The organism is Achromobacter pulmonis (assembly GCF_021733725.1).
GTDB classification, from domain to species: domain Bacteria; phylum Pseudomonadota; class Gammaproteobacteria; order Burkholderiales; family Burkholderiaceae_B; genus Achromobacter; species Achromobacter pulmonis.
Window position 1 is genome coordinate 5,485,990 of record NZ_JAIFOT010000001.1, and the last position, 421,173, is coordinate 5,907,162.

Below are 421,173 nucleotides of genomic sequence, written 5' to 3' on the forward strand. Positions count from 1 at the left end.
CTCGGCGCAGGTGCAGCAGACGCTGCGCGCGCGGCTCTACGACCGCATCGTGGCGTTGGGCCCGGCCTGGTTCGCCAACCAGCGCACCGGCGGCGTGATGCTGACGGTCGTCGATGGCGTCGAGCAACTGCAGACCTTCTTCGGCCAGTACCTGCCGCAGGTCGCCATTGCCGCGGCCGCGCCGTTCGCCATTTTCGCCGTCATCGCCTTCTGGGACGTGCCGACCGCGCTGGTGTTCCTGGTGGCGGCGCTGTTCGCGCTGCTCGGCCCGATGGCAGTGCACATGCTGGACCGCCGCGCCAGCCTGGCGCGCACCCGTTCGCTGAATGCGTTCGGCGAGGAATTCCTGGACGCGGTGCAGGGCTTGCCGACGCTCAAGTCGTATGGCCAGGGCAAGACCTTCGGCCGGCGCCTGGCCGCGCGCGCCCGGGCCCTGTCCGACAACACCTTCTGGGTGCTGTCGGTGAGCCTGCTGACGCGCGGCATCAGCGACCTGGGCGTGGCGCTGGGCGCCGCGCTGGCGCTGACGGTGGGCGCCTGGCGCGTGACCGCCGGCGACATGAGCGTCGAAGCGCTGCTGATCGTGCTGATGGCCGGCACCGAGATCTTCCGGCCGCTGCGCGACCTGCGCGCGGTGCTGCACCGGGGCATGCTGGGCCAATCGGCCGCCGCCAGCATCCACGCGCTGATGGACGCGCAACCGCTGACCGCCGCCCCGGCCGTACAGGCGGGCGCTGCGCCCGCGCGGCTCGATCCGACCATTGAATTCGACGCGGTCGCGTTCTCGTACTCGCCGCAACGGCACGCGCACCAGGGCCTGTCGTTCCGCATTGCCGCCGGCGAACGCGTCGGCATCGTCGGCCCCAGCGGCGCCGGCAAGTCCACCATCGTGCGCCTGCTGCTGCGCGAATGCGTGCCGCAGGCCGGCGCCATCCGCGTCGGCGGCCATGACGTCAACCAGCTCGACACGCAAACGCTGCTGGGCCAGATGGCGCTGGTCAGCCAGGACATCACGCTGTTCCACGGCACCATCGACGACAACCTGCGGCTGGGCCGGCCCGACGCCAGCCACGAACAAGTGCGCGCCGCCGCCCGCGCCGCCAACATCGACGACTTCATCATGGCGCTGCCGCAGGGCTACGCCACCCGCATCGGCGAGCGCGGCCTGCAACTGTCGGGCGGCCAGCGCCAGCGCGTGGCAATCGCCCGCGCGCTGCTGCGCGACGCGCCCATCCTGATCCTGGACGAGGCGCTGTCGTCGGTCGACACCGAGAACGAGGCGCTGATCCAGCAGGCGCTGGACCGGCTGATGGCCGGCCGCACCACGCTGATCCTGGCGCACCGCCTGGCCAGCGTGATCGGCGCCGACCGCTGCCTGGTGCTGGACCAGGGCCGCGTGGTCGAGCAAGGCCCGCACGACGCGCTGATGCGCCAGCGCGGCCTGTACTACCGCCTGATGCACGAGCAGGCCGTGGCGCTGGCCGCGCCGACCGCCCCACCCGTGGCCGCCACCGCCCAGGCCGCCGCGGCGCGCGACGCCGACGGCGATGCGGACGGCACCGGACAGGGCCCGGCGCTGCGCCCGCTGGACGCCGACGCCGAACAGGTCGGCTGGCGCGCCACGCTGGCCACCCTGCTGTCGGTGGTGCAGCCTTGGCGCGGTACCCTGATCGCCACCATCCTGCTGGGCGTGGCGCGCGTGGCCGCCTTCATCGGCGTCGGTGTGCTCAGCGCGCTGGTGGTGGCCGCCATCCGCGACGGTCGCGATACCTCGGCGCTGATCATCGGCCTCTTGGCCGCCGCGCCGCTGGCCGCGCTGTTCCACTGGCTCGAATCGTGGCTGGCGCACGCCATGGCCTACCAGTTGCTGGCCGACATGCGCGTCAAGCTCTATGACAAGCTCGAACGGCTGGCGCCCGCCTACCTGCTGCAACGCCGCTCGGGCGACCTGGTGGCGCTGGCGACGCAGGACGTGGAGATGGTCGAGTACTTCTACGCCCATACCATCGCCCCGGCCATCGTCTCGGTGCTGGTGCCGCTGTCGGTGCTGGGCTTCCTGGCCTTCTACAGCTGGCCGGTGGCGCTGGCGCTGCTGCCGTTCCTGGCCTATGCGCTGGTGTCGCCGGTGCGCGGCCGTCGCAAGGTCGACGCGCTGGGCGACCGCGCCCGCGACGCCCTGGGCGAGATGAGCGCGCACACCACCGACACTATCCAGGGCCTGGCCGACCTGACCGCGTTCCAGGCCACCGGCCGCCGGCGCGAGGAATTCCTCAAGGTGGCCGACCAGTACCGCGCGCGCCGCCTGGATATCCTGCGCGACCTGTCGCGCCAGACCGCCTGGTTCGAGACCGCCATGGGCCTGGGCGGGTTGGCCGTGGCCGTGGTCGGCGCGCTGCAGGTGTCGGCCGGCGCCCTCTCGGCCAGCATGCTGCCGCTCTTGGTGCTGATCGCGTTGGCGACCTTCCTGCCGGTGTCGGAGATCTCGCAGGTCAGCCGCCAGCTGGCCGACACCATTGCCGCCACGCGCCGCCTGCACGTGGTCAACAACGAGCCCGAACCGGTCAGCGACGGCCCGCTGCCGCCGCCGGTGGCGCCGCACGGCCTGTCGCTGGCCTTCGATCATGTGTATTTCGCCTATCCCGGCAAGCGCCAGGACACGCTGCGCGACCTGAGCTTCACCGTGCCGGCCGGCGCCACCGTGGCGGTGGTGGGCGCCTCGGGCGCGGGCAAGAGCACCGTAGCCAGCCTGCTGCTGCGTTTCTGGGACCCGCGCCAGGGCACGGTCAGGCTAGACGGCGTGGATGTGCGCCAGATGCAGTTGGACGGCCTGCGCGAACGCGTGGCGCTGGTGACGCAGGACACCTACCTGTTCAACGACACGCTGGAAGGCAACATCCGCCTGGCGCGCCCCGACGCCAGCCGCGAGGAACTGGCGCGGGCGCTCGAACAGGCGGCCCTGGGCGACTTCGTGCGCAGCCTGCCCGACGGCCTGGCCACGCGCGTCGGCGAACGCGGCATGCAACTGTCCGGCGGCCAGCGCCAGCGCATCTCGATCGCGCGCGCCTTCCTGAAGAACGCGCCGGTGCTGATCCTGGACGAGGCCACCTCGCACCTGGACACCCTGTCGGAACTGCAGGTGCGCGGCGCGCTGGAGGTGCTGATGCGGCACCGGACCACGCTGGTGATCGCGCACCGCCTGGCCACCATCCGCGACGCCGACCTGATCCTGGTGCTGGACAACGGCACGCTGGCCGAGGCCGGCACGCACGACCAGTTGCTGCGCAAGCAAGGCGTGTACGCCAGGCTTGCCAGCCACCAGGGCGCGCGCGACCTTACCGCGGGTAGCGCAACGTCTCTTCCGACGTAGCGTTGCGCCGCACCTCATCGGCCGTGAACCACACCCGTTTGCTGCCGAAGGTGTTGTACAGGTCGAACTGGTCGCGGGTGTGCGGCGACGGCGTGCCGTCCGGGGCGACGAAGCCGCTCTGCCCCGGCGCCACCACATCCACCGCGCGCACCGATTTGCCGTCGAACACCGTCATGTTGTTCTCGGTGCCGCGGTTCTGCGTGGCCCGATAGCGCAGCACCGCCTTGGCGTCGGCCTGCGGCACGCCCAGGAAGTTCTTGGGCGCGAACACCATCGGCGGCGCCGGGATCTTCCATGCCGCCGGGTCCTGGCCATAGGCCTGGCGCAGCGCCGCCAGCGCATCGTCCAGCGCCGCGAGGATGACGTCGTCGGCACGCGCGCCGTTGAAGAAGTCATAGCGCTGCGGCACGCCAGCCTCGGGCCCGGCCAGGGCGTTGAACAGCACCTTGACGCCGGTGGTCAGGTTGAGCGAACCGGTGGCCGGCGCCTGCGGTGTCGGGTAGCCGGTGGCGCTGTACCACTTGAAGAAGTCGGCCGGCATCTCGTCGGCCAGCGTGCGCCGCAGCATGGCGCGCAGCCACGCGTCCATGACCGCCGGGCCGGCGTTGTCGAAGTAACCCGGTTGGCGCTCGCTGGTCATCATGCCGTCCCAGGCCGCCAGGCCGGCCACCAGGCGAACGCGCGGATCATCCGCCGGCAGCCCTTGCACCGCGCGTTGCAGGAACGGCAGGAAATGACGGCGGTTGACGTCGGCGTAGCTGGTGGTGCGGATCAGGTCCCACATCTGCTGCGCGCTGACCTTGCCTCCGTTCGCGGTCATGGCCTTCAGGCGCGTCTCGATCTCGGCGTAGCGGTCGGCCTGGCCCCAGACGATGGCGAACAGGTCGGTGGACGGGTAGCCGCGCATCGGCTGGTTGTTCCAGTTGGCGATGAAGCCCTGGCGCGGGTTGTAGACCTGCGGATTGGTAGAGAACGGCAGCAGGCCCAGCCAGTCCATCTCGCCGGTGCCGGGCACCGGCAGGCGCGGATCGTGGCCCGGACGGCGCCTGGGATAGAAGCCCGTGTGCGCGTAGCCAATGTTGCCGCGGTCGTCGGCGTAGTACCAGTTGATGGTCAGCGCATGGCGCGCCGCCTGCGCCTTCCACTGTTCCCAGTTGGCCGATTGCGTCTTGCGGGTCCAGGCCATCAGCGATTGCAGTTCATAGCCTTCCCAGGCGCGCGCCTTGGCGTAGGCCACGTGCTGCGCGTCGTCGAACTTGACGATCAGGCCATGCACGCTGCGGTACACGTCCAGCGTCACTGGCGCCGCGTCCTTCACCAGGATCAGGTCGGTGCGCTTTTCCAGCGTCTTCCATTGGCCGTCGTGGAAATAGCGCGTGCGGTCGGCGGGATCGAGCTTTTCGGCAAAGATGTCGACGTCATCGCCGAAGCCCGCGGTCGAGCCCCACGTCACGTGTGCATTGTGGCCGAACAGAATGCTGGGATAGGCGAACGGCGTGTTGCCGACCACGTCGAAGCCGGCGCCGTGCAAGCCGATGCCGTAGGTATAGGCCGGATTCCACCAGCCGAACTGCGGGCCGTTCAGCAGGATCGAGCGCGCGTCCTTGGCGTGGTCGCGGCCCACGATCCACATATTGCTGGTGGTCGGAAAGCCGGCGATGCCGGGCTGGCCCGATTGCGCGTATTGGGCGGCCAGTTGCGCCCGCAGCGTCGCCGGCGCGCCGTCGACCACGCCCCGCGTGGCCGGGTCGCGCACCACCCGCTCGAGCATCGGCGGCGTGCCGTCGTAGCGCGGCAGCGCGTAGGCCAGCGGGTCCGCGCCGTCCGGCTGGAACACCGGCGGCTGGTAGCTGCCCGCTTCGGCCGGCACCGTGGTCGGCGCGCGGCTGTCGGTCAGCCAGCGCAACTGGTTGAAGATGCGCATGGCATCGGCGGCGCCATGCCGGTCCTTCAACGCCGTCAGCAGCGCCAGGTTGTCGATCTCGCTGTTGGCGTCCGAAAAGCGGTTGGCCATGGTGCCGACGAAGATCATCGCCACGTCGTAGGCGGTCCAGTCGGCCGGCGCGAAACCCAGGTCATTGAATTCCTTGGGCATCAGTTGGCCCGGCTGGGCCCGCACCCGCGCCAGCCAGGCGTTCATGCCAGCCGCGTAGCCGTCCAGCACCTGGCGGTCGGCGGCCGGCAGCGCCGCCAACTGGCGCTGGATGCGCTCGGGCGAGAAATTGGCGCGGATCGACTTGTCGAAGCCCACCATCGAGGCGCCCAGCACCTCGGCCACCCGGCCCTGGGTGCTGCGCCGCGCCATCTCCATCTGGAACAGCCGGTCCTGCGCCACCGCGTAGCCGTAGCCGTAGAAGATGCCGTACACCGTGTCGGCATAGACATGCGGCATGCCGTAGGCATCGCGCCGGATCGTGACCTTGCCATCGGCGGTTTGGGGCCGTGCCGCAACCGCCTCGGACGTCTGGCCGGCGGCTGGCGCCACCGGCTGCGCCGCCATCGCGGGCAGGCACGAACTGGCCGCCAACAGGGCGGCCGACAACCATTGCTGCTTCATTGAATCTGTCTCCGTATCGAATGGGTCCGCGCCGCGAGCCTGCCGCGGGCGATCGGCGGCGCCTCTGCCGGGCGCCGTCCGCGAACCATGATACGGAGCCGCCAACTATAATTCCAATGCATTCGATTCATATGATTCATGCGGTTGCAACATGGACTTTCAGAAACTCAAGCACCTGCTCGCGGTGGTCGAACACGGCACCTTTTCGCGCGCCGCCGACAAGGTCAACCTGTCCCAGCCCGCGCTCAGCCGCAGCATCCAGGCACTGGAAGCCGAACTGGGCCTGCCGCTGCTGGACCGCGGCACCCGCCAGGTGCGGCTGACCCCCTACGGCGCCTGCGTGGCCGAACGCGCCCGCCGCATGCGCTACGAGGAAACCGAGCTGCGCCGCGAACTCAAGACCCTGGCCGGCGGCGAATCCGGCACCCTGTCGATCGGCCTGAGCCCCGCCCCCGCCTCGCTGCTGCTGACGCCCTTCCTGGCGCACATGGCGACCCATCACCCCCATGTGCGCGTCACCACCGAACTCGGCGCCACCGGCGCCCTGCTGGAGCTGCTGCGCGCCGAACGCATCGACGCGATGGTCTGCGACGCCCGCATGCTCTACAGCGCGGCCGACCTCGAGACCCGCCCGCTCGCTCCGCTGCGGGCCGGCGTGGTGTGCCGCGCCGGCCATCCCATTCTGGCCCACCGCCGCCCCACCATCGACCACATCCGTCAATATCCCGTCGCCTCCAGCACCCTGAGCCCCGAAGTGTCCCTGCGCCTGGCCGAAACGCTCGGCCCCGCCGGCGCGCCCGAGCAGATGGTCACCGTGCGCTGCGAGAACCTCGACGCCCTGGCGCGCCTGGCCCTCACCACCGACACGCTATTGCTCGGCGTCCTCTGCATCACCCGCCCGCAACAGGAAGCCGGCCTGCTGGTCGAAGTGCCGCTCGCGCCCGACCCCCAACGCCAGGGCCACTACGCTCTGGCCCGCCTGGCCGGCCGCAGCCCGCTGAAGGCGCAGGATGCGCTGTACACCTTCACCCGGCAATGCTGGAGCGAGTTCGCCGCATTCCGGCCCAAGCAGCCCGCGCCGTGGAAAAAAACCCACGTGGCGCAATCCCCCACCGCCGGCGCGGTTGATGCGCCTACACCACTTCTATAGAATCTTCAATTCGGGCCTGTGCCCATTCTTTTTTTCCCTCACCTACACCTGGGAGGCGCAAGATGATGAATCCGCATACCGCCATCCCGCGCGTATCTCCGCGACGCCATTAAGTCGTCGCCCGCGCGGCCCCATCGCCAGACGACCTGGCGACTGGTCCGCCGTGCCCGCCCTACCCCCCTGAACGCAATGCCCGCGCCGCGAGGCGCAGGTCGTATCACCTTCTTCCCACAAGGAATCCGGCGCCTTCGCGTTGCCGGGCGATCGCAATGAATCGAACAAAAATCGATCTGCGAGGACAAGCCTTCAAGGACGTCCTCGGCTTTACCTTCCGCTATTGGCGCGCCCAGCCGTGGCGCACCGCTTTCATCGTCGCGCTGGCGCTGCTGTCGGCCGTGGCCGACGTGCTGACTCCGCTGTACGCGGGCCGGCTGGTCGACGCGGTGGCTTCCGGCGCCGCGGCCGACGCGCAGGTCTGGGGCGCGGCCATCACCGCGTTCTGGCTGCTGATCGCGCTGGGCATCGGCGCCACGCTGCTGCGCCAGGCCGTGTTCCAGAACATCATCGTCTTCACCCTGAAGATGATGAACGGCATGGTCTCCAATGCTTTCTACCGGGTGCAGCGCTTTTCCACCGACTGGCACGCCAACAGCTTCGCCGGCTCGACCGTGCGCAAGATCACCCGCGGCATGTGGGCGGTGGACCTGCTGAACGACACGCTGCTGGTGGCGCTGCTGCCGTCGATCATCATGCTGCTTGGCGCCACCGTGCTGCTGGGCATCCACTGGCCGGTGATGGGCCTGGTGGTGGGCATCGGGTCGGTGCTGTACATCGCGGTCACGGCGACACTGTCGCTGGGCTACGTGGCGCCGGCGGCGCGGCTGGGCAATGCCTGGGACACGCGCATGGGCGGCGCGCTGGCCGACGCGGTCAGCTGCAACCCCGTGGTCAAGGCCTTCGGCGCCGAGACCCGCGAGGAAGCGCGCCTGGACCGGGTGGTCGACAAGTGGCGCCGCCGCACGCGCCGCACCTGGATTCGCGCCACGTTCAACGGCGGCGTGCAGGGCGCGATGCTGGTGGCAATGCAGGCCGGCATCCTGGGCGCATCGCTCTGGCTGTGGTCGCGCAACCAGGCCAGCGTCGGCGACATCACCTTCGCCCTGACCATGTTCTTCATGCTGCAGGGCCACCTGCGCGACGTGGGCATGCACATCCGCAACCTGCAGCGCTCGGTCAACGACATGGAAGAGCTGGTCGCGCTGGAAAAGCAGCCGCTGGGCGTGGACGACCGGCCCGGCGCCGGTGCACTGCGCGTCACGGCCGGCGAGATCCGCTTCGAGGACGTCACCTTCCGCTATGGCCGCCACGAAGCGCCGCTATACGAGGGCTTCTCGGCGCGCATCGCGCCGGGGGAGCGGGTCGGCCTGGTCGGGCATTCGGGCTCGGGCAAGACCACCTTCATCAAGCTGATTCAGCGCCTGTACGACGTCAACGGCGGCCGCATCACCATCGACGGGCAGGACATCGCCCAGGTCAGGCAGGCCTCGCTGCGCAGCCAGATCGCGATCGTGCAGCAGGAGCCGGTGCTGTTTCACCGCACCCTGGCCGAGAACATCGCCTACGCCCGCCCCGGCGCCTCGCAGGCCGAGATCGAGCAGGCGGCGCGGCAGGCCAGCGCGCATGACTTCATCATGGCCTTGCCCAAGGGCTACGCAACGCTGGTGGGCGAGCGCGGCGTCAAGCTGTCGGGCGGTGAGCGCCAGCGCGTGGCGATCGCCCGGGCCTTCCTGGCGGACGCGCCGATCCTGATCCTGGACGAGGCCACGTCGAGCCTGGACAGCGAGAGCGAGGTGCTGATCCAGCAGGCCATGGAGCGCTTGATGGTCGGCCGCAGCACGCTGGTGGTGGCGCACCGGCTGTCCACGGTGCGCGCGCTCGACCGCCTGCTGGTGATGGACCGCGGCCGCATCATCGAGGAAGGCAGCCATGACCAGTTGATCCGCTTGCAGGGCGGCCTGTACCGGCGCCTGTTCGAGCGCCAGGCCCTGGAACTGACCAAGGGCCTGACGCAGGCGGAACTGCTGGCCGATGGCGCCCGCCCCCTGCCGGCGCCGGCCGCCGGCGAGGAGCAGGATCAGGACGAAGCGTCCTTCGCGTTCGGCAAGTAGGCGCAGGGCCTGACTCGCGTCAGGCCCATTTCATGGCCGCCCACGGCCTGGGCAGCGCGCGGATCGCCGTGGACCGGCGGCCTCAGCGATTCAACGTCAGCCGCAGGCCGAAGGCGATCAGCGCGCCGCCGAATACGGCGCCTTGCCACTTCTGCACGCGCGGGTGCGCCGCCATCCAGCGGCCCAGCGCGCCGCCCGCCAGGGCGCACAGCACATCGAAGGTCAACCCCAGGCTCACCAGGATCACGCCCAGCAGGGCGAACTGCTGGCCGATCGCGCCCTGCGCCGGCGACACGAACTGCGGCAGCAGCACCGAGCAGAACAGCAGCGCCTTGGGGTTGAGAACATTGGTCAACACCCCGCTCAACAACGCCGCGCCGCCCCCCCTGCCGCGCGCGGCCGCCTGCGCCTCGTGCGCCACGCCATACGACAGCGGCCCCGCGCGCAGCAGCCGCGCGCCCAGCCAGATCAGATAGCCGCCGCCGACGGTGCGCGCCGCATCGAAGGCCCAGGGGTGCGCCTTGAACAGCGCCGCCAGCCCCAACGCCGCCAGCGTCACGTGGGCGGCGCGCGCCAGGGCCAGGCCCACCGCCACCGCCAGCGCCGGGCCTCGGCCGCGCAGGGCGCCGGTTTCGAGCAGCAGGATCATGTCCGGCCCCGGCACCACATACACAATCAACAATGCCCCGAGAAACAACGCCATGTCGGCCATACGCCACGCTCCGTGCTGCTGGAAATGGCGATCATTCTAGGGAAAAGGCATCGGCATGTGCTTGCTATTCCTGCCAACTTGAATAACATGATTGGCATATCCAACCAATCAAAATCCTATTATTTTTATTTCATGCCAAAACGCCAATTGGACGCCTACGACCGGCGCATACTCGAGGCCCTGCAACAGAATGGCCGCCTGACCAATGTCGAGCTGGCCGAGCAGATCGGCCTGTCGCCCTCGCCCTGCCTGCGGCGGGTGCGGCTGATGGAGGAAGCCGGCGTGATCCAGGGCTATGAGGCCCGGCTGGCGCCGGACGAGGTCGGGCTGGGCCTGACGGTATTCGTCGGGGTCAAGGTCGAGCGCCACCACGAGCGTGATGCCGAGCAGTTCCGCAAGGAAGTCTGCGCCCTGCCCGAAGTGGTGGCGGCGCACCTGGTGTCGGGCGAATCGGACTTCCTGCTGCAGGTGGTGCTGCCGGACCTGCGCGGCTATGAACGCTTCCTGCTGGGCACGCTGCTGAAGCTGCCCGGCGTGAAGGACATCCGCAGCAATTTCGCGATCCAGACGGTCAAGCCGCAGAGTCCCCTGCCGCTGGACCACCTGGGGCATTGAGCGCCGCCTGCCGCACCTTGGCGCTGCGCTGCTCGAAGCGCGCCTGCGACTGCGCCAGGTAGCGCTGCACGATGGCCGGTTCCGAGGTCCTGGGCGTGCCGCCCGGGAATGGCGGCTCGGGGTCATACTCGATCTGCAGCTGGATCAGCTTGGCGGCCTCGTCACCGCACAACGTGGCCACCACCTTCAGGGCCATGTCGATGCCCGAGGTAACGCCGCCGGCGGTGAAGACATTGCCGTCCACGCACAGCCGCGCCTCGGTCGGCACGGCGCCGAAATGCGCCAGCAACTCGCGGGCGCGCCAATGGCTGGCGGCGCGCCTGCCGCGCAGCAGGCCGGCCGCGCCCAGCAGCAGCGATCCGGTGCAGATACCGAAGACGTATCGCGCGCCCAACGCCTGCCGGCGCGTGAACGCCACCCAATCCGGGTCGAGGATGGCATCATCCGTGCCCGGTCCGCCCGGCACCACCAGCAGATCGCAGGGCAGCGCCGACGCCAGCGTGCGGGTCGGCACGAAGCACAGGCCGCGATCGCTACGCACCGGATCCGGCGATTTTGCGACAAAATCAATGCTGAAACCGGGCGCGGCGGCGAGCACCTCGTAGGGCCCGGTCATATCCAGCTGGGTCAGCCCTTCGAACAAGAGAATATTCACATGCACGACGATGCTCCTTGGCAGAACGGAACCTCCAGCGTAGACCGGGACCGCGGCGCGCGCGCGCCAAACAGCGGCACAATCGCGCCAAAACGCATTGTCTTCCTGGTGTACGACGGTTTCCAGCCGCTTGACCTGGCCGGTCCGTGGCAGGCATTCAGCAGCGCCAACGAGGAAGGCGGCGCCGGCTATCATCTGAGCACCGTGGCCGCCCGCCCGGTGGTCAGCACCTGGGACCAGGGCCTGCGCATGCAGGTCAGCGCCACTTTCGCCAGCGACGATGACGCGCCGATCGACATGCTGTTCGTGCCGGGCGGGCCAGGCATCGACTCGGCCAGCACCCATGGCGAAACCCTGGCCTGGCTGCGGCGCCGCAGCCCGCAGGCGCGCCGCACCTGCAGCGTCTGCACCGGCGCTTTTCTGCTGGCCGCGGCCGGACTGCTCGACGGCCGCCGCGTCACCACGCACTGGCGCTCGGCCGACCGGCTGCGTCAACTGCACCCCGGACTGCGGGTGGAAGACGACCGCATCTACATCGAGAGCGGCAACGTCTGGACCTCGGCCGGCGTGACCGCGGGCATCGACCTGGCGCTTGCGCTGATCGAGCGCGACGTGGGCGCGCGGGTGTCGCAGGACGTGGCGCGCCGCCTGGTGGTCTTCATGCGCCGCAACGGCGACCAGCGCCAGTACAGCCAGTCGCTGCGCCTGCAGGATCGCCTGGCGGCGCCGTTCCGCGACCTGGTGGAGAAAATCGAGGCCAGCCTCTCGGCGCGCTGGTCGGTCGACGACATGGCCGATGCCTGCCACATGTCGCGCCGCACTTTCCAACGCAAGTTCGTGGCGCATTTCGGCGTGACGCCGAGCGAGGTGCTGCGTCAACTGCGGCAGGAGCGCGCCAGCGCGCTGGGCGCCGCCGGCAAGCTGTCGGCAAAGGCCGCCCGGCGCGCGCTGGCGGACTACGGCCAGCCGGCCCAGGCGTGATGCGCCAATAGCGCGTCCCGCTAGCGCCTGGTCCAGTTGCGGCCATCGGTGGAGTAATAGCGTCCGCCGCTGCTGCAGCAGCCGCCTGCCCCCAGGGCCTGGCGGCCGACAAATGCCTCCACGCCCGGGGCCTTGGCCTGCAGGCTCTGGCGCGCGCAGGACATGAGCGACGGATAGAACTCGGGTTCCAGCACCTTGACCCAGCGGCGTGCGCCGGACGCGGGATCGGCCTCGTCCAGGTAGACCACGCAATCACTCACCACCAGATGCACCGCCTGGCCGTTCAGACGGCCCCTGAACTCGTGTTCGGGCGCCAAGTCGCGCAGCGATTGCGGGTCGAGACCGGACGGCGCGGGCCGTTCGTCGCAGCCGGCCAGCAATGCCAGCGCCATCAGCCCGGCCCAGGCCCAACGCGCGCGCGCGGCCATGCCTATGCCGCCAAGCCGACCGACATGCCGCCGCACACATACAGCAGCTGGCCGGTCATGAAGCCGGCGCGCCGGTCCAGGAACAGCGCAACCGCGTGCGCCACGTCCTCGGGCCGGCCGACGCGGCCCACCGGGATGGACGCCTCCAGCGCCACCGTCCGCGGGTCGCCCGGCGGGTTCGACTGCTCGAACAGTTCGGTGGCGATCGGCCCGGGCGCGACGGTATTGACGGTGATGCCGTCCTTGCCCAATTCCAGCGCCCAGGTGCGCGTCATGCCAGCCAGGCCGGACTTGGTGGCGCCATAGGCCGAACGGCCCGGCTTGCCCAGGCCGGCGCGGCTGCCGATGTTGACCACGCGCCCGTAGCCCGCCTCGCGCATGCCCGGCAACAACGCCTGCAGCAGCAGTAGCGGCGCGGCCAGGTTCAACGCCACCGTACGCGCCAGATCCTCCTGGGTCACGGCGTCGATGTCCGCCACCTGGATCATGCCGGCGTTGTTGACCAGGTGCAGCACCGGCCGCGCCGCCGCCAAGGCCGACGCGGCCGCCACCGTGGCAGCCGCATCGCCCAGGTCCACGGACTGGAAGGTTTCGCCGGGCAATGTCGCCTGCGGCGGGCGGCGGCTGAAGTTGACGACCTCGAAGCCGTCCTGCAACAGCCGCGCGACGATGGCGCGGCCGATGCCCCGGCTGCCGCCGGTGACCAATACGATGGGAGCGGTCATTGCGCGGTGATTCCCTTGTCCTTGATGAGACGGCCCCATTTGCCGCGTTCCTGGCGCTCGAACGCCGCAAGCTCGGGACCGAACAGCGTACCCGGTTTGGCGCCCATGGTGGCGAAGTTGGTGGCGATGGCCGGCGTGGCCAGCCCGCTGCGCGCCGCCTCGATCAGTTGCCGCACCACCGGCTCCGGCGTGCCGCGCGGCGCGTACAGCGCGAACCACGCCGTCACGTCAAAGCCCGGCAGGCCGGACTCGGCCACCGTGGGCAGGTTTGGCACCGAGGGATCGCGCGCGGCCGAGGTCACCGCCACCCCGCGCACCAGGTTGCCGTCTTTGATCTGCGCCAGCGCGCCAGGCAGGTTGTCGAACAACAGGTCGACCTGGCCGCCGGCCACCGCCGGCAGCGATGCCGAGGAGCCCTTGAACGGCACGTGCAGCAGGGTCACGCCGGCCATGGCCTCGAAATAGGCGCCCGTCAGGTGCACCGACGAACCCACTCCGGGCGATGCGTAGGTCAGCTTCCTGTCCTTGGACTGCCTGGCGGCCTGGATCACGTCGGCCACGGTCTTGTAGGGCGACTTGGCGCTGACGGCGATGACGTTGGGCGTGGTGGACACCAGCGCGATCGGCACCAGGTCGCGCTCCGGATCGAACGCCATATTGCTGTACAGGAACTGGTTGATGGTCTGGGTGCCGATGGTGCCCAGGCCCAGCGTGTAGCCATCGGCCTTGGCGCGCGCCACGTAGGCCATGCCGATGTTGCCGCCCGCGCCCGGCTTGTTCTCGACCAGCACGGTCTGCTTCAAGCCCGGCTGCAGCGCGTTGGCGATGGCGCGGCCGAAGATGTCGGCGCCGCCGCCCGGCGGATATGGCACCACCACAGTGATGGGATGCTCGGGATAGCCGGCGGCATGCGCCGCGGACATGGCCAGCGCGGCCAGGGCGGCCACGGCCAGCGCGCGCCGCCCGGCGCGCCTGTACAGGGAATGCGTCATGAATATGTCTCCTCGCGAATCCGCTGGTGCGGATTTCTTCTGGCTCCGCCTCGGGGCGGATGCTGTTGGTGGATGCCCGCGCAAGGCGGGCACTTCCTATAGTACGTAAATACGTACTATATTCACAAGAACACGAAATGGATACCGGAGACAAACCATGAAACGCTGGACGCGCCGTCCCGAGGGATCGACCTGGGGCGACTTCGGGCCGGACGACGAGATCGGCCGCCTGAACCTGCTGACCGAGGAAAAAGTGCTGCAGGGGGTGCGTGAAGTGCGCGCCGGCAAGGTCTTCTGCCTGTCGTTGCCGCTGGACCTGCCCGGCGGCAACGTACTCAACCCGCGCCGCCATCCGCCGCAGCTCAAGCCCACCTTCCGCGACGGCACGCCCTACCTGAACTTCGCCATGGCGCGGCTGCAAGCCGAGGCTGTCGACGTGCTGTCGGACGACCAGGTCACGCTCAGCCTGCAATACTCGACCCAGTGGGACGGCCTGTGCCACGTCGGCGCGCAGTTCGACATCCAGGGCGACGGCCAGGCCCGCCGTGTCTACTACAACGGCTATGCCGCCGGGGTGGACGTGTTCGGCGGCGACGATGCCGCGCCCGACGCCTGCTGCCCGCCGGGCGGTTCGTACGCGCGCAAGCTCGGCATCAACCGCTATGCCGAAAAAGGCATGCAGGGCCGCGGCGTGCTGATCGATCTGGCGCGCGCCTTCGGCCCCGGCCGCACGCGGGTGGGCCTTACCCAGTTGCAGGCGGCGATGCGCGAACAACAGGTCGTGGTCGAGCCGGGCGACATGCTGGTGCTGCGCACCGGCTTCGCCGAAGCGCTGCTGGAAATGGACGGCCGGCCGGATCCGCACCGCCTGGAGCAGACCGGCGCGGTGCTGGACGGCGCCGACGCGGCGTTGCTGGGCTGGATCAGCGATAGCGGCGTGGCGGCAATCTGCGCCGACAACTACGCGGTCGAAGCCTACCCGGCCCGCACCGCCGGCCCCGGTCATTCGATCCTGCCGTTGCACCATCACTGCCTGTTCAAGCTGGGCGTGCCGCTGGCCGAGCTGTGGTACCTGAAGGCGCTGGCCGACTGGCTGCACGCGCAGGGACGCAACCGATTCCTGCTGACCGCGCCGCCGCTGCGCCTGCCGGGCGCGGTGGGTTCGCCGGTGACGCCGATCGCCACGGTGTAAGGCCATGACGTCGCTCCCCACCCTCTTTTCGCATCATCTCGACACGCTGGCCTCGAATCACCCCGACCGTCCCGCCTTGATCGACCGCGACCGCGCCGTCAGCCACGCCGACCTGCGCGCGCGCAGCCGCGCCCTGGCCGCCGGCCTGGCGCGCATCGGCGTGCGGCCCGGCCAGCGCGTGGCGGTATGGCTGCCCAACTGCGCCGCCTGGGTCGAGACCTTCCTGGCTTGCGCCCACCTGGGCGCGCTGGTGCTGGCGGTCAACACCCGCTTTCGCGCGCTGGAGCTGGCCGACATCCTTGGCCGCGGCCGCGCCGATTGGCTGGTGTTCTGGCCCGGCTTCAAAGGCATCGACTTCCAGGGCATCCTGGACGGCGTCGCGCCCGAATGCCTGGAACGGCTGCAAGGCATCGTTGCCTTGTCCGAGACCGACGACGCGCTTGCGCCGGCGCTGCGCGGCAAGCCGCTATACCGTTATGCCGATCTGCGCGCCACGCCCGGGGAGCCTCCGCCGCCCCAGCCGGACGCCGGCGTGCTGTGCTTCACCACGTCCGGCACCACCTCGCAACCCAAATTCGTGCTGCATGATCAGCGCACCCTGCTGCGCCACGGCGCCACGGTGGCGCAGGCGTTCGGCTATGACGACGACAGCCGCGTGCTGGCCAGCGCGCCATTCTGCGGCGCCTTCGGCTTCGCCACGCTGGCAGGCGGGCTGGCGCGGGGCGTGCCGGTGGTGTGCGCGCCGGTATTCGACGCGGCCGAATCGGCCGCCGCGATCCAGCGCCACCGCGTCACCCACACCTACGCCAACAACGAGGCGCTGGTCGCCATGATGCGTGCGGCCGCGCCCGGCGCGTTCGCCTCGGCACGGCTGTTCGGCTTCGCCAGTTTCACGCCGGCGCTCGAGCACATGCTGGACCTGGCGCGCGCGGCCGGCGTGCCACTGACCGGACTGTACGGCTCCAGCGAGCTGATCGCGCTGGTGGCCGGCCAGCCGCGCGATCCCGCCGAAGGCGACGTGGCCGCGCGCCACCAGCCCGGCGGTACCCTGATCTACCCCGAGGCAAGGGTGCGGGCGCGCGATCCGGCCAGCGGCGCGGTCCTGCCGCACGGCGAATCGGGCGAATTGGAAATCCTCTCGCCGAGCCTGATGCGCGGCTACCTCGACAACCCCGAGGCCAGCCGCCACGCCTGCAGCGATGACGGCTACTTCAAGACCGGCGACCTGGGCTACACCCTGAACCCGCGCCAGTTCGTGTTCCAGACCCGCATGGGCGACTCGCTGCGCTTGTCCGGCTTCCTGGTGAATCCGGTGGAAATCGAACAAGTGGTGGAGACCCTGCCCGGCGTGCGCGCCTGCCAGGTGGTCGGCGCCACCCGCGACGGCAAGACCGTGCCCTACGCTTTCGTGCTGCTGCAGGGCGGCGCCAACGCCGACGCCGCCGGCTGGACCGCGGCCTGCAAGCAGGCCATGGCCGGCTTCAAGGTGCCGGCCGGCTTCACGGTGCTGGACGCATTCCCTTCGGTGGAAAGCGCCAATTCGGTCAAGATCCAGAAGCACCGGCTGCGCGAGATGGCCGACCGCCTGCTCGCGGCCCCCGCCCCTACCTGACCGAGACGCCCATGCCCGCGCGCCCGCTTTTCTCGCACAGTCCCCAGCCGCTCTACCTGCAGGCGGCGGCGCTGTTCCGCAGCCACATCCAGAACCGCACCTGGCGGCCCGGCCAGCAAATCCCCCCGCTGGAAGCGCTGATGGAGACCTACGGCATTTCGCGCGCCACCATCCGTCAGGCCCTGGGCCAGTTGGAGCAGGACGGCCTGATCCGGCGCTCGCGCGGTTCGGGCACCTTCGTCAACGCCGACCTGCCCGAGACGCCAACCCTGCTGATTCCCAAGACCTGGGCCGAGACGGTGGAACTGAGCAACCAGCTCGGTACCGTGTCGCTGGTGGAGTCGAGCGCCGACTCGCCCTTGCCGGACACGCTTGGCATGCGCTGCGAGGCCGACCGCGCCGGCCGCTTTCAGTATCTGCGGCGCGTGCACACCACCGACGCCGGCCCGTTCTGCTATAGCGAGGTGTTCCTGGAGAGCAGCCTGTTCCGCAAGCACCGCGCCCGCATCCAGAAGAACACCGTGGCGCCCGTGCTGGACCAGTTCTACGGCGCGCGCATCAGCGAGGCGCGCCAGGTGCTGAACGTGATCGAGGCCGGCCAGGAGTCGGCCGAATCGCTGCGGATCCCGGTGTCCTCGCCCGTGGCCGAGCTGCGCCGCTACGCCTGCATCGATGGCCGCGTGGTGTATTTCGCGCGGCTGGAATTCCCGTTCCGCAAGGTGCGCATGGAATTCGACCTGTTGAGCCAACGATAGGGGGACCCGGCTTTTCCAGCAACGCCCGTGAAGACGCCCCTCGCCGCGAGCCTGCCCGCGGCCGGCGCCGGCGGCTTCCCCGCCCGTCCGATTCCATTACAAAAGCGCGGCCTTGAGGCCAAGCGCGCAGTTCCCGCAAACATCCGGCATAACCATAAATGGAGACAACCATGACCCCCATGCCCCGGATTTCGCAGCAACGCAGCATCTGCTCGCGCCGCTTCGCGCGCATATCCACCACGGCCGCCGCCTGCGGCGCCAGCCTGTTCCTGAGCGCCGCCGCCCTGGCGCAAAGCGCTCCCGCCGCCATCTCCGACGACGTGGTCCGCCTCGGCCTGATCCTGGACATGAGCGGCATCTATGCCGATGTGACCGGCAAAGGCAGCGCCACCGCCGCGCAGATGGCCATCGACGACTTCGGCGGCAAGGTGCTGGGCAAGAAAATCGACCTGCTGGTGGTCGACCACCAGAACAAGGCCGACATCGCCGCGGCCCGCGCCCGCGAGTGGTACGACACGCAGCAGGTCGATGCCATCATGGACGTGGCCGGCTCGGCCCCGGCGCTGGCGGTGCTGGAAGTAGCGCGCCAAAAGAAGAAAATCGTGGTCTTCAGCGGCCCTGGCACCGAACGCATCACCAACGACCTGTGCTCGCCCTACTCGGTGCACTACACCTACGACACCTGGTCGCTGGCCAACACCACCGCCCGCGCCACGGTCGACCGGGGCGGCAAGCGCTGGTACTTCCTGACCGCCGACTATGCCTTCGGTCATACCTTGCAGGCCTCGGCCACCGAGGTCGTCAAGGCGCGCGGCGGCACGGTGCTGGGCGCCGCGCGCCACCCCATCGGGACCAGCGACTTCGCCTCGTACCTGCTGCAGGCGCAGGCCAGCGGCGCCCAGATCGTCGGCCTGGCCAATGCCGGCGGCGACACCGTCAACGCCATCAAGGCGGCGCGCGAATTCGGCCTGCCCCAGAGCGGCCAGAAGATGGCCGGCCTGCTGCTGTACATAAACGACATCCACGCCATCGGCCTGGAATCGGCCGCCGGCCTGATGCTGACAGAAGCCTTCTACTGGGACATGAACGACCAGACGCGGGCCTGGTCGCAGCGCTACTACGACAAGCTCAACAAGATGCCCAACATGAGCCAGGCGGGCACCTACTCGTCGGTGATGCACTATCTGAAGGCGGTACAGGCGGCCGGCACCGACGCGACCGAGGCGGTGATGAAGCAGATGAAGGCCATGCCGATCAACGACTTCTTCGCCACCAATGGCCGCATCCGCGAGGATGGCCGCATGGTGCACGACATGCACCTGTTCGAGGTCAAGACGCCGGCCGAGTCCAAGCGGCCGTGGGACTACTACAAGCTGGTGGCCACGCTGCCGGGCGACGAGGCCTTCATGCCGCTGTCCAAGTCGACCTGCCCGCTGGTGAAGACGGCGGCGAAGTAAGCAGGAGGCCGCCCGCCGCCGCCCCCCGCGGCGGCGGGCGCGGCGCATATCGGGCCCGGCCACCGCCGGCCCCACGCTTCCGTTATTCTCGGGGCTGGCCCAGCGCCCGCAATGCTGCCCGCCCGTCCAAGGAAGCCCGATGTCCAGCCCCGCCTCACGCCCCATTCCCGCCACCATCGCCGCCGTGGTGCGCAATGGCCACGTGCTGCTGGTGCGCCGCGCCAACCCGCCCGACCAGGGCCGCTGGGCCTTTCCGGGCGGCAAGATCGAGGCCGGCGAACCTCTCGAAGACGCGACCGCGCGCGAACTGTTCGAGGAATGCGGCGTGCGCGCGCAGCCGTTGCAGGTGTTCGATGCCGTCGACGTGTTCGACCGCGACGACAGCGGCGCGCTGCGCCGCCATTACATCCTGATCGCCGTGCTGTGCCGCTGGCAGGCGGGCGAGCCGGTGGCCGGCGACGATGCGCTGGACGCGCGCTGGGTGCCGCTGGCCGAGCTGGAGGGCCAGGCGCTGGCGACCAGCTTCGGGGTGGCGGCCATCGCGCGCAAGGCGGCGGCCCTGGCGGTTGCGGCTGGCATTCTCTGAAGGATCCGGCCGCCCATTCGCACCTGGCGGGAGTCGTCCAGTCCGACATCGGACCGGCCCCTGGCCGCGAGTCAAACAGCCGCCGGGATCGATCGGTTAAGGTGTAGCCCCACACCCCTTAACCCTTCATTCCTGGAGTAATGAATGACCGGATTGATTATCGTGGTGGCGGCGCTGGCGTTCCTGATGCTGGCGGCCTATCGAGGCTACAGCGTCATCCTGTGCGCGCCCCTCGCGGCCATGGGCGCGGTGCTGCTGACCGACCCGTCGGCGCTGGCGCCGGTGTTCTCGGGCATCTTCATGGAGCGCATGGCGGGCTTCGCCAAGCTCTATTTCCCCGTATTCCTGCTGGGCGCGGTGTTCGGCAAGCTGATCGAACTGTCGGGTTTCTCGCGCGCCATCGTGCAGGCGGTGCTGCGGCTGATCGGGGCGGAACGCGCCATCGTCGCCATCGTGCTGGTCTGCGCGGTGCTGACCTACGGCGGCGTGTCGCTGTTCGTGGTGGTGTTCGCGGTCTACCCCTTCGCGGCCGAGATGTTCCGCCAGGGCGGCATTCCCAAGCGGCTGATGCCCGGCGCCATCGCGCTGGGCGCGTTCACCTTCACCATGACGGCGCTGCCGGGCACGCCGCAGATCCAGAACATCATTCCCACCACCTTTTTCGAAACCACCACCTGGGCCGCGCCCTGGCTCGGACTGATCGGCGCGGCCTTCACGCTGGCGGTCGGCGTGGCCTACCTGGAATGGCGCCGCAAGCGCGCCGCGCGGGCCGGCGAAGGCTATGGCACCGAACTGCGCAACGAACCCGAGACCCCGCCCGGCGGTCGCGAGCATCATCCGCTGGTGGCGCTGCTGCCCCTGGTGGTGGTAGGCGTGGCCAACTACCTGCTCACGCGCTGGATTCCCGGCTGGTATCCGGCCGGCTCGCAGGTCGACCTGCCTGGCCTGCCGCGGCCCATGCCGGTCAACGCCCAGGACCAGGTGGCGCTGTGGGCGGTGATGGGCGCGCTGATCGCCGGCATCGCCACCATCCTGGTGTTCTCGTTCTCGCACATCAAGGCCCACTTCGCCGAAGGCAGCAAGAGCGCGGTGTCGGGCGCGCTGCTGGCGTCCATGAACACCGCGGCCGAATACGGCTTCGGCGGCGTGATCGCGGCCCTGCCCGGCTTCCTGATGGTGGCCAGCGCGCTCAAGGCGATTCCGGACCCGTTGGTGGGCGAGGCGGTGGCGGTAACCTCCCTGGCCGGCATCACCGGCTCGGCCTCCGGCGGCATGAGCATCGCGCTGGCGGCCATGGCGCAGACCTTCATCGACAGCGCCCAGGCGGCCGGCATTCCCATGGAAGTGCTGCACCGCATCGCCGCCATGGCATCGGGCGGCATGGATACGCTGCCGCACAACGGCGCCGTCATCACCCTGCTGGCCGTCACCGGACTGACCCATCGCCAATCGTACGGCGACATCTTCGCCATCACGCTGATCTCGACGCTGTCCGTGTTCCTGGTGATCGCGGTGTACTACCTGACCGGCATCGTCTGATCGTCCTGGCCAAAAGCGCGGCCGAAGATTTCGGCCAGCCACTGGCTGAACACGCGCACCCGCGCCGATACCTGGCGGTTCTGCGGGTACAGCACCGACACCGGCATCGGCGCCGGCGGCGCGTCGGGCAGCACCACCCGCAGCCGTCCGGCGGCCAGGTCGTCGGCCACGCGGTAGCGCGGCACCTGGACCAGGCCCAGGCCCGCCAGCGCCGCGCTGGTGTACAGCTCGGCGCCATTGACGCTGACGACCGAGGCAGGCCGCGCCAGCACATTGCGCCCGTTCACCATGAAATCCAGCGGCAGGCTGCGGCCGGAGGATGACGACACGTAGTCCACCGCCCGGTGTCCCTCCAGGTCGTCCAGGGTGGCGGGCTCGCCGTAACGCGCCAGGTAGGCCGGGCTGGCGACGGTGACCTGCGGCATCAACGCAATCTGGCGGCCCACCAGCGACGAATCCTGCAGGGTGCCGGCGCGCAGCACGCAGTCCACGCCCTCGCGCACCAGATCCACCAGCCGGTCGTCCTCGCCCAGATGCAGCACCAGTTCGGGGTAGCGCGCCAGGAAACCGGGCAGCGCCGGCATCACGAACACGCGCGCCAGCGTGCCTTGCAGGTTGCCCCGCAGCAGCCCCTTGGGCGCTGTGTTCAGGAACGCGCCGTCGGCCTCTTCCAGGTCCGCCAGCAGGCGCACGCAACGCCGGTAATAGGCTTCGCCGTCGTGGGTCAGCCGCACCTGGCGCGTGGTGCGCTCCAGCAGGCGCGCGCTCAGGCGCTTTTCCAGGCGCTTGATCAGGTGGGTGACGGTGGCGCGCGGAATCCGCAAGTCCTCGGCCGCTTTGGAGAAACTGCGCCGTTCGGCGATGCGGACGAACACCTGCATTTCCTGGAAGCGATCCATGGGCGGACTCGATTATTTATGCAAATGAAATTATGTTAGCAAAATAAGGGTAATTATTTTTTCTTTGGAATAGTTCATGATTCGTTTCACCGCATGATCCGTCCCACTACCCTTCAGGAGTCACCATGAATTCCCCAGCCCCCCAACGCACCGCCCTGGTCACGGGCGCCTCGCGCGGCATCGGCGCCGCGATCGCCCGCCGCCTGGCCGCCGACGGCTGCGCCGTCGCCATCAACTATGCCGCCAGCGCCGCCGAGGCCGAGACCTTGGCCGAGGAGATCCGCCAGGCGGGCGGCCGCGCCCTGGCGGTGCGCGCCGACGTTTCCAAGGCCGCCGAGGTACGCGCCCTGTTCGACCAGGTCGAAGCCGGCCTCGGGCGCATCGACGTGCTGGTCAACAGCGCCGGCGTGCTCAAGCTGCAGGCGCTGGCCGAGGCCAGCGACGCGCTCTACGACCAGACCTTCGACATCAACACCCGCGGCACCTTCAACACCCTGCGCGAGGCCGGCACGCGGCTGGCCGACGGCGGCCGCATCGTCAACATCTCCAGCACCACGCTGGCGCTGAACCTGCCCACCTATGGGCTCTACATCGCCAGCAAGGCGGCGGTCGAGGGTTTCACCCGCGTGTTCGCCAAGGAACTGCGCGGCCGCCACATCACGGTCAACGCCGTGGCGCCGGGCCCCGTCGCCACCGATCTGTTCAAGCAGGGCAAGAGCGTGGAACTGATCGAGCACTACGCCAAGATGCCGCCGCTGGAACGTCTGGGCGAGCCCGAGGACATCGCCGGCATCGTGTCGTTCCTGGCCGGCGCCGACGGCGGCTGGATCAACGGCCAGGTGCTGCGCGCCAACGGCGGCATCGCCTGAAGCGCGATGGCGGCGCGGATGCTACTGTTGCGCGCATGCAAGCAGACAACGCCATGAACCTGGCCGCCACGCGCCGGACCCGCCCGATCCCCCCGCCGGATCGGTCCGCACGCCACGGGCCGCGCCGCGCCTGGGCGCCCGCCCTGGCGCTCGCCACGCTATGCCTGGCCGCGCGGGCCGCCGGGGCCGAGCCGCAGGTGCAGACCGGCGACCTGGTGTTCCAGCAATCCCGATCGGCCCAGAGCCTGGCCATCCAGCAGGCCACGCATTCGCCCTACAGCCACATGGGCATGATCGTGCTGCGCCAGGGCGCTCCCTATGTGCTGGAGGCCGCCGCCACGGTCAGCTATACGCCATTGGCCAGTTGGGCGGCGCGGGGCGAAGACGGCAAATACGTCGTCAAGCGCCTGCGCGACTCGGCGCGGCTGACGCCCGAGGCGCGCGACCGGCTGGCGCGCACCGGGGCGCAGTACGTCGGCAGGCCCTATGACCTGGTGTTCGGCTGGTCGGATGACCGGATCTACTGTTCCGAACTGGTGTGGAAGACCTACCAGCGCGCGCTGGGCGTGCAGATCGGCGCGCTGCAACCGTTGAAGGGCTTCGACCTGAGCGCGCCCGCCGTGCGCGCCAAGATGCAGGAGCGCTATGGCAAGGACATTCCCTGGGAAGAGCCCATCATCTCGCCCGCCGCGATGTTCGATTCTCCCCTGCTGACGACAGTCGTGGAACGCTAGCGGGCCGGGCCTGGCCAGCCCACGGCGCTACAGGCCCGGCACCGTCTTGAAACCCGTGAAGAACGCGCATTGGCCGGGAAATCCCGGGCGCGCGTCGCAGGCTTTCAGGCAACCCGGTTGGTCGCCCGCAAAGCGCGCCGACACCGACATCGCGAACCCGTAGGTGGGCGTGGTGACATCGAAATGGCTCTCGCAGACCGCCTTGACGCTGTAGGCGAAGGTCATGGCCTCGGCGCGGCCATTGATGGCAAAGGCGACCTGGAAGCTGTCCAGGCTGCGCCATCCGGCGCGGGGCAGCACCAGGAACCGATAGCGCCTGTCATCCAGGCGCTCGCCGAAGACTTTCAGTCTGGCCATGGACGAATCCATCTTCGGCGACGGATAAGGCAGCGCCAGCAAGGCGCGCGGGTCGCCCAGCACGCCCAGATCGAAACCCAGGCCCTTCTGATAGAACGGAATGTCGATGTTCGGGTAGCCCGAAAGCGCCAGGTGCCTGTTGGGCGCCAGGCCCTGCCTGGACCGTGGCGCGTAGTCCGGCGCTCGCGCAAACGTCACGTCCAGCGTCAGCACCGCGTCGGCGGGGTTGGCCGCTTCGCTGCGAATGTCGTCCGGGCGGTTGGGCGCATGGCTGGCGCACCCCGCCAGCAGCAGCGCCGACAGCGCCAGCGGCGGCAGGCCTGCCCGACGCGCACGAAGACGCGGAAAGGATATCGACGTCATGTCACCGCGCCGGCCGCACCGGGATGGCGGTCAGCCCCTGGCCGCGGAACTGCCATCCGTCTTTGGAGGGCTGCCAGCGGAAGTTCCGATTGATCCATTCGGCTCTCATGTTGTCATACAGGCGGCGCTGGTCGATCGGCTTGCCGGCGTCCCGTTGGCGCCTGGCGATCGCATAGGTTTCGTCCCAGATCGGCCGGAATGCCTTGCTTTGCATCGCGCTGGTGAACGGCAGGCGGGCATATACGCCGTCATCGGCCGCGCTGAGCCGGATTTCGTCGTCCAGCAGCAAGGCGGCGCTGCGGTTGTCCGGGGCCACCGACACCAGGCGCGAGACCGGCGTCCCGCCCTGTCCGGGGATGCGGTCTTCGAACCACAACACCTGTGCGGTGGATGTGACCAGGGCGCGCGCCCCCGCGATGAACAGCAACAGATCCTGGCGGCCCGGCTGCGCCAGGCCCAGGTCCGGGTCGCGCACATCGACGACCGGGCTGAGCACGCGCGCCAGCGGCGTGTCGTTCTGCACCGCGATCAGAATCGTGCCCACGCCCATGAAGTCGTTCGACACCGCCAGCAAGACGGGCTGGCCGCCGGCCATCGGGCCCAGCGCCCTGACATGGATGAATTCAAAGGCATTCAGGGGCCGATAGGGCTGGCCGCGATAGTTGATCGTGCGCAGGCGCGACCCTTCGCGCCCGTCCAGCCGGAACGCGCCGATCTGCTCGCTGACACGGCTGTCGGCCGGCGGCGCTGCCGAGGGAGCGGCTTGCGCGCCGGCGGCCATGGGCGTCAGCGCCGCCGCCCACGCCAGGCCCAGCCCCGCCAGGATGGCGCGCAAAGAAAGGAAATCGGTTCGAGACAACTGCGCCACGACTTGCCCGGCAATCCCTGCCAATTTGAGATCCGCGCATTCTACCGTCTGGCGCGGCGCGAGCCGGCGCCGCCCTATCGCGGCGATTCATTCCAACTTGGACTCATTCCATGAAAATTACTTGTTTGTCGTGATCAACGGCCGGGCCTAGCATGACCGGCATCGCCCACGAATCCAATGGAGACAGCAAGCCCATGAGCGCCCCGATTCCCGCCTTCCCCCACAGCCACATCGAGCGCGACGCGCGCGGCGTCTACACGCTGCGGATCGACGACGCCAAGAGCATGAACATCCTGGCATCGCCGGTCACGCTGGGCCTGACCGACGCCGTGCGCTGGATCGCCGCGCAGGCCGACGCCCGCGCGCTGGTGCTGCGCGGCAGCGGCGACAAGGCCTTCGTCGGCGGCGCCAACATCTACGAAATGGCCGAACTCGATCCGGACGGCGGCCGCGCCTTCATCAGCCGCCTGCGCGATCTGTGCGAAGCGGTGCGCGCGGTGCCGGTGCCCACCATCGCCCGCCTGCCCGGCTTCTGCCTGGGCGCCGGCATGGAACTGGCGGCGGCCTGCGACATCCGCCTGGGCTCGCGCGACGGCGTCTTCGGCATGCCCGAAGTGCAGGTCGGCATCCCGTCGGTGATCCACGCCGTGCTGCTGCCGGCGCTGATCGGCCCGGGCGCCACCAATTGGCTGCTGCTGACCGGCGCCACGGTCGACGCCGAGCAGGCGCTGCGCTGGGGCTTCCTGCAATTCCTGTGCGAAGCCGGCGAGCTGGACGCGCTGGTCGAGCGCACCGTCGCCCCCATCGCCCACAGCGGGCCACGGGCCGTGCGCGCGCAGAAGGCGCTGCTGCGCTACTGGGAGACGTCGACGGTCGAAGCCGGCCTGGACCGCAGCGTCGACGCTTTCGGCGCGGCCTTCACCACGGACGAACCGCGCCAATACATGGCGCCGTTCCTGGCCCGCAAACGCGCGCGGGGGGCGCAATGACGGCCGCGGCCCCGGCCACCGGCCCGCTGGCCGGCGTGCGGGTGGTCGACATGACCTCGGTCGGCATGGGCCCTTACGCCACCCAGATCCTGGGCGACATGGGCGCCGAGATCATCAAGGTCGAAGCGCCCGAAGGCGACGTGTTCCGCGCCTCGGCGCCGGCGGCCTCGCCCGGCATGGGCGCGGTCTACCTGAATCTGAACCGCAACAAGCGCAGCATCACCCTGAACGCCAAAGACCCGGGCGAGCGGCAACACCTGCTGCGGCTGGTCGACGGCGCCGACGTCTTCATCTCCAACGTGCGGCCGCGCGCGCTGGCGCGGATCGGCCTGGACGCCGCCAGCCTGCGGGCGCGCAACCCACGCCTGATCTATTGCTCGGCGGTGGGCTTCGGCCAGGACGGTCCCTACGCCGCGCAGCCGGCCTTCGACGACATCATCCAGGCCATGAGCGGCCTGGCCGACCTGCAGGGCCGCAACAGCGGCGCGCCGGCCTACATCAACACCATCATGGCCGACAAGGTGGCCGGACTGACGCTGGCCTATGCCATCCCGATGGCGCTGTACGAACGCGAGAAATCCGGCCAAGGCCAGGCGATCGAGGTGCCCATGTTCGAGACGCTGGTGTCCTTCACCCTGGTCGAGCACCTGGGCGGGCGCACCTTCGAGCCGCCGCGCGGCGCCATGGGCTACCGCCGCGTGCTGTCGCCCGAGCGCCGGCCCTACCGCACCCGCGACGGCTTCCTGGCGCTGCTGCCGTATACCGACGCCCAATGGCAACGCTTCTTCACCTTGGCCGCGCGCGCCGACCTGGCCGCCGACCCGCGCTACGCCAGCGCCGAGACCCGCGCCCGCAATTTCGACGCACTCTACAGCGACCTGGCGGCCATTGTCGCGCTGCGCGCCACCGCAGACTGGCTGACTCTGCTGGCCGACGCCGACATCCCGCACTCGCGCGTCAACGCGCCCGAGGCGCTGTTCGACGATCCGCACCTGGCCGCCACCGGCTTTTTCCAGCGGGTCGAACACCCCACTGAAGGCACCCTGACGGCCACCGCCATCCCGGTGCGCTTCTCGCGCACGCCGGGTTCGATCCGCCGCCTCGCGCCGCGCCAGGACGCGGATCGCGATATGCTCGAAGCCGATTGACGCGCCGGGACGCGGTGGACGCATGCGCCGCGCCCCGGCGCATCCCGTGCCCCCACTTCGCCCCGACCATGAACATCACCCTGAAGCAGTTGCGCGTGTTCTGCGCGCTCTACGAGCTGCGCAGCTTCACCGCCGCCGCCCGCGCCGCCTTCGTCACGCAGTCGGCCGTCAGCAAGCTGTGCGCCGAACTCGAGGCCGAGGTCGGCCAGCCGCTGTTCGAACGCTCGACCCGCAGCGTCACGCCATGCGAGGGTGCGGCCGACTTCTATGCCTATGCGCAGGAAATCCTGGGCACGGTGCGCGCGGCCGAGCGCAGCATGTCCGGCCTGCGCTCGCTGGAGCGCGGCGTGGTCGGCGTGGCCTGCTCGCCGATGATGATGGTCGGCCTGCTGGGCGGCGTCATCGCGCGCTACCACCGCCGCCATCCGGGCGTGAAGCTGGACCTGTTCGAACTGAACACCGACGAAACCATCGAGCACGTGCGCCATGGCCGCGCCGATTTCGGCGTCGTCTCCACCGAGACAGAAGGCGGCGAACTGGCCGCGCGGGTGATCTACCGCGACACCATGCATGCCGTCTATGCCCCCGGCCACCCACTGGCGCGCCGCAAGCAGGTGCGCTGGGCCGACCTGGCCGCGCACGCGCACATCACGCTGCGCAACGTCTACAGCGTGCGCCGCGCGGTCGACCGCATCGGCGGCGAACTCGACCTGCAATTCCGGTCCGGCATCGAGGCCGGGATGCTGACCTCGGTGCTGAACCTGGTGCGCGCCGGCCTGGGCATCACCGTGGTGCCCGGCTACGTCTGCGCCTTCGCGCGCCAGCTGGGCCTGGTCACCGCGCCCATCGGCGGCGCCGGCCAGCGCGGCCATGCGCTATGGCTGATCCAGCGCCACAGCACCCACCTGTCATTGGCGGCGGACGCGTTCCTGACCGGCCTGGAGCAGACCTTGCGGGCGCGCGAAGCGGCGCCTGACCCGACCCGCTACGATGAAGACGGCGCCGGCGCCTGACGGCGGGCCCGGCTGCGCCCCGCCAGACTTATCCGGATACGGAATAGGTCTATGAAAATTAGTCCCTTGTTGGGATAAGCCGTGCGGCCGCATCATGGCAGCGGCCCTGACGCCCGCATGTCGCCGCGGGGCCGCAGAACAACACAGGAGACTTTCATGACCCAATCCCCGGAACGCAGCCGCGCGCGCCAGTTCGCCGCCGCCTGCGCCCTGGCCCTGGCCGCCGCCACTGGCGCCGCGCAGGCCGCCGACGTCTATCCCAGCAAGCCTATCACCATCGTGGTGCCGTTCTCGCCCGGCAGCGCCACCGACACCAGCGCCCGCATCCTGATGGAAAAGCTCGGCCCGCGCCTGGGCGTGCCGATCGTGATCGAGAACAAGCCCGGCGCGTCCGGCACCATCGGTTCGTCCACCGCCGCGCGCGCCGCGCCCGACGGCTACACCCTGATCCTGACCAGCAGCTCGACGCACTCGGCCACGCCCGCCCTGTTCCGCAAGTTGCCCTACGACCCGACCGGCGATTTCATCCACGTCATCCGTATCGCCACCATTCCGATGATGCTGGTGGTGCGCGCCGACTCACCCTACGACTCGGTGCCGGCGCTGGTACAGGCCACCCGCGCCAAGCCGCTGAACTATGCCTACGGCTCGCCCACCAGCCAGATCGCCGGCGCCACCTTCAACAGCGTCGCTGGCGCCGCCGCCAACGCCGTGCCCTACAAGAGCCAGCCGCCCGCCGTCACCGACCTGCTCGGCGGTCACGTCGATTACCTGTTCGCCGACCTGTCGGTGGTGACCTCGTTCATGCGCGGCGGCAAACTCAAGGGCATCGCCTTCACCGGGCAGGCGCGCTCGAAGGACTTCCCCGACGTGCCGACGCTGGCCGAGCTGGGCTACAAGCATTTCGACCTGGTGGTCTGGGTGGGCGTGGCCGCGCCCAAAGACACGCCGGCGCCGGTGGTCGAGCGCCTGAACCGCGAGATCACCCGCATCCTGCAAGAACCCGACAGCGTCGCCAAATTCGAAACGCTGGGCATGCAGGTCGCCCCCAACACGCTGGCCGAGCACCGGGCCTTCACCCAGTCGCAGCGCCAGATCTGGACCCAGCGCGCGATCGACGCGAAGATCGAGCCGCAATAAACGCGTCGGGCGTGGCCTCAACCCATCCGGACCGGGGCCGCCGCATCGGCCAGCGGCATCACGGCCAGCCGCAAGCCCATCGCCCTGAGAATGGCCAGCAGGCTGGCCAGTGATGGGTTGCCCTTGGGCGACAGCGTGCGGTAGAGCTGCGTTGGATTCAGCCGCGCCTGCTCCGCCACGGCCTGCAAGCCGCCGAACGCCTGGGTCATCTGGCGCAGCACCACCAGCAATTCCCCCTGGTCGCCATCGGCGAGAATGCTGTTGACCGTCTCCAGCGCGAGGGCGGGGTCGCTGCGATAGACCTCGACCATTGCTTCATCATGGGGCTTGCTTCTCATCATCCGTTCTCCGTTGCCAGTCATGCCAATACTCCACCGCGCGATGGATGTCGGCATCCTGCGTGCGCTTGCTGGCTCCGGCCAGCAACAACACCAGCCGTTCACCGGACAGCGCGTAGTAGACGCGCAGGCCCGGCCCTGAATCGATACGCAATTCCCACACGCCCTCGCGGCAGAAGCGGTGATCGCCGAAATTGCCGGACGCAAGACGCGCCACACGGCGAATGACCGCCACCTTGTCACGCATGCCGCGCTGGCCGCGTAGCCAGGTGGCATAGGAATCCTTGAGTTTTCCGGGGGTGAGGTAGTGTTCGATTCGGTACACACCACCTTCGTCAATAGACGAATTTCAGTCAAGTCAAAACAGGCAGTCCGCCAACAAGATAGGACACTCCCTTGGTTCCTGTCGGGCGGTGCGCGATCTTTTCCTCCCCACTCGCACGTCTTCCTGCAAAGAGAAAACGGGCGCCGAAGCGCCCGTCCGTCCTGTCTGGATCGTGTCTACCCGTCAGAACCGGTACTGCGCGGTCGCCACCACCGTGCGCGGCTCGCCCACGCGGATCTGGCCGGCGCTGGTGGCCGAGGCGTAGTAGGTCTTGTCGGTGATGTTGCGCACCGCCAGGCGCCAGTCCCACTGGCCGCTGCGGTAGCCGACCAGCGCGTCCCAGGTGGCGTAGCCGGGCAGCACCGCCGTGTTGGCATTGTCGGCATAGCGCTGGCCGACGAAGGTCAGGCCGGTTTCGCCATACAGGCCCTCGGCCGGCTTGTAGGTCAGGAACACGCTGCCGTTGCGCCGCGCCACGTTGCTGACGCGCTTGCCGGCCAGGCCGTTGTTGTCTTCGACGATGGAGGCGTTCTGCAGGCCGATGCCGCCGCGCAGGTACCAGTTGCCGGCCAGGCGCCCGGCCGCGGTCAGCTCGATGCCGCGCGAACGCTGCTTGCCGGTCAGCAACACAAGGGTCGGATCGACCGGATCGCGGGTGCGGCGGTTGTAGAGCTCCAACTGGTACAGCGCCAGGGTAGTGCTCAGTCGCCCGTCGAGCCAGTCGCTCTTGACGCCGACTTCGTATTGGCGGGTCTTTTCCGGATCGAGGTCGTTGGTGTTGTCGCGCGGGTTCGGGGTAATGCCGATCAAGCTGCCGCCGACCGGCGAGAAGGTCTTGCTGTATGACGCATAGAAGGAGTGGTCGCGCAGCGGCGTCCAGACCACGCCGGCACGCGGGCTCAGCCCACGGTTGTCGCGGCGGGCCGAGAGATCCAGCATGCGGTTGGTGGAATCGACGCGGAAGCGGTCCATGCGCAGCCCCAGCAGCACCTGCCAGGCGTCATCCAGCTTGATCTGGTCCTGCACGTAGTAGCCCTGGCTGCGCGTCTTGTGGCGGGCCGAACTGCTGAGCGTCATGGCGCCGTCGTGCTGCTGGGACAGGTCCGGATCGTACAGGTCCAGCGCCGGCATGGGCTGCGCGCCCAGGCCACGCGCCAGCATGTTGTAGAGATCGGGCGAACGCTCCTGGTTGGCCAGCTCGACGCCGAACAACATACGGTGCTCGATGCCGCCGGTATGGAACAGGCCCTCGGCCTCCAGGTTGTGGTTGATGCTGCGGGTGCTCAGGTCCTGCTGCCAGCGGGTGCGGCTGACCTTGCCGCTGGCGGCGCTGTAGCCGGTCAGGTAGGTGTTGTCGAATTTGCTGTCCAGCGCGAACACGCCGAGCGTGTAGCGCAGTTGCCAGCCCGGCGCCACGGCATAGGCCAGACGCGAGCGGAACGATTGCGCGCGGTCGTCGATATAGTCACGGTCGGGGTCGCCATAGACGGTCGAGCGGCCGACGTTGGCCGGACGGCCGTTGACGCTGGGGATGCCACGGTCCGGGGTGCGGTCGTAGCGGCTGTATTCGTACTGCACCAGCCAGTCCAGGTCGGGCGTGATGCGCCAGTTCAGCGACGGCGCCACCAACTGGCGGGTGCCGCCGATCTTGTGGCGGAAGCTGTTGCTGTCTTCCTGGCCGATGTTCAGGCGCACGCTGACGTGTTCGCCGGGGTCGGCGCTCAGATCCCCGTAGAAACTGCGCAGGTCCCAACTGCCGGCCTGCGCTTCCAGGGTGGATTCGCGGCCCGGCTGTGGCGCCTTGCTGACGCGATTGACGATGCCGCCCTGGCTGCCGCGGCCATACAGCACGGCGGCCGGGCCCTTGAGCACCTCGATGCGTTCGATGTTGTGCAGGTCGCGCACGTACTGGCTGTCGTCGCGGATGCCGTCCAGGTAGAAATCGTTGCTGGCGTCAAAGCCTCGGATGCGCAGCGAATCGAAGCGGGTGTCCGAGGCGTTGCTGACGTTGGGGATGCCGGACAGGGCTTCGCCCAGCGTGTTGATGCCGTAGTTCTGCAGGCTTTCGACCTTGACGCTGTCGATGGCCTGCGGCACGTAGCGCGCGGGGGTCTGGGTACGGGTGGCGGTGGTGACCTCGGGCACGCGCGGATCGTCGGCATTGGCGCCTTCGACACTGATGGCGGGAAGTTGCGCCGGCTCGGCGCCCACGGAAACGGCGGGGGCCAAGGCGGCCAGCGTGGCGCCCAGGACGACGGTGCGCGGGACAGAAAAAACGGGCATCGCAAGCATTCTGTAAGTTTTATCGAGCCGCGATAATATCGAAAATGAATCTCATTTGTATATGAGATTCATCTCATTTGGACCGCAAGCCGCGCTCGTGTTGCAGGCTCACAACGGCCACGCGCGTCACCCGCGCGCCTGCCCGCCATTCGCCTGCCCGCCATTCGCATGAGGCCGCCATGCCGCCCATGCCGGCCCGGACCTTCGCGAATCTGCGACGGTCATCGTCCACATCGACGAGACGCGCGTCATCCATGCGCACGACGCCATCGCCCCGAACGCCGGGTTCTTCCAACAATCACTCCGATGTTTGCACTACGGACAACTCTGGCCGGACGGACGAGCTTTGCATGAGCCGGACGCGGCGGCCGCTGTATTAGGCTGGCCCGGCAGTACTCCGACTCACCTTGATCGATTGGACGAAAGCAAATGAATCAACTCATTCATCCGGACTGCCATCCCTTTACCGCCGCAGGCAACCTGAAGCAAGTCTCCGCGTTCTATGAAGAAGGACGACGTGTCATGTGGATGATGCTGCGCGCCCAGCCGCGCCCCTGCTTTAACCACGAACTGATCGACGAAATCATGACCCTGGCGCGGGCCGCCAAGGACTCCGGCCTGCCCATCGACTTCTGGGTCACGGGCTCGCTGGTGCCGCAGATCTACAACGTCGGCGGCGACCTGAACTTCTTCGCCGAAGCCATCCGCACCGGGCGGCGCGAGGCGCTGCGCGCCTACGCCCGCGCCTGCGTCGACTGCGTCCATGCCGCCACCCGGGGCTTTGACACCGGCGCGGTGTCGCTGGCCATGATCGAAGGCACTGCGCTGGGCGGCGGCTTCGAGGCGGCGCTGGCGCACCACTTCGTGCTGGCGCAGAACAACGCCCGCATGGGCTTCCCCGAAATGGCCTTCAACCTGTTTCCGGGCATGGGCGGCTATTCGCTGGTGGCGCGGCGCGCGGGCATGAAGCTGGCCGAGGAATTGATCGGCACGGGCGAATCGCACACCGCCGAATGGTTCCAGGCGCGCGGCCTGGTAGACGTGCTGTTCGAGCCCGGCGACGCCTACAAGGCCACCCGCACTTTCATCGACGTGATGCGGCCCAAGCTCAATGGCATGCGCGCCATGCTGCGGGCGCGCCAGCGCGTGCTGCAACTGACCCGCTCCGAGCTGATGGACATCACCGAGGACTGGGTCGAGGCCGCCTTCATGATCGATCCGAAGGACCGTGCCTATATGGAGCGGCTGGTGCTGGCGCAGAATCGGCGCGCGCCCGCCGGTTCCGAGGGGCTGGCGGACGCCACCATGCACTGAGCGCCGGCGCGCGCCGGCCGCATCAGGCGATCAGATGCAGCCGGCGCCGCTGCGCCAGCCAGGCGGTCAGTTCCGCGGCGGGCATGGGCTTGGCATACAAATAGCCTTGCTTGGCGTCCACCCCCAGCGTGTCGAGGAAGGCGGCTTCCTCCTGGGTTTCGACGCCCTCGGCGATCACCTTGAGTTCGAGCGTGCTGGCCACCGCCACGATGGCCCGCGCCAGCGCCTGCGACACCGGGTTCTCGTTGACGCCGCGCACGAAGCTGGCGTCCAGCTTGATCGCGTCCAGCGGAATGCGCGCCAGTTGCGACAGCGACGAATAGCCGGTGCCAAAGTCATCCAGGTGGACCCGCGCGCCCAGTTGGCGGAACTGCTTCATCAGCTCGATCGCGGCGACCTCGTCCTCGATCAGGCAGCTTTCGGTCAGTTCGATATCGAGCAGGCAGGGGGCCAGGCCGGCGTCATTGACGGCGCGCATGAACTCGCTGACCACGCCCTTGTCATCCAGCTGGCGCGCCGACACGTTCACCGCCACCCGCAGGTTCAGCCCGTCGCGCTTCCAGGCCGCGGCCTGGCGCGCGGCCTCGCGCATCACCCACACGCCCAACTGCGAGATCAGGCCCGACTCTTCCGCGTAGGGAATGAACACGCTCGGGCAGATCATGCCGCGCTCGGGCGAGCGCCAGCGCAGCAGCGCCTCGACCCCGTCGACCTCGCCGCCGCGGCCGGCCAGCTTGGGCTGGTAGTACAGCATCAGATGGCCCTCGGCCAGCGCCTTGCGCAGATTGGTGTCGAGCCAGACATAGTCGGCGTTGCGGCGGTCCATCTCGGGCTGGAACACACGGTAGGTATGGCGGCCGGCTTCCTTGGCCACGTACATCGCGATGTCGGCGCTGCGCACCACGCTGTCCAGGTCCGCGCCATGCTCGGGGTACATGGCAATGCCGATGGAACAGCTGGTGTAGACCTCGATCAGCTCCTGGCGGAACGGATCGCGCAGGCGCTCGATGATGCGGCCGGCCGTGGCCTCCAATTGCCAGGCCTCGGCGTTTTCCTGCAGCACCAGGAATTCATCGCCGCCCAGCCGCGCCAGCGTCTGGCCGGGCGCCAGGCAACTGGAAATGGCCACTGCCACCGACTTGAGCAGGCGGTCGCCGAAACCATGGCCGTAGTGGTCGTTGATGCGCTTGAAGTTATCCAGGTCCAGGAACAGCACGCCGCCGCTGGCGCCCTCGCCTTCGGCCAGCGCCGCCTTCAGGCGCGTGGTGATGGCGTGGCGGTTGGGCAGATTGGTCAGCATGTCGGTGTTGGCCAGCACCCGCAGGCGCTCCTGCGCCTGGCGTTCCTCGGTGATGTCGGTCCCCGAGCAGATCAGGTAGACGCGCTTCTCGCCGCTGCCGCTGGTGACGAACTTATTGCGGAACAGGAACAGCCGCGGCCCCTTGACCGTGTTGATCAGGCGCTCGACCTCATAGGATTGGCCGCGCTTGTAGAACTCGGCGATGTTGCGGCGTGAAGCGACCGCCTCTTCGCGGGTCATGAACATGTCGAACACGCTGCGCCCGACGATGTCCTGCTCGCGTTTGCCGGTGTATTCCTCGCTGACCTTGTTGAAGCGCTGCACTCGGCCATGCTGGTCGACGATGACGATGACCGAATTGGCTTCAGACACCACGGTCTCGGCGAACGACAGGCCCTCGACCAGATCGCGCGCCACCGAATCGGTGTCGGTATGCGCCGAGGCCGTGCCGGCCCATTCATTGGGATTGATCTTGCGGCCCACCAGCCGCAACTGTATCGGGTCGCCATACAGCACGATGTCGATGCGCAGGCTGGCGGTGATGCCGGTCAGGGCGCGGATCGCCTGCGCCTGCTCGGGCTTGAGCGCCATGGCGATGTTGGTGGCGCCCTTGACGGCGGATAGTTCGATCGCGTCGCTGTCGGCCGCCAGCCTCCAATAGGGGCTAGGCGTACCGAAATGCAGGTACAGGATCGATTTTTCGTCCTGATTCTCAGTCATTGGTGTCCCCCGCCGTCCCAGGAAGGCCTGCGAGCAACATTACGGCCTAGTCAGTTCGGGGTCAACCACCCGAGCGAGGCGCATTTTGCCATTATTGCGGATTATTTCACCCCGCGCGGCAATCGCCGGCCACCCCCTCACCCGCGCGCTACGGACAATTCGCTCGGCGCACACCGGCTTCACGCCTGTTGCGCGGCGCACCGCCAGGCACACAAACAATAATCGTCGAAATTTTGTGACCATTTCTGGTGTGTGGCGCAAATGAAGCAACGGGCGAGGCGCGCCTCGCCCGATTGGCTTATTCGGGCTTGACCCCGGCCTCGTTGATGACCTTGGTCCAACGCGCCACCTCGGCCGACACGCGGGCGCCGGCATCGGCCGGCGTGGTCCATTCGGCAATGGCGCCCTGATTCAACAGCGAGGCCTTCACCCCCGGCTTGGCCAGAATCTTCTTGAGCTCGCCGTTCAGGCGATCGATCACCGGCGCCGGCGTACCGGCCGGCGCGACGATGCCGAACATGGAGCTGACTTCGAACCCCGGCAGACCGGCCTCTGCCGCCGTCGGCACGTCCGGCAGCGCCGCGACGCGCTGCGCCGAGGTCACCGCCAGCGCGCGCAGCTTGCCAGCCTTGATGCTGGACTGCGACGCCGGCACCGTCTCGATCATGCTGAGCACCTGGCCTCCCATCAGATCGGTCATGGCCGGACCGCTGCCCTTGTACGGCACGTGCAGGATCTCCACGCCCGCGGCGCGCTTGAACATTTCGCCCGCCAGGTGCTGCGGCGAGCCGTTGCCGGCCGAGGCCATGGTGATGTAGCCCGGGCGCGACTTGGCCAGCGCGATCAACTGCTTCAGGTCATTGGCCTGCACCGAGGGATTGACCACGAACACCAGGGGCACGGTGCCGACGATCGACACCGGCGCGAAGCTCTTTTCCACGTCGTAGGTGACGCGGCCGCGGTACAGGGTGGCATTGATCGAATGGCTGGTGAGCGCGCCCATCAACAGCGTATAGCCGTCGGGCTGGGCCTTGGCGACCTGGTCGGCGCCGATGTTGCCGGCGGCGCCGGCGCGGTTCTCGACAATCACTGACTGGCCCAGCGCGCCGGTCAGCTCCTGCGCCAGCACGCGGCCGATCACGTCGGTGGCGCCCCCGGGCGGGTACGGCACGATAAGGCGGATCGGTTTGTCGGGATAGGCGTCGGCGGCCAGGGCTGGCGCGGACACGCCGGTACACAAGGCCAACAGGGAAAGCAGCAAGGCGCGGCGGGGCCGCAGACGCAGGTCTGACATGTAGGTCTCCTGCCGGGATGAGTATAGGAATGGAACGGACGCCCGGCTCGTCAACGGAGCCAGTGTAGGAGCCGATTCTTGATTGATGAATCAGAATTTTTCTATCGACTGATCTTTTTTTTAGATCAATAAAATTTCCCGTGAAAAGGTCTTGCAGGCCTCTCCAAAGGCTAGATATGATCCCCCGGATTGAATTATCAATAATATTATCGGGAAGAAAAATGACGGACGAGACCAAGGGCGGCCAGCCCGCCAAGGGCCCCTTCGACAGCGATGGCGCGCGCAGCACCGGCGTGGCGCGCGGGCTCACCAACTACGGCGACACCGGCTTTTCGCTGTTCCTGCGCAAGGCCTTCATCAAGGGCGCCGGCCTGTCCGACGACGCGCTGGCGCGCCCCATCATCGGCATCGTCAACACCGGCAGCAGCTACAACCCATGCCACGGCAACGCCCCGCAATTGATCGAGGCGGTCAAGCGCGGCGTCATGCTGGCCGGCGGCCTGCCGATGGACTTCCCCACCATCTCGGTGCACGAGAGCTTCTCGCAGCCCACCAGCATGTACCTGCGCAACCTCATGTCAATGGACACCGAGGAAATGATCCGCGCCCAGCCGATGGACGCGGTAGTGCTGATCGGCGGCTGCGACAAGACCGTGCCGGCGCAACTGATGGGCGCCTCGTCGGCCGGCGTGCCGGCGATCCAACTGGTGACTGGCTCGATGCTGACCGGCTCGCATCGCGGCGAACGGGTCGGCGCCTGCACCGACTGCCGCCGCTACTGGGGCCGTTACCGCGCCGAGGAAATCGACGCGGCCGAAATCGCCGACGTCAACAACCAGCTGGTGGCCAGCGTCGGCACCTGTTCGGTGATGGGCACCGCCAGCACCATGGCCTGCCTGACCGAAGCGATGGGCATGATGGTGTCGGGCGGCGCGTCCGCCCCAGCCGTCACCGCCGACCGCGTGCGCGTGGCCGAGCGCACCGGCGCCACCGCCGTCGCCATGGCCGCCTCGCGCCTGACGCCCGACCGCATCATCACCGGCAAGTCCATCGAGAACGCCCTGCGCGTGCTGCTGGCGATCGGCGGCTCGACCAACGGCATCGTGCACCTGACCGCCATCGCCGGCCGCCTGGGCATCAACATCGACCTGGCCGGCCTGGACCGCATGAGCCGCGAGACCCCGGTGCTGGTCGACCTGAAGCCCTCGGGCCAGCACTACATGGAAGACTTCCACCACGCCGGCGGCATGCTGGCCCTGCTGCGCGAGCTGCGTCCGCTGCTACACCTGGACGCGCTGACAGTGTCCGGCCGCACCCTGGGCGAGGAACTGGACGACGCCCCCGCGCCCTTCAAACAGGACGTGATCCGCGGCGTCGCCGCGCCCATCTACCCGGTGGGCGGCCTGGCCGTGCTGCGCGGCAACCTGGCGCCCGGCGGCGCCATCATCAAGCAGTCCGCCGCCAACCCCAAGCTGATGGAACACGAAGGCCGCGCGGTCGTGTTCGAGGACGCCGAGGACATGGCCCGCCGCATCGACGACGAGGCCCTGGACGTGACCGCCGACGACGTGCTGGTACTCAAGCGCATCGGTCCCACTGGCGCGCCCGGCATGCCCGAGGCCGGCTACATGCCGATCCCCAAGAAACTGGCGCGCGCCGGCGTCAAGGACATGGTGCGCATTTCCGATGGCCGCATGAGCGGCACGGCGGCCGGCACCATCGTGCTGCACGTCACGCCCGAGGCCGCGATTGGCGGGCCGCTCGCCTACGTGCAAAATGGCGACCGCATCCGCCTGTCGGTGGCGCGGCGCGAAATCGCGCTGCTGGTCGACGCTGCCGAGCTGGCGCGCCGCATGGCGGCTGCCCCGGTCGAGCGCCCGGCCGCCGAGCGCGGTTACCGCAAGCTGTTCCTGCAGACCGTGACCCAGGCCGACCAGGGCGTGGACTTCGACTTCCTGCGCGCCAGCGCCACGCGCGACACCGTGCCCAAGCAATGACCTTTACCGCCCGCCGCCCATGAACGCCATCACCCCCGCCGATCTCGAACCACAAGCGCCCGACGCCCAGGCGGCGGCGGTGGCCACGCTGGAGGAAGACATCGTCTTCGGCCGGCTGCATCCGCGCGAGCGGCTGACCGAGGACGAGCTGATGGCGCGCTTCGGCCTCAAGCGCCACGCGGTGCGCCAGGTCCTGGCGGAGCTGGAACTGCTGGGGGTGGTCGAGCGCAAGCGCAACATCGGCGCGGTGGTGCGGGCCTACTCGGCGCGCGAGGTCATGGAGTTATACGCGCTGCGCGACGTGCTGGAGGTGCATGCCGCCAGCCTGATGCCGCTGCCGGTGGCCCCGGCGCGGCTGGCGGCGCTGGTCGCGGTGCAACGCGAGCATGACGCCGCGGTGGCCGACGGCGACGCGCGCCGCGTGTTCCGCAGCAACCAGCGCTTTCACCGCGAACTGTTCGGCCTGCTTGACAACGCGGTGCTGGGCCAGGCCATCGAGGAATACGCGCGCCGCACCCATCCGATCCGCTTCGGCTCGCTGGCGGCCGCGCATTATCGCGAACGCGCCCGCCAGGAGCACTGGGCCATGATCCACGCGCTGCGCGACGGCAACCGCGCGGCGCTGATGACACTCTGCCGCGAGCACCTGCTGCCCTCGCGCGACGCCTACCTGGCGTCGGAGCAGGCACGCCGCGGCGCCTGAGCGCCGCCCGCGCGCAACCACCCAGGCCGGGCGGCGCGCCGTCCTTGCCAGGCCCCCTCGCCCGCCGGGACACTCACTGCGCCTGTCCGGCCAGGTATTGCCGCAGCGTCGCCACCAGCGCGGCGGCGGCCGGCGGCAGGCTGCGGTTGCGCGCCGTCACCAGCCCGATCGAGCGTTCGGCCACCGGGCCGGTCAGTGGCCGCTGCACGATGCCATGCTGCGCCACCGCCCCCGCCGCGATCTCGGGCAGCGCCGCCACCCCGAAGCCGCACTCCACCATCGCCACGATGGTGGTCAGGTGCTCGGCCTCGAAAGCCGGGGTGAAGCGGATGCGGTTCTGCAGGAAGGCCCACTCGGTGTACTGGCGCACGCTGCTCGGATGCACCATTGACACATGCGCGGCGCCGGCCGTGTCGGCCCAGCGCAACGGCCCCTTGGCACGCGCCAGCGCGTGGCCTTCGGGGATCAACAGCAAGAAGCTATCCGACATCAGCGGCTGGTAATGCAGATCGGCATGCTGCGGGTCGGCGGCGGTCAGGGCGAAATCCACGTCGCCCGCGCGCACCAGATCAAAGGCCGGCCCCGACAGCGTGTCGCGCACCTTCAGCGCCACCTGCGGATGCGCCTGGCGATAGGCCATCAGCACCCGCGGCAGCAGCCGCGCGGCCAGCGACGGCAGCGCCGCCACCGACACCTGCCCATGCTCGGCGCTGGCGATGCCGCTGACGGCGGCGATGGCGTCGCGGAACGCCACCTGCAGGGCCGCCGCCTGCTGCATGAAGACCTCGCCCGCCGCTGTCAGCCGCACCGTGCGGGTGGTGCGGTCGAACAGGCGCACGCCGAGCGCGTCCTCGATGCGCTGGATCTGTGTCGACAGGGCCGACTGCGACAGGTGCAGTTGCGCCGCCGCCTGGCGGAAATTGAGGGTGCGGCCCAGCACCAGGGTCGTGTCGATATCGCGCATCGAGAGATTGATCTGCATCGCGGCGAACGCCTCCTTGATTGATCTTGTTTGTCGATCATTCTATCCAAAAAATCTGATTCATCAATCAAACAAGCTTCTCTACACTCGGCGCCCAATACAGACACGGACGCAGATGCAACTGCGGTTTCAGGACAAGGAGCAAACCATGCAGACGGACGCGAAGGCCCTGCCCAATCCGGGCGCGGCGCATGCGGTGGTGGTGGGCGGCGGCACCATGGGCGCCGACGTGGCGGTGGTGCTGACGCGCGCCGCCTGCCGCACGACGGTGATTGAACCCGACGCGGCGCGCGCGGCCGCGCTGCCGGCGCGCGTGGCCGACAACCTCAAGACCATCGGCCGCGAGGCGCTGGTATCGCAACTGGCGACGGCGGCCAGCCTGGACCAGGTGGACTGGGCCAGCGTCGATCTGGTGATCGAGTGCGTGCCGGAGCGGCTGGACATCAAGCAGGCGCTATTCGCCGAGCTGGTGCGGCGCGCGCGCCCCGACGCCATCCTGGCGAGCAACAGCTCCAGCTTCCCGATCAGCGCCATCGGCCAGGGGCTGGCCACGCGCGAACGCATGCTGGGCCTGCACTTCTTCATGCCGGCGCACCTGGTGCCGCTGGTCGAGGTGGTGATGGCCGAGACCAGCGACGAGGCCCGCGCCGACGCGCTGATCGCCTTCATGCGCCGCTGCGGCAGCGTGCCGGTGAAGGTGCGCCAGGACCTGCCGGGCTTTCTCGCCAACCGCCTGCAGCACGCGCTGTCGCGCGAGGCGTTCAACCTGATCGACCGCGGCATCGCCTCGCCCGAGGACGTGGACGCGGCGGTGCGCTTCGGTTTCGGTTTCCGCTTCCTGGCGGCCGGCCCGGTGATGCAGCGTGACCACGCCGGCATCGACGTGCACGCGGCGGCGGGCGCGACCATGTACCCGACGTTCTGCAATGACGACCACCCGGCGCGCTGCCTGACCGAGCGCGCCGCCGACGGCCGCCACGGCATGAAGGCCGGCGAAGGTTTCTACGCCTGGACGCCGGAAACCATCGCCGCCGAGCGCGCCCGCTATGACCGGCTGCTGCGCGCGGGCCTGGACCTGATCGCGCCGGAACTGCCGGAGATCCAGCCATGAGCGCCGTCGACCAGCCCCGCCCCACCCTGGCCGAGTCGCCCGTCATCGTGACGGTGGCGCCCAACGGCGCCTACAAGAAGGCCGCCGATCACCCTGCCGTGCCGCTGACGCCCGAGGCCTTGGCGCGGGAAGCCCGCGCCTGCCTGGACGCGGGCGCGGCGATGATGCACATGCACGTGCGCAAGCCGGACGGCAGCCACCTGCTGGACGCGCAGGCCTACCGCGACGCGCTGGCGGCGGTGCACCGCGCGGTGGGCGACGAGCTGCTGGTGCAGGTGACCAGCGAGGCGGCGGGCGTCTACAAGGCGGCCGAACAGATGGCGCTGGTGCGCGAATTGCAGCCCGAGGCGGTGTCGATCGGGCTGCGCGAGATCGCGGTGCCGGAGATCCCGGAAAGCGAGCTGGCGGCGTTCCTGGCGTGGGTGGCGGAACGCCGCATCATGACGCAGATCATCCTGTATGACGAGGGCGATGTGCAGCGCTGGTTGTCGCTGCGCGCGCGCGGGCTGGTGCCGCCGGGCGCGTGGTCGGTGCTGTTCGTGCTTGGACGCTACAGCGCCGGCCAGACCTCATCGGCCTACGATCTGCTGCCGTTCCTGGCGGCCTACGATCACGCGCTGCCCTGGGCGGTGTGCGCGTTCGGCGCACAGGAGAATGCCTGCGTGACGACCGCCGCGGCGTTCGGCGGGCATATGCGGGTGGGGTTCGAGAACAACCTGAAGCTGCGCGACGGCGCGCTGGCCAGCGGCAACGCCGAACTGGTGCGGCAGGCGGTCGAAGGCGCGCGCGCGCTGGGACGGCCGCTGGCGGATGCCGCGCAGGCCCGCCGGATCTACGGGGCCATCGCCTGAAGCGCGGCGAGGCCGGCGCCGCCACGCGCCCGCCTCGCGCCATGTGCCGGCGCGGCCTCAGGCCCGCTCGATGCGCGCCGGCAAGCCCTGCCGCACCGCCGCGCCCGAAACCCAGTCGATCCAGACGTTGGCGTGCGCGCCGCGCGTCGCGTCGCCGAACCCCAGGTCGTTCAGGTTCACGCCCGCCGCCAGCGCCGGATCGTGCGGCATCGGCTTGCCATCCACCAAATGGGCGCGCGCGCCCAGCTCGGTGTGGCCATAGCCGTGCTCGATGCCGACCGCGCCCGGCTGGATGCCGTCGCGCAGCAGCGCCAGGCCGGTCACCGCCCCGCCCGGCGTGACGATGCGCACCGGGTCGCCATTGCGCAGCCCCAGCCGCTCGCCGTCCTGCCGGTTGATCGACACCGGATTGTGCGGATGCACCTGGCGCAGCCGGTCCACGCCGATCGACATCGAACTCATCAGATTGGACTTGAACGAACTCAGCAGGAACGGCCAGTCCGCGCGCGGATACTGTTCGCGCACGTCGCGGCCGTCGGCCAGCCGCGCCGGATACCAGGTGGGACAGCCGCTGTAGCGCTCGCCCGTCATGGCATGGCGGAATCCGGCCAGCTCCTCGCTCCACACCTGCAGCGGCTTGGCCCAGGCCTTGCGGGTCTGGCCGGCCTCGCTCCAGGCCTCGCGCACGCGGTCGAAGCGCCCGCCGCGGCTCATCACCATCGCCACGCGGCGCCATTCCTCGGGTTTGAGTTTGGCCTGCAGCAGATCGCGATAGCGCGCCACGCCGGTCAGCTCCAGGTCGTCATCGCTGGCCTCGGGCACCGGCCGCCCGGCGCCGAAAGCGATGTTGGCGATGCCGCGCAGGAAGAAATCCTCGGCCGTGTCCAGCGGATAGCGGTTGCCATCCTGGTCGGCGATGGCATCGGCGCCGAAGCCGGGCATGCCCAGCCGCTTGGCGCAGGCAATCAGGAACGACTCCAGGTTCACCGGCGCGCCGTCGGTGCTGCGCGCCACCCGCGGCGCGACCGCCGGCCAGCGCACTGTCGAGGCCTTGGCCACCACGTCGGCCCACGGCGCCGACACGCCCCAGCTTTCGTAGGTGACGGTGTCCGGCACGATGTAGTCGGCCAGCGCGTTGGTTTCGTTGATGAACGGGTTGATCGACACCGCCAGCGGCAGCAGCGTCGGATCCTTCAGCTTGTCCAGCAGCACGTTCTTCAGGCCGGCGATGCCATAGACCGGGTTGCTCATATGGTTGAACCAGACCTTGGCGCGGTACGGATAACCCGCCAGCGCCGAGGCCAGCATTTCGGAGCTCAGGCCGCCAGTGGCCGGATACCAGGGCGCGGCGGCCGGATAGACCGGCTGACCGGCGGCCTGCTTGCGCTTGAACTCGCTCGACTTCTCGTACGGGAAACGGTTGCGCGACAGGCCCACGCCCTTGGGCGTGGCGCGGTTGGCAAAGCCCGCGATGTTGTAGCGCGGCCCCGCGCCGTAGGGCGGGAACGGCCCGGCGTCCAGCACCAGGCCGCCCTCGACGTTCAGGTTGCCCACCAGGGTGTTGAGCATGGCGATGGCGTAGGCGGTGTAGAAGCCCGCCCCGCTCATGGTGCCGCCGTGCGCATCGGCCACGGCGCGCTTGCCGTGGCTGGTGAAGCGTTCGGCCAGGCCGGCGATCTTGGCGGCCGGCACGCCGCACAGCGCGGCGTATTCGTCCAGCGACTTGCGGTGCGCCTCGTCGCGCAGCAGCGTCAGCGCGCTGCGCACCCGCAGCGCGGCCGGCGCGTCCGCCAGGCCCGGCGCGGCCACCGTCTCGTCCACGAACAACGCGGCCGGCGCCGCGACCGTATGCGGCGCCAGCGAGCCGTCCGCCAACCGCACCACGTACACGTCTTCCCATTTCTCGCCAGCATCGGCGGGCCTGGCCCAGCCCAGATCGGCGCCGCGCAGGAAACTGCCCTGGCGCGGGTGACCGGGCTCGGCGATCACCAGGTGCGTGGCGTTGGTCCATGCCGCCTCGCCCGCCGCCTTCATGGCGGCCGGGCCGGGCTGCGCCAGCGCGCGCGCATCGAAGCGTTCGTTGTCGAGAATCCAGCGGATCAGGCCCATCGCCAGCGCCAGGTCGCTGGCCGGGTTGACCGGCACCCATTCGTTGCCCGAGCCGGCCGACAGGCTGGATGAGGCCGGCAGCACCGGCGACACCACCACATAGGTGAAGCCCTCCTCCCCCTCGGGCCGGGCGCGGGCCTCGGCCAGTTGGCGCGCCTGGCGCTGGAACGGATTGCCGGCCTGTGCTGGCGCCGCGCCGATGAACAGGCCGAAACGGGCATTGTCCCAATCCGGCTTGCCGTGCGGCATGCTCTTCAGATCGCCCAGCGCGGCGCCGGTCCCGACGCGGAAACTCTGCCCGCAATACGAGCCGTGGTTGCTGAAGTTGACGGTGCCGAACGACTGGCCGGCAAAGCGCTGGATCAGCGGCGTGCGGCCTTCGTTGGAGGCATCGGTGAACAGGAACTGGTTGACTTTGGCGCCGTACTCCGGGTTGGCCGGATCCAGCGGCGTGTCACGGTCGAAAATCGCCCGCAGTCCATCCACGTGGCCCTCGCCGAACAGGTCGCCGCCCTCGCACACCTCCTGCACCAGCTGTTCGAAGGAAATCGTCTGCCACTTGCCTTCCCCGCGGCCGCCGACGCGCTTGAGCGGCTGCAGCACGCGGTACGGGCTGTGCATCTGCTCCAGCATGGCCGAGCCGCGCGCACAGGAGGTGGCGCGCCCTTCCAGGCCGTTGTCGCCGCCCAGTTGCGCGTAGGTCTCGCGCACCGGCGCGTCCATCGCGGCCGGCCGGGTGGTGGCCAGCGGATGGTACGGGTTGCCGGCCACCCGCAGGATGCGGTTGGCCTCGGTATCGACGCGCAGGCGCACGCCGCATTGCGTCCAGCACCCCAGGCAGCTGGAGGGGCTGACGGTCTGGCCCGGCTGGGTCGACAGCAGGCCGCTGACCGGATCGATGCGGAATTCCGGCGTCAGCGAATTGCCGCGCACGGCGTGCGCGGTGGGCACGCCGGCGGTGCCTTGCGCCAGGCCCTTGACGGCCTTGGCGACGGTCTCGCCGTAGCCGGCCGCGAACGCGGCCAGGCCGCCGGCGACCACCCCGCCCCGCGCGATCAGTTTGCGGCGGGCGGCATTGTCAGGTTGGTCGGGTCCGTCCGCGTGGAGGTCGGGCGTGTCGTCTTTGTGTTGCTTGTCCATGGTCATCTCGATGCGAATGCGTGTCGGGCCGGCGGCATCAGGCCGCCAGGCCGCGGGTGCGGGCCGGGAACAGTTCCAGCGCGTAGGTCACGGCGGCGACCAGCGCGACGCACAGGCCCAAGACGCCGGTCATGCCGAGCAGGCCGTCGCTGCCCCAGGGCATGTCGTACAGGTACAGGCCGGCGCCGTACTTGGGCACGCCTTGCACGCTCATGAACACGACCCAGCGAAAGATCCAGGCAGCGGCCAGCATGGTCAGCGCCAACGTGGCCGACGGCAGCGGCGCCGCCAGGGTGCGCGGCGCGCGCTGCAGCAGCGCGATCATGCAGAACGCAGTGATCACGGCGCCGGCCAGGCTGGCGCGCCACACCGGGAACTCGCCGAACAGGCGCACCGCCGCGTCGAACGACGCATCCACGCCCAACAATCCCAACAGGATCCAGGCGCCCGCGCCGATGGCCAGCATCACCACCGCCGTCACGCTCAGGCGGCGCAACAGCGCGACCGGCAGCGCCTTCAGGCCGCCCGGCAGCCAGCGCGCCACCAGGAACATCGCCCCCAGCGCCCCCAGCCACGCGGTCAGCGCGAAATTCAGCGGCAGGAATGGCGTGTGCCACAGCGGCCGCGCCCGCAGCACCATCACTTCGGCGCCGGTATAGACCAGGATCGACACCGCCGACAGCGCCAACGCCAGCGCCAGCAGGCGCACCCACAACATGCGCCCCCACCACCAGGCGGCGCAGAACAGCACCGCCAGCCCGGTGAAGACCGGCAGCAGCAACGCCCCCAGCCACATCCACGACCAGGGCGTCAGGCGGGTGTAGAAGTGCCAGAAGCGGCCCGGCTGATGCAGGTCCGCCAACAGCGAGACCGGCGCGGCGATGGCGCACACCAGCAGCACGGTCACGGCCGCCGGCAACAGCTGGCGCGCCGGCGAACCGGCCTTGCCGAAGGCGGCGCCGGCCGCCGTCAACGCGGCGGTGGCGGCGATGCCGATAAGGAAGAAGTACTGCACCGCCCAGGGCAGCCAGGCGGCGTCGTAGACCGGGGTCAGCAATTCGGTGATCTGCATGAGGGTCCCCTGCTCAATGGCCACCGGCCAGGCGCACGCCGGCCTGGCCGTCGATCTGGTGCACGAAGGCGTCGGGCAGACCGATGTAATAGACGTGCGGGTCGGTCTTCATCTCGGGCTTGAGCACCTTGATGTCGGCGCGATGCTCGGCCATCAACCGCGAAATGGCGCTATCTGGGTCGTTCAGGTCGCCGATGACGCGGGCGCCGCCCACGCAGCTTTCGACACAGGCCGGCAGCAGGCCGGCTTCGAGCCGGTGTTCGCAGAAGGTGCACTTGTCGGCGGTCTGGGTGTCGTGGTTGATGAAGCGGGCGTCATAAGGGCAGGCCTGCACGCAATAGCCGCAGCCGACGCAGCGCTGGTTGTCGACCAGCACGATGCCGTCCTCGCGCTGGAAGGTGGCCTGCACCGGACAGACCGGCACGCAGGGCGGCTTGTCGCAGTGGTTGCACAGGCGCGGCAGCATCACCATGGCACAGGGGCCGCCGCTGTCGGGCTGAACCTCGTATTGCAGCACGGTGGTGCGGAACTGGCCGACCGGCGGCAGGTTTTCGAGCGAACAGCTGACCGTACAGGACTGGCAGCCGATGCATTTGCGCAGGTCGACCAGCATGCCGTAGCGCTTGCCGGGGATGCCGGGACGACGGGGGGGTTGCTGGTTGATGCCGGTGCCGGCTTCGGCACGGATGGGGATGATGGTGGCCGCGGCGCTCAGGCCGAGCAGGTTCTTCAGGAAACCGCGTTTGCCCGGGAGAGGGACTTCGGGTGGGGGATGAGGCACGGACTTCTCCACGAAATATGTCGCTACGCCATTAACTTATCGCTTTTGGTTATATAGAGAGTTGATACGTATCAATAGGGGACGGGTTTATTTCAGATTCTCTTAATCCCCCACCCCGAAAGAGCGCAGGTAGTCCCGATCCAGGTGAAGAAACGCGACCAGCAGCGCCGCGACCGCCGGATAGAAGCGGAACGTCAAGGTGTCCACGGCGTCCACCAGGCCGTGCCAATGCGCGACCCAGGGCATCAGCGTGGCGTCCAGATAGGCCGCCTGGTCCGCCGCGCAGGCGGCGACGTCATCGGTGCGGCCACACTCGCGGCTCCACCGCGCCAGCACCTCCAGGATGACGGCAAGGTGGTCTTCCGGCTCCTTGAACTGCGCGTCCAGCTGCAACTGGCTGGACACCAGGAACGCGCGCATCGCGCGCGCCGGCTCCCCGTACAGTTGCCCGCCCCCCTCCAGGTAGTGCGAGGCATACGGAATCGGCGCCACCCGCCCTTCCAGCAGGAACAGCGTGGCGAAGTCGGCCGCGTTTTCCAGCGGCGCGTCGGCATGCTCGCCCCATGCCTTGAACACCGCGGCCATCGCGTCGGCCTGCCGCCCCAGCCCGAGCGCCGTGAACACGGCCAGCACATGATCGGCGCCGCCGTCCCGGCACAATGCCAGGGCGGCGGGCTCCATTTCCCTGGCAAAGACGGTGGCGAACCATCCATACAGCTGCGACCGCATCTGGCAGGCCGCGCCCCAGTCCGGGTCGAATGATGCGCGCTTCAATGCATGCTCCTTGAAATCAAAAGGCCGGCGCCGGCCGCGGCCTCAAAGCCGGGCCAGCGTCTTGCCATCGATATTCACCTCGGTCGGGCCGCCGAACGCGGTCACGGGCGGCGCCACGCCCTTGTACGGTTCGATTTCCACCAGGCAGGTATTGGGGCTTGGCCCCTGCGCCAGCTCGGAGGTGCCGATATCCAGCGTCAGCGTGTTGGGATCGCCATAGGTGTCCAGCGCGCCGATCTCCGGCCCGGTGGGCCCGTACCAGGCCCCTTCCTGGATGCGCGCCACCCCCGGCGGGAAATTGGCCGAGAGGAACGCGCCGGCCAGCAACTGGCCGCGGTCGTTGAACACCCGCACCAGGTCGCCATGCCTGATACCGCGCCGGCGGGCGTCATCCGGGTTGAGGAAGACCGGCTCGCGCCCCTGGATGGTGTAGGTGGCGCGCCGCGTGGGCGATTCGCAGGTCTGCGAATGCAGCCGGGTATCCGGGTGTGCCGACTGCAGCCAGAGCGGGTATTTGTCCGAGTGCGGCCCGCTGTGCGAGCGCTCGGCCTTTTCCATCCAGACCGGATGCCCCTTGCAGTCGCGGTAGCCGAAGCCGGCGATCTTGCGGCTGTAGATCTCGATGAACCCGGACGGCGTGCCCAACGCATTGACCTCGGGGTCCGCGCGGAAATCGGCATGCCGCACCCAGGGCTTGCCCTCTGGGAACAGCACATAGCCCTGTTCCCAGAATTGCGCGAACGGCGGCATGTCGAAGCCCTTGCCGGCATTTTCCTTGCGGCACTCCTCATACAGCGATTCGACCCACTGCATCTCGCTCATGTTGCGCGTGTATTCCACGTCGCGGCCCATGCGCTTGCAGAAGTCCGTCCAGATATCGAAGTCCGAACGCGAGTGGTACAGCGGATCGACCAGCTTGTGCATGGCGATCACCCCGCGGTTCGAGTAGGAACCGTAGGCATCGATGTCGTTGCGCTCGTAGGGCGTGCAGGCCGGCAGCACGATATCGGCGAAGCGGCAGGTGGCGGTCCAGTTGTAGTCGATGGCCACCACCGTTTCCAGTTCCTGGTAGGCGCGCTTCATGCGGTTGCGGTCCTGCTGCCGGTGCCACTGGTTGCAGCCCGAGAAAATCGCCACTTTGTAGGGCGGCAGCTTGACCTTGTGGCCATTGAAGTTGATCTCCTTGCCCGGTTCCAGCAATGCGTCGATCACCCGCGACACCGGCACCACGGCGCTGTACCCCTGGTAATCGTCGTTCTCGTGTTGCGGCTTGCGGCCGGTATCCAGGTTCAGCGGAAACGCGCCCGGCATCGAAGCGCCCGAGGCCGACACGCCCACCGAGCTGTAGTGGTGCGAATAGCTGATGCCGCCGCCGGGCAGTCCGATCTGGCCCAGCATCGCGGCCAGGATCGCCCCCATCCAGTAGGGCTGCTCGCCATGCTGCTGGCGCTGGATGGCCCAACCGAACATCAGCTGCGTGCGATTGGCCGCCATCAGGCGGGCCAGCTCGCGGATGCGCTGCGCCGGCACGCCGCAGATCGACTCGGCCCATTCCGGGGTGCGCTCGATCCGGTCCTCGGTCTTGCCTTCGACGTAGGCGATGAATTCATCGAAGCCGACCGCGTAGGTCTCGAGGAAGCGGGCGTCGTACAGGTTCTCTTTCCACAAAGTGTGGGCCAGTCCCAGCATGAAGGCCACGTCGGTCAGCGGATTGACGTACTGGTGCTCGCAGTCCAGATAATTGCGCGTCTTGCTTTTCACCGGATCGACGCAGATCACCGTGATTTCGCGGTTCGCGACCTTCTGCCTGAGCTGCTCGAAGTAGGCATAGGCCTCGTGCGTTTCGGTGTTCCAGCCGACCTGCAGGTTCTTGATCGGATCGCTGGCCCAGAACACCAGCACCCGCGTCTCCTTGAGGATGATGTCCCAGGACGTGCCCTGCGAATACACCTCGGTGGAGCCCAGCACGTAGGGCAGGATGGTTTGGCCGGCCCCGGTGGAATAGTCGCCCGCCGTGCCGACGCTGTTGCCGTGCATGCCCATGGCGCGCAGCATGTGGTTGCCGCAGCTGTGCATCAGCCCCACCGACCGCCAGCCAACGTTGCCCACGTGCAGCGCCCAGGGGCCGTGGTCCCGCTGCACCCGCTCGAGTTCGTGGTAGACCAGGTCAAGCGCCTCGTCCCAGCCGACCCGGATGAAGCGGTTGTCGCCGCGCAGCGCCTTGCCGGCCGCGCCCCGCTTGCGGTACCAGTCGAGCCGCACCATCGGGTAGCGCACCCGCGAGGCGCTGTACAGCACATCCAGCGTGCCATCCAGGATCGGCGTCGGATGCCGGTCGAACTCGAAGGGTTTGATTTCCACCACGTGGCCGGCCACGACCCGGGCGCGGAATGCGCCCCAGTGCGCGCCGGAGAACCGCCAGCGGCCCGCGCCGGCGTCCTCCGGACCAAGCGTGGCGGCGCGCAGCACCCGGCCATTGCGCAGCAGCGGCGGCACCACCATGGAACCCAGCGAGGCGGCGACACCGCCCAGGAAACGACGACGAGAGTGCTTCATGTCTATATCAGTGGGCCGCGGCCACACTGTCCTTTGCAGCAAAATCGGAGGAATGCAGTTGCAGGTATTTCAGGACCAGCTTGGCGGTCGGGTCATCCATGTTGGTGAAGCCGACCATGCCGCCGAACAGCCCGGGCCATTGGTTGGCGTCGTGCGAGGCCTCGTTCGGCTGGCGGTGGCAGACGCTGCAGCTTTGCGAATAGCTCTTCCTGGCCACCGCCCAGATCGGCTCGACGTCATCGACCAGGCCGCCGCCGCGCAGCCACACCGTCGCGGCGATCTTCTGCCATTGCAGGCCGGTCACGTCGTCGACCCGGCTTTCGATCACATGGACCACGCCCTCGTCGCGCGACACCTCCTGGCTCAGCACCGCGCTGGTGATGTTCAGGCCGAACCGGCCGTACAGCACCCGGGCGTAACCCTTGTTCTTGCGCCAGAGCTGCAGTTCAACCTGCACCGCGTCCTTTTTCTTTTGCAGCACCTTCACGCCGGTGGCGATCTCGATGGCGCCGATCTCCCGGGCCAGGCCCTCGTCCGCGTAGATCGGCTGCGGCATGACGCTGTAGTAATCGCGGCCGGCATCGATGGCCGCGCCGCGGGCGTTGGCCGTGAGCGCCGCCAGCGCCGGGTTGCCCTGCGACTTGACCTCGGGCAGGCGGTGCGCGATGCCCTTGTGGCAATCGACGCAACTGGCATTGCGCTCGGCCGCCCCGTGCATGGTGGTCTGCGAGGTCACCCGCATCTTGTCGAAATCCATGCTGGCGTAATCATGGCAGTTGCGGCATTCCTTGGAGTTGTTGGCCTTGAAGCGGGCCCACTCGCGCGTGGCCAGCACGATGCGGTGTTCCTGGAACTTCTCGGGCGTGCCGATGGTGCCCATCAGGTGCCCCAGCACTTCGCGCGAGGCCTGCATCTTGCGCGCGACCTTGGAGGTGAAGTCATGCGGTACGTGACAGTCCGGACAATGGGCGCGCACGCCCGAGCGGTTTTTCCAGTGCACGCTCTGCTGCAATTCCGGCAGCACGGTGTCGCGCATCGAGTGGCACGAAATACAGAACGCCTCGGTATTGGTGGCGTTCATGCCGGTGTTGAACAGCGCCAGGAAGGTCACGCCGCCCAGGAACCCGCCGATGACCAGCACGCCCAGGCCGATGCGGGTGGCCGGACGCAGCAACAGCGCGCCCGTCCATTGGATGACGGACTTGACGATCTTGAAGGGATTTTTCATGTCGGTGGCTCAGGCTGCGCGTTTCTCGGAAGGAGACTTCATGCCGGCGGCCCCCAGAACAGGATCTGGCCGAACCAGACGATGAATCCATAAACGCAGATCATCACGAACGCCACGACGGGACACGCCACAAAGGCCAGCGACAGGAACTTCGCCCACTCGGCCCCACCACTACTACTGCTGTGCTTGGGTTTGCTTTTCACGGAAATACAACGAATTGGAGATGAATGACGCTTCGAACCGCGCCGCGGCGAGCCGCGAAGCCGCAGTCCCCGCGAGGGCCGCAGGCGGTTCGATGCCTGTTCATGATCGGCGCGCGGACCCGGTTCGCAGATTGATATCTATCAAACGCCGCCCCCCGCGCGCGCCTTGGCGTCGATTACTCAGACCGATCTGAAAACGTGGGCGCGCCGCGTTGTCCAAACCGCAGCAGGGATGCGGCCGGCGGCGCAGCAAGGACGCGGCGACGCGCGCGGAAAGGTTAATCAGTCCGACATAAATCAAAATGCGCCGCCGCCGCGCAACAGTCCGGTCCGGATTCATTACTATCGCCTCCGCTAGCGGCTTCGCGCCGCCCTTTATGCCGCGGGGATTGTTCTCATGAATATCTGGATGGGCACCGGCCATGCTTGAGGCGGAAGGGCTCACCTGTTCGAAAGGAACCCGTCTGCTGTTCGAAGACGTGTCGTTCCAACTGCGCGCCGGACAACTGCTGCGCGTGACCGCGCCCAACGGCCAGGGCAAGACCAGCCTGCTGCGTATCCTGTGCGGCCTGATGCGCCCCGACGCCGGCACGGTACGCTGGCGCGGGACCGACATCCACCGCCTGGGGCCGGCCTTTCGCCAGCACCTGCTCTACCTGGGCCATGCCGATGCCCTCGCCGATTCCCTGACTCCGCTCGAAAACCTGCGCTTCCTGTGCCAGGCCCAGGCCGATGCCGTCAGCACGGCGGCCTGTCGCGACGCGCTCTGCCAGATGAACCTGGCGGCGATGCTCGACCTGCCCGCGCGCGTGCTGTCGCGCGGACAGCGGCGCCGCGTGATGCTGGCGCGGCTGTCGCTGCGGCCGGCGCGGCCGTTGTGGATCCTGGACGAACCCTTCAACCTGCTCGACGCGGCCACCGTGGCAACGCTGACGCGGACGTTGGCAAGCCAGTGCGACAGCGGCGGCCGGGTCCTGCTGACCACGCACCAGGAAATTGCCTTCGACCGTCCGGTGCACACCCTCGATCTCGGTCCGGACACGCCATGACGTGGCGGACCAGCCCCTTCTTCGCCGTCCTGCGGCGCGATCTGCTGCTGCTCGGCCGCGGCCTGGCCGACGTCATCGTCTCGCTGCTTTTCTTCGTGCTGGTCGCCTGCCTGTTCCCGCTGGGCGTGGGCGCCGATGCGTCCTTGCTGCGCGCGCTCGGGCCGGGGGTGCTGTGGGTCGCCGCGCTGCTCGCCACCCTGCTGTCGCAGCACCGGCTGTTCGCGCAGGACCATGCCGACGGCACGCTCGAACAACTGCTGCTTTCGCCGGACGCCCCCACGCTCTGGGTGCTGGCCAAGATCACGGCGCATTGGATCGGAACGGGTCTGCCTTTGGTGGCCGTGGCGCCCATCATGGGCCTGCTGTTTGACCTGGGTCAGTGTTCGCGCCTGACCCTGTCGCTATCTTTCGCGCTGGGAACGCCGGTGCTGGCCCTGGTCGGCGCGATCGGCGCCGCGCTGGCTCTCGGGTTGCGCGGCGGCGGCGTGCTGCAAGCCTTGTTGCTGCTGCCCTGGTTCGTGCCGGTGCTGATCTTCGGCGCGGGCTCGGTGGCCTCCTGCGCCACGGGGCAGGCACCCACGACGCCGTTCCTGTTGCTGGGCGGCGCGCTGCTGGCGGCGCTGGCGCTGGCCCCGGCCGCCTGTGTCCTGGCGCTGCGCTTCGCCGTCGAAGAATGAAGATGACTCCCATGCCGCCCTCTGCCCCCGCCCGCCTGCTGCGGTTCGCCGCGCCGCAGGTCTTCTATCCGCTGGCGGGCCGGCTGGTGCCCTGGTGCGCCGGGCTCGCCATCGTGCTCGGCGCCTGCGCCTTGGCGATCGGCTTTTTCGTCGCGCCCACCGACGCCACCCAGGGCGAGGTCTACCGCATCATCTTCATCCACGTCGCCGCCGCCTGGATGTCGTTGTTCATCTATCTGCTGATGGCGTTCTGGTCCGCGCTCGGCCTGATCCTGCGCACCCGCCTGTCGTTCATCATGGCGCGTGCGCTGGCGCCCACCGGCGCGCTGTTCTGCTTTGTCGCGCTCTGGAGCGGCGCGCTGTGGGGCCGGCCGACCTGGGGCGCCTATTGGGTCTGGGACGCGCGGCTCACCTCGCAACTGATCCTGGGCTTCCTGTACCTGGGCTACCTGGCGCTGACCGCCCTGACCGTCGATCCCCATCGCGGCGACCGGGCCGGGGCGCTGGTGGCGTTGGTGGGCGCCATCAACGTGCCCGTCATCTACTTCTCGGTGACCTGGTGGAGCACGCTGCACCAGGGCGCCTCGGTCAGCCTGACCCGCGCCCCGTCCATGGCCACAACCATGCTGGCCGCCATGCTGCTGATGGCGCTGGCCGCCTGGGCCTATACCGCCGCGGTCGCGCTGGCACGCGCGCGCGTGCTGGTGCTGGAGCGGGAATGGCCGGCCGGGTGGGTGCGCGAGCTGGCGCACCGCGAGGCGGCGGCGCGCAAGGAGCCGGCATGATGCACTGGGAATCCTGGGCCGCGTTCTGGCAGATGGGCGGGCGCGCCGGCTTCGTCTGGGGCAGCTATGGCGCGCTGGCCCTGCTGGTGCTGGCCGAATGCGCGGCGCTGGCGCGGCGGCGGCGGCGCGCGCTGCGGCGGCTGGCCGCGCTCGATCGCGCCGGCCGCCCGGCGGACAAGCCGCGGCGGCAACGCGAAGGGCCGGCATCATGACACCCCGCCGCCGGCGCCTGCTGCTGCTGTTCAGCGCCTTCGCCCTGCTGTGCGCGGCGGCCGCCCTGATCCTGACGGCCATGCGCCAGAACCTGGTGTTCTTCCATACCCCCAGCGAAATCGCCCGCGGCGAGGCGCCGCGACAACGGTTGTTCCGCGTCGGCGGCATGGTGCTGGCCGGATCGCTGCAGCGCCAGGCCGACGGCCTGGGCGCGCGTTTCATCGTTACCGACACCGCCCACGAGGTGCCGGTGAGGTATCGCGGCGCCCTGCCCGACCTGTTCCGCGAAGGCGCGGGCGTGGTGGCCCAGGGCACGCTGGGCGCCGACGGCGTGTTCACTGCCACCAGCGTGCTCGCCCGCCACGACGAGAACTACACGCCGATCGAGGTCCGCGACGCCATCGAGCGCGCCCACGACGCCAGCAGGACGGTGCGGCCATGATCGCCGAAGTGGGCCACTTTTCCCTGATGCTCGGTTTCGCGCTGGCGCTGGTGCAGGCCATCGTGCCGCTGTATGGCGCCTGGCGCGGCCGCGCGGCGCTGATGGCGGTCGGGCGCGGCGCCGCGCGCGGCCAACTGCTGTTCGTGCTGCTGTCATACGCCTGCCTGCACCTGCTGTTCATCGTCAATGATTTCTCCGTGCGGCTGGTGGCGGACAACAGCCACAGCCGCACGCCGCTGATCTACCGGCTCACGGCGGTGTGGGGCAACCACGAGGGCTCCATGCTGCTGTGGATCGTCTCGCTGGCGCTGTGGACGGCGGCGGTGACGCGCTGGAGCCGCGGGCTGCCCGAGGCCTTCACGGCGCGGGTGCTGGGCGTGCTGGGCGCGGTCAGCGCGGGGTTCACCGCCTTCACGCTGCTGACCTCCAACCCCTTCGCGCGCCTGTTGCCCGCGGCGCGGGAAGGCCGCGACCTCAACCCGCTGTTGCAGGACCCCGGCATGATCATCCACCCGCCCCTGCTGTACCTGGGCTATGTGGGTTTCAGCATCGCCTTCGCCTTTGCCATCGCGGCCCTGATGACCGGACGCCTGGACGCCGCCTGGGCGCGCTGGTCCCGGCCCTGGACCGTGGCCGCCTGGATCCTGCTCACCGCCGGCATCGCGGTGGGGTCGAGCTGGGCCTATTACGAGCTGGGCTGGGGTGGCTGGTGGTTCTGGGACCCGGTCGAAAATGCCTCGTTCATGCCCTGGCTGCTGGGCACCGCGCTGATCCATTCGCTGGCCGTGACGGAAAAGCGCGGCGCCTTCCGTGGCTGGACCGTGCTGCTGGCGATCGGCACCTTCTCGCTGTCGCTGCTGGGCACGTTCCTGGTGCGGTCCGGGGTCGTCACCTCGGTGCATGCCTTTGCCACCGACCCGGCGCGCGGCCTGTTCATCCTGTGCCTGCTGGTGGCGGTGGCCGGCGCATCGCTGCTGCTGTATGCCTGGCGCGCCCCGCGACTGCAAGGCGGCGGCCGCTTCGAGCTGGTGTCGCGCGACGCCGCCCTGCTGGCCAACAACGCGCTGCTGTCGGTGGCCTGCGCGGCGGTGCTGCTCGGCACCCTGTACCCGTTGTTGATCGACGCGCTGGGCCTCGGCAAGCTATCGGTGGGTCCGCCCTACTTCGACACCACCTTCGTGCCGTTGATGACGCCGGTTCTCCTGCTTCTGGTGCCCGGCGCCCTGGCGCGCTGGAAGGCCGACACCTGGCAACGGCTGGCGCGTCGCTTGCGGCCGGCCGCGCTCGGCAGCGTGCTGCTGGGCCCGGGGCTGGGCTACGGGCTCGGGCACTTCACCTGGCGCACCTGCCTGGGCCTGACGCTGGCGGCCTGGATCGTGATGGGCGGCGCGCAACTGCTGGCCGAGCGCGTGCGCGGCGGCGGCCGTGCTGGCGTCGCCGCCCGGCTGCGCGGCATCCCCGCCGGCTGGTGGGGCATGTGGCTGGCCCACCTCGGACTGGGCGTGTTCATTGTCGGCGTCACCATGGTCAACAGCTTCCAGTCCAATCTGGACGCGCGCATGCTGCCCGGCCAGACGGCCCATCTGGCCGGCTACACCTTCACCTTTGACGGGGTCCGGCAGGTCGCCGGCCCCAACTGGATCGCCGCGCGCGCCACGCTCGATGTCGCCCGCGGCGGCGCGCATGTCGCCACGCTGCATCCCGAGACCCGCCGCTACGTGGCGCAAGCGATGCCCATGACGCAGTCGGCCATCGATGTGGGCCCCTTTCGCGACCTCTACACCGCGCTGGGCGAGGCCCTGCCCGACGGCAGCTGGATCGTGAACCTGTTCTACAAGCCGTTCATCAGCTGGATCTGGGCTGGCTGCGCGCTGATGATCCTGGGCGGCCTGGCCGCCGCCGGCGACCGCCGCTACCGCAAGCAGGCGTCAAGGCGCGGCGCCACGCCCCGGGACCCGGCGCGGCGGCCGGGAGGCGGGCCGCCATGAAGCTCCGCTTCCTCATCCCCTTGCTGCTGTTCCTCGGGCTGACGGCGATGCTCGCCGTCGGCCTGGGGCTGGACCCGCGCGAGCTGCCGTCGCCCCTGCTGCGCCAGCCCGCGCCGCCCTTCACGCTGGCGCGGCTGGACGCGCCCACGCGCCAGTTCGGGCTGGACGACATGCGCGGCCAGGTCTGGCTGCTCAATGTCTGGGCCAGCTGGTGCGTCGCCTGCCGCGCCGAACATCCCGTGCTGCTGCGCGCCGCCCGCGAGGGCCGGATCGCCATCGTCGGGCTGGACTACAAGGACGAAGACAACGCCGCCCGGGCGTGGCTGGCGGCCCTGGGCGATCCCTACACGGCCACGGTCGTCGACCCCGGCGGCAGGCTCGGCATCGACTATGGCGTCTACGGCGTACCCGAGACCTTTCTCATCGACGCCCGGGGCGTCATCCGCTACAAGCACGTCGGGCCGGTCACGCAGGACGTGCTCGACAACATCCTGATGCCCCGGGCGCGGGAGGCGCTGAATGAACCTTGATGTCCGCCCCGGGCTCCGCCCCATGACGCGACGCGCCGCCTTTGCCGCTGGCGGTCACGCGGCCTGCCGCGGCATTGCGCTGGCGCTGGCCGTGACGGTCCGGGCGGTGGCCGGCGAGGCCCCCCCCGCCGCGCCCGACCCCGCCCTGGAAGCGCACGTCCAGGCCTTCACCCGCGAACTGCGCTGCCTCGTGTGCCAGAACGAATCCCTGGCGGACTCGCGCGCGCCATTGGCGCGCGACCTGCGCGACGAAGTACGCCGCCTGTTCCGGTCGGGCCGGAACGACGCCCAGGTGCGCGAGTTCCTGGTGTCGCGCTATGGCGACTATGTGCTCTACCGGCCCCCGCTGAAGGCCCGCACCGCGCTGCTCTGGATCGGGCCCGGCGTGCTGCTCGCCGGCGCCATGGGCGGCCTGCTGTGGCGCCTGCGACGCCATGCCCGCACGCCGGAGCCGCCCCTGCCGGCCCGGGAAGCGGCCAAGGCCCGGGGCCTGCTGGCCGAACCCGCGCAAGATGCCGAGCCGGTCCTGCCCCCAACGGAGCGCGCGCCGTGACCCTGTTCTGGCTCCTCGCGGCCGGCATGGTTGCCGTCGCCCTGCTGTTCGTGCTGCCGCCGCTGCTGGCGCCGCAAGCGGCCGACCACCACGACCGCCCGCCTCAAGCGCAGGCGGCGCTGGCGGTATTGCGCGAACAACTGGCGCAATTGCAGGCCGACCATGCCAGCGCGCGCATCGCCCCCGGCCACTTTGCCCAGGCGCGCGACGAGATCGAGCGGCGCGCGCTGCGCGAAGGACACGCCACGCCGGACAGTCCCGATACCCGGCCCGCGCCGCGCTGGGCCCTGGCCGTGGCGTTGGGGCTGGGCGCGATCAGTATCGGCCTGTACGCCGCGCTCGGCACGCCGGCGGCCCTGGTTCCGGCGCATGCCGGCCCGGACGCGGCGATGCCCGCCCGCGCCGGCGGCGATCCCATGGCCGAACGGCTGGCCGGTTTGATCCAACACCTGCAGGCCCACCCCGACGACGCCGCGGGCTGGGTGACGTTGGCCCATACCTACGCAACGCTGGGCGAGTTCGCCGGCGGCGCGGCAACCTGGGCTCGCATCGGCGACCGCGCGCCGCAAGACCCCGATGTGCTGGCCGAATGGGCCGACCTCCTGGCCACGGCGGCGGACGGGGATTTCTCCGGCGAGCCCGACCGCCTGATCGGCCAGCTGCTGGCGCTCGCCCCCGACGACGTCAAAGGCCTGGCCCTGGCCGGCACCAGCGCGTTTTTCCGGGGCGACTTCCGCCGGGCCATTGACTGCTGGGAGCGCTTGCTGCCCCTGGTCGACCCGCAGGGCCCCGTCCACGACCAGGTCCAGGCCAGCCTGGCGCAGGCGCGCCAGGCGGCCGATCGTCCCGCGCCCGACGGCGAAGGCGCCGTGTTCCCGCCAAATCCTCCAACCGATGGCGCAGCGAGTCGCGGCCGGCAGGACTGACCGGCCGCCCCGCGTGGCGCCGGATCAGGCAGGCACCGTCAACGCCGCGCGCCAGGCGGCCAGCTTCTGCTCGAATGACACTGCCGCGTGGGCCGGGCTGGTGGACGGCAGATCGACATATTGCAACGGCCGCTCCGGCAGGCGCGGCAACACGTGGCGGCGGTAGAGGCTGGCCGCCTTGGCGCCGTTGAAGCAGACCCGCAGCAGGCGCGGATGCGCCGCCAGGAACGCCGCGAAGTCATTGGGCACCAGGGTATCGACGCGGATGTCCGCATCCAGGCTGCCCGGCCGTTCGCAAGCCTGCAACACGTCCCAGAGCGCGATGCCGGCGGATCGCAGCGCTTGCAGGCGCCGCGCGTATTCGGCGGCGGGGTCGAACCCGAGCACCCGGGCCGCGATGGGCCAGAAGGCGTTGCGCGGGTGCGCGTAATAGCGCGCCTGCCGCAACGAGGCGACGCCGGGCATGGAGCCCAGCACCAGGATACGGGCGTTGGCGGCGGCGATCGGGGCGAAACCCTGGACGTGGGGAGATCGGTCGGCCACGGCGGTGTCGGCTGGTCGTTGCATGGCGCAAGAATACCCGGGTTCGCCGGCCCGGCGCCGTCAGTGTTCTATCCCTGGAACGGTACTTATCACTGGCAGGGGCTACCGCAACCGCCGTTCCGCCCTTATCTTGACAGGTATGACGAACGGCCCCGCAGGGGCCGCGCAACAGGAATGACGATCATGAAGAAGATCCTGGGTGTGCACGCCAGTCCTCGTCCCCACTGGGTGGGCGACGGCTTTCCGGTGCGCTCGATGTTCTCGTACAACGACAAGGGCAGGAGCGTCAGCCCGTTCCTGCTGCTGGACTACGCCGGCCCGGCGCAATTCGCGCCGGCCACGCAGCCGCGCGGCGTCGGCCAGCATCCGCACCGCGGCTTCGAGACCGTGACCATCGTCTACAGCGGCGAGGTCGAGCACCGCGACTCCACCGGCAACGGCGGCGTCATCGGGCCCGGCGACGTCCAGTGGATGACGGCCGCTTCGGGCATCCTGCATGAGGAATTCCACTCCCCCGCGTTCACCCGCCAGGGCGGCGAGCTGGAGATGGTGCAGCTGTGGGTCAACCTGCCGGCCAAGGACAAGAAGGCGCCGGCCGGCTACCAGAGCCTGCTGAATGCGGACATCCCGGTGGTGTCGCTGCCGGACGGCGCCGGCTCGCTGCGCGTCATCGCCGGCCGCTACGGCGGCCAGGCCGGCCCGGCGCGCACCTTCACGCCGATCGACGTATGGGACGTGCGGCTGTCAGCCGGCAAGCGCGCGACCTTCGCGATTCCCGCGGGCCGCAATAGCATGCTGGTGATGCTGCGCGGCACGGTGCTGGTCAACGGCGATGCGGTGGCGCGCGACGCGCAGTTGGCGCTGTTCTCGCAGGACGGCGAGGAAATCACGGTCGAAGCGAACAACGACGCCGTGTTCCTGGTGCTGAGCGGCGAGCCGATCGACGAGCCGGTGGTGGGGTATGGGCCATTTGTGATGAACTCGCAGGCGGAGATCGTCGAGGCGATCCAGGACTTCAATGCCGGCAAGTATGGGCAGATGCACTGAAAGGCAGGACCGGCGTTAACGCGCCGGTCCTGCGCCGGTCCTGGAACGAAGCCGCGTTTCCTGTTGGGGCAACGCGGCTTTTTTGCATTGATCGGCGACGAGGCGCGCGGGTGGCCTTACGACCCAAAGCGATGCAGTCTCCCCGATAGCAACGCGGTCTCCGCTACGTTGCGTTCAGCTCCTTTTCCTTCTTCTCTTTCTTCTCCTTTTTCTCTCCATCGTAATGGGACTTGATGGCGAGAAACATGCCCGTGCCCGCGAAGGAACGGCTGGCGACCGCGCGTGGCGCCGTCCGTCGTGCGCCCGGCAACGCGGCCGCCGTCGTGCGGGTCCAGCCCCCGCCCCGCTCGTCTCAGCGCGCCCCCTTGTGGTCTTTCTGGCCGGCGTTCTTGTGCCGCCCCATCACCTCGGCCTGCTCGGCCTTGCCTTTCTTTTGCGTTTCCTCGACCTTCTGATCGGGGACGGCCTTGTCCCGCCGGGGCGCCGGGCCCTTGGATGAATGTTCCATCTGAATCTCCGGAAAGAATGTGCGCGGACGCGGCGGCACGATATCCGCGCCGGCAACCGACGCCGCGCCCTTTCATCGTGCATCGCCACGGCCATTGCGGCTTGACCAAGGTCAAGTTGCGCGCCCGATCGCCTGCCCGGGCCAGCGCCGTTCGCCTGCTCCGCCCCCATGCGAACTGGCGGTCGCCCGCCGGCGCGCAAGGCATTTCTTGACATGGATCAAACGGCTATCCGCCAGCCGCGTTAAACAGGACATTGGACTAGCCAGAGAGACCACTATGACCACCACGATGAAGGCGACCGTGTTTGTCGCGCCGGGCAAGCTCGAAATACGTGAAAAGCCCATTCCCGAAGTCGGCCCGAACGACGCCTTGATGCGGATCACCACCACCACCATCTGCGGCACCGACATCCACATCCTCAAGGGCGAGTACCCGGTGGAATCCGGCCTGACCATCGGCCACGAACCGGTAGGCGTGATCGAAAAACTCGGCAGCGCCGTACGCGGCTATGCCGAAGGGCAACGCGTCATCGCCGGAGCCATTTGCCCCAATTTCAATTCCTATGCCGCCCAGGATGGCGCGCCATCGCAGGACGGCAGCTATCTGGGCAGCACCGGTCTTTGCGGCTGCGACGACCACAAGGCGACCGCGGGCTGGCGGTTTGGCAACAAGATCGATGGCGCGCAGGCGGAATATCTGCTGGTGCCCGATGCGCAAGCCAACCTGGCGCCGATTCCGGACGGGCTGTCCGACGAGCAGGTGCTGATGTGTCCGGACATCATGTCCACGGGCTTCAAGGGCGCCGAAAACGCCAACATCCGCATCGGCGATACGGTGGTCGTTTTCGCCCAGGGTCCGATCGGCCTGTGCGCCACGGCCGGCGCGCGCCTGCTGGGCGCCACCACCATCATCGGCGTGGATGCCAATGCCCACCGCCTGGAAATGGCCAGCCATTGGGGCGCGGATATCCTGCTCAACCCCAACGACTGCGACGTGGTGGCGGAGATCATGCGCCTGACGCGCGGCCGCGGCGTCGATGCCGCCATTGAGGCGCTGGGCCGGCAGAGCACCTTCGAATCGGCGTTGCGCGTGCTCAAGCCGGGCGGCACGCTGTCGAGCCTGGGGGTGTATTCGACCGACCTGACGATCCCGCTGGCGGCGTTCGCGGCCGGGCTGGGGGATCACCGCATCAACACGGCGCTTTGCCCCGGCGGCAAGGAACGCATGCGCCGGCTGATGAATGTGCTCGAATCGGGGCGCCTGGACCTGACGCCGATGGTTACCCATCGCTTCAGCCTGGACCAGATCGTCCAGGCCTACGAGCTGTTCGCCAACCAGCGTGACAACGTGCTCAAAGTGGCGATCCGGCCATCCTGAGCATCGCCCCTGAAAAATGGAAACAGGCAAGATCAAGTGGTACAGCCCCACCAAAGGGGTGGGCGCCATCGCGCCCGATGTCGGCGGACAAGACGTCTTTCTTCACAGCAGTCACACCGCCGACATCCCGCCCTGGGCGCTCAAGCGCCTTGAGCGCGTCGCCTACGAACGCCGCGACGCGCGGACGGGGCCGTTCGCCGTCAAGGTCCGCGTCCTCGACCCGCTTTCCCGCCCTCCCCGACAGCGCGCGACACACGCCCCCCCGGAGCCAGATTCATGCAACCACACCAGCCGCGCCCCATCGCCGTGATCGCCGTCGCCCCGGATGGGCGGACCTACCGGATCGAACAGCGCAAGCAGGTCCGTCCCGACGACGACGCTCCCGGCACTTTCTTCTATTGCTGCCTGCCGGACGGGCAAGTGGTGGACCATATCGCGTATGGCACGTATCAACTGCCGGACGGCACCATTCTCAGGACTCGCCGCTCCCGCATGCCATGACGGGGTTCGCTGCGGAGACATGACGGGCGCCAGCCCCTGGCGGTTTCCCGCAATGCGCGGATAGCCTGCGCAAAAAATGGCTAGTCCGAGACCCGCTGGGACGGGTTTTCCAGCAGTCCCGCCGCGGGCCGGCCGTTTTACTATGAAGGCCATCATAAAGGCGAGTCACAGACGTGGCCGCCAGGGGAACCGGTGGCCGCTGCCCGCCGGACATCAGGACCTGAGCAAGGAATCCCGGCCATGCTGAACACGATGCAGTCCGATGCCGAGACGTCATGGCCATCCGCCGGCCCCCGCCCGGCCGCAGCGGCAATGGCCGGCGCCGCGCAATGGCGCGCCGACGCGATCCTGGCGATGCCCGCGCAGCAACTGTTCGCCTCGGGCGACCTGGACGAAGCGCGCGCGATGGTGGGCCGGGTGATGCGGCCGCACCACCTGGGCGTGGTCGGATCGGCGCAGCGCCTGGACGCGCGCATGCACCACCAGCCGCTGGGCGAGGTCTCGCTGAACCGGCTGCGCTACGGGGCGCATGTCGAGATCCGCCCGGGGCCGCTGGAAGATTTCTTTCTGGTGCAGATGCCGCTATCGGGCACCGCCCTGATCGAGAGCGGGCCGCAGCGGATCGATTCGACGCCGGACGTGGCGTCGGTGGTCAGTCCGGAAGACGACCTGGCGATGCATTGGGCCGACGACAACGACCAGTTCATGCTGCGCGTGGGCCGTTCGCTGCTGGAGCGCACGCTGATGGGTCACCTGGGCTGTACGCTGGATCGCCCGTTGCGCTTCCAACTGGGCTTCCGCTGGCGCGAGTGCCCGGCCTGGCGCTGCCTGATGGCGTATCTGCTGGACTGTTCGTCACAACACACCGACCTGGCCGGGCACAGGCTGATCGTGCACCAGATGGAACAACTGGTGGCGGCGACGCTGCTGTCCGCCCTGCCCCACAACTACAGCGCCACCCCGGCGGGCCGCCGCGGCGCGGTGCTGCCGCGCCACGTGCGCTGTGTGCAGGATTACCTGCAGACGCATGCGCACGAGCCGGTCAGCGCCGAGCAGCTGGCGCGCATCGCCGGCGTCAGCGTGCGCAGCCTGTATGCCGGCTTCAAGGAATTCCTGGGGATCAGTCCCATGCACTATCTGCGCGACCTGCGCATGGAGCGGGCGCGCGCCGAGCTGATGTCGGGTGAATGCCAGAACGTCGCCGGCGTGGCGTTGCGCTGGGGTTTCGCGCACCTGGGGCGTTTCAGCGCCAGCTACAAGGCGCGCTACGGCGAAAGCCCCAGCCAGAGCGTGCGGCGGCTGGGCTGACGGCCCGGCGGAATGCGCCGCGCTTTGCCTATACTGGGGCGATGGCTGGCGATTCATGCCATGGCGCGGCACTTTCCAGAACGGAGCACGGCACATGTTCGATCACATAGGCGTGGGCGTCGGCGATCTCGCCGCCAGCCGGGAATTCTATCTGCGGGCACTGCGTCCGCTGGGCGTGCAACTGGCCATGACCGGGCCCGACAGCGTCGGGCTGGGCAAGGCCGGCAAGCCCTCCCTCTGGCTATATCCCACCGCCGCGGTGTCGCCGCCGCTGCACCTGGCCTTCACCGCGGACGACCGGGCAACCGTGGACGCCTTCCACCATGCCGCGATCGCCGCCGGCGCCCGGGACAACGGGCCGCCCGGCCTGCGCCCGCACTATCATCCGAACTATTACGCGGCCTTTGTGATCGGGCCGGACGGCCACAACCTGGAAGCGGTCTGCCACCGGCCCGCAGACTGACCGGCCGGCGGGCCGCCGTCGTCCGCCCCGCTGAGCCAGGACGGCCCGGGTCGCGCGGCAACCCCGGCCGCGCGCCCTAGAACGGAATCGACGCCTTCACGTACAACTGCGCGCCTTGCGGCCGGTTCTTGACCTTGAATTCCTGCTGCCACTTGGCGGTGAACAGCCAGCCTCGGTCGTTCATGTAGCGCACCGATGGCCCCACGCCGAACGCGCGGGCGCGGCCGGCGGCGCTGTTGGGACCGCTATCGTCGGTGACCTGCTGGAAGGCGTGGCCGCCCACCCCCAGCACCCAGCCCTTGCCCACGCCCCAGCCAAGGGCATAGTCGGCATGGATCGCCTGCCCCGAACGGGTGTCGGTGGCGCTGTTGCGGAAGTTGAAGTCGTACATCAGCTTCAAGTCGGCGTTGAAGCCGTCCGGGCTGACGCGGCTGAGCGCGAACACGGGCTGCGCGGTCCAGTAGTTCTTGCCCAGGCTGGACGGGTCCTTGCGGTCGTATTCGCCGGTGGGCGCGTACATGTCCAGGCCGACCACGTAGTGCAGCGATTCGGACAGGTGGTAGCCCAGCGCCACGCCCAGCGTCATGTCGCCCAGGCCGGTGCTGCGATAGCGCTGGCCGCCGGCCTTGAAGGTGACGTCCAACAGCGGCGCGATGGCGTGGAAGGCCAGTTGGCCGCCGAACACCTGCTGCGGCGTGACCCAGATCAGGCGCGGGGCCAGCACGTTGACGTCGACCTTGAAGTCCGGCACCGACAGGCGTTCGCCGTCGTTGCCGCGCAGCTTGTCGTAGCGGGCGCCGCCGCCATAGACCAGCATGTGCAGCCCGGGCGGCGGCAACGCGCCCGACATGAAGTTCTCCAGGCCATCCGGGTAAATGCCCAGGCCGCCGCCTTCGGTGGCTTGCGCCACGCCGCCGGCCAGCGCCAATGCCGCGGCGCAAGCCAGCCGGCGTGTCAGGTGTCTGCTCATGTTCCGCTCCTGCCCCCGCGGGGCGCGAGATGTTGTGCGACGAGATAGCCGGAACCGCCGCCCAGTCCGGGACCCGGGTGGGTGGCGGCGCCGATGTGGAAAAGGTTGCGCAGCGGCGTGCGGTGGCCGCGCGCGCCGTGGCTGCCGGCGAAGGGCCGCAGCCAGAAAAATTGGTCGGGCGAACAGACTCCCGAATAGGGATCGCCGCCCACCAGGTTGCAGTTCAGCGCTTCCAGGTCCGCCGGCGAGTAGCTGCGGCGGCCGATGACGCGTTGCGCGAGACCCGGCATGACCCGCTCCAGGCGCGCCTGCACGCGGTCGGCCACGGCTTCGCGCACGGCCTCGGTCCAGCGGCCGTCGGCGGGCGGTTCGATCAGGCCGGCGGCATCGCCCTTGATGCGCACCGGCAGTTCCTGCATCTGCACCCACAGGATCCAGCCGCCGGCCGGCGCGCGCGATGGGTCGACCGCGACCGGCTGGCCGATGGCCAGTGTCGGCCGTGCCGGCAACAGGCCATTGTTGGCTTCGGTGACCGAGGCGCAAACCTGCTCCATGCTCTCGGTCAGGTGCACCAGCGGCACGTGGCGCAGTTCCGGCGTGCGCCAATCCGGCGGCGCGTTGAGCGCGAAATGGATCTGCATGCCGCCGCGGCCATGGCGGTAGCCGGCGGCGCGGCGCCGCACCGGCGCGGGCGCGTCCGGCAGCAGCGCGCCGTACAACTGGCCTGGCGTGACGTTGCACACCACGGCTTCGCTGGCGCGGTGCTCGCGGCCAGCGGCCAGCACGCCGACGGCGCGGCGGCGGCGGCCCTCGCCGCGCGTCAGGATGCGTTCGACGGCGGCGCCGGTCTGCAGCCGGCCGCCGTGCTGTTCGATGACCCTGGCCAGAGCGTCCACCACGCCCTGGCTGCCGCCCTTGACCACCGGCATGCCGCCGGCCACCACGGCGGCGAACGTCAGCTTGCCGATCAGCGCCGAACAGGCGTCGTCCGGTCCCAGCCCGGTGTGCAGCACCCAGGGCGCGATCAGCGCGCGCGCCGCGTCCGATTGCAGTTCGCGGTCGGACCAGCGGCGAAAGCTCTCCAGGGAATCGGCGGCGAACGCCATCAGGCCATCCAGGCCGCGCCGGCGCCACTGGCCGAACAGCAGCTTGAGCATGCCGGCGCCGTAGGGGTTCTGCCCCAGCACGCCGAAGGTCAGTGCGGCATCTTCGCCGAACAGGCGTTGCGCCATGGCGCCGAAGGCGGCGCCGTCGCCGGGCGCCCAGGCATCCAGGCGCCGCGCGCTGTCGGCGATGTCCTGCTTGAGGGCGATGCCGCTGCCGTCGGGCAGCGCCAGGCCGGTGCTGTAGTCGCCCTGGGCGAATTCCAGGCCGGCCGCCTGCAGCGCCGGCTTGAGGGCCGCGTAGGCGGGACTGCCGACGAACAGCGGGTACCAGCTGGACAACACGTCGTGGCGGTAGCCGGGAAACAATTCCTCGGTGCGGATGCAGCCGCCCAGGCGGTCGTTGCGTTCCAGCACCAGCACCGATTTGCCGCGCTGCGCCAGCAGCGCCGCGCACACCAGCGAATTCATGCCGCTGCCCACCACGATGATCTGGGCATCGGGCGCCGACGATAAGGACATCACAGGCTCCGGCCGGCCACGCGGGCCGGGAAAGTTAATGAAGCACACGCACGCAAGGTGCCGGGCCGCGCGCGCACGATCACGCCCCGGCGCTCGGCGTCAAGGCCGTGAAGCGCCCCGCGTGGAACACCAGCGGCGTGGCCGCCGCGCTGGCCACGCGCAGCACCCGGCCAAACAGCAGCAGGTGGTCGCCGGCCGGGCTTTGCTGGTCGTTGGCGCAGACCAGCGTGGCCACGGCGCCGGCGATGGCGGGCACACCCTCGGGCACCTCGTGCAGTTCCGCACCCTCGAACTTGTCCGGCACCGTCGGATCGGCAAAACGCCGCGCCAGCGCCTCCTGGCCGCAGGCCAGCACGCTGATGGTGAAGTGGTCGCAGTCGCGGAACGCCGCCAGGTTGGGCGAGCGGTTCACCAGGCTCCACAGCACCAGCGGCGGATCGAGCGATAGCGAGGCGAAGGAGTTGATGGTCAGCCCGACCTTGCGGCCGTCCGGACCGCGCGTGGCGACGATAGCCACGCCGGTCGGGTAGCTGCCCAGCACGCCGCGCAGGACCTTGGGGTGCAGGTCCGTGCTGCCCCAGTCCAGGGCCGCCATCACGCCGCCGCCCGGGTGGATTTTTCGGCGATGAAGGCCTGGCACGCCGCCGCGTCGGTCCACCACGGGAAGAAGCCGGGTGGATGGTTGAAGCCGTTGGCGATGGCGCTGGCCAGCGCGGGCGCGTCGCCGGCGGCCTGCAGCAACTGCAGCAGGTGCGGCGGCGGCGGCAACAGCATCGAGTTGGTCCAGTCGACCACGGCGCTGGCGTAGTCCCAGAAGCGCTCGAAGGTCTGCTGCATCCAGTCGGCCGTGAAGGGCTGGTCGCCGCGCGCCAGGATCGCTTCCAGGTAGACGGCGCAGGCCTTGGTGGCGTTGTTGGAACCCTGGCCGGTGATGGGATCGTTGGTGACCACCGCATCGCCCAGGCCCAGCACCAGGCGACCCGACGGCAGCGTCATGACCGGCTTGCGCACCGTGGGCGCGAAGCTGCCGGCCAGGATGCCGTTGGCGTCGGTCAGTTCCACGGCGGCGCAGCGCTCGGCCTCCCAGGGCAGGAAAGTGCGCAGGATGTCCAGGCTCTGCGCCAGGTGGGCCTGCGGCGTCCTGATGTCGCGCCAGCAGTCCATCGGCCCGCCCGGCACGCCTTCGAACACCATGATTTCGCAGGGGCCGCTGTGGGTCAGCGCGGGGAATACGAAGTACTCGCCGACGCCAGGAATCAGGTTGAAGGCGACCCGCGAGAACTGCGGCGCCGGGCGCATGCCGTGGACATAGGTCAGCGCCAGCGCGCGTTGCGGTTTGTCGAAGCGCGAACGCGCGGCATCGCGCTCGAACAGCTTGACCACCTCGCCCTTGCCGGCGGCCAGCAGCACCAGGTCGTGCGAGGCGGCCAGCAGCTCCAGTTCGGCCACGCCGCCGTCCTGGATCAGCAGCCGGCCGCCACGGGCCGCGAACAATTCCATCCAGGCCGGCATCTTGATGCGCTGGTCCACCGCCTGCGCCGGGCGGTCCAGGCGCGCGGCCCAGTCGATCAGCTTGTGGCCGGCGAGCTCGGGATGCGGCACGGCCAGGCCGATGCCTTCGACCGGCGGACAGCCAGCCTCCCACTGATTCAGGCCCAGGTCGCGCTCGATCTGCAGCGAGGCGTCGAACATGCACTGACTCGACATGACCTTGCCGCGCCGGATGTCGTCCGGCTCGCGGTTGGTGACCACGGTTACCTCGTAGCCCTTGTCCAGCAGGCCCAGGGCCAACGGCAGGCCGGCCTGCCCGCCTCCGACGATTGCGATTCGACGCATGATGGATCTCCTGATTGGTATGCGGGCCCGCCGGGTTCGCGGCGGGCCGGGGTGCGGGAAGGCCGGCCTTATTCGGCCAGGCGCGGGATGGCGGGGCGAGCCTGTTCGGGGCCCATGGCGGAGTAGCCGCCGTCCACGGCGTAGTCGGCGCCGGTGACAAAGCTGGCGTGGTCCGACAGCAGGAAAGCGACCACTTCGGCCACTTCGGCCGGATCGCCGGCGCGGCCCAGCAGGTGGAAGTCGGCGGCGACGCGGTCGGTCTTGGCGCGGTCGCCGTGGGTCAGCTCGTCCATGACGCGCGACCAGGTCCAGCCCGGCGAGACGGAATTGACGCGGATGCGGTCGCCGGCGTAGTCCATCGCCAGGCTGCGGGTGACCTGCAGCAAGGCGGCCTTGGACACCGGGTAGAGCCAGCGGCCGGTCTGCGCCACGCGCGACGAGATGCTGGTGAAGTTGACGATGGCGCCGCCGCCGGCGGCCACCAGGTGCGGGTGCACGGCGCGGGCAGCCATGACGGCGCTGACGACGTTGATGTCCAGCGCGCGCAGCCAGTCGGCGCGGCCGGAGGCGGCGCCGTCGTCGAGATATGTAGCGGCCAGATTGACCAGGTAGTCGATGCGGCCGAAATGGCGGGCGGCCTCGGCGACGCCGCGCGCCAGTTGGGCGTCGTCGGTGATGTCGAGCGGCCAGGCGCGGATGCCGTCGGGGTCGGTGGCGGCGACGCGTTCAGCGCCGTCGGCGTCGATGTCGAAGATGGCGACGCGCACGCCCTTGGCCCGCAGCGCGGCGACGACGCCGGCGCCGATCAGCGTGGCGCCGCCGGTAACGATGGCGGTTTTATCGGCCAGTCCCTTCATTTGTATGCCTCTTGGGTTGCTGAGATCGTGAGGCGGATGTTGGGACCGGGCGGGCGGGAGGCGGTAGCCGGATTTGGCGGTGGCTATCCGGGAAGTGCGGGTATTGCGGGGAGGGTTGATGCAGGTCCAGGGGAAATGGCCAGGGAGTGCTTTGGGTATCCGTTCCTGGCGCTTTGGCGGCGGCGGGCGTTCCGCTAGTCCTTCCGTCTCCATACGCTGGCCAGCCACGGTTGTTGTTCGCGCGGCAGGCCGTCGGGGCGGTAGTAGTGTTCCAGCGCTTCGAAGCCGGCGGCCTGCAGCAGGGTGCGCCAGCCATCCAGGTCGTGATAGGCGCCGTAGCGGCCGCGGTTCCAGCCCTCCTGGTTGCCGCCGCGGGGGTTGGAGCTGAACAGGACGCCGCGCGGCTTGAGGGTGGCGCGCAGCTCGCGCAGCACGCGGGGCAGTTCCTGGGTCGGGACGTGGAACAGGACCGCATTGGCGAAGATGCCGTCGAAGCGAGCGGCGGGCAGTTGCAAACGCAGGAAGTCCTGGTGCCAGACTTCGCAGCCGCTGGCGGCGCGGGCCATGGCGACGAAGCTGGGGGTGCCGTCCAGGCCGACGGGGCGATGGCCGAGGGCGGCGAAGGTCTTGAGGTCGCGGCCGGGGCCGCAGCCCAGGTCGAGGATGTCACAGGGCGGTTCGCCCTCGATGTGGCGCAGCAGCGCGGCGATGTTCTGGCTGACGTCGTGGTCGCGCGTGCCGGCCTCGAAGGCCTGGGCGCTTTCTTCGTAGTGGGCCAGCGTCAGTTCGGTGATCTTGGCGAGGTCTTCGGCGTCGAGTTTCATGGCCCGATTGTGCCGCAAAAAAAACCGCGCACGTCACCATGCGCGGGTTTGTGGCCGGGCGCGGCCGGCCTAGGCGCGGCCGGCGCAGGCGCGCCAGCCTCAGGCGGCCAGGCGGCCTTCGATCCGGGTCTTGGTGGCGGGCAGGTCTTCCGGCAGGCCCTGGGCCAACTGGCCGAACAGCGCGTCGTGCAGCGCCAGTTCGTCGCGCCAGGCGCCATCGTCCACCGACATGACCTGTTCGAACTTGTCAGGGCTGAATTCCAGGCCGGTCCAGTCAATGTCCTGGTAGCTGGGCGAGATGCCGAACACCTGGTCGACGCCGCCGGCCTGGCCGTCGATGCGGCCCAGCATCCAGCGCAGCACGCGCATGTTCTCGCCGAAGCCGGGCCAGACGAACTTGCCGTCCGGGCCCTTGCGGAACCAGTTGACGCAGTAGATGCGCGGCAGCGCGGCGCCGGCGGCCTCGAGCTGCTTGCCCAGCTTGAGCCAGTGCGTGAAGTAGTCGCTCATGTTGTAGCCGCAGAACGGCAGCATGGCGAACGGGTCGCGCCGCACCACGCCCTGCTGGCCAACGGCCGCGGCGGTGGTTTCCGAGCCCATGGTGGCGGCCATGTAGACGCCTTCGACCCAGTTGCGCGCCTCGGTCACCAGCGGCACGGTGGTGGAGCGGCGGCCGCCGAAGATGAAGGCGTCGATCACCACGCCCTGCGGGTTTTCCCATTCGGGGTCGATCGACGGGCACTGCGCCGCCGGGGCGGTGAAGCGCGCATTGGGATGGGCGGCCTTGCGGCCGGTTTCGCGGGCGATGGCGGGGGTCCAGTCCTGGCCCTGCCAGTCGATCAGGTGGGCCGGCGGCGTGTCGGTCATGCCTTCCCACCAGACGTCGCCGTCGTCGGTCAGGGCGACGTTGGTGAAGATGACGTTGGCCTTGAGCGTGGCCATGGCGTTGAAGTTGGTCTGCTCGCTGGTGCCCGGGGCCACGCCGAAATAGCCGGCCTCGGGGTTGATGGCGTGCAGGCGGCCGTCGGCGCCCGGCTTGATCCAGGCGATGTCGTCGCCGATGGTGGTGACCTTCCAGCCGTCCATGCCCTGCGGCGGGATCAGCATGGCGAAGTTGGTCTTGCCGCAGGCCGACGGGAAGGCGGCGGCAACGTGGTACTTGCGGCCCTTGGGCGAGGTCACGCCCAGGATCAGCATGTGTTCGGCCAGCCAGCCCTGGTCGCGGCCCATGGTGGAGGCGATACGCAGCGCGAAGCACTTCTTGCCCAGCAGCGCGTTGCCGCCGTAGCCCGAGCCGAAGCTCCAGATCTCGCGGCTCTTGGGAAAGTGGACGATGTACTTGGTGGCGTTGCAAGGCCAGGCCACGTCGGCCTCGCCGGCGGCCAGCGGCTTGCCGACCGAATGCACGCAGGGCACGAAGTCGCCTTCGGCGCCGAGCACGTCGTACACCTGCTTGCCCATGCGCGTCATGATGCGCATGTTGACCACGACATAGGGGCTGTCGGACAGTTCGACGCCGATGTGGGCGATGTCCGAGCCCAGCGGGCCCATCGAGAACGGCACCACGTACAGCGTGCGGCCACGCATGGCGCCGTCGAACAGGCCGTTGAGCGTGGCGCGCATCTCGGCCGGTTCGGCCCAGTTGTTGGTGGGGCCGGCGTCCTCGGGACGGTCGGCGCAGATGAAGGTGCGGTCTTCGACCCGCGCCACGTCCGACGGATCGGAACAGGCCAGGAACGAATTGGGCCGCTTGGCCGGATTGAGCCGGCGCATGGTGCCGGCCTGGACCATCTGCTCGCACAGGCGGTCGTACTCTTCCTGCGAGCCATCGCACCACTCGACGCGGTCCGGCTTGGCCAGCGCCACCACACTGGCGACCCAGTCGATCAGGCCGCGGTGCTTGACGTACGCGGGTACGTTCAAGGCCGCCAGGGCCCCGTCCAAGGGCTTATTCATCAGGGTTATCTCCATACTTAGGCTGATGGCGATACGGCCCCGTTTGACTGGGGCCGTATACATGTTTGCGCCATCATACTTGCAGCGGCGGGCAGGCCGTCAACCCGACCAAACGGACGAGTTTGTCACCGGGTTTGTCACCCGGATTTTCCCGCCCCGCCACGGCTCAGGCGTAGCTGCCATCGCGCAGGGAACGGCGAATGATCTTGCCGGTGGCGGTGGTCGGCAAACTGGTTACAAAGCGGATGCGGCGCGGATATTCGTGCGCCGCCAGGCGGGTGCGCACGTGCGCCTGCAAGGCCTTGATCAGCGCGTCGTCGCCGACCACGCCGTCGTGCAGCACCACATACGCCATCACCACCTCGGTGCGCTCGGCATCGGGCACGCCCACCACGGCGGCCATGCGCACCGCGGGATGGCCCAGCAGGCAGTCCTCGATCGGCCCGGGGCCGATGCGGTAGCCCGCGCTGGTGATGACGTCGTCGTTGCGGCCGACGAAGCGGATGAAGCCATCGGCATCGCGCACCCCCATGTCGCCGGTCAGCAGGTAATCGCCGGCGAACTTCTCGGCGGTGGCCGGGGGATTGTTCCAGTAGCCCAGGAACATTACCGGATCGGGCCGCAATACGCCGATATTGCCCTCCTGACCATCGGCCATTTCGACGCCCCGCTCATCCACGATGGCGACCCGGTGGCCGGGCGCGGCGCGGCCGATGCTGCCGATGCGCGGTTCGAACAGCGACGAGCACGACGACACCAGCATGTTGCATTCGGTCTGGCCGTAGAACTCGTTGATGGTCACGCCCAGCACGCGGCGGCCCCAATCGATCAACTCGGCGCCCAGCGATTCGCCGCCGCTGGCCACCGAGCGCAGCGCCAGCGCGCCGGGCGCGGGCGGATTAGAGACGCCGCGCATCATCTTGAGCGCGGTGGGCGGCAGGAAGGTGTGGGTGACGCCATGGCGCGCCATCAGGTCGAAGGCCGCGGCGCCGTCGAATTTCTCGAAGCGCCGCGCCAGCACCGGCACGCCGTGGTGCCAGGCCGGCAGCAGCACGTCCAGCAGGCCGCCGATCCAGGCCCAGTCGGCCGGTGTCCACATCAGCCTGGCCTGCTCGGGGAAGAATTCGTGCGACATCTCCACGCCCGGCAGGTGGCCCAGCAGCACGCGGTGCGCGTGCAACGCGCCCTTGGGCTTGCCGGTGGTGCCCGAGGTGTAGATGATGACGGCCGGATCGTCGGCGGCGGTGGGCTCGGGCGCGAACTGTTCGGACTCCGCGTCCAGCGCCGCGTGGAACGACAGCGCGCCGCCCTCGCCCGGACCGTCGATGCAATAGAGCGTCTTCAGGGCCGGCAGCGAGGCGCGGATCTCCCGCAGGCGGCGGCAGCCCTCGGCGTCGGTGACCAGCGCGGCCGCGCCGCTGTCGGCCAGCCGGTATTGGATGGCGTCGACGCCGAACAAGGTGAACAGCGGCACCGCCACCGCGCCCAGCTTGTAGACAGCGATGTGGGTCACGGCGGTCTCGGGCGCCTGCGGCAGGTACACCGCCACGCGGTCGCCGCGCCGCACGCCCTGGCGCCGCAGCGCGTTGGCCAACTGGTTGGCGCGCGCCTTGATCTGGTCGAAGCTGTAGCGCGTCTGGCTGCCGTCGCTTTTCTCGTGGATCAGCGCCAGCCGGCCGCTGCCATCGGCCCACTTGTCGCAGGCGTCCACGCCGATGTTGTAGGCCGCCGGCACGCGCCATTGGAAGGACGCCGCCAACTGCGCGTAGGTTTCGGTTCTGGACAGCATGATGCATCGGTCTCCGTGTCGTTGTTTTTATGGTCGTTATTTTTGGTCGTTATGATAGTAAGCCTTGGCTATCGCCCCTTCCCCGCCGCCCCCATGGAAAAAACCGCCGCCGTCCCGATGCGCCGCCCGCCGGCCAGCGCCAAGTCCGAGCAACGGATACGGGACATCCTGCGGGTCGCGCGGCAGGTGTTTTCCGAGGCCGGCTTCCAGGCCGCCACCACCACCGAGATCGCGCAGCGGCTGGGCGTGTCCGAAGCCACGGTGTTCACCTATTTCGGCGGCAAGCGCGAGCTGTGCGTGCGCGTCATCAGCGACTGGTACGACGAGATCATCGCCAAGGTCGAGGACTACCTGCCGCACGTGCAGGGCGCGCGGGCCCAACTGCACTACCTGGTGCATGCGCACCTGCGCCACCTGCTGGCCGAGGGCACCGGGCTGTGCGCCTTCATCCTGTCCGAAGGCCGCGCCCGCAACGACGATTTCGGCGAGATCTACGCCGGCCTGCAGCGGCGCTACACCGCGCCGCTGATGCGCATCCTGGCGCAAGGCCAGGCCGACGGCCACGTGCGCCGCGACATGCCGCTGCGCCTGCTGCGCTCGGCGATCTACGGCCCGATGGAACATGTGCTGTGGGACGCCATCCTGCGCGGCACGCGCGTGGACGTGGCGGCCACCGCCGACCTGTTGGTCGACTTCCTGTGGCAGGCCTTGCAGCCGCCGCGCCGCGATGCGCTGGCGCTGGCGCAATTCCGTGGCGAGGTGCAAGACGCCCTGCATCGGCTTCAGTCCGCCGAGAACAAGGACGGCGGCGCGTACTGAGGAAAGCCGTCGAAGGTTTCGCCGCGCTCGGCCGGCGGCAGGGTCCAGGAATGGCGCGCGTTGGGCACGCCGCCATCGACGCGGATGACGCTGCCGTTGATGAAGGCCGCCGCCGGCGACAGCAGGAACACCACCGCCGCCGCCAGCTCGGCCTCGGTGCCGAAGCGCTGCAGCGGCACCTTGGCGGCCAGGCCGCGCAGCACCGCGCGGTAATCCTCGCCGTAGCTGTCCATGCCGCTGGAGGCGATCCAGCCGGGCGCCACCGCGTTCACGCGCACGCCGGCATGGGCCCATTCGCAGGCCGCCGTCTCGGTCAGGTTCCAGACGCCGGCGCGGGCCGCGCCGGAATGCCCCATGCCGGGCATGCCGCCCCAGATGTCGGCCAGCATGTTGACGATGGCGCCGCCATGTTGGCGCATGTGCTGGGTATAGACCTCGCGCGCCACCAGGAAGGTGCCGTGCAGGTTGTTCTGCACCACCGCGTTCCAGCCATTGAAGCTGATCTGGTCCAGCGGCGCCGGGAACTGGCCGCCGGCGCAGTTGAACAGCCCGTCGATGGCGCCGTGCGCGGCCAGCGCGTCGGCCACCGCGCCGCGCACGCCGGCTTCGACGCGGATGTCGCAGGCGTGCAGCGTAATGCGGCCGGCGGTCTCGGGATAGATGCGGGCAAGCGCGTCGTGCGCGGCCTGCAGCTTTTCCAGCTTGCGGCCCACTAGCGCCAGGCGCGCGCCCAGCGAGGCCAGCTCATGTGCGGTGCAGCGGCCCAGGCCGCTGCCGCCGCCAGTGACCATGACGGTCTTGCCCTCGAACAAGCCCGGCCGGAAGACCGACGCGTAGCGCGTCGTGGCGGCGGCACCGTCGTGAGAAGGGTTCATGTCTCGCTCCGTTATTATTTGTTGAGGATAACTCAATAGCTGACCCAAAAACGTATCCCGTAGGCGTATTACCCTATGGAAACAATAGGTGATATCAGGTTATTAATTGAGCCTGAATCAACAATAGGAAGAGCCGCATGACCACGCCGCCCCCCCCGCTGCTGGTGGAGCGCGACGGCCCCGTCGCCCGCCTGACGCTGAACCGCCCGGACAGGCGCAACGCCTTCGACGAGACGCTGATCGCGGCCCTGACCACGGCCGTGCGCGAAGCGGCGGACGACCCGGCGGTGCGGGTGCTGCTGCTGACCGGCGCGGGCAAGGCCTTCTGCGCCGGCGGCGACCTGAACTGGATGCGCAAGATGGCCACGCTGACCGACGCCGACAATCGCGCCGACGCCGGCCGCCTGGCGCAGATGTTGCGCGTCATCTGGTCCTGCCCCAAGCCCGTGGTGGCCGCGGTCAACGGCGATGCCTACGCCGGCGGCATGGGCCTGGTGGCGGCCTGCGACGTCGCCATCGCCGCCGACCCGGCGCAGTTCTGCCTGTCGGAAACCCGCCTGGGCCTGCTGCCGGCCACCATCAGCCCCTACGTGATCCGCGCCATGGGCGAACGCGCCGCCAACCGCTACTTCCTGACCGCCGAGCGCTTCGACGCCGCCGCCGCATACCGCATGGGGCTGCTGCATGGCGTGGTGCCGCTGGCGCAATTGCGGGACGAAGCCGAGGCCGTCTGCCGCGCATTGTGCGACAACGGCCCCCAGGCGGTGCAGGCCAGCAAGCGGTTGGTGCGCGACTTCGCCGGCCGGCCGCTGGACGACGCGCTGGTGGCCGATTCGGTCGAACGCATCGCCGCGGTGCGCGCCTCGGATGAAGCGCGCGAAGGCGTGAGCGCCTTCCTGGAAAAACGCGCGCCCGCCTGGCGCGCGTCCTGACGCGCGACACGGCCGCCTGGTCGGCGATGCCCCGCGCGGGCCAGGGGGAATATCCGGGTTAACCCGTAACGGCGTTTAAGATGCGGGCTTCGTCCACAAGAGAAGCCGCATGCCCGCCCTACGCCGCGCCGCCTGGAAACGTGAAATCGTCGCCACCCTGCTGCTGAGCCTGCCGCTGGTGCTGACCAACCTGGCGCAGATCGCGATGACGGTGACCGACGTGATGTTCATCGGCCACCTGGGCTCGCAACCGCTGGCGGCCAGCGCGCTGGGCGCCAACCTGTATGCGGCGATTGCCTTCTTTGCCCTGGGCCTGGTCAGCGCCACCGCGCCGATGGCCGCGCATGCCGAAGGCGCGCGCCGCAATTCGGTACGCGAGGTGCGCCGCACGGTGCGCCAGGGTTTCTGGAGCGCGGCGCTGATTTCGGTGCCAGGCTGCCTGGCGCTGTGGTTCGGCGAACACATCCTGCTGCTGTTGCGCCAGCCGCCCGAGCTGGCCGCGCCGGCCGGGCAGTATCTGCGCGCGCTGCTGTGGGCCATGCCGCCGTTCCTGGGCTTTCTGGTGCTGCGCTCGTTCGTGGCCGCGCTGCAGCAGCCGCGCTCGGCCTTCATCGTGGCGGTGGGCGCGATCCTGTTCAACGTGTTCGGCAACTGGGTGCTGGTGTTCGGCAACCTGGGGGTGCCGGCCATGGGCCTGATCGGCGCTGGCATCGCCAGCGCCCTGGCCAGCCTGTCGCTGTTCCTGGGCATGGTCATCGTGGTGCTGCGCGGCCGCCGCTTCCGGCGCTACCGGCTGTTCGGCGACCTGTTCAAGCCCGACTGGCCGCGCCTGCGGGCGTTCTGGAAACTGGGCCTGCCGATCGCCGTGGCGACCGCGTTCGAAGTCACCATCTTCAACGCCGCCGCCTTCCTCATCGGCTGGCTGGGCGAGGCCGAGCTGGCGGCGCACGCCATCGCCATCCAGATCGCCAGCGTGACCTTCATGATTCCCTACGGCGTGGCGCAGGCCGCCACGGTGCGGGTCGGCTACGCCCAGGGCGCGGGAGACGGCGCGGGCGTGACGCGCGCCGGCTGGACCGCGTTCGGCCTGGGCATCGGATCGATGGCGATCGCCGCGGCCTTGATGGTGACCGTGCCGTACGCGCTGGTATCGGTATTCATGGACGTGCATGACCCGGCCAACGCCAGGGTGCTGGCCTTCGCGGTCAGCTATCTGGCGGTGGCGGCGGTATTCCAGATCGTCGACGGCGCGCAGGTGCTGGGCGCGGGCATGCTGCGCGGCCTGCACGATACGCGCGTGCCGATGATCTACGCGGCAATCGGCTATTGGGGCGTGGGCCTGCCGTGCGGCGCCTGGCTGGCGTTCCAGGCCGGCTGGCGCGGTGTCGGCGTCTGGAGCGGACTGGCCATCGGGCTGGCGGTGGTGGCGGTGCTGATGATGCAGCGCTGGGCACGCCGCGCGAACCTGGGGCTGGTGCGGCGCCGCGTGTCCCACATGCCATAATCGCCGATGCATTTCCTGGAACCTCCATGCCCACCGCCTCGCCCGCTTTGCCATCCTTGCCTCCCTTGAACGCCGAACGCCTCTGGGCCCGTATCGAAGCCCTGTCGCGTTACACCCTGCCCGACCAGCCCTGGACCCGCCGCGCGTTTTCACCGCTGTTCCTGCAAGCGCGTGAATGGCTGCGCGGCCAGTTCGAGGCCGCCGGCCTGGCGACCCGCCTGGACGCCGGCGGCAACCTCATCGGCACCCGCGCCGGCCGCAACCCGCAACGCAAGCCCATCGCCACCGGCTCGCACTGCGACACCGTCATGAGCGGCGGCCGCTTCGACGGCATCATCGGCGTGCTGGCCGGCATCGAGGTCGCCCACACCATGCAGGAACACGGCATCGAACTGGAGCACCCCTTCGAGGTCATCGACTTCCTGTCGGAAGAACCCAGCGACTACGGCATCTCCTGCGTCGGCAGCCGCGCCCTGAGCGGCCAGTTGAGCGCCGACATGCTGGCCGCGCGCAACGCCGACGGCGAGACGCTGGCGCAGGGCATCGCCCGCATCGGCGGCGATCCCGCCGCGCTGGCCGCGCCCCTGCGCGGCGCGGGCGGCACCGCCGCCTTCGTCGAACTGCACATCGAGCAAGGCCCGGTGCTGGAAAGCCGCCAACTGCCGATCGGCGTGGTCACCAATATTGTCGGCATCCGCCGCGTGCTGATCACGGTCGAGGGCCAGCCCGATCACGCCGGCACCACGCCCATGGACATCCGCCGCGATGCCCTGGTCGGCGCGGCCCGCATCGTCGACGCCGCCAGCCGCCAGGCCAGCGCCGCCAGCGGCAATCCGCATTACGTCGTGGCCACGGTCGGCAAGCTGGCCATGACGCCCAACGCCGCCAATGCCGTGCCCGGCCGCGTCGAGCTGACGCTGGAAATGCGCAGCGACAGCGACGCGGTGCTCGATGCCTTCCCCGAGACCCTGATGGCCGGCGTGGCCGCCGACCTGAAGGCGCTGCGCCTGACCGCCGGTGTCGTGCCGCTGAGCCGGGCCCGGCCCACCGACTGCGCGCCGCAAGTGATGGACGCGGTGCAGGCCGCCGCCGACCAGCTCGGCTACGCCAGCATGCGCCTGCCCAGCGGCGCCGGCCACGACGCCGTCTACATGGCGCCCACCGGTCCCATCGGCATGATCTTCATCCCTTGCCTGAACGGGCGCAGCCACTGCCCCGAGGAATGGATCGAGCCGGCGCAGTTGCTGGATGGCACGCGCGTGCTGTACCAGACCGTGCGGGAGCTGGATCGCGTGCTGTCCCGATAACCCTCACCCAGACACCACCATGGAACAGATAGAACTGAACGACAGCACCGCCGACCGCTACCTGCTGGACGCCCCGGGGCTGACGCTGCTGGTGTTCCACAGCCGTACCTGCGGCACCTGCCGCATCGCGCGCGAACAACTGCCCAAGCTGGCGCTGCCGGTGCAGCGGGTGTGCTGGGTCGACGCCGGCGAAAACGGCGGCCTGGTCGAACGCTACGAGGTCTTCCACCTGCCGGCCATGTTCGTGACCCGCGACGGCGCCTTCTTCGGCCCGGTACAGGCCAGCCTGGCCGAATGGGACCTGCGCCAGCAGATCGGACTGGCGCTGGATAGCTACCCGGCCGAACTGCCTTGAACGCGGCCGCGGCCCTGGCCCCCAGCCGCCGCCCGCTGGACGCGCTGGCCACCGGCGTGATGCTGCTGCTGTGCGTGTGCTGGGGCTTCCAGCAGATCGCCATCAAGCTGGTGGCCGCCGACATCTCGCCCATCATGCAGGTCGGCCTCCGCTCGGCCTTTGCCGCGCTGGTGCTGGGCGCGGTGGTGTGGCGCGCCGAAGGTTCGCGCGCGCTGCGCGATGGCACGCTGGGCGCCGGCGTGCTGGCGGGCCTGCTGTTCGGCTTCGAATTCCTGGCGATCGCGCAGGGACTGGTCTACACCACCGCCTCGCACATGTCGGTGTTCCTTTACACCGCGCCGATCTTCACCGCGCTGGGCCTGCACTGGCGCGTGCCCGAGGAGCGCATGGCGCCGCTGCAATGGGTGGGCGTGGCGCTGGCGTTCGGCGGCATCGCCGTGGCCTTCCTGGGCAATGGCCAGCCGTCGGCCGGCGCCGCCAGCAACATGCTGCTGGGCGACGCGCTCGGCCTGCTGGGCGGGCTGCTGTGGGGCGCCACCACCGTGGCCATCCGCCGCACGTCGCTGTCGGAAGCGGCGCCGTCCAAGACCCTGTTCTATCAAATGGCGGTCGCCGCGCTGGTGCTGCTGGTCTATGCGGCGGCCACCGGCAACGCCGGCATCCGCTACACCCCGTCGGCCATGCTGAGCGTCGGGTTTCAGGCAGTGGTGGTGGCGCTGTCGAGCTATCTGGCCTGGTTCTGGCTGCTGCGGCGCTACCTGGCTTCGCGCCTGTCGATCCTGTCGTTCATGACGCCGCTGTTCGGCGTGTCGTTCGGCGTGCTGATCCTGGACGAGCCGCTGGATGGCGCTTTCGTGGCGGGCGCGCTGATGGTGCTGGCCGGCATCTCGCTGGTGAGCGGCGCCGGCCTGCTGCGCGAGGCGCTGCGGCGCGGCCGGCGGGCCTGAGCCGGCGCGATGCCGCCCCCGGGCTGGCGCGCCGGCTTTCAAGCCCGGCGCGCGCCGCCCAGGTTCAGGACGATCAGCGCCGCGCCCGCCAGCACCAGCGCGAAGCCCCACCAGTCGGCCGCGCCGGGGCGATCGCCCACTAGCGCCATCGCCCCCAGCACGCCGACCACCGGCACCATCAGCGTGGTCAAGGCCGCCACCGTGGCGCTGACCCGTTCGCTCAGCACGAACCACAACCAGTACGCCACCGCCGTGCCCAGCACGATGTGGAATGTCAGCGCCGTGGCCACCCGCGGGCTCCAGCCCCGCGTCGGCAACGACTCGCCCGCCAGCAACACGCCGGCCAGCGCGCAGGCCGCGCCCACCGCCAGCTGCCACGCCGTCACCACAATGCGGTGCCCCATCACCGGCCAGCGCTTCAGGTAGACCGTGCCGGCGGCCCACCCGAAGGCGGCGGTGAGCGGAAACACCAGGCCGCGCGCGGCGGCCGGATCGTGATCGGCGAAGATGGCGCGCAGCACCGGCCAGGCCAGCACCGCCACGCCCGCCGCGCCCAACAGCAGCGCCAGGCCGCGGCGGCGGTCGGGCCGCTCGCCCAGCACGGCCCAGGCCAGCAACGCGGACATCATCGGCATGGTGAAGGTCAGCACCGCGGCGCGCGAGGTGCTGGTGCTGAGCTGGGCCCAGGCCACCGCCAGGTTGAACACCGCCACGGCCAGGACGCCGCCGATGACGATGCCCGGCCACGACGCGCGCGGCGGCAGCAACGGCACCCCCTTGGCGCGCGCCAAGGCCAGCAGCAGCAAGGCGCCGCTGCCCAGCCCCAGCAGCCGCAGGGTGAATGGCGGGCAGATCGACAACACGATCTTGACCGCCGGCCAGTTCAGGCCCCAGAACAGCGCCAGCGCAACGGGAATCAGGCGCACGCGGCCTTTTCCCGGGCGATCAGGTCCGCCAGGCCCTGGCGCTGGTTGCCTTCGGCGTCGAAGTTGGCGGGATCGAGCCAGCTTTCGTAGGCGGCGCGCAGCGCCGGCCATTCACTGTCGATGATCGAGAACCAGGCGGTGTCGCGGCTGCGGCCCTTGTAGACCGTGGCCTGGCGGAAGATGCCTTCGAACTGGAAACCGAGACGCGCGGCGGCGGCGCGCGACGGCGCATTCAGGCTGTCGCACTTCCATTCGTAGCGGCGGTAGCCCAGTTCGTCGAAGGCGCGCCGCATCAGCAGGAACTGCGCCTCGGTGGCGATGCGGGTGCGCTTGAGCCGCGGCGAAAACGCCACGAAGCCAACCTCGATCACGCCGCTGGCCGGGTCGATGCGCATCAGCGACAGCGAGCCGATCGCGCGGCCGCTGGCCAGGTCGATGACGGCGTGATGCATGGGGTCGCTGGCGGCATGGGCCTGCGCCTGCTCGGCGAACTGGCGGTAGGCGGGCGCGTCGGCGAACGGGCCGACGCTCATGTAGGTCCAGTCGCGTCCATCGGGGGCCTGGCTGAAGGCGGCATACAGGTCCGCCGCATGGCGCTCGGCCGACAGCGGCTCCAGGCGGCAGTAGCGGCCCTGCGCGGGCGCCACCGGCGGGCGCGGGCGCGGCGTCCAGCCGGGCAGGTCGGGGCCGATGGGTTGTTCGAATGCGTTGACGCGGGGTTGCATGCTGCGAGGCCTCATCCAGGGGGTTGTGAAACGCCGCCGCCACGGGCGGACGCGCGCCAGGGCTTTTTGACTGGCATGCTGTCACGATAGCCAAACCGTGGCATGATAAAAAGCACCACGATAGCTAAATTTAATAGAGCCATGACCGATCGCATCGCCCTGCTCTCCAGCCCCCTGGCGCGCGGGCCGGGCGCCCTGCCGCGCCAGCGCCAGCTGATCCAGCGGCTCAAGCAGGCCATATTGGCCGGCCAGTTGCCCGCGGGCGGCAAGCTGCCGGCCTCGCGCGTGCTGGCCGACGAACTGGACATCTCGCGCAACACGGTGCTGATCGCCTACGAGCAGCTGACCGCCGAAGGCTATGTCGTCGCCGACCGCCAGGGCACCCGCGTGGCGCCGCTCTCGGCCGCCGCCGCCAGCGCCGCGAAACAGGCCGGCCAGCAAGCCGCCGAACAGGCCGCCGGGCTGGCCAGCTCCCCCCGCGCGCCGGCCCTGCGCACCGCCACGCGGCTGTCGCGCATCGTGTCGACGCGCGCGCCCAACGACGGCGCGCTGCCTCTCACGCCCGGCACGCCGGCGTTGACGCAGTTCCCCCTCAACGCGTGGCGCCGGGCCCAGGACCGGGCGCTGCAGGCCGCTCCGGCCGCCACCCTGGGCTATGGCCCGCCCGTGGGCGAACCGGCGCTGCGCGAAGCCATCGCCCAGTACCTGCGGGTGTCGCGCGGGGTCAACTGCGATGCCTCGCGCATCGTCATCACCGAAGGCGCGCAGGGCGCGCTGGCGCTGTGCGTGCAACTGCTGACCAACCCGGGCGACACCGCCTGGCTGGAGGAACCCGGCTACCGGGGCGCCAAGTCGGCCTTCCACGCGGGCGACCTGAACGTCGTGGCGATGCGGGTCGACGCCGACGGCCTGACCATCGGCGAAGACGACTGGCGCACCCGGCCGCCGCGCCTGATCCAGACCACGCCGACGCATCAGTACCCGACCGGCGCGGTGCTGTCTTTGGCGCGCCGGCTCGACCTGCTGGAACGGGCGCGCCGCGCCGGCGCCTGGATCATCGAGGACGACTACGACAGCGAATTCCGCCACCAGGGCGAGCCCATCGCCGCGATGCAGGGCCTGCTGCCGGACGCGCCGGTGCTGTACGTGGGCACGTTCAGCAAGACCATGTTCCCCGCGCTGCGGCTGGGCTTTCTGGTGCTGCCACAGGCCATCGCCGGGCCGGCCATGCCGTCGATCACGGAAATGCTGCGCGGCGGACACCGGCTGGAGCAACTGACCATGGCCGCCTTCATCGACAATGGCCAGTTCTCGCGCCACCTGGGCCGCATGCGGCGGCTGTACCGCGACCGCCAGGCGGCCCTGCGCGACGCACTGGCGCGGCACCTGGGCGTCGACCACGAAGTGCTGGGCGGCCACAGCGGCCTGCACCTGACCGTGCGGCTGCCGCCGGACGTGCCGGACCGCGTCGTGGTCGAGCACGCACGGCGGCTGGGCATGAACCCCAACGCGCTGTCCAGCTTCGCCATCACCCCGCGGCCGCAGGACAATGGCCTGGTGATCGGCTATGGCAACACCAGCGCCGACCGTTTCCCGGCGCTGATCCGGCAATTGGGCAAGCTGGCCGCGGCCCTGCGGACCTGAGCCGCGGCCGGAGGCGTCACCGGCACGATCCGCGGCCGACGGCGCGCGCCAGGGCGCGGCGGCGCAACGCCCCGCTTCAACGGCGCGAGTCCAGCGCCATGCGCACGGCCAGCGCGGCCAGCACCGTGCCCATCAGCCAGCGCTGAATCGCGATCCACAGCGGCCGGCGGCCCAGGAAGCCGGCGATGGACCCGGCCATGATGGCGATGACGGCATTGACCGACAGGCTGATGGCGACCTGTGTCAGTCCCAGCGCAAGCGACTGCGTGAACACGCTGCCGTGCTCGGGCTGGATGAACTGCGGCAGCAGCGACACGTACAGCACGGCGATCTTGGGATTGAGCAAATTGGTCAGCAGCCCCATCATGAACAGCGTGCGCGGACGGCTGGCCGGCAGTTCGCGCACCTGGAACGGCGAGCGGCCGCCCGGGCGCACCGCCTGCCAGGCCAGGTACATCAGGTATAGCGCGCCGCCAAAGCGCAGCGCGTCGTAGGCGTAGGGCACCGACATCAGCAGCACCGTCAGGCCGAAGGCCGCGCACAGCACGTAGAAGATGAATCCGACCGCCACGCCGGACAGCGAGATCAGGCCGGCCTTGGGCCCTTGCGAGATCGAGCGCGACACCAGGTAGATCATGTTGGGCCCCGGCGTGAGCACCATGCCCAGCGCGACCAGGGCGAACGTCAGGAGATGGGTGATATCAGGCATGATGCGCCGGCGCCCGCCGGCCGGTAGTGGGAGATGACTTGGCACATTATCCGAAATCTGTATCGGTACAGCGGGATTTCTTCGGGGCGGCACAGCGGGTCGGGCGCGGCGGATGCGGGCCGGCCGGGCGAGGCCCCGATACAACAATCGCCCCGCATTTAAATGTGGCCGGATGGGAGCGGCGCGCCGGCCGGGATACAGTGGTCGGGTCGCGCCGCCAGCCCCGGGAGGACCCACCCCCATGCCGCCCCGATCGTCATCCCCGCCCGCCGCCCCTCGCGCCGGCGCCATCCGTATCGGCATCGGCGGCTGGACCTACGCGCCCTGGCGCGGTCCCTTCTATCCCGACGGCCTGCCGCAAGCGCGTGAACTCGAATACGCCAGCCGCCAGCTCGGCGCCATCGAGGTCAACGGCACCTACTACAGCAGCCAGAAACCGGCCACCTTCGCCAAATGGCGCGACGAGACGCCTGACGATTTCGTGTTCTCGCTCAAGGCCTTGCGCTACGCCACCAACCGGCGCGAGCTGGCCGGCGCCGGCGAATCCGTGCGCCGCTTCGTGCATGGCGGCATCGCCGAACTGGGTTCCAAGCTAGGACCGATCGTGTGGCAGTTCGCGCCCACCAAGGTGTTCGACGCCGACGACTTCGGCGCCTTCCTGGCGCTGCTGCCGGACCAGGTCGACGGCCTGCCGCTGCGCCACGTGATGGACGTGCGCCACGCCAGCTTCGCCTGCGAGCCCTACCTGGCGCTGGCGCGGCGCCATGGCGTGGCCACGGTCTACACCGACAGCGAGGACTTCCCGTCGCTGGCCGACCGCACGGCCGATTTCGTCTATGCCCGGCTGATGCGGGCCAGCACCGCCTTCAAGGCCGGTTATGCGCCCAAGGTGCTGGACGCGTGGGCCGGGCGCCTGCGCGCCTGGGCGCAGGGCGGCGATCCGGCCGACCTGCCACGGGTCGACCCGCGCAAGCCGGCCGGCGCGCCCCATCCGCGCGATGTGTTTGCGTTCTTCATCAATGGCGCCAAGGAACGCGCGCCGGCGGCGGCGCGCGCCATGATCGAGCGGCTGTAGCCGGCCCGGCGTGCCAGCGCCAAGGGCCGGCACGCAAAGCCGGCGCCGGCCTCAGTCCGCGACCGGCGTGCGCAGCGTCACGAACTCTTCGGCCGCGGTCGGGTGGATGCCGATGGTGTCGTCGAACACGCGCTTGGTGGCGCCGGCCTTGAGCGCGATGGCGATGCCCTGCACGATCTCGCCAGCATCCGGGCCGACCATGTGCACGCCCAGCACCTTGTCGGTGTCGGCATCGACGATCAGCTTCATCAGGGTCTTTTCCTGCGACTCGGTCAGCGTCAGCTTCATGGGGCGGAAGCGGCTTTCGAACAGCTTGACCGTGTGGCCGGCGGCGCGCGCCTCTTCGGTGGTCATGCCGACGGTGCCGATGTTGGGCAGGCTGAACACGGCGGTGGGGATCAGCTTGTAGTCGACCTTGCGGTATTCCTCGGGACGGAACAGGCGGCGCGCCACCGCCATGCCCTCGGCCAGCGCCACCGGCGTCAGCGGCACGCGGCCGATGACGTCGCCGATCGCCAGGATCGACGGTTCGCTGGTGCGGTATTCGTCGTCCACCGCGATGAAGCCCTTGTCGTCGAGCGTGACGCCGGTGTTCTCCAGGCCCAGGTTGTCCAGCATCGGCCGGCGGCCGGTGGCGTAGAACACGCAATCGGTCTCGATCACGCTGCCATCCTTGAGCGTGGCGGCCAGGGTGCCATCGGCGCGCTTGTCGATGCGCGCCACGTCGGCGTCGAACTTCAGGTCGATGCCCTTCTTGACCAGTTCGTCGCGCAGGTGCTCGCGCACCGCCTGGTCGAAGCCGCGCAGGAACAGCGGGCCGCGATAGACCTGGGTGGTCTGCGCGCCCATGCCGTTGAAGATGGACGCGAACTCGACCGCGATGTAGCCGCCGCCCACCACCAGCACGCGGCGCGGCAGCGTCTTCAGGAAAAAGGCCTCGTTCGAGGTGATGGCGTGTTCCTTACCCGGGATGTCCGGCACCTGCGGCCAGCCGCCGGTGGCCACCAGGATGTGGCCGGCGGTGTAGGTCTTGCCGTCGACCTCGACAGTGTGCGGGTCCTTGATGCGGGCGTGGGCTTCCAGCAGCGTCACGCCGCTATTGACCAGCAGATTGCGGTAAATGCCGTTAAGACGCTCGATCTCGCGGTTTTTGTTGGCGATCAGCGTGGGCCAGTCGAAGCTGGGTTGGCCAGCGCTCCAGCCGAAGCCGTGGGCCTGCTCGAAGTCTTCGCTGTAGTGGGCGCCGTAGACCAGCAGCTTCTTGGGCACGCAGCCCACGTTGACGCAAGTGCCGCCCAGGTAGCGGCTTTCGGCCACCGCCACGCGGGCGCCGAAACCGGCCGCGAAACGGGCCGCGCGCACGCCGCCGGAGCCCGCGCCGATCACAAACAGGTCGAAATCGAATGCCATGGTGTTTCCTTCGCCGTCCCGCTGCCGGGACGCGTTCACTGTCGGGAGAAGCGCTATTTTGCACCAGCGCGCCCGCGCGCGCCGGCTCGAGCCTGACGCGCCAGGCCGGGCCGCCCGGCCCGACCGCCGGCAAGTGGCAGGAACGGGCGCCCTTGGGCTACAGTGACAGCCAGGGGCGCACTGGCCGCCCGCCTTTCACGGAGTCCGATCCATGTCGCTCGAAACCTGGCTGGCTTTCGTCGGCGCATCCGCCCTGCTGCTGATGCTGCCCGGCCCCACCATCCTGACCGTCATCAGCTACTCCCTCACCCATGGCAGGCGCGCGCGCCTGCCGCTGGTGCTGGCGGTGGCGCTGGGCGATTCCACCGCCCTGGCGCTGTCGCTGCTGGGCCTGGGCGCGCTGCTGGCGGCCTCGGCATTCTGGTTCACGGTGGTCAAGACCATCGGCGGCCTGTACCTGCTGTACCTGGGTTTCAAGCTGCTGCGCGCTGGCGTATCGCCCGCCGCCCTGCCCCAGGCCGGCGCGGCCGGTTCGCGCTGGAAGCTGTTCGCCAACACCTATCTGGTGACGGCGCTCAACCCCAAGGGCATCATTTTCTTCGTCGCCTTCCTGCCGCAGTTCCTCGATCCGGCCGGCGACGTGACGCGCCAGTTGTGGACGCTGTCGGCCACCTTCGTGACCTGCGCGGGCATCAACGCCGCCGCCTACGCGCTGTTCGCCGGCTCGGCGAGGCGCCTGCTGGCATCGCCGCGCGCACAGCGCGGCTTCAACCTGGGCGGCGGCACACTGCTGTCGGCCGCAGGCGTCTGGGCGCTGCTGGCGCGCCGCGCCTGACCCCTGGCGCGCCGCGCCCCCGCGGCTTGCCGGCGCCGGCGCGGGGGGCCCCTTCCTGGCGCCCGGCCCCTCAAGGCAAGGCCGCCGACAAGGCCTCCGGGTCCAGCCCGTAGCGCCGGATCGCCTCGGCCGCCCGCGCCGCCGGCAACACCCCGTCGTCCGCCAGCGCCTTGAGCGTGGCCAGCACAATGTGATGCCGGTCCACCTCGAAAAACGCCCGCAGCGCCTGACGCGTGTCTGAGCGGCCGAAGCCGTCAGTGCCCAGCGTCACGTAGCGGCGCCCCACGAATGGGCGGATCTGCTCGGCCACCGTCTTCATGTAGTCGGTGGCCGCCACCACCGGGCCCCGGGTATCGGCCAGGGCGGTCTCGACGAACCCCAGGCGCGCCGCATCCCGCGGATGCAGGCGATTCCAGCGCTCGATCTCCTGGCCGTCGCGGCGCAATTCCGAGTAGCTGGTGACGCTCCAGACGTCGGCCGCCACGCCGAAGTCCTGTTGCAGCAGATCAGCGGCGGCCAGCGTCTCGCCCAGGATGGCGCCGCTGCCCAGCAGTTGCGCGCGCACTTCGCCCGCTCCCCCCTCGCGCAGGCGGTACATGCCCTTCAGGATGCCGGCCTCCGCGCCTTGCGGCATCGGCGGATGGGCGGTCTTCTCGTTGATCAGCGTCAGGTAGTAGAAGATGTCTTCCTCCTGCTGGTACATGCGGCGCAGGCCGTCCTGCACGATCACCGCGATCTCGTAGGCGTAGGCCGGATCGTAGGCGATGCAGCACGGGATCACCGAGGCCAGCACGTGGCTGTGGCCGTCGTCGTGCTGCAGGCCCTCGCCCTCCAGCGTGGTGCGGCCCGAGGTCGCGCCCAGCAGGAAGCCGCGCGCGCGGATGTCGCCCGCCGCCCAGGCCAGGTCGCCGACGCGCTGGAAGCCGAACATCGAATAAAAGATGTAGAACGGGATCGTGGCCACCCCATGCGTGCTGTAGGCGGTGGCGGCGGCGATCCAGGATGCCATCGCGCCCGACTCGTTGATGCCTTCCTGCAGGATCTGCCCGCGCCGGTCCTCGCGGTAGACGCTGAGCTGGTCGGCGTCCTGCGGCGTATAGAGCTGGCCCACGTGCGAATAGATGCCGACCTGGCGGAACATGCCATCCATGCCGAAGGTGCGCGATTCATCGGGCACGATGGGCACCACGCGCGCGCCGATCTGCGGGTCCTTGAGCAGTTGCGCCAGGATGCGCACGAACGCCATGGTGGTGGAGAATTCGCGGCCGTCGCTGCCCTTCAGATGCGCGGCGAAGGCGGCCAGGTCCGGCGTGGCCTGCGGGCCGGGGCCGGCCGGACGCCGCGGCAGGTGACCGCCGGCGCGCCGGGTGGCCGCCTCCAGGTAAACCTGTTCGGGCGTGCCGGGTTCCGGTTTGATGTACGGGATCTCCGCCAGGCGCTCGTCCGGCACCGGGATGCCGAAGCGGTCGCGGAACGCCCGCACTGCCGGATCGGCCATTTTCTTCTGCTGGTGGTTGGTGTTGGCGGCCTCGCCGGCCGCGCCCATGCCGTAGCCCTTGACCGTCTTGGCCAGGATCACGGTGGGCTGGCCGCGATGCGCCAGCGCCGCGGCGTAGGCCGCGTGCATCTTGACCGGATCATGGCCGCCACGGTTGAGCGCGCCGATCTCGTCATCGCTCAGATGCGCCACGCGTTGCAGCAATACCGGGTCGGCGCCGAAGAAATGCTCGCGCACATAAGCGCCGCCGCGCGCCTTGAACACCTGGTATTCACCGTCCACGCATTGCATCATGCGCCGCCGCAGGCGGCCGTCGTGATCCTGCGCCAGCAGCGCGTCCCAGCCGCCGCCCCAGATCACCTTGATGACGTTCCAGCCGGCGCCGCGGTAGACGCTTTCGAGTTCCTGGATGATCTTGGCATTGCCGCGCACCGGGCCATCCAGGCGCTGCAGGTTGCAATTGACCACGAAGATCAGGTTGTCGAGCTTTTCGCGGCCGGCCATGGCGACCGCCGCCAGCGTCTCGGGCTGGTCCTGCTCGCCGTCGCCCAGGAAGCCCCAGACGCGCCGGTCCTGCGCCGCGATCAGGCCGCGGTCTTCCAGGTAGCGCATGTAGCGCGCCTGGTAGGCCGCCATCAGCGGGCCCAGGCCCATCGATACGGTCGGGAACTGCCAGAACCCGGGCATGGTGCGCGGATGCGGATATGACGCCAGCCCGCCCCCGCCGATCTCGCGGCGAAAGCGGTCGAGTTCGTCCTCGGACAGGCGTCCTTCCAGGTAGGCGCGGGCGTAGATGCCGGGCGCCGAGTGGCCCTGGATGTAGAGCATGTCGCCCAGGAAATCCGGGGTGGCGGCGCGGAAGAAATGGCGGTAGCCGGTTTCGTACAGGGTGGTGGCCGAGGCGTAGGTGGCGATGTGTCCGCCCACGCCCGAATGCTTGCCGGCGCGCAGCACCATGGCCATGGCGTTCCAGCGCAGGTAGGCGTCCAGCCGCGCTTCGATCGCGGGGTCGCCGGGAAACGGCGCCTGCGCCGGCAGGCCGATGGTGTTGACGTAGGGCGTGACGCTGGCCGCGGCGTAGCCGCCGCTGCGGGCGCGGTCCTGCTCGAGCAGGCGGTCCAGCAGATAGTGCGTGCGCGGCAGGCCTTCGTGCGCCAGCACTGCCTGCATCGCGTCCAGCCATTCGCTGGTTTCTTCGGGGTCGATGTCGACGCCGTCGATCTCGGGTTCCATGGGCATCCTCCTTGTGGTGCGCAAGCGGCGCCCGGACACGAACGGCCGGCGCCGTCTTTTCACATCGTGAATTGCATTTGCATAATGTGCAATTGCAATCGTATTGAGGTTTTTGAACAATTGCAAGTGCAACTATTCCAAGGCGCTCGCCACGGCGGCCACGGGCCCGCGTCCCGCTAGCGGCCGGCCTGCTGCCCGCACGCCGGCCCCGGGCCTCTACAATCCGGAACAACGAAATCTCTGGAAAAGGAAGCGACCGCATGGCCACGGGAAAGCCCGACGCGTGGAGCCTCTTGCTGACCGCGCATGCGCTGGTGGTGGAAGAAATCGAAAAACGACTGGCTGCCGCCAGCCTGCCGCCGCTGGCGTGGTACGACGCGCTGTGGGCGCTGGAACGCGCGCCGCAAGGCACCGCGCGCATGTTCGAGATCGCCGAGCGCATGGTCATCGCGCGCTACAACCTGACGCGCCTGATGGACCGCATCGAGGCCGCCGGGCTGGTCGAGCGCTTCCGTTCGGACGAGGACCGCCGCGCCACCTACGCCCGCATCACGCCGGACGGCCTGGCGCTGCGCCGCAAGATGTGGAAGGTGTATGGCCCGGCCATCGACGAACTGTTCCTGTCGCAGCTGCCGCCGGCGCAGCAGGACGCCATGGCCGAGCAGTTCCGCCAGATCGCCCGCCACGTGCGGGCCTTGTCCAGACCCGCCGCCTGACCCGGCCGCCATGGAGCCCCGCATGCCCGCTCGTTCCCCCCTGCATATCGGCATCGTCGCCTGCTCGGCCGAAGGCGCCGCGCTCTGCTACCGCACGATCTGCGCCGAAGGCGCGCAGCGCCTGGGGCCGCACGCGCACCCCGAAGTGTCGCTGCACGGCCTGTCGCTGGCGGACTACGTGACGTGCCTGGAACGCAATGATCCGGCTGGCGTGGGCGCGCTGATGCTGGCATCCGCCGGCAAGCTGGCGCGCGCCGGCGCGGACTTCCTGATCTGCCCCGACAACACCATCCACCAGGCGCTGGGCCACGTGCTGCCCCATTCGCCGCTGCCCTGGCTGCACATCGCCGAACAGGTCGCCGCCGAAGCCGCCGCGCGCGGCCTGCGCCGCATCGGCATCCTGGGCACGCGCTGGCTGGTCGACAGTCCGGTCTACCCCGACAAGCTGCAAGCGCGCGGCCTGGACTACGTGCGCCCCGCGCCGGCCGATCGCGACCTGCTGGCGCGCATCATCATGGACGAACTGGTCTACGGCGTCTTCAAGCCCGAATCGGTGGCCTTGCTGCAAGGCGTGGTGACGCGGCTGCGCGAGGCCGGCTGCGATGCCGTGGTGCTGGGCTGCACCGAACTGCCGCTGGTGCTGAACGACGCCAATTGCGCCCTGCCGACGCTGGACTCGACCCGTATCCTGGCGCGCGCCGCCCTGGACCGCGCCCTGGCCTGACGCCGCGCCTTCAGAGCTGGTCCAGCCCGTACCGGCGCAGGCGTTCCAGGTCCAGCACCTTGATCTGGTTGTACGACAGCGCCAGCACGCCCTGGTCGGCCAGCGTCTGCAGCGCCTGGTTGACGCGCTGGCGCGACAGGCCGGTCAGGTAGCCGAGTTCCTCCTGGGAAATCGCCAGCGTCAGGTCGGTGGACGGATACAGCTGCGGGTTGAACAACTGCGCCAGCGACTGCGCCACGCGCGCATCGGCATCCAGCAGGCGATGGTTCTGGATCGAAGCGATGAACTCGCCCATGCGGTCATTCAATTGCCCGATGACAAAGTGCGAGAACGGCAGGCTGGCCGCCAGCAGCGCATGAAAGGTGGCGGCCGGCACCCGCAGCACCAGCGACGGCTGGATCGCCACCACGTCGTACTTGCGCAATTCGCGCTTGATGACGCTGCCCTCGCCGAACCAGCCGCCCGGCGGCACCCCGGAAAAGGTGCAACTGCGTCCCGATTCGTTGTAGATCGCCAGCTTCAGCAGGCCGCTGTGCACGCCCAGCCAGTAGTCAGACGGCGCGTTGCGGCGCGCGATCCAGGCGCCGCTGGCGACGTGCTCGCCCCGCGCCGTGGCCAGTACCAGCTCCTGGTGCGGCGCCTCCAGCGCGTTGAACCAGGCGCAGCCGCGCAACAGCGCGGACAGCTCGGTCCGGGAAACGTCGTTTGAAACATCGGACATGGAAAGAACCGTGTAAAACTGTGGATTGGGCGCGCGGAATAAGGTCTGTCATGCAGGCGACAGACACCATTTTCCGGCGGCCGATAAGCTCTAGCAAGCAGCGGGATTCCGGCTACAGATCATCCCCGGCGATCCAGATCAAGTTTCCCGCAAAAAAGCATATCCGGGCGCCCCCGCGCCCCACAGGAGACAAGCATGAGCAGCATGTTCGACCACGGCCTGGCGCGCCGTGACGCCAACTACGAGCCCCTGACCCCGGTCGACTTCATCGCCCGCGCCGCGCAGGTCTACGGCAACCGCCTGGCCGTGGTGCACGGCGCCGTGCGCCGCACCTGGGCCCAGACCTACGAACGCGCGCAACGCCTGGCCGGCGCCCTGGCCGCCGCCGGCATCCAACGCGGCGACACGGTGGCGGTGATGCTGCCGAACATCCCCGCCATGGTCGAGGCGCATTTCGGCGTGCCGATGCTGGGCGCCGTGCTCAACACCCTCAACACCCGCCTGGACACGCCCAGCGTGCTGTTCATGCTGGGCCACGGCGAGGCCCGCGCGCTCATCGTCGACACCGAATACGCCGAACTCGCGCAGCGCGCCCGCGCCGAATTCCCGCACCTGGTGGTGATCTCGGTGCACGACCTGGACGGCACGCCCGCCACCCTGCCCGGCGCCACCGACTACGAAGCCTTCCTGGCCGCCGCGCCCGCGAGGTTCGACTGGCGCCCGCCGGCCGACGAATGGGACGCGATCGCGCTGAACTACACCTCGGGCACTACCGGCGATCCCAAGGGCGTGGTCTACCATTACCGTGGCGCCTATCTCAACGCCGTCAGCAACATCCTTGAATGGGACATGCCCAAGCACCCGGTCTATCTGTGGACCCTGCCGCTGTTCCACTGCAACGGCTGGTGTTTCGCCTGGACCGTGGCCGCGCGCGCCGGCGTCAACGTCTGCCTGCGCAAGTTCGATCCCAAGACCGTGTTCGACCTGATCCGCGCCGAGGGCGTCACCCACTACTGCGGCGCGCCCATCGTGCAGAGCGCGCTGGCCAACGCCCCGGCCGACATGCGCGCCGGCATCCGCCACACCGTGCGCACCATGGTGGCCGGCGCCGCGCCGGCGCCGGCGGTGATCGCCAAGATGAAGGAAATCGGCTTCGAACTGACCCACGTCTACGGCCTGACCGAGGTCTACGGCCCGGCCGCCGTGTGCGCCCCGCAGGAAGCCTGGAATGACCTGGAAGACGAACAGCGCGCCCTGCTGACCGCGCGCCAGGGCGTGCGCTACCACCTGCAGGCCGGCGTCTCGGTGCGCAACCCCGACACCATGCAGGAAGTGCCGGCCGACGAGCAGACCGTGGGCGAGATCATGTTCCGCGGCAACATCTGCATGAAGGGCTACCTGAAGAACGAACGCGCCACCGACGAGGCCTTCGGCGGCGGCTGGTTCCACACCGGCGACCTGGGCGTGATGACGCCCGACGGCTACATCCGCATCAAGGACCGCAGCAAGGACATCATCATCTCGGGCGGCGAGAACATCTCCAGCATCGAGGTCGAGGACGCCCTGTACCGCCATCCGGCCGTGGCCGCCGTGGCGGTGGTGGCCATGCCCGACCCGAAATGGGGCGAGACGCCGTGCGCCTTCGTCGAGCTCAAGCCCGGCTGCAGCGCCACCGCCGAAGAAATCATCGCCCACTGCAAGCTGCTGCTGCCCGGCTTCAAGGTGCCGCGCGCGGTGCGCTTCGGCGAACTGCCCAAGACCTCGACCGGCAAGATCCAGAAATTCGAGCTGCGCGCGGCGGTGGGTTCCACCCGCGCCATCGACGCCACCTGATTCCCTCCCTATCCAGACTCCCCGGAGCTCCGACGCCATGACGTACCAAGCCCCCGTGAAAGACATGCTGTTCGTGCTGAACCATCTTGCCGGCCTGCCGCGGGTGGCGGCGCTGCCGCAGTATGCCGAAGCCACGCCCGACACCGCCCAGGCGGTGCTGGAGGAAGCCGCCACCTTCGCCGCCGACGTGCTGGCGCCGCTGAACCATCCCGCCGACCGCGAGCCCAGCGCCTGGCATGACGGCGCGGTGACCACCTCGCCCGGCTTCAGGCAGGCCTTCCGCCAATACGCCGAGGCCGGCTGGCAGGGCATGACGCATCCGACCGAATACGGCGGCCAGGGCCTGCCCGGCCTCTTGGGCGCGCCCTGCTCCGAAATGCTCAACGCCGCCAACCTGTCGTTCGCGCTGTGTCCGCTGCTGACCAACGGCGCCGTCGAGGCGCTGCTGACCGCCGGCTCGCCCGAATTGCGCGACCGCTACATCGGCCCGATGCTGTCGGGCCAGTGGACCGGCACCATGAACCTGACCGAGCCGCAGGCCGGTTCCGACCTGGCCCTGCTGCGCACCCGCGCGCAGCCGGTCGGCGACGGCACCTACCGCATCTCGGGCACCAAGATCTTCATCACCTACGGCGAACACGACCTGGCCGAGAACATCATCCACCTGGTGCTGGCGCGGCTGCCCGATGCGCCCGAAGGCGTCAAAGGCATCTCGCTGTTCCTGGTGCCCAAGTTCCTGGTCAACGACGACGGCTCGCTGGGCGCGCGCAACGACGTCACCTGCGTGTCGATCGAGCACAAGCTGGGCATCAAGGCCAGCCCCACCGCGACGCTGCAGTTCGGCGACGCGGGCGGCGCCATCGGCTACCTGGTGGGCCAGGAAAACCGTGGCCTGGACGCCATGTTCATCATGATGAACGCGGCCCGCTTCGCCGTCGGCGTGCAGGGCATCGCGGTGGCGGACCGCGCCTACCAGCACGCGCTGGCCTACGCCGCCGAGCGCGTGCAGAGCCGCCCGGTGGACGGCTCCTCGCGCAACGCCGTGGCCATCATCCAGCACCCGGACGTGCGCCGCATGCTGGGCACCATGCGCGCCCTGACCGAAGCCGGCCGCGCGCTGGCCTACTACACCGCCGGCCACGCCGACCTGGCCCACGCCAGCGCCGACCCGGCCGAACGCGCCCGCCACCTGGCGGTGCAGGAATTCCTGGTGCCGATCGTCAAGGGCTGGTGCACCGAGGCCGCCATCGACGTCGCCAGCCTGGGCGTGCAGGTGCACGGCGGCATGGGCTTCATCGAGGAAACCGGCGCCGCCCAGTACTACCGCGACGCCCGCATCCTCACCATCTACGAGGGCACCACCGCGATCCAGGCCAACGACCTGGTCGGCCGCAAGACGCTGCGCGACGGCGGCGCGGTGGCGCAGGCGCTGATCGAAGAAATCCGCCAGACCGAAGAAGCGCTGCAGGCGCGCAGCGAGGCGGCTGCCCGCCTGGTGCTGACACCGCTGCGCGAGGGCCGCCTGGCGCTGGCCAATACGGTCGACTTCGTGGTGGCCAACGCCGCCGCCCATCCCAACGCGGTGTTCGGCTCGGCCGTGCCCTACCTGCTGCTGGCGGGCACGGTGCTGGCCGGCTGGCAGATGGCGCGCGCGCTGCTGGTGTCGCTGGACCGCCAGGACGAGGACCCGGCCTTCCACCAGGCCAAGATCGCCACGGCCCAGACCTACGCCCTGCACAAGCTGACCCAGGCGCCCGGCCTGGCGGCGGTGGTGGCCGGCTCGATCGAGTACGCCGTGCAGCCCTGACGCCGCGCGGCGCTGCCACCGAACCCGGAAAGACCGCTGCGGCGGTCTTTTTCCTTGGTGCGCGGCGCCATTAAGCATATAACCAGAATGAATAATGAAAAGGATAAAACATATCTAAAATTACTAAGCGGATGTGGGAAACCCGGGTCCGCGGGCAAGCCGCCAGCCGCATCAAAGGCGCCCTCGTTCAGGACCTTTCCTCCATGCTCCGCAAGCTGTTCACCACCGCGCTCCTCGCCGCCACCACGTCCCTCGCTCACGCCGCGCCGCCCGCGCTCGAAATTGGCTACCTGCCGATCCTGCCGGACGCGCAATTGTTCGTGGCGCTGGAAGAAGGCACGTTGCAGGCCAAGGGCGCGCCCGCGCCCAAGCTGGTGCAATTCCAGAGCGGCCCGGCCTTGACCCAGGCGCTGCTGGCCGGGCAGCTCGACGTCGCCTATGTCGGCATCGGCCCGGCGCTGGTGGCCAGCGCCAAGGGCGCCGGCATCAAGGTGGTGGCCTCCAACATCGTCGAACAGGTCAACGTGGTCGCGCTGGGCGCGCTGGCGCCGTATTTCGCCTCGGGCGATCCGGCCACCGCGTTCGCCCGCTTCGCCAAGGACAAGGGCAGAAAGCCGGTCATCGCCAGCTACCCCAAGGGCGCGGTGCCCGAGGCCGCCCTGCAATACTGGCTGCGCCAACGCCTGAAGGCCGATCCGGCCAGCCTCGAACTGATCTACCAGGGCGAAGCGCAGATCCAGCAGTCGCTGCTGACCGGGGCCATCGACGGCGCCGCCATTCTCGAACCCACCGTCACCACCGTGCTGACCCGGCTGCCGGAATCGCGCGTGGTGGCGCGCGGCTCGCAGCTGTTTCCGAACCAACCCGGCGCGGTGCTGCTGGTGCGCGACAAGCTGATCGCCGAACACCCCGAAGCGGTGCAGCAACTGGTCAACGCCCAAGTGGCCGCGACCGCCCTGCTGCGCGACGACCCGGCGCGCACCGCTGCGCATGTGCAGAAATATGTCGGCGGCGGCCGCCTCGACCGCGCGCTGGTGGAAAAGGCCATCCGCAACTCGCATGACCAATTCGTGGCCGACCCGCATGCCATCGTCGACGCCACCGCCGAACTGCAGGCCTTCCAGGCCAGCCTGGGCACGGTCGGCGCGGCCAGCGCCGACGTCAAGCAGTTGTTCGACACCCGCTTCTACGACAAGGCCGCCCAGCCATGAGCCAGACCGCCCCGGCCCTTGCCGCCCCCGCGGCCCCGGTCCGCAACGGGGCGCCGCCCTGGTTCGCCGCGGCGCGCCGGGCGGCCTACGGCATCTCCGGCCTGGTTATCTTCATCGCCATCTGGAAAGCCGCCCTGCTGTGGCAATGGGCGCCCCCCGGCACCCTGCCCGACCCCTTCGCACTGCCCGCCACGCTGGTCCAGGAATGGCAGTCGGGCCGCCTGCTGCCGGCCATCGGCTCCAGCCTGGTGCATTACTTCTGGGGCCTGGCCGCCGGCACCGCGCTGGGCTTTGCCGTCGGCCTGGCGGCCGCCACGCTGCCGCGCTTCGACCTGGCGCAAGCCTACCTGGCGCGCATCCTGCGGCCGATCCCGCCGCTGGCCTGGGTGGTATTCGCCATCGCCTGGTTCAAGGTCAGCCATGCCGGCGCCGCTTTCGTCATCGCCATCGGCGTGTTCTGGGTCAACTACTTCGCCACCTACAGCGCGGTGCGCAATGTCGACCCGCGCTACTACGAGCTGGCGCGCGCCTTCGGCCACGGCGGCTACCTGGCGCGCGCGCTCGGCGTAACGCTGCCGGCCATCGCGCCCGGCGCGCTGTCGGGCGTGCGCACCGGCATCGGCCAGGCCTGGATGACGCTGATCGCCGCCGAACTACTGGGCGTGCCCGGCATGGGCCAGGAAATGAATGCCGCCGCCGGCGTCGGCGCCTACGACGCGGTGGTGGTCTACATGCTGATCATCTCGCTGGTCTACACACTCTGCGACCTGGCGTTCTCGGCGGTCGAAGGCAAGGTGCTGCAATGGCGTCCGTGATCGAATTCTCCAAACTCTCGTACCGCCATCCGGGCGCCGACGCCCCCGTGATCCAGGGCCTGTCGCTGGCGATCGAGGCGGGCAGTTTCGTGGCCGTGGTGGGCGGCTCGGGCGTGGGCAAGTCCACCCTGCTGCGCGCGGCGGCCGGCCTGGCCGACCCCGCCAGCGGCGAAGTCCGGTTCCAGGCGCCCGCGCGCGCGGGCCGCCGCAGCCGCGCGGTGGTGTTCCAGGACAGCCGCCTGATGCCATGGCGCACGGTCGGCGGCAACGTCGGCTACGGCCTCGAAGGCCTGGGCCTGGATCGCCATGAACGCCAGCAGCGCATCGACGCCGCGCTGCGGCTGACCGGCATGGGCGACTATGGCCGCCGCTGGCCGCACCAGTTGTCCGGCGGCCAGGCGCAGCGCGTCGGCATCGCCCGCGCCCTGGCGGTCAAGCCCGACCTGCTGCTGATGGACGAACCCTTCAGCGCGGTCGACGCCATCACCCGCCGCAACCTGCAGCAGGAATTGATCCGCGTCTGGCAGGGCGCCGGCGCGGCGGTGCTGTTCGTCACCCACGACATCGAGGAGGCCGTGTTCCTGGCCGACAAGGTGGTGGTGCTGGGCGGCCGCCCGGCCAATATCGCCGGCAGCTACGACATCGACCTGCCGCGCCCGCGCGACCGCGCCGATCCGGCATTCGCGCGGCAAGTGGCGGCCATCGCCCACACGCTCGAACATCACTGACCGGACCGCGCCCGCGCCTCTCACGCGCGGCGCGCGCTGGCGCAGTGCGCCGCCGGCGCCGCCTTGCGCGGCAACGTCAATGCCCAGAACAGCGCCGCCGCCAGGCTCAGTCCCAGGCCCAGCGCACATACCCCGAGCCAGCCGGCCCGCGCATAGACGAAGGTCGATGCGATCGACCCGAGCCCGCTGCCCACCGCGTAGAACATCATGTAGCCGCCGACCAGGCGGCTATGGGCCTGCGCGCTGATGGAAAAGATCATGGCCTGATTGGTCACGTGCAGCGCCTGCGCAGCGATGTCCAGCACCAACACGCCCAGCGCCAACGCCCACAGGCTCCGGTCCAGCAGCGCGATCGGTCCCCAGGCCAGGCACAGCAGCGCCAAGCCGGCGCCGGTGGTGAGTTGGGCATGGCCCCTGTCCGCCAGCCGGCCGGCCCGCGCCGCCACCAGCACGCCCGCCACGCCCACCAGCCCGAACGCGCCCACCGCGCTAGGCGTCAACGAATACGGCGGCGCGCTCAGGGGCAGCACCAGCGCCGTCCAGAACGCGCTGAAGACGGCGAACATCAGCAGCGCGATCATGCCGCGCACCCGCAGCACCCGCTCACTCGCCAGCAGCGTGAGCATCGAGCGCAGCAGCGCGCCATAGCCCAGTCCCGCGGCCGGCAGGGCGCGGCGCGGCAGCCAGCGGGCCAAGGCCAGTGCCAGCAAGGCGGCCAGGCCAGCGGACACCAGGTAGACCGCGCGCCATCCCCACAGGTCCGCCACCGCGCCGGCCAGGGTGCGCGCCAGCAACAGCCCGATCACCACGCCGCCCTGCACCGCGCCGACCACCCGCCCCCGCTCGCCCGGCGCCGCCAGCGCGGCCGACAAGGCCAGCAGACCCTGGGTCATGGCGGTGCCGAGCAGGCCCAGCGCCAGCATCCCGGCCAGCAGCCACGGCGCGGCGGACGCCAGCGCCACCGCGGCCAGCGCCAGCACCAGCAGCCCCAGCTGCGCCAGCATGAGGCGGCGCCGGTCGAACAGGTCGCCCAGCGGCACCACCAGCGCCAGCGCCAGCGCGCAGCCCAACTGCGTCGCGGTGACGACGATGCCCACCGCGCCCTCGTCCAGGCGGAACTCGCGGCCCATGGCGTCCAGCAAGGGTTGCGCGTAATACACGTTGGCCACGCTCAATGCGCAGGCCACCGCCAGCAGCAGCACCAGCGCGGTGGGCATGCCGCCGGCGGATGGCGGCGCCAGGGGGGAAGGATCGGTTCGGTCAGACATGGCGGCCTTTTTGGTTTTATTAAGAAACCAGAATGCTAGGCCTTAAGGTTTTATAATGCAACCTGATAATCGACATTCATCCGCCGCGACGGCGGCAAAGGTCAGGACGATATGGTCAAACGCACCAGTCTCGAAGGCGCCGCCTGCCCGGTGGCGCGCGCGCTCGACGCCATCGGCGACTGGTGGTCGCTATTGATCGTGCGCGACGCCTTCGACGGCGTGCGGCGCTTCGGCGAATTCCAGAAAAGCCTGGGCGTGGCCAAGAACATCCTCAGCGACCGCCTGCGCACGCTGCTGGCGCATGACATCCTGGCGGCGGCGCCGGCCTCGGACGGCAGCGCTTACCAGGAATACGTGCTGACGGAAAAGGGCCGGGCGCTGTTTCCCGTGATCGTCGGCCTGCGCCAGTGGGGCGAAGACCACTACTATGGCCCGGCCGAACCGCACTCCACGCTCATCGACCGCAAGCGCGGCCAACCGGTGCGGCGCCTGCAGGTCCGCGCCCAGGACGGCCGCGAATTGGCGCCGGACGACACCGTGGTGCGCAAGGTCGACGGCGACCGCGCCTGACCCTGGCGAGTCCTGCCGCGTCAGACATCGGCGGCCTGCGGCCACTGCCCCGTGGCCAGCGCGGTCGGCGAATAGCCGCCAAAGCGCCAACGCAGCGCCAGCGCGCCCGGCCTGGCCCGCACTCGCCGCACGCGCACCCGCCACAGCCGTTCGGCCCCCGCGAAGGCGGCGATCTCCGGACTGTCCAGGATGACCTCGGCGCGGCCCGACACCTGCAATACGTCGCCGCGTTCGAAGTCGATGAACAGCAGCGCGGCGCGCGGATTGAGCAGCATGTTGCCCAGCGTATTGAAAAAGCGGTTGCCGGAGAAATCCGGGATCGTCAGCGTGTCGCCGTCGATCCGCACGAAGCCGGGCTTGCCGCCGCGGTGCGAAACGTCGACCCGGCGCCCGGCGTCATCGGTGTCGGCGTAGGTCGCCACGAAGAGCGTATCGGCGCGCGCGATCAGCGCCTGGTCGGCCTCGGCCAGCGTCGTCCGCTCGCGCGCCGGTGCCGGAAAGCGCAGGGCCGGCGAGCGCGAGAAATGGAAATCGCGCGCCTGGATGTACTGCGGGCAGTTGCCGAACGACTCGGCCACCGTGACCGCGAACCGCTTGCCGTCCCACGCGCTGATACGGCCATTCATGCGGTTGCGGCGGCGCGTGTGCAATTCGATGCCCAACAGCCCCACCGCCTGATCCGGGCCCAGGCCGGCGCGCAGCGGATCATCGGCGTCCGGCAGCGCGGCCACCTGCAAGGTCACGGGGTCTGGCGATACGGCGAAGCCCGGCTCGCCCTCGATCACCCCGGCCCAGGGGTCGCCCTGGCCATCGACCGCGCCCATCACCAGGAACGGCAGTTGCGCGAAGAAGGCGCGGTGCTGGTCCGGCATGTACGGGCGGATCACCTTCGCGCCCACCTGCGCCATGCGCTCGGCCATGCCGACGTGCGCCTGTAATTGACGTTCGCCGGCGTGCCAGGGCATGGCGCCGGCCGCAGGCGGGACCGCCGCAGCGCCCCCTGCCGGCCTGGCGCTGGCCGAATCGCCGGCCGGCGCGGCATCCGCGGCGCCCATGGGACGTATCGTATTCGCATTCATCTCAGGCTCCTGGTGCGCGGGCTTGCCGCCCGCGCCTGGCATCACGCCGCCCGCAACCCGACCGGCGACACCGCCATCGGCACGAAGCGCGGCAATGCCTCGATCCGCGCCAGCCAGTCGCGCACGCGCGGATACGCCGCCAGCGACACATTGCCTTCCGGCGCGTGCGCCACGTAGGTGTAGCAGGCCACATCGGCGATGGTCGGCGCGGCGCCCGCCAGATAACCGGTGGCCGCCAGCTCCTGCTCCATCACCGCCAGCAGAGCATGCGCGCGCGCCAGCGTGGCCGGCACGTCATGCGAGGCGCCGAACAGCGTCACCAGCCGCGCCGCGGCGGGGCCACTGGCCAGCGGACCGGACGCCGCCGACAGCCAGCGCTGCACCGCCGCCGCGCCCACGGCATCCTCGGGCAGCCAGGCCTGGCCGCCGTAGCGCTTGCACAGGTACACCAGGATCGCGGTGGAGTCGGCCACCACCACGCCGTTATCGTCGATCACCGGCACCTGGCCGAACGCATTCAGCGCCAGGAAGTCGGGGCGCTTGTGCGCGCCGCCGCGCAGGTCGACTTCGACACTACGGTGGGGCACGTCCAGCAGCGACAGCATCAGGGCCACGCGGTGCGAATGGCCGGACAGGGGAAAGCCGTAGAACGTCAGGGGAGCGTTGGACATGGCGCTATCTCGTGAAAGGAAACAGGCGTCCATCTTGAACCCGCTCCGCGCGCGGGGGAACCGCCTGGCCACGCAAGACAGCATTGCCGCCAGTGAAAGAATGGCCGCCGGCCGTCACACCGGGGCCGTCACACCGGCAGTGCCGCCAGGTCGCGGCGCAAGGCCTCGACGCAGAACTCGACGAAGCTGCGCACCTTGGCCGAACTCCTGCGCCCTTCCGGATAGACCACATGCACCGGCATCGGCGGCAGTTCATAGTCGCGCAGCACGACCTGCAAGGCGCCGCTGGCCAGGTCGCGCGCCACCTGGTAAGACACCACCTGGGTCAGGCCCCAGCCCTCGCGCGCGGCCGCCACCGCGGCCTGGAAAGAGGTCACGGTCAGCTGCGAGTCCAACGGCAGGCGGCGCGGCTGCCCATCCTGCAGCAGGCGCCACTGCGAGCCGCGCCCTTCCATGGCTGCCGTGATGGTGCAAAAGCGCGCCAACGCATCGGGGCTGTCCGGCGTGCCGTTGCGCCGCAGGAAATCGGGGGAAGCGCACACCACGCGCCGCACCTGTCCCACCGGCACCGCCGTCAGCGTGGAATCGGGCAGCGCGCCGATGCGCACCGCCACATCCACGCCTTCGTCCAGCAGGTTCACCACGCGATCCACGAGCAGCGCGCGCACCGAAACCTCGCGATGCTGCCGCAGATAGCCCATCACCGCCGGCATGACATGCAATTCACCGAAGCGCGCGGGCGCGGTGATGTGCAGGGAACCGCGCGGCGCGGCCATGGCGCCGGCGGCGGCGTCGTCGGCCTGCTCCACCGCTTCGAGAATGCGGCGGCAGTCGGCGGCGTAGCGCGCGCCGGCCTCGGTCAGGCGCAGGCTGCGGGTGGTGCGCACCAGCAGCAGCGTCCCCAGCCGCCGTTCCAGCGCCGCGACGCTGCGTGTCACGGTGGGGGCCGACATCGCCAAACGACGCGCGGCGGCGGCGAAGCCCTGCGCCTCGGCCACCGCCAGGAAGACACTCATTTCATGGAATCGGTTCAAGGCGCTCGGCCTCCTCGGGATGGATGCGCGCCGGCAGGCCCGGCACGGCCGGCAGCGCTGCGACGCTGTCGCGCACGCAACGCCGCACGATATCCGCCAGGGCCGCGGCCACCGGCGCCGGCCGGCCTTGCGCGTAATACAGCGACAAGGGCAACGGCGGCAACGGCGGCAGGCCCTGCTCGCCCGGCGCCATCACGCGCAACCCGGCCGGCAGCCCCAGCGGGGTGCGCACCATCAGCCCCAGGCCCGCGCCGACCGCCGCCCACAGGCCCGCCAGGCTGGGGCTGATGAAGGCCGCGGTCCAGGCGATACCGGCGCGATCCAACGCATCGGTGGCGCGGCTGCGGAACAGGCAGGGCGCCTCGAATGCCACCAGCGGCAAGGCGCCATCGGCATCGCGCACCGGATCCATTGCGGCCGGACCGATCCAGCACAGTGGCAGCTCGGCCAGCCTCAAGCCATGCGGCCGCGCCGCGTCATGGTCCCAGGCCAGCGCCAGATCCAGTTCGCCGGTCGCCACGCGTTCGAGCAGGTCGGCATTGCGCGCCACCCGCGCTTCGATCCGCACCCGCGGATGGGCGCGGGCAAACTGGCCCAGCACCCGGGGCAGCAGGATCTCGCCGAAATCCTCCTGCAATCCCAGGCGCACCCGGCCCTGCAACCGCGTGCCGCGAACCGCCACCGAAGCCTGGTCGTTCAGTTCCAGCAGCCGGCGCGCGTACGCCAGCATGGTCTCGCCCGCGTCGGTCAGCGCCAGGCCGCGGCCGGCCTTGCGCAATAGCGGCACGCCGGCCTGATCCTCGAGCTTTTTCAGCTGCGCGCTGACCGCCGAGGTGGAACGCCCGAGACGGTCGGCGGCGCGGCCGAAGCTGCCTAGCTCCACCCCGGCGACGAAGCTGCGCAACACGTCCAGGTCGAAAGTGACAGGCCGCATTATTGTCCCGTTTTTCAATACCTTTAATTGAAAATTTCCTGATTTTCAGAATGATGTTACGGGCGCAGACTGGCCGCGTCAATGTCAATCCCGCTTGGAAAACCATCATGTCCCTGCCCGCCTCCGCCCTCTGCGCCCCCGCGCCCGCCGCGCGTCCCGCCCACCGATGGAAGGTGCTGGCAGTGGGCGTGGCCGCCAATGTCGCGTTCTCCGCGGCGGCGGCCGGCCTGCCCGCCACCGCCGTCTTGCTGCGCGCCGATTACCAGCTGGACAACGACGCCCTGGGCCTGGCGCTCGGCGTGCTCGGCCTGGGCGTGGCGCTGTTCGAACTGCCCTGGGGCCTGCTGGCCGACCGCTGGGGCGACCGGCCGGTGTTGCTGGCCGGCCTCGGCGCGACCGCGGCGGCGCTGGCCTGGATGAGCCTGTGCGCGGCCCCGGCCCACGGCGTCGCGCCCGCCTTGTGGCTGCTGGCGTTGGGCCTGCTGCTGGTGGGCGTGATGGGCGGCAGTGTCAACGGCGCCAGCGGCCGCGCGGTGATGGCATGGTTCGACGAGGGCGAACGCGGCCTGGCGATGAGCATCCGCCAGACCGCCGTGCCCCTGGGCGGCGGCCTGGGTGCGCTGGTGCTGCCATGGCTGGCGTCGCGGGCCGGCTTCGGCGCCGTCTTTGGCCTGCTGGCCAGCCTGTGCGCAGGCGCCGCGCTGCTGACGCTGGGCTGGTTGCGCGAGCCGGACCGCGCGCGCATGGCCGCTCCGCCCAGCGCTGGCGCGGCGCCCCGCTCCATGGCCCGCGCCAGCAGCCCGCTACGCGATGCGCGGGTGTGGCGCGCGGCGGTGGCGATCGGCCTGCTGTGCTGCCCGCAATTCGCGGTGCTGACGTTCGCCACGGTGTTCCTGCACGACTTCAGCGGCGCCGGCATCGCCACGCTGACCGCGGTGATGGTGGCGGTTCAACTGGGCGCCATGGTCGCGCGCATCGCCAGCGGCCGCTGGACCGACCGCCACGGCAACCGCCGCGCCTACCTGCGTGGCTGTGTCTGGCTCGGCTGCCTGCTGTTCGCGGCGCTGGCGGCCGCCGCCTGGGCCCTGGGCGCGGCCCCCGGCCACAGCGTGGCGTTGTTGGCCGTGCCGGTGCTGCTGGCCGCCGCCGGCATCTGCGCCTCGGCCTGGCACGGCGTGGCCTACACCGAACTGGCCACGCTGGCCGGCGCCGCCCGCGCCGGCACCGCGCTGGGGCTGGCCAACACCTGCGTCTACCTGGGGCTGTTCCTGACGCCACTGGCGCTGCCGCGGCTGGTGGCGGCCACGTCCTGGCCGCTGGCCTGGCTGGCCGCCGGCGGCGCCATGCTGGCGGTCTTGCCGCTGCTGCCGCGCCCGGGGCGGCCGTGAACGCGCGGCGCGCACAGCGCCGCACAGGCGGCAGCCGAGGCCCTGGGCGCCGGGATTTTCACGCGGGGATACTCGGACTTCCGGCTAGCGCCGCCGCGCAGTCGCAACGGATGGGCGTCACCCCAGCCGGCCGCCGCTCCCCACGGCTGAGCCAACCCAGCGCGATCGGCCACAGCGTGTCGCGAAAGCGCTCATGGAAAAATGCAAAGTGGCCGATGGCCTCCAGCCCCAGCGAGGCCGGCGCCAGGCGCAGGTGCGTGCGGGCGCTGCCGGTGAAGTACGCCAGCAGCCGGCCGATGGCGGCCTCGGTGCCGAATTCGTCGTCGGTGACGCTGAGCGCCAGGATCGGCGCGGTCACCGCCGCCATCGCGGCCACGCGATGGTCCGGCCCGCCGCGCCCTTCGAAGCGCGGCCCCATGAAGCTCCAGTCGCGCACCACGCCACGCGGCGTATCCTCCAGCCAGCCCAGGCGGCGCCCGGGAAAATACCCCAGGCAGGCCGCCAGCAGCGGCATCGCCACATGCCACTTGGCCAGCATGCGCAGGCGCTGCCCGGCGGCATAGTCGCGCCAGTAGGCGTATTGCGCGCCCATCGTGAAAATGCGCCGCAAGCGCCGCGCCGACGGCGCCAGGCCGGTGACGAAACCGCCAATGCTGTGCGCCACCACATCCACCGGCTGGCCGGGAAAATGCGTGTCGACATACCCCAGCACCGCCTCGAAATCCTTCTCGCCCCAATCCATCCAGGAGGCCTGGAACCCGCGCAGCGAGGCCGGACGCGATTCTCCGATCCCGCGGTAGTCATAGATCAGCACGTCGAAGCCGTGCCGGTGCAGATAGGCGGCGAAGCGCGCGTAATAGCGGCAGCGCACCGAGGTGGCGGCGTTGATGACGACCACCGGACGCGGGCCGGCCGGGCCGGGTCCGGGATGGCGCCACACGTAGCCTCCCAGCGCCACGCCATCGGCGGCGCGCAGTGTGATGCGGTGCGTATCCATATTCACATTCCCTCAGATCAATCAAACAAGGTCTGGAACGGCCTTTATGAATCGATTAAACCTTTGGGAAATCATGGATTCAAACGATTATTCGTCGCCCATTACATGCTTTATAGGAATGTGTCAGGCCACCGCGCCGCGGCTCGCCGAGCGGCGCAGCACCCCCGGCGGGCTGCCGTAGACCTGTTTGAATACCCGCGTCAGGTGCGCCTGGTCGGCAAAGCCCACGGCCAACGCCGCCTCGGCCAGCGGCAAGCCGCCGCGCAGCAGCGCACGGGCGCGCGCCACCCGCCAATTGCGCAGCCAGGCCAGCGGCGGCAGACCATAACGGCGCGCGAACCGCTTGACCAGCGTGCTGCGATGCCGGCCCTCGGCCCGCGCCAGTGCCTCCAGGTCGGGCGCGCAGGCCGGATCGGCGCGCATGCGCTGCAACAGCAATGCGCAGACGTCCGTCGCCTCGGCCGGCGCCGCGCCGGACGCGGCTGGGGTCTGCCCATGAGCAGCCAGCAAGCCGAACAGAGCCGCCGACAGACGGCCGCTGCGCGCGCCGTCGTCGATGGCCTCGGGCGCCAGCGCCGCCAGCCACGCGGCGCACAGGCCGGGGTCGCGGATGACCGGCCCTGGCAGCGCCAGGCCGCCCTCGCGCAGCGCGGCGGCGTGGTCGTCGAACCAGCCCGGCTCGATATACGCCATGCGGTAGGCCAACAGCCCGGCCGATGTGCCGCCGGTGTGCACCTGCCCCGGCGCGATCACCACCAGGTCGCCCTCGCCCGCCTCGAACGGCCGGCCATGCACGGTGAAGGCGCAGCGCCCCCGGGCGATGGCGCCGATCGACCAGGCGTCATGGAAGTGCGCCTCGTAGCGATAGGCGCGCAGGTCGGCAATCAGCACGTCGCCGGGCAGGTTCGCGCCGCAATGCCAGATATGTTGGGAAACCGCCATCGAAAAAATGCCTGGGCAGGACTGTCGGGGGGCGGCCGCCAGCGCCGGCCGCCCTGGCGACAGACTACCCGAAATAGCGCGCCGGCGCGTGCGGCGGACGCGCCGGCGCCATGATGGCGGACGCCGCCCTCACGCCTTGCCGGCGGCCAGCGCGGAGGCGCGGCCGCGGCCGAACAGCGGCCGTTGCACCGTCTGCGCCAACAGCACGCCGGCCAGCGTCACGGCGCCGCCCAGCAGATGGTACGAATGCAGTTGTTCGCGCAGCAGCGCGAACGCGGCCAGCGCGGTGAACAGCGGCAACAGGTTGATGAAGATGCTGCAACGGTTGGGGCCCAGGCGGTGCACGCCCTCGATCCACAGGAACGACAGCAGCACCGACGAGAAGATGCCGGCGTACAGGATCAGCGGAACCGTCTTCATGTCCAGCGCCGCCTGGGCGGCCGGCACCCGCAGGTACAGCGGCAGCATGTACAACAGCGCGAAAACCGACTGCACGAAGGTCGACTGCCAGGCCGGCAGCGGCACTTTCCAGTGGCGCAGCAGCACGCCGTACAACGCGTACGAGAATGCCGCCATCAGCATCAGCCCGTCGCCGACGTGGATGCCGTGCTGGAACACGCTCAGCATGTCGCCCTGCCCCACCAGATACAGCAGGCCCAGGAACGACAGCGTGCCGCCCACCGCCATGCCGAGGGTCAACGGATCGCGCAGGATGACCACGCTCAGCAGCATGCTCAGCAACGGTATCAGCGCCGTCAGGATGGCCATGTTGGTGGCGGTGGTGGTCTCGGCAGCGCGGTACGACAGCGCCTGGAACAGCGCCGCGGACAGCGCCCCGTACAGCGCCAGCTTGGGCCAGTGGCGCAGGATGAGCTTGCGGTTGCGCCAGGCCGGCACGGCCGTGAACACGCCCATGATCGCCAGCGCCAGGATCAGGCGGTAGAAGGTGATGGCCGTGGGCGAGATGGCGCTGGCGGCCATCTTGGAAACGATGACATTGCCCGCCCAGAACAGAATGGCGAACAATGGGAACAAGTAGGACATGATGGGTTCACTCGCGGAAAGGGAATCGGCCATCCGTCCCGCGCGATGCGCGGGCAGCGGATGGCCGCTATCCTATTGAGCGTCCCCGCGCCCGTCTCCCGATGAAAAGGCAAGGACTATCGCGAAATGGGCACCACCCGCACGCCGCCCTCAGGGCCGGAACGGCAGCGCGTCCAGCGGCGCCTGCACGCCGGCCATCTGCGCCGTCAGCAACGCGGCGCTGCCACAGGCCAAGGTGAAACCGAGCGCGCCCTGGCCGATGTTGAGCCACAGGTTGTCGGCCGCCGGGCTGCGTCCGATCAATGGCTTGCCGGTGGGCGTGGCCGGGCGCAATCCGGCCCAGGGAATCGCGGACTCCAGGTCCAGCGCCGGAAAGGCCTCGCGCACCTGCCGCTTGAGCAACGCGATGCGGGTCGGATCGATCCCGGCGTCGGCGCTGCCGATATCGACCATGGCGGCGATCCGCAACACGCCGCCGACGCGCGCGTAAACGATGCGGCGCTCATAGTCGGTGACGCTGATGCGTGGCGCCACGGTGTCGTCCTCGGTCAGCGGCACGGTCAGACTGTAGCCCTTGAGCGGATAGAGCGGCACGTCGTGGCCCAGCGGCCGCAACAGCGCCCGCGTGCCGATGCCGGTGGCCAGCACCACCGCATCGGCGCCGATATCGCCATCGCGCGCATGCACCGCGACGATGCGGCGCCCCTCGCGCTGCAAACCCGACACCGGATTGGACATGGCGCACTGCACATTGGGCAGCCCGCGCAGGCGCTCGAACAGCGCCAGCGTGAACTGGCGGCAATCGCCCGCCTCTTCGCTCGGGGTGTAGATGGCGCCGGCCAGGCTGGCGCCCATGCCGGCCAGGGCCGGTTCGCGCGCCAGTGTCTGGGCGGCGTCCAGCACCTGCTGCTCGGCGCCATGGGCCGCCTGGTAGGCAACCAGGGCCCGCGCCTTGTCCAGCAAGGCCGCGCTGCGGTAGGCGATCAGCTTGCCATTCTTGAGGTGGCCGAATTCCAGGTTTTCCTGCTCCAGCAGCGCGTGCATCGCATCGCGGCTGAGGAACGACAGCGCCTGCAACTGCGCAGTGGATTCGCGCGCCACCGACGCCCGGCAGGCCAAAGCGAAGCGCAGGCACCAGCGCCACTGGTGCGGATCCAGCCGCGGCCGGAAACGCAACGGCGAGTCCTCGCGCAGCAGCCAGCCCGGCACACTCGACAGCACGCCAGGCCCGGCCAGCGGCGCGACATAGCTGTAGCTGAGCTGGCCGCCATTGGCATAGCTCGACACTTCGGCCGGATGGGCGTGGCTGTCGACCAGCACGACGTCATGGCCCTGGCGTGCCAGGAAGTAAGCAGAGGTCACGCCGACGACCCCTGCCCCGATTACGCACACGCGCATATCCTGCATCCAAATAAGAAAATGGCAACGGTCTTATTCTGAAGCGGGGGACGGATGACCGCAAATCACCAAACCCCCAGCACCCATAACCCGGCCTCATGGCCCCGCGCGCGTGCCCCGCAAAAAACGGCCGGCGGCGCTCTCAGGCGGCGCGGTGCAGCTTGATGAGGGCGGCGGCAGTGGGATCGCGCACCAGATCGGCCAGGGAGTAGCCGTTGAGCGCGTCGTAGAACGCCTGCAGGGTCTGCGCCAGCACGCCCGCCAGGCGGCAGGCGCCGTCCAGCGCACAGGGCGGCTCTTGGCAATCGATCAGCGGCCCTTGCTGCTCCAGCTCGCGCACCAGGTCGCCCAAGCGGTATTCGGCGGCCGGGCGCGCCAGCGCCAGGCCCCCGCCCTTGCCTCGCGCCGTGCTGACCCAACCGCGCTGCGACATGAAATGCACCACCTTGACCAGGTGGTTGCGCGACAGGTCGAAGCGCGTGGCGATCTCCGGAATGGTGACCGCCGCGGGCCGGTCGCGGCATTGCGTCAGGTACATCAGGACGCGCAGGCCGAAGTCGGTGAATCGGGTCAGTTGCATGGTCGGGCTGGAAAAATCCCCGGCGCCCCGGGAAGGAACAGGCCGCCAGGATACACCGCTCAGGCCGGCGCCCCGCCACTGCCGAACGCCTCGGCATGGATGCGGTCCGCGGCCACGCCCAGATCGGCCAGCGCCTGGCGCTGGGCGCGCATGAAACCGGCCGGGCCGCACAGGTAGTAGTCGGCGCCCGGCACCAGCGCCTGCTCGCGGATGGCGCACAGGTCCACCCGGCCGGCGTGGTCGTAATCGCGGCCGCGCTGGTCGCCCGGCCCGACCTCTTCGTAGAACACCGCCTTGCGCACATTGGCGCGCACCGCGGCAATGGCGTTGACGTGGTCTTTCATGGCATGGACCGCGTGGTTGCGACAGCCATGCACGAAGCGGATCTGGCGCGGATCGTCGGTCGCCACCAGATGGTTCAGGATGGAGACCATGGGGGTCAGCCCGACTCCGCCGCTGAGCAGCACCACGGGCGCGGCGCCGTCGCGCAGGTGGAAATCGCCCTGCGGCGGCGCCACGTCCAGCACCCCGCCCTCCTGCAGGCAATCGTGCAGGGCGTTGGAGACACGGCCGGCCGGACCCTGCGCGCCCGCCGCCTCGCGCTTGACCGAAATCCGCAGCCGGTCCTGGCCCGGCGCGTCCGACAGGCTGTACTGGCGCGGCTGCATCAGGCCCAGTTCGGGCACGTACACGCGCACCGACACATACTGACCGGGACGATAGGCCGGCACCGCGCCGCCATCGGCCGGCGCCAGGTAGAACGAGGTGATCTCGGCGCTTTCGGGCTGCTTGCCGACCACACGGAAGGCGCGCCAGCCGGTCCAGCCGCCCGGCTTGGCGGCCGAATCGGCATACAGCCGCGCCTCTTCGGCGATCAGCATGTCAGCCAGTTGGCCGTAGGCGGCGGCCCAGGCGTCCACCAGCGCGTCGGTCGCGGCCGCGCCCAGCACCTCGCGGATCGAGGCCAGCAGATGCTTGCCGACAATGGGGTAATGCTCGGGACGGATGCCCAGGCTGACGTGCTTGTGGACGATGCGCGCCACCACCGGCGCCAGCACCGAGGGGTCGTCGATGTGTTCGGCGTAGGCCGCGACCGCGCCGGCCAGGGCCTGCTGCTGCTCACCGCCCGCTTGGTGGCCCTGGTTGAACACATGCCTGAGTTCCGGGTTGCTTTCGAACATGCGGGCATAGAAATGACGGGTCAGGGCCACGCCATGGGTTTTCAGGACCGGCGCCGTGGCTTTGACCAGGTCGCGGATTTGCGGGCTCAACATCGACTGCTCCTTGCGCTGCGGAGGGCGCCGGCACCGTTGCCAGGCCTCCTTTTTAAACATGCATTAATAATACATGTTTAAATGCGTTGCACAAAACCCGCCCCGCCCTCAGCCGCCGCGCCCCGTCCATTGACCCAGCAGCCGGCGTGTCGGCCAGGCGCCGGGCGCCACCGCGCGCCAGTCGATCCGCCCCCGCGCCGCGTCCGGGCCGCGCCACACCGCCGCCATCACCCAGTCTTCCCCGAGCGCCCACGCGCTCGCCTGCCAGCGCCCCGGCGGCGGACGCAACAGCAGCCGGCCCGCCGCCCCCGGCGTCAGGCCGACCGATGCCATGTCGGCCGGAAAATCCAGTCCGGCCGCCTTGACGAAGGCTTCCTTGAGGGTCCAGAGCAGGTAAAAGCGCTCCAGCCGCCGTTGCGCTGCGGCCCGGGCCAACCAGACGCGCTCGGCGCCATCGCAGACCCAGGCGGCCAACGCGGCGGTATCGCGCGGCCGCAGCCGTTCCAGATCCACGCCCACCTCCCAGCCGGCCGGCGCCCGCGCGCACAGGGCATGGCCGCCACTATGGCTGAGGGACAGGGCGCAGGCCCCGTTCATCTGGTCCGCCCGCACACGTTGCAGCAGCGCGCGGCTGACCCGCCAGTCGTCGCGCGCCCTGGCCGAGCGCAAGGCCGCGGCGCGGCGCGCATCTTCAGGCGAGAGCAGCTCCGGCCGATAGCGCTCGGCGGCGCCTTTGTCAGCCCACCACAAGGAAAGTTCCTGAAATTCCATGCAACTACGTAACAATTTATCAAGACAGAATGTAAAATATCAGGCGTTTTTACGGCTTTGGTAACGCCCAAAAACAATTAACAGATTTGCGATCGGTGTAAGATCGCGCGCTATGCTGACCTTCTCCATTGCGCAATGGCAGGGTTGGACATCGGGTATGCAAGACACGAGCAGCTGGTTGCACTGGGCTGAACATCCTTATTGTCCCGTTGGAGAACCCAGCCCGCCGCGCCTCGAATTCCTGCCCCCGATGCAGCGTCGCCGCCTCAGTCCGCTGGCGCGCGCCGCGTTCGAATGCGCTTGGCCGGTCGCTCACGATCACCCCCCGATGCCGCTGGTGTTCGCGTCGCGCCATGGCGAAACCACGCGCAACTTCGGCCTGCTGCAGGCCTTGGCGGCCGGCGAGGCGCTGTCGCCCACCGCGTTCGGCCTGTCGGTGCACAACGCCATTGCCGGGCAGTGGTCGATCATACGCCGTGAAACCACCGAATCCGTCGCGCTCTCGGCCGAGGACGACGGATTGGAACACGCCTTCATCGAAGCCGGCCTGCTGCTGGCCGAAGGCCACGACAACGTCCTGGTGGTACTGGCCGAGGAACGGCCTCCCGCGCCCTACTCGCGCTGGATCGACGACGTGCCCTTTTCCTATGCGGCGGCTTTCCGCCTGCGCGCCGGCACCGACTGGCGGCTCGAAGCCGCGCCGTGCGCCGACGCCGCCCCGCCGCCCTGGCCGCACGCGCTCAACCTGCTGCGCCACCTCCATCTGCAAACCCCCAGCTGGCGGCACGCCAACCCCGCCCGCCACTGGCTCTGGACCCGCACGGCATGACGCCCACCAGCCCCACCCCTGCCGCCCCCCAGGCCCGCCAGGACTTCTGGCTATGGCGCCTGGTCGCCACCGGCATGGCCTTCACCATGTTCGGTGTCGGCGGCCTGCTGCTGCGCCTGCTGGTGTTTCCGCCCCAGCGCCTGATCCCGGGTAACGCCGCCGACCGCCAGCGGCGTGCCCGCTGGGCGCTGAACGGCACCTTCCGTTTCTTCATCCGCTTCATGGTGCGCGTCGGCATCCTGACGGTGGACTTCAAGGGCGCCGAGCGCCTGGGCCGGCCCGGCCAGATGATCCTGGCCAACCACCCGTCGCTGCTGGACGTGGTGTTCCTGGTGGGCCACGTCAAGAACGCCAACTGCATCGTCAAGCACGGCCTGGCCCGCAATCCGTTCACGCGCGGGCCGGTCAGCAACGCCGGCTACATCACCAACGACGAGAGCTTCGACATGTTCGACCGCGCCGCCGACGTGCTGCGCAATGGCGAAACGCTGATCGTGTTCCCGGAAGGCACGCGCACGCCGCCCGACAGCATGCCGCGCTTTCACCGCGGCGCCTGCGCCATCGCGCTGCGCGGCGCGCGCATGGTGACCCCGGTGGTCATCCGCATGAACCCGCGCAGCCTGACCAAGGGCGAGCCCTGGTACCGCATTCCGCCCTGCCGCATGCGCTACGTCATCGAGGTCGGCGCGGACATCGACCCGGCGACGTGGTCCAATGCGCACCCGCTGCCGATCGCCGGCCGCAAGATGAACGATTACCTGCATGCCTATTTCGATGCCGAGCTGACGCGAGATGCGGCGGCCGGCGCCCCGGGGCCCGTCGCCGGGCCCGACAACGAACACGCGCGATGCGCGCCGCAAGTGGAGTCCACGCTGGATGAATCAACTGGAAACTGAGCTCAAGACGCTCGTCATCGAATCCCTGGGGCTGGAAGACATCACCCCCGACGACATCGACCGCGAGGCCAGCCTGTTCGGCGACGGACTGGGCCTGGACTCGGTCGATGCGCTTGAACTGGGGCTGGCGCTGCAAAAGCGCTACGGCATCACCATCGACCCCGAGACGCGCAACATGCGCGAGCACTTCGCCAGCATCGCCAACCTGGCCGGATTCGTCGCGGCCCAGCGCCGCAACTGAGGCAATGGAGTTGACCATGCAGACCCGCGATGAAATCTTCAACACGCTGCGCGACACCCTGAGCGAATTGTTCGAGATCGAACCCGAACGCATCACCCCCGAGGCCAACCTGTACACCGATCTGGAAATCGACAGCATCGACGCCATCGACCTGATCGACCACGTGCGCCGCCAGACCGGCCGCAAGCTCGACGCCAACGATTTCCGCAGCGTGCGCACCGTCGAGGACGTGGTGCAGGCCATGTGCCAGAAGCAGCAGGACGCCGGCGCATGAAACGCGGCCTGGCGCCCGCGCTGGCCGTGGCCGGCCTGGCCTATCCCTTCGTCGTGTACGCGACGCTGGGGCGGGTCAGCGCGGCCTGGCTGGCGCTGCCGCTGGCCGTGCTGTGGCTGGCGCGCGGGCTGGCCGGCCGCGACGGTCAGCCCGGCGCGCGCCTGCTGCCGCTGACCGCGGTAGCGTTCTGCCTGGTGCTGGCGGTGTCCAATTCGAGCGACTGGCTGCGCTGGTATCCCGTGATGGTCAACGCCATGCTGCTGGCCATCTTCGGCGCCAGCCTGTATCGCGGCCGGCCCGTCATCGAACAGTTGGCGCGCCTGCGCCATCCCGACCTGCCGGCCGCCGGCGTGCGCTATACGCGCCTCGTCACACGCGTGTGGTGCGGCTTCTTCGCCATCAACGGCGCCATCGCCGCAGCGCTGGCCGCCTGGGGCCCCTGGAACTGGTGGACCGCCTACAACGGCGCCATCAGCTACCTGCTGATGGGCGTATTGATGGCGGGCGAATGGCTGCTGCGGCCGGCCGCGGCAAAGGCGGCCTGAGCAGTGACCTGGACCGACCTGACGCACCTGCTATTGCCGCGTGCCCCCGGCGCCGACGACGCGCCCGTTGCCGTCGACCCCGCGCTCACGCACGCCGATTTCGCCGCACATTGCCTGGCCACCGCCGGCGCGCTGCAGGCGCGCGCCACGCAACGGGTCGCGCTGTGGTTCGACGACGCCGCCGCCCTCGCCATCGCCCTGTGCGCCTGCTGGCGCGCCGGCGTGACCGCGATCCTGCCGGGCGACGCGCGCCCCGACACCTGCGCCCTGCTCGACGCCGACATCGACGCCTGGCTCACCGACACCGACCTGCCACCCACCCCCCGCCCGCGCTGGCGGCTGGACGCGCTGCGCGATGCGCCGCCGCTGGCGCCCGCGACGCTCGATCCGGAACAGGCGCTGGTGCTGTGCACTTCCGGCTCCAGCGGCACGCCCAAGCACATCGCCAAGCGCTGGGGCCAACTGGCGCGCGAAGTGCAGGCGCTGCAAGCGCAATGGCCGGACGCCGCCGGCCCCGTGCTCGGCAGCGTCTCGGCCCAGCACATGTACGGCCTGCCGTTCCGGGTGCTGTGGCCGCTGTGCGCCGGGCGTCCGTTCGACCGACGCCAGCGGCTCTACCCCGAGGACCTGCAGCAGGCCAGCCTGCGCCATCCGGCCTTCACCTGGATCGCCAGCCCGGCGCTGCTGCGCCGCCTGGGCGACCGGCTCGACTGGGCGCAACTGCGCGGCAGGCTCGGCCGCGTCTTTTCATCGGGCGGCGCGCTGCCGCCCGAGGTGTCCGACGACATCGCGCGCCACCTCGGCCTGCGCCCCACCGAGATCTACGGCAGCTCCGAGACCGGCGCCGTGGCCTGGCGCAGCGGCGCGGACCTGTGGCAGCCCCTGCCCGGCGTGGCGGTCGGCCTGGACGGGCATGGCGCGCTGCGCGTGGATTCGCCCTGGGTCGAGGCCGCCGACGCGCAGACCGCCGACGGCGCCGAACTGTGCGGCGGCCGCTTCCAGTTGCTGGGCCGGCAGGACCGCATCGTCAAGATCGAGGAAAAGCGTATCGCCCTGCCCATGTTGGAACAGGCGCTGGCGCGCCATGCCTACGTGGCCGAGGCCCGCGTCGGCCGCGCCGCTGGCGCCACCCGCCTGACCGCGCTGGTGGCGCTGAATGCCACGGGCCTGCACGCGCTGCGCAACCAGGGCCGGCGCGCCGTGGTCGATGCGCTGCGCCAGCACCTGGCGGCCGGCTTCGAGTCGCTGGCGATCCCGCGCGGCTGGCGGCTGTCGCGCCAGTTGCCCTGGAACAGCCAGGGCAAGATGACCCAGGCCGATTTCGAAACGGCCGCCGGTCCGCGTCCGGTGCAGCCCATGGCCGAGCCGCTGCCGGCCGCCAGCGCCAGCGAGCGCCGCTACCGCGTGGAAATCCCCTGCGACCTGGCCTACTTCGGCGGCCATTTCCCCACTGCGCCGGTGGTACCCGGCGTGGCACAGATCGGCTGGGCGCTGGCGCTGGCGCAACGCGACCTGCTGCCGGCCCTGCGCTTTGCCGGCATGGAGGCGCTGAAGTTCCAGCGGCTGCTGCGCCCCGGCGACGTGGCCGAACTGGCGCTGCGCTGGGATGCCGGCAAGCGCAAACTGTATTTCAGCTACACCCTCGGGGACGCGCCCTGCTCGTCCGGCCGCGTGCCGCACGGAGACCACGATGGCGCCGCATAAGCTCTGCGCGGTCATCCCCGTCTACAACCACGGCGCCACCGTGGCCGCGGTGCATGCCCGGCTGGCGGCGCTGGGCCTGCCCTGCGTGCTGGTCGACGACGGCTCGGCCGCCGATTGCGCCGCCGTGCTCGACACGCTGGCCGCATTGCCGCACACGCATCTGGTGCGCCGCGCCGCCAACGGCGGCAAGGGCGCGGCGGTGCAGGATGGCCTGCGCGCCGCGCGCGGCCTGGGCTACAGCCATGCGCTGCAGATCGACGCCGACGGCCAGCACGCGCTGGACGATGCCGCCGCTTTCGCGCAGGCCTCGCGGGCGCGGCCCGAGGCGGTCATCTGCGGCGCGCCGCTATACGGCGACGACGTGCCGCGCAGCCGCCTCTACGGCCGCTGGCTGACGCGCGTGTGGGTCTGGATCAACACGCTGTCGCTCGACATCCCGGATGCCATGTGCGGCTTTCGCGTCTATCCGCTCGCACCGGTGCTGCGGGTGATCGACGCCACCCAAGTGGGCCAGCGCATGGACTTCGACATCGCCGTCCTGGTGCGCCTGCACTGGCGCGGCGTGCCCATGGCCTGGCTGCCCACGCGCGTGGTCTACCCGGAAGGCGGCGTCTCGCATTTCAAGGCGCTGCGCGACAACCTGCTGATCAGCCGCATGCACGCGCGCCTGTTCTTCGGCATGCTGGCGCGCTCGCCGGCGCTGCTGCTGCGCCGCCTCAGCGCGGGTACCCGGCCATGAGCGCGGCCGACTCGCACTGGGCCGACCAGCCCGAGCGCGGCAGCCCCCTGTTGCTGCGCCTGACCGCCTGGGCCGCGCGCCGCGTCGGCCGCCGCGCGGTGGCGCCAGTGGTCTGGCTGGTGGTGCTGTATTTCTATGTGTCCGGCCCGCGCGCCCGGCGCGCCATCGGCGCCTACCAGCGCCGGCTGGCGCGCGCCGGCGGCCTGGCCGCCCCGCTGCCGCGCTCGTTTCCGGTCTACCGCCAGTACCTGGCATTCGCGCAGGCGTTGCTGGACAAGCTCGACGTCTGGCAGGGCAAGATCACGCTGGCGGACCTGGACATCGACGACCCCGACGGCCTGCACCGGCAGATGGGCAGCGGCCGCGGCCAGATTCTGGTGGGCTCGCACCTGGGCAATATCGAGGTCTGCCGCGCCCTGGCCGAGCAATCCGGCCTGCTCAGGCTGAACGTGCTGGTGCACACCAAGCACGCCGCACAGTTCGGCCGCCTGCTCGAGGAGGCCGGCGGTGGCCTGCGCATGATCCAGGTCAGCGAACTGGATGCCGGGGTCATGCTCGACCTGGCCCAGCGCCTGGAGCGCGGCGAATGGCTGGCCATTGCCGGCGACCGCGTGCCGCTCAAGGGCGACCGCAGCACCGAAGTCGCGTTGCTGGGCGAACCCGCCCTGTTGCCGCAAGGACCGTGGCTGCTGGCGGGCCTGCTGCGCTGCCCGGTCAACCTGCTGTTCTGCACCCGCCAGGGCGCGCGCTACCGCGTCTCGATAGCGCGCCTGAGCGACGCCATCGAATGGAGCCGCGCCACGCGCCAGGCGCAGATCGCGCTCTGGACCCAGCGCTATGCCGACCGCCTCGGCGCGCATTGCCGCCAGGCGCCGCTGCAATGGTTCAACTTCTACCCTTTCTGGAAAGACGATGCGTAAACGCGGCGCGCTTGGCGCGCAAGTCGAGATCCGCGTGCCCTTCTACGACGTCGATTCCATCAACGTCGTCTGGCACGGCCACTATGTCAAATATCTGGAGGAAGCCCGCTGCGCGCTGCTCGACAGCCTGGGCTACGGCTATGACGCGATGCGCGCCAGCGGCTACGTCTGGCCGGTGATCGACCTGCAACTGCGCTACGCGCAGGCGGCGCAGTTCGGCCAGCGCCTGCTGGTGCGGGCCGAATTGGTGGAATGGGAAAACCGCCTCAAGATCAACTACCTCATCAGCGAGGCCGCCAGCGGCCAGCGCCTGACGCGCGCCAGTTCGGTGCAGGTGGCGGTCTGCATGCAGACCCGCGAAATGCAACTGGCCTCGCCGCCCGTCCTGCTGGACGCGGTGCGGCGCAAGCTCGGCGCCGCGGAGACGGCCGCATGAAACGCCTGCTGATCTGCCTGGCCCTGGCCATCCTGCCCTGGAGCGCGCGGGCCTTCGACCTCGACGACCTGCAACAGCAGCTGCGCGCCGCGCCGATCGTGCGCGGCCATTTCGTGCAGCAGAAATTCCTGCGCTCGCTGCCGCAACCGCTGACCAGCCGCGGCGATTTCACCCTGGCCGCCGGCCACGGCCTGCTGTGGCTGCTGCGCAGCCCCATCGCCCAGGATCTGCGCATCAGCGCCGACGGCATCGCCCGCCGCGGCCCCGGCGGCGCCTGGCAGGCGCTGCCGCAACACACCGGCGCCGGCCGCGAGAACCGTCTGTTCCTGGCGGTGCTGGCAGGCGACACCAGCGGCCTGCGCGCGAACTTCGACCTGAGCCTGTCGGGCGGCCCCGAGGCCTGGCAACTGACCCTGCTGCCGCGTTCGGTGCTGCTGCGCCAGATCTTCGAGAACATCCAGATCAATGGCGGCAAGCTGGTCGACCGCATCGAAATGCGCGAAGTCCAGGGCGACCGCAGCGTGCTGCAGATGACCGACGCCGCCGCGGCCGACGCGCTGACGCCGGAGGAGCAACGTGCCTTCGCCGATTGAACGCTGGCTGCCGCGCTTGTTCAAGCTCGGGCTGCTGCTGTTGTTGGGCCTGGGCGCCTGGCAGTGCCGCGATGGCTGGCCGGTATCGGCCAACCTGATGGAACTGGTGCCGCAGGCGCGCGCCGACGCCACCCGGCAATTGGCCGAGGCCCGGGTCCAGGAGCCGCTCAGCCGCCAACTGATCGCACTGGTCGCGGCCCCGGCCGGCGGCGACAGCGCGGCCGCCGCGCGCCAGTTGGCGCAGCGCTGGCAGCTCAGCGGCCTGTTTGCGAAGGTGCAGGTCGATATCGGCATCGACCTGGCCGATCTGCGCGCCCGCCTGCTGGCCAATCGCCTGGCCTTGCTGCCGGCGGCGCAGCGCCGGCAATTGCTGGCCGATCCCGCCGCCTACGCGCAGCGCCGCGCGCGCGAGCTGGTCGATCCATTCTCCTCGTCCGGCGTAGTGCCGGTCGACCAGGACCTGCTGGGCCTGGCCCGGCTGGCCGAGCAGGCGCTGCGTCCCGGCGGCGCCGTGCGGTATGACCTGGACAGCGGCACGCTGCTGGCCGAGCACGACGGCCGCGCCTGGGTGCTGGTGCGCGCCACCACGCGCGACGACGCATTCGACAGCGCCGCGCCGGCACGCATCGCCGCCCAGATCGCCAGCGACCGCCCCGCCCTGGCGGCCATCGGCGCCGACCTGCTGGTGGCGGGCGGCCCGCTCTACGCCGCCGCGGGCCGCAGTCAGGCGGTGGCCGAAAGCGGCTGGATCGGCGGCCTCGCGATGGCCGGCATCGTCCTGGTGTTGCTGCTGGCGCTGCGCCGCTGGCGCGCCCTGCTGGCGCTGGCGCCGGTGGCCGTCGGCCTGCTGGCCGGCACGGTCGCCTGCGTCGCGGTGTTCGGGTCCATCCATGTGTTGACGCTGGTGATCGGCGCCAGCCTGATCGGCGTCGCGGTCGACTTCCCCCTGCATTGGCTGGGCAAGAGCTACGGCATGCCCGACTGGCGTGCCTGGCCCGCCCTGCGCCGCGTGCTGCCCGGCCTGACCATCAGCCTGGCCGCCAGCCTGGTCGGCTATGTCGCGCTGGCGTTCACGCCCTTTCCCGCCCTGACGCAGACGGCGGTGTTTTCCGCCGCCGGCCTGCTCGCCGCCTATGCCTGCACCGTGTGCCAGTTGCCGGCCTGGATGGCGCGCTTCCATCCGCGCCCCTGGCCGCCGCTGCTGCGCTGCGCCGAGGCCGCGCTGCGCGCGCGCGAGCGGCTGGCAGACCGCCGCCTGGCCCTGGGCATCGGCGGCCTGCTGCTGGCGGCCATCACCGTCGGCGGCATCGGCCGGCTCAACGTCCAGGACGACCTGCGCCAATGGCTCAGCCTGCCGACGGCGCTGCTGCAGCAGGCGCGCCAGATCGGCGAGATCACCGGCATCACGCCGACCAGCCAGTTCTTCCTGGTGCGCGCGCCCGACGCGGACGAACTGCTGCGCCGCCAGGCGCGCGTCAGCCAAGCCCTGGACACGCTGGTCGCGGCGGGCACGCTGCAAACCTATGACGCCCTGAGCCAACGCGTGACGCCGCAGGCCGACCAGCGTGACCTGGCCGCCGCGCTTGGCGACCTGGCCACGCGGCCCGCGGCCTGGCGCGCCCTCACCGACATCGGCGTGCCTTTCGACGCGCTGCGGCGCGAATTGCTGGCGCTGGCGGTGCTGCCCGCGGTCACCATCGACGCCGCCGTGCAGGGGCAGGCCGGCGAGCGCTGGCGTGGCCTGTGGCTGGGCCAGCACGACGGCGAAGCGGCCGGCATGATCACGCTGCAGGGCCTGCGCGATCCCGCTGCGTTGGCCGCCATTGCGCAAACCGCGCCCGGCGTCACGCTGGTGGATCGCAGCGGCGAATTGAACCGCATGTTTACCGCCACCCGCATCGAGGCCGCCGAACTCAAGCTGCTGTCGTACATCGTGGCCGCCGCGCTGTTGTGCCTGACATTGGGGCGCGCGGCCGCCTGGCGCATCCTGGCGGTGCCGCTGGCGGCCACCGCATGCAGCCTGGCGGCGCTGGGCTACCTGGGTCAGCCGCTGACGCTGTTCAGCCTGTTCGGTCTGCTGCTGGTGTCGGCCATCGGCGTGGACTACGCCATCTTCATGTACGAGCGGGTCGCCGGCGCGGCGGCCAGCCTGGTGGGCATCGTGCTGGGCGCGCTCACCACCCTGCTGTCTTTCGGCCTGCTGGCCGCCAGCCACACGCCGGCCATCGCCAACTTCGGCATGGCGGTGGCGCTGGGCGTGGGCTTTTCCCTGCTGTGGGCGCCCTGGATCCGGCCGCCGCGCCAGGCCTGAGTTCTTGTCTTGCGATTGATCATTCGAGGAAGTATCGAGCATGGAGTATCGGGAAGTCGTTGTCATCGGGGCAGGCCCCGCCGGGGCCGTGGCCGCCGCGTTGCTCAAGCGCCAGGGCCATGACGTGCTGGTGCTGGAGCGTCAGCAATTCCCGCGCTTCTCGATCGGCGAGAGCCTGCTGGCCCATTGCCTGGAATTCATCGAAGAAGCCGGCATGATGCCGGCGCTGCAGGCGGCCGGCTTCCAGACCAAGAATGGCGCGGCCTTCGCCCGCGGCGACCAATACACCCACTTCGACTTCCGGGACAAGTTCAGCCCCGGCCCCGGCACCACCTTCCAGGTGCAGCGCGCCCACTTTGACAAGGTGCTGGCCGACGACGCCGCGCGCCAGGGGGTGCAGGTGCGCTACCAGCAGGAAGTCATCGCCGCCGATTTCACCGGCGACGGCCCCTTGCTCACGGTGCGCGGCCCGCAGGGCCAGCCCAGCCAGGTGCGCGCCAGGTTCGTGCTGGACGCCAGCGGCTATGGCCGCGTGCTGGCGCGCCTGCTCGACCTGGAACGGCCGTCATCGATGCCGCCGCGCAAGGCCATCTTCACCCATATCGAGGACCGCATCGACGACGCCGGCTTCGACCGCGACAAGATCCTGATCAGTGTGCATCCCGAGCAACGCGGCATCTGGTACTGGCTGATCCCGTTCTCCGATGGCCGCAGCTCGTTCGGCGTGGTCGGCGGGCAGGACCTGCTCAGTGGTCCCGACGAAGACCTGATGGCCACCCTGCGCGCCCTGGCCGATGCCGCCCCCAACCTCAAGCGGATACTGCGCCACGCCATCTGGGACACGCCAGCCAACACCATCGGCGGCTACGCCGCCAGCGTCACGCGGCTGCATGGGCCGGGCTACGCGCTGCTGGGCAACGCCGCCGAGTTCCTCGACCCGGTGTTCTCGTCCGGCGTCACCATTGCGCTGCGCTCGTCCAAGCTGGCGGCCGACGCGCTGCACCGGCAACTCGGCGGCGAAGCGGTCGACTGGCAAAGCGCCTTCGCCGATCCGCTGATGGTGGGCGTGGAGACCTTCCGCGCCTACGTGCAGGGCTGGTACAGCGGCGAATTCCAGGATGTGGTTTTCTTTCAGAACGCGCAGCCGGAAATCCGCCGCATGATCAGTTCGATCCTGGCCGGCTACGCCTGGGACACCGACAACCCGTTCGTCGCCAGTCCGCAGCGCCGCCTGCGCATGCTGAGCGAACTGTGCCGCGCGCCGGGCGCCGCGCCGCAACCGGCCTGACGGATTCGCCGATGCTGCCCGCTTTCCGCCCGTTCCCTGCCCTGCGCGCCGCCGGCGCCGCACTGGCGCTGGCCCTGCTGGCCGGTTGCGCCGGCGCGCCGCCGGTGCCCGCCCAGCCCGTCGCGTTCGCGCTGCCGCGCCAATTGCACGTGATCCAGGCCAGCCCCGGCCAACCCGCGCAGGACACGCTGCTGGTCGTACAGCGCGAAGCCGCCGCCACGCGCTGGTCGCTGTTCGATCCGATGGGCGTGCCGCAGGCACGTCAGATGCTCGAGGACGGCCGCTGGCGCAACGACGGCTTTTTGCGGCCCAACGGCCAGGCGCGTGACCTGTTTGCCGCGCTGGTATTCGCCTGGACCCCCGAAGCCGGGCTGGATGCCGCCTACGGCGCTGGCGCCTGGCGCGCCAGCCGCGCCGCCGACGGCTCGGCCGAACGCGAATTGCTGCAGGCGGGCCAGCCGCGCTGGCGCGTGCGCTGGCCCGCCGGCCAGCCGGACGGCACTCTCGAAATCCGCGACGCCCGCGGCACGCTGTGGCGCATCGCGCCACTCAAGGAACAACCATGACGACCTCCTGGCTGAGCCGCCCCGGCGTAGTCTGCGCGCTCGGCGCCGGCATCGATGCCGTCGCCGCGGCCGCCTTCGCCGGCGACACCGGCGGCATGCGCCGCCTGCCGGGCTGGGTGACGGACCGCGCGCTCACGCTGGGCGCCGTCGCCGACCCGCTGCCGGCCATCCCCGACACCCTTGCCGCGCGCCACCACAGCCGCAACAACCAACTGCTGCTGGCCGCCGCGCGCCAGATCGAACCCCTGCTGCGCGGCGCCATCGCCCGCCATGGCGCCCACCGCGTGGCGGTGGTGCTGGGCACCAGCACGTCGGGCGTGAACGACAACGCGCCGGCCTTCCGCGACCTGGCCACGCACGGCACCTGGCCCGACGGCTACGACTACCGGCGCCAGGCCCTGTCTTCGCCGGCGGCATTCCTGGCCGACTGGCTCGGCGCGACCGGGCCGGCCTACACCCTGTCCACCGCCTGCACCTCCAGCGCCCGCGCCTTGCTGTCCGCGCGCCGCCTGCTGGCGCTGGGCCTGTGCGATGCGGTGGTCTGCGGCGGCGCCGACACGCTGTGCCGGCTCACCATCAACGGCTTTGCCACGCTGGAGGCCGTGGACGACGCGCTCTGCCTGCCATTTTCCGCCAACCGCCGCGGCATCAACATCGGCGAGGCGGGCGTACTGTTCCTGATGCAGCGCGACCGCGCCGATGGCGCCGAGGTCGCCCTGCTGGGCGGTGGCGCCAGTTCCGATGCCTGGCACATGTCCGCACCCGAACCGGGCGGCGCCGGCGCCCTGCAGGCCATGCGCGCCGCCCTGCGGTCCGCTGGCCTGGCGCCCGCCGACATCGGCTGGATCAACCTGCACGGCACCGGCACCGCGCACAACGACGCCATGGAAAGCCTGGCCGTGCACGCGCTGTTCCCACAAGGCGTGCCGTGCGCCTCGACCAAGCCGCTGACCGGCCACGCGCTGGGCGCGGCCGGCGCGCTCGAAGCCGCGCTGGCCTGGATCACCCTGGCCCCGGCCAACGCCGACGGCCGCCTGCTGCCGCACGTCTGGGACGGCCAGCCCGACCCGGCGCTGCCGGCGCTGGCTTTCAGCACCGCGGCGCACCGCTACCCGGCGGGCCGGCGCCGCATCGCCATGAGCAATTCGTTCGCGTTCGGCGGCAACAACGCCAGCCTGATCCTGGGAGCGGCAACATGACGACGCCCTGGCCCATCGCCAGCCTGCTGCCGCACGCCGGCGACATGATCCTGCTGGATGAGGTGTTGGCGCACGACGCCGACAGTCTGACCGCGCGCGCCGTGGTACGGCCCGGCCCTTACTCCCTGCCCGACGGCGCGCTGCCGCCCTGGCTCGGCCTGGAACTGATGGCCCAGGCCATCGGCGCCTGGGCCGGCTGCCAGGCGCGCCTGGCCGGCGCCGAGGTCAAGCTCGGTTTCTTGCTGGGCACGCGCCGCTACGACTGCCAGGTCGACACACTGCCGGCCGGCGCCACCCTGACCATCCACGTGCAACGCGGGTTCATCGACGACAGCGGCATGAGCGTATTCGAATGCGAACTGCGCGATAGCGCTCGCCCATTGGCGAGCGCCCGGCTCAACGTCTACCAACCCAAGGACCCCAACGTTTTCATCCAGGAAGACTCGCCCCAATGACCGCCGCCCCCATTCTCGTCACCGGCTCGAGCCGCGGCATTGGCCGCGCCATCGCGCTGGCCCTGGCCGACGCCGGCCATGACCTGGTGCTGCACTGCCGCCGGCAGCGCGACCAGGCCGAGGCCGTGCAGGCCGCTATCGCCGCCCGCGGCCGCCAGGCCCGCGTGCTGCAGTTCGACGTGGCCGACCGCGCCCAATGCGCCGCCGTGCTGCAGGCCGACGTCGATGCCCACGGCGCCTACTACGGCGTCGTGCTCAACGCCGGCCTGACCCGCGACGGCGCCTTTCCCGCCCTCACCGGCGATGACTGGGACCAGGTCCTGCGCACCAACCTGGACGGTTTCTACAACGTGCTCAGCCCGCTGGCGATGCCCATGATCCGGCGCCGCGCCCCTGGCCGCGTGGTCTGCATGGCGTCGGTCTCGGGCCTGGTCGGCAACCGCGGCCAGGTCAACTACAGCGCCTCCAAGGCCGGCCTGATCGGCGCCGCCAAGGCCCTGGCAGTGGAACTGGCCAAGCGCCAGATCACCGTCAACTGCGTGGCGCCCGGCCTGATCGACACCGACATGATCGACGAACACGTGCCGGTCGAGGAAATCCTCAAGGCCATCCCGGCCCAGCGCATGGGCCGCCCCGAGGAAGTGGCGGCCACCGTCGCCTTCCTGATGTCGCCCGGCGCCGCCTACATCACGCGCCAGGTCATCGCGGTCAACGGAGGGCTGTGCTGATGCAACGCGTCGTCATCACCGGCATGGCCGGCATCAGCGCGCTCGGCACCGACTGGGCCACCATCCGCCAGGCCTTCGAGGATGGCCGCAGCGCCATCCGCGTCATGCCCGACTGGTCGCGCTACCGGGAACTGAATACGCGCCTGGCCGGGCCGATCGAGGATTTCCGCGTACCGGCGCACTGGACCCGCAAGCAATTGCGCAGCATGGGCCGCGTCTCGCAACTGAGCGTGCGCGCCGCCGAGCTGGCGCTGCAGGATGCCGGCCTGCTGGGCGACCCCAGCATCACCGACGGCCGCATGGGCGTGGCCTGCGGTTCGTCGGTGGGCAGCACCGCCGAGATCCGCGCCTTCGGCAACATGCTGCTCAACGGCGTCACGGACGACCTCAACGCCAATTCCTACGTGCGCATGATGCCGCACACCACCGCGGCCAACGTCGGCATCTTCTTCGAGCTGAAGGGCCGCATCATCCCCACCTCCAGCGCCTGCACCTCGGGCAGCCAGGGCATCGGCTATGCCTACGAGGCCATCCGCTACGGCCGCCAGGCCCTGATGCTGGCCGGCGGCGCCGAGGAACTGTGCCCCAGCGAGGCGCTGGTGTTCGACGCCCTGTACGCCACCAGCCAGAAGAACGACACGCCCGAGCTGACGCCACGCCCGTACGACCGCGACCGCGACGGCCTGGTGATCGGCGAAGGCGGCGGCATGCTGGTGCTGGAATCGCTGGAACACGCGCAGGCGCGCGGCGCCCACATCCACGCCGAGATCGTCGGCTTCGGCAGCAATTCCGATGGCACCCACATCACCCGCCCCGAGGCGCGCACCATGCGCATCGCCATGGAAATGGCGCTGGCCGACGCCGGCCTGCCGCCCGAGGCCATCGGCTACGTCAACGGTCATGGCACCGCCACCGAGCAAGGCGACATTGCCGAAACCCAGGCCACCCACAGCCTGTTCGGCAACCGCATGCCGATCAGTTCGCAGAAGAGCTTCCTGGGCCACACGCTGGGCGCCTGCGGGGTGCTGGAGTCGTGGTTCAGCATCGAGATGCTGCGCGGCGACTGGTACGCCCCCACGCTCAACCTGCGACACGTCGATCCGCGCTGCGGTGAGCTGGACTACCTGCGCGAAGGCCGCCGCATGAGCCACGAATATGTCATGAACAACAACTTCGCCTTTGGCGGCATCAACACCTCGCTGGTGTTCCGCCGCTGGCCTTGACGCTTTCTCTCAACCCCTCACCTGGAACGCACTCCATGAACGTCTACTCCAAGCTGTTTGGCGCCCTGGCCCTGTCGCTCGCCTGCGCCACGCCGGCGCTGGCCGCGGACCGCACCGTCTTCCTGCCGCTGCAGCCGGCCATCGACGCCGCCCAGGCCGCCGGCAAGATCGACGGCAGCGTCAAGTTCTACCTGGCGGGCACCGGCCCCAAGGGCAAGGTGCTGGAAGCCGGCGCGGTCACCAACCGCAAGACCAACGCCTTCGCCAAGAAGGACGCCGACGCCTGCCTGTGGGCGGCGCAATCGGCGGTGATCGCCCTGCATGAGGCCGCCAAGAAGGCCGGCGCCAACGCGGTCACCAACATCGTCAGCTACTACCGCAAGAATGAATACCGCAGCAAGACCGACTACGAATGCCATGCCGGCGCCATGGTGGCCGGCGTGGCGCTGCGCGGCGATCTGAGCATCGTCAAATAAGCCTGGCCGCCACGGCCGCCGGCTGGCCGGCGCCACGATGGCCGCTCCCGGATTGCCGTCCCGGGACGGCCGCCCCCGGCGGGCCCTGCCACGGTTACACTGCCCGTTTGACGCAACACCACAAAGGTTCCCCCATGAGCACCACTACGCTCAAGACCCGCCTCTCCGACGCCGTCAAGGACGCCATGCGCGCCAAGGCCAGCGAGCGTCTGGCCACCCTGCGCTTCCTGCTGGCCGCCGTGAAGCAGAAGGAAGTGGACGAACGCCGCGACCTGACCGACGCCGAAATCACCGCCATCATCGAAAAACAGGTCAAGCAGCGCCGCGAGTCCATCGCCGCGTTCGAACAGGCCGGCCGCACCGAGACGGCCGAGCAGGAAAAGGCCGAACTGGTCGTGCTGCAGGAATTCCTGCCGCAAGCCGCCACGCCCGAGGAAGTGGCCGCCGCCATCGACGCGGCGCTGGCCGAAGTCGCCGCCCAGGGCGTCACCGGCGCCCCCGCCATGGGCAAGGTCATGGCCCTGCTCAAGCAGTCGCTGGCCGGCCGCGCCGACATGACCGCGCTGTCGCAGCAGGTCAAGGCCAAGCTGGCCTGAGTCCGTGCCGTCCGGCGCGCCCTGCGCCGGACGGGGCTGCCGCGCTTGCGCGCGGGGCGCCCTCAGGGCGCCGCCGCGCAGGCATTCAGAACGCCCCGCCAAACAGATCCGGCTGGCGCGATTGCTCCCGCGGATCGGCGAAATTGCTCATGCCCACGCCTGCCAGCCGGTACAGCGTCTGCGCCGGCAGGTCGACACGCTCGCACAGCAGCCTGGCCACCGCCGCCAGCTCGGCGGCCGAGGCCGGCGGATTCAGGCTGGTCTGGCTGCGCGTCAGGATGCGGAAGCGGTCGGTCTTGAGCTTGAGCACCACCGTGCGCCCCAGCGCGCCCTTCTTGAGCGCCTGGTTCCAGACCTTGTCGGCCATGCGGTCGATGGCCTCGCCGATGGCCTCCAGCCTCACATCTTCCGAAAACGTGGTCTCGGCCGACACCTGCTGCAGCGGCTGGTCGGTCTGCACCTCGCGCTCGTCGATGCCGCGCGCCAGCTCATGCAAACGCCGGCCGTAGCGGCCGAAGTAATGCTCCAGTTCCTGCGCGCTGTGCGTGGCCAGGTCGCCTACGGTCTGAATGCCCAGTTGCTCCAGCCGCGCCTGCGTCACCTTGCCCACGCCCGGCACCTTGCGCACCGGCAGCGGCTGCAGGAACTCCAGCACCCGCGACGGCCGGATCACATATTGCCCGTCGGGCTTGTTCCAGTCGGACGCGATCTTGGCCAGGAACTTGTTGGGCGCCACCCCGGCCGAGGCGGTCAGCCCGGTCTCGGCCCGGATCTGCTGGCGGATCACCTGCGCCACCTCGGTGGCCGACGGCAAACCGAGCTTGTTGACGGTGACGTCCAGATAGGCCTCGTCCAGCGACAACGGCTCGATCAGGTCGGTATGGCGGGCGAATATCTGGCGGATCTGGCGCGACACCTCGCGATAGCGGTTGAAGTCGGGCGGCACATAGACCGCCTGCGGACAGAGCCGCTGCGCGCGCACCGCCGACATGGCCGAATGCACCCCGAAGCAGCGCGCCTCATAGGACGCCGCGCACACCACCGAACGCGGGCCGGTCCAGGCCACCACCACCGGCTTGCCACGCAATTCGGGGTTGTCGCGCTGCTCCACGGACGCATAGAAGGCATCCATGTCGATATGTACGATCTTGCGGCTGGCGTCGCTCATGGCGGGGGAGAAACGGGTATCCGGACAACGCGACAGGGCGTGGCAACGGACGCGAAAAGTACGGTCACCGGAAAAATGGACACTCGCGCAGGCTCCGGGCAGGCTGGCGGCATAAAAGTGGATATTATGACCGGCAAATCCACGATTTCCTTCAGTCCTCATTACCCCGCATATCGGCTTCCATGACAGCAACCGCAACCCCCGCCCCGGGCGCGTACTTCGGCCTGGCGATTCCCTTCATGAGTTTCCTGGGCCTGGTGCCCGAACAGATCGGGCCGGCCTATGCCCGCACCTCGCTGCCCTGGCGCCAGGACCTGACCAACAGCCGCGGCGACGTGCACGGCGGCACCCTGATGAGCGTGCTCGACTTCACCCTGAGCGCCGCGGCGCGCGGCTCGGCCGAGGCCACTGAAGGCATGGCCACCATCGACATGAACACCACCTTCCTGTCGCCCGGCACCGGCGACCTGGTGATCGAGGCGCGCTGCCTGCGCCGCGGCGCCTCCATCGCCTTCTGCGAAGGCGACATCCGCCGCGCCGACGGCGAACTGGTGGCGCGCGCCACCGCCACCTTCAAGATCATCCGCCGCCGTCCCGGCGGTGACTGAGCCTTGCCTCTACGCCAGCGCGGCGGCCGCTACCTCGGCAGGTCCCGCGACGGCTTGACCGGCGGCCGCGGGTCCAGCGGCATGTAGCTGGCGCATGAACTCATGCCGTAGACGATCGCGTCCTGCATGGCACGCATCGCCGCCGCGTCCCAGGTGCCCTTGCCCCACATCACGATGCGGGTGTCGGTGGTCTTGGGACCGGCCGCCTTCAGGTCGACGCGGGTCATTTCGTTGTCGCTGTACGGCGCCAGCACCCGCACCACGGCGGTCTGGGCGCGCTCGTCCAGGTTCGACACCACGCGGTAGGCGTTATCGGTGCTGCGCAGGCACGCGTTGGCCTGGCGCACCGTGGTGGCATAGGCGTCCTTGAAAGCGACCGGCGCCTTGAATTCGCTGTGCGGCGACGTGCCATCCTGCGAAATGCCCAGCGAGCAGCCCGCCAGGCCCAAGGCCAGCGCCGACGCCGCGACCAGATTCCGAACCATGTGTTTCTCCAGATTGATAGCCGCGATTATCCCGCAAACCGGCTACCGGCATAAGTGGCCCCGCCGGTTCGACACCCCGGCCACGGCTATGGCATTATCGACCAGTAGTCCGGCAGCGCCCGCGGCCGGGGCGAATCGTCGGAGGTATGCCTTGCTCTCATTCATGAAACACACCATCCTGGCCGCCGGCATCGTCGGCGCCTCGCTGGGCGCCAGCGCCGCCGCGCAGCCCCCCCGGGCTTACCCCCTGAAAGACTTTTTCCGCAATCCGGAACGCGGTTTCTTCCGCCTGGCCGACGACGGCAAGACCCTGGGCTTCATGCAGCCCACCAGCGTGGACGGCAAACCGCCGCGCATGAACATCTATGTGCAGGCCCTGGAAGGCAGCAAGCCGGTGGGCGAACCGCGCAAGCTGACCAGCGAATCGGCCCGCGACATCAGCAATTTCTTCTGGAAAGGCCCCGACGTGGTGCTCTACCAGAAGGACTTCGGCGGCGATGAGAACTTCCACGTGCTGGCGGTGGACGCCAAGACCGGCAAAGTCACCGACCTGACGCCCTATGACGGCGTGCGCGCCAGCATCGAGGACGACCTCGAAGACGATCCCGACCACATCCTCATCAGTCACAACCAGCGCGACCCGCAGGTGTTCGACGTCTACCGCGTCAACGTGCACACCGGCGCCGGCGTGCTGGTGGCGCAGAACCCCGGCAACATCGTCGGCTGGCAGACCGACCACGCCGGCAAGGTGCGCGCCGCCGTCACCAGCGACGGCCTGAACACCACCCTGCTCTATCGCGACAACGAAGCCTCGGAATTCCGTCCGCTGTTCACCACCGACTATCGCACCAGCGTCAGCCCGGCCTTCTTCACCTTCGACGACAAGAAGTTCTACGCCCTGTCCAACCGCGGCCGCGACAAGCTCGCGCTGGTGGTCATCGACCCGGCCCGCCCGGACCAGGAAGACGAGATCTTCACCCCGGACACGGTCGACCTGGACGCCGCCGGCTTCTCGCGCAAGCGCCGCGTGCTGACGGTGGCCTCGTACCAGACCGACAAGCCGCAATACAAGTTCTTCGACGCCGAGACCGAAACGCTGTTCAAGAAACTGTCGGCCCAGCTCGAGGGCTACCAGTTCGCCATCCAGGGCGCCAACCGCGACGAGGACAAATTCATTGTCGCCGCGTACAACGACCGCACGCCGGGCTCGCGCTACATCTACGACGCGCGCGCCGACACGCTCACCAAGCTGGCCGACATCAACCCGGCCATCCCCGAGGCCGACATGTCGCGGGTGCAGCCGATCAGCTACCAGAGCCGCGATGGCCTGACCATCCACGGCTACCTGACGCTGCCGGCCGGGCGCGATCCCAAGAACCTGGCGTGCATCGTCAACCCGCACGGCGGCCCGTGGGCGCGCGATGGCTGGGGCTACAACCCCGAGGTGCAGTTCCTGGCCAACCGCGGCTTCTGCGTGCTGCAGATGAACTTCCGCGGCTCCACCGGCTACGGCCGCGCCTTCTGGGAAGCCAGCTTCGGCCAATGGGGCCTGAAGATGCAGGACGACATCACCGACGGCGTCCAATGGCTGGTCAAGCAGGGCATCGCCGACCCCAAGCGCATCGGCATCTACGGCGCCAGCTACGGCGGCTACGCCACGCTGGCCGGCGTGACTTTCACCCCCGATCTGTACGCGGCCGCCGTCGACTACGTCGGCGTGTCCAACCTGTTCACCTTCATGAAGTCGATTCCGCCCTACTGGAAGCCGATGCTGGACAAGATGCAGGACATGGTGGGCGATCCGGTGCGCGACAAGGACCGCCTGGCCGCCACCTCGCCGGCGCTGCACGCCGACCGGATCAAGACGCCGCTGTTCATCGCCCAGGGCGCCAAGGACCCGCGCGTCAACAAGGACGAGAGCGACCAGATGGTCAAGGCGCTCAAGGCGCGCGGCGTCGACGTGGAATACATGGTCAAGGACAACGAAGGCCACGGCTTCCACAACGACGAGAACAAGTTCGAGTTCTACGCGGCCATGGAAAAGTTCTTCGTCGAGCACCTCAAGCCGTAGAATCCGAGGCCTTGGGCGCCGCCAGTACGGCGTCCTGCGCCGGTTGCCGGGCCGTCTGCGGGCGGCCTGGCGGCCGTGCGCTCCAGGCCATCTCGACGCGGTCGCGGCCCAGTTCCTTGGCCTTGTACAAGGCCAGGTCGGCGCGGGCCAGGATGCCATCGGCGCTGTCGCCGGGCTGGAAGGTGGCGACACCGCCGCTGGTGGTCATGCGCAACTCCTGCCCCTGCACATAGAGCGGCGAATCGCGCAGGGCGTCGCATACCCGCTGCGCCTGCACCAGGGCGCGGGCGGCATCGCAGTCGTACATCAGCAGCACGAATTCCTCCCCGCCCAGGCGGCCAAAGCGGTCGCTGGCGCGCACGGCCTTGGGCACGACATGGGCGAAGTGGCGCAGCGCGGCATCGCCCGTGGCATGACCATGGCGGTCGTTGATCGACTTGAAGTGATCGATGTCCAGCACCAGCACCGCCAGCCGTCCCTGGCTGCGCGCGCAGCGCAGCAGCTCGCGCTCCAACTCGTCGAGGATGCTGCGGCGCGAATAAGCCCCCGTCAGGCTGTCGAAAGTGAGCGCGACCTGCATCTGCTCGGACAACCAGGTCTGGATCAGCAACAGCAACGCCAGGAACAACGCCGGCACCGTCACCGACCCGCAGACAATGAAGAATAGGCCCCACGGCGCCGGATCCAGCAGCGAAGCCGCCTGCGCCCAGCCGCCGCCATAGACGACCGCGCGCAAGGCATGCAACCCGGCCAGCCCCGCCATCGATAGCAGCACGTACAGCACCACGCCCGGCGTCTGGATGCGCCGGCGTTGGCGGTACACCACGATGCCCGTCGCCACCATCAGCACGCAGGTATAGATCGAGAACAGGATGATGCGCCCCACCAGGTCGTCCTCGCGGTAGAGCATCAGCGCCATCGCCGCGGCCGCACAGCAGGCCGCCGCGGCCACGCGGCGGGCCTGGGGCCGCAGGCCGAAGAACTGCCGCACGCCCACGTACACCAGGCCGACCGCCGCCAGCCAGGCCGCGTTGGACACCATGACATAGGCGGCCGGCGGCATGATCCCGGACGAGGCATAGGCCAGCAGCGACAGCACCGCCAGGGCGTTGGCGGCCGTGAAGGCCTGCACGCCCGGCACGCCGCGCGCGTGAAACGGCAGCAACAAAGGCAGCGCCAGGGCCGTTGCCAGGCCCCACACCAGGAAAAATAAATCAGTCGTCATGTATTTGCCGGCTCGCGCCCTCGCGGGTGGTCGCCGCCGTGGAACATCCGTTGCACCGTATGCAGCGTCGGAGATACGTTACAGAGCTGCACTTTTGACGTTTTTTGTTACTTGCACGGCGGACCATGCCGCCCTTTCCGTCGCGGGCAAAACGTTTCTCGCGGGGAGCCCCGCCAGCGGCCATACCGCCACGACGGTTCCGCGGTATGCGACAGAGAATACGCCAGCCACGCGCGCCGTAGTCCTTCCTTTGCACTAATTGACAGTTGGATTGGCCGAAAACCCATAAAGTTCGGCCTGTTGCCGGTGCCGCCAGAAGCGCCGCAACCACGCCCCACGGGCGTGGCGCGTACTAGCCATGCACTCCCTTGCGCGAGTGCGAAGGTCCCCGTAGCGGGCGCCGCGCAGTCACTACCCAACGCTCTGCCCTTCGCCGCCGGCGCCACGCTTTCCAGCGCTGCGCAATCTCGCGTCCGGCTGGCGGAGCCATGAGCGCCCTTGTCGCAACTGCGGAAGTACTACAGATGCTGAAAAGAAATACGCCCTACGAGGGCCAGGCGGACTGCCATGTGGGACAGACGATGCGGCGAACGCCGCGGCGGCCCGCCGCCGGATCGAGACTACAGGCGCTGACGGCTTGCGCGCTGCTGGCCCCCGCCCTGGCGCTGGCGGCGCCGGGCTACGATGCGCTGATCGCGCGCGCCCGCGCCGGCGACTACGAGCCCGCCCTGGCGATGCTGCGCCAGCAGGGGCCGGACGCCGGCCGGCAAGCGGTGTACGACCATATCGTCATCGCTGGCTGGGCCGGCCGGCCGGCCGAAGCCGTCGCCGCCTACGAAACCCTGCCGCCCGCGGCGGCCGTACCCGCCGACATCCAACTGGCGGCGGCGCGCGCCTACCGCGACCTGCGCCGCTGGCCCGAGGCACTGGCGGCCTACCGCGCCGGACTGCGGCGCCATCCTGGCCAAACCGCCTTCGCCGCGGGCGAGATCATGACGCTGGCCGACGCCGGCCAGACTGAGGCCGCGCGCGCCGCCGGCCAGGCCTGGGTCAATCGCGCCCCGCGCCAGGTCGATGCGCGCCTGGCGCTGGGCTATGTCCATGTGCGCTTGCGCCAGCCCTACGAAGCCCTGTACCAGGCGGACCAGGCGCTGGCGATCGCGCCTGGCACGCCCTATGTGCTGCGCGAATACATCGACGCGCTCAGCCGCGCGCGACTGGCGCAACCGGCGCTGGCCCTGGCGCGCCAGCATCCAGATCTGTTCGACGCCGCGCAACTGCGCCGCCTGGAAGGCGACGCGCTGGCCCAGCAAGTGCGGCTGGCCGCCATGCCCACGCGCGGCGAAGCCGATCGTTTCGCCATCGCCGATCGCGTGCTGGCGCGTTATGACGCAGTGATCCCCGCCTGGCAGGCCCTGGGCGAGGCAGCGCGCGCCGACGTGCGGCGCGCGCGTATCGACCGGCTGCACGCGCTGCATGCCCGGGTCCGCATGGCCGACCTGGTGCGCGAGTACGAAGCGCTGCTGGCCGAGGGCGTCAGCGTGCCGCGCTATGCCCTGAACGACGTGGCCGCGGCCTATCTGTATCTGCGCCAACCGGAAAAGGCTCGCGACCTCTACCGCCAGGTCGGCGCCAACGGCGCCAATCGCGACGACGATGCCGAAGACCGCCTCAGCACCGAGACCGGCCTGTACTACGCGCTGGCCGAGACCGAGGAATTCGACCAGACCGGCGCCGTCACCGACGCCCTTGGCGCGGGCTACGCTCCCTGGCTCTATTACAAGGGCCAGGCCACCCGCAATCCCAACGATCTCAAGCTGGAAAGCGAGCAGACCGTGGCTGCGGCGCGTCTGCAGGCCGACGACACCGTGGCCGCCGAGCAGCGCCTGGCGGACATGGTGGCCAACGCGCCCAATAATTCCAGCCTGCGCGCCGACCTGGCCGCGGTGATGCGCCGACGCGACCAGCCGCGCGCCTCCGAGCGCCAGCTGAAACTGGCCGAGACCCTGGCGCCGCGCGCCCTGTCGGTCGAGAATGGTCAGGGCTTCACCGCGCTGGACCTGCAGGAATGGCGCCAAGCCGAGGCGCTGTCGGCCGACACCCTGACGCGCGCGCCCGAAAACCTGACCAGCCGCCGCCTGGCGCGCGAATGGGAAGTCCACAACAAGGCCGAATTGCGCATCAGCGGCTATCGCGGCCTGGCGTCGGACAGCCCGGTCAACGGCAACGGCGACTTCGGCATCGACGCGGTGCTGTACTCCCCGCCTATCGACTACAACTGGCGCGCCTTCGGCGGCGGCGGCTACGCCAGCGGCGACTTCGAGGAAGGCCGCGGCACCTACCGCTGGCTGCGCACCGGCGTCCAATGGCGCGGCCGCGATCTGACGGTTGAAGGCGAGGTGTCGACCCACAGCTATGGCCACGGCGTCAAACCCGGTCTGCGCCTGTCGGCCGCCTACGACATCGACGACCACTGGCAGGTGGGCGGCTCGGGCGAGGTGCTATCGCGCGACACGCCGCTGCGCGCCTTGACCAATGACATCAAGGCCAACCGCTTGAGCGGCTTCGTGCGCTGGCGCGCCAACGAGCGGCGCGAATGGACCCTGTCGCTGGCGCCGTCGCGCTTTAGCGACGGCAACCAGCGCTGGGAGCTGGGCCTGGACGGACGTGAGCGCGTCTATACCGCGCCGCACCTGAAGGCAGACCTGGAACTGGAACTGTCGTCGCAGCGCAATACGCGCGACGACGCGCCGTACTACAACCCGCGCTCGGACCTGATGATCCTGCCGGGCGCGCGCGTCACGCATACGCTGTACCGCCGCTATGAAACCGCCTGGGAACAGATCGGCACGGTTGGCGCCGGCACCTACACCCAGCAGGGCTACGGCACCGGCGGCGTCATCGCCCTGGGCTACGGCCAGCGCTACCGCGCCAACGACGTGCTCGACATGGGCGCGATGATCACCGGCATCAGCCGCCCCTATGACGGCCAGCGCGAGCGCGAACTGCGCATCGTGTTCGACCTTGCCTACCGCTTCTGAGACCGCCATGCTGCTCAAGCTCCCCATCCGACTCCTGCTGGCGGCCCTGCTGCTGCTGATCATCCTGGCGCTGACCGCCTGCGCCAAGGACATCCCGGTCTACACCCCGCCGTCGGCGCGGCCCGTGGCCGCCGCCGAAAAACCCTGGGTGCCCGGGAATTTCCTGGCCCTGGCCTATCACGACGTCGAGGACGAAGACCCCGACCAGGCCTTTCTGAGCGTGCGCACCGACCGCCTGGTCGACCAGTTGGCCTGGCTGCGCGAGAACGGCTACCAGGCCGTCTCGGTCGACCAGATCCTGGCCGCGCGTCAGGGCGGCCAGGCCCTGCCCGAACGCGCCGTGCTGCTGTCGTTCGACGACGGCTACCGCAGCTTCTACACCCGCGTGCTGCCGATCCTGAAAGCCTATCGCTGGCCGGCGCTGCTGGCCCCGGTCGGCACCTGGATGGACACCCCGGCGGACAAACGGGTCGATTTCGGCGGCAGCCTGGAACCGCGCCAGCGCTTCCTGAACTGGGACGAAGTGCGCGCCATATCGCAATCCGGCCTGGTCGAGATCGCCGCGCATACCGACGCCTCGCACTATGGCGCGCTGGCCAATCCGCAGGGCAATACCGAACCGGCCGCGGCGATCCGCACCTATGACGCCAAGACCGGCCGCTACGAGTCCGAGGCCGAATTCCAGGCCCGCATGGGTAGCGACGTGCGCGCCATCAGCCGCAAGATCGAACAGGTCACCGGCAAAAAGCCGCGCGTCTGGGTCTGGCCCTACGGCGCCGAAGGCGGCAGCACGCTGCGCATCGCCGCCGACAACGGCTACCAATTGGCGCTGACGCTGGAGGACGGCCCCGCCCGGCTGGCGCGCCTGATGTCCACCCCGCGCATGCTGCTGGCCAGCGACCCCGCGCTCAAACCCTTCGCCAACAGCGTTGTCGGCATGGAAGCCACGCCAGTCATGCGGGTGGCCCACGTCGACCTGGACTATGTCTACGACCCCGACCCGGCGCAGACCGAGCGCAACCTGGGCGAGTTGGTGCAGCGCATCCTCGACATGCAGATCAACACCGTGTTCCTGCAGGCATATTCCGATCCCGTCGGCGACGGCCTGGTGCGTTCGGTGTACTTCCCCAACCGCTGGCTGCCGGTGCGCGCCGACCTGTTCAACCGCGTCGCGTGGCAGTTGCACAACCGCGCCGACGTCACCGTGTACGCCTGGATGCCGGTGCTGGCCTTCGACCTGGACGCGTCAATCCCGCGCGTCACCCGCTGGCAGCCTGACGGCGCCGCGGCGCGCCCCGATCCCGACCAGTACCGTCGCCTGTCGCCGTTCGACGCCACCGCGCGGGCGCGCATCGGCGACCTGTATGAAGACCTGGCGCGCCACGCCATCTTCGACGGCATCCTGTTTCACGACGATGCCGTGCTGTCCGACTTCGAGGACGCCAGCCCCGCCGCGCTGGACGCTTACCGCGCCGCCGGCCTGCCCGGCGACATCGCCCGATTGCGCGCCGACCCGGACACACTGCAGCGCTGGACCCGCTTGAAGAGCCGCGCCCTGATCGACTTCACGGCCGAACTGACCGCACGCGTGCGCGCCGTGCGCGGCCCACAGATCAAGACCGCCCGCAACCTCTTCGCGATGCCGATCCTGGAGCCGCATTCGGAAACCTGGTTCGCGCAAAACCTGGACGACTTCCTGGGCGCCTATGACTGGACCGCGCCCATGGCCATGCCGTTGATGGAGAACGTGCCCAAGGGCCAGGAAAACGCCTGGCTCGACCGGCTGGTCGACACCGTCGCCCAACGCCCCGGCGCGCTCGACCGTACTGTGTTCGAGCTGCAGGCGCGCGACTGGCGCACCGGCCCCGGCCGCCCCGAGGCCACGCCCGTCGACACCGCCGTGCTGGCCGGCTGGATGCAGCGTCTGCAACTGCGCGGCGCCCGCAGCTTCGGCTACTACCCCGATGACTTCTCGCAGGACCAGCCCCGGTTGCAAGGCATCCGGCCCGCCCTCTCCAATGCGTGGTATCCCATCCGATGATCGACCGTCTGATTGCCCTGATTATCCTGCTGGCGGTGCTCGGCGCGCCGTTCGGCTTCACCCTGATGCTGACCAGCCAGGCGCTGCTGGGCTTCGTCTTCTTCTACCCGCTGTTCATGTCCGGCATGTGGATGGCCGGCGGCCTGTACTTCTGGTGGCACTGGGAACGGCGCTGGCAGTGGGGCCCCGATTCGACGCCGCCGGCCCTGGCCGGCAACCCGCTGGTGTCGATTCTGGTGCCCTGCTACAACGAGGCCGACAACGGCGAGGAAACCTTGCTGGCGGCGTTGAACCAGCGCTATCCGCACGTCGAAGTCATCGCCATCAACGATGGCTCCAGCGACAGCACCGGGCCGATGCTGGACCGCCTGGCCGCCGATCACCCGCGCCTGCGGGTGGTACACCTGGCGCAGAACCAGGGCAAGGCCATGGCGCTACGCATGGGCGCATTGGCCGCGCGCAGCGAATACCTGGTCTGCATCGACGGCGACGCAGTGCTCGATCCGGACGCGGCCGCCTACCTGGTGGCGCCGCTGATCGACAACCCGCGCGTCGGCGCAGTCACCGGCAACCCGCGCATCCGCACCCGCTCGACCCTGATCGGGCATGTCCAGGTGGGCGAATTCTCGTCCATCATCGGCCTTATCAAACGCACCCAGCGGGTCTACGGCCAGGTCTTCACCGTCTCGGGCGTGGTCGCGGCCTTCCGCCGCGCGGCGCTGGACCGGGTCGGCTACTGGAGCCTGGACATGATCACCGAGGACATCGACATCAGCTGGAAGCTGCAGCGCGACCACTGGTCGATCTTCTACGAGCCGCGCGGCCTGTGCTGGATTCTGATGCCGGAAACGCTGCGGGGGCTGTGGAAACAGCGCCTGCGCTGGGCCCAGGGCGGCGCCGAGGTATTTCTGAAGAACCTGCGCTCGATCTGGAACTGGCGCCATCGCCGCCTGTGGCCGCTGATGGCGGAATTCTGCCTGTCGACCGCCTGGGCGTTCGCCTTCGGCATCTCGGTGCTGCTGTGGCTGGTCAGCCAGTTCGTGGCCCTGCCCAACAACATGCACATCGCCAGCCTGATGCCTCCCGCCTTCACCGGCATGATGCTGGCGGTGGTCTGCCTGCTGCAGTTCGCCATCAGCATCCTGATCGATCGCCGCTATGAACCCGGCCTGGGGCGCGCGCTGTACTGGGTCATCTGGTATCCGCTGGCCTACTGGATGGTGAGCCTTTTCACCACGCTGGTCAGTTTCCCCAAAGTCATGCTGCGCAAGCAGGCCGAGCGCGCGCGCTGGACCAGCCCCGACCGCGGCATCAAATCACCGGACGCATCATGATCATCACCACCAAACGCTCGCGCGCGGGCTATCTGTTCGACCTGCTGCTGACCGCCCTTGGCTGGATCGCGTTCATCTACCTGTTTGGCGCCGGCATCGCCGCGATCCTGCGCGGCGCCGCCAGCGGTCCCCAGGCGCCACTGTGGCCGACCTTCCTGCCCACGCTGCACACGCTGGGCAGCTACGCCGCGCTGGCCCTGCTCAACGCCGCCGTGCTGGTGGCCTGGGCGGTCTACAACCATCTGCGCTTTGCCGGCAAGGACCGGCGCCAGCCGATCGCGCCGCTGGATGATCGGCGGCTGGCCACGAGCTTCGCTGTCACGCCGCGCCAGATCACGCAACTGCGGGCCGCGCGGATCGCCGTCATCCACCATGGCGGCGATGGCCAGATCCAGGCGATCGAAATGGGCCGCCCGCACTTGGCCACGGTGCCCGCAACCGCCCACCCGGCGGCCTGAGCGGCCGGGCCGCGCGCGGCGCTGCCCCGGCCACGGCTACAGGCCGCGCTCCGCCCCCCCGGCCTCAGGCGCGCTTGCGCTCGATGTCCGGCAGCAACACCGCGACGATGCCCAGCAGCGGCAGATACGCGCACACCTGGTACACATGGCCGATGCTGGTGGCATCGGCCAGCTTGCCCAGCGCCGCCGCGCCCAACCCGCCCATGCCGAAAGCGAAGCCGAAGAACAGCCCGGCGATCATGCCGACCTTGCCCGGCACCAATTCCTGCGCATACACGACGATGGCCGAAAAGGCCGACGCCAGCACCACGCCGATGATCGCCACCAGCACCCCGGTCCAGAACAGATTGGCGTGCGGCAGCATCAGCGTGAACGGCGCCACGCCCAGGATCGACACCCAGATCACGATCTTGCGGCCGATGCGGTCGCCCACCGGCCCGCCCACCACCGTGCCCACCGCCACCGCCGCCAGGAACAGGAACAGGTACAGTTGCGCCTCGCGCACCGACAGCGCGAATTTGTCGATCAGGTAGAACGTGAAATAGCTGTTCAGGCTGGCCAGGTAAAAGTACTTGGAGAACACCAGCAGTCCCAGCACGCCCAGCGCGCCCAGCACCTGGTTGCGCGTCAGGCCATTGCCCGCGCCCTCGCGCCGCGGGCGCGGCGCGAGGCGCACCCGATTGGCGCCGTACCAGCGTCCAATGCCGGTCAGCACCACGATGCCCAACAACGCCGCCAGCGAGAACCAGGCCACGCTGCGCTGGCCATGCGGGATGATGAACAACGCCGCCAGCAGCGGCCCCATTGCCGAGCCGACATTGCCGCCCACCTGGAACAGCGACTGCGCCAGCCCATGGCGCCCCCCCGAAGCCATGCGCGCCACCCGCGACGATTCCGGATGAAACACCGACGAGCCCGTGCCCACCAGCACCGCCGCCACCAGCAGCCAGCCGAACGACGGCGCCACCGACAGCAGCAGCAGACCCGCCAGCGTGAAGCCCATGCCCACCGGCAGCGAGTACGGCTTGGGATTGCGGTCGGTGTAGAAACCGATGAACGGCTGCAGCAGCGATGCCGCCAACTGGTACACCAGCGTAATCAGGCCGATCTGCGCGAACGACAGGCTGAACGAGTCCTTCAGCATCGGATAGATGGCCAACAGGATCGACTGGATCATGTCGTTCATCAGGTGCGCCACGCTGATGGCGCCCAGCACCGTGAAGGCGGTGGCAGGGTCGCCGACCGCCGGCTGTGGCGCCGGAGCGGCGGCATCGGGCAAGGCGGTGGCGGAGGTCTGGGGTGGATTCATGGTGGATAAACCGGCGGGAGGGAAAACAAGGCCCGGCACCGCACCGGACCTTGCCAGTGTAGGAAGGATGCCCCGGCCCCGACTGACAATTTTCGTCGGGAAAGTGACAAAATAGCGCCATGACAACCTTGAGTCCGACACCCGATCCCTGTCGGAAGTGACACCATGCCCACCCGTCCCGCGCGCCTCGACCCGGCCCGCAGCATCGACGCCCAGGACTATCAACATCGCCCCCGCAGCGTGACGGCGATGGCCAAGGAATTCCCCGCCGGCGCCCGCACCGGCGCCCATTCGCACCCGCGCGCCCAGCTCATCTATGCCGTCGAGGGCGTGATGCGCGTCACCACCCCCAGCGGCTTCTGGGCACTGCCGCCGCTGCGCGCCCTGTGGGTGCCGGCTGGCGTGCCGCACGGCGTCGACATGGTCGGCGCGGTCTCGATGCGGTCGCTCTACATCCAGGCCGACGCGGCGCGGGCCTACTGGCCGCAATGCCAGGTGATCGAGGTCAGCGGGCTGCTGCGCGAACTGATCCTCGCCCTGACCGCCGAGCCCATCGACTACCCGCTGGGCGGCCGGGCCGAACAGGTGGCCGCGTTGATCCTGTCCGAGCTGGCCGCCGCCCGGGTCGTGCCGTTCCAGATCCCGTGGCCGCGCGACCGGCGTCTGCAGATCATCTGCGAAGCCATCCTCGACCGGCCCGGGCTGCAACGCGGCATCGAGGACTGGGGCAGCGAGGTCGGCGCCAGCGCGCGCACCTTGATCCGGTTGTTCCAGGCTGAATTGGGGCTGAATTACCGACAGTGGGTGCAACAGGTGCGCCTGGCCGACGCGGTCTGCCGCCTGTCGCTGGGGGTGCCGGTGGCGCGCATCGCCACCGACCTGGGCTACCGCAGCGCCAGCGCCTTCAGCGCCATGTTCCATCGCGCCCTGGGCGCGCCGCCGCAACGCTACCTGCGGGCGGCCGCCGCATGACAGCTGCAACCGGCCTTGCCGTTTGTCACGGCGCGCAATACATTTCAGCGCGCGCTTGCCGCGTGGCGCCGCGCAAAACCCGCGCCGCGCGTAGGCGCTGCCCTGTCCCCATATGCTTTGCCCGAGGCCAGAACCGTCCCCCCGGGCAATTTTGGTTACCGAAACCTTCTGGCCGGGTCGCCGGTCTATAGCGTTCTGCCCTAGAATCGCCAGCAATGAGCACCCCCCAGCACTCCTCCGCCACCCCGGGCGGCAAATCGGGCTTTCCCTGGAAACGACTCCTGATCAAGGCCGGCGCCGCCGCCGCCGGCCTCGGCGTCTGCGGGGCGCTGTTGTTCGGCCTGGCGCTGGCGCTGGCCTGGCCCAGCCTGCCCGACCTGCACGCCATGACCGACTACCGGCCACGCGTGCCCCTGCGCATCTATACCGCCGACAAGGTCCTGATCGGCGAATATGGCGAAGAGCACCGCAACGTGCTGCGCTTCGACGAAATCCCGGCGGTGATGCGCCAGGCGGTGCTGGCGGCCGAGGACGACCGCTTCTACCAGCACGGCGGCGTCGACTGGATGGGCATGGCGCGCGCCGTGCTCGTCAACCTGGTCAAGCAATCCAAAACCCAGGGCGGCAGCACCATCACCATGCAGGTGGCGCGCAATTTCTACCTGTCGTCCGAGAAAACCTACTCGCGCAAGTTCTATGAACTGCTGCTGACCTACAAGATCGAGTCGGAGCTGACCAAGGACCAGATCCTGGAGCTCTACATGAACCAGATCTACCTGGGCCACCGCGCCTACGGCTTCGCCGCCGCCGCGCGCACTTACTTCGGCAAGCCGCTGGCGGACGTCACGCCGGCCGAGGCCGCGATGCTGGCCGGCATTCCCAAGGCCCCCTCACGCTTCAATCCCATCACCAACTTCCCGCGCGCCGAGATCCGCCAGCACTACGTGCTGGGCCGCATGAAAGCGCTGGGCTACCTGACGCCGGAGCAGGCCGACGAGGCGCTCAAGCAGCATCTGGTCATCCGCGGCGCCGATGGCGCCAGCACCCGCGGCTTCGCCATCCATGGCGAATACCCCGCCGAACTGGCGCGCCAGCTGATGTACGGGGTGTTCCAGGAGCAGACCTACTCCAAGGGCATCGACGTCTACACCACGATCAACGCCAAGGACCAGGAAGCCGCCTACCGCGCCGTGCGCGAGGGCGTGCTGGACTACACCCGGCGCGCGCCCTATCCCGGACCGGAAGACCGCATCGACCTGCCCGATGGCATCGAGAAAGACGCCACCGCGTTCGACGACCTCCTCGACGGCGTGCAGGAAAAGACGCCCGACAGCGAAGACCTGCTCACCGCCGTGGTGCTGGCCGCCAGCCCGCAGGAAGTGACCGTGGCGCGCAGCGCGCGCGAGATCATCACCATCTCCGACAAGAAGGCGCTGGCGGTGGTGGCGCGTGCCCTCAGCCCCAAGGCCAGCGACAGCCTGCGCCTGCAGCGCGGCTCGGTGGTCTACATCCACAAGAACGGCGACGGCTGGGAAATCATCAACATGCCGGCGCTGCAGGCGGCGCTGGTGTCGATGGTGCCGCAGGACGGCGCCATCCGCGCCATGATCGGCGGCTTCGACTACAACCGCGGCACCTTCAACCGCGTCACGCAGGCCTGGCGCCAGCCTGGCTCGAACATCAAGCCATTCGTGTACGCGGCGGCGCTGGAACGCGGCCTGACGCCCGCCACCCAGGTCTCCGACCAGCCCTTCATGCTGACCGCCGCCCAGACCGGCTCGAAAGCCTGGCAGCCCAAGAACGATGGCAACCACTACGAGCCGATGCTGACGCTGCGCCAGGGCCTGTACAAGTCCAAGAACATGGTCACCATCCGCATCCTGCAGGCCATCGGCCCGCAGTACGCGCAGGACTACCTGACCCGCTTCGGCTTCGACAAGGCCCGCTGGCCGGCGGTGCTGCCGCTGGGCCTGGGCGCCGGCGGCGCCACGCCGTTGCAGGTGGTCAACGGCTACAGCGTGTTCGCCAACGGCGGCTACCGGGTCACGCCCTACCTCATCGACAAGGTCACCGACCGCTCGGGCAACGTGCTGATGCAGGCCCAGCCCGTGGTTGCCGGCGACGCCGCCGCGCGCGCCATCGACCCGCGCACCGCCTGGGTCATGGACGACATCCTGCGCGGCGTCACCGTCAACGGCACCGCGGCGCGCGCGCACCAGGTGCTCAAGCGCAACGACATCGGCGGCAAGACCGGCACCACCAACGACGCGGTCGACGTCTGGTTCTCGGGCTTTACCCCGACCCTGGCGACCACGGTCTGGATGGGCTTTGACCAACCCAAGTCGCTGGGCTCCAACGAATTCGGCAGCGGCCTGGCGCTGAGCACCTGGCTCGACTACATGCAGCCCGTGCTCAAGGGCGTGCCGGAGGCCAAGCCCGCGCCGCGCCCCGACGGCCTGCTGGTCGACAACGGCGAATACTATTTCTCCGAATTCCCGCCCGGCCAGGCGGTGGCCTCGCTCGACCTGTCCAGCGGCGATCCGCTGACCGATTTCCTCAATAACAACCGCTCCACCGACGGCGTCGACAACTCGGTGCGGCCACTGCCCACGCCGGGCGCGACCCAGGCGCCGGTGGCGCAGCCGATTCCGGTGCCGGCCGCCGGCGGCCCGGCGGGCGGCGGCAATCCGCCGATCCCCCCGATCCCGGTGCCGCGCGTCGAATCCGATCCGGCCCGCGGCGCCAGCGCCAGCGCCGTCACCAGCGTCGGGCCGCTGGCCGCGCGGCCACTCTAGGCAAGGCATCGCCGCCCGGCATGCAACGGGGCGCCCGATTCGGGCGCCCCGTTGCACATCCGGCGTCGCGGGCGCCGCTATCCGGGCTCGGCCAGCGGCGGCTCGGTCACCACCGGGCGCGGCCAGGCCTGCAGCGAGTCCAGGTCCAGGAACGTGAAATAACCGTCCTTCCAGCCCTCGGTATCGATGTGGAAGACGTTGCCCAGCGCCAGCGGCGCGGCCACTGGCGTATGGCCCGCCACCACCGCGCGTACCCCGCGCACGCCGGTGCGGTCGAGCAGCCGCAGCCGCTCGCGCGACCATTGGCAGGTCGCGCTGGTGCGCTTGTAGCGATCCTGCAGCGCCGATTCCAGACGCGGCCAGAACAGCACCGGGCAATCGGCATGCAACAGCCCCACCGCGCCAGCCGCGGTTTCCACTTCGATCGCGATCGGCAGTTGACCGAACGCTTCGGCATAGACCTGCTGACGATCAGCCGGCAGATCCAGGAACCAGCCGCCGCCGTAGCCGCGCCAGTTCACCACGTCCACCTGGCCGGTACGCACGTGGCGCACCGCATAATCCTCGTGGTTGCCCTGCACCGCGTAGAACCAGGGTTGCGCCAGCCAATCGAGCGCGGCCTCGCTCTCGGGCCCCCGGTCAACCAGGTCGCCCACGGAAAACAGCCGGTCGCGGCTGGCGTCGAACCCCATCCGCGCCAGGCTGTCGCGCAGCCGGCTGAAACAGCCGTGCACGTCGCCCACCGCGAAATCCCGGCCCTGTTCGTTACGCGGTACTTTCAGAAAACGTTGCTGCATGATGGTCCAGCCCGCCCAATCGGGCTCAGGTTCCTTTTTAACCCGCTTTTATCCGCTCCCGATGACACCGCCCTGGCAATCCTCGCACTGTCATTACTGCAATACGTTACGCGAATCGCTATTATTCGTGATAAGGTTCCGCCTTTCCCCCAGCCATCCCGCCAGGGCCGCCGCCCCGCCGTCGCCATGACCGCCGCCTCCACCATCAAAACCTGGTACCTGGTCCACAAATGGACCAGCCTGGTCTGTACGATCTTCCTGCTCGTCATCTGCCTGACCGGCCTGCCGCTGGTGTTCCACCACGAGATCGAGCACTGGCTCGACGACGGCAAACCCCTGTCCGACGTACCGGCTTCGACGCCCCCCGCCAATCTCGACCGGCTGGTCGAGCGCGCCAAGTCCATGTACCCCGGCGAAGTGGTCGACTACCTGTTCTTCGACCCCGACGAACCCCAGGTCTATGTCGGCATGGCCAAGCACCCCGGCGACGGCCAGGTCTCCGGCCACGCCGTGCGCATGGATGGCCGCACCGGCGACGTGCTGCTCGACGGCCCGCTGTACACCGAGGACAAATTCTCGTTCATGGGCATCATGCTGGCCCTGCACGTCGACCTGTTCGCCGGCCTGCCGGGCGAACTGTTCCTGGGCTTCATGGGCCTGCTGTTCTGCATCGCCATCGTCTCCGGCGTGGTGCTCTACGGCCCCTTCATGAAGAAGCTGGAATTCGGCACCGTGCGCGCCGGCCGCTCCACCCGCCTCAAATGGCTCGACCTGCACAACCTGCTGGGTATCGTGACCCTGGTGTGGGCCTTCGTGGTGGGCATTACCGGCGTCATCAACGAACTGTCGACGCCGCTGTTCCGGCTGTGGCAATCGACCGAACTGGTGCGCATCCTCGAACCCTACAAGGGCCAGGGCGTGCCAGCCGAACTGTCATCGGCCCAGGCCGCGGCGGACACCGCGCGCAAGGCCCTGCCCGGCAACGAAGTGTCGTTCATCGCCTTCCCCGGCAACGCCTTCGGCAGCCCGCATCACTACATCACCTGGATGCGCGGCGACACCCCGCTGACCTCCAAGATGAACACGCCCGTCCTGATCGACGGCCGCAGCGGCGAACTCACCACCATCGCCCGGATGCCGTGGTACCTGACCGCCCTGGAACTGTCGCGGCCGCTGCACTTCGGCGACTACGCGGGGCTGCCGCTCAAGATCATCTGGGCCGTGCTCGACCTGATCACCATCGTGGTGCTGGCCAGCGGCCTCTATCTGTGGCTGGCGCGGCGCCGCGCCACCGAAGCGCGCATCGCCGAACTGGTGCGCAAGCACCAGGCCGCCGCCCCGCAACGGAGCCCCGCATGAACAGGCAACCTGCGCGCGGCTTCCTGTTCGTCTGGGGCGTGCCGCTCCTGCTGGGCGCGCTCAGCGTCTTCGGCCTGCTGGCCGCGCTGCTGGGCACCGGCGGCTGGCACTGGGCCTCGTGGATCGCGCTGACCGTCCTGCTGGGCGTCATCGCGCGCTACTGGGTCTTCCCGCCCCGCCGACCCGGGGCATAGGCGCGGCGGCCGCGCGCCACGCTCGCGGCCACCGCGCAGCACGCGGGCTACTTGCCGAATTTCTCGGGATCGGGGCCCAGCCGCGGACCTTCCTCGATGGCATCGATGGCCGCCATGTCGGCGCCCGACAGTTCAAAATCGAACACGTCGATGTTCTCGCGGATGCGCGCCGGCGTCACCGACTTCGGAATCACGATCAGATCGTGCTGCAGATGCCAGCGCAGCGTCACCTGAGCCGGCGACTTGCCGTGCTTGCGCGCCAGTTCCAGGATCGTCTTGTCCTCGGTGATCCTGCCCTGCGCCAGCGGGCTCCATGATTCCGTGGCGATGCCGTGCCTGGCATGGAAGGCACGCAAGTCGCGCTGCGCGAATCCGGGGTGCAACTCGATCTGATTGACAGCCGGCGTGACGCCGGTCGCATCGATCAGACGCTCCAGGTTGGCCTGGGTGAAATTGGACACGCCGATGGAACGGGCGCGGCCGTCTTCCTTCATCTCGATCATGGCGCGCCAGGCCTGGACGAACTGCTCGCTGCCGGCCACCGGCCAGTGAATCAGATACAGGTCCACGTAGGCCAGGCCGAGCTTCTCCAGGCTTTCGTCCATCGCCTTGTGCGCCGCGTCGTAGCCATGCCTGTCGTTCCACAGCTTGGTGGTGATGAACAGATCCTTGCGCGCCACGCCCGCCGCGCGCAGCCCGGCGCCCACGCCGGATTCATTGCCGTAGATCGCCGCGGTGTCCACCGAACGGTAACCCGCCGCCAGCGCTTCCTTGACGCTGGCGGCGGCCTGGTCGTCGGGCACTTGCCACACCCCCAGGCCCAATTGCGGAATCTTGCCGCCGTCGTTCAGTTTCACTGTGGGTACTTTCGCCATATGACCCTCCGAAAAGCTTGCGACGCGAGGCCCGCGCGGCGAAAACGCGCCGGGTCGCGCGACCAGGAATACTGCCGGGCGTAATCCCTGGTCTACGGTTGATGACGGGCCCGCCCGCTGCGCCCGTACTGAATTAACGATGCGAAAATCGGATGGAAAACCCCTGGAAATGGTGCATCCATCCCAGGGGTTTTCAGCTAGATCATAGCGCCGGTGCCGGATAATGGCCCTGAAACCCGGTCCGCGCGCCCCGCGCGGGCCCGTCCCGCTGCGCCATCCCGTCCATGTCCTCACCCGATTCCCGCTCCGCCGGCCGCGGTGGCCTGGCCACCCTGCGCACCCTGTTCCCCTACCTCTGGCCGCCCGGCCAGGCGGGACTGAAGGCGCGCGTGGTGGCCGCCCTGCTCTGCCTGTTCGCCGCCAAGGCGGCCACCGTCTACGTGCCAGTGATCTACAAGCACGCCATCGACGCCCTGGGCCAGGGCGCGCCGGGCCACGTGACCGTGCCGCTGGGCCTGATCCTGGCCTACGGCGGCGCGCGCGTCCTGTCGCTGCTGTTCTCGGAACTGCGCGATGCGCTCTTCGCCCGCGTCGGCCAGCACGCCATCCGCTCGGTCGGCCTGCGCATCTTCCGCCACCTGCATGGCCTGGCGCTGCGCTTTCACCTGACGCGCCAGACCGGCGGCCTGACCCGCGCCATCGAACGCGGCACCAAGGGCATCCAGACGCTGTTGTCGTTCCTGCTGTTCAATATCCTGCCGACCTTCTTCGAGATCGGGCTGGTCTGCATCGTGCTGTGGAAGATGTTCGACGGCTGGCTGGCGCTGGCCACCGGCGCCACGGTGATCCTGTACATGGCCTACACCCTGGCCGTCACCGAATGGCGCGCCAAGTTCCGCCGGCAGATGAACGAAACCGACTCCGAGGCCAACACCAAGGCCATCGAGAGCCTGCTGAACTACGAGACGGTCAAGTACTTCGGCAACGAGGAACACGAAGCGCGCCGCTACGATGCCTCGCTCACCCGCTACGAACGCGCCGCGGTGCGCAGCCAGGTCAGCCTGTCGATCCTGAATGTCGGTCAGGCCGTCATCATCTCGGCCGGCCTGACGCTGGTGATGTGGATGGCCGCCAACGGCATCGCCGAGGGCCGCCACACCCTGGGCGACTTCGTGCTGGTCAACACCTACCTGCTGCAGCTCTACTCGCCGCTGAGCTTCTTCGGCTTCATCTACCGCGAGATCAAGCAGGCCATGATCGACATGGAACGCATGTTCGAGCTGCTCGGCCAGGACCGCGAAGTGGCCGACCGCCCCGGCGCGCAGCCGCTGCGCGTGGCCGGCGGCGCGGTCGAATTCCGCGACGTGCGCTTCGGCTACGACGAACGCCGACCCATCCTCAAGGGCGTGAGCTTTACGCTGCCGGCCGGCAAGACGCTGGCCGTGGTTGGCACCTCGGGCGCGGGCAAGTCCACCATCGCGCGGCTGCTGTTCCGCTTCTACGACGCCGATGCCGGCGCCATCCTAGTCGACGGCCAGGACGTGCGCGACGTCTCCCAGGCCAGCCTGCGCGCCGCCATCGGCGTGGTGCCGCAGGACACCGTGCTGTTCAACGACACCATCCGCTACAACATCGGCTACGGCCGGCCCGGCGCGTCCGACGCCGAGATCGAGCACGCGGCCCGGCTGGCGCACATCCACGCCCTGATCATGGCCATGCCCGACGGCTATCAGACCATGGTGGGCGAGCGCGGGCTCAAACTGTCCGGCGGCGAAAAACAGCGTGTCGCCATCGCCCGCACCCTGCTCAAGGACCCGGCCATATTCCTGTTCGACGAAGCCACCAGCGCGCTCGATACCCGCACCGAGCGCGACATCCAGGCCAACCTGCGCGAAGTCAGCCGCGGCCGCAGCACGCTCATCATCGCCCACCGCCTGTCCACCGTGGCCGACGCCGACGAGATCCTCGTGCTCGAGGACGGCCGCATCGCCGAACGCGGCCGCCACGCGCAACTGCTGGCGGCGGGCGGCCTGTATGCCGCCATGTGGGCGCGGCAGCAGGAAAACGGCGCCGCGCCCGCGGATTGACAAGGCCCGCCCCCCTGTCCGAAGATCGCACCCTTTGCTTCCAAGGCCATCCATGCAGGATTCCCGTACCGCTCCCGAAGTCCGCGTCTGCGCCGCCACCGACCTGGTCAACGGCGGGCTCGGCGTCAAAGTGCCGGTCACCGACAGCGCGGGCCGGACCACGGCGTTCTTCGTGCGCTACCAGGACCGGGTGCACGGCTATCTGAACCGCTGCGCCCACGTTGGCGTCGAACTCGATTGGGAAGGCAGCTTCTTCACCCGCGCCGGCGATCTGATCATGTGCGCCCGCCACGGCGCCACCTACCAGCCCGACACCGGCCTGTGCGTCGGCGGCCCCTGCAAGAATGGCCGCCTTACCGTGCTGACGGTCGAGGAACGCGACGGCGCCGTCTACTGGCTGCCCGGCGGCAAAATCCAGCCGCTCGCCGCCGAAGGCTAGCCTTCAGGCGCGGGCCGGCTCGGCCACCTGCGCCGGCTCGGCGCGGTCGGCGTAGCGCCGCGCCAGCACCGCGCAGACCATCAACTGCATCTGGTGGAAAATCATCAGCGGCAGCACCACGATACCCATCTGCGACGTGCCGAACAGCACCGTGGCCAGCGGAATCCCTGACGCCAGCGACTTCTTCGAGCCGCAGAACACCAGCGTGATCTCGTTCTCCTTGGACAGTCCGAGCTTGCGGCTGCCCCAGGTCGTGACCAGCAGCACCGTGCCCAGCAACAGGGCATTGACCAGCACCATGGTGGCCAGGTCGATCGCCGGGAACGCATGCCAGATGCCTTGCGCCACCGCCTCGCTGAAAGCGGTGTAGACCGCCAGCAGGATCGAACTGCGGTCCACCTTCGACAGGACCCGGCTGTTGCGCTGCGCCCAGGCGCCGATCCACGGCCGCAGCAGGCTGCCCACCGCGAACGGCAGCAGCAGTTGCACCAGGATGCGGCCGGCATCGGCCAGCCCATGGCCGCCACCCTGGCGATGCAGCAGCACCGCCACCAGCAGCGGCGTCAGCACCGTGCCGAGCAGATTGGAAGCGGTGGCCGCGCAGATCGCGCCCGGCACGTTGCCGCGTGCCATCGAGGTGAACGCGATCGACGACTGCACCGTGGACGACAGCGTGCACACGAAGATCACGCCCAGCCACAGCGACGGCGTCAGCAAACCGGGAAACAGCGCGCGCAGCGTCAGTCCCAACAGCGGAAACAGGATGAAGGTGCAACTCAGGATCAGCGCATGCAAGCGCACGTCCTTGACCCCGGCCACGATCGCATCGGTCGACAAGCGCGCGCCGTGCAGAAAGAACAGCAGCGAAATCGCCACATTGCTGGCCACCATCATGAACGAGGCGCCCTTGCCCACGGCCGGGAAAAAGCTGGCGAACGCCACGGTGGCGATCAGGATGAGCGTGAACGAGTCGGGCAGGAAGCGGCGCATGACGAGAAGTTTCCAGAGAGGTTGCGGAAACTATAGGCGTGCCGCTTGCTATCGTGAAGGCCACTGGTTACTGTAGCTGCTATCGGACTTTCCTATAAGCAGGCCGCCATGCTCAATCCGCTCTGGCTCAAGACATTCGCCACCGCCGCGGGCGCGCCCAGCTTCAGCGAAGCCGCGCGCCGCCTCGGCCTGACCCAGCCCACCGTCAGTGAACACATCCGCCAGCTGGAGCAGTCGTTGAACCGCCGCCTGTTCCTGCGCGACACCCACTCGCTGGCGCTGACCAGCGACGGGCGCAGCCTGCTGGTTCATGCCGAGATCATCCTCGACGCCCACGAGCGGGCCGAACGCCTGTTCGACGTGCCGCGGCTGCGCGGCCGGGTGCGGCTCGGCACCTCCGACGACCTGGCCATGGGGCCCTTGCCCGACGTGCTGGCCGCGTTCCGCCAGGCCCATCCGGAAGTCGAACTGGACATCACCATCGGCGTCACCAGCGATCTCTACCGGCTGCTGGACGACAACGGCCTGGACGTCATGATCGGCAAACGCCGCCGTGGCGACCGCCGCGGCCAGACATTGCACAAAGAGGCGCTACTGTGGCGCGCCAAGGAAGGCCTGCGCATCGCCGCGGACGCGCCGCTGCCCCTGATACTGCTGCGTGAACCCAGCGTCACCCGCGGCCTGGCGCTCGATGCGCTGGCGCGTGCCGGCCGCGGTTGGCAGATCGTCTGCACCAGCACCAGCTACGCCGGCTGTCAGGCGGCCGCCCGCGCCGGGCTGGGCATCACGGTACAGCCCTCGCACCTGTCCACCGCCGGCCTGGCCGCGCCCGCCGGGGTGCCGGCCCTGCCGGCGCTGCCACAGGTGGAATTCATCGTCATCTCGGCGCCCGCGCCCAACCAGCCGACCCGGGCACTGACCGAGATCCTGATGCGCAGCGCGCTGACCTGACACCGTGCGCGGCGTCAGTCCGGCAGGTGATCGGGCACGCCGTCCTCGTCCACCGACTTGACCCGGTCCAGCGCGTTGCGCGCCGCCGACATCGCTTCGACCGCGCCGCGAAAGCGACGCGTGACGAATATCTCGAACGCCTGGCTTTCGGGTTCCTCCACGGCCTCGGCCGCGTCACAGGCCGGCGGCTCGGCCTGCGCGTCAGCGGCCAGGGCCGCCGTCTCCGCCTTCACCGGCAGACGCCGCGTTTCCAGAAAGGCGCGCGCCGGAATGCGCCCCTCGGGTTGGGTCGCGTACGCCACGACGGAAAAACCATTGATGATCTTCTCGGCCATACCGGTTCCTTATAGGCCGCGCCAATGATCGACGCAGCTCGTTGTTAGCGACAACGGCCCCGCATTGGGAAACTTAAGCGCACGTGCAACGGCCCCGATTGATTCGCATCAATCGGGGCCGCGGGATTGCAACGATGCACGCGCGTCTATTTTGTCGACGATATCGCCGGCAGGCGCGCGCGCACGTACTGCGCCACTTGCGTCAACACTTGCGACAGATCGGCGCGCAGCGATTCGAAGCCCGCGTTGCGCTCGCGCGTCGCCTCGTCCATGTACAGGGGCCGACGGATCTCGACCTGCAGGCTGTGCCGGTTCAACGCCGGCTGGCCGATCTGCGCGATCAACTGCACGCCCTTGTAGGGATCGTTGCGCGCCACGGTGTAGCCGCGGTCGCGCAGCGCCGTCTCGATCAGCGCGATGAATTCCGGTTCACAGGTGGTGCCATCGCGATCGCCCAGCACGAAATCGGCCAGCGGATGCGCGCTCTCGCGGCCCAGCCGCTCGTAGGCATCGTTCGGCATCGAGTGCAGGTTCAGGTGCCAGACCGCGCCGAAATCGCGTTGCGCGGTTTCGATGGCCTGCGCCAGCGCCGCGTGATACGGCTCGTAGTACGCCTGGATGCGATGGCGCACTTCGGCCAGCGTCAGCCTGCGGTCATAGATCGGCGTGGCCGGGTCCATGCGGCGCCAGATCAGCCCTTTGCCCAGGCGGGTCTTCTCGCCCGGTTCGAGCGGTTCCGGCCAGGGCTCGGCCAGCAGCTCCGGATCGAGATCGCGCAACGTGCGGTTGGGATCGATGTAGACGCGCGGAAAGTGTGCCGCCACCAGCGTGGCGCCCATTGCCGGCGCCGCCGACCACAAGGCGTCCACGTGCGTGTCCTCGCCCTGGCGCAACTGCGCCAGGCTGGCCACTGCGCCGAAGTCCGCGGGGTAGCGCTCGCCGCTATGCGGCGAATCGCACACCAAAGGCAGCGCGGGCGCGGTCGGGGCATGCACGGAAACGGCTTGGAAATCGGCGGGTGTCATCATCAGTCAGCCTGGATGTTGGCGGCCTTGGCGACTTTGGCGTAACGCGCCAGGGCCTGTTCGATCTGAACCTTGAATTCCTGCGGCGAGGTCGGCATCAGCGTACCACCAACGTCCTCGGCCTTCTTGCGGAATTCCGGGTCGCGCATCGCCGCGCGCACCGCCTGGTTCAGGCGCTCGATCACCGCGGGCGGCGTGCCGGCCGGCGCCACCAGGCCGAACCAGCCGCCGGTGCCCATCTCGGGATAGCCCAGCTCGATATAGGTCGGCACGTCAGGCAGCAACGGCGAGCGCTCGGCGCCCAGCACGGCCAGCGGGCGCAGCTTGCCGCCCAGCACCTGCGGCAGGGTCGAGGACAGGTTGTCGGTGATCGCGTCCACCTGTCCGCCCATCACATCGTTCAGCGCCGGACCCGCGCCGCGGTACGGCACGTGCAGCAGCTTGATGCCGGCCAGCATCATGAAGTTCTCGATGTTCACGTGGCCCAGCGACCCCACCCCGGGCGAAGCGAAGCTGTACTTGTCCGCCTGGCCTTTGGCCAGCGCCACGAACTCGGCCATGTTCTTGGCCGGGACCTGCGGGTTGATGGCGAAGATGCTGGGCACGGCCAGCACGTTGGCGACCGGCTCGAAATCCTTGAGCGGGTCATAGTTCATCCGGCGATAGACGGCCGGATTGGATCCGTGCGTGCTCATCGTCGCCATGCCCAGGGTGTAGCCGTCGGCGGTCGAACGCGCCACCTGCTCCATGCCGAGCGAACCACCGGCGCCGGCCTTGTTCTCGACCACGATGGTCTGCTTCAGGTCGCGGCCGGCATACTCGGCCACCAGGCGCGCCACGATGTCGGTCGAGCCGCCCGCGGCGAACGGCACCACCAGTTTGATGGGACGGGAAGGATAGTCGGCGGCTTGCGCCTGACCGGCAAAAGACAGCACGGCGCAGACGCCGGCGAGCGCGATACGCGCGGAACAGCCGAAAAAGCGGCGGGGCATGGAGCGACTCCGGAAAAGGTGCAGGTCTTGCTGCGAGGCCGCCAGTGTCCGAACTTTACGATCCGCTTTCAAACGACTATATTGCACGCCTTCATTACCAACGCTCATGCTAGGGCGTGGCGACACGGCGCGGCTCCGCCATGGGCAGCCCCGAATAATGGTGCCGCGACCCTGCCCGACCTGCCCGCTCATGCGCCTGCATTCGCCATCGATGTCCGAGCTGCATGCCTTCATGACAGCCGCGCGGCTGGGCAGCTTCACCCTGGCCGCCGAAACGCTCTGCGTGACCCAGGGCGCGATCAGCCGCGCCATCGCCCGGCTCGAAACCCATTTCGGCCAACCGCTGATGCGCCGCAACGCCCATGGTCTGACCCTGACCGAAACCGGCCGCAAGCTCTATGACGGCGGGCTGGCGCCGCTGCAGGCCATCGAGACCCTGAGCGCCGAATTGCGCGCCGACGATCGCCGCCTGCGCCTGACGCTATCCAGCGTGCCGACCCTGGCCAGCGCCTGGCTGGTGCCGCGCCTGCCCGATTTCCACCGCCGCCATCCCGAGATCCAGCTGAGCTTCACGGCCTATCGCCGCAACGAAGACTTCTCCGGCGCCACGCCCGACGCCGCGATCCTGTCGGGCGTCGCCGGGCAATGGCCGGGCTGGCAAGCGGACTACGTGATCGGCCGCGAAATGATCGCCATCTGCAGTCCCTCGCGGCTGGCCGCAAGACGCGCGGCGCATCTGTGGGACACCGCTGCCGGCCTGCTCGGCGAACCCCTGCTGTACCACGCCAATGCCATGGACAACTGGGCGCGCTGGTTCGAGGCTGCCGGGGTGCGGCGCGACGAGCTCAAGCTGGCCAGCGGTTTCGACCAGGTCAGCATCCTGGTGCGCGCCGTAATGGCGGACATGGGCATCGCGGTGCTGCAACGCTGCCTGGTGCAGGACGACCTGCAGGCCGGCCGCGTGGCCGCCCCGTTCCCCGACCTGCGCATCGCCATCGCCCGCGGCTATCACCTGTGTGCCCCCCCGCAACGGCGCGATCACTATGCCCTATCCTGTTTCCGGCAGTGGCTGCTTGATACCGCTGGTCAGGATTCCGACGCCGCGGCTGCCGTCCAGGCCTGATTGCAAGACCGAGCGTTACAAAACAAAACGGGCCCCGACACGGGGCCCGCTGATGACAGGCGGTCTGGCGGCCTCGCGGCCAGGCAGCACGGCGCCTCAGGGCGCCAGCTTGAACCCCAGATCCACGCCCCACTTATCGGTTTCGCGCAACCATTTGGCGCCGCAACTCAAGCAACGGAAGTGGTCTTCGCGGCTTTCCTCGCGGCCTTTCTGCGTCGGGTTGGTGAATCCCTGATGCCCCAGATGGGCATGCGGTGCCACGCCGGCAAGACCGGGGTGGATGCGTTGGCAAGCCAAGCACATAACGCTCATTGATGCTTCCCCACAAACATAGTTACTAAATTGTAAGGGATTTCACCAATGTTTTTCTATTAAAACCTATCGTCGATTAAACAAAAATTGTTAACGGAACAATTAAACAACGACTGGCAACGCCGCCAGGCAGGTCGCCAGATGGTAGGGCGAGGTCGACGGCATATCGGCGCGCGTCACCTCGCCGCCGCCGTCCAGGCATTCGTACCAGCCGCCGTCATGCAGGAAGCGGCCCCGGAAGACGGCCAGCGCCTCGGCCAGCGCCGGCCGATCGTCCAGCACCGCCAGGACCCGCAGGTATTCGGTCTGGGCCCAGATCCGGCGGGTATCGTCCAGCACCGTGCCCCGTTCATCCAGGGCCGCCAGCACTCCCCCCCCATCCACCCCATGGGCGCGGGCCCAATGGACGCCCCGCGGCAGCGACTCGACCAGGTCCAGCCCATCGAACACCTCGGCCGACTCGCGCACCAGCGACAGCCACTCGAACTGGTGGCCCGGCTCGATGCGATTGCCGGCCGTGCCTAGCGGCATTTCGGCAATGCACTGCGTCGGCGCGCTCACGAAGGATTGGGTCATGGCCTGCGCCAGGCCACGCAGGCGCGTGGCGAACAAGGCCGGCTCGGCCACCTGGGCCGCGGCCAGATAGGCCTCGGTCAGGTGCATCATGGGATTCTGCGCCGGTCCGCGCAGCGGCTGGCGCCCGTCCGGGCTCAGGGCGGCGAGGTACAGCCCGTCGCCACCGCGAAAGCGCGCCTCGATGTTCTCGGCCGTGGCCAACAACAATTTGCGCGCATCGGCGTTGCGCGAGCGCCGGAAATACGCGGCGCAGGCGAATACGATGAAAGCGTGGGTATAGAGATCCTGGCTCGCGTCGAGCGGCCGTCCTTGCGCGTCGACGCTGTAGTGCCAACCGCCATGCGTCTCGTCGCGGAACACGCGGCGCAACGACGCGAACAGCCGGTCGGCGTGCGCGCTGGCGGCGGCGCCCGGCGCGCCGGCATAGACATACAACTGGCGCGCGCACGCCATGGCGCGATAGCGCTCGACAGGCAGCGGCGTGCCGGTGGCAGCATCCAGGGATTCGAAGGGCAGACCCAACGCGTCATTGAAACCCCGCCCCATCCACATGGGCAGGATGACGGTGTCGAAATGCTCGCGGAAAGCGTTGATGTGCTCCGCCAGTGCGGAGTTGGTCTGTGCGGCAGTCATCTTGGAACGACGCAGGTCCGATAAGGACCGCTTGTTATGGAGCAGCGACGATAACCGAAATTTCCGCCGCCATCTCTGGAACGTCATCCTGATTGTCATGCGCCACACAGACCGGTACAGCCGTTCAACTTCCTTCGGCGCGGACGCGCCTAGCGGAAGATGTTTTCCTCGACCCAGTTCTGCGCGAAGACTTCCGCGCGATCACGTGCCTCATCCAGAGAGGCGCAGTTGCCCAAGTGGGAAAACGCGGCATCCACTTCGGTGCCGCCCTCAGCCGTTACCGTCAGCAATACGCCATATCCGCCGGTATCCATGGCCGCTGTGGAAACGTCGATCAGTACTTCCTGGTCACGATGCTGCATGTGCTACCTCCCAGTCGGCTACCTAAACGCGTGAACCACGCGTGACGAGGCGGGTGCAGAACTCCCGCGCAATGAATAGACCTGAATTCGTCACGCAAGTTCATCTTACCGGCGGCGCGCAGCGCGCGATACGTCCGGACGCTGCCAAATCGAACAAACCGTCTCAGGAAATTCCCGTAGGCCGCCCCGATAGGCGTCCATCTGACGACACATGGCGCGAACATTCGCAAGAAATGGACGAAATCCCGCCACACGGCGCTTCGTCACAAACGTGTCGTGGTTACGGGACCAAGGGGGCAAAGCGGACAGGGAAAGGCCCGCGGGCCGGCGCGCGTGCTAGCGCAAATGCATGGCGCCGGGTTCTTCCATGCGCAGCGCCAGCTTGCCTTTCTCGGTGATGCGCCAGGCGCCATCCGGGCCCGGGTCGATGCACCGCAAGGTCTGCAGCGCCTCGGCCACATGCGCGGGCACATCGGCCTGGACGGCGCCCGGATCCGAATTATCGGCAACGACGCGCAGCCAGTGACCCAGCTCACCCTTTTCGAAACGATGCAATGCCATGCGTGACTCTCAGTTGAATGCGCCAACGATAGCACGCCGCGCCGCGGCCCTCCCTATGACGGCCGCAGCGCCAGGGGACGCTTCAGGCGCGCCGCCAGCGCCGACGCCGCCACGCTCAGCGCGATCAGGCCCAGCCCCAGCCCCAGGTCCGGCGAAATGCGTTCCCGGAACACCACCGACGACACCAGCAGGCCGATGACCGGCACGCACAGCATGGCGATCGACGTCGCCACCGGCGGCAGCTTCTGCGTCATGCCAAGCACCACGATGAAAGTCAGCGCGGTCGCCAGCGGGCCGGTATACAGGATCACCGGCCAGGCGTCCGCTACGCCCAGGAAGGTCGGCGCGCCGTCGCGCAACCAGGCCAGCGCCGCCAGCGGGACACTGGCGATCGCGGTCTGCCAGGGAATCATGTCGGCGCCCAGCCGCACGTGGCGGCTGCCGCGCAGCTGGATGATGTTGCAGGCCCAGGCAAACGAGGCGCCCAGCAGCATCGCCAGGCCGATCACGGTATGCGCCTGCCACGGACTGAAGGCCGGCGCCACGATCACGCCAATGCCCGCGTAGCTGAGCCCGACGGCAAGCCACTGCGCCGCCGACAAGCGCTCCTTGAGCACCAGCCACGACAGCGGAATCACCCAGATCGAGGTCGCGTAGGCGATCACCGAGGCCCGCCCCGGCGCCACGTACTGCAGGGCCCACAGCGCCAGCGCGGTGAACGCGCCCATCTGCATCAACGCCACGCCCGCCACCAGCGGCCATTCCTGGCGCGTCGGCAATCGCAGCCGGCCCAGCAGCGCCAGCACCGCCACGCTGATCAGCGCGGCCGACCCGAAGCGGCTGGCCGCCAGCCAGAGCGGACTCATGTGCGCCAGCCCCAGCTTCATGACGGGCCAATTGCCGCCCCAGATCATCACCGCCCCCGCCAGGGGCAGGAATTTGCGAAAAGTGCCCTGCTGACTCATTGCTGCCACATCTACCGCTTGAATATTCCGTCTCTTGGCTTATTTGCCAAACAAAGGAATAGTCTATAGGGTAAACCCCAGCATATTTCACCTCAATTCAACCCAGGAACGGGCATACTCGGCACAAACGAACTGCCTATCCACGAACAACCTGCCTGTTATGCCGGAAATCAACCTGGATGCCACCGACATCCGCATCCTCAACGAGCTCCAGCGCGATGCGCGCCTGACCAACGTCGAGCTGGCCGCGCGCGTCAATCTGTCGGCCTCGCCCTGCCTGGCGCGGGTGCGCCGGCTGGAAACCGAAGGGCTGATCGACCGCCGCGTCACGCTGCTCAATGCGCGCAAGCTGGGCCTGAAGGTGAATGTGTTCATCCAGATCTCGCTGGACAAGCAACGCAAGACCGCGCTCGATGTGTTCGAGCGCGAGATCGCCGTGTTGCCCGAGATCATGGAGTGCTATTTGATGTCCGGCGATGCCGACTACCTGATCCGTGCGCTGGTGCCCGACGTCGATGCGCTCGAGCGCCTGATCGTCGAACACATCACCCGCATTCCCGGCGTGGCCAGCATCCGTTCCAGCTTCGCACTCAAGCAGGTGCTCTACACCACCGCGGTGCCGCTCGGCTAGCCTGCCGTCGCGTCCCGCCGCGCTTGCGGGAACACGCCGCCGGGCCGACAATGAAATGCGTCCGGCTTCAGGCAGAAGCCGCCCCCTTCATCGCTTGGCAAGGAGTCCAACATGCCAGAAACCGATTGGTTCCCCGGCAGCACGCTGCCCGATCGTCAGGGCTACTTCGAGGTGGCATTCGACACCGGAGAAACCGAGATCACGCGCTACGGCATGCTCGGCTGGGAACCCGCCGAGGAACGCGGCCGCATCCTGCGCTGGCGCGGCCTCGACCCGAAAATCGAAGCCGCCGAAATCGAACGCGAGAACGCCGTGCGCAGCCATGGCGACGACATCCTGCGCTGACACGCGCCCCCTCAATGCAAAACGCCGCGGCCTGAAGCCGCGGCGTTTTGCTTGGCGCCGCGACGGCCGCGCGGGCCGCCCCGGTTGCCATCGCCATCACATATCGATCTTCGCGATCTTGGTGCCTTCGAGCGACACGCCCGCCATCAGGCCGCCATTGTTGAGCACGAACCCCACCACCGGCTGTTGCGCCGTATTGGTGTCGATGCGGCCATTGGCGCCGATGTTGACCACCGCGACGGTGGCGTCCGCGCCCACCGTCCAGCCGTTGCTGTTGCGGAATTTGTTCAGGGCCTCGTCGGTCATGAACAACACGAACATCGCCTTGGACTGCGCGCCGGCCTGGAAGCCGATCGAACCCGCGGTCGTGCTGTAGTAGCCGGCATTGGCGCCGCCCACCCGCAGCACGCCCTTGCCGTGCTCGGCGCCGATGAAGAAGCTGCCGCTCAGCACATCCGGGAAGATCAGCACCCCTTTGGCGCGCGCCACCAGGTCCTTCGATTGCGGCGCGGCTTCATACAGCTTGCCCAAAGACGCGTTGGCCGCGCTGTTGATCGACTGGCGCTGCTCCGCCGCGGACGCGCTCGATTGCGGCGTGGTGGTGGTGCACCCGGCAAACAACAGGCCGGCCACGCCGATGGTCGCCGCGGCCAGACCGGCACGGCGCAGGACAGGAAAAGTGTCGAACATGGAACTCTCCTTTTTGTTGTCATCCGTTGTCCACTGTACCGGCCCCAGGCGCCGGCGCAAGGCACATGATGTGATAAACGAAACAAAACCTACCGCCACGCACGGGCACGGGAGGCCCGTTCGAGCCTGGATCGGCGGCGTGTGCCACCCGGCACGGGACTCGCGGGTGAGCAACATTTGGTATGCCAATCCTCGTCTCGATACCGCCTTGCAAGCGGATCGACACCCGGACGCCGCCCCACCGCATTCAAAGAATGCCGTAGCGCGGCTCACCGGTGGCCGGGTCCACCGACACAATGCCCGACAGCACCAATTCGGCATGCCGTCGCGCCACCGCCGGATCGGCGAAGGTCACGAAACGCGGCAGCGGCCAGCGCTGCGGCAAGGCTGCCACGCCGGCCCGCGCCACGCTGATCTCTATCGCCAGCACCCCGGCGTCCAGACTCACCACTTCGCACTGCACCTCGAAGCCGTCGATGTGACGCTGCGGCCACAAGTCCATATCCTGCGCTCCCGAAATCCGCTTGTTCCGGAGCGCAATATGCCAAGAAAAAACAGGCTTGAAAAGCAATGTTTTCAAGGGGTTATGACGTACTAGAAGCCGTGGTGCAAACGCATCTGGACAAACCATGAAAGGCCGCTTTTCCGCACCCTTCCGGCGCCGCTTTCGGCGGTCGTTTTTGGCCAGCTCAACGCGCCGGCGGATGGATCCATTGCGCGTCCCACAATGCCTCGCCGCGTTCCAGTGTCGCGGCCAGCGCCTGTTTGCGGCGCAGCGCCACCGCCGCCAGCAGAGCATTGCAGAGCGACAGCGCCGCCACATACGAATCGAACGGCGACGCGCTGGAGGTGCGCGCCAGCAGCACGTGGTGTGCCTGCGCCGCGGCCGGTGCCGCCGCCGTATCGGTCACCAGCACTACCTTGCCTCCACGCTCCCTGAACACCTTGATCGCCTTGGCGGCAGCCACCGAATAACGCCGGAACGTGAACGCCAGCAGCACATCCTGCTCGTCCAGCCACAGCAACTGGTCTTCCAGGAACAGCGGGCCCGCCCCGGTCAGGGCGCGCACGCCGGGCAGGCACAGGTTCAGGTAGAGCGCCATGTGACTGGCCAGCGGCGCCGCCTGGCGCAAGCCCAGCACATGCACGCGCGCGCGCCGCTGCGTCAACAGGCGCACCACGGCCTCGAACGCCGTCGCGTCGATCGCGGCATAGGTCGTTTCCAGGTTGTGCTGGTCATGCAGCAGGGCATTGCGCAGACAAGCCTGCGCCGACGGATTGTCCAGACCGACGGCGTCGGCCCGCTCCCCTGGCGAAGCCAGCCGCGCGGTGAGTTCGGCGCGCGCCTGCATCTGCGCCTGGGCATAGCTGTCGTAACCCAGCTTGGCCAACAGGCGCACCACGGTGGAAGCACTGGTACCGACATTGCGCGCCAGCGCCGTGGCGGATTCGAGCAGTCCCTGGGGATAGCGTGCCAGCATGTCCTCGACCAGGCGCCGTTCGGTCTTGGTCAGTTTCTTGTCGTAGGCGGCGATGCGCTGATGCAGATTCACGATGCGGACGACTCCCTGGAAACGAAGCGCGGACGGCGCCCTAGGTGATAACCCCAAACCAAACAATTTTCATTGCAGACTATATTTCATTCTGCAATGGATATTGCAGAATAGACCGAACCGATCGTCCCCACAAGAGAGCTTCATGAAGCACCCCTCCGAGGCCTTGTCGCCCGCCCGCCGCCAACTGCTGCTCGCGGGCATGGCCGCCGCCCTGCTGCCCCTGTCCGCACGCGCCGACACCTATCCGTCGCGCCCCATTACCCTGGTGGTGCCCTTCCCCGCCGGCGGCTCCGTCGACCTGGCCGGCCGGCTCTACGCCGACGTGCTGGGCAAGATCCTGGGCGTCACCATCGTGGTCGAGAACCGTGACGGCGCCGGCGGCGCAATCGGCAGCCAGCGCGTGGCGCGCGCCAAGCCCGATGGCTATACGCTGGTCGCCTCGTCGCAAAGCTCGCACTTGGCCAACCCCTTGATGCATCCCAACCTCGGCTACGACCCGATCAAGGACTTCGTTTCGATCTCGCAACTGGCACGCTCGCCCAACGTGCTGGTGACCAGCGCCGCCTTGCCCGTCAAGAATTTCGCCGAATTCATCGACTACCTGAAAGCGCGCCCCGATGAGGTCCACTTCGCCACCGCCGGCGTCGGCAGCATGGGCCAGCTCAACGCCGAACTGCTCAAGCACACGCTGCAGGTCGGCGCGGTGCACGTGCCCTATCGCGGCGGCGCGCCGCTGCTGAACGCGCTGCTGTCCAACGAGGCCCAGTTCGCGCTCGACAACCTGGCGCCGTTCCTGCCGCACATCCAGGTCGGCAAGATGCGCGCGCTGGCGGTGGCCGCGCCCAAGCGCTTGCCATCGCTGCCCGACGTGCCCACCTTTGCCGAACTGGGCTATCCCGTGCTCAACTCCATGTCGTGGATCGGATTGGCCGCACCGGCCGGCACGCCGCCCGCCATCCAGCAGAAACTGCTGGATGCGGTGCAAACCGCCGTGCGCCAGGACACCACGAGACAATCCCTGGAAAAAAGCGGCGCCCTGCCGCCCGAACTGCAAACTCCCCAACAATTCACCGATATGATGTCGCAGCGCCTGGCCTTGTACAAAGACCTGATCGACCGCGCCGGCATCCGCCCGGAATAGGTTCCCTGCCATGTCCAACCCCGCTTTCGCTCCCGACACCGCGCCGCTCGAAGTCCTGCCGCGCGACCTTTCCGCCTATCGCCAGGGCAACACCGGCATCGACTACGTGCATCGCTTCGAATCGGGCAAGCCCGGTCCGCACGTACTGATCAACGCCTTGACCCACGGCAACGAAATCTGCGGCATGGTGGCGGCCACGCATCTGCTCGATACGGCCGTGCGCCCGAAGATCGGCACGCTCACCGTCAGCTTCGCCAACATGGAGGCCTACGACGCGTTCGACATCGACAATCCCTACGAAAACCGCCAGTTGGTCCACAACCTGAACCGTATCTGGTCGCCCGAATGGCTCGACGGCAATGAACAAAGCCCGGAACTGCGGCGCGCGCGCGAACTGCGCCCGGTGCTGGACGCAGCCGACTACGTGCTCGACATCCACTCCACCCGCGCGCCGGTGCAGCCGTTCTGGGTCTATCCCGAGATGGACCGCAATGCCGCGCTGGCGGCCGCAGTCGGCGCGCCGGCGGTGCAACTGGTGATGCCGGCCGGCCGCTTTCCCGGCACCGGCGTGCTGAACTACGGCCGCCATGGCGATCCCGCTTCCAACAGCGGCGGCGCGCTGGTGGTCGAATGCGGCCAGCACTTCGCGCAATCGGCCGCCACGCTCGCCACCGATGTCACGTTGCGCTTCCTGTCGCACCTCGGCCTGATCGACGCGCCCGCCCGCCACGCGCCCGCGACGCCGGCACAACCGTTTCGCCTGCTGGAAGTGCATATGGTCAAGTCCGACGACTTCAGCTTCACGCGGCCGCTGCTCGGCTTCGAGGTGTTCGACAAAGGCGAACTCATCGGCATCAACGCCGGCGAAGAAATCCGCTCGCCTTGCGATAACTGCACCATCTTCATGCCAACCCGCATGCCCATCGTCGGCCGCGAAGCGGTGTATCTGACCGAACCCATGTAGGGGAAAGCGGGCGGTCCCTGAAGCACACCGCCGCCGGCGTTCAGCGGCGGCAGGATTGCCAGGCCAGGGCGATCCGCCAGCGGCCGGCGGCGCAGCGCCTTGAACGCCGCGCCGGCCACATGGCGAGCACGCTGCCGGCCAGGCGCTGACTCACAGGTCGGGAATCAAGCGCTTGCCCAGGCTGATCACCTCGTCCTGCTGGAATCCCAGGCTGGCGTAGAAGTCCTTCACCGCCATGTTGCCCGCGCGGATCAGCAGGTTGACCTTGGGGCACCCCATCTCCAGGAACTTGCGCTCCAGCGCCCGCATCAGCGCCGACGCATAGCCGCGGCGCTGATGCGCCGGCGACACCGCCAGATAGTTGACCCAGCCGCGGTGGCCGTCATATCCGCCCATCAGGGTGCCGACAAGGGCGCCGTCCGCCTCGCCGACCAGGAACAGGTCGGGCTGCACAGTCAACTTGCGCGCCACGTCCTTGCGCGGATCATTCCAGGGCCGCGTCAGCCCGCAATCGATCCACAGTTGGATGACGGCGGCTTCATCCGCCGGACGGAAAGACCGGATGGCCAGTTCAGGATGCTTCATGCTTCGTTCCTCTCCAAGGGAAAAACGAAGGCCGGGCGCTACGCCCTCGATGGCTGCAAAGCAAGGCGCGCATGCCGCGCCAACAGAAAGGCCACGAGGGGTATCGTGGCCTTCTGGTGGGAACACCGGGGATCCGGCGTTCGAACACGGCTTGCCACTCAACGCAGGCGTCGAGTGACTCGTCGGTTGTCGGCCCGGGCCGGCATGGCCGGCGGGGCAAATTGGATGCGGTTCATGGCAGCCAGCATACACGGCACGGACATGCCGCGACAAGATCGCGCAACGCGGCTCAGGCTGCAGCGGGCGGCGGCAGCGTGCCCTCCATCACCACCACCGCCTGACCCGCCACGCCGGCCCATACGCCATCCGGGCGCACCTCGGCATGCGCCAGCAACAGGCTGGCGCGCCCCATGTCCACCCCTTGGCCCACCCGCAGGCGCAGCGCGCCTGCGCCGCGCAGGGCTGCCCGCAATGCCGTCATGGCTCCGGTCGCGCTACCGGTGGCCGGGTCCTCGGTCATACGGCCGGTGAACATGCGCGCCTGGATATCCGTGGGCCCCAGCGCCGCATCGTCGCGGCAGTCGGTGGTATAGGCATAGATGGAACGCGCGCCGTCCAACGGCAGCAACGCCGCATAGCCCGCCGGGTCCGGCGTCGCGCGGCGCAGCGCAGCACGACTGGCCAGTTGCGCCACCAGGAAGATCAATCCCACCGACACCACCTGCGGCGCGTGCTCGGACAACTGGATATCTTCCGGCGCCAGGCTCAACGCGCGCGCCACGGCCTCGGCCGTCACCTGGCTGGCGCGCGTCAGCGGTTGCGGCGCGGCCAACTCGGCGCCGCGCAAACCGCCATCCTCGCCATAGCGCAAATCGATGCGCACCAGACCCGCCGCTTCCTCGAACACAAACCGTGCCGGCGCCGGCTGGCCCGCCGCGATCATCTCGCGCGCCAGCACCACGGCCGTTCCCACATTGGGATGCCCGGCGAACGGCACCTCGCGGTCGGGCGTGAAAATACGCACCCAGGCGGTGTGCTCCGCATCACGCGGCGGCAACACGAAACTGGTCTCCGAATAATTGAATTCGCGCGCGATGCGCTGCATCTGCCCGGTATCGAGCCCCTCCGCCTGCAGCACCACCGCCAAGGGATTGCCTTGGTAAGCATGTTCGGTGAAGACATCGGCGGTGACGTAGCGGTAGCGCATGCGGGCTCCTGGAATCGGCTGGCGGATGCGCAAAATTATGCGTGCCGTCTTCGCTCCACGACAGGCACAGAGCCACTCAAATCAAGGCATAACAGGCAGCGCCAGACGGCGCGCCCGCCGGCTGCGGCAGCGAACCAGCGGGACCGCCTCGCCGCGCCCGCGCTCAATCGAACACGGGGCGAAAGAAACTGCGCTCGTAGCTGAGAATGCAGCGCGTGTCCTCGGCGTACTGGAATGCGGCCTGGCATTGCGGATCCGCCATCGACTGCTGGCGATAGCGCTCGTACTCGGCCAGGCTGGGAAACGTGAACAACGCCAGCGCGATATTGTTGGCCCCTTCGGACGGCAGGAAATAACCATGGTGCGTGCCGCCGAACTTCTCGACCAGCACAATCCACATCTTGCCGTAGGCTTCGAATTCCTTGAGACGGCTGGGGTCGATGACGTAGCGCAGATAGCAGGTGACCATGAAGACTCCATAGCGGATGGATGAGGCGCGAACGCGCCGCGGCATCCTAGCGCGCGGGATAAAATCTGGTCAATCGCCCCACCGCGGTGGCTGCAAGTCTAGTATCCGCATACGATGCGCCGAGACCACCTGACACGCCCATGTCCGCGGATACCCCCGCCAAATGCAAAGACAGCTAGTTCGACGGCAGCAGCAAGACCAGGGCTTCACCTTTATCCAGCGCCGACCGGGCGGAAACGTCAGACAGCGTGATAACGAATTCGCCGCCGCGCTTTACCGTCAGGCTATTGAAGACGTGCGGCGTCCGGTCGATGTACGCCGCCAAGGCCGTGAATGCGAAATCCTTGCCCGTATCGTTCTTGACCCGAATCACGAACTTCAGATCCAACCCGCCCACGGGCGATCGCTTTTGCGCATTGATGATGCGGGCCTTCACCTGGTCCGGAACGCTGACTCGCAGCAAGGCCTTCTCGTTCGATATCAGATTGATATGGGAAGGCGATGCCGGCTTGCCATCCAGGTCCTTGTCGAGAAATATCGGTACAGAGAACCGCACATAGGAATCAAATCCCTTGCGGAAGCATTCTTGATATTTGGCGTCGGAGAAAATACCCGGCATCGCCTTTTGGACGTCCTGCACCGAGGTCGACGGCAGGCGCGAATCCTCATGGCTTTGGCAGCTCGGCACCTCCACATACAAATTGCCCGGTAGTTGCTTGCTGGGCGCGGTCAGTAAATCAGAAAGGCTGACCGCCGTCTCGACCGTGGTCTTGCATCCGGAAATCAAGGCGGCAACGCATGCCAGCACGGCAATTCTCTTCATCCTCGACATTTTTTCTCCATGCGGCCTGCAACGAATGGCGCTACCCGTGGCCTGATTAATAAAAAGCAGAGCGCCTGGATTCTAACCATCAATAACAAATTACGTCCAATCGACTAATCGCCCGATAAATGTGGCAGATCGAGGCGGCGCCTTGAAGGCACCGATGCCATTGAAGAAAATGGCGGGATTTACCGCAACATATCTCCAAATAGCGGTGACCGTACCCACGGCCTCAACGAAGGATTCCCATGGGCGGATCCTGCTCACCGTACTCAACGAGAACCCCGATTCCAGCGTAAAACGCCTGGCGGAGTCGTACAAAATCTGGGGGCAGGTCAAGGTCATCCCCTTACCGCATGCCCTTCCGCATCGCATGACTGGCATGCCGTGAAGGTGCATTTGGTCTGAGAGAGGGCGTGGCTGGCAGCCAACAACGAGCAGAGGTGTAGCCTCCCGCGCCAACAACGGGCTTACGAATCAACGCCACGCCCTTCGGTAGCCGACCACGGCGGGTCGAGTCATTTTAGGAGGCTAGCCGCCACACCTGCCAAGAATGCTAAATTGGGGGCAGACAGTAATGGAGGCTTCTAGGCATTCCCTTTGATATCGACTTTGACGGATTCATCTCTGCCGAGTGCCTGCTGCAGGAGGCCAAAGGTGACTACGATCATGTAATGACCCAGCAGAACCTGCTCAGGTTAAGCGGCTAATGCAAATGCCTCAGCCGGGGTCTTCATGCCGAGCGCCTGGTGTGGGCGCCGGTGGTTATAAAAGCGTATCCAGTCCCCTACAACGCGGCAGGCGTGCTGGATGGTCTCGAAGCGATGCCGATGCGCGCATTGCTCTTTCAACGTGCGGATCACGCGTTCGACCATCCCGTTCTGTTGCGGGCAGTGCGGCGTGATGAACTCTTGGCGCAGCCCGTAGCCTCGCACCAACGCTGTATAGCTACGAGAGGTGAAGACCAACCCGTTGTCGGATCGCAGCAGGAACGGCACAGGCACGCGGCCCAGCGTTCCGAAGCGGGCGATCAGGGCATGTTCCAGTGCGCTTCCTGCGGTGCAGGCCTTGCCGCTGCGCGACAGATGCCAGCCCAGCAACTCCCGGGTATGGCAGTCAATCACCAGCGCCAGCGTCGCCCAGCCATCCCGACCCGCCCAGACGCGGCACAGATCCGTCGACCAGCGCTCGTTAGGCCTCGTGGCCACCGACGGCAATGCCTGGATCCGGGGCCTGAAGCCGATGGGCCGCTTACGGACCTGCCAGCCCATCAACTGGAACACGCGCTGCACGGTGTTCTTGTTGAACCCCAACAGATGCGCCACCGTTCGATAGCCAAACGACGGCGATTCTTCGATCAGCGCCTTGATGGGCGCGACAAACTGCGGATCGAGCTTTGGCGATGCCTTCACCGCCTTGTAGTAGACGGTGCGGCGAGGCACGTTGAACCAGCGGCACAGCTTGGCGATCGAGACGGTGATGCCGTCGGCTTGCAGTCCCTGGTGGATCGTCGGGGACGCCGAGTCTCGATCACTTCTCGTCCTCGCCCAGCAGGGACTGCAATTTTTTTCTCGCGCGAAGCTCCAGCATCGCCTCGCCGTAGGCCTCTTGAAGGTCCTTGAGCTGGCGCTCGTACTGCTCGCGCACGTCCTGTGGATTGGCCCGCAAGGCATTCTCCATGCCCCGCTTGCCATCGTCGACCCACTGTTCGACCTCTGAGGGCGACAGGTCGTATTGGCGGCTGGCTTCTGCGACGGTGGTCTTGCCTTGAATGATGTCCAGCACTAGCGCGCTCTTGCGCTTGGCCGTCCAGCGTTTGATGTCGTCTTCCATCTTCATGCTCATCGTCAATTCCCTCGATTATGACGTGAGCAGGTTTTCACTGGGTCATTACAATCAGTTCATCGGAGATGATGGCAAATCCGAACCCTGGTTCGGCGGCTTTAAAAAATGTCTGAGATCATCGAACGACAGGCTTCTGCGGTTCACTCCAATCCACCGACAAAGCTCCGTTGGTATTTCCAAACACCAAAAACCAGAGAACGGATGCTGCCCATATTGCAGCGATATCGCGTGAATTCTATTTACTATCCGTGAGCGCAACCCATGCTTATTACTGCTCAATTCCGAGCCCCCTCACTACGTTCGGACGATTTCTCCTCGCAGATAGAAAAGCTGTTTCCCATAACAGCAGCAATAGACAAACAGACGAAGAACCCTAGCACGTGGTATGCGCAGGGAGATAGCCTCGAGGAGGCGTTACTCTATCCCGTCTTTGATGGTCACGCGCCATCGGCTGCGATCCTTGCTGTACTGAGGCATCGATATGGAAAAGATTCCACAGTCACGCACGTCGCAATATGGAACGGGGCGCAAGATCGCAACGACGGAATTTCCGTATCGATCCAAGTTGGCAGCGGATTCTTTCCCAGTTCGTTGGATGTTGAGTCAATAGACGACTCAATCTTCGAAACTGTCGAAAAAATGGCCTCTATCACCCAAGTAATTGTTGACGTTCTACAGCCGCAATATGTCTCCGTCGAACCACAGGCTTATGCCGCCAAGAAGGTCTTTGAGGACAAGCCTGGCGTGGGCTGGATGCTGTATCTGCCTCAAGTAATCACTGCTCAGCAAGTTCCGGAAGCCCAGGCGCTGATTCCCGTACCCGCTGCAGGAAAGACGCAGACTGGCACTATCATCGTCAGTGTCGCGAACGAGGTATTTTCGGTCGACAACCCCGGGCATATCGAATTGGCGAATCATATCGAGATGCGCTTGGTAGACCAGGATTTGTTGCCGCGCTACGCCGACCTATAGTTGCGCCTCCGGGGTCGAAGCAGGAGCCTCTTCAGTCAACGCTATGTCATAGCCTGCGGCGTGGCGCGTGACACACGCTCAGCGTAGCCACGCTTGGCAGGCTTGCAGTTGCGCCGTCAGTTGCTGGATCCCGGCCCGGAGGGCGAAATAATCCGATCGAGCAGAGGGATCAAGTTCGGCGCCGGCTCCATGATCCACGCGGGCGGCGGCGCTGGCGTCGGACATTCCACGGCCGGCGCCGCGGCAGGCGGCACGGACGTGCAGCCGTTGGCGCCCAGCATCAACATCAAGCCCGCTGGCCATCGTCTTGAATCTGCGCATTGCGCATCCCTCCAAACGCGAGAACGCTCTGGACGCGATCGTCAGCGAGAACGAAGCCCTCACGGCCGATACACCGCTGGGGCGCGCCGAGAAGATGCGCCAACACCTTGCCCTGGGCAAAGATGAAGACCAGATTGCGGTCATCTACAACTGCACGGTCGCCACGGTCCGCGACACCTGAGCCCTGCTGGATAGCCCAAAGGTCGTCCAGAACGCCATCGAGACGGTTCAGATCACCCTCACCCATGTCGGGGCATTGGTGAAGCTCAAACCCCATGAGCAACGTGCCAAGGTGGCCGAATTGGTCGCGGCCGGGAAGAACGCCACGCCCCACCAGCGAAACCGAAAGCAGGCCGCAGTCTTGGGCGAGCGGCCCCGCGTGAAATCCCGCAAGCAGATTCAAGCCGCGCTAGCCAAAGCCACGGGCGAGTATGCCGCCGCCCTGCATTGGGTACTGGGCGAGGAGCAAGGAGCCACTGAATGAACGCCAAATGCAAACGCGTAACCAAGCTACCCCGCAAACAGCGCAGCGAGCTTTCGATTCTCTTCAGCCCGCTCGTCTGGATCGGTCCAGCATTTTCCGCAGGCGCCGAGATAGCTGGTCACCCCAAAAGCATCCAGCGCTTCACGGCTGCTGAACCTCCTCCAGTTCTCAGGCTTCCGTTCATGCGTTCCACAGCGGCCGACTTCATGCGCGGTGTAGCTGCCCTTCGGGTCACCTTTGTCAGTCCGCCGAACGTTGATGCGATAGCTTTCTTTTTTCATTGCAAAACTCCGCACGCGGAAAAATGGTATTGGGGAATCGCATCCCAACGAGGTATCGAGATGACCAGCCAGCACGCCGGCCCGGCCGGCAAGCTACCCAGAGAACGGCCGCTCGCCAAGACTCGATTGGAAGCGAAGCAAATACCCGTCTGGATCTTGAACCAAGAACTGGTGAACCCCAACCTCAACAGCATCCCGGCGATACCACTTTTCTTCAGGTTGCATGAAGAGCGGCCATCCGACTTGCGCCAGATTATCAAGAAGCGGGCCCAATTCAGGCACCTCAATCTCGAAATTCACCCCTCTGCCCAAGGGCGCCTCGAGCGGCGCGGTGATCCACTTCCTGCCATCACCGAGCTCTTCAAGCATGACCTGGGAGCCATTGAGGTCCAAATATACAAAGCCCTCTTCATCTCGACTATAGGCAATGGAAAAGCCGCAGAGATCTACCCAAAACCTTTTACTCGCCGCCATGTTGCTGATGATCAATTCCGGCACAAGCTTCGCACGACGAAATTCCAAGTTCAGCCCCTTCGAAAGCAGTTGAGAGATCTGCTCGCATCATACCCGCGCGATCGACAGGGCGATGAAATGACCGGCTCGAACACGAGAGTCCAGGCAGAACAACGGCGCCGGCGCCTCAGATGCTATCCCTGGTGGTGGGTAATGGAATTTAGGAGCATCCGATAAATGCCGGACGCTCAACCGCGATTCATACGACTGGGAAACCCTACCCCTTGTCGTGGGAGGAGCAGGCCATGCTTTTTAAAGAGCTACCCGACCACCTTCAGGCCATGGCCTTATACAAGGTGAATGCGGCTGACGTGCCGGAGGAGGATCGCAAGGCACTACTGGGCCACACCGATGGAAGTATCACGTCGCACTACTCTGCGGCCGAGCTGACCAAGCTGATCGAGTATGCAAATCGCATCGCAGCAACCGACACGCGCAGTCCGGCGTTGACGGTGCTCAAGCGAGGGGCGGCTTTAACGGGGAAGTCCCCGCAAAAGTCCCCACAATGAGAAAGGGGGCTAGTGATTACTATCACTAACCCCCTAGGGTATTGCTGGTCGGGACGGCGGGATTCGAACTCGCGACCCCTTGCACCCCATGCAAGTGCGCTACCAGGCTGCGCTACGCCCCGAAAGAAAAAGAGTATAGCAGACCTAAAAAATGTTTGCACGCATTGGTGCAAAAAAAGTGCCGAATACTCGAAAAATCTGCGTGCCCCGCGCGATGCCTGCATCTCTCTCATGCAAGGCGCGCGCATGGCTCGCAAGGTACTGAACGTTGAACGTCGGGACGCCGCTCAGGCCGTGGCGCTGGCGCTCACCGCGTTGCCGGCCGAAGCCGGCGCGGCCGTGCCGAGCGCCTCGCCCAGCATCGCCGACACATTGCCCAGTTCGGCGCGCAGCGCCTGCATCTCGGCACCGCTCAGACGCACCGCCGCGTCCTGGTCGTGCGGCGTGTCGCGCGCATCGCCCAGGCGGTTGCGCGCGCCGCTGATGGTGAAGCCCTGCTCGTACAGCAAGGAACGGATACGGCGAATCAGCAGCACTTCGTGATGCTGGTAATAGCGGCGGTTGCCGCGCCGCTTCACCGGCTTGAGCTGCGTGAATTCCTGTTCCCAGTACCGCAGGACGTGCGGCTTGACTCCGCACAACTCGCTGACCTCACCGATGGTGAAGTAACGCTTGGCGGGAATGGGCGGTAAGGTAACGGTGGATTCGGTACGTGTCATAAGAGAATTCTATGCCGCGATGCGTCGAGAGCCGATAACAATTACCGACAAAGCGTATCACTCCTCGGCGTCGGGCGCTGCGGGAGCGGCCTGCTCCACCACGCTCTTGAGTTTCTGACTCGCGTGGAACGTGACCACGCGGCGTGCGGCGATGGGGATGGTCTCGCCGGTCTTGGGGTTGCGCCCCGGACGCGGCGGCTTGTCGCGCACCTGGAAATTTCCGAAGCCCGAGAGCTTGACGGAATCGCCACGCGCCAAGGCGTCGCGGATTTCCTCGAAGAACGTGTCGACGATGTCCTTGGCTTCGCGTTTGTTCAGGCCGACCCGCTCAAAGAGCAGTTCGGCCAGCTCGGCCTTGGTCAGGGTGCGCGGCTCGGCAAGCATACGGTTCCCCATGGTTCAAGCGCGCTGGCGCGCGCCGTGGGCACTGACCAAAGCGTCTTTGATGCGCGCCAGGCAGTCGGCCACCCGGGCTTCGTCCAGTGTGACCTCAGTGTCCTGTAGCCAGAAACGGAACGCAAGGCTTTTCTCGGCCACGGGCTGGTCGCCCTGGGCCTTTTCGCGCCACACGTCGAACAGGCGCACGTCCCGCACCACGGCCAGCTGCGGATCGGCCTTGACCGTTGCGGCCACCGTGTCCAGCATGGACTGAACCGTCACCGGCGCGTCGACCCACAGGGCCAGGTCGCGCACCACCACGGGCTGGCGCGACAGTTCGCGCACCTGCGGCAGCTCGCCTGCGGACAGGGCCTGCACGTCCAGTTCGAACACCACCGGCGCGTTCGCCAGATCGGCTTGCTGCGCCCAGCGCGGGTGCAGTTCACCGATAAAGCCGACCGCCGCGCCATCCAGCGTGATGCGGGCGCTGCGGCCCGGATGCAGCGCCGGATGGACCATGGCCTCGAAGCGCAGGCGGGCGCCACGCGCGCCGAAAAGCGCCTGTACGTCCATCTTGACGTCGAAGAAATCGACCTGGCGCGCGGGCACGCCCCACTGCTCTTCCACCGCCGGGCCCCAGGCGGCGCCCGCCAGCTTGAGCGGCTGGCGCACGCCGGCCACTTCCAGCGGGCCGTCCAGGGCCGAGGCATCGCGCATGAACACGCGGCCCAGCTCGAACAGGCGCACGCGCGTCTGCTTGCGATTGGCGTTGTGGCGGATGTTGGCCACCAGGCCAGCGATCAGGCTCGAACGCATCACCGACAGGTGGCTGGCAATCGGGTTGACCAGCTTGACCGGCGTATCGTTGCCGGCGTAGTCGCGCTCCCACTCGGCTTCGACGAAGCTGTAGTTGACGACTTCCTGGTAGTCCTGCGCGGCAGCCAGGCGGCGCAGCGCATGCGGGCCGCGGCGCACTTCCGGCTGCGAGAACATCTTGGCGCGCGCCATCGGCGGCACCGTGGGGATGTTCTCGAAGCCATGGATGCGGGCCACTTCCTCGATCAGATCTTCCTCGATTTCGAGGTCGAAGCGGTACGACGGCGGGGTGACGATGAAATCATCGCCGTCAAGCGTGAATTCCAGACCCAGACTGCCGAAGATCCTGGCGACTTCGGCCTGCGCGACGGGTACGCCCAGCACGCGATGGCAACGCGCCAGGCGCATGCGCACCGGCTCGCGCGTGGGCAGGTTGACGATCTGGTCATCCAGCGGACCGGCCTGGCCGCCGCAGATATCGACGATCAGGCGCGTGATGAATTCGATGTGCTGCGGGATCGTGGCGAAGTCCACGCCGCGCTCGCCGCGGTGGCTGGCCTCGGAGCTGAACTTGTAGCGGCGCGCGCGGCCGGCCAGCGATTGCGGCCACCAGAATGCGGCTTCCAGGTAGATGTTCTGCGTGTCGAGCGTGACCGAGGTGGCCTCGCCGCCCATGATGCCGGCCAGGCTTTCGACCTGGTCGCCGGCCACCACCACGCCGACCTTCGAATCCAGCGTGACCGTCTGGCCGTTCAGCAGTTCCAGCGTTTCGCCTTCGCGCGCCCAGCGCACCGACAGGTCGCCACGAATCTTGTCCAGGTCGAACACGTGCGACGGACGGCCCAGTTCCAGCATGACGTAGTTGGAGATGTCCACCAGCGCCGACACCGAACGTTGGCCGGCGCGCTCCAGACGCGTCTTCATCCAGTCGGGGGTCTGCGCGCGGGCATTGACGCCACGGATCACGCGGCCGCCGAAGCGGCCGCACAGGTCGGGCGCCTCGACCTTCACGGGCAGGCGTTCATCCAGCGTCACCGGCACGGCCTTGGCGGTGGGCACCGACAGCGGCGCGCCGGTCAGCGCGGCGACTTCGCGCGCCACACCCAGGATCGACAGGCAGTCGGCGCGGTTGGGCGTCATCTTCAAGGTGAAGATGGTGTCATCCAGGTCGAGCGCTTCGCGGATCGACTGGCCCGGCACCAGGTCGGCCGGCAGTTCCAGCAACCCGGCATGATCCTGCGACAGGCCCAGCTCTCGCGCCGAGCACAACATGCCCGACGATTGCACGCCGCGCATTTTGGCCACGCCGATCTTCATGCCGCCAGGCAGTTCGGCGCCGACGCGGGCCAGCGGCACCTTCAGGCCGGCGGCCGCATTAGGCGCGCCGCAGACGATCTGCAACAGCGAGCCGGAGCCGTCATCGACCTGGCAGACGCGCAGCTTGTCGGCATCGGGATGCGGAGCGATCTCGACGATGTGCGCGACCACCACGCCCGTGAACGCGGGCGCGGCCGGCACGGCGTCTTCGACTTCCAGGCCGGCCATGGTGAGCCGGTGCGCGAGTTCATCGGTTGCGATCGGAGGATTGACCAGCGTACGCAGCCAGGATTCAGGAAATTGCATGATCTAGCCGTCTGTTATTCGTTGAACTGGCGCAGGAAGCGCAAATCGCCTTCGTAGAACTGGCGCAGGTCGTTGACGCCGTAGCGCAGCATCGTCAGGCGCTCGAGTCCGGAGCCGAAGGCAAAGCCGATGTAGCGTTCCGGGTCCAGGCCGAAGTTGCGCACCACCTGCGGGTGCACCTGGCCCGAGCCGGAGATCTCCAGCCAGCGGCCGCGGTTCGGGCCCGACGTGAACATCATGTCGATTTCGGCCGACGGTTCGGTGAACGGGAAGAACGACGGGCGGAAACGCACGACGAGATCGTCGCTTTCGAAGAAGCAACGCAGGAAATCGGTATACACGCCCTTCAGGTCGGCGAACGAGATGTCCTCGGCGATCCAGAGCCCTTCCACTTGGTGGAACATGGGCGAGTGCGTGGCGTCGCTGTCGACGCGGTAGGTGCGCCCCGGCGCAATGACCTTGATGGGCGGCTTGTGCATGCGGGCGTAACGCACCTGCATGGGGCTGGTGTGCGTGCGCAGCAGCAGCGGCAGGCCGTCGGCGTCTTTCATGTCGACGTAGAACGTGTCCTGCATGGAACGCGCCGGATGGTCCAGCGGGTTGTTGAGCGCGGTGAAATTGGTCCAGTCGTTCTCGACTTCGGGGCCGTCGGCCACGTCAAAGCCGATGGAGCGGAAGATCTCTTCGACACGCTCCCAGGTCCGGATGACCGGATGGATGCCGCCCGGCACACGGCCGCGGCCCGGCAGCGATACATCAATGGTTTCGGAGGCCAGGCGGGCATCGAGCTCCGCTTGCGCCAATGCGGCGCGGCGCAGCGTCAGAAGCTCCTCGACCTTCTGCTTGGCCTGATTGATCCGGGCGCCCATGTCACGCTTCTGTTCGGGATCGAGCTTGCCCAGGCCTTTGAGCAGGACCGTCAGCGCGCCATCCTTGCCCAGGAAGCGGGCCTTTGCATTTTCGAGCGCGGCGGCGTCGGTAGCCGCGGCGAACCGTTCTTGCGCCTGGGAAACCAGGTCATCAACCGATTGAGTCATGAAATCCAGCCTTCAAAACGCAAACGGGGCCTTTACAGCCCCGTTTGCAGCGATGCGCGATGAGTTAAAGCGCGCGATCAGGCAGCCAAGGCAGCCTTGGCTTGCTGCACGATGGCGGCAAAGCCGGCCTTGTCGCGCACGGCCAGATCGGCCAGGACCTTGCGGTCGAGTTCGATCGCAGCCTTCTTCAGGCCAGCGATGAACACGCTGTAGCTGACGCCATGTTCGCGGACCGCGGCGTTGATACGCGTGATCCACAGCGCGCGGAAGGTGCGCTTCTTGTTGCGGCGGTCGCGGTAGGCGTATTGGCCAGCGCGCATGACCGCTTGCTTGGCGATACGGAACACATTACCGCGGCGGCCACGGTAACCCTTGGCGGCGGAAATGACTTTCTTGTGACGTGCGCGGGCGGTAACGCCGCGTTTGACGCGAGGCATAGTAGATCTCCCTTAGATCAAGCGAAAGGCATCATGGCTTTCACGGAAGCCACGTTGGTCTCGTGAACCGCCGCAGAACCGCGCAGTTGACGCTTGTTCTTGGTGGTCTTCTTGGTCAGGATGTGACGCTTGAACGCCTGACCACGCTTGATGGATCCGCTGCCGCGAACCTGAAAGCGCTTTGCGGCGCTTTTCTTGGTTTTCATCTTGGGCATGATGATTCCCTAAACTGAAACGCATTGTTGATTTACATGACGCGAGGTGCTTGTCGCAAGGCGGTTGGCGCCGCGCCAGCCACAAGGGCGGGAACGTTCGGCCTACACCATTGCGGCAAAACTTGAGGACCTCTTGCCACTTCTGGGGTACTGCTTTGGGGTACTGCTTTGGGTTACTGCTCTGGGGTTACTGCTTTTGGCGTACTGCAAACCACGTACTGCCATAACCACCCCCCAACCGGGAAACACCACCAGGGCGCTCCCGGCTTTCAGGCCCACTTCCGGGCCCACTTTCAGGCCCTTCCCCCGGCGGCCGCGGCAAAAAAGATAGCCTGGATCCGGGAAAGCCTTTGATTATATGGTGATTTCCCTGAGTTTGTCGAGCCGGCGCACACATCCGGAGCGTAGGCCCCGACATAAGCAGGGACGGAACCGACAGCGACGGCGGACGGCCTCGGGAAAGACCTGCCATCATAGCCCTGACCGGCGGTACTGCACCGCCTGGGCCACGTGACTGGCCGCCAGCGTGTCCGCCCCATCCAGATCGGCAATGGTGCGGGCGACGCGCAAGGCGCGATGCAAGGCCCTGCCGGAGCCGGCCAGCTGCCGCATCGCCTGCAGCAGCAATGCCTGCGCGGCTGGCTCGAGCACGCAATGACGCTCTAGTTCGGCCCCGGCCAGGCCGGCGTTGGGCTTGCCCTGGCGCGCCAACTGGCGTTCGCGGCAATGCGCCACCCGTGCCCGGACCGGCGCCGAGGCTTCGCCCGGCGCGCCCTGCAGGCTGTCAAGATCGGGCGGCGGCAGGGTCACATGCAGGTCGATGCGGTCCAGCAGCGGCCCCGAGACCTTGCCGGCATAGCGCGCCACCTGATCCGGCGTGCACTGACAGGCGCGGCGGGGGTGCCCGCGCCACCCGCAAGGGCACGGATTCATCGCGGCCACCAGTTGGAAGCAGGCGGGGAATTGCGCGGTATGCAGAGCGCGGGCGATGATCACCCTGCCCGTCTCCAGCGGCTCGCGCAGCGCCTCGAGCGTGCGCCGGCTGAATTCGGGCAACTCGTCCAGGAACAGCACGCCATGATGGGCCAGACTGATCTCGCCGGGCCGCGGCCGGCCGCCGCCGCCCACCAGGGCGAAGGCCGACGCCGAATGGTGCGGCGCGCGGAACGGCGGCGTGCCCATGCGCGTATCCGGCGCGCCCGCCAGCGCGGCGATTGCCGCGACCTCGAGCGCCTGGGTGCGCGCCAGCGGCGGCAACAACCCCGGCAGGCGTGCGGCCAGCATGCTCTTGCCAGCCCCGGGCGGCCCCACCATCAACAAGCTGTGGCCGCCGGCCGCCGCGACCTCCAGGGCGCGCCGCGCCCCAGGCTGGCCGCGCACGTCCGACAGGCAGGGTGCGGGCGGGGCCTCGGGCCAGGCAGCCGGCATCGCGTCCGGCAAGCGGCACAGGCCCGCGACATGGGCCGCCACATCCGCCAGGCTGCGCGCCGACAGCACCCGCAGCCCCTCCACCCAGGCCGCCTGCTCGGCACTGCCGGCGGGCAGGATCAGCGTGGCGCCGGGCGACTCGCGCGCCACGCTCAGCGCAATCACCAGCGCGGCGGAGACAGGCACCAGCGCCCCCGTCAGCGACAGTTCGCCCGCCAGCACCAGGCCGGCCAGCAGCGGATCGGGCGCGGCCTCGGCCACGCCCCTTTCCGCCGCGTCCGCTTCGCCCTGCTGCGCCAACTGCCCCGCCGCCAGCAGCAGGCCGACGGCGATGGGCAGATCGAAACGGCCGGACTCCTTGGGAATATCGGCCGGAGACAGATTGACCGTGATGCGGCCGGCGGGGAAATTGAAGCCGCTATTGATGATGGCTGCGCGCACGCGCTCGCGGCTCTCGCGCACCTCGGTATCCGGCAGGCCCACCACATTGAAACTGGGCAGGCCCGGCCCCAGGTGGGTCTCGACCCGCACCGCGTGGGCGTGCAGGCCGCAGAGGGTGCGGCTGGCGATTACGGCAAGCGTCAAGGCGGTCTCCGGTAACGATCGAAGACCAGTATGCCGAAAACGAATACGGCCGCGATTGCGGCCGTGGCAAAAACATCCCGCGCCGATTACTTGTCCAGGGCGGACAGGCGCGACTCCAGCTGCTCGACCGTGGCGGCCAGTTGATCGACGCGCGCACGGGTGCGCGCCAGCAGGTCGGCCTGCACGTCGAACTCTTCGCGGGTGACCAGGTCGAGTTTCGAAAACGTCTGCGTCATCATGGCGCGCACATTGCGCTCGACGTCCGCCGCCGGGCTGCGGGCGATCAGGTCGGAAATGTTCTTCTGGATGTCTTCCATCCACTGGGTGCGGTTGTTCATAGCGGCCTCACGTGTTCTCGATCCCTTAAGTGTAGTGCTTTCCCGACATCGGCCGCGGGCAAAAAAAAGGGCGGGCCGCATGCGGTGACCGCCCATCAAAGCACAGGAGAAAACCGGGCCGCCTTGGGAGCGACCCCCTACCAACATCGTTACGGACAACCCATCTGCGTTGCCGACTGCGCGAACAGATCGGCCGACTGCTTGCACTGCGCCGCCAACTGCGTCTTGTCGCTGATCGTCGCCCACTGGGTCTTGGCGGCATCGAGCTGCTGCTTGAAGCTGGCCGCTGCGGGATTGGAAGCGCCAAGCTTGTCCATGCAGGCGCTGACCTTGGTCAGGTAAGCATCACATTCGGCCGGCAAGGCGGCGGACGCGCCAGCAGGCGCACCCGAGCCGGACGGCGCGGTGGTGGCCGGCGGCGTGCTGGCCGCGGGCGGCGTCACAGCCGCGGGCGGCGTGCTGGCCGCCGGCGGGGCAGCCGGCGGCGTAGCGGAGGGCGCCGGCGTGGACGATGCCGCGGGCGGCGCCACCGCCTCATCGCTCTTGTTGCAGCCGGCCAGCGCGGCGGCCAGCGCCAGCATGATGCAGGCCTTGGCTTGGATCGTCCTCATGCCTCTATCCTTTATTGGTTCTTGGTATTCAGAGAGCCGCGGCGCCAGATCCCAATTGCCGCAACCCGACCAGGCCCGCATACCGCAATGAACTGGACTTGATTCTTCTTCAGCCCACCGTTCGCAACAAGCTCATCCGTGTAAACCCTCGTATCACGCCCCGCCCCCGTTTTACGCCCTGCTCCGACGCATCTGCCGGCTACCGGTCACATCGATATCTGGCACGCGAAGCCCGGCCCGCAACGCTCGGCGGCCGGCGGCCTGCGCCCGGACGCCAGCCGCGTCAACGCCAGCAAGCGTGCCGACATGCGGGCAGGCCGGCATCAACTCGCAACAAATGGCGGCGGCAAAACATATCCCGTTGCATTCCTCACCACAACCGCGCCATGCACCGCATTGATGCTGACTCCTGGTGCATGACGCACTATATTGGTGCAATCAGGCACAACCAAAGCGCCTGCCCGCCCGCCTTCCGGGCGTCACACCATATGGCATGGAATTTGCTTGATGGACGATGCCAACGTGCAACCATGAGAGGAAATGCCATGAAACTCATCATCGCCATCATCAAGCCCTTCAAGCTCGACGAAGTGCGGGTGGCTCTATCCGGGATCGGCGTCCAGGGCCTCACCGTTACCGAAGTGAAGGGATTCGGGCGCCAGAAGGGCCATACCGAGCTCTATCGCGGCGCCGAATACGCCGTCGACTTCCTGCCGAAACTGCGTGTCGAGGCCGCCGTGCCCGACCACCTTGTCGACCAGGTCATCGAAGCCATCGAGCAAGCCGCCCGCACCGGCAAGATCGGTGACGGCAAGATCTTCGCCGCCCCCCTTGAACAAGTGATCCGTATCCGGACTGGCGAAGCCGGCGAAGCTGCGCTGTAGACAAATAAGAAAGACTCATTGGAGCCTGAAAATGGATAAAGCAGATATCTCCTGGTTGCTCGTCTCTACCCTCCTCGTATTGATGATGGCCGTACCCGGTCTGGCGATGTTCTATGGCGGCCTGGTACGCAGCAAGAATGTGCTGTCGGTGCTGCTGCAAGTAATGTGCACGTTCGTGCTGGGCCTGGTCCTCTGGTTCATCTACGGTTATTCCCTCGCCTTCACCGAAGGCAACGCGTTCTTCGGCGGCCTCTCGCGTGCGTTCTTCTCCGGGATGTTCAATCCGGCCGATGGCAAGTACGCCATGTCGAACTCGCTGACCGAACTGCTGTTCGCCTCGTTCCAGGCCACGTTCGCCGGCATCACCTGCGCGCTGATCGTGGGCAGCTTCGCCGAGCGCGCCCGCTTCTCGGCGGTGCTGGTGTTCACGGTGATCTGGTTCACGTTCGCCTACGTGCCGATCGCGCACATGGTCTGGTTCGCCTCGGAAACGGCGCCCGGCCTGCTCAACGCCAAGGGCGCGCTGGACTTCGCCGGCGGCACCGTGGTGCACATCAATGCCGGCGTCGCCGGCCTGGTGGGCGCGTATGTGATCGGCAAGCGCGTCGGCTATGGCCGTGAAGCGATGCAGCCGCACAACCTGCCGATGACGTTTGTCGGCGCCGCGCTGCTGTGGGTCGGCTGGTTCGGCTTCAACGCCGGCTCCGCGCTGGCCGCCAACGAAAACGCCACCCTGGCCTTCTTCAACACCATGATCGCCACGGCTGGCGCCGTGCTGGCCTGGCTGTTCACCGAATGGGCCATCAAGGGCAAGCCCTCGATGCTGGGCGCCGCCTCCGGCGCCGTTGCCGGCCTGGTCGGCATCACCCCCGCGGCCGGCCTGGTCGGCCCGGTTGGCGCGCTCATCATCGGCGTGATTGCCGGCGTGGTCTGCGTGTGGGGCGTCAATGGCCTGAAGCGCCTGCTCCGTGCGGATGACGCGCTGGACGTGTTCGGCGTGCACGGCGTGGGCGGCATCGTCGGCGCCCTGCTGACCGGCGTCTTCAACGCCCAGGTACTGGGCGGCCCCGGCCTGGCCGAACCTGGCATGATCATGGGCCAGTTGTGGGTGCAGCTCGAAGGCGTGCTGCTGACCATCGTCTGGTCGGGCGTGGTCGCCTGGATCGCCTACAAGATCGCCAACGCCCTGTGCGGCCTGCGCGTGCCGGAAGACCAGGAACGCGAAGGGCTGGACGTCACCAGCCACGGCGAATCGGCCTACCACAGCTAATTCCGCCTCGCGCCACGGCGCGGACGGCAACAGCAAGCCCCCTGCCAGCCAGGGGGCTTTTTTTTCGGCCCGCTGGCGGCCAAGCGCCCGGGCCCGCCCTGCTCGCCCCAGAAAAAACCCGGCGCGTGCGCCGGGTTCTTGATGCGGGGCACGGCCTCGCGGGCCGCCGCCCGGGTCACAGGTCCAGGGTATCCAGATCCACCGGCAAGGCCCGGTTCAGGGCGCTGGCGACCTTCACGCGCAACGCATTGGAATGGGCGCGGCGCACCTCCCGCTTGACGTCCAGCAGCTGCTGCGGGTGCATCGAGAATTCGGTCAACCCCAGGCCCAGCAGCAAACGCGTCATGCGCGAATCGCCGGCCATTTCGCCGCACACGGCTACCGGTTTGCCCGCTCTTTCGCCCGCGTTGATGGTGTGGGCAATCAACCGCAGCACCGCCGGATGCAAGGGGTCATAGAGCGACGCCACGTCATGGTCGCCGCGGTCAATGGCCAGCGTGTACTGGATCAGGTCGTTGGTGCCGATCGAGAGAAAATCCAGCGCCTGCGCGAAGGGTTCGATGGCGATGGCGATGGCCGGCACCTCGACCATGGCGCCCACTTCCATGTGCGCCGCGTAGGGCTGGCCGCGCGCATCCAGTTCGCGCCGCGCCGACTCGATGGCCGCCCGCGTCGCCACCACCTCGTGCATGTGCGCGATCATCGGGATCAGCAGCCGCACCGGCCCGTGGGCCGACGCCCGCAGAATGGCGCGCAACTGCGTCGCGAACATCTCCGGACGCGCCAGGCAATAGCGGATGGCGCGCTGGCCCAGCGCCGGATTGGTGGCCACGGTAGCCTCGCCATCCAGCGTCTTGTCCGAGCCGATGTCCAACGTGCGGATGGTGACCGGACGGCCCGCCATCACCTTCACGACGGACGAGTAGGCCTCGTACTGCTCTTCTTCGCCCGGCAGATCCGGGCGCCCCATGAACAGGAACTCGCTGCGGAACAGGCCAATGCCGTGCGCTCCCGAGGCCAGCGCCAGCGCCGCTTCTTCCGGCAGTTCGATGTTGGCATGCAGGACGATGTCGATGCCATCCAGCGTGACGGAAGGCTCATCGCGCAACAGGCTCAGTTCGGCGCGCTCGTCGGCATAGTCGGCCTGGCGGCGGCGGTATTCCTGCATGATGCGTTCCGACGGATTGACCACCACCGCGCCAGCGGCGCCATCGATGATCAGCATGTCGCCGTCGCGCACCAACTCGCGCACATTGCCCATGGCCACCACGGCGGGCACACCCATGCTGCGCGCCACGATGGCGGTATGCGAGGTCGGTCCACCCAGGTCGGTGACGAAGGCGGCGAAGCGTCCGCCGCGCAGGCGCAGCATGTCGGCTGGCGAAATGTCATGCGCCACCACCACCAGCGCCTCGTCGCCGCCCATGTGCGACATGTCTGGCAGGATCACGGACGTGCCCGACAGCACATGCAGCACCCGCTCGATCACCTGGCGCACATCGGCGCCGCGTTCGCGCAGGTACTCGTCTTCCATGGCGTCGAACTGCTGGCCCAGGATCTGGCCCTGCGTGGTCAGCGCCCATTCGGCGTTGTAGTGCCGCTCGGCAATCAGCGCCAGCGTCTGTTCGGCCAACAGCGGATCGCCCAGCAACAGGCTGTGCACATTCAGCATGGCGCCCAGCTCGCGCGGCGCATCGGCCGGCAGGGTATCGGCCAATTGCAGCAGTTCCTGCTGGGCCGAGGCCAGCGCCTCGGTCAGGCGGCGGCTTTCGGCCGGCACGTCCTCGGGCGATATGCGGTAGTGCGCCACTTCCAGCGCCGCCGCCCCCATGACCACCGCGCGGCCGATGGCGTAGCCGCGCGCCACACCCTTGCCGTACAAACAAATAACGGGGCTGGCAGAGCCAGCCCCGTCATGCGTATCGACCGCGGTAGCGCCCGCGGACATGCCGGCCCGGACAATGTCCGGGCCGGCGGATTCGGAAGCGCTGCTATTCCTGTTCACCGAATTTGCTATCGAACAGAGTTTCAATTTCGGAGAGCGCCTGTTCGGCATCGTTGCCGGAGGCCTCCAGTTTGACCGTCACGCCCAACCCGGCGGCCAGCATCATGACCCCCATGATGCTCTTGGCATTGACACGCTGCGCGCCCCGGGAGATGAAGATCTCGCTGGAGAACTTGCTGGCAAGTTGCGTCAGTTTGGCGGCCGCCCGCGCATGCAAACCCAATTTATTGCTGATGACAATGTCTTTATTAGGCATAGGAATTATGATGACCGCGGCATCACACCGCAGTTGGTGATTGCAGCAAATTGTCCAAGCGCTCGTCGGCTTGAAATATTAGCCGAAATATAGGACAAATTCCTGCCCGTCAGTCTACCCGCAATACCCCTTGCACCCCGCCCGCGAGCGCCTTCTCGCGTGTCTCGGCCAACGAGAGATTCCGGTAGGTCAGCGCGCGCAGCAGCATGGGGGTGTTCAGGCCCGCCAGTACGCAGCACTGGATACCCTGCGCCTGCGCGTCGGCCACGGCCCGCTTGGAGATATTCGCGGGCGTGGCACCGATCAGGTCGGTCAGCACCAGCACCCCGCCGCCGTGATCCTGCTCAAGGATGTCCTTGAGCACGGCCGGAGCCAGATCGTCGGGCCGGTCCTCGGGCTGAATGTCGTGGATTGCCAACATGCCGTCAAGGTTACCCATGACGTGGCTGGCGCACTCGCGCATCGCCGCGCCCAGGGGCGCGTGCACCACAATGACGATACCCGTGGTCATGGCTGGTTCCGGCGATTCAGGCGGCGGCCGCGGCATCGGCGGCCGTCATGGCCCCGGTGGCCACGGCCTTTTCCAGCGCCTGGACGAACATGCCGGCGACGTCGAAACCGGTCTGCTCGGCGATCTCCACGAAACAGGTGGGGCTGGTGACGTTGACCTCGGTGACGTAGTCGCCGATGACATCCAGGCCGACCAGCAGCAGGCCGCGCTCGGCCAGCTTGGGCGCGACGGCCTCAGCGATCTCGCGGTCGCGCGGCGACAGCTCCTGCGCCACGCCCCGGCCACCAGCGGCCAGGTTGCCGCGGGTTTCGCCGGCCAGCGGGATGCGCGCCAGCGAATACGGGACCGGCTCGCCGCCGATCAACAGGATGCGCTTGTCACCCTTGACGATCTCGGGAATGTAACGCTGCGCCATGATGGTGCGCGCGCCGTTGTCGGTGAGCGTTTCCAGGATGGCGTTCAGGTTCGGGTCCTTGGGCTGCAGGCGGAACACGCCAGTGCCGCCCATGCCGTCCAGCGGCTTGACGATGACGTCGTGGTGCTTGTCGTGAAAGGCCTTCAGGCGCGCCATGTTGCGCGTCACCAGCGTCGGCGCGGTGAACTCGCTGATCTCGGTGATGGCCAGCTTTTCGGGATGGTTGCGGATCGCCGCACCGCCGTTGAACACCTTGGCGCCCTGCGCTTGGGCGTATTCGAGCAGGTGGGTGGAATACACGTATTCCATGTCGAAAGGCGGGTCTTTACGCATCACCACCGCGCCGAAATCGGCCAGCGGCAGGTCCTGGGAGGCAGACTCGCGCCACCAGTCGTGGCCGTGCAGGTCGGCGCCTTCCACCAGCTCGATGGGCGTGGTGACAGCCTTGACCGTGCCGGCCTCGATGTAAAGATCGCCCTGCATGGCCACACTGAGCGTATGGCCGCGCGCCACCAGGGCACGCATCATGGCGACAGAACTGTCCTTGTACGCCTTCAAGAGCGGCAAGGGATCCAAAACGAACAAAACATGCATCGCGACACCCCGAACGTACGCCGCCTTCCCTTTCGGGAAGGCGGCTATCAATGACATCGTAGCGCAGAGCCGCCCAATAAGCGAACCCGCCGAACATGGGCTGGACGGCGGGTCGCGGGAAGGAACGGCCAGGCCTATCCAGAAGGAAAGGCCGGCAGGAGCTTTACGCCGCCGATTCCGGCTTGCCCGCGGGGGGAGCCTTCTTCTTGGGCGCCAGCACCATGACCATCTGACGGCCTTCGAGCTTCGGCATGGCTTCGACCTGGGCCAGTTCCAGCAGATCGTCGCGCACCCGCTCAAGTACCCGCATGCCCAGTTCCTGGTGAGCCATTTCACGGCCACGGAATCGCAGGGTCACCTTGGCCTTGTCGCCTTCCTCGAGGAAGCGGCGCAGATTGCGCAGCTTGACCTGGTAGTCGCCCTCGTCGGTGGCCGGACGGAATTTGACTTCCTTGACCTGGATGACCTTCTGCTTCGAGCGAGCTTCGGCTTGGCGCTTCTGCTCTTGGTACTTGAACTTACCGTAGTCCATCAAACGGCAGACCGGCGGCTCGGCGTTCGGCGCGATTTCCACCAGATCCACGTCGTTTTGCTCGGAAAGACGGAACGCGTCGGCGATCTTGACGATGCCCAGCTGTTCTCCGTCCAGACCTATCAGGCGCACCTCGGGGACGCGGATTTCACCGTTGATGCGATTGGCTTTTTCAGTGGCGATGTTGAAAGCTCCTAGAAATGTTAAGCAGCGCTGCCATCGGGTTGATTGACGTCGCGGCGGGTGGATACGTCTTCGGACAGGCGGGCGACGAAGTCGTCGAACGCGATGGCACCGAGGTCCAGACCGCCCAATCCGCGTACGGCGACGGTGCCGTTCTGCTTCTCCTTGTCGCCGACGACGAGGATGTACGGCACCTTCTGCAGGCTGTGCTCCCGAATTTTACGAGTGATTTTTTCACCGCGCAAATCGGACTCGACCCTAAAGCCTTGTTTTTTCAGGCTTTGCGTGATTTCGGCCGCATAATCGGCCGAAGGTTCGGAAATGCAACACACCACGGCCTGCACCGGCGCCAGCCAGGGCGGCATCGCGCCGGCGTGGTTTTCGATCAGCATGCCGATGAAACGCTCGAGCGAACCCAGGATGGCGCGGTGCAGCATCACGGGCGGACGACGCTGGTCGTTCTGGTCCACGTACTCGGCGCCCAGGCGCACAGGCATGGAAAAGTCGACCTGGATCGTACCGCACTGCCAGTGGCGGCCGATAGCGTCCTTCAGCGTGTATTCGACCTTGGGGCCGTAGAACGCGCCCTCTCCGGGGGAGATCTCGAATTCGCAGCCAGTGCGGCGCAGGCTTTCCATCAAGGCCTGTTCGGCCGTGTCCCAGACCTCGTCCGAACCGATGCGCTTTTCCGGACGCGTGGCGACCTTGTACAGCACCTCGGTGAAGCCGAAGTCGCGGTAGACCTTCTGCAACAGGGCCGTGAAGTCGGCGCATTCGTCCTGGAGCTGCTCTTCGGTACAGAAGATGTGGCCGTCGTCCTGCGTGAAACCACGCACGCGCATCATGCCGTGCAGCGAGCCGGACGGTTCGTTGCGGTGGCACTGGCCGAATTCGCCGTAGCGCAGCGGCAGCTCGCGGTAGGAATGCAGGCCGGCATTGAAGATCTGCACGTGACCCGGGCAGTTCATCGGCTTCAGGCCATAGACGCGGTTCTCGGACTCGGTCGTGAACATGTTTTCACGGTAGTTGTCCCAGTGGCCGGTCTTTTTCCAGAGCGAGATGTCCAGGATCTGCGGCGCTTTCACTTCCTGGTAGCCGTTGTCGCGGTAGACCGAGCGCATGTACTGCTCGACCTGCTGCCACAGGGCCCAGCCCTTGGGGTGCCAGAAAATCAGGCCGGGCGCTTCGTCCTGGAAGTGGAACAGGTCGAGTTCGCGGCCGATCTTGCGGTGGTCGCGGCGCTCGGCCTCTTCCAGCATGTGCAGGTAGGCTTCCTGTTCTTCCTTGGTGGCCCAGGCAGTGCCGTAGATGCGCTGGAGCATCTCGTTCTTGCTGTCGCCGCGCCAGTAGGCGCCGGCCACCTTCATCAGCTTGAAGACCTTCAGCTTGCCCGTGGACGGCACGTGCGGGCCGCGGCACAGGTCGATGAACTCGCCTTCGCGATACAGGCTGAGCGGCTCGTTCGAAGGAATCGAGGCGATGATCTCCGCCTTGTACTTTTCGCCGATGCCCTTGAAGAACTCGACGGCGTCGTCGCGCGACCAGACTTCGCGCGTGACGATCTCGTCCTTCTTGGCCAGTTCGGCCATCTTCTTCTCGATGGCGGTCAGGTCTTCGGGCGTGAACGGGCGCTTGTACGAGAAGTCGTAGTAGAAACCGTTGTCGATCACCGGGCCGATGGTGACCTGGGCGTCGGGGAACAATTCCTTGACGGCGTAGGCCAGCAAGTGCGCCGTGGAATGGCGGATCATGTCCAGGCCGTCAGCGTCCTTGGCAGTCACGATGGCCAGGCGGGCGTCGCCCTCGATGCGGTAGCTGGTATCGACCAGCGTGGGGTCGGCGCCGTCAAAGGTCACGCGGCCGCCCAAGGCGGCTTTGGCCAATCCCGCGCCGATCGACTGCGCCACCTCGGCGACCGTGACCGGCCCCGGGTATTGGCGCTGCGAACCATCGGGCAATGTGATCTGTACCATCGGGAGTGCTTCCTGGGGTTCTTGGGGAAAAATCGAAATTCAGAAACGAAAAACGCGGCTGGTAGCCGCGTTTATCTGGTTGTCTTGCTGAGTCCTACCGCTGACCTGACACGGTGAAACCCGACGCACGAAAAACTAACGCGACATAGGGCGAAAGTTCCGGGTCGTAGTTCGTGCCAGCGGAAAAAACATGGTGCCTGGGCCTTGAGGGTGGACTTGGTGCCGCGCCACCGGTGCGATTGAAGCGCGGTCGGTGGAGCTTATCGTTGCCGATTGTAGCACCCTTTGCGCCTATCTCGTGACATTTGCGCGACAGCGGCGGCCCGTGACGGCTTCAGGCCAGATTGCGGCTATCCGCAATCGTGGCCAGCGCGTGTCTCACACCGTCCTCCCAATGCGGCGCGAGGATACCGAAAGTGCGTTCCAGCAGCCGGCTGTCGAGCCGCGAATTGGCCGGCCGGCGCGCCTTGGCGGGATATTGGTCAGAGCGCACCGCCACGATGTCGCCTGGCGTCAGGGTGACGGCCAGGCCGGCGCGGCGCGCCTGCTGCGCGATGAAACAGGCGTACTCATGCCAACTGGCATCGCCGGTGGCGGCCAGGTGATACAGGCCGAACGGGAAAGCCGCATGCGCCGGCCGCGCCAGGTAGCGGGCCAGCATCAGCGCGGTGGCATCGGCGATGTAGGCGGCGCCGGTCGGGGCGCCGCGCTGGTCGCTCACCACCCTGAGCGTTTCTGGCTGGCGCAGCGCCAGCAACATGGTCTTGAGGAAGCTGTTGCCAAATACGCCGTAGACCCACGATGTGCGCAACACCAGGTGCGCCGGGTTCATGGCGCAGACCGCCCGCTCGCCGGCCAGCTTGCTGCGGCCATAGGCGTTCAGCGGCGCCGGCGCGTCGCACTCGTCATAGGGACCGGCCTTGGCGCCGTCGAACACATAGTCCGATGAATAGTGGACGATGAGCGCGCCGCGCTCGGCCGCCAGGGCCGACAGTTCGCCCGCCGCCTCGGCATTGATGCGCATGGCGCGCACGGTGTCTTCCTCGGCGCGCTCGACGGCCGTGTAGGCCGCGGCATTGACGATGATGTCCGGCTTCTCGCGGCGCACCAGCCGCGCGATCTGCAGCGGATAGGTCAGGTCGCAATCGGCGCGCCCGAATGCCGCCACGCGGCCCAGCGGCGCGAGGCTGCGCCGCAGTTCGAAACCCAATTGCCCATCCCTGCCTAGTATCAGAATCTTCTTGGACATGCGCTGCCCACCGCCTTGCCTGTCTTGCGCCACCGGCCAGCGAACGCCGGGCCGGAATATCGACGCGATTTTATTCCTCGCCACGCCAGTCAAAGCATGGCCGGGATTAACGTCGCATCACGGTATCACAAACGTAGTTTTGTCTGATTCATGTTTAGTTTTGGGCAATACGACGCCGTAAGACCATAAGCTTCACACTCGAATTTCGGACTGGTTACGGCGAGTGTGCAGTCCCAGCAGCCTTCGGGCGCACACCCTTTTTACCGACGTTTTCCCGTCCATTCTGTGGAGTCTTGATGAATACTGCCTCAGCGCCGGATGCCGCCGCCTCTGCCGAGCCGCGCTCCCACGATGCAGGTGACCGCCCCAATTCCCGCAAGCACCTGCTGCTGTCGCGGCCGCCCCCTGTCATCCGGGTGGCGATCCTCGATGACCATCCCGTCGTGGCGCTGGGCCTGGGCGCCTACCTGGATGCCCGGCCCGGCTTTCGTGTCATCCACCAGGAAACCTCGGCCAGCCGGCTGCTGGACAAGCTCTCCAGCACGCCCTGCGACGTGGCCCTGATCGATTTCTACCTGCCCCAGGAACCCTGGGATGGCGTCAATTACCTGCGCCGCCTGCGGCGCTATCACCCCAACCTGGCGATCATCACCTTCTCGGCGGGCAATCGCCAGGAAACCCAGTATGCGGCGTATCGCGCCGGCGCCAACGGCTACCTGGCCAAGCAATGGGGCATGTTGCTGCTGCCCGAGATGATCCACGGCGTCCTCAGCAAGAAAGATCCTTTCCTCTCGGTGCACGACGGCAAGATCCGCCCCCTGTCGCCGCGCCCGCCCCACGCGATGCTGACCACCTCCGAGGTCGAGGTCCTGCGCCACATCAGCCAGGGAATGTCGGTGACTCAGATCGCCGCGCGCCTGAAGCGCAGCAAGAAGACCGTCAGCACTCACAAGCGCCGCGCCATGCGCAAGCTGCAACTGTCCGACGACCTGGCGCTGGCCTTGTTCCTGCGCGAGAAATTCGCCGAATAGGCCTGCGCCGCAGTCCGGCTTTGCCGGCTGCCCGCCTGGGCGGCCGGCCCGTCAGATGATGCGCGAATAGCTGGCCGCCGTGCTGGCGTTGCGCAGATAGCCATCGAAGGTCATGGCTACGGCCCTGACGAAATACCAGCCCAGGCCGGTTACGCGTAATTCGCCGGCACGCAGGTTGACCAGGCCGAGTTCGGCCAGATTGGCCACCTGCGACAGCTCCGGCCCGAAATAGTCCCCAAACCGCAAGCCATGCCGCGCCTCGACGCCGGCAAAGTCCACCCTGCCCTGGCACATGATGTCCATGATGACGTCGCGCCGCGCCAGGTCATCGGCATTGAGCGCCAGCCCCCGCTCGACGGCGAAATGGCCCGACTCGATGGCCGCGTAATAGCTGTCCAGATCCTTGGCGTTCTGGCTGTAGGTATTGCCGATGCGGCCGATGGCCGACACGCCCAGCGCCACCAGGTCGCGGTCGGGCTGGGTACTGTAGCCCTGGAAATTGCGATGCAATTGGCCGCGCTGTTTGGCGATCGCCAGGGCGTCCGTGGTCAGCGCGAAATGATCCATGCCGATGTAGGTATAGCCCTGCTTCAGGAACCCCTCGATGGCCGCGCTGAGCAGGCCGACCCGGGTGGCGCGGTCGGGCAGATCCTCCGGATTGATGCGGCGTTGCGGCTTGAAGCGCTCGGGCAGGTGGGCGTAGGCGTAGAGCGCGATACGGTCGGGCCGCAATGCGCTGACCTGCTCGATGGTGCGCGCGAACGACGCCGTGGTCTGCAGCGGCAGGCCGTAGATCAGGTCGACGTTGATCGAGGCATAGCCCAACGCCCGGGCGCTCTGCATCAGGTCGCGCACCTCTTCGAACGACTGCACGCGATGCACGGCGACCTGCACTCTGGGGTCGAAGTCCTGCACGCCGAAGCTGAGCCGATTGAAGCCCAGTGCGCGCAGCGTTGCCAGGCGCTGCGGCGTAGCCGTGCGGGGGTCCACCTCGATGGAGATCTCGGCGTCGGGCTCGAAGCGGAAGGCCGCGCGCAGGTCCGCCATCAGTCGATCAAGCTCTTCATCGGCAAGAAAGGTCGGAGTGCCGCCGCCGAAATGCAGCTGCGACACAGGCATGCCCGGCCCCAACTCGGCCACGTGCAGGGCGATTTCCCGCGCCAGCGCATCCAGGTAGCGCGCCGCGCGGTCGTGATGGCGGGTCACGACCTTGTTGCACGCGCAGTAATAGCAAACCGAATCGCAGAACGGGATATGCACGTAGAGCGACAACGGTTCCGGCGTACAGGCCGCGCGCCGCTGCCCGAGGGCCTGGCGATACTCGGCCTGGCCAAACGCCTGGTGGTAGCGGTCGGCAGTGGGATATGAGGTATAGCGGGGGCCGTTCTTGTCCAGCCGCGCGAGCAACTGGGGGGGAAAGAAAGGTTCGGCGGCGGCCGACGGGTCGGCGACTGAGGGGCTGAGGGTGGCTTGCATACCTCGAATTATTCGCCTGCGCCGACCCGCGGGGGTTGATCTGGCGCAAACGTGGCCGGCGCCTGCTGCGAGGACGCAACGCGCCAGGCGTGACACGGCCGCCGGACCCGGTCCCGCGCCGCCGGCAGCCGCGGGGCGGAACCGAGACCCATGCCCCGTAAAATGCCCGCATTTCCCCATGACAAGGACATTCCCCGTGGATACCGAACTCGACGGACGCCTGCTTGCGCTGCGCCAGGCGCTGGCGATCGCCATCGCCCTTTCCACCCGCGGCAGCCCGCAAGCCACCGACATGGCCCTGGAACTGCTGGGCGACCTGAAGGCCAACCTGGACGATGCGCCGTCGGACAGCCCCTTTGAAAAGCCCGAATGGGCGGTTGGCGCGCATGACGAGCTGGAGGGCATCGCGCGCCTGGTGCGCGCTTTCACCCAGACCCCCGAACCGGGCGCTGACGCCTGATCCCTTCGGCGCCGCGTGCGCCGTCAACGCACGGCGCCGCTTGACCTTCGGGCGCCGCGCATGCGCCGCGCGGCCCGCCCGGCGCGTTTCTCTCACTGCCGCCGCGCCGATTCCACCGGGCCGGCCCGCAGGACAAGCCCCCGCGGCGCCGGGTCCTCCGGCCTTGCCGTGGCCCTGCCACGCTTGAACGCCTCCTCCCGCCTCGCATTCGGCCTCATCGATCACCAGACAACTGGCCTGACCACCAGATAGGAAGACGGGAAATCCCTCTGATCGTTTTCCCTTTATTCCCTGAATTTCGCTTCTATTTCAACGACAAGATACCTATATTGGTGGCCTGACCACCTGACCAAGATTTTGCAGTACCGCCATGAGCACCTTCCAAGCCGTCGCCGTCACCCGCCTCTATCGCATGATCGCCGACCAGATCGCCGGGCGCATCCGCGCGGGCGATTTTCCGCACGGCGGCCGCTTGCCTTCCGAGCGCGAGCTGGCCGAACAATTGCAGGTGAGCCGGGCCTCGATCCGTGAAGCGCTGATCGCCCTGGAGATCGAGGGCTACGTGGAGGTGCGGGTGGGCACCGGCGTATTCGTCACGGCCAGCCGCGAAGCCGCCCCCGCCGCTCCAGGCGGCGCGTCTGCGGCCATCCAGGACGACATCGGCCCCTTCGACCTGCTCGAAGCGCGCATGTTGATCGAACCCGAGTGCGCGGCGCTGGCCGCGCAGCAAGGTTCCCCGGCGCAGATCGCCGCCATCCGCGCGGCCCATGAGGCCATGTCGCTGACCGACGCGCCAGGCTGGCATGACCGCGAATTCCACAGCGCCATCGCCGCCGCCTGCGGCAACGCGGCCTTGGCCGCCACGGTGGCCCATCTGTGGAACCTGAGCCTGGCCAGCCCGGTGTTCAGCCGCATGCAGGATTACTTCGTCAATACCAAGGTATGGGCGGTGGCCCACGCCGAGCACCAGCGCATCCTGACCGCCATCCTGGCGCGCGATCCGATCCGCGCGCGCCACGCCATGCATGCGCACCTGATCGGCATCCTGGCCCGGCTGCGGGAAGACTTCGGCGATGACGACGGGAGCATCCGGCCCGACATCTAGGCCCCGCCCGCCTTCGTCCCGGCGGCGCCGGCCGCCGCTTGCCTTGCCACGAACCCCAGCCCGCGCCCTGCGCGGCCAGCCCCCCCCCCCGGGAGTGTTTGCATGACGGTTGTATCCCCCCCGCTGCGCAACGGCGGCCAGATCCTGATGCAGCAACTGCGCATCCACGGCACGCGCCGGATCTTCATGATCCCCGGTGAAAGTTATCTGCCCTGCATCGACGCGCTGAACGAGCACCGTGACGCCATCGAACCGGTGGTCTGCCGGCAGGAAAGCGGCGCGGCCTACATGGCCGAGGCCTACGGCAAGCTGACCGGCGAACCCGGCGTCTGTTTCGTCACCCGCGGCCCGGGCGCCACCAACGCCAGCATCGGCGTGCACACCGCCTTCCAGGACTCGACGCCCATGATCCTGTTCGTCGGCCAGGTCGGCAACGATTTCTACGAGCGCGAAGCCTTCCAGGAAATCGACTACCGCCGCATGTTCGGCCAGATGGCCAAGTGGGTGGCACAGATCGACCGCACCGACCGCATCCCGGAATTCGTGGCGCGCGCCTATGCCACCGCCACCAGCGGCCGTCCCGGACCGGTGGTGCTGGCGCTGCCGGAAGACACGCTGTGGGGCACCGCCGCGGTGGCGGACATGCCTCGCTACCAGCGCGTCGCCGCCAGCCCCGGTCTGTCAGACCTGGAACGCATGCGTCAATTGCTAGACCAGGCCGAGCGGCCCGTGATGGTGCTGGGCGGCAGCGGCTGGAATGCCGGCGCGATCCAGCAGATCGCCGCGTTCGCCGAACGCTTCGAACTGCCGGTGGCGACGGCCTGGCGCCGGCTCGAATGCTTCGACCAGCGCCATCCCAACGCCGCCGGCCAGATGGGCTGGGGCATGACCGAAGCGCTGCGCGCGCGCATCAAGGCGGCCGATCTGATCCTGGCGGTCGGCACGCGTCTGGGCGAAGCCACCACCGAAGGCTATCAGTTGATCGAGAGCCCGCTGCCACGCCAGGCGCTGATCCACGTCTACCCGGATCCGCAGGAGCCGGGCCGCGTCTTCGCCCCGACCCAGGCGATCGCCGCCAGCGTCGCCGGCTTCGCGCAGGCGGTGGCGACGCTGCAACCGGCCCACGCCACGCCGCGCGCCGCGGCCGTGCGGGCGGCTCACGCTGAATACCTGGATTCGCTCAAGCCCTTGCCAGCGCCCGGCCCGCTGGGTCTGGACGCCGTGGCCGCGCAGGTCAACCAGCGCCTGGCCCCGGATGCCTGCATTACGGTGGGCGCAGGCAACTACGCGCTGTATCCGCACCGCTACCGCCAGTTCACCGGTCTGGGCACCAGCCTCGCGCCGACCGTGGGGTCGATGGGCTATGGCCTGCCGGCGGCCGTCTCGGCCAAGCTGGAGCACCCGGACAAGACCGTGGTCTGCTATGCCGGTGACGGCTGCTTCCAGATGAACCTGCAGGAGTTGGGCGTGGCCCAGCAGTACCGGCTGGGCATCGTGGTGCTGGTGTTCAACAACGGCATGTGGGGCACGATCCGCGCGCACCAGGAGCGCGAATTCCCCGGCCGCCCGATCGCGCTGGGCTTCGAGAACCCCGACTTCACCCAGATCGTGCGCGGCTACGGCGGCTATGGCGAGGCCGTCGAACGCACCGAGGATTTCGCCGCGGCATTCGACCGCGCGCTGGCCTACGCCGAGCGCGAACGGCGCCCCGCGCTGCTGGAAATCCGCTACGACGCCGACGGCATCGCCCCCGGCCAGACGCTTACCGCTATCCGCGAGGCGGCGCTGGCGCGCAACGCCGCCGCCCACTAACCCGAACGAGGCTCCCCATGACTACTACCCTGTCCGTCAACGGCAACCGGCTCTGGCAATCCCTGATGGATCTGGCCGAGATCGGCGCCACGCCCAAGGGCGGCAATTGCCGCCTGGCCCTGACCGCGCTCGACGGCCAGGGCCGCGATCTGGTCACCGGCTGGATGCGCGACGCCGGCCTGACGATCCGCGTGGACCAGGTGGGCAATATCTTCGCGCGCCGCGCCGGCCGCAACGACGCCCTGCCGCCGGTGATGACCGGCAGCCATATCGACACGCAGCCGACCGGCGGCAAATTCGACGGCTGCTTCGGCGTGCTGGCCGGCCTGGAAGTGATGCGCACGCTGAACGACGCGGGCGTGCAGACCGAGGCGCCGCTGGAACTGGCCATCTGGACCAACGAGGAAGGCTCGCGCTTCGTGCCTGTGATGATGGGCTCGGGCGTGTTCGCCGGCAAATTCCCGCTGGAGACCGCGCTGAGCGCGCGCGACGCCAAGGGCCTGACGGTGCGCGATGAGCTGCAGGCCATCGGCTACGCCGGCCCCGACCCCGTTGGCGGCCGCCCGGTGGATGCCTATTTCGAGGCCCACATCGAACAGGGCCCGATTCTGGAACATGAAGAAAAAGTGATCGGCGCGGTGACCGGTTCGCTCGGCCTGCGCTGGTACGACATCACCGTGACCGGCATGGAGATGCACGCCGGCCCCACGCCCATGGGCATCCGCCGCGACGCGCTGTACGCCGCCAGCTACCTGGTGCAGGCCGTCATCGACATCGCCAACGCCCACCAACCGCACGGGCGCGGCACGGTGGGCGAGATCCACGCCCACCCCGGTTCGCGCAACGTGATCCCGGGCCAGGTGCGCCTGACCGCCGACCTGCGCCACGAAGACGAAGCCACGCTCACGCACATGGACCAGCAATGGCGCCAAGCCTGCCGTGATATCGCCGAGCGGTACGGCGTGCAGGTGGACGTAAAGGACGTGCAGTACTTCCGCCCCACCCCCTTCGATCCCGACCTGGTGGAAAAGGTGCGCCAGGGCGCCGCGCAGCGCGGCCTGCCGGCCATGGACATCGTCACCGGCGCCGGCCATGACGCCGTCTACATGGCCGCGGTGGCGCCCACCGCCATGATTTTCGTGCCATGCAAGGACGGCATCAGCCACAACGAAATCGAAGATGCGCAACCCGCGCACCTCGAAGCCGGCTGCAATGTGCTGCTCGATGCCATGGTGGCCCGCGCCAACGCCGCGCGCTGAAACGACGAGGACCCTGTCATGACCCTGCATACCCTCGAATACTGGCAAGCCCGCGCCGCCGCGCTGACGCTGCGCGGCCAGGCCTACATCGACGGCGCCTATGTCGACGCCGCCGACGGCGCCACCTTCGCGGCCACCAGCCCGATCGACGGCCGCAAGCTGGCCGACGTGGCCGCCTGTGGCGCGGCCGACGTCGACCGCGCCGTGGCCGCCGCCCGCCGCGCCTTCGAAGCCGGCATCTGGTCCGGCCTGGCGCCGCGCGAACGCAAGGCTCGCCTGATTCGGCTGGGTCAGCTGATCAGCGAGCACACCGAGGAACTGGCGCTGATCGAGACCCTGGACATGGGCAAGCCGATCCGCGACGCGCTGGCCTTCGACCTGCCCGAGACCGCACACTGCTATGCCTGGTACGGCGAAGCCATCGACAAGCGCTATGACGAGATCGCGCCGACCGGCGCCAACGCGCTGGCCACGGTCACGCGCGAACCCTTGGGCGTCGTGGCGGCCGTGGTGCCGTGGAATTACCCGCTGCTGATGGCCGCCTGGAAAGTCGCGCCGGCTCTGGCCGCGGGCAATAGCGTGATCCTCAAGCCGGCCGAGCAATCCTCTTTGAGCGCGCTGCGGCTGGCCGCGCTGGCCGAGCAGGCCGGCATCCCCGCGGGCGTCTTCAACGTCGTGCCCGGCACCGGCCCGGTCGCCGGCAGCGCGCTCGGCCTGCACCCGGACGTCGACTGCGTGGCCTTCACCGGCTCCACCGCCACCGGCAAGCGCTTCATGCGCTATTCGGGCGAATCGAACCTGAAGCGCGTGTGGCTCGAATGTGGCGGCAAGTCGCCCCACATCGTGTTCGAGGACTGTCCGGACCTGGACCACGCCGCGCTGATCGCCGCGCTGGCAATCTTCTCGAACCAGGGCGAAGTCTGCATCGCCGGCTCGCGCCTGTACGTGCAGGATGCCATCTATGACACGTTCATGGAGAAAGTGGCCCGGCACGCCGCCGAGATGCGGCCAGGCAATCCGCTCGATCCGGCCACGGCCCTGGGCGCCATGGTCGACGAGCGCCAGACGCGCGCGGTCATGGCCCGCATCGCGGCCGGTCAGGCCGAAGGCGCCACGCTGCGCGTCGGCGGCCGCCAATTGCACGGCGACAGTGGCGGCTTCTACATCGAGCCGACCATCTTCGACTGCACCGACGCATCCAGCCCGCTGTTGCGCGAGGAGATCTTCGGCCCGGTGCTGGCGGCGCAACGCTTCCATACCGAGGACGAGGCCATCGCATTGGCCAATGATTCCGCGTACGGCCTGGGCGCCGGGCTCTGGACCGCCAACCTGGGGCGCGCGCACCGCCTGTCGCGGCGCCTGCGCGCCGGCCTGGTCTGGGTCAATTGCTATGCCGACGGCGACATCACCGTGCCGTTCGGCGGCGTCAAGCAATCGGGTTTCGGCCGCGACAAATCGCTGCATGCGCTCGACAAGTACAGCGACCTGAAAACCACCTGGATAGACATCACCCGATAGCGTGCCGCGCATGCACCCAGTCTATCGCCGCATTGGTGCGCGGCGCCGCATCTGCACCCATACGTAGCATTGTTGTAGCAGCTCCACCCCGCAGTTCCCCGAGAAACAGGTGGCACGAGGTTTGCTTATCACTACCGGCACGTGCCGTGTGACAGGCGGCCACCTGACAACCCTCTTCCAGCCTGGAGGCTCGCAGTGAAATCGAAGACTTGGTTCTCCCTCAGCATCGGCGCCCTGGTTCTGGCGGCCGCCTTGCCGGCCACGCAGGCCCTGGCCCAGACCAAGGGCGGTACGCTCAACATGATCGTCCAGCCCGAGCCGCCCGTGATCGTCACGGCCATCAACCAGCAGGGCCCGACGCAATTCGTCGCCGGCAAAATCTATGAAAGCCTGCTGACCTACTCGACCGACCTGAAGCCGCAACCCGGCCTGGCCAAATCGTGGGAAGCGTCGCCCGACGGCCTGACCTACACCTTCCACTTGCAGGACAACGTCAAATGGCATGACGGCAAGCCGTTCACGGCCGACGACGTGGTCTTCTCGCTGGCCGACATGCTGCCCAAGACCCATGCGCGGGCCCGCGTGATTCTCAACAAGTTCGTCGCCTCGGTGCAGGCCACCGATCCGAAAACCGTGGTCATCAAGCTGAAGACGCCGTTCCCGGCGTTCATGCTGATGTTCGAACCGGGCTTCGCGCCGATGATGCCCAAGCACATCTACGCCGGCACCGACTACATGACCAATCCGGCCAACCAGAAGCCGATCGGCACCGGCCCGTTCATGTTCAAGGAATGGAAGCGCGGCGAATACATCAAGCTGGTGCGCAACCCCGACTACTGGAAGCCGGGCAAGCCCTACCTGGACGAACTGGTGTTCAACGTGATTCCCGACGCGGCCTCGCGCGCGGTGGCGTTCGAGCGCGGCAGCGTCGACGTGCTGCGCGGCGGCGACGTCGACAACGTCGACATCAAGCGCCTGCGCGCGCTGCCCAAGGTCGAGTACACCACCGCCGGTTGGGAAATGTTCTCGCCCCAGGCCTACCTGATCTTCAACATGCGCAAGCCGCCCTTCGACAACGTCAAGGTGCGCCAGGCGGTGATGGCCGCGCTCAACCGCAAGATGGTGGTCAACAACATCTTCTTTGGCCTGGGCAAGGTGGCCACCAGCCCCTTCGTGACGACCGAGATGTTCTACGACAAGAACATGCCGCCCCTGCCGTTCGACATGAAGAAGGCGCGCGCGCTGATCAAGGAATCGGGCATCAAGCCCGAGGACTACACCATCCGCCAACTGAGCTTCCCGTATGGCTCGACCTGGGACCGCCTGGGCGAATACACCAAGCAGGCGCTCGAACAGCTGGGCTTCAAGGTCAATCTCGAATCGACCGACGCCGGCGGCTGGGCCAGCCGCACCGGCAACTGGGACTTCGACCTGACCACCAACTTCACCTACCAGTACGGCGACCCCGCGCTGGGCGTGCAGCGCCTGTACATCTCGTCCAACATCGTCAAGGGATCGCCGTTCGCCAACGTGCAGGGCTACAGCAACCCCGAGACCGACAAGCAGTGGGAAGCCGCCGCCTCCGAGGTCGATCCGGCCAAGCGCCAGGCGATCTACAGCAAGCTGCAGACCACCCTGGTCAACGAAGTCGCCAACGGCTTCCTGGTGGACATGGAGTTCCCCACGCTGTATCGCGCCAACGTCAAGAACCTGGTCAAGACGGCCATCGGCCTGAACGAATCGTTCGACGACGTCTACATCGAGAAGTAAGCGCCGCAAGCCGCGGGCGGCGCCACCCGGCCCGCCCGCGGCGCCCGGCCGCGCGACGGACGCCAGCGCCCGTCCACGGAGGATCCAGAGCATGAAATTCCTGTCTTTCCTGGTTTCACGCATCGGCAAGGCCCTGGTGGTCGTGCTGGGCGTGGTCATCATCAATTTCTTCCTGATCCGCCTGGCGCCGGGCGACCCCGCCGCCGTGCTGGCGGGCCAGGCGGGCGCGGGTGACGCCGCCTATGTCGAGCAACTACGCGTCGCGTTCGGATTGGACAAGCCCGTGCTGACGCAACTGTTCCTGTACCTGAAAGGCGTGGTCCAACTGGACCTGGGCTTTTCCTATCGCAACCATGTGCCGGTGCTGGACCTGATCGTCGAACGCCTGCCCGCCACCTTCCTGCTGATGTCCTGCGCCTTCCTGTTCTCGATCGTGCTGGGCGTGCTGCTGGGCGTGGTCGCGGCCAAGGCGCGCTACCGTAACAAGCGCCGCTGGATCGACAGCTCGGTCATGACCGGCGCCCTGCTGCTCTATGCCACGCCGCTGTTCTGGTTGTCGCTGATGGGCATCCTGCTGTTCTCCGTGGTGCTGGGCTGGCTGCCCGCCTTCGGCATGGAAACGGTAGGGGCCGGCCTGACTGGCTGGGCCCGCGCCGCCGACATCGCCCAGCACCTGATCCTGCCGACCGTGACGCTGGGCTGCTTCTTCATGGCGGTGTACGTGCGCCTGACGCGCGCTTCGATGCTGGAAGTGATCGGCATGGACTTTGTCAAGACGGCGCGCGCCAAGGGGGTGAGCCCCGGCCGCGTGATCCGCGCCCACGTGCTGCGCAATGCGCTGCTGCCGGTCATCACCTTCGCCGGCATCCAGCTGGGCCAGATGGCCGGCGGCGCGGTGCTGACCGAAACCGTGTTCGCCTGGCCCGGTATCGGCCGGCTGATGTTCGACGCGTTGCTGCAACGCGACTACCAGCTGCTGCTGGGTATTTTCCTGGTGACCTCGATCATGGTGGTGGTGTTCAACCTGTTGACCGACGTACTGTACCGCCTGATCGATCCGCGCATCAGCGCGGGCGCGCAACAAGGAGCCGCGGCATGAAGCAATTCGCCCGACGCTATATGCGCAACTATGGCGCGGTGGCCGGATTGGCCATCATGCTGGTGGTGGTCATCGTGGCGCTGGCCGCGCCCCTGCTTTATCAGGATTCGCCCTGGATGATGGTGGCCGATCCGCTGATCCCGCCTTTCACCGACGCCGCCTATCCGTTCGGCACCGACATGCTGGGCCGCGACATCACCGCCGGCCTGGTGTGGGGCGCCCGCGTCTCGCTGATGGTGGGCCTGCTGTCCACGGCGGTGGCGCTGGTGTTCGGCATCGTCGTGGGCGCCATTGCCGGCTACTGCGGCGGCCGGGTCGATGACGCGCTGATGCGCTTCACCGAGTTCTTCCAGACTATCCCGCAACTGGCGATGGCGGTGGTGCTGGTGGCGATCCTGGGCCCCTCGATGTATTCCATCATGGGCGCGATCGCGGTGGTGTCATGGCCGCCGGCGGCGCGGCTGGTCCGGTCCGAGTTCATGACCCTGAAACAACGCGAGTTCGTGCAGGCGGCCATCGTCATCGGCCAGACGCCGGCGCGCATTGTCGGCACACAGATCCTGCCGAACGCCATGTCGCCCATCATCGTGTCGGCCTCGTTCATGGTGGCTACCGCCATCCTGACCGAATCGTCGCTGTCGTTCCTGGGACTGGGCGACCGCAACGAGATGAGCTGGGGCTTCATGATCGGCGCCGCGCGCACCATGATCCGCGAAGCCTGGTGGATGAGCGTGTGGCCGGGCGTGGCGATCCTGCTGACCGTGCTGGCCATCAACCTGATCGGCGAAGGCCTGAACGACGCCCTCAACCCGCAACTGCGCAAGCGCGGCGAATAGGAGAACGGCATGAACGCACCCACGCCCCTGCTGTCCATCCAGAACCTCAGCATCGCCCTGCCCCGCGGCGGCGACCGTCCATTCGCGGTGCAGGATGTCTCCTATGACATCCATGCCGGCGAAATCCTCTGTATTGTCGGCGAGTCCGGCTCCGGCAAGTCCATGAGCGCCAACGCCATCATGGGCCTGCTGCCCGACTACCTGACGCCGCAACAGGGCCGCATCCTGTTCCGCGGCACTGATCTGTTGCGCCAGGACGAGGCCACGCTGCAAGGCATGCGCGGCAAGGACATGGCCATGATCTTCCAGGAACCGCTGTCGGCGCTGAACCCGCTGATGACGGTCGGCGAACAGATCAACGAGGTCATGCGCGTGCACAACGCCTACCCCGGCCCCGAGCGCATGCGGCGCACGCTGGAACTGCTGGCCTTCGTCGGCCTGCCGGACCCGGCCACGCTCTACCACGTCTATCCCTTCCGGCTGTCGGGCGGCCAGCGCCAGCGCGTCATGATCGCGATGGCGCTGGCGCTGGAGCCGGCGCTGCTGATCGCCGACGAGCCGACCACGGCGCTGGATGTCACCACCCAGGCCCAGATCCTGGCGCTGATCGCCCGCATCCAGAAGGAAAAAGGCATGGGCGTGATGTTCGTCACCCACGACTTCGGCGTGGTCGCCGAGATCGCGCACCGCGTGGCGGTGATGGAAAAGGGCATTCTGGTCGAGCAGGGCCCGGCCGAGGAAGTGCTGAATCGCCCCCGCCATCCCTACACCCAGCGCCTGATCGCGGCGGTGCCGCACCGCCGCGGCGAGGAACGCGCCGCCGCCACGCCGGAACAACCGGTGCTGGAGGTGAAGGATCTGAAGAAGACCTATGTCGTCGGACACGGCTGGCTGGGCGGCAAGCGCGAAGTGCATGCAGTCGACGGAGTCAGCTTCAGCGTGCGGCGCGGCGAAACGCTGGGCATCGTCGGCGAATCCGGCTCGGGCAAGTCGACCATCGGCAAGTGCCTGCTCAAGCTGGTCGGCATCAACGGCGGCCAGCTGATCTTCAACGGCCAGGACATCGCCACCCTGCCCGAGTCGCGCTTCCGGCCGCTGCGCAAGGATATCCAGATGATCTTCCAGGACCCTTTCGCCTCGCTCAACCCGCGCCATACCGTCGGCCGCATCATCAGCGACGGCCCGGTCGCCAACGGCGTGCCGCGCGCCCGGGCCGAGGCCCGCGTGCGCGAGCTGCTGTCGCTGGTGGGACTGGACCCGTCGGCGTTCGACCGCTACCCCAACCAGTTCTCCGGCGGCCAGCGCCAGCGCATCGGCATCGCCCGCGCCCTGGCGCTGGAACCCAAGGTGCTGGTGGCCGACGAATCGGTGTCGGCGCTGGACGTCTCGGTGCAGGCCCAGGTGCTGCAACTGCTGCACGACCTGCAGCAGCGCCTGCAGATCGCGCTGGTGTTCATCACCCACGACCTGCGCGTTGCCGCCCAGATCTGCAATTCGGTGCTGGTCATGCACCGAGGCAAGGTGGTGGAATACGGATCGCCCAGCCAGATTTTCGACAACCCGCAACACGCTTACACGCAACAACTCATCGCCGCCGTGCCGGGCCAGCATTGGGACCCGACCCAGGCCCAGGTTGCGGCGGTGTAAACCGCATGACCCGCCGCGGCGCCAGCGCCCGCGGCATCACCCCCCAAGGAGACTTGCATGCAACGCCCGCCCGCCGTGCCCACCGTCCAGATCGACAATGACCAGGTCACCGTCACCGAATGGCGCTTTCCGCCCGGCGGGGAAACCGGTTGGCACCGCCATGGCATGAACTACGTCGTGGTGCCGCAGACCACCGGCCCGCTGCTGCTGGACACGCCCGAAGGCCAGGTCACCAGCCAGCTCACCACCGGCGTGGCCTACTACCGCCCGGTCGGCGTCGAGCACAACGTCATCAACCCGGGCGACACGGAATTCGTGTTCGTCGAGATCGAGATCAAGCAGGCGGGACAGCCCGCCGCCGGCTGTTCGCACTGACGACCCGTCACACACCGACCGTCACGCCCCAACAGCCGGGCATGCCCCCGCCGATCGGCGGGCCCGGTCCGGCCGACGCGCAAAGGAACACCATGAAGGCGTTTTTCTCGGAAGAACAACTGCTGCACACGCCGCAGCAGTTCATGCGGCTGGGGCGTATCAGCACCCCTACCGACCTGCCCTCGCGCGCCCACAGCCTGCAAGGCGCGCTGGCGGCGCGCGGCATCGCGGTCCAGGCCCCGCCCGACTTCGGCCGCCAGCCGCTGGAAGGCATCCACAGCGCGGACTACCTGGACTACCTGGAGACCGCTTTTGCCCGCTGGCAGGCGCTCAAGGCCCCCGGCGTCGACCCCGGTCCCGAGGTACTGCCCAACCTGTCACCCTACTACAGCGGCCGGATCGAATCGGCCGGGCGCGGCCCTTGTCCGTCGCCGTCGATCGTGGCGCAGACCGGTTACTACCTGAGCGACCTGTCCTGCCCCATCGGCCCGCACACCTGGCGTTCGGCGCTGCGCTCCACGCACAGCGCGGTGGCCGCGGCCGAACACGTGGCCGCCACCGGTGAAACAGCCTACGCCCTGTGCCGCCCTTCCGGCCACCATGCGCACCGCGACCGCGCCGGCGGCTTCTGCTACCTGAACAGCAGCGCGGCCGCCGCCGCCCGCTTGTTGCAGACCTGGGCCAAAGTGGCGGTGCTGGACGTCGACGCGCACCATGGCGACGGCACCCAGAACATCTTCTACCAGCGCGCCGACGTCATGACGGTGTCGCTGCATGCCGACCCCACCGGCTACTATCCGTTCTATACCGGCTATGCGCACGAACGTGGCCACGGCGCGGGCGCCGGCTGCAACCTCAACCTGCCGCTGGCGCACGGCTCGGACAGCGACCCGTTCCTGCGGGCGCTGGACAGCGCGCTGGCGGCGCTGGCCGGCTACGGGCCGCAGGCGCTGGTGCTGGCGCTGGGCTTCGATACCTACAAGGACGATCCCATCAGCGTGCTGCGGCTGGACATCGACGCCTACCGCGACATCGGCGCGCGCGTGGCCAGCCTGGGCGTGCCCACGGTGGTCGTGCAGGAAGGCGGTTACATGGTGCAGGCCATCGGCCCGGCGCTGGACGCATTCCTGCAGGGCCTGGACCGCGCCTGACCCCGCCATGGCCACTCACCCTGCCACGGCGCCCGGCGCCATCCCGGCCAGTGGCGCGCGCCAGGCCGGCATCCTGCTGTTCTTCGCGGCGCTGCTGGCCTTTGCCACGTTTGATGCGGGCTCCAAGCAGATGCTGGCGCGCTATCCGGCGCCGTTCCTGAACATCATGCGCTATACCGCGGTCGCGGTACTGGCGCTGGCGCTGCTGTGGCGCCAGCGCTGGCCGGACCTGCGCGGCGCCTCGCACAAGCCCCTGCTGATACTGCGCGGCATCATGCTGGCCACGGTCGGCACCTGCTTCATGACGGCCCTGATCTGGATGCCCCTGTCGGAGGCCACGGCCATCTACTTCACCTCGCCCCTGATCATGGTGGCGCTGTCGCCCTGGCTGCTTGGCGAGCGCGTGCGGCCGGCACAATGGATGGCGGTGGCCGGCGGCTTCGCGGGTATGTTGTTGATCGTGCGGCCCGGCGCCGACCTGCCCTTGCTGGGAACCGTGCTGATGGCGGTCTCGGCCATCAGCTACGCCATTTTCCAGGTGCTGACCCGCAAGTTATCGGGCAAAGTGGCCGGGCCGGTGCAATACGCCTACACCGCTTTCATCTGCCTGGCCGTCACCGCGTTGCCGGCGCCCTTCTTCCTGCCGGATCCCTGGCCGGCGCCGCTCGACATGGCCTTGATCGTGGGCCTGGGCGCCTGCAGCGGCTTGGCGCAGATCCTCCTGATCGCCGCGTTCCAACGCGTTCCGGCGGCGACCCTGGCGCCGTTGAACTACTTCCAGCTGTTGCTGGCGGTGGCCTTCAGCACGTTCTGGTTCCAACGTCCGCCCGACGGCCTGGCGCTGACCGGCATTGCCATGATCATGGCCTCCGGCGTGTTCCTGGCGCTACGCCGCGCCGCCTAGACACGGCGCGCGGCTCAGGAGGTTTCGCGCTGCACCAGCGTGAAGCCCAGGTCCACATGGCGCTGCGCGATCCCCTGCCCGGCCAGGTGGCGCATCAGCAGTTGCGCCGCGGACCGGCCGATTTCATAGCGCGGCGTGGCAATGGTCGACAACGGCGGCGTGGTCCAGGCCGTGCCGGCCAAATCATGAAACCCCACCAGCGCCATCTGTCCGGGCACGCTGATGCCCAACCGCCCGCACTGGAACACCGCGCCCTGCGCCAGGTCATCGTTGCAGAAGAACACCGCATCGCAATCGGGATGGCGCGCCCGCAGCGTTTCCAGCAGCGCCGCCCCCAGCGCGATCGACGATTTCTCGGGTGTCATGATTTCCAGCGTCGGGTCATACCGTCCGGCGTCACGCAGCGCCTGCCGGCAACCTTCGCAACGGCGCAGGGAACGCGGATCGAGCTGGGCGCCGACGATGCCGATGCGCCGATAGCCGCGCTCGACCAGGTGGCGGCCGGCGGCGTAACCGGAATCGAACTGCGAGAACCCCACGCTCATGCCCTCGTCGCCGGCCAGTGTCTCGATGGTGTGGACCGTCGGAATGCCCTGCGCCCGCAATAATTCCCAGACCCCGGGGTTGTGGTCGACGCCGGTCAGGATCAGCCCGTCGGGCAGGTGCTGCAGATACTTGCGCAGCAACGCCTCCTCGGCATCAGGCGAATAACCGGTGACCCCGATCAACAGGTGATAGCCCTGCGCGTCCAGCACCTCCTTGATGCCCGTGATGATGTCGACGAACACCACATTGCTGAGCGAGGGAATCAGCACCACGATGGTCTGCGAGCGCGCCGACGCCAGCGCGCTGGCCGCATGGTTGGGGACGTAGCCCAGTTCCTGGCAGACCGCGGCAATGCGCAGGCGCACCGCCTCGGCCACTTTGTCGGGCGTGCGCAAAGCGCGCGACACGGTGATCGCGCTAACCCCGGCGCGGCGCGCGACCTCCTGCATGGTCACGCGTCCGGCGCGGGTGCTGCGGGGCTTGCGGCTGGACATCTGGTTATGCGGGCGCTGTCTGGAGATTGGCGAGCACGTAGTCTGACCGAAAGATCGGGGCTTGCCAAACCAAAAATGTTAGCGCTAACATCCGCTCCACGACATCCATAAGAATTCCGGAAAACGGAAAGGAGACAAAGCATGCATGGTTCCCCTCAGGGGCGGTCCGGCGCTGCCCGCCTGGCCCGCGCGGCGGATTGGTGCACCCGGTTGCAGACCTGGCTGATGGTGGCCTGCCTGGTCGTCATGGTCGTGCTGCTGTTCGGCAACGTCGCCCTGCGCTACCTGTTCAACTCCGGCATCAATGTCTCCGACGAGGTCTCCCGCCTGGCCTTCGTCTGGCTGATCTTCCTGGGCGCGGTGCTGGCACTGCGCGACCATCAACACATCGGCGTCACGATGCTGGTCGATCGCTTCGGCCCGTCGGCGCGCCGGGTTACGCACATCCTCTGCCAATTGCTGGTGCTGTGGACCCTGTGGCTGCTGGCCGAAGGCAGCTGGGCCCAGACCCTGATCGGACTGGACACCCGCCTGCCGGTGACGTCGATGCCGCTGGCGGTGTTCAACGCCGCCGCGCTCTACGCCGCCGTCGCGATGGGCCTGCTGACCCTGCTCGACCTGCTGCGCGTGCTGGCCGGCGGCCCGCTGCCGGCGGAGTCCCGCGCCAAAGACCCGCTGGTCTGACCCCCGTCGCCATTCGTTCGGACCCGCCCCATGATCCTGACCGTCTTCCTGCTGGTGTTGCTGGGGCTCATCGCCCTGGGCATGCCGATCGCGTTCGCGCTGCTGTTGAGCGCGATCGCCATGATGTTCCAACTCGATTTCTTCGACAGCCAGATCCTGGCGCAGAACATGCTGTCGGGCGCCAACAGCTTCACCCTGATGGCGGTGCCGCTATTCATGCTGGCCGGCGAACTGATGAATGCCGGCGGCATTTCGCGCCGCATCGTCAACCTGGCCGGCATGTTCGTCGGCCATATCCAGGGCGGGCTGGGCTATGTCGCCATTTTCGCCAGCGTGCTGCTGGCGGCCTTGTCCGGCTCGGCCGTGGCCGACGCCGCCGCGCTCGGCTCGCTGCTGATCCCCATGTTGCGCGAGAAAGGCTACGACGCCGGCCAGGCTTCGGGCCTGATCGCCGCGGGCGGCATCATCGCGCCGATCATTCCGCCGTCGATCTCGTTCATCATCTTCGGCGTCGCCACCAACATTTCCATCACCAAGCTGTTCTTCGCCGGCATCGTGCCGGGTTTGCTGATGGGCCTGACACTGGTGGCGGTATGGACCTGGATCGCGCGCCGGCATGGCGCCACCCAGGCCACGCCGCGCCAGCCCTGGCCGGCCCGCCTGCGGGCGCTGCGCGAATCGGCGTGGGCGCTGCTGCTGCCGGTCATCATCATCGGCGGCCTGCGCGGCGGCATTTTCACCCCTACCGAGGCGGCAGTGGTGGCCGCCGTCTACGCCCTGCTGATCAGCCTTTTCGTCTACCGCGAGATCGGCCTGCGGCAGTTGCTGCCGCTGTTTGTCAACGCGGCCCGCACCACCGCCGTGGTCATGTTTCTGGTGGCGGCCGCCATGGTGTCGTCCTACATGATCACGCTGGCCGACATGCCGCAAGACCTGATCGCGCTGCTGGAACCGGTACTGGACCATCCCAGGCTGCTGATGTTTGCGCTGTTGGTTCTGCTGACGCTGGTGGGCATGGTGATGGACCTGACGCCGACCATCCTGATCCTGGCGCCGGTGCTCATGCCCGTCGTCACCCGGGCCGGCATCGACCCCGTCTACTTCGGCGTCATGTTTGTCATGGTGGGCTGCGTCGGCCTGCTGACCCCGCCGGTCGGCACCGTTCTGAACGTGGTCTGCGGCGTGGCCCGCATCAATATGGAAACGATCTGCAGGGGCGTATGGCGCTATGTGCTGGCCTACTTGCTGCTGCTGATACTGCTGGTGATCTTCCCCGAGGTGATCACCGTCCCCGCGAGCTGGATGCACTGAAGCCCGCAAACAAGCGCGTCGCTCCGACGCCCCTTAGAAAACGCCAAGGAGGAACATCATGACCCCCCGTTTCAAGATCCGTTTCATCGCGTTGGCCGCGGCGCTGTCCTGCGCTTTTGCCGGCGCGGCCGCGGCCGCCGACGTCAAGCCGCGGCTGATCCGTTTCGGCTATGGCCTGAACGAGGACAGCGTGCAGGGCCGCGCCGCGCGCCATCTGGCACAAGAGCTGGAGAAAATCAGCGGCGGCAAACTCAAGATGAAGACCTTCGGCTCGGCCAACCTCGGCTCCGACGAGCAGATGCAGGGCGCGCTGGTGGGCGGCGCCCAGGAGATGATGGTCGGCTCCACCGCGCCGCTGGCCGGCATGGTCAAGGAATTCGGTGTTTTCGACCTGCCGTTCCTGTTCAACAGCGAAAAGGAGGCCGACGCCGTGCTGGACGGCCAATTGGGCCAGGACCTGCTCGACAAGCTGGAAGCCAAGGGCCTGGTCGGGCTGGTGTATTGGGAGAACGGCTTTCGCAACATGACCAACTCCAAGCACCCCATCGTGCGCGCCGAAGACCTGCAGGGCATCAAGTTGCGCGTGATGCAGAACCAGATCGCGCTGGGCGTGTTCAACACACTGGGCGCGAACGCGGTGCCGATGCCGTTCTCGGAACTGTTCACGGCGCTCGAGACGCGTACCGTCGATGGCCAGGAAAATCCCGTCACCACGATCCAGAGCAGCAAATTCTACGAAGTGCAGCCTTACCTCACGATCACCCGCCACGTCTATACGCCATGGGTGGTGATGGCCTCCAAGAAATGGTGGGACAAGCTCTCGCCCGACGAACAGCGGCTGGTGCGCCAGGCCGCCGTCGCCTCGCGCGACTTCGAGCGCAAAGACAGCCGCGCCGATTCGCTCAAGGCGATGGGCACGCTGGAAAAGGCCGGCATGAAGATCAACACCGTGTCGCCGCAGGAGGTGGCGCGCATGCGCGAGAAAGTGCAACCCGTGGTCGATAAATACACCCAGGAACTGGGCCCCGACCTGATCCAGCGGCTGAACGCCGAAATCAGCAAGGCACGCAACTAGCACGACAGGCGCCGACGGCACGCCGTCGGCGCCTGTCGTACCGGAAGCGGACAACGCCGCCCCCTTGAAGCACACGAGACATCCATGACCGACTCCCCGCGCAAGCTGCGCAGCCAGAAATGGTTCGACGATCCCGCCCACGCCGACATGACGGCGATCTACGTGGAGCGCTACCTGAACTACGGCCTGACGCGTCAGGAACTGCAATCGGGCCGCCCCATCATCGGCATCGCGCAGACTGGCAGCGACCTGGCGCCGTGCAATCGCCACCACCTGGCGCTGGCCGAACGCATCAAAGCGGGCATCCGTGACGCCGGCGGCATTCCGATGGAGTTTCCAGTGCATCCGCTGGCCGAACAGGGCCGGCGCCCGACCGCCGCCCTGGACCGCAACCTGGCTTACCTCGGCCTGGTCGAGATCCTGCACGGCTACCCGCTGGACGGCGTGGTGCTGACCACCGGCTGCGACAAGACCACGCCCGCCTGCCTGATGGCGGCGGCCACCGTCGACATTCCGGCCATCGTGCTTTCGGGCGGCCCCATGCTGGATGGCTGGCACGATGGCCAGCGGGTCGGCTCCGGCACGGTCATCTGGCACGCCCGCAACCTGATGGCGGCGGGCAAGCTGGACTACGAAGGCTTCATGACGCTGGCCACGGCGTCCTCGCCGTCCATCGGCCACTGCAACACCATGGGCACCGCGCTGTCGATGAATTCGCTGGCCGAAGCGCTGGGTATGTCGCTGCCCACCTGCGCCAGCATTCCCGCGCCCTACCGCGAGCGCGGTCAGATGGCCTATGCCACCGGCCTGCGCATCTGCGACATGGTGCGCGAGGACCTGCGCCCGTCCCACATCCTGACGCGCGAAGCATTTGAAAATGCCATTGTCGTCGCCTCGGCGCTGGGCGCCTCCAGCAACTGTCCGCCGCACCTGATCGCCATGGCCCGCCACGCCGGCATCGACCTGAGCCTGGACGACTGGCAGCGGCTGGGGGAGGACGTGCCGCTGCTGGTGAACTGCGTACCCGCGGGCGAACACCTGGGCGAAGGCTTCCACCGCGCCGGCGGCGTTCCCGCCGTGCTGCACCAATTGCTGGCCGCCGGCCGCCTGCATGCCGATTGCGCCACCGTCTCCGGCAAGACCATCGGCCAGATCGCCGCCGACGCCAAGACCCACGATACGGACGTCATCCGCAGCTGCGAAGCGCCGCTCAAGCATCGCGCCGGCTTCATCGTGCTGTCGGGCAATTTCTTCGACAGCGCGGTCATCAAGATGTCGGTGGTGGGCGAGGCATTCCGCCGCGCCTACCTGTCCGCGCCCGGCGACGAAAATGCCTTCGAGGCCCGCGCCATCGTCTTCGATGGTCCCGAGGACTACCATGCGCGCATCGAGGATCCTGCGCTGGACATCGATGAGCACTGCATCCTGGTCATCCGCGGCGCCGGCACGGTCGGCTACCCGGGCAGCGCCGAGGTCGTCAATATGGCGCCGCCTTCGCACCTGCTCAAGCGTGGCATCGACTCGCTGCCCTGCCTGGGCGACGGCCGCCAGAGCGGCACCTCGGCCAGCCCGTCGATCCTGAACCTGTCGCCCGAAGCCGCAGTGGGTGGCGGCCTGGCACTGCTGCGCACCGGCGACCGCATCCGCGTCGACTTGAACCAGCGCAGCGTCATCGCGCTGGTGGACCCGGACGAAATGGAACGGCGCCGCCAAGATCCGCCTTACCAGGCGCCGCCGGCGCAGACGCCGTGGCAGGAACTCTACCGGCAACTGGTGGGGCAGCTGTCCACCGGCGGCTGCCTGGAGCCCGCGACGCTGTATCTGAAAGTGGTCGAGACCCGCGGCGATCCGCGGCACTCGCACTGACGGCGAGCGTGCAAGCGGGCGTCAGGCGCCGGCCCCCGGCCCGTCTCGCCCGCCTGGCACTTTCTGCCGGGGATCCAGGGGTCGCGGCGTGGGCCGGGTCAGCACATAAGCGGCGCTAGCGAGAAAGAACACTCCCACCCCGCTGGCGAGCCACGGCGACGGATGCGCCCCCCACCAGAACAGACCGTATCCCACCGCCATGCCCAGCGAGGCAAACAGCTTGCCCTTGCGCGATACCGCGCCCTGCTCGCGCCAGGCGCGCAGTGACGGGCCGTAAGTCGGGCTGTCCAGCAACCAACGCTCCAGGCGCGGCGACGAACGTGAAAAGCAGGCTACCGCCAGGATCAGGAATATCGTGGTCGGCATCACCGGCAGGAAGGCGCCGATCACGCCCAGCGCCAGCATCACGCAACCCAGGATCAGCCACAGTGCTCTCATCATGATGGGATGCAGGATAACGCAGTCGGCAGATGGCGCCCGCCCAATGGCAGGCAGACTGACCGGCAGACGTCCGAACGCCTTAAGGCCGCAAGGCCGGGCACCCCGCCTGCCTGCGGATCGTTCCCTGTCCCCGGCGCCGGCCAGCACAGTGCTGTAGTCCTAAATTTGGCGCCACGCTCTAGGCGGACTTGCCGAAAGAACCAATCATTTCACGCGGCGATATCGGCACGATTCGCCTATCCATGAACGGGCTACCCCGGCCGATTCCTTGGTTCTTCCCGGAGACAGCATGAACAATCCCGCCATGCGGGCGATGATGTACGACGCCAATCGCAAAAGCGTCGGTGTGGCCTATCTCTTGTGGTTCTTCCTTGGCGGACTGGGCGGACATCGCTTTTACACCGGCAAGACCGGTACCGCCGTCGCCATGCTCGCCCTCACCATCCTCGGCATCCTTCTCGCCGCCTTGGGCGTGGGCCTTGTGCTGCTGCTCGTCGCGGCGGTCTGGGAGATCATCGACGCATTCCTGATTCCCGGCTGGATCCGCAATGCCAATATGCTGTTGGCGACAACGCTCTGCGCCGCCAATACGCCGCCACTCCAGCCGCGGTGATTCCCCGGCGCCGCGGCCCGAATCTCACTCGCGGATGCAAGCCCTACGGGCTAATCGAGAACGTAGTGACGCATGCGGCATTCCGCGGCAGAGGTCATGCAAAAGCGCTACTAGGCCATGCACTAAAAGCCGCTTGGATTGCAGGTTGCTACAAGGTCATGCTAATGACCGGACGAAAGGACGAAGCAACCCTGAAGTTTTACGAGTCGGCTGGCTTCGACCGTCAAGAGAAGCAGACATTTATCGCAAAACAGTCACATGCTCAGTTGCAAACCAATTCGGCCGGCTAACACTCCTTCCCCTGCAAAGGCGAAGCCAGGCCTCATTGACCTCCAGACCCTGGCGCCTCACCTGCGCCGGTATCTGGTCAACTTGCGCGGCTGAATCGAAGTCGATCGGTCGCGCGTGGCCGCAGTATTCAACACCCACCCTGGCCGGGGCCGCGCGCGCCCAGTCAGACTTGAGGCGATCAGAAACAGCATCATCATCCATGCTCGCCACTTCATTCTCCACATTGCGCACCTCCTGGCGAGCCTTCGCCGCCTGTTCGTTAATTTGGTCCTTGCGCTCCTGGCGCTCATCCGCGCGGCCGGCGCTGCGCCCGCGCAGGTAGATCAGCGCCACCGCAGGGACCGCCACCAGGGCGGCGACCGCGTAGCCCCATATCCGTTGTACGAATGCGGGCATGGTCAGACCTCCAAGGTAGCCATGGCCTGGGCGTACAGCGCCGGCTAGCTCTGCGGATGCGGGCGCCCAGGCCGCCAGGTGCGCAGGTACTCGACCCGTACACAGCCTAGTATTCACGCAGGGTTCCAGCCTTATGTTGTCCGTAGGCTGTCATTCTGGAGGGAGGCCATCGGCCGCCTCGCCCTTTTTTTTCGTTAGGTGTGAACCAGTCTCGAAATTCAAGTACCACCCCACTCACCTGGGGCAGAACCACATGCTGGTAAAGTTAAAGCCCCCGACTTATGCCGTGGACCTATGCAAAGAGCTGTGATACGACTTGGCGACCGAACGAACCATGGTGGTGTTGTCGTCACTGGCGATCAGACCATCAATGTCTTTGGCAAGCCAGCGGCCCGCAAGGGCGATATGACGACTTGCCCGAAATGCAAAGGGGAATACCCCATTGTTGAGGGCACCCGTTCCACGGGCAGCTCGCAATGGCTCGCGCTGGAAGCGCATGCGCACCGCCTGCGGTGCAACGCTCATTGCAAGCCAATATTTCTGGCGGGAAGCGCTGGCCGAAGGCAACGGGTCTGGCGCGTCGTCCAATGCGCCACCTTCCGAGGTGACCTCGGCGCCCACGGCCTATCGCGGCCGCTTCCAAGCGATTGACGATGCAACGCGTGAATCGGTCGCGGGCCGGCATTACCGCGTAACCTCGATGAATGGCGCCGCACTGGAAGGCACAACGGACGCCGATGGCTATACCGCCTGGATCGAGAGCCAATCGCCCGATATGCTGTCGCTCGAACTGCTTGCCCATGAGCAGGAAGAAGCGTCATGAGCGGCGGAGCCCCCACCACGAGCGGCGGGATGTCCGCGGGCACCGGCACTACAACACCGGTAAGCTCTGGACTGAGCCGACTGGCGCCCCCGGATCAATCTGTGTTGTGCTCGGCGATCTGCAAGTGCCAAGCCACCCCCGGTATCGGCAAGGACGGCCGCAAGCTCAACCAAGTTTGTGTGTCCAGCCGACTCAAGGAACTGGACAAGGTTCTGCAGGGGCGCAGCCCTTACAAGCCCGAGGTCAACTACGACATGACCCAAGAGCCGCCCGAGCCCATCATGAACAGCGAAGACGCCACGCAGCCGCATGGCTGGCTACGCGGCTGGATTGACAAATACTGGGGCGATCCAGATAAGGATCGGCCAGAGTGGAAGGCCAGCCGCGGCTACGTCCGGCGTCCCGATGTAGTAATCGTGAACGATCCGACGATCTCGCCCACCCAGGACAACATCCGCATGGTGGTGGAAATCAAGTTCCCAAATGATGATCCCGGAACCGGTCAGATGAAAGCCTACGAGCGCATCGCCGGTAGCGAAGCTAAGGTCGTTCTTCTCGAATCCTCCGAATGCGACTGCAACCAAGTGGAAGAGCGCGAACGCCAGGCCGAAGAGTTAGACAAGTACGCTGTGCCAGCCAGTCAGGCGCTATACACTTTGCTGCGAGTGTATTTGCGCGGCCGCTTGCCGCCGCTGCCCGGTGGAGTCCCTGTGCCAGCGCCCGCTATACCCTGAGATAACCTATGCCAGAACTTGATCCCAACATGAGCCGCGAAGCTTTCGTGGCCGTACTTCGCGAGACAACTCAAGCTCAGCAGTTTCCCGGGGCGATGCTCATGCCTAAGAGTCGGCACGACTATGTAGGCGCGGTCATTGCCATCACCGGCACCTTATATTTTGAGGGTAGCTACACACAGTCCAAGCGGGAGGCGATCGCCCAGTGCTTTGACGAATACCGGGCTCATGTAGGTGAGGCGCTAACGTGGCTGTGGCGAGAGGAACCCGCGTCGGGCCCGCCATGTATGCCCTACGCCAAGGCCGCACCAATACGTGACTTCTTCAAGGCGCTTGACCAGAACGAGCAGATAGCCCTGCAGTACACAAGCGGCGCCAAGCGCGAGGATGCCGGGCCGTATTCCTTCTATGTCAACGCTGAACCAGCCTGGATCGCCAAGAAGACCGGTCAGCTGGACGTCTTGCAGTTCGCGCTACCCTTCGTCGACATAATAGAGCGGCCCACCGCCTTTCAGGCGATGTTCGTTGAATTTGCGCGTCGGCTCCAAGCATTTCACGGCCATGGAGGCTTCGGCTTTGTGTTGTCCCCTTCCGAATGGAATAGTAACCAGCCTACCGAGGCATTTACCTCCGAACAAGCGCGCGGGGTAGATGTCGGCGCACCAGCATTCTCAGCCGCCAAGCTCAAGCGGAATGCATTCAAGACGGTTTCTTGGTTGACTGCCATCAACCGCGACATGGTGGCGCAAGCCGGTGGGTTACACACGCTGCGCTCAGAGTTGCCACCTGACTGGTTCGCCTTCTATGACTATGGCGCAGGCATCGTCATTCAAGCGGGCAATGAGCCGGACCTCGCCGCGACCGCAATTGATGGCAAACCGCCACAGTACGTTCTTCCCAACGCGGTACTCAAACCTCTGCGTAGTTCAGCATTCTGGTTGCATCTGATCGCCAGTGCAGCTGGCGAGCCCCGTCTGACTGGCCTCAAGGGAGAAGCCTGGATCCAACGCTTTGATGTCGCAGAGGAGGAATTGCTCGACGTTAAAGCTCGACTGCTCGACACGCCTCGGTTGGATGCTGAGCACACGCTGACCGAAAGGCTGTAGGGGAAAGCCGCTACGCTGGCCAGGTATGCGGAGGATTTGGCCAGGCCGAGTTTCCGCGCCTGTTGGTAGATCTGAGTCAGAGGCCGACCCAACGCCGCAGCGATCACCGCCGTGGGCGCGTCAGGGTAGAACTTGCGCAACACGGCGCGCTCGATATCAGTCCATGGCCGCCGGATTTGACCTGGTGTTCGCTTCATGATGGATCGGCCTCCTTCGCGAACGGATCGATGCGAGGAGTCAACGGTGAGTGCGCCATGAGTACGGGCGTACTGGGCATCACCGATTACGGTAGCCAAAGTCTGGCGCGCTAAATTTCTTCCCCCAGCCGATCACGACGTAGCCAAATGGTCGGCTCCACGCCGTCACACCGGCTGGCGGGATCGCGCCATGAATAATCTCGGCCAACTCATAAATGAATCGTCCCGCGGCATCGCCAACGGGGCGAAAGGTGGCATAGCCTTACCCTGAGCATTCGTACCCCCAAACGTGCCCCGAAAACTTCCTTTGTGGCACTTGGCAGCGCTTCTCGCGCGGAAAACAAAAAAGCCGCTAAGTCATTGACCTAGCGGCTTTTTCTTTGCCGTGCTTGACAGCACTTTGCAGGAATTTGGTAGGCGGTATTGGAAGCGGAAGCGCGGCGTAACACGTTGATTTACAAGGCGTGCCGCTGCATTAGGCCATACCCCTACCCTTATTTCTAGCCTTATTCCTACATGCTTGCCCATGGACTGATTGCCGGAGGTAATCCCATGTGCAGCCATTAGCAGGCCCTAAAGGACGCCGAGCTGCTGCTCAAGAAGTTCGGCGCCAAACAGGCCGGGCGGCAGCAAGTACGACATGTGCCGCGCTGCCCTGGCTTCCGGATTCACCCGGGCCGACGGCGCGCTCCTGGGTATCGCTGGCTTGTAGGATCGATGGCGCGACACTGCTGGCCAACCGCAGGAGAGCTACACCATGCTCACCATCAATGCCGACCAGGATCCGCTGTTCCAGCACTACCACCGGACTGGCGCGGACAAGCGGATGGTCGTCAAAGGGGCCTACAGTGAACGGCTCACCGCGCCGGCAGATGCCCACGGGATCTCCCGGTCCCATTCCCGGCCGAGAAGCTGGTCGCAGAATCTCAGCTCATGTAGGCAGCATCACTTCCGACCAGGTTTCCCGTGTTCATGCTTGCGCCAATAGGCGAACTCCTCTTCGTGGACCTCCAGGTCCAGTTCTGAGACACGCGCTTGAAGCCGCTCTTGCACATCCGCGACCGCCTGGTTATAGATGCTGGGTCCGATCTCTTCCAGGATGAACCCGAGCAGCGCACCGGCCGCGATGTTGCCGATCCTCTCCTCCATGTTCTGGTCGAAGTAGCGCTGTATGGATGCAATGGCAGTGTCGCGGACTCCGCGCTCAAGTTCAATGGCCATGAGTCTCTACCTTAGCTTTTGATTGAAGAGCTCTTGCGCCGCAGCCAGCGACGCCCGCATGCCGTAGATCGTGCCACCCTCCCCGCGGCTGAACCACAGTTCGTACTGCCACATCCCGTCTACGAACACACGGCAGATCGTCCAGCCTGGTGGACCGGCCCAGTAGTACTCGTTCCTCTGCACCCATTCCACGGTGTCTGCCATGGTCCGTCCCCGTTCGTCGAAATCGGGGCCTAATTGCGCCGATCTCAGACCAAATTATACTGTACAAACATACAGTATTTTGAGCAAGACCGTGCAACTTCAGTGCAGCGTGCTCCGCACACACCACCTCGGCGAGCGCCGCCGCGACAATGATCCGGGCCAGCCCGTCGTGGGTACGGTCCGGATGTACTCCATGCTTCACAAGGGTCTGAATCGGCACGTTCCGCGCATGACCATGGACGCGCTGGCGAAGTTCGGCGCCACTGTGCCTAGCGCCATCCCCGATCTACTGGAACCCCAACTCCTGACCTTCGCGTCAGACAGAGGGATGATGGTGGTCGGGTTCGAAGAAATCGCCGGCGTGCGCTACTACCAGGGATGGTGGATGCAGTGGGTACAGACGGGCTAATGGCGAGGGCCGGCACATACAAGCACTGGACGCCTCTAATGAGGCCGCCATATCGATTCAACTGAGGTCACCAGTCATAAAATGCCCAGCAAATTCATCTGAGGCGAAATTAAATGGGCAGTAAGACTCGGCGGTTGAATCAGTTTCTAGCAAAACATCCAACTTGCTGCTACTGCGGAGGTACCGCAAAAGCCACCACGGAGGACCATTGGCCCCCAAGGACTGTTTTCATCGAGAGGGCGTGGCCTCAAGGCTACGTGTTTCCTGCCTGTGCCTCATGTCAACGTCGCACCTCGAACATTGAGGGCATGTTCGGACTAATCTGCCGACTTGCTCCTGAGGATGCGGCTACATCCCCTGTCGCGCAAGAGGAACTGGAGCGACAAGTGCGCGGGCAAATGATAAGACACCCGGAGTTGATGAAAGCGCTGATACTGTCAAATGGAGAAAAGCGCTCGATTCTCCGCAAAATGAATGCTCGCCCTGACCCGGGCCAGTTGTGGCGCGACGTGCCGATTGTGACGCTCCGCCATCCCGAGATACAGGGAATTATCGAGACGTGCTTTAGGAAGCTCCTGCTAAGTCTGCACTACATGCATACAGGAACTATCTTGCCTAAGCGAGGAGTCGGCTTCCTGCGCTGGTTTTCAAATGGGCAGCCAACTCCGGAAGATGCATTTGAAGAGGCCGCTCGACGACTCCCCCATCAGACCGAGCAGAAACGAGCAAACGTCGATCTGTCGACCCAATTTTCATATCGCTATGCAGTTTCAGGCGATAAGACCACTAGCGCATTTCTAGTGGTCTTTGGAAATAGCCTTGGAGCCCTCGGATTTCTCTGCAATGACAGTTCGCAGATATCAGAGTCAACAAAGCAATGGAAGGTCGAATTCGGAGCCTTCGATCCGGAATAGGATAGAAATGCGCTTTTAGGATGCTTGCCCACTGCCCAGTTTACTTAGCCACACATACGGTTGACTTGGTCATCCCAGTAGCCGTTTCAGTAGCATCACGTCTTAGATTCCCAACCATTTCAACGACAAACAAACGGCATGGGAATAGTCTTGCCGCATGCATCCCTGGCCCTTCGACAACATCACGCCCGAGCGCTGGGCGGCTCTTCCCGATGACGACAAGGCAATGATCGAGGCATTGACCGCCACGTTCATTGCCGCGGTGGCGCGCCAGCGCGAAGTTGATACTCGCGCGCCGGCCTCCGATGACCGCCCCTACCCTGCCCGCCGGTGGGCTTTCTCTTATTCCACGAGCATGGCCACGGCGAAATTCAATGACGCCTGCATCGAGGCCAAGTCCTTCAACTTCGCCAGTAAGCGACGCCGCGCGCCATCAATTTACCGCCGTTCCAGGTATTCTCACCCTCTGCTCCAAGGCGCTACGTAGTTGCGAGGTAGTTTGAGGATTCGAGAGCCCCCTATTTGGATCTGTGCATACGAGTCGGTTGCGCTCGGCGTCCGGCCAGCCTTCATCGTCATCGTCCAGGGCGAGCCAGTTGGAAACCTTGGCGCGCTCAACATAGCGAGCAATCTGCTGGTAACGACTCGATGCATCCCACGGATTAGCCACCGCAAATCCGTCCATCTGGCGGGCCATCGCGCTGTGATAGGTCGCACCGATCACGCGGTCGCTCACCTGAGCGGGTAGGTAGCGTCGGGCGCGATTGAAACTCAGTTGGCGGACCCAACTGGTCGACAGAACAATGCGTACTTTCGGGAAGTCAGCCAGGACATCGACCAAGTACGGCACCCACATGAAGAAAGCACCTTCAGCCCGCAGTTCAAGATGTCCGTTTGCTGTCTTGTAGGCTGCATCAGGGTGGAGCACACCATCGAAATCGAGGAAAAGAATCATGGCATGAGGGCGCGGACACTGTGAGGACACCCCAGCGTACCTCAACAAGCCAAAATTAGGGCCGAATTGCACTAACTTCGCAGCGCCGGGTTGGCAGCCAGAATTGGCCAAATTACTGGCCTAATGGGCAAGATCCACGACGACCTGATGGCAGGCCTGGCCGTCGAGCCCTGTGTGATCGAGCGCGACCAGATGACGGCCGAGCTGCTGGAAGAGCCGCGCAAGCTGCGCAAGGGCATGGCGCCGCGATGATGCATACCACGAGCGAGCCAATATAAACTGCTTCACAGCTCACACAGGAGGCGTAAATGAAACGCGACTGGAATCTTCTTCGAGAACAATTGCTCGCGATCGAGGAAGGTAGAGACGTATTCGCAGGAATCCCCGAGATTGCTCAGATCGAAACATCTTTGGGCCAGCCAGATGCGGTTGAACAACAGGCCAAAGCCACTGCAGCTAAAGAAGAGCGCGCCCGTTTGCTCGGCCATCTGGAACTGTTGGTCGACGCCGGCTACATCGAAGGCATTCACCTAAAGCGAGGCGGGGGCGGCTACTTTTCCTATGGAGCGTCGGATCCCCGACTTACCATGAAAGGCCATGATCTTCTCGACACAATGCGCTCGCCTAAGGTCTGGGCAAAAATCAAAGAAAGCGCGTTGAGCAAAGGCATCGAACTATCTTTCGACGCGATCAAGGCTCTAGGCAGAGTGGCTCTCGACCAGATCATTTCGGGCTGATCTAGGGCCACGCCTCGACGGTCGCACGGTGGCGAGCCGCACACTGCCCGTACTGCACCGCCAGCGCCATGTAGCTGCGCGCGAAGTCGTCCCAGCTATCGCTGGTCACTTCGGGCACCGGCGGGCACGGCAGGGCCAGGTTGGCCGGCAGTATTGGCCAGGCGGCCGGCTTCGTTGATGTGCTGCAGCCGGCCAGCGTCAATGCGGCAGCCAGCAGGCAAAGGGCTTTGGACTTCGACACGCGTGTACCTCTCGATGATCTTGGGCTCGGCGCCGCGCAGCGCGGCCACGTTCGCCTCGAAGCTCGTAGCGATGCCTGCCAGGCGGCCGGTCTGGGTCTTGAATTCGTTCAGCTCGGCAAGGGCGTGGTCGGCGTTGGCCTTGGCCACGCCGTCGTCGTAGCGGCTGGCGCCGTACAACACGACGCCGACGCCCAGCACCAGTACCACCAGCGCGCCGCCGACCCAGGGCGCGGCCATGCGCCAGAACGGATTCACGACTGCACCTCAGCAGCGGCCTGGCGGTACAGATCCGACCAGGTTTGCGGGTGCGGCTGGCCGGGGCGCCAGGTGCGCAGGTAGAGCGCCCAGCCGGCCTCGGCGTCGCCCACGGGCGGCAGCGTCTTCGGATCGGTCCACAGCAGCAGCCGCGCGACTCCGGCGGCCAGCACGTCGTCATACTCGAGCGCGGCATAGATCGCATCCGGGTCGCAGGCCACGCTGCGGGCCTTGCACAGCACCGCCAACTGGTCCTTGCTCGCAGCGTGCAGGTACACGCCCCATACGCCGCCGCGGCTGGCCCGCGAACCCTTCTCGAATTGCCAGAAGCCTCGTGCCGGCCCTCCGATCTGTCGCCGGTGCTCGAACCGGCTTTCCTGCAGGCCAATGGCCAGCAACATGACGCGCGCCGCTGACGTATCCATCCGCGCCGGTAGCAACGCCGACGCCGGATTGATTGCGCGCTCCACAATGACTGTCAGATCCATGCTCACCCCTCCCCGCCAGTCCGGCGCCAGGGCAATAGCGCCAGCACCTCTTTCACCCACGCAACAACCCCGATCTCGCGAATACGCGACATCCACTGCATATAGGCACCCAGCACCCACCAGGCCGGCAGGCCCGCGAGCAACATGCTCGGCCCGAGGACATAGAACCTGGCCAGCGCCAGGTCTTCGCCATCGGCGCCGTGCCGGGCAAGCCAGGTCATGGCCTCCATCAGGCTGGGCTTCCAGGTAAGGACGGCCACAGCCAGCGCCGGCCCGAAAATGAACGAGCAAGCGACCGTGCATATCGAGCGCACTGTGAACTCTCTCGAGGTCTTGGGCGGCATAATCAGCAGCCCGAGGATGGCGGCCAGCGCGGCAGGCGCGCCGTAGGCCAGCGCCACCTTCACCGCGGCGCCGCCGCCGAAGCCGGCAGATGTGGGTTCCATGCAGAAATTCCTTTGATGGGGTCGCATTGCTGCCTCCCGGATGGACGAAAAAAAGACCGCCGAGGCGGTCTATGTGCGATGCGGATGCGGACGCCTGGTCAGCGCTGGGACAACCAGGCCGGCGCCACCGGACGCAGATCTGTCGCCGGGAAGCCCTCCGTCTCCGGCCACTCTCGCAGCGCCTGGCGGTACGCCTGCAGCTCCTGATACTGTTCGGTGCTCAACGTGGTGTTGGCCCCTTCTTCGACTTGGTCTCGGTGGCGCTGTACCAAGGAATCTGTGGCATCCAACTGCGCCCCACGCCAGGCGCGCTCAGCGGCAGCCAACTGTTCGGGCGTCGGCGCGGCCGGATCTTTTGTCATCGGCTCGCCGTCAGACCCTGCGCAGAAGACGCGCCCCTGCTGATGCTCGGCAAACAGTTGCTCGTACCGCTCGGCGGTGACGGCGACGGCGTCTTCCGGCCAACCTTGAGGGCTGGCCTCGTACACGTCACGCAAGCTGTCCGGATAGAACGCCAACCGGCTGGGAGAAAAATAGTAGGTCGTCATCAGTATCCCCAAACTTCCCAGTAGATCAACGAGGCTCTATCGGCAGGGTTCGCCAAGTAGCCCCGCGAGTCTGCGCCTACCCCATTACGGACGATCGCAGCGGTGGAACCGGCGTCGATCAACCCAACGCCAGCGTCTTGCGATACTAGGAATCGCTCCGCATGCGTAGCGTTTCCGCCCAGGCACATATTCGGAAAGGCGACGCCGTATGTCACCCAGGCCTCCGAGTCGTAGGGGATTCTCGAAACGCCCCACTGCCGGACAAATCCTGTGTCGCCGCAGCACCACCAGCCCATCGCGCTGAATTGGGACGAGGAACGCCCTCGGGTAGCGGCATACGCGTTTAACGCAGCGCGCACGGAGCCCGCGACATGAGCGGTGGTGGCGAGCCGGGTGCTGCTGTCTGTCAGCGCCGGCGTCGGAGCGGTAGGCGTACCCGTGAACGCCGGGCCGTCCAATTCGGCAGCCTTGTGCCATGGTCCCCAAGTGGCCGAGTTGACTCTTATCCTCCACCAACGGGTAGCTTCGCCTCCCCGATGGATAAATTCCTGAAAAACCAGTGACGCCCACGCTCGTACGCGCAGCAGCGCTTCGCCGGCCCACCCGGGCGGCGTGTTGGGCGCTGGGGCATGGATGTAGAAATCGTTCGACTCGATGTATGTGTTCAGGTCACTACCGGCTGTGGCGCTCCGCATGTTGGGGTAGCGGCTGTTGATCTCGGGGACTCGGCGGTCACTGTCCAGCGGCGCGGCGCCGATGTCGGCCAGCACCTGGCCGGGTGTCTTGGAGGTCATGGTGGCCGTGCCGTTGCCGACCAGGTAGTTGCCGGGCGGAATCCAATTCTGGCCGGTGCCACCGTTCACGGGCGACAGGATGCCGAAAGCGCCGCCCATGTCCAGGCTGACCACGTCCAGCATGACGTTCGCCGAACCGTCGAGCGATTTGGCCGGCGCCCTCGCCGCGCCGCTGATCGAAATACTGCGCGGCGTTTCCCACTTAGCTGCGGCACCGACCGTCATAGCTGGCGCCTTTTCCGGCAGACGGTCCGCCGGCACAGTGCCAGCGGTCAACCTCGAGGCGTTGAGGTTCTGGAAAGCATAGGAGATCGCATCGCTACCCGGCGCCGTGAGCGCCCGGCCCGTCAGCGTGGCCACGGCCTCCAGGTGCCGATAGATCCAGGTCAGCTTTTGATCGGTGATCTGCTGCACCGCGTTGAATTGCTCCACCGACGGCGGCAGCGAGCCGATGTACGCCCAGCCGGTGCCGTATTGCGCAGCGGAGATGCGATCCGTGGTGCCGTTCTGCGCCCACGTCGCCTTGAAAAGCTCGAAGAAATTGGTTTCAGCCATCAGTAAATTTCCCGCGCCAGCACGCCGGCGCCAAAACCGTAAAAGCCCTGCTCACGAAAGCCAAATGGCCGTTCCGTCGAGCCAGTAATGATTTGCACGCCCACGCCGGCCGCTGCCGGCACCCATTTGTAGGGATTGACCATCAGCGGATCGTTCGGCCCTGGAATCCGGCTGACCCAAATGCGGATCTTGGCGTTGCCGGCGTCCTGCACGACCACTCTGCTGACATCGAAGATCGGCTTGAGCGAGGCGGTGATTTCGGGCGTCGTGCCGTGGCCGTTGTTCAAGGCGATCTTCCAATACAGCAGCTTTCGATACTCGGCATCGAGCAACCGGGTCGAGCCGGCCACCGACCGCTCGTTGGCTCGGCGCAGTCGCACTTCACCAAAGCCGCCGACGTTTGGCTGCCCGGCAAAACCGAAGAACCGCACATAGATCGCGTCATCGATCATGCGAGGCAGCCCGACGATCTCGCCAATGCCGTCGAGCTGCCGTCCCTCAGCCGTATCCAGCCAACGCTGCTCGTACAGGGCGAATAAGGCGCCCTGAAGGCCGTCCGCCGGCTTCAGCAACGCCTTGACCAAGGCTTCAAGCCTCGGCTTGCCTTGGAACTGGCCTAGCCAGTGGGACCAAGCGATGCCGGCATGGTCTTGCTGCAGGTCCATCAGGTCACCTTGATACGGGATTGGTCAAACACGGCCACCTGGGAATCCAGGATGTCGATGTTGGAAGTGGTGTAGTCGGCCTGGCGGGGAACGAACGTGGGATCGGTGGAATGGGCCAGCCGCAGATCCACCGTGGCAATGCCCGGCGTGCGGTAGATCGCGCCGAAGAGCCGCTGGCGGATCACGTCGTCCCCGATCGAGAAGCCATCGCCCGCCGCGGCGAGACTTGCCGTGATCGCGTCGAATCCATCCGGCGGGAAGGCCTGCTCAGAGGGTGGCAGCAGCGTCACCGCACACCACAACCAGACAAAAACCCGTTGCGGCCGGTCGAACTGGATGGGATGCCGGGCGCCTTGCGTGTCGGTCACAACGACGCGTGTCGCCCCATGGGTATCGATGCCGCCCCCTTTGGTCCCAAAGATCGCCTGGGCGACTTCGTCGTCCAGACCGCCGTCCACGACCACATGGATGCAATGCGGCGGCCGGCCTGCCTCGTCAATGTCATCGCTGGTGTTCTGGAACACTCGCAGCGCCCGCACGCCAGGGACTTGATCCCGGATGTTGGGCGCCAGGCTCGGCAGGGTCGCAGCACCCAGACGGAACAAGCCGGTGGGATACCGCGCCCGCAGCGCGGCGTCATTCTCGGCCAGGCGGCCAGGAACGCCGGCCTGCAGGTTCTCCACTGCATCCCAGCCATCCACGGCCGTCACGATGCCATTCAAGTCCCCCGGCGCGGCCACTTCTTCCGACGGGTCGGCCGAGACGGCCAACGCCGGTGATCCCAGGCGCACCAGGTCCAAGGTCGGCGACCAGGTGAAAGCGCGCGCCACCCGGCCATCGGTTCGGAGGCGAATAGCCGCGCCGTCGCTGGAAGCGGCCAGGCCGGTGGACGCCAACGCGGCCACCAGCCCGGCCAGGACCGCCGGCAGGTTGGTGGTGGGGCCGGAAGTATAGGAATAGGCCTGACCGTCAACGACGACCTCGTACAGCGACGCGGGCGTCACCACGGGCCGTAGCCACACGTCGGCGGCGGCAGCTTTGCGGATCTGCGCATCCCCGGCCAGCGCCCAGAGGTTCTGGCTGACTCGGTGGCGCACCAAGGCACCGGCGGGAACGGCCGCCCCCTCGGTCCCATATAGGACGACATAGGCTCGCGCCTGCTGGTCAGGTTGACGCGTCACCCCGGTAAAAGCGACCGACCGATCCAGCGACACGCCGGTGGCCGAGCCGGGATACATCGACAGGTAAACGCCCTCCATTTGCTCCCAGAGGGCCGCCGCTCGCTCGGCGAAGGTGTCGATCAGCAGGCCAATGACACTGTCTGGCCGCGTTTCGACGGCGTCGTTTACGCCTGCCGCCCGCAACCGGGCGCGCAAGTCTTCGATGATTTCCTGCCGAATTTCAGGCAGGCGCATGCGGACGAACCCGTCCGGCGTGAGACCGTAGGCCATGGATTCCTCAAGAAATGGGTTCAGGGGCGATGCAGGTCGACGACCTGGGCAACCAGGCCCGCCGATGTGTCGGCCTCGTATGAGACGCGGAGAAGCCGCCGGCCGTGGTCGATTTCCAGCCCCAGACGGCGGACGCGGGACACGCCAGGCACGTCACCGATCCGGGCACGAAACGCAGCCTCGACCGCGGCCCGGTTGGGAGCTTTCATCAGCACTTCCTCGAAGTACGGCACGCCGAAGCTGGTATCGAGGAACCACTCGCCCAGAAAGGCCAGCAGCGTCACCTTGATCTGTTGCGCGACCTTGGCGGCGCCATCGATCAGCGAGGCGCGGCCGACAAGGTCCAGCGCCAAGTCATGGTCGTCGGACAGAGCAAGATCGATCGTCATCAGACAGGTTTCTCCGTCATTCCGCCCATGCCGTTGGGGTGCGCGTGCGTGGCTCCTACATCCTTGCCGTCATGGGTAAGGCGGCCGCCCTCGAACGCCACACCGCCGCGGACGGTCATCGATGCGCCGCCCTCGCCTCCTTCACCGGATAGGCCCTGCGTGTACCGCAGCGGCCCGTTCACGGTCAGGGGCGTGTTGAAGGTCGTCTGCTCGGCCTGCACAGTCCAGGACGCCACCACGAAGCTCAGCGCGCCGGTGGGCGATAGCTTCATGGAGGCCTGGCCGTACTGAATGCTCAGGTTTTCGGTATCTGCGACGGCGGTACCCGGGCGCACCACGGGGCTGGCGAACGCATCTGACAGGTCGAACTGGCGGGGATCGTCGGGCGGCCCGTCGTCGCCGGCCAGCCAGTTTTCGATGGAACGGGCCGAAAACGATAGCGTGATGGGGTCGCCCGGCTTGAGCGGTACCGATATGAGCGCCTGCGCGCCGTTCACGTCCCCTGTGAACCACCTGACCGGCACCCGGACGATCTGGGGCGGTTTCAGGACTTCGCCATTGGCCAGGCGCTTGGCCAGCGCCGGCCGCGCCGTCACTGTAACGCCGTCATAGGACACGACTTCCCCCGGCAGGGTCGTATACACGTCTGCCAGCTCGGCGTCGATCAGGGCCCGCAGCCCTGCAATCGGGTTTTTCATGTCTTTCCCTTCTGTCGACGCGGCAAATGCGGATCGACCAGCTGCAGCTCGGATTGCCAGTCGCCGCCGGCGCTGTCGCCGTAGTGACGCACCGCCTCCACCCGCTGGAATGCCTGCACCGCGCGGCTCTCCAGTTTGACCAGGTCGCCCGGGTTGATCGTGGGCAGCAGTAACGAGGTCACCCGCCAGCCGTCGCGTTGCTGGCGGGCGCTGACCAGGCGCACGTCGTCGTTTGTCTGGCCGTCGCGCACACGGGCTTTCTCGCGTGCGGCCTCGCGCGTGCGCTCCGGATAGCCGATCAACCCCGTGTCGGCCGCCAGTACTACCGCCTTGCGACGGGTCGTGCCGCGCCGGCGCACGACCTGCAATTGCTGGTTCTGGATCGACCATTCCAGACCGGTGCCCTGCGTCACCTTGTGCAAGGCCGTACGGGCGGCGCCATAGAACGAGAAGCCTTGCTGCCACCGGCGGTCGGGCACGTCATCGGCCATCACCAACGGCAATCCCATCTGGCTCGCCACATCCCGGATGATGGCGCTGGCCTGCGCGCCCGGCCCCAGGCCAATCGAAACGGCAGTGTCCCGCACCTCGGTATAGCCATCCTTCACGGCCAGTTCCGTCACCACGTCCGGCGGCTCGTACCAGGTGTAGGCGTAAACCACGCTGCCCGACGCCATCAACAGCGGCCCGCCCTCTTCGGCATAGCCGGCGTACAGCACGCAGCGCAAACCCGGTTCTTCCAGCGCCCGGCGAGTGTCTGCGGCCAGGTTGTAGATCCTGATCTTGTGGTCGTTGGGCTCTTCCTGGGCGTCCTTGCTGACTTCGAAGGTCACCCGCATGGGCTGCCGGATCTCCAGCCCCTTCTGGTTCGGCTTGCCCACCAGCAGGCGGTACACGCGATCAAACCGCGCCATGAGCCACCTCAGAAGCCTCGACGTACACCAGAGCCACCTTGCCGGCGGGCAAGGCCTCCCGGTCGATTGCGTCGCGCCGGTCGGGCGCCAGCGCCACCAGTTCGCCGGCCGGCACCGCCAAGTGCCGATACAGCGCCAGCAACGGCGTATCGGGCACAACGGCGATGCCGGCGACGATCATCTCGTTGTAGGCGTTCTCGACGGACAGCGTCCACCGCTCGGCCTCGCTGTTCCAGGACAGGCCCAGAAAGAACGTGACGCTGTCCAGCTCCACCTCGGTCAGGCTGTCGTTGGCGTCGAGAATGGGTATCTGCAACATCGCTTCATTTCCCGAAGATGACCTGCTTCACCTTTCCGATGATCGCGCCGGTATCGCTCTTGAGCACCGAGACCTCCTTGGGCGCCACCTTGCCGGCGTTGGTCTTGGTGGCGCCCGCCTTGCCCTTCACACTGCCTTTGACCTTCTCCGGCGGAATCACGGCTTGGCGCATCGCGACCTTGCGGATCTTGCGGAAGTCCGCGCTGATGCTGAACCGCTCGCCGTCTTCGTTGTTGCGATCGATATCGCACCGCTCCATGACAAAGCCGACGTAGACGTCCAAGCCGGTCACGACGGTCACGGGAAGCCGGTCTGCGTGGATCTTGCGCAGGGCTTCCTTGGCGCCGATCAGTTTTGAACGGCCGCCACCGCCGTGGCCAGCCACCCGCGCGGCCAGTGCGTTCACTCCACCCAGGAGAGACACCTCGGCCGCCGTCACCCAGCCTTCCACGGTCAGCAGCTCCGATTCCTGGACGACGTGGTCGGTCACCGGCGGGCCGTCCTCGACCGGGTACTCGGTCGCTCGGCTGTTGAGCGAAGTCCTCTCGCTGATCAGGGCGTCCAGGGGCAGCACGCCGATGTTGCTGCCCCCGCCCCACCCGAACACCATCGACACGAAGCTCATCGCGGCTCATCCCTATCGTGCGGCTTCCACGCCAGTGTGAAAGTCCAGAAACTGCGCCAGCCGGTCGATGCCCCTGCGCTGGGTGCGGGCCAGACCGCGCGAGGTCGCATCGGCAACGGCGCCGGGATCAGCGCCGGGCGCGTTGACCGTGGTCTCGTTGTGGATCTCCACGGTCATCGGGCCCCGCGCCGCAGGCACGCCGGCGCGGACGGCGGCCCCGGCCGACACCAGCGGCACGCCCGCCCCGCTGGCGAAAGCCCGCCAGACATCCTTGTTGCCCAGCAGTTCCTTCGGCGCAGCCATGGCGGCCTTCTGGTCATCGGTCAGCATGTCTCCCGGCAGCAGCCGCTCCAACCACTTCGCGGCCGCTTCGACCTTGTCGGTGATCCATTTCGTGATGGCGGCTCCGATCTCCTGGATCTTGGCGATCATGCGGCCGCCGATATCCTCGAAGAACTTCCACAAGCCGTTGAAGGCATTGCGCCAATGCGCGATCGCGCCGTCCCAGTCGCCAGTGAACAGAGCAACGACGCCCTTCACCAGTTCCACCCAGAACGCCCACAATGCGTCGATGTACTCGAGGACCGGCTCGAAGAAGGTGCCCTTTGCCTTGCTCCGCAGCCAGTTCCAGGCGTCGCCGAGCGCCTTGTTGATCTGGTCCCAGTATTTCCAGATCAGCCACAGCCCGCCGATGACGAGCGTCGCGATGCGGCCCCAAGGCGTCATCACAAAGGCACGCCAAAGCATCGGCGCCACCCGCGTCGCCAAGAACACGAACACATCGCGGACCACGCCCAGGACCCATAACAGTCCTCGGAAGATCCGCCACAGCCCATAGGCCATGATCAAAATGGTGCCAAGCCCCTTGAGCCAGGGTTTGAGGTCCTGACCGGCTCCGCCGAGCATGTCCTTGATCTGTATGAGGAAAGTCTTGACCGTCTGGATCTCGTCCTTCCACTCTTCCACCGGGCCGATCAGGTCGCCCAGCATCGAGTCTCCGCCCCGATACCAGACGCCGATGTCGTCCATCAGCAGGTAGATCGTGTACAGCAGCGCGGCAATGCGCAGCATCGGAACAAGCGTGCGGTTCCAGAGTGCGAGCATCCTACGGGCGCCTGCGGGGCCGCGGCGTAGCGCCATGGCCGTGTCCAGCCCGATCGCCGCGCGCGTGGCGGTGACCAGCGACCGGATGAGGCCGCCCGATTGCACCGTGGCCAGGCGAAGCCACGCCCGCAGCTTCACCAATCCCCAAGCGCCGCCTGTCAGAGCCAGCAGGCCGATCACCGTCTGGATGTGGTCGGCCAGGAACTCAATGGCGCGGGTGACAGCCAGCACCGCCTGACGCCCGAGCCACGCCTGCCCCCAGAACCGCTGAAAGGCGTTGTTCCAGACCGTCATGGCATCCGCCATGGTCACGGGCATGTCCTGCGCCTCGATGCGCATCTTCACCAGCTGCGACTGAAGCGCCGGCAGGAACCTGTCGCTGGTGAGGCGGCCGGCCTTCACCTGCTCGAGCAGCTTGTCCGTGGTCAGGCCCAGCCCGTCAGCCAGCGCCACCTGCAGGCGAGGCGCCGCCCGCATCAGCGTGCTGTACTGGTGCATGGCCAGCTTGCCCTGCATGATGGCGGTGGTCAGCGAAGCGATGACCGATTCCTGGTCCTGCGCCTTGGAGCTGGACAGCGCCATCCCCAGCGCCAGGCCTTCCGTCACGTCCACCGTGTCCTGGGTACTTTTGCCCAGGTCGGCCATGGTGCGGCGCGTGCGGACAAACAGCTCGGCGTTGGACTCGTACGATATGTAGGTCAGGCGGGCCACTCGGGCCAGTTGTCGGTCGACCTCCGCGTACTCCTGCGCTGAAGCGGTCGCCTTGCGCATACGGGCCTCCATCTGGCCCCATGCATCGATGTCGCTGAAGATCCGCCGGACGACGGCCACGCCGAAGACCGTGCCGACGACCTTGCGCAGGCCCGAGAAAGCACCGGCCTGCTCCTTGATTACGCGCACGCCCTGCCATTGCGCGCGGGTCATGCGTTCCTGAGCCTGGCGGGCGTCCTGGATGCCCAGACGAATGCCCTCCCAGGTGCCGATTCCAATTTCCCGAACCGTATGCAGGCCGCTGCGCGCCTTGGCCATGAGGGTGCCGTAGGCGGCCTGAACCTGCCCAATCTGGGCTCGCGCATCCGCTACGTTGACCGGAAAGGCCGATGCCGCCCCAACTCCGGCAACAGCTGCGGCCGCGCCACGAGGTGCGGACGGCAGACCTACGGACGTAGGCGTGCTGATGGCCGGCGTGGGTACGGCTGCGGGCCGCAGGGTCGCGGCCTGCCGCAAGCTCTCGCGCATGCGTTGCACGGCGGATTCTGTGACCCGTGCAATGGTGTTCTGGACCTCCGCGTAGGCCTGCTGGTACCGCCGCAGGCCCGAATCGTCCACCTCGTACCGCAGGAGGGTCACCAGCTCGCGAACTACATTCATCGGTCTTTCCTATTGGCGTGGGCCTGCTGGGCTTCCTGAGCGTCCATCAAGGCGTTCAGCTTCAGGATGTCCAGCAGGTCCACATGCCCCTGGCGCACGGCGTCGAGGCTGATGTGGCCGGCCAGGATCGGTCGCCAGATGATCAGCTCTCGCTCAAAGTCGGGGCGGAAGACGCCGACAGATTCCCCAGCTTCCCGCGGGCCAGACCAAAGCGGCTGGCCCAACGCGCCAAAGGGCCGGCGAAGTTGTGCATCAGGACGTGGTACATGAGTTCCAGGATCTCAGAGAAATCCTGGAATGCCAGGCCTCGGTGGGCGTCGGTGAGCTTCTGAGGCTCCCGGCCCTCGAGCTCGAAGCTGACGTTGTCGGGGCCGACCAGCAGCCCAAACCACTTCTGCAGCTCGTCGCCGCCCAAACGGCTGGACAGGTGCCGCAGCGCTTGCATGACGGCCTGCTCGTCCCGCAGTGTGGCCTCGCCAGCACCAGCCGCGCCGTCGCTCGCCTGGCCACCCACGACGGCACCAAACAGCGACCCAGCAGCCGGCAAGACCTCCTTCTGCAAATCGCCCAACAGCTTGAGCTGGGTGGATGCGTCGAACTTGAGGATATGGAAGGTGGTGGTTCCAATGGGAACCGACAGCGTGCGGCTCATCAGCTATTGCCTCCGATGACGTTGATGGAAGGACCCGTTTCGATCACCCATTCACGGGTGCCGACCTTGGCGCCGTAGCCGGCTTCGGGGCTTTTGACGATCCAGGCGGAATCCGCGGCATGCAACGACTTGCCCCGCAGGTCGGTCACGGCCACCGGCACGGCGCCGTCGCCGTCGGTCGCCTTGTCGGCTTGATGCAAGGCCGACAGATGCGCGTTGCTGGCGCTGGTCTGCAACAGCGTCACGGTGATGCGCAGGCGCGTATCGCGCGACATGGCACGGGCCACCTCGCCGTCGACGCCCGAGACCGAGGAAATGCCCTCGCCGATCTCGGCCACGGTGACAAACGTGTCTTCGGCCAGGCCGCTGAGCGCGATCGCGCCCAGCACCAACTTCACCCGGCTCGGTGCATAGGTTTTTACGGACATGCTCAGGTGCTCCGCTTAGATTTGTTGATAGGTCAGGTTGCCCTTGATGTCGCTGACATGGATGGCGCCGGCCAGTCGAGCGCTGAATTTGAGGTCGCGCAGGACGCGGTTGGCCTTGTCATTGGCGGGGATGTTCATCGACAGCGGCGCCGAGATCACAAAGCCCGGGATGATCTTGCCGGCGGCGTCGACCTCGTCGGGTGCCACCAGGCCGCGGGTCTGCGCCAGCATCAGCGCCTTGCGCACGCCGGTCACCAGGACCTGGATGCCGTCGTCGGTGAACGGCACCTTGCCGGGCGCGTTGACGAGCTGGGTGGCCACCTCGATCTTGACTTGCTCGGCCAGCCAGTCGCGGCCGCGGATGACGTCGATCCACTCGCCCGCGGCCACCTTGCCGTTCTGGGTCACGGCGAAGCTGCGCATCTGCTCGAACGTGTTGGCGTTCTTGGCGTGGGCCGCCAGCGCCTGGCCCTCGGTCAGCCCGTCGTAGGTGATACCAGCCAGGCGCGCATTGGCCCAGGTTTCCCCGCCCGGATAGAACGTGAAGCGGTTGGCCGCGACCGCCGCTTCCAGCGCCTGGCTGTCGGCCTCGCCGTGAAACCAGACGTGCGTCCGGAAATACTGCTTCTGCTGGCATTTCGAGGCCAAGTCGTCGGTGACGGCCGCGTCGAGGATGCCGGCCTGGGCGCTGGAAACGCCGAACAGCCGTCCGTTCGATTCGACCCATTCGGCAGCATCCAGGATGTCGGCCTCCTTGCGGCTGGCCAGCGCAACGCCGTACCAGTCGGCGTTTTCCTTGCTGCAAGCGGCCAGGGCAGCCGTCGGCGTTTCCGAGCTGGTCGCGATACCCACCGACAGATTGCCCTTGACCGCGACCGCCACCGCGGTGCCAGCGTCCTTTGCCGTAATGGAGATTTCCGAGCCGACCGAAGTCGGCGACACCGGCGCACCGCTGGCGACGATGGCCTGCACCAAGCCCGTGGCGATGGTTGCCGGCGTGCTGTCGGCCAGGCCGGTGAACGTGGACGTTACCGACTGGACGTTGCCATCCTGACCTCGCCAGGACAACGTGATCGCATAGTCGCTGGCGTTCGCCCGCGTTACCGTGACGCGCGAGGTCTCTACATGGCGCCGGCCAACGAAGACTCGTGGCACGGTCGGGATCTGCTTGAAGGCGTCGCGCACGGCGATGTAAAGCGGATCGGCCTGGCTCAGGCCCAGCTCCAGCAGTTCAGCCGCCTCGGAGACAACCAGGATGCGGCCGACCGCCAGCGCGTGCGCGCCCAGCACCAGGATGTCCGAGAAATTCTGTTGCTTGATCGCGGTGGTGTTCAGGGAGATCGCCACATTGACGATCCGTTCGAGGTTTGCCATGTGTGGCTCCAGTAAAAAAGCCGCCTGCAAGGCGGCCGGGTGGCAAAGGGGGGAGCGGCCGCGCGCTTACGCGGCGGGCGCGATCGATTCGATAACAGGCACGGCCGCCAGGCTTGCAACGACATAGCGCACGCCCAGCTCCAGGAGGGCGCGCTGCTCATACCGCACCCCCTCGCGCAAGACGGGAATGTTCTGTAGGCGGCCTCGATCAAAGACCGCCAGGCCAAGGACTTCGGCGCGCTCCTCGAATTCGGGGTGTTGCAGGCGTAGCTGAAGCGTGTCCAGGCCGTCATAGGCACCGGCGCCGAACCCTTGCAGCTCCACCGTGGCGTCATTGTGTTGAGATATCAACGCGTTGCCGTGCTCATCCACCTCGCCTCGCTCCGCCCGGCTGGCCTGCGCCCAGCGCACCGCCAGGGCGATGTACGGCGGCGCCGGCCGTGTGCCGTTCTCGTTGGCGAAGATCACGGGGATGCCGGCGGCGGCCGCCTCGATCAGTTCGAAAATCGCGTCTTCCGGTGTCATGGTTGTCCTGTGGATGTGTGCGCCGATGGGACTATCGCGCCCGTGCTTGCACGCGCTGCGACTCGGCGCTGCCCTCTCCGGTGACCTGGATTGCCCGGCCGGACCCGGGGAGAGACCCTGCGGACGCTTAGCCCCGTCCGCGCCCGACCCAGGTTGCCGGGGTGTTCTGGGAATCCTGTTGTTCCTGGTCGGCCAACAACACGGCCAGGTAGCGGTAATGGGGAATGACGCCCGACTGCCAGGGCGCCACGCCCACCAGCAGGTATTCGCCCGCCAGTGGCCCCGCACCCCAGACCAGCCGATCGCCGCCGGTCCAGTCCTGGCCGGCCACGCTCAACAGCTCGGACGTGTAGATCCGGACGGCCGCCCGTATGCGGCGCCCTTCGGGGGTCGCCTGCAATTGCTCGTAGTCGCCCACCTTGGCCGGCTGCACCGAGGCGGAAATGGTTCTATCGGGAATGGGCTCGCCCTCGATCCAGCGCCCGCGCTCCCGGCGGCCGGGCAACTGGCCACGGATGACATGCGGTTTTCGGAAGCTCATGCCGCTACACCTTCTGATACCGCACAGCGTTCACCAGCAGCCCGTGGTCGATCAGAGGCACGTCGCTCCCCTTCCTGGCCACCGTCGATTCCGCGTTGGGCTTGGCCCATTCCTTGGACTGCTGGATGTGCGCCTTCTGGTGCTTTTCAGCGAACGTACCCAACTGATCCAGGGCCTGCTCCACGGTCAGGCTGCCATCTTGGACGGCGCCCGCCATCCGCTCCATGGCTATGCCCAGCACTTCGCCATTCTTCTCGGCAAAGTCGCGGATAGCTGGCCGGGCGGGAATGTGCTCGGTGCCCAGCTCGTTCCAGATCGCGATATCGATCAGCTCGATCCCCGTCTTCGGGTCCCGGCCGGCGTCCCGCTGGATGCCAAACTCGACGCCGCGCCCGTTGATGGCCTTGGCAAGACGTGCATGCGCCTCCAGCCCCTTGTCGATCGCCTTAACCGCCACGAGGAAAGCTCCTTATGGTGGCCGCGCCGACCTTGCAGATGCGCGCCAGCCGTTCGTATCTGCCGTAGAAGCCCGCTGGATCCTCCCCGCCGGCCACTCGGCCATAGACACGCTGCAGGTCGCCTTCCTTCTCGCTGACCAAGCCAGGCCTGGCCACCACGCCGTCGGCATCCGCTGCGCGCTGCGCTTTGATGCCGTACAGCAGCCAGGCGGCGTACCAGAGCTGTGCCTCGTCCTGCAACTTGGCGGGCAGACATGCCGGCCGATAGTCGGCGGCCATGGCCAGCGCTCGCTCCTTGTCCGGCGCCGGCAAGCCGGCCACCGCCGGCGCCAGGAAATCCAGATCGTCGATGGTGGCCGCCATGCTTACGACTCCTGCGAGCCGCCGCCGGCCGGCGCATCTCCGCCGCCTTCGCCAGGAGCGGCAGCCTTCAAGGCCTCGTACAGGCCCTGCAGCTCCGGCTTGGAGGCCGACGGCGAGTACTGGGCGCCCTGCTCATCGAGCCAGGCTTTCAGCTCCTTGACCGTGGACGGCTCCTTATCGGCTTTCGCGGCAGCGCCATGCTTGCCGCCACGACCAGCCGGCACCGCATCTTCGGCGGGCGGGTCCGTCTCGACCAGCAGCTCGCGGTCGATCAGGTCCTGGACGCCGCGATCCTCGGGGTTGACCCACGCGGCGCGCGTCGGCGCGATCACGGTATGGCCACCGATGTTGATGACCGCCTTGGTTCGGTTTTCGCAATACAGCATCAGATATCCCCCTTCGCCATCGCCAGCGGGTAATACACGACTACCCCGCCGGCACGCGCCAGGCACGGCACGACGAGTTCAAGCCCGCGGGCCTGCGCCGCCAGTTGGTTGAACGGCATCGGCAGCTCCATGGCCAGGTTTTCCTCGCTGTACTCGTAGGCCAGGATCAGGTCCTTGCCGTTGGTGCCCGCCCCCTTGAATTCGGCGGCGCCGATGATCTGCAGGCCGGGATGCTTGTCCAGGAAGAACTGGCCCACGGTCTTGCCGTTGGAATCCGGGACACGGCGCGAAAAGATGCGGCTGCGCTGCTCGGTGGGCATGACGATGCGGGTGGGCGTATGCACGTCCTTGGACTGGTTGGTCACCGCGTCGTAGATCATGTCCAGGTCGGCCAGGATCTGGTCGGGGGTCGTGGCCGGATTCAGCCAGTCACCGTGCAGCCCAACGACCAGCGGCACGTTCGGGTGGTTCACCAGGCCGTACAGCCCGAACTTGCGATCGCCGATCAGCGCCATCTGGTTCAGCTTGATCTCGATCGCCTTGCGGGCTGCCATCGACTTGCGGGTGGGCAGGTCGCTGCGGTTGGCGGCGGCCGCCCGCAGCTCCATCACGCTGTAGCCGTAGGAGTCACCGATGTTCTTGATCTGGGCGATCTTCTCTTCGCCCTTCACGTCGGCACGCGGCAGGTCGTCGGCGTAGTTGGCGACGATCTTGGCCATACCGACCTCGTCGTACATGAAGTACGTGAAGGTCTCGGCCCATTCGGGTACCTCGGTGGAGATCGGAACCAGCGTCAGGCCCACCATGGGCGGCAGTTTCTTGTCGTAGGTCCGCGTCTTGACGTAGTCCAGCTGGCGAGCGCTGAAGAGACCTTCGTCCTCGCGCATGCCGGCCAGCGCCACGACGATCTTCTTCACGGCCGGCAGGTCGGCCTCGTCGTAATGCTCGTGTTTTTCCATGCTGATTCCCAATGAAAAAGACCCCTATGTGGGGCCTTGGGGGTGATTGCGGATGATGGCGGCGGGATCAGGGCGCCGCCGGGGCGGCAAAGGGCGCCAGCAGCTCGATCAGGGCGATCTTGCCGCCGGACACCTCCACGGCCCCCGACCGGAAGACGGCGTTGGGTACACCGGTAGCGCCGCTGTCCGATACGGTGCCGTCAGCCGCGCAGCGAACCGGGCCGTCCTTGGTCACGGCGCCACCGGCCGACACCTTGGCCCAGCCGCGACGAACGCGCAGCACGCTAACGGCGTCAAACTCGCGGTAGCCCCCCTCGCGCGGAATGGTGTGCGTGTGCAGCGCCAGGCCGCGGATGCGAGAGCCCGGGCCGGCGACGATGCGGTCGTCGGTGGTGTCGCCCACGATCACGCCCGGGGCAATATCGCCCGCGGCGGCGTAGGTCTCGACATCGTCATAGCCCAGGTCTGCCTTCATGCCGGCGTAGGCCGGCTCCATGCGGTCATCGTAGATGGCGGGCATTATTCGCCTCCTTTCTTCAGGTTCGCCAGGTAGGCCGAGCGGGCCGCGCTGGCCGATTTGGGCGGCGGCGCGCTGTCGGAGCGCTGCTGCCGGGCGGTCAACGAGTCGCCGCCGGCCAGCTCGCGGCGCTGCGTCTCGACGGCATCCTGCCGGCTCTTGGCTTCGCCCACGGCCAGGTCGAACGCCGCCTCGATGTAGCCGTCGGACTTGCCGGCCAGATCCGCCGAGTCGCCACGGACCGCCTTGATGACGCCCTCGCGCAGCGCGCGGTCGGTGCTGTCGGCCTTGAACGCCACCTTGTGCTCGGTGGCCAACGCTTCCAGCTTCACGCGGGCCAGGGCCGCGCCCTTGGCGTCCTGGCGGGCCTGCTCGATGCCCTGCTCCGCCTGGTCCGCCCGGGCCTTCTCGGCATCGGCGCGGGCCGCCTCGGCGTCCGCCTTGGTGGTGGCCGTTTTCAGGTCGGCCCGCAGGCGGTTGATCTCCTGTTCGACTTCGGGCGCGGCGTCATAGGACAGGCCGTTGTCGAGTCGGATCTTGACCGTGCTCATGTCATGTTCCTTATCGGTTTTGGTTACGGCGTCTGCCGCGTCTAGATTCAAGCGCGCATTACCTGCGCGCCCACGTTTCACCACGGCGAGGTGGTTGTATCGGATGTGCCGCTGCACGATGTCGTACGGCTCGCCTTGCGGCGATACCCCGGGGATTTCGTCCAGCTCGAGCTCGTAGCCCAGCGACAACTCCTTGTTGCCGGCGTCCACGGGACCGGTATCGAAGATCTGGATGTCGCCGACCATGTTCTGGCCGTCCTGGCGCCCTTCGGACAAGGCCGTGCCGATCATGTGCTGGCGCACGTTCTGGGCGTTGACCTTGCCCGGGTGTCCGTCGGTGATCGGCTTTCCCCGCAGGCTGGCCAGGGAGTCGGCGTTGAACACCTCCTCGGGCGGCCGGTATTCCCGGCGCACACGGCCCGCGCCGTCCCGGTATTCGAAGACGCCGGTACGCGTCAGCACGGGCGTGTCGACCAGGTAGCCCTCGTCCGTGCGGGTCGCCTTGAGCGGCGCCCGGTCATATCGCATTGCCATGGGTTTTTCCTCAATGAACGATCAGCGCGTCCAGGTCGTCGAGCGCCGGCAGAACAGCCTCGGCCCAGCACCTGCAGCGGATAGGCTTGCCTGGGTGCCCGTCGGCGGGCGGCTTGTCCCACTCGAACTCTTGGCCCTCACGCTCCACATGCTCATCGCGCTCGCGGTCATCCAGGACGCCCCGCCACCGGTACTTCTTGACGCCGATATTGGTCTGCCGGTACTCGGTCAGGTTGCCGTTCAGCTTGCCGATCTGGTCACGGGCGATCAGTTCTGCCCGCTTCCGCGGCAGATCGTAGGTATCCCGGACCTGTTTGGTCATGTCACGCAGCGACGTGCCCTGCCGCACCGCGGCCACCACGCGCCCGTGAAGGTTGCTCAGGTACTGTTCCGGGATGGACTTGATCAGGCCGATGTTCTCGGCCTCCCATGGGCGCAGCACGTGGCCCAGGCCAGGCTCGGCCTTGAACACATCCACCCCGTAGGCGCGCCGCAGCATCCGGTGATACTGCTCCTTGTTGTATCGCTCGACCCGCTGGGACACCAGCGACGCCAGGCTCTGCGCCTTGCCATCCGGCAAGGCTGCCGCCTGCAGCGCCGCCATGAAGGCTCGGCGCAGCGACTCGAACCAGCCCCCGTCGCCGACGGGCGTGTTGCGCAGGTCATCCTCGCGCAGAACCCGCGGCAGCTCGGGTATCACATACCGCTCGACGGCCAGAACGGCGGCCTGCGCAGCGGTCCGCAGCGCCCGCGCGTAGTCCTGCTCGTCGCCCAGCGGGTAGCGCCACTGCTTAGGTGGCCGCGGCGTACGACGTGGCCGATTGACCATTTGCGTCGGGAACGAGGCCATAGAGCCCTTCCTGTTTCATGTAGCGCAGCGCCTGGTCCTGGCTGAGCCCGTTGTCGACGGCGGAGCTCAGGGCGTCCATTTCGCGGGCCGAGGCCTCGGCGTTGGCCTTCCGAACCTCGGCTTCCTCTTTGGCCGTGGCCGGCTTGAGCGGCGGCCAGGTGATAGACCAAGCCTCGCCCTGCGCGGTACCGGTACCGGCCAATGACCGTTGCGCCCGGATCAACGACACCAGGCGCTCCAGCGCGGGGGTCAGCTTCACCTCGCGGCCCATGGCCACCGCGTTGTAGAACCCCTCAAGATCGCCGTCGCCGGTGGCGTTTAGGCCGGCCGCTGACCGCCCGAACAGCACGCTCACCGGATAGCCCGCCTCGGCCGACACCGCGATCTGGAATTCGGCCAGGGTGTCCTTGATGCCGCCCATGTCCGAGCTGAGCACCTGGTAGTCGTCTTCCGCATCGACGGCCACGCCGTTCAGGGCGTTGCGGGCAGCGTCGACCATTTCCACGCGCTTGCGCACAACGGATTCCATCTCGGCCTGGATGGCGCCGGCCAGGCCCTTCATTTTGTGCACGGCCTGCTGCTTCTTCTCCATCAGCCGAAGCGCCCAGGTCAACCCCTCGCCGTAGCGCCGGATCGCCCGAAACGCCCGCGCCGCCGCCGGCCGCCCCGCCCAGGGAATGCCCTTGCGGTTGAGCTGCGCTGGCAGCGGATCTCCCGGAACCTCGATCAGTCGGCTCTCATGCACCAGGAACTCGGCCGAAGGCACGCCCGCCGCCCGCACGCGCACGCGGTAGATCTCGGGCATGCCGTAGTTGGCCTCTTTCGGGTCGGAATAGCGCCTCTCGGTGGCCGATATGTCGTCCAGCGTGAACACCTTGAGCTCCAGAAGCGTGTCCAGGGAATCAAGGTTCAGCGGATCACGCAAGGCGCGCCCGTCCTTGGCGACGATCACGATCGCTCCGCCGCCCGTCAGCCGCGCCCAGCGCCACGCGTCTGCCAGCGCCGGCAACGCCTTCAACCGATCCAGCTCGTCGCGCACCCGATCGTCGCCAGCGATGACCACGCCGCGCGACACCGCGGTATCCGGGATCATGTCCACAACACGGGCCGGCAGACCGCCCTCGGCGTACATCGCCAGGTCATCCAGAGCGCCGAGGCCGCTGGGCAATGCGTCCAGCATGCCCGGACCCAGCAACGCCGACAGATAGCCGTCTTGGTTCATCATGTACTTGCCAGCGCCATGAAGCGCCCTATGTCGCTGCCCGTCGTGGCGAGCATGTCGTTGATGGCGTCGACCATGGGGTCGACCTGATCGTCGTGTGCATGACTATCGTCAGCGGTGAAGGCCTCGCACTCCGCGATGAAGTCGTTCACCCAGGGCGCTTCCTCGGGAATGCACACCAGCCCCGCCTCGAGGTAGCTCTGAACGTCCATGACCCGCGTCAGCTTGTCCTTGTCCCGAGGCACACCCTTGACGGGGATATGCCCGCCGGCGGCGATCTCCTGGACCAGCCCGGTACCGCTCGACTTGTCCTCGATGAGGAACTGCCGCAGCGGCGCCGACAGCTTCGGATTGAACGGCTTGTGCTTGGCCCAGAAGTCCAGCGCCCGCCGCTTGAGCTCCGGCGCCTGCCATTTGCCGCGCAGCAGGTCCAGCAGGTACAGCTTGCCGTCGTCGCCCAGGCCCCAGCATTCGAAGACGCTGTAGTCGTTGCGTTCGGCCGTCTTCTGGGCGGTGTCGGCGAACACCTTGCGCGCTACGATCCGGGGCGGCACCGCGTACCGGCCGAACCAGGCGCCCTTGATCAGGTCGCCACCCAGCGGCGCCGGGCGTTGCTGGTACTGCGCCGAGAATACGTACCGGCTGACGCGTGCGCCCTCCTGGTCCGTGCCGGCGCCGGCCTCCATGGCCAGCAGATCCGCCAGCGGCTCCTTGTAGGGCCAGTAGCTGAAACGCCCCTTCTCGTCCCGAACGCTGCTGTCGACCTTGCCCTGCAGCTCGGCCGGCAGGCCTGCCACATAGGCGTCGTCGATCAGCGCCGGAATGACGACCTGTTCCCAGTCCGGCCCGAGGTTGCCGGCCTCGATGAAGCCGGTCACGTCCTCCTGCGCCAGGCGCTGCATGATCACGATGATCGGCGTGTCGGGATTGGCCCGACGGCTTTTCACCGTGGCGATCAGGTCGCGGTTCGCCTTGGCGCGCCGCGGCTTGCTGTAGGCGTCGCCGACCTTAAGCGGGTCGTCGATGACGATGGCGCCCTGCCACCCTTCCGCCATATGACCGGCACGAAAGCCGGTGATCTGGCCGCCGAGCGACACCGCATACACGCCGCCGGCCTTGCGGCCGTCGACCTCGATGTTCCAGCGCTTCTTGCTTTTCGCGTCCGCGGCGACTTTCAGCGGCCACAGTTCCTGGAACTCGTCGGACTGGACCAGCTCCTTGGCCGTCTGCGAGTTCAGCAGCGCCAGGTCGTCGGAATAGCTGATGTGCAGGAACCGGGCGCGCGGGTTCAGCGCCAGGCCGCGGGCCATCAGGTTGATGGCCACCAGTTCGGTCTTCGACGAGCCCGGAGGCACGTTGATGACCAGGTTCTTGATGCGGCCGTCGATGACGTCCTGCACCTTCTGGGCGATCAGTTCATGGTGCCAGTTGACCCGGAACTTGATGGCCTGGCGGTGTTTGAAGAAGTACCTGCTGAAGAACAGGTGGTCCTGCTCGCATAGGGCCTTTGCCGTGGCACGCAGGACGGCGGGGTCAGTACTCGCCTTGCAGCTTTGCGACGGCGGCGGCGACTTGTCTTTCATCCACCACCACCGTCTTCTGTTCTATCGGGCCGCCGCCAGCTCCCGTGTGCTCCCGCTTATTCGTGAATGCGCCGCCCACCTCCTTGGCGGCCTGCTCCAGCACGCCGGCCGCGCCGACGACGTTGCCCCGGCTGATGTGCTTGTCGTAGATCCTGCCGAGCTGCCGCAGGCGAAATGCTTGGTCGGCGATGGGGATTTCGGCGATTTCCTCTCGGAAGCGTTGCCGGGTGTCGTGGAATAGCTGGACCCACTTCTTGGCCAGGTCTTTGCCGGCCACCTTGGTGGGGTCGTACTGCGCAATCTGCATGCGGGGCACGTCCAGGCCGAATTCTTCCTTCACCACCTCCGATACCTGGCTGGGGCGGTCCCAGCAGGCCAGGGCTTGGACTATGAAGCGCTTGTGCGCCTCCGTGAGCTTTGCCATACCAATATGTTGCCAATAAACACAGAAGGCGCTAAACGGGTAACTCGACTAATAATGGGAGACGACAATGCCTAAAGCGCGCAATCCGCTCAAGAATCTGAAAATCGAGACCGCTGCTGGTGCCCGTAAATGCCACGCGAATTCGAAGCACACGATTGCCGCCGGGGAGAAACACCTGGCTCAATACGACGACAGCGGAATGGTCCGCGAGAACATTTGCGCGGAATGTGCTCCGCGCGTCCTTGCTGAGATCGAAGGGCATCTGCGCGAGTTGCAAGCCAGTTTCTAAAGCCCTGCGCTACGCGGCCCTCAAGCAGCACCCGCAAGCGCGAGCAACGTCCAGCCGAGGCACGGCCGGCGCAGAGCTGGCGGCCGCGGCCAGCCGCTGAACATCCGCCGATGGCCCATAGCGGGCCACGACTCCGACGAATTCTTCCACGTCATGCCCGATGATCCGCAGCTTCGGCCGGCCCGCCTTGTCGAATGCCGGCGCGCCGTACGGATCGGGCGCGTGCCCGATGTGGTAGAGCTCATGCTCCACCAGCGCGCAGAACTCCGCATCGCTGCAGGTGGCGCAGTAGTCCGCCGCCAGAGTGATCAGGAACGCCGGCACACGACCGAACCATTCGATCATCTGCTGCTCCTGGCGCGCCTTTTGCCAGCCTCCGGCGCGGAACATGACTTGCTCGGCCTGGCCCAGCACCACGCGCCCGGCTTTCTGGAAGCCGGACGAAGCCCAGAGGAACGCCAGGTCGGCGTCAACCAGGTGGGCGTGGTCGGGATTGTGTAGGAACCCGTCAACGGCGAGTATCACCCGTTCAACCCATTTCAGCGTTTGAGGCGCCGGCGCCAACAAGCCGCCGGCTGCTTCCGCTCGCGCCAGCCATTCGGCGGGCGGCCTGGGTCGCTCCTGCACCGCCGACCGCCCTCGCCATTCTTTCATCCTGGATCACCCCGATGTGCCGGCCAGCCTTGCTCCGCTCGATCCATATCCCCGATGTTTCGCCCCTTTCGCTAACCGCTGGCGGACTTACCGCCGCTGGCGTAGCGTCGAACTCACTTAGACTCACCCACGAAACGGCGCTATTTGTATGTCAATGGCATAGCCCACCCATAAATGTTACATTTAATAACTACCTAGATGCCGATGTTTGAATTCTCACAAAGGATTTTCCGCAAACATGTCTCAGCATGCCGAAGCGCCCCCTAACGATCCCTGGCACGACGATGTTTTGGATCGACGCAATCTGGCAGAAATGCTGGAAAACCATCTTCTAGTTCGTTTTAGGGCCAATAATGGGGCTCCGCTTTCAATCGCTCTTGATGCACGGTGGGGTTCGGGAAAGACATTCTTTGTCAATCGATGGACGGCGCAACTTCGCGCCAACAAGTGCTGTGTCATTGAATTCGACGCGTGGCAACATGATCAGTCCACAGCTCCCGCCCTGGCCTTTATGGCTGAAATCAGCCGACAGGTTAAACAGCAAACGGCTCTAATAGTTGACACCGACGCAACCGCAAAAGCCATTGAGCGAGCCCTTAGCGAGACTGTTTCTAGCGTCAAACGCGCCGCCAAACCCGTAGGCAAGGCTCTTCTAAATACCGCGATAAAGAAGCTTATTGGTCTGTCAATTTCTGAGATAGCCGAAGTCGCCTCCGAAGGCGACGCCGCCGCGACTAATGGCAGTAGCGCCGACAACGCGGTAAACCGAGCACTTGACCAGGCAATCGACAAATATCTAGATGAGTTGATGGCTGACCATGAGCTTCGCCATGCATCTGTGGAAAAGTTTCGCCAAAACCTGGAAGGGCTCGCGGGCTCATTAGCAAAGGCCTCCAGAGGGCCCGTTTTCGTGGTCATCGACGAGCTGGACAGATGTAGGCCAAACTTTGCCGTACAGCTACTTGAGGCAGTGAAACATCTGTTCAGCGTCCGTAATGTGTGCTTTGTATTCTCTACTAACTTGTCTCAGCTTGCAGCTTCTGTCCAGGCGGTCTACGGCCCCAATTTCGATGGACGAGACTATCTTGGGCGTTTTTTCGACCAAGAGCTCAGGCTACCTCTACCGTCTGGTGATCAATTCGCCAAACTATTGTTCCAACAAGCAAGCAGTCCCTCAACGCAGCGTTGGTTCTATGGTAGTTTCACCTTCCCTCAGTACAGTAATGAGTCGAATGGGATGGGAATATGGACCGGACTTTGCCACGCGCTAAATGTAACGTTACGCCAACAACAACAAGCGTTCGTCACCTTCAATATTGCGGCTGAGTCGTATCATCCCAGCGCCCTAATTCCAACGCTGTGGCTGATGTTCCTATCGCTACTGCAAAGATCGCGCCCATCCGCATTCAGCGCTCTTCATCAGGCAAAAACCGTTGAATGGGACGTTAGAACACTCGTCGACATTCTGGGCACGACGTCCTGGGAGGATCAGATACTTAAACGCGAAGGATTTCGCGTGAACGACCAGTCCGCGACATTGACGCTCAGCGAGCTTCTTTGCCGATATCTCACAGCCTCGAAGCAGACTTCCTACGACGCCATGCGATACACGTCATCAGCACCGGATATCGCCACTCAAGAGCTGGGCAATTTCCTTACCGGGGGAGCTGCAAAATCCAGTGGGCTTTCTCTTCTTCACTTGCCTTTTGATCTGGTAGCTACAGCCGGGCTGTTTTCACAAAATCCCAGCGGCAGAGAATCGTAGTGCGCCTTGCGGTATTTTTGGTCGCAACAGGCCGCACGTATTGTCCCGCTTTAGAAGTACAAACAGTTCGTCGTCGAGACAACTCCCGCAGAGCGTAGGCCTGTCAGAGCATTGCAGCCTGGAAGGGGTGTTCGCCGCTTGCGCTCTCGGCTTATCCGTCGACCGACTTCAGCTTCGGCGTCGCAGTTGCGGCTGCTCGGCAGTCGCCGGTTTCTTCTAACTACTTCAGGATCGCACGATGGAAATCTCGCACGTGGCTGCAGCAGCTTTCGCCCTCGTGGTCGGTATTGGAATTGGCCGCCTGGCAAATTCAAAGAGTGAGCAAGCAGGCCAGCCTACGGTTCGAAACAAGTCGACCAAGTTGCAGATCTCGAGAAAAGCAGCCGCCGAGATGGCATTTTCCGAGCGCCGCGAGTACATTCAAGCCAGCACAAACATTTCCAAGGCCAGCGCGACCGCAGCGGTTGCAGGTATTGCAGCTTGCGCAGCGCTATTTGCTACTGATAGGGCGGCAACTCTGGTAACCGCGCTTGCCATGAGCGCGTTTTTTGCTGCCTTTGCCAACTCCGTAATCGGAATGTATGAGGCTCCGATCAGCTCCCTTAAGCAGCTCATCGCGATCAATCGAGGCCTAAGAGCCTCGAAGAATGACTTTGTCCACATCTCGGTCGACCTGCCCAGCCCCGGTACTTCACTGCGTTGGATAACTCCTGCTGCCTTGTCGCTCGGGGTTTTGTTGATTGGCGCCTCAGCACTCGTAGCGAATTGGTGCAGAGCCGTCCCACCTGGATCGCAAGGATGGTTTGGCGAACGAGTGTGCATGGTGGTGAGATAGGCGTAAAGCAAGTGAAAACGCCCCGGTTTTTGGCCGGGGCGTTTAATCAGGTCGTAATTGCTACGAGTGTGTAGCCATTTTGCCCCGTTTGTCCGGGGCAGTCAAGATGCGAATTCACAGACCTCTATCGGAAACGACCGCGAGACGGCCTCCGCCGACGATAGGATTGGCAGCCCTACGTGGCACAGCGTTAGGGGAGACAAACTGACGACCCAGTTTGGAGTGTAAGCCGCCCCCCTCTACCGACGTAGTACAAATCACGCTGCATGCGAAATTTCAGCTACTCCTTCAGCCCCTTTTTTAAGCAGCACCACCCCCGTCTCCAGATCGGTCTTCACAACGAAATTACTGAGGCGGATCGTTACTGGAATCTCGCCCACCGTGCGATCAAAAAGGCTGAATCGTAGCGAAGTATTCAGAACCGCATCATGCTCGCCAGATGGCACCACCTCGCCCTCATTAGGCCTAAAGGATATGTCGCTAAGATTAATCGTTGTAGTCTCACCCTTTAGAAGAGCGTATGCAAGATTTATATCCAAAAAGTCCTGATGAGAAAAAACCGGATCTTGGGACAAAGAAAAGTCCGAATCGAGCGCCTTAGCAACAAGGTGAAGCCGACCCAATAAAAGAAACCAACGCAGGGTTTCTTGGAGAGAGTAATATGCGTTGCTCTCCGGGATCAACCTCCCAGACTTTCCTTTGAAGCTAGTCTCCAAATACAAAGCTCGCTCCGCATTCACCTTGTCAACCCAGTTCGCCAACGGAGCAAGTTCGTCAAGTTCTTGGATGGTTCTTCCTGCAACGGCCGAACTCCGTATTCCAAGCTTGAACTGCGGTTGCCGAGACCCATCAGGGAACGGAAGCAATAACTTGACATCGAACAGACAGTCCATGCCATCCGTTGACACTGCTATGCCAAGCAGGCCGCGGTACACCCGCGCCCTTATTGATAGCCCCGGTGAGTTGATCGAGAACTTTGTACCAGGAAAGAGCCGTATTGTAGACGTCCCAACCGGCGATTGCTCAATGGATATCTTCGCCGCGGAGACCTTTTTTCCCGCAATGGCGGAAAATACCGGAGAGCCTGTGACATCAAGATCTCCTACATCAAAAGTTCCAGGCAGACCGAAGCCAAGCGCATCGTTAGCACGTTCCAGATTTTCCTTCCCACCCAGAGTCTTGAAGTGAAACTTAGCCTGGACGGGTTCCGATTTTGCATATATCTCGTGCTGCAGGCCATTTGGCCCTCGGTTTAGCCTCACGCCGACCCGAGAATCAAGTGAATTCAGCATTCTAGAATCTTCTAATTCATTATCCGCTAGCGCAGCCGGGCGTCCCACGAGTACTTTTTCCAGGTATCTTTCAAAAAACTCTCGATCACAAAGGTCGTTATCCAGGGGGAATCGAATCTCACTGTAGCCAGACCCAACGAGCTTTCCGGGATATTCCGCAGCCCACCGCTGTGCATGGACCCAGAACAGCCGACCATCACCGGTCACTCTCACCACAAACACAGGGTGCACATTCACCGCGTACTCACGGAGACGAACTTTAGCAACTCTAGCAACAACGCATCCAACGCCTTTTTTTGCCGTACCTTTTGCTTGGACAAGAAATCTCGCTCCTGAGTATTTCTCTGAGTCTGGAGCAACAAACAGGTCATAGCCCGTATCGATTCGATCGACCCCGACATTCCATGACCAGGATATAAAAAGCCTCTCGATATCCATCTCCCCAAGCGTGCCTATGCGCTTGCTATTGGGAAAGTTCATAAATCGCGCCCCCGGTCTGAGATTGAAAGCACAGCCGCTAGCTTCCATATGAAGCGGTGTAGAGCGATTTTATATTGCCGCAGCCGAGCTTTCAGCGGGAAAGACTCTCCACACATCCAGCAACCAGTCCGGCGCTATTCATAACTCGCCCTAGCTCTGCCAACGCGCCACCCCGCTCCGGAACAACAAGGCCGCGATACGCACGAAGGACATCTTGCAACGTAGACTTCGGGACGTCGAACCTATCCGAAAGATCACGAATCCGCGGCCGACCTCGCAGCATCCGGCAAACGAGCATATCGGTCACCAAGCGCTCCCGCCCCTTGGCCGAGGGGTTAAGCCACTCGGAAACGGCGCGGGCGCTCTCGGCGCCTTCCAGGCCCGTCCCATACTGCGCACGCAGAATGTGAAAACCCACGCTGTCGCCCAGTGTGCGCTCCAGCACCTTGACGATGAACACGGCCTGCGCATGCCACTCATGCGGCGTCAGTCCCGATAGAGCCTTGCGCTCATACTCAACGTCGAAGCGCTCGCGCAGGGCCTCGCAGACCAACTGCGTCGGGTTCTTCGGCTCGATGGGCATGGCCAGCATCAGGTAGGCTACGGCAATCGCGTGCTCGGGGCACGAAAACGTTCCGGCTTCACGTTGCATGCTTTTTCACTCCTTGGGCGGGCTCTATGTCCAGGACCGTGACCACGACGGTCACGCGCGGCGTCAGGCCGTAGACCTTGCGCTTGCTGTCCTGCACCACCTGCGTGTCATCGCGGTACACCACGCCATTGATCCCGTCCTTGACGGCTTTCTCGACGTTGTCGGAGTCCGGTTTGACGGTGGGCGCGATCTCGCCCGCAGCGGCGCGGCGCTGGCGCACACCCGACCAGGACGAAGGGATGGGCAGCACGATGTCCAGGTCCATGCGTATCGGCCCGGTATAGGGTTCCCGTCCGCTCATGGCTTTGGCCGCGGCCAGCTTCACCAGGCTCTCGTAGGCCGCCGTTTCCTCCGGCGTGTAGTGGCGCGTGAAAACACGCGGGCCCCCAGTCCTGGGATCTCGGCCGATGCGTGCGCTCGACCTGGCGCGGCCCTTCCCCTTCGGCGTGCCAGGCACTGTGAAAATGATCTGTTTGGGCATCATGGCTCCTCGCCACGCAGGTCGCGCAGCCATTCGATACGCGCCGCAACCTTGGCCTGCGGCGCCGGTTGGTACTGGTGGCATTTGCGCGGGTAGGTCGGACTGACGAACGTCCCGGGCCGATCGACCATGCCTACGCAACGCCCGAGGCCAAGCTCGGCGTACTTCGGCACTTCGCGCAACGTGAAGTGCTGGCAGGCTACGCAGCGAACTTGCTCGTTCGAAAAATCGGCGCTTTGAGGCGCCGAATCTGCGTCACCCGAACATCCCCACCACCCTACCCCCGATGAAGCCGTGGAGGTGCCGGAAAACGCGCCGGAGGCACTTCGACGGTTCATACCCGCACCCCGTAGTCGGCAAGCAGCCGTGAACGATCGGCTTCGGTCAGGCCTGCTGCGGCATGCACCCGCGCCTTGAAATCGGGAAAGGCTTCGCCCGGTTGCTGCGCGATGCCGAGTTGCGCGCCTTTGGCCTCGAGCCCGGACGCAGTCAGCGCCCAGGCCTGCGGGTCCCTCGCCGCTTGAGCTCGCGACAGCGCGCTCGTCGCAGCCGGTGCCCGGCGCACTTCGAGCAGGATCACGTCGACCAGGCCGACGTTCACCGGGGTCGGGTCCCTCGCCTTCGCCCGGCGCTTGACGGCCTTGCCGTGCGCGGCTCGCAGCTCGGCTTCGGTGATATCGGCCTCCGCCCAGGCAGCGAGCAGCGGGTCGTCGGAACGGAACACGCCTGCCTTGCCCCGGGCTCGTTCCCAGCCGTCGAGCAGCGCGGCGTAGCTCGCCGCTTTCGGGCAATCCGGAGCGGCGGCGGGCGGCGGCGAAAAGTTGCCCACAGGGTCGCAGTCGCGCGCGATAGACGCCGCTGCCGCTATATCTTTTTTATTTCCTTCTCCCTGTCCCTGTCCTTTAAGAGCGCTTTCCGAAGGATTTCCGCCGGATTTTTTTCGATTCTTCCAGCCCTTTCCGCCGGAATTGGCTGGGATTTCCGACGGAAAAAGATCAGCTTCCAGCGGAAAGCCGGCGGCTATCCAGTCCGCAAGCGGTGGAACGACCCACGGCGAAAGCTGCTGCTGCTCACGCAGCTTGTTGGCTTTCCGGACTCGGTCTACGAGCTTGTCATGGGCATGCTTGTGCTTGGCCCTCCAGGCGTCGCGAGCCTTCTCCGCGACCACCGGATGGTACAAGCGCCCGTCGCTGCACTTCACCCAGCCATACAGCGCGCCATCACGATGCTTGCGCCATTCGGCCACGATGCGGCCGTAGCCGGCGAGCGCGGCCAGAGCCTTGTCGTCATCGGGCAGGCTTGCCGCCGGCACCTGGTGCCAGGCCGCGCACCAAAGCAGAACTGCGGCTCGGAATTCCTCAGCGTCGACCTGAATGGAAAGGTCGCTGTCGCGCAGGCGCGCCACATCCAGGGGCATGAAGGCGAAATCCCGCAGGTCGCAATCCGGACGGGTCAAGGGGGCGGGAATGCCGTTTATACCGCTCATACCAACCCCGCAGAATGCAGATGGGCGCAGTTCGAGGAATCGAGACCAGCAGAACTCATCCCCAAGCATGCCGTGCGCAAGACAACGTTGCCCAAATGGTCCAAACAGCTATGGGGTGTAGGAAATAGCGTGGTCGGGCCTATATGACGACCTACCCCAGACAAACTATTTCTTATGATAAATTTACAAATTGCATCAATTGCAATTCCGATTCTTTTCCCATGAACAAAATCCAAGCGCTTTTCGCCTCGGGACGAGCGATACTCCGTCTTAACAAACGTGTCGCAAAATCGGCATATCTTGCGACGGTAGTTGGCCCTCCCTTGTCGACACTGCAAATTGTCGTGGCAATGTTGGCCCTTTTTTGGGTGTTGCCCATTCTGATAATCATGACCCTGACCTGGGGCCCGGTATCTTCTTGGATGGGCGTTGATGGAAGAGCATCCTGGGCAGGAGCAGTTGGCTCTATCGCTGCGGCGTGGGCAGCAGTCTGGGGCGTGCTTTACCCTCAATACGTACGCCGACGAGAAGAGCGGATAGAGGGAGCGACCGAGGCTATGGCAACCGAGAACCTTGTGGTCAAAATTAAGGGCGGCGTCGACGAAACTGCATCCGTCGTAGAACTGAGATTTTCCGAGTATGAGAAGGCACTGGCAAATCGAAATAGTGCGATCAGCCAGATCATGTCGACCGCACTGTCGAATCTCGCTAGTAAGGTATCCCGCGAGAAGTTCTCCGAGTTTCTGAAGCTGGGGATTGATACCGCCATGCGGATGGCACCAAAATCGACAGATGCTGATAGAGAAAAAGCTACCCTCAGCATGGCGCAAGAAAAAGTCGAAAAAGCCGAGTCCGAAGTAGCTAAAACCGCATCGGAAATCCAATCTTTCCGTCTGGCAATAGAAAACATTCCTGCACAGACAATCCGTCGCTACGACATAAAATTGGCGATTACTCTGTACCAAGCACGCAACTTGTTGCATGCAGCCGAGCAGCATGCAACACATCCGGGAAAAGTCAAGGAAACCAGCGAAACCCTCAAAAAGGTATCCCCGTTGCTCGAGGTATATATTGATCGAGCTAAGTCCGCAGGCAAATTCTTGCAGGCGGAAAAGTTGAGTTGATGGCATGCCTCGATATGCTCGCCGCGCCTTGTTAGACTGTCGAGCAGCGCAGCCAGCTAGAACAACTTCGCGCACCAAAGCGGTCTCAAACATCTCAGCTCGCCTTCCCTTCGTCTTGGATAGCAAGCTCATTAGCGCGTAGCGCGGCTCGCGCCAACACTTCCGGCGGAAGCCCATCTGTCGGATTGGGGTAGATCTCAGCGCAAAGCTGATGCGGGGTCTTCACCCACCCCGTCAATTCAGACAAAAAGAGAACCCGACCAGGCGGTACGCCCTCAAGCCATTTCGACACGGCCCAGGCTGTCAGCCGCTTAGGTTTGGCTCGCCTGGCCACGGCGGTCAGACCTCCGGCCATTGCTATTGCTTCGGCGATGTGTGCTTTCTCGTCCATGCCGCAAGCTTACTACTTAAAGTAGATATTTCCAACTACCCATAATAGAAATGACGATTTCTACTATGGCTGCTAGATTTCTACCCATGGTAGAAAGTAGCAAACTGCCCATCCGCTATCCGGAGTTCGCAGCCCGCGTCAGAAAAGCCATGGCGCAAGGCAACTGGGAAGTCCAGGGAATCGTTGACGGGTTCAAGCGCGCCGGCATACGCATCACTTACGAGATGGTGCGTAGGTATTCGCTCGGCCAAGCGATGCCGCGGCAAGACAAGATGGGCAGCCTGGCGCAGATCTTGGGGGTCAGCCCCAGCTACCTTCAATACGGCCTTGAAAGCGACGTTTCCAAAGGGCAGAAGCCTGCCCCCCCTCCCCGAGCGGCGTCAGCGTTCTATCCCTTCCTACGCATTCGCCCAGAAGACTATGCTGCGCTGGACGACGACGCCAAAGACGACATCGAAGGCATCATCGAGTTGCGAATCCGCAAGGCAGCCCGATCTCGAGGAAGACAGCGCGGTACCAGTTCAGCCACTGGTACCGAAGACGCCTAGCGATAGGCCGGGCATACGATCAAGTCAATTGTTGAGAATGTGATCTATGCTCGGTTTGGTGAAAAGTTCTCGGTCTGAAAGCAACAATTGGGCATTCGCGTAGCGAAGTCTGCAATCCCAATTCACAGTTTGATCGACAGATCAACAATCCCCTCCAAAAACCGGTGAACTTGCTACAGCGCTACCGGCCCTAGCCCCTCCCCCCCGCTCAACCCCTCTTCAGGGGTGACTTCGACGGGAGCGGCACCGTCCAAAACATCGGTTTAGTCCTAAGAATGACGTCGAGGCCAGTAAACGCCCAGAAATTCTACTTTTAGTTGTTGATCAATAATCTACTTTATGTAGAATTTTCCCATGCTTCTACTCTAAGTATCGGGAACGACAGTGCAAGTAGCCCCTCAGACCCCACACCCAGTGCGCGGATTGGCCGAACCGCAAGACGACATCAGCCCGGCCCCCAAAGCCCGGCCCACGCCTGTTCCTATGACCGACGTGGAAATCATCAACGAGCTGTGCGACCTCTTCGCCGGCCGCACCAAGACCACCTTCGGCGAGCCTCTGGACTGGTGGGCCGAGACCTTCCAGTGCGACCTGGACACCAAAGACGCCACCGGCGTCGTGTTGATGGTCATCAGCAAATGGCCCTGCGACCAGCGCGTCGCCGCCGAAGGCGTAGAGCAGCTTGAAGCCGAACTGATCAAGCGCGCCCGCCAGCGTCTCGCTCGCGGAGCGCAGCCGTGATCAAAGCCCTTCTTCTCCTCTGCCTCGCCTACGCCGCAGCGCGCGGCATTGATTACGTCGCGGCCTACCTACGCCGCACCGATCCCTGGGAGCCGACAGCATGAGCATTCAAGTTCTCGGCGTCGACCCGCGCAGCAGGAGCAAGACAAAGCTGCAGGCGCCCGCCCCTCTCCCCTACGTCTCGCGCCGCGCATTGGCACGGGTTCGCGACCGCATCGCGCCGCCGAAGGCCTGCCACTGCTGCGGCGGCCCGGTGAAGCTGACCAACAACAGCGACATCTACAACGGCCAGTCCTTTGGCGATTGGCCGTATGTGTACCGCTGCACACAATGCCAGGCCTACATCGGCCTGCACCCCGATACGGATCTGCCGTTGGGCGTGATGGCCGATCGCCAGACGATCAAGGCACGCAAGGAGTCCAAGTTCGCTTTCCATCGCCTGACGCGCGACCGCTTCGGCAACGACCGGAAAGCCGCGTACGCCTGGCTGGCCAGCGCGCTCGGCATTGCGCCGTCCATCTGCCATTTCGGCATGTTCGGCGTCGACCAGGCCGAACGCGCCGGGCAGATCTGCCGCCTGGAGCTGGGAGGCCGCTCATGACAGCCAACCGCACCCGTGGTCCCGCTTTTTGCAGGGTTGGCCGACGCCTTCGAATCCTGTGGCGCCGATCGCGACGTGCCGGCATAGATCTGGACGTCGCCGCGTATGCCGCATTCATCGCGGGCGGCACCGTCTTGCTAGCCGCGATGACCGGCGTATTGGGCCCGACGCTCGACGCGGCCCCGCACCGTCACCTGGCCAGCGCCGAGCACCACGCGGCACGCTGACGAGACCGGCGACATGGAACCGAATGTCTTCACCGTCCGCGCCTCCAGTTGGGGCCGGCTGTTCGACTGCGCCCATGCCTGGGAAGGCACGCACATCCTGGGCATGAAGAAGCCCGCCGGCGTGCGGGCCCTGCTGGGCACCGCTGTGCACGCCGGCACGGCCGCCTACGACCGCGCCCGCCTCGAGGGCACGCCTTGCACACCCGATGACGCCGCCGGCGTCCTGGTTGACGAGCTGCACAACCCAGACCAGGACGTTGACATGGCGCAGGACGGTCTATCGCTGGCCGAGGCCGAGCGCATCGCCCTGGTCGCGCTGGTGAAGTACTGCGCCGAGGTCGCGCCCCGCTTCGAGTACATCGACGTCGAGACGACGCTGGACCCGCTCAATATTGACTGCGGCAACGGCATGACCGTGCGCCTCACCGGCACCATGGATCGAGCCCGCGTGGCCGCGACCGAGGGCGGCATCGTGGTGCCCGACGTCAAGACCGGCACGCGCGTCCTGATCGATGGCAAGGCGGTGACCCAGGGCCGCGCTGCGCAGACCGGCACTTACCAGCTCATGTACGAGGCCACCAAGAAGGTCACAACGGTCGGCTCACAAATCATCGCCCTGTCCACCAGCAGCCGACCGGCGGCGGCGGTAAGCCCCATTTTCGATGCCCGCCGCGTGATGGTGGGCGAAGCCGGCAAGCCCGGCCTCATCGAACACGCCGCCGCCATATTCCGCAGCGGCCTCTTTCCCCCTAACCCCTCCAGCGTCCTGTGCAGCCAAAAGTACTGCGCGCGCTGGTCGTCCTGCCTTTTCCGATAACCACAGGAGCCCCTATGTCCCTTCACCCCGTTAGCCGCGACGTTTACGTCCAGCGCACCGACCAGGCCGGCAAATCGGTCATCACCCAGCACCTGGCCTGGGACTCTGCCCTGTTCCTGGCCAGCCAAGTCCAGCAGTACCACACCGACGCCAAGCCGGAAGAACGCCAAAGCGTGGCCCTGGCCACCGCTGCCGGGTACCGCGCTTACCGCAGCCACCTGCAGGGGGCACGCAGTTCATGACACACCCCACCACCGTTCAGAGCCTGCGGGCCGCTCCCGAGGCGCAGATGCCGGCCGTCGCCCCTGGCTTCGGCAACCTGCAGAGCTTCGAGCTGATGCAACGCGCCGCCCGCCTGCTTTCCAGCAGCGACCTCGTCCCCGAACAGTATCGGGCAACCATAGACAAGAAGGACAAGTACGGCAACGTCACCGACACCCGCGAGAACCCCAAGGCGCTCGCCAACTGCGTTGTTGCGCTCAACATGTCCGAGCGAATGCGTGCTGACCCGCTGATGATCATGCAGAACCTGCACATCATCGAAGGCAGGCCCTCATGGTCGGCCCCGTTCATCATCGCAATGATCAACAACTGCGGCCGATTTTCCCCGCTGCGCTTTGACATCCGCGAAAGGGGTGAGCGCGAAATCGAATACACGACCTTCGAATGGAAGACCGACGATCGCGGCAAGCGGTATCGCGAAACGATTGTCCAGAAAACAGTGGTCCGCGATCGCACTTGCGTGGCTTGGGTCATCGAGAAGGAAACCGGCGAACGACTGGAGTCCGACGAGATCTCCATCGAGCTGGCGGTGAAAGAAGGCTGGTACACCAAGAACGGCAGCAAGTGGCAAACCATGCCCGGCCAGATGTTGCGGTACCGCGCTGGCGCATTCTTCGGTCGCATTTACGCGCCCGAGCTCCTGATGGGTCTGCCTTCGGACGAAGAAGTCCGCGACACCCTGGAAGCGAAGCCGGATGTTAACGGCGTGGTCAGCGTGGACGTGGATTCGCTACGAGCTCAGACCTCGGAACAGGCCGCGGCCAACCGCTCACCGGCCGCATCCAAGCATCCGAACGCCACCGACGTCGAGGCCCGCGACGTTCCTTCCCAGGGAAATGCCGGCCCCGCTCAGGCACAAACCGAGCCCGGAAGTCCGACGCAGGGCGCGGCATCCATCACCGCTACCCCTTCCGAGCCCCGGCCCCGTCCCAGCGAGCAAGGTCAAGCCGAGTTGTCGGTCGCTGGCAATGAAGGCGGCAGCTTGGACCCGGCCAAGGTGGAACACCAGATCTCGAGCGCCAAGACCATCGACGTCCTTGACCTGGCCAGCGACTCGATCGACGGCGTAGACGACCTGGGCCAGCGCGCCCGGCTGCATCAACTCTACCAGTCGCGCCGCCTCTCCCTGACCGCGGCCAAACAGCGTACCGCCAATGCTCCGCCCGCGCAGGCCGATTCCAGCGCAGAAAGGCCAACAACGCCGCGCCGGCGCATGCCCGCCCCCGAGTAATCCGCCCACCTGGTTCCGTCCGCTCGGGCGGACACCTCGAATGCAAGGAACATCCCATGAACGCACAACCCTTTGACCCGCGCGAGATGACGGCCACTACCATCGGCCGCGATCTGTTGTCGGCGCTGGTGACGGAACTGAAACTGCTGCCCAAGCCCTGGGCAAAGCTTCCGCAATCCAAGCAGGACGACATCATCGACCGCCTGCGCGACCGCGTCGACGCCAACATCAAGATGGCCGTGCACCTGATCGCCAGCGAAGGCCGCACCGTGGTGCAAGGCGACCTGGACCAGGTCACCATCAAGGACGGCGCCAAGGTCGTCATCAAGATCGGCCGCGGCGCTGAATCGCTGCACGACCTGTACGACTCCCAGGGCAAGGCCGTGTTGATCGTGGTGGCCGACGCCCAGCCGCACGCGGCGGGCATGGAAAAGGTCCGCGGCGAAGCGGATCAGCGCGCCATGAACCTGGGCAAGGAATACACCGACCAGGACGGCGACGGAATGGACGAGGCCGGCAGCGGCGACTCGAACATCGTGGATGCCGAGTTCCGCGAACTGCCGCCCCCGGACGCGCCGGCCGGCCCGACCGAAGACCAGCTCGAACAAGCGAGCGTGGATGGCTACAACGCCGCCGCCGCCGGCCAGCCCGAATCCGATTGCCCGGTCATGGATGGCCAGCTCTGCATCCAGTGGGTGAAGGGCTGGAAGCAGTGGCACGAAGAGCACGGCGAAGACCAGGCAGAGGACTGAGCCATGCGCATCACCAACATCACTATCGAGAACTTCCAAGGCGCACGCGCCGTCGATCTGGAATTGCACACGCCGGTGACGCTGATCGCCGGCCGGAACGGCAACGGCAAGTCCAGCATTGCGGAAGCGGTGCGGCTGGCGCTGCTCGGCGAGCCCGAGCGCGTCGAGTACAAGAAGGAATTCGGCGCCCTGGTCACCGAAGGCCAGCGTACGGGCGCCGTGGCGTTGCAACTGGACGGCGGCACGGTCGGCATCACCTTGCCCAAGGGTACCCAGTCGGGCGAGGCGCTGGTTCCGAAGTTGCCGGCCCTTCCCTACGTGCTGGACCCGCGCCGCTTCGCCGCGGCCAAACCCGATGAGCGCCGAACCCTGTTGTTCGCCCTGGCCGGCAAGAGAATCAGCCCAGACGACATCGAGCGGCGACTCGTGGCGCGCGGCTGCCACGCGGCACTGGTGACGCAGATCAAGCCGATCCTGCGCACGGGCTTTCCGGCTGGTGCCGAACATGCCAAGCAGGAAGCCACCCAGGCCAAGGGCGCGTGGAAGGCGGCCACCGGCGAACAGTGGGGCAGCCAGAAGGCCGAGGGCTGGGCGGCGGAAGTACCCGCATTCGACCAGGCCGCCCTGGTGACCGAGCGCGGTGCGCTGGCCGCCATCGACGCCGAGCTGGAACAGCACACCAAGGCGCTGGGCGCGCTCGAGCAGAAGGCCAGCGCCTACGCGGCCACGCGGGACCAACATGCAGCCCTCCAGGCGCAAGGCGACAAGCTGCCGGCGCTGCGCCAGAAGCTGGAATTCGACCTGGCCGAACACCAAAACCTTGTCGAGCACGTTGCCGCCCTGGAGGCCAAGGCTGGAACCGGGCCGCGCGCCGGCCTGGTCCACGACTTGGCTACCTGCCTTTCGCACCTCTGGGCATCCGAGGCCTCCAAGAACGTGGCCTTTGGGATTGGCCTGGACATTAAGGCGGCGCTGGCGGCCTATGAGCGCCAGTACGGCAAGATCGGCGCGGCCGGCGACACCGAAGCCGCCGCCGCGGTGCCCAAGGCGATCGAGGCGCGCGACCTGATGGCCCGCAGCATCGAGAACGACCGCCGCGATATCGCCACAGCCGAAGCGGCTGCCGCGCTGCTGCAAAAGCAGCCCACGCCAGAGGCGATCCAGAACGGTGATGTGCAGGCGGCGCGCGCGAAAGTGGCGACATTGCGTAATGAGCGCAAGGCTGTTGACGATCGCGTCCAGGCGCTGATCAACTCCAAGCAGGCCGCGACCAGCGCGGCAGAGCGCACGGCCAACGCCGCCCGCTATCACGCTGACGTGCTGGCTTGGCTGGCCATCAGCGATGCCCTGTCGCCAGACGGCATCCCGGGAGAGCTACTGGCCGAAGCCCTGCAGCCGTTCAACGCCAAGCTGGCCGAGCTGGCCAGCCTGGCGGGTTGGTGGGTTCCCTCAATCGCCGCCGATATGGATATCACCTGGGGCGGCCGGCCCTACCGCCTGCTTTCCGAGTCCGAGCGCTGGCGGGTGGATACCCTGATCGGCGCCGCGCTAGCCGAAGTCTCCGGCCTGCGGTGCCTGATTCTCGATCGCTTCGACGTGCTGGACATGGTCGGCCGCGCCGACGCGCTCGGGCTCGTAGACGCGCTTGCCACCGACGGCAGGTTGGAAACGATCCTGGTGCTGGGCACCCTCAAGTCGGCACCGCCGCCGCCCTCCGAGGCCTTCACCGTGTTTTGGATCGCCGACGGCCTGGCCGGCGCAGCCGCACATCGGGAGGCCGCATGAAAACCGTCCGCCACCAATCCGAAGCAATGCAAACGGCACGCCGCGATGCCGCAGATCTGCTGAAAAAAGCCGGGGCGACGGTCAAGGCATCGACGACCGCGGCGCAGCTAGCGACCATGATCGCTGAACGTACGGGCGGCTGGCTCGCGCCCGTGCCAACGCCGGCGGCGCTGCTGCCATTCCTGTTGCGCTACATCGAGCTTTACCACCCTGACGCTACGCCACCGCCTTATCGCCCGCTGGCGCGTCGGCCGCTGCGATTTGACTTGACCATGCGGGTCGCGGCGGCGCGTGCGGCGGCCGTGCAGCCGCGGTTGGTGGCTGCGGCGAGCAATGTGATTACTTGGAGGGAATTGGGGCTATGAGCAACGATTCTGCCGACCAGAACCACGCTCCTTCGGCGACCACTCGCGGCGGTCGCGCGCCGGCGCCAACTATCTACCCTGATGGCCTATATCGCTGGCGAGATCTCGCACCACGCATTCCATACACCCGCGAAGGCTGGCGCTACCGGATCAACAACGGCACTGCACCGAAGCCTGCCACAGGCAGCCGCCACTTCACCGCCTGGCGCGGCAGCGACATCCTGGCCTGGCTACGTAATCCAGACGGCTACAACGCGGACGAAATGCAAATAACCCAAATCAAGGAGTAGCGGCCACATGCCTCGCCAAGTAATTCCCCTCACCGATGCGAAATGCCGGCAGGCAAGATACAAGCCCACCGGTGGAAATCGCATATTCGATGGTGGCGGCTTGTACCTCGAAATGACGAAATCTGGCGCCAAGTTCTGGCGCATGAAGTACCGACGCCCGGGCACGAAGAAAGAGACGTCCCTGACGTTCGGGCAGTATCCCAATATGCCACTGGCTAAGGCACGCGAACAGCGCGCCGCAGCCCAGGCCCATCTGCACGCCGGGCTGGATCCGGCCGTACAGCGCGACCTTGCGCGAACAGCCGCCAAGATAGCTTCAGCCGACACGTTCGAAGTAATCGCGCAAGAGTGGCTGGCGACCCGAGTCGACCATTGGAGCCCTGCATACCTTGATCGGATGAAATCCGCCCTCAAAGCCAACGCCTATCCCTACTTCGGAAAAATGCCAATCGCCGGGGTGTCCGGCAAGCTGGTGCTGGACGCGGTCCGTCTTGTCGAACGCCGCGGTGCGCTGGAAATGGCGGCGCGGGTCCTGAGCAGCGTCGGTCAGGTGTTCCGCTACGCCGTCGGCACCGGTCGTGCGCCTGCGGACGTCACCTATGGCCTCGAGCAGTTCCTAGCGCCGAAGCCCCCGGTGGAACACCATCCGCACGTCGAGCTGACCGACCTTCCCGAACTACTACTGAGGGTGGAGGGTTATCACGGCCGGCCTGAAACTCGACTCGCCATCAAGATCATGATGCGCACCTTCGTGCGGACCAATGAACTGCGCTGGACGCAGTGGACGGAGTGGGATCGCCCCAACGCCTTGTGGACAGTCCCGCCGGATCGAATGAAAGGCACACGCCAGCAGAAGCTGAACGGGCCACCTCACCTGGTGCCGCTTTCGCGTCAGGTGCTCGCGCTGCTGGAGGAGTTGGAAGTCTATTCCGGTCGCTACGAGTTCCTATTCCCTGGAATCAGGCAGCCGGGCGCCGTCCCAATGAGTGGCGAGACAATAAACCGAGCGCTAGAGATCCTGGGCTATGGGGAGCAACAGACTGGCCACGGGTTCCGCGGCCTAGCGAGCACCATCCTGAACGAAACGGGTCGCTTTCGGGACAGGGCGATCGAAGCCCAACTGGCCCACAAGGATAAAAACAAGGTGCGCCGGGCATACAACCACGCGCAGTATCTGGAGGAGCGCCGCGAGATAATGCAGTGGTGGTCGGACTACCTGGACGAGCAGTTGTCCGGCGCTCAAAAGGCTATACCCTTACCCTGAGCATTCGTACCTCCAAACGTGCCCCGAAAACTTCCTTTGTGGCACTTGGCAGCGCTTCTCGCGCGGGAAACAAAAAAGCCGCTAAGTCATTGACCTAGCGGCTTTTTCTTTGCCGTGCTTGACAGCACTTTGCAGGAATTTGGTAGGCGGTATTGGAATCGAACCAACGACCTCCACGATGTCAACGTGGCGCTCTAACCAGCTGAGCTAACCGCCTGCAAAGAAGAAGAATTATATAGTGCTTTTTTAAACTATGCAAATCGTCTTTTCAGATTTTTTGCTGTGTTCATTGCGTGGGGTTTTATCGCCGCATCGGCCAGTTTTTTATCAGGCTATTTTTTCAGCCCGATCGCCACAGCGGTTTTACCAGTTTGGTTTCACCTGCCATTTGGCGCACTTGCCTTGCAATGCACTCACCACACGCTGCCCACTTGCACCGGCAACTTCTTCCTATTTCTTCGCGTCCGCAGCATGCACCGCAGCAACGAAGACCGAGATTCTATCAGAACTTTTTATTCCTTGCTCGACCTCGACGCCGCTACTCACATCGACCGCCCACGGCCGCACGGCCTGCACCGCGGCCGCGACGTTGTCCGGGTTCAACCCGCCCGACAAGACCAGCGGGCGCGACACCGCATCGGCCTTCACGTCGTCCAGCAAACGGTAGTCAAAACCATGGCCGCTACCGCCGTAGCCAGCGCTGTAGCTATCGAATAGCCAGGCGGCGGCCTCACCGTAGGCACGGCAATAAGTGGCCAGGCTTGCGGCCGTTTCCAGGCCGGGCGCGCCCGCGCGGAACGCGCGCAGGTAGCGGCGGCCATGGCGCGCGCACTCCTGCGGCGTTTCGTCACCGTGGAATTGCAGCAACTCGGGGCCGACTTCGTCCAGCACGGCCCGCACCTCGTGCGGCTGCGGATTCACGAACAGTGCGACCACATCAACGAACGCCGGCACCACGCGACGCAGTTGCGCGGCTCGGGTTGGCGTGACATAGCGCTTGCTCTTCGGGTAGAAGACAAAGCCGATCGCATCGACGCCCGCCGAGACGGCGGCATCGATGTCTTCTTCGCGGGTCAGCCCGCAGATCTTGATGCGTGTGCGCATGGCATTCATTGCTTGTGTCGCCCAACGCGACGAATGCGGCCAGTATAAGGGGTGAGCCCGCAACGCAGGCAGACCCAGCCCGCGCCACGCCAGCCCCAGCACCTGCGCTCAAGCGGCCGGCTGGCCGAGCGTGGCCATGAGGGAATCGAAGCTGCCCTCGGCCACGCGGAACCAGGGAATCTCCTTATCGCGAAAGGCCGCCATGCTCTCGTATAGCTTCTTGAACATCGGATCCTTGGCGCTCAATTCCTGGTAAAGCTGGAGCGCAGCCGCATGCGCGGCCTGCAGCACCGGCCTGGGAAATGCCTTGAGCTGGGCGCCGTGCTGCACCAGCCGGCGCAGGGCATCGGGATTGCCGGCATCGTACTTCGCGATCATGTTGGTGGTGGCCATCCGGCAAGCCAGCCCGAGCGCCGCCTGGTAGGACTTGGGCAGTTCGTCATACGCCTGCTGGTTCACGTAAAGCGACAATTGCAGCGTACCCGCCCACCACCCAGGGAAGTAGTAATTCCGGGCGACCTTGTAAAGCGCCAGGTTTTCGTCGTCATACGGACCGATCCAGGCCACCGCGTCGACCCCGCCCTGCTCCAGCGCCGCATAGGTGTCGGCAATGGGCAGGTCGACGGGCACCGCGCCCATGCGCGCGAGCACCTGGCGTGCAAAACCGCCAGCCTTGATCTTCAAGCCGCGCAGGTCATCCACCGTTTTGACCTCGCCCCGGAACCAGCCCCCCATCTGCGCGCCGGTGAATCCGCAGGGAAAATTCAGGATGCCATACTTGTCGAACAGCACACGCGTCAGCGCCAGGCCTTCTCCCTGCAGCATCCAGGCGTTCATCTGCCGGGTATTCAGGCCAAACGGCACCCCGGCGTCGAAGCACAACGCCGGATCGGTGTCGAAAAATCGGGTCGAAGCGGTGTGGCCGCAATCGACAACGCGTTGCTGCACGGCATCCAACACCTGGCCAGCGTCCACCAGCTCGCCAGCCGAAAAGACCTCGATGCGAAACTTGTCGTCGGTGACGTCGGCGACATAGCGCGCCACGTCTTGCGCGCCGGCGAACAGGGTCGGCGACTCATTGGGGAAACTCGACGCCAACCGCCACGACACCGGCGCAGCCTCCTGCGCATGAACCGGGGCAGCGATCACTGCGCCGCTGGCGGCACCCAGGGCGGTTCGCTTCAAAAACGCGCGGCGTTGCATGAGACAGGCCTCCATTGGGCGCCGGCACCCGGCCGGCTAGATCCGGCTAGCTGCCGGCTGGGTAAATGGCGAGAGCAACACCGCCCCGCCATCCAGCTCGTCCAGGCCGAACTCGTCCGGATAGTCGATGGCCGACAGGTACAGGCCATCGGGAGAAAACGTGGGCGCGCCACGCCTGCGGTCGCGCCAGGACAGCAACTGCGCCATCCAGTCGACCGACTCGCGGCCCTGCCCGATCTGCAGCAGCGCCCCCATGATATTGCGCACCATGTGATGCAGGAAAGCATTGGCCCGCAGCGTGAACACCAGGAAGGCGCCGCGTTCGTCGATGTCCAGTTGGTGCATGACACGCACCGGATGCCTGGCCTGGCATTGCGAGGAACGGAAACTGGAAAAGTCGTGCTCGCCCAGCAGGGCGCGTGCCGCCAGGCGCATGGCATCGACATCCAGCGGCTGGTGGCACCAGCCGGCGCGACCGGCCCACAAGGCGGGGCGCACGCGGCCGCGCCACAATAGATAGACGTAGGTACGGGCCCGGGCCGAAAAGCGGGCATGAAAATCGTCAGGCACCGCTTTGGCCCACTGCACGGAAATGCTGGGGGGCAGGAACGCGTTCACGCCCCGGACCCAGGACTCCATGCGCCGCGCCAATGGCGTATCCAGATGAATCACCTGCATCGCGCCATGCACACCGGTATCCGTGCGGCCGGCGCAGATGGTGGGTACAGCCTCCGTCACGCCGCAGAATTGCGCCAGGGCGGTTTCCAACGTGTCCTGCACCGTCTGCCGGTGCGGCTGGGTCTGCCAGCCCTGCCAGGCGGAGCCGTCATACGCCAGCCCCATTGCAACTCTGGACATTGCTCAGATCCGGGAACTGCCCGCCGGGCGCGGTTCGTCCGTGGGCGGTTGATCGAGATCGAGATTGATGGCGTCGAGCTTGCGATTCAGCGCCGCCGTATCGAGCGCCGGCTCGTTGTAGTCATAGGTTTCCTCATCGTCATCGCCGCGGCGGGCGCCTGCGCGCCGCAACAGCCACGCAATGGCGAAGGCGATCAGCGCCAGCACGGCGGTGACGATGATGAGCAGATTGTCGGCCAACCAGGCCGGCATGGAAGAAGTCAAATCCTTATCCTTGTTCTGGGCCGCCGCGGCTCCCGCGGCGGCCTTGTCTTGTTGCGTGGCGGCGATCGACGCTCCCGGGGCGCCCGGCGTACCGGAAGCCCCCGCGGTACCTGCGGCGCCCGTGGCACCCGAAGCACCTGCGGCCCCCGAAGCACCCGCGGCACCCGAAGCACCTGCGGCACCCGAAGCACCTGCGGCACCCGGAGCACTTGCGGCCCCCGAAGCACCCGCGGCACCCGGCGCACCTGCGGCACCCGGCGCACCTGCGGCACCCGGAGCACCTGCGGCACCCGAAGCACCTGCGGCACCCGGAGCACCCGCGGCACCCGGAGCACCCGCGGCACCCGGAGCACCTGCGGCACTCGGAGCACCTGCGGCACCCGGCGCACCCGCGGCACCCGCCGCACCCGGAGCACCTGAGACACTCGGCGCACCCGCGGCACCCGGAGCACCCGCGGCACCTGCGGCACCCGCAGCACCTGCGGCACCCGGGGCGCCCGAAGCACCCGCTGCGCCTGCGGCCCCTGGCGTACCCGGACTGCCCGCCGCACCCTGTTCGGCCACGGCCTTGTTCAATTCACTGACGTTGCTCTCCAGCTGATTCACGCGGCCCTGCGCATCCGCCATCGCGCGCTCGTTGGAGACGCGCTGGTCGCCCTGCGCTTCGGCCTGCGCCGCGGCAGCGCCCTGGGCCTGCCCGGAGGACAGGCGCACCCGATCCTGCGGCTGCGTGGCCGTGGCCACACCCGTATCACCGGGCCGGGTCACGGTGCCCGAGCTGGCGTCCTGGCCCTTGACCACGGCGGGATTGGCGCCAGCCGCCGCCCCCAGACGGGCGCGATAGCGGGCGAAGGCCTCGGCATGTTCGTTGAAAATCCGCCGCGCTTCGGCCGGATCGATCGCGCGCACCGTGGCGGCATCGGGGATCGCCAGCTTGCGACCGGCCCGCACCAGATTCATATTGTTCTGGATGAAGGCATCGGGATTGGCGCGCCACAGCGCCACCAGCATCTGGTAGACCGAGGCGTTGGGCACCGCGTTGCGTCGCGCAATGGCGAACAGCGTGTCGCCCGATTTCACGTTGACCGAGCCGGAGCTGCCCCCCGTCCGCCCCGGCTCGCCCACCGCCGCCGGCGTGACGTCGGCGCCGGCGCCGCGCAGCGGCACCAGGATGCTGACCTGGACCTGCCGCTGGCCGGAACTGGAACTGATATCCAGCAACAGATCGACCGCGCCGCCGGCCGGCGCCTGAGTCGACCGCACCCGCAGGTTCTTGCGGGTTGGGTCCATGCCGTCCTCGACCCGCACCACCAGGCTGGCCAGCGGCGCGGGCGGTTTCAGGCCCGCGCGCTGCCAGGCCGCCTCGTCGGCCACCGACACGCGCAGCGACGCCAATTCGTCGGGAGACAGTTCCTGCAGCCCGACCAGCGCCTGCAACGGCGCGCCCGGCGCCGACACGACCCGCGAGTGTCCGATTCGCATCGCCAACGCCGGGCTGCAAGCGCCCGCGCCGATGGCCAGCGCGACCGCCCACTGCAGGGCCTTCAAACGGCGGGCATGCTTCACTTGGCGCGAACGCTGGGTCATAAGCTGGAATTCCGTTCTTGTCGTCGAATAATCGGGCGCGGGCTGTTCGTGGCGATCGCGTGAGAACAAGCCTCAATTCACCGGAAAAGTGTAATGGATCGAGCGCGTTTCACAAACCTGAAAGGCGCATCGGCGTTGGCTGGCGGGCACATTGCCAGCCGCATCCGAGGCGCTGGCCGTCCCGGCGCAAACGACAAAGGCACCCGCGGGTGCCTTTGTGGATGCGATCCTGTCGCCACCGGGCGGCCCGTGCCGCCCGCCAGGCCTCAGGCTTCGGCCAGCGCGATGCGCAGCATGCGGCGCAGCGGCTCGGCGGCGCCCCACAGCAACTGGTCGCCGACGGTGAAAGCGCTGAGGTACTGCGGGCCCATCGACATCTTGCGCAGGCGGCCCACCGGAATATCCAGGGTGCCCGTGACCGCGACCGGGGTCAGGTCGCGGATGGTATCTTCCTTGGTGTTGGGAATCACCTTGGCCCACTGCGTGCCCTGGGCGATCAGCCCTTCGATCTCGTCCAGCGGCAGGTCGCGCTTGAGCTTGATGGTCAGCGCCTGGCTGTGGCAGCGCATCGCGCCGATGCGCACGCACAGGCCGTCGATCGGCGTCGCGGGCGTGCCGAAGGCGGCGCCGCGACCGAGGATCTTGTTGGTCTCGACCTCGCCCTTCCACTCTTCCTTGGACATGCCGTTGCCCAGGTCCTTGTCGATCCAGGGGATCAGACTGCCGCCCAGCGGCACGCCGAAGTGCTCGTGGGGCAGCGCCTCGTCCTTCTGCTTGGCCAGGATGCCGCGATCGATTTCCAGGATGGCCGAGGCCGGGTCGTCCAGCAGCGGCTTGACGGCGTGGTTCAGTTCGCCGAACTGGGTCAGCAGCTCGCGCATGTGCTGCGCGCCGCCGCCGGAAGCAGCCTGGTAGGTCATGGTGGTCATCCACTCGACCAGGTCATTGTTGAACAGGCCGGCCAGGCCCATCAACATGCAGCTGACCGTGCAGTTGCCGCCGACGAAGTTGCGCACGCCGCGCTTGAGCGCGGCGTCGATCACGGGACGGTTGACCGGGTCCAGCACGATGATGGCGTCATCGGCCATGCGCAGCGTGCTGGCGGCGTCGATCCAGATGCCGTTCCAGCCCGCGCCACGCAGCTTCGGGTAGACCTCGGAGGTGTAATCGCCACCTTGCGCCGTCACGATGATCGGCAGTTTTTTCAGAGCGTCGATGTCGTAGGCGTCTTGCAGCGGGCCCGCGCCAGTCGCCCAAGTGGGGGCGGCGCCGCCAGCGTTGCTGGTGGAGAAAAACACCGGTTCGATCAGTGCGAAGTCGTTCTCGTCGCGCATGCGTTGCATGAGCACCGAGCCGACCATACCGCGCCAGCCGACAAGGCCTACTGCTTGATTCATTTCAATCGCTCTTTAAAGGGGGTGACAAGGTGTGGTGAAAAAACGTGCAACAACCCAACAATTTATCAGAATGCACGCGTAGATGTTGCGGCGCACCTGGAAAAAACGGGGCCACCATCAGTGCCACCCCGCTTTCGCAGCGCGCCGGCAACGACGGCATGCAAAGGGGCCGCCCGGCGGGCGGCCCCTGGAAATCGGGACCGCGCCGCAAGGGCGCGCCCCTTGCATGCGTCAGGCCAGGGCTTTGAGGACGGCGTCGCCCATGCCCGAAGTGCTGACCTTGGTGGTGCCCGGCTCGAAGATATCGGCGGTGCGCAGGCCATCGGCCAGCACCCGACGCACGGCAGCCTCGATGCGGTCGGCCTGCGGCGCCAGGTTCAGCGAGTAGCGCAGCAGCATGGCGGCCGACAGGATAGTCGCCAGCGGATTGGCGATGCCCTGGCCGGCGATGTCGGGAGCCGAGCCGTGGCTGGGCTCGTACAGGCCCTGGCCGCCGGCGTTCAGCGAGGCCGACGGCAGCATGCCGATGGAGCCCGTCAACATGGCGGCCTCGTCCGACAGGATGTCGCCGAACAGGTTGCCGGTGACGATCACGTCGAACTGGCGCGGGTTGCGCACCAGCTGCATGGCGGCGTTGTCGACGTACATGTGCGACAGCTCGACGTCCGGATAGTCGCGCGCCACTTCGATGACGATGTCGCGCCAGAACTGCGAGGTCTCGAGCACGTTGGCCTTGTCGACGCTGCACAGCTTCTTGTTGCGCTTCTTGGCGGATTCGAAGCCGATGCGGGCGATGCGGCGTACTTCCGATTCGGCGTAACGCATCGTGTCGTAGCCTTCGCGTTCGCCGCTGAAGGCGCCGTCCGGCGATGCGCGCACGCCGCGCGGCGTGCCGAAATAGATGTCGCCGGTCAGTTCGCGGATGATCAGGATGTCCAGGCCGGACACGATCTCGGGCTTGAGCGACGAGGCGCTGGCCAACTCGGGATAGAGGATCGCCGGACGCAGGTTGGCGAACAGGCCGAGCGCCTTGCGCAGGCCCAGGATGGCCTGCTCGGGACGGAATTCACGCGGCAGGCTGTCGTACTTCCAGTCGCCGACGGCGCCGAACAGCACGGCGTGCGATTCCTTGGCCAGCTTCAGCGTGGCCGGGGGCAGCGGGTGCTCGAACTCGTCGAAGGCGGCGCCGCCAACGGCGGCCTGCTTGATGTCGAACGGCACGTCCAGCGCCTGCAGGACGCGCACGGCCTGTTCGACGATTTCGGGGCCGATGCCGTCACCCGGCAAGACTGCGATGTTGTGAGTCATGGAAAAAACGGTCCTGTGGTCGGTATGAAGGGTCGGGTCAGGCGATCGGCCGGCTTTCCAGCCAGGGATGGCGGGCCAGGCGTTCGGCCTCGAAGGCGCGGATCTTGTCGGCGTGGCGCAGGGTCAGGCCGATGTCGTCGAAGCCGTTGAGCAGGCAGTACTTACGGAACGGCTCGATGTCGAACTTCATCGCGCGGCCATCAGGCGTCACCACCACCTGACGGTCCAGGTCGATATTGAGCTTGTAGGCCGGGAATGCCTTCACTTCGTCGAACAGCCGGGCCACTTCGAGCTCGGACAGCACGATCGGCAGCAGGCCGTTCTTGAAGCTGTTGTTGAAGAAGATGTCGGCGTAGGACGGCGCGATGATGGCGCGGAAACCGAACTGCGTCAGCGCCCAGGGCGCGTGCTCGCGGCTCGAACCGCAGCCGAAGTTCTTGCGCGCCAGCAGCACCGAGGCGCCCTGGTAGCGCGGCTGGTTCAGCACGAAATCGGGGTTGAGCGGACGCTTGCTGTTGTCCATGCCCGGTTCGCCGTGGTCCAGGTAGCGCAGCTCGTCGAACAGGTTCGGGCCGAAGCCGGTGCGCTTGATGGACTTGAGGAACTGCTTCGGGATGATGAGGTCCGTGTCGACGTTTTCGCGGTCGAGCGGAGCCACCAGGCCTTCGTGAGTGGTAAATGCTTGCATGATGTCGGTACTCGGTGGGCGCTTAACGGAACGTGCGGACGTCGACGAAATGGCCGGCCACGGCGGCGGCGGCGGCCATCGCCGGGCTGACCAGGTGGGTGCGGCCGCCCTGGCCCTGGCGGCCTTCGAAGTTGCGGTTCGAGGTCGAGGCGCAGCGCTCGCCGGGCTCGAGCCGGTCGGCATTCATGGCCAGGCACATCGAGCAGCCCGGCTCGCGCCATTCGAAGCCCGCCTCGATGAAGATCTTGTCCAGGCCTTCACGCTCGGCCTGCTGCTTGACCAGCCCGGAGCCCGGCACCACCATGGCCTGGCGCACGTTGGAGGCCACGCACTTGCCGCGCGCCACGACGGCAGCGGCGCGCAGGTCCTCGATGCGCGAGTTGGTGCAGGAACCGATGAAGACACGGTCGACGCGGATGTCGGTCAGCGGCGTATTGGGCTTGAGCCCCATGTATTCCAGCGCGCGTTCCATGCCGCTGCGACGCACGTCGTCTTTTTCGCGATCGGGGTCCGGCACGCGCGCGTCGACCGGCAGCACCATTTCGGGCGAGGTGCCCCAGGTGACCTGCGGCTTGATGTCGCGGGCGTTGACCTCCACCACCGTGTCGAACCTGGCGCCTTCGTCGGTGTGCAGCGTGCGCCAGTAGCCCACGGCCTGGTCCCACAACACGCCGGACGGCGCGAACGGGCGGCCACGGAAGTATTCGATGGTCTTGTCGTCGACGGCGACCATGCCGGAGCGGGCGCCGGCCTCGATGGCCATGTTGCAGACCGTCATGCGGCCTTCGACCGACAGCGCGCGGATGGTGCTGCCGGCGAACTCGATGGCGTGGCCGGTACCGCCGGCGGTGCCGATGATGCCGATGATGTGCAGGACCACGTCCTTGGCCGTACAGCCGAACGGCAGTTCGCCCTCGACCTTGATCAGCATGCTCTTGGCCTTCTTCATGAGCAGCGTCTGCGTGGCCAGCACGTGTTCCACCTCGGACGTGCCGATGCCGAACGCCAGTGCGCCCAGCGCGCCGTGCGTGCTGGTATGCGAGTCGCCACAGACCACAGTCATGCCCGGCAGGGTCGCGCCCTGCTCCGGCCCGATCACGTGGACGATGCCCTGGCGCAGGTCGTTCATGCGGAATTCGGTGATGCCGTATTTGTCGCAATTGGCGTCGAGCGTGTCGACCTGCAGGCGCGAGATCGGATCGTCGATACCCTGGGCGCGGTTCAGCGTCGGCACGTTGTGGTCGGCGACCGCCAGGTTGGCGCCATTGCGCCACGGCTTGCGGCCGGCCATGGCCAAGCCTTCGAAGGCCTGCGGGCTGGTCACTTCGTGCAGCAGGTGGCGATCGATATAGAGCAGACAGGTACCGTCTGATTCCTGGTGGACGATGTGGGCGTCCCAGAGTTTGTCGTAAAGGGTTTGGGCCATGGATGCGCTCTGCAAATAGACAAATCCGGCTGGTGCCTGACGCGGGGCCCGCAATGGGCCTCGCCGCCGGCCGCTGCGGCATGAAGGCGATTATGCCCACGCTCTCAACCTAGTACAACCACACCAAACATACTAGTACCAACACTACCATGGTGCCACGCTCCTCGCCTGACGGCACAGCCGTGTGACGCTGGCAATAGCGCCAAAATCCGGATAATCAAAAAACCACATCGAAAAAAACAATTTCTATACAAAAGACGTAACCGGATATAATCGCGTTTCAATGTGGCAAAGCAGAAACCGAAATAGTGTGCAATAAAACGCATCAATGGTTTTTGATTAATCCGTCCATATTGAATTTCGTATAAATCACGTCATTTTTCGTGATCTATTGCGGAATAAATTCCGACGGGCCGGCAAATTCCGTCAAGACTTTACAAACCTTGACTCGCCAATTCTGACATTTGCAAACAATATGCCGGCTATGAATCCCACACTTGACTCGCGAATAATCCCTATGGCTTCGTTTCTGCTTAAAACCACGGTTTCCGCCCTGGCCTTTGCGTTCGTTCCCGCCACGTTTGCCCAACAGCCGGCAGCGGTGGATTCCAGCTCCCCCGCTCCCGGTACCACCACCCTGAACCAGATCGTCGAGCAGACCCTGCTCAGCAATCCGGAAATCCAGGCCAAGTACCATGACTTCCAGGCTTCGCTGGAAGGCCAGGCGGTGGCGCGCGGTGCATTCTTCCCGCAAGTCAACGCGATCGGCTACGTCGGCCGTGAATACCGCAACAACGTGCCCGGTGTGGGGTCGCAGAACTGGAACCGCCCCGGTTACAACTTCGAATTGCGCCAGCTTATTTTCGACGGCTTCCGCACCAGCAACGACGTCAAGCAGGCCGGTTTCGACAAACTGGCGCGCTTCTATGATGTGCTGGCCACCAGCGACAGCACCGCCCTGGCCGCGGTGCAGGCCTATATCGACCTGCAGCGCTATCGCGACATGGAGCTGCTGGCCCGCCAGAATTATTCGCTGCACGAGGAAACCCTCAAGCAGATCGGCCAGCGCGCCGAGTCCGGCGTCGGCCGACGCGTCGACCTGGAACAGGCCGGCGGCCGTCTGGCGCTGGCCCAGACCAACCTGATGACCGAAACCACCAACCTGCTGGACGTGCAGCAGCGCTTCCAGCGCGTCACCGGAGCCCTGCCGCCCGAGTCGATGCAGCCGGTGCCCGACATATCCGACAAGCTGCCGACCAAACCCGGCAACTTCAATGAGTCGCTGCGCCGCAATCCCAGCTTCCTGTCCAAACAGGCCGCATTGCAGGCGGCGGAAGCCGGCGTAGCCTCATCCAAGGGCGCGTTCTCGCCCAAGTTCGAGTTCGTCGCCGCCACCGGCCGCGACCAGAACGACCCCACGCCGGAGAACCGCAATATCCGCAGTTCCAGCGTCCAGCTGGTCATGAACTACAACCTGTACCGCGGCGGCGCCGATTCGGCGCGGGTGCGCCAGACGGCCGCCCAGTCTTACGCCGCCCGCGACGTCCGCGACTACACCTGCCGTAACGTGCAGCAGGACCTGGCCGTGGCCTGGAACAACGTCACCAGCCTGCAGGAAAAGCTGCCGTTCCTGCGCGACCACGAAATGGCCACGGCCAAGGTGCGCGACGCCTACCGCCAGCAATTCCAGATCGGCCAGCGCACCCTGCTCGACCTGCTCAACACCGAGAACGAGTTGTTCGAATCGCGCCGCGCCTTGACCAATGCCATCTATGACCTCAGGCTGGCGCAGTATCGCTGGCTGGCGCTTTCGCATAAGCTGCTGCCAGCGCTCTCACTGCAGCCGGCGCGCAACGAAATGCCCGAGGAAAACGGCAAGCTGGTGGTGTCCGACGACGTCATCCGCCTGTGCAATTCCACGGTGCCCGATTCGGCGCGGCTGACGCCGGTGCGTGTGCAGTACAACGAAGGCACCCTGCCGCCCACGCTGGTGCCGCTGAACGCGCCCGCCACCCAGGCCCGCCCCTGACGCGGCGCGCGCAAGGAGGCCATATGGCTACTGAGGACAACGACTTTTCACGGTTGGATGCGGACTTTGTCCGCGTGTTGGAAGACTTGATCGATGCCTTGATCGCCAATGGCACCTTGCGCATGACGGACCTGCCGGTACAGGCCCAGCAAAAACTCACCCAGCGCAAGCAACAGCGCGCGCGCCTCTCGGAGCATCTGGACCTGCTGGATGACGATGATGGACAAGTTATCTGACGCCGCCGCCCGCGAGTGGCGCGCCGACGCTCGCGCCGCGCACGACGACCCGTTGCTGGATTGCCTGGTCGAGATCACGCGGCTGCATGGCGTGGCGGCCACCGCGCAGGCGCTGACTGCCGGCCTGCCCCTGGAAGAGCACCGGCTGACGCCGGCGTTGCTGCCGCGGGCCGCGGCGCGCGCGCAATTGTCGGCGCGGGTGGTCAAGCGCCCGCTGGAAGGCCTGCCGTCAGACCTGCTGCCGGCCATCCTGCTGCTCAACGGCGAACGCGCCTGCCTGCTGCTCAAGAAAGACGGCGACACCTGTGTGATCAGCCATCCCGAATTGGGCGGCAGCGCCGTCGAGATGAGCGCGGCCGAGTTGGACGCGCAATACACGGGCCTGGTGTGCTTCGTGCGCCCGCAATTCCGCTTCGACGCGCGCGCGCCGGAAGTGACCAAGGTGCGCGAGCGCCATTGGTTCTGGGCCGCCATCATGGAAAACCGGCGCCTGTACCGCGACGCGCTCATCGCCGCCCTGCTGATCAACATCTTCGCCATGGCGATGCCGCTGTTCACCATGAACGTGTACGACCGCGTGGTGCCCAACAACGCCGTCGAGACGCTATGGGTGCTGGCGCTGGGTATCACGCTGGTGGTGATCTTCAACATGATCCTGAGCACGGCGCGCTCGCACGTGGTCGACAGCGCCAGCAAGCGCGTCGACGTGCGGCTGTCGGCGCAGATCATGGAACGGGTGCTGGACCTGCGCCTGGAAGGCCGGCCGGTCTCGGTCGGCTCGTTCGCCGCCAACCTGCGCTCGTTCGAGTCGATCCGCGATTTCATCGCCTCGGCCACCATCACCACCCTGGTGGACCTGCCCTTCATCCTGCTGTTCCTGGCGGCACTGGCGTGGGTATCGCCGTGGCTGGTGCTGCCGCCGGTGGTGGCGATCGTGCTGATCCTGGTGGTGTCGCTGGCGGCCCAGGCGCGCATGGAGGCGCTGACGATGGCGTCGTTCCAGGCCTCGTCGCAACGCAACGCCACCCTGGTCGAGGCGCTGACCGGGCTGGAAGCGGTCAAGACCCTCAATGCCCAGGGCGCGATCCAGCGCAATTGGGAACGCTCCACCGAGTTCATCGCCCAGACCGGCGGCAAGCTCAAACTGATCTCCTCGTCCACCGTCGGCTTCGTGCAGGCGGTGCAGCAATTGGTGTCGATCTCGGTGGTGATCATCGGCGTGTACCTGGCGCAGGAATCGGCCCTGTCGATGGGCGGCATCATCGCCGCCTCGATGATCGCCGGGCGCTGCCTGGCGCCGCTGGGCCAGGTGGCCGGCCTGCTGATGCAGTACCAGAACGCCCGCACCTCGCTTGGATCGATCGACAGCTATATGAATCTGCCGATCGAGCGCCCGGCCGAGGCCGAGTTCCTGCACCGCCCGGTGTTCCATGGGGCGCTGGAGTTCCGCGACGTCAGCTTCACCTACCCGGGCAGCACCCAGCCGGTCCTCAAGAAAGTCTCCTTCAAGCTCAAACCGGGCGAAAAGGTCGGCATCATCGGCCGCATCGGCTCGGGCAAGACCACCCTGGAAAAGCTGGCGCTGGCGCTGTACCAGCCGACCGAAGGCGCGGTCTTGCTGGACGGCGTGGACGTGCGCCAGATCGACCCGGCCGACGTGCGCCGCGCCATCGGCCACGTGCCGCAGGACCCGCTGCTGTTCTACGGCAGCCTCAAGCACAACCTGGCCATGGGCGCACCCTACGCCGATGATGCCAGCATCCTGGCCGCCGCCAACTTGGCTGGCGTGACCGAATTCGCCAACCTGCATCCCAACGGCTTCGACATGCTCATCGGCGAGCGTGGCGAGTCGCTGTCCGGAGGCCAACGCCAGTCGGTGGCGGTGGCGCGCGCGCTGATCAACGATCCGCCCATCCTGCTGCTGGACGAACCCAGCAGCAACATGGACCACCAGAGCGAGGCGCAACTGCGCCGCCGCCTGGGCGAAGCCAGCGCCAACAAGACCATCCTGCTGGTCACCCACCGCACCGCCCTGCTGGATCTGGTCGACCGCCTGATCGTCATCGATAACGGCCACATCGTGGCCGATGGCCCCAAGGAACAGGTCGTCGAAGCCCTGCGCCAGGGTCGCGTCGGACGCGGGAGCTGAGAGCCGCATGGACAATACCACCGCCATCCAGAAACCCGCTGCTTCCCGGCCCGGCCTGCTCAAGCGGCTGTGGCTCAAGCTGCGCGGCGTCTTCATCTATTTCTTCGACCGGCTGCTCGACGGCGCCGAAAAGGGCAAACCCAAGGCGCGCACCGATTACGTCGGCAACGCCGAATGGGTCATCCACGAATCCCAGGCGCGAGGCGCCCGCGTGCTGCTGTGGGCCAGCCTGCTGGCCGTGCTGCTGTTGCTGCTGTGGGCGGGTTTCGGCTACATCGACGAGGTCGTGCGCGGCGAAGGCAAAGTGGTGCCGTCGCGCCAGGTGCAGATCATCCAGAGCCTGGACGGCGGCATCGTCGAGGAAATCCTGGTCAAGCCGGGCCAGGAGGTCGAGGCCGGGCAGATCCTGCTCAAGCTCGACCCCACCCGCTTCGCCTCGTCGCTGGGGGAAAACAACGCCGAATACCTGTCGCTGCTGGCCAAGTCCGCGCGGCTGAAGGCACTGGCGACCGGCGAGCCGTTCGTCGCGCCCGAAGAGGTGTTGAAGCAGGCGCCTGGCCTGGTCGAAATGGAACGCAACGCCTGGCAGGCCCGCACCACCGAACTGAACGCCACCGTCAATGTGGCCCGCGAACAGCTCAAGCAGCGCCAGGAAGAGCTGCGCGAAACCATCGCCAAGCGCGACCAGGCCTCGACCAGTTGCAGCCTGACCTCGCGCGAGCTGCAGGTGACCCGGCCGCTGCTCAAGAGTGGCGCGGTGTCCGAGGTGGATCTGCTGCGCCTGCAGCGCGACGTGGCGCGCTACTGCGGCGAACAGAAAGGCGCCGAGGCCCAGATCGGCCGCATCGAGGCGTCGATCAAGGAAGCCCAGAGCAAGATCGAGGAATCCGAGCTGAATATCCGCAACCAGGCCCGCAACGAGCTGTCCGAGACCAACACCAAGCTGTCAACGTTGCGCCAGGGCAAGCTGGCCCTGGCCGACCGCGTAAAACTGGCGGAAGTGCGGGCGCCGGTGCGCGGCACGGTCAAGACGCTGTTCAACAACACCGTCGGCGGCGTGGTGCAGCCAGGCAAGGACATCATCGAGATCGTGCCCAAGGACGACACCCTGCTGCTCGAGGTGCGCATCCTGCCGCGCGACATCGGCTTCCTGCACCCCGACCAGAAGGCCGAGGTCAAGTTCACCGCCTACGACTTCGCCATCTATGGCGGGCTGGAAGGCAAGGTCGAGCAGATCGGCGCCGACACCGTGACCGACGAGAAAGGCAATTCCTATTACGTGGTGCGGGTCCGCACGGACCGCAGCACGGTGGGCGACAAGAACCTGCCCATCATTCCCGGGATGGTGGCCGAAGTCCACATCCTGACCGGCAAGCGCACCGTGCTGCAATACCTGCTCAAGCCGGTGCTGCGCGCGAAGGCCAATGCTTTCACCGAGCGTTAGAGGAGAGCGAGAAGGCATTATGAAATCCGTTCCCGTCCTGTTGATTACGCACGACGACCTGCTGTGGCAGCATTGGCGCGCGCTGGACCCGGTGCGCTGGCTCGCGGCCCGCGGACGCGGCCTGGCGGACCTGCAACGCTGGCGCGAACAGGGCCGCATGCTGGTGGTGCTGGACAGCGACCTGCCGCGGCTGCCGTCCTGGCATGACCCTGCCTGGCAGGCCCAGTTCGCCGGCCTGCGGGTGGTAGTGGCCAGCCCCAGCCCCAATGACGAACAGGGCACCCAGGTCCTGGGCGCCGGCGCGTTGGGTTATTGCCACAGTTATGCCCCCGCCACGGCCCTGTCGCAGGCGCTCGAGGTGGTTGCCTCCGGGGGTATCTGGATGGGACGCTCGCTGGTCACCCGCCTGCTGCGGCTGGTGTCCGAGCGGGCCCAGGATTCCCGCTCATGGGACAACGGCCTGCTGACCGAGCGCGAAGTCACCGTGGCGCGCTATGCCGCCAGCGGCCAATCCAACGCCCAGATCGCCGACGCCCTGGGCATCACCGAACGCACCGTCAAGGCGCACCTGTCGGCGGTCTTCGACAAGCTCGAGGTCACCGACCGCCTGCAACTGGCGCTGCGCGTCCACGGCATTTCGGCATCGGCCGACGCGCGCAGCCAAATTCCCTCCTGAACCTGTCCTTGAGGACAATACCGCCGCGCGCCAGCGCCCTCTAGTATCTGGCCATCTTGGATAACTCCCTGAAACGGAACCAACATGGCCAACTCCTCCCCCGCAGTCGTCACTGAAATCACCGGTCGCGCGTGGATACGCAACAGCGACGGGTCCCTGACCGAGTTGCATCAGGGCAGCAATGTGCCCGCCGGCAGCGACATCGTCACGGCCTCGGGCGCCAGCGTGGCGCTGCAGGTGGAGAACGGCATGCCGATTGTGATCGGCGAAGGGCGAGAAGTCGCCGTCACCGGTGACATGGCCGGCCCGCTGGCCGACCCGACTGAAGCGGCGGTGACCCCGCCCAAGGGCACCGACTCCGACCGCCTGCTGGCGGCCCTGCAAGCCGGCCAGGACCCGTTCGAAGTGCTGGACCCGACCGCCGCGACCCTGACGGGCGGCAGCGGCGATGATGGCGGCGGCAGTTTCGTGCGCCTGGCCCGCATCCTGGAAACCACCAGCCCGCTGGATCTGGCCTACCCCAACCCGGGCCGTGGCGCCGACACGATCGATCGCGCCGCCAGCGGCACGGGCGCCGGCGACGCCGCCGCGGGCGACACCAACAACGCGCCGCTGGCCGTCAACGACGACGCCCGCACCGACGAGAAGAGCGTCGTGCGCGGCAACCTGCTGACCAACGACAGCGATCCTGACGGCGATCCCCTGACCCTGGTGTCGGTCAGCGGCCGCCCCATGACCTCGGGCGGCGTCAGCGTCACCGGTTCCAATGGCGGCACCTTCACCGTGCTGCCGGACGGCAGCTACACCTTCGTGCCCGGCAACAACTTCCAGAACCTGCCCGAAGGCCAGACCACCACCACCACGATTACCTACGTCGTCACCGACCCGAGCGGCGCGACGTCCACCGCCACCGTCGAAGTGACCGTGGTCGGCGTCAACGACCCGGCCCAGATCACCCCGGCCCAACCGGGCGACGATGCCGGCACCGTGGTCGAGGACGAGAAGTCCACCGCCAACGGCAAGCTCAACGTGGTCGACGCCGACGACGGCCAGTCCTCCTTCGTGGCCGTGGCCGACCGCCCCGGTGTCTACGGCACGTTCTCGATCGACGCCAACGGCAACTGGGTCTACAACCTGAACCAGGCCGACGCGCGCGTGCAGTCGCTGGCCGTGGGCGAGACGCTGACCGAGACCATCACCGTCACCACCGCCGACGGCACCACCGGCACGGTCACCATCACCATCAACGGCACCAACGACGCCCCGACCATCAGCGGCGAAGCCGCCGGCGCGGTCAAGGAAGACGGCACGCAGGAAGTGTCTGGCCAGCTGGACAAGGCCGACGTCGACACCAGCGACACTCACACCTGGTCCGCCAACGACGGCGGCAAGGGTCAGTACGGCACACTCACGGTCGACCAGAGCGGCAAGTGGACCTATGTGCTGGACAACGGCAGCGACAAGGTCCAGGCGCTGGCAGAAGGCCAGCAGGTCACCGACACCATCACCGTCACGGTGGACGACGGCCACGGCGGCAAGGCCACCCAGGTCATCACGGTCACGATCTCCGGCACCAACGATGCCCCGACCATCAGCGGCACCACCATCGGCGAAATCCGCGAAGACGACAGCAGCGACACCGTGTCCGGTCAGCTGACGCAGCACGACGTCGATACCAACGACACCCACAGCTGGACCGTCAGCAATGACGGCAAGGGCCAGTACGGCTCGTTCACCGTGGACGGCAGCGGCAAGTGGACCTACACGCTGGACAATGGCAGCGACAAGGTCCAGGCCCTCAAGGATGGCGAGACCGTCACCGACACCATCACCGTCACGGTGGACGACGGCCATGGCGGCACCGCCACCGAAACCATCACGGTCACCATCACCGGCACCAACGACACCGCCATCATCACCCCGAGCAAGCCGGGCGATGACGCCGGCACCGTCAAGGAAGACGACGTGCTGACCACTGGCGGCAAGCTGGATGTCACCGACAAGGACGCCGGCGAGGCCACCTTCAACGCCCAGACCGACGCCAAGGGCGCGCACGGCTCGTTCTCGATCGACGCCAACGGCAACTGGACCTACACGCTCGACAACACCGACCCCAAGGTCCAGGCCCTGGCCGTGGGCGAGAAGCTCACCGAGACCTTCACCGTAACCACCGCCGACGGCACCCAGAGCACCGTCACCGTCACCATCGACGGCACCAACGACAAGCCTGAACTCAGCGGCAAGACCGACGGCGCCGTGACCGAGGACGGCACCGCCACCGCCACCGGCAAGCTCGACGTCAGCGACATCGACACCAGCGACACGCATACCTGGTCGCTGAACAACGACGGCAAGGGCCAATACGGCACCTTCACCGTCGACCAGAACGGCAACTGGAAGTTCGAGCTGGACAACGAGAGTGCCAAGGTCCAGGCGCTGACCGATGGCCAGAAGGTCACCGACACCATCACCGTCACGGTGGACGACGGCCATGGCGGCACCGCCACCGAAACCATCACGGTCACCATCACCGGCACCAACGACACCGCCATCATCACCCCGAGCAAGCCGGGCGATGACGCCGGCACCGTCAAGGAAGACGACGTGCTGACCACCGGCGGCAAGCTGGATGTCACCGACAAGGATGCCGGCGAAGCCACCTTCAACGCCCAGGCCGACGCCAAGGGCGAGCACGGCTCGTTCTCGATCGACGCCAACGGCAACTGGACCTACACGCTCGACAATACCGACCCCAAGGTTCAGGCCCTGGCCGTGGGTGAGAAGCTCACCGAGACCTTCACCGTCACCACCGCCGACGGCACCCAGAGCACCGTCACCGTCACCATCGACGGCACCAACGACAAGCCTGAACTCAGCGGCAAGACCGATGGCGCCGTGACCGAGGACGGCACCGCCACCGCCACTGGCAAGCTCGACGTCAGCGACATCGACACCAGCGACACGCACACCTGGACCGTGGGCAACGATGGCAAGGGCCAGTACGGCACCTTCACCGTCGACCAGAACGGCAACTGGAAGTTCGAGCTGGACAACGAAAGTGCCAAGGTCCAGGCCCTGACCGATGGCCAGAAGGTCACCGACACCATCACCGTCACGGTGGACGATGGCAATGGCGGCACCGCCACTGAAACCATCACGGTCACCATCACCGGCACCAACGACACCGCCATCATCACCCCGAGCAAGCCGGGCGATGACGCCGGCACCGTCAAGGAAGACGACGTGCTGACCACCGGCGGCAAGCTGGATGTCACCGACAAGGACGCCGGCGAAGCCACCTTCAACGCCCAGGCCGACGCCAAGGGCGAGCACGGCTCGTTCTCGATCGACGCCAACGGCAACTGGACCTACACGCTCGACAACACCGACCCCAAGGTCCAGGCCCTGGCCGTGGGCGAGAAGCTCACCGAGACCTTCACCGTCACCACCGCCGACGGCACCCAGAGCACCGTCACCGTCACCATCGACGGCACCAACGACAAGCCTGAACTCAGCGGCAAGACCGACGGCGCCGTGACCGAGGACGGCACCGCCACCGCCACTGGCAAGCTCGACGTCAGCGACATCGACACCAGCGACACGCACACCTGGACCGTGGGCAACGATGGCAAGGGCCAGTACGGCACCTTCACCGTCGACCAGAACGGCAACTGGAAGTTCGAGCTGGACAACGCCAGCGACAAGGTCCAGGCCCTGACCGATGGCCAGAAGGTCACCGACACCATCACCGTCACGGTCGACGATGGCAACGGCGGCACCGCCACCAAGACCATCACGGTCACCATCACCGGCACCAACGACACCGCCATCATCACCCCGAGCAAGCCGGGCGATGACGCCGGCACCGTCAAGGAAGACGACGTGCTGACCACCGGCGGCAAGCTGGATGTCACCGACAAGGATGCCGGCGAAGCCACCTTCAACGCCCAGGCCGACGCCAAGGGCGAGCACGGCTCGTTCTCGATCGACGCCAACGGCAACTGGACCTACACGCTCGACAACACCGACCCCAAGGTCCAGGCCCTGGCCGTGGGCGAGAAGCTCACCGAGACCTTCACCGTCACCACCGCCGACGGCACCCAGAGCACCGTCACCGTCACCATCGACGGCACCAACGACAAGCCTGAACTCAGCGGCAAGACCGACGGCGCCGTGACCGAGGACGGCACCGCCACCGCCACTGGCAAGCTCGACGTCAGCGACGTCGACACCAGCGACACGCACACCTGGACCGTCGGCAACGATGGCAAGGGCCAGTACGGCACCTTCACCGTCGACCAGAACGGCAACTGGAAGTTCGAGCTGGACAACGAAAGTGCCAAGGTCCAGGCCCTGACCGATGGCCAGAAGGTCACCGACACCATCACCGTCACGGTCGACGATGGACATGGCGGCACCGCCACCAAGACCATCACCGTCGAAATCACCGGCACCAACGACGCCGCCATCATCACCCCGAGCAAGCCGGGCGATGACGCCGGCACCGTGCAGGAAGACAAGGTCTACACGGCCAACGGCAAGCTGGATGTCACCGACAAGGACGCCGGCGAGGCCACCTTCAACGCCCAGACCGACGCCAAGGGCGAACACGGCACGTTCTCGATCGACGCCAATGGCAACTGGACCTACACGCTCGATAACGACGCCAAGTCCGTCCAGGAACTGGGCGCCAAGGAAAGCCTGACCGAGACCTTCACCGTCACCACCGCCGACGGCACCACCGGCACGGTCACCATCACCATCAACGGCACCAACGACGCCCCGACCATCACGGGCGCGGCCAGCGGTGACGTCAAGGAAGACGGCGCCGAGGAAGTCTCGGGCCAGTTGACCCAACACGACGTCGACGTCAACGACCAGCACACTTGGTCGCTCGCCAATGACGGCAAGGGCCAGTACGGCACCTTCACGCTCGACCAGACCGGCAAGTGGACCTACACGCTGGACAACGACAGCGCCAAGGTGCAGGCCCTGGCCGAAGGCCAGAAAGCCACCGAGACCATCACCGTCACCGTTGACGACGGCAACGGCGGTACCGCCACGCAAGTCATCACGATCACGGTCACCGGCACCAACGACGCCCCGACCATCACCGGCACGGCCACCGGCAAGATCCAGGAAGGCAGCACCCAGGCGCTGACCGGCCAGCTCACCCAGCATGACGTCGACACCAACGACACCCATACCTGGTCGCTGAGCAACGACGGCAAGGGCCAGTACGGCAGCTTCACGCTCGACCAGCATGGCAATTGGACCTACAAGCTCGACAACGCCAATACGGACGTCAAGGCGCTCAAGGACGGCGAACACCTGACCGACACCATCACCGTGACGGTCGACGACGGCCAGGGCGGCAAGGCCACGCAGGTCATCACCATCACGGTCGATGGCACCAGCGACGGCGCCGTCATCACCCCGAGCAAGCCGGGCGACGACGCCGGCACCGTCAAGGAAGACGCCACGCTGACCGCCAGCGGCAAGCTCGATGTCACCGATCCGGATGCCGGCGAGGCCGTGTTCCGTCCGCAGACCGACTTCGCGGGCAAGTACGGCACGTTCTCGATCGACGCCAATGGCAACTGGAGCTTCAAGCTCGACAACAACGCCCAGGCCGTCCAGCAACTGGGCGCCAAGGATCACCTGACGGAAGTGTTCACGGTCACCACCGCCGACGGCACTACCGGCAAGGTCACCATCACCATCAACGGCACCAACGATGCGCCCACCCTCAGCGGCGCGGTCACCGGCGCGGTCAAGGAAGACGGCGCCCAGACCGCTTCCGGTCAACTGGACAAGGCTGACATCGACACCAGCGACACGCATACCTGGTCGCTGAACAACGACGGCAAGGGCCAATACGGCACCTTCACCGTCGACCAGACCGGCAAGTGGACCTACGTACTGGACAACGCCAGCGACAAGGTCCAGGCGCTGACCGATGGCCAGAAGGTCACCGACACCATCACCGTCACGGTCGACGATGGCAATGGCGGCACCGCCACCAAGACCATCACCGTCGAAATCACCGGCACCAACGACACCGCCATCATCACCCCGAGCAAGCCGGGCGATGACGCCGGCACCGTCAAGGAAGACGACGTGCTGACCACCGGCGGCAAGCTGGATGTCACCGACAAGGACGCCGGCGAGGCCACCTTCAACGCCCAGGCCGACGCCAAGGGCGAGCACGGCTCGTTCTCGATCGACGCCAACGGCAACTGGACCTACACGCTCGACAACACCGATCCCAAGGTCCAGGCCCTGGCCGTGGGCGAGAAGCTCACCGAGACCTTCACCGTCACCACCGCCGACGGCACCCAGAGCACCGTCACCGTCACCATCGACGGCACCAACGACAAGCCTGAACTCAGCGGCAAGACCGACGGCGCAGTGACCGAGGACGGCACCGCCACCGCCACCGGCAAGCTCGACGTCAGCGACATCGACACCAGCGACACGCACACCTGGACCGTCGGCAACGATGGCAAGGGCCAGTACGGCACCTTCACCGTCGACCAGAACGGCAACTGGAAGTTCGAGCTGGACAACGAAAGTGCCAAGGTCCAGGCCCTGACCGATGGCCAGAAGGTCACCGACACCATCACCGTCACGGTGGACGATGGCAATGGCGGCACCGCCACCAAGACCATCACCGTCGAAATCACCGGCACCAACGACACCGCCATCATCACCCCGAGCAAGCCGGGCGATGACGCCGGCACCGTCAAGGAAGACGACGTGCTGACCACCGGCGGCAAGCTGGATGTCACCGACAAGGACGCCGGCGAGGCCACCTTCAACGCCCAGGCCGACGCCAAGGGCGAGCACGGCTCGTTCTCGATCGACGCCAACGGCAACTGGACCTACACGCTCGACAACACCGACCCCAAGGTCCAGGCCCTGGCCGTGGGTGAGAAGCTCACCGAGACCTTCACCGTCACCACCGCCGACGGCACCCAGAGCACCGTCACCGTCACCATCGACGGCACCAACGACAAGCCTGAACTCAGCGGCAAGACCGATGGCGCCGTGACCGAGGACGGCACCGCCACCGCCACCGGCAAGCTCGACGTCAGCGACGTCGACACCAGCGACACGCACACCTGGACCGTCGGCAACGATGGCAAGGGCCAGTACGGCACCTTCACCGTCGACCAGAACGGCAACTGGAAGTTCGAGCTGGACAACGAAAGTGCCAAGGTCCAGGCCCTGACCGATGGCCAGAAGGTCACCGACACCATCACCGTCACGGTCGACGATGGCAACGGCGGCACCGCCACCAAGACCATCACGGTCACCATCACCGGCACCAACGACACCGCCATCATCACCCCGAGCAAGCCGGGTGACGACGCCGGCACCGTCAAGGAAGACGACGTGCTGACCACCGGCGGCAAGCTGGATGTCACCGACAAGGATGCCGGCGAAGCCACCTTCAACGCCCAGGCCGACGCCAAGGGCGAGCACGGCTCGTTCTCGATCGACGCCAACGGCAACTGGACCTACACGCTCGACAACACCGACCCCAAGGTCCAGGCCCTGGCCGTGGGCGAGAAGCTCACCGAGACCTTCACCGTCACCACCGCCGACGGCACCCAGAGCACCGTCACCGTCACCATCGACGGCACCAACGACAAGCCTGAACTCAGCGGCAAGACCGATGGCGCCGTGACCGAGGACGGCACCGCCACCGCCACCGGCAAGCTCGACGTCAGCGACATCGACACCAGCGACACGCACACCTGGACCGTCGGCAACGATGGCAAGGGCCAGTACGGCTCGTTCACCGTGGACGGCAGCGGCAAGTGGACCTACACGCTGGACAACGCCAGCGACAAGGTCCAGGCGCTGACCGATGGCCAGAAGGTCACCGACACCATCACCGTCACGGTGAACGACGGCCATGGCGGCACCGCCACCGAAACCATCACGGTCACCATCACCGGCACCAACGACACCGCCATCATCACCCCGAGCAAGCCGGGCGATGACGCCGGCACCGTCAAGGAAGACGACGTGCTGACCACCGGCGGCAAGCTGGATGTCACCGACAAGGACGCCGGCGAGGCCACCTTCAACGCCCAGGCCGACGCCAAGGGCGAGCACGGCTCGTTCTCGATCGACGCCAACGGCAACTGGACCTACACGCTCGACAACACCGACCCCAAGGTCCAGGCCCTGGCCGTGGGCGAGAAGCTCACCGAGACCTTCACCGTAACCACCGCCGACGGCACCCAGAGCACCGTCACCGTCACCATCGACGGCACCAACGACAAGCCTGAACTCAGCGGCAAGACCGACGGCGCAGTGACCGAGGACGGCACCGCCACCGCCACCGGCAAGCTCGACGTCAGCGACATCGACACCAGCGACACGCACACCTGGACCGTCGGCAACGATGGCAAGGGCCAGTACGGCACCTTCACCGTCGACCAGAACGGCAACTGGAAGTTCGAGCTGGACAACGAAAGTGCCAAGGTCCAGGCCCTGACCGATGGCCAGAAGGTCACCGACACCATCACCGTCACGGTCGACGATGGACATGGCGGCACCGCCACCAAGACCATCACGGTCACCATCACCGGCACCAGCGACGCCGCCATCATCACCCCGAGCAAGCCGGGTGATGACGCCGGCACCGTGCAGGAAGACAAGGTCTACACGGCCAACGGCAAGCTCGACGTCACCGACAAGGATGCCGGCGAGGCCACCTTCACTCCGCAGACCGACCACCAGGGCCAGTACGGCAAGTTCTCGATCGACGCCAACGGCAACTGGAGCTTCAAGCTCGACAATAACGCCCAGGCCGTCCAGCAGCTCGGCGCCAAGGAGCACCTGACGGAAGTCTTCACGGTCACCACCGCCGACGGCACCACCGGCAAGGTCACCATCACCATCAACGGCACTAACGACGCCCCGACCATCAGCGGCGCGGCCACCGGCGCGGTCAAGGAAGACGGCACCCAGACGGTCACGGGTCAACTGACCAAGGCCGACGTCGACGTCAACGACCAGCACACCTGGTCGCTGAACAACGACGGCAAGGGCCAGTACGGCACCTTCACGCTCGACCAGAGCGGCAAGTGGACCTACGTGCTGGACAACAACAGCGCCAAGGTGCAGGCCCTGGCCGAAGGCCAGAAGGCCACCGACTCCATTACGGTTACGGTCGACGACGGCAATGGCGGTACCGCCACGCAGGTCATCACCGTCGATATCACCGGCACCAATGATGCGCCGATCATCGGCGGCACCGCCACCGGCGCGGTCAAGGAAGACGGCACGCTGGTCACCAGCGGCCAGCTGACCAAGACCGATGTCGATACCAACGACACCCACTCGTGGACCGTCGGCAACAATGGCCAGGGCCAATACGGCACCTTCATCGTCGACCAGAGCGGCAAGTGGACCTATACGCTGGACAACACCAGCGCCAAGGTGCAGGCGCTGACCGAAGGCCAGACGGTGACCGACACTATCAAGGTCACGGTCGACGACGGCCACGGCGGCACCGCGGTCAAGGAAATCACGGTGACCGTCACCGGCACCAACGACATCGCCAAGATCACCGGCCAGTCCAGCGGCGCTGTGATCGAGGACAAGACGCTGGTCACCAGCGGCAAGCTGACGGTCGCGGACGCCGATGCCGGCCAGAGCACCCTGGTCGCCCAGACCAACGTCGAAGGCAAGTACGGCACGTTCACGATCGATGCCAACGGCAACTGGACCTACACGCTCAACAACAGCCTGAAGGCCGTCCAGGACCTGCCGGCGGGCGCCGTGCTGAAAGAGAACTTCGAAGTGGTCTCGGCGGACGGTTCGGCCAAGCAGGTCATCACGGTCGACGTGGTTGGCACCAATGACGCGCCGGTCGCCGCCGACAACGCCACCAACGTGGACGCTGGCGGCAGCCACACCTTCACCGCCGCCGAGTTCAACTTCAATGACGGCGCCGAGGGCAACCAGCTCGACAGCGTCATCATCACGCGCCTGCCGACCGACGGCACGCTGACGCTGAACGGCCAGCAGGTCACGGCGAACACCGCGGTCTCGGCCGCGGACATCGCCGCGGGCAAGTTGGTCTACACGCCCTCGACGGCCGGCCAGGACACCTCGTTCGGCTTCCAGGTGCGCGACAACGGCGGTACCGCCAACGGTGGCAAGGACACCTCCGGCGACTACAACTTCGCCATCAAGACCAACAACTTCATCTCAGGCGACAACGACGGCAGCGGCACGGGCACCAAGCCGCCCATCGAGGGCGGCAGCGGCGACGACGTGATCCTGGGCGACAAGGGCGGCACCGTCACCACCGTCGAGCCGGGCAAAAACTACAACATCGCGATCGTGGTCGACACGTCGGGCAGTATGGCGGACCCGTCGGGCACGAAGGGCCTGAGCCGGATGCAGTTGACGATCGACGCGCTCAAGAATCTGGCGAACACCCTGAAGGGCCATGACGGTATCGTCAACGTGGCGCTGATCGGCTTCGAATCGTCGGCCAGCACCAAGTACACGATCAATGGCCTGAGCGCGAGCAACGTCCAGGACCTGATCAAGGCCATCGAAAAGCTCAGCGCCAGCGGCGGCACCAACTACGAAGGCGCCTTTGACGAAGCGACCAAGTGGTTCAACAAGCAACCCTCTTCGTCCAACGGCAAATCGTTCGAGAACGTCACGTACTTCCTGACCGACGGTGATCCGACCTTCAGCAATAACGGCAGCAATGGCAGCGGCAATAGCACGGACTACCGCGACATGAAGGACGCCGTCGACGCCTTCAAGGACCTGAGCGGCAAGAGCACCGTGCACGCCATCGGCATCGGCAACGGCGTCAACGAGGGCTACCTGAAGTTCTTCGACAATACGAACGTCACCGGCAACGGTTCCGTCAGTTGGTCGAGCTGGTGGTCGACCAATACGGTCACGGGCCCTGTCGGCCAGCCGCAGATCGTCAACACCGCCAAGGACCTGGACGCGGCGTTGCAGGGCGGTTCGTCCAGCACCGATCCGGCCGCGGTCGGCAACGACATCATCAACGGCGGCGCCGGCCACGACATCATCTTCGGTGACACGCTCAACACCGACGGCAATGTCCTGAACTGGTCTTCCGTGGGCGGTCGCCCCACCGACCTGGTGCAGGGCTCGGGCCTGAAGGCGTTGCAGGTGTTCCTGGAGATGCGCGACGGCCATGCGCCGAGCAATGGCGACCTGTACCAGTACATCAAGGACCACCACGCCGACTTCAACCTGACCGATGATCCGCGCGGTGGCGATGACACCATCCACGGCGGCACCGGCGACGACATCATCTACGGCCAGGGCGGCAACGACACGCTGTACGGCGATGATGGCAACGACATCCTCTACGGCGGCGCTGGCGACGACAAACTGTACGGCGGCGACGGCAACGATGTGCTGCACGGCGGGTCGGGCAACGACACGCTGGAAGGTGGCGCCGGCAATGACCTGCTGATCGGCGGCAAGGGCGACGACATCCTGATCGGCGGCGCCGGCAGCGATACCTTCAAGTGGGAACTGGGCGACCAGGGCACGACCGCCAAGCCGGCTGTCGACACCATCAAGGACTTCTCGCTGGACAAGCCGGCCGATGGCGGCGACGTCCTGGACCTGAAGGACCTGCTGGTCGGCGAAAAGGATGGCACCCTGACCCAGTATCTGAACTTCCACAAGGAAGGCAACAATACGGTCATCGACGTCAACACCCAGGGCAAGCTCGGCGCCCAGGGCGCGGACCAGAAGATCGTGCTGGAGAACGTCGACCTGACGCATGGCGGCCAGTTGGACAACCAGGCCATCATCAATGACCTGTTGCAAAAGGGCAAACTCAACGTCGACCACAGCTGACGCTCTCCCCGGGGCAGGGCCGCGCCACGGCCCTGCCCGCTCGACCCACGGGACCTGGCAAGCGCGACGCGCAGGCGGCGCGGGGAATTTTTCCGGATGACGGCTAGACCGGCCGGAAAAATGTGAAAATCCGTTTCATGCGATCAACCCGCCGTTTCCGCGCCACGCTGAATCTGTGCCGATTGGTTTTGCTTTGCCTGGCTTGCGGCTGGGGCGGCAGTTCCGCCCTGGAGGTCAACGCCGACAAATTGCAAAGCCTGTCGGCCAGCCGCTATGGCGCCAAAGGCGCCAGGGCGGTCTCGAATTGGCTGCAATTGCTGCGCAACCCGCCGTCCGCATCGGAGAAGGACCGGCTGGCGGTAGCGAACGATTTCTGGAACCGCGCACTGCTGTCGGGCGACGACATCATGATCTGGGGCAAGGACGACTACTGGGCCACCCCGCTCGAATCGCTGGGCAAGGGCGCGGGCGATTGCGAAGACTATGTCATCGGCAAGTACTTCACCCTGCTGTCGATGGGGGTACCGGCCAGCAAGCTGCGCTTCATCTATGTCCGCGCACGCGTGGGCGGGCCGGCCAGCAGCAGCCAGGTCGCCCACATGGTGCTGGGCTACTACGACACCCCCAACGCAGTACCGCTGGTGCTGGACAGTCTGGTGTCCACCATCCTGCCCGCCTCGCAACGGCGCGATCTGACGCCGGTATTCAGTTTCAACGCCGACGGCGTGTACGTCGACGGCAAAGCCGCCGCACCGGTCGACCGCCTCAGCCGCTGGCGCGATCTACTCCAACGCATGGAACGGGAAGGCATACGCCCCTGACGTCCGGAACCCCAACACTATGTCCATACTTCGACAGCTCCTGCTCAGTGTCACCCTCGCGATCGGCGTCATCCTGCTTGGCACCCTGGCGCTCAGCGTCAATGCCGCCCGCGAATACCTGTCCGGCCAACTGCAGGTGCAGGCCACGGACGCCGCCGTGTCGCTGGCGCTGTCCCTGTCGCAGCCGGCCAACAATGATCCGGTGGTGCAGGAACTGCTGGTGTCGGCCCTGTATGACGGCGGCCACTTCTCGCTGGTGCGCCTGGCCGATCCCGAAGGCAAGGTGCTGATCGAACGCCAATCGACCGCCACCGCCGCCTCGGTACCGGGCTGGTTCCGCGCGCTCGCGCCCCTGGACGCGCGCTCGGCTTCGCACGCGGTCAGCGACGGCTGGCGCCAGATCGGCGAAGTGACGCTGGTGGCCAACGACGCCTACGCCTGGGAAGCACTGTGGCGCGGCAGCCTGCGCATGATCGCGCTGGTGCTGGGCGCGGGCCTGGTCTGGGCGCTGTTCGCCTTCGCGCTGGTCCGCTGGATCAAGAACCGGCTGCTGCGCGAGGTCAGCGACCATGTCCGCAGCATCGGCCGGGACGCTCCGCCGCAGCAGATGGAGGCGCGCGTGCCCGAGCTGTCCGGCGTGGTCCAGGCGCTCAACCAGACGCGCGAGCGCGTTTATGCCAGCGTCGAGGAGCAAAACGCCAAGATCGAATCCCTGGAACTGGAGTTGAACCAGGATCCGGTCACCCGCCTGCCCAACCGCAAGTACTTCGTGAACGAGTTCCGCCGCGCGCTCGAAGGCGGCACGGGCCAGGCGCCGGCGCGCGCCGGCATCGACGGCGGCCATGTGCTGGTGTTCCGCCAGCGCGACCTGGCCGACCTGAACCGCCACATGCCGCGTGAGTTCATCGACCAATGGCTGCGCGCCGCCTGCGAGCGCATCCTGGCATCGCTCAAATCGTTGCACGTGGCCGATCCGCTGCTGGCGCGCCTGAACGGCTCGGACTTCGCCCTGCTGCTGCCGGGCTGCGCCGCGCCGCAGGCGATGATGATCGCCGAACAGTTGCGCGCCGACCTGCACGCCTCCCGCATTCCCGTCGGCGAGGGCCACCTGTGCCGCTGGGCCCAGGCCATGGCCGACTACAGCCGCGGCAACCAGGCCGGGCCGGTGCTGTCGCGCCTGGACTTCGGCCTGATGCGGGCCGAGAGCGCCGGTAACGACCAGGTCGTGATCGCTGGCGCAGCCGACGCCCAATCGCCCTCCGAATCGGGCGAGCGGGCCTGGAAGGACGCCATTCAGTCGGCGCTGGAAGAAAACCGCTTCGAACTCGCCACCGAACCGCTGCGCGATGTCGCCGGCGCCCCCATCCGCACTGAAGCGATGCTGATGCTGCGCACCGCCGCCGACCAGGCGCCGATCCCCGCCACCCTGTTCATTCCGCCCGCCGTGCGGCTCGACCTGGTGGCCGACTGCGACCTGCAGGCGGTCAGCCTGGGCCTGGACTGGCTGGCGACGCACGATGGCGAACTGACCCTACGGGTCGCCCTGCCCTCGCTGCGCGGCCAGAAGTATGTCCGCCAATTGGCGCTGCTTCTGACCGAGCGCAAGGCGCTGGCACGGCGCCTGTTTCTGGAAATCGACGCCCACGGCCTGGTCGAATGCCACGAGCAGATCGCCACGCTGGCGCGCGTGGCTTCGGAATTCGGCGCCCACATCGGCGTGCGTCGCCTGGCGCAACAGTTCGGCGCGGTGGCGCAATTGCACACCCTGCCGCTGTCCTACGTGAAGCTGGGCGGCGGCTTCGTCGGCGGCATGTCGCAAAGCCCCGGCAGCCAGCAGTTGACTGCCTCGGTGCTTGAGACCGCCCGCAAGCTCGGCATCGCGGTCTACGCGGAAGACGTGCCCGACAGTGAAACCCGCCACATACTGGCCAGCCTGGGCATCAGCGTCATGCGCGGCCCAGGCGTGAAAACGCCGGCCTGAGGCCGGCGGTCATGGCATCGGCGCTGCTTGAAGGCTGCGGCGCTGGCGGTCCGCCCCTTGCGGCGGACCGCTAGCGCGCCGTGCGGCCCTTGGCTTGCTGGTACAGCGGCAACACCTGCTGCGCCGCGCCCTGCAGGTCGGAGATGCGCGAGGCCGCCGACGGGTGCGTCGACAGGATCTCGGGCGGCGCGCTGCCGTTGTCGGCGGCGCCCATCTTCTGCCACAGCGTGACCGCGGCGCGCGGATCGAAGCCCGCGCGCGCGGCCAGTTCGACGCCCATGCGGTCGGCCTCGGTTTCATGCGTGCGGCTGTTGGGCAGCGTGAACATCACGTCGCTGAGCTTGCCCCCCAGGTCGGACGCCGCGCTCGAGCCGGTGGCGATGGACAGTACCTGCAGGCCCAGATTGGTGGCCATCTGCTGCGACACGCGCTCGCGCGCATGCTCGCGCAGGGCATGGGAGATTTCGTGCCCCAACACCGCCGCCAGCTCGTCATCAGTGGGTTTGATTTTGTTGATCAGGCCCGTGTAGACGGCGATCTTGCCGCCCGGCATGCACCAGGCGTTGATCTCGTCGCTGGTCAGCACATGGACCTCCCATTTCCAGGCCGATGCGTCCGGGCGGAACACACCGGTCTGCGCGATCAGGCGTTGCGAAATGGCGCGCACTCGCGCCACCTGCTGCGCATCGCGATCCAGCAGGTTCTTGGCCTTTGCCTGCTTGAGGATGTCGGCATACTGCTGGTTCGCTTCCTGCTCCAGCGCCTGCGACGGCACCATGCTGGACATGTACTGGGTACGGTTGACGCCGATGGCGCCCGACTGGGTGGTATTCATCCCGGTGCAGCCCGCCAGGGCCACCAGGGACAGCGCAGCCGCCAGGCGGCGCAAAGGATAGCGGTTACGGCTCATGCCAGCCTCCTCCAACGGTCAGGGACTACGGAATCCTGCGGCCTCAGCCGGGTTCGCCACACTGGCCGCGATGGCGCAAGGCGTGGTCGATCAGCACCAGGGCCAGCATGGCCTCGGCGATCGGCGTGGCGCGGATGCCGACACAGGGATCATGCCGGCCCAGCGTCTGCACCATGACGGGTTCGTTGGCGCGGTTCACGGAGCGCCGCTCGACCCGGATGCTGGAAGTGGGCTTGATGGCCAGCGACACCGTCACCGGCTGGCCGGTCGAGATGCCGCCCAGCACGCCGCCAGCGTGGTTGGTCAGGAAACCGTCGGGCGTGATTTCATCGCCATGCTCGGAGCCGCGTTGCGTGACGCAGTCGAAACCGGCGCCGATCGACACCCCCTTGACCGCGTTCAGGCCCATCATGACGTGGGCGATATCCGCATCCAGCCGGTCGTAGATGGGCTCGCCCCAACCGGCCGGCAGGTTTTCGGCCACCACCTCGATGCGCGCGCCGATCGAATCGCCGTCGCGGCGCAACTGGTCCATGTAGGCCTCGAGCTCGGGCACGACCCCGGCGTTGGGCGCATAGAACGGGTTATTGGGGACCTCGTCCCAAGACACGAACGGAATCGCGATCGGGCCCAGCTGGCTCATGTAGCCGCGCACCTTCACCCCGTACTGTTCGGCCAGCCATTTCTTGGCCACCGCGCCCGCGGCCACCGTGGGCGCGGTCAGGCGGGCCGAGGAACGGCCGCCGCCGCGCGGATCGCGCAGGCCGAACTTGCGCCAATAGGCATAGTCGGCATGGCCCGGCCGGAAGGTGTCGGTGATGTTGGAGTAGTCCTTGCTGCGCGCATCGGTATTGCGGATCAACAGGCCGATGGGGGTACCGGTGGTCAAGCCCTCGTACACGCCGGACAGGATCTCGACCTGGTCGGCTTCCTGGCGCTGGGTGACATGGCGCGAGGTGCCGGGACGGCGCCGGTCCAGTTCACGCTGGATGTCGGCCGCGTCCAGCGCCATTCCAGGCGGGCAGCCGTCAATGACGCAACCGATGGCCGGCCCGTGGGATTCGCCAAAATTCGTGACGGTGAACAGAGTACCGAGGGTATTGCCGGGCATAGGAAGTCAACAAGTGGGTTTGCAAGCAACCCCGATTATGACACCGCCGACGCCAAAGCCTGAATTTCGGCGGCCGGCGCCGGCCGGCCCAGCAGGAACCCCTGCATCACGCGGCAACCCAGCGACTTGAGGATCTCGCGCTGGCCTTCGGTTTCGACGCCCTCGGCCACCACCGGCAGGTGCATCGCCTGGCACAGGCCGAACAGCGCCGACACTACCTCGCGGCTGCCGGCGTCGGATTCGAGCGCGGAAATGAAGCTGCGGTCGATCTTGACCCAATCGATAGGCAGGTGACGCAGGTGGTTCAGGCTGGAATAGCCGCAACCGAAATCGTCCAGCGCCACGCCGATGCCCTTGGCCCGCAGCGTATTCAGGATCTTCACGTGCCGCTCGTAATGCAGGATGAAGATCGACTCGGTGATCTCCAGCACCAGCTTGCGCGGTGCCAGCTTGGTCGTGGCCAGCACGTCGGAAACCAACTGCACCAGGCCGTCCTCGTTCATCTGCTTGACCGACAGGTTCACGTGCACGCGCCAGGCCGGCGGCCATAGCGCGGCCTGGGAGCAGGCCCGTTCCAGGATCCATGCGCCCAACGGCACGATCAGGCCGCTGCGCTCGGCCAGTTCGATCGTCACGGCCGGCGACACGCTGCCCAGCTCGGGGTGATGCCAGCGCAACAGGGCCTCGCAGCCCTGCACCATGCCGGTGCCGCTGTCGCAAACCGGCTGGTAGTACAACTCGAATTGATCCATCGACGGTGTGGTCAGCGCCAGCCGCAGGTCGTTTTCCAGGCCCTGCTGGTCGCGCTGGCGCGCCAGCATGCGGAAATCGAACATGCTCCAGCCCGGCCCGCCACGCTCCTTGAGCGGCACCATGGCCACCTGCACGCAACGCTGCAGTTCTTCAACGCTGCGACCGTGGTCTGGATACAACGCTGCACCCACCCGAAACACCGCAATCAGGGGCCTGCCGCCCAACTCATAGGGCACGGAGAGGTCTTCGAGCAGCTTGGCCGACACCTGCGCGGCGCCCTGCTCGTCCACGTCCGGAATGCAGACGGTGAACGCATCGGTGCCGGTGCGCGCCACCATGCCGCCGAGCGCGCGCGTCACCAGGCTGAGCCGGTCGGCCACCATCACCAACAAGGTCTGGTCCTCGCCGGCGCGCAACATCGCGCTGATCTCGGCATACTGGTCGAAACTGACCAGGAAGAACGCGCCAATGCCGCGCGCATCGGCCCGCGGCCGCGCGATTCCCAGGGATTCCCGGTCTTCCAGCGCCTGCCCGCGCGGCCCGAACACGCCCCGGCCGGACTGCCGTTCGGCCTGGTTCAGCCAGGCGCGAGCGCGGCGGTGCAACTCCCGCTGGCTCAGGACGCCGGTCAATTCGTCACGCGTCAGCCTGTCGCGCAGCACGCGTTCCCGGCGGACGTAAAACACACAAATCGCTGCAAGTGCGCCCGCGAGCGTCAGGCACAGTGCGAGCAGGTAACTCTCACGCACGGAGCCCCCTATCTAGAAACCCTTGGCGTTGTGGTCCGGAAAGAAACCCAAGGGCTGTAACATTTTTTAAATTATGCATTATTTTCGCAAAAAAACGCCACACTTCAGGAGCAACGCGCTCCCTTTCTTTCTATTTCCACCCTGATCTGGTTGCTCGCGATGGGTCATGGCGGTCCTTGGGGGGCAATTGCTGGCCGGTCCATGCGCCATGCGTTGCCCTTACTACGACAGCCGGAACCGGAAAATTAATACAGCCTGTCTCAATAGTTATCATCCGGGCAATTATCACGAACGAAATAATTGCACAGGTTGTCTGATATCGCTGGCGATTTCGTAATATTCTGTATGTTTCGTGACATAAGGAATTACAGCGCACGCGACGTCACTGAGGTATTAGTAACGTGTGTCACGTTTCTTATCCAGCATTTTTCCCTTGCGGGCACTTGCGCTGCCTGAAGACCCCCCTTTCATTGGCAGGCCGGCATTGCCCGGCACCGGCAACGGTGCGGGCTACGAAGGGAACCCTCGATCCATGTCCACACTACGCCGGCTGATCCTCTGCACCGCTCTCCTGATTGCCTTCATCCTGCTCGGCGCCCAGGCCCTGGGGATGCTGGCCGCTCATCGCTATCTGAATACACAGCTGGCTCAGCAGGCCCAGGCCGGTGCCAGCGCATTGGCCTGGGCCTTGTCACATGATCCGGACGGCGCGCGCGACCCGCGCAAACTGGCCGATGATCTGTTCGGCGCCGGCATGTATGCGCGGGTCCGCATTGCCGGAGAAAATGGGGATACCCGGATCGAGCGGCATGACCCGGCAACCGGCGGGAGCGATGCCGCACACGACTGGCGCCCCGCCTGGCTGACCCTGGAAGCGCCGCCCGCAACCCGGCCATATCTGGGACCGGATGGCCGAAGGCTCGGTACCGTCACGGTCCAGGCCGATGCCCGCCTGGCGCGCGACACCCTGTGGCAGGGCGGCGTGCGCGTCATCGGCCTGACACTGGCCGCCGGCATCTTCTGGGCGCTATTCGCCGGCAACCTGTTGCGCTGGATCGAAGCTCGAACCTCCAAAGACATCCGCGACCGGATACGCGCGCTAACCCCGGGCGGCGCTGACTCGCCCAGCCGCGCCAGCGGGCAGGAGGGCCTCGATCAGGCGCTGGTCGACGCCCAGCGCCAGGCCGCCGCAACGGTGCAGGAACAGAATGCCCGCATCGAATCGCTGCAAAGCGAAATCCAGCGCGATGCCATCACCCGCCTGCCGAACCGCAAGTACTTCATCGACCATTTCCGCCAGGCCCTGGCCAGCCAGGAAACCGATGCCGGCGGCCACATCCTGATGTTCCGCCAGCGCGATCTGGCGCAGATCAACCGGCACCTGTCGCGCGCCTTTACCGATCAGTGGCTGCGGTCATCGTCCGATCGGCTGCGCAAACTGGTCGAAAGTTGCGGCGACACCGGCACGACGCTGGCGCGCATGGGCGGTTCGGATTTCGCGCTGCTGATGCCGCGCACCTCCGCGCCGCAAGCCGGCATGCTGGCCGAGCGGGTGCGGCGCGAGTTGCGGTCGCTGCGGGTACCGATGGGTAAACGCGACTGGTGCCGCTGGGCGCTGGCGATGGCCGCTTATGCGCCGGGCGACAACATGAGCGATACGCTGGCGCGGCTGGACCACGCCCTGATGTGCGCGGAAAGCGCCGATGACGACCTGATCGCCCCGGCCAGCCAGGCGGCCGACAGCACCCGCATCGGCGAATACAGCTGGCATGACGCCCTGTCCACGGCGCTGGAGCAACACCGCTTCTCTCTGTCGACGCAACCGCTGGCCGGCGTGGCCGGCCCGCTGCTGCATTACGAAGCCAGCCTGACGCTGCACGACACCAGTGGCGCCGACCCGGTGCCCGCCGCGATCTTCATGCCGCCCGCGGTGCGCCTGGGGCTCTCGGCCGAATGCGATATTCAGGCCATTCGCCTGGGGCTGGACTGGCTGTTCACCCGCCCCGAAGCCCTGGCGGTGCATGTGTCGCAGGCGTCGCTGGCGCACGGCGCCTTCCTGTCGCGGCTGGCCCGCATGCTGGCCGACCGGCCGGCCCTGATTCCACGGCTGATCATCGAAGTGGATGCGGCCGCCCTGATGGAACACGACTCCGACATGCGTCAGCTGTGCCAGATCGTCACCGGCGCGGGGGGCCGTATCGGCCTGTCCCGCCTATCGCAACAATTCGGCGCGATGGAACACCTGCACGCCTATCCCCTGTCGTACGTGAAGCTCTGCGGCAGCTTCATCAGCGGCATCCTGCACAGCCCGGGCAGCCAGCATCTGGCCGCCACGGTCATGGCCACCGCCACCGCGCTCGGCATGGCGGTGTACGCTGAAGACGTGCCCGACGACGCCACCCGCGCCATCCTGGAAAAGATCGGCGTCCACGCGATTCGCGGCACTATCGTAAACTTCGCCCGCGCACATGTCCCCCGCGCCTGACCCACGATGGATTCCTAGTTGACGGAAGGATTGTTTCCTCACCTCTCCGATCTGCAGATCGGCCTGATCGCCGGCATCGCGCTGGCTTGCGCGGTGGCCTGCGCCGTCGCCTGGATTCGCACCCGCGCCATGATTTATGGCGCCGGCCTGGCCTTCGCCCTGGTGGAAGGCGTGCTGCGCACCCAGCCGGCGCTGTTTCCCGCCGGCGCACTGCAGGCCGGCTCCTTTGCCGCCCTGCTGGCCTTGTCCATTCCGCTGATCGCCGGCCAGCGCGCCGCCGCGCGCCTGGCCGTGGCATGCCGCTGGGCCTGCATCGCGCTCACTGGCGTGGCGGCGTTGGCGCTGATCTTCGTCTATGACGGCGACGGCGGCTTGCTGCCTACCCTCGTCGCCGGCGCCGCCGCGACCGCCAGCGTGATCCTGGCGGCGTGGTTCCTGACTGCCGGGGTCCGGCCCATGCCGCGGCGCGGCGCCGTCCTGGCGCTGGGCGGGGCCTACCTGGCATCGGCCTGGATCCTGGGCCATGACGCCTGGGCAATGCCCGACACGGGCACGCTGGCGGCGCCATTGGCGCGGCTGCTGCTGGTGCAGGCCGCCCTGCTCCTGACGGGACTGGAGCCCCCCAAGCGCCCGGACTCGGCCGACGCCGACCAACGGGTCGAGGGCGAATTGCGGCTGGTGGAAATGGCGGGCGCGCTCGATACTCAACGCCAGATGAACGCGTTGATCTCGCATGAGCTGCGCGCGCCGCTGGCCACGATCAGCGCGGCGGCCCAGTCGCTCGACATGATTCTGTCGGGCAGCGGCGAAACCATTGACAGCCGCCTGGCGCGCATCCACCGCTCGGTCAGCCGGATGACCGAATTGATGGAGCAGTTGCTGAACCAGGACCGCCTGGGAGACCAGGCCTGGACGCCGCGCAGCGAGCAGACCGACATGGCCGAACTGGCCAGCGAGGTGGTAGCCGCCATGCAACCCGACACTGCGCACGCCTTGCGCCTGCAGAAGGGCAGCGAGCGGCTGCCGGTCTATTGTGACCGCGCCCTGACCAGCGTGGTGCTGCGCAACCTGATCCACAACGCGGTCAAGTATTCCCCGGCCAGCGAACCCATCCGGATCGAAACCGGCCTGGCCGACGGGAACGGCGTGCCGATGGCGTGGGTGGCGGTCACGGACCGCGGCCCCGGCATCGGCCAGGAAGAACAGGCCCGCATCTTCGAGCCGCGCTTCCGGCGCGCGGCGCATCGCGAAACGCAAGGCATGGGCATCGGACTGTACCTGGCGCGACGCATCTGCCAGAGCCAGGGCGGCTCGCTGGCCATGCAAAGCGAGGTAGGCGTGGGCACGCGTTTCGTCATCACCCTGCCGACCCGGCCGCCCGAGCCGGCGCCGCCGAGCCCGACGGCGGACGCCACCCGGGCCTGACGGCGCACGCGCCAGGCGGCGATGTGCGCCAGGGCATGCCAAAAACGGCAAGGCGCCACGCGCCGGCCCTAGGCCGCGAACACGTACCCCTGTCCGCGCACGGACAGCACGGGCAGCTTCAGGCCCGCGCTCTGCGCCTTGGCGCGCAGGCGGCTGACCAGCACATCGATGCGGCGCAATTCAAAGCCCCCCGGGCTGTCCGGCAGGAACAATTCGGCCAGCGCCTGCCGGCTGACCGCCGAACCGGCCGCATCCATCAGCGCCATGAGGAACGTGCGTTCCTGCGCGCTCAAGTGCAGCGACGCGCCATCGGGAGCAACCAGGATCCAGCCGCCGTCCTGCAGCGACCAGGCCGTATCGGCCGCCGCGCGCGTCTCGGCATCGACCGGCCGCGGCGCCTTGGCCAGGCGCATACGCCGGGCCAGGCTGCGAATGACCGAACTGAGTTCCAGCAGATCGACCGGCTTGGTCATGTAGACATCGGCACCGCCTTCCAGGCCGCGCACCCGGTCCTCGAGCGCGCTGCGCCCGGTCAGCATGACAATGCCCACCGGACTGAGCGCGCGCAAGCGCGTCGCCACCGAAAAACCGTCTTCTCCCGGAAGATGGGCGTCGAGAATGACGATATCGCAGGGTTGTTCCTGCAAACGGCGGTAGAACGCCGCGGCATTGTCACAGGCGAACGCCACACGGAAACCGTACCCACCCAGGCCCAACGCCAACTCCTCCCGGAAGTCCGCATCATCCTCAAGCAGGCCGATACACAGCAAACCATCTGCGCCAGGCATATTCAGAGTGCTTTTATATTGAAAATTGTCGACAAATGCCCCAGTGACAGGCATGCCATCCTGAGTGTCCCGCAGGCGACAATCTTACGACTTTTACAATGGAAACGAATGATTGCAGAGAAAAAAACCGCGATTTTTCGTCTTACTGCGCCAATTTCCTGCGTCTTCCGCACTCAAAATAGCACTTTGTCGTCAACAAACGCGCAAAACGAACATCAAGACGAACAGCTGACCTCGATGCCGCTGGCCCAGTCCGGCGGCAGGCTGGCATACTTTTCGCAGCCCGCGCGGGCCGTAAACGGATCGCGCAGCAGTGTCATGAGCGTGTCGATCTCACCGGTTTCGCCGGCCTTGGCAGCCCGGATCGCCTCTTCCGCCAGATGATTGCGCAGCACATAGAGAGGATTGACGCGATTCATGGCCGCCGCCACCTCGGCCGCCGCGCGCCCGTCCTCGGCCTGGCGCGCCAGCAGGCGGTCGAGCCAGTGCGATGCGGCGGCACGATCGATGAACAGGTCCTGGAACGGCGCGCGCTCGCCCAGCACGGCCTGCGCCAGCCGTCGCCAGGTCAGCGTGAAATCCGCCTGGTTGGCATCCATCAGCTTGAGCAGGTCGTCGAGCAGCGGTTCGTCCGCCGGCCGCCACCCGGCCAGCCCCAGCTTGGCGCCCATGCGCTCATGGAAAGCCCGCGTGAAAACGCCCTCGAACTCGTCCAGAACGGCCCGCAACGCGTCCACATCCTGCACCAGCGCATGCAGGCTGCCCCCCAGGCGGTACAGGTTCCACAGCGCGGCGGACGGCTGGCGGTTCCAGGAGTAGCGGCCCTCGGAATCGGAATGATTGCAGACATGGCCCAGGCGGAAGCCGTCCATGAAGCCATACGGACCGTAATCGAGAGTGAGCCCCAAAATGGACATATTGTCCGTATTCATGACGCCGTGGCAGAACCCTACGGCCTGCCAGTCCGCCATCAGCAACGCGGTGCGCCGCGTGACTTCGCGCAGCAGGCGCACGTAGGGCGCGGTCTGGTCCTGCGGCTCGCCCGCGGGCGCGGCGCGGCAGTCCGGGTAATAGCGGTCGATGACATAGTCCGCCAGCACTTTGAGCGCGTCCAGCTGACGGCGCGAGGACCAATGCTCGAACGAGCCGAAGCGCACGAAGCTGGGCGACATGCGCGTCACGATGGCGGCGGTCTCCACGGTTTCGCGCCAGACCGGGTCGTCCGAAGCCACCAGCGCCAGCGCCCGGGTGGTCGGAATGCCCAGGCCGTGCATGGCTTCACTGGCCAGGTATTCGCGCACCGATGAGCGCAACACCGCGCGGCCGTCGCCCATGCGTGAATACGGCGTCTTGCCGGCGCCCTTGAGCTGCAATTCCCAGCCCCCCGCCGGTCCCTGGATCTCGCCCAGCAGATGGGCGCGGCCATCGCCCAACTGCCCGGCCCAGACACCAAACTGGTGGCCGCTGTACACCGCCGCCAGCGTATCGCCCCCAGGCAACGGCTCGGCGCCGGAAAAGACGCGCAGGAACTGCGGCGTATCCAGCACGGCCGGGTCCAGCCCGATCAGCGCGGCCGCCTCGGCATTGGCATGCAGCAGCCGCGGATGGTTCAGCGGTTGCGGCTCAAGCCGTGTATAGAATGCGGCGGGCAGTGCCGCGAACGAATTGACGGCACGCAGTTCGGACAGGGAATGGGCATTCATGCGCGTTGGCTCCTGGCGGCGCGCTTGGCCGGCCGCACGTAGAAAATGGCGCTCAAGAAGAACATCGTAGACAGCAGGATCTCCCCCCCCGCCATCCACACCGACAACGGCGCCGGGTCGGACATCGCGCGCACCACGCCTTCCATCAGGTACAGCAGCGACAGCATCGACGCCCACTGATACGTATAGAGGTTGCCGCGCACGATGCCGCGCAGCGGCAGCACCAGGGGCAAGGCCTTGAGCAGCATCCAGGAGCCGCCCGGACGCAGCGGCGCCACCAGCGTTTCCCAGGTGACGCACAACACGATCAGGGCGAACAGCGACACCGAGGCCGCCAGGCGCAAGCGGGGGTTGAGTTCAGGGTTCATGCTGCTATTATCGCCTGATGAACCGCCCCGCCGAGCCCGCCGCCGCCGCGCCGGCGGCCCCCGAGTCCCCGCCCCCACGCGCATCGTGGCTGGTGCGGGTCGGGCGCGCGTTCGTCTTCACCGCGCAGCGCGCCGACGAGGAAAAGCTGCTGCAGGTCGCCTCCAGCCTCACCTTCACCACGGTGCTGGCGATCGTGCCGATGCTGGCCGTGGTGCTGTCGCTGTTCACGGCCTTTCCCGTATTTCAGGAATTCCGGATCGCGCTCGAGGACTTCCTGGCCAACAGCCTGATGCCGCCGTCCGTCTCGGACAACATCATGGAATACCTGAACCAGTTCGCCCGCCAGGCCTCGCGCCTGACCGCGATCGGCGGCGCGTTCCTGCTGGTGACGTCGCTGCTGCTCATCATGACCATCGACACCGCCTTCAACGACATCTGGCACGTGACACGGCAGCGGCCGCTGCCGCAGCGCGCCCTGGTCTATTGGGCGGTCATCACGCTGGGGCCGGTGGTGGCGGGCGCCAGCCTCTGGGCCACTTCGTTCGTGGCGCGCGAATCGCTTGGCCTGGTGAACGATGTGCCCGAAATCGTCAGCGTCGCCATCTCGTTCATTCCGCTGGTGCTGACCGCCCTGGGCTTTGCCGCCCTGTTCATGGTGGTGCCGAATCGCCCGGTGCTGTGGCGCGACGCCCTCGTCGGCGGCTGCGTCACGGCAATCGCGCTGGAAGTCATGAAATCGGCCTTCGCCTACTACCTGACGCGCTTTCCCACCTATACCGTGATCTACGGCGCATTCGCCACGCTGCCCATCTTCCTGCTGTGGATCTACCTGTCCTGGCTGGCGGTGCTGCTGGGCGCAACGCTGGCGGCCAGCGCGCCGCTGATCCGACTGGGCCGCTGGGAGTTCAACCGCTACGCCGGCGCGCCCTTCGTCGACGCGCTGGACGTATTGCGCACGCTGCGTCGCGCCCAGTCCCGCACGCCGCCCGGCTTGCCGGCCAACCTGCTGGCCTCGAAGCTGAAACTGCACCAGGACGAATTGAACGATGTCCTGGAAACCCTCTGCGACATGAACCTGGTCACGCGTACGCCGGATGACCTGTGGGTGCTCACCTGCGACGCGCGCTCGACCTCGCTGGCGCCGGTGGTCGACCGTTTCCTGCTGGACCGTGGCCAGCCGCGGGTACGCGGCGATCGCGAAATCCTGCGGGTCGCGGCGGCGGTGATTTCCCAGGAAAACGCGCCCGCGCTGGAAGAACTCTGCGGAGAAGCGCAAAATACCGGAAATGGCGTCGCCCCGGTCCTGCAGCTGGAAGCGAACAAGAAATAGCAATCAGGGCACCACCGCCCAGGAGAAACCGATGTTGAAGGTCAGCGAAATTCTGCGCGTCAAAGGAGACACGCTTTACACGGCCTCGCCGGACATGCCCGTGTCCCAGGCCGTGCAAACCATGAGCGAGCAGGATATCGGCTCGCTCGTCATCATGGAATTCGGCACGCTGGTCGGCATGCTGACGTTCCGCGAAATCATCCGCCACATGCATGCGCATGGCGGCGCCGGTGAAACCACCATCCGTTCCATCATGGACGACGCGCCGGTCAGCGTGTCGCCCAACACCAGTGCCGACGAAGTGCAGCGCCTGATGCTCGAAAAGCACGCGCGCTACATCCCCGTCATGGACGGCCCGACGCTGATGGGCGTGATTTCGTTCTACGACATGGCGCAGGCCATCGTGGCGGCGCAACAGTTCGAAAACAATATGCTCAAGGCCTACATCCGCGACTGGCCCGCCGAAAGCGCGGAATCCACGCAGTCCTGAGAGGCGGGCTGTTGCAGGGCGACGCTACGGTCTGCCCACATGCAACACCCTCCACGACGGCCCTCCATGTAAAACGCCCAGGCAGCCTTGCGGCCATCTGGGCGTTTTTGCATTCAGGCGTTGCCGTTACACGTTCAGGCGCTCGCCGGGGCCGCGGTCAACGCAGCATCGCGTTCCGGCGATGCGTGGCGCTGGCTGCGCCAGGCGTCGTAGATCAGGGCCGGATCGTTCGCGGCCAACAGCGCCGGATCCGACAACATGCGGCGCCAGCGGCGCGCGCCCGACTGGCCATTTACCAGGCCCAGCATCGGCCGCGTCATCACCCGCAACGGCACGCCTTGCGCCACCTGGCGCGCGGCATATTCCATCATTGCATCGACCACCTGGGCATCACTGGGCAGGCGCACCGACGGCCACAATTGCAATGACACCTCCGACAGCACCCGCGGCGTGTGCCAGGCCGCGCGGCCGAGCATGACACCGTCGAAGTCGGCGGCGGCGCGCACCGACTGCGCGGCATCGGCCAGCCCGCCGTTCAACACGAACACGCAGTCCGGAAAATCCCGCGCGAGCTGGCCCACCACGTCATAGCGCAGCGGCGGAATCTCGCGATTGTCCTTGGGCGACAGGCCCTTGAGTACTGCGTTGCGCGCATGCGCAATGAACACCCGGCACCCCGTGTCGTGGATCTTGCCGACGAAATCCCGCACGAAGGCGTACGACTCGTCATAGTCCAACCCCAGCCGATGCTTGACCGTCACCGGGATGTCGACCGCGTCCTGCATCGCCTTGATGCAATCGGCGACCAGATCCGGCTCGGCCATCAAGCAGGCGCCGAACGCGCCTTTCTGCACGCGTTCCGACGGACAGCCGCAATTCAGGTTGATTTCGTCGTAGCCCCACTGCCGTCCCAGCTTCGCCGACTGCGCCAGCGCATCCGGTTCGCTACCGCCCAGTTGAAGCGCGACCGGGTGTTCGGCGTCGTCGAAGTCGAGGTGGCGCGCCACATTGCCATACAACAGCGCGCCGGTAGTGATCATTTCGGTGTACAGACGCGCGCGCGGCGCCAGCAGCCGGTGGAAATAGCGGCAATGCCGGTCGGTCACGTCGATCATCGGGGCGACACACAGCCGCCAGTCGGGGGAGTCCAAGAATCACTCAGCAAAACAAGGGGATGCGCTATTTTACGGTGCTTGGCGGGATTCTGCCCGGCGGCCCCGGCCGGCGATCGTCCAGCCCCTGCCAGCCATGTGGTCTAAAATTGCGCCGCCGCCGCGTGCACGCATTGTCCGGGCGAGCCTTGCCCGCGTCCGCCCGCGTCCGTTAATCCCCTCTTTCCCTGACATCAATGGCCGTTTTCACTCCCGTATCCGACGACGACGCGCGCGCCCTGCTGGCGCAATTCGACCTGGGCGAGTTCGTCTCGCTGCGGGGGATCACGGCTGGCATCGAAAACACCAATTACTTCCTGTACACCAGCCGCGGCGAGTACGTGCTGACGCTGTTCGAGGTGCTCACGCAGGCCCAACTGCCGTTCTACATCGAGCTGATGTACCACCTGGCCAGCCGCGGCATCCCGGTGCCGCAACCCCAGACGCTGCGCGACGGCACCCGCCTGACCACCCTGCACGGCAAGCCCTGCGCCATCGTCTCGCGCCTGCCCGGCGGTTATGAACCGGCCCCCGGCGCGGCCCATTGCGCCCTGGCCGGCGCCACGCTGGCGCGCGCCCACGTGGCGGCACAGGACTTCCCCATCCAGCAGCCCAACCTGCGCGGACTGTCCTGGTGGGTCGAAACGGCGCCCAAGGTCCTGCCTTTCCTGGATCCCGGCCAGGCACAACTGCTGCAATCGGAACTGGCCGCCCAGCAGGCCGCGGCCGCCAGCCCGGCCTGGCAGGCGCTGCCCGCAGGCCCGGCCCATTGCGACCTGTTCCGCGACAATGTGTTGTTCGCCGGCACCTTCGAGGATCCGCTCATGGGCGGCATCATCGACTTCTATTTCGCCGGCTGCGACACCTGGCTGTTCGACGTGGCCGTCAGCGTCAATGACTGGTGCATCGAACGCGATACCGGTGAATTCATCCCCGAACTGGTCGAGTCCTGGCTGGACGCCTACGCCCGGGTGCGGCCGTTCACCGACGCCGAACGCCAGGCCTGGCCCCTGATGCTGCGCGCCGCCGCCCTGCGCTTCTGGCTGTCGCGCCTGTACGACTTCTATCTGCCGCGTCCGGCACAGACGCTCAAGCCGCACGACCCCCGGCATTTCGAAAGAGTGTTGCAGGCGCGCCACCGACCGGGCCTGCCGGTATTGCCGTAATCGTCATGCCCCCCATAATTGGGGGGTAGCGCGTCCCTTTTTGAGAGATCCCCACAAGAGAGCCATGCAAGCAGCATTCCTACCCGCGTCTTCCGGCTGGCAATGGGTTCGAGACGGCTTCCGTCTGTTCCGCAAGCAACCCCTGGCCATGTGTACCTGGGCGCTGGTCAACAGCCTTCTGGTCGGCTTCGCATTCGCCGCGCAGATCGTGGGGCCGATCCTGTTCATCGCGCTGATGCCGTCGATCACGCTGATGAGCCTGGCTGCCTGCAAACACGTTGAGGCTGACCGCGTCATGCTGCCATCGATGTGGGCCAAACCGCTCAAGCAGCCCGGCGTGTTCCGCAAGCTGTTCCTGATGGGACTGCTGTACGCCGCGGTCAGCCTGACCGCCGGCCTGGCGACATTCCTGCCATTTTCGGCGGCGTTCGCCGAGGGCATGCGCATAGCCTCCATCGAAAACAGCATGGAGCCCATCCTGATGGCGCTCCGCGCGCCGCTCATCATTTTCACCATCATCTACGTCGTGATAGCGGCCTTGTTCTGGTACGCGCCAGTATTGGTGGCCTGGCACGGACTGCGCCTGACCCAGGCACTGTTCTTCTCCGGTATCGCCTGCTGGCGTAACAAATGGGCTTTCCTGGTCTATGTCGCCACCTGGGTCCTGATCGCCTTGTTTCTGGACTTGTGCTCGGGATTGCTCATCGCCATCGGGCTGCCGCCTGGGTTCGCCAACATATTGCAGGTCCCGTTCACGGTCGCGGCGGCGGGCGTGTTCTATTGCAGCTTCTATCCGTCCTATACCTCCGTGTTCGGCATCAACAGTGCCAGCCCGAACCTCGACAACGGCCACGGCGCCCAGGCATAGCGCGATCCGGCGGGGCGGCAGCGCCCTGCACAGCTTCAGCACGCGCCCTTGCCGCGACACGAACGCCACGTCGATCGCATACCGCATGCCAAACGTGTGCACCGCCCGGCATGGCATCAACAGGATTCCCGACCGCTCCCCGGGCGGTCGCCGGCCCAGCAGCCCCCGCATCCGCCCCACCCAGCCCCTGACCCACAGCAGCCGCAGCCTTCCGCGCGGCAGGGGCGCTTGGCGGCTCACGCCGAACCTCGCAGCAACTGGATGGCGATGGGAAACGCCAGCACGATGAAGGTGCAGGGAAAGATGCAGCCCACCAGGGGCAGCAGCAGCTTGACCGGCGCCTGCAGCGCCAATTGCTCGGCCCGCTGCTGGCGGTCGCGGCGGCACTGCACCGCCTGCGCCCGCAATACCGGCGCCAGGCTGATACCCAGGGCGTCCGCCTGAGCCAGGGCGGCGACCCAATCGCCTACCAGCGCGCTACCGCAACGCTCAGCCATGGCACGCAGGGCCACGGCCCTGCTCACGCCCGCCCGCATCTGCGCCAGCGCGACTGCCAGGCTCTCGCGCAGCGGCCCGTCCGGACCGTTCGAGGCCGCCACCAACAGAGCCGCCGGTACGCTGAGCCCGGCCTCGACGCACAGGATCATCATGTCCAGCACAAAGGGCAGGCCGCGCTCGATCCGGCGGCGGCGCGCAGCCCCGCGCGCCCGCAACCACAGTACCGGCAGCACGCTGGCCAGCGCCCCGCCCGCCATGGCCCATGGTAGCCAGCGCGAGGAATCGACGGCTCCGAATGGGCCCTCGTGGGCACCGTTCCAGGCCTCGCCCGCCAGCATCCCCACGCCCGCCAACCCCGCTCCGGCCAATCCGGCCAGCAGGCCCAAGGCCAGGACATGTTCGGCACGAACCGCCGTCGGCAAGCCGGCCTGGGCGATCAGGCCGGCCAGGCGCGCCTGGCCCAGGTAACGCCAAAGCGGAGCACCCCAGCGCACCAGAGGCAGGCACCCAGCCATGACGATCCGCCACCACCCTGGCGTGCCGTCCGGGTTGCTCGCCGCGCGCAGCGGGATACGCAACAGCCGCCACACCATCCCGCCCGCGCCCCAGGCTGCGCCCATCATCGCCAGATACAGCCACATACCTTCCGCTCCACGCATCAGACATCGACCTGGACGATGCGCCGGATCAGCCAGAGCCCCAGGACTTCCAGCGTGGCCACCAACGCCAGCACCGCCCACCCTTGCGGCGTATGCCACAGGGGTGCCATGGCGTCAGGTTCGAGCCAATCCAGCACCGCCAGCAATAACAGCGGCAGTGCCCCCATGATCCATGCCTGCAGGCGCCCCTGCGAGGTCAACGCCCGTACCCGGCCCTGCAGGCGCAGCCGGGCCTGCAGGGTGTGGGCAATGCTGTCGAGCGCTTCGGCCAGATTGCCGCCGGTACGCGCCGCGATACGCATGGCCGCCACGACCAGGAGGGTCGATTCCGCCGGCATGCGCATGTTCAGATGTTCCAATGCCTCGTCCCAAGGCACGCCCAGCCTTTGCTCGCGCAGCATCAGGCCGAATTCCTGCGCCAAGGGTCCTCCGCCCTGGTCCACGACCCGGCGCAGGGCGGGCGTCAAGGCCACGCCGGCGCGCAGCGCCGAGGCCAGCATCAGCAACGCCATGGGCAGTTGCTGCTCGAAGCGCCGCACGCGGCGGCGCCATAGCGCCGCCGCCAGCAGACGCGGCGCACGCCACGCCGCCGCGCCCGCCAGCAAGGCGCCGGCGCCGCTGGAGGTGAGCATGAAGGCCGTGGCCGCCGCCAGACTCGCCAGAGCCACCGCCCCCACCCACAGCCGAGTCGGGTCGACAAACAGGAACAGCTCGTCAAGCCGGCCGCGCACCTCCTGGGTGTAGCGTTCACGGTAGCGTCGCAGCCCTGGCCTCAACCAGCGCTGCGACCACCACGCCAGAAGCATGACGCACACCATCGCCCCCGCTGCAGCCAGCCAGGTCATGGCAGCGTTGCCCGGTAGGCCGCGCCGGACGCAGCCCGGTCCGTGCCGAACCAGGCCACGTCCAGGTCCACCTCGGCTTCCTGCCATGCCTGCGCAAAGGAGGGCAAGATGCCGCAAGCCGAAAAACCACCCGCGCGTTCGTACCGGAACAGTTCCTGCATCTGGATACGGCCGCTCTCCACGCCGGTGACTTCGGCCACCGATGCCACTACTCGCCGCCCGTCGGACAACCGCGCCTGCTGCACGACGATGTCGACGCTGGCCGCGATGTGCTCGCGCACGGCGGCCAGCGGCAGGTCGAGCCCCGCCATCAGCACCATCGACTCCAGCCGCGCCAGGGCATCGCGCGGGGAATTGGCGTGAAGCGTGGTCAGCGAGCCTTCATGACCGGTATTCATGGCGGTCAGCATGTCAAAAGCTTCCGCCCCACGGCATTCACCGACCACGATCCGGTCCGGCCGCATGCGCAAGGCATTGCGCACCAGCTCGCGGATATCGATGCGGCCGCGACCTTCCTGGTTGGGAGGGCGCGCTTCCAGGGCCACCAGGTGTGCGTGGTCGAGCCGCAGCTCCGCCGCATCCTCGACCGTCACCACACGCTCGCCCTCGGGGATCTCCTGGGACAGCACATTCAACAGCGTGGTCTTGCCCGCTCCGGTCCCTCCTGAAACCACCACGTTCTTGCGCTGCCGAACGCAGCACGCCAGAAACTGCGCCATCGGCGCGCTGAGCGTGCCCGCCGCCACCAGATCGGCCATGGCGGGACGGCGCGCGGGAAACCTGCGGATCGTCAGGCTCGCGCCCCTGAGCGCAACAGGAGGAATGACGGCGTGCACGCGCGACCCGTCCGGTAACCGCGCATCCACCATCGGCGAACTCTCATCGATGCGGCGCCCCAGCGGGGTCACGATGCGCTCGATGACGCGGCGCACGGATTGCTCGCTGGTGAACGCGGCGGCATGGCGCCAGAGACGCCCATGACGCTCGACGTAGATCTCGTCGTGCCGGTTGACCATGACCTCGGTCACATCGGGCGCCGCCAGCAATGGCTCCAGCGGCCCCAGCCCCACGGCTTCATCCAGGACTTCGCGGCATAACGACGCATGGTCCGTGCCCACCGGCAGCCCCATGTCGTCGGCCAGTATCCGCGTCAGCAGGCGATCGGCTTCCGCGCGCAAGGCGGCGTCGCTCATGCCGGCCACATCGCGGCGGCGCAGATCGAGCGCAGCCAGCAACGCGGCATGCAGGCGACGGCGCAGGTCCAGGCTGGGCAACGGCGACGCTGGCGCGTCCGCCTGGGACTCGGGAGCCCCGGGCATGGCCTGGCCGGCGGCGGCGCTGCCGGGCGCGTCCGGATGCATCGCACGCACGCGCAGGCGGCACGGACCAATGAGGATCTCGTCTCCGGGCTGCACCGGTGCATGGCGCGTCACGCGCAGGCCGTTGACGAACGTGCCCCCCAGGGCGCCCAGGTCCTCGAGCACGATGGCAGCCGCCTCGCGCAGCAACCGCGCATGCTGGCGGCCTACCCGCCAATTGGCGATGCGCAGGTCGCAATGCGTGCCGCGGCCGATCAGCACCGGCGCCGCCACGCTGACCTTGCGCCGCGCGCGATCCTCGAAGGTCATTTCGATTTCCAGCATGGTATTACTCCTGGTTAGTGGAAGAGGAATCCTGGACAGCGTGCGACCACTGCGACCCTTCCCCGCCACGGACGCTCCAGCCCGCCGTCGCGACGGGAGCCGTTGCCAGCCGTGACGGATGTGAAAACGCGGCATCGACCAGGGCGCGCCCCCGACGCACCTGATCTGCCATGGCCGGTTCGTTGCGCGACACGATCCGGGGCGTGACGAAGATCGCCAATTCGGTTTCACGCAACTGATAGCGATGCGACGAAAACAACGCCCCAAGAATCGGAATGTCCTTCAGCCCGGGCAGGCCGCTGATGTCATCGGAGCGTTCCCGCGACAGAAAGCCGCCAATGACCAGCGTATCGCCGGAGCGCACATTGAACTCCGTCGATGCGCGGCGTGTGCGCAGGGCCGGACCGCCGGCAGCCGTCAAGGCCATGTCGACGGAACTGGCCTCCACTTCGATCAGCGAGCGGATGACGCCGTTGCGGTCTATGCGCGGCGTGATCCGCAACGACACCCCATAAGGCTTGAACAAGGTCGTTGGGTTGCCGCGCGAATCGGTCGAGACATACGGCACCTCGCCCCCCGCCAGGAAAGTCGCGCTGGCACCGCTGCGCGCCAGCAACTGCGGTTGGGCCAGCATGACGGCCTCGCCGCGCTGTGCCAGCGCGGCAATGCGGGCGGACAAGAGGGCATTCACCCCAAAATAGCCCGCTGCCGACGACACCGGCGCGGCTGTCTCGACCACCTGATCGCCGGGCCGCGCCATCCTGCCCCGCGCCCCGGCATCCCACGCCAGCGCGGCGTTCAGCCCGCCTTGTGTCACGCCATCCCAGCGCACTCCGAATTCGCGCAGGCGCGAGCTGGGAATCTCCACCACCTGCACGTCCAGCAAGACCATGTTGTCCCAACCCACCTGCCCAGTGAAATCCACAACCTCGGGATAGCGCTGCGCCAGCGCCGCCACGCGGGCCCGGTCATCGTCGGACAGGTCGTCGCCCTCGATGACGATGCGCCCTCCGACCATGGCGCTACGCGCGCCGGGGATACGCGTCAGCAAGGACTCGACCTCGGCGCGCAGGCGCGGCGCGCCCGCCGCCACCACCCTGACGTCGTAGTGCATGACGCCGGAATCTGCCCACACATGCATCGAGGACTGCCCCTCGGCCAGCGCGGAGACCACCACGTCATGGTCATCGGTGGCCATCGCACTCAACACCTGGCTGTTGCCGATGGCCACGCGCGTGACACCCGGCTGCGTGAGCACACGGCTCTCGCCGACCTGCATATCGAGAGCCTCGGCTGCCGGCCACGCCGGGAAAGTTGTCAGGCCCAGGCAAATCGCGGAAATCACCGCGCCGAATCCGATGTTCATGGATACTCCGGTTCAGGCACCACCGGGGGGGTGGCGTAGATGTCAGCAGGTTCGCCAGGTCGATCGCCGTAGAGGATCTCCACGCCCGCGCCGCGCGGGGGTTCCTGCGCCGGTCTGGCGCGCGCCAAGAGACCGGCGTCGGGCGCCGCGCTGATCGTCGAGGAATCGTCGCGGTTGCGCAGCAAAGCCGTCAGGGTTCCTGCCTGGCGGGCCGAAAGGTAGCGCAGGGCGTCGTCCGGGCCTGCCGCCAGCGTGACCTGGGCGGAACCCGTCGGGCCCTCGCCAGCGGCCAGGACACGCACGCCTTGCAGCACGGGGAAGGTGCCCTCGCGCCCCCGGGCCGGCAGCGACACGTAGACATCAATGGCATCACCCTCCCGCAGCATGCCTGCCAGGCCGCCGAGATCGGCCGCCTCCACTACGAAAGCGCGCTGTCCCGGCTTGATCCACGCGGCCAGCGACGGTGACGACGCGCGATCGGCCGCACCCAGGCAGGCCCTGAGCAGCAACTCGCCACTTGCCAGATCGGCGCCCAGTCGGGTACCCAGGACACTGTCGATCGCCCGCGGATCGAGACTGGCTGCGGGTGCCCAAGCCGCCGGTACCTCGCGTACCGCCAATTGCGATGCCTCCAGCACCGTCCCAGCCGGCAGATCCCGCGCCGCCACCAGGCGACTGACCTGCGGTGTACGCGCCGCGGCTTCCAGGTGCTCGACCCGCTGCCGCACATGCTCCCGAACCGCCCAGGCCGCGACGAGGCCGGCGGCCAGTGCCAGCAGCGGGACGGCAAGTTTGCGCAAACCCAGCAAGACGACGCGCATCATGGTTTCCACCACCGGACCCACAGGCCGCTGCCGGCATCCAGCGGCATCATCATCCACCGCAAGCGCTCGCCCCGGCGTCGCCACGACTGCCAGGCGCCGGCGCCCCCATCCTCATCGAAGCGCCACCCCTGGCGCAGCAAACGCTGGCGCAAGATCGCCTCCAACCGCGCCGGGGCCATCGGATGTTGCCAGACGCTCTCGCGAACCGTGGTGCCGCCATCCAGCACGCCGACATCCAGCTTCAGGCGCGCGGCGGGCGGCAGCCAGGACGGCGTGGGCGCATCCGGCGACTGCGCCCACGCCCGCAGCGACGACACGCTGCCCACACTGCGACCGGCCGAAGGGCTGGCCAGCAACGCCACCCAGATCGCGTCGCCGGCACGGCCGGACAGGATCGCCAACCCAGGCAGGATCAGGAGATCGCGGAATGCGGGCTGCTGACGCGACAGGGTCCGGATCAATGCCGGCACATCGACTGGCGCATCGAACACCACGGCCTGCAACGGCAGCCCGTGCAACCAAAGCCGATCGGCCAGAGGCTCGACCCGCGAACCCGTCGGGAACCGCAACGCCGCCGGAGTCGTCTCCTGCGAGGACACGAATGCCATCGGCGCCCCCCCTGCCGCCATGCCCGTCGCATTCGGCGCCATGCAAACCACTACAATCAATCCAACGATGACGCCCCTCGCACCCGCACGTCCGCCGGGTCCGGCATGACGCGCGCGACCGAACCGCCCGCCTGACAGCGCCTTCATGGGGATGTCCTCCTGTCGTTCACGCCATTGTCGGCAGGCAGCACATCGCCCCAGGCCGATAACCAGTCCCGGGACGGCGAAGGCCGGCGCCAGGGCCTATCCACGGCCTCGACCACTGGCGCAAGCATCTGCGCCAGAGACGCCGAGCCCGCCGCCACCCGCCCCCAACCCGTTGTGGACAGGCCGATACGGCGTTGCGCATCCTCATCGTCGCGGGCATTGCCCGCGCCGGCGGCGACGCCGACACGACGCGCAAGTTGGAAGCCGCCCCAGACGGCCGTCCCGCTCACCCACGCTTGGGATGTGGCCCAAACCCTGCGTGCATCCCCGCCCCACCATCCGGCCCGCCACCCGTCGTCGCCAATGTCGGCGGCCTGCTGGATGCGGATGCCTTCCGCCGGCGCCACAGGGAGTCCCAAGGCGACCGACATCGCGGTCTGGCGGCTGGCCTGCATCAGCGCGAGTGCGGTGTACTGGGCCTTGCCCATCCAGGCGACTCCCAGGAAGACCAGGACGAGCACCGGCAACATGAGCAACGCCTCGACCATGGCCTGTCCGCGTTGCCCGTAGGCGTGACGCCTCATCGCGCCCCCTCGGCCGACAGCCGCGCCTGCCAATATGGCCGGAACAGGGTCGCCAGTTCAACGGCGCCATCGGGATGCGCCGAGGGCCGCGAAAAGTAGGTCTCGGCGGTGCTGCTGGCCACGATCGCCGGGTGCTCGTCCAGGCGGGAGCCCGGCACGACGCGCTCATCCGTGCCCCGCGCTTGCATCGTGACCTGCCGCTCCAGGCGCACCGCCAGCGTGAAGCGCAGCGGCGCGGCGTCCTTCGCCACCTCGTAGTCGTCCGGCAAGCCCCGGCCGGGCCAACGCCGGGCCCCAGCCATGGCATAGGAATTGGCCAGCGGGGTACCTGTGCCGGCGCGCAAGTCCCATGTGGTCGACTGCCGTACCCAGCGCCAGAAGTCCAACTCGGTGAAGTCGGCGGGAGGGGCCGCCGTATATTCCACTTCGGATGGCGCCTCGGCATTGGGTCCGAGCACGGCGCCCCAAGCCATGCTGTATTCGCGGTAATAGCAACCCGCCCAGCGATTCTGGCGCGAAGAATGGAACGACTGCGTGTCCAGCGCGCCCCAACGTCCGTCCGCGCCCAGCCAGGTCGAGCCACGCCGCCGCAAGGCATGAGGCGCTTGCGGGCACCGCGTGCCGTTTGGCAGGGCCTTGCTCCGTGTTGCGTCGCGCCGGCCGAGGAAATCGTAGCGGCCCGCCGCCTGCTCGACCGCCGACCACAGGCCGCGACCGGGTGTCGCGGCACGCCGCCGTACATATCCCGGCCAGTCATCTTGCGACAGGTGGAATACCGGGGAATCGCCGGCCCCGAGATTGTCTCGCAGCACCTCCCGCACCCGGCGCGCGCGCGCCGCGGGTAACCCAGCCACGGCGGCGGCCGATCCTGCCGCCAACACTTCGTGCACGACGCGATCGTGTTCGGCATAAGCCCGCGCCAAACCGGCCTGCGCTTGCGGATCGTTGCGCGCCGCGCGATAGGCCTGTGCCACCTCTCGGCCGAAAAGCGCGGCAAGCAGGTGTTCAGGTGGATTGTTGCGCCGATGCTGGCCGGCCAACGTATCGGCAAACGCCATGGATGCGCCCAACGTCACCAGATGCGCCATTGCGATCTGATGGGCTACCTGCGCGCGGTTGGCGTAGGCCAGGAAATTGAGCTGGCGGGCCTGTTCCAGCGCGCCGCTGAAAGCCGCCGCATCCGTCGCGTGGATCAGGCGCGTGCGCGACTCGACCGTGCGCCCCACGCCGTACTGCATGACCAGCACGGCGGCCAGCCCTCCCAGCAACAGCAGCCCCGGCACCAGCACCTGGCCGTGCTGGCCGGTACGCCGCAATGGCCCGGCAATGTGCCGTTTCATGGCGCCGCCACCGCGTTGCCGGTGTAGGACTTGAGCGTCCGTACACCGGCCTGCCCGGCGGCCTTGCGCACTGCGGCCTGCGCGGCTCGCGACTGCGCACTGCCGTCCTCGCCCGCCAATTCGCGGGCCATGGCGGCAGTCTGTGCCCGCACGACCTGCCCAAGATATTGATAGACGGCAATCGCGGCCACCGCCACCAGCGCCACCACCACGATGTATTCCGTCATGCCCTGTCCGGCCTGACGCTTCCGGTAATCCGACACTGCCACTCTCCCCACGCGATGAATCGAGGACTCAGTGTCGGCGCTACGGCAAGGCGCCACCATTCGCGGATGCCGAGGTGGATATAGGTGTCACATCTGCCTGGCAACGCCACACCGCCTGATCGCGCCCCATCGCAAACCCGCTGCGGACAGGAACCCGGGAATTGTTGTAACCCCCTAATTTTTATCGGGTTTTCCCTATTGCCCGCGCAGAAGAGCGGCAGTAGATTGGGCTTGCCGGGCTGTCTGACACCCATCGCGTGCGAAGCCGGGCAGGAGCGCCCCAGACTCATCTCGAGCTGGGGCGCTCTTCCATTTTTCGGATCAGGCCGACCCCGGCGGCATTACAAAATCTATACACAGTCGCCCAATCCCCTCACAGCACCGTGGCTAGCATTGCGTCTTTCTGTACCAGGACCGACCGATGCTTGTCCAAGCCCCACCGCCGCGGGCCACGCGCCCCGCGCAGGGCTTCGCCCGCCACCCCGCCATCGATGCCTTGCGAGGCGCCGCAATCCTCTGCGTGGTGCTGCGGCATATGCAGATCCATATCCCCCAGGAACAGAGCCTGCTCGGCAAGATATTGCCCGCGCCCCTCTTCAACCTCCTTTTTCACAGCGGTTACTACGGCGCCATCATCTTCTTCGTGATCTCGGGCTTTCTCATCACGCGCACGTCCATCCAACGCTGGGGCCGCCTCGAGACCATCCCGTGCACTGGCTTTCTGTGGCGCCGCGGCGCCCGACTCTATCCCTGCCTGCTGCTGGTGTCGCTGCTGCTTGGCCTGCACCAAGCCGGATTGCCGGATTTCATCATCAGCGATGCAAGTCCTGGCCAGGCGGCGGCCGACGCGCTGGCATTCCGCTTGAATGGACTTGACGCAAACGTAGGCCACCTGCCGCCGACCTGGAACCTGCTGTGGTCACTGTCGCTCGAACAGGCGTTTTATCTGGCCTTTCCGCTGCTCTGCCTGCTGTCGCGACGGGTCAGCAGGCACGCGCTGGCGCTGACATTGCTGCTAGTCATGATGCTCGGGCCGTTCGTGCGCGCCCTCTCCGGTGACGACGAGATCCGGGCCCTCCACGGCTATCTGTCCGGCATGGGCGGTATCGCCATCGGCTGCCTGGCGGCGCTGTATGCCGCGCGGCCTGCATCGCGCATGAGTCACCACCGCACGCTGTTGCTGATCGGCACGGTGTTGTTCGTGCTGGTGTTTTTCCTGCGCCAGGCCACCGCCACGCTGGGGCTGACCGCCTTGGGCCTGCATATCACGGCGTTGGAAATCGGCGTTGCCTGCCTGCTGGTCGGCTGGAGCCTGCGCCCCCACTCCGCCCGCCCCGCCCTGCTGGCGCCTTTGCGATGGGCCGGCCGCAATAGCTATGAGATCTCCCTGACGCACATGTTTCCGGTCTGGTTGCTGGCCGCCGCATCGTGCCGCAGTTCCGGCGGCGTGGTCGCAACCTGGTGGCGCGCAGGCGCCTTGACCGCCGCGGGCGTGCTGGCCATCCTGCTGTCGGCGGTATTGGGGGGACTGGTGGCGCGCTGGTTCTCATCCCCCATGCGCCGCTGGTTGAACCACATCGGACCGCGGACGACCCGCTAGCGGCCGGCCCTGGCCGGAGCCAGCCGGTCCCGCGCGCGCCGCTGACGGCCTGTCCAGGGGACACCGCCGAAAAGAACCATAGGATCGGTTATCCTCCGCAGCAAAAGCTACGAGGATAACTAGAACGTGAGCAACGCTCATTCCATCGCGACCGGCAAGCTGGCGCTGGTGCTGTCCAACCGGCTGGGCGATACGCTATATCAAATGACGCTCGCCAACAACCTGCGCAAGGCCGGCCATGATCTTTCCGTTTATGGCGTGCATGGGCATGCCTTGCGCAAGTGGTTTCCGGACTTCGACATCCAGCCCTTGCCGGCGGATATCACCGGCCTGGCCGGATACGACACCATTGTGCAAATGGACCCGGACAGCCCGTTTGACGGACTCACCCGCGTCTGCCGGCGCTTCCTGAGCACCAAGGAATGGGGCAAGATCCGCGCTGCGCCGCGCAGGCACCTCTCGCCCAATGGCATCCTGGACGAATTCCGCCGCTTCGCGCTCGATGCCTTCGGCCTGACCGAATGGCAGCATGAGAATGGCTTGCGGGCGCCCGCGGGTCTGCAGGCGCGACGCCACGACAAGCGCGTCATCCTGCATCCCACGTCAAGCGAGGCCGAACGTTGCTGGACGCCCGGCAAATATGTCATCGTTGCGCGCCGCCTGCGCGCCATGGGCTACGAGCCGACCTTCGTGCTGGCTCCCTCCGAGCGCGCATTCTGGTTGCCGCTCCTGGAACAGGCCCGCGCTGGCCTGATCGAAGCCCCCACGATAGATGGCGTCGCTGCCGAGGTCTACGAATCCGGCTGGTTCATCGGTACCGATTCCGGCATCGGCCACCTGGCCTCGTGCTGTGGGCTGTCGACCGTCACCATCGTCGACCGTCCCCGCAACATGCCGCGCTGGCGACCGGCCTGGGCCGACAACATCATAGTCAAGCCATGGTGGCTGCCACTGCGTGGACTGCGCCGCAAATACTGGCGCGAGGCCACGACGGTGGCAGCGGTGATGCGCTGCTTTGGCCGCATGGTGCGCCGGCGTCGCCATTGAACCACCCGGCACTTGGCGCGCTCCCCTGCGCGGCAAACTGGAATCCGACAACCCCTCTCGCCGCGACCGCCCGCCAGGCGGTCGCTCAAGCGGTCACTTCCACCTTTCTGGCCGAGCGGGCCCGATCGATCGCTGCCTCGTAGGCGCCCAGCGTCTCCGCCATCTTTTGCGACAGCAGCAGATGGCAGTCGGCAAAGCGCCGGGCCTGGTCCGCGATCCGCGCCGCCTCCTCAGGATGCCGCCAGATGCGGCACAAATGGTCCGCGAATCCCGCCACGTCGCCCGCCGCCGCCAACCAGCCCGTCACACCAGGATGCACGATCTCGGGCAACCCGCCGACCGCGCTGGCCACCACTGGGCACCGGGCCGCATACGCTTCAGGCACCACGCGCGACCAAGCCTCGTTGATCGACGGTACCAGCACCGCATCGGCGGCATGGATGATAGCGGCGGTGTCTTCGCGATGCCCGGCGAATGTCACATGTTCGCCAATGCCCAAGTCGGCCACCAGCTCACGCAGGCGCTGGCCATACGAGAGCGTCGCGCGCGTCGGCGCCCCGACCAATAGCGCACGCGCCGGCAAGCCGCGTTGGCGCAGGACACTCACCACGCGCAGCAGATCTTCCTGGCGCTTATCGGGGCGTAGCATACCGACAGTCGCCACCACGAATGCCGCCGGATCGATGCCCAGCGTCTGGCGCGCGGCGGACCGCAACGCGAGCTTGTCCGTCCCCACGAAAAAGCCTTGGTCGGCCCACTCGCCAACGACACTGATACGGCGCTCCGCCGCAAAACCCGCCGTGACAATGTTCTGCGCCCCGCCCTCGCTAGTCGTGATGACACGATGGCAGCCCAGGCGCCATTCCAGCCGGCGGCGCCAGGACGTACGCAAAGGCCGGGAAAAGTGCCACGTGCGCACCAGCGAGCAGAGATCGCGGCATAGCGCGCTGGCCTTCGCATCTGGGGTGCCGTGCGCATCGATGACCTGGATGCGCAGGTCCTTCACGAGCTGCCGCAAGCGCAGCGCGCCGGACCACGAATATGGAGCGTTGAAGTCCATGCCGATGGCCGTCAACCCCCAATCGCGCGCCAGTTTGAAGGTTTCGCTTTGCGGTGGTGCGGCAATCGCCACGGCGTGGCCTTGCTCTCGAAGCCAGCGCGCCTGGTCCAGGACGCGGAACTCCAACCCGCCCAGGTTCGGGCCGGACAGCGTGTGCAGAATTTGCATGGGATGAAAACAGGGCGCGGCACGGCCACGCCGGGCACACAGCGATCGGCCTCGGCACCCGTACAGGAGCCGTCCTTGATACGCCGTGGCCCGCGCAACGGCGAAACCAACTGAAATATTTATTTTGTGAAATTTAGCTACGAGTCAGGAATATAGACTCGTAAATAGGGACAAATTAAGCGGAGTTTTTAACTATTGTTAAGTTATATGCAAAATTTGTAACTTTCTAATTCTTATCTTCGAGGCGTTCGCGCCTACGCCTCTTGCCCCATGGTCACCATTACAGTCCGGGAAGCAACGGCTTAAAACATGCAGGTCTTTTGCGCACAAGAAACACTCAACCGCTGGCCGCCAGCTTCGTTCACAGCTGTGATTCAGCCATCGCTCCGCTCCTGAGGGTCCGCCCTCCCCTGTCCAGCAGCGCATCCAGCAGTTCATTCAGTGGCAATGCACGCTCGAAGTACCAACCCTGCACCTTGGACACGCCATGCTCGGAAATCGCCTGCACCTGTTCGGCGGTTTCCGCGCCTTCGGCGATGACGTCGAAATTAAGCGATCTCGCCAGGTCGATGATCTGGATCGCCACCGTGCGCTTGGGGCCCTGCTCGACCATGCCTTGGGTAAACACCTTGTCGAGTTTCAGATAATCCACCGGAAACGATCCCAGATACGCCAGGCTGGAATAGCCGGTTCCAAAATCGTCGATCGCCACTCTCACGCCCAATCCACGTATGGCGTTGATCGTCTCCCGCGCATTCGCCTCCAGCAGGCCGCGTTCGGTCAACTCGATAAGCAGCGACTCCGGCGGCATGCCGGTGGCCTGCAATAGCCGCTGCACCAGACTGCGCCCCGAGCCGGACCGCACTTCGTTCGCGGAGATATTCAAGGAGACGTAGAAGCCACGCACCCGAGCGGCGATCTCGGGAATGTCCCGCGCCGCCAATTCGAACACCTGCGCCGCGATGTCTTCCGACAGGCCAAGCTTTTCCGCCTCCGGGATGAAGACATCCGGCCCGATGGGCTCCGCGCCGAACGGACGCTCCCAGCGCAACAGCGCTTCCGCGCCGATCCACTTTCCGGTGTGAATATCGACGATGGGCTGATAGGCGAGATAGAACTCGCGCTTCCTGATCGCCTTGCGCAGCAGATGCGGCAAGTCCTGCACGCGGCGCTGCCGCCAGACAATCAAGCCACACAGCATCAGGCCCGCCATGGCACCGGCCACGCCCACCACCCAGCGCATCGCGGTCAGGTTGTGCAGGTACGCGTCGCGCGGAATCGCCACCAGCGCCACGTGCTGGAACGTGCGCGACGGCGACAGCGCGACCACCGTGCCTGACATCTCCACCACGGCGGCGCGGCGGGTGGCGGCTTCCTGCAGCCATTCAGGCTGCACGTAGCCGACCCCGAAGAAACGGTTCGTGTTGCCGGGGTAGAACAAGCCCAGCGTCGCCGAGGGTTCAAGCAGGATCGCCGAACTGACCAGGTCGCCGCGGTTCAGGAAGATGGTGTAGCCGTTGCGCGATAGCGCGATATAGCGCAGATTCGGCGCGGCCGGCAGCACCACTTCCTGCCAGACACGTATGTCCTGCAGCGAGACGAAGTCAGGCGTGCCCAGATCGGTGCCGTCCAGGCTGCGCCCCAGCGATGAGCAGAGAATCCGGCTGCCGTCGGTGTAGGCGATCGCCCGCAGCAGCGGCGACTGCAGCACCAGGCGTCCCATTTCGGACTGTATGTACGAGGCGCAGGGCAGCGTGCCGCTGAGCCCCCCCAATGATCTACTCACCCCCTCCAGCTGCCGCGTCACGCTGTCGGCGCGCGTCAGCAGCGCCTCGGACAATCCCCGCGCCTGGACCTTGGCCTTTTCGACAGCAAAATGCGTGAGCAACTCCAGCCCGAAATAGATCGGTGCCGTCGCCGCGAACAGCAGGCCGGCAGCGAACACCAGCGTTGTGACAGCTTTTCCCACGCGACCAACACCTCTATCAAGTGTTTGACTATGACCGCAAGCTTTCGGATCATTATCAACGAAAATCAAACCCCGTACCTAGAGAGCGGATCTTCGCGCATTCCAATTCAACGAAGCCCCTCACCCGAAACCGCTGTAATCACAGCCCGCCCCGGGTCGCGGAACGCGATCTCGAACTGCGCGGCATGGCGATGCATTGCTGGACCGACAACGCACCCTGCACAGCACGCCTTTGCATCGGCCGCCATCCGGACCACGCTATCGGAGGCTTGAAGTGACGCGAGGCCTGCCTCAGTGCCGCGGCCGGCCTGGGCCGTGGCGGCCGGCGCACCGGTCGGATCACGGCACTCCGAGTTGTGGCGCTCCCTATGCCGGGTGATCGGCGGGGACCTGGCGATCACCGCCATGGACCGCCGGGCGGCATATCGGGGGCACGCGGCAGATCCGCTATCCATCCCCCATTGAGCGAGTCTGCCATCGCACCGGGACGCGGCGGCAACGCCGATACCGGCGATCGATCCGGATCATTTCAAGTCCGGCGACGACACCTATGGCCACAAGAGCGGCCGAACAAGTACGCAAGATCGCAGCCTGGCGGATGATCGACGCGCTTCGCGAAGCCGACGTCCTGTCACGCTTCGAATGCGACGAATTCATTCAAACTCCGCCGACAACAGAACGGGCCTCGGATTGCTCCGAGGCCCGCATGTTTCTTTGGTAGGCCCCCCGAGAGTCGAACTCGGCACCAACGGATTATGAGTCCGCTGCTCTAACCAGGCATGAGCTAGAGGCCCAGGAAACTTACTGCCCTTCCAGGAAGCTCTTCAGCTTGTCGGCCCGGCTCGGGTGACGCAGCTTGCGCAGCGCTTTAGCCTCTATTTGGCGGATGCGCTCACGCGTGACGTCGAATTGCTTGCCCACTTCTTCCAGGGTCTGGTCGGTGCTCATTTCGATACCGAAACGCATGCGCAGCACCTTGGCTTCCCGCGGGGTCAAAGAGTCTAGCACTTCCTTGACGACGTCGCGCATGGAACCATGCAGTGCGGCGTCGGACGGCGCCAGCGTCGAGGTGTCCTCGATGAAATCGCCCAGGTGCGAATCGTCATCATCACCGATCGGCGTTTCCATGGAGATCGGCTCCTTGGCGATCTTCAGGATCTTGCGGATCTTGTCCTCGGGCATGTCCATCTTCTGCGCCAGGGTCGCGGGATCCGGCTCGGCGCCGGTTTCCTGCAGGATCTGGCGGCTGATCCGGTTCATCTTGTTGATCGTTTCGATCATGTGAACCGGGATACGGATAGTGCGCGCCTGGTCGGCGATGGAACGGGTGATAGCCTGGCGGATCCACCACGTCGCGTAGGTCGAGAACTTGTAGCCACGGCGGTATTCGAACTTGTCCACGGCCTTCATCAGGCCGATGTTGCCTTCCTGGATCAGGTCCAGGAACTGCAGGCCGCGGTTCGTGTACTTCTTGGCGATCGAGATCACCAGACGCAGGTTGGCCTCGGTCATTTCACGCTTGGCCTTGCGAGCCTTGGCTTCGCCCGTGGCCATGCGCTTGTTGACGTCCTTCAGGTCCTTGAGCGGCAACACCACGCGGGTCTGCAGGTCGATCAGCTTCTGCTGCAGTTCCTGCACGGCGGGGATCTGGCGCTCCAGCGTTTCGGCGTACGGATGGCCTGCGGCCACCTCGTCGACGACCCACTGCAGGTTGGTTTCGTTGCCCGGGAACACCTTGATGAAATGCGTGCGCGGCATGCCGGCACGGTCCACACACGTGTGCAGGACCGCGCGTTCGAGCTGGCGCACTTCTTCCACTTGGCTGCGCAGCGTATCGGCCAGCTTCTCGACCATCTTGGCGGTGAAGCGAATGCCCATCAGCTCGTTCTGGATCGCCTCTTGCGCGCGCACGTAGATGTCCGACTTGTAGCCGTCCTTCTCGTAAGACAGGCGCATCTTGTCGAACTGCTTGCCGACCTCGTCGAACTTGGCCAGCGCCTTAACACGCAGGTCTTCCAGCTGCTTGCTGGACATGCCGCCGGCGGGGCCGTCATCGCCTTCATCCTCGTCGGCGGTGACACCGGCACCAGCGTACTCTTCGCCGTCTTCCGGATCGACCAGGCCGTCGACCACTTCGTCGATCTGCGCCTGGCCTTCACGCACGCGCATGACGTGGGCGAGGATTTCGTTGATGGTGGTCGGGCAGGCGGAGATGGCCATGACCATGTGCTTCAGACCGTCTTCGATGCGCTTGGCGATTTCGATTTCGCCTTCGCGCGTGAGCAGCTCCACCGAGCCCATTTCGCGCATGTACATCCGCACGGGATCGGTGGTGCGACCGAAGTCGGAATCCACGGTGGTCAGCGCAGCTTCGGCTTCGTCCTCGACGTCGTCGTCGTTGGAGGCCACCGGCGCGTTTTCGCTCATCAGCAGCGTTTCGGCGTCGGGGGCCTGGTCATAGACCGCGATACCCATGTCGCTGAAGGTGCTGATGATGCCGTCGATGGCTTCGGCGTCGACCAGATCGTCAGGCAGATGGTCGTTGATTTCGCCGTAGGTCAGGTAGCCGCGGTCCTTGCCCAGCTTGATCAGCTGCTTGAGGCGGTTGCGACGCGCTTCGTATTCCTCGGCCGAGACGGGACCGCGGGCGATCAGATCCTTGGGATCCGCCTTGCCGCGCTTGCCACCGCGCTTGGGCGGCTTCAGGTCCGGCAGGACTTCGCCTTCGCCGTCCATGGTGTCGTCGAAACCATCGGAATCGTTGTTGGCATTCTTGGCCGGGCGCCCCGGGCGACGGCCGCTGGGGGCCGGACGCGCGCTGCCGACCAGGTCGGCCAGCTTGTCCTCGGCCTTCTTGGCGCGAGCCTTCGTCACCTTCTCGGGCTTGTCGGCTACCGCCGTCTTGGTGGCCGCCTTCTTGGCGGCAGTCTTGGCGGCAGGCTTGGCGACCTTCACCGCCGTCTTGGCGGGCGCTTTTTCCGCCGCCATGCTCACGACGCGCTTGGCCTTGGCGGCCGGAGTGTCGGTGGCGTCAATTGCAGAGGAGGATTTGCCGGTGGATTTGGTCATAGTCGCTTCCGTGGTCGTCGCAACCCGTTCGGGCATGTTGCACCGCATGACATCACCACCGGGCAACGGGCCCGGCGCGGCGTCCATACGGGTAAATCAGGTGAATCGGCGGAAACCCTGCGGCTGCGTTGGTCGCAGCACCAGCTCTCGCGAGCCCGCCTGGCGCCCTTCCGGTGCAATACCGGGCGAACGCCTGACGTACATGGCCTCATCCCGCGGCGGGTCTCGGGCGTCGAGGGGGGGCTGCCTGCCTATAAATAGGCGTTGCTTGCCTGTCGGGCCTTGCCCTTGGCAGCTAGATAGACACAGCACCCGAGCCTCCGACGCGACGCGAGAACAACCGCCGCCGGACTGCGTGATTCACCGCTCAGCTATATTAATTAACTATGTAACAAGTTTGACGCACAGATCCGCTTTTTTTCGCTGGTACCCAGGGTGGCTTCGCACCCCGCAGGTTCCCACCAGGGACCCCGTCTCCAACCCGGCAAAAACTTCAACCGATCCGTCCGTCAAACCCTAAAACAATTAGATTCCCGCAACGAAAATAGATTCCGTACGCCGTAAAAAGGATTACGCCCTTAATTTCCGCCTTGGGTTTTTGCCTTGGGTTTCTGCCTTGGGTTTTTGCCTTAGGTTCTTCCCTGCGCCCGGCTTCTCGTCAGGGCACCCCCAATTCACCAACCTCCGGTGAGACATCGACCTTTCACGGCGGAAAACCCTTGATTTTACCGCATTTAGCGTATCCCGGCACCCTTGAGCACTTGCATACGGCTGGACAGCTCCAGGTAGCGCTTCCGCGCCTCCTCGGAGGCCAGGCCTGCCGCCGCCAATCGGGCCATTTCCACCTTGGCGGAATCGAACTCGATACGGCGCAGGGCATCATCCCATTCCGTCTGCGGATCCGGCAGATCTTCCTGGGACAGGATATCGGCCCGCAAGCCCTTGAGCACCGTCGCCAAGTCCGAATCCGGCTCAGCCGCCTCCAACAGGGCTCCCACATGACGCGCACCACTGGATTGGGCCAGCATGATCAGGTCCCGTACCAATCCTAGATGGGGGCCGTTATCGATGACTTCAAGCTGCTGGTCTCCCATCGAGTCCACCAGTTCCGGATGCGCCAGCAGCAAGCCCAACAGGCGCTTGGCCAGCGATGGCATGGTGCGGCGCCCTTCGAAGCCGCCAATGTCGTCACGCCGGCCCTTCCAGTTGCCCTTGCCGCCCTTCCAGTCGCTCTTGCCCTTCCAGTCGCCCTTGCCCTTCCAATCCGCCTTCCCTTTCCAGCCCTGCTGGCCGCCGCCGGCGCTCCAGCCGCTAGCCTGCTCGCCCGTCGGCGCGCCAAATTGGCCATAGTCGGCGTATTCGCCGTCCTCGGCCGGGATGTCGTGAAAATCGTGACCGCTGAAATCGTAACCGGCCTCCGGCGGACCGCCGTCTTGCGGCACCGCGGCAGCGCCGCCAGTTTCCGCGAGCGCCGGCCTGGCGGGCGCGCCAAACGGCTTGGCCGGCTGCTGCGCCAGGACCAGGGCCATCTCTTCCGGCGTCAGTTGCACCAGCTTGGCCATTTCGCGTTCGATCTGCACGCGCAGCGCGCATTCGGGAATGGTGGCCAGCAGCGGCTTGGCCTCGTGCAGGCAGCTGGCGCGTCCCTCGGCCTCGTCCATGTTGTGGCGCGAGGCCAGCTCGTCCAACAGGAAGCGCGACAGTGCCACCGCCTCGCCCAGGCAGGCACGGAAGGCCTCGGCGCCAAGCTCGCGCACGTACGAATCCGGATCGTGCTCGGTCGGCAGGAACAGGAAGCGGATGGCGATATCGTCGCGCAGCACCGGCAGGCATGCCTGCAGCGCACGCCATGCGGCGCGGCGACCGGCGCCGTCGCCGTCAAAACTGAAGATGACCTTGTCGCTGGCGCGCAGCAGCTTCTTGACGTGGTCTGGCGTGGTCGCGGTACCCAGCGTCGCCACGGCGTTGGCGATGCCCTGCTGCGCCAACCCCACCACGTCCATGTAGCCTTCGACCACGATGACCTGGCCTTCCTGGCGGATCGCCTGGCGGGCTTCCCACAGGCCATACAACTCCTGGCCCTTGGAAAACAACGGGGTTTCCGGCGAATTCAGGTACTTGGGTTCGCCCTTGCCGATGATGCGGCCGCCAAAGCCGATCAGGCTGCCACGCGCATTGCGGATCGGGAACATGATCCGCTCGCGGAAGCGGTCATAGCGGCGCCCGTCCTCCGACTCGATGACCAGACCCGATTCCACCAGGGTGGGATCTTCATAATTGGGAAAAACCTGCGACAGGCCGTGCCGGTCCGTGCCGGACCAGCCCAAGCCGAAATGCGCCGCGATCTCGCCGGTCAGACCGCGCTGCTTCAGGTAGCGGATCGCCGCCGGCGACGCGCGCAACTGCTTCAGATAATGGGCCTGGGCGGCGTCCAGCACCTGCGTATGGCGGGACTCCTCGGCCTTGCGGCGCGCGGTTTCCTGCTGCTGGCGGGGACTGCGATTTTCTTCGGGGACCGTCATTCCCGCCGAAGCCGCGAGCGTGCGCACGGCTTCGGGGAAACTGGCGCCCGTGTGTTCCATCAGGAAAGTGATGGCGCTGCCATGCGCTCCGCAACCGAAGCAGTGATAGAACTGCTTGGTGGGGCTGACAGTGAACGACGGACTTTTTTCGTTATGAAAGGGACACAGGCCAAGCAAGTTGGCCCCACCCTTTCGCAACTGCACGTACCGCCCGACTACATCGACGACGTCGACCCGGGCGAGTAGTTCCTGGATGAATGATTCTGGAATCAATAGATTCGGGAATCAAAAATCAATACAGGCGCGGGGGCAGTTGCTGGCTACGGATGCGCTTGTAGTGACGCTTCACGGCGGCGGCGTGCTTGCGCTTGCGCTCGGCCGTGGGCTTCTCATAGAACTCGCGCGAACGCAGCTCGGTGAGCAAACCGGTCTTTTCGATAGTGCGCTTGAAGCGACGCAGAGCGGCTTCAAACGGTTCGTTTTCCTTCAGTCGAACGATAGGCATAAAGTGATTGGCCTGCTTGTAGGGTAACAAAAGTTGATGACAAACCTGGCTTGCTTACCAGCAACGCCACGGGGTTCCCGACGGCGAACCGCCTGTCAGCCCAGGCCGCAGACCATGCATACGCGAATATAGTAATCGGGCATGCCCATCCGGGCCAAGGGATCCGCGCACCCTAGCCCGGGGCACACCCGGGCAACTGATTGCTTATCCCTCGTTTTCCGCTTCCAGGCGCCAACGCCAAGAGCCTTGCAGCGCTAAATTCGGCTGGCTGTTTCCGTTACCCGTAGACTACCCAGAGAGTAACAAGCCAAGTTCGGTTTAGCGATAACCAGCGATTCTAGCATGGTCATGGCCATTTTGACTACCGAATGGGACCGTCCGGAACAACACCTGCATACGTTCCGGCCAGGCCGCGCATGGACGGCCTGGCCCGCCGGACAACCCGTCCCCAATGACTTCAGCCCTTGGATCCCTTGCGGATCCATGCTTCCAACTGGTGCGGACGCAGGCTGTCGTAGTCTTCGAAGGGTTGGTGGATCCAGGGGTTGGTCGGCAGCTTGTCGACGTAATAGTCGGGCTGCGCCTGGGAATGCCCCTTCCACCACAGCACGGCGCTGCGCAGTTCGGTGATGTCGGCGAACTGGCTCTTGAGGTGGTCATACACCTTCATGAAGGTCTTGCCGGTATCGACCATGTCGTCCACCAGCAACACCCGCCCGGACAGCGTGCCGCGCGTGATGGTGATGAACTGCGCAATATCCATGTCGCCCTGCTTGGTGCCGGCGGCCTCGCGGTAGCTGCTGGTCGCCAGAATGCCCAACGGCACATCGAAAATGCGGGACATGACGTCGCCGACGCGCATGCCGCCACGCGCCAGGCACAGAATCTTGTCGAACTCCCAACCGGACTGATGCACCTGCAAAGCCAGGCGCTCGATCAAGCGGTTGTAGTCGTCCCACGTCACCCACAGATGGCTATCGTCACTGGTTGGCGCGCTCATAGGCAAGGATCTCCTGCGTAAAAATACGAAAAGGCCGCCGCCGGTATGAGACCGGCGGCGGCCTTGCGAATAATAACCCGATGTCAGCCCTTCAGGGGATGACGCAGCACAATGGTTTCGTTGCGGTCGGGGCCGGTGGACACCAGATCTATCGGCACGCCGCAGACTTCGGCCACGCGCTCCAGGTAGCGGCGGGCGGCCTCGGGCAGCTTGTCGTACTCGGTGATGCCGACAGTGGATTCGCTCCAGCCCGGCAGCTCTTCCAGCACCGGCTGGGCTTGCGCCACGGCGTGCGCACCGTACGGCAGCACGTCGCGGAATTCACCGTTGACGCGATAGCCGACGCCCAGCTGGATGGTTTCCAGGCCGTCGAGCACGTCCAGCTTGGTGATGCACAGGCCCGTGATGCCGTTCAGGCGCACCGAACGCTTGAGGGCGGCGCCATCGAACCAGCCGCAGCGGCGCGGACGGCCGGTGACCGAGCCGAATTCCTTGCCGATGGTGGCCAGGCGGGTGCCGATCTCGTCGACCAGTTCCGTCGGGAACGGGCCCGAGCCGACACGCGTGGTGTAGGCCTTGGTGATGCCCAGGACGTAGTCCAGCGACTGCGGACCAACGCCCGCGCCAGCCGAGGCGGCGCCGGCGACGCAATTGCTGCTGGTGACGAACGGGTACGTGCCGTGGTCGACATCGAGCAGCGCGCCCTGCGCGCCTTCGAAGAGCAGGCGCTTACCTTCCTGCTGCATGGCGAACAGGGTGCTGGAGACGTCCGCCACCATCGGCGCGATGGCCGGCGCCAGCGCCATGGCCTGATCGCGCACTTCGTTGGCCGACACCGCTTCGGCGCCCAGGTACTGGGTCAGCACGAAATTGTGGTAATCCAGCACTTCGGCGAGCTTCTCGTCGAACAGCGCGGGGTTGAACAGGTCCTGCACACGCAGCGCGCGGCGGGCAACCTTGTCTTCGTAGGCCGGACCGATGCCGCGGCCGGTGGTGCCGATCTTGCCATCGCCCTTGCGCGCTTCGCGGGCCTTGTCGACGGCCACGTGGTACGGCAGGATCAGCGGGCAGATCTCGGAGATGCGCAGGCGCGAGCGCACGTCCAGGCCGGCGGCCTCGAGCTCTTCGATTTCCTTGAGCAAGGCCTCCGGCGACAACACCACGCCGTTACCGATGAAGCAGGTGACGCCGGGATGCATGATGCCGGACGGGATCAGGCGAAGAATCGTCTTCTTGCCATTGATCCACAGCGTATGGCCGGCGTTGTGGCCGCCCTGGAAGCGGACCACGCCCTGGACGGATTCCGCCAGCCAGTCAACGATCTTGCCCTTGCCCTCGTCACCCCACTGGGTGCCGATTACGACTACGTTCTTGCTCATGTTACGAATCAATATCGAGTTTCTCGGGAAATCCGGAAATCTCCCCGCGGCCCTCTCGTTGCCGAGAGGGAGTTAGTCACAGCGTTCTGACCGTCCAGGCGCCATCCTGCAGCGCCAGCTCGCGATCGCAAACGAATTCGTCCTGATCCTGCTCGTGACCGGGCAATACCTGAACGACGATTTCCCCTGACCGGCGCAGGCGGCGCACCGCCTCGGCCAGGGCGGGGGCCTGCCCCCAGGGCGCGCGAACCGCACGCGCCCGTTCCGCCGGCGGCAGACCCGCCGCCAGCTTGCGTAAATCCAGACTGAAACCGGTGGCCGGACGCGCGCGCCCGAAGGCCAGGCTGACGTCGTCGTAGCGACCGCCGCGCACCAGCGCGTCGCGCCAACCTTCGGCGTACAGCGCGAACTTGATGCCCGAGTGATAACCGTAGCCATCGACATCGGCCAGATCGACACCGATATCGACGTTGGGCATGCCATCGACCAGCACTTGCAGCGCGTCCAGCGCCGCCACCACACCCGGCAGCAGCGGCAGGTCGTGGCGAGCGCGCTTGAGCACGTCGGGACCGCCATAGAGCTTGGGCAGCAATTGCAGCGCCTTCAGCGTCTCGGCGCGCATGCCAGGGGTACGCGCGGCCAACTCGGTCAGGCCAGGCACGTCTTTCTCGCGCATCAGCCGGATGACGTCCTGCGACACCTCGGCGGCGGCCGGATCGGCTTCGACGATGGCCCGCAGCACGCCCGGATGGCACAGCACCAGGCGCGGATTGCGCACGCCGGCGATGGCCACGGTTTCCAGCACCAACTGCACGATTTCGAGGTCGGCCTCGAAACCCGCATGGCCGTAGATTTCGGCGCCGATCTGCAGCAACTCGCGGCTCGACAGCAGATCCGCCGGGCGCGCGTGCAGCACGTTGCCGCAATAGCACAGGCGCGTCACGCCAGCGCGGTTCAACAAGTGCGCATCGATGCGCGTGACCTGGGGAGTCATATCGGCGCGTACGCCCAACGTGCGGCCCGACAACTGGTCGACCAGCTTGCAGGTGCGCAGATCCAGATCGCTGCCGGTACCGGACAGCAATGAATCGATGTACTCGACCAGGGGTGGCGCGACCAGCTCGAAGCCGTAAGTACGGTACAGATCGAGAAGTTCGCGGCGCAATTCCTCGATGCGCCGGGCCTCTGCCGGAAGTACGTCGGCAAGGCTCTCGGGCAGCAACCAGTTACCCATGAATGTTTACCTGAATAACGCCTAGAGATGCGTGGGCGTCGCCCAAACGAAAAAGCGACTGAGGGGGCGTAAGCCCGCTCAGTCGCTGCGGAATGTTTTCTAGCTTACGCGGTATTGTACATGGTTCAGCCCGCGGCGCCAGTCGGGGTGTCCCGTGGCGCCAAGCCGTCCCCCATTGCCCCGAAGCCGGAGCCGGCTTGGCCCGACGCCGGCGCCGGACAGAAAAAAGCCCCTTGGGAAACCAAGGGGCCGTCGGTGCGTGACCGCCTTTATTTGGCCGGCACGGTGACCGGCGCCAGGGCCTGGCCCGCCGGGTCCTTCAGGAACTGGAAGAAGCTGGAGCTGGGGTCCACCACCAGCACGTCGCCCGGCTTCGAGAACGAAGCGCGGTAGGCTTCCAGGCTCTTGTAGTACGTGTAGAACTGCGGATTCTTGCCGTAGGCCTGCGAGTAGATCGCGGCGGCCGCGGCATCACCTTCGCCCATGATGGTCTGGGCCTTGGCGTAAGCCTGGGCCACGATGACTTCACGCTGGCGGTCGGCTTCGGCGCGGATCTTCTCGCCCTCGGCGGCGCCGATGGAACGCAGCTCGTTGGCGACGCGGGTACGCTCGGCCTCCATACGACGATAGACCGACTCCGAGATCTCGGGCGCGAACTCGATGCGGCGCAGGCGCACATCGACGATCTGCACGCCCAACGGCTCGGCGCGCTTGGCGACGTTGGTCAGAATTTCGGCCATGATCTTGTCGCGTTCGGTCGACACCACTTCGCGCACCGTGCGCACGTTGACCGAGGCGTTCAGGGCGTCGCGGATCTGCGCCTGCAGGCGCTCTTGCGCGGCGCGCTCGTTGCCACCGAAGGTCACGTAGTACAGGCGCGGATCGGCGATGCGCCATTTGACGTACGAGTCGATCAGCAGGTTCTTCTTTTCGGAAGTCTGGATGCGCTCGGCCTCGTTGGTTTCGATGGTCAGGATGCGCTTGTCCAGCGTCACCACGTTCTGGAACGGCGGCGGCGCCTTGAAGTACAGGCCGGGCTCGCTGATGACCTTGCGTACCTCACCGAGCGAGAACACCAGGGCGTAGTCGCGCTCGCGCACCACGAATACGCAGGAAGACAGGGCGGCCAGCACGATGAGCAGGCCAACCAGGATGGGCATAAGACGTTGCATGATCAGAAATCCTCCGGGTTAGCGCGACGTACGGTCGCGGGGCAGCGAGTTGCTATTGCTGCTGCCGGAGGGTTGCGGAACCGGCGCCGCGCTGCCTCGCAGCGGCGCCTGGAGCGGCGGACTGACCAATGCAGGCGATCCCGGGTTGCCCACCGTGGACTTGCCGGCATCCTGGGCGGCCAGATGCATGATCTTGTCCAAGGGCAGATACAACATGTTGTTGTTGCTCTTGGTGTCGACCATGACCTTGCTGGCGCGCGTGAAGATGTCCTGCATGCTTTCGAGGTACATGCGCTGGCGCATGACCTGCGGCGCCTTTTCGTACTCGGCCAGGATGCTGGTGAAGCGCGCGGTATTACCCTGCGCGTCGCCGGTCACCTTGGCGCGGTAGCCCTCGGCCTGCTCCAGCATGCGCGACGCCTGGCCACTGGCCAGCGGCACGACCTGGTTGGCATAGGCCTGGCCTTCGTTGATCTGGCGTTCGCGATCCTGGCCCGCCTTGACGGCGTCGTCGAACGCGGCCTGCACCTGTTCCGGCGGCTGCACGTTCTGGATGGCGACGGTACTGACCTGCACACCGGTCTGGTAACGGTCGAGGATCTGCTGCATCAGCGCCTGGACCTCGCTGGCGACCGTGGTACGGCCTTCGTACAGCACGAAGTCCATGGACTGCTTGCCGACCACTTCGCGCATGGCGGTTTCGGACGCCTGGCGCACGGAGTCGTCCGGGTCGCGGGTCATGAAGAGATAGTCGGGCGCGCCATCGGCACGCAGGCGGTACTGCACGACGAACTGCATGTCGACGATGTTCTCGTCCGTCGTGAGCATCAACGCCTCGGGCAGCACCTTATTGCGGGCGCCGCCGCGGAAACCGACCTCGAACGTGCGCAGTTGCGACACGTTGACGATTTCATGGTTCTGGATGGGGTACGGCAGGCGCCACTGGAAGCCGGCTTGCGATGTGCTCTTGTATTTGCCGAACTGCGTGACGACGGCGACTTGGCCTTCCTGGACGATGTAGAAACCGCTGGCCGCCCAGATGCCGACCGCGACCAGGGCGATCACCCCCAGCCCGATGCGCGCGCCACGCGGCGACGGCGGCGTCATGCCACCGCGATTGCCACCGGGGCGGTTATTGCCGCCCCCGCCCTTGCGACCGAACAACGATCCGATGCGATTATTGAAATCGCGCCAGACCTCATCGAGGTCGGGCGGACCGTCTCCGTTGCCCTGGGGTCGCTTGGGCGGCTCGGAGCCATTGTTGTTTCCACGACCCCAGCCGGGGTCATTCAGATTGAAGAGTTTGATAATTCGCGGCATTGTTTCCCACAATCTGTCCGGTCTCCGCAATTGCCCCGCGCAACGCATCCAAACCGGCGCGCTCGGTGGCGCTTACAAATACTCGCGCAATCGTACCATGGGCGTCACGCTCCGCCCGGGGTTCCAGGCCAGCGCGGTCGATCTTGTTATATACCAGAATGGTGGGAATCGCGGCGGCACCGATTTCGGCCAGGACCTTGTTGACCTCGAATATCTGCTCGTCGCGCTGCGGGCTGGCGGCATCGACCACGTGCAGCAGCAGGTCCGCGTGCACGGTTTCTTCGAGCGTGGCGCGAAACGCGGCGATCAGATCGTGGGGCAAGTCACGGATGAAGCCCACGGTATCGGATACCACCACATTGCCTGCGCCTTCGATCCAGATACGGCGCGTGGTCGTATCGAGCGTGGCGAACAACTGGTCGGCGGCGTAAGTGTCGGCCCGGGTCAGGGCATTGAACAGAGTCGACTTGCCGGCGTTGGTGTACCCCACCAGCGACACCGACAAGGCGCCGCCGCGCGCGCGGGCGCGCCGCTGCGTGACGCGCTGGCGCTCGACCCGGTCCAGGCGCTCGCGCAGCGTCTTGACCTTGGCGCCGATCATGCGGCGGTCCATTTCCAGCTGCGATTCCCCCGGGCCGCGCATGCCGATACCGCCGCGCTGCCGCTCCAGGTGGCTCCACATGCGGGTCAGGCGCGTGGCAAGGTGCTGCAACTGCGCCAGTTCGACCTGCAGCTTGCCTTCGTGGCTTTTGGCGCGCAGCGCGAAAATATCGAGAATGAGCGCAACGCGGTCCACCACGCGCAAATTGAAGGCGCGCTCAAGGTTGCGCTGCTGCGCCGGGGAAAGCGGCTGATCGAACAACACAATGTCGGCCAGCAATGCCTGGGCCATGGCCACGCCTTCGTCGGCCTTGCCGGAACCGATGAAGAACTTGGCATCGGGACGGTCGCGGCGAGCGGTGAGCGTGCCGACGATTTCCGCGCCAGCGCCCTTGGCCAGCATGGCGAATTCCTCGGCATGGGCGGCGAAATCGGGATCACCCAGATCCACGCTGATGATCAGTGCGCGCATACATGCACCATTTTGGAGCCAAAGCGAAAATGCCCGCCGACGTCAACCGTCTGGCGGGCAATAAAAGGTACTGCGGGAGCGAGATTATTCAGCAGGGACTTCCACCTGGAAATTTACGGCGCGGGCGGGAACAACGGTGGAAATGGCGTGCTTGTAGACCATTTGCGTGACCGTGTTACGCAGCAGCACCACGTATTGGTCGAAAGATTCGATTTGCCCTTGAAGCTTGATGCCGTTCACGAGGTAGATCGACACGGGCACATGATCCTTGCGCAGCGTGTTCAGGAACGGATCTTGCAGAGTTTGCCCTTTATTGCTCATTGGCCAGGCTCCATTTGTTTGTTATTGAGTGATGACGCGCTTTTCACAGGTGGGGCACGCCGAAATATGTACTCTACAGGGTTTTCCCGGCCCGTGCCACTTGTGTCGGATGCAAAAGTTGACACCAGAGTTTTCCGCCGGAAAAGCCCTTCAGCCGCGGTTCAGATGACCTGCGCGAGCGCCTCCAGAAGCAATTCGCACTGTGCATCCGTGCCCACTGTAATACGCAGGAACTGGTCTATGCGCGGCTGGCGGAAATGGCGCACGATGATGCTGCGTTCACGCAGGCCGGCCGCCAGTTCGGCGGCATCGCGCGAAGCGTGCCGGGCGAACACGAAATTGGCGCTGGACGGCAGCACCTCGAAGCCCAGCGCCTGCAGCCCGGCCGTCATGCGCGCGCGGGTCTGGATCACCGCCTGGCGCGTCTGCTCGAAGTACTCGACGTCCTCGAGCGCGGCCACCGCGCCGGCCGAGGCCAGGCGATCCACAGGATAGGAATTGAAGCTGTTCTTGACCCGCTCCAGGCCATCGATCAGTTCCGGACTGCCCACCGCGAAACCGACCCGCAGACCGGCCAGCGAACGCGACTTGGACAACGTCTGGATCACCAGCAGGTTGTCGTACCGCGCCGTCAGCGGGATGGCCGATTCAGCGCCGAAATCGACATAGGCCTCGTCCACCACCACCACGCAGTCCGGATTGCCCGCCACTATGCGCTCGACTTCGGCCAGCGTCAGCGCGCGGCCGGTGGGCGCGTTCGGATTGGGGAAGATGATGGCGCCCGCCTGGTCATGACGGCCCGGCAGATAGTCTTCGACGTCGATGCGGAAATCATCGGTCAGCGGCAGGGTCTGGTAGTCGATGCCGTACAGGCCGCAGTAGACGGGGTAGAAGCTGTAGGTAATGTCGGGAAAGCGCAGCGGGCGCTCGTGCTTGAGCAGCGCCAGGAAGGCATGCGCCAGCACTTCATCCGAGCCATTGCCGACAAAGACGTTGGCCGGCGCCACGCCCACCGCCGTCGCCACCGCCTGACGCAGGCGGTCGGACGACGGATCGGGATAGAGCTTGAGGGTATCGTCGCACGCCGCACGGATCGCCTCGAGCACCTTGGGCGACGGTCCATGGGGATGCTCGTTGGTGTTCAGCTTGATGAGGTTCTGAAGCTTGGGCTGCTCGCCCGGGACATACGGACTGAGCGTCCCGACCACGGGACTCCAGAAACGGCTCATGGATCAGCTTTCCTGCGCGTAGGGGTTGTGCGAAGACTTGAATTCGATCCGCAGCGGCGTGCCGGCCAGATCGAAAGCATTGCGGAAACGGGTTTCCAGGTAGCGGCGATACGAATCGGGCACCGCGTCTAGCGCGTTGCCGTGGATCACCACCAGCGGGGGATTCTGGCCGCCCTGGTGCGCATAACGCATCTTGGGACGGAAAATGCCCTTGCGCGGCGGCGGCTGCTGCTCGACGGCGGCCTGCAACTCGCGCGTCAGCTTGGGCGTGGACAGCTTGGCGAAGGCGGCGGCATGGGCCGCGTTGACCGACTTGAGCAACGGCTTGATGCCCTGCCCGCGCAGCGCCGAAATGGTGTGCACGCGAGCGAAAGACAGGAAGCGCAGCTTACGCATGAATTCGCGCTCGATGCGTTCCTTTTCCTCGCCGTCCAGGCCGTCCCACTTGTTGATGGCCACGACCACGGCGCGTCCGGTCTCCAGCACGAAGCCCGCGATGTGGGCGTCCTGTTCGGAGATCTCGGTCTGCGCGTCCAGCATCAGCAGCACCACGTTGCTGGCCTCGATGGCCTGCAGCGTCTTGATGACCGAGAACTTCTCGACCGCCTCGAACACCTTGCCGCGCTTGCGCAGGCCGGCGGTGTCGATCAACGTGTAGCGACGGCCGTCGCGCTCGAAATCGATTTCGATGGCATCGCGGGTGGTGCCGGGCATGTCGAACGCGATCACCCGCTCTTCGCCCATCAGCGTGTTGATCAGCGTGGACTTGCCGACGTTCGGACGCCCCACGATGGCCAGCTTGATGCGGTGGTCGTGCTCGCCCTCTTCGACCGGCTCTTCCTCGGCCGGCGGTTCGGCCAGGTCCTGCAGTGCGAGCTCGATCAGGTCGACGATGCCGTCACCATGCGCCGCCGAGATGGGATAGGGTTGCCCCAGGCCCAGCTCGTGGAACTCGGCGATGGATGTGCCGGCCGCCATGCCTTCGGCCTTGTTCACCGCCAGCAGCACGCGCTGCTGGCCCGATTTGCGCAGCAGCGTGGCGATTTCGTGGTCATGCGCATTGAGACCAGCGCGCGCATCCACCAGGAACACGACGACGTCGGCCTCGGCGATGGCCTGGCGCGTCTGGCGCGCCATTTCCAGCAGGATGCCGTCCTTGGCAACCGGCTCGAAACCGCCCGTGTCGATGACGATGAACGGGATCTCGCCCACCCTGCCCTCGCCGTAATGGCGATCGCGGGTCAGGCCGGAAAAATCGGCCACCAGCGCGGCGCGCGATCGCGTCAGGCGGTTGAAAAGGGTCGACTTCCCCACATTGGGACGGCCGACCAGGGCAACGACAGGCTTGAAAGACACGGTGTAAGGCTTTGTTCTTAAGAGTTTAGTTGGTGCCGATCAGGACGAGATTGCCATTGCCCGTCTGGACCAGCACACCTTGGGACGTCGTCTGCGGCGGCGACACGATGGCGCCGCCCCCGACGGACAGGCGCGCCATCAGGCTGCCGTCACTGCGCGACAGGAAATGCACGTAGCCGTCCAGGTCGCCGACCGCGAGCGCGCCGCCCAACAGGGCCGGCGCGGTGAGCTGGCGGTTCTTCAGCGCCGCCTGCTTCCAGACGTTGCCGCCGTTGTCGAGCGCGAAGGCGTTGACCACGCTGTTCTGGTCGGCCGAATAGGCAAAGCGCTGGTCCAGGGTCATGCCGCTGACGCTGGAGAAGTCCTTGGCCCAGATCGGACGGCCGCCGGCCGTGACGTCAAAGCATACGATACGCCCTTGGTAGGCCACGGCGCAAAGCAGGTTGCCGGCGATGCGCGGCGCGCCCACCACGTCGGTCAGGCGCTCCAGGTCGCTGGCGCCGCGCGGGGTGGCCACGGTGCCTTCCCATTGCACGTTGCCGCTGTCGGAGGCGATGGCCAGCATCTTGCCGCCGGGCAGGCCGGTGATGACCAGGCCTTCGGCCAGCACCATCTGGGCGGTGCTGCGCAGAGCCAGCGCCGGGCCGGGACGCTGCACGCTCCAGAGCCGTTCGCCATTGTTGGCGTCGAAGGCCTGGATACGGTAGTCGCCACTGCGGACCACGACGATGCCATAGCCCACCACCGGCGGGATGTTGACGTCGCTGGTGGCGCGCACTTTCCACTTGACCTTGCCGCTGTCGTCGAAGGCGACCACGTCGCCGTCGGGCGAGGCCACGGCGGTGGTGGTGCCGTCACTGCCGGCTCCCGCGGTCAGCTTCACGCCCGCCTGCGATTTCCAGATGGGGCGGCCGCTTTGCAGGTCGAACTTGCCGACCGAGCCGTCGGGCGTGGCGGCGTAGACCGCGTTGCCCAGCACCGTGGGCACGAAGCCCAGGCCGGAACCGCTGCCGATGGAGGTCGACCAGACCTGGCGCACCGACATGCCCGCCTTGTATTCGGTCAGGGGAGCGGGGTCGTAACGGCCATCGTCGTGGGAAAACAGGCCGCAGCCGCCCAGGGCCAGCATGCCCGTCAGGCACACCGCGCCGCGCCAGGCGCGGCCAAAGGCAAATTTACGCATTCCAGTCACGCTCCGCTCAGGGCATCCAGTTTCAATTGCACCACCTGGGTCAGCGGATTCGCCGTGCCCAGGCCATCGATGGCGCTTTGCCATGCGGCACGCGCTTCCTCGCGCTTGCCTTGCGCCGCGAGGATATCGCCGCGGCGATCGGCGAACAAGGCGGCAAACGCGGCCGGCGCGTTGTTCAGCTGCCCCAGGGCGGCATCGTACTGCTTCTGGTCGAGCAGCAGGCCCGCCAGGCGCAACCGCGCCACCGCCTGCATCGAGGGATTCTTGGATTGGCCGGCCAGCCATTCAAGCTGCTGGCGCGCGCCGTCGATGTCATTCTGGGCCTGCAGCGCCTGCGCCGCCACCAGCGCACCGCGCGCGGCGTAGCCGGTCGAGCCGTATTGGTCACGCAGCGTTGCAGCGGCAGCCTTGATGCGCACGGCCGAATCGGCGCCGCCCAGGCGGGCCGCATCTTCGAGCGCCTCGAAGTAGCCCATGGCCTGGTTGGCCTTGTGCGCCTGGTAGGCCTTGGCGCCCCACCAACCGCCCCAGGCCAGCGCCACCGCGGCCACCAGCACCATGACCAGGGTGCCGTAGCGGGCCCACCACGCCTTGATCGCGTCGAGTTGTTCCTGTTCTTCCAGATCGTATGCCATGCTAACCCTTGAGATTCAATACGTCGGCCAAGCCCGCCAACGGGACTTGCTGCTGCGCGGCTTCGCCTTGGGCGTCGGCACGCAGGAACTTGATGCTGGCGGTCTGCGCGGCCACTTCATCGGCGCCAAGGATAACCGCAACCCGGGCTCCGCTGGCATCGGCGCGCTTGAATTGGGACTTGAAGCTGGCGGCGCCGGCATGCACCACCACCGACAGGCCGGCATCGCGCAGGTCTTCGCCCACCCGGGCGGCAAGGCGCTGCGCGTCCTCGCCCTGATGCACCACGTAGACGTCGCACTCGGCCGGGGCGTCGATCTGCACGCTCTGTTCCCACAGGTCCAGCAGGCGCTCCATGCCAATCGCGAAGCCGACCGCCGGCGCAGGCTTGCCGCCCAGCAGCTCGATCAGGCCGTCGTAGCGGCCGCCACCGCACACCGTGCCCTGGGAGCCGAGGCGGTCGGTGACCCATTCGAAGACGGTCAGGTTGTAGTAGTCCAGCCCGCGCACCAGGCGCGGGTTGAGCCGGTATTCGATGCCGGCGTCGGTCAGTCGCTGGCACACGCCCTCGAAGTGGGCGCGCGATTCCTCGCCCAGGAAATCGAACAGGCGCGGAGCGCTGTCGGCCATTTCCTGCATGGCGGGGTTCTTGGTGTCCAGCACGCGCAGCGGATTGGTGTAAAGGCGGCGCTTGCCGTCTTCGTCCAGAATGTCGCTGTGCTTTTCCAGGTGCGCGATCAGGGCGGCGCGGTGCGCGGCGCGCTCGGCCGGTTGGCCCAGCGAGTTCAATTCCAGGCGCACGTCGGTCAGGCCCAGCAGCTTCCACAGGCGGGCCAGCATGACGATCAGTTCGGCATCAACGTCCGGGCCGGCAAAACCCAGGGCCTCGACGTCGATCTGGTGGAACTGGCGGTAGCGGCCGCGCTGCGGGCGCTCATGGCGGAACACCGGGCCGATCGAGTAGACGCGCTGCGGACGGTCGTACAGCAGGTTGTGCTCGATCGAGGCGCGCACGATGCCGGCGGTCATCTCGGGCCGCATGGTCAGCGATTCGCCGTTGAGCGCATCGGTGAACGTGTACATCTCTTTTTCGACGATGTCGGTCACTTCGCCGATGCCGCGCGTGAACAGGCGCGTATGCTCAAGCACGGGCGTACGCACATTGCGATAGCCGTAGCCGCGCAGCCAGCCGCGCACGATTTCCTCGAATTGCTCCCAACGGGCGCTCGGCCCCGGCAGCAGGTCATTCATGCCGCGGATGGCGGCGACTTTCTGGAAAGCTTGAGTCATCTTGATCATGCCGCCCCGCGCGCTGGCAAGCGCGCCTGCGGCCACACCCTTTCTTTAATGAGAGGCGAGCGCGCCATAGCGACGCGCCACATAGTCTTCAACGATGGCCTGGAATTCCTCGGCGATACGATCGCCCTTCAGGGTGACCGTGCGCTCGCCGTCGACGAACACCGGCGCGGCCGGCACCTCGCCGGTGCCCGGCAGGCTGATGCCGATGTCCGCGTGGCGGCTTTCGCCAGGCCCGTTGACCACACAGCCCATGACCGCGACGTTCATGCTTTCGACGCCGGGGTATTGGGCGCGCCACACCGGCATCTGCCGGCGCAGGTAGGACTGGATGCTGTCGGCCAGTTCCTGGAAGAACGTGCTGCTGGTGCGGCCGCAACCGGGGCAGGCCACCACCATGGGCGTGAACGCGCGCAGGCCCATGGTCTGCAGGATTTCCTGCGCCACAACAGCTTCGCGGCCACGGTCGCCACCGGGTTCCGGCGTCAGCGAAATACGGATGGTGTCGCCGATGCCCTGCTGCAGCAGCACGGCCAGCGCGGCGGTCGAGGCCACGATACCCTTGCTGCCCATGCCGGCCTCGGTCAGGCCCAGGTGCAGCGGGTAGTCGCAACGCGCCGACAGGTCGCGGTAGACCGCGATCAGGTCCTGCACGTGGCTGACCTTGCACGACAGGATGATGGCGTCGCGGCGCAGGCCGAGTTCCTCGGCGCGCTGGGCGTTGCTGATGGCGGACACCACCAGCGCGTCGCGCATGACCGCCTGAGCCTCCCAGGGCTGGGCGCGGCGGCTGTTTTCGTCCATCTTGCGCGCCATCAGCTCGTGGTCCAGGCTGCCCCAGTTCACGCCGATGCGCACCGGCTTGTCGTAGCGGCAGGCCACCTCGATCATCTGGGCGAAATTGTCGTCACGACGCTTGCCGCCGCCCATGTTGCCGGGATTGATGCGGTATTTGGACAGCGCCTGCGCGCATTCCGGGAATTGCGTCAGCAGCTTGTGGCCGTTGTAGTGGAAGTCGCCCACCAGCGGCACATCCACCCCCATGCGATCGAGCTGCTCGCGGATCGCCGCGACCTCCCTGGCCGCCTCGGGCGTATTGACGGTGATGCGCACCATCTCGGAACCGGCCAACGCCAGCTCCTTGACCTGGATCGCCGTGGCGATGGCATCGGCGGTGTCGGTGTTGGTCATGGACTGCACCACCACCGGCGCGTCGCCCCCGATGCGGACGATTCGGTCGCCCCACTTGACCGCCACCGAACGCGTGGCGCGACGCGGCGCCGCGCCCACGGCGGGCGGCGGCGCATCCTGGCAAGGCAGAGAGGATTCTTGCATCGGTCGAATCGGTATTTACTTGGACAGCTTGGGAAGCCAGTCGAACGCCAGCCACTGCTGCGGCAGCCAGCCCTGCCAGAAGGCGTAGGCGACGCCGGCGGCAAGCACCAGCACGATGGCGATCAGCCAGCCCCACGACGCCGACGACGCGCGATCGTCGTCAGCGCTGGACTGGGGAATGGAATGCGCCGAATGCAACGCGCCCGGACTCAGCTTGACCGGGCCGGTGACCCGGGCCTTGGGGTCGAGCGAATCGACGATGGCCTGCGAATCGGCGCCCAGCATGCGGGCGTAGTTGCGGATCAGGCCGCGCAGCGAAACGCCGGTGGGAAGATCGGCCCACTGTTCATTTTCGAGGGCCTCGATCTGCTTGGCCGAAAACTTGATACGGCTGGACACTTCGTCGAGCGACCAGCCCTTGGATTGGCGCAGCGCGCGCAGCGCCGAGCCCACATTGCCCGAGCCACCCGCGCTCGCGGGTGTCTCTGAAACTGCAGAAGCGATATCCTGCGTCATGCATGCACCTGTCTAATTGGTATGGTCTGGCGCTGCGCGGCGTTCCGCTCGGTGATCCGGGTACGGTCGCGCACTTCTCCGGCCAACTGGCCACAAGCGGCATCGATATCGTCCCCCCGGGTCTTGCGCACCGTCGTGATGATGCCGGCGTCCATCAGGCGCTGGGCGAACACCTTGACGCGGGCCGAAGGCGAACGCTTCAGACCGGACGCGGGGAAGGGATTGAACGGGATCAGATTGAGCTTGCAGCGGATCTGGCGGGCAATGTTTATCAGTTCCTTGGCATGCTGATCGGTATCGTTGATACCGTCCAGCATGCAATATTCAAACGTGATGAAGTCGCGCGGCGCGAAGGCCAGGTAGCGTTCGCACGCGGCCAGCAACTCCTTCAACGGGTATTTCTTGTTCAACGGCACCAGCTCGTCGCGCAGCGCGTCGTTGGGCGCATGCAGCGACACGGCCAGCGCCACCGGACAGTCCTGCGACAGGCGGTCCATCATGGGCACCACGCCCGATGTGGACACCGTGACGCGGCGGCGCGACAGGCCGTAGGCGTTGTCGTCGAGCATCAGGCGCAGGGCCGGCAGCACCTGGTCGTAGTTGAGCAGGGGCTCGCCCATGCCCATCATGACCACATTGCTGATGACCCGGGTATCTTCGGTGGCGCGGGCGCTTTCCAGGCGCGCGGTGCCGATGTCGGCTTCCAGCACGCGCTTGGCCCACCACAGCTGGCCGATGATCTCGCTGGTCTTGAGGTTGCGGTTGAACCCCTGATGCCCGGTCGAGCAGAAACGGCAGTTCACCACGCAGCCGGCCTGGCTGGAGATGCACAGGGTGCCGCGGTCGTCTTCGGGGATGAAGACGGTTTCGATGGCGTTGCCCTGCCCCACGTCGAACAGCCACTTGCGGGTGCCGTCCGACGAGCGTTGCTCGGTGTTGACGGGCAGCGCCTCGATGACGCAGCGCGATGCCAGTTGGCCGCGGAAATCGCGGGCCAGGTCGGTCATGGCGTCGAACGAATCGGCGCCGCGCTGGTGCATCCAGCGCTGCAGCTGGCGGGCGCGAAACGGCTTGCCGCCCCACTGCCCGACGAGTTCGGACAGGGCGGAGCCGTCCAGCCCCAGCAGATTGATTCGTTCGACGGTTTCCATGACCTGGGTAGTGCTATGACGCTAAAACGATTTCCGGAAAATCAACGGCTGTGGATGTTGATTTCGGGGAAGAAGAAAGCCACTTCGACGGCGGCCGTTTCCGGCGCGTCCGAGCCGTGCACGGCGTTGGCGTCGATGCTGTCGGCGAAGTCGGCGCGGATGGTGCCCGGGGCGGCCTTCTTGGGGTCGGTGGCGCCCATCAGGTCGCGGTTCTTCTGGATGGCGTCTTCACCTTCCAGCACTTGCACGAACACGGGGCCCGAGACCATGAAATCGACCAGATCCTTGAAGAAGGGGCGCTCTTTGTGCACGGCGTAGAAACGCTCGGCGTCGGTGCGCGACAGTTGCGTCAGGCGGGCGGCGATGACCTTCAGGCCGGCTTGTTCGAAACGGCCGACGATCTGGCCGATGACGTTCTTGGCAACGGCGTCGGGCTTGATGATCGAGAGGGTGCGTTGGGCGGACATGGGAACTCCAAAAACGGATTGCTGACTGGTTTCTATGATTGCCTGGCGTGGCCTGCGTCTGTTGGTGTCACCCTTCAGACGGCATCGCGCCATGGGCGCGCAAGCGGCTCGGACCTGCCGGGCCGCGACAGCGGCTGCGTCGCGGCGGCATTTCCGGGCCGTCCCGGCCGCCTGTGCCAAGGCGGGGATTCGACACTGCCGACCCTTCGGAGGCATCCCGCATTGAATGTTCGCTCGGTTCATTGTGCTGAAATCCTCAGCGTTTTTTCAATGAACTTTTGGCGAAATCCCAATGAATTCAGGGACTTCTAAAAGGTTTACAGTAACCCGGTATTCTAACACGCCGATACGACCGCATTACATCTTAAAATGAGCGGTTTGCTTGCCCGTTTCCATCGACCGGGCGCCCTGTCTGCCGGAACCTGTAATGACTCAAGCTGCTCCCCCGAACGCCGCGCCCGCCGCGACCGACACCCCGGAACTCTCCAAGAGCTTCGAACCCGCCGCACTCGAATCCCGCTGGTACGCCGAGTGGGAAAAGCGCGGGTACTTCGCCGCCGGCTCGCACGTAAAAACAGGGACGGGAACCCAAGGCGCCGCTGAGCCCTACGTCATCCAGTTCCCGCCGCCCAACGTGACGGGCACCCTGCACATGGGCCACGCGTTCAACCAGACCATCATGGATGGCCTGATCCGCTACCACCGCATGCTGGGCAACGATACCGTCTTCATCCCGGGGACGGATCACGCCGGTATCGCCACGCAGATCGTGGTTGAAAGACAGCTCGACGCCCAGAAGGTTTCGCGCCACGACCTGGGCCGCGAGAAATTCGTGGAAAAAGTGTGGGAATGGAAGGAAAAGTCGGGCAACGCCATCACCGGTCAGGTGCGCCGCCTGGGCGCCTCGGCCGACTGGCCGCGCGAGTACTTCACCATGGACGAGCGCATGTCGCGCGGCGTGGTCGAGACCTTCGTGCGCCTGCACAAACAGGGCCTGATCTACCGCGGCAAGCGCCTGGTCAACTGGGACCCCAAGCTGCTGACGGCCGTGTCCGACCTGGAAGTGCAGTCGGAAGAGACCGACGGCCACATGTGGCACATCCTCTACCCCTTCGTCGACGGCCCGCAGACCATCGTCGACAAGGACGGCCAGACGGTCACCCTGCGCGGCATGACCATCGCCACCACCCGCCCCGAAACCATGCTGGCCGACGGCGCGCTGTGCGTACACCCCGACGATCCGCGTTACAAGCACCTGATCGGCAAGGAAGTCGAGCTGCCGCTGTGCGACCGCAACATCCCCATTATCGCGGATGACTTCGTCGATCCCGAATTCGGCACCGGTTGCGTCAAGATCACCGGCGCGCACGACTTCAACGACTATGCCTGCGCGATGCGCCACGACCTGCCGCTGATCGTGATCTTCACGCTCGACGCGCACATCAACGAGAACGGCCCCAAGCAGTTCCAGGGCATGGAGCGCTATGAGGCCCGCAAGGCCGTGGTCGCCCAACTGGAAGCCGAGGGCTACCTGGTCAAGGTCGAGCCGCACAAGATGATGCAGCCCAAGGGCGACCGCACCGGCGTCGTGCTCGAACCCATGCTGACCGACCAATGGTTCGTCGCCATGAGCAAGCCGGCCCCCGCAGGCACGCTCAACCCGGGCAAGAGCATCACCGAGGTGGCGCTGGACGTGGTGGCAGACGGCCGCATCCGGTTCTACCCGGACAACTGGACCACCATCTACAACCAGTGGCTCAACAACATCCAGGACTGGTGTATCTCGCGCCAGCTGTGGTGGGGCCACCAGATTCCCGCCTGGTACTCGGAAGACGGCCAGGTGTTCGTCGCGCACGACGAGGCCGAAGCGATCCAGCAGGCACGCGCCGCCGGCGTCACCGGCGGTCTCACGCGCGACCCGGACGTGCTGGACACCTGGTTCTCGTCGGGCCTGGTGCCTTTCACCACGCTCGGCTGGCCCGACAAGACGCCCGACCTGGAACGCTACCTGCCCTCCAGCGTGCTGGTCACCGGTTTCGACATCATCTTCTTCTGGGTCGCGCGCATGGTCATGCTGACCACGCATCTGACCGGCCAGATCCCGTTCAAGCACGTCTACGTGCACGGCCTGATCCGCGACGCCGACGGCCAGAAGATGAGCAAGTCCAAGGGCAACACGCTCGATCCGGTCGACCTGATCGACGGCATCGACCTGGATGGCCTGGTGGCCAAGCGCACCTACGGCCTGATGAACCCCAAGCAGGCTGGCGCCATCGAGAAAGCGACGCGCCGCCAGTATCCGGACGGCATCCCCGCCTTCGGCACCGATGCGCTGCGCTTCACCATGGCCGCCTACGCGACCCTGGGCCGCAACATCAACTTCGATCTGAAGCGCTGCGAGGGCTATCGCAACTTCTGCAACAAGCTCTGGAACGCCACCCGTTTCGTGCTGATGAACACCGAAGGCCACGACCTGACCGGTCCGGACTCGGGCGAAACCTCGTTCGTCGACCGCTGGATCGTCAGCCAGCTGCAGACGCTGGAAGCCGAAGTGGCGCGCGGCTTCGCCGACTACCGCTTCGACAATGTCGCCAACGCGTTGTACCGCTACGTCTGGGACGAATACTGCGACTGGTACCTGGAACTGGCCAAGGTGCAGATCCAGACCGGCACGCCGGCCCAGCAACTGGGCACGCGCCGCACGCTGATCCGCGTGCTGGAAGGCGTGCTGCGCCTGGCGCACCCGATCATTCCGTTCATCACGGAAGAACTGTGGCAGAAGGTCTCGGTGGTGGCCGGCAAACGCCAGGAAGGCGTGGCCGACAGCGTCAGCGTGCAGCCTTACCCGCAAGCCAACCCGGCCGCCGTGGACGCCGCCGCCGAGGCCGACGTGGCCGAACTCAAGGCCCAGGTCGAAGCGGTGCGCGCCCTGCGCGGCGAGATGAACCTGTCGCCGGCGCAGAAGGTGCCGCTGTGCGCCCAAGGCGACGCGCCCACGCTGACGCGCAACGCCCCCTACCTGGCGGCGCTGGCCAAGCTCAGCCAGGTCGACGTGCTGGACGTCCTGCCCGACGCCGGCGCGCCGGTGCAGGTGGTCGGCGCCAGCCGCCTGATGCTGCATGTCGAGATCGACGTTGCCGCCGAGCGCGTGCGCCTGGACAAGGAAATCGCGCGCCTCGAAGGCGAGATCGCCAAGGCCAACGGCAAGCTGTCCAATGCCAGCTTCGTCGAGCGCGCCCCGGCCGCCGTGGTCGAACAGGAAAAGGCCCGTCTGGCGCAATTCGGCGAGACGCTGCAGAAGGTGCGCGAACAGCGCGGCAAGCTGGGCAACTGAAGACGCGCCAGGCCTGGCGGGCAATGACCCGCGGCCTGGCCCCCCTCCCGGCGCCCCGGCCCCTGTCCGGGGCTTTTTTACGCCACGCCGTGGCGGGCTAGACGCCGCCGTCGGTCATGCGGTACCACGTCACCACGGCATTGACATACAGCCGGCGCAAGCCATAGAGCGGAAACGGCTTTATTGGCGACAAGGGCACCGGCAACGCCTTGGGATCGCCGCTGACCAGGTATTGCGCCATCGCGCGCCCCATGCTGGTCTGTAACCCCACGCCGCGGCCCTGGCAGCCAATATCCACTAACAGGCCGGGCTGCGGTTCATGCAGATGCGGCAGGTAGTCGCGGGTAATGGCGACCCGCCCGCACCAGCGGTATTCGAACGGCGTGCCGGCCACTTGCGGGAACATCTTCACCATCACTCTTTCGAGATGGGCCCAGTCCTGCGCGCCGCGGGGCTCGCGGAACGGCCCGCGCCCGCCCATCAGCAGGCGGCCCTGGTGGTCGAGACGGAAATACAGCAGCAGGTTGCGGGTGTCGGATGTGACGTGGCCTTCCGGGAAAATGCCCGCGCGCACGCGCTCGGGCAACGGCGGGGTGGCCACCTGGAAGGTATTGGCGTCGATGATCGAAGGCTTCAGGCCGGGCAGCAGGTCGGCGCCGTAGGCATTGGTGCACATCACCACGCGCTCGGCCGTCACGCGGGCCCCGCCTGCGGTGGTGGCAACCCACTTGCCGCCCTCGCGCTGGAGCCGGGTGACAGGGGTATCCGTATGGATCACGGCGCCGGCATTCAAGGCGGCGCGCGCCAGCCCGCGCGCATAGCTCAGCGGCTGCACCGCGCCCGCGCGCCGGTCGACCCATCCCCCCAGATAGCGGTCGGTGCCGATCAGGCGCGTCACCTCGGCCTTGTCCAGGGGCTGGGCATCGGCGCCGTGACGCGCCCATTGCGCGGCGCGGGCATGCGCCAGCTTCAGCGCCGCCGGGTTATGCGCCCCCTGGATCCAGCCACGGCGCACGTGCGGCACGTCCATCGCATGCCGCTCGATCAGGTTGAAAACCGCGTCGGCGGTCGCGCCGGCAAAACGCACCAGCCGTTCGCCGCGCTCGGCGCCAAACATCGAAACCAGCGCATCGGGATCGTACTTGAGGCCCGGAATCACCTGGCCGCCATTGCGCCCGGAACCGCCAAAGCCGATCTCGCGCGCCTCCAGCAGCGCCACGCGCACGCCTTGCTCGGCCAGGTGCAGCGCCGTGCTCAGGCCGGCGTAACCGCCCCCCACCACCAACACGTCGGCCTGCGCGGACTGCGCCAGCGGCTGCGTGTCCGGCGGCGGCGCCGCGGTGGCGGCCCAGAGCGAAGGAGCAAGCGGAAACGGCGTCTGCGACATGATGGTTCCTTACATGGGATGCAGCACGCGGCGCAGGAAATCCTGCGTGCGCGGGTGCTGCGGATGATTCAGCACTTCACGGGCGGCGCCCTGCTCCACCATCACGCCGCCATCGAAGAACATGACGCGATCGGCCACCTCGCGCGCGAAGCTCATCTCGTGCGTCACGACGACCATGGTCATGCCGGCTTCGGCCAGTTTGCGCATCACGCCCAGCACGTCGCCCACCAATTCCGGATCGAGCGCCGAGGTCGGCTCATCGAACAGGATCGCCTTGGGCTGCATGGCCAGCGCCCGCGCAATGGCCACGCGTTGCTGCTGGCCGCCGGACAATTGCGGCGGGTGCGCATCGGCCTTGTCCGCCAGGCCGACGCTGGCCAGCAGTTCGCGGCCGTGCTCGAGCGCCCGCGCGCGCGGCTCGCCCTTCACATAGATCGGCCCTTCCACCACATTTTCCAGCGCGGTGCGATGGGGAAAGAGATTGAAGCGCTGGAACACCATCGCCACCTGCGTGCGGATGGAAACGATGGACGGCGCGTCGCAATCCACCCGTTCGCCATCCACGGTGATGAGCCCGGCGTTGTAGCGCTCCAAGCCGTTGATGCAACGCAGAATGGTGGATTTGCCCGATCCGGAAGGCCCGATCACGCATACCACCTCGCCTTTGCGGACCTCGGCGTCGATGCCCTTGAGCACCTCCAGCGAGCCGAAGCTCTTGCGCACGCCTTTGAGTTCGATCATTTGGCGGCACTCCTTTTTTCCAGATGCCGCACCAGCAGGATCAGCGGCACGCACATCACCAGGTACATCAGCGCCACCAGCGAGAACACGGTGGCATTCTTGAAGGTGGACACCGCGATCAGCTTGCCCTGCAATGCCAGCTCGGCCACCGTGATGGTGGAGGCCTGCGACGAATCCTTCAGCATCATGATCATGATGTTGCCGTAGGGCGGCAGCACGATCTTGACGGCCTGCGGCAGCACCACGCGGCGCATGGTCATGCTCCAGCTCATGCCCATCGCCATGGCCGCCTCGATCTGGCCGCGGTCGATGGCTTCGATGCCGGCGCGAAAATTCTCGGCCTGGTAGGCCGAGTAGGCGATGCCCAGGCCGATGATGGCGGCCTGCAGCGCCGTCAGCGCGATGCCCATGTCCGGCATCACGAAGTAGATGTAGAAGAGCAATACGATGATCGGAATGCCGCGCAGCAGATTGATCACGCCCGCGCTGAATTTGGACAGGTACTTGTTGCCGGACACGCGCATCAGTGCCCACACCAGCCCCAGCACGGTGGACAACACCAGCGAGCCCAGCGTCACCAGGATGGTGAGCTTGGCGCCCTCCAGCAATATCGGCAGGTACTCCACCGCGTCTTTGAAGAATTCCGTCATGACTCCATCCATCCCGGCCAGGACCGGTTGACACAGGGAAATGCCCCACCCGCATGCGGCGAGGCGCACTCATCAAGCCGCCGCGCACGGCGCGGCCGGGACGGACGCGCCGCCCCACAAGTCTGCCGGCAGCCGAACCGGGCGGCGCCGGCCGCCACGCATCAGCTGGCGCCCAGCCCCCATTTCTTGAGGATCCGGTCAATTTCGCCATCGGCCTTCAACTTGGCCAGCGCCTTGTTGATGCGTTCGAGCAAGGCGGTATCGTCCTTGCGCGTGGCCAGCCCCAGGCTGCCCATGACGGTAGGCTGGTAGGACTGCGCCATCTTCAGGTTGGGATAGTTGCCCTGAGTCAGGATATAGGCGGCAATGGGATAGTCCATGAAACCGCCCTGGATGCGGCCGGCATTGGCGTCGCGCATCATGTCCGGCGGGTTGTCATAGAGCTTCACTTCCTTGAACATGCCGCTCTTCTGGATCGGCTCGACGAAGGCGGTACCCACCTGCACGCCCACCGTCATGCCTTTCATGTCGGCGAAAGACTTGTATTCCTTGTTGTCGCTCTTGAGCACCATCAGGCCCTCGCCATAGCGGTAGACCGGCTCGGAAAAACTCACCACCTGCTGGCGCTGGGGCGTAATGAACATGGCGGCCGAGACGATGTCGATGCGCTTGGAGGTCAGCGAACCGATCAGGGCGGAAAACGCCATGGGTTCGATCTGCACCCCGAAACCGGCCTCCTTGCCGACCGCCTTGATGATATCGACCATCACCCCCTCGATGGAGTTGGTCTTGGTGTCCAGAAAGGTAAATGGACTGCCGGTTGGCGTGGACCCGACCTTCAATACCGTTTGGGCCTGCGCGGCCGTAGCCGTGGACAGCGCTGCGAATACAGAGACAACCAGAGTCTTGAATTTCATGACATTTCCTCATCTTGGCGAAAAAAACCCGGGTCCGGCCCGGAAGGCGGATGATTGCCCTGCGTCATCGCGCCGCTCTACCGTCCGCGCGTTCACGACGGCGGTTGCACCCCATCCCCCGCGGTCTGATTGATATTCGAGATGGCCCAGATGACCTCGGTCACCTGCGACCCGGGATTGCGCCAGCGACGCGGCGTGCTGCTGGCATAACAGAAGCTGTCCCCCTCGTTGAGCAGCACGACACGGTCGCCCACCCATAATTCGAGCGCTCCTTTGACCACCACCCCGATCTGCTCGCCTTGCCCGGTCACGAACAGTTCGTTGCCGGTGGAGCCGCCTGGCTCGATAGTGGCGCGGCAAAGATCCATGCTGCGGCAGGCCGGCGGCGTGTACATCTCCTTGACGATGCCCTTCTCGCGCAGATCGATGTAGCGATGCGTGCCGGCACGGGCGACGCGACCGCCATCCTCGACTTCGGTGTGTTCGGCATTGCGCAGCAACGTATTGACGGAAACACCGAATTCGCGCGCCAGCTGGTGCAGCATCTTGACCGAAGCCGAACTCAGGCCGCGCTCGATCTGGCTGAGCAAGCCCACCGACATGCCGCAGGCCTGCGCCACATCCGCCAGCGAGCGGCCATGCTGCTTGCGCAACTGGCGCAATTGCTGGCCCAACCACATGTCGACCGCGGATTCGGGGCGACCCGCCGCCAGCGCCGGCTTGGACAGCGACGCATCGTCACGCGCAACGAAAGAAGATTGGCTCATTTGAAAATTTCATTTTTATATAATTTTCAATACTAAGGAGCCGGACGGGACACCACAACCTAGGAGCATCCCTAGGGCAGCAGGCTGGACGACCGCGGCAGCCGGAATTTGCGCAAGGCCAATCCCGGATGCCGACGGCGATGCCCGCGCCCGGCCGCGCGCGGGTGCGATGGCGCAATACAAAAAGGGAATGAGAGAGGAAGCGGCGCGCGGGATGGCGCGCGGACCGCCCTGATTCAGGCGGTCCTGGGCTTGGCGCTCCGGCGCCTTTTCGCGGGCAACGGCGGCAGCGGCTCACCGGCCAATTCCGCCAGGAAACGTTCGTCGGCCAATGACAGCCCACCCTGGGCGCGGGCGGATTCGATCAACTCGGGACGGCGCGCGGCAGTCAGCGCCAGCGAGCGCTCGCGGCGCCAACGCAGGATATTGGCGTGATGACCGCTCAGCAGCGGTGCCGGCACGGATACGCCTTCGTAGACCTCGGGGCGGGTGTAATGCGGGCTGTCCAACAAGCCGGACAAGGTCTTGTTGAAAGAATCCTGCAGCGCCGAATCGCCATCGTTCAGCACGCCCGGCAGCAGGCGCACCGCAGCATCAATAACCGCGAGCGCGGCGATTTCCCCGCCCGACAGGACGAAGTCGCCGAGGGAAATCTCATGCGTGACGCAACGCTCGATGAAGCGCTGGTCGACACCTTCGTAGCGACCACAGATGAGAATGAGGCCATCGCTGGCGGCCAGCGCCTCGGCGCCAGCCTGGTCGTAGCGCTTGCCGACGGGTGCGAGCAAGGCCACCGGCGCCGGCCCCAGGCCCTGCGCCTGGCGCGCCGCCTGGGCGGCATTGACAGCCGCTTCGAGCGGCGCGGCCATCATCACCATGCCGGGGCCGCCCCCATAGGGGCGGTCATCCACGGTACGGTGGGGATCGCTGGTGAAATCGCGCGGATTCCACGCATGCAGGGCCCAACGGCCCTGGGCGTGGGCCCGGCCGGTGACGCCGAGGTCACGCACCACCCCGAACATCTCGGGAAAGAGCGTCACGACGTCAATGCGCATCAGAGATCCGCGGGCCAGTCGCTGTCGATGCGGCGCGCGGCCAGATCGACGGCTTGGATGTGCGCGCGCACGAACGGAACGAGCATGTCGGCGGGCTTTCCCTTGGCGTTGAGAATGGTCTCGGGGCCGCTGGCCCCTTCCTTCTGGCGCAAGACCTTCAAAACGGCGTGGGCGCCGTTGTCGAAGACCTCGTCGACCACGCCGATGAGCGTGGCCTCGCCTGCCGCCGTGGTGTACAGCGAACAACCAATGAGATCGACCCAGTAGTATTCGTCTTCTTCGGGCGCGGGGAAGGAACCCCGCGGCGCCTGCACGGAAAACCCGCGCAACGCTTCGGCCTGGTCGCGATCGGAAATGCCCGCCAGTTGCGCCACCACGGTGGCCCCCTGCGAACGGGCTTGCACGACTTTATATGCGACAGGCACAGACGCGACAGCGCCCCGCGCCAATTCAGGCACAGGGCGAGTCAACCACCATTGAGAAGCTGAGCGCAGCACTTCGGCATTGGCCGAATGCGGCTGCACCTTGACCCAGCCTTTCACACCGTAGGCCGCACTGATGCGGCCCAGCTCGATCAAGTCCGCAGGCGCCGCGTTGGAAGTAGCGGCATCAGACATGTCGGGCTATCGGTTTCGTACAGCGTAGCTGGAAACTAGCAAGGTTCAGGCGTGCGACGCGGGCATCAAGCCGCGGCGGAAACCTTGGCCGAGTAGTCCTTGACCAGACGCTCGACGGCCGGCGACAGCTGGGCGCCGTTGCTGGTCCAGTGTTGCACGCGATCCAGCGAGATGCGCAGATTTTCAGCGCCGTCGTTGCCGACGGGGTTGTAAAAACCCACGCGCTCGATGAAGCGGCCGTCGCGACGGTTGCGCGAATCGGTGGCCACCAGGTTGTAGAACGGACGCTTCTTGGACCCACCGCGGGCCAGGCGAATCACCACCATAGGTAATCCCTTGAATTAGTTGTGAAAAACGGGAAATTCTAGCACTTAAACATGCCAGCTGGCAAATGCCCAAGCCGAATCCTGCGAGAGCGGCGCGATTCATGCGCGAAAACGCGACATATACGCCGCATACGGCATTCTACAAAACAAAATGCGGGCCGAAGCCCGCCTTGGCCAGTACGAGCCAAGCATACACCCGATTGCAGCAATCGGAATGCGTCATCCTGTGCCACACCCGACCGGAGTCATGGGCCGAGCCGCCAGCGCGGCGCTAGCGGCGGCGCAGGAAATGCACGCCGCGGCCATCGGCCTCGTGTTGCGCGACCAGCACATTGCCGGTCTGCCGCGAAAACGCCTGGAAATCGCGGATGGCGTTGCGGTCGGTGGTAACGACACGCAGCACCTGCCCGCTTTCCATCTGCGCCAGGGCTTTCTTGGCGCGCAGGATGGGCAGCGGGCAGGTCAGCCCGCTGGCATCCACTTCCTGATCGAAGGACGGCGCCGCGCCGCCCATGTCAGAGGCGCTCATCGACCCACTGCTGCACGCTGGCGATCGCGGCCGGCAAGGCCGCGAGGTCGGTGCCGCCCCCCATGGCCATGTCCGGACGGCCGCCGCCCTTGCCGCCTACCTGGCTGGCGACAAAGCCCACCAGGTCGCCAGCCTTGATACGGCCGGTCAGGTCGGCCGTGACGCCGCCGACGACGCTGATCTTGCCGTCGGCCGAGCCGGTGGCCAGCAGCACCACGGCGGGCTTGAGGCGATCCTTCAGGTTGTCGACCATGCCACGCAGGGCCTTGGGATCGACGTCGCCAATACTGGCGGCCAGCAGCTTGATGCCCTTGAGCTCGACGGCAGCGGAACTGGCAAGATCGTTGCCGGCGCTGGCGGCGAGCTTGCTGCGCGATTGCTCCAGGTCTTTTTCGAGTTGCTTGACCTGGTCCTGCACCTGCGCGATGCGGGCCGGCAGGTCGGCGGGCGTGCTGCGCAGCATGCCGGCCACCTGGGTCAGCAAGGCGCTCTGGTTCTGCACCCAGGCCAGGGCGTTGTCGCCCGTGATGGCCTCGATACGGCGCACGCCGGCGGCCACGCCGCCTTCGGACACGATCTTGAACAGGCCGATGTCGCCGGTGCGGCCGACATGGGTGCCGCCGCACAATTCGCGCGAGAAGCCGATGTCGAGCACGCGCACGGTGTCGCCGTACTTCTCGCCGAACAGCGCCATGGCGCCGCCCTTGACGGCGTCGTCATAGGCCATGACCTGGGCCACGGTGGGCTGGTTGGCGAGAATCTCGGCATTGACGATGGCCTCGACGCGGGCGATCTGCTCGGCGGTCAGGGGCGCGTCCTGCGCGAAGTCGAACCGGGTCTTGTCGGGGTCGACCAGCGAGCCGCGCTGCTGCACGTGCGCGCCCAGCACCTGGCGCAGCGCCTTGTGCATCAGATGGGTGGCCGAGTGGTTACGCACGGTGCGGGCGCGGCGCACCGCGTCCACGCGCGCCAGCACGGTGTCGCCCACCGCCAGCTTGCCCTCTTCGAGCGTGCCATGATGGCCGAACACGCCGGACTGGATCTTCAGGGTGTCGCCCACAGCGAAACGCATGCCGACGGCTTCGAGCAGGCCGGTATCGCCGACCTGGCCGCCGGACTCGGCGTAGAACGGGGTGGCGTCCAGCACCACCACGGCGCTCTGGCCGGCCTGAACCTGCTGCACCTGGGTGCCGTCAACGTACAGGGCGGTGACCTTGACGTTGCCGAGCTCGAGTTTTTCGTAGCCTTCGAAACGCGTTTCCGCGCCTTCGTAGCTCAGCCCTTCGGCCATCTTGAACTTGCCGGCGGCACGGGCCTGGTCGCGCTGGCGTTCCATGGCGACCTCGAAGCCAGCCATGTCGACGTCGACCTCGCGTTCGCGGCAGATGTCGGCGGTCAGGTCCACCGGGAAGCCGTAGGTGTCGTACAGCGTGAACAGCGTGGTGCCATCCAGTTGGCCGCCCTTGGGCACGTTGGCCAGCGCGCCGTCGAGGATGCGCATGCCGTGCTCCAGCGTTTCGCCAAAGCGTTCTTCTTCCTGCTTGAGCACCTGCGCCACGCGCTCGGCGGTGGCGGCGAGTTCCGGATAGGCTTCGCCCATCTCGGCGACCAGGTCGGGCACCAGGCGATGGAAGAACGGCTTGGTCTGGCCCAGCTTGTAGCCATGGCGCAGCGCGCGGCGCACGATGCGGCGCAACACGTAGCCGCGGCCTTCGTTGCTGGGGATGACGCCGTCGACGATCAGGAACGAGCAGGCGCGGATGTGGTCGGCGATGACCTTGAGCGAATTGTTTTCCAGGTCCTTGACGCCGGTTTCGCGCGCGGCGGCGGCGATCAGGTGCTGGAACAGGTCGATTTCATAGTTGGAGTGGACGTGCTGCAGCACGGCCGCGATGCGCTCCAGACCCATGCCGGTATCGACACAGGGGCGCGGCAGGCGCGTCATGTTGCCGGCGGCATCGCGCTCGAACTGCATGAACACCAGGTTCCAGATCTCGATATAGCGGTCGCCGTCTTCCTCGGGCGATCCCGGGGGGCCGCCCCAGATCTCGGGACCGTGGTCGTAGAAGATTTCCGAGCACGGGCCGCAGGGACCGGTGTCGGCCATCTGCCAGAAGTTGTCCGACGCGTAGCGCGCGCCCTTGTTGTCGCCGATGCGGATGATGCGCTCGGCCGGCACGCCGACTTCCTTGGCCCAGATGTCATAGGCCTCGTCGTCTTCCTGGTAGACGGTGACCCAGAGCTTCTCGGCCGGCAGCTTGTAGACCTGCGTCAGCAGTTCCCAGGCGTACTGGATGGCGTCACGCTTGAAGTAGTCGCCGAAGCTGAAATTGCCCAGCATTTCGAAGAACGTGTGATGCCGGGCGGTGTAGCCCACGTTCTCCAGATCGTTGTGCTTGCCGCCCGCGCGCACGCTGCGCTGCGACGAGGTGGCACGCGTGTACGACCGCGATTCCTTGCCCGTGAAGACGTCCTTGAATTGGACCATGCCCGAATTGGTGAAAAGCAGGGTCGGATCGTTGCCCGGCACGAGCGACGACGAAGGAACGATGGTGTGTCCCTTGGACTTGAAAAATTGCAGGAACTGCTGGCGAATCTCGGAGGATTTCATCGTGGATGAAGCAGGATTTAGGCGAATCGTTGATTATAGAGGGTTGTCGGCGGCTTGCACCTTAGGGAACGTCCGGCCGTCGCCGTCCGACACGCGCCGCGCCCGCGCGGCGAGGCGACCGCCCCGGAATGTCAGGGCCTCCCAACTGCCCGCCAGCACCAGGTAAGGCGGGCGCCGGGCATAAGGCAGCACCCGCTCGCCGCCCGGCCCAACGCCGAAAATGGCTGGTACCGCCTGGCCCGGCGCGAATTGCAGCCAGGTCTCGCGGCCATCGTCGAACACCTGCATGGGCGCCACCGCGGCATCGCCGGACAGGCGCCAACCGAAGTGAAACCCATGCGCGGCCGGCTCGCCCGCGCGCCAAGCCGGACCGGCAAACGCCCCCGGGCCGGACAATGGCGCACACCCGGCCAATACCGCCAACGCGGCTGTCAGAACAAGTTTCCGTATCATGGCATCGCCTCCCCGGGTCATGGCGATCCGACAGCGGGCCGCCTCGGCGACATGGTGGCGGCGCGCCCGCCGCGCGGGTAGATCGGCATATACGCATGGACCGGATTGCCCCACCGGCTCCGGGCAGCAAAAAGCCCGGTCTGGCAACCGGGCTTGCGGACGGGTAGCGGCCGGTGCGATCGCGCCAGCCGATGCGCGTGGCCTTAACGCTGCGCGGCGATGCTGCGCGCCTGGCTGGCCGCGTTGTTCAACGCCGCCACCGGCGGCGTCTTGCCGTCGAACGCATCGTTGAGCTGCTGGTTGAACACCGGCTCGATGCGGTCATAGTGGGCCATGCGGAAACCGCGGCTGTTGGCCGCCGGACGGTTGCTCATGGACGCGACCACCGCCTGGGCGCCGGGGATGCGCTTGTAGAACGACACGTCCGAGGCGCGGAAGGCGGCTTCGGTCAGCGGCAGATAGCCGGTCCGCTGGTGCCACTCGGCCGCAATGACAGGCTTGGACAGCCAGGCCAGGAACTGCGCCGTGGCCTTCTCTTCGGCCTGCGGATGGCCGCCAAGCGCCCACAGCGCCGAACCGCTGACGAACGGCTGGCCGCCGTTCTTGGTGATCTGATCGTAATACGGCAACGGCGCCACGCCGAACGACAGCGACTTGGTATTCAGGAATTGTCCGAACGACCCCGAATTGCCGGTCAGCACGGCGCATTCGCCCTTGGCGAAAAGCTTGTCGGCGGTGTTGTCGGCAGAGTGCGCCATGAACAGCAGCGAACGCTTCCAGCTGACCATGAGCGACACATGGCGCATGTAAAGCGTATCGAACTGCATCGCCGGCGCGGCGCTCTTCTTGGTGATGGCGTCAAGGCCATTGTTGTTGCTGGTGTAGGGCTGGTTATTGACCGGCGCCAGGTTTTCCAGGTGGATCGCCACCTGGTCGCTCGAAGCGTAGGGACAGTCGAGATCGGCCACATCGCGCAGCTTCAGCAGCTCGCCCTGCAGGCCGGTCCAGGTGCGGGCAGGCTTGTCGGGATCGAGGCCGGCCTTCTTGTAGGCGGCGGTGTTGTAGAACATCACCGGCATTTCGGCCATCCAGGGGAAGGCCAGCAGGCGTCCCTTGCTGTCACGAATGAAGCTGCTGGTGGCCGGCACGAACCAGTTCAGGTCCTTGACCGGATACTTGGCCAGCAATTCGTACATCGGCAGGATCGCCTTGTGCTCGGCCACGACTTCCGGCGAATGGTTGTCGTTCAGTTGCACCAGGTTGGGGGCCTTCTTGGCCTTGACCGCGGCGGTCGCTTCCTGCTGCAGTTGCGCCTGCGTCGGGAAGGCGCGCAGGACCACTTTGACCTGGTCCTGCTCCTTGTTGTACTGCTTGGCCAGCTTCTCGAACTCGGCCTTGTTCGCGTCCGGCAGGGTGTGCCAGACCTGGATTTCGACGGGTGCCGCGTGGACCGCGCCTGCGACCGCCATGGCGGCGCCAAACACCCATGCCCGCCGGCTGGCGAACAGTGCGCGGGCAACGCCCGCCAATTGCAATTTCTTCATAGGTTCATAGACCAAGAAAAGGGAATTCCGGTTCTGGACGACGTCCGCTCAGCAGATCGGCCAGCGCCCGGCCCGAGCCGACGCCCATCGTCCAGCCGAGAGTACCGTGTCCGGTATTGACATACAAATTGGGGATATGGCTGCGGCCGATGATGGGCACGTTCGAGGGGGTGGACGGGCGCAGGCCCGACCAGTAACTGACGCGTTCGAAGTCGAGCGCGTCGGGAAAGAGTTCGCGGGCCAGCCGCGTCATGGCCTCGCAGCGGCCGGTATTGAGTTCGCGCGAATAGCCCGACAGCTCCGCGGTGCCGGCCATGCGCAGGCGGTCGCCCAGGCGCGAGAACACCACTTTGTGGCTGCTATCCGTCAGGCTGACCGTGGGCGCGCCGTCCGGCTTCAGGACCGGGAAGGTGGCCGAGTAGCCCTTGGCCGGATAGACATTGCATGGAATGCCCAGCGGCCGCAGCAGCGACGGGCTGAAACTGCCCATCGCCACGACGTAGGCGTCGGCCGCCAGGGTGGCGTAGCGGCCATCGGGCTCGATCAGCTCCACGCTCTGCACCGCACCGCCCTGCGTGACCAGGCGCGTGACACGGGTGCTGTAGCGGAATTCGACGCCGGCGCGCGCGCAGCGTTCGGCCAGCGCCACCGTGAACAGGTGGACGTCGCCGCTTTCGTCTTCGGGGGTGTAGTCGCCGCCGACGATGGTGCCGCGATGCGGCGCCAGTGCCGGCTCGATGGCGACCACCTCGTCGGCCGACACTACCCGCCGCTCGACGCCAAAATCGCGCATCAGGCCGGCGGCGCGCTGGGAATTCTCGAATTCGTGGGGATCGCGATAGAAATTCAGGATGCCGCGTTCGAGGTGGTCGTATTCGATGCCGAGTTCGGCGCGCATGCCGCGCAAGGTGGCGCGGCTGTATTCGGCCATGCGGACCATGGCGCGGATGTTCGGCGCCAGGCGGCCCGGCAGGCACTCGCGCAGGAACGCCAGGCCCCACATCCATTGACGCCAGTCCAGTTGCGGACGGAACAGCAGCGGCGCGTTGTCCTGGAACATCCACTTGAGCAGCTTCAGGGGCGCCTGCGGATTGGCCCAGGGCTCGGCGTAGGAGACCGAGATCTGCGCGCCGTTGGCGAGGCTGGTCTCCTGGGCGGGTCCGGTGCAGCGGTCGATGACCACGACGTCGTGGCCGGCCTGGCTCAACCACCAGGCGCTGGAGATTCCGATGATGCCGCTACCCAATACCGCTACTTTCATGCCCGCATTGCTCCCTGCGTACCCGCTGGGCCCACGGACACGATGTCCGCCTCCCGCGGCAAGCCGCTGCCAGATGACACCGCAGTTTACCCCGGCGCCCCGCCCTCGCCTACGCCCGCCGTCATCAAAAAAAGGGAAGGAACCCGTCGTTGCCGGATCCCTCCCCTTCGATTGGCGGCCGCCTGATATCGATCAAGTCGCGGCTTTCGCCAGATCGGCCTCGGACGTGAACGCGTCTGCGTAGAACTCTTCGGCCGGCAGGCCGCGCTGGGCGCTGAATTCGCGCCGCGCGGCATCGACCATGGGCGGCGCGCCGCAGGCGTAGACTTGATAGCCGGACATATCGGGGATGTCATGCATCACCGCGTCGTGGACGAAACCGTCGCGTCCGCTCCAGCCATCTTCCTCGAGCGCGTTGGAGACCACCGGCACATAGCGGAAGTCCGGCAGGTCACGCGCCCACGACTGCGCCAGCGCGTCCATGTACAGATCGCGCGGACGCCGACCGCCCCAGTACAGCGCGACCGGCCGCCGGATATTCTTGTGGATCATGTGCTCGACGATGGCCTTGACCGGCGCGAAACCCGTGCCGCTGGCCAGCAGAATGATCGGCTTGTCGCTGTCTTCGCGCAGGAAGAACGACCCGAACGGGCCTTCCAGGCGCAGGATTTCGCGCTCTTTCATCTGCGTGTCGCCGGCGCCGAACACGTGGTCGGTGAACACGCCGCCGGGCAGGTGACGGATGTGCAGCTCCAGCGGGCTGCCGGTGTGCGGCGCGCCGGCCATGGAATAACTGCGGCGGCGGCCGTCCTTGAGGATGATCTCGATGTACTGGCCGGCGTAGTAGCGGAACTGCTCCGACGCGGGCAGTTGCAGCTTGAGCACGACCACGTCGGGCGCCGCCTTTTCCATCGTCTGCACTCGCGAAGGCAGCTTGCGGATCTGGATATCGCTGGCCAGCCGCACTTCGGTGGATTCGACCACCATGTCGGAAGCGGGCCGGGCCTGACAGAACAGGGTGTAGCCGTCGGCCAGTTCCTCGGGCGACAGGATCTGCGCGGGGTACTGGCCGGCGTCGAACTCCCCTGACACCACTTTGCCCTTGCAGGTGGAGCAGGCGCCGTTGCGGCAGCTATAGGGCAGCACGATGCCGGCAGCCAGGGCGCCGTCGAGCACGGTCTGGCCCGGCTCGACCGGGAATTGATGCTTGCTGGGTTGGATGATGACCTGGAAGCTCATGATGAAACGTATCAGGGGGGATCAGGGTTGACGGCGCATCGCTGGACGCGCCGCGCGGCCCGGCCTCAGGCCGGGAACTTGCGGATTTCCTTGACGCGGTTGGCGTCGTCCACCAGCACGACCTGCGGCTTGTGGGTGGCGGATTCGTCTTCGGACATCGGCCCGTAGGTGCAGATGATCATCAGGTCGCCGACCTGTGCGCGCCGCGCGGCCGCGCCATTGAGCGAGATGATGCCGCTGCCGCGGGCGGCCTTGATGATGTAGGTGTCGAAGCGCTCGCCGTTGTTGATGTTGTAGAGCTCGATACGTTCGAACTCGCGCATGCCGGCAGCGTCCAGCAGGTCTTCGTCGATGCCGCAAGAGCCTTCGTAGTGGAGGTCGGCTTCGGTGACCGTGACGCGGTGCAGCTTGGCCCGCAGCATGATGCGTTGCATGATGGGAATATCCTGGTATCGCGTGCCGGAACGCGATGTAATGCGATGAATGCGAAAGCGCCCGCGACTGGCGAGCATTCGCGGGCATGCCGCCGGACGGCAACCGGTTTTGCCGCCGGCAGCCGGTATTCTATAGTTTTTGCGCGACCAACCGGCCCATCACGGCGTCCGCCGCCACATGGCGGCATTGACCATAGCCCCGGGCCCGCGGCCGGGTCCTTCCGCCCCCGGGCCCCGTCGCCTAGAAATCCAGCTCGATCTCGACCGCGTCGCCCACTTTCAGGCGCGCGCCGGCCGGAGCGTCGACAATCGCGTTCTGGCCGAACACCACCCCGATCTCCAGGTTGCGGTAGCCCGCCAGCGTACGGCCCGGCTCGTCGTGCTGCACGGCGGTGAGCGGGTCGATGTCGGGAATCGAGCAACGCGTGCACGGCTTGACGAACGCCATGCCGACCGCGCCCACGGAAATCATGGCGGTATGGTCTTCCTCGAAGGCTTCCCATTCACCCTGCACCACGATATTGGGCCGGAACCGGTCCATCGGCACCGGCGCCACCCCCTTGGCCCGCAGGCGGGCATTCAGATCGTCGAGCGACGCCTGGTTCGCCACCAGCAGGGGAAAGCCGTCGGCAAAGCCGAAGAAGTGATCGCCCCCGAAGCGGGCAGCCAGGTCAGGATGGCCGGCGCTCCATTGGTCCACCCACTCCGGCTTGGCCGGCCGCGTGGCGCTGGCATCGACCTTGTACAGGCGGCAAGGCGTCTTGAGAAAGTCCGAGCACCATTGCGCGGCGGCGGCGCTTTCGCGCCGCGCCTGGAGGGTGTCCTTCCATACGCCGACCGTTTCGACATCGGCCTGCAGCGCCGAACCATCCAGCGGCACCAGCAGGTCCGCCATGCCCGGCGCCGACAGCCGCAGCGCGTCGGCCGAGAGCGCCGTGCGGATCAGGGCCATGGCGGGCCACTGGCGCTGCGTCATGAACTGGCCGTCGGCGCCCACCAGCATCCAGCGGCGATCATGCGCCAGGCCGGCCCGATCCAGCGGCGACTCGTCCAGATCGATGCCGGCACAGGATTTGACGGGGTAGATATGCAGGCTGAGGATACGGGCGGACATGGCGGCGGATTCCGGCAAGGCAAGGACCGAGAGCATAGCGGAAGGACGAAAAAAAACCCAGGCCACGGGCCTGGGCTGCGGGCGCTGGCAAGCGCCCTGGGCAGATTGCCTTGACGTCAGCCGCCAACCAGCTTCAGCGTGTCCAGCGGCGTCACCGCCTTGAACGCCTTGCGCGTGGCGATATGCTCCGGACGCGGGGTCAGGCCGTACTTGGGCGGTTCCAGCGTGTTTTCCATGCTGTTGTAGACCATGAACACATTGGCGCGCGGCCACGGCGAAATGTTGCTGTTGGAGCCATGCATGGTGTTGCAGTCGAAGAACACCACCGAACCCGCCTTGGCAGTCATGGAGCGAATACCGCCCTGTTCGACCAGCAGTTGCAGGCTGACCGGATCCGGCACGCCGTACTCCTGCTTCTTGAGCGACTGCTTGTAGTGCTCATTGGGCGTCTCGCCGACGCACGAGATGAACTGGCGATGCGACCCCGGCACCAGCATCAGCGGGCCGTTGCAATCGTTGTTCTCGGTCAGTAGCACCGAGCAGCTCAGCGCGCGCATCGACGGCATGCCATCTTCCACATGCCAGGTCTCGAAGTCGGAGTGCCAATAGAACTCCTTGCCCTTGAAGCCCGGCTTCATGTTGGCGCGGGACTGGTGGATGTAGACTTCCGAGCCCAGGATCTGCCGCGCCACGTTGACCAGCCGCGGATCGCGCACCAGGCGCGCCAACACCGGGTTGAGCACGTGCACCATGAAAATCGAGCGGACCGCGTTGCTGCCCGGCTCGGTGATCGATTCTTCGCGGCGGACAATCGACGGGTCGCGCGTCATGCGCTCGACTTCGGCCGACAACGCCTGCACCTCGGCGGCGGAGAACAGGTCTTCCAGCAGCAGGAAGCCGTCGCGCTCATAGCTGCCGATCTGCTCGGCGCTCAGGGCGTCGGCGTATTTGCCGTCTTCGTAGACCACCGGATCCTGGCGGGAAATGATGGCGGAACTGCGATCCGTACGGGAGGCGTACGGATCCTGCGCAGGTGAGATCATGCGAACCTCCTTGTATCAGGCCGCTTGGGCTTCGGCTTCAGGCAAGGCGTAGACGCCTTCTTTATCATGCACTTCCTGGCCGGTCAGCGGCGGGTTGAAGACGCAGATGACGCGCAGCGGCTCCTTGCCGCCGCACAGCCAATGCTCGTCATGTTCATTCAGGGCATAGACCACGCCGGGCCCGAGTTCGTACTTCTTGCCGTCGGCAATGGTCTCGATGGAACCGTCGCCCTCGATGCACCAGACCGCTTCCAGGTGATTCTTGTAATGGATGTGGGTGCGGCCACCCGGGAAGATGGTGGTTTCATGAAACGAAAAACCCATGCCATCCTTCTTGAGCAGCACGCGGCGGCTCACCCAGGTATCGGTGCGGACTTCGTCGGCGGTGCCGATCACATCTTTGACATTGCGTACGATCATTGACGTTTTCCTCCAAATTTCAGGATGCGGGCGGACTGCCCCTCTTCGGCCAGCGCGTCGGCCACGCTGGCTTCGATCACGTCCAGGCCCTTGGTCAGCAGCTCTTCCTCGATGGTCAGCGCCGGCAGCAGCTTGAGCACTTCGTCATGCGCGCCCGAGGTTTCAATGACCACGCCACGCTTGAAAGCGTTGGCGGCGATGCGGTTGGCCAGCGCGGGCTCGGCGTTGCTCACCAGGCCCTGGATCAGGCCGCGGCCGCGCACCGACAGGCCAGCGTTGGGATAGCTGTGCACCAGGTTTTCCAGCCAGTCGCGCACCAGGCGCTCCTTGCGCTGGATCTCGGCGGTGAACGCGGTGTTGGCCCAGTAGGTTTCCAGCGCCTGGGTGGCGGTGACGAACGCCAGGTTGTTGCCGCGGAAGGTGCCGCTGTGGGCGCCGGGCTTCCAGATGTCGAGCTCGGGCTTCATCAGCACCAGCGACATCGGCAGGCCGAAGCCCGACAGCGACTTGGACAGCGTGATGATGTCGGGACGGATACCGGCCGCCTCGAAGCTGAAGAAGGTGCCGGTGCGGCCGCAACCGACCTGGATATCGTCCACGATCAGCAGCATGTCGTGGCGCTTGCAGAGCTTGTCCAGTTCCTTGAGCCAGCGCAGCGTGGCGACGTTGACGCCGCCCTCGCCCTGCACCGTTTCGACGATGACGGCGGCGGGCTTGTCCAGACCGCTGCTGGGGTCTTCCAGCATGCGCTCCAGATACGCCATCGTGTCCACGTCGGGACCGAAATAGCCGTCATAGGGCATGAAAGTGGTATTGGCCAGCGGGTAGCCGGAGGCGTCGCGGAACTTCATGTTGGCGGTCACCGCCAGCGAGCCGCCGCTGACGCCGTGAAAACCGTGCGTGAAGGAAATCACATTGGGACGTCCCTTCACCTGGCGCGCGATCTTGAGCGCCGCCTCGACCGCATTGGTGCCGGTGGGGCCGGTGAACTGCAGGGTGTATTGCCAGTTGCGCGGCTTGAGCAGCACGCGGTCGACCGTCTCGAGAAAGCGCTTCTTGGCGCTGGTGGCCATGTCCAGGCCATGCACCACGCCATCTGCCTGCACGTACTCGAGCAGCTTTTCCTTGAGGATCGGATTGTTGTGGCCATAGTTCAGGGTACCGGCGCCGCTAAAGAAGTCGATGTACTCACCACCGTCTTCGTCGACCAGCGTCGACCCTCTGGCCTGGCTGAAGATCACGGGAAACGACCGGATATAGCCCCGTACTTCCGACTCCATCCGGTCGAAGATTTTCAAGTCCATGTGATTAATCCTCCCTTTCATCTCATAAGTTGACAGACGGCCAGACTCCTTGCCGCATGCGCGCCAGGCGCATCCGGATACGTCAAGCCATCCCGGTTTTCGACAGGACCGCGTTGCCGCCTCAGGGGGCGGGCAAGGTGAACGGGCCTATCCTCAACAACATCTCGTCGTCATGGTCCGCGCCCCCGAACAATTGCCGGTCGAAGAACGGCTGCTCGGAAACGTGGGCGCCCAGCTCGCCGGCCAGGCCGGCGAAGGTACGGCGCGAGGCCTGGTTGTCAGGCGCCACCGTGGTTTCAAGATGACGAACATGCGCGAGGCTCTCGCGTTGCAAGAGCGCCCGAAGCATGGCGCGGCCTAACCGTTGGCCGCGTGCGCGGGTGTGCACGGCGACCTGCCAGACGAACAACACGTCGGGCCTGTCGGCAAGCACGTAAGCGGAGATAAATCCATCGATGCGTCCTCCGGCGCTTTCGGCCAGGACGCAGGTGCCGCGGTTGTGCTCGCACAGGAGCAGGTACGCGTATAGGGAATTGAGGTCGAGTGGCGGGCACTCGGATACAAGCTGGTGGATCGCGGCGCCGTCCTTGCGGCGAGGCTCACGCAACTGATGCGTTTTGCTGCCCGCCGCCGGCGCCACGGCACTTGAATTCGTAGGGTCGTGCAGTTCGTTTGCTCTCATACAACCAATCCCGATTCGGGAGGCGCGCCACCCGTGGGCACCTCGAGGATGGGCGACGACACATCGCCCTGGGTTTCCGTCGCGACCCCGCTCTCTTCTTCCATGAGCGCAACGATGCGCTCGAGCGACAGGGTGATGGTGGCCTGCTCCAGCTCCGGCAACGCGTTGAGCGCGTCGGCCAGGTGCTTTTGCAGCGGCGACGGCGCCTGCTGCGCGACTTCGCGGCCGGCGTCGGTGGCAGTCACGAAAACGATGCGGCGGTCTTCGCGGCCGCGTTCGCGGCGGATCAGCCCCTTGTCTTCCAGGCGATCGAGAATGCCGACGACCGTGCTGGGGCTGACGTGGATTTCGCGGCTGATGGCCGTGGCCGTCAGCGGCCCGTTGGCGATGACCGTACGCAGGCACATCAGCTGCGGCGCGGTGATGTGGCTCACCGCGGACAACTGGCGCGAATGCAGCGCAATGGATCGGGTGATCCGGCGCAGTGCCCGCAGAATGCGCAGGTCATATTGCTGCGCGGGGTCGGTTACGGTCTGTTTATTCATGACTGAATTAGTTCAGCTAAATTGATTTCTATACGAATGATATGAGTGACCTATCCCTGTGTCAAACCGGATCAACCCCCATTTTGTAATCATTTCCGCCTAATCCGCCGTCAAGTCGCTGGGGGCTTCCCTGGGAAATCAGGACGTTACGATTTGCCGGAATCGCTCTACATTTCGTAAATAAAACATATGTTTTATTTTTTACGATAGATATATCATTTGTTTTACACCCCCCCTCCCCGGCCCCATGATCGCTTCGTCCCTGCAAGACCATCTGCGCCAGCTGAGCGCCACGCTGCCCGCCGAGTTGCAGCGCGCCGCGCACTGGGTGCTGGCCAATCCGGCCGAGGTGGGGCTATGGTCGATGCGCCGGCAGGCGCAGGCGGTGGGCGTGTCTCCCGCTACCATGCTGCGGCTGGCGCGCGCCGCCGGCCATGACAGCTACGAAGCCTTCCGCGCGCCGTTCCAGCGCGCCCTGACCGGCGACGGCCTGCGCGAGCGCGCGGCGCGCCTGCAGACATCGCACGCGCAACGCGGCGGCGAGCCGGGCCAGGATGCGCTGACCCGATCACAGACGGCAGCGCTGGCCTCAGTCTGGCAAGCCAACGACGCGGCCGCGTTCGATGCCGCCGTCGATGCCTTGCTGCGGGCCCGTCAAGTAGGTTTCCTGGGCATGCGCTCGGCATTCGGCATCGCCTTCCAGATGCGCTATGCCTACCACCTGCTGCGCCGCAACGGCATCCTGATCGATGGACTGGGCGGCGCGCCGGCCGAAGACGCCGACTGCCTGCAGGCGGGCGATGCGCTGGTGGTGGTGTCGCAAGCCCCCTATCCCGCCGCCACGGTGCGCCTGAGCCGCCAGATCGCCGCCCGCGGCGTCACCGTGCTGGCGCTGACCGACAGCGTCACCAACCCGGTGGCGCAGGCCGCTCGCCACGTGCTGCATTTTGCCCGCCCGCCCGAAGGCGGCGCGCCGGCGCCGCATGACCCCGCCTCTTTTTTCCACAGCACCGCGGGCCTGCTGGGCTTGGCCGAGCACCTGATCGCACGACTCGCGGCCCGCGGCGGCGACGAGGTGCTGCACCGCCTGGCCGAGATCGAGACACGGCTGCAGGCCGACGGCGCCTATTGGCCACAACCGCCGCGCCGGCGCGGCCGCACCCCGTCCCCCGACTGAATCCCCCCTGCGCCACGCCCACGCCCTTTCCCACTGCCCCCTCGCCACGGAGTCCCTCGCCATGACCAGCACCCGAGTCCTTCATCGTTCCCTGCGCGCCACGCCCCCTGTCGCGGTCCGCGGCCAGGGCGTCTGGCTCTATGACCAGGCGGGCCGCGCCTACCTGGACGGCTCGGGCGGCGCGGCGGTCTCGTGCCTGGGGCACAACCATCCGGACGTGCAGGCCGCGATGCACGCGCAGATCGACGCGCTGGCCTACGCCCACACCAGTTTCTTCACCACCGAGGTCGCCGAAAAGCTGGCCGCGACGCTGGTGGCCGACGCGCCGGCCGGCACGTCACATGCCTACTTCGTCTCGGGCGGCTCGGAAGCGGTCGAAGCGGCGCTGAAGATGGCGCGCCAGTACTACGTCGAGATCGGCCAGCCGCAACGTCGCCATATCGTGGCGCGGCGCCAGAGTTATCACGGCAACACGCTGGGCGCGCTGGCGGTGGGCGGCAACGCCTGGCGCCGCGCACAGTTCGCGCCGCTGCTGATCGAAGTGGCCCACGTCGCGCCGTGTTACGCCTACCGCGACCAGCATGCTGGCGAGACCGATGAACAATATGCCGAGCGGCTGGCGCAGGAACTGGAACAGACCTTCCAACGGCTCGGCGCCGACAGCGTGATGGCCTTCGTCGCCGAACCGGTGGTGGGCGCCACGTCAGGCGCGGTGACTGCGGTGCCCGGTTATTTCCGCCGCATCCGCGAGGTCTGCGATCGCCACGGGGTGCTGTTGATCGCCGACGAGGTGATGTGCGGCATGGGTCGCACCGGCACGCTGTATGCCGTTGAACAGGAAGGCATTACGCCCGATCTGATCACCATCGCCAAGGGTCTGGGCGGCGGCTACCAGCCAATCGGCGCGGTCATGGCGCAGGAACGCATCGTGCAGGCGATGCAGCAGGGCAGCGGCTTCTTCCAGCACGGTCACACCTATCTGGGCCACGCCACTGCCTGCGCGGCCTCGCTGGCGGTGCAGGAAGTGATCAAGCGCGACAAGCTGCTGGCGCGGGTGCGCGCCCAGGGCGAGGGGCTGCGCCAGCGCCTGCAACAGGCGCTGGGCGCGCACCCGCACGTCGGCGACATCCGCGGCCGCGGTCTGTTCATGGGCGTGGAACTGGTGCGTGACCGCGCCAGCAAGGCGACCTTCGATCCGGCGTTGTCGCTGCACGCGCGCATCAAGCGTGAAGCCATGGCGCGCGGCCTGATGGTCTATCCGATGGGCGGCACCATCGATGGCCGCCAGGGCGACCACGTGCTGCTGGCCCCGCCCTTCATCATCACGGACGATGAACTGGACCAGCTGACCGAACGCCTGGCCGATGCCATCGACGCGGCCATCGCAAGCGCCGGCGCCCGATAGCGTGCTGGCGGCCGCCTATGCCGCCACGCGCCGCCACGCGGGCCACGCACCGAGGGTCAGCGCGCGCAGCAGCCATTCGACCGGACCCTGGGCATGGTGGCGCAGCCACCATGCCGAGAATGGCAATTGCGCCCCGAAAATCGCCCCGGCAATCAACAGCGCCGCGCCCGGCGACACGCCCCCCGAGAGCCGCAACCCCCAGCCGGTGAAGATGAAGGCGCACACCACCGATTGCATGAGGTAGTTGCTCAGGGCCATGCGGCCGGCCGGCGCCAGCGTGCGCGCCAGCCAGGCGCCCGGCCGCGTGCGCATGGCCAGCAGCAGCGCCGCGGCATACGACATGCTCAGCAACGGCGCCGTGAACAGACCCAGCGCCAGGCCGGGAATTTCCCACAGCAGCGCCATCGACGGCAAGGCGGCGGTCGCATACGCGGCCGATCCGGCCAATCCCGGCAATGCCCCCAGCGCGCACAACAGCCACAACACCCGCGGCTGGCGCCACGGATCGGCCAGCGCCTGGCGCCGTCCCAGCGCATAGCCGGCCAGGAACATCGCGAAGACGAACGGCCCCTGCACCAGCAGGATGACGCCCCAGATGCCACTGGTCAGTTCTTGCCAGTGGCGGGCGACGGTCGTGGCGATCGTGCCGCGATACGCCTGGATGGCGGCATGGGAATCCGCGAGCGCGACATTGTTGTCCCCCTGGCCCATGGCAACCGTGCCGACCGGATCGAGCAGGCTCAAGCCACCAAGCACCGCCCAGGCCAGCGACGTCAGGCCGATCAGCCACAGCGCCACGCGCAGCGCCCGCCCGGGCGCCATGCCACGGCATGCCATCAGGGCCAGCCCCAGCAAGGCATAGGTCAGCAGGATGTCGCCCTGGTAGAACAACACGGCGTGCGCCAGCCCAAGCGCGGCCAGGCCGGCCAGGCGCCGCAGAAAGCGTGGCCCGAAGGCGACGCCAGCCCGTTCGGCGGCGCTTATCTGCAGGGTGAAGCTGTAGCCGAACAGGAACGAGAACAGCAGGTAGAACTTGGTCTCGAACAACCATGCCACCAGCCAGCGCACCGCCTGGTCCCAGGGACGCGCGAAGGCCGGGTCCACGATGCCGCTGGCATAGAACGGCGATGCGGACACGCCGATGTTGACGACCAGAATGCCCAACAGCGCAAAGCCGCGCAACGCGTCGACATGCGCCAGGCGCGGCGGCGCCATCGCGACGGCGTTCATGGCTGCTCTCCCGCCATGCTCGGCGTGGCTCGCGCATCGCCGGCGCCACCCCGGCGGCGCTGGCGCGGCATGGCGGTATCGGAGGCGATCAGCTCAGCACCGGTGACAGCAACGGCTGCTTGGGCCGCACGTCCAGCGCCCGCCCCTTGCGCGCGCGCTTGCCGACATACACCGCCAGCGCCGCGCCCGCCAGGATGTCCTCGGTGTGCTTGTTACGGTAGATGCCCGCCGCTCGCAGGCCGAGCGCGCCGATCGGCACGGTCTGGTCGAGCTTGTCGGCGCCGTCCAGGCCCATCAGGATAGTGCCGCGTCCGCCGCCGGACAGCGACTTGAGCTCGTCCAGGCCGAACACCAGGAACTTGCCCTTCTGCGACAACAGCGCCAGTTGCGTGGCGCCCTCGAACAGCGGCACCGGACGCAGCAACGCGTCGCCCGACTCCAACGTGATGAACTGCTTGCCGGCGCGTTGGCGGCTGGTCATGTCAGACAGCCTGGCGGCAAAGCCGTAGCCGCCGCGCGTGGCCAGCAGCCAGCGGCTGTCGGCCGCTGCCGCGATGGTGTGGACGATGCGGGTGCCGCTTTCCAGATCGATCATGGTGGTGACCGGCTGGCCGTCGCCGCGCGCCGACGGCAGACCCGATACGGCCACCGAATAGACGCGGCCGTTGTCGCCCAAGGCGATCAGGGTGTCGGTGGTGCGGCATTCGAAGGCGCCGTAGAGGTCGTCGCCCTGCTTGAAACCGAACTGCGAGGCGTCGTGGCCGTGGCCCTGGCGGGCGCGCAGCCAGCCCTTCTGCGACACGATCACCGTGACCGGCTCATCCAGCACCTTGGTTTCGAGCACCGCGCGCTCGGCGGTCTCGATCAGGGTGCGGCGGTCGTCGCCATATTGCTTGGCGTCGGCCTCGATTTCCTTGATCAGCAGGCGCTTGAGGGTGTTGGGATTGTCCAGCAGTTCCTGCAACGCGACCTGCTCCTTGCGCTTGTCGGCCAGTTCCTGCTCGATCTTGAAGCCTTCCAGGCGCGCCAACTGGCGCAGGCGCATTTCCAGGATGTCCTCGGCCTGGCGTTCGGACAGCTTGAAGCGCTCCATCAGCGCCGCGCGCGGCTCGTCCGATTCGCGGATGGTCTGGATCACCTCGTCCACGTTCAGGTAGACCACCATGCGGCCTTCCAGCACGTGGATTCGGTCGATGACCTTGTCCAGGCGGAAGCGGGTGCGGCGCAGCACGGTGTTGGTGCGGAACGCCAGCCATTCGGTCAGGATGTCACGCAAGCCCTTCTGGCGCGGACGGCCGTCGGTGCCGATGCAGACCAGGTTGACCGAGGCGCTGCTCTCCATGCTGGTCTGGGCCAGCAGGGTGTTGACGAATTCGTCGCGATCGACGCGCGAGGTCTTGGGCTCGAACACCAGGCGCACGGCGGCGTCCTTGCCGGATTCATCGCGCACCGCGTCCAGCAGGTTCAGCATCACGGCCTTGGCCTGGGTCTGCTCGGGCGTCAGGCTCTTCTTGCCGCTCTTGACCTTGGGGTTGGTGATTTCCTCGATCTCTTCGAGCACCTTCTGGCCTGAAGTGCCCGGCGGCAGTTCGGTGACCACCAATTGCCATTGGCCGCGCGCCATTTCCTCGAACTGCCAGCGCGCCCGCACCTTGAGCGAACCGCGGCCCCCGGCATAGATCTGGGCGATGTCGGCGGCCGGCGTGATGATCTGGCCGCCGCCGGCGAAGTCCGGGCCGGGGATCATGCCGAACAGCTCGGCGTCCGGCAATTGCGGCTGCTTGATCAGCGCCACGCACGCCTGCGCCACTTCGCGCAGGTTGTGCGGCGGGATCTCGGTGGCCATGCCGACCGCGATGCCGGACGCGCCGTTCAGCAGCATCACCGGCAGGCGCGCCGGCAGCATCTGCGGCTCCTGCTGGCTGCCGTCGTAGTTGGGCACGAAATCGACCGTGCCTTCGTCCAGTTCGTCCAGCAGCAGCTTGGCGATCGGCGTCAGGCGCGCTTCGGTGTAGCGCATGGCGGCGGCATTGTCGCCATCGCGCGAACCGAAGTTGCCCTGGCCGTCGATGAGCGGATAGCGCAGGGAGAAGTCCTGCGCCATACGCACCATGGCGTCATAGGCCGCCTGGTCGCCGTGCGGGTGGTACTTGCCCAACACGTCGCCGACCACGCGCGCCGACTTCACCGGCTTGGCGCCGGCGGCAAGCCCCATGGCCTGCATGGCGAACAGGATGCGGCGCTGCACGGGCTTCTGCCCGTCGCCGACGTCGGGCAGGGCCCGGCCCCGCACCACGGACACTGCATAGTCCAGATAGGCCTGCTCGGCATAGCGCGCCAGGGTGATGGCGGCATCGCCGCCGCCCTCGTCGGGCGCGGCGTCGAACAAACCTTGTTGATTGCTGTCGGTCATGATGGTTTCAGGTAGACAAATTCATTGAAACGGCGTCATTGGGGACGCGCGGCGCCCAGCAGCTGGGCATCGGCCACATGCTCGCGCAACTGGGCGCGCACCGCGTCCAGCGTGGCGGCGTCCTGCCCGCGCTTGGGGATGATCACGCCCTGCAGCGCCCCCAGGATGACGTACAGATGCTGCGGCGTTTCTTCGACCCGCCGCACGTCGTCCCAGTCGATGCGCCCGGAGGCAGCGGCGACGCTGTCCTCGATGCCGTCGGCGCCGAACACCAGTTGGTGGCGCCCCAGGAACAGCCCGTCCGGCTGCCTGGCGAGCATGCGCCGCGTGTTCATGCGCACCAGCCGTGGCAGCGCGAACTCGTAGGCCAGCGCCAGCAGCGCCAGGATGCCCAGGCCGACCGCCAGCCCTTCGAAGTACACCGGCAGCACCGCACCCCAGTTCGGGCCATGCCCGTCCCAGGTCTGCCAGACCAGGTAGGCCAGCAGAACCACCACCATCAGCACGGCGAAACGCAGGTGCGACAGGTAGCGGCGGCGGCGCAGTTCCGGCCGTTTGTAGACATAGGCGGCGAACTCGGCATAGTCGTCGGCGGTCAGGTCAACCGCCATGCTGGCGGACGGCAACGGGGACGAGGGCAACGTCATCAGATGTCCAGCTCCGCCAGGTTGCCTTTCTCTTCGATCCAGGCGCGGCGTTGCGAGGACTCGCCCTTGCCCATCAGCATGTCGAACATGCGGGTGGTGTCTTCGGGGGTCTGGTCGCCGTAGCCCACCGGCAGCAGCCGGCGCGTGTCCGGATTCATGGTGGTTTCCCACAGTTGCTCGGGGTTCATTTCGCCCAGGCCCTTGAAGCGGCTGACCGCCCAGCTGCTTTCGCGCGAGCCTTCCTTGCGCAGCTTGTCCTGCGCGGCTTCCAGCTCGCCTTCGTCCAGGCAGTAGATCTTGCGCGCCGGACGCTTGCCCTGCGCCGGCACGTCCAGGCGGAACAGCGGCGGCTTGGCGACGTAGACGTGGCCGGCCTCGACCAGCTTGGGGAAGTGCTTGTAGAACAGCGTCAACAGCAGCACCTGGATGTGCGAGCCGTCGACGTCGGCATCCGACAGGATGCAGATGCGGCCGTAGCGCAGCCCCGACAGGTCGGGCGTATCGCGCGGCCCGTGCGGATCGACGCCGATGGCCACGGAGATGTCATGGATTTCGTTGTTGGCGAAGAGACGGTCGCGGTCGACTTCCCAGGAATTGAGCACCTTGCCGCGCAATGGCAGGATGGCCTGGAATTCCTTGTCGCGCCCCATCTTGGCCGAACCGCCTGCCGAGTCGCCCTCGACCAGGAAGACCTCGGTGCGGCTGGCGTCGCTGGATTCGCAGTCGGTCAGTTTGCCGGGCAGCACCGCCACGCCGGAACTCTTGCGCTTTTCGACTTTCTGCGCCGAGCGCTGGCGCGCCTGCGCCTGGCGGATGGCCAGCTCGGCCAGCTTCTTGCCGTATTCGACATTGCTGTGCAACCACAGGTCGAGCGCGCTCTTGGCGAATCCGCCCACCAGGCGCACCGCATCGCGGCTGTTCAGGCGTTCCTTGATCTGGCCCTGGAATTGCGGATCCAGCACCTTGGCCGACAGCACGAAGCTGGCGCGGGCGAACACGTCCTCGGGCAACAGCTTGACGCCCTTGGGCAGCAGGCTGTGCAGTTCGGCGAAGCCCTTGACCGCGCCGAACAAGCCTTCGCGCAGGCCCGACTCGTGGGTGCCGCCGGCCGGCGTTGGAATCAGGTTGACGTACGACTCGCGCACGGCGTTGCCGTCCTCGGTCCAGGCCACCACCCATTGGGCGCCCTCGCCTTCGGCGAAGGTTTCGTGGTCGGCGCCGGCGTACTGCTGGCCCTCGAAGAACGGCACCATCAGTTCGGCGCCCGCCAGCGCCTCGGACAGGTAGCCGCGCAGGCCGTCCTGGTACTGCCAGGTCTTGGTGTCGCCGGTCTTTTCGTTGACCAGCGAGACCTTCACGCCCGGCAGCAGCACGGCCTTGCTGCGCAGCAGGTGGGTCAGTTCGCCCAGCGGGATATTGGGGCTGTCGAAATACTTGGCGTCCGGCCAGACCCGCACGCGGGTGCCGGATTTCTTGCGACCGCCCTGGTCGTAAGGCGCCAGCGGCTCGGCGACGTCGCCGCCCTTGAACACCAGGCGGTTGACGGCGCCGTCGCGCCAGACCACCACTTCGAGCCGGGTGGCCAGGGCGTTGGTGACCGATACGCCGACGCCGTGCAGGCCGCCGGAAAAGGCATAGGCGCCGCCGCCGGCCTTGTCGAACTTGCCGCCAGCGTGCAGCCGGGTGAACACCAGTTCAACCACCGGGGCGTTTTCCTCGGGGTGCAGGCCGACGGGAATGCCGCGGCCGTCGTCCTCGACCGACACGCTGCCGTCGATGTGCAGCGTGACCAGGATCTGCTTGCCGTGGCCGGCCAGGGCCTCGTCCGCGGCGTTGTCTATGACTTCCTGCACGATGTGCAGGGGGTTTTCTGTGCGGGTGTACATGCCCGGGCGCTGCCGCACGGGCTCCAGCCCTTTCAGGACGCGGATGGACGCCTCGTTGTAACGTGGAGTGGCCAAGTTATCCCCAACATCTGTGGAAAAAAACCGACATTTTACGGATAAGCCCAGATTCTGCGCGGCTCCGGGTGGGATGCGCACGACCTGACCAGCACCGAATTCGGTAGGATGACGAAAGAGACACAGCCAGCGGATCCGGGTTCAATGCCCCGGATCGCGATAACTGCGCCGCGATATCCTACACAAAAGCGGCAAACACTGTTGTTATAAACAGTGGTATGCCTGTTGTTTTTGACAGTGGTATGCTTTAATCCATCCCACAAACAAGAACAACGGCAAGGCGTCCCTCTTTTCGCCTTTTGCTGCCGAACCCGAGAATCACCATCATGAGCGACCAAATCAAGAACGTCAGTGACGCGAGCTTCGATGCCGATGTATTGAAGTCCGGCCAGCCGGTGCTGGTGGACTACTGGGCTGCCTGGTGCGGCCCCTGCAAGATGATCGCCCCGATCCTGGAAGAAGTCGCCACCGAATACGCCGGTCGCCTGACGATCGCCAAGCTCAACGTGGACGAGAACCAGGGCACCGCTGCCAAGTACGGCATCCGTGGCATCCCCACCCTCATGCTCTTTAAAGACGGCCAGGCTGCCGCCACCAAGGTTGGCGCGCTGTCGAAGTCGCAACTCACCGCATTCCTGGACGGCGCGTTGTAAACTGCGTGCTGTGAACGAAGGCGCCGCCCTGGGGGCGGCGCTCATTCAGTACCGCGCGAGCCCGTCCGTGGCGCGCCGCCAGAACCCTCCTTTACTCTTCCCCCAACACCCACCGCGATGCACCTCAACGAACTGAAGGCGCTGCATGTCTCGCAGCTGCTGGAAATGGCCGCTGGCCTGGAAATCGAGAACGCCAACCGCCTGCGCAAGCAGGAGCTGATGTTCGCCATCATGAAACGGCGCGCCAAGCAGGGCGAGCAGATCTTTGGCGACGGCGTGCTGGAAGTCCTGCCCGACGGTTTCGGTTTCCTGCGCTCGCCCGAGACCTCGTATCTGGCCAGCACGGACGACATCTACATCTCGCCGTCCCAGATCCGCCGCTTCAACCTGCACACCGGCGACTCGATCGAAGGCGAAGTGCGCACGCCCAAGGATGGCGAGCGTTATTTCGCGCTGGTCAAGGTGGACAAGGTCAACGGCGTGGCGCCCGAGGCGATCAAGCATCGCATCATGTTCGAGAACCTGACGCCGCTGCACCCGAACCAGCCGCTGCGCCTGGAACGCGACATCAAGAGCGAGGAAAACCTCACCGGCCGTATCCTCGACATCTTCGCCCCCATCGGCAAGGGCCAGCGCGGCCTGATCGTCGCCAGCCCCAAGTCGGGCAAGACGGTAATGATGCAGCACATCGCGCATGCCATCACCACCAACTACCCCGACGCGGTCATGATCGTCCTGCTGGTGGACGAGCGTCCCGAGGAAGTGACCGAAATGCAGCGCACCGTGCGCGGCGAAGTGGTCGCCTCGACCTTCGATGAACCTGCCACCCGCCACGTGCAGGTCGCCGAAATGGTCATCGAGAAGGCCAAGCGCCTGGTCGAAATGAAGAAGGACGTGGTGATCCTGCTGGACTCGATCACCCGTCTGGCGCGCGCCTACAACACCGTGGTGCCCGCCTCCGGCAAGGTGCTGACCGGTGGTGTCGACGCCAACGCCCTGCAACGCCCCAAGCGCTTCTTCGGCGCCGCGCGCAACCTCGAGGAAGGCGGCTCGCTGACCATCCTGGGCACCGCGCTGATCGAGACCGGCAGCCGCATGGACGAGGTCATCTACGAAGAATTCAAGGGCACCGGCAACTCCGAAGTGCACCTGGAGCGCCGCCTGGCGGAAAAGCGCGTCTACCCGTCCATCAACCTGAACAAGTCGGGCACCCGCCGCGAAGAACTGCTGATCGCGCCGGACCTGCTGCAGAAGGTCTGGGTGCTGCGCAAGTTCATCCACGACATGGACGAAGTCCAATCCATGGAATTCATCCTGGACAAGATGCGCGCCACCAAGACCAATGCCGAATTCTTCGATATGATGAAGAAGAAATAAGCCGTCACCGCCCGCGCGCCGGGCGCACGCATCGAATTGGCGAGGATTGCCCCACGGCGGTCCTCGCCAATTGCTTTTGGGGTCGAGCCGGAGCGGTATCCCAAACGCCAGGGAACCGCGGACGGCCGCATCAGTGCTCGATGAACTCTTCCAGGCTGCGCGGCTTGGGCGTCTGCTTGGGAGCCGGCTTGCCTGAGGCGTCGATAGGGTCGATCCTGGGGTCGTCCCAGCTGCCAGTGACGGCATATTCCATGGTCATGGCGCGCGCCAGCGGCTGCTTGAGCAGCCATTGCGTGACGAACGCGCCCAGGCCGATCAGCGGGTTGACCGCCAACGCCGTCACCATGGCCGCGCCGCTGGCATCCAGGTTGGGGATCACCACCGCCTTCAGGTTCCAGCGCTCCTGCACGATATTGACGTTGCCCGCCAGCACGATGGCGGCCACCGGGCCGTTGATCTTGTATCCCTCGGTGGCCAGCGAACCGTCCGCCAGCCTGACCTGCCCGCGCACGGTATCGAAGGGAAAGCCATCGCGCAGCAGGTTGGTCGGATTGACGTCGAGCCGCGCCAGGCGCTGCAGCGATTGCAGCGACAGCAACTCCAGCAGCCGCGCGGTGCGTGAATTCACGTGCATGAAACGTCCCTTGTCCAGGGAGATCTCGGCATCCCCGGCGACATCCGCGATGTCGTGCGTCCAGGGCAGGTTGCGCCAGCTCAGCTTGGCCTTGATGTCCCCGGTGCCGCCCGACACCACATGTTCGAATCCGATGCGGTCCATGAAGCTGCCCAGGTTCTCGAACTTGGCGGCGGCATCGACCGTCAGGCCGCGGTCGGGCCCCTCCAGGCGCCAGGTGCCGGTCGCATTCAACGTGGCGGCGTCGTTGGCTATCGACAGTTTGTCCAGGCGCCATTGGCGGCCACGCTCCAGGTTGGTGCCGATGACCTGCAGCTCGCCCAGATTCTTGCCATAGAGTCGGAACTCCTTGGCCTGCAGATCGATCGCGGGAATGTCGGACAGGTCGTTGCCGGAAGACAGCGCCTTGTCGGCCTCGTTGCTGTCCTCTGCGCCCCCCAGCGCCAGATGCTTCAGGCGCGCGGTGATCTGCCCGGCGATCGCGCCGGAGGCTTCGCGCCACGACAGCGAGCCAGCCGCCTGTCGCGACTCCAGATCGACGCGCCATTGGGCCGGCGCGGGCCGGGTGGCGTACAGGGTGAGGTCATTCAGGGTATAGCCGCCGGTGCGCAGCACCCCGGTGGCCAGGCTGACGCGCTCGGGCGGCGGCAGCAAGGGCCGGGAGGCCGCGCGGCCCTTGGTGGGCGCCAGGCTGAAGCCGTCCAAGACCGCTTCCCAGCTGTCCACGTCCAGCTCTGGCAGGCTGGCGTTCAGGCTCAGGCCGCGCTCCGGCAGACTGGCGGGCCGGTCGATGCCCAGCGCTCCGCGGGCGAAATACGTCGCCGCGCCATCGGCCGGATCGCGTTCAAACAGGGCGTTGACGTTGTCGCCCAGGCTGGCGGTCAGCCAGCGCCGGCCCTTGGCGCCCTGATCCTGCGCGGCGCCCCATTGCAGCTTGAGCGGGCGCACCGACCGCGCCGGCTTGCCCACCGGCGCCGGCATGTCGATCGCCAGCCCGGCCAGATCCGACTCCATCGACAGTTCGACCGAACCGCCCCGCTGATAGCCGAGCTTGCCCTTGTAGGCGGCCTTGCCCGAGAAACGCGCCATCGACGGGGCATTGCCGAGCTGCGCCAGCCCCGCCCCAGACAGCACGCCTTCGAATCGCAGGACATCGTTCGGCTGGATCAGGCTGCCGCTGATACTGACCGGACCGCCCAGGAACTGGGCGCGGATTTCCTTGGCCTGCACGCCTTTTTCCGAGAAATCCAGGTCCCCGTGCATCTGGCTGAGCAAGGGCATCTCGGGCATGAACGTGAAGGTGTTGTCGGCGAACAGGATCTTGCCTTGCACCTGGGTGTCGTCGGTATTCATCAACGGCACCTTGAGCTTGAGCGGCATGCGCCAATTACCGGTGCCGCGAGCCTCGTCCAGGGCGCCGTCCAGCAACTGGCCCAGCGGCGAGCTGCCGGCCAGCGCCAGATAGGCGGGCACCGGGCCGCTAGTCACGCCATCGACCGTCAGCTCGGCCTGATGCTCCATGTCTGGAATGGCGGCGGTCACGGCGCCAAGCGTCACGGTCTGGTCCTGGCCGGTATGAAAGACCGCGCCGCCCGGACTGTCGAGCACCAGCCCGACCTTGTCGACCCGGAAACTGCCCGACAGGTTCTCCAGCATCGGCCAGCCCTTGCGATGCGGCCGTGCCGGCGCATAGTCGACCGTGGCGCCGGAGTAAGCGCCGGCGATCACGAATTCGCCCGTCGATCCCGGCGCGCCGAAAGGGAATTCGTCGAGGTCGCCCTTGAGGGTGATGGCCGCCGCTTCCATCTGGCCCTTCGGCAGGCCGGTTGCCAGCCACTCGCGCGCGTCCGGATTGACCTCCAGCGGCAAATAGCGGTGGATCGCGTTCATGGCGCCGCGCACCAGGGTGCCCCGCATGTCGACGCTGCCGGCGGCGCTCTTGCCTTCGCGGCGCCACTGGCCCTGCAGGCGGACGTCCAGATCGTCATTGGTGACGCGCAACTGGCTCACGTCCACGAACCAATCGCGCGCGTCCGCCCCCTTGATACGAGCGTCAAGCGACACGTCGCTGGCCGCCAGGTCGGGCTGCTCAAAGATGCCGGGCAGCGTCACCCGCAATTGCTCGACACGGCCGCGGAGCGCCAGATTCGCCGCGCCGGTGCTGCGCGCCAGCGGCAGGCGCGCGCTGTCGATGAAATCGCCCGGCGTGCCCTCGATATGCAACCGCGCATCGGCCCCGCCCACCGCCGGCCCGCCTGACGCCGCCGACCAGTCGACCCCGCGCGCCGCCAGGTCGGCGGTCAACGTCGTGAATTTGCCGTGGTCCAGCTGCAACCAGGCGCGGGCACTGACGCGCCCCCGGACCGGCGGCGGCGGCGTCCAGGCCGCCCAGGCCAGCGGCTCGGCATCGTCGATCGCGGCATAGATTTGGCCGCTCCAATTGGCGGGGCTGGCGGTATTGGCGGAGAACAGGCTGCGATTGAATTCCCCGCGCAGGTCCAGCTTGCGGGCCAGCGCCGGATCGGCATCGGCGCGCAAGGCGAAGCGGTGCGACAGGCTGCCATTGCGCACCAGGAAATCGACATTGCTCAAGACCAGCTCGGGCGCCTGGCGCAGCTCGTCCTGCCAGCGGACGCGGGCCCCATGGATGAACACTTCGCGCTGCGCGGTCAGCCAGCGCAGCGCCGGATGATCCAGGTCGGACCGGTGATCGCTGGCGTTCAGGTCGATGCCCTGCCCCGCCACCCAGAGGCGATTGTCGGGATCGCGCCGCAAGGTCAATTCAGGCTGCTCCAGCCGCAGGCGCAGCAGCGTGGGCGAAAAAGTCAGCAGGCTGCGCCATGCCAGCACCGCCGACACGGAGGGCAACGTCAACACGGGGCCCGGCTGGTCATCGTAGACTTGCACCGAGGTCAGCGCCAGCCGTGGATTGAGGCCTTGCCAGTCGGCCTGGATCGCACCGATCGTGACCCGTGCGCCCAGTGCCTGGCTGGCGTAGGCTTCGATCTGGGGGCGCCATTGGTCCACGCGCGGCAAGACCCAGTAGCGCACGCCCAGAAGCCCGATGGCCACGACGCCGTATACGGTCAGTACCACCCAGAACAGGCAGCAGAGCACTTTCTTTGAAACAGACACGGATCGGTGGGCAGGAGAATAGTCTTGCGGTATCGTCCCCACTTATACCTGAAACGCGCCCATTCGTCTCCCGTCCGATCGCCATGCCTACGCCCGCCCTGTTCGCCCCCGCCCTTGCCTGGTCCGGCCACCTGCGCCGCCGTCTCGATGCCCACCCGGACCTGGCCGCCTGGCTGGAAGACGCAGCGCAACACCCGGTCACCCCGGAGCGGCTGGCGCACTGGCAGGCCGAGCTGGCCGGCCCCGGCGCGCCCGCCACCCTGCCCGTGGAGCAGTGCCGCCAGGTGCTGCGCAAATTGCGCGAGCGGGTCTTCAGCACCCTGATCGTGCGCGACCTGGCCGGCATGGCGCCGCTCGAAGAGGTGGTCGGGGCGATGACGGCGCTGGCCGACGCTGCGGTTGCCGCCGCCTACCGCAGCGTGGCCGCCGAGCTGGCTGAGGTGCACGGCGTGCCCCGCGATCCGGCCACCGGCCTGCCCCAGGAAATGCTGATCGTCGGCATGGGCAAGCTGGGCGGCGGCGAGCTCAACGTCTCCTCCGACATCGACCTGATCATGCTGTACGGCGAGGAAGGCGACACCGATGGTCCGCGCCGCATCAGCCATCATGAGTTCTATGGCCGCCTGACCCGCCGCATGATGCCGGTGCTGTCCGAAGTCGATGCCAACGGCCAGGTCTTCCGCACCGACCTGCGCCTGCGCCCGGACGGCGATGCCGGGCCGCTGGCATGGAGCCTGGATGCGCTCGAGCATTACCTGATCGGCCAGGGCCGCGAATGGGAACGCTATGCCTGGCTCAAGGCGCGCCTGATGCCGGCGCGGGCGTTCGAGGACAGTAACAGCGAGGCCCAGGCGCGGCAGCTCGAAAGCCTGCGCGTGCCGTTCGTGTATCGCAAGTATTTCGACTTCGACGCGCTGGCCGCGCTGCGGGCCCTGCGCGAGCGCATCCGCCAGGACTGGCAACGCCGCGCCACCGCCCGCAATGGCATCGACAGCGCCAACAATATCAAGCTGGGCGATGGCGGCATCCGCGAGATCGAGTTCGTAGTGCAATTAGCGCAGTTGATCCGCGGCGGACGCATGCCGGCACTGCAGCAGCGCGGCCTGCTGGCGGCGCTGCACGCCGAACAACTCGCCGGCCTGGTGACCGAGGACGATGCGCGCCGCCTGGAGGACGCCTATCGTTTCCTGCGCCGCACCGAGCATGCGCTGCAATACCGCGAAGATGAGCAGACCCACCTGCTGCCGTCGGACCCGGCATTGCGGACCGCGCTGGCCAACGCCCTGGGCCTGGACGCCGCGCAATTCGAAAGCACGCTGGCCGCCCACCGCCAGTTCGTTTCCCGCACCTTCCGCAATGTGTTCCGCTTGGTGGGCATGGACAAGGAAGACACCGCGGATGCCGGCAGCGAAGCTGCCGCCGCCGAGGCCGAGGAACAATGCGAGCTGGCCGAACAGATCCGCCAGACCTTCGGCGAACAGGCCGACGACCTGCTGCGCCGCGCCGACACCCTGATGAACAGCCACCGGGTGCGCAGCCTGCCCGAGAGCAGCCGGCGCCGCCTGGAAGCCCTGCTGCCCGCCGCCCTGCGCGCCGCGAGCCAGACTGGCGCGCCGCTGGACGCCGCCGTGCGCCTGCTCGACCTGATCGAGAAAATCGCCCAGCGCAGCGCCTACCTGGCCCTGCTGGCTGAATACCCCGACACGCTGGCGCGCGTGGCCCGCATGGTCGCGGCCAGCCCCTGGGCGGCGCAATACCTGACCCAGCACCCGCTGCTGCTGGACAGCCTGATCGACTGGCGCACGCTGTTCGAACCGCTGGACTTCGCCCAGATCGCGCGCCAGTTGAGCGCCGACCTGGACGCCTGCCGCCTGCCCGACGGCGACCCCGACATCGAGCGCCAGATGAATCTGATGCGCGACGTGCAGCGCCAGGCCAGCTTCCAGCTGCTGGCGCAGGACCTGGAGGGCGAACTGACGGTGGAAAAGCTCGCCGACCAGTTGTCGGCCCTGGCCGACCTGCTGCTGACGGAAACCATCCGCCGCACCTGGCCGCTGGTGAACAAGGTCGCGGGCGCCGAACCGCGTTTCGCGGTCATCGCCTATGGCAAGCTGGGCGGCAAGGAGCTGGGCTACGCCTCCGACCTGGACCTGGTGTTCCTGTACGACGATACGCGCGAGGACGCCGCCGAGGTCTACGCCAAGCTGGGGCGGCGCATGACCTCGTGGCTATCGACCATGACGTCATCGGGTCGCCTGTACGAAATCGACCTGCGCCTGCGGCCGGACGGCGATGCCGGCCTGCTGGCGGTGTCGCTCGAAGCTTTCGAGCAATACCAGCAAAAGCACGCCTGGCCCTGGGAGCATCAGGCCTTGACGCGCGCGCGCTACGCATGCGGCGATGCCGCCGTCGGCCAGCGCTTCGAACAGATCCGCGAAGCCATCCTGGTGATGCCGCGCGATACCGCCAAGCTGCGCGAGGAAGTGCTGGCGATGCGCGAGAAAATCAATGCCGGCCACCCCAACAACACCGAAAAGTTCGATCTCAAGCACGATGCCGGCGGCATGGTGGATGTGGAATTCGTGACCCAATACCTGGTGCTTTGCCATGCCGGCAGCCATCCTGTGCTGGTGCGCAACCTGGGCAACATCACCCTGCTGCGCCTGGCGGGCGAGGCCGGGCTGATCGACCCGGGCCTGGCCACGCGCGCCGGCGATGCCTACCGCACGCTGCGGCGGGTGCAGCACCAACTGCGCATGCAAGGGGTGGAAAAGGCCCGCGTGGCGCCCGACCAGTTGCAGGCCGAACGCGCCGCCGTGCGCGAACTCTGGCACGCCGTGCTGGGCTGACAAACCGGGCGCCCGCCCCGCGCCGTGCCGGGCACCCCGCCCCATGGCGCCAACTCGGCGTAAAATAAGGCGTTTTCCGCCTAACCGCCTGCTTTTCACCATGTCCGAATTCGTGCGCCCCAAACTCGACCTGCCCGCCGGCCGCAGCAAGGTGCTGCTGCATTCGTGCTGCGCGCCCTGTTCCGGCGAGGTCATGGAAGCCATGACGGCTTCCGGCATCGACTACGCGATCTACTTCTACAACCCGAACATCCATCCGGTCAAAGAATACGAGATCCGCAAGCAGGAGAACATCCGCTTCGCCGAGCAGCACGGTATCGAATTCATCGATGCCGACTACGACATGGACAACTGGTTCGAGCGCGTCAAGGGCATGGAAGACGCCCCCGAGCGTGGCGAACGCTGCACCGCCTGCTTCGACATGCGCTTCGAGCGCACCGCGCTCTACGCGCACGAGCACGGCTTCGACACCATCACCAGCTCGCTCGGCATCTCGCGCTGGAAAGACATGAACCAGATCAACGGCTGCGGCGAACGGGCGGCCGCGCGCTACGATGACCTGGTCTACTGGACCTACAACTGGCGCAAGGGCGGCGGCTCCTCGCGCATGATCGAGATCAGCAAGCGCGAGAACTTCTACCAGCAGGAATACTGCGGCTGCGTCTATTCGCTGCGCGACACCAACCGGCACCGCCGCGCGCAGGGCCGCGAACGCATTCACATCGGCGTGAAGTTCTACGGCAAGGAAGACCTGATCAACGCGGAAGAGCTCTAAGGCCAGCGCGGGCCGGCCACCGCCAGCGGCTCAGGCCGTTTCGTCCGGCTGGCGCCCCAGGCGCCGGTACTCCGACGGCGACACCCCATAGCGGTTGCGGAACGCGTGACTGAAGCGCGCCGCGTCCGAAAACCCATGACGGAAAGCGATCTCGCCGATCTGCCGCGCGTGCTGCGCGGCATCGGCCAGCATGTCGCGGCAGCGCTCCAGGCGCGCGCCCAGGATGAAGTCGGCCGGCGTGGTCGCCGCCTGCGCGAACAGGTTGTACAGATAGCGCCGCGACACGCGCAACGCCACCGCCGCCGTCGCCGGCGACAGGTCGGGATCATGCAGGTTCTCGATCAGGTACTGCTGCACGCGGCGCAACTGCGCCTGCCGCAGCGCGCCGGGGTCCTGCGCCGCGCCCCCACCGGCCCGTTCGCTGATGTCCAGCCCCATCATCTGCATCACCGCATTGGCGGCGTCGCGCGCCGCGCTCTCGGACAGGTGGGCGTGCTCGCTCAACGCCACCCGCAACAGATCCATGGCCATGCGGCCGCAACCGTGGCGCGCGCTGAAACTGCGCGCCACCGCGTTGCGCATGGCCGGCAGCCAGGCCTCGGCCTGCTTGCCGGGCACCTGCATCACCAGGAAGTGCGCGTTGTCGTCGACATCCACCTCGTAGGGACGAGTGGTGTCATAGATGCCCCATTCGCCCGGCATCAGCAAGGCGGTGCGCGCCGCTTGGCGGATTTCGCTGCGGCCGTCGAGTTGCAACGTCACCTTGTAGCCGGAGGCCTCGGCGCGTTCGGCCAGCATCTTGGTGCGCCGCACCCGCTGCGCGTCCGTGCGCATTTCGCAAATCTGCATCCAGCCCAGCGCATCGACCGCCACGCTGCTGCGAAAGTGCTTGGGGTCGGCCGCCGACACTTCCAGCGGCACGAACGTGTTGCTGATGTTTTCCTTCCAGCTGGCGCAATCCAGGAACTGCTGGGGCGCGCTGCGTACGAGGGCGAGTGACATGGCGACTCCGGCGCGCGGCGTGGAACAAATGGCGATCTTCTTTCTATCACCGACTCCCGGGCGCGGAGTATCCGTGACAACCCCTACGGGACGCCGGTATTGCGCGAGCCGGCGCGGCCGCCGCCCGGGGCAGGCCGCGCCGCGCGGTCTCAAGGCTTGCGGGCACTGCCGTACGAATAGTCGGACAGGGCAAACCCCCGCGCCGCCAGTTCGCGCGCCAGGCCATGGCGTACCGGCACCACATCGTCATAGCGGCGCGGCCGGGCGGCCGCCACCTCGCTTCCGGTATACGGCTGGAATCCGGCGGGCAACTGCGCCGGACTGAATGTGCGCAGCAGCCAGTTCAGCACATTGGCCAGTTCGGCATCGTCCAACTGGGAAAAGGCGGCCCCCGGAACCCGGATCAGGTATTCGCGGCCGGCGGGCAACTGCGTGAATGCCCCTACCGAATTGCGGAAGTCCGGAATGCCGTGCGGCGTGCTGCCGCGGCCGTCGACCCGGTGGCAGCCGGCGCATTGCAGTACGTAGTCGGCACGGGCGGCCTGCCGCAAGGTATCGGCCCCGGCCGCGGCGCGGCTGGCGCCCGCCACCGGCACCGTATCGCCGGCGGCGGCACCGCGTGCCATGCCCAGCCCCGCCACGATCGCCGCCGCACAGGCCAGCGCCGCGGCGCCACCCGCGCGCCGCCGACCCGTGCCGCCGTCCCTTCCCGCCGCGCCGTTCATGGCTTCTTCTTGGCCAACCCCACGATCACGGAGGTGGTGCAATGGAAGATGGAAGATTCGTTCGACATGCACCAGTTGACGTCGTTGTGCAGGAACATCTGGTAGCCCGGCCGCTCGCGCTCGGCCGAGGCGCACATGCACTTGCCGCAGGCCGTCTTGCCGCAGCAGTCGTTGTAACTGATGAGGTAGTCCTTGCCGTCCATCGGGTTGTGGCAGGTGCCGACCCACGACACCGCCGACGGCGAGGTGCCGGGCGGGCACGACGTGGTGCTGCCGCCGCAGCAAGAACACAGGAATCCATCCACCGCGCAATAGCGCCAGTAGTCGCAGGCGGTCTCGTCGGTCTGCGGCTTCCTGGCCGCCGCCGGCGCGGAACGCGCCACCGGCAACACCGGCACCAGGAAGGCGGTGCCGACCAGCACACGGCCGATGCGGTTGAGCACACTGCGCCGCGAGGTGGTATGGGCGACCGAGCGCGTGACGCGCTCGCCAAGCTTATCCAACCAGCGCATTGCCGTTCTCCTTGCGCGAAACTCGGGTTTCCTGCAACGCGCCGCCGGCCAGGAATTCCTGCACCGAGGCCACGCCCAGCTCCTTGGCCGTGAACAGACTTTCGAGTTGTTCGCGGGAATTGATCAGACCCTTGGCGCGGATCACGCCGGCCTCGTCGATCAGCACGGCATACGGCAGCTTACTGATCTGCAACTTCATGCCGAGTTCGGTTGACAGCAGGTACGGAAAGCGCTCCAGCCCCGCCTGGCGGTAGAACGCCAGGTGCTCGGGCATCTCGCCATCGCTGGCCAGCACGATGCGCAGCCAGGCGCTCTCGGTGCCGGCCACCGACTTGAGGATGGGCAGGAGCTTCTTGCACACCGGGCACGTCGGCGACAGGAAGAACAGCAACTGGCTGTGCTGGCCGCGTTCGCCGATCGTCAGGCGCCGGCCCAGCAGGTCGGCCAGCTCGAACCGGGGCGCGGCCTCGCCCACCGCCGGCCCCTTGTCCATGGTCAGCGCCCCCATCGGCGCGACGCGCTCGTACAGCACGCCGATCTGGCGCGACAGCGCCAGGATGACCAGCAGCAGGCACAGCACCACGCCCCACAGCAGAAAATTGGAAATGATCAAGGCTTCCATATCGTGTCGCTCCGTTGTTTCTAGATATGCAACTGGCGCAGCTTCAGGTGCGAGGCCAGCAGATGATTGGCGGTGAAATACAGGGCCACGGCGCTCATCGCCAGGCCGAAGACCGGGGCCGCGTCGGCCCATTGCAGGGCGCGCGAGGCGCCCTGCGCGGCGGCGAACACCGGCAGCGTCCACAGCGCCAGCAACGCGTTGCGCGCCACCATCCACCAGGACAGCCCGGCGCCACGCGCCGCTGCGCCGCGCAGGGCCGGGCCGCCGCAGCCGCAATCGATGTCACGGCGCCCGCGCGCCAGGTTGAACGCCACGCCGGCAGTGGCCAACGCCAGCACCAGCAGCGCCAGCGCGGCGCCTGCCGCGCGCAGACCGGGCGCCAGCAGCAAGGCGCCGGCCAGCGCCTCGGCCAGTACAAAGCCCCAGGCAAAGAGGCCGCCCAGGCCGGCCGGCACGATCTCATAGGCATGCACGGCCGCGGAAAAGACGGCCATGTCCTTGAGCTTTTCCAGCGCGCCCAACAGCAGCACGCAGGCCAGCGCGGCGCTGGCGGCATAGAACAGGACGGGATCGGTCATGGCGTGCCTCCCGGCTGCGGCTCGACCTGCAAGGCCGTCTCGCCCGCGCCCTGGATGGTGCCCTTGAAAACGGGCGCGGCCGGCGCCGCGTCGTAGATGTTGACGTTGCCCCCGTCGATGGTGAACAGGCGCGGCTTGTCGTCCTGCGACACCGACATCGACAGCGCGTTCCTGCCGGGAATGCGCGCCAGCCGCTTATGCGTGGCCAGGTCGAAAACCCAGATCTCGGCGGCCGGCGTCTTGTGCGAGCCCTCGGCGCCATTCGGATGCATGCCGACATACAGGCGCTTGTTGGCGCGGTTCACCGCCAGCAGGTTATAGCCGCCGGGCCGCCAGCCGCGATCCTTGCCGGAGGCATCCAGCAGCGACCAGCGCTCGCCGAAACGGGCCTCGGCGCCGCTGAAATCGGCGCTGTAGACGTTGCCGTTGTACGAGACGAAATAGAAGGTGTCGCCCAGGCGATCGGTATGCGTGAAGATGGGGTCCTTCTCGACCTCGAACATGGGCTTGCTGCGCTGTTGGCCGGAAGGCTTGCCGGCGGCGTCCAGGTCGACCGTGACGAACGAGCCATCGCCGCAGATGCTGGCATAACTGCGCGGCCGCGACGGCGGCACGATGATGCTCCAGCAGCCCGCGGAAGCGGTCACTTCATCAGTGAATTTGCGCGCCTTCAGGTCGACCACCGTCACCGACGAGGCCGGCGTGGCGTTCTGCACGAACAGCAGGCCGCCGTCCGAACTCTGCTGCAGATAATTGCGGTAGTTCAGCGCCTGGGCACGCTTTTCGGGAATCGGCACCTCGTACTTTGGGGTGAGCGTCTCGGCGTCCCAGGCCTCGACCACGTCGGTGCGCTTGCCGCGATTCAGGCGCTCGTAGTAGGTGGTCATGATGTAGATGTCCTTGCCGTCCGCCGACACCGTCATGTGGCCATTGAACGACGAGGGCACCAGCCCCAGGAATTTCATGCTGTCGCCGTCATAGATGTTGACGCGGCTGTCGACCAGGTGGTTGAACACCGCATCCATCACGTACAACCGGTGCGGCGTGGCCGGCGGCAGGCGCGTGCCGCCCTTGAGTTCCTCGACCGGCAGGTCGGCGCGGGCGAGCCCGGCGGCAGCGGCCAGGGCCGCGCACAGCGCCCAGTTGCCGGCCCGCCTGGCCCTGCCGTTGGCAAAAAGCGCAATCATTCGATCTCTCCTGGTGTCATGTCCGTTGCTCCTAGAAGGCATAGACGTAGCGCATCTGCACGCCCCGCATGCGCGGGCCGTTCTCGACCTTGAGGTCGTGGATGTACTGCATCTGGATCTGGTTGGCGTCGTTGATCTGATGGGTCAGTTCCAGCGCCAGCTGATGGCTGCGCGCGCGGCCGGTCACGGTTTCGCCGCCGGAACGCTCGCGCCCCCCGGTCTCGTAGCGGTAGCGGATGCCGGTGTAGGTATCGGGTGTGAGGTTGGTGGATGCCAGCGCGAAAAAGCGGAACGACGGGTCCTTCTTGAGCGTCTGGCTCATCCAGTCGCTGTTGCGGCCGTAGATTTCCACTTCAGCGATGGCCTCCAGGAAAGTGGATTCGCCCACGCCCTTGACGAACGAGAAATCCTGGATGGTGGACCAGCGGTGCTTGCCCGGCGAGGTGTCGGGGCGCGAACCGTCGTAGCGGCCGACCGGCACCACCACGAAGGGCTCCCACGCAAACCAGGTCTTGGTCTGCTCATTGTTGTAGAGCCAGATCGCGGAACCCAGCGTCACGTCGCCGATGCCACTCTGGCGGTCGCGCGAGGCGCCCGGCAATTCCATCGTGGTGCGCGTCATCGGCACGATGAATTCGAGCTGCACCGTCTTGCCGAAAAGTTCGCGGTAGTGCATCTGGCGGTAAATCAGCGCGTCCACGTCCACCGAGGCGCCGCCGATGCGCTGACCGGCCGAATACAGCCCGGAGGAACGCAGCCCGGCCAGATAGCCGGCGATGATATTGGTGCCCACCGGCGCGGGTATCCAGTCACGCGCGCTGGGGTCTCCGGCCGACGCCGTCTGCGCCGTGGCCAGGCACGCCAGCAGCAATGCTGCCCGCGCCCGGACCCGGCCCTTGTTCTTGCCTGCCATGCACTTCCCCTTGGTTGTGCGGCCGCCCGCGCGCCGGTATGCCCCGGCTTGTCTCGCGCGGCCGTCAGTCTAGTAAGCGATACAAACGGACTTCTTCTCCAAATACAGGTCGAGCACGGCGCGGCCATGTTCACGGCCCACGCCGGACTGCTTGAAACCGCCGAACGGCATGTTCGGATCCAGCATGTTGTGGGTGTTGATCCAGAGCGTGCCCGCGTCGATGCGCGGGATCAGCCGCTGGACCCGCGTCAGATCGTTGCTCCAGAGGCTGGCACCCAGGCCGAAGGCGCTGTCGTTGGCCAGCCGCACAGCGTCGTCCAGGGTGTCGAAGGGCTGGGCCACCACCACCGGTCCGAAAATTTCCTCGCGGGCGATGCGCGCGTCCTGCGGCAGATCGGCAAACACCGTCGGCCGCACGAAGTAACCGGCGCCCTCGCCGGCATCGCCGCCCGCCAGCAGCTTGCCGCCTTCGGCGCGGCCAATGCCGATGTAGTCCATGACCCGCCGCTGGTGGCGGGCCGACACCAGCGGCCCTAGCTGCGTGTCCGCATCGAAGCCCGACCCCAGCCGCATGCCGGCGGCCAGTTCGGCCAGCCGCGCCACCACCTTGGCATAGAGCCCCTTCTGTACATACAGCCGCGACCCGGCGGTGCAGACCTGGCCCTGGTTGAAAAAGATGGCGGCGGCCGCGCCCTGGGCGGCGGCTTCCGGGTCGCAGTCATCCAGCACAATTACCGGCGACTTGCCCCCCAGTTCCAGCGAGACCCGCTTCATGTCGTCCATGGCGGCGCGGCCGATGAGCTTGCCGACCTCGGTGGAGCCGGTGAAGGCGATCTTGTCCACGCCCGGATGCGCCACCAGCGCGGCGCCCGCGGTCTCGCCACGGCCGGTCACCACATTGACCACACCGGGCGGAAAGCCCGCCTCCAGCACCAGCTCGGCCAGGCGCAGGGCGGTCAGCGGGGTTTCCTCGGCGGGCTTGAGCACCACGGTGCAGCCGGCGGCCAGGGCCGGGGCGATCTTCCAGATCGCCATCAGCAGCGGAAAATTCCACGGGATGATGGCGGCCACCACGCCCACCGGCTGTGGCACGGTGTAGGCGCTGTATCTGACGCCCGGCGGAAACGGAATCGACAGGGACAGCGTGTCCCCGGTCAGCTTGGTGGCCCAGCCCGCCATGTAGCGCAGCCACTGCGCGCCGGCGCCGACTTCCAGTCCCTGCGCGATGCCCAGCAGCTTGCCATTGTTCAGGGTTTCGAGCCGGGCCAGTTCCTCGCCATGGCGCTCGACCAGGTCCGCCAGGTTCAGCAGCAGGCGCTCACGCCCGGCGGGCAGCATCTCGTGCCACGGCCCGACAGCGAACGCCCGGCGCGCGGCCTGCACCGCCAGGTCGATCTGGGCCGGGCCCGCGTCCAGTTGCGTCGCGATGACTTCGCCCGTGGCCGGGTCGTGGACCGCGATCGGATCGCCTTGCCCCTGACGCAGCGGCTTGCCGTCGACAATCATGTATTCGCGGATGGCGGCCAATTCCGGGCGGCCGGAGGCGCAAGCGATGGGAGGGGCGGACGGCATGCGGAAGGCTCCAACGGATAAGGTCGAGCCAGCATAGCAACGGCCCGATGCGCTGGCTTGTCCGCCCGTGCATGGCGATTTGTCCCGGTGCGCACGGCAAAAAAAAGCGGAACGCGCATTGCGTCCCGCCCTTGCCTGGCGCGCCCCGGGGCGCGACGGATCAATCCAGCATCAGCACCGTGGCGCCGGTGGTCTTGCGCCCAGCCAACGCGGTCTGGGCCTCGCCAGCCTGCTCCAGGCCGTAGCGCTGGTCGATGCGCACCTTGATCTTCTTCTTCAGCACCAGGTTGAACAGTTCGTCCGACGCGGCTTGCAGCTTTTCCAGCGTATTGACGTGCACGCCCAGCGACGGCCGGGTGACATACAGGCTGCCCTTCTGGTTGAGAATGCCCAGGTTGACGCCCGTCACCGGGCCGGAGGCATTGCCGAAGCTGACCATCAGGCCGCGCGGCTCGATGCAATCCAGCGACGTCTCCCAGGTGTCCTTGCCAACGCCGTCGTACACCACCGGCACCTTCTTGCCGCCGGTCAGTTCCAGCACCCGCTCGGCCACGTTCTCGCGCGAATAGTCGATGGTCTCCCAGGCGCCGTTGGCACGGGCCAGTTCGGCCTTCTCGGGACTGGAAACGGTGCCGATCAGCTTCACGCCCAACGCGCGCGCCCATTGGCAGGCGATCAGGCCCACGCCGCCAGCGGCCGCGTGGAACAGGATGGTTTCATGGCCCTGCAGGCGGTAGGTCTGGCGAAACAGGTACTGCACCGTCAGGCCCTTGAGCATCACGGCGGCGGCCTCATCGAAACCAATGCCCTTGGGCAGCTTGACGACCTGGTTGGCCGGCACGTTGCGGGCCTTGGCATAAGCACCAAGCGGGCTCTGGCCATAAGCGACCCGGTCACCCTTCTTGAGATGCTTGACATCGGCGCCCACCGCGGTCACCACGCCCGCGCCTTCGAAGCCCAGGCCATGCGGCAGCGGATGCGGATACAAACCCGTGCGGAAATAGATATCGATGAAATTCAAGCCGGCCGCGTGCTGGTCGATGGTGACCTCATTGGCGGCTGGCGGCGGCACTTCGACCTCCGCCAGCTTCAGGACTTCGGGACCGCCATGCTGTTCGATACGAATTGCCTTGACGAGATTGCTGGCCATACTGGCCTCCTTTCATTGGAATGTTGCGACTCAAACGGGAAAACCGGATCTCAGCGCGCGGGCGCGCTACCGCCCGGTGCGGAGGGAGGCGCCTTCGCGGCCCCGCCCCCCATCAATGCGAATACCCCGGCCAGCACCAGCGCGGTCCCGGCCAACTGCCACACCGTAATGGGCTCGTGCAGAAACCACGAGGCCAGGAACAACACCGACACCGGCCCCAGCATGCCCAGCAGCGACGCGGTCGGCGCGCCGATCAACGCCACCGCCCACATCAGCATGAAGACAGGCACCACCGTATTCAGGGTGGCATGGATGATCGAATAGCCATACACGCCCATCGGCTGGACCAGCACCGCAGCCGGGTGCACCACGAAGAACTGCACGATGCAGGCCACGCACGACACCAGCATGGCATATGCCACCAGCCGGGTGGGTCCGATGCGCTTGATCAGCTCTCCCGAACAGATCAGGTAAACAGAATAGCTGAGCGCCGAACCGAACACGAACAAAGACCCTGACAGCACCTCGACGGAGCCGCCGAAGCTCAGGTCATGGGCGAACACCAGCACCACGCCGGCATAAGACAGGGTCATCGCCAGCCATTGACGCCGCTCGACCGGACGCCGGAACCAGAACGCGGAAATCAGCACCACCAGCGAGGGCGACAGGAACAGGATCAGCCGTTCCAGGCTGGCGGTGATATAGCGCAAGCCGAGAAAGTCCAGAAAGCTGGACAGGTAATACCCCAGCAGGCCGAGCAGGCAGACCTGGACGCGCTCTTTCCAGGTCATGACGACAATCTCGCCGCGCGCCGCCAGGCGCGACTGATGCCAGGCCACCGCCGCGAAGAAGGGCATGGCGAACAACATGCGAAAGGCAATCAGGGTGACCGCGTCGATACCATAACGGTAGGTGAACTTGACGACGATGGCCTTGGCCGAGAACAGGATGGCGCCAAGCGCGGCCATGAGGAATCCGGCCACACGGCTGGAGGGGCGGGAGACCGGCAAAAACCTGGCGATTCGATTCATGCGATGATTTTAGATTCGGCGCAACGGGATGTGCACGCCCGCCGCGCGCTTTTTTAGCCCCTGGCGCATCCCGCCGCCCTCGCCTGCCCTTTGCCCCTCGCGTATGACCCGACACCGCGCTCTGACTTATATCCACGTGGCCGCCGTCCTGTTCGGCCTGACCGGCGTATTCGGAGAACTGATCCAGGCCAGCGCGGCGGTCATCACCCTGGGACGGGCGGTCTTCGCCGTGCTCTCGCTGGGCCTGTTCGCCCGCATGCGCCGCCGTCCGCTGCTCGGCGCGCTGACGCCGGCCCAATTGTTCGTGCTGGTGGTGGCCGGCGCCTTGCTCGCGGCGCATTGGGTCACCTTCTTCATTTCGGTGAAGGTGGGCGGCATTGCCATCGCCACGCTCGGCTTTGCCAGCTTTCCGGCATTCATCACCCTGTTCGAAGGGCTGATCTTCCGCGAACGGGTGCGCCTGGCCGAATGGCTGCTGCTGGGCCTGGTCACCGCGGGCCTGGTGCTGGTCACGCCCTCCTTCGACCTGGCCGACCAAGGCACCATCGGGCTGGCCTGGGGCCTGCTGTCCGGCCTGACCTTTGCCCTGCTGGCCCTGAGCAACCGCCGCTCAGCCTCGGGCATGGATCCGATGCAGGTGGCCTGCTGGCAAAACCTGGTGGTGGCGCTGGTGATGCTGCCGTTCGCAGTGGGCCAGTTGCCCGCCCTGCCCGCCCTGGACTGGCTCTGGCTGGCGCTGCTGGGCGTGTTCTGCACCGGCCTGTCGCATTTCCTTTTCGTCTCCAGCCTGACGCGCCTGAATGCCCGCAGCGCCGGCCTGGTCATCGCGCTGGAACCGGTCTACGCCATCGCGTTCGCCTGGATCCTGTTCAGCCAGCAGCCCACGTTGCGCATGATGGCCGGTGCGGCGCTGATCGTGGCGGCCATTGTCTGGTCCGGGTTGCGCAAGGCGCCCGCCCTGCCCGGCGAGCCGAAGAAACAGCCTTGACAATTACTGCCTAGGCAATAAAATAGGCCACATGAATGCCCCGCCACGCCCTGAATCCTCTGAAAATCCGGTCCATTATCGCGGCGATACCCGCTGCATGATGGAAGACAATGCCGGCTACCTGATCAAGCTCGTCGCCAATTCCCTGAACCGGATGCTGGACCAGGAAATGGCCCCCCTCGATCTCACCGCCATGCAATGGCGCCCGATCGCGATGGTCTCGCTGGGCCGCGCCGACACGCCCGCCGAACTGGCGCGGCTCAACGGTGTCGACACCGGCGCCATGACCCGCACGCTCGACCGCCTCGAGGCCAAAGGCCTGCTGCGCCGCGCCCGCAACCAGCTCGACCGCCGCGTCGTGAAGATCGAACTGACGGAACTGGGCGAAACCAAGGCGCGCGAAATCCCGCCCAACATCGCCCGTGTGCTGAACCACCATCTGCGGGGCTTCTCCACCGATGAAGTCACGCAACTGATGCACTTGCTGCGCCGCATGATCGCCAACGGTTCCGCCTCGGCCCCCGAACGCTGACGACGCCCGTCCCCTGCATCAGGGGATTTTATTTGACATAATATTTGCCTAGGCAAATACAGATTAATCAATTACTTTCAGCAGATTGTCAGGATGAAACGCCTTCTTTCTACCGCATTAGTATTGGCCTTGAGCGGTTGCGCCCTGATGGAACCCGGTCCGGAACCGGCGACCGCCCTGAATGAAACCAAGCTGGGCCTGACCGGACAGGCCGTCACCTGGCCCGACACGCAATGGTGGCAGCGCTACGGCGACAGCCAGCTCAACGCCCTGATGGACGAGGCGCTGGCGAACAGCCCCTCCATGACCGCCGCACAGGCGCGCCTGGCCAAGGCCAACGCCGCGGTCAGCACGGCGCGCGCTCCATTGATGCCGCGCGTGGACGCCAACTACACGCTCAACCGCGAGCACCTGTCCAGCGATTACATCTATCCCGCCCCGCTGGGCGGTTCGGTCGTCAGCGACAACCGGCTGGCGCTGGACTTCAGCTACGAGCTGGATTTCTGGGGCAAGAACCGCTCGCGCCTGAAGGCCGCCGTCTCGCAGCAGGCCGCCGCCGCAGCCGACGCCCAGGCCGCGCGCAACGTGCTGGCCAGCGCCACCGTGCGCGCCTATCTCAATCTGCAGGACGCTTTCGCGCAGCGCGATGTCCTCAAGCGCGTGCTGACCCAGCGCGAGGAAGTGCTGGCGCTGACGCGCGGCCGCTATTCCGCCGGCCTGGATACCCAGGTCGAAGTCAAGCAGGCCGAATCGTCGCTGGCGGCCGGCCAGGTCGAACTGACCCAGACCGAGACCACGCTGGCGCAATTGCGCAATCAGGTCGCGGCGCTGGCCGGCGCCGGGCCGCAGCGCGGCCAATCGCTGGTGGCCACGCCCCTGACGGCGCCGGCCGGCACGGTGCCCGCCAGCGTGCCGCTGGCGCTGCTGGGCCACCGCCCGGACGTGGTCGCGGCGCGCTGGCGCGCCGAGGCCGCCCGCCACCAGATCGACAGCGCCCGCGCCGAGTTCTATCCCAACATCAACCTGGTGGCCTTCGCCGGTTTCCAGGCGATCGGCACCGGCAACCTGCTCGGCGCCGCCGCCCGCACCGCCGGCATCGGCCCGGCCGTGACCCTGCCGATCTTCCACGGTGGCGAACTGAACGCCAACCTGGCCAGCCGCCGCGCCGACGCCGACCTGGCCGTCTCCGACTACAACCAGACCGTGCTGGACGCCGTGCATCAGGTTGCCGACGCGCTCGACGGCCTGCGCCTGCTGGAGCAGGAACGAGCGCAGCAGCGCCAGGCGCGCGAAGCCATCGAGGCGGCCTACGAACTGGCCGTCAACCGCTACAAGGCCGGCATGGGCAACTACCTGACCGTGCTGATCGCGCAGACCGGGGTGCTGACCCAGGCCCGGCTCGACACCGACCTGCGCATCCGCGCCTACCAGCTCGACGCCAACCTGGCCACCGCCCTGGGCGGCGGCTATGCGCCCGCCCCCGCGCAACCGTCCGCGCCCGCCACGAACTCCACTCATTGAACGCTCCGGATTCAGACGTCATGAACGCAGCCACTCCCACGACCAATCCCGCCCGCAAACGCCTGCTGCTGATCGCCACCGGCGTTTTCATCCTCGTCGCGATCGCCTACGGCATCTGGTGGATCCTGTTCGGCGCCCACTTCGAAAGCACCGACGACGCCTACGTGCACGGCAACCTGGTGCAGATCACCCCGCAGGTGCCGGGCACCGTGGTGGCCATCGAAGCCGACGACACCGAGACCGTCACCGCCGGCCAGCCGCTGGTGCGCCTGGATCCGGCCGACACGCAGGTTGCCCTGCAGCAGGCCGAGGCCAAGCTGGCGCAGACCGTGCGCCAAGTCCGCACCTACTACGTCCAGAACGACGCGCTGGCCGCCGAAGTCGACCTGCGCAACGCTGACATCCTGCGTGCCCAGGCCGAACTGACCCGCGCCCAGAGCGACGTCACCCGACGCCAGCAACTGGCCAAGTCCGGCGGCGTCAGCGGCGAGGAAATCCTGCACGCCGAGGCGGCGCTCAAGAGCGCACAATCCGGCCTGGCGCAGGCGCGCGCGGCGCTGGCCGCCGCACGCGCCAAGCTGGCCACCAACCAGGCCCTGACTCAGGGCACCACGGTGGCCGACCACCCCGATGTGCGCCAGGCCATGGCTGGCCTGCGCAACGCCTGGCTGGCGCAATCGCGCACGGTGTTGCCGGCGCCCGTCGGCGGCGTCATCGCCCGCCGCAGCGTGCAGGTGGGCCAGCGCGTGGCCCCCGGCGCCGCGCTCATGACGGTGGTGCCGCTGGACCAGGTCTGGGTCGAAGCCAACTTCAAGGAAGGCCAGTTGCGCAAGATGCGCGTCGGCCAGCCGGTCAAGATGGTCGCCGATCTTTACGGCAGTTCGGTCACTTACCACGGCACCGTCGAGGGCCTGGATGCCGGCACCGGCAGCGCCTTCGCCCTGCTGCCGGCGCAGAACGCCACCGGCAACTGGATCAAGGTAGTGCAGCGCGTGCCCGTGCGCATCAAACTCGACCCTGCGGACCTGAAGGCGCATCCGCTGCGCGTGGGCCTGTCGATGGATGTGGAAGTCGACGTTGGCAAGCAGGAAGGCGAAACCCTGGCGGCCGCGGCCCGCAAGGAACCCGCCTGGTCGACGCGCGCCTTCGAGCCGGCCCATGACGAAGTCGACGCCATGATCCAGAAGATCATCCAGGCCAACCTCGCGTCCGACGAATTCAGTCCGCAGGCGGCCACCGCGTCCGTGGCCAAAGCGGGCGCGGCGCGCGGCGCCAGGTAAGGGAGGGCTCCCATGAGCACCACCGCGCAGCCCGCGGCCGGCGGCGGTCCCGCCGAACCCACCGTCCTCCCGCCGGGCACCTACCCGCCACTGGAAGGCGCGACCCGCATCATCGGATCGATCGCGCTGTCCACGGCGGTGTTCATGAACGTGTTGGACACCTCCATCGCGAACGTGTCCATCCCTACGATCTCCGGCGACCTCGGCGTCAGTTCCAGCCAGGGCACCTGGGTCATCACCTCGTTCGCCGTGGCCAACGCCATCACCGTGCCCCTGACCGGTTGGCTGACACAGCGTTTCGGCCAGGTGCGGCTGTTCCTGATCTCCACTCTGCTGTTCGTGCTGGCCTCATGGCTGTGCGGCTTCTCGCCGTCGCTCGAAGCCCTGATCGCCTTCCGCGTGCTGCAGGGCGCGGTGGCGGGCCCGATGATTCCGCTGTCGCAGACCCTGATGCTGGCCAGCTTCCCCAAGACCAAGGCGGGCATGGCGCTGGCGGTCTGGTCCATGACGACCCTGGTGGCGCCCGTAGCCGGCCCCTTGCTGGGCGGCTGGATCTCCGACAACTACACCTGGCCGTGGATCTTCTACATCAACGTGCCGGTCGGCCTGCTGGCGGCCTGGATCAGCTGGCGCATCTACGGCAAGCGTGAATCGCTGACCCGCAAGCTGCCGATCGACAAGCTCGGCCTGGTACTGCTGGTGATCTGGGTCGGCGCGTTGCAGATCATGCTCGACAAGGGCAAGGAACTGGACTGGTTCGCCAGCCCCACCATCATCGCGCTGGCCGCCATCGCCTTCGTCGCCTTCGTTTTCTTCCTGATCTGGGAATTGACCGACGCGCATCCGGTGGTCGACCTGCGCCTGTTCAAGGAGCGCAACTTCACGGTCGGCGCGTTGACCCTGGCCGTGGCCTACGGCGTGTTCTTCGGCAACGTGGTGCTGCTGCCGCTCTGGTTGCAGAGCTACATGGGCTACACGGCCACCTACGCCGGCATGGTGACCGCGCCGGTGGGCCTGCTGGCGATCCTGCTCACGCCCATTGTCGGCAAGATGCTGGCCACGCGCGATCCGCGCCAGATTGTCACCGTGGCGTTCCTGATCTTCGCGCTGGTGTGCTTCATGCGGTCCGGCTTCAACACGCAGACCGACGTGCGCACGCTGATGATCCCCACCATCATCCAGGGCGCGGCAATGGCGGCATTCTTCGTGCCGCTGACCTCGATCACCCTGTCCAGCATCGAACCCTGGCGCATCCCGGCCGCCTCGGGCCTGTCGAACTTCCTGCGCCTGACCGCCGGCGCTTTCGGCACTTCGATCGCGACCACCTTGTGGGAAAACCGCGCCACCCTGCACCACGCCCAGCTGACCGAGGTCGCCAAGCCCGGCCAGCAAGCGTTCGACCAGACCCTGAACGCACTGCAGAACGGCGTCGGCATGTCGCACCAGCAGGCGCTGACCACGGTCGACCGACTGATCAACGCGCAAGCGTTCACCATGTCGGCGGTGGACGTGTTCTATGCGTCGGCGGTCATCTTCCTGCTGCTGACCGGCCTGGTGTGGTTCGCGCGGCCGCGCTCGGCCAAGGCGGGCGGTGGCGGCGCCGCGGAAGCGGCGGCTGGCGCTCACTGACGACGCCAATGCAAGGCGCCGCCCCAAAGGCGGCTGCCGGCCCACGAAAGGGCCGGCGCTAGCCGGGCCCTGTCAATCCTTCAGCAAGGCATGCCAGTCCTGCCGCTCGATCACCTCGGGCGGCAAGGCGCTGACCGGTGACAGGTTGATCACCGAGACGCCGCGGCTGCGCCACTGAGGCGCCGCGAAACGGAACGACGGCTCGATGAGCCGCGCGAAATTGCGCGCCAGCCGGCTGGCCTGCGGCGTGGAGCCTTCATCGTAAAAACGCATGCCATGCTGCAGGTTCAGGTCCAGGCCGTGCAAATAGACCTTGCGCGCGCCGCCGGAGATCAAGACCTGCAACGCGACATAGGCCACCGTATCGGCATCGAATACCCCCAGCGAGGCATCGAAGCTGAAGCCCAATCCCTGCTTCGCATCCAGCAGTTGCAGATCGGGCGAGGCCGCCACCATGCGCTTGAGCACGGCCGGCGCCGCGCTACGCTGGTAGGCACGTTCGGAAATCAATTCGACGATGCAGATGCGGCAGCGAATCAGTTCCTGCGGAATCCCCTGCATGATGTATCGCAGCACCTCCGGCAACACGTACAGCGTCAAGTCACAGGCGACGATCTCGCGCACCAGGTCGATGCGATCCCGCACGAAGTTCTGGTCAATGATGCAGTAATACTTGAACGGCACCTTGAACTTGTGCCTGAGCGCAATCGAGCCGTTCACGCCCATCGCCGCGCCGACGGCCAGACGGTCGTACGGAATCTCGGCGATCGATGGACCGCTCAGGATCAGATGCACCTCGCGGTCGTCGGGGTCGTACCCCTGCTCCAGCGGCGTGATGGGCTGCGTGCGGCCGAACGCCCGGAAACTACAGATCACCCCCGCCGGATTGCGCCAGATCCGCACGAACGGCCACAGATGCTGGTTGTGCCGTTGCGTGCGCGAACGCAGCATGCGAAACAGCTTGCGGGCGAACCGGTCGGCGCGGCCTCCCCCCACCGGTGTCGGCGGCGAGGAAGCGACCGAGTCGACCATGTCTTCGGCCCCCTGCGGATGCACCGTTAGGCCGCCGCGATCAACGACGCGATGGCATCGCCGACTTCAGCGGTCGAGGCGCTGCCCTGCATGTCGCGCGTGCGCGGGCCTTCGGCCAGCACCGTTTCGATGGCGCGCACCACGGCCGCCGAAGCGTCGGGATAACCCAGGAAATCCAGCATCAGCGCGCCACTCCAGATCTGGCCGATCGGGTTGGCGATGCCTTTGCCGTAAATGTCAGGTGCGGAACCGTGCACGGGCTCGAACAGGGACGGGAACTTGCGCTCCGGGTTCAGGTTGGCCGACGGCGCGATGCCGATCGTCCCGGTGCAGGCAGGCCCCAGATCGGACAGGATATCGCCGAAAAGATTGGAGGCCACGACCACATCGAACCAATCCGGATGCTGCACAAAGTGCGCGCAAAGAATATCGATGTGGTATTTGTCCCAGCGCACATCCGGATAGTTCCCGGCCATGGCCGCGACCCGCTGGTCCCACCAGGGCATCGAAATGGAAATGCCGTTGGACTTGGTGGCCGCCGTCAGGTGCTTGCCGCGCTTGCCGGCCAGTTCGAACGCGAATTTCAGCACGCGATCGGCGCCGACGCGAGTGAACACGCTTTCCTGGATCACCACTTCGCGCTCGGTACCCCCGAACAGGACGCCACCACTATTGGAATACTCGCCCTCGGTATTTTCGCGCACGATGAAGAAGTCGATTTCACCGGGCTTGCGGCCGGCCAGCGGCGACGGCACACCCGGCATCAGACGCACCGGACGCAGGTTGATGTACTGGTCGAATTCGCGGCGGAACTTGAACAAGGATCCCCACAGCGCCTCGTGATCGGGCACCGTGGCGGGCCAGCCGATGGCGCCAAAGAAAATGGCTTCATGCTGGCCGATCTGCTGCTGCCAGTCGTCGGGCATCATCTTGCCGTGCTTGGCGTAGTAGTCGCAGCTCCAGTCGAAATGATCCCACTGGAAGTCGATGCCGAAGCGCGTGGCCACGGCATCGAGCACCTTCAAACCTTCCGGCACGACTTCCTTGCCGATCCCATCGCCGGGGAGCACTGCAATCTTGTGTTTCGCCACCACTATTTCCTTTGGATTTCTGAGTTATGTCGGCCAGAATCATAGGCATAAATGGCGTGAGTGCAATAGCCCCTCGTTACAAAGAACGCATTACCCCGCATTACAAGACGCGGTAACCGCTTTTGTGCCAAAAATGGAATACAGCGTTCAACGCCGCGACTTGGAGCCCAGCAGCGAACCCAGGATACCTCGCGCCAGTTCGCGCGCGATGGATCGCGCCGTGCTCTTGGCCACGGTCTGGACGACACCATCGCGCTTGCCGCCGCGTGGCCCGGTCGAACCGAACAGCACGTCGTTCAGGCTGTCCATGAAGCCGCCACGTTCTTCGGCCGGCGCCTTGCCCGCGCCCGGGGCCGGCTCTGCCGGCGCCTGTCCGGCCGGCTTCGCGGCGCGTCCGGCCAGCACTTCGTAGGCGGACTCCCGGTCAATGGCCTGCCCGTACTTGGCGGACATCGGGCTTGCCTGGCGCAGGGCCTGGCGCTCGGCGTCCGTGGCCGGGCCGATGCGGCTCGCCGGCGGCACGACCCAGGCGCGTTCGGTCGGCATCGGCCGGCCCTTGGCGTCCAGCAGCGACACCAGCGCCTCGCCCACGCCCAGTTCCGTGATCGCCGCCTCGATGTCCAGCCCCGGATTGGGCCGCATGGTCTGCGCGGCGGTCTTGACCGCCTTCTGGTCGCGCGGCGTGAAGGCCCGCAGCGCGTGCTGCACCCGGTTGCCCAACTGGCCCAGTACCGTGTCCGGGATATCGAGCGGATTCTGCGTGACGAAATAGACGCCCACGCCCTTGGAGCGCACCAGCCGCACCACCTGTTCGATCTTGTTCAGCAACGCCGGCGGCGCGTCGTTGAACAGCAGGTGCGCCTCGTCGAAGAAGAACACCAGCTTGGGCTGGTCCGGGTCGCCCACTTCGGGTAGTTTCTCGTACAGGTCGGCCAGCAGCCACAGCAGGAAGATGGCATACAGCCGTGGCGCCTGCATGAGCCTGTCGGCGGCCAGCACATTGACGATGCCGCGGCCCTGGGCGTCGGTGCGCATCAGGTCGGCCACATCCAGCATGGGCTCGCCGAAGAATTTCTCGGCGCCCTGCGACTCCAGCGCCAGCAGGCCACGCTGGATCGCGCCGATGCTGGCTGAAGAGACATTGCCATAGCGGGTCTTGAGCTCGGCGGCGCGGTCGGCGACGTTCTGCAGCATGGCGCGCAGGTCTTTCAGGTCCAGCAGCAACTGGCCCTCGTCGTCGGCCACCTTGAAAACCAGGGTCAGCACCCCTTCCTGCGTATCGTTCAGTTCCAGGATGCGCGCCAGCAGCAGCGGCCCCATATCGGTGATGGTGGCGCGCACCGGCGTGCCCTGCTCGCCGAACACGTCCCACAGCGTCACCGGGCTGGCTCCCCAGGCCGGTTCGTCCAGTCCCAGGTTCTTGAGCCGCTCCTGCAGTTTCGGACTGGCCACCCCGGCCTGCGAGATGCCTGTCAGATCGCCCTTGACGTCGGCCATGAAGACCGGCGTGCCGAGGCGGGAGAAGGCCTCGGCCAGCACCTGCAGGGTGACGGTCTTGCCGGTCCCGGTGGCCCCGGTGATGCAGCCATGGCGGTTGGCCAGCGCTGGCAACAGGGCCAGCTCGGTCTGCGCGTTCCTGGCGATGACGATGGGGTTGGGCATGGGCTGCTCTCCGGACCGGAATGACTCAGATGCCCAAGTGTAGAGCCTGCCGCGGCGCTTGTGCGCGTGGCAATATGGACACAGGCGGCCGGCTCCCGGGCGCGCAGGCCGCCGGCACGGTAAAATGCCGCTTTTGCAGACAATTTATCCTGGGAAGCCATGGCCGGACACAGCAAATGGGCCAATATTCAGCACCGCAAGGGCCGTCAAGACGCCAAACGCGGAAAGCTCTGGACCAAGATCATTCGTGAAATCACCGTGGCGGCGCGCGCCGGCGGCCCCGACCCGGACAGCAACCCGCGCTTGCGCATGGCCTGGGACAAGGCCACCGACGCCAACATGCCCAAGGACAACATCCAGCGCGCCATCCAGCGCGGCGCGGGCGGCGCGGACGGCGACGCCTACGAGGAAGTGCGCTACGAGGGCTACGGCATCGGCGGCGCGGCGGTCATCGTCGACTGCATGACCGACAATCGCACCCGCACCGTGGCCGAAGTGCGCCACGCCTTTGCCAAGAACGGCGGCAACCTGGGCCAGGAAGGCTCGGTGGCCTTCATGTTCAAGCACTGCGGTCAATTCGTGTTCGCCCCCGGCACGCCCGAAGACCAGGTCATGGAAGCCGCCCTCGAGGCCGGCGCCGAAGACGTCACCACCGACGAGGAAGGCGTGATCGAAGTCATCTGCGCCCCGGCCGACTACGCCGCCGTGCGCAAGGCGTTCGACGAGGCGGGCCTCAAGGCCGAAGTCGACGGCATCGTCATGAAAGCGCTGAACGAAACCGAATTGGCCGGCGACGACGCCGTCAAGATGCAGAAACTGCTCGACGCCCTGGAAGGCCTGGACGACGTGCAGGAAGTCTATACCACCGTCATTTTCGACGAAGCGCAGTAATCCTTTACCCTGGCGCGGTAGGTCCCCGGGCCGCCCGCGTCCCGCTGTCATCGGCGCCGGGCCTGCCCGGCGCCGTGGCCTATTTCTCGGGCAGGTGTCCCACGACACTCGACTGGCAACCTTAAGACTCACGCAACGATGAAACTCCTGGTAATTGGCTCGGGCGGCCGCGAACATGCCCTCGCCTGGCGACTGGCCCGCTCTCCGCGCGTACACAAGGTGTACGTGGCGCCGGGCAACGGCGGCACCGAACGCGCCGAGCAGATGGAAAACATCCCGCTCACCAATGCCGAGGAATTGGCCGACTTCGTCCAGCGCGAAGGCATCGCCCTGACGGTGGTCGGCCCCGAGGCGCCGCTGGCCGCCGGCGTCGTCGACGTCTTCCGCGCCCGCGGCCTGAAGATCTTCGGGCCGACCAAGGCCGCCGCGCAGTTGGAAAGCTCGAAAGACTACGCCAAGGCCTTCATGGTCCGGCACAACATCCCGACCGCGCGCTACGAGACCTTCACCGATCCGGCCGCCGCCCACGCCTACATCGACCAGCAAGGCGCGCCCATCGTGATCAAGGCCGATGGCCTGGCCGCCGGCAAGGGGGTGGTGGTCGCCGCCACGCTCGACGAAGCGCATGCCGCCGTCGACGCCATGCTCGGCGACGGTTCCATGGGCGAAGCGGGCGCGCGCGTCGTCATCGAGGAATGTCTGGTGGGCGAGGAAGCCAGCTTCATCGTCATGTGCGACGGCCGCAACGTGCTCGCGCTGGCCACCAGCCAGGACCACAAGCGTCTGCAGGACGGCGACCAGGGTCCGAACACCGGCGGCATGGGCGCCTACTCGCCCGCCCCCATCGTCACGCCTGAACTGCACCACCGCATCATGCGCGAAATCATCCTGCCGACGGTGCAGGGCATGACGCGCGACGGCATCCCCTACACCGGCTTCCTGTATGCCGGCCTGATGATCGCCCCCGGCGATGACCCCGACCGCGATATCAAGACGCTGGAATTCAACTGCCGCATGGGCGATCCGGAAACCCAGCCGATCATGATGCGCGTAAAGAGCGACCTGCTGGATGCGCTCGAACACGCCGTCGAGGGCACGCTGGACCAGGCCGACATCACCTGGGACCGCCGCACCGCCCTGGGCGTGGTGCTGGCCTCGCACAACTACCCCAACACCCCGCGCACCGGCGATGTCATCCGCGGCCTGCCGGCCGACGCCGACGACTGCATGGTGTTCCATGCCGCCACCCGCCTGGTGGGCGAAGAAACCCAGACCACCGGCGGCCGCGTGCTGTGCGTCACCGCGTTGGGCGACTCGGTCAAGATGGCGCGCGACCGCGTCTACGAAGCCATCGACGGCATCCACTTCGACGGCCGCCAGTACCGTAGCGACATCGGCTGGCGCGCGCTCAAGCCGTCGCAGCAGAAGCCCAAGTCCAACGCGTAACCGGAAGCGCCGATGAACGCCTTGCCCGTCGCCGAGGTCCGCGACTACCTGACCGGCCTGCAGTCCCGCATTGTCGCCGCGCTGGAGGCCGCCGAGGGCGGCCCCTTCCGCAGCGACGAATGGGTCCGGGCCGAAGGCGGCGGCGGCCTGTCGCGCCTGGTCGAAGGCGGCCGGCTATTCGAACGCGCCGGCGTACTGTTCAGCCATGTCCGGGGTTCGAAACTGCCGCCTTCGGCTAGCGCGCACCGACCCGAACTGGCCGGCCGCTCCTGGGAAGCCATGGGCGTGTCGATGGTGCTGCACCCCCGCAATCCGTACGTGCCCACCACGCACATGAACGTGCGCATGTTCGTGGCTGCGGCACGTCCCGGCCATGACGAGGCCGACGTGTTCTGGTTCGGCGGCGGCATCGACCTCACCCCCTACTATCCCTTCGAGGAAGACGCGCGCCACTTCCACACCGTGTGCCGCGATGCCCTGGCCGGCCATGGCGCCGACTACTACCCGCGCTACAAACGCTGGTGCGACGAGTACTTCTTCCTCAAGCACCGCAACGAAACCCGCGGTATCGGTGGCATCTTCTTCGATGACCTGAACGCCCCCGGGTTTGACGCCTCGTTCGCCTTGACGCGCTCGGTCGGCGATGCCTTCCTGCGCAGCTACCTGCCCATCGTCGAGCGCCGCCGCGACACCCCCTACGGCGAACGCGAGCGCGACTTCCAGGCCTACCGCCGCGGCCGCTACGTCGAATTCAACCTGGTATTCGACCGTGGCACGCTGTTCGGCCTGCAATCGGGCGGCCGCACCGAATCGATCCTGCTGTCCATGCCGCCGCTGGCGCAATGGCGCTACGACTGGCAACCGCAGGCGGGCACGCCCGAAGCCGAGCTGGCCGCCTACTTGACGCCGCGGGACTGGGTGTGAAGCGCATCGGACTCCTGGGCGGCAGTTTCGATCCCGTCCACCTCGCGCATGTGGCGCTGGCCGACAACGCCTTGCGCGCGCTTGGCCTGGCCCAGGTGCAGTTGATCCCAGCCGCCAACCCCTGGCAGCGCGCCGCCCTGCATGCCAGCGCCGACCAGCGCCGCGCCATGCTGGAACTGGCCATCGCCGGCCATGACGGCCTGGCGGTCAACCCGATCGAACTCGAACGCGGCGGCGCCACCTACACCATCGACACCCTGCGTGCCCTGCCCGCGGATGCGCGCTACGTCTGGCTGCTGGGCGCCGACCAACTGGCCAATTTCTGCACCTGGCAAGCGTGGCGCGAAATCGCCAGCCTGGTGGATCTGGCTGTGGCGACGCGTCCCGGCACGCCCCTGGCGCCCCCCGCGGCGCTGAACGACTGGCTGCGCGAGCAAGGCCGCCAGCTTGAAGAACTGCCATTTGCGCCGATGCCGGTGTCGGCATCGCAGATCCGCGAGCGGCTGGCGCGCGGCGAATCGACCGATGGTCTGCTGGCCGCTCCGGTCGCCGCCTATATTGCGGCGCACCATCTTTACCGATAAACCCACACCTGCCCGGCGCGCTGCGCGCGCCCTGGAACCGGCATCCGCCGTGCTTCAGCGGGTTATATTTGCACCTATGGATATTCAGAAACTCCAACGCGCCGTCATTGACGCCCTCGAAGATGTCAAGGCGCAAGACATCAAGGTGTTCAACACCACGCATCTGACGAGCCTGTTCGATCGCGTCGTGATTGCCAGCGCCACCTCCAACCGGCAGACTCGCGCGCTGGCCGCCAGCGTGTCCGATCGCGGCCGCGCGCTCGGCCTGTCCGGCATCACGATCGAAGGCGAAGACACTGGCGAATGGGTGGTGGTCGACCTGGGCGACGTCGTCGTCCACATCATGCAGCCCGCCATCCGCCAGTACTACAACCTGGAAGAAATCTGGGGTGGCAAACCGGTGCGCGTCAAGCTGTTGCCCGAATCCACCCGTGCCGCGCCGGTCGCCAGCGACAGCGCCTACGACAGCGCCGACGACTAAGGCGGCGCGGCGTGAAACTGATCGTCGCCGCCGTCGGCACGCGCATGCCGGACTGGGTACAGACCGCCTGGGACGACTACGCCAAACGCCTGCCGCCCGACTGCGCGCTGGAACTGCGCGAGATCAAGCCTGAACCCCGCACCACCGGCAAAACGCCTGCCCAGATGATGGCGGCCGAGGCCAAGCGCATCGAGGCCGCCTTGCCGCCCGGCGCGCTGCGCCTGGCGCTGGACGAGCGCGGCCGCGACCTGACCACCATGGCCTTGTCGCAGAAACTCGAACAATGGCGCGCCGGCGGCCAGGATGTTGTCTTCCTGGTCGGCGGACCGGACGGCCTCGACGCCGGGCTCAAGGCCTCGTGCAGCGGACAGTTGCGCCTGTCGTCGCTGACTCTGCCGCACCCCATGGTGCGCGTGGTGCTGGCCGAACAGCTCTACCGCGCCTGGGCCATCATGACCAATCACCCCTATCACCGCGCCTGATGCCGGCCGCCGGGCGCCGGGCGCCAGCCTTGCGTACCTGCGGTGCGCCGCCACCCATGACTGACGCCTTCTCTCCCGCACGCATCTATCTCGCCTCCTCCAGCCCCCGGCGGCGTGAGCTGCTGACCCAGATCGGCCTGGCCCACGAGGTGCTGCGCGTGCCCGCGCCTCCCGGCGAAGACGAACCCCAACACCCGGGCGAACCTGCCGCCGACTACGTCCGGCGCACTGCGCGCGACAAGGCCGAGCGTGGCCGCGACTGGCTGCGATCACAGGCCCTGCCGGCGCTGCCACTGCTGGCCGCCGACACCACGGTGATTCTGGATGACCTGGTGCTGGGCAAGCCAGCCGACCGGGACGACGCGATCCGCATCCTGCAGGCGCTGTCCGGCCGCGCGCATCAGGTACATACCGCCGTGGCCTTGTGGAGCGGCGAACGCCTGCTGGAAGCGGTCTCCGTCACCGATGTGCGGATGCGCGTACTGCAACCCGACGAGATCGCGCGCTATTGCGACAGCGGCGAACCGTACGGCAAGGCCGGCGCCTACGGCATCCAGGGCCTGGCCGGCACCTTCGTGGCGCGCATCGAGGGCAGCTATACCGGCGTCATGGGCCTGCCGCTGTTCGAAACCGCCAACCTGCTGCGCGCGGCAGGCATTGTCCTTCCCTGACGCGCGGTCCCAAAGAAAAAGCCCCCGAACCTCGCGGTTCGGGGGCTTTTGCATGCCTCGGACAGGCGTCGATCAGCCTTGCAAGGTCGAGACCTGCGGCGCCACGGCCTGCGGTTGCGCCGCAGGCGCCCCGCCTTCAAGCGCCGCGTGCAACTGCTCCTTGTCCAGTTCGCCTTCCCAGCGTGCCACGACGACCGCGGCGGTGGCGTTGCCGACCAGATTGGTCAGCGCGCGGCATTCGGACATGAAGCGGTCCACGCCCAGGATCAGCGCCATGCCGGCCACCGGCACGGTCGGCACCACCGACAGCGTCGCCGCCAGGGTGATGAAACCGGCGCCGGTCACGCCCGCCGCCCCCTTGGAACTCAGCATTGCCACCAGCAGCAACAGGATCTGGTCGCCCAGCGACAGAGGAATATCGCACGCCTGGGCGATGAACAGCGCCGCCATCGTCATGTAGATGTTGGTGCCGTCCAGATTGAACGAATAACCGGTGGGCACCACCAGGCCGACCACCGATTTGGAACAACCCGCGCGCTCCATTTTCTGCATCAGCGTCGGCAGCGCGGCTTCCGACGAACTCGTGCCCAGCACCAGCAACAATTCTTCGCGGATATAACGCACCAGCTTCAGGATCGAAAAGCCGTTATAGCGCGCCACCATGCCCAGCACGACCACCACGAACAACACCGCAGTCGCATAGAACGTGCCCACCAGCATCGCCAGGTTGACGATCGACTTGATGCCGTACTTGCCGATGGTGAACGCCATCGCGCCGAACGCGCCGATCGGCGCGGCCTTCATCAGGATGGCCACCAGCTTGAAAATGGGTTGGGCCAAAGCCGTCAGGAAGTTCAGCACCGGCTTGCCACGTTCGCCCACCTGCGCCAGCGCGATGCCGAACAGCACGGCCACGAACAGTACCTGCAGGATGTCGCCGCCGACAAAGGGGCTGAAGATGGTGGTGGGAATGACGTTCAGCAGGAAACCTGTGATGGTCGAATCATGCGCCTTGGCGACATAGCCCGACACCGCCTTCTGGTCCAGCGTGGCCGGATTGATATGCATGCCGGCGCCCGGCTGCACGATATGGCTCACCAACATGCCCACAATCAAGGCCAGGGTCGAGAACACCAGGAAGTACAGCATGGCCTTGCCCGCTACCCGGCCGACCTTCTTCAGGTCGCTCATGGCCGCGATGCCAGTGGACACTGTCAGGAAGATCACTGGCGCGATGATCATCTTCACCAGCTTGATGAAGCCATCGCCCAATGGCTGCATCGCCTGGCCGAGGTCGGGCTTGAAATAGCCCAGCAGAATGCCCACCACGATGGCGAACAGGACCTGCACGTACAGGATTTGATAGAACTTGAGCTTGCGCGCGGGCGCGCCTTGATCCACGTCGATCATTGGGATTTGTCCCCACCAGGGGCCCCATGCTCCCTGCGATGGCACGCAGCGGGTATCGGGGCGTTTTCTCTTTTAGAGCGCTGCGTATCTCCGCAGGCCGATTTCACCCGGCGCGCGATGCCGCCAGGCTTGCCCCCTATATGCAAATGGCATGCCAACCGGTCCCGCACCTCAAGGCGGCAGCCAAGGCATTGATTTATCTGTATTTTTGACCTTACCCATTCAATCGCCATCGATAACATTGGCGAAATTTCACACAAAAACCGGATAGAATGTGCGAAAAACCGCACGCAACCATGCCATCCCGTTCTCCTCCCCAGCCCGCCGTGGCGCCTCCCGTTCCAGCCGACGGCCGCTCGTCAGGGCGACGCTCGGCCTGGCCATGGGCGATACTGGCCATCGCGGGCGCGGCCATCGTCGTCGGCGTACTGCACGTGGCCGGGCAGTGGGCGCGCGAGGGCGCGCTCAAGGAAGCGTATCTCCAGGCGCGCAGCGCCGGCCAGATCAACGCCGCCCTGCTGCGCAACAACCTGGACAAATTCCGCGCCCTGCCCTTTGTCCTGACCCGTGACGTGGACCTGCACGCCGCGCTGCGGACCCCCACGCCAGCCCTGATCGAATCCCTGGACGAAAAGCTCGACACGCTCAGCCATGGCGTGGGCGCCTCGGCCATCTATGTGTTGAACCGAAGCGGCTACGCGATTGCCGCCAGCAACTGGCGCGAACCGGCTACCTTCGTCGGCGTCGACTACCAATTCCGGCCCTATTTCCAAGGCGCGGTCGCGCATGGCGCCGCCGAGCATTTCGCCTTGGGCACCGTCAGCCACGAGGCCGGCCTCTACCTGTCCCGCCGCGTCGACGACAACCGCGGCGCGATGCTCGGCGTGGTAGTGCTGAAGGTGGATTTTCGCGATCTGGAAGCCGACTGGCGCCAGTCGAATGCGCCCATTTTCGTCACCGACGAGCACGGCGTGGTGTTGCTGGGCAGCCTGCCCGGCTGGCGCTTCCGCGTGCAGGCGCCGCTGGCGCCCGACCTGGCGCAGACCCTGCGCACCAGCTTGCAGTTCGGCGACGCCATGTTCCAACCGCTGCCACTACAACCGCCACTGCAGACCGTGACAGGCGGTCAGATCGTGCGGGCGAGCGAGCCCTTGCCACTGATCCCCGCCGGCGCGCCCATGCTGCACACCACGCTGCCAATCGTCGAGTCGCCCGGCTGGACACTGCATCTGCTGTCGCCGATGCAGACAGCGCTGAACCGCGCCACCGCCAACGCCCAACTCGGTGCCCTACTGGCGCTGGCGGTGCTGTCCGCCACCTTCGGCATCCTGCTGTATCGCCGCCACCGCAGCCGTGAGCGGGCCGCGCAGCAACTGGCCATCAGCCGGCAACTGGCCGCCCAGGTCGAGGACCGCACGGCCCAGCTGCGAGAGGCCAATCGGCAATTGCTGGGGCAAATGGACGAACGCCAGCGCACCGAAGCACGCCTGCACACCATGCAGGATGAACTGGTACAGGCCAGCAAGCTCGCGGTGCTGGGCCAGGTCGCCGCAGGCGTCGCGCATGAGATCAACCAACCCGTGGCCGCGATCCGCGCCTACGCCGATAACGCCGCCGAATTCCTGCGCCGCCAGGACACGCCTTCGGTCGAGGACAATCTCGGCACTATCGCTGCGCTGACCGAGCGGATTGGCCACATCACCGGCGAACTACGTGCCTTTTCGCGCAAGGCCGGCGCCACGGTCGGCCCCACCAGCTTGAAAGAGGCGCTCGACGGCGCCCTGCTGCTGGTAGGCCCACGCGCCAGGCGCCAGGGCGTGGCGCTGCACCGCCCGCCGGCCGGGCAGGACTATCAGGTGCAGGCCAACCGCATCCGCCTCGAGCAGGTGCTGGTGAACCTGCTGCAAAATGCCCTGGATGCGCTCGAAGGCCAAGCCGACGGCAACATCGTCATCGCCTTGCAGGACATGGGCGCCACGGTACGCTTGATCTTCAACGACAACGGCCCCGGCTTGTCGCCGCAAGCCAGCACGAACCTGTTCACGCCCTTTCACACCACCAAGGCCGAAGGCCTGGGATTGGGCCTGGTGATCTCGCGCGACATCATCGCCGAGTTCGGTGGCGACCTGCGCGCCGCGCCTCATGACGACACCATCCCTGCTACGCCCGACGGCTCCCGCCGTGGCGCGATATTCACCCTGACGCTGCGCAAATCGCCGCCTTCTCAACCATGACACGCGTTCCAGATCCCTCCTGCCCGCCGTCGAACCACGCTGACGCTGGCGCGCACGCTGCCGCCCCGTCGCCGGCGCCGCACGTGCTTTTTATCGACGACGATGAAGAGTTGCGCCGTGCCAACGTGCAGACACTCAGGCTGCACGACTTCACCGTGCAAGCCCACGCCAGCGCCCGCGCTGCGCTCGCTACGCTGAACCGCGACTTCGACGGCGTGGTAGTCACCGACATCCGCATGCCCGACATCGACGGGCTGCAACTGTTCCAGCGGCTGCGTGCGATTGATGCGGAGATTCCGGTCATCCTGATCACCGGTCACGGGGATATCGCCATGGCCGTGCAATGCATGCGTGACGGCGCCTACGATTTCCTGGCCAAGCCGTATCCCCCCGATCGCCTGATCGCCGCCATTACCCATGCAGCCGAAAAGCGCCATCTGATCCTGGAAAACCGGCGCCTGCGCGAAGCGGCGTTCACGGAGCAGGCCGACCAAGTCCCCTTTATCGGCACCACGCCGGCGATGCAACGCATCAAGCAAACACTGCGCCATATCGCCGACGCCGACGTCGACGTGCTGGTGGAAGGAGAAACCGGCACAGGCAAGGAAGTTGTCGCCACGGCCCTGCACCGCTTGAGCCGTCGGCGCCACCACGCCCTGGTGGCGATCAACTGTGGCGCGCTGCCGGAAAGCGTGATCGAAAGCGAACTGTTTGGCCACGAGGCGGGCGCCTTCACCGGCGCGCAGAAGCGGCGCATTGGGCGCATCGAACACGCCAGCGGTGGCACCTTGTTCCTGGACGAGATCGAAAGCATGCCCCTGGGAGTGCAGGTCAAACTGCTGCGCGTGCTGGAGTCACGCCAGATCACCCCTCTGGGCAGCAATGAGGTTCGTAATCTGGATCTACGCGTCGTGGCCGCCACCAAGGAGGACCTGGGCAGCCCTGCGGTTCGCGCGAGATTCCGCGAAGATCTGTTCTACCGCCTCAACGTCGTCACTATTCGCATCCCGCCACTGCGTGAACGTCGCGATGACATTCCACTGTTGCTGGCCCACTATCTGGGCCTCGCATCGCGTCGCTTCCAGCGCGACATCCCCGACATGCCCGCCGACCTCAAACGCCATCTCCTGACGCATGATTGGCCCGGCAACGTCCGCGAGCTCGCGCATTTCGCCGAGCGCTTCGTGCTCGGCGTACTTGATATGCCCAGCCTGGCTACGCCGGCCCCGGATAACGGGACGGGTACATTGCCGGAAAAGATGGAACGTTTCGAGGCCCAACTCATTCGCGAAGCGCTCGCCGCCCATCAAGGTGACGTGCGCGCGACGCTCGAGACGCTGGGCATTCCCCGCAAAACTTTCTACGACAAGTTGCAGCGCCACGGTATCGACCGCCAAGACTATACCGTCCCGATACCGCGCCTCTGAAGGGCTGGCTGGCCTTCCTGTGCGGCGCTGCCGCACCGGGGCGCTCTACACACACAA

The 421,173-nt window shown here is 67.0% G+C and carries 400 protein-coding genes, 3 tRNA genes and 2 pseudogenes (1 of these 405 only partly in view); 179 read left to right on the forward strand and 226 right to left on the reverse strand.

Annotated features, from left to right (window positions below; translation table 11 throughout):
• Positions 1–3,367, forward strand: the 3' portion of a protein-coding gene (gene cydC, locus K2W61_RS25270; protein ID WP_236756782.1) for a thiol reductant ABC exporter subunit CydC. Its footprint begins 248 nt before the window's first position; 3,367 of the gene's 3,615 nt are visible here — the last part of the coding sequence; its start codon lies beyond the left edge, outside the window; its stop codon occupies positions 3,365–3,367.
• On the opposite strand, the gene K2W61_RS25275 is transcribed toward cydC, so the two are convergent.
• Positions 3,333–5,924 carry a penicillin G acylase gene (locus K2W61_RS25275; protein ID WP_175131820.1) on the reverse strand — a complete coding sequence of 864 codons (2,592 nt, stop codon included), beginning with the start codon at positions 5,922–5,924 and terminating at the stop codon, positions 3,333–3,335. The genes cydC and K2W61_RS25275 overlap by 35 nt on opposite strands.
• A gap of 151 nt (positions 5,925–6,075) precedes the next feature.
• Between K2W61_RS25275 and K2W61_RS25280 the strand changes: the two genes are divergently transcribed.
• Positions 6,076–7,074, forward strand: a complete 999-nt coding sequence (locus K2W61_RS25280) for a LysR family transcriptional regulator (protein ID WP_236756783.1) — start codon at positions 6,076–6,078, stop codon at positions 7,072–7,074.
• A gap of 269 nt (positions 7,075–7,343) precedes the next feature.
• Positions 7,344–9,242, forward strand: a complete 1,899-nt coding sequence (locus tag K2W61_RS25285; protein ID WP_175131818.1) for an ABC transporter ATP-binding protein — start codon at positions 7,344–7,346, stop codon at positions 9,240–9,242.
• A gap of 82 nt (positions 9,243–9,324) precedes the next feature.
• On the opposite strand, the gene K2W61_RS25290 is transcribed toward K2W61_RS25285, so the two are convergent.
• Entirely contained in the window at positions 9,325–9,954 is a 630-nt protein-coding gene (locus K2W61_RS25290; RefSeq protein ID WP_236756784.1) for a LysE family translocator, read from the reverse strand.
• 132 nt (positions 9,955–10,086) lie between these two features.
• On the opposite strand from K2W61_RS25290, the gene K2W61_RS25295 reads away from it, so the two are divergent.
• Complete coding sequence (locus K2W61_RS25295) at positions 10,087–10,569, forward strand: Lrp/AsnC family transcriptional regulator (RefSeq protein WP_175131816.1); 483 nt, start codon at positions 10,087–10,089, stop codon at positions 10,567–10,569.
• Here K2W61_RS25295 and K2W61_RS25300 read toward each other — a convergent pair.
• Complete coding sequence (locus K2W61_RS25300) at positions 10,526–11,230, reverse strand: DJ-1/PfpI family protein (RefSeq protein ID WP_175141156.1); 705 nt, start codon at positions 11,228–11,230, stop codon at positions 10,526–10,528. The genes K2W61_RS25295 and K2W61_RS25300 overlap by 44 nt on opposite strands.
• Here K2W61_RS25300 and K2W61_RS25305 point away from each other — a divergent pair.
• Entirely contained in the window at positions 11,225–12,205 is a 981-nt protein-coding gene (locus K2W61_RS25305; protein ID WP_175131814.1) for a GlxA family transcriptional regulator, read from the forward strand. The genes K2W61_RS25300 and K2W61_RS25305 overlap by 6 nt on opposite strands.
• Positions 12,206–12,225: 20 nt before the next feature.
• Here the strand turns inward: K2W61_RS25305 and K2W61_RS25310 are convergent, their stop codons facing one another.
• The 3 genes from K2W61_RS25310 to K2W61_RS25320 are packed head-to-tail and all read right to left on the reverse strand — an operon-like array spanning position 12,226 to position 14,350.
• Positions 12,226–12,633 carry a hypothetical protein gene (locus K2W61_RS25310; RefSeq protein WP_236756785.1) on the reverse strand — a complete coding sequence of 136 codons (408 nt, stop codon included), beginning with the start codon at positions 12,631–12,633 and terminating at the stop codon, positions 12,226–12,228.
• A 2-nt stretch (positions 12,634–12,635) separates the two neighbouring features.
• Complete coding sequence (locus K2W61_RS25315) at positions 12,636–13,358, reverse strand: SDR family oxidoreductase (RefSeq protein WP_236756786.1); 723 nt, start codon at positions 13,356–13,358, stop codon at positions 12,636–12,638.
• Positions 13,355–14,350 (reverse strand): Bug family tripartite tricarboxylate transporter substrate binding protein, encoded by a 996-nt coding sequence (locus K2W61_RS25320; RefSeq protein WP_175131811.1) that lies wholly within the window; start codon positions 14,348–14,350, stop codon positions 13,355–13,357. The genes K2W61_RS25315 and K2W61_RS25320 overlap by 4 nt, the downstream gene beginning before the upstream one ends.
• A 157-nt stretch (positions 14,351–14,507) precedes the next feature.
• Between K2W61_RS25320 and K2W61_RS25325 the strand changes: the two genes are divergently transcribed.
• The 6 genes from K2W61_RS25325 (at position 14,508) to K2W61_RS25350 (ending at position 21,491) form a co-directional block, all read left to right on the forward strand.
• Positions 14,508–15,542 carry a cyclase family protein gene (locus tag K2W61_RS25325; protein WP_175131810.1) on the forward strand — a complete coding sequence of 345 codons (1,035 nt, stop codon included), beginning with the start codon at positions 14,508–14,510 and terminating at the stop codon, positions 15,540–15,542.
• A 4-nt stretch (positions 15,543–15,546) separates the two neighbouring features.
• The gene (locus K2W61_RS25330) at positions 15,547–17,154 is read left to right on the forward strand and encodes an AMP-binding protein (protein ID WP_236756787.1); all 1,608 of its coding nucleotides are present in this window, start codon (positions 15,547–15,549) and stop codon (positions 17,152–17,154) included.
• 11 nt (positions 17,155–17,165) lie between these two features.
• Positions 17,166–17,909 carry a GntR family transcriptional regulator gene (locus tag K2W61_RS25335; protein ID WP_236756788.1) on the forward strand — a complete coding sequence of 248 codons (744 nt, stop codon included), beginning with the start codon at positions 17,166–17,168 and terminating at the stop codon, positions 17,907–17,909.
• A gap of 170 nt (positions 17,910–18,079) precedes the next feature.
• On the forward strand, positions 18,080–19,366 hold the full coding sequence (locus tag K2W61_RS25340; protein WP_175131807.1) for an ABC transporter substrate-binding protein: 1,287 nt from the start codon (positions 18,080–18,082) through the stop codon (positions 19,364–19,366).
• 139 nt (positions 19,367–19,505) lie between these two features.
• Positions 19,506–19,952 carry an NUDIX hydrolase gene (locus K2W61_RS25345; RefSeq protein WP_175131806.1) on the forward strand — a complete coding sequence of 149 codons (447 nt, stop codon included), beginning with the start codon at positions 19,506–19,508 and terminating at the stop codon, positions 19,950–19,952.
• Between the two features lie 144 nt (positions 19,953–20,096).
• A complete protein-coding gene (locus K2W61_RS25350) occupies positions 20,097–21,491 on the forward strand; it encodes a GntP family permease (protein WP_175131805.1) in 1,395 nt (464 codons plus the stop codon).
• Here K2W61_RS25350 and K2W61_RS25355 read toward each other — a convergent pair.
• Positions 21,470–22,390 (reverse strand): LysR family transcriptional regulator, encoded by a 921-nt coding sequence (locus K2W61_RS25355; RefSeq protein WP_236756789.1) that lies wholly within the window; start codon positions 22,388–22,390, stop codon positions 21,470–21,472. The two genes, K2W61_RS25350 and K2W61_RS25355, sit on opposite strands and share 22 nt — an antisense overlap.
• A gap of 125 nt (positions 22,391–22,515) precedes the next feature.
• Here K2W61_RS25355 and K2W61_RS25360 point away from each other — a divergent pair, with 125 nt between their 5' ends.
• On the forward strand, positions 22,516–23,259 hold the full coding sequence (locus K2W61_RS25360; RefSeq protein ID WP_175131803.1) for an SDR family oxidoreductase: 744 nt from the start codon (positions 22,516–22,518) through the stop codon (positions 23,257–23,259).
• A 35-nt stretch (positions 23,260–23,294) separates the two neighbouring features.
• The gene (locus K2W61_RS25365; protein ID WP_236756790.1) at positions 23,295–23,993 is read left to right on the forward strand and encodes a YiiX family permuted papain-like enzyme; all 699 of its coding nucleotides are present in this window, start codon (positions 23,295–23,297) and stop codon (positions 23,991–23,993) included.
• A gap of 27 nt (positions 23,994–24,020) precedes the next feature.
• Here the strand turns inward: K2W61_RS25365 and K2W61_RS25370 are convergent, their stop codons facing one another.
• Both K2W61_RS25370 and K2W61_RS25375 read right to left on the reverse strand, forming a co-directional pair.
• On the reverse strand, positions 24,021–24,713 hold the full coding sequence (locus tag K2W61_RS25370) for a hypothetical protein (RefSeq protein WP_217483967.1): 693 nt from the start codon (positions 24,711–24,713) through the stop codon (positions 24,021–24,023).
• A gap of 1 nt (position 24,714) precedes the next feature.
• A complete protein-coding gene (locus K2W61_RS25375; protein ID WP_236756791.1) occupies positions 24,715–25,605 on the reverse strand; it encodes a hypothetical protein in 891 nt (296 codons plus the stop codon).
• Positions 25,606–25,775: 170 nt separating this feature from the next.
• On the opposite strand from K2W61_RS25375, the gene K2W61_RS25380 reads away from it, so the two are divergent.
• From K2W61_RS25380 to K2W61_RS25395, 4 genes are all read left to right on the forward strand, one after another.
• Positions 25,776–26,570, forward strand: a complete 795-nt coding sequence (locus K2W61_RS25380) for an enoyl-CoA hydratase (RefSeq protein WP_175141143.1) — start codon at positions 25,776–25,778, stop codon at positions 26,568–26,570.
• Positions 26,567–27,718 (forward strand): CaiB/BaiF CoA transferase family protein, encoded by a 1,152-nt coding sequence (locus tag K2W61_RS25385; protein ID WP_175131802.1) that lies wholly within the window; start codon positions 26,567–26,569, stop codon positions 27,716–27,718. The genes K2W61_RS25380 and K2W61_RS25385 overlap by 4 nt, the downstream gene beginning before the upstream one ends.
• A gap of 68 nt (positions 27,719–27,786) precedes the next feature.
• Positions 27,787–28,731, forward strand: a complete 945-nt coding sequence (locus K2W61_RS25390) for a LysR family transcriptional regulator (RefSeq protein WP_236756792.1) — start codon at positions 27,787–27,789, stop codon at positions 28,729–28,731.
• A gap of 156 nt (positions 28,732–28,887) precedes the next feature.
• A complete protein-coding gene (locus K2W61_RS25395; RefSeq protein WP_175141142.1) occupies positions 28,888–29,871 on the forward strand; it encodes a Bug family tripartite tricarboxylate transporter substrate binding protein in 984 nt (327 codons plus the stop codon).
• Between the two features lie 17 nt (positions 29,872–29,888).
• Here K2W61_RS25395 and K2W61_RS25400 read toward each other — a convergent pair whose 3' ends face one another.
• The 4 genes from K2W61_RS25400 to K2W61_RS25415 all read right to left on the reverse strand — a co-directional run bounded on the left by K2W61_RS25400 (position 29,889) and on the right by K2W61_RS25415 (position 33,112).
• Complete coding sequence (locus K2W61_RS25400; protein ID WP_236756793.1) at positions 29,889–30,209, reverse strand: helix-turn-helix domain-containing transcriptional regulator; 321 nt, start codon at positions 30,207–30,209, stop codon at positions 29,889–29,891.
• On the reverse strand, positions 30,190–30,534 hold the full coding sequence (locus K2W61_RS25405) for a type II toxin-antitoxin system RelE/ParE family toxin (RefSeq protein WP_236756794.1): 345 nt from the start codon (positions 30,532–30,534) through the stop codon (positions 30,190–30,192). Before K2W61_RS25405 ends, K2W61_RS25400 begins: the two co-directional genes overlap by 20 nt.
• A gap of 183 nt (positions 30,535–30,717) precedes the next feature.
• Positions 30,718–32,817, reverse strand: coding sequence for a TonB-dependent receptor (locus K2W61_RS25410; RefSeq protein WP_236756795.1), 2,100 nt, complete (start codon positions 32,815–32,817; stop codon positions 30,718–30,720).
• 73 nt (positions 32,818–32,890) lie between these two features.
• On the reverse strand, positions 32,891–33,112 hold the full coding sequence (locus K2W61_RS25415) for a hypothetical protein (protein WP_175131797.1): 222 nt from the start codon (positions 33,110–33,112) through the stop codon (positions 32,891–32,893).
• 134 nt (positions 33,113–33,246) lie between these two features.
• Here K2W61_RS25415 and K2W61_RS25420 point away from each other — a divergent pair, with 134 nt between their 5' ends.
• Positions 33,247–34,131, forward strand: coding sequence for a crotonase/enoyl-CoA hydratase family protein (locus tag K2W61_RS25420; protein ID WP_175131796.1), 885 nt, complete (start codon positions 33,247–33,249; stop codon positions 34,129–34,131).
• 22 nt (positions 34,132–34,153) lie between these two features.
• Here K2W61_RS25420 and pdeR read toward each other — a convergent pair whose 3' ends face one another.
• Both pdeR and K2W61_RS25430 read right to left on the reverse strand, forming a co-directional pair.
• Positions 34,154–36,151 (reverse strand): cyclic di-GMP phosphodiesterase, encoded by a 1,998-nt coding sequence (gene pdeR / locus K2W61_RS25425; RefSeq protein ID WP_175131795.1) that lies wholly within the window; start codon positions 36,149–36,151, stop codon positions 34,154–34,156.
• Positions 36,152–36,449: 298 nt separating this feature from the next.
• The gene (locus K2W61_RS25430) at positions 36,450–37,445 is read right to left on the reverse strand and encodes a Bug family tripartite tricarboxylate transporter substrate binding protein (RefSeq protein ID WP_175131794.1); all 996 of its coding nucleotides are present in this window, start codon (positions 37,443–37,445) and stop codon (positions 36,450–36,452) included.
• A gap of 221 nt (positions 37,446–37,666) precedes the next feature.
• Here K2W61_RS25430 and K2W61_RS25435 point away from each other — a divergent pair, with 221 nt between their 5' ends.
• Both K2W61_RS25435 and K2W61_RS25440 read left to right on the forward strand, forming a co-directional pair.
• On the forward strand, positions 37,667–39,442 hold the full coding sequence (locus K2W61_RS25435; RefSeq protein ID WP_236756796.1) for an IlvD/Edd family dehydratase: 1,776 nt from the start codon (positions 37,667–37,669) through the stop codon (positions 39,440–39,442).
• 19 nt (positions 39,443–39,461) lie between these two features.
• On the forward strand, positions 39,462–40,145 hold the full coding sequence (locus K2W61_RS25440) for a GntR family transcriptional regulator (protein ID WP_175141138.1): 684 nt from the start codon (positions 39,462–39,464) through the stop codon (positions 40,143–40,145).
• Between the two features lie 73 nt (positions 40,146–40,218).
• Here the strand turns inward: K2W61_RS25440 and K2W61_RS25445 are convergent, their stop codons facing one another.
• Complete coding sequence (locus K2W61_RS25445) at positions 40,219–41,127, reverse strand: LysR family transcriptional regulator (protein ID WP_175141137.1); 909 nt, start codon at positions 41,125–41,127, stop codon at positions 40,219–40,221.
• 148 nt (positions 41,128–41,275) lie between these two features.
• Here K2W61_RS25445 and K2W61_RS25450 point away from each other — a divergent pair, with 148 nt between their 5' ends.
• Positions 41,276–42,238 (forward strand): 3-hydroxyacyl-CoA dehydrogenase family protein, encoded by a 963-nt coding sequence (locus tag K2W61_RS25450; RefSeq protein WP_175141136.1) that lies wholly within the window; start codon positions 41,276–41,278, stop codon positions 42,236–42,238.
• The gene (locus K2W61_RS25455; protein ID WP_175141135.1) at positions 42,235–43,089 is read left to right on the forward strand and encodes a beta-keto acid cleavage family enzyme; all 855 of its coding nucleotides are present in this window, start codon (positions 42,235–42,237) and stop codon (positions 43,087–43,089) included. The genes K2W61_RS25450 and K2W61_RS25455 overlap by 4 nt, the downstream gene beginning before the upstream one ends.
• 57 nt (positions 43,090–43,146) lie before the next feature.
• Here K2W61_RS25455 and K2W61_RS25460 read toward each other — a convergent pair whose 3' ends face one another.
• The 7 genes from K2W61_RS25460 to K2W61_RS25490 form a co-directional block, all read right to left on the reverse strand.
• Positions 43,147–46,338, reverse strand: coding sequence for a tetrathionate reductase subunit A (locus K2W61_RS25460; protein WP_236756797.1), 3,192 nt, complete (start codon positions 46,336–46,338; stop codon positions 43,147–43,149).
• Between the two features lie 37 nt (positions 46,339–46,375).
• Positions 46,376–47,410: an NrfD/PsrC family molybdoenzyme membrane anchor subunit gene (gene nrfD, locus K2W61_RS25465; protein ID WP_236756798.1), complete on the reverse strand. Its 1,035-nt coding sequence runs from the start codon at positions 47,408–47,410 to the stop codon at positions 46,376–46,378.
• A 13-nt stretch (positions 47,411–47,423) separates the two neighbouring features.
• Positions 47,424–48,191: a sulfate reduction electron transfer complex DsrMKJOP subunit DsrO gene (dsrO, locus tag K2W61_RS25470; RefSeq protein WP_175131786.1), complete on the reverse strand. Its 768-nt coding sequence runs from the start codon at positions 48,189–48,191 to the stop codon at positions 47,424–47,426.
• 102 nt (positions 48,192–48,293) lie between these two features.
• Positions 48,294–48,965, reverse strand: coding sequence for a molecular chaperone TorD (torD, locus tag K2W61_RS25475; RefSeq protein WP_236756799.1), 672 nt, complete (start codon positions 48,963–48,965; stop codon positions 48,294–48,296).
• A 42-nt stretch (positions 48,966–49,007) separates the two neighbouring features.
• On the reverse strand, positions 49,008–51,521 hold the full coding sequence (torA, locus tag K2W61_RS25480; RefSeq protein WP_175131784.1) for a trimethylamine-N-oxide reductase TorA: 2,514 nt from the start codon (positions 51,519–51,521) through the stop codon (positions 49,008–49,010).
• A 7-nt stretch (positions 51,522–51,528) separates the two neighbouring features.
• Positions 51,529–52,749 (reverse strand): pentaheme c-type cytochrome TorC, encoded by a 1,221-nt coding sequence (torC, locus tag K2W61_RS25485; RefSeq protein ID WP_175141132.1) that lies wholly within the window; start codon positions 52,747–52,749, stop codon positions 51,529–51,531.
• A 38-nt stretch (positions 52,750–52,787) separates the two neighbouring features.
• Positions 52,788–52,952, reverse strand: coding sequence for a hypothetical protein (locus K2W61_RS25490; protein WP_175131782.1), 165 nt, complete (start codon positions 52,950–52,952; stop codon positions 52,788–52,790).
• A gap of 422 nt (positions 52,953–53,374) precedes the next feature.
• On the opposite strand from K2W61_RS25490, the gene ccmA reads away from it, so the two are divergent.
• From ccmA to ccmI, 9 genes are read left to right on the forward strand one after another with little or no spacing between them, the layout of a single operon-like run.
• Complete coding sequence (ccmA, locus tag K2W61_RS25495; protein ID WP_175141131.1) at positions 53,375–54,001, forward strand: cytochrome c biogenesis heme-transporting ATPase CcmA; 627 nt, start codon at positions 53,375–53,377, stop codon at positions 53,999–54,001.
• Positions 53,998–54,678, forward strand: coding sequence for a heme exporter protein CcmB (gene ccmB, locus K2W61_RS25500; RefSeq protein ID WP_175131780.1), 681 nt, complete (start codon positions 53,998–54,000; stop codon positions 54,676–54,678). Before ccmA ends, ccmB begins: the two co-directional genes overlap by 4 nt.
• Before the next feature lie 2 nt (positions 54,679–54,680).
• The gene (gene ccmC / locus K2W61_RS25505) at positions 54,681–55,463 is read left to right on the forward strand and encodes a heme ABC transporter permease CcmC (protein ID WP_452010482.1); all 783 of its coding nucleotides are present in this window, start codon (positions 54,681–54,683) and stop codon (positions 55,461–55,463) included.
• Positions 55,460–55,675 carry a heme exporter protein CcmD gene (gene ccmD, locus K2W61_RS25510; RefSeq protein ID WP_236756800.1) on the forward strand — a complete coding sequence of 72 codons (216 nt, stop codon included), beginning with the start codon at positions 55,460–55,462 and terminating at the stop codon, positions 55,673–55,675. Before ccmC ends, ccmD begins: the two co-directional genes overlap by 4 nt.
• Positions 55,672–56,118, forward strand: coding sequence for a cytochrome c maturation protein CcmE (gene ccmE, locus K2W61_RS25515; protein WP_175131778.1), 447 nt, complete (start codon positions 55,672–55,674; stop codon positions 56,116–56,118). Before ccmD ends, ccmE begins: the two co-directional genes overlap by 4 nt.
• Complete coding sequence (locus K2W61_RS25520) at positions 56,115–58,106, forward strand: heme lyase CcmF/NrfE family subunit (protein ID WP_236756801.1); 1,992 nt, start codon at positions 56,115–56,117, stop codon at positions 58,104–58,106. Before ccmE ends, K2W61_RS25520 begins: the two co-directional genes overlap by 4 nt.
• Positions 58,103–58,636, forward strand: coding sequence for a DsbE family thiol:disulfide interchange protein (locus tag K2W61_RS25525; protein WP_175131776.1), 534 nt, complete (start codon positions 58,103–58,105; stop codon positions 58,634–58,636). The genes K2W61_RS25520 and K2W61_RS25525 overlap by 4 nt, the downstream gene beginning before the upstream one ends.
• A gap of 22 nt (positions 58,637–58,658) precedes the next feature.
• On the forward strand, positions 58,659–59,189 hold the full coding sequence (locus tag K2W61_RS25530; RefSeq protein WP_236756802.1) for a cytochrome c-type biogenesis protein: 531 nt from the start codon (positions 58,659–58,661) through the stop codon (positions 59,187–59,189).
• A complete protein-coding gene (gene ccmI / locus K2W61_RS25535) occupies positions 59,186–60,115 on the forward strand; it encodes a c-type cytochrome biogenesis protein CcmI (RefSeq protein ID WP_236756803.1) in 930 nt (309 codons plus the stop codon). The genes K2W61_RS25530 and ccmI overlap by 4 nt, the downstream gene beginning before the upstream one ends.
• A 24-nt stretch (positions 60,116–60,139) precedes the next feature.
• Here ccmI and K2W61_RS25540 read toward each other — a convergent pair whose 3' ends face one another.
• Entirely contained in the window at positions 60,140–60,682 is a 543-nt protein-coding gene (locus tag K2W61_RS25540) for a DNA-deoxyinosine glycosylase (protein WP_272909350.1), read from the reverse strand.
• Positions 60,683–60,841: 159 nt separating this feature from the next.
• On the opposite strand from K2W61_RS25540, the gene K2W61_RS25545 reads away from it, so the two are divergent.
• Positions 60,842–61,705: a pirin family protein gene (locus K2W61_RS25545; protein ID WP_175131773.1), complete on the forward strand. Its 864-nt coding sequence runs from the start codon at positions 60,842–60,844 to the stop codon at positions 61,703–61,705.
• Between the two features lie 352 nt (positions 61,706–62,057).
• Here K2W61_RS25545 and K2W61_RS25550 read toward each other — a convergent pair whose 3' ends face one another.
• Positions 62,058–62,213: a hypothetical protein gene (locus K2W61_RS25550; protein WP_175131772.1), complete on the reverse strand. Its 156-nt coding sequence runs from the start codon at positions 62,211–62,213 to the stop codon at positions 62,058–62,060.
• 277 nt (positions 62,214–62,490) lie between these two features.
• On the opposite strand from K2W61_RS25550, the gene K2W61_RS25555 reads away from it, so the two are divergent.
• The 5 genes from K2W61_RS25555 to K2W61_RS25570 all read left to right on the forward strand — a co-directional run bounded on the left by K2W61_RS25555 (position 62,491) and on the right by K2W61_RS25570 (position 65,863).
• Positions 62,491–63,591, forward strand: coding sequence for an NAD(P)-dependent alcohol dehydrogenase (locus K2W61_RS25555; RefSeq protein ID WP_175131771.1), 1,101 nt, complete (start codon positions 62,491–62,493; stop codon positions 63,589–63,591).
• A 16-nt stretch (positions 63,592–63,607) separates the two neighbouring features.
• Positions 63,608–63,901, forward strand: a complete 294-nt coding sequence (locus tag K2W61_RS27920) for a cold-shock protein (RefSeq protein ID WP_175131770.1) — start codon at positions 63,608–63,610, stop codon at positions 63,899–63,901.
• Positions 63,868–64,092, forward strand: a complete 225-nt coding sequence (locus K2W61_RS25560; protein ID WP_175131769.1) for a hypothetical protein — start codon at positions 63,868–63,870, stop codon at positions 64,090–64,092. The genes K2W61_RS27920 and K2W61_RS25560 overlap by 34 nt, the downstream gene beginning before the upstream one ends.
• Positions 64,093–64,332: 240 nt before the next feature.
• Positions 64,333–65,400: an AraC family transcriptional regulator gene (locus K2W61_RS25565; protein ID WP_236756804.1), complete on the forward strand. Its 1,068-nt coding sequence runs from the start codon at positions 64,333–64,335 to the stop codon at positions 65,398–65,400.
• A gap of 94 nt (positions 65,401–65,494) precedes the next feature.
• Positions 65,495–65,863 carry a VOC family protein gene (locus K2W61_RS25570; RefSeq protein WP_175131767.1) on the forward strand — a complete coding sequence of 123 codons (369 nt, stop codon included), beginning with the start codon at positions 65,495–65,497 and terminating at the stop codon, positions 65,861–65,863.
• A 76-nt stretch (positions 65,864–65,939) separates the two neighbouring features.
• Here K2W61_RS25570 and K2W61_RS25575 read toward each other — a convergent pair whose 3' ends face one another.
• The 8 genes from K2W61_RS25575 to K2W61_RS25610 all read right to left on the reverse strand — a co-directional run bounded on the left by K2W61_RS25575 (position 65,940) and on the right by K2W61_RS25610 (position 75,720).
• Complete coding sequence (locus K2W61_RS25575; RefSeq protein ID WP_236756805.1) at positions 65,940–66,833, reverse strand: SphA family protein; 894 nt, start codon at positions 66,831–66,833, stop codon at positions 65,940–65,942.
• The gene (locus K2W61_RS25580) at positions 66,830–68,458 is read right to left on the reverse strand and encodes a phytoene desaturase family protein (protein WP_236756806.1); all 1,629 of its coding nucleotides are present in this window, start codon (positions 68,456–68,458) and stop codon (positions 66,830–66,832) included. The genes K2W61_RS25575 and K2W61_RS25580 overlap by 4 nt, the downstream gene beginning before the upstream one ends.
• A gap of 79 nt (positions 68,459–68,537) precedes the next feature.
• On the reverse strand, positions 68,538–69,053 hold the full coding sequence (locus K2W61_RS25585) for a flavin reductase family protein (protein WP_236756807.1): 516 nt from the start codon (positions 69,051–69,053) through the stop codon (positions 68,538–68,540).
• Complete coding sequence (locus tag K2W61_RS25590; RefSeq protein ID WP_175141126.1) at positions 69,053–70,294, reverse strand: styrene monooxygenase/indole monooxygenase family protein; 1,242 nt, start codon at positions 70,292–70,294, stop codon at positions 69,053–69,055. Before K2W61_RS25590 ends, K2W61_RS25585 begins: the two co-directional genes overlap by 1 nt.
• Positions 70,295–70,362: 68 nt before the next feature.
• Entirely contained in the window at positions 70,363–71,151 is a 789-nt protein-coding gene (locus tag K2W61_RS25595) for an SDR family oxidoreductase (protein WP_175141125.1), read from the reverse strand.
• Between the two features lie 194 nt (positions 71,152–71,345).
• On the reverse strand, positions 71,346–71,975 hold the full coding sequence (locus K2W61_RS25600; protein ID WP_175141124.1) for a class I SAM-dependent DNA methyltransferase: 630 nt from the start codon (positions 71,973–71,975) through the stop codon (positions 71,346–71,348).
• A gap of 99 nt (positions 71,976–72,074) precedes the next feature.
• A complete protein-coding gene (locus tag K2W61_RS25605) occupies positions 72,075–73,931 on the reverse strand; it encodes a phosphoenolpyruvate carboxykinase (GTP) (RefSeq protein WP_236756808.1) in 1,857 nt (618 codons plus the stop codon).
• A gap of 166 nt (positions 73,932–74,097) precedes the next feature.
• A complete protein-coding gene (locus K2W61_RS25610) occupies positions 74,098–75,720 on the reverse strand; it encodes an acyl-CoA synthetase (RefSeq protein WP_175131759.1) in 1,623 nt (540 codons plus the stop codon).
• A gap of 93 nt (positions 75,721–75,813) precedes the next feature.
• Between K2W61_RS25610 and K2W61_RS25615 the strand changes: the two genes are divergently transcribed.
• A complete protein-coding gene (locus K2W61_RS25615) occupies positions 75,814–76,539 on the forward strand; it encodes a TetR/AcrR family transcriptional regulator (RefSeq protein ID WP_175131758.1) in 726 nt (241 codons plus the stop codon).
• Here K2W61_RS25615 and K2W61_RS25620 read toward each other — a convergent pair.
• Positions 76,503–77,414 (reverse strand): SDR family oxidoreductase, encoded by a 912-nt coding sequence (locus K2W61_RS25620; protein WP_175131757.1) that lies wholly within the window; start codon positions 77,412–77,414, stop codon positions 76,503–76,505. The genes K2W61_RS25615 and K2W61_RS25620 overlap by 37 nt on opposite strands.
• Before the next feature lie 137 nt (positions 77,415–77,551).
• Here K2W61_RS25620 and K2W61_RS25625 point away from each other — a divergent pair, with 137 nt between their 5' ends.
• The 5 genes from K2W61_RS25625 (at position 77,552) to K2W61_RS25645 (ending at position 82,459) form a co-directional block, all read left to right on the forward strand.
• Positions 77,552–78,346, forward strand: a complete 795-nt coding sequence (locus K2W61_RS25625) for an enoyl-CoA hydratase/isomerase family protein (protein WP_175131756.1) — start codon at positions 77,552–77,554, stop codon at positions 78,344–78,346.
• 109 nt (positions 78,347–78,455) lie between these two features.
• Entirely contained in the window at positions 78,456–79,850 is a 1,395-nt protein-coding gene (locus tag K2W61_RS25630) for an MATE family efflux transporter (protein ID WP_175131755.1), read from the forward strand.
• Positions 79,851–79,876: 26 nt separating this feature from the next.
• On the forward strand, positions 79,877–81,157 hold the full coding sequence (locus tag K2W61_RS25635; RefSeq protein WP_236756809.1) for a Zn-dependent hydrolase: 1,281 nt from the start codon (positions 79,877–79,879) through the stop codon (positions 81,155–81,157).
• Between the two features lie 19 nt (positions 81,158–81,176).
• Entirely contained in the window at positions 81,177–81,512 is a 336-nt protein-coding gene (locus K2W61_RS25640; RefSeq protein WP_175131753.1) for a thioredoxin family protein, read from the forward strand.
• Positions 81,513–81,571: 59 nt separating this feature from the next.
• Positions 81,572–82,459 (forward strand): DMT family transporter, encoded by an 888-nt coding sequence (locus K2W61_RS25645; RefSeq protein WP_175131969.1) that lies wholly within the window; start codon positions 81,572–81,574, stop codon positions 82,457–82,459.
• Between the two features lie 38 nt (positions 82,460–82,497).
• Here K2W61_RS25645 and K2W61_RS25650 read toward each other — a convergent pair whose 3' ends face one another.
• Entirely contained in the window at positions 82,498–83,385 is an 888-nt protein-coding gene (locus tag K2W61_RS25650; protein WP_175131752.1) for a DMT family transporter, read from the reverse strand.
• On the reverse strand, positions 83,376–84,110 hold the full coding sequence (locus tag K2W61_RS25655; RefSeq protein WP_175141121.1) for a GNAT family N-acetyltransferase: 735 nt from the start codon (positions 84,108–84,110) through the stop codon (positions 83,376–83,378). Before K2W61_RS25655 ends, K2W61_RS25650 begins: the two co-directional genes overlap by 10 nt.
• Before the next feature lie 102 nt (positions 84,111–84,212).
• On the opposite strand from K2W61_RS25655, the gene pdxR reads away from it, so the two are divergent.
• Complete coding sequence (gene pdxR / locus K2W61_RS25660; protein ID WP_175131750.1) at positions 84,213–85,754, forward strand: MocR-like pyridoxine biosynthesis transcription factor PdxR; 1,542 nt, start codon at positions 84,213–84,215, stop codon at positions 85,752–85,754.
• Positions 85,755–85,830: 76 nt separating this feature from the next.
• On the opposite strand, the gene K2W61_RS25665 is transcribed toward pdxR, so the two are convergent.
• A complete protein-coding gene (locus K2W61_RS25665) occupies positions 85,831–86,463 on the reverse strand; it encodes a LysE family translocator (RefSeq protein WP_175141119.1) in 633 nt (210 codons plus the stop codon).
• 241 nt (positions 86,464–86,704) lie between these two features.
• Between K2W61_RS25665 and K2W61_RS25670 the strand changes: the two genes are divergently transcribed.
• Positions 86,705–87,538 carry a DUF72 domain-containing protein gene (locus K2W61_RS25670; protein ID WP_236756810.1) on the forward strand — a complete coding sequence of 278 codons (834 nt, stop codon included), beginning with the start codon at positions 86,705–86,707 and terminating at the stop codon, positions 87,536–87,538.
• A gap of 51 nt (positions 87,539–87,589) precedes the next feature.
• On the opposite strand, the gene gorA is transcribed toward K2W61_RS25670, so the two are convergent.
• The gene (gene gorA, locus K2W61_RS25675; protein ID WP_175131747.1) at positions 87,590–88,948 is read right to left on the reverse strand and encodes a glutathione-disulfide reductase; all 1,359 of its coding nucleotides are present in this window, start codon (positions 88,946–88,948) and stop codon (positions 87,590–87,592) included.
• Positions 88,949–89,159: 211 nt separating this feature from the next.
• On the opposite strand from gorA, the gene K2W61_RS25680 reads away from it, so the two are divergent.
• Complete coding sequence (locus K2W61_RS25680) at positions 89,160–89,783, forward strand: LysE family translocator (RefSeq protein ID WP_175131746.1); 624 nt, start codon at positions 89,160–89,162, stop codon at positions 89,781–89,783.
• 70 nt (positions 89,784–89,853) lie between these two features.
• Here the strand turns inward: K2W61_RS25680 and aceE are convergent, their stop codons facing one another.
• Entirely contained in the window at positions 89,854–92,514 is a 2,661-nt protein-coding gene (aceE, locus tag K2W61_RS25685; RefSeq protein WP_236756811.1) for a pyruvate dehydrogenase (acetyl-transferring), homodimeric type, read from the reverse strand.
• Positions 92,515–92,774: 260 nt separating this feature from the next.
• Here aceE and K2W61_RS25690 point away from each other — a divergent pair, with 260 nt between their 5' ends.
• Entirely contained in the window at positions 92,775–93,230 is a 456-nt protein-coding gene (locus tag K2W61_RS25690; protein WP_175131744.1) for a MarR family winged helix-turn-helix transcriptional regulator, read from the forward strand.
• 22 nt (positions 93,231–93,252) lie between these two features.
• The gene (locus tag K2W61_RS25695) at positions 93,253–93,954 is read left to right on the forward strand and encodes an aspartate/glutamate racemase family protein (protein ID WP_236756812.1); all 702 of its coding nucleotides are present in this window, start codon (positions 93,253–93,255) and stop codon (positions 93,952–93,954) included.
• 10 nt (positions 93,955–93,964) lie between these two features.
• On the opposite strand, the gene K2W61_RS25700 is transcribed toward K2W61_RS25695, so the two are convergent.
• Positions 93,965–94,675: a Crp/Fnr family transcriptional regulator gene (locus K2W61_RS25700; RefSeq protein ID WP_175141117.1), complete on the reverse strand. Its 711-nt coding sequence runs from the start codon at positions 94,673–94,675 to the stop codon at positions 93,965–93,967.
• Positions 94,676–94,870: 195 nt separating this feature from the next.
• Between K2W61_RS25700 and K2W61_RS25705 the strand changes: the two genes are divergently transcribed.
• The 5 genes from K2W61_RS25705 to K2W61_RS25725 all read left to right on the forward strand — a co-directional run bounded on the left by K2W61_RS25705 (position 94,871) and on the right by K2W61_RS25725 (position 101,069).
• Positions 94,871–96,508 carry an acyl-CoA synthetase gene (locus K2W61_RS25705; RefSeq protein WP_236756813.1) on the forward strand — a complete coding sequence of 546 codons (1,638 nt, stop codon included), beginning with the start codon at positions 94,871–94,873 and terminating at the stop codon, positions 96,506–96,508.
• A gap of 37 nt (positions 96,509–96,545) precedes the next feature.
• Positions 96,546–98,315 (forward strand): acyl-CoA dehydrogenase, encoded by a 1,770-nt coding sequence (locus tag K2W61_RS25710; protein WP_236756814.1) that lies wholly within the window; start codon positions 96,546–96,548, stop codon positions 98,313–98,315.
• A 203-nt stretch (positions 98,316–98,518) separates the two neighbouring features.
• The gene (locus K2W61_RS25715; protein ID WP_175141116.1) at positions 98,519–99,526 is read left to right on the forward strand and encodes an ABC transporter substrate-binding protein; all 1,008 of its coding nucleotides are present in this window, start codon (positions 98,519–98,521) and stop codon (positions 99,524–99,526) included.
• Entirely contained in the window at positions 99,523–100,341 is an 819-nt protein-coding gene (locus tag K2W61_RS25720; RefSeq protein ID WP_236756815.1) for an ABC transporter permease, read from the forward strand. The genes K2W61_RS25715 and K2W61_RS25720 overlap by 4 nt, the downstream gene beginning before the upstream one ends.
• Positions 100,329–101,069 carry an ABC transporter ATP-binding protein gene (locus tag K2W61_RS25725; RefSeq protein WP_175131738.1) on the forward strand — a complete coding sequence of 247 codons (741 nt, stop codon included), beginning with the start codon at positions 100,329–100,331 and terminating at the stop codon, positions 101,067–101,069. The genes K2W61_RS25720 and K2W61_RS25725 overlap by 13 nt, the downstream gene beginning before the upstream one ends.
• 20 nt (positions 101,070–101,089) lie before the next feature.
• On the opposite strand, the gene K2W61_RS25730 is transcribed toward K2W61_RS25725, so the two are convergent.
• A complete protein-coding gene (locus K2W61_RS25730; protein ID WP_175131737.1) occupies positions 101,090–102,337 on the reverse strand; it encodes an MFS transporter in 1,248 nt (415 codons plus the stop codon).
• 111 nt (positions 102,338–102,448) lie between these two features.
• On the opposite strand from K2W61_RS25730, the gene K2W61_RS25735 reads away from it, so the two are divergent.
• On the forward strand, positions 102,449–102,907 hold the full coding sequence (locus tag K2W61_RS25735; RefSeq protein ID WP_175131736.1) for a winged helix-turn-helix transcriptional regulator: 459 nt from the start codon (positions 102,449–102,451) through the stop codon (positions 102,905–102,907).
• Positions 102,908–102,927: 20 nt separating this feature from the next.
• Here K2W61_RS25735 and K2W61_RS25740 read toward each other — a convergent pair whose 3' ends face one another.
• The 4 genes from K2W61_RS25740 to K2W61_RS25755 form a co-directional block, all read right to left on the reverse strand.
• Positions 102,928–103,872, reverse strand: a complete 945-nt coding sequence (locus K2W61_RS25740; RefSeq protein WP_236757094.1) for a pyridoxamine 5'-phosphate oxidase family protein — start codon at positions 103,870–103,872, stop codon at positions 102,928–102,930.
• A 155-nt stretch (positions 103,873–104,027) separates the two neighbouring features.
• Positions 104,028–104,657 (reverse strand): glutathione S-transferase family protein, encoded by a 630-nt coding sequence (locus K2W61_RS25745; protein ID WP_175131735.1) that lies wholly within the window; start codon positions 104,655–104,657, stop codon positions 104,028–104,030.
• Positions 104,658–104,785: 128 nt separating this feature from the next.
• On the reverse strand, positions 104,786–105,691 hold the full coding sequence (locus K2W61_RS25750; RefSeq protein ID WP_175131734.1) for a LysR family transcriptional regulator: 906 nt from the start codon (positions 105,689–105,691) through the stop codon (positions 104,786–104,788).
• Positions 105,675–106,625, reverse strand: coding sequence for a LysR substrate-binding domain-containing protein (locus tag K2W61_RS25755; RefSeq protein ID WP_236756816.1), 951 nt, complete (start codon positions 106,623–106,625; stop codon positions 105,675–105,677). The genes K2W61_RS25750 and K2W61_RS25755 overlap by 17 nt, the downstream gene beginning before the upstream one ends.
• A gap of 107 nt (positions 106,626–106,732) precedes the next feature.
• Here K2W61_RS25755 and K2W61_RS25760 point away from each other — a divergent pair, with 107 nt between their 5' ends.
• On the forward strand, positions 106,733–108,013 hold the full coding sequence (locus tag K2W61_RS25760) for an MFS transporter (protein WP_236756817.1): 1,281 nt from the start codon (positions 106,733–106,735) through the stop codon (positions 108,011–108,013).
• Positions 108,014–108,071: 58 nt separating this feature from the next.
• Here the strand turns inward: K2W61_RS25760 and K2W61_RS25765 are convergent, their stop codons facing one another.
• The 7 genes from K2W61_RS25765 to K2W61_RS25795 form a co-directional block, all read right to left on the reverse strand.
• Positions 108,072–109,010, reverse strand: coding sequence for an alpha/beta hydrolase family protein (locus tag K2W61_RS25765; protein ID WP_236756818.1), 939 nt, complete (start codon positions 109,008–109,010; stop codon positions 108,072–108,074).
• Positions 109,011–109,133: 123 nt separating this feature from the next.
• The gene (locus K2W61_RS25770) at positions 109,134–109,952 is read right to left on the reverse strand and encodes a helix-turn-helix transcriptional regulator (protein ID WP_175141111.1); all 819 of its coding nucleotides are present in this window, start codon (positions 109,950–109,952) and stop codon (positions 109,134–109,136) included.
• 129 nt (positions 109,953–110,081) lie between these two features.
• Positions 110,082–110,996: a DMT family transporter gene (locus K2W61_RS25775; RefSeq protein ID WP_175141110.1), complete on the reverse strand. Its 915-nt coding sequence runs from the start codon at positions 110,994–110,996 to the stop codon at positions 110,082–110,084.
• A 150-nt stretch (positions 110,997–111,146) separates the two neighbouring features.
• On the reverse strand, positions 111,147–112,394 hold the full coding sequence (locus tag K2W61_RS25780; protein ID WP_175131728.1) for a D-amino acid dehydrogenase: 1,248 nt from the start codon (positions 112,392–112,394) through the stop codon (positions 111,147–111,149).
• A 142-nt stretch (positions 112,395–112,536) separates the two neighbouring features.
• Positions 112,537–112,974: an Rrf2 family transcriptional regulator gene (locus tag K2W61_RS25785; protein WP_236756819.1), complete on the reverse strand. Its 438-nt coding sequence runs from the start codon at positions 112,972–112,974 to the stop codon at positions 112,537–112,539.
• A 59-nt stretch (positions 112,975–113,033) separates the two neighbouring features.
• Positions 113,034–114,248, reverse strand: coding sequence for an NO-inducible flavohemoprotein (hmpA, locus tag K2W61_RS25790; RefSeq protein WP_175131726.1), 1,215 nt, complete (start codon positions 114,246–114,248; stop codon positions 113,034–113,036).
• Positions 114,249–114,356: 108 nt separating this feature from the next.
• Complete coding sequence (locus K2W61_RS25795) at positions 114,357–114,998, reverse strand: 4'-phosphopantetheinyl transferase family protein (protein ID WP_236756820.1); 642 nt, start codon at positions 114,996–114,998, stop codon at positions 114,357–114,359.
• A gap of 178 nt (positions 114,999–115,176) precedes the next feature.
• Between K2W61_RS25795 and K2W61_RS25800 the strand changes: the two genes are divergently transcribed.
• From K2W61_RS25800 to K2W61_RS25890, 19 genes are all read left to right on the forward strand, one after another.
• The gene (locus K2W61_RS25800; RefSeq protein ID WP_236756821.1) at positions 115,177–115,848 is read left to right on the forward strand and encodes a beta-ketoacyl synthase chain length factor; all 672 of its coding nucleotides are present in this window, start codon (positions 115,177–115,179) and stop codon (positions 115,846–115,848) included.
• Complete coding sequence (locus K2W61_RS25805) at positions 115,845–116,744, forward strand: lysophospholipid acyltransferase family protein (RefSeq protein ID WP_175131723.1); 900 nt, start codon at positions 115,845–115,847, stop codon at positions 116,742–116,744. Before K2W61_RS25800 ends, K2W61_RS25805 begins: the two co-directional genes overlap by 4 nt.
• Positions 116,725–116,985 carry a phosphopantetheine-binding protein gene (locus tag K2W61_RS25810; RefSeq protein WP_175131722.1) on the forward strand — a complete coding sequence of 87 codons (261 nt, stop codon included), beginning with the start codon at positions 116,725–116,727 and terminating at the stop codon, positions 116,983–116,985. Before K2W61_RS25805 ends, K2W61_RS25810 begins: the two co-directional genes overlap by 20 nt.
• A gap of 16 nt (positions 116,986–117,001) precedes the next feature.
• Positions 117,002–117,259 carry an acyl carrier protein gene (locus K2W61_RS25815; protein ID WP_049077956.1) on the forward strand — a complete coding sequence of 86 codons (258 nt, stop codon included), beginning with the start codon at positions 117,002–117,004 and terminating at the stop codon, positions 117,257–117,259.
• Positions 117,256–117,804: a COG4648 family protein gene (locus K2W61_RS25820; RefSeq protein ID WP_236756822.1), complete on the forward strand. Its 549-nt coding sequence runs from the start codon at positions 117,256–117,258 to the stop codon at positions 117,802–117,804. Before K2W61_RS25815 ends, K2W61_RS25820 begins: the two co-directional genes overlap by 4 nt.
• 3 nt (positions 117,805–117,807) lie before the next feature.
• Positions 117,808–119,508: an ApeI family dehydratase gene (locus tag K2W61_RS25825; protein ID WP_236756823.1), complete on the forward strand. Its 1,701-nt coding sequence runs from the start codon at positions 117,808–117,810 to the stop codon at positions 119,506–119,508.
• The gene (locus tag K2W61_RS25830; RefSeq protein WP_175131719.1) at positions 119,495–120,247 is read left to right on the forward strand and encodes a glycosyltransferase family 2 protein; all 753 of its coding nucleotides are present in this window, start codon (positions 119,495–119,497) and stop codon (positions 120,245–120,247) included. Before K2W61_RS25825 ends, K2W61_RS25830 begins: the two co-directional genes overlap by 14 nt.
• On the forward strand, positions 120,244–121,167 hold the full coding sequence (locus tag K2W61_RS25835; protein ID WP_175131718.1) for an LpxL/LpxP family acyltransferase: 924 nt from the start codon (positions 120,244–120,246) through the stop codon (positions 121,165–121,167). The genes K2W61_RS25830 and K2W61_RS25835 overlap by 4 nt, the downstream gene beginning before the upstream one ends.
• Positions 121,160–121,603 carry an acyl-CoA thioesterase gene (locus K2W61_RS25840; protein WP_236756824.1) on the forward strand — a complete coding sequence of 148 codons (444 nt, stop codon included), beginning with the start codon at positions 121,160–121,162 and terminating at the stop codon, positions 121,601–121,603. Before K2W61_RS25835 ends, K2W61_RS25840 begins: the two co-directional genes overlap by 8 nt.
• Entirely contained in the window at positions 121,600–122,196 is a 597-nt protein-coding gene (locus K2W61_RS25845; protein WP_236756825.1) for an outer membrane lipoprotein carrier protein LolA, read from the forward strand. Before K2W61_RS25840 ends, K2W61_RS25845 begins: the two co-directional genes overlap by 4 nt.
• Entirely contained in the window at positions 122,180–124,507 is a 2,328-nt protein-coding gene (locus K2W61_RS25850) for an MMPL family transporter (RefSeq protein WP_236756826.1), read from the forward strand. Before K2W61_RS25845 ends, K2W61_RS25850 begins: the two co-directional genes overlap by 17 nt.
• Positions 124,508–124,547: 40 nt before the next feature.
• Complete coding sequence (locus K2W61_RS25855) at positions 124,548–125,795, forward strand: NAD(P)/FAD-dependent oxidoreductase (protein WP_175131714.1); 1,248 nt, start codon at positions 124,548–124,550, stop codon at positions 125,793–125,795.
• An 11-nt stretch (positions 125,796–125,806) separates the two neighbouring features.
• Positions 125,807–126,361, forward strand: coding sequence for a hypothetical protein (locus tag K2W61_RS25860; RefSeq protein ID WP_236756827.1), 555 nt, complete (start codon positions 125,807–125,809; stop codon positions 126,359–126,361).
• Positions 126,358–127,560, forward strand: coding sequence for a beta-ketoacyl-ACP synthase (locus K2W61_RS25865; RefSeq protein ID WP_236756828.1), 1,203 nt, complete (start codon positions 126,358–126,360; stop codon positions 127,558–127,560). Before K2W61_RS25860 ends, K2W61_RS25865 begins: the two co-directional genes overlap by 4 nt.
• Entirely contained in the window at positions 127,557–128,015 is a 459-nt protein-coding gene (locus K2W61_RS25870) for a hotdog family protein (protein WP_175131711.1), read from the forward strand. Before K2W61_RS25865 ends, K2W61_RS25870 begins: the two co-directional genes overlap by 4 nt.
• Positions 128,012–128,743: a 3-oxoacyl-ACP reductase FabG gene (gene fabG / locus K2W61_RS25875; RefSeq protein ID WP_236756829.1), complete on the forward strand. Its 732-nt coding sequence runs from the start codon at positions 128,012–128,014 to the stop codon at positions 128,741–128,743. Before K2W61_RS25870 ends, fabG begins: the two co-directional genes overlap by 4 nt.
• Positions 128,743–129,966 (forward strand): beta-ketoacyl-ACP synthase, encoded by a 1,224-nt coding sequence (locus K2W61_RS25880; RefSeq protein WP_236756830.1) that lies wholly within the window; start codon positions 128,743–128,745, stop codon positions 129,964–129,966. The genes fabG and K2W61_RS25880 overlap by 1 nt, the downstream gene beginning before the upstream one ends.
• 35 nt (positions 129,967–130,001) lie before the next feature.
• Complete coding sequence (locus K2W61_RS25885) at positions 130,002–130,442, forward strand: excinuclease (protein ID WP_236756831.1); 441 nt, start codon at positions 130,002–130,004, stop codon at positions 130,440–130,442.
• Positions 130,443–130,576: 134 nt separating this feature from the next.
• Positions 130,577–131,038, forward strand: a complete 462-nt coding sequence (locus K2W61_RS25890) for a GatB/YqeY domain-containing protein (protein ID WP_175131707.1) — start codon at positions 130,577–130,579, stop codon at positions 131,036–131,038.
• Between the two features lie 85 nt (positions 131,039–131,123).
• Here K2W61_RS25890 and dinB read toward each other — a convergent pair whose 3' ends face one another.
• A complete protein-coding gene (gene dinB / locus K2W61_RS25895) occupies positions 131,124–132,206 on the reverse strand; it encodes a DNA polymerase IV (RefSeq protein WP_236756832.1) in 1,083 nt (360 codons plus the stop codon).
• A gap of 182 nt (positions 132,207–132,388) precedes the next feature.
• Between dinB and K2W61_RS25900 the strand changes: the two genes are divergently transcribed.
• Positions 132,389–132,814: a PaaI family thioesterase gene (locus K2W61_RS25900; RefSeq protein WP_175131705.1), complete on the forward strand. Its 426-nt coding sequence runs from the start codon at positions 132,389–132,391 to the stop codon at positions 132,812–132,814.
• Positions 132,815–132,843: 29 nt separating this feature from the next.
• Here the strand turns inward: K2W61_RS25900 and K2W61_RS25905 are convergent, their stop codons facing one another.
• Positions 132,844–133,299, reverse strand: a complete 456-nt coding sequence (locus K2W61_RS25905; protein WP_175131704.1) for a BPTD_2524 family lipoprotein — start codon at positions 133,297–133,299, stop codon at positions 132,844–132,846.
• 163 nt (positions 133,300–133,462) lie between these two features.
• Between K2W61_RS25905 and K2W61_RS25910 the strand changes: the two genes are divergently transcribed.
• A complete protein-coding gene (locus K2W61_RS25910; RefSeq protein WP_419761621.1) occupies positions 133,463–135,370 on the forward strand; it encodes a S9 family peptidase in 1,908 nt (635 codons plus the stop codon).
• Here the strand turns inward: K2W61_RS25910 and K2W61_RS25915 are convergent.
• Positions 135,360–136,595, reverse strand: a complete 1,236-nt coding sequence (locus K2W61_RS25915) for a GGDEF domain-containing protein (protein WP_175131702.1) — start codon at positions 136,593–136,595, stop codon at positions 135,360–135,362. The genes K2W61_RS25910 and K2W61_RS25915 overlap by 11 nt on opposite strands.
• A 524-nt stretch (positions 136,596–137,119) precedes the next feature.
• Between K2W61_RS25915 and pgaA the strand changes: the two genes are divergently transcribed.
• From pgaA to pgaD, 4 genes are read left to right on the forward strand one after another with little or no spacing between them, the layout of a single operon-like run.
• Positions 137,120–139,636 carry a poly-beta-1,6 N-acetyl-D-glucosamine export porin PgaA gene (gene pgaA, locus K2W61_RS25920; RefSeq protein WP_419761622.1) on the forward strand — a complete coding sequence of 839 codons (2,517 nt, stop codon included), beginning with the start codon at positions 137,120–137,122 and terminating at the stop codon, positions 139,634–139,636.
• Positions 139,637–139,643: 7 nt separating this feature from the next.
• Positions 139,644–141,677, forward strand: a complete 2,034-nt coding sequence (gene pgaB, locus K2W61_RS25925; protein WP_236756833.1) for a poly-beta-1,6-N-acetyl-D-glucosamine N-deacetylase PgaB — start codon at positions 139,644–139,646, stop codon at positions 141,675–141,677.
• Entirely contained in the window at positions 141,674–143,011 is a 1,338-nt protein-coding gene (pgaC, locus tag K2W61_RS25930) for a poly-beta-1,6-N-acetyl-D-glucosamine synthase (RefSeq protein ID WP_236756834.1), read from the forward strand. Before pgaB ends, pgaC begins: the two co-directional genes overlap by 4 nt.
• The gene (gene pgaD, locus K2W61_RS25935; RefSeq protein ID WP_175131699.1) at positions 143,008–143,469 is read left to right on the forward strand and encodes a poly-beta-1,6-N-acetyl-D-glucosamine biosynthesis protein PgaD; all 462 of its coding nucleotides are present in this window, start codon (positions 143,008–143,010) and stop codon (positions 143,467–143,469) included. Before pgaC ends, pgaD begins: the two co-directional genes overlap by 4 nt.
• Before the next feature lie 64 nt (positions 143,470–143,533).
• Here pgaD and K2W61_RS25940 read toward each other — a convergent pair whose 3' ends face one another.
• On the reverse strand, positions 143,534–144,778 hold the full coding sequence (locus tag K2W61_RS25940; protein WP_175131698.1) for an MFS transporter: 1,245 nt from the start codon (positions 144,776–144,778) through the stop codon (positions 143,534–143,536).
• Between the two features lie 165 nt (positions 144,779–144,943).
• Between K2W61_RS25940 and K2W61_RS25945 the strand changes: the two genes are divergently transcribed.
• Complete coding sequence (locus K2W61_RS25945; protein ID WP_175131697.1) at positions 144,944–145,750, forward strand: AraC family transcriptional regulator; 807 nt, start codon at positions 144,944–144,946, stop codon at positions 145,748–145,750.
• Positions 145,751–145,965: 215 nt separating this feature from the next.
• Positions 145,966–148,545, forward strand: a complete 2,580-nt coding sequence (locus K2W61_RS25950; RefSeq protein ID WP_175131696.1) for a penicillin-binding protein 1A — start codon at positions 145,966–145,968, stop codon at positions 148,543–148,545.
• Positions 148,546–148,622: 77 nt separating this feature from the next.
• Here K2W61_RS25950 and K2W61_RS25955 read toward each other — a convergent pair whose 3' ends face one another.
• Positions 148,623–149,342: a metallophosphoesterase gene (locus tag K2W61_RS25955; RefSeq protein WP_175131695.1), complete on the reverse strand. Its 720-nt coding sequence runs from the start codon at positions 149,340–149,342 to the stop codon at positions 148,623–148,625.
• 186 nt (positions 149,343–149,528) lie between these two features.
• On the opposite strand from K2W61_RS25955, the gene K2W61_RS25960 reads away from it, so the two are divergent.
• Together K2W61_RS25960 and K2W61_RS25965 are read left to right on the forward strand one after the other, a co-directional pair.
• Positions 149,529–150,701: a PepSY-associated TM helix domain-containing protein gene (locus K2W61_RS25960; protein WP_236756835.1), complete on the forward strand. Its 1,173-nt coding sequence runs from the start codon at positions 149,529–149,531 to the stop codon at positions 150,699–150,701.
• Positions 150,698–150,895, forward strand: coding sequence for a hypothetical protein (locus K2W61_RS25965; protein ID WP_175131693.1), 198 nt, complete (start codon positions 150,698–150,700; stop codon positions 150,893–150,895). The genes K2W61_RS25960 and K2W61_RS25965 overlap by 4 nt, the downstream gene beginning before the upstream one ends.
• A gap of 47 nt (positions 150,896–150,942) precedes the next feature.
• On the opposite strand, the gene K2W61_RS25970 is transcribed toward K2W61_RS25965, so the two are convergent.
• Complete coding sequence (locus tag K2W61_RS25970) at positions 150,943–151,770, reverse strand: aldo/keto reductase (RefSeq protein WP_175131692.1); 828 nt, start codon at positions 151,768–151,770, stop codon at positions 150,943–150,945.
• A gap of 284 nt (positions 151,771–152,054) precedes the next feature.
• Here K2W61_RS25970 and K2W61_RS25975 point away from each other — a divergent pair, with 284 nt between their 5' ends.
• Positions 152,055–153,857, forward strand: a complete 1,803-nt coding sequence (locus K2W61_RS25975) for an ABCB family ABC transporter ATP-binding protein/permease (protein ID WP_236756836.1) — start codon at positions 152,055–152,057, stop codon at positions 153,855–153,857.
• 52 nt (positions 153,858–153,909) lie between these two features.
• Complete coding sequence (locus K2W61_RS25980) at positions 153,910–154,296, forward strand: Rieske (2Fe-2S) protein (RefSeq protein WP_175131690.1); 387 nt, start codon at positions 153,910–153,912, stop codon at positions 154,294–154,296.
• Between the two features lie 3 nt (positions 154,297–154,299).
• Here K2W61_RS25980 and K2W61_RS25985 read toward each other — a convergent pair whose 3' ends face one another.
• Positions 154,300–155,286 carry a bile acid:sodium symporter family protein gene (locus tag K2W61_RS25985; protein WP_175131689.1) on the reverse strand — a complete coding sequence of 329 codons (987 nt, stop codon included), beginning with the start codon at positions 155,284–155,286 and terminating at the stop codon, positions 154,300–154,302.
• A 108-nt stretch (positions 155,287–155,394) separates the two neighbouring features.
• Between K2W61_RS25985 and K2W61_RS25990 the strand changes: the two genes are divergently transcribed.
• Complete coding sequence (locus K2W61_RS25990) at positions 155,395–156,237, forward strand: LysR family transcriptional regulator (protein ID WP_175131688.1); 843 nt, start codon at positions 155,395–155,397, stop codon at positions 156,235–156,237.
• A gap of 14 nt (positions 156,238–156,251) precedes the next feature.
• Here the strand turns inward: K2W61_RS25990 and K2W61_RS25995 are convergent, their stop codons facing one another.
• The 3 genes from K2W61_RS25995 to K2W61_RS26005 all read right to left on the reverse strand — a co-directional run bounded on the left by K2W61_RS25995 (position 156,252) and on the right by K2W61_RS26005 (position 158,589).
• A complete protein-coding gene (locus K2W61_RS25995; protein WP_175131687.1) occupies positions 156,252–156,572 on the reverse strand; it encodes a hypothetical protein in 321 nt (106 codons plus the stop codon).
• 146 nt (positions 156,573–156,718) lie between these two features.
• On the reverse strand, positions 156,719–157,597 hold the full coding sequence (locus K2W61_RS26000) for an N-formylglutamate amidohydrolase (RefSeq protein WP_175131965.1): 879 nt from the start codon (positions 157,595–157,597) through the stop codon (positions 156,719–156,721).
• 2 nt (positions 157,598–157,599) lie between these two features.
• Positions 157,600–158,589 (reverse strand): Bug family tripartite tricarboxylate transporter substrate binding protein, encoded by a 990-nt coding sequence (locus K2W61_RS26005; protein ID WP_175131686.1) that lies wholly within the window; start codon positions 158,587–158,589, stop codon positions 157,600–157,602.
• A gap of 190 nt (positions 158,590–158,779) precedes the next feature.
• Between K2W61_RS26005 and K2W61_RS26010 the strand changes: the two genes are divergently transcribed.
• Entirely contained in the window at positions 158,780–159,712 is a 933-nt protein-coding gene (locus K2W61_RS26010; protein WP_175131685.1) for a LysR substrate-binding domain-containing protein, read from the forward strand.
• 96 nt (positions 159,713–159,808) lie between these two features.
• Here the strand turns inward: K2W61_RS26010 and K2W61_RS26015 are convergent, their stop codons facing one another.
• From K2W61_RS26015 to K2W61_RS26035, 5 genes are all read right to left on the reverse strand, one after another.
• Entirely contained in the window at positions 159,809–160,024 is a 216-nt protein-coding gene (locus tag K2W61_RS26015) for a hypothetical protein (protein ID WP_175131684.1), read from the reverse strand.
• A 102-nt stretch (positions 160,025–160,126) separates the two neighbouring features.
• Positions 160,127–161,233: an AGE family epimerase/isomerase gene (locus tag K2W61_RS26020; RefSeq protein ID WP_236756837.1), complete on the reverse strand. Its 1,107-nt coding sequence runs from the start codon at positions 161,231–161,233 to the stop codon at positions 160,127–160,129.
• A gap of 149 nt (positions 161,234–161,382) precedes the next feature.
• The gene (locus K2W61_RS26025; protein WP_008159938.1) at positions 161,383–161,595 is read right to left on the reverse strand and encodes a hypothetical protein; all 213 of its coding nucleotides are present in this window, start codon (positions 161,593–161,595) and stop codon (positions 161,383–161,385) included.
• A 336-nt stretch (positions 161,596–161,931) separates the two neighbouring features.
• Positions 161,932–162,156 carry a hypothetical protein gene (locus K2W61_RS26030; protein WP_175131682.1) on the reverse strand — a complete coding sequence of 75 codons (225 nt, stop codon included), beginning with the start codon at positions 162,154–162,156 and terminating at the stop codon, positions 161,932–161,934.
• A gap of 53 nt (positions 162,157–162,209) precedes the next feature.
• Complete coding sequence (locus K2W61_RS26035; protein ID WP_175131681.1) at positions 162,210–163,121, reverse strand: DMT family transporter; 912 nt, start codon at positions 163,119–163,121, stop codon at positions 162,210–162,212.
• A gap of 160 nt (positions 163,122–163,281) precedes the next feature.
• Between K2W61_RS26035 and K2W61_RS26040 the strand changes: the two genes are divergently transcribed.
• Both K2W61_RS26040 and K2W61_RS26045 read left to right on the forward strand, forming a co-directional pair.
• On the forward strand, positions 163,282–163,752 hold the full coding sequence (locus K2W61_RS26040) for an Lrp/AsnC family transcriptional regulator (protein ID WP_175131680.1): 471 nt from the start codon (positions 163,282–163,284) through the stop codon (positions 163,750–163,752).
• 111 nt (positions 163,753–163,863) lie between these two features.
• On the forward strand, positions 163,864–164,097 hold the full coding sequence (locus K2W61_RS26045) for a hypothetical protein (RefSeq protein WP_175131679.1): 234 nt from the start codon (positions 163,864–163,866) through the stop codon (positions 164,095–164,097).
• 96 nt (positions 164,098–164,193) lie between these two features.
• Here the strand turns inward: K2W61_RS26045 and K2W61_RS26050 are convergent, their stop codons facing one another.
• The 3 genes from K2W61_RS26050 to K2W61_RS26060 form a co-directional block, all read right to left on the reverse strand.
• Entirely contained in the window at positions 164,194–164,787 is a 594-nt protein-coding gene (locus tag K2W61_RS26050; protein ID WP_175131678.1) for a BPSL1445 family SYLF domain-containing lipoprotein, read from the reverse strand.
• 247 nt (positions 164,788–165,034) lie between these two features.
• A complete protein-coding gene (locus K2W61_RS26055) occupies positions 165,035–165,289 on the reverse strand; it encodes a hypothetical protein (protein ID WP_175131677.1) in 255 nt (84 codons plus the stop codon).
• Between the two features lie 187 nt (positions 165,290–165,476).
• A complete protein-coding gene (locus tag K2W61_RS26060) occupies positions 165,477–166,340 on the reverse strand; it encodes a MurR/RpiR family transcriptional regulator (protein WP_236756838.1) in 864 nt (287 codons plus the stop codon).
• Positions 166,341–166,485: 145 nt separating this feature from the next.
• On the opposite strand from K2W61_RS26060, the gene K2W61_RS26065 reads away from it, so the two are divergent.
• Together K2W61_RS26065 and K2W61_RS26070 are read left to right on the forward strand one after the other, a co-directional pair.
• A complete protein-coding gene (locus K2W61_RS26065) occupies positions 166,486–167,484 on the forward strand; it encodes a Bug family tripartite tricarboxylate transporter substrate binding protein (protein ID WP_175131675.1) in 999 nt (332 codons plus the stop codon).
• 10 nt (positions 167,485–167,494) lie between these two features.
• On the forward strand, positions 167,495–168,448 hold the full coding sequence (locus K2W61_RS26070; RefSeq protein ID WP_175131674.1) for a M14 family metallopeptidase: 954 nt from the start codon (positions 167,495–167,497) through the stop codon (positions 168,446–168,448).
• A 150-nt stretch (positions 168,449–168,598) separates the two neighbouring features.
• On the opposite strand, the gene K2W61_RS26075 is transcribed toward K2W61_RS26070, so the two are convergent.
• The 4 genes from K2W61_RS26075 to K2W61_RS26090 form a co-directional block, all read right to left on the reverse strand.
• The gene (locus tag K2W61_RS26075; RefSeq protein WP_175131673.1) at positions 168,599–169,033 is read right to left on the reverse strand and encodes a GNAT family acetyltransferase; all 435 of its coding nucleotides are present in this window, start codon (positions 169,031–169,033) and stop codon (positions 168,599–168,601) included.
• A 289-nt stretch (positions 169,034–169,322) separates the two neighbouring features.
• Positions 169,323–170,240 carry a PhzF family phenazine biosynthesis protein gene (locus K2W61_RS26080; RefSeq protein ID WP_175131672.1) on the reverse strand — a complete coding sequence of 306 codons (918 nt, stop codon included), beginning with the start codon at positions 170,238–170,240 and terminating at the stop codon, positions 169,323–169,325.
• 163 nt (positions 170,241–170,403) lie between these two features.
• A complete protein-coding gene (locus tag K2W61_RS26085; protein ID WP_175131671.1) occupies positions 170,404–170,709 on the reverse strand; it encodes an NIPSNAP family protein in 306 nt (101 codons plus the stop codon).
• Positions 170,710–170,884: 175 nt separating this feature from the next.
• Entirely contained in the window at positions 170,885–171,532 is a 648-nt protein-coding gene (locus K2W61_RS26090; RefSeq protein ID WP_236756839.1) for a DUF7424 family protein, read from the reverse strand.
• Between the two features lie 163 nt (positions 171,533–171,695).
• Here K2W61_RS26090 and K2W61_RS26095 point away from each other — a divergent pair, with 163 nt between their 5' ends.
• Together K2W61_RS26095 and K2W61_RS26100 are read left to right on the forward strand one after the other, a co-directional pair.
• Complete coding sequence (locus K2W61_RS26095) at positions 171,696–171,923, forward strand: hypothetical protein (RefSeq protein ID WP_175141081.1); 228 nt, start codon at positions 171,696–171,698, stop codon at positions 171,921–171,923.
• 214 nt (positions 171,924–172,137) lie between these two features.
• Positions 172,138–172,242 carry a Tox-REase-5 domain-containing protein gene (locus tag K2W61_RS26100; RefSeq protein WP_276512722.1) on the forward strand — a complete coding sequence of 35 codons (105 nt, stop codon included), beginning with the start codon at positions 172,138–172,140 and terminating at the stop codon, positions 172,240–172,242.
• Here the strand turns inward: K2W61_RS26100 and K2W61_RS26105 are convergent.
• Together K2W61_RS26105 and K2W61_RS26110 are read right to left on the reverse strand one after the other, a co-directional pair.
• A complete protein-coding gene (locus K2W61_RS26105) occupies positions 172,231–172,974 on the reverse strand; it encodes an IS3 family transposase (RefSeq protein WP_236756840.1) in 744 nt (247 codons plus the stop codon). The two genes, K2W61_RS26100 and K2W61_RS26105, sit on opposite strands and share 12 nt — an antisense overlap.
• An 88-nt stretch (positions 172,975–173,062) precedes the next feature.
• A complete protein-coding gene (locus K2W61_RS26110; RefSeq protein ID WP_033535077.1) occupies positions 173,063–173,377 on the reverse strand; it encodes a DUF1153 domain-containing protein in 315 nt (104 codons plus the stop codon).
• 261 nt (positions 173,378–173,638) lie between these two features.
• Here K2W61_RS26110 and K2W61_RS26115 point away from each other — a divergent pair, with 261 nt between their 5' ends.
• On the forward strand, positions 173,639–174,349 hold the full coding sequence (locus tag K2W61_RS26115; protein WP_236756841.1) for an immunity 52 family protein: 711 nt from the start codon (positions 173,639–173,641) through the stop codon (positions 174,347–174,349).
• 78 nt (positions 174,350–174,427) lie between these two features.
• Here K2W61_RS26115 and K2W61_RS27925 read toward each other — a convergent pair whose 3' ends face one another.
• Positions 174,428–174,670: a lysis system i-spanin subunit Rz gene (locus tag K2W61_RS27925; protein ID WP_217483977.1), complete on the reverse strand. Its 243-nt coding sequence runs from the start codon at positions 174,668–174,670 to the stop codon at positions 174,428–174,430.
• Here K2W61_RS27925 and K2W61_RS26120 point away from each other — a divergent pair.
• On the forward strand, positions 174,657–174,851 hold the full coding sequence (locus K2W61_RS26120; RefSeq protein WP_236756842.1) for a hypothetical protein: 195 nt from the start codon (positions 174,657–174,659) through the stop codon (positions 174,849–174,851). The two genes, K2W61_RS27925 and K2W61_RS26120, sit on opposite strands and share 14 nt — an antisense overlap.
• 78 nt (positions 174,852–174,929) lie before the next feature.
• On the forward strand, positions 174,930–175,154 hold the full coding sequence (locus tag K2W61_RS26125) for a hypothetical protein (protein ID WP_236756843.1): 225 nt from the start codon (positions 174,930–174,932) through the stop codon (positions 175,152–175,154).
• A gap of 26 nt (positions 175,155–175,180) precedes the next feature.
• Here K2W61_RS26125 and K2W61_RS26130 read toward each other — a convergent pair whose 3' ends face one another.
• Complete coding sequence (locus K2W61_RS26130) at positions 175,181–175,435, reverse strand: hypothetical protein (protein WP_175131664.1); 255 nt, start codon at positions 175,433–175,435, stop codon at positions 175,181–175,183.
• Between the two features lie 93 nt (positions 175,436–175,528).
• Positions 175,529–175,957 (reverse strand): bleomycin resistance protein, encoded by a 429-nt coding sequence (locus tag K2W61_RS26135; protein WP_217467945.1) that lies wholly within the window; start codon positions 175,955–175,957, stop codon positions 175,529–175,531.
• Between the two features lie 236 nt (positions 175,958–176,193).
• On the opposite strand from K2W61_RS26135, the gene K2W61_RS26140 reads away from it, so the two are divergent.
• Entirely contained in the window at positions 176,194–176,457 is a 264-nt protein-coding gene (locus K2W61_RS26140; RefSeq protein WP_236756844.1) for a hypothetical protein, read from the forward strand.
• A gap of 45 nt (positions 176,458–176,502) precedes the next feature.
• Here K2W61_RS26140 and K2W61_RS26145 read toward each other — a convergent pair.
• The 10 genes from K2W61_RS26145 to K2W61_RS26190 all read right to left on the reverse strand — a co-directional run bounded on the left by K2W61_RS26145 (position 176,503) and on the right by K2W61_RS26190 (position 184,644).
• A tRNA-Pro gene (locus tag K2W61_RS26145) sits at positions 176,503–176,579 on the reverse strand.
• Between the two features lie 165 nt (positions 176,580–176,744).
• The gene (locus tag K2W61_RS26150) at positions 176,745–177,176 is read right to left on the reverse strand and encodes a MerR family transcriptional regulator (protein ID WP_175131663.1); all 432 of its coding nucleotides are present in this window, start codon (positions 177,174–177,176) and stop codon (positions 176,745–176,747) included.
• Positions 177,177–177,233: 57 nt separating this feature from the next.
• Positions 177,234–177,572: an integration host factor subunit alpha gene (locus tag K2W61_RS26155; RefSeq protein WP_175131662.1), complete on the reverse strand. Its 339-nt coding sequence runs from the start codon at positions 177,570–177,572 to the stop codon at positions 177,234–177,236.
• A gap of 3 nt (positions 177,573–177,575) precedes the next feature.
• Positions 177,576–179,993, reverse strand: a complete 2,418-nt coding sequence (pheT, locus tag K2W61_RS26160; RefSeq protein WP_236756845.1) for a phenylalanine--tRNA ligase subunit beta — start codon at positions 179,991–179,993, stop codon at positions 177,576–177,578.
• A gap of 14 nt (positions 179,994–180,007) precedes the next feature.
• Positions 180,008–181,030, reverse strand: coding sequence for a phenylalanine--tRNA ligase subunit alpha (gene pheS, locus K2W61_RS26165; RefSeq protein ID WP_175131660.1), 1,023 nt, complete (start codon positions 181,028–181,030; stop codon positions 180,008–180,010).
• Between the two features lie 77 nt (positions 181,031–181,107).
• Positions 181,108–181,467, reverse strand: a complete 360-nt coding sequence (gene rplT, locus K2W61_RS26170; protein ID WP_006387998.1) for a 50S ribosomal protein L20 — start codon at positions 181,465–181,467, stop codon at positions 181,108–181,110.
• Between the two features lie 17 nt (positions 181,468–181,484).
• The gene (gene rpmI, locus K2W61_RS26175; protein WP_006387997.1) at positions 181,485–181,682 is read right to left on the reverse strand and encodes a 50S ribosomal protein L35; all 198 of its coding nucleotides are present in this window, start codon (positions 181,680–181,682) and stop codon (positions 181,485–181,487) included.
• A 471-nt stretch (positions 181,683–182,153) separates the two neighbouring features.
• Positions 182,154–183,695 (reverse strand): YifB family Mg chelatase-like AAA ATPase, encoded by a 1,542-nt coding sequence (locus K2W61_RS26180; RefSeq protein WP_175141879.1) that lies wholly within the window; start codon positions 183,693–183,695, stop codon positions 182,154–182,156.
• Between the two features lie 86 nt (positions 183,696–183,781).
• Positions 183,782–184,033, reverse strand: a complete 252-nt coding sequence (locus K2W61_RS26185; protein WP_175131658.1) for an accessory factor UbiK family protein — start codon at positions 184,031–184,033, stop codon at positions 183,782–183,784.
• Between the two features lie 149 nt (positions 184,034–184,182).
• Positions 184,183–184,644 carry a DUF5339 family protein gene (locus K2W61_RS26190; RefSeq protein ID WP_236756846.1) on the reverse strand — a complete coding sequence of 154 codons (462 nt, stop codon included), beginning with the start codon at positions 184,642–184,644 and terminating at the stop codon, positions 184,183–184,185.
• A gap of 545 nt (positions 184,645–185,189) precedes the next feature.
• Here K2W61_RS26190 and K2W61_RS26195 point away from each other — a divergent pair.
• Together K2W61_RS26195 and amt are read left to right on the forward strand one after the other, a co-directional pair.
• On the forward strand, positions 185,190–185,528 hold the full coding sequence (locus K2W61_RS26195) for a P-II family nitrogen regulator (protein WP_006218735.1): 339 nt from the start codon (positions 185,190–185,192) through the stop codon (positions 185,526–185,528).
• 31 nt (positions 185,529–185,559) lie between these two features.
• A complete protein-coding gene (amt, locus tag K2W61_RS26200) occupies positions 185,560–186,798 on the forward strand; it encodes an ammonium transporter (RefSeq protein WP_175134232.1) in 1,239 nt (412 codons plus the stop codon).
• A gap of 175 nt (positions 186,799–186,973) precedes the next feature.
• Here amt and ptsP read toward each other — a convergent pair whose 3' ends face one another.
• The 7 genes from ptsP to rfbD all read right to left on the reverse strand — a co-directional run bounded on the left by ptsP (position 186,974) and on the right by rfbD (position 194,516).
• The gene (ptsP, locus tag K2W61_RS26205; protein ID WP_272909351.1) at positions 186,974–188,680 is read right to left on the reverse strand and encodes a phosphoenolpyruvate--protein phosphotransferase; all 1,707 of its coding nucleotides are present in this window, start codon (positions 188,678–188,680) and stop codon (positions 186,974–186,976) included.
• A gap of 109 nt (positions 188,681–188,789) precedes the next feature.
• Positions 188,790–189,059: an HPr family phosphocarrier protein gene (locus tag K2W61_RS26210; protein ID WP_175134231.1), complete on the reverse strand. Its 270-nt coding sequence runs from the start codon at positions 189,057–189,059 to the stop codon at positions 188,790–188,792.
• Positions 189,060–189,168: 109 nt separating this feature from the next.
• Positions 189,169–189,570 carry a PTS sugar transporter subunit IIA gene (locus K2W61_RS26215; protein WP_054432359.1) on the reverse strand — a complete coding sequence of 134 codons (402 nt, stop codon included), beginning with the start codon at positions 189,568–189,570 and terminating at the stop codon, positions 189,169–189,171.
• Positions 189,571–189,586: 16 nt separating this feature from the next.
• Positions 189,587–190,579 (reverse strand): glutathione synthase, encoded by a 993-nt coding sequence (gshB, locus tag K2W61_RS26220; RefSeq protein ID WP_175141881.1) that lies wholly within the window; start codon positions 190,577–190,579, stop codon positions 189,587–189,589.
• A gap of 163 nt (positions 190,580–190,742) precedes the next feature.
• Entirely contained in the window at positions 190,743–191,294 is a 552-nt protein-coding gene (gene infC, locus K2W61_RS26225) for a translation initiation factor IF-3 (RefSeq protein ID WP_175134241.1), read from the reverse strand.
• A 20-nt stretch (positions 191,295–191,314) separates the two neighbouring features.
• Positions 191,315–193,267, reverse strand: coding sequence for a threonine--tRNA ligase (thrS, locus tag K2W61_RS26230; RefSeq protein WP_236756847.1), 1,953 nt, complete (start codon positions 193,265–193,267; stop codon positions 191,315–191,317).
• A 334-nt stretch (positions 193,268–193,601) separates the two neighbouring features.
• Positions 193,602–194,516, reverse strand: a complete 915-nt coding sequence (gene rfbD, locus K2W61_RS26235) for a dTDP-4-dehydrorhamnose reductase (RefSeq protein ID WP_175134228.1) — start codon at positions 194,514–194,516, stop codon at positions 193,602–193,604.
• 296 nt (positions 194,517–194,812) lie between these two features.
• On the opposite strand from rfbD, the gene K2W61_RS26240 reads away from it, so the two are divergent.
• Positions 194,813–195,547: a response regulator transcription factor gene (locus K2W61_RS26240; RefSeq protein WP_175134227.1), complete on the forward strand. Its 735-nt coding sequence runs from the start codon at positions 194,813–194,815 to the stop codon at positions 195,545–195,547.
• A gap of 51 nt (positions 195,548–195,598) precedes the next feature.
• On the opposite strand, the gene hemN is transcribed toward K2W61_RS26240, so the two are convergent.
• A complete protein-coding gene (hemN, locus tag K2W61_RS26245; protein WP_175134226.1) occupies positions 195,599–197,023 on the reverse strand; it encodes an oxygen-independent coproporphyrinogen III oxidase in 1,425 nt (474 codons plus the stop codon).
• Positions 197,024–197,219: 196 nt separating this feature from the next.
• On the opposite strand from hemN, the gene K2W61_RS26250 reads away from it, so the two are divergent.
• The 12 genes from K2W61_RS26250 (at position 197,220) to K2W61_RS26305 (ending at position 210,959) form a co-directional block, all read left to right on the forward strand.
• A complete protein-coding gene (locus tag K2W61_RS26250; protein ID WP_175134225.1) occupies positions 197,220–197,483 on the forward strand; it encodes a hypothetical protein in 264 nt (87 codons plus the stop codon).
• A 370-nt stretch (positions 197,484–197,853) separates the two neighbouring features.
• Positions 197,854–198,588, forward strand: coding sequence for a FadR/GntR family transcriptional regulator (locus tag K2W61_RS26255; RefSeq protein WP_236756848.1), 735 nt, complete (start codon positions 197,854–197,856; stop codon positions 198,586–198,588).
• 102 nt (positions 198,589–198,690) lie between these two features.
• Entirely contained in the window at positions 198,691–200,400 is a 1,710-nt protein-coding gene (locus tag K2W61_RS26260) for a thiamine pyrophosphate-binding protein (protein WP_236756849.1), read from the forward strand.
• Positions 200,401–200,417: 17 nt separating this feature from the next.
• On the forward strand, positions 200,418–201,659 hold the full coding sequence (locus tag K2W61_RS26265; RefSeq protein ID WP_236756850.1) for a Zn-dependent hydrolase: 1,242 nt from the start codon (positions 200,418–200,420) through the stop codon (positions 201,657–201,659).
• 18 nt (positions 201,660–201,677) lie between these two features.
• Positions 201,678–203,177, forward strand: coding sequence for an aldehyde dehydrogenase (locus K2W61_RS26270; protein ID WP_236756851.1), 1,500 nt, complete (start codon positions 201,678–201,680; stop codon positions 203,175–203,177).
• Between the two features lie 195 nt (positions 203,178–203,372).
• A complete protein-coding gene (locus K2W61_RS26275; RefSeq protein WP_175134220.1) occupies positions 203,373–204,947 on the forward strand; it encodes an ABC transporter substrate-binding protein in 1,575 nt (524 codons plus the stop codon).
• Between the two features lie 91 nt (positions 204,948–205,038).
• Positions 205,039–206,046 (forward strand): ABC transporter permease, encoded by a 1,008-nt coding sequence (locus K2W61_RS26280; RefSeq protein ID WP_175134219.1) that lies wholly within the window; start codon positions 205,039–205,041, stop codon positions 206,044–206,046.
• On the forward strand, positions 206,043–206,882 hold the full coding sequence (locus tag K2W61_RS26285; protein ID WP_175134218.1) for an ABC transporter permease: 840 nt from the start codon (positions 206,043–206,045) through the stop codon (positions 206,880–206,882). Before K2W61_RS26280 ends, K2W61_RS26285 begins: the two co-directional genes overlap by 4 nt.
• A 9-nt stretch (positions 206,883–206,891) precedes the next feature.
• Positions 206,892–208,529: an ABC transporter ATP-binding protein gene (locus tag K2W61_RS26290; protein ID WP_175134217.1), complete on the forward strand. Its 1,638-nt coding sequence runs from the start codon at positions 206,892–206,894 to the stop codon at positions 208,527–208,529.
• Between the two features lie 57 nt (positions 208,530–208,586).
• Positions 208,587–208,904, forward strand: a complete 318-nt coding sequence (locus K2W61_RS26295; protein WP_175134216.1) for a cupin domain-containing protein — start codon at positions 208,587–208,589, stop codon at positions 208,902–208,904.
• A 92-nt stretch (positions 208,905–208,996) separates the two neighbouring features.
• Complete coding sequence (locus K2W61_RS26300) at positions 208,997–210,055, forward strand: histone deacetylase family protein (protein ID WP_175134215.1); 1,059 nt, start codon at positions 208,997–208,999, stop codon at positions 210,053–210,055.
• 7 nt (positions 210,056–210,062) lie between these two features.
• A complete protein-coding gene (locus tag K2W61_RS26305; RefSeq protein WP_175134214.1) occupies positions 210,063–210,959 on the forward strand; it encodes a DMT family transporter in 897 nt (298 codons plus the stop codon).
• Positions 210,960–210,973: 14 nt separating this feature from the next.
• Here the strand turns inward: K2W61_RS26305 and gntR are convergent, their stop codons facing one another.
• On the reverse strand, positions 210,974–211,999 hold the full coding sequence (gene gntR / locus K2W61_RS26310; protein ID WP_175134213.1) for an HTH-type transcriptional regulator GntR: 1,026 nt from the start codon (positions 211,997–211,999) through the stop codon (positions 210,974–210,976).
• Positions 212,000–212,140: 141 nt separating this feature from the next.
• On the opposite strand from gntR, the gene K2W61_RS26315 reads away from it, so the two are divergent.
• From K2W61_RS26315 to K2W61_RS26330, 4 genes are all read left to right on the forward strand, one after another.
• On the forward strand, positions 212,141–212,683 hold the full coding sequence (locus K2W61_RS26315) for a TRAP transporter small permease (protein ID WP_236756852.1): 543 nt from the start codon (positions 212,141–212,143) through the stop codon (positions 212,681–212,683).
• 30 nt (positions 212,684–212,713) lie between these two features.
• The gene (locus tag K2W61_RS26320) at positions 212,714–213,994 is read left to right on the forward strand and encodes a TRAP transporter large permease (protein ID WP_175134211.1); all 1,281 of its coding nucleotides are present in this window, start codon (positions 212,714–212,716) and stop codon (positions 213,992–213,994) included.
• 58 nt (positions 213,995–214,052) lie between these two features.
• Complete coding sequence (locus tag K2W61_RS26325) at positions 214,053–215,069, forward strand: TRAP transporter substrate-binding protein (protein ID WP_175134210.1); 1,017 nt, start codon at positions 214,053–214,055, stop codon at positions 215,067–215,069.
• An 84-nt stretch (positions 215,070–215,153) separates the two neighbouring features.
• Positions 215,154–216,935, forward strand: coding sequence for an IlvD/Edd family dehydratase (locus tag K2W61_RS26330; RefSeq protein ID WP_175134209.1), 1,782 nt, complete (start codon positions 215,154–215,156; stop codon positions 216,933–216,935).
• Positions 216,936–216,956: 21 nt separating this feature from the next.
• Here the strand turns inward: K2W61_RS26330 and K2W61_RS26335 are convergent, their stop codons facing one another.
• Positions 216,957–217,376 (reverse strand): YbaN family protein, encoded by a 420-nt coding sequence (locus K2W61_RS26335; protein WP_217467970.1) that lies wholly within the window; start codon positions 217,374–217,376, stop codon positions 216,957–216,959.
• 289 nt (positions 217,377–217,665) lie between these two features.
• Between K2W61_RS26335 and K2W61_RS26340 the strand changes: the two genes are divergently transcribed.
• Entirely contained in the window at positions 217,666–217,989 is a 324-nt protein-coding gene (locus tag K2W61_RS26340; RefSeq protein ID WP_175134208.1) for a TM2 domain-containing protein, read from the forward strand.
• Positions 217,986–218,279 (forward strand): GNAT family N-acetyltransferase, encoded by a 294-nt coding sequence (locus tag K2W61_RS26345; RefSeq protein WP_276512733.1) that lies wholly within the window; start codon positions 217,986–217,988, stop codon positions 218,277–218,279. Before K2W61_RS26340 ends, K2W61_RS26345 begins: the two co-directional genes overlap by 4 nt.
• Here the strand turns inward: K2W61_RS26345 and K2W61_RS26350 are convergent.
• Positions 218,230–218,676, reverse strand: coding sequence for a hypothetical protein (locus K2W61_RS26350; RefSeq protein WP_236756854.1), 447 nt, complete (start codon positions 218,674–218,676; stop codon positions 218,230–218,232). The genes K2W61_RS26345 and K2W61_RS26350 overlap by 50 nt on opposite strands.
• Positions 218,677–218,970: 294 nt before the next feature.
• Here K2W61_RS26350 and K2W61_RS26355 point away from each other — a divergent pair.
• The 4 genes and pseudogenes from K2W61_RS26355 to K2W61_RS26370 form a co-directional block, all read left to right on the forward strand.
• A pseudogene (locus K2W61_RS26355) lies at positions 218,971–219,081 on the forward strand (PAAR domain-containing protein); the annotation flags it as partial.
• Between the two features lie 91 nt (positions 219,082–219,172).
• On the forward strand, positions 219,173–219,499 hold the full coding sequence (locus tag K2W61_RS26360) for a hypothetical protein (protein ID WP_236757108.1): 327 nt from the start codon (positions 219,173–219,175) through the stop codon (positions 219,497–219,499).
• Positions 219,496–220,233, forward strand: coding sequence for a VRR-NUC domain-containing protein (locus tag K2W61_RS26365; protein ID WP_236756855.1), 738 nt, complete (start codon positions 219,496–219,498; stop codon positions 220,231–220,233). The genes K2W61_RS26360 and K2W61_RS26365 overlap by 4 nt, the downstream gene beginning before the upstream one ends.
• Before the next feature lie 8 nt (positions 220,234–220,241).
• Entirely contained in the window at positions 220,242–221,339 is a 1,098-nt protein-coding gene (locus tag K2W61_RS26370) for a type VI immunity family protein (RefSeq protein WP_175134206.1), read from the forward strand.
• A 1,142-nt stretch (positions 221,340–222,481) separates the two neighbouring features.
• Here K2W61_RS26370 and K2W61_RS26375 read toward each other — a convergent pair.
• On the reverse strand, positions 222,482–222,757 hold the full coding sequence (locus K2W61_RS26375; protein WP_236756856.1) for a DUF2164 domain-containing protein: 276 nt from the start codon (positions 222,755–222,757) through the stop codon (positions 222,482–222,484).
• A 6-nt stretch (positions 222,758–222,763) separates the two neighbouring features.
• Entirely contained in the window at positions 222,764–222,961 is a 198-nt protein-coding gene (locus K2W61_RS26380; protein ID WP_236756857.1) for a hypothetical protein, read from the reverse strand.
• A 79-nt stretch (positions 222,962–223,040) separates the two neighbouring features.
• On the opposite strand from K2W61_RS26380, the gene K2W61_RS26385 reads away from it, so the two are divergent.
• The gene (locus K2W61_RS26385) at positions 223,041–223,370 is read left to right on the forward strand and encodes a hypothetical protein (protein WP_236756858.1); all 330 of its coding nucleotides are present in this window, start codon (positions 223,041–223,043) and stop codon (positions 223,368–223,370) included.
• 419 nt (positions 223,371–223,789) lie between these two features.
• Complete coding sequence (locus K2W61_RS26390) at positions 223,790–224,284, forward strand: hypothetical protein (RefSeq protein WP_127913752.1); 495 nt, start codon at positions 223,790–223,792, stop codon at positions 224,282–224,284.
• Between the two features lie 433 nt (positions 224,285–224,717).
• Here K2W61_RS26390 and K2W61_RS26395 read toward each other — a convergent pair whose 3' ends face one another.
• The gene (locus K2W61_RS26395) at positions 224,718–225,239 is read right to left on the reverse strand and encodes an HAD domain-containing protein (RefSeq protein ID WP_236756859.1); all 522 of its coding nucleotides are present in this window, start codon (positions 225,237–225,239) and stop codon (positions 224,718–224,720) included.
• A gap of 123 nt (positions 225,240–225,362) precedes the next feature.
• Here K2W61_RS26395 and K2W61_RS27780 point away from each other — a divergent pair, with 123 nt between their 5' ends.
• A complete protein-coding gene (locus K2W61_RS27780; protein ID WP_272909353.1) occupies positions 225,363–225,491 on the forward strand; it encodes a hypothetical protein in 129 nt (42 codons plus the stop codon).
• Between the two features lie 56 nt (positions 225,492–225,547).
• A complete protein-coding gene (locus tag K2W61_RS26400; RefSeq protein ID WP_236756860.1) occupies positions 225,548–225,976 on the forward strand; it encodes a DUF2513 domain-containing protein in 429 nt (142 codons plus the stop codon).
• 1 nt (position 225,977) lies between these two features.
• Here K2W61_RS26400 and K2W61_RS27930 read toward each other — a convergent pair whose 3' ends face one another.
• The 29 genes from K2W61_RS27930 to K2W61_RS26540 all read right to left on the reverse strand — a co-directional run bounded on the left by K2W61_RS27930 (position 225,978) and on the right by K2W61_RS26540 (position 248,207).
• Positions 225,978–226,130 (reverse strand): hypothetical protein, encoded by a 153-nt coding sequence (locus K2W61_RS27930; RefSeq protein ID WP_419761656.1) that lies wholly within the window; start codon positions 226,128–226,130, stop codon positions 225,978–225,980.
• Positions 226,072–226,473: a hypothetical protein gene (locus K2W61_RS26405; RefSeq protein WP_236756861.1), complete on the reverse strand. Its 402-nt coding sequence runs from the start codon at positions 226,471–226,473 to the stop codon at positions 226,072–226,074. The genes K2W61_RS27930 and K2W61_RS26405 overlap by 59 nt, the downstream gene beginning before the upstream one ends.
• Positions 226,470–226,961 (reverse strand): hypothetical protein, encoded by a 492-nt coding sequence (locus tag K2W61_RS26410; RefSeq protein ID WP_236756862.1) that lies wholly within the window; start codon positions 226,959–226,961, stop codon positions 226,470–226,472. Before K2W61_RS26410 ends, K2W61_RS26405 begins: the two co-directional genes overlap by 4 nt.
• Before the next feature lie 2 nt (positions 226,962–226,963).
• The gene (locus K2W61_RS26415) at positions 226,964–227,407 is read right to left on the reverse strand and encodes a hypothetical protein (protein ID WP_006395914.1); all 444 of its coding nucleotides are present in this window, start codon (positions 227,405–227,407) and stop codon (positions 226,964–226,966) included.
• A 98-nt stretch (positions 227,408–227,505) separates the two neighbouring features.
• Positions 227,506–227,955, reverse strand: coding sequence for a phage tail assembly chaperone (locus tag K2W61_RS26420; RefSeq protein WP_236756863.1), 450 nt, complete (start codon positions 227,953–227,955; stop codon positions 227,506–227,508).
• Positions 227,955–229,304, reverse strand: coding sequence for a pyocin knob domain-containing protein (locus K2W61_RS26425; protein WP_236756864.1), 1,350 nt, complete (start codon positions 229,302–229,304; stop codon positions 227,955–227,957). The genes K2W61_RS26420 and K2W61_RS26425 overlap by 1 nt, the downstream gene beginning before the upstream one ends.
• Positions 229,304–229,969, reverse strand: coding sequence for a baseplate wedge 1 family protein (locus K2W61_RS26430; RefSeq protein WP_236756865.1), 666 nt, complete (start codon positions 229,967–229,969; stop codon positions 229,304–229,306). Before K2W61_RS26430 ends, K2W61_RS26425 begins: the two co-directional genes overlap by 1 nt.
• The gene (locus K2W61_RS26435; RefSeq protein WP_236756866.1) at positions 229,969–231,420 is read right to left on the reverse strand and encodes a hypothetical protein; all 1,452 of its coding nucleotides are present in this window, start codon (positions 231,418–231,420) and stop codon (positions 229,969–229,971) included. The genes K2W61_RS26430 and K2W61_RS26435 overlap by 1 nt, the downstream gene beginning before the upstream one ends.
• Positions 231,421–231,440: 20 nt before the next feature.
• Positions 231,441–231,809 carry a contractile injection system sheath initiator gene (locus tag K2W61_RS26440; protein WP_236756867.1) on the reverse strand — a complete coding sequence of 123 codons (369 nt, stop codon included), beginning with the start codon at positions 231,807–231,809 and terminating at the stop codon, positions 231,441–231,443.
• Entirely contained in the window at positions 231,809–232,507 is a 699-nt protein-coding gene (locus tag K2W61_RS26445) for a Gp138 family membrane-puncturing spike protein (RefSeq protein WP_236756868.1), read from the reverse strand. The genes K2W61_RS26440 and K2W61_RS26445 overlap by 1 nt, the downstream gene beginning before the upstream one ends.
• Positions 232,504–233,421, reverse strand: a complete 918-nt coding sequence (locus K2W61_RS26450) for a phage protein (RefSeq protein WP_236756869.1) — start codon at positions 233,419–233,421, stop codon at positions 232,504–232,506. The genes K2W61_RS26445 and K2W61_RS26450 overlap by 4 nt, the downstream gene beginning before the upstream one ends.
• Positions 233,408–233,740 carry a phage baseplate plug family protein gene (locus tag K2W61_RS26455; protein WP_236756870.1) on the reverse strand — a complete coding sequence of 111 codons (333 nt, stop codon included), beginning with the start codon at positions 233,738–233,740 and terminating at the stop codon, positions 233,408–233,410. The genes K2W61_RS26450 and K2W61_RS26455 overlap by 14 nt, the downstream gene beginning before the upstream one ends.
• Positions 233,741–233,744: 4 nt before the next feature.
• Positions 233,745–234,365, reverse strand: coding sequence for a phage baseplate protein (locus K2W61_RS26460; protein WP_236756871.1), 621 nt, complete (start codon positions 234,363–234,365; stop codon positions 233,745–233,747).
• Between the two features lie 12 nt (positions 234,366–234,377).
• A complete protein-coding gene (locus K2W61_RS26465; protein ID WP_236756872.1) occupies positions 234,378–236,840 on the reverse strand; it encodes a tape measure protein in 2,463 nt (820 codons plus the stop codon).
• A 142-nt stretch (positions 236,841–236,982) separates the two neighbouring features.
• A complete protein-coding gene (locus tag K2W61_RS26470; protein WP_236756873.1) occupies positions 236,983–237,492 on the reverse strand; it encodes a phage tail assembly chaperone in 510 nt (169 codons plus the stop codon).
• Positions 237,492–237,920, reverse strand: coding sequence for a phage structural protein (locus K2W61_RS26475; RefSeq protein WP_236756874.1), 429 nt, complete (start codon positions 237,918–237,920; stop codon positions 237,492–237,494). The genes K2W61_RS26470 and K2W61_RS26475 overlap by 1 nt, the downstream gene beginning before the upstream one ends.
• 15 nt (positions 237,921–237,935) lie before the next feature.
• Complete coding sequence (locus tag K2W61_RS26480; RefSeq protein WP_059269808.1) at positions 237,936–239,294, reverse strand: DUF3383 family protein; 1,359 nt, start codon at positions 239,292–239,294, stop codon at positions 237,936–237,938.
• A 66-nt stretch (positions 239,295–239,360) separates the two neighbouring features.
• On the reverse strand, positions 239,361–239,819 hold the full coding sequence (locus K2W61_RS26485) for a phage neck terminator protein (protein ID WP_059269807.1): 459 nt from the start codon (positions 239,817–239,819) through the stop codon (positions 239,361–239,363).
• Between the two features lie 127 nt (positions 239,820–239,946).
• Positions 239,947–240,360, reverse strand: coding sequence for a hypothetical protein (locus K2W61_RS26490; protein WP_059269806.1), 414 nt, complete (start codon positions 240,358–240,360; stop codon positions 239,947–239,949).
• 4 nt (positions 240,361–240,364) lie between these two features.
• Positions 240,365–240,817: a hypothetical protein gene (locus K2W61_RS26495; RefSeq protein ID WP_236756875.1), complete on the reverse strand. Its 453-nt coding sequence runs from the start codon at positions 240,815–240,817 to the stop codon at positions 240,365–240,367.
• Positions 240,807–241,181: a DUF4054 domain-containing protein gene (locus tag K2W61_RS26500; protein ID WP_236756876.1), complete on the reverse strand. Its 375-nt coding sequence runs from the start codon at positions 241,179–241,181 to the stop codon at positions 240,807–240,809. Before K2W61_RS26500 ends, K2W61_RS26495 begins: the two co-directional genes overlap by 11 nt.
• Positions 241,182–241,183: 2 nt before the next feature.
• Complete coding sequence (locus K2W61_RS26505) at positions 241,184–241,567, reverse strand: hypothetical protein (RefSeq protein WP_236756877.1); 384 nt, start codon at positions 241,565–241,567, stop codon at positions 241,184–241,186.
• Positions 241,567–242,526, reverse strand: a complete 960-nt coding sequence (locus K2W61_RS26510; protein ID WP_236756878.1) for a DUF2184 domain-containing protein — start codon at positions 242,524–242,526, stop codon at positions 241,567–241,569. Before K2W61_RS26510 ends, K2W61_RS26505 begins: the two co-directional genes overlap by 1 nt.
• A 67-nt stretch (positions 242,527–242,593) precedes the next feature.
• On the reverse strand, positions 242,594–243,046 hold the full coding sequence (locus K2W61_RS26515) for a structural cement protein Gp24 (RefSeq protein WP_236756879.1): 453 nt from the start codon (positions 243,044–243,046) through the stop codon (positions 242,594–242,596).
• Complete coding sequence (locus K2W61_RS26520; RefSeq protein WP_236756880.1) at positions 243,046–244,128, reverse strand: DUF2213 domain-containing protein; 1,083 nt, start codon at positions 244,126–244,128, stop codon at positions 243,046–243,048. The genes K2W61_RS26515 and K2W61_RS26520 overlap by 1 nt, the downstream gene beginning before the upstream one ends.
• Positions 244,129–244,138: 10 nt before the next feature.
• A complete protein-coding gene (locus tag K2W61_RS26525; protein ID WP_236756881.1) occupies positions 244,139–244,978 on the reverse strand; it encodes a phage head morphogenesis protein in 840 nt (279 codons plus the stop codon).
• The gene (locus tag K2W61_RS26530; RefSeq protein ID WP_236756882.1) at positions 244,920–246,203 is read right to left on the reverse strand and encodes a phage portal protein; all 1,284 of its coding nucleotides are present in this window, start codon (positions 246,201–246,203) and stop codon (positions 244,920–244,922) included. The genes K2W61_RS26525 and K2W61_RS26530 overlap by 59 nt, the downstream gene beginning before the upstream one ends.
• Positions 246,200–247,783 carry a phage terminase large subunit gene (terL, locus tag K2W61_RS26535; protein WP_236756883.1) on the reverse strand — a complete coding sequence of 528 codons (1,584 nt, stop codon included), beginning with the start codon at positions 247,781–247,783 and terminating at the stop codon, positions 246,200–246,202. The genes K2W61_RS26530 and terL overlap by 4 nt, the downstream gene beginning before the upstream one ends.
• Positions 247,734–248,207, reverse strand: a complete 474-nt coding sequence (locus K2W61_RS26540) for a DUF2280 domain-containing protein (RefSeq protein ID WP_236756884.1) — start codon at positions 248,205–248,207, stop codon at positions 247,734–247,736. Before K2W61_RS26540 ends, terL begins: the two co-directional genes overlap by 50 nt.
• Before the next feature lie 67 nt (positions 248,208–248,274).
• Between K2W61_RS26540 and K2W61_RS26545 the strand changes: the two genes are divergently transcribed.
• Entirely contained in the window at positions 248,275–248,496 is a 222-nt protein-coding gene (locus tag K2W61_RS26545; RefSeq protein WP_156430303.1) for a hypothetical protein, read from the forward strand.
• A gap of 9 nt (positions 248,497–248,505) precedes the next feature.
• On the opposite strand, the gene K2W61_RS26550 is transcribed toward K2W61_RS26545, so the two are convergent.
• Complete coding sequence (locus K2W61_RS26550; protein ID WP_059269796.1) at positions 248,506–249,150, reverse strand: putative metallopeptidase; 645 nt, start codon at positions 249,148–249,150, stop codon at positions 248,506–248,508.
• Between the two features lie 238 nt (positions 249,151–249,388).
• Here K2W61_RS26550 and K2W61_RS26555 point away from each other — a divergent pair, with 238 nt between their 5' ends.
• Entirely contained in the window at positions 249,389–250,915 is a 1,527-nt protein-coding gene (locus K2W61_RS26555) for a KAP family P-loop NTPase fold protein (protein ID WP_236756885.1), read from the forward strand.
• Positions 250,916–251,153: 238 nt separating this feature from the next.
• Positions 251,154–251,750, forward strand: coding sequence for a hypothetical protein (locus tag K2W61_RS26560; protein ID WP_156430302.1), 597 nt, complete (start codon positions 251,154–251,156; stop codon positions 251,748–251,750).
• Between the two features lie 257 nt (positions 251,751–252,007).
• Here the strand turns inward: K2W61_RS26560 and K2W61_RS26565 are convergent, their stop codons facing one another.
• From K2W61_RS26565 to K2W61_RS26580, 5 genes are all read right to left on the reverse strand, one after another.
• Positions 252,008–253,522 carry a DUF4365 domain-containing protein gene (locus tag K2W61_RS26565; RefSeq protein WP_236756886.1) on the reverse strand — a complete coding sequence of 505 codons (1,515 nt, stop codon included), beginning with the start codon at positions 253,520–253,522 and terminating at the stop codon, positions 252,008–252,010.
• 91 nt (positions 253,523–253,613) lie between these two features.
• Complete coding sequence (locus K2W61_RS26570; RefSeq protein WP_059269795.1) at positions 253,614–254,174, reverse strand: hypothetical protein; 561 nt, start codon at positions 254,172–254,174, stop codon at positions 253,614–253,616.
• Entirely contained in the window at positions 254,164–254,688 is a 525-nt protein-coding gene (locus tag K2W61_RS26575) for a RusA family crossover junction endodeoxyribonuclease (RefSeq protein WP_336885403.1), read from the reverse strand. The genes K2W61_RS26570 and K2W61_RS26575 overlap by 11 nt, the downstream gene beginning before the upstream one ends.
• Positions 254,655–254,993, reverse strand: coding sequence for a hypothetical protein (locus K2W61_RS27830; protein WP_336885404.1), 339 nt, complete (start codon positions 254,991–254,993; stop codon positions 254,655–254,657). Before K2W61_RS27830 ends, K2W61_RS26575 begins: the two co-directional genes overlap by 34 nt.
• Entirely contained in the window at positions 254,990–256,141 is a 1,152-nt protein-coding gene (locus tag K2W61_RS26580) for a DUF1376 domain-containing protein (RefSeq protein ID WP_236756888.1), read from the reverse strand. Before K2W61_RS26580 ends, K2W61_RS27830 begins: the two co-directional genes overlap by 4 nt.
• 221 nt (positions 256,142–256,362) lie before the next feature.
• On the opposite strand from K2W61_RS26580, the gene K2W61_RS26585 reads away from it, so the two are divergent.
• From K2W61_RS26585 to K2W61_RS26640, 12 genes are all read left to right on the forward strand, one after another.
• A complete protein-coding gene (locus tag K2W61_RS26585; protein ID WP_236756889.1) occupies positions 256,363–257,265 on the forward strand; it encodes a hypothetical protein in 903 nt (300 codons plus the stop codon).
• Between the two features lie 477 nt (positions 257,266–257,742).
• Positions 257,743–258,204, forward strand: a complete 462-nt coding sequence (locus tag K2W61_RS26590; protein ID WP_236756890.1) for a hypothetical protein — start codon at positions 257,743–257,745, stop codon at positions 258,202–258,204.
• Positions 258,205–258,687: 483 nt separating this feature from the next.
• Positions 258,688–258,945, forward strand: a complete 258-nt coding sequence (locus tag K2W61_RS26595) for a hypothetical protein (RefSeq protein WP_236756891.1) — start codon at positions 258,688–258,690, stop codon at positions 258,943–258,945.
• A 100-nt stretch (positions 258,946–259,045) separates the two neighbouring features.
• On the forward strand, positions 259,046–259,546 hold the full coding sequence (locus K2W61_RS26600) for a zinc-finger-containing protein (RefSeq protein ID WP_236756892.1): 501 nt from the start codon (positions 259,046–259,048) through the stop codon (positions 259,544–259,546).
• 240 nt (positions 259,547–259,786) lie between these two features.
• Entirely contained in the window at positions 259,787–260,590 is an 804-nt protein-coding gene (locus tag K2W61_RS26605; RefSeq protein WP_236756893.1) for a RecB family exonuclease, read from the forward strand.
• Between the two features lie 14 nt (positions 260,591–260,604).
• Positions 260,605–260,832 (forward strand): hypothetical protein, encoded by a 228-nt coding sequence (locus K2W61_RS26610; protein WP_236756894.1) that lies wholly within the window; start codon positions 260,605–260,607, stop codon positions 260,830–260,832.
• Positions 260,829–262,103 (forward strand): recombinase family protein, encoded by a 1,275-nt coding sequence (locus K2W61_RS26615; RefSeq protein ID WP_236756895.1) that lies wholly within the window; start codon positions 260,829–260,831, stop codon positions 262,101–262,103. The genes K2W61_RS26610 and K2W61_RS26615 overlap by 4 nt, the downstream gene beginning before the upstream one ends.
• A 56-nt stretch (positions 262,104–262,159) precedes the next feature.
• Positions 262,160–262,855, forward strand: coding sequence for a ribosome modulation factor (locus K2W61_RS26620; protein ID WP_236756896.1), 696 nt, complete (start codon positions 262,160–262,162; stop codon positions 262,853–262,855).
• Positions 262,856–262,858: 3 nt separating this feature from the next.
• Positions 262,859–264,640, forward strand: coding sequence for an AAA family ATPase (locus tag K2W61_RS26625; protein ID WP_236756897.1), 1,782 nt, complete (start codon positions 262,859–262,861; stop codon positions 264,638–264,640).
• Positions 264,637–265,005, forward strand: a complete 369-nt coding sequence (locus K2W61_RS26630; RefSeq protein WP_236756898.1) for a hypothetical protein — start codon at positions 264,637–264,639, stop codon at positions 265,003–265,005. Before K2W61_RS26625 ends, K2W61_RS26630 begins: the two co-directional genes overlap by 4 nt.
• On the forward strand, positions 265,002–265,295 hold the full coding sequence (locus tag K2W61_RS26635) for a helix-turn-helix transcriptional regulator (RefSeq protein ID WP_236756899.1): 294 nt from the start codon (positions 265,002–265,004) through the stop codon (positions 265,293–265,295). The genes K2W61_RS26630 and K2W61_RS26635 overlap by 4 nt, the downstream gene beginning before the upstream one ends.
• A gap of 7 nt (positions 265,296–265,302) precedes the next feature.
• A complete protein-coding gene (locus tag K2W61_RS26640; RefSeq protein ID WP_236756900.1) occupies positions 265,303–266,559 on the forward strand; it encodes a tyrosine-type recombinase/integrase in 1,257 nt (418 codons plus the stop codon).
• Between the two features lie 140 nt (positions 266,560–266,699).
• Here K2W61_RS26640 and K2W61_RS26645 read toward each other — a convergent pair.
• The 9 genes from K2W61_RS26645 to leuC form a co-directional block, all read right to left on the reverse strand.
• Positions 266,700–266,776, reverse strand: a tRNA-Val gene (locus K2W61_RS26645).
• Positions 266,777–267,009: 233 nt separating this feature from the next.
• Positions 267,010–267,672 carry a phosphoribosylanthranilate isomerase gene (locus K2W61_RS26650; RefSeq protein ID WP_175134153.1) on the reverse strand — a complete coding sequence of 221 codons (663 nt, stop codon included), beginning with the start codon at positions 267,670–267,672 and terminating at the stop codon, positions 267,010–267,012.
• A gap of 99 nt (positions 267,673–267,771) precedes the next feature.
• A complete protein-coding gene (locus tag K2W61_RS26655; protein WP_175134152.1) occupies positions 267,772–268,866 on the reverse strand; it encodes a TRAP transporter substrate-binding protein in 1,095 nt (364 codons plus the stop codon).
• A gap of 36 nt (positions 268,867–268,902) precedes the next feature.
• A complete protein-coding gene (truA, locus tag K2W61_RS26660) occupies positions 268,903–269,724 on the reverse strand; it encodes a tRNA pseudouridine(38-40) synthase TruA (protein ID WP_175134151.1) in 822 nt (273 codons plus the stop codon).
• Between the two features lie 3 nt (positions 269,725–269,727).
• On the reverse strand, positions 269,728–271,575 hold the full coding sequence (locus tag K2W61_RS26665; RefSeq protein WP_236756902.1) for a type IV pilus assembly protein FimV: 1,848 nt from the start codon (positions 271,573–271,575) through the stop codon (positions 269,728–269,730).
• A gap of 266 nt (positions 271,576–271,841) precedes the next feature.
• Complete coding sequence (asd, locus tag K2W61_RS26670) at positions 271,842–272,972, reverse strand: aspartate-semialdehyde dehydrogenase (protein WP_175141886.1); 1,131 nt, start codon at positions 272,970–272,972, stop codon at positions 271,842–271,844.
• 231 nt (positions 272,973–273,203) lie between these two features.
• The gene (leuB, locus tag K2W61_RS26675) at positions 273,204–274,280 is read right to left on the reverse strand and encodes a 3-isopropylmalate dehydrogenase (protein ID WP_175134148.1); all 1,077 of its coding nucleotides are present in this window, start codon (positions 274,278–274,280) and stop codon (positions 273,204–273,206) included.
• Between the two features lie 37 nt (positions 274,281–274,317).
• Entirely contained in the window at positions 274,318–274,968 is a 651-nt protein-coding gene (gene leuD / locus K2W61_RS26680; RefSeq protein ID WP_175134147.1) for a 3-isopropylmalate dehydratase small subunit, read from the reverse strand.
• A 22-nt stretch (positions 274,969–274,990) separates the two neighbouring features.
• On the reverse strand, positions 274,991–276,394 hold the full coding sequence (leuC, locus tag K2W61_RS26685) for a 3-isopropylmalate dehydratase large subunit (RefSeq protein ID WP_236756903.1): 1,404 nt from the start codon (positions 276,392–276,394) through the stop codon (positions 274,991–274,993).
• 517 nt (positions 276,395–276,911) lie between these two features.
• Between leuC and K2W61_RS26690 the strand changes: the two genes are divergently transcribed.
• From K2W61_RS26690 to K2W61_RS26725, 8 genes are all read left to right on the forward strand, one after another.
• On the forward strand, positions 276,912–278,423 hold the full coding sequence (locus K2W61_RS26690; protein WP_175141887.1) for a TolC family outer membrane protein: 1,512 nt from the start codon (positions 276,912–276,914) through the stop codon (positions 278,421–278,423).
• 23 nt (positions 278,424–278,446) lie between these two features.
• A complete protein-coding gene (locus tag K2W61_RS26695) occupies positions 278,447–278,659 on the forward strand; it encodes a hypothetical protein (protein WP_175134144.1) in 213 nt (70 codons plus the stop codon).
• Positions 278,643–280,808, forward strand: a complete 2,166-nt coding sequence (locus K2W61_RS26700; protein ID WP_419761623.1) for a type I secretion system permease/ATPase — start codon at positions 278,643–278,645, stop codon at positions 280,806–280,808. Before K2W61_RS26695 ends, K2W61_RS26700 begins: the two co-directional genes overlap by 17 nt.
• Positions 280,809–280,815: 7 nt before the next feature.
• Positions 280,816–282,252, forward strand: coding sequence for an HlyD family type I secretion periplasmic adaptor subunit (locus tag K2W61_RS26705; RefSeq protein ID WP_236756904.1), 1,437 nt, complete (start codon positions 280,816–280,818; stop codon positions 282,250–282,252).
• 19 nt (positions 282,253–282,271) lie between these two features.
• A complete protein-coding gene (locus K2W61_RS26710) occupies positions 282,272–282,928 on the forward strand; it encodes a response regulator transcription factor (RefSeq protein ID WP_175134142.1) in 657 nt (218 codons plus the stop codon).
• Positions 282,929–283,012: 84 nt separating this feature from the next.
• Positions 283,013–294,817: a retention module-containing protein gene (locus tag K2W61_RS26715; RefSeq protein WP_236756905.1), complete on the forward strand. Its 11,805-nt coding sequence runs from the start codon at positions 283,013–283,015 to the stop codon at positions 294,815–294,817.
• A gap of 137 nt (positions 294,818–294,954) precedes the next feature.
• Positions 294,955–295,638, forward strand: a complete 684-nt coding sequence (locus K2W61_RS26720) for a transglutaminase-like cysteine peptidase (protein WP_175134135.1) — start codon at positions 294,955–294,957, stop codon at positions 295,636–295,638.
• A gap of 19 nt (positions 295,639–295,657) precedes the next feature.
• Positions 295,658–297,619, forward strand: a complete 1,962-nt coding sequence (locus K2W61_RS26725; RefSeq protein WP_236756906.1) for a bifunctional diguanylate cyclase/phosphodiesterase — start codon at positions 295,658–295,660, stop codon at positions 297,617–297,619.
• A 70-nt stretch (positions 297,620–297,689) separates the two neighbouring features.
• Here the strand turns inward: K2W61_RS26725 and K2W61_RS26730 are convergent, their stop codons facing one another.
• The 3 genes from K2W61_RS26730 to K2W61_RS26740 are packed head-to-tail and all read right to left on the reverse strand — an operon-like array spanning position 297,690 to position 301,085.
• Positions 297,690–298,529, reverse strand: a complete 840-nt coding sequence (locus tag K2W61_RS26730; RefSeq protein WP_175134133.1) for a M48 family metallopeptidase — start codon at positions 298,527–298,529, stop codon at positions 297,690–297,692.
• A 43-nt stretch (positions 298,530–298,572) separates the two neighbouring features.
• Positions 298,573–299,640, reverse strand: a complete 1,068-nt coding sequence (gene aroC, locus K2W61_RS26735; protein WP_175134132.1) for a chorismate synthase — start codon at positions 299,638–299,640, stop codon at positions 298,573–298,575.
• A gap of 35 nt (positions 299,641–299,675) precedes the next feature.
• The gene (locus K2W61_RS26740) at positions 299,676–301,085 is read right to left on the reverse strand and encodes a putative bifunctional diguanylate cyclase/phosphodiesterase (RefSeq protein ID WP_419761657.1); all 1,410 of its coding nucleotides are present in this window, start codon (positions 301,083–301,085) and stop codon (positions 299,676–299,678) included.
• A 589-nt stretch (positions 301,086–301,674) separates the two neighbouring features.
• Here K2W61_RS26740 and K2W61_RS26745 point away from each other — a divergent pair.
• Both K2W61_RS26745 and K2W61_RS26750 read left to right on the forward strand, forming a co-directional pair.
• A complete protein-coding gene (locus K2W61_RS26745; protein WP_236756908.1) occupies positions 301,675–303,627 on the forward strand; it encodes a bifunctional diguanylate cyclase/phosphodiesterase in 1,953 nt (650 codons plus the stop codon).
• A gap of 18 nt (positions 303,628–303,645) precedes the next feature.
• Complete coding sequence (locus K2W61_RS26750; RefSeq protein WP_236756909.1) at positions 303,646–305,052, forward strand: sensor histidine kinase; 1,407 nt, start codon at positions 303,646–303,648, stop codon at positions 305,050–305,052.
• Between the two features lie 68 nt (positions 305,053–305,120).
• Here the strand turns inward: K2W61_RS26750 and K2W61_RS26755 are convergent, their stop codons facing one another.
• The 3 genes from K2W61_RS26755 to K2W61_RS26765 form a co-directional block, all read right to left on the reverse strand.
• Entirely contained in the window at positions 305,121–305,840 is a 720-nt protein-coding gene (locus K2W61_RS26755) for a response regulator transcription factor (protein WP_175134141.1), read from the reverse strand.
• Positions 305,841–306,055: 215 nt separating this feature from the next.
• Entirely contained in the window at positions 306,056–307,543 is a 1,488-nt protein-coding gene (locus tag K2W61_RS26760) for a protein adenylyltransferase SelO (protein ID WP_236756910.1), read from the reverse strand.
• Positions 307,540–307,911 carry a DUF2069 domain-containing protein gene (locus K2W61_RS26765; protein ID WP_175134129.1) on the reverse strand — a complete coding sequence of 124 codons (372 nt, stop codon included), beginning with the start codon at positions 307,909–307,911 and terminating at the stop codon, positions 307,540–307,542. The genes K2W61_RS26760 and K2W61_RS26765 overlap by 4 nt, the downstream gene beginning before the upstream one ends.
• A gap of 17 nt (positions 307,912–307,928) precedes the next feature.
• Here K2W61_RS26765 and K2W61_RS26770 point away from each other — a divergent pair, with 17 nt between their 5' ends.
• Both K2W61_RS26770 and K2W61_RS26775 read left to right on the forward strand, forming a co-directional pair.
• Positions 307,929–309,242 carry a YihY family inner membrane protein gene (locus tag K2W61_RS26770; RefSeq protein ID WP_175134128.1) on the forward strand — a complete coding sequence of 438 codons (1,314 nt, stop codon included), beginning with the start codon at positions 307,929–307,931 and terminating at the stop codon, positions 309,240–309,242.
• A 31-nt stretch (positions 309,243–309,273) separates the two neighbouring features.
• On the forward strand, positions 309,274–309,732 hold the full coding sequence (locus tag K2W61_RS26775) for a CBS domain-containing protein (protein WP_006387928.1): 459 nt from the start codon (positions 309,274–309,276) through the stop codon (positions 309,730–309,732).
• 134 nt (positions 309,733–309,866) lie between these two features.
• Here K2W61_RS26775 and dusA read toward each other — a convergent pair whose 3' ends face one another.
• Positions 309,867–310,883, reverse strand: a complete 1,017-nt coding sequence (dusA, locus tag K2W61_RS26780) for a tRNA dihydrouridine(20/20a) synthase DusA (RefSeq protein WP_272909355.1) — start codon at positions 310,881–310,883, stop codon at positions 309,867–309,869.
• A gap of 197 nt (positions 310,884–311,080) precedes the next feature.
• On the opposite strand from dusA, the gene K2W61_RS26785 reads away from it, so the two are divergent.
• A complete protein-coding gene (locus K2W61_RS26785; protein WP_175134126.1) occupies positions 311,081–312,049 on the forward strand; it encodes a homoserine kinase in 969 nt (322 codons plus the stop codon).
• Positions 312,050–312,113: 64 nt separating this feature from the next.
• Positions 312,114–312,917 carry a BPSS1780 family membrane protein gene (locus K2W61_RS26790; protein WP_236756911.1) on the forward strand — a complete coding sequence of 268 codons (804 nt, stop codon included), beginning with the start codon at positions 312,114–312,116 and terminating at the stop codon, positions 312,915–312,917.
• Between the two features lie 6 nt (positions 312,918–312,923).
• Here the strand turns inward: K2W61_RS26790 and K2W61_RS27935 are convergent.
• The 10 genes and pseudogenes from K2W61_RS27935 to K2W61_RS26835 all read right to left on the reverse strand — a co-directional run.
• A pseudogene (locus K2W61_RS27935) lies at positions 312,924–313,088 on the reverse strand (DUF192 domain-containing protein); the annotation flags it as partial.
• A gap of 65 nt (positions 313,089–313,153) precedes the next feature.
• Positions 313,154–314,056 carry a type II secretion system F family protein gene (locus K2W61_RS26795; protein WP_236756912.1) on the reverse strand — a complete coding sequence of 301 codons (903 nt, stop codon included), beginning with the start codon at positions 314,054–314,056 and terminating at the stop codon, positions 313,154–313,156.
• Between the two features lie 17 nt (positions 314,057–314,073).
• Entirely contained in the window at positions 314,074–314,919 is an 846-nt protein-coding gene (locus K2W61_RS26800; protein WP_236756913.1) for a type II secretion system F family protein, read from the reverse strand.
• Entirely contained in the window at positions 314,916–316,562 is a 1,647-nt protein-coding gene (locus K2W61_RS26805; protein ID WP_175141719.1) for a TadA family conjugal transfer-associated ATPase, read from the reverse strand. Before K2W61_RS26805 ends, K2W61_RS26800 begins: the two co-directional genes overlap by 4 nt.
• A 4-nt stretch (positions 316,563–316,566) precedes the next feature.
• Positions 316,567–317,928: a type II and III secretion system protein family protein gene (locus K2W61_RS26810; protein WP_236756914.1), complete on the reverse strand. Its 1,362-nt coding sequence runs from the start codon at positions 317,926–317,928 to the stop codon at positions 316,567–316,569.
• Positions 317,925–318,752: a Flp pilus assembly protein CpaB gene (gene cpaB, locus K2W61_RS26815; protein ID WP_236756915.1), complete on the reverse strand. Its 828-nt coding sequence runs from the start codon at positions 318,750–318,752 to the stop codon at positions 317,925–317,927. The genes K2W61_RS26810 and cpaB overlap by 4 nt, the downstream gene beginning before the upstream one ends.
• Entirely contained in the window at positions 318,749–319,360 is a 612-nt protein-coding gene (locus K2W61_RS26820; RefSeq protein ID WP_236756916.1) for a hypothetical protein, read from the reverse strand. Before K2W61_RS26820 ends, cpaB begins: the two co-directional genes overlap by 4 nt.
• Positions 319,361–319,503: 143 nt before the next feature.
• Positions 319,504–320,055, reverse strand: coding sequence for a TadE/TadG family type IV pilus assembly protein (locus K2W61_RS26825; protein WP_175141721.1), 552 nt, complete (start codon positions 320,053–320,055; stop codon positions 319,504–319,506).
• A gap of 32 nt (positions 320,056–320,087) precedes the next feature.
• Entirely contained in the window at positions 320,088–321,431 is a 1,344-nt protein-coding gene (locus tag K2W61_RS26830; RefSeq protein ID WP_175141722.1) for a hypothetical protein, read from the reverse strand.
• Positions 321,428–321,658 carry a hypothetical protein gene (locus K2W61_RS26835; RefSeq protein ID WP_175134119.1) on the reverse strand — a complete coding sequence of 77 codons (231 nt, stop codon included), beginning with the start codon at positions 321,656–321,658 and terminating at the stop codon, positions 321,428–321,430. Before K2W61_RS26835 ends, K2W61_RS26830 begins: the two co-directional genes overlap by 4 nt.
• Positions 321,659–322,118: 460 nt before the next feature.
• On the opposite strand from K2W61_RS26835, the gene K2W61_RS26840 reads away from it, so the two are divergent.
• Both K2W61_RS26840 and K2W61_RS26845 read left to right on the forward strand, forming a co-directional pair.
• A complete protein-coding gene (locus K2W61_RS26840) occupies positions 322,119–323,297 on the forward strand; it encodes an acyltransferase family protein (RefSeq protein WP_236756917.1) in 1,179 nt (392 codons plus the stop codon).
• A 126-nt stretch (positions 323,298–323,423) separates the two neighbouring features.
• Positions 323,424–324,344 (forward strand): glycosyltransferase family 9 protein, encoded by a 921-nt coding sequence (locus K2W61_RS26845; protein ID WP_236756918.1) that lies wholly within the window; start codon positions 323,424–323,426, stop codon positions 324,342–324,344.
• Positions 324,345–324,429: 85 nt separating this feature from the next.
• On the opposite strand, the gene K2W61_RS26850 is transcribed toward K2W61_RS26845, so the two are convergent.
• From K2W61_RS26850 to ndk, 22 genes are all read right to left on the reverse strand, one after another.
• On the reverse strand, positions 324,430–325,572 hold the full coding sequence (locus K2W61_RS26850; protein WP_175141725.1) for a glycosyltransferase family 4 protein: 1,143 nt from the start codon (positions 325,570–325,572) through the stop codon (positions 324,430–324,432).
• Positions 325,573–325,933: 361 nt separating this feature from the next.
• Complete coding sequence (locus K2W61_RS26855; RefSeq protein WP_175134115.1) at positions 325,934–327,541, reverse strand: EAL domain-containing protein; 1,608 nt, start codon at positions 327,539–327,541, stop codon at positions 325,934–325,936.
• A 715-nt stretch (positions 327,542–328,256) separates the two neighbouring features.
• Positions 328,257–328,335 (reverse strand) — tRNA-Ile (locus K2W61_RS26860).
• Positions 328,336–328,342: 7 nt separating this feature from the next.
• The gene (gene rpoD / locus K2W61_RS26865) at positions 328,343–330,610 is read right to left on the reverse strand and encodes an RNA polymerase sigma factor RpoD (RefSeq protein WP_175134114.1); all 2,268 of its coding nucleotides are present in this window, start codon (positions 330,608–330,610) and stop codon (positions 328,343–328,345) included.
• A gap of 734 nt (positions 330,611–331,344) precedes the next feature.
• Complete coding sequence (dnaG, locus tag K2W61_RS26870; RefSeq protein WP_175134113.1) at positions 331,345–333,405, reverse strand: DNA primase; 2,061 nt, start codon at positions 333,403–333,405, stop codon at positions 331,345–331,347.
• Between the two features lie 19 nt (positions 333,406–333,424).
• Positions 333,425–333,637: a 30S ribosomal protein S21 gene (gene rpsU / locus K2W61_RS26875; protein ID WP_006218592.1), complete on the reverse strand. Its 213-nt coding sequence runs from the start codon at positions 333,635–333,637 to the stop codon at positions 333,425–333,427.
• Positions 333,638–334,094: 457 nt separating this feature from the next.
• Positions 334,095–334,637 (reverse strand): phosphoribosyltransferase, encoded by a 543-nt coding sequence (locus K2W61_RS26880; RefSeq protein WP_006387865.1) that lies wholly within the window; start codon positions 334,635–334,637, stop codon positions 334,095–334,097.
• 83 nt (positions 334,638–334,720) lie between these two features.
• Complete coding sequence (locus K2W61_RS26885; RefSeq protein ID WP_054417791.1) at positions 334,721–336,016, reverse strand: adenylosuccinate synthase; 1,296 nt, start codon at positions 336,014–336,016, stop codon at positions 334,721–334,723.
• Between the two features lie 76 nt (positions 336,017–336,092).
• Positions 336,093–337,250 (reverse strand): ATP phosphoribosyltransferase regulatory subunit, encoded by a 1,158-nt coding sequence (locus K2W61_RS26890; RefSeq protein WP_175134112.1) that lies wholly within the window; start codon positions 337,248–337,250, stop codon positions 336,093–336,095.
• A 269-nt stretch (positions 337,251–337,519) separates the two neighbouring features.
• On the reverse strand, positions 337,520–338,422 hold the full coding sequence (gene hflC / locus K2W61_RS26895; RefSeq protein ID WP_175134111.1) for a protease modulator HflC: 903 nt from the start codon (positions 338,420–338,422) through the stop codon (positions 337,520–337,522).
• 18 nt (positions 338,423–338,440) lie between these two features.
• Positions 338,441–339,742, reverse strand: coding sequence for an FtsH protease activity modulator HflK (gene hflK / locus K2W61_RS26900; RefSeq protein ID WP_175134110.1), 1,302 nt, complete (start codon positions 339,740–339,742; stop codon positions 338,441–338,443).
• The gene (gene hflX / locus K2W61_RS26905; protein ID WP_175134109.1) at positions 339,708–340,814 is read right to left on the reverse strand and encodes a GTPase HflX; all 1,107 of its coding nucleotides are present in this window, start codon (positions 340,812–340,814) and stop codon (positions 339,708–339,710) included. Before hflX ends, hflK begins: the two co-directional genes overlap by 35 nt.
• Before the next feature lie 84 nt (positions 340,815–340,898).
• Positions 340,899–341,135 (reverse strand): RNA chaperone Hfq, encoded by a 237-nt coding sequence (gene hfq / locus K2W61_RS26910; RefSeq protein ID WP_006218585.1) that lies wholly within the window; start codon positions 341,133–341,135, stop codon positions 340,899–340,901.
• A gap of 161 nt (positions 341,136–341,296) precedes the next feature.
• Positions 341,297–342,364, reverse strand: a complete 1,068-nt coding sequence (gene hisC / locus K2W61_RS26915) for a histidinol-phosphate transaminase (protein WP_236756919.1) — start codon at positions 342,362–342,364, stop codon at positions 341,297–341,299.
• A 3-nt stretch (positions 342,365–342,367) separates the two neighbouring features.
• Positions 342,368–343,720, reverse strand: a complete 1,353-nt coding sequence (gene der / locus K2W61_RS26920; protein ID WP_175134107.1) for a ribosome biogenesis GTPase Der — start codon at positions 343,718–343,720, stop codon at positions 342,368–342,370.
• A 25-nt stretch (positions 343,721–343,745) separates the two neighbouring features.
• Positions 343,746–344,903, reverse strand: coding sequence for an outer membrane protein assembly factor BamB (gene bamB / locus K2W61_RS26925; RefSeq protein ID WP_175134106.1), 1,158 nt, complete (start codon positions 344,901–344,903; stop codon positions 343,746–343,748).
• Positions 344,904–344,908: 5 nt separating this feature from the next.
• On the reverse strand, positions 344,909–345,547 hold the full coding sequence (locus K2W61_RS26930) for a YfgM family protein (protein WP_175134105.1): 639 nt from the start codon (positions 345,545–345,547) through the stop codon (positions 344,909–344,911).
• Position 345,548: 1 nt separating this feature from the next.
• A complete protein-coding gene (gene hisS / locus K2W61_RS26935) occupies positions 345,549–346,835 on the reverse strand; it encodes a histidine--tRNA ligase (RefSeq protein ID WP_175134104.1) in 1,287 nt (428 codons plus the stop codon).
• A 54-nt stretch (positions 346,836–346,889) separates the two neighbouring features.
• On the reverse strand, positions 346,890–348,185 hold the full coding sequence (ispG, locus tag K2W61_RS26940; protein WP_419761658.1) for a flavodoxin-dependent (E)-4-hydroxy-3-methylbut-2-enyl-diphosphate synthase: 1,296 nt from the start codon (positions 348,183–348,185) through the stop codon (positions 346,890–346,892).
• 6 nt (positions 348,186–348,191) lie between these two features.
• Positions 348,192–348,692, reverse strand: a complete 501-nt coding sequence (locus tag K2W61_RS26945) for a helix-turn-helix domain-containing protein (RefSeq protein ID WP_175134102.1) — start codon at positions 348,690–348,692, stop codon at positions 348,192–348,194.
• Complete coding sequence (gene rlmN, locus K2W61_RS26950) at positions 348,689–349,843, reverse strand: dual-specificity RNA methyltransferase RlmN (protein ID WP_175134101.1); 1,155 nt, start codon at positions 349,841–349,843, stop codon at positions 348,689–348,691. Before rlmN ends, K2W61_RS26945 begins: the two co-directional genes overlap by 4 nt.
• A gap of 41 nt (positions 349,844–349,884) precedes the next feature.
• The gene (ndk, locus tag K2W61_RS26955; protein ID WP_236756920.1) at positions 349,885–350,310 is read right to left on the reverse strand and encodes a nucleoside-diphosphate kinase; all 426 of its coding nucleotides are present in this window, start codon (positions 350,308–350,310) and stop codon (positions 349,885–349,887) included.
• Positions 350,311–350,737: 427 nt separating this feature from the next.
• On the opposite strand from ndk, the gene K2W61_RS26960 reads away from it, so the two are divergent.
• Positions 350,738–353,644, forward strand: a complete 2,907-nt coding sequence (locus tag K2W61_RS26960; RefSeq protein ID WP_236756921.1) for a valine--tRNA ligase — start codon at positions 350,738–350,740, stop codon at positions 353,642–353,644.
• A gap of 97 nt (positions 353,645–353,741) precedes the next feature.
• On the opposite strand, the gene K2W61_RS26965 is transcribed toward K2W61_RS26960, so the two are convergent.
• The 21 genes from K2W61_RS26965 to K2W61_RS27065 form a co-directional block, all read right to left on the reverse strand.
• Entirely contained in the window at positions 353,742–355,031 is a 1,290-nt protein-coding gene (locus K2W61_RS26965; RefSeq protein ID WP_175134098.1) for an NAD(P)/FAD-dependent oxidoreductase, read from the reverse strand.
• A gap of 9 nt (positions 355,032–355,040) precedes the next feature.
• Positions 355,041–355,772 carry an amino acid ABC transporter ATP-binding protein gene (locus tag K2W61_RS26970; protein WP_175141732.1) on the reverse strand — a complete coding sequence of 244 codons (732 nt, stop codon included), beginning with the start codon at positions 355,770–355,772 and terminating at the stop codon, positions 355,041–355,043.
• The gene (locus tag K2W61_RS26975; protein WP_236756922.1) at positions 355,769–356,422 is read right to left on the reverse strand and encodes an amino acid ABC transporter permease; all 654 of its coding nucleotides are present in this window, start codon (positions 356,420–356,422) and stop codon (positions 355,769–355,771) included. The genes K2W61_RS26970 and K2W61_RS26975 overlap by 4 nt, the downstream gene beginning before the upstream one ends.
• Before the next feature lie 161 nt (positions 356,423–356,583).
• Positions 356,584–357,339 carry an ABC transporter substrate-binding protein gene (locus K2W61_RS26980; protein WP_175134095.1) on the reverse strand — a complete coding sequence of 252 codons (756 nt, stop codon included), beginning with the start codon at positions 357,337–357,339 and terminating at the stop codon, positions 356,584–356,586.
• 92 nt (positions 357,340–357,431) lie between these two features.
• Positions 357,432–358,106, reverse strand: a complete 675-nt coding sequence (locus K2W61_RS26985; RefSeq protein WP_175134094.1) for a helix-turn-helix domain-containing protein — start codon at positions 358,104–358,106, stop codon at positions 357,432–357,434.
• A gap of 236 nt (positions 358,107–358,342) precedes the next feature.
• Positions 358,343–359,161: a tRNA (guanosine(37)-N1)-methyltransferase TrmD gene (gene trmD, locus K2W61_RS26990; RefSeq protein WP_175141734.1), complete on the reverse strand. Its 819-nt coding sequence runs from the start codon at positions 359,159–359,161 to the stop codon at positions 358,343–358,345.
• Positions 359,161–359,778, reverse strand: a complete 618-nt coding sequence (gene rimM, locus K2W61_RS26995) for a ribosome maturation factor RimM (RefSeq protein WP_175134092.1) — start codon at positions 359,776–359,778, stop codon at positions 359,161–359,163. The genes trmD and rimM overlap by 1 nt, the downstream gene beginning before the upstream one ends.
• Before the next feature lie 65 nt (positions 359,779–359,843).
• Positions 359,844–360,104: a 30S ribosomal protein S16 gene (gene rpsP, locus K2W61_RS27000; protein ID WP_175134091.1), complete on the reverse strand. Its 261-nt coding sequence runs from the start codon at positions 360,102–360,104 to the stop codon at positions 359,844–359,846.
• A 271-nt stretch (positions 360,105–360,375) separates the two neighbouring features.
• Positions 360,376–360,633: a sulfurtransferase TusA family protein gene (locus tag K2W61_RS27005; protein ID WP_175134090.1), complete on the reverse strand. Its 258-nt coding sequence runs from the start codon at positions 360,631–360,633 to the stop codon at positions 360,376–360,378.
• Positions 360,620–363,244, reverse strand: coding sequence for an alanine--tRNA ligase (gene alaS / locus K2W61_RS27010; protein WP_236756923.1), 2,625 nt, complete (start codon positions 363,242–363,244; stop codon positions 360,620–360,622). Before alaS ends, K2W61_RS27005 begins: the two co-directional genes overlap by 14 nt.
• A 33-nt stretch (positions 363,245–363,277) precedes the next feature.
• Positions 363,278–363,697 carry a TrbG/VirB9 family P-type conjugative transfer protein gene (locus K2W61_RS27015; protein WP_175141736.1) on the reverse strand — a complete coding sequence of 140 codons (420 nt, stop codon included), beginning with the start codon at positions 363,695–363,697 and terminating at the stop codon, positions 363,278–363,280.
• Positions 363,698–363,900: 203 nt separating this feature from the next.
• Complete coding sequence (locus K2W61_RS27020; protein WP_236756924.1) at positions 363,901–365,241, reverse strand: extracellular solute-binding protein; 1,341 nt, start codon at positions 365,239–365,241, stop codon at positions 363,901–363,903.
• Positions 365,242–365,245: 4 nt separating this feature from the next.
• Complete coding sequence (locus K2W61_RS27025) at positions 365,246–366,502, reverse strand: D-amino acid dehydrogenase (protein WP_175134086.1); 1,257 nt, start codon at positions 366,500–366,502, stop codon at positions 365,246–365,248.
• A 192-nt stretch (positions 366,503–366,694) separates the two neighbouring features.
• Positions 366,695–367,741, reverse strand: coding sequence for a CDP-6-deoxy-delta-3,4-glucoseen reductase (locus K2W61_RS27030; protein ID WP_175134085.1), 1,047 nt, complete (start codon positions 367,739–367,741; stop codon positions 366,695–366,697).
• 65 nt (positions 367,742–367,806) lie between these two features.
• Positions 367,807–368,175, reverse strand: a complete 369-nt coding sequence (panD, locus tag K2W61_RS27035) for an aspartate 1-decarboxylase (protein ID WP_175134084.1) — start codon at positions 368,173–368,175, stop codon at positions 367,807–367,809.
• A 241-nt stretch (positions 368,176–368,416) separates the two neighbouring features.
• Positions 368,417–369,289 carry an MOSC domain-containing protein gene (locus K2W61_RS27040; RefSeq protein ID WP_175134083.1) on the reverse strand — a complete coding sequence of 291 codons (873 nt, stop codon included), beginning with the start codon at positions 369,287–369,289 and terminating at the stop codon, positions 368,417–368,419.
• Positions 369,290–369,405: 116 nt separating this feature from the next.
• The gene (thpD, locus tag K2W61_RS27045) at positions 369,406–370,332 is read right to left on the reverse strand and encodes an ectoine hydroxylase (protein ID WP_175134082.1); all 927 of its coding nucleotides are present in this window, start codon (positions 370,330–370,332) and stop codon (positions 369,406–369,408) included.
• Between the two features lie 15 nt (positions 370,333–370,347).
• Positions 370,348–370,752: an ectoine synthase gene (locus tag K2W61_RS27050; RefSeq protein ID WP_006387829.1), complete on the reverse strand. Its 405-nt coding sequence runs from the start codon at positions 370,750–370,752 to the stop codon at positions 370,348–370,350.
• Positions 370,749–372,056 (reverse strand): diaminobutyrate--2-oxoglutarate transaminase, encoded by a 1,308-nt coding sequence (ectB, locus tag K2W61_RS27055; protein ID WP_175134081.1) that lies wholly within the window; start codon positions 372,054–372,056, stop codon positions 370,749–370,751. The genes K2W61_RS27050 and ectB overlap by 4 nt, the downstream gene beginning before the upstream one ends.
• A 121-nt stretch (positions 372,057–372,177) precedes the next feature.
• Positions 372,178–372,738: a diaminobutyrate acetyltransferase gene (gene ectA / locus K2W61_RS27060; RefSeq protein ID WP_175134080.1), complete on the reverse strand. Its 561-nt coding sequence runs from the start codon at positions 372,736–372,738 to the stop codon at positions 372,178–372,180.
• A complete protein-coding gene (locus K2W61_RS27065; protein ID WP_006387826.1) occupies positions 372,735–373,283 on the reverse strand; it encodes a MarR family winged helix-turn-helix transcriptional regulator in 549 nt (182 codons plus the stop codon). The genes ectA and K2W61_RS27065 overlap by 4 nt, the downstream gene beginning before the upstream one ends.
• 247 nt (positions 373,284–373,530) lie before the next feature.
• Here K2W61_RS27065 and K2W61_RS27070 point away from each other — a divergent pair, with 247 nt between their 5' ends.
• Both K2W61_RS27070 and K2W61_RS27075 read left to right on the forward strand, forming a co-directional pair.
• On the forward strand, positions 373,531–374,460 hold the full coding sequence (locus tag K2W61_RS27070) for a MurR/RpiR family transcriptional regulator (protein WP_236756925.1): 930 nt from the start codon (positions 373,531–373,533) through the stop codon (positions 374,458–374,460).
• Positions 374,461–374,521: 61 nt separating this feature from the next.
• Positions 374,522–375,865 carry an aspartate aminotransferase family protein gene (locus K2W61_RS27075; protein ID WP_175134077.1) on the forward strand — a complete coding sequence of 448 codons (1,344 nt, stop codon included), beginning with the start codon at positions 374,522–374,524 and terminating at the stop codon, positions 375,863–375,865.
• A gap of 15 nt (positions 375,866–375,880) precedes the next feature.
• Here the strand turns inward: K2W61_RS27075 and K2W61_RS27080 are convergent, their stop codons facing one another.
• The 4 genes from K2W61_RS27080 to parE all read right to left on the reverse strand — a co-directional run bounded on the left by K2W61_RS27080 (position 375,881) and on the right by parE (position 382,116).
• Complete coding sequence (locus K2W61_RS27080; RefSeq protein ID WP_175141741.1) at positions 375,881–377,095, reverse strand: DUF418 domain-containing protein; 1,215 nt, start codon at positions 377,093–377,095, stop codon at positions 375,881–375,883.
• A gap of 88 nt (positions 377,096–377,183) precedes the next feature.
• The gene (parC, locus tag K2W61_RS27085; RefSeq protein WP_175141742.1) at positions 377,184–379,508 is read right to left on the reverse strand and encodes a DNA topoisomerase IV subunit A; all 2,325 of its coding nucleotides are present in this window, start codon (positions 379,506–379,508) and stop codon (positions 377,184–377,186) included.
• Between the two features lie 35 nt (positions 379,509–379,543).
• Positions 379,544–380,155 (reverse strand): YcxB family protein, encoded by a 612-nt coding sequence (locus tag K2W61_RS27090; protein ID WP_236756926.1) that lies wholly within the window; start codon positions 380,153–380,155, stop codon positions 379,544–379,546.
• On the reverse strand, positions 380,155–382,116 hold the full coding sequence (parE, locus tag K2W61_RS27095) for a DNA topoisomerase IV subunit B (protein ID WP_175134073.1): 1,962 nt from the start codon (positions 382,114–382,116) through the stop codon (positions 380,155–380,157). The genes K2W61_RS27090 and parE overlap by 1 nt, the downstream gene beginning before the upstream one ends.
• 326 nt (positions 382,117–382,442) lie before the next feature.
• Here parE and trxA point away from each other — a divergent pair, with 326 nt between their 5' ends.
• Together trxA and rho are read left to right on the forward strand one after the other, a co-directional pair.
• Positions 382,443–382,769 (forward strand): thioredoxin TrxA, encoded by a 327-nt coding sequence (trxA, locus tag K2W61_RS27100; protein WP_006387817.1) that lies wholly within the window; start codon positions 382,443–382,445, stop codon positions 382,767–382,769.
• A gap of 117 nt (positions 382,770–382,886) precedes the next feature.
• On the forward strand, positions 382,887–384,146 hold the full coding sequence (gene rho, locus K2W61_RS27105; RefSeq protein ID WP_175134072.1) for a transcription termination factor Rho: 1,260 nt from the start codon (positions 382,887–382,889) through the stop codon (positions 384,144–384,146).
• Between the two features lie 130 nt (positions 384,147–384,276).
• Here the strand turns inward: rho and K2W61_RS27110 are convergent, their stop codons facing one another.
• Entirely contained in the window at positions 384,277–387,897 is a 3,621-nt protein-coding gene (locus tag K2W61_RS27110) for a YhdP family protein (protein WP_175134138.1), read from the reverse strand.
• Between the two features lie 101 nt (positions 387,898–387,998).
• Here K2W61_RS27110 and glnE point away from each other — a divergent pair, with 101 nt between their 5' ends.
• Together glnE and K2W61_RS27120 are read left to right on the forward strand one after the other, a co-directional pair.
• Positions 387,999–390,764 carry a bifunctional [glutamate--ammonia ligase]-adenylyl-L-tyrosine phosphorylase/[glutamate--ammonia-ligase] adenylyltransferase gene (gene glnE, locus K2W61_RS27115; protein WP_175134071.1) on the forward strand — a complete coding sequence of 922 codons (2,766 nt, stop codon included), beginning with the start codon at positions 387,999–388,001 and terminating at the stop codon, positions 390,762–390,764.
• A gap of 100 nt (positions 390,765–390,864) precedes the next feature.
• The gene (locus K2W61_RS27120; RefSeq protein WP_175134070.1) at positions 390,865–391,539 is read left to right on the forward strand and encodes an epoxyqueuosine reductase QueH; all 675 of its coding nucleotides are present in this window, start codon (positions 390,865–390,867) and stop codon (positions 391,537–391,539) included.
• Positions 391,540–391,569: 30 nt separating this feature from the next.
• On the opposite strand, the gene K2W61_RS27125 is transcribed toward K2W61_RS27120, so the two are convergent.
• The 10 genes from K2W61_RS27125 to K2W61_RS27170 form a co-directional block, all read right to left on the reverse strand.
• Complete coding sequence (locus K2W61_RS27125) at positions 391,570–392,541, reverse strand: AraC-like ligand-binding domain-containing protein (RefSeq protein ID WP_175141745.1); 972 nt, start codon at positions 392,539–392,541, stop codon at positions 391,570–391,572.
• 149 nt (positions 392,542–392,690) lie between these two features.
• The gene (locus K2W61_RS27130) at positions 392,691–393,266 is read right to left on the reverse strand and encodes a c-type cytochrome (RefSeq protein WP_236756927.1); all 576 of its coding nucleotides are present in this window, start codon (positions 393,264–393,266) and stop codon (positions 392,691–392,693) included.
• Positions 393,263–393,778, reverse strand: a complete 516-nt coding sequence (locus K2W61_RS27135; RefSeq protein ID WP_175135632.1) for a methylamine dehydrogenase light chain — start codon at positions 393,776–393,778, stop codon at positions 393,263–393,265. Before K2W61_RS27135 ends, K2W61_RS27130 begins: the two co-directional genes overlap by 4 nt.
• On the reverse strand, positions 393,762–394,400 hold the full coding sequence (gene mauD, locus K2W61_RS27140) for a methylamine dehydrogenase accessory protein MauD (RefSeq protein ID WP_236756928.1): 639 nt from the start codon (positions 394,398–394,400) through the stop codon (positions 393,762–393,764). The genes K2W61_RS27135 and mauD overlap by 17 nt, the downstream gene beginning before the upstream one ends.
• 20 nt (positions 394,401–394,420) lie before the next feature.
• A complete protein-coding gene (locus K2W61_RS27145) occupies positions 394,421–394,978 on the reverse strand; it encodes a MauE/DoxX family redox-associated membrane protein (protein ID WP_236756930.1) in 558 nt (185 codons plus the stop codon).
• Positions 394,975–396,165 (reverse strand): amine dehydrogenase large subunit, encoded by a 1,191-nt coding sequence (locus tag K2W61_RS27150; protein WP_175135635.1) that lies wholly within the window; start codon positions 396,163–396,165, stop codon positions 394,975–394,977. The genes K2W61_RS27145 and K2W61_RS27150 overlap by 4 nt, the downstream gene beginning before the upstream one ends.
• Positions 396,166–396,196: 31 nt before the next feature.
• Positions 396,197–397,078, reverse strand: coding sequence for a transporter (locus K2W61_RS27155; protein WP_175135636.1), 882 nt, complete (start codon positions 397,076–397,078; stop codon positions 396,197–396,199).
• A gap of 69 nt (positions 397,079–397,147) precedes the next feature.
• Entirely contained in the window at positions 397,148–398,650 is a 1,503-nt protein-coding gene (styD, locus tag K2W61_RS27160) for a phenylacetaldehyde dehydrogenase StyD (protein WP_175141747.1), read from the reverse strand.
• Positions 398,651–398,810: 160 nt separating this feature from the next.
• A complete protein-coding gene (locus K2W61_RS27165) occupies positions 398,811–399,800 on the reverse strand; it encodes a quinone oxidoreductase family protein (protein WP_175135638.1) in 990 nt (329 codons plus the stop codon).
• Between the two features lie 50 nt (positions 399,801–399,850).
• The gene (locus K2W61_RS27170; protein WP_175135639.1) at positions 399,851–400,831 is read right to left on the reverse strand and encodes a DMT family transporter; all 981 of its coding nucleotides are present in this window, start codon (positions 400,829–400,831) and stop codon (positions 399,851–399,853) included.
• 103 nt (positions 400,832–400,934) lie between these two features.
• On the opposite strand from K2W61_RS27170, the gene K2W61_RS27175 reads away from it, so the two are divergent.
• The 5 genes from K2W61_RS27175 to K2W61_RS27195 all read left to right on the forward strand — a co-directional run bounded on the left by K2W61_RS27175 (position 400,935) and on the right by K2W61_RS27195 (position 406,781).
• On the forward strand, positions 400,935–401,819 hold the full coding sequence (locus tag K2W61_RS27175; protein ID WP_175141748.1) for a DMT family transporter: 885 nt from the start codon (positions 400,935–400,937) through the stop codon (positions 401,817–401,819).
• 31 nt (positions 401,820–401,850) lie between these two features.
• Positions 401,851–402,351 (forward strand): MarR family winged helix-turn-helix transcriptional regulator, encoded by a 501-nt coding sequence (locus K2W61_RS27180; RefSeq protein WP_175135641.1) that lies wholly within the window; start codon positions 401,851–401,853, stop codon positions 402,349–402,351.
• A gap of 93 nt (positions 402,352–402,444) precedes the next feature.
• Positions 402,445–403,872 carry an efflux transporter outer membrane subunit gene (locus tag K2W61_RS27185; protein ID WP_175135642.1) on the forward strand — a complete coding sequence of 476 codons (1,428 nt, stop codon included), beginning with the start codon at positions 402,445–402,447 and terminating at the stop codon, positions 403,870–403,872.
• A 20-nt stretch (positions 403,873–403,892) separates the two neighbouring features.
• Entirely contained in the window at positions 403,893–405,152 is a 1,260-nt protein-coding gene (locus K2W61_RS27190) for an HlyD/EmrA/EmrK family protein (RefSeq protein WP_175135643.1), read from the forward strand.
• Positions 405,153–405,164: 12 nt separating this feature from the next.
• Positions 405,165–406,781, forward strand: a complete 1,617-nt coding sequence (locus K2W61_RS27195) for a DHA2 family efflux MFS transporter permease subunit (RefSeq protein ID WP_175135644.1) — start codon at positions 405,165–405,167, stop codon at positions 406,779–406,781.
• A gap of 72 nt (positions 406,782–406,853) precedes the next feature.
• Here K2W61_RS27195 and K2W61_RS27200 read toward each other — a convergent pair whose 3' ends face one another.
• From K2W61_RS27200 to K2W61_RS27210, 3 genes are all read right to left on the reverse strand, one after another.
• The gene (locus tag K2W61_RS27200) at positions 406,854–407,813 is read right to left on the reverse strand and encodes a hypothetical protein (RefSeq protein ID WP_175141749.1); all 960 of its coding nucleotides are present in this window, start codon (positions 407,811–407,813) and stop codon (positions 406,854–406,856) included.
• Positions 407,814–407,839: 26 nt separating this feature from the next.
• A complete protein-coding gene (locus K2W61_RS27205; protein WP_236756932.1) occupies positions 407,840–408,907 on the reverse strand; it encodes a tartrate dehydrogenase in 1,068 nt (355 codons plus the stop codon).
• Between the two features lie 144 nt (positions 408,908–409,051).
• Positions 409,052–410,566, reverse strand: coding sequence for a helicase HerA-like C-terminal domain-containing protein (locus K2W61_RS27210; protein WP_175135646.1), 1,515 nt, complete (start codon positions 410,564–410,566; stop codon positions 409,052–409,054).
• 159 nt (positions 410,567–410,725) lie between these two features.
• Here K2W61_RS27210 and K2W61_RS27215 point away from each other — a divergent pair, with 159 nt between their 5' ends.
• From K2W61_RS27215 to K2W61_RS27245, 7 genes are all read left to right on the forward strand, one after another.
• Positions 410,726–411,457, forward strand: coding sequence for a YebC/PmpR family DNA-binding transcriptional regulator (locus K2W61_RS27215; RefSeq protein WP_175135647.1), 732 nt, complete (start codon positions 410,726–410,728; stop codon positions 411,455–411,457).
• 138 nt (positions 411,458–411,595) lie between these two features.
• Positions 411,596–412,903: a phosphoribosylamine--glycine ligase gene (purD, locus tag K2W61_RS27220; protein WP_175135648.1), complete on the forward strand. Its 1,308-nt coding sequence runs from the start codon at positions 411,596–411,598 to the stop codon at positions 412,901–412,903.
• A 12-nt stretch (positions 412,904–412,915) separates the two neighbouring features.
• Positions 412,916–413,827 (forward strand): oxygen-dependent coproporphyrinogen oxidase, encoded by a 912-nt coding sequence (gene hemF, locus K2W61_RS27225; protein ID WP_236756933.1) that lies wholly within the window; start codon positions 412,916–412,918, stop codon positions 413,825–413,827.
• Complete coding sequence (gene nadD / locus K2W61_RS27230; RefSeq protein ID WP_175135650.1) at positions 413,824–414,411, forward strand: nicotinate (nicotinamide) nucleotide adenylyltransferase; 588 nt, start codon at positions 413,824–413,826, stop codon at positions 414,409–414,411. Before hemF ends, nadD begins: the two co-directional genes overlap by 4 nt.
• A gap of 76 nt (positions 414,412–414,487) precedes the next feature.
• Positions 414,488–414,892 carry a ribosome silencing factor gene (gene rsfS / locus K2W61_RS27235; RefSeq protein WP_175135651.1) on the forward strand — a complete coding sequence of 135 codons (405 nt, stop codon included), beginning with the start codon at positions 414,488–414,490 and terminating at the stop codon, positions 414,890–414,892.
• 11 nt (positions 414,893–414,903) lie between these two features.
• Positions 414,904–415,374: a 23S rRNA (pseudouridine(1915)-N(3))-methyltransferase RlmH gene (rlmH, locus tag K2W61_RS27240; protein WP_175135652.1), complete on the forward strand. Its 471-nt coding sequence runs from the start codon at positions 414,904–414,906 to the stop codon at positions 415,372–415,374.
• 56 nt (positions 415,375–415,430) lie between these two features.
• Entirely contained in the window at positions 415,431–416,045 is a 615-nt protein-coding gene (locus K2W61_RS27245; protein ID WP_236756934.1) for a Maf family protein, read from the forward strand.
• A gap of 72 nt (positions 416,046–416,117) precedes the next feature.
• Here the strand turns inward: K2W61_RS27245 and K2W61_RS27250 are convergent, their stop codons facing one another.
• The gene (locus tag K2W61_RS27250) at positions 416,118–417,455 is read right to left on the reverse strand and encodes a dicarboxylate/amino acid:cation symporter (RefSeq protein WP_175135654.1); all 1,338 of its coding nucleotides are present in this window, start codon (positions 417,453–417,455) and stop codon (positions 416,118–416,120) included.
• Between the two features lie 296 nt (positions 417,456–417,751).
• On the opposite strand from K2W61_RS27250, the gene K2W61_RS27255 reads away from it, so the two are divergent.
• Entirely contained in the window at positions 417,752–419,689 is a 1,938-nt protein-coding gene (locus K2W61_RS27255; RefSeq protein WP_236756935.1) for a sensor histidine kinase, read from the forward strand.
• Positions 419,686–421,116 (forward strand): sigma-54-dependent transcriptional regulator, encoded by a 1,431-nt coding sequence (locus tag K2W61_RS27260; RefSeq protein ID WP_236756936.1) that lies wholly within the window; start codon positions 419,686–419,688, stop codon positions 421,114–421,116. Before K2W61_RS27255 ends, K2W61_RS27260 begins: the two co-directional genes overlap by 4 nt.
• The last annotated feature ends 57 nt before the right edge of the window (positions 421,117–421,173 follow it).

What these genes read in the sequence shown, in the direction of transcription:
- K2W61_RS25275 (WP_175131820.1), bottom strand. Translation starts at nt 5,924, where the DNA reads ATGAAGCAGCAATGGTTGTCGGCCGCCCTGTTGGCGGCCAGTTCGTGC.
- K2W61_RS25280 (WP_236756783.1), top strand. Translation starts at nt 6,076, where the DNA reads ATGGACTTTCAGAAACTCAAGCACCTGCTCGCGGTGGTCGAACACGGC.
- K2W61_RS25285 (WP_175131818.1), top strand. Translation starts at nt 7,344, where the DNA reads ATGAATCGAACAAAAATCGATCTGCGAGGACAAGCCTTCAAGGACGTC.
- K2W61_RS25290 (WP_236756784.1), bottom strand. Translation starts at nt 9,954, where the DNA reads ATGGCCGACATGGCGTTGTTTCTCGGGGCATTGTTGATTGTGTATGTG.
- K2W61_RS25295 (WP_175131816.1), top strand. Translation starts at nt 10,087, where the DNA reads ATGCCAAAACGCCAATTGGACGCCTACGACCGGCGCATACTCGAGGCC.
- K2W61_RS25305 (WP_175131814.1), top strand. Translation starts at nt 11,225, where the DNA reads ATGCACGACGATGCTCCTTGGCAGAACGGAACCTCCAGCGTAGACCGG.
- K2W61_RS25310 (WP_236756785.1), bottom strand. Translation starts at nt 12,633, where the DNA reads ATGGCCGCGCGCGCGCGTTGGGCCTGGGCCGGGCTGATGGCGCTGGCA.
- K2W61_RS25315 (WP_236756786.1), bottom strand. Translation starts at nt 13,358, where the DNA reads ATGACCGCTCCCATCGTATTGGTCACCGGCGGCAGCCGGGGCATCGGC.
- K2W61_RS25320 (WP_175131811.1), bottom strand. Translation starts at nt 14,350, where the DNA reads ATGACGCATTCCCTGTACAGGCGCGCCGGGCGGCGCGCGCTGGCCGTG.
- K2W61_RS25325 (WP_175131810.1), top strand. Translation starts at nt 14,508, where the DNA reads ATGAAACGCTGGACGCGCCGTCCCGAGGGATCGACCTGGGGCGACTTC.
- K2W61_RS25330 (WP_236756787.1), top strand. Translation starts at nt 15,547, where the DNA reads ATGACGTCGCTCCCCACCCTCTTTTCGCATCATCTCGACACGCTGGCC.
- K2W61_RS25335 (WP_236756788.1), top strand. Translation starts at nt 17,166, where the DNA reads ATGCCCGCGCGCCCGCTTTTCTCGCACAGTCCCCAGCCGCTCTACCTG.
- K2W61_RS25340 (WP_175131807.1), top strand. Translation starts at nt 18,080, where the DNA reads ATGACCCCCATGCCCCGGATTTCGCAGCAACGCAGCATCTGCTCGCGC.
- K2W61_RS25345 (WP_175131806.1), top strand. Translation starts at nt 19,506, where the DNA reads ATGTCCAGCCCCGCCTCACGCCCCATTCCCGCCACCATCGCCGCCGTG.
- K2W61_RS25350 (WP_175131805.1), top strand. Translation starts at nt 20,097, where the DNA reads ATGACCGGATTGATTATCGTGGTGGCGGCGCTGGCGTTCCTGATGCTG.
- K2W61_RS25355 (WP_236756789.1), bottom strand. Translation starts at nt 22,390, where the DNA reads ATGGATCGCTTCCAGGAAATGCAGGTGTTCGTCCGCATCGCCGAACGG.
- K2W61_RS25360 (WP_175131803.1), top strand. Translation starts at nt 22,516, where the DNA reads ATGAATTCCCCAGCCCCCCAACGCACCGCCCTGGTCACGGGCGCCTCG.
- K2W61_RS25365 (WP_236756790.1), top strand. Translation starts at nt 23,295, where the DNA reads ATGCAAGCAGACAACGCCATGAACCTGGCCGCCACGCGCCGGACCCGC.
- K2W61_RS25370 (WP_217483967.1), bottom strand. Translation starts at nt 24,713, where the DNA reads ATGACGTCGATATCCTTTCCGCGTCTTCGTGCGCGTCGGGCAGGCCTG.
- K2W61_RS25380 (WP_175141143.1), top strand. Translation starts at nt 25,776, where the DNA reads ATGAGCGCCCCGATTCCCGCCTTCCCCCACAGCCACATCGAGCGCGAC.
- K2W61_RS25385 (WP_175131802.1), top strand. Translation starts at nt 26,567, where the DNA reads ATGACGGCCGCGGCCCCGGCCACCGGCCCGCTGGCCGGCGTGCGGGTG.
- K2W61_RS25390 (WP_236756792.1), top strand. Translation starts at nt 27,787, where the DNA reads ATGAACATCACCCTGAAGCAGTTGCGCGTGTTCTGCGCGCTCTACGAG.
- K2W61_RS25395 (WP_175141142.1), top strand. Translation starts at nt 28,888, where the DNA reads ATGACCCAATCCCCGGAACGCAGCCGCGCGCGCCAGTTCGCCGCCGCC.
- K2W61_RS25400 (WP_236756793.1), bottom strand. Translation starts at nt 30,209, where the DNA reads ATGAGAAGCAAGCCCCATGATGAAGCAATGGTCGAGGTCTATCGCAGC.
- K2W61_RS25410 (WP_236756795.1), bottom strand. Translation starts at nt 32,817, where the DNA reads ATGCCCGTTTTTTCTGTCCCGCGCACCGTCGTCCTGGGCGCCACGCTG.
- K2W61_RS25420 (WP_175131796.1), top strand. Translation starts at nt 33,247, where the DNA reads ATGAATCAACTCATTCATCCGGACTGCCATCCCTTTACCGCCGCAGGC.
- pdeR (WP_175131795.1), bottom strand. Translation starts at nt 36,151, where the DNA reads ATGACTGAGAATCAGGACGAAAAATCGATCCTGTACCTGCATTTCGGT.
- K2W61_RS25430 (WP_175131794.1), bottom strand. Translation starts at nt 37,445, where the DNA reads ATGTCAGACCTGCGTCTGCGGCCCCGCCGCGCCTTGCTGCTTTCCCTG.
- K2W61_RS25435 (WP_236756796.1), top strand. Translation starts at nt 37,667, where the DNA reads ATGACGGACGAGACCAAGGGCGGCCAGCCCGCCAAGGGCCCCTTCGAC.
- K2W61_RS25440 (WP_175141138.1), top strand. Translation starts at nt 39,462, where the DNA reads ATGAACGCCATCACCCCCGCCGATCTCGAACCACAAGCGCCCGACGCC.
- K2W61_RS25445 (WP_175141137.1), bottom strand. Translation starts at nt 41,127, where the DNA reads ATGCAGATCAATCTCTCGATGCGCGATATCGACACGACCCTGGTGCTG.
- K2W61_RS25450 (WP_175141136.1), top strand. Translation starts at nt 41,276, where the DNA reads ATGCAGACGGACGCGAAGGCCCTGCCCAATCCGGGCGCGGCGCATGCG.
- K2W61_RS25455 (WP_175141135.1), top strand. Translation starts at nt 42,235, where the DNA reads ATGAGCGCCGTCGACCAGCCCCGCCCCACCCTGGCCGAGTCGCCCGTC.
- K2W61_RS25460 (WP_236756797.1), bottom strand. Translation starts at nt 46,338, where the DNA reads ATGGACAAGCAACACAAAGACGACACGCCCGACCTCCACGCGGACGGA.
- nrfD (WP_236756798.1), bottom strand. Translation starts at nt 47,410, where the DNA reads ATGCAGATCACCGAATTGCTGACCCCGGTCTACGACGCCGCCTGGCTG.
- torA (WP_175131784.1), bottom strand. Translation starts at nt 51,521, where the DNA reads ATGAAGCACTCTCGTCGTCGTTTCCTGGGCGGTGTCGCCGCCTCGCTG.
- torC (WP_175141132.1), bottom strand. Translation starts at nt 52,749, where the DNA reads ATGAAAAATCCCTTCAAGATCGTCAAGTCCGTCATCCAATGGACGGGC.
- ccmA (WP_175141131.1), top strand. Translation starts at nt 53,375, where the DNA reads ATGCTTGAGGCGGAAGGGCTCACCTGTTCGAAAGGAACCCGTCTGCTG.
- ccmB (WP_175131780.1), top strand. Translation starts at nt 53,998, where the DNA reads ATGACGTGGCGGACCAGCCCCTTCTTCGCCGTCCTGCGGCGCGATCTG.
- ccmC (WP_452010482.1), top strand. Translation starts at nt 54,681, where the DNA reads ATGACTCCCATGCCGCCCTCTGCCCCCGCCCGCCTGCTGCGGTTCGCC.
- ccmD (WP_236756800.1), top strand. Translation starts at nt 55,460, where the DNA reads ATGATGCACTGGGAATCCTGGGCCGCGTTCTGGCAGATGGGCGGGCGC.
- ccmE (WP_175131778.1), top strand. Translation starts at nt 55,672, where the DNA reads ATGACACCCCGCCGCCGGCGCCTGCTGCTGCTGTTCAGCGCCTTCGCC.
- K2W61_RS25520 (WP_236756801.1), top strand. Translation starts at nt 56,115, where the DNA reads ATGATCGCCGAAGTGGGCCACTTTTCCCTGATGCTCGGTTTCGCGCTG.
- K2W61_RS25525 (WP_175131776.1), top strand. Translation starts at nt 58,103, where the DNA reads ATGAAGCTCCGCTTCCTCATCCCCTTGCTGCTGTTCCTCGGGCTGACG.
- K2W61_RS25530 (WP_236756802.1), top strand. Translation starts at nt 58,659, where the DNA reads ATGACGCGACGCGCCGCCTTTGCCGCTGGCGGTCACGCGGCCTGCCGC.
- K2W61_RS25540 (WP_272909350.1), bottom strand. Translation starts at nt 60,682, where the DNA reads ATGCAACGACCAGCCGACACCGCCGTGGCCGACCGATCTCCCCACGTC.
- K2W61_RS25545 (WP_175131773.1), top strand. Translation starts at nt 60,842, where the DNA reads ATGAAGAAGATCCTGGGTGTGCACGCCAGTCCTCGTCCCCACTGGGTG.
- K2W61_RS25550 (WP_175131772.1), bottom strand. Translation starts at nt 62,213, where the DNA reads ATGGAACATTCATCCAAGGGCCCGGCGCCCCGGCGGGACAAGGCCGTC.
- K2W61_RS25555 (WP_175131771.1), top strand. Translation starts at nt 62,491, where the DNA reads ATGACCACCACGATGAAGGCGACCGTGTTTGTCGCGCCGGGCAAGCTC.
- K2W61_RS27920 (WP_175131770.1), top strand. Translation starts at nt 63,608, where the DNA reads ATGGAAACAGGCAAGATCAAGTGGTACAGCCCCACCAAAGGGGTGGGC.
- K2W61_RS25560 (WP_175131769.1), top strand. Translation starts at nt 63,868, where the DNA reads ATGCAACCACACCAGCCGCGCCCCATCGCCGTGATCGCCGTCGCCCCG.
- K2W61_RS25565 (WP_236756804.1), top strand. Translation starts at nt 64,333, where the DNA reads ATGCTGAACACGATGCAGTCCGATGCCGAGACGTCATGGCCATCCGCC.
- K2W61_RS25570 (WP_175131767.1), top strand. Translation starts at nt 65,495, where the DNA reads ATGTTCGATCACATAGGCGTGGGCGTCGGCGATCTCGCCGCCAGCCGG.
- K2W61_RS25575 (WP_236756805.1), bottom strand. Translation starts at nt 66,833, where the DNA reads ATGAGCAGACACCTGACACGCCGGCTGGCTTGCGCCGCGGCATTGGCG.
- K2W61_RS25580 (WP_236756806.1), bottom strand. Translation starts at nt 68,458, where the DNA reads ATGTCCTTATCGTCGGCGCCCGATGCCCAGATCATCGTGGTGGGCAGC.
- K2W61_RS25585 (WP_236756807.1), bottom strand. Translation starts at nt 69,053, where the DNA reads ATGGCGGCCCTGGACTGGGGCAGCACGGACCTGCACCCCAAGGTCCTG.
- K2W61_RS25590 (WP_175141126.1), bottom strand. Translation starts at nt 70,294, where the DNA reads ATGCGTCGAATCGCAATCGTCGGAGGCGGGCAGGCCGGCCTGCCGTTG.
- K2W61_RS25595 (WP_175141125.1), bottom strand. Translation starts at nt 71,151, where the DNA reads ATGAAGGGACTGGCCGATAAAACCGCCATCGTTACCGGCGGCGCCACG.
- K2W61_RS25600 (WP_175141124.1), bottom strand. Translation starts at nt 71,975, where the DNA reads ATGAAACTCGACGCCGAAGACCTCGCCAAGATCACCGAACTGACGCTG.
- K2W61_RS25605 (WP_236756808.1), bottom strand. Translation starts at nt 73,931, where the DNA reads ATGAATAAGCCCTTGGACGGGGCCCTGGCGGCCTTGAACGTACCCGCG.
- K2W61_RS25610 (WP_175131759.1), bottom strand. Translation starts at nt 75,720, where the DNA reads ATGCTGTCCAGAACCGAAACCTACGCGCAGTTGGCGGCGTCCTTCCAA.
- K2W61_RS25615 (WP_175131758.1), top strand. Translation starts at nt 75,814, where the DNA reads ATGGAAAAAACCGCCGCCGTCCCGATGCGCCGCCCGCCGGCCAGCGCC.
- K2W61_RS25620 (WP_175131757.1), bottom strand. Translation starts at nt 77,414, where the DNA reads ATGAACCCTTCTCACGACGGTGCCGCCGCCACGACGCGCTACGCGTCG.
- K2W61_RS25625 (WP_175131756.1), top strand. Translation starts at nt 77,552, where the DNA reads ATGACCACGCCGCCCCCCCCGCTGCTGGTGGAGCGCGACGGCCCCGTC.
- K2W61_RS25630 (WP_175131755.1), top strand. Translation starts at nt 78,456, where the DNA reads ATGCCCGCCCTACGCCGCGCCGCCTGGAAACGTGAAATCGTCGCCACC.
- K2W61_RS25635 (WP_236756809.1), top strand. Translation starts at nt 79,877, where the DNA reads ATGCCCACCGCCTCGCCCGCTTTGCCATCCTTGCCTCCCTTGAACGCC.
- K2W61_RS25640 (WP_175131753.1), top strand. Translation starts at nt 81,177, where the DNA reads ATGGAACAGATAGAACTGAACGACAGCACCGCCGACCGCTACCTGCTG.
- K2W61_RS25645 (WP_175131969.1), top strand. Translation starts at nt 81,572, where the DNA reads ATGCTGCTGCTGTGCGTGTGCTGGGGCTTCCAGCAGATCGCCATCAAG.
- K2W61_RS25655 (WP_175141121.1), bottom strand. Translation starts at nt 84,110, where the DNA reads ATGCAACCCCGCGTCAACGCATTCGAACAACCCATCGGCCCCGACCTG.
- pdxR (WP_175131750.1), top strand. Translation starts at nt 84,213, where the DNA reads ATGATAAAAAGCACCACGATAGCTAAATTTAATAGAGCCATGACCGAT.
- K2W61_RS25665 (WP_175141119.1), bottom strand. Translation starts at nt 86,463, where the DNA reads ATGCCTGATATCACCCATCTCCTGACGTTCGCCCTGGTCGCGCTGGGC.
- K2W61_RS25670 (WP_236756810.1), top strand. Translation starts at nt 86,705, where the DNA reads ATGCCGCCCCGATCGTCATCCCCGCCCGCCGCCCCTCGCGCCGGCGCC.
- gorA (WP_175131747.1), bottom strand. Translation starts at nt 88,948, where the DNA reads ATGGCATTCGATTTCGACCTGTTTGTGATCGGCGCGGGCTCCGGCGGC.
- K2W61_RS25680 (WP_175131746.1), top strand. Translation starts at nt 89,160, where the DNA reads ATGTCGCTCGAAACCTGGCTGGCTTTCGTCGGCGCATCCGCCCTGCTG.
- aceE (WP_236756811.1), bottom strand. Translation starts at nt 92,514, where the DNA reads ATGGAACCCGAGATCGACGGCGTCGACATCGACCCCGAAGAAACCAGC.
- K2W61_RS25690 (WP_175131744.1), top strand. Translation starts at nt 92,775, where the DNA reads ATGGCCACGGGAAAGCCCGACGCGTGGAGCCTCTTGCTGACCGCGCAT.
- K2W61_RS25695 (WP_236756812.1), top strand. Translation starts at nt 93,253, where the DNA reads ATGCCCGCTCGTTCCCCCCTGCATATCGGCATCGTCGCCTGCTCGGCC.
- K2W61_RS25700 (WP_175141117.1), bottom strand. Translation starts at nt 94,675, where the DNA reads ATGTCCGATGTTTCAAACGACGTTTCCCGGACCGAGCTGTCCGCGCTG.
- K2W61_RS25705 (WP_236756813.1), top strand. Translation starts at nt 94,871, where the DNA reads ATGAGCAGCATGTTCGACCACGGCCTGGCGCGCCGTGACGCCAACTAC.
- K2W61_RS25710 (WP_236756814.1), top strand. Translation starts at nt 96,546, where the DNA reads ATGACGTACCAAGCCCCCGTGAAAGACATGCTGTTCGTGCTGAACCAT.
- K2W61_RS25715 (WP_175141116.1), top strand. Translation starts at nt 98,519, where the DNA reads ATGCTCCGCAAGCTGTTCACCACCGCGCTCCTCGCCGCCACCACGTCC.
- K2W61_RS25720 (WP_236756815.1), top strand. Translation starts at nt 99,523, where the DNA reads ATGAGCCAGACCGCCCCGGCCCTTGCCGCCCCCGCGGCCCCGGTCCGC.
- K2W61_RS25725 (WP_175131738.1), top strand. Translation starts at nt 100,329, where the DNA reads ATGGCGTCCGTGATCGAATTCTCCAAACTCTCGTACCGCCATCCGGGC.
- K2W61_RS25730 (WP_175131737.1), bottom strand. Translation starts at nt 102,337, where the DNA reads ATGTCTGACCGAACCGATCCTTCCCCCCTGGCGCCGCCATCCGCCGGC.
- K2W61_RS25735 (WP_175131736.1), top strand. Translation starts at nt 102,449, where the DNA reads ATGGTCAAACGCACCAGTCTCGAAGGCGCCGCCTGCCCGGTGGCGCGC.
- K2W61_RS25740 (WP_236757094.1), bottom strand. Translation starts at nt 103,872, where the DNA reads ATGCCCTGGCACGCCGGCGAACGTCAATTACAGGCGCACGTCGGCATG.
- K2W61_RS25745 (WP_175131735.1), bottom strand. Translation starts at nt 104,657, where the DNA reads ATGTCCAACGCTCCCCTGACGTTCTACGGCTTTCCCCTGTCCGGCCAT.
- K2W61_RS25755 (WP_236756816.1), bottom strand. Translation starts at nt 106,625, where the DNA reads ATGCGGCCTGTCACTTTCGACCTGGACGTGTTGCGCAGCTTCGTCGCC.
- K2W61_RS25760 (WP_236756817.1), top strand. Translation starts at nt 106,733, where the DNA reads ATGTCCCTGCCCGCCTCCGCCCTCTGCGCCCCCGCGCCCGCCGCGCGT.
- K2W61_RS25765 (WP_236756818.1), bottom strand. Translation starts at nt 109,010, where the DNA reads ATGGATACGCACCGCATCACACTGCGCGCCGCCGATGGCGTGGCGCTG.
- K2W61_RS25770 (WP_175141111.1), bottom strand. Translation starts at nt 109,952, where the DNA reads ATGGCGGTTTCCCAACATATCTGGCATTGCGGCGCGAACCTGCCCGGC.
- K2W61_RS25775 (WP_175141110.1), bottom strand. Translation starts at nt 110,996, where the DNA reads ATGTCCTACTTGTTCCCATTGTTCGCCATTCTGTTCTGGGCGGGCAAT.
- K2W61_RS25780 (WP_175131728.1), bottom strand. Translation starts at nt 112,394, where the DNA reads ATGCGCGTGTGCGTAATCGGGGCAGGGGTCGTCGGCGTGACCTCTGCT.
- K2W61_RS25785 (WP_236756819.1), bottom strand. Translation starts at nt 112,974, where the DNA reads ATGCAACTGACCCGATTCACCGACTTCGGCCTGCGCGTCCTGATGTAC.
- hmpA (WP_175131726.1), bottom strand. Translation starts at nt 114,248, where the DNA reads ATGTTGAGCCCGCAAATCCGCGACCTGGTCAAAGCCACGGCGCCGGTC.
- K2W61_RS25800 (WP_236756821.1), top strand. Translation starts at nt 115,177, where the DNA reads ATGCAAGACACGAGCAGCTGGTTGCACTGGGCTGAACATCCTTATTGT.
- K2W61_RS25805 (WP_175131723.1), top strand. Translation starts at nt 115,845, where the DNA reads ATGACGCCCACCAGCCCCACCCCTGCCGCCCCCCAGGCCCGCCAGGAC.
- K2W61_RS25810 (WP_175131722.1), top strand. Translation starts at nt 116,725, where the DNA reads ATGAATCAACTGGAAACTGAGCTCAAGACGCTCGTCATCGAATCCCTG.
- K2W61_RS25815 (WP_049077956.1), top strand. Translation starts at nt 117,002, where the DNA reads ATGCAGACCCGCGATGAAATCTTCAACACGCTGCGCGACACCCTGAGC.
- K2W61_RS25820 (WP_236756822.1), top strand. Translation starts at nt 117,256, where the DNA reads ATGAAACGCGGCCTGGCGCCCGCGCTGGCCGTGGCCGGCCTGGCCTAT.
- K2W61_RS25830 (WP_175131719.1), top strand. Translation starts at nt 119,495, where the DNA reads ATGGCGCCGCATAAGCTCTGCGCGGTCATCCCCGTCTACAACCACGGC.
- K2W61_RS25835 (WP_175131718.1), top strand. Translation starts at nt 120,244, where the DNA reads ATGAGCGCGGCCGACTCGCACTGGGCCGACCAGCCCGAGCGCGGCAGC.
- K2W61_RS25840 (WP_236756824.1), top strand. Translation starts at nt 121,160, where the DNA reads ATGCGTAAACGCGGCGCGCTTGGCGCGCAAGTCGAGATCCGCGTGCCC.
- K2W61_RS25845 (WP_236756825.1), top strand. Translation starts at nt 121,600, where the DNA reads ATGAAACGCCTGCTGATCTGCCTGGCCCTGGCCATCCTGCCCTGGAGC.
- K2W61_RS25855 (WP_175131714.1), top strand. Translation starts at nt 124,548, where the DNA reads ATGGAGTATCGGGAAGTCGTTGTCATCGGGGCAGGCCCCGCCGGGGCC.
- K2W61_RS25860 (WP_236756827.1), top strand. Translation starts at nt 125,807, where the DNA reads ATGCTGCCCGCTTTCCGCCCGTTCCCTGCCCTGCGCGCCGCCGGCGCC.
- K2W61_RS25865 (WP_236756828.1), top strand. Translation starts at nt 126,358, where the DNA reads ATGACGACCTCCTGGCTGAGCCGCCCCGGCGTAGTCTGCGCGCTCGGC.
- K2W61_RS25870 (WP_175131711.1), top strand. Translation starts at nt 127,557, where the DNA reads ATGACGACGCCCTGGCCCATCGCCAGCCTGCTGCCGCACGCCGGCGAC.
- fabG (WP_236756829.1), top strand. Translation starts at nt 128,012, where the DNA reads ATGACCGCCGCCCCCATTCTCGTCACCGGCTCGAGCCGCGGCATTGGC.
- K2W61_RS25880 (WP_236756830.1), top strand. Translation starts at nt 128,743, where the DNA reads ATGCAACGCGTCGTCATCACCGGCATGGCCGGCATCAGCGCGCTCGGC.
- K2W61_RS25885 (WP_236756831.1), top strand. Translation starts at nt 130,002, where the DNA reads ATGAACGTCTACTCCAAGCTGTTTGGCGCCCTGGCCCTGTCGCTCGCC.
- K2W61_RS25890 (WP_175131707.1), top strand. Translation starts at nt 130,577, where the DNA reads ATGAGCACCACTACGCTCAAGACCCGCCTCTCCGACGCCGTCAAGGAC.
- dinB (WP_236756832.1), bottom strand. Translation starts at nt 132,206, where the DNA reads ATGAGCGACGCCAGCCGCAAGATCGTACATATCGACATGGATGCCTTC.
- K2W61_RS25900 (WP_175131705.1), top strand. Translation starts at nt 132,389, where the DNA reads ATGACAGCAACCGCAACCCCCGCCCCGGGCGCGTACTTCGGCCTGGCG.
- K2W61_RS25905 (WP_175131704.1), bottom strand. Translation starts at nt 133,299, where the DNA reads ATGGTTCGGAATCTGGTCGCGGCGTCGGCGCTGGCCTTGGGCCTGGCG.
- K2W61_RS25910 (WP_419761621.1), top strand. Translation starts at nt 133,463, where the DNA reads ATGAAACACACCATCCTGGCCGCCGGCATCGTCGGCGCCTCGCTGGGC.
- K2W61_RS25915 (WP_175131702.1), bottom strand. Translation starts at nt 136,595, where the DNA reads ATGACGACTGATTTATTTTTCCTGGTGTGGGGCCTGGCAACGGCCCTG.
- pgaA (WP_419761622.1), top strand. Translation starts at nt 137,120, where the DNA reads ATGCTGAAAAGAAATACGCCCTACGAGGGCCAGGCGGACTGCCATGTG.
- pgaB (WP_236756833.1), top strand. Translation starts at nt 139,644, where the DNA reads ATGCTGCTCAAGCTCCCCATCCGACTCCTGCTGGCGGCCCTGCTGCTG.
- pgaC (WP_236756834.1), top strand. Translation starts at nt 141,674, where the DNA reads ATGATCGACCGTCTGATTGCCCTGATTATCCTGCTGGCGGTGCTCGGC.
- pgaD (WP_175131699.1), top strand. Translation starts at nt 143,008, where the DNA reads ATGATCATCACCACCAAACGCTCGCGCGCGGGCTATCTGTTCGACCTG.
- K2W61_RS25940 (WP_175131698.1), bottom strand. Translation starts at nt 144,778, where the DNA reads ATGAATCCACCCCAGACCTCCGCCACCGCCTTGCCCGATGCCGCCGCT.
- K2W61_RS25945 (WP_175131697.1), top strand. Translation starts at nt 144,944, where the DNA reads ATGCCCACCCGTCCCGCGCGCCTCGACCCGGCCCGCAGCATCGACGCC.
- K2W61_RS25950 (WP_175131696.1), top strand. Translation starts at nt 145,966, where the DNA reads ATGAGCACCCCCCAGCACTCCTCCGCCACCCCGGGCGGCAAATCGGGC.
- K2W61_RS25955 (WP_175131695.1), bottom strand. Translation starts at nt 149,342, where the DNA reads ATGCAGCAACGTTTTCTGAAAGTACCGCGTAACGAACAGGGCCGGGAT.
- K2W61_RS25960 (WP_236756835.1), top strand. Translation starts at nt 149,529, where the DNA reads ATGACCGCCGCCTCCACCATCAAAACCTGGTACCTGGTCCACAAATGG.
- K2W61_RS25965 (WP_175131693.1), top strand. Translation starts at nt 150,698, where the DNA reads ATGAACAGGCAACCTGCGCGCGGCTTCCTGTTCGTCTGGGGCGTGCCG.
- K2W61_RS25970 (WP_175131692.1), bottom strand. Translation starts at nt 151,770, where the DNA reads ATGGCGAAAGTACCCACAGTGAAACTGAACGACGGCGGCAAGATTCCG.
- K2W61_RS25975 (WP_236756836.1), top strand. Translation starts at nt 152,055, where the DNA reads ATGTCCTCACCCGATTCCCGCTCCGCCGGCCGCGGTGGCCTGGCCACC.
- K2W61_RS25980 (WP_175131690.1), top strand. Translation starts at nt 153,910, where the DNA reads ATGCAGGATTCCCGTACCGCTCCCGAAGTCCGCGTCTGCGCCGCCACC.
- K2W61_RS25985 (WP_175131689.1), bottom strand. Translation starts at nt 155,286, where the DNA reads ATGCGCCGCTTCCTGCCCGACTCGTTCACGCTCATCCTGATCGCCACC.
- K2W61_RS25990 (WP_175131688.1), top strand. Translation starts at nt 155,395, where the DNA reads ATGCTCAATCCGCTCTGGCTCAAGACATTCGCCACCGCCGCGGGCGCG.
- K2W61_RS25995 (WP_175131687.1), bottom strand. Translation starts at nt 156,572, where the DNA reads ATGGCCGAGAAGATCATCAATGGTTTTTCCGTCGTGGCGTACGCGACC.
- K2W61_RS26000 (WP_175131965.1), bottom strand. Translation starts at nt 157,597, where the DNA reads ATGACACCCGCCGATTTCCAAGCCGTTTCCGTGCATGCCCCGACCGCG.
- K2W61_RS26005 (WP_175131686.1), bottom strand. Translation starts at nt 158,589, where the DNA reads ATGCCCCGCCGCTTTTTCGGCTGTTCCGCGCGTATCGCGCTCGCCGGC.
- K2W61_RS26010 (WP_175131685.1), top strand. Translation starts at nt 158,780, where the DNA reads ATGCGCCTGCATTCGCCATCGATGTCCGAGCTGCATGCCTTCATGACA.
- K2W61_RS26015 (WP_175131684.1), bottom strand. Translation starts at nt 160,024, where the DNA reads ATGAGCGTTATGTGCTTGGCTTGCCAACGCATCCACCCCGGTCTTGCC.
- K2W61_RS26020 (WP_236756837.1), bottom strand. Translation starts at nt 161,233, where the DNA reads ATGACTGCCGCACAGACCAACTCCGCACTGGCGGAGCACATCAACGCT.
- K2W61_RS26025 (WP_008159938.1), bottom strand. Translation starts at nt 161,595, where the DNA reads ATGCAGCATCGTGACCAGGAAGTACTGATCGACGTTTCCACAGCGGCC.
- K2W61_RS26030 (WP_175131682.1), bottom strand. Translation starts at nt 162,156, where the DNA reads ATGGCATTGCATCGTTTCGAAAAGGGTGAGCTGGGTCACTGGCTGCGC.
- K2W61_RS26035 (WP_175131681.1), bottom strand. Translation starts at nt 163,121, where the DNA reads ATGAGTCAGCAGGGCACTTTTCGCAAATTCCTGCCCCTGGCGGGGGCG.
- K2W61_RS26040 (WP_175131680.1), top strand. Translation starts at nt 163,282, where the DNA reads ATGCCGGAAATCAACCTGGATGCCACCGACATCCGCATCCTCAACGAG.
- K2W61_RS26045 (WP_175131679.1), top strand. Translation starts at nt 163,864, where the DNA reads ATGCCAGAAACCGATTGGTTCCCCGGCAGCACGCTGCCCGATCGTCAG.
- K2W61_RS26050 (WP_175131678.1), bottom strand. Translation starts at nt 164,787, where the DNA reads ATGTTCGACACTTTTCCTGTCCTGCGCCGTGCCGGTCTGGCCGCGGCG.
- K2W61_RS26055 (WP_175131677.1), bottom strand. Translation starts at nt 165,289, where the DNA reads ATGGACTTGTGGCCGCAGCGTCACATCGACGGCTTCGAGGTGCAGTGC.
- K2W61_RS26065 (WP_175131675.1), top strand. Translation starts at nt 166,486, where the DNA reads ATGAAGCACCCCTCCGAGGCCTTGTCGCCCGCCCGCCGCCAACTGCTG.
- K2W61_RS26070 (WP_175131674.1), top strand. Translation starts at nt 167,495, where the DNA reads ATGTCCAACCCCGCTTTCGCTCCCGACACCGCGCCGCTCGAAGTCCTG.
- K2W61_RS26075 (WP_175131673.1), bottom strand. Translation starts at nt 169,033, where the DNA reads ATGAAGCATCCTGAACTGGCCATCCGGTCTTTCCGTCCGGCGGATGAA.
- K2W61_RS26080 (WP_175131672.1), bottom strand. Translation starts at nt 170,240, where the DNA reads ATGCGCTACCGCTACGTCACCGCCGATGTCTTCACCGAACATGCTTAC.
- K2W61_RS26085 (WP_175131671.1), bottom strand. Translation starts at nt 170,709, where the DNA reads ATGGTCACCTGCTATCTGCGCTACGTCATCGACCCCAGCCGTCTCAAG.
- K2W61_RS26090 (WP_236756839.1), bottom strand. Translation starts at nt 171,532, where the DNA reads ATGAAGAGAATTGCCGTGCTGGCATGCGTTGCCGCCTTGATTTCCGGA.
- K2W61_RS26095 (WP_175141081.1), top strand. Translation starts at nt 171,696, where the DNA reads ATGCCATTGAAGAAAATGGCGGGATTTACCGCAACATATCTCCAAATA.
- K2W61_RS26110 (WP_033535077.1), bottom strand. Translation starts at nt 173,377, where the DNA reads ATGAGCATGAAGATGGAAGACGACATCAAACGCTGGACGGCCAAGCGC.
- K2W61_RS26115 (WP_236756841.1), top strand. Translation starts at nt 173,639, where the DNA reads ATGCTTATTACTGCTCAATTCCGAGCCCCCTCACTACGTTCGGACGAT.
- K2W61_RS27925 (WP_217483977.1), bottom strand. Translation starts at nt 174,670, where the DNA reads ATGCGCAGATTCAAGACGATGGCCAGCGGGCTTGATGTTGATGCTGGG.
- K2W61_RS26130 (WP_175131664.1), bottom strand. Translation starts at nt 175,435, where the DNA reads ATGAAAAAAGAAAGCTATCGCATCAACGTTCGGCGGACTGACAAAGGT.
- K2W61_RS26140 (WP_236756844.1), top strand. Translation starts at nt 176,194, where the DNA reads ATGCTTTTTAAAGAGCTACCCGACCACCTTCAGGCCATGGCCTTATAC.
- K2W61_RS26150 (WP_175131663.1), bottom strand. Translation starts at nt 177,176, where the DNA reads ATGACACGTACCGAATCCACCGTTACCTTACCGCCCATTCCCGCCAAG.
- K2W61_RS26155 (WP_175131662.1), bottom strand. Translation starts at nt 177,572, where the DNA reads ATGGGGAACCGTATGCTTGCCGAGCCGCGCACCCTGACCAAGGCCGAG.
- pheT (WP_236756845.1), bottom strand. Translation starts at nt 179,993, where the DNA reads ATGCAATTTCCTGAATCCTGGCTGCGTACGCTGGTCAATCCTCCGATC.
- pheS (WP_175131660.1), bottom strand. Translation starts at nt 181,030, where the DNA reads ATGACTCAATCGGTTGATGACCTGGTTTCCCAGGCGCAAGAACGGTTC.
- rplT (WP_006387998.1), bottom strand. Translation starts at nt 181,467, where the DNA reads ATGCCTCGCGTCAAACGCGGCGTTACCGCCCGCGCACGTCACAAGAAA.
- rpmI (WP_006387997.1), bottom strand. Translation starts at nt 181,682, where the DNA reads ATGCCCAAGATGAAAACCAAGAAAAGCGCCGCAAAGCGCTTTCAGGTT.
- K2W61_RS26185 (WP_175131658.1), bottom strand. Translation starts at nt 184,033, where the DNA reads ATGAACAACCGCACCCAGTGGATGGAAGACATCCAGAAGAACATTTCC.
- K2W61_RS26190 (WP_236756846.1), bottom strand. Translation starts at nt 184,644, where the DNA reads ATGAGGACGATCCAAGCCAAGGCCTGCATCATGCTGGCGCTGGCCGCC.
- K2W61_RS26195 (WP_006218735.1), top strand. Translation starts at nt 185,190, where the DNA reads ATGAAACTCATCATCGCCATCATCAAGCCCTTCAAGCTCGACGAAGTG.
- amt (WP_175134232.1), top strand. Translation starts at nt 185,560, where the DNA reads ATGGATAAAGCAGATATCTCCTGGTTGCTCGTCTCTACCCTCCTCGTA.
- K2W61_RS26210 (WP_175134231.1), bottom strand. Translation starts at nt 189,059, where the DNA reads ATGCCTAATAAAGACATTGTCATCAGCAATAAATTGGGTTTGCATGCG.
- K2W61_RS26215 (WP_054432359.1), bottom strand. Translation starts at nt 189,570, where the DNA reads ATGACCACGGGTATCGTCATTGTGGTGCACGCGCCCCTGGGCGCGGCG.
- gshB (WP_175141881.1), bottom strand. Translation starts at nt 190,579, where the DNA reads ATGCATGTTTTGTTCGTTTTGGATCCCTTGCCGCTCTTGAAGGCGTAC.
- thrS (WP_236756847.1), bottom strand. Translation starts at nt 193,267, where the DNA reads ATGGTACAGATCACATTGCCCGATGGTTCGCAGCGCCAATACCCGGGG.
- rfbD (WP_175134228.1), bottom strand. Translation starts at nt 194,516, where the DNA reads ATGTCCAAGAAGATTCTGATACTAGGCAGGGATGGGCAATTGGGTTTC.
- K2W61_RS26240 (WP_175134227.1), top strand. Translation starts at nt 194,813, where the DNA reads ATGAATACTGCCTCAGCGCCGGATGCCGCCGCCTCTGCCGAGCCGCGC.
- hemN (WP_175134226.1), bottom strand. Translation starts at nt 197,023, where the DNA reads ATGCAAGCCACCCTCAGCCCCTCAGTCGCCGACCCGTCGGCCGCCGCC.
- K2W61_RS26255 (WP_236756848.1), top strand. Translation starts at nt 197,854, where the DNA reads ATGAGCACCTTCCAAGCCGTCGCCGTCACCCGCCTCTATCGCATGATC.
- K2W61_RS26260 (WP_236756849.1), top strand. Translation starts at nt 198,691, where the DNA reads ATGACGGTTGTATCCCCCCCGCTGCGCAACGGCGGCCAGATCCTGATG.
- K2W61_RS26265 (WP_236756850.1), top strand. Translation starts at nt 200,418, where the DNA reads ATGACTACTACCCTGTCCGTCAACGGCAACCGGCTCTGGCAATCCCTG.
- K2W61_RS26270 (WP_236756851.1), top strand. Translation starts at nt 201,678, where the DNA reads ATGACCCTGCATACCCTCGAATACTGGCAAGCCCGCGCCGCCGCGCTG.
- K2W61_RS26280 (WP_175134219.1), top strand. Translation starts at nt 205,039, where the DNA reads ATGAAATTCCTGTCTTTCCTGGTTTCACGCATCGGCAAGGCCCTGGTG.
- K2W61_RS26285 (WP_175134218.1), top strand. Translation starts at nt 206,043, where the DNA reads ATGAAGCAATTCGCCCGACGCTATATGCGCAACTATGGCGCGGTGGCC.
- K2W61_RS26290 (WP_175134217.1), top strand. Translation starts at nt 206,892, where the DNA reads ATGAACGCACCCACGCCCCTGCTGTCCATCCAGAACCTCAGCATCGCC.
- K2W61_RS26295 (WP_175134216.1), top strand. Translation starts at nt 208,587, where the DNA reads ATGCAACGCCCGCCCGCCGTGCCCACCGTCCAGATCGACAATGACCAG.
- K2W61_RS26300 (WP_175134215.1), top strand. Translation starts at nt 208,997, where the DNA reads ATGAAGGCGTTTTTCTCGGAAGAACAACTGCTGCACACGCCGCAGCAG.
- K2W61_RS26305 (WP_175134214.1), top strand. Translation starts at nt 210,063, where the DNA reads ATGGCCACTCACCCTGCCACGGCGCCCGGCGCCATCCCGGCCAGTGGC.
- gntR (WP_175134213.1), bottom strand. Translation starts at nt 211,999, where the DNA reads ATGTCCAGCCGCAAGCCCCGCAGCACCCGCGCCGGACGCGTGACCATG.
- K2W61_RS26315 (WP_236756852.1), top strand. Translation starts at nt 212,141, where the DNA reads ATGCATGGTTCCCCTCAGGGGCGGTCCGGCGCTGCCCGCCTGGCCCGC.
- K2W61_RS26320 (WP_175134211.1), top strand. Translation starts at nt 212,714, where the DNA reads ATGATCCTGACCGTCTTCCTGCTGGTGTTGCTGGGGCTCATCGCCCTG.
- K2W61_RS26325 (WP_175134210.1), top strand. Translation starts at nt 214,053, where the DNA reads ATGACCCCCCGTTTCAAGATCCGTTTCATCGCGTTGGCCGCGGCGCTG.
- K2W61_RS26330 (WP_175134209.1), top strand. Translation starts at nt 215,154, where the DNA reads ATGACCGACTCCCCGCGCAAGCTGCGCAGCCAGAAATGGTTCGACGAT.
- K2W61_RS26335 (WP_217467970.1), bottom strand. Translation starts at nt 217,376, where the DNA reads ATGATGAGAGCACTGTGGCTGATCCTGGGTTGCGTGATGCTGGCGCTG.
- K2W61_RS26340 (WP_175134208.1), top strand. Translation starts at nt 217,666, where the DNA reads ATGAACAATCCCGCCATGCGGGCGATGATGTACGACGCCAATCGCAAA.
- K2W61_RS26350 (WP_236756854.1), bottom strand. Translation starts at nt 218,676, where the DNA reads ATGCCCGCATTCGTACAACGGATATGGGGCTACGCGGTCGCCGCCCTG.
- K2W61_RS26360 (WP_236757108.1), top strand. Translation starts at nt 219,173, where the DNA reads ATGCGCACCGCCTGCGGTGCAACGCTCATTGCAAGCCAATATTTCTGG.
- K2W61_RS26365 (WP_236756855.1), top strand. Translation starts at nt 219,496, where the DNA reads ATGAGCGGCGGAGCCCCCACCACGAGCGGCGGGATGTCCGCGGGCACC.
- K2W61_RS26370 (WP_175134206.1), top strand. Translation starts at nt 220,242, where the DNA reads ATGCCAGAACTTGATCCCAACATGAGCCGCGAAGCTTTCGTGGCCGTA.
- K2W61_RS26375 (WP_236756856.1), bottom strand. Translation starts at nt 222,757, where the DNA reads ATGGCCATTGAACTTGAGCGCGGAGTCCGCGACACTGCCATTGCATCC.
- K2W61_RS26380 (WP_236756857.1), bottom strand. Translation starts at nt 222,961, where the DNA reads ATGGCAGACACCGTGGAATGGGTGCAGAGGAACGAGTACTACTGGGCC.
- K2W61_RS26390 (WP_127913752.1), top strand. Translation starts at nt 223,790, where the DNA reads ATGAAAGCGCTGATACTGTCAAATGGAGAAAAGCGCTCGATTCTCCGC.
- K2W61_RS26395 (WP_236756859.1), bottom strand. Translation starts at nt 225,239, where the DNA reads ATGATTCTTTTCCTCGATTTCGATGGTGTGCTCCACCCTGATGCAGCC.
- K2W61_RS27780 (WP_272909353.1), top strand. Translation starts at nt 225,363, where the DNA reads ATGGGCAAGATCCACGACGACCTGATGGCAGGCCTGGCCGTCGAGCCC.
- K2W61_RS26400 (WP_236756860.1), top strand. Translation starts at nt 225,548, where the DNA reads ATGAAACGCGACTGGAATCTTCTTCGAGAACAATTGCTCGCGATCGAG.
- K2W61_RS26410 (WP_236756862.1), bottom strand. Translation starts at nt 226,961, where the DNA reads ATGGATCTGACAGTCATTGTGGAGCGCGCAATCAATCCGGCGTCGGCG.
- K2W61_RS26415 (WP_006395914.1), bottom strand. Translation starts at nt 227,407, where the DNA reads ATGGAACCCACATCTGCCGGCTTCGGCGGCGGCGCCGCGGTGAAGGTG.
- K2W61_RS26420 (WP_236756863.1), bottom strand. Translation starts at nt 227,955, where the DNA reads ATGACGACCTACTATTTTTCTCCCAGCCGGTTGGCGTTCTATCCGGAC.
- K2W61_RS26425 (WP_236756864.1), bottom strand. Translation starts at nt 229,304, where the DNA reads ATGGCTGAAACCAATTTCTTCGAGCTTTTCAAGGCGACGTGGGCGCAG.
- K2W61_RS26430 (WP_236756865.1), bottom strand. Translation starts at nt 229,969, where the DNA reads ATGGACCTGCAGCAAGACCATGCCGGCATCGCTTGGTCCCACTGGCTA.
- K2W61_RS26435 (WP_236756866.1), bottom strand. Translation starts at nt 231,420, where the DNA reads ATGGCCTACGGTCTCACGCCGGACGGGTTCGTCCGCATGCGCCTGCCT.
- K2W61_RS26440 (WP_236756867.1), bottom strand. Translation starts at nt 231,809, where the DNA reads ATGACGATCGATCTTGCTCTGTCCGACGACCATGACTTGGCGCTGGAC.
- K2W61_RS26445 (WP_236756868.1), bottom strand. Translation starts at nt 232,507, where the DNA reads ATGAAAAACCCGATTGCAGGGCTGCGGGCCCTGATCGACGCCGAGCTG.
- K2W61_RS26450 (WP_236756869.1), bottom strand. Translation starts at nt 233,421, where the DNA reads ATGGCGCGGTTTGATCGCGTGTACCGCCTGCTGGTGGGCAAGCCGAAC.
- K2W61_RS26455 (WP_236756870.1), bottom strand. Translation starts at nt 233,740, where the DNA reads ATGTTGCAGATACCCATTCTCGACGCCAACGACAGCCTGACCGAGGTG.
- K2W61_RS26460 (WP_236756871.1), bottom strand. Translation starts at nt 234,365, where the DNA reads ATGAGCTTCGTGTCGATGGTGTTCGGGTGGGGCGGGGGCAGCAACATC.
- K2W61_RS26465 (WP_236756872.1), bottom strand. Translation starts at nt 236,840, where the DNA reads ATGAATGTAGTTCGCGAGCTGGTGACCCTCCTGCGGTACGAGGTGGAC.
- K2W61_RS26470 (WP_236756873.1), bottom strand. Translation starts at nt 237,492, where the DNA reads ATGAGCCGCACGCTGTCGGTTCCCATTGGAACCACCACCTTCCATATC.
- K2W61_RS26475 (WP_236756874.1), bottom strand. Translation starts at nt 237,920, where the DNA reads ATGTCCGTAAAAACCTATGCACCGAGCCGGGTGAAGTTGGTGCTGGGC.
- K2W61_RS26480 (WP_059269808.1), bottom strand. Translation starts at nt 239,294, where the DNA reads ATGGCAAACCTCGAACGGATCGTCAATGTGGCGATCTCCCTGAACACC.
- K2W61_RS26485 (WP_059269807.1), bottom strand. Translation starts at nt 239,819, where the DNA reads ATGACACCGGAAGACGCGATTTTCGAACTGATCGAGGCGGCCGCCGCC.
- K2W61_RS26490 (WP_059269806.1), bottom strand. Translation starts at nt 240,360, where the DNA reads ATGAGCTTCCGAAAACCGCATGTCATCCGTGGCCAGTTGCCCGGCCGC.
- K2W61_RS26500 (WP_236756876.1), bottom strand. Translation starts at nt 241,181, where the DNA reads ATGGCGGCCACCATCGACGATCTGGATTTCCTGGCGCCGGCGGTGGCC.
- K2W61_RS26505 (WP_236756877.1), bottom strand. Translation starts at nt 241,567, where the DNA reads ATGCTGTATTGCGAAAACCGAACCAAGGCGGTCATCAACATCGGTGGC.
- K2W61_RS26510 (WP_236756878.1), bottom strand. Translation starts at nt 242,526, where the DNA reads ATGGAAAAACACGAGCATTACGACGAGGCCGACCTGCCGGCCGTGAAG.
- K2W61_RS26515 (WP_236756879.1), bottom strand. Translation starts at nt 243,046, where the DNA reads ATGCCCGCCATCTACGATGACCGCATGGAGCCGGCCTACGCCGGCATG.
- K2W61_RS26520 (WP_236756880.1), bottom strand. Translation starts at nt 244,128, where the DNA reads ATGGCAATGCGATATGACCGGGCGCCGCTCAAGGCGACCCGCACGGAC.
- K2W61_RS26525 (WP_236756881.1), bottom strand. Translation starts at nt 244,978, where the DNA reads ATGGCCTCGTTCCCGACGCAAATGGTCAATCGGCCACGTCGTACGCCG.
- K2W61_RS26530 (WP_236756882.1), bottom strand. Translation starts at nt 246,203, where the DNA reads ATGATGAACCAAGACGGCTATCTGTCGGCGTTGCTGGGTCCGGGCATG.
- terL (WP_236756883.1), bottom strand. Translation starts at nt 247,783, where the DNA reads ATGAAAGACAAGTCGCCGCCGCCGTCGCAAAGCTGCAAGGCGAGTACT.
- K2W61_RS26540 (WP_236756884.1), bottom strand. Translation starts at nt 248,207, where the DNA reads ATGGCAAAGCTCACGGAGGCGCACAAGCGCTTCATAGTCCAAGCCCTG.
- K2W61_RS26545 (WP_156430303.1), top strand. Translation starts at nt 248,275, where the DNA reads ATGCCTAAAGCGCGCAATCCGCTCAAGAATCTGAAAATCGAGACCGCT.
- K2W61_RS26550 (WP_059269796.1), bottom strand. Translation starts at nt 249,150, where the DNA reads ATGAAAGAATGGCGAGGGCGGTCGGCGGTGCAGGAGCGACCCAGGCCG.
- K2W61_RS26555 (WP_236756885.1), top strand. Translation starts at nt 249,389, where the DNA reads ATGTCTCAGCATGCCGAAGCGCCCCCTAACGATCCCTGGCACGACGAT.
- K2W61_RS26560 (WP_156430302.1), top strand. Translation starts at nt 251,154, where the DNA reads ATGGAAATCTCGCACGTGGCTGCAGCAGCTTTCGCCCTCGTGGTCGGT.
- K2W61_RS26565 (WP_236756886.1), bottom strand. Translation starts at nt 253,522, where the DNA reads ATGAACTTTCCCAATAGCAAGCGCATAGGCACGCTTGGGGAGATGGAT.
- K2W61_RS26570 (WP_059269795.1), bottom strand. Translation starts at nt 254,174, where the DNA reads ATGCAACGTGAAGCCGGAACGTTTTCGTGCCCCGAGCACGCGATTGCC.
- K2W61_RS26575 (WP_336885403.1), bottom strand. Translation starts at nt 254,688, where the DNA reads ATGGCTGCGCGACCTGCGTGGCGAGGAGCCATGATGCCCAAACAGATC.
- K2W61_RS27830 (WP_336885404.1), bottom strand. Translation starts at nt 254,993, where the DNA reads ATGAACCGTCGAAGTGCCTCCGGCGCGTTTTCCGGCACCTCCACGGCT.
- K2W61_RS26580 (WP_236756888.1), bottom strand. Translation starts at nt 256,141, where the DNA reads ATGAGCGGTATAAACGGCATTCCCGCCCCCTTGACCCGTCCGGATTGC.
- K2W61_RS26585 (WP_236756889.1), top strand. Translation starts at nt 256,363, where the DNA reads ATGAACAAAATCCAAGCGCTTTTCGCCTCGGGACGAGCGATACTCCGT.
- K2W61_RS26590 (WP_236756890.1), top strand. Translation starts at nt 257,743, where the DNA reads ATGGTAGAAAGTAGCAAACTGCCCATCCGCTATCCGGAGTTCGCAGCC.
- K2W61_RS26595 (WP_236756891.1), top strand. Translation starts at nt 258,688, where the DNA reads ATGACCGACGTGGAAATCATCAACGAGCTGTGCGACCTCTTCGCCGGC.
- K2W61_RS26600 (WP_236756892.1), top strand. Translation starts at nt 259,046, where the DNA reads ATGAGCATTCAAGTTCTCGGCGTCGACCCGCGCAGCAGGAGCAAGACA.
- K2W61_RS26605 (WP_236756893.1), top strand. Translation starts at nt 259,787, where the DNA reads ATGGAACCGAATGTCTTCACCGTCCGCGCCTCCAGTTGGGGCCGGCTG.
- K2W61_RS26610 (WP_236756894.1), top strand. Translation starts at nt 260,605, where the DNA reads ATGTCCCTTCACCCCGTTAGCCGCGACGTTTACGTCCAGCGCACCGAC.
- K2W61_RS26615 (WP_236756895.1), top strand. Translation starts at nt 260,829, where the DNA reads ATGACACACCCCACCACCGTTCAGAGCCTGCGGGCCGCTCCCGAGGCG.
- K2W61_RS26620 (WP_236756896.1), top strand. Translation starts at nt 262,160, where the DNA reads ATGAACGCACAACCCTTTGACCCGCGCGAGATGACGGCCACTACCATC.
- K2W61_RS26625 (WP_236756897.1), top strand. Translation starts at nt 262,859, where the DNA reads ATGCGCATCACCAACATCACTATCGAGAACTTCCAAGGCGCACGCGCC.
- K2W61_RS26630 (WP_236756898.1), top strand. Translation starts at nt 264,637, where the DNA reads ATGAAAACCGTCCGCCACCAATCCGAAGCAATGCAAACGGCACGCCGC.
- K2W61_RS26635 (WP_236756899.1), top strand. Translation starts at nt 265,002, where the DNA reads ATGAGCAACGATTCTGCCGACCAGAACCACGCTCCTTCGGCGACCACT.
- K2W61_RS26640 (WP_236756900.1), top strand. Translation starts at nt 265,303, where the DNA reads ATGCCTCGCCAAGTAATTCCCCTCACCGATGCGAAATGCCGGCAGGCA.
- K2W61_RS26650 (WP_175134153.1), bottom strand. Translation starts at nt 267,672, where the DNA reads ATGAATGCCATGCGCACACGCATCAAGATCTGCGGGCTGACCCGCGAA.
- K2W61_RS26655 (WP_175134152.1), bottom strand. Translation starts at nt 268,866, where the DNA reads ATGCAACGCCGCGCGTTTTTGAAGCGAACCGCCCTGGGTGCCGCCAGC.
- truA (WP_175134151.1), bottom strand. Translation starts at nt 269,724, where the DNA reads ATGTCCAGAGTTGCAATGGGGCTGGCGTATGACGGCTCCGCCTGGCAG.
- K2W61_RS26665 (WP_236756902.1), bottom strand. Translation starts at nt 271,575, where the DNA reads ATGACCCAGCGTTCGCGCCAAGTGAAGCATGCCCGCCGTTTGAAGGCC.
- asd (WP_175141886.1), bottom strand. Translation starts at nt 272,972, where the DNA reads ATGAATCAAGCAGTAGGCCTTGTCGGCTGGCGCGGTATGGTCGGCTCG.
- leuB (WP_175134148.1), bottom strand. Translation starts at nt 274,280, where the DNA reads ATGACTCACAACATCGCAGTCTTGCCGGGTGACGGCATCGGCCCCGAA.
- leuD (WP_175134147.1), bottom strand. Translation starts at nt 274,968, where the DNA reads ATGCAAGCATTTACCACTCACGAAGGCCTGGTGGCTCCGCTCGACCGC.
- leuC (WP_236756903.1), bottom strand. Translation starts at nt 276,394, where the DNA reads ATGGCCCAAACCCTTTACGACAAACTCTGGGACGCCCACATCGTCCAC.
- K2W61_RS26690 (WP_175141887.1), top strand. Translation starts at nt 276,912, where the DNA reads ATGGCTTCGTTTCTGCTTAAAACCACGGTTTCCGCCCTGGCCTTTGCG.
- K2W61_RS26695 (WP_175134144.1), top strand. Translation starts at nt 278,447, where the DNA reads ATGGCTACTGAGGACAACGACTTTTCACGGTTGGATGCGGACTTTGTC.
- K2W61_RS26700 (WP_419761623.1), top strand. Translation starts at nt 278,643, where the DNA reads ATGGACAAGTTATCTGACGCCGCCGCCCGCGAGTGGCGCGCCGACGCT.
- K2W61_RS26705 (WP_236756904.1), top strand. Translation starts at nt 280,816, where the DNA reads ATGGACAATACCACCGCCATCCAGAAACCCGCTGCTTCCCGGCCCGGC.
- K2W61_RS26710 (WP_175134142.1), top strand. Translation starts at nt 282,272, where the DNA reads ATGAAATCCGTTCCCGTCCTGTTGATTACGCACGACGACCTGCTGTGG.
- K2W61_RS26715 (WP_236756905.1), top strand. Translation starts at nt 283,013, where the DNA reads ATGGCCAACTCCTCCCCCGCAGTCGTCACTGAAATCACCGGTCGCGCG.
- K2W61_RS26720 (WP_175134135.1), top strand. Translation starts at nt 294,955, where the DNA reads ATGCGATCAACCCGCCGTTTCCGCGCCACGCTGAATCTGTGCCGATTG.
- K2W61_RS26725 (WP_236756906.1), top strand. Translation starts at nt 295,658, where the DNA reads ATGTCCATACTTCGACAGCTCCTGCTCAGTGTCACCCTCGCGATCGGC.
- K2W61_RS26730 (WP_175134133.1), bottom strand. Translation starts at nt 298,529, where the DNA reads ATGAGCCGTAACCGCTATCCTTTGCGCCGCCTGGCGGCTGCGCTGTCC.
- aroC (WP_175134132.1), bottom strand. Translation starts at nt 299,640, where the DNA reads ATGCCCGGCAATACCCTCGGTACTCTGTTCACCGTCACGAATTTTGGC.
- K2W61_RS26745 (WP_236756908.1), top strand. Translation starts at nt 301,675, where the DNA reads ATGTCCACACTACGCCGGCTGATCCTCTGCACCGCTCTCCTGATTGCC.
- K2W61_RS26755 (WP_175134141.1), bottom strand. Translation starts at nt 305,840, where the DNA reads ATGCCTGGCGCAGATGGTTTGCTGTGTATCGGCCTGCTTGAGGATGAT.
- K2W61_RS26760 (WP_236756910.1), bottom strand. Translation starts at nt 307,543, where the DNA reads ATGAATGCCCATTCCCTGTCCGAACTGCGTGCCGTCAATTCGTTCGCG.
- K2W61_RS26765 (WP_175134129.1), bottom strand. Translation starts at nt 307,911, where the DNA reads ATGAACCCTGAACTCAACCCCCGCTTGCGCCTGGCGGCCTCGGTGTCG.
- K2W61_RS26770 (WP_175134128.1), top strand. Translation starts at nt 307,929, where the DNA reads ATGAACCGCCCCGCCGAGCCCGCCGCCGCCGCGCCGGCGGCCCCCGAG.
- K2W61_RS26775 (WP_006387928.1), top strand. Translation starts at nt 309,274, where the DNA reads ATGTTGAAGGTCAGCGAAATTCTGCGCGTCAAAGGAGACACGCTTTAC.
- K2W61_RS26785 (WP_175134126.1), top strand. Translation starts at nt 311,081, where the DNA reads ATGGCCGTTTTCACTCCCGTATCCGACGACGACGCGCGCGCCCTGCTG.
- K2W61_RS26790 (WP_236756911.1), top strand. Translation starts at nt 312,114, where the DNA reads ATGCAAGCAGCATTCCTACCCGCGTCTTCCGGCTGGCAATGGGTTCGA.
- K2W61_RS26795 (WP_236756912.1), bottom strand. Translation starts at nt 314,056, where the DNA reads ATGTGGCTGTATCTGGCGATGATGGGCGCAGCCTGGGGCGCGGGCGGG.
- K2W61_RS26800 (WP_236756913.1), bottom strand. Translation starts at nt 314,919, where the DNA reads ATGACCTGGCTGGCTGCAGCGGGGGCGATGGTGTGCGTCATGCTTCTG.
- K2W61_RS26805 (WP_175141719.1), bottom strand. Translation starts at nt 316,562, where the DNA reads ATGCTGGAAATCGAAATGACCTTCGAGGATCGCGCGCGGCGCAAGGTC.
- K2W61_RS26810 (WP_236756914.1), bottom strand. Translation starts at nt 317,928, where the DNA reads ATGAACATCGGATTCGGCGCGGTGATTTCCGCGATTTGCCTGGGCCTG.
- cpaB (WP_236756915.1), bottom strand. Translation starts at nt 318,752, where the DNA reads ATGATGCGCGTCGTCTTGCTGGGTTTGCGCAAACTTGCCGTCCCGCTG.
- K2W61_RS26820 (WP_236756916.1), bottom strand. Translation starts at nt 319,360, where the DNA reads ATGGCATTCGTGTCCTCGCAGGAGACGACTCCGGCGGCGTTGCGGTTC.
- K2W61_RS26825 (WP_175141721.1), bottom strand. Translation starts at nt 320,055, where the DNA reads ATGGTCGAGGCGTTGCTCATGTTGCCGGTGCTCGTCCTGGTCTTCCTG.
- K2W61_RS26830 (WP_175141722.1), bottom strand. Translation starts at nt 321,431, where the DNA reads ATGAAACGGCACATTGCCGGGCCATTGCGGCGTACCGGCCAGCACGGC.
- K2W61_RS26835 (WP_175134119.1), bottom strand. Translation starts at nt 321,658, where the DNA reads ATGACGGAATACATCGTGGTGGTGGCGCTGGTGGCGGTGGCCGCGATT.
- K2W61_RS26840 (WP_236756917.1), top strand. Translation starts at nt 322,119, where the DNA reads ATGCTTGTCCAAGCCCCACCGCCGCGGGCCACGCGCCCCGCGCAGGGC.
- K2W61_RS26850 (WP_175141725.1), bottom strand. Translation starts at nt 325,572, where the DNA reads ATGCAAATTCTGCACACGCTGTCCGGCCCGAACCTGGGCGGGTTGGAG.
- rpoD (WP_175134114.1), bottom strand. Translation starts at nt 330,610, where the DNA reads ATGACCAAATCCACCGGCAAATCCTCCTCTGCAATTGACGCCACCGAC.
- rpsU (WP_006218592.1), bottom strand. Translation starts at nt 333,637, where the DNA reads ATGCCTATCGTTCGACTGAAGGAAAACGAACCGTTTGAAGCCGCTCTG.
- K2W61_RS26880 (WP_006387865.1), bottom strand. Translation starts at nt 334,637, where the DNA reads ATGAGCGCGCCAACCAGTGACGATAGCCATCTGTGGGTGACGTGGGAC.
- K2W61_RS26885 (WP_054417791.1), bottom strand. Translation starts at nt 336,016, where the DNA reads ATGAGCAAGAACGTAGTCGTAATCGGCACCCAGTGGGGTGACGAGGGC.
- K2W61_RS26890 (WP_175134112.1), bottom strand. Translation starts at nt 337,250, where the DNA reads ATGGGTAACTGGTTGCTGCCCGAGAGCCTTGCCGACGTACTTCCGGCA.
- hflC (WP_175134111.1), bottom strand. Translation starts at nt 338,422, where the DNA reads ATGCAACGTCTTATGCCCATCCTGGTTGGCCTGCTCATCGTGCTGGCC.
- hflK (WP_175134110.1), bottom strand. Translation starts at nt 339,742, where the DNA reads ATGCCGCGAATTATCAAACTCTTCAATCTGAATGACCCCGGCTGGGGT.
- hflX (WP_175134109.1), bottom strand. Translation starts at nt 340,814, where the DNA reads ATGCGCGCACTGATCATCAGCGTGGATCTGGGTGATCCCGATTTCGCC.
- hfq (WP_006218585.1), bottom strand. Translation starts at nt 341,135, where the DNA reads ATGAGCAATAAAGGGCAAACTCTGCAAGATCCGTTCCTGAACACGCTG.
- hisC (WP_236756919.1), bottom strand. Translation starts at nt 342,364, where the DNA reads ATGAGCCGTTTCTGGAGTCCCGTGGTCGGGACGCTCAGTCCGTATGTC.
- bamB (WP_175134106.1), bottom strand. Translation starts at nt 344,903, where the DNA reads ATGCGTAAATTTGCCTTTGGCCGCGCCTGGCGCGGCGCGGTGTGCCTG.
- K2W61_RS26930 (WP_175134105.1), bottom strand. Translation starts at nt 345,547, where the DNA reads ATGGCATACGATCTGGAAGAACAGGAACAACTCGACGCGATCAAGGCG.
- hisS (WP_175134104.1), bottom strand. Translation starts at nt 346,835, where the DNA reads ATGACTCAAGCTTTCCAGAAAGTCGCCGCCATCCGCGGCATGAATGAC.
- K2W61_RS26945 (WP_175134102.1), bottom strand. Translation starts at nt 348,692, where the DNA reads ATGACGCAGGATATCGCTTCTGCAGTTTCAGAGACACCCGCGAGCGCG.
- rlmN (WP_175134101.1), bottom strand. Translation starts at nt 349,843, where the DNA reads ATGGAAACCGTCGAACGAATCAATCTGCTGGGGCTGGACGGCTCCGCC.
- ndk (WP_236756920.1), bottom strand. Translation starts at nt 350,310, where the DNA reads ATGTCCGCCCAACGCACCCTCTCGATCATCAAGCCCGACGCCGTTGCC.
- K2W61_RS26960 (WP_236756921.1), top strand. Translation starts at nt 350,738, where the DNA reads ATGACTCAAGCTGCTCCCCCGAACGCCGCGCCCGCCGCGACCGACACC.
- K2W61_RS26965 (WP_175134098.1), bottom strand. Translation starts at nt 355,031, where the DNA reads ATGTCGCAGACGCCGTTTCCGCTTGCTCCTTCGCTCTGGGCCGCCACC.
- K2W61_RS26970 (WP_175141732.1), bottom strand. Translation starts at nt 355,772, where the DNA reads ATGATCGAACTCAAAGGCGTGCGCAAGAGCTTCGGCTCGCTGGAGGTG.
- K2W61_RS26975 (WP_236756922.1), bottom strand. Translation starts at nt 356,422, where the DNA reads ATGACGGAATTCTTCAAAGACGCGGTGGAGTACCTGCCGATATTGCTG.
- K2W61_RS26980 (WP_175134095.1), bottom strand. Translation starts at nt 357,339, where the DNA reads ATGAAATTCAAGACTCTGGTTGTCTCTGTATTCGCAGCGCTGTCCACG.
- K2W61_RS26985 (WP_175134094.1), bottom strand. Translation starts at nt 358,106, where the DNA reads ATGAGCCAATCTTCTTTCGTTGCGCGTGACGATGCGTCGCTGTCCAAG.
- trmD (WP_175141734.1), bottom strand. Translation starts at nt 359,161, where the DNA reads ATGCGCATTGACGTCGTGACGCTCTTTCCCGAGATGTTCGGGGTGGTG.
- rimM (WP_175134092.1), bottom strand. Translation starts at nt 359,778, where the DNA reads ATGTCTGATGCCGCTACTTCCAACGCGGCGCCTGCGGACTTGATCGAG.
- rpsP (WP_175134091.1), bottom strand. Translation starts at nt 360,104, where the DNA reads ATGGTGGTGATTCGCCTGGCCCGCGGTGGGTCCAAGAAGCGTCCGTTC.
- K2W61_RS27005 (WP_175134090.1), bottom strand. Translation starts at nt 360,633, where the DNA reads ATGAGCGCCTCTGACATGGGCGGCGCGGCGCCGTCCTTCGATCAGGAA.
- alaS (WP_236756923.1), bottom strand. Translation starts at nt 363,244, where the DNA reads ATGAAATCCTCCGAGATTCGCCAGCAGTTCCTGCAATTTTTCAAGTCC.
- K2W61_RS27015 (WP_175141736.1), bottom strand. Translation starts at nt 363,697, where the DNA reads ATGATACGGAAACTTGTTCTGACAGCCGCGTTGGCGGTATTGGCCGGG.
- K2W61_RS27020 (WP_236756924.1), bottom strand. Translation starts at nt 365,241, where the DNA reads ATGAAGAAATTGCAATTGGCGGGCGTTGCCCGCGCACTGTTCGCCAGC.
- K2W61_RS27025 (WP_175134086.1), bottom strand. Translation starts at nt 366,502, where the DNA reads ATGAAAGTAGCGGTATTGGGTAGCGGCATCATCGGAATCTCCAGCGCC.
- K2W61_RS27030 (WP_175134085.1), bottom strand. Translation starts at nt 367,741, where the DNA reads ATGAGCTTCCAGGTCATCATCCAACCCAGCAAGCATCAATTCCCGGTC.
- panD (WP_175134084.1), bottom strand. Translation starts at nt 368,175, where the DNA reads ATGCAACGCATCATGCTGCGGGCCAAGCTGCACCGCGTCACGGTCACC.
- K2W61_RS27040 (WP_175134083.1), bottom strand. Translation starts at nt 369,289, where the DNA reads ATGTCCGCCCGTATCCTCAGCCTGCATATCTACCCCGTCAAATCCTGT.
- thpD (WP_175134082.1), bottom strand. Translation starts at nt 370,332, where the DNA reads ATGATCTCACCTGCGCAGGATCCGTACGCCTCCCGTACGGATCGCAGT.
- K2W61_RS27050 (WP_006387829.1), bottom strand. Translation starts at nt 370,752, where the DNA reads ATGATCGTACGCAATGTCAAAGATGTGATCGGCACCGCCGACGAAGTC.
- ectB (WP_175134081.1), bottom strand. Translation starts at nt 372,056, where the DNA reads ATGGACTTGAAAATCTTCGACCGGATGGAGTCGGAAGTACGGGGCTAT.
- ectA (WP_175134080.1), bottom strand. Translation starts at nt 372,738, where the DNA reads ATGAGAGCAAACGAACTGCACGACCCTACGAATTCAAGTGCCGTGGCG.
- K2W61_RS27065 (WP_006387826.1), bottom strand. Translation starts at nt 373,283, where the DNA reads ATGAATAAACAGACCGTAACCGACCCCGCGCAGCAATATGACCTGCGC.
- K2W61_RS27070 (WP_236756925.1), top strand. Translation starts at nt 373,531, where the DNA reads ATGATCGCTTCGTCCCTGCAAGACCATCTGCGCCAGCTGAGCGCCACG.
- K2W61_RS27075 (WP_175134077.1), top strand. Translation starts at nt 374,522, where the DNA reads ATGACCAGCACCCGAGTCCTTCATCGTTCCCTGCGCGCCACGCCCCCT.
- K2W61_RS27080 (WP_175141741.1), bottom strand. Translation starts at nt 377,095, where the DNA reads ATGAACGCCGTCGCGATGGCGCCGCCGCGCCTGGCGCATGTCGACGCG.
- parC (WP_175141742.1), bottom strand. Translation starts at nt 379,508, where the DNA reads ATGACCGACAGCAATCAACAAGGTTTGTTCGACGCCGCGCCCGACGAG.
- K2W61_RS27090 (WP_236756926.1), bottom strand. Translation starts at nt 380,155, where the DNA reads ATGACGTTGCCCTCGTCCCCGTTGCCGTCCGCCAGCATGGCGGTTGAC.
- trxA (WP_006387817.1), top strand. Translation starts at nt 382,443, where the DNA reads ATGAGCGACCAAATCAAGAACGTCAGTGACGCGAGCTTCGATGCCGAT.
- rho (WP_175134072.1), top strand. Translation starts at nt 382,887, where the DNA reads ATGCACCTCAACGAACTGAAGGCGCTGCATGTCTCGCAGCTGCTGGAA.
- glnE (WP_175134071.1), top strand. Translation starts at nt 387,999, where the DNA reads ATGCCTACGCCCGCCCTGTTCGCCCCCGCCCTTGCCTGGTCCGGCCAC.
- K2W61_RS27120 (WP_175134070.1), top strand. Translation starts at nt 390,865, where the DNA reads ATGTCCGAATTCGTGCGCCCCAAACTCGACCTGCCCGCCGGCCGCAGC.
- K2W61_RS27125 (WP_175141745.1), bottom strand. Translation starts at nt 392,541, where the DNA reads ATGTCACTCGCCCTCGTACGCAGCGCGCCCCAGCAGTTCCTGGATTGC.
- K2W61_RS27130 (WP_236756927.1), bottom strand. Translation starts at nt 393,266, where the DNA reads ATGAACGGCGCGGCGGGAAGGGACGGCGGCACGGGTCGGCGGCGCGCG.
- K2W61_RS27135 (WP_175135632.1), bottom strand. Translation starts at nt 393,778, where the DNA reads ATGCGCTGGTTGGATAAGCTTGGCGAGCGCGTCACGCGCTCGGTCGCC.
- mauD (WP_236756928.1), bottom strand. Translation starts at nt 394,400, where the DNA reads ATGGAAGCCTTGATCATTTCCAATTTTCTGCTGTGGGGCGTGGTGCTG.
- K2W61_RS27145 (WP_236756930.1), bottom strand. Translation starts at nt 394,978, where the DNA reads ATGACCGATCCCGTCCTGTTCTATGCCGCCAGCGCCGCGCTGGCCTGC.
- K2W61_RS27150 (WP_175135635.1), bottom strand. Translation starts at nt 396,165, where the DNA reads ATGATTGCGCTTTTTGCCAACGGCAGGGCCAGGCGGGCCGGCAACTGG.
- K2W61_RS27155 (WP_175135636.1), bottom strand. Translation starts at nt 397,078, where the DNA reads ATGGCAGGCAAGAACAAGGGCCGGGTCCGGGCGCGGGCAGCATTGCTG.
- styD (WP_175141747.1), bottom strand. Translation starts at nt 398,650, where the DNA reads ATGCCGTCCGCCCCTCCCATCGCTTGCGCCTCCGGCCGCCCGGAATTG.
- K2W61_RS27165 (WP_175135638.1), bottom strand. Translation starts at nt 399,800, where the DNA reads ATGGCCAGCAATCTCGTCAAGGCAATTCGTATCGAACAGCATGGCGGT.
- K2W61_RS27170 (WP_175135639.1), bottom strand. Translation starts at nt 400,831, where the DNA reads ATGAATCGAATCGCCAGGTTTTTGCCGGTCTCCCGCCCCTCCAGCCGT.
- K2W61_RS27175 (WP_175141748.1), top strand. Translation starts at nt 400,935, where the DNA reads ATGACCCGACACCGCGCTCTGACTTATATCCACGTGGCCGCCGTCCTG.
- K2W61_RS27180 (WP_175135641.1), top strand. Translation starts at nt 401,851, where the DNA reads ATGAATGCCCCGCCACGCCCTGAATCCTCTGAAAATCCGGTCCATTAT.
- K2W61_RS27185 (WP_175135642.1), top strand. Translation starts at nt 402,445, where the DNA reads ATGAAACGCCTTCTTTCTACCGCATTAGTATTGGCCTTGAGCGGTTGC.
- K2W61_RS27190 (WP_175135643.1), top strand. Translation starts at nt 403,893, where the DNA reads ATGAACGCAGCCACTCCCACGACCAATCCCGCCCGCAAACGCCTGCTG.
- K2W61_RS27195 (WP_175135644.1), top strand. Translation starts at nt 405,165, where the DNA reads ATGAGCACCACCGCGCAGCCCGCGGCCGGCGGCGGTCCCGCCGAACCC.
- K2W61_RS27200 (WP_175141749.1), bottom strand. Translation starts at nt 407,813, where the DNA reads ATGGTCGACTCGGTCGCTTCCTCGCCGCCGACACCGGTGGGGGGAGGC.
- K2W61_RS27210 (WP_175135646.1), bottom strand. Translation starts at nt 410,566, where the DNA reads ATGCCCAACCCCATCGTCATCGCCAGGAACGCGCAGACCGAGCTGGCC.
- K2W61_RS27215 (WP_175135647.1), top strand. Translation starts at nt 410,726, where the DNA reads ATGGCCGGACACAGCAAATGGGCCAATATTCAGCACCGCAAGGGCCGT.
- purD (WP_175135648.1), top strand. Translation starts at nt 411,596, where the DNA reads ATGAAACTCCTGGTAATTGGCTCGGGCGGCCGCGAACATGCCCTCGCC.
- hemF (WP_236756933.1), top strand. Translation starts at nt 412,916, where the DNA reads ATGAACGCCTTGCCCGTCGCCGAGGTCCGCGACTACCTGACCGGCCTG.
- rsfS (WP_175135651.1), top strand. Translation starts at nt 414,488, where the DNA reads ATGGATATTCAGAAACTCCAACGCGCCGTCATTGACGCCCTCGAAGAT.
- K2W61_RS27245 (WP_236756934.1), top strand. Translation starts at nt 415,431, where the DNA reads ATGACTGACGCCTTCTCTCCCGCACGCATCTATCTCGCCTCCTCCAGC.
- K2W61_RS27250 (WP_175135654.1), bottom strand. Translation starts at nt 417,455, where the DNA reads ATGATCGACGTGGATCAAGGCGCGCCCGCGCGCAAGCTCAAGTTCTAT.
- K2W61_RS27255 (WP_236756935.1), top strand. Translation starts at nt 417,752, where the DNA reads ATGCCATCCCGTTCTCCTCCCCAGCCCGCCGTGGCGCCTCCCGTTCCA.
- K2W61_RS27260 (WP_236756936.1), top strand. Translation starts at nt 419,686, where the DNA reads ATGACACGCGTTCCAGATCCCTCCTGCCCGCCGTCGAACCACGCTGAC.